Annotated in this window: 384 protein-coding genes, 4 pseudogenes and 1 riboswitch (2 of these 389 only partly in view); of the genes and pseudogenes, 203 read left to right on the plus strand and 185 right to left on the minus strand. The window is 44.2% G+C overall.

The genetic code is table 11. The features are described from left to right. The 3 genes from MHI06_RS14935 to MHI06_RS14945 form a co-directional block, all read left to right on the plus strand. Window positions 1-124, plus strand: the 3' end of a protein-coding gene (locus MHI06_RS14935; RefSeq protein WP_211175524.1) for a family 1 glycosylhydrolase. The gene continues 1,292 nt to the left of window position 1, outside the view; only the last 124 of its 1,416 coding nucleotides appear in the window; its start codon lies off the left edge, out of view; the stop codon is at window positions 122-124. Window positions 125-211: 87 nt separating this feature from the next. Next, window positions 212-2,416 (plus strand): glycoside hydrolase family 3 N-terminal domain-containing protein, encoded by a 2,205-nt coding sequence (locus tag MHI06_RS14940; RefSeq protein WP_340402020.1) that lies wholly within the window; start codon window positions 212-214, stop codon window positions 2,414-2,416. A gap of 73 nt (window positions 2,417-2,489) precedes the next feature. Next, the gene (locus MHI06_RS14945) at window positions 2,490-4,901 is read left to right on the plus strand and encodes a helix-turn-helix domain-containing protein (RefSeq protein ID WP_340402021.1); all 2,412 of its coding nucleotides are present in this window, start codon (window positions 2,490-2,492) and stop codon (window positions 4,899-4,901) included. 137 nt (window positions 4,902-5,038) lie between these two features. Here MHI06_RS14945 and MHI06_RS14950 read toward each other — a convergent pair whose 3' ends face one another. Both MHI06_RS14950 and MHI06_RS14955 read right to left on the minus strand, forming a co-directional pair. After that, on the minus strand, window positions 5,039-5,683 hold the full coding sequence (locus MHI06_RS14950) for a TetR/AcrR family transcriptional regulator (RefSeq protein WP_169479401.1): 645 nt from the start codon (window positions 5,681-5,683) through the stop codon (window positions 5,039-5,041). Then, window positions 5,676-6,878, minus strand: coding sequence for an MFS transporter (locus tag MHI06_RS14955; RefSeq protein WP_169479400.1), 1,203 nt, complete (start codon window positions 6,876-6,878; stop codon window positions 5,676-5,678). The genes MHI06_RS14950 and MHI06_RS14955 overlap by 8 nt, the downstream gene beginning before the upstream one ends. A 228-nt stretch (window positions 6,879-7,106) precedes the next feature. Between MHI06_RS14955 and MHI06_RS14960 the strand changes: the two genes are divergently transcribed. The 9 genes from MHI06_RS14960 to MHI06_RS15000 all read left to right on the plus strand — a co-directional run bounded on the left by MHI06_RS14960 (window position 7,107) and on the right by MHI06_RS15000 (window position 16,927). Then, window positions 7,107-9,110, plus strand: a complete 2,004-nt coding sequence (locus tag MHI06_RS14960) for a glycoside hydrolase family 2 TIM barrel-domain containing protein (protein WP_340402022.1) — start codon at window positions 7,107-7,109, stop codon at window positions 9,108-9,110. Continuing rightward, entirely contained in the window at window positions 9,107-9,529 is a 423-nt protein-coding gene (locus MHI06_RS14965; RefSeq protein ID WP_340402023.1) for a DUF3237 family protein, read from the plus strand. Before MHI06_RS14960 ends, MHI06_RS14965 begins: the two co-directional genes overlap by 4 nt. A 630-nt stretch (window positions 9,530-10,159) precedes the next feature. Further along, window positions 10,160-11,452, plus strand: coding sequence for a group II intron reverse transcriptase/maturase (ltrA, locus tag MHI06_RS14970; RefSeq protein WP_340399554.1), 1,293 nt, complete (start codon window positions 10,160-10,162; stop codon window positions 11,450-11,452). Window positions 11,453-11,697: 245 nt separating this feature from the next. Further along, window positions 11,698-13,278, plus strand: coding sequence for a histidine-type phosphatase (locus MHI06_RS14975; RefSeq protein WP_340398228.1), 1,581 nt, complete (start codon window positions 11,698-11,700; stop codon window positions 13,276-13,278). Window positions 13,279-13,430: 152 nt separating this feature from the next. After that, window positions 13,431-13,922: a sigma-70 family RNA polymerase sigma factor gene (locus MHI06_RS14980; RefSeq protein ID WP_340398229.1), complete on the plus strand. Its 492-nt coding sequence runs from the start codon at window positions 13,431-13,433 to the stop codon at window positions 13,920-13,922. Further along, entirely contained in the window at window positions 13,922-14,893 is a 972-nt protein-coding gene (locus tag MHI06_RS14985; protein ID WP_340398230.1) for a hypothetical protein, read from the plus strand. Before MHI06_RS14980 ends, MHI06_RS14985 begins: the two co-directional genes overlap by 1 nt. Window positions 14,894-15,146: 253 nt before the next feature. Further along, the gene (gene dmpI, locus MHI06_RS14990; protein ID WP_169479394.1) at window positions 15,147-15,386 is read left to right on the plus strand and encodes a 4-oxalocrotonate tautomerase DmpI; all 240 of its coding nucleotides are present in this window, start codon (window positions 15,147-15,149) and stop codon (window positions 15,384-15,386) included. Then, the gene (locus MHI06_RS14995; RefSeq protein ID WP_340398231.1) at window positions 15,386-15,931 is read left to right on the plus strand and encodes an NAD(P)H-dependent oxidoreductase; all 546 of its coding nucleotides are present in this window, start codon (window positions 15,386-15,388) and stop codon (window positions 15,929-15,931) included. The genes dmpI and MHI06_RS14995 overlap by 1 nt, the downstream gene beginning before the upstream one ends. A 30-nt stretch (window positions 15,932-15,961) precedes the next feature. Then, window positions 15,962-16,927 (plus strand): aldo/keto reductase, encoded by a 966-nt coding sequence (locus tag MHI06_RS15000; protein WP_340398232.1) that lies wholly within the window; start codon window positions 15,962-15,964, stop codon window positions 16,925-16,927. A 97-nt stretch (window positions 16,928-17,024) separates the two neighbouring features. On the opposite strand, the gene MHI06_RS15005 is transcribed toward MHI06_RS15000, so the two are convergent. Next, the gene (locus tag MHI06_RS15005; protein WP_340398233.1) at window positions 17,025-17,570 is read right to left on the minus strand and encodes a TetR/AcrR family transcriptional regulator; all 546 of its coding nucleotides are present in this window, start codon (window positions 17,568-17,570) and stop codon (window positions 17,025-17,027) included. Window positions 17,571-18,385: 815 nt separating this feature from the next. Between MHI06_RS15005 and MHI06_RS15010 the strand changes: the two are divergent. From MHI06_RS15010 to MHI06_RS15030, 5 genes and pseudogenes are all read left to right on the plus strand, one after another. After that, window positions 18,386-19,051 (plus strand): annotated as a pseudogene (locus tag MHI06_RS15010) (carboxymuconolactone decarboxylase family protein); the annotation flags it as partial. A 134-nt stretch (window positions 19,052-19,185) separates the two neighbouring features. Further along, window positions 19,186-20,067, plus strand: coding sequence for a LysR family transcriptional regulator (locus MHI06_RS15015; protein ID WP_340398234.1), 882 nt, complete (start codon window positions 19,186-19,188; stop codon window positions 20,065-20,067). A 172-nt stretch (window positions 20,068-20,239) separates the two neighbouring features. Then, complete coding sequence (locus MHI06_RS15020; RefSeq protein ID WP_340398235.1) at window positions 20,240-22,129, plus strand: beta-glucoside-specific PTS transporter subunit IIABC; 1,890 nt, start codon at window positions 20,240-20,242, stop codon at window positions 22,127-22,129. Window positions 22,130-22,157: 28 nt separating this feature from the next. Continuing rightward, window positions 22,158-23,582 carry a 6-phospho-beta-glucosidase gene (locus tag MHI06_RS15025; protein ID WP_340398236.1) on the plus strand — a complete coding sequence of 475 codons (1,425 nt, stop codon included), beginning with the start codon at window positions 22,158-22,160 and terminating at the stop codon, window positions 23,580-23,582. A 34-nt stretch (window positions 23,583-23,616) separates the two neighbouring features. Further along, window positions 23,617-24,906, plus strand: coding sequence for an MFS transporter (locus MHI06_RS15030; RefSeq protein WP_340398237.1), 1,290 nt, complete (start codon window positions 23,617-23,619; stop codon window positions 24,904-24,906). A gap of 161 nt (window positions 24,907-25,067) precedes the next feature. Here the strand turns inward: MHI06_RS15030 and MHI06_RS15035 are convergent, their stop codons facing one another. After that, on the minus strand, window positions 25,068-25,943 hold the full coding sequence (locus MHI06_RS15035; RefSeq protein ID WP_340398238.1) for a LysR family transcriptional regulator: 876 nt from the start codon (window positions 25,941-25,943) through the stop codon (window positions 25,068-25,070). Window positions 25,944-26,052: 109 nt separating this feature from the next. Here MHI06_RS15035 and MHI06_RS15040 point away from each other — a divergent pair, with 109 nt between their 5' ends. From MHI06_RS15040 to MHI06_RS15090, 11 genes are all read left to right on the plus strand, one after another. After that, complete coding sequence (locus MHI06_RS15040) at window positions 26,053-27,447, plus strand: MFS transporter (RefSeq protein ID WP_340398239.1); 1,395 nt, start codon at window positions 26,053-26,055, stop codon at window positions 27,445-27,447. Window positions 27,448-27,866: 419 nt separating this feature from the next. Beyond that, on the plus strand, window positions 27,867-29,231 hold the full coding sequence (locus MHI06_RS15045; RefSeq protein WP_169479384.1) for a cytochrome ubiquinol oxidase subunit I: 1,365 nt from the start codon (window positions 27,867-27,869) through the stop codon (window positions 29,229-29,231). Beyond that, a complete protein-coding gene (locus MHI06_RS15050; protein WP_339170232.1) occupies window positions 29,231-30,244 on the plus strand; it encodes a cytochrome d ubiquinol oxidase subunit II in 1,014 nt (337 codons plus the stop codon). The genes MHI06_RS15045 and MHI06_RS15050 overlap by 1 nt, the downstream gene beginning before the upstream one ends. Before the next feature lie 14 nt (window positions 30,245-30,258). Beyond that, window positions 30,259-32,082 carry a thiol reductant ABC exporter subunit CydD gene (cydD, locus tag MHI06_RS15055; RefSeq protein WP_340398240.1) on the plus strand — a complete coding sequence of 608 codons (1,824 nt, stop codon included), beginning with the start codon at window positions 30,259-30,261 and terminating at the stop codon, window positions 32,080-32,082. Beyond that, window positions 32,079-33,806: a thiol reductant ABC exporter subunit CydC gene (gene cydC, locus MHI06_RS15060; RefSeq protein WP_340398241.1), complete on the plus strand. Its 1,728-nt coding sequence runs from the start codon at window positions 32,079-32,081 to the stop codon at window positions 33,804-33,806. The genes cydD and cydC overlap by 4 nt, the downstream gene beginning before the upstream one ends. A gap of 219 nt (window positions 33,807-34,025) precedes the next feature. Beyond that, the gene (locus MHI06_RS15065; RefSeq protein WP_340398242.1) at window positions 34,026-34,721 is read left to right on the plus strand and encodes a response regulator transcription factor; all 696 of its coding nucleotides are present in this window, start codon (window positions 34,026-34,028) and stop codon (window positions 34,719-34,721) included. After that, complete coding sequence (locus MHI06_RS15070; RefSeq protein WP_340398243.1) at window positions 34,718-35,971, plus strand: HAMP domain-containing sensor histidine kinase; 1,254 nt, start codon at window positions 34,718-34,720, stop codon at window positions 35,969-35,971. The genes MHI06_RS15065 and MHI06_RS15070 overlap by 4 nt, the downstream gene beginning before the upstream one ends. A gap of 105 nt (window positions 35,972-36,076) precedes the next feature. Beyond that, window positions 36,077-36,766 carry an ABC transporter ATP-binding protein gene (locus MHI06_RS15075; RefSeq protein ID WP_340398244.1) on the plus strand — a complete coding sequence of 230 codons (690 nt, stop codon included), beginning with the start codon at window positions 36,077-36,079 and terminating at the stop codon, window positions 36,764-36,766. Next, a complete protein-coding gene (locus MHI06_RS15080; RefSeq protein ID WP_340398245.1) occupies window positions 36,759-39,419 on the plus strand; it encodes an FtsX-like permease family protein in 2,661 nt (886 codons plus the stop codon). Before MHI06_RS15075 ends, MHI06_RS15080 begins: the two co-directional genes overlap by 8 nt. 384 nt (window positions 39,420-39,803) lie before the next feature. After that, entirely contained in the window at window positions 39,804-40,712 is a 909-nt protein-coding gene (locus MHI06_RS15085; RefSeq protein WP_340398246.1) for an MFS transporter, read from the plus strand. Between the two features lie 68 nt (window positions 40,713-40,780). After that, window positions 40,781-41,185: a DUF1064 domain-containing protein gene (locus tag MHI06_RS15090; protein WP_340402121.1), complete on the plus strand. Its 405-nt coding sequence runs from the start codon at window positions 40,781-40,783 to the stop codon at window positions 41,183-41,185. Window positions 41,186-41,285: 100 nt separating this feature from the next. Here the strand turns inward: MHI06_RS15090 and MHI06_RS15095 are convergent, their stop codons facing one another. Next, on the minus strand, window positions 41,286-41,561 hold the full coding sequence (locus tag MHI06_RS15095) for a hypothetical protein (RefSeq protein WP_340398247.1): 276 nt from the start codon (window positions 41,559-41,561) through the stop codon (window positions 41,286-41,288). 187 nt (window positions 41,562-41,748) lie between these two features. Between MHI06_RS15095 and MHI06_RS15100 the strand changes: the two genes are divergently transcribed. Both MHI06_RS15100 and MHI06_RS15105 read left to right on the plus strand, forming a co-directional pair. Then, window positions 41,749-43,365 (plus strand): helix-turn-helix domain-containing protein, encoded by a 1,617-nt coding sequence (locus MHI06_RS15100; RefSeq protein WP_340398248.1) that lies wholly within the window; start codon window positions 41,749-41,751, stop codon window positions 43,363-43,365. Between the two features lie 28 nt (window positions 43,366-43,393). Continuing rightward, window positions 43,394-45,139: a sensor histidine kinase gene (locus tag MHI06_RS15105; RefSeq protein WP_340398249.1), complete on the plus strand. Its 1,746-nt coding sequence runs from the start codon at window positions 43,394-43,396 to the stop codon at window positions 45,137-45,139. 39 nt (window positions 45,140-45,178) lie between these two features. On the opposite strand, the gene MHI06_RS15110 is transcribed toward MHI06_RS15105, so the two are convergent. From MHI06_RS15110 to MHI06_RS15125, 4 genes are all read right to left on the minus strand, one after another. Continuing rightward, on the minus strand, window positions 45,179-46,069 hold the full coding sequence (locus MHI06_RS15110) for a carbohydrate ABC transporter permease (protein WP_340398250.1): 891 nt from the start codon (window positions 46,067-46,069) through the stop codon (window positions 45,179-45,181). Window positions 46,070-46,087: 18 nt separating this feature from the next. Continuing rightward, window positions 46,088-46,978 (minus strand): ABC transporter permease subunit, encoded by an 891-nt coding sequence (locus tag MHI06_RS15115; protein ID WP_169479375.1) that lies wholly within the window; start codon window positions 46,976-46,978, stop codon window positions 46,088-46,090. Between the two features lie 89 nt (window positions 46,979-47,067). Next, complete coding sequence (locus MHI06_RS15120) at window positions 47,068-48,669, minus strand: hypothetical protein (protein WP_340398251.1); 1,602 nt, start codon at window positions 48,667-48,669, stop codon at window positions 47,068-47,070. Between the two features lie 186 nt (window positions 48,670-48,855). Then, on the minus strand, window positions 48,856-49,866 hold the full coding sequence (locus MHI06_RS15125; RefSeq protein ID WP_169479373.1) for an alpha/beta fold hydrolase: 1,011 nt from the start codon (window positions 49,864-49,866) through the stop codon (window positions 48,856-48,858). 125 nt (window positions 49,867-49,991) lie between these two features. Here MHI06_RS15125 and MHI06_RS15130 point away from each other — a divergent pair, with 125 nt between their 5' ends. Then, complete coding sequence (locus MHI06_RS15130) at window positions 49,992-50,876, plus strand: LysR family transcriptional regulator (protein ID WP_340398252.1); 885 nt, start codon at window positions 49,992-49,994, stop codon at window positions 50,874-50,876. A 64-nt stretch (window positions 50,877-50,940) separates the two neighbouring features. Continuing rightward, entirely contained in the window at window positions 50,941-51,405 is a 465-nt protein-coding gene (locus tag MHI06_RS15135; protein ID WP_169479371.1) for an NUDIX domain-containing protein, read from the plus strand. A gap of 179 nt (window positions 51,406-51,584) precedes the next feature. Here the strand turns inward: MHI06_RS15135 and MHI06_RS15140 are convergent, their stop codons facing one another. Continuing rightward, complete coding sequence (locus MHI06_RS15140) at window positions 51,585-51,932, minus strand: helix-turn-helix domain-containing protein (protein WP_340398253.1); 348 nt, start codon at window positions 51,930-51,932, stop codon at window positions 51,585-51,587. A gap of 133 nt (window positions 51,933-52,065) precedes the next feature. On the opposite strand from MHI06_RS15140, the gene MHI06_RS15145 reads away from it, so the two are divergent. Together MHI06_RS15145 and MHI06_RS15150 are read left to right on the plus strand one after the other, a co-directional pair. Beyond that, window positions 52,066-52,980 carry a DsbA family protein gene (locus MHI06_RS15145; RefSeq protein ID WP_340398254.1) on the plus strand — a complete coding sequence of 305 codons (915 nt, stop codon included), beginning with the start codon at window positions 52,066-52,068 and terminating at the stop codon, window positions 52,978-52,980. Window positions 52,981-53,091: 111 nt separating this feature from the next. Further along, window positions 53,092-53,667, plus strand: a complete 576-nt coding sequence (locus MHI06_RS15150) for a hypothetical protein (protein WP_340398255.1) — start codon at window positions 53,092-53,094, stop codon at window positions 53,665-53,667. Between the two features lie 270 nt (window positions 53,668-53,937). Here MHI06_RS15150 and MHI06_RS15155 read toward each other — a convergent pair whose 3' ends face one another. Continuing rightward, window positions 53,938-55,449 carry an alpha-N-arabinofuranosidase gene (locus tag MHI06_RS15155; RefSeq protein WP_340402122.1) on the minus strand — a complete coding sequence of 504 codons (1,512 nt, stop codon included), beginning with the start codon at window positions 55,447-55,449 and terminating at the stop codon, window positions 53,938-53,940. A gap of 207 nt (window positions 55,450-55,656) precedes the next feature. On the opposite strand from MHI06_RS15155, the gene MHI06_RS15160 reads away from it, so the two are divergent. Together MHI06_RS15160 and MHI06_RS15165 are read left to right on the plus strand one after the other, a co-directional pair. Beyond that, window positions 55,657-56,583: an ArsR family transcriptional regulator gene (locus tag MHI06_RS15160; protein ID WP_340398256.1), complete on the plus strand. Its 927-nt coding sequence runs from the start codon at window positions 55,657-55,659 to the stop codon at window positions 56,581-56,583. A gap of 175 nt (window positions 56,584-56,758) precedes the next feature. Then, a complete protein-coding gene (locus tag MHI06_RS15165) occupies window positions 56,759-57,205 on the plus strand; it encodes a hypothetical protein (protein ID WP_340398257.1) in 447 nt (148 codons plus the stop codon). A 185-nt stretch (window positions 57,206-57,390) separates the two neighbouring features. On the opposite strand, the gene MHI06_RS15170 is transcribed toward MHI06_RS15165, so the two are convergent. Beyond that, on the minus strand, window positions 57,391-58,221 hold the full coding sequence (locus MHI06_RS15170) for an AraC family transcriptional regulator (protein ID WP_340398258.1): 831 nt from the start codon (window positions 58,219-58,221) through the stop codon (window positions 57,391-57,393). 197 nt (window positions 58,222-58,418) lie between these two features. On the opposite strand from MHI06_RS15170, the gene MHI06_RS15175 reads away from it, so the two are divergent. Next, complete coding sequence (locus MHI06_RS15175; RefSeq protein WP_340398259.1) at window positions 58,419-59,825, plus strand: glycoside hydrolase family 4; 1,407 nt, start codon at window positions 58,419-58,421, stop codon at window positions 59,823-59,825. A gap of 374 nt (window positions 59,826-60,199) precedes the next feature. Continuing rightward, window positions 60,200-63,790 (plus strand): S-layer homology domain-containing protein, encoded by a 3,591-nt coding sequence (locus MHI06_RS15180; protein WP_340398260.1) that lies wholly within the window; start codon window positions 60,200-60,202, stop codon window positions 63,788-63,790. A gap of 243 nt (window positions 63,791-64,033) precedes the next feature. Here MHI06_RS15180 and MHI06_RS15185 read toward each other — a convergent pair whose 3' ends face one another. Beyond that, on the minus strand, window positions 64,034-64,921 hold the full coding sequence (locus MHI06_RS15185) for a LysR family transcriptional regulator (RefSeq protein WP_340398261.1): 888 nt from the start codon (window positions 64,919-64,921) through the stop codon (window positions 64,034-64,036). Window positions 64,922-65,074: 153 nt separating this feature from the next. On the opposite strand from MHI06_RS15185, the gene MHI06_RS15190 reads away from it, so the two are divergent. The 3 genes from MHI06_RS15190 to MHI06_RS15200 all read left to right on the plus strand — a co-directional run bounded on the left by MHI06_RS15190 (window position 65,075) and on the right by MHI06_RS15200 (window position 67,710). Continuing rightward, complete coding sequence (locus tag MHI06_RS15190; RefSeq protein WP_340402123.1) at window positions 65,075-65,821, plus strand: acetoacetate decarboxylase; 747 nt, start codon at window positions 65,075-65,077, stop codon at window positions 65,819-65,821. A 13-nt stretch (window positions 65,822-65,834) separates the two neighbouring features. Next, a complete protein-coding gene (locus MHI06_RS15195) occupies window positions 65,835-66,866 on the plus strand; it encodes a ketopantoate reductase family protein (protein WP_340398262.1) in 1,032 nt (343 codons plus the stop codon). Between the two features lie 226 nt (window positions 66,867-67,092). Further along, window positions 67,093-67,710 (plus strand): hypothetical protein, encoded by a 618-nt coding sequence (locus tag MHI06_RS15200; protein ID WP_340398263.1) that lies wholly within the window; start codon window positions 67,093-67,095, stop codon window positions 67,708-67,710. A gap of 42 nt (window positions 67,711-67,752) precedes the next feature. Here MHI06_RS15200 and MHI06_RS15205 read toward each other — a convergent pair whose 3' ends face one another. Further along, the gene (locus MHI06_RS15205) at window positions 67,753-69,471 is read right to left on the minus strand and encodes an AraC family transcriptional regulator (RefSeq protein ID WP_340398264.1); all 1,719 of its coding nucleotides are present in this window, start codon (window positions 69,469-69,471) and stop codon (window positions 67,753-67,755) included. A gap of 174 nt (window positions 69,472-69,645) precedes the next feature. Further along, entirely contained in the window at window positions 69,646-70,599 is a 954-nt protein-coding gene (locus MHI06_RS15210; RefSeq protein ID WP_340398265.1) for an ABC transporter substrate-binding protein, read from the minus strand. 498 nt (window positions 70,600-71,097) lie between these two features. Here MHI06_RS15210 and codB point away from each other — a divergent pair, with 498 nt between their 5' ends. Both codB and MHI06_RS15220 read left to right on the plus strand, forming a co-directional pair. Next, window positions 71,098-72,375 (plus strand): cytosine permease, encoded by a 1,278-nt coding sequence (gene codB, locus MHI06_RS15215; protein ID WP_169479357.1) that lies wholly within the window; start codon window positions 71,098-71,100, stop codon window positions 72,373-72,375. Further along, window positions 72,344-73,612: a cytosine deaminase gene (locus MHI06_RS15220; protein ID WP_340398266.1), complete on the plus strand. Its 1,269-nt coding sequence runs from the start codon at window positions 72,344-72,346 to the stop codon at window positions 73,610-73,612. The genes codB and MHI06_RS15220 overlap by 32 nt, the downstream gene beginning before the upstream one ends. Before the next feature lie 223 nt (window positions 73,613-73,835). Here MHI06_RS15220 and MHI06_RS15225 read toward each other — a convergent pair whose 3' ends face one another. From MHI06_RS15225 to MHI06_RS15250, 6 genes are all read right to left on the minus strand, one after another. Continuing rightward, window positions 73,836-74,615, minus strand: a complete 780-nt coding sequence (locus MHI06_RS15225) for a Cof-type HAD-IIB family hydrolase (RefSeq protein ID WP_340398267.1) — start codon at window positions 74,613-74,615, stop codon at window positions 73,836-73,838. 4 nt (window positions 74,616-74,619) lie between these two features. Then, window positions 74,620-75,669: an ABC transporter ATP-binding protein gene (locus MHI06_RS15230; RefSeq protein WP_340398268.1), complete on the minus strand. Its 1,050-nt coding sequence runs from the start codon at window positions 75,667-75,669 to the stop codon at window positions 74,620-74,622. Then, window positions 75,666-77,420, minus strand: coding sequence for an iron ABC transporter permease (locus tag MHI06_RS15235; protein ID WP_340398269.1), 1,755 nt, complete (start codon window positions 77,418-77,420; stop codon window positions 75,666-75,668). The genes MHI06_RS15230 and MHI06_RS15235 overlap by 4 nt, the downstream gene beginning before the upstream one ends. A gap of 17 nt (window positions 77,421-77,437) precedes the next feature. After that, window positions 77,438-78,478 (minus strand): ABC transporter substrate-binding protein, encoded by a 1,041-nt coding sequence (locus MHI06_RS15240; protein WP_340398270.1) that lies wholly within the window; start codon window positions 78,476-78,478, stop codon window positions 77,438-77,440. Window positions 78,479-78,558: 80 nt separating this feature from the next. Next, window positions 78,559-79,425, minus strand: a complete 867-nt coding sequence (locus tag MHI06_RS15245; RefSeq protein ID WP_340398271.1) for an HAD family hydrolase — start codon at window positions 79,423-79,425, stop codon at window positions 78,559-78,561. Between the two features lie 27 nt (window positions 79,426-79,452). After that, window positions 79,453-80,187: an MBL fold metallo-hydrolase gene (locus MHI06_RS15250; RefSeq protein WP_340398272.1), complete on the minus strand. Its 735-nt coding sequence runs from the start codon at window positions 80,185-80,187 to the stop codon at window positions 79,453-79,455. Window positions 80,188-80,402: 215 nt separating this feature from the next. On the opposite strand from MHI06_RS15250, the gene MHI06_RS15255 reads away from it, so the two are divergent. Then, on the plus strand, window positions 80,403-81,344 hold the full coding sequence (locus MHI06_RS15255; RefSeq protein WP_340398273.1) for a sugar-binding transcriptional regulator: 942 nt from the start codon (window positions 80,403-80,405) through the stop codon (window positions 81,342-81,344). Between the two features lie 88 nt (window positions 81,345-81,432). On the opposite strand, the gene MHI06_RS15260 is transcribed toward MHI06_RS15255, so the two are convergent. After that, a complete protein-coding gene (locus tag MHI06_RS15260; protein ID WP_169479350.1) occupies window positions 81,433-82,557 on the minus strand; it encodes a GerAB/ArcD/ProY family transporter in 1,125 nt (374 codons plus the stop codon). A 125-nt stretch (window positions 82,558-82,682) separates the two neighbouring features. Here MHI06_RS15260 and MHI06_RS15265 point away from each other — a divergent pair, with 125 nt between their 5' ends. Then, window positions 82,683-83,645: a WYL domain-containing protein gene (locus MHI06_RS15265; RefSeq protein WP_340398274.1), complete on the plus strand. Its 963-nt coding sequence runs from the start codon at window positions 82,683-82,685 to the stop codon at window positions 83,643-83,645. A gap of 47 nt (window positions 83,646-83,692) precedes the next feature. Here MHI06_RS15265 and MHI06_RS15270 read toward each other — a convergent pair whose 3' ends face one another. Further along, the gene (locus MHI06_RS15270; protein ID WP_340398275.1) at window positions 83,693-84,190 is read right to left on the minus strand and encodes a MarR family transcriptional regulator; all 498 of its coding nucleotides are present in this window, start codon (window positions 84,188-84,190) and stop codon (window positions 83,693-83,695) included. A gap of 146 nt (window positions 84,191-84,336) precedes the next feature. Continuing rightward, window positions 84,337-85,395: an alkene reductase gene (locus MHI06_RS15275; RefSeq protein ID WP_340398276.1), complete on the minus strand. Its 1,059-nt coding sequence runs from the start codon at window positions 85,393-85,395 to the stop codon at window positions 84,337-84,339. 202 nt (window positions 85,396-85,597) lie between these two features. On the opposite strand from MHI06_RS15275, the gene MHI06_RS15280 reads away from it, so the two are divergent. From MHI06_RS15280 to MHI06_RS15310, 7 genes are all read left to right on the plus strand, one after another. After that, window positions 85,598-85,954 (plus strand): DoxX family protein, encoded by a 357-nt coding sequence (locus MHI06_RS15280; protein WP_169479346.1) that lies wholly within the window; start codon window positions 85,598-85,600, stop codon window positions 85,952-85,954. A 29-nt stretch (window positions 85,955-85,983) separates the two neighbouring features. Further along, a complete protein-coding gene (locus tag MHI06_RS15285; protein WP_340398277.1) occupies window positions 85,984-86,751 on the plus strand; it encodes a pirin family protein in 768 nt (255 codons plus the stop codon). 44 nt (window positions 86,752-86,795) lie between these two features. Further along, window positions 86,796-87,248: a MarR family transcriptional regulator gene (locus tag MHI06_RS15290; RefSeq protein WP_076328947.1), complete on the plus strand. Its 453-nt coding sequence runs from the start codon at window positions 86,796-86,798 to the stop codon at window positions 87,246-87,248. Between the two features lie 64 nt (window positions 87,249-87,312). Beyond that, window positions 87,313-88,368, plus strand: coding sequence for an LLM class flavin-dependent oxidoreductase (locus MHI06_RS15295; protein WP_340398278.1), 1,056 nt, complete (start codon window positions 87,313-87,315; stop codon window positions 88,366-88,368). A 207-nt stretch (window positions 88,369-88,575) separates the two neighbouring features. Beyond that, window positions 88,576-90,492 (plus strand): beta-glucoside-specific PTS transporter subunit IIABC, encoded by a 1,917-nt coding sequence (locus tag MHI06_RS15300; protein WP_340398279.1) that lies wholly within the window; start codon window positions 88,576-88,578, stop codon window positions 90,490-90,492. A 59-nt stretch (window positions 90,493-90,551) separates the two neighbouring features. Then, on the plus strand, window positions 90,552-91,994 hold the full coding sequence (locus tag MHI06_RS15305) for a glycoside hydrolase family 1 protein (protein ID WP_340398280.1): 1,443 nt from the start codon (window positions 90,552-90,554) through the stop codon (window positions 91,992-91,994). A gap of 17 nt (window positions 91,995-92,011) precedes the next feature. Then, window positions 92,012-92,863 (plus strand): PRD domain-containing protein, encoded by an 852-nt coding sequence (locus tag MHI06_RS15310; RefSeq protein WP_340398281.1) that lies wholly within the window; start codon window positions 92,012-92,014, stop codon window positions 92,861-92,863. A 119-nt stretch (window positions 92,864-92,982) separates the two neighbouring features. On the opposite strand, the gene MHI06_RS15315 is transcribed toward MHI06_RS15310, so the two are convergent. Further along, window positions 92,983-93,834: an AraC family transcriptional regulator gene (locus MHI06_RS15315; RefSeq protein ID WP_340398282.1), complete on the minus strand. Its 852-nt coding sequence runs from the start codon at window positions 93,832-93,834 to the stop codon at window positions 92,983-92,985. A 129-nt stretch (window positions 93,835-93,963) separates the two neighbouring features. On the opposite strand from MHI06_RS15315, the gene MHI06_RS15320 reads away from it, so the two are divergent. Then, entirely contained in the window at window positions 93,964-95,904 is a 1,941-nt protein-coding gene (locus MHI06_RS15320) for a beta-L-arabinofuranosidase domain-containing protein (RefSeq protein ID WP_340398283.1), read from the plus strand. A 715-nt stretch (window positions 95,905-96,619) separates the two neighbouring features. On the opposite strand, the gene MHI06_RS15325 is transcribed toward MHI06_RS15320, so the two are convergent. Then, window positions 96,620-98,044: an MDR family MFS transporter gene (locus tag MHI06_RS15325; protein WP_340398284.1), complete on the minus strand. Its 1,425-nt coding sequence runs from the start codon at window positions 98,042-98,044 to the stop codon at window positions 96,620-96,622. Window positions 98,045-98,221: 177 nt separating this feature from the next. On the opposite strand from MHI06_RS15325, the gene MHI06_RS15330 reads away from it, so the two are divergent. The 4 genes from MHI06_RS15330 to MHI06_RS15345 all read left to right on the plus strand — a co-directional run bounded on the left by MHI06_RS15330 (window position 98,222) and on the right by MHI06_RS15345 (window position 103,021). Beyond that, window positions 98,222-98,812 (plus strand): TetR/AcrR family transcriptional regulator, encoded by a 591-nt coding sequence (locus MHI06_RS15330; protein WP_340398285.1) that lies wholly within the window; start codon window positions 98,222-98,224, stop codon window positions 98,810-98,812. A 207-nt stretch (window positions 98,813-99,019) separates the two neighbouring features. Further along, on the plus strand, window positions 99,020-100,714 hold the full coding sequence (locus MHI06_RS15335) for a spore germination protein (protein ID WP_340402124.1): 1,695 nt from the start codon (window positions 99,020-99,022) through the stop codon (window positions 100,712-100,714). 31 nt (window positions 100,715-100,745) lie between these two features. Further along, the gene (locus MHI06_RS15340; RefSeq protein ID WP_340398286.1) at window positions 100,746-101,843 is read left to right on the plus strand and encodes a GerAB/ArcD/ProY family transporter; all 1,098 of its coding nucleotides are present in this window, start codon (window positions 100,746-100,748) and stop codon (window positions 101,841-101,843) included. Continuing rightward, the gene (locus tag MHI06_RS15345; RefSeq protein WP_340398287.1) at window positions 101,840-103,021 is read left to right on the plus strand and encodes a Ger(x)C family spore germination protein; all 1,182 of its coding nucleotides are present in this window, start codon (window positions 101,840-101,842) and stop codon (window positions 103,019-103,021) included. Before MHI06_RS15340 ends, MHI06_RS15345 begins: the two co-directional genes overlap by 4 nt. Window positions 103,022-103,059: 38 nt before the next feature. Here MHI06_RS15345 and MHI06_RS15350 read toward each other — a convergent pair whose 3' ends face one another. Continuing rightward, a complete protein-coding gene (locus MHI06_RS15350) occupies window positions 103,060-103,689 on the minus strand; it encodes a GNAT family N-acetyltransferase (RefSeq protein WP_340398288.1) in 630 nt (209 codons plus the stop codon). Window positions 103,690-103,871: 182 nt separating this feature from the next. Here MHI06_RS15350 and MHI06_RS15355 point away from each other — a divergent pair, with 182 nt between their 5' ends. The 3 genes from MHI06_RS15355 (at window position 103,872) to MHI06_RS15365 (ending at window position 107,471) form a co-directional block, all read left to right on the plus strand. After that, entirely contained in the window at window positions 103,872-105,179 is a 1,308-nt protein-coding gene (locus MHI06_RS15355) for an AraC family transcriptional regulator (protein ID WP_340398289.1), read from the plus strand. 143 nt (window positions 105,180-105,322) lie between these two features. Beyond that, window positions 105,323-106,063, plus strand: coding sequence for a type I methionyl aminopeptidase (gene map / locus MHI06_RS15360; RefSeq protein ID WP_169479660.1), 741 nt, complete (start codon window positions 105,323-105,325; stop codon window positions 106,061-106,063). Between the two features lie 163 nt (window positions 106,064-106,226). Continuing rightward, window positions 106,227-107,471 carry a DUF418 domain-containing protein gene (locus MHI06_RS15365; protein WP_340398290.1) on the plus strand — a complete coding sequence of 415 codons (1,245 nt, stop codon included), beginning with the start codon at window positions 106,227-106,229 and terminating at the stop codon, window positions 107,469-107,471. Here MHI06_RS15365 and MHI06_RS15370 read toward each other — a convergent pair. Then, complete coding sequence (locus MHI06_RS15370; RefSeq protein WP_340398291.1) at window positions 107,468-107,704, minus strand: hypothetical protein; 237 nt, start codon at window positions 107,702-107,704, stop codon at window positions 107,468-107,470. The two genes, MHI06_RS15365 and MHI06_RS15370, sit on opposite strands and share 4 nt — an antisense overlap. Window positions 107,705-107,781: 77 nt before the next feature. Here MHI06_RS15370 and MHI06_RS15375 point away from each other — a divergent pair, with 77 nt between their 5' ends. The 11 genes from MHI06_RS15375 to MHI06_RS15425 all read left to right on the plus strand — a co-directional run bounded on the left by MHI06_RS15375 (window position 107,782) and on the right by MHI06_RS15425 (window position 119,173). Beyond that, complete coding sequence (locus tag MHI06_RS15375) at window positions 107,782-108,249, plus strand: DinB family protein (protein ID WP_340398292.1); 468 nt, start codon at window positions 107,782-107,784, stop codon at window positions 108,247-108,249. Between the two features lie 106 nt (window positions 108,250-108,355). Beyond that, entirely contained in the window at window positions 108,356-109,549 is a 1,194-nt protein-coding gene (locus MHI06_RS15380) for a crosslink repair DNA glycosylase YcaQ family protein (RefSeq protein ID WP_340398293.1), read from the plus strand. Window positions 109,550-110,273: 724 nt separating this feature from the next. After that, window positions 110,274-110,537: a hypothetical protein gene (locus tag MHI06_RS15385; RefSeq protein WP_340398294.1), complete on the plus strand. Its 264-nt coding sequence runs from the start codon at window positions 110,274-110,276 to the stop codon at window positions 110,535-110,537. Window positions 110,538-110,965: 428 nt separating this feature from the next. Next, a complete protein-coding gene (locus MHI06_RS15390; RefSeq protein ID WP_340398295.1) occupies window positions 110,966-112,273 on the plus strand; it encodes an NtaA/DmoA family FMN-dependent monooxygenase in 1,308 nt (435 codons plus the stop codon). 56 nt (window positions 112,274-112,329) lie between these two features. Then, window positions 112,330-113,274: an ABC transporter substrate-binding protein gene (locus MHI06_RS15395; RefSeq protein ID WP_340398296.1), complete on the plus strand. Its 945-nt coding sequence runs from the start codon at window positions 112,330-112,332 to the stop codon at window positions 113,272-113,274. Window positions 113,275-113,484: 210 nt separating this feature from the next. Continuing rightward, on the plus strand, window positions 113,485-114,105 hold the full coding sequence (locus MHI06_RS15400; RefSeq protein ID WP_340398297.1) for a TetR/AcrR family transcriptional regulator: 621 nt from the start codon (window positions 113,485-113,487) through the stop codon (window positions 114,103-114,105). A 189-nt stretch (window positions 114,106-114,294) separates the two neighbouring features. Then, on the plus strand, window positions 114,295-115,062 hold the full coding sequence (locus tag MHI06_RS15405; protein WP_340398298.1) for an ABC transporter ATP-binding protein: 768 nt from the start codon (window positions 114,295-114,297) through the stop codon (window positions 115,060-115,062). 48 nt (window positions 115,063-115,110) lie between these two features. Then, window positions 115,111-116,142, plus strand: coding sequence for an aliphatic sulfonate ABC transporter substrate-binding protein (locus MHI06_RS15410; RefSeq protein WP_340398299.1), 1,032 nt, complete (start codon window positions 115,111-115,113; stop codon window positions 116,140-116,142). A gap of 15 nt (window positions 116,143-116,157) precedes the next feature. Then, entirely contained in the window at window positions 116,158-116,952 is a 795-nt protein-coding gene (locus MHI06_RS15415) for an ABC transporter permease (RefSeq protein WP_340398300.1), read from the plus strand. A 6-nt stretch (window positions 116,953-116,958) separates the two neighbouring features. Continuing rightward, the gene (locus MHI06_RS15420) at window positions 116,959-117,792 is read left to right on the plus strand and encodes an ABC transporter permease (RefSeq protein WP_340398301.1); all 834 of its coding nucleotides are present in this window, start codon (window positions 116,959-116,961) and stop codon (window positions 117,790-117,792) included. Window positions 117,793-117,826: 34 nt separating this feature from the next. Beyond that, a complete protein-coding gene (locus MHI06_RS15425; protein WP_340398302.1) occupies window positions 117,827-119,173 on the plus strand; it encodes an LLM class flavin-dependent oxidoreductase in 1,347 nt (448 codons plus the stop codon). Between the two features lie 119 nt (window positions 119,174-119,292). Here MHI06_RS15425 and MHI06_RS15430 read toward each other — a convergent pair whose 3' ends face one another. Together MHI06_RS15430 and MHI06_RS15435 are read right to left on the minus strand one after the other, a co-directional pair. Then, window positions 119,293-120,642 carry a response regulator gene (locus MHI06_RS15430; protein WP_340398303.1) on the minus strand — a complete coding sequence of 450 codons (1,350 nt, stop codon included), beginning with the start codon at window positions 120,640-120,642 and terminating at the stop codon, window positions 119,293-119,295. Next, window positions 120,642-122,351, minus strand: coding sequence for a histidine kinase (locus MHI06_RS15435; protein WP_340398304.1), 1,710 nt, complete (start codon window positions 122,349-122,351; stop codon window positions 120,642-120,644). Before MHI06_RS15435 ends, MHI06_RS15430 begins: the two co-directional genes overlap by 1 nt. A 317-nt stretch (window positions 122,352-122,668) precedes the next feature. On the opposite strand from MHI06_RS15435, the gene MHI06_RS15440 reads away from it, so the two are divergent. The 5 genes from MHI06_RS15440 (at window position 122,669) to MHI06_RS15460 (ending at window position 129,059) form a co-directional block, all read left to right on the plus strand. Beyond that, window positions 122,669-123,553: an ABC transporter permease subunit gene (locus tag MHI06_RS15440; RefSeq protein WP_026081071.1), complete on the plus strand. Its 885-nt coding sequence runs from the start codon at window positions 122,669-122,671 to the stop codon at window positions 123,551-123,553. Between the two features lie 18 nt (window positions 123,554-123,571). After that, the gene (locus tag MHI06_RS15445; protein WP_169479316.1) at window positions 123,572-124,441 is read left to right on the plus strand and encodes a carbohydrate ABC transporter permease; all 870 of its coding nucleotides are present in this window, start codon (window positions 123,572-123,574) and stop codon (window positions 124,439-124,441) included. Between the two features lie 158 nt (window positions 124,442-124,599). Beyond that, complete coding sequence (locus tag MHI06_RS15450) at window positions 124,600-126,285, plus strand: hypothetical protein (protein ID WP_340398305.1); 1,686 nt, start codon at window positions 124,600-124,602, stop codon at window positions 126,283-126,285. A gap of 71 nt (window positions 126,286-126,356) precedes the next feature. Continuing rightward, entirely contained in the window at window positions 126,357-128,072 is a 1,716-nt protein-coding gene (locus MHI06_RS15455; RefSeq protein ID WP_340398306.1) for a discoidin domain-containing protein, read from the plus strand. A gap of 45 nt (window positions 128,073-128,117) precedes the next feature. Next, window positions 128,118-129,059 (plus strand): family 43 glycosylhydrolase, encoded by a 942-nt coding sequence (locus MHI06_RS15460; protein ID WP_340398307.1) that lies wholly within the window; start codon window positions 128,118-128,120, stop codon window positions 129,057-129,059. 78 nt (window positions 129,060-129,137) lie between these two features. Here the strand turns inward: MHI06_RS15460 and MHI06_RS15465 are convergent, their stop codons facing one another. From MHI06_RS15465 to MHI06_RS15475, 3 genes are all read right to left on the minus strand, one after another. After that, window positions 129,138-129,665: a DinB family protein gene (locus MHI06_RS15465; protein ID WP_340398308.1), complete on the minus strand. Its 528-nt coding sequence runs from the start codon at window positions 129,663-129,665 to the stop codon at window positions 129,138-129,140. Between the two features lie 144 nt (window positions 129,666-129,809). Next, entirely contained in the window at window positions 129,810-131,831 is a 2,022-nt protein-coding gene (locus MHI06_RS15470; protein ID WP_340398309.1) for an ATP-dependent DNA helicase, read from the minus strand. A 60-nt stretch (window positions 131,832-131,891) separates the two neighbouring features. Further along, window positions 131,892-133,382: a PLP-dependent aminotransferase family protein gene (locus MHI06_RS15475; RefSeq protein ID WP_340398310.1), complete on the minus strand. Its 1,491-nt coding sequence runs from the start codon at window positions 133,380-133,382 to the stop codon at window positions 131,892-131,894. A gap of 147 nt (window positions 133,383-133,529) precedes the next feature. Here MHI06_RS15475 and pdxS point away from each other — a divergent pair, with 147 nt between their 5' ends. The 4 genes from pdxS (at window position 133,530) to MHI06_RS15495 (ending at window position 137,488) form a co-directional block, all read left to right on the plus strand. Continuing rightward, on the plus strand, window positions 133,530-134,414 hold the full coding sequence (pdxS, locus tag MHI06_RS15480; RefSeq protein ID WP_200869424.1) for a pyridoxal 5'-phosphate synthase lyase subunit PdxS: 885 nt from the start codon (window positions 133,530-133,532) through the stop codon (window positions 134,412-134,414). Between the two features lie 263 nt (window positions 134,415-134,677). Further along, window positions 134,678-135,748 carry an ABC transporter substrate-binding protein gene (locus MHI06_RS15485; protein WP_340398311.1) on the plus strand — a complete coding sequence of 357 codons (1,071 nt, stop codon included), beginning with the start codon at window positions 134,678-134,680 and terminating at the stop codon, window positions 135,746-135,748. After that, window positions 135,748-136,377 (plus strand): TetR/AcrR family transcriptional regulator, encoded by a 630-nt coding sequence (locus MHI06_RS15490; protein WP_340398312.1) that lies wholly within the window; start codon window positions 135,748-135,750, stop codon window positions 136,375-136,377. Before MHI06_RS15485 ends, MHI06_RS15490 begins: the two co-directional genes overlap by 1 nt. Next, the gene (locus MHI06_RS15495) at window positions 136,364-137,488 is read left to right on the plus strand and encodes a choline esterase (RefSeq protein ID WP_340398313.1); all 1,125 of its coding nucleotides are present in this window, start codon (window positions 136,364-136,366) and stop codon (window positions 137,486-137,488) included. The genes MHI06_RS15490 and MHI06_RS15495 overlap by 14 nt, the downstream gene beginning before the upstream one ends. Before the next feature lie 145 nt (window positions 137,489-137,633). Here MHI06_RS15495 and MHI06_RS15500 read toward each other — a convergent pair whose 3' ends face one another. Both MHI06_RS15500 and MHI06_RS15505 read right to left on the minus strand, forming a co-directional pair. Beyond that, window positions 137,634-137,972 carry a cupin domain-containing protein gene (locus MHI06_RS15500; RefSeq protein WP_340402125.1) on the minus strand — a complete coding sequence of 113 codons (339 nt, stop codon included), beginning with the start codon at window positions 137,970-137,972 and terminating at the stop codon, window positions 137,634-137,636. A gap of 80 nt (window positions 137,973-138,052) precedes the next feature. Further along, window positions 138,053-138,880 carry an AraC family transcriptional regulator gene (locus MHI06_RS15505; protein WP_340398314.1) on the minus strand — a complete coding sequence of 276 codons (828 nt, stop codon included), beginning with the start codon at window positions 138,878-138,880 and terminating at the stop codon, window positions 138,053-138,055. 340 nt (window positions 138,881-139,220) lie between these two features. On the opposite strand from MHI06_RS15505, the gene MHI06_RS15510 reads away from it, so the two are divergent. Beyond that, window positions 139,221-139,925, plus strand: a complete 705-nt coding sequence (locus MHI06_RS15510) for an ankyrin repeat domain-containing protein (protein WP_340398315.1) — start codon at window positions 139,221-139,223, stop codon at window positions 139,923-139,925. 190 nt (window positions 139,926-140,115) lie between these two features. Here MHI06_RS15510 and MHI06_RS15515 read toward each other — a convergent pair whose 3' ends face one another. Further along, on the minus strand, window positions 140,116-140,967 hold the full coding sequence (locus tag MHI06_RS15515; RefSeq protein ID WP_340398316.1) for an aldo/keto reductase: 852 nt from the start codon (window positions 140,965-140,967) through the stop codon (window positions 140,116-140,118). Between the two features lie 396 nt (window positions 140,968-141,363). Here MHI06_RS15515 and MHI06_RS15520 point away from each other — a divergent pair, with 396 nt between their 5' ends. Further along, window positions 141,364-142,662, plus strand: a complete 1,299-nt coding sequence (locus MHI06_RS15520) for an NCS2 family permease (RefSeq protein WP_340398317.1) — start codon at window positions 141,364-141,366, stop codon at window positions 142,660-142,662. Window positions 142,663-142,819: 157 nt separating this feature from the next. Further along, the gene (locus MHI06_RS15525) at window positions 142,820-143,815 is read left to right on the plus strand and encodes an alpha/beta hydrolase (RefSeq protein ID WP_340398318.1); all 996 of its coding nucleotides are present in this window, start codon (window positions 142,820-142,822) and stop codon (window positions 143,813-143,815) included. Between the two features lie 58 nt (window positions 143,816-143,873). On the opposite strand, the gene MHI06_RS15530 is transcribed toward MHI06_RS15525, so the two are convergent. From MHI06_RS15530 to MHI06_RS15545, 4 genes are all read right to left on the minus strand, one after another. After that, a complete protein-coding gene (locus MHI06_RS15530; protein ID WP_340398319.1) occupies window positions 143,874-144,806 on the minus strand; it encodes a metal ABC transporter substrate-binding protein in 933 nt (310 codons plus the stop codon). Continuing rightward, window positions 144,803-145,636 (minus strand): metal ABC transporter permease, encoded by an 834-nt coding sequence (locus MHI06_RS15535; RefSeq protein WP_340402126.1) that lies wholly within the window; start codon window positions 145,634-145,636, stop codon window positions 144,803-144,805. Before MHI06_RS15535 ends, MHI06_RS15530 begins: the two co-directional genes overlap by 4 nt. A 1-nt stretch (window position 145,637) precedes the next feature. Continuing rightward, complete coding sequence (locus MHI06_RS15540; protein ID WP_340398320.1) at window positions 145,638-146,384, minus strand: metal ABC transporter ATP-binding protein; 747 nt, start codon at window positions 146,382-146,384, stop codon at window positions 145,638-145,640. Between the two features lie 301 nt (window positions 146,385-146,685). Continuing rightward, window positions 146,686-148,038 carry an MATE family efflux transporter gene (locus tag MHI06_RS15545; RefSeq protein ID WP_340398321.1) on the minus strand — a complete coding sequence of 451 codons (1,353 nt, stop codon included), beginning with the start codon at window positions 148,036-148,038 and terminating at the stop codon, window positions 146,686-146,688. A gap of 136 nt (window positions 148,039-148,174) precedes the next feature. Here MHI06_RS15545 and MHI06_RS15550 point away from each other — a divergent pair, with 136 nt between their 5' ends. Next, entirely contained in the window at window positions 148,175-148,855 is a 681-nt protein-coding gene (locus tag MHI06_RS15550; protein WP_340398322.1) for a TetR/AcrR family transcriptional regulator C-terminal domain-containing protein, read from the plus strand. Between the two features lie 83 nt (window positions 148,856-148,938). On the opposite strand, the gene csaA is transcribed toward MHI06_RS15550, so the two are convergent. Further along, window positions 148,939-149,271 (minus strand): chaperone CsaA, encoded by a 333-nt coding sequence (gene csaA / locus MHI06_RS15555; RefSeq protein ID WP_169479296.1) that lies wholly within the window; start codon window positions 149,269-149,271, stop codon window positions 148,939-148,941. A gap of 21 nt (window positions 149,272-149,292) precedes the next feature. Beyond that, on the minus strand, window positions 149,293-150,225 hold the full coding sequence (locus tag MHI06_RS15560) for a DMT family transporter (RefSeq protein ID WP_340398323.1): 933 nt from the start codon (window positions 150,223-150,225) through the stop codon (window positions 149,293-149,295). Window positions 150,226-150,379: 154 nt separating this feature from the next. Between MHI06_RS15560 and MHI06_RS15565 the strand changes: the two genes are divergently transcribed. Beyond that, window positions 150,380-151,267, plus strand: coding sequence for an AraC family transcriptional regulator (locus MHI06_RS15565; RefSeq protein WP_340398324.1), 888 nt, complete (start codon window positions 150,380-150,382; stop codon window positions 151,265-151,267). Window positions 151,268-151,270: 3 nt separating this feature from the next. Here MHI06_RS15565 and MHI06_RS15570 read toward each other — a convergent pair whose 3' ends face one another. Further along, on the minus strand, window positions 151,271-152,161 hold the full coding sequence (locus MHI06_RS15570) for a LysR family transcriptional regulator (RefSeq protein WP_340398325.1): 891 nt from the start codon (window positions 152,159-152,161) through the stop codon (window positions 151,271-151,273). 156 nt (window positions 152,162-152,317) lie between these two features. Between MHI06_RS15570 and MHI06_RS15575 the strand changes: the two genes are divergently transcribed. From MHI06_RS15575 to MHI06_RS15585, 3 genes are all read left to right on the plus strand, one after another. Beyond that, the gene (locus MHI06_RS15575) at window positions 152,318-153,157 is read left to right on the plus strand and encodes an SDR family NAD(P)-dependent oxidoreductase (RefSeq protein ID WP_340398326.1); all 840 of its coding nucleotides are present in this window, start codon (window positions 152,318-152,320) and stop codon (window positions 153,155-153,157) included. Next, entirely contained in the window at window positions 153,147-154,325 is a 1,179-nt protein-coding gene (locus MHI06_RS15580; RefSeq protein WP_340398327.1) for an MFS transporter, read from the plus strand. The genes MHI06_RS15575 and MHI06_RS15580 overlap by 11 nt, the downstream gene beginning before the upstream one ends. Before the next feature lie 97 nt (window positions 154,326-154,422). Beyond that, window positions 154,423-155,448 carry a hypothetical protein gene (locus tag MHI06_RS15585; RefSeq protein WP_340398328.1) on the plus strand — a complete coding sequence of 342 codons (1,026 nt, stop codon included), beginning with the start codon at window positions 154,423-154,425 and terminating at the stop codon, window positions 155,446-155,448. A 154-nt stretch (window positions 155,449-155,602) separates the two neighbouring features. Here the strand turns inward: MHI06_RS15585 and MHI06_RS15590 are convergent, their stop codons facing one another. Continuing rightward, window positions 155,603-156,268: a nitroreductase gene (locus tag MHI06_RS15590; RefSeq protein WP_169479289.1), complete on the minus strand. Its 666-nt coding sequence runs from the start codon at window positions 156,266-156,268 to the stop codon at window positions 155,603-155,605. 180 nt (window positions 156,269-156,448) lie between these two features. Here MHI06_RS15590 and MHI06_RS15595 point away from each other — a divergent pair, with 180 nt between their 5' ends. From MHI06_RS15595 to MHI06_RS15615, 5 genes and pseudogenes are all read left to right on the plus strand, one after another. Then, complete coding sequence (locus tag MHI06_RS15595; RefSeq protein WP_169479288.1) at window positions 156,449-156,835, plus strand: helix-turn-helix domain-containing protein; 387 nt, start codon at window positions 156,449-156,451, stop codon at window positions 156,833-156,835. Window positions 156,836-157,077: 242 nt separating this feature from the next. Beyond that, entirely contained in the window at window positions 157,078-158,097 is a 1,020-nt protein-coding gene (locus MHI06_RS15600) for a Gfo/Idh/MocA family oxidoreductase (RefSeq protein ID WP_169479287.1), read from the plus strand. A 193-nt stretch (window positions 158,098-158,290) separates the two neighbouring features. Beyond that, entirely contained in the window at window positions 158,291-159,127 is an 837-nt protein-coding gene (locus MHI06_RS15605) for a PRD domain-containing protein (RefSeq protein WP_340398329.1), read from the plus strand. 114 nt (window positions 159,128-159,241) lie between these two features. Next, window positions 159,242-161,167 carry a beta-glucoside-specific PTS transporter subunit IIABC gene (locus MHI06_RS15610; RefSeq protein WP_340398330.1) on the plus strand — a complete coding sequence of 642 codons (1,926 nt, stop codon included), beginning with the start codon at window positions 159,242-159,244 and terminating at the stop codon, window positions 161,165-161,167. Further along, window positions 161,167-162,552 (plus strand): annotated as a pseudogene (locus tag MHI06_RS15615) (glycoside hydrolase family 1 protein). Before MHI06_RS15610 ends, MHI06_RS15615 begins: the two are co-directional and overlap by 1 nt. 85 nt (window positions 162,553-162,637) lie before the next feature. Here the strand turns inward: MHI06_RS15615 and MHI06_RS15620 are convergent. Beyond that, window positions 162,638-163,201: a TetR-like C-terminal domain-containing protein gene (locus MHI06_RS15620; RefSeq protein WP_340398331.1), complete on the minus strand. Its 564-nt coding sequence runs from the start codon at window positions 163,199-163,201 to the stop codon at window positions 162,638-162,640. Between the two features lie 168 nt (window positions 163,202-163,369). Between MHI06_RS15620 and MHI06_RS15625 the strand changes: the two genes are divergently transcribed. Then, window positions 163,370-164,353, plus strand: a complete 984-nt coding sequence (locus MHI06_RS15625; protein WP_340398332.1) for an alpha/beta hydrolase — start codon at window positions 163,370-163,372, stop codon at window positions 164,351-164,353. 64 nt (window positions 164,354-164,417) lie between these two features. On the opposite strand, the gene MHI06_RS15630 is transcribed toward MHI06_RS15625, so the two are convergent. Further along, on the minus strand, window positions 164,418-165,077 hold the full coding sequence (locus tag MHI06_RS15630; RefSeq protein WP_340398333.1) for a metalloregulator ArsR/SmtB family transcription factor: 660 nt from the start codon (window positions 165,075-165,077) through the stop codon (window positions 164,418-164,420). Window positions 165,078-165,243: 166 nt separating this feature from the next. Between MHI06_RS15630 and MHI06_RS15635 the strand changes: the two genes are divergently transcribed. The 5 genes from MHI06_RS15635 to MHI06_RS15655 all read left to right on the plus strand — a co-directional run bounded on the left by MHI06_RS15635 (window position 165,244) and on the right by MHI06_RS15655 (window position 170,474). Further along, complete coding sequence (locus tag MHI06_RS15635) at window positions 165,244-166,602, plus strand: MFS transporter (protein WP_340398334.1); 1,359 nt, start codon at window positions 165,244-165,246, stop codon at window positions 166,600-166,602. A 349-nt stretch (window positions 166,603-166,951) separates the two neighbouring features. Next, window positions 166,952-167,311 (plus strand): iron-sulfur cluster assembly accessory protein, encoded by a 360-nt coding sequence (locus MHI06_RS15640; protein WP_340398335.1) that lies wholly within the window; start codon window positions 166,952-166,954, stop codon window positions 167,309-167,311. Window positions 167,312-167,334: 23 nt separating this feature from the next. Next, window positions 167,335-167,622 carry a hypothetical protein gene (locus MHI06_RS15645; RefSeq protein ID WP_340398336.1) on the plus strand — a complete coding sequence of 96 codons (288 nt, stop codon included), beginning with the start codon at window positions 167,335-167,337 and terminating at the stop codon, window positions 167,620-167,622. A 196-nt stretch (window positions 167,623-167,818) separates the two neighbouring features. Then, window positions 167,819-169,183 (plus strand): MFS transporter, encoded by a 1,365-nt coding sequence (locus MHI06_RS15650; RefSeq protein ID WP_340402127.1) that lies wholly within the window; start codon window positions 167,819-167,821, stop codon window positions 169,181-169,183. A gap of 70 nt (window positions 169,184-169,253) precedes the next feature. After that, window positions 169,254-170,474 (plus strand): macrolide family glycosyltransferase, encoded by a 1,221-nt coding sequence (locus tag MHI06_RS15655; protein WP_340398337.1) that lies wholly within the window; start codon window positions 169,254-169,256, stop codon window positions 170,472-170,474. A gap of 145 nt (window positions 170,475-170,619) precedes the next feature. Here MHI06_RS15655 and MHI06_RS15660 read toward each other — a convergent pair whose 3' ends face one another. Further along, window positions 170,620-171,801, minus strand: coding sequence for an MFS transporter (locus tag MHI06_RS15660; RefSeq protein WP_169479275.1), 1,182 nt, complete (start codon window positions 171,799-171,801; stop codon window positions 170,620-170,622). A gap of 126 nt (window positions 171,802-171,927) precedes the next feature. Between MHI06_RS15660 and MHI06_RS15665 the strand changes: the two genes are divergently transcribed. The 3 genes from MHI06_RS15665 to MHI06_RS15675 all read left to right on the plus strand — a co-directional run bounded on the left by MHI06_RS15665 (window position 171,928) and on the right by MHI06_RS15675 (window position 174,591). Continuing rightward, window positions 171,928-172,521 carry a TetR/AcrR family transcriptional regulator gene (locus tag MHI06_RS15665; protein ID WP_340398338.1) on the plus strand — a complete coding sequence of 198 codons (594 nt, stop codon included), beginning with the start codon at window positions 171,928-171,930 and terminating at the stop codon, window positions 172,519-172,521. Between the two features lie 41 nt (window positions 172,522-172,562). After that, the gene (locus MHI06_RS15670; protein ID WP_340398339.1) at window positions 172,563-173,195 is read left to right on the plus strand and encodes a nitroreductase family protein; all 633 of its coding nucleotides are present in this window, start codon (window positions 172,563-172,565) and stop codon (window positions 173,193-173,195) included. Between the two features lie 166 nt (window positions 173,196-173,361). Further along, window positions 173,362-174,591: a multidrug effflux MFS transporter gene (locus MHI06_RS15675; RefSeq protein ID WP_076333944.1), complete on the plus strand. Its 1,230-nt coding sequence runs from the start codon at window positions 173,362-173,364 to the stop codon at window positions 174,589-174,591. An 84-nt stretch (window positions 174,592-174,675) separates the two neighbouring features. On the opposite strand, the gene MHI06_RS15680 is transcribed toward MHI06_RS15675, so the two are convergent. Then, window positions 174,676-175,638: an HTH domain-containing protein gene (locus MHI06_RS15680; protein WP_340398340.1), complete on the minus strand. Its 963-nt coding sequence runs from the start codon at window positions 175,636-175,638 to the stop codon at window positions 174,676-174,678. A 105-nt stretch (window positions 175,639-175,743) separates the two neighbouring features. Between MHI06_RS15680 and MHI06_RS15685 the strand changes: the two genes are divergently transcribed. Next, window positions 175,744-176,223, plus strand: a complete 480-nt coding sequence (locus MHI06_RS15685) for a GyrI-like domain-containing protein (RefSeq protein ID WP_340398341.1) — start codon at window positions 175,744-175,746, stop codon at window positions 176,221-176,223. 165 nt (window positions 176,224-176,388) lie between these two features. Here the strand turns inward: MHI06_RS15685 and ascB are convergent, their stop codons facing one another. The 3 genes from ascB to MHI06_RS15700 form a co-directional block, all read right to left on the minus strand. Next, on the minus strand, window positions 176,389-177,789 hold the full coding sequence (gene ascB, locus MHI06_RS15690) for a 6-phospho-beta-glucosidase (RefSeq protein WP_169479269.1): 1,401 nt from the start codon (window positions 177,787-177,789) through the stop codon (window positions 176,389-176,391). A gap of 69 nt (window positions 177,790-177,858) precedes the next feature. Then, window positions 177,859-179,739, minus strand: coding sequence for a beta-glucoside-specific PTS transporter subunit IIABC (locus tag MHI06_RS15695; protein WP_169479268.1), 1,881 nt, complete (start codon window positions 179,737-179,739; stop codon window positions 177,859-177,861). A 27-nt stretch (window positions 179,740-179,766) separates the two neighbouring features. Beyond that, window positions 179,767-180,114 carry an EthD domain-containing protein gene (locus MHI06_RS15700; protein ID WP_169479267.1) on the minus strand — a complete coding sequence of 116 codons (348 nt, stop codon included), beginning with the start codon at window positions 180,112-180,114 and terminating at the stop codon, window positions 179,767-179,769. Window positions 180,115-180,256: 142 nt separating this feature from the next. On the opposite strand from MHI06_RS15700, the gene MHI06_RS15705 reads away from it, so the two are divergent. After that, a complete protein-coding gene (locus MHI06_RS15705) occupies window positions 180,257-181,096 on the plus strand; it encodes a MerR family transcriptional regulator (RefSeq protein WP_169479266.1) in 840 nt (279 codons plus the stop codon). Between the two features lie 54 nt (window positions 181,097-181,150). Here the strand turns inward: MHI06_RS15705 and MHI06_RS15710 are convergent, their stop codons facing one another. After that, complete coding sequence (locus MHI06_RS15710; protein ID WP_169479265.1) at window positions 181,151-182,026, minus strand: arginase family protein; 876 nt, start codon at window positions 182,024-182,026, stop codon at window positions 181,151-181,153. Between the two features lie 381 nt (window positions 182,027-182,407). On the opposite strand from MHI06_RS15710, the gene MHI06_RS15715 reads away from it, so the two are divergent. Next, window positions 182,408-184,633: a stalk domain-containing protein gene (locus tag MHI06_RS15715; protein ID WP_340398342.1), complete on the plus strand. Its 2,226-nt coding sequence runs from the start codon at window positions 182,408-182,410 to the stop codon at window positions 184,631-184,633. A 110-nt stretch (window positions 184,634-184,743) separates the two neighbouring features. Here MHI06_RS15715 and MHI06_RS15720 read toward each other — a convergent pair whose 3' ends face one another. Then, a complete protein-coding gene (locus tag MHI06_RS15720; protein WP_340398343.1) occupies window positions 184,744-185,292 on the minus strand; it encodes a TetR/AcrR family transcriptional regulator in 549 nt (182 codons plus the stop codon). A gap of 266 nt (window positions 185,293-185,558) precedes the next feature. Between MHI06_RS15720 and MHI06_RS15725 the strand changes: the two genes are divergently transcribed. Continuing rightward, the gene (locus tag MHI06_RS15725; protein ID WP_169479262.1) at window positions 185,559-186,728 is read left to right on the plus strand and encodes an MFS transporter; all 1,170 of its coding nucleotides are present in this window, start codon (window positions 185,559-185,561) and stop codon (window positions 186,726-186,728) included. A 92-nt stretch (window positions 186,729-186,820) separates the two neighbouring features. Here the strand turns inward: MHI06_RS15725 and MHI06_RS15730 are convergent, their stop codons facing one another. Next, window positions 186,821-187,594, minus strand: coding sequence for a LysR family transcriptional regulator (locus tag MHI06_RS15730; RefSeq protein ID WP_340398344.1), 774 nt, complete (start codon window positions 187,592-187,594; stop codon window positions 186,821-186,823). Between the two features lie 904 nt (window positions 187,595-188,498). Between MHI06_RS15730 and MHI06_RS15735 the strand changes: the two genes are divergently transcribed. Continuing rightward, entirely contained in the window at window positions 188,499-189,317 is an 819-nt protein-coding gene (locus MHI06_RS15735; protein WP_340402128.1) for a helix-turn-helix domain-containing protein, read from the plus strand. A 24-nt stretch (window positions 189,318-189,341) separates the two neighbouring features. Then, on the plus strand, window positions 189,342-190,496 hold the full coding sequence (locus MHI06_RS15740; RefSeq protein ID WP_340398345.1) for an MFS transporter: 1,155 nt from the start codon (window positions 189,342-189,344) through the stop codon (window positions 190,494-190,496). A gap of 58 nt (window positions 190,497-190,554) precedes the next feature. Here MHI06_RS15740 and MHI06_RS15745 read toward each other — a convergent pair whose 3' ends face one another. Further along, window positions 190,555-191,916, minus strand: a complete 1,362-nt coding sequence (locus MHI06_RS15745; protein ID WP_340402129.1) for an alkaline phosphatase — start codon at window positions 191,914-191,916, stop codon at window positions 190,555-190,557. Window positions 191,917-192,178: 262 nt separating this feature from the next. Between MHI06_RS15745 and MHI06_RS15750 the strand changes: the two genes are divergently transcribed. After that, window positions 192,179-193,993, plus strand: coding sequence for a family 43 glycosylhydrolase (locus MHI06_RS15750; protein ID WP_340398346.1), 1,815 nt, complete (start codon window positions 192,179-192,181; stop codon window positions 193,991-193,993). Between the two features lie 370 nt (window positions 193,994-194,363). Here MHI06_RS15750 and MHI06_RS15755 read toward each other — a convergent pair whose 3' ends face one another. Then, window positions 194,364-195,122, minus strand: a complete 759-nt coding sequence (locus MHI06_RS15755; RefSeq protein WP_340398348.1) for an MBL fold metallo-hydrolase — start codon at window positions 195,120-195,122, stop codon at window positions 194,364-194,366. A gap of 334 nt (window positions 195,123-195,456) precedes the next feature. Here MHI06_RS15755 and MHI06_RS15760 point away from each other — a divergent pair, with 334 nt between their 5' ends. Then, on the plus strand, window positions 195,457-196,470 hold the full coding sequence (locus MHI06_RS15760) for an LLM class flavin-dependent oxidoreductase (protein ID WP_340398349.1): 1,014 nt from the start codon (window positions 195,457-195,459) through the stop codon (window positions 196,468-196,470). A gap of 232 nt (window positions 196,471-196,702) precedes the next feature. On the opposite strand, the gene MHI06_RS15765 is transcribed toward MHI06_RS15760, so the two are convergent. Beyond that, a complete protein-coding gene (locus MHI06_RS15765; protein ID WP_340398350.1) occupies window positions 196,703-198,025 on the minus strand; it encodes an IS4 family transposase in 1,323 nt (440 codons plus the stop codon). Between the two features lie 222 nt (window positions 198,026-198,247). Next, window positions 198,248-198,667, minus strand: a complete 420-nt coding sequence (locus MHI06_RS15770; RefSeq protein WP_340398351.1) for an Lrp/AsnC family transcriptional regulator — start codon at window positions 198,665-198,667, stop codon at window positions 198,248-198,250. A 149-nt stretch (window positions 198,668-198,816) separates the two neighbouring features. Between MHI06_RS15770 and MHI06_RS15775 the strand changes: the two genes are divergently transcribed. Beyond that, on the plus strand, window positions 198,817-200,010 hold the full coding sequence (locus tag MHI06_RS15775) for an MFS transporter (RefSeq protein WP_340398352.1): 1,194 nt from the start codon (window positions 198,817-198,819) through the stop codon (window positions 200,008-200,010). Window positions 200,011-200,077: 67 nt separating this feature from the next. Here the strand turns inward: MHI06_RS15775 and MHI06_RS15780 are convergent, their stop codons facing one another. After that, entirely contained in the window at window positions 200,078-201,043 is a 966-nt protein-coding gene (locus MHI06_RS15780; RefSeq protein WP_340398353.1) for a LacI family DNA-binding transcriptional regulator, read from the minus strand. Window positions 201,044-201,183: 140 nt separating this feature from the next. On the opposite strand from MHI06_RS15780, the gene MHI06_RS15785 reads away from it, so the two are divergent. Continuing rightward, window positions 201,184-202,506 (plus strand): 6-phospho-beta-glucosidase, encoded by a 1,323-nt coding sequence (locus tag MHI06_RS15785; protein WP_340398354.1) that lies wholly within the window; start codon window positions 201,184-201,186, stop codon window positions 202,504-202,506. 162 nt (window positions 202,507-202,668) lie between these two features. Here the strand turns inward: MHI06_RS15785 and MHI06_RS15790 are convergent, their stop codons facing one another. Continuing rightward, window positions 202,669-203,343, minus strand: coding sequence for a GntR family transcriptional regulator (locus MHI06_RS15790; protein ID WP_340398355.1), 675 nt, complete (start codon window positions 203,341-203,343; stop codon window positions 202,669-202,671). Window positions 203,344-203,611: 268 nt separating this feature from the next. Between MHI06_RS15790 and MHI06_RS15795 the strand changes: the two genes are divergently transcribed. The 12 genes from MHI06_RS15795 to MHI06_RS15850 all read left to right on the plus strand — a co-directional run bounded on the left by MHI06_RS15795 (window position 203,612) and on the right by MHI06_RS15850 (window position 219,208). Next, entirely contained in the window at window positions 203,612-204,103 is a 492-nt protein-coding gene (locus MHI06_RS15795) for an OsmC family protein (protein ID WP_340398356.1), read from the plus strand. A gap of 40 nt (window positions 204,104-204,143) precedes the next feature. Further along, window positions 204,144-204,485, plus strand: coding sequence for a thioredoxin family protein (locus tag MHI06_RS15800; RefSeq protein ID WP_340398357.1), 342 nt, complete (start codon window positions 204,144-204,146; stop codon window positions 204,483-204,485). A 541-nt stretch (window positions 204,486-205,026) separates the two neighbouring features. Continuing rightward, a complete protein-coding gene (locus tag MHI06_RS15805) occupies window positions 205,027-205,869 on the plus strand; it encodes a PRD domain-containing protein (protein ID WP_340398358.1) in 843 nt (280 codons plus the stop codon). 108 nt (window positions 205,870-205,977) lie between these two features. Then, the gene (locus MHI06_RS15810) at window positions 205,978-207,909 is read left to right on the plus strand and encodes a beta-glucoside-specific PTS transporter subunit IIABC (protein ID WP_340398359.1); all 1,932 of its coding nucleotides are present in this window, start codon (window positions 205,978-205,980) and stop codon (window positions 207,907-207,909) included. Between the two features lie 42 nt (window positions 207,910-207,951). Then, a complete protein-coding gene (locus MHI06_RS15815) occupies window positions 207,952-209,382 on the plus strand; it encodes a 6-phospho-beta-glucosidase (RefSeq protein ID WP_340398360.1) in 1,431 nt (476 codons plus the stop codon). A 277-nt stretch (window positions 209,383-209,659) separates the two neighbouring features. Beyond that, window positions 209,660-209,974, plus strand: a complete 315-nt coding sequence (locus MHI06_RS15820; protein ID WP_340398361.1) for a metalloregulator ArsR/SmtB family transcription factor — start codon at window positions 209,660-209,662, stop codon at window positions 209,972-209,974. Continuing rightward, window positions 209,971-212,442, plus strand: a complete 2,472-nt coding sequence (locus tag MHI06_RS15825; protein WP_340398362.1) for an FAD-dependent oxidoreductase — start codon at window positions 209,971-209,973, stop codon at window positions 212,440-212,442. Before MHI06_RS15820 ends, MHI06_RS15825 begins: the two co-directional genes overlap by 4 nt. A gap of 332 nt (window positions 212,443-212,774) precedes the next feature. Further along, window positions 212,775-213,506, plus strand: a complete 732-nt coding sequence (locus MHI06_RS15830) for a response regulator transcription factor (RefSeq protein ID WP_340398363.1) — start codon at window positions 212,775-212,777, stop codon at window positions 213,504-213,506. A gap of 41 nt (window positions 213,507-213,547) precedes the next feature. Continuing rightward, a complete protein-coding gene (locus MHI06_RS15835) occupies window positions 213,548-214,387 on the plus strand; it encodes a histidine kinase (RefSeq protein ID WP_340398364.1) in 840 nt (279 codons plus the stop codon). Next, the gene (locus MHI06_RS15840) at window positions 214,384-215,052 is read left to right on the plus strand and encodes a response regulator transcription factor (protein ID WP_340398365.1); all 669 of its coding nucleotides are present in this window, start codon (window positions 214,384-214,386) and stop codon (window positions 215,050-215,052) included. Before MHI06_RS15835 ends, MHI06_RS15840 begins: the two co-directional genes overlap by 4 nt. Window positions 215,053-215,096: 44 nt before the next feature. Beyond that, entirely contained in the window at window positions 215,097-217,646 is a 2,550-nt protein-coding gene (locus MHI06_RS15845) for a heavy metal translocating P-type ATPase (protein WP_340398366.1), read from the plus strand. A 365-nt stretch (window positions 217,647-218,011) separates the two neighbouring features. After that, entirely contained in the window at window positions 218,012-219,208 is a 1,197-nt protein-coding gene (locus MHI06_RS15850) for an MFS transporter (RefSeq protein WP_340398367.1), read from the plus strand. 121 nt (window positions 219,209-219,329) lie between these two features. On the opposite strand, the gene MHI06_RS15855 is transcribed toward MHI06_RS15850, so the two are convergent. Further along, window positions 219,330-220,214 carry an NmrA family NAD(P)-binding protein gene (locus MHI06_RS15855; protein WP_340398368.1) on the minus strand — a complete coding sequence of 295 codons (885 nt, stop codon included), beginning with the start codon at window positions 220,212-220,214 and terminating at the stop codon, window positions 219,330-219,332. A 144-nt stretch (window positions 220,215-220,358) separates the two neighbouring features. Here MHI06_RS15855 and MHI06_RS15860 point away from each other — a divergent pair, with 144 nt between their 5' ends. From MHI06_RS15860 to MHI06_RS15880, 5 genes are all read left to right on the plus strand, one after another. Then, window positions 220,359-220,682, plus strand: coding sequence for a helix-turn-helix domain-containing protein (locus tag MHI06_RS15860; protein ID WP_340398369.1), 324 nt, complete (start codon window positions 220,359-220,361; stop codon window positions 220,680-220,682). Between the two features lie 360 nt (window positions 220,683-221,042). Further along, window positions 221,043-222,029 carry an ABC transporter substrate-binding protein gene (locus MHI06_RS15865; RefSeq protein ID WP_340398370.1) on the plus strand — a complete coding sequence of 329 codons (987 nt, stop codon included), beginning with the start codon at window positions 221,043-221,045 and terminating at the stop codon, window positions 222,027-222,029. Between the two features lie 72 nt (window positions 222,030-222,101). Continuing rightward, window positions 222,102-223,109 carry an iron ABC transporter permease gene (locus MHI06_RS15870; RefSeq protein ID WP_340398371.1) on the plus strand — a complete coding sequence of 336 codons (1,008 nt, stop codon included), beginning with the start codon at window positions 222,102-222,104 and terminating at the stop codon, window positions 223,107-223,109. Continuing rightward, window positions 223,106-223,891, plus strand: a complete 786-nt coding sequence (locus tag MHI06_RS15875) for an ABC transporter ATP-binding protein (RefSeq protein ID WP_222215697.1) — start codon at window positions 223,106-223,108, stop codon at window positions 223,889-223,891. The genes MHI06_RS15870 and MHI06_RS15875 overlap by 4 nt, the downstream gene beginning before the upstream one ends. A 230-nt stretch (window positions 223,892-224,121) precedes the next feature. Further along, window positions 224,122-225,060, plus strand: coding sequence for an ABC transporter substrate-binding protein (locus tag MHI06_RS15880; protein ID WP_340398372.1), 939 nt, complete (start codon window positions 224,122-224,124; stop codon window positions 225,058-225,060). A gap of 175 nt (window positions 225,061-225,235) precedes the next feature. Here the strand turns inward: MHI06_RS15880 and MHI06_RS15885 are convergent, their stop codons facing one another. From MHI06_RS15885 to MHI06_RS15895, 3 genes are read right to left on the minus strand one after another with little or no spacing between them, the layout of a single operon-like run. Then, complete coding sequence (locus tag MHI06_RS15885; RefSeq protein WP_340398373.1) at window positions 225,236-226,066, minus strand: zinc ABC transporter substrate-binding protein; 831 nt, start codon at window positions 226,064-226,066, stop codon at window positions 225,236-225,238. A gap of 25 nt (window positions 226,067-226,091) precedes the next feature. Then, window positions 226,092-226,895 carry a metal ABC transporter permease gene (locus tag MHI06_RS15890; RefSeq protein WP_340398374.1) on the minus strand — a complete coding sequence of 268 codons (804 nt, stop codon included), beginning with the start codon at window positions 226,893-226,895 and terminating at the stop codon, window positions 226,092-226,094. Beyond that, window positions 226,892-227,584 (minus strand): metal ABC transporter ATP-binding protein, encoded by a 693-nt coding sequence (locus MHI06_RS15895; protein WP_340398375.1) that lies wholly within the window; start codon window positions 227,582-227,584, stop codon window positions 226,892-226,894. The genes MHI06_RS15890 and MHI06_RS15895 overlap by 4 nt, the downstream gene beginning before the upstream one ends. Window positions 227,585-227,808: 224 nt before the next feature. Here MHI06_RS15895 and MHI06_RS15900 point away from each other — a divergent pair, with 224 nt between their 5' ends. The 5 genes from MHI06_RS15900 (at window position 227,809) to MHI06_RS15920 (ending at window position 234,078) form a co-directional block, all read left to right on the plus strand. Continuing rightward, entirely contained in the window at window positions 227,809-228,909 is a 1,101-nt protein-coding gene (locus MHI06_RS15900) for a GerAB/ArcD/ProY family transporter (RefSeq protein WP_340398376.1), read from the plus strand. Window positions 228,910-229,343: 434 nt separating this feature from the next. Beyond that, complete coding sequence (locus MHI06_RS15905; protein WP_340398377.1) at window positions 229,344-230,567, plus strand: sensor histidine kinase; 1,224 nt, start codon at window positions 229,344-229,346, stop codon at window positions 230,565-230,567. Further along, window positions 230,564-231,211 (plus strand): response regulator transcription factor, encoded by a 648-nt coding sequence (locus tag MHI06_RS15910; RefSeq protein WP_340398378.1) that lies wholly within the window; start codon window positions 230,564-230,566, stop codon window positions 231,209-231,211. Before MHI06_RS15905 ends, MHI06_RS15910 begins: the two co-directional genes overlap by 4 nt. A 114-nt stretch (window positions 231,212-231,325) precedes the next feature. Further along, entirely contained in the window at window positions 231,326-232,588 is a 1,263-nt protein-coding gene (locus MHI06_RS15915; protein ID WP_340398379.1) for a choline esterase, read from the plus strand. A 293-nt stretch (window positions 232,589-232,881) separates the two neighbouring features. Beyond that, window positions 232,882-234,078: a sugar efflux transporter gene (locus MHI06_RS15920; RefSeq protein ID WP_340398380.1), complete on the plus strand. Its 1,197-nt coding sequence runs from the start codon at window positions 232,882-232,884 to the stop codon at window positions 234,076-234,078. Between the two features lie 201 nt (window positions 234,079-234,279). On the opposite strand, the gene MHI06_RS15925 is transcribed toward MHI06_RS15920, so the two are convergent. Beyond that, entirely contained in the window at window positions 234,280-235,299 is a 1,020-nt protein-coding gene (locus MHI06_RS15925) for an alpha/beta fold hydrolase (RefSeq protein ID WP_340398381.1), read from the minus strand. A 144-nt stretch (window positions 235,300-235,443) separates the two neighbouring features. Between MHI06_RS15925 and MHI06_RS15930 the strand changes: the two genes are divergently transcribed. After that, window positions 235,444-236,346 (plus strand): LysR family transcriptional regulator, encoded by a 903-nt coding sequence (locus tag MHI06_RS15930; RefSeq protein ID WP_169479252.1) that lies wholly within the window; start codon window positions 235,444-235,446, stop codon window positions 236,344-236,346. Between the two features lie 68 nt (window positions 236,347-236,414). Here MHI06_RS15930 and MHI06_RS15935 read toward each other — a convergent pair whose 3' ends face one another. Then, window positions 236,415-237,029 carry a TetR/AcrR family transcriptional regulator gene (locus MHI06_RS15935; RefSeq protein ID WP_340398382.1) on the minus strand — a complete coding sequence of 205 codons (615 nt, stop codon included), beginning with the start codon at window positions 237,027-237,029 and terminating at the stop codon, window positions 236,415-236,417. A 178-nt stretch (window positions 237,030-237,207) separates the two neighbouring features. On the opposite strand from MHI06_RS15935, the gene MHI06_RS15940 reads away from it, so the two are divergent. Next, window positions 237,208-237,945, plus strand: a complete 738-nt coding sequence (locus MHI06_RS15940) for an SDR family NAD(P)-dependent oxidoreductase (protein ID WP_340398383.1) — start codon at window positions 237,208-237,210, stop codon at window positions 237,943-237,945. A gap of 128 nt (window positions 237,946-238,073) precedes the next feature. On the opposite strand, the gene MHI06_RS15945 is transcribed toward MHI06_RS15940, so the two are convergent. Next, a complete protein-coding gene (locus MHI06_RS15945) occupies window positions 238,074-238,946 on the minus strand; it encodes an AraC family transcriptional regulator (RefSeq protein WP_169479249.1) in 873 nt (290 codons plus the stop codon). A 206-nt stretch (window positions 238,947-239,152) separates the two neighbouring features. Here MHI06_RS15945 and MHI06_RS15950 point away from each other — a divergent pair, with 206 nt between their 5' ends. From MHI06_RS15950 to MHI06_RS15965, 4 genes are all read left to right on the plus strand, one after another. After that, window positions 239,153-245,536, plus strand: a complete 6,384-nt coding sequence (locus tag MHI06_RS15950; protein WP_340398384.1) for a GDSL-type esterase/lipase family protein — start codon at window positions 239,153-239,155, stop codon at window positions 245,534-245,536. Window positions 245,537-245,748: 212 nt separating this feature from the next. After that, window positions 245,749-246,297 (plus strand): cupin domain-containing protein, encoded by a 549-nt coding sequence (locus tag MHI06_RS15955; RefSeq protein WP_340398385.1) that lies wholly within the window; start codon window positions 245,749-245,751, stop codon window positions 246,295-246,297. Between the two features lie 785 nt (window positions 246,298-247,082). Further along, entirely contained in the window at window positions 247,083-251,474 is a 4,392-nt protein-coding gene (locus MHI06_RS15960; RefSeq protein ID WP_340398386.1) for an AAA family ATPase, read from the plus strand. A gap of 434 nt (window positions 251,475-251,908) precedes the next feature. Then, the gene (locus MHI06_RS15965) at window positions 251,909-254,608 is read left to right on the plus strand and encodes an S-layer homology domain-containing protein (protein WP_340398387.1); all 2,700 of its coding nucleotides are present in this window, start codon (window positions 251,909-251,911) and stop codon (window positions 254,606-254,608) included. A 116-nt stretch (window positions 254,609-254,724) separates the two neighbouring features. Here MHI06_RS15965 and MHI06_RS15970 read toward each other — a convergent pair whose 3' ends face one another. Further along, on the minus strand, window positions 254,725-255,564 hold the full coding sequence (locus MHI06_RS15970; RefSeq protein ID WP_340398388.1) for an alpha/beta hydrolase: 840 nt from the start codon (window positions 255,562-255,564) through the stop codon (window positions 254,725-254,727). A 144-nt stretch (window positions 255,565-255,708) separates the two neighbouring features. Between MHI06_RS15970 and MHI06_RS15975 the strand changes: the two genes are divergently transcribed. From MHI06_RS15975 to MHI06_RS15995, 5 genes are all read left to right on the plus strand, one after another. Beyond that, entirely contained in the window at window positions 255,709-256,572 is an 864-nt protein-coding gene (locus tag MHI06_RS15975; RefSeq protein ID WP_340398389.1) for a LysR family transcriptional regulator, read from the plus strand. A gap of 125 nt (window positions 256,573-256,697) precedes the next feature. Then, entirely contained in the window at window positions 256,698-258,437 is a 1,740-nt protein-coding gene (locus tag MHI06_RS15980) for an ATP-binding cassette domain-containing protein (protein ID WP_340398390.1), read from the plus strand. 358 nt (window positions 258,438-258,795) lie between these two features. Further along, window positions 258,796-259,053: a muconolactone Delta-isomerase family protein gene (locus tag MHI06_RS15985; RefSeq protein ID WP_340398391.1), complete on the plus strand. Its 258-nt coding sequence runs from the start codon at window positions 258,796-258,798 to the stop codon at window positions 259,051-259,053. A gap of 75 nt (window positions 259,054-259,128) precedes the next feature. After that, window positions 259,129-259,707: a TetR/AcrR family transcriptional regulator gene (locus MHI06_RS15990; RefSeq protein ID WP_340398392.1), complete on the plus strand. Its 579-nt coding sequence runs from the start codon at window positions 259,129-259,131 to the stop codon at window positions 259,705-259,707. Window positions 259,708-260,070: 363 nt separating this feature from the next. Next, window positions 260,071-260,466, plus strand: coding sequence for a hypothetical protein (locus MHI06_RS15995; RefSeq protein WP_169479239.1), 396 nt, complete (start codon window positions 260,071-260,073; stop codon window positions 260,464-260,466). A 436-nt stretch (window positions 260,467-260,902) separates the two neighbouring features. Here the strand turns inward: MHI06_RS15995 and MHI06_RS16000 are convergent, their stop codons facing one another. The 3 genes from MHI06_RS16000 to MHI06_RS16010 all read right to left on the minus strand — a co-directional run bounded on the left by MHI06_RS16000 (window position 260,903) and on the right by MHI06_RS16010 (window position 263,106). Continuing rightward, window positions 260,903-261,727 carry a MerR family transcriptional regulator gene (locus MHI06_RS16000; RefSeq protein ID WP_340398393.1) on the minus strand — a complete coding sequence of 275 codons (825 nt, stop codon included), beginning with the start codon at window positions 261,725-261,727 and terminating at the stop codon, window positions 260,903-260,905. A gap of 29 nt (window positions 261,728-261,756) precedes the next feature. Continuing rightward, window positions 261,757-262,278, minus strand: a complete 522-nt coding sequence (locus tag MHI06_RS16005) for a GNAT family N-acetyltransferase (protein WP_169479238.1) — start codon at window positions 262,276-262,278, stop codon at window positions 261,757-261,759. A gap of 282 nt (window positions 262,279-262,560) precedes the next feature. Further along, window positions 262,561-263,106, minus strand: a complete 546-nt coding sequence (locus tag MHI06_RS16010) for a TetR/AcrR family transcriptional regulator (protein ID WP_340398394.1) — start codon at window positions 263,104-263,106, stop codon at window positions 262,561-262,563. A gap of 148 nt (window positions 263,107-263,254) precedes the next feature. Here MHI06_RS16010 and MHI06_RS16015 point away from each other — a divergent pair, with 148 nt between their 5' ends. Beyond that, window positions 263,255-264,178 (plus strand): 2-dehydropantoate 2-reductase N-terminal domain-containing protein, encoded by a 924-nt coding sequence (locus MHI06_RS16015; RefSeq protein WP_340398395.1) that lies wholly within the window; start codon window positions 263,255-263,257, stop codon window positions 264,176-264,178. 585 nt (window positions 264,179-264,763) lie between these two features. Here the strand turns inward: MHI06_RS16015 and MHI06_RS16020 are convergent. Then, window positions 264,764-265,015: a hypothetical protein gene (locus MHI06_RS16020; RefSeq protein WP_340398396.1), complete on the minus strand. Its 252-nt coding sequence runs from the start codon at window positions 265,013-265,015 to the stop codon at window positions 264,764-264,766. 108 nt (window positions 265,016-265,123) lie between these two features. Between MHI06_RS16020 and MHI06_RS16025 the strand changes: the two genes are divergently transcribed. Next, window positions 265,124-265,270 carry a hypothetical protein gene (locus MHI06_RS16025; protein ID WP_175380615.1) on the plus strand — a complete coding sequence of 49 codons (147 nt, stop codon included), beginning with the start codon at window positions 265,124-265,126 and terminating at the stop codon, window positions 265,268-265,270. A gap of 132 nt (window positions 265,271-265,402) precedes the next feature. Here MHI06_RS16025 and MHI06_RS16030 read toward each other — a convergent pair whose 3' ends face one another. Then, complete coding sequence (locus MHI06_RS16030; protein WP_340398397.1) at window positions 265,403-266,155, minus strand: SDR family oxidoreductase; 753 nt, start codon at window positions 266,153-266,155, stop codon at window positions 265,403-265,405. A gap of 540 nt (window positions 266,156-266,695) precedes the next feature. Further along, window positions 266,696-267,244, minus strand: a complete 549-nt coding sequence (locus tag MHI06_RS16035; protein WP_340398398.1) for a TetR/AcrR family transcriptional regulator — start codon at window positions 267,242-267,244, stop codon at window positions 266,696-266,698. A 185-nt stretch (window positions 267,245-267,429) separates the two neighbouring features. On the opposite strand from MHI06_RS16035, the gene MHI06_RS16040 reads away from it, so the two are divergent. From MHI06_RS16040 to MHI06_RS16085, 10 genes are all read left to right on the plus strand, one after another. Then, a complete protein-coding gene (locus MHI06_RS16040) occupies window positions 267,430-268,431 on the plus strand; it encodes an NADP-dependent oxidoreductase (protein ID WP_340398399.1) in 1,002 nt (333 codons plus the stop codon). Window positions 268,432-268,443: 12 nt separating this feature from the next. Then, a complete protein-coding gene (locus MHI06_RS16045) occupies window positions 268,444-269,457 on the plus strand; it encodes an NADP-dependent oxidoreductase (protein ID WP_340398400.1) in 1,014 nt (337 codons plus the stop codon). Window positions 269,458-269,460: 3 nt separating this feature from the next. After that, complete coding sequence (locus tag MHI06_RS16050) at window positions 269,461-270,303, plus strand: alpha/beta hydrolase (RefSeq protein WP_340398401.1); 843 nt, start codon at window positions 269,461-269,463, stop codon at window positions 270,301-270,303. Between the two features lie 337 nt (window positions 270,304-270,640). Next, window positions 270,641-271,342, plus strand: a complete 702-nt coding sequence (locus tag MHI06_RS16055) for an SDR family oxidoreductase (RefSeq protein ID WP_169479232.1) — start codon at window positions 270,641-270,643, stop codon at window positions 271,340-271,342. Window positions 271,343-271,764: 422 nt separating this feature from the next. Beyond that, window positions 271,765-272,928, plus strand: a complete 1,164-nt coding sequence (locus tag MHI06_RS16060) for an NAD(P)/FAD-dependent oxidoreductase (RefSeq protein ID WP_340398402.1) — start codon at window positions 271,765-271,767, stop codon at window positions 272,926-272,928. Window positions 272,929-272,998: 70 nt separating this feature from the next. Continuing rightward, window positions 272,999-273,856 carry a DegV family protein gene (locus MHI06_RS16065; protein WP_340398403.1) on the plus strand — a complete coding sequence of 286 codons (858 nt, stop codon included), beginning with the start codon at window positions 272,999-273,001 and terminating at the stop codon, window positions 273,854-273,856. A gap of 27 nt (window positions 273,857-273,883) precedes the next feature. Then, on the plus strand, window positions 273,884-274,495 hold the full coding sequence (locus MHI06_RS16070) for a GNAT family N-acetyltransferase (RefSeq protein ID WP_340398404.1): 612 nt from the start codon (window positions 273,884-273,886) through the stop codon (window positions 274,493-274,495). A gap of 141 nt (window positions 274,496-274,636) precedes the next feature. Further along, window positions 274,637-275,041: a GNAT family N-acetyltransferase gene (locus MHI06_RS16075; protein WP_340398405.1), complete on the plus strand. Its 405-nt coding sequence runs from the start codon at window positions 274,637-274,639 to the stop codon at window positions 275,039-275,041. Window positions 275,042-275,392: 351 nt separating this feature from the next. After that, complete coding sequence (locus MHI06_RS16080) at window positions 275,393-276,328, plus strand: NADP-dependent oxidoreductase (protein ID WP_340398406.1); 936 nt, start codon at window positions 275,393-275,395, stop codon at window positions 276,326-276,328. 244 nt (window positions 276,329-276,572) lie between these two features. After that, the gene (locus MHI06_RS16085; RefSeq protein WP_340398407.1) at window positions 276,573-277,697 is read left to right on the plus strand and encodes a stalk domain-containing protein; all 1,125 of its coding nucleotides are present in this window, start codon (window positions 276,573-276,575) and stop codon (window positions 277,695-277,697) included. 788 nt (window positions 277,698-278,485) lie between these two features. Here MHI06_RS16085 and MHI06_RS16090 read toward each other — a convergent pair. Both MHI06_RS16090 and MHI06_RS16095 read right to left on the minus strand, forming a co-directional pair. Beyond that, the gene (locus MHI06_RS16090) at window positions 278,486-278,836 is read right to left on the minus strand and encodes a hypothetical protein (protein ID WP_340398408.1); all 351 of its coding nucleotides are present in this window, start codon (window positions 278,834-278,836) and stop codon (window positions 278,486-278,488) included. A gap of 575 nt (window positions 278,837-279,411) precedes the next feature. Next, entirely contained in the window at window positions 279,412-280,320 is a 909-nt protein-coding gene (locus MHI06_RS16095) for a DMT family transporter (RefSeq protein ID WP_340398409.1), read from the minus strand. A gap of 667 nt (window positions 280,321-280,987) precedes the next feature. Between MHI06_RS16095 and MHI06_RS16100 the strand changes: the two genes are divergently transcribed. The 3 genes from MHI06_RS16100 to MHI06_RS16110 all read left to right on the plus strand — a co-directional run bounded on the left by MHI06_RS16100 (window position 280,988) and on the right by MHI06_RS16110 (window position 284,799). After that, window positions 280,988-282,928, plus strand: coding sequence for a beta-glucoside-specific PTS transporter subunit IIABC (locus MHI06_RS16100; protein WP_340398410.1), 1,941 nt, complete (start codon window positions 280,988-280,990; stop codon window positions 282,926-282,928). A 14-nt stretch (window positions 282,929-282,942) separates the two neighbouring features. Continuing rightward, window positions 282,943-284,391 (plus strand): 6-phospho-beta-glucosidase, encoded by a 1,449-nt coding sequence (locus tag MHI06_RS16105; RefSeq protein ID WP_340398411.1) that lies wholly within the window; start codon window positions 282,943-282,945, stop codon window positions 284,389-284,391. A 231-nt stretch (window positions 284,392-284,622) separates the two neighbouring features. After that, window positions 284,623-284,799 (plus strand): DUF3888 domain-containing protein, encoded by a 177-nt coding sequence (locus tag MHI06_RS16110; protein WP_340402130.1) that lies wholly within the window; start codon window positions 284,623-284,625, stop codon window positions 284,797-284,799. Here MHI06_RS16110 and MHI06_RS16115 read toward each other — a convergent pair. Next, complete coding sequence (locus tag MHI06_RS16115) at window positions 284,796-285,344, minus strand: TetR/AcrR family transcriptional regulator (RefSeq protein ID WP_169479223.1); 549 nt, start codon at window positions 285,342-285,344, stop codon at window positions 284,796-284,798. The genes MHI06_RS16110 and MHI06_RS16115 overlap by 4 nt on opposite strands. Before the next feature lie 163 nt (window positions 285,345-285,507). On the opposite strand from MHI06_RS16115, the gene MHI06_RS16120 reads away from it, so the two are divergent. From MHI06_RS16120 to MHI06_RS16170, 11 genes and pseudogenes are all read left to right on the plus strand, one after another. Next, complete coding sequence (locus tag MHI06_RS16120; protein ID WP_340398412.1) at window positions 285,508-286,425, plus strand: alpha/beta hydrolase; 918 nt, start codon at window positions 285,508-285,510, stop codon at window positions 286,423-286,425. 850 nt (window positions 286,426-287,275) lie between these two features. Then, window positions 287,276-289,252: a sigma-70 family RNA polymerase sigma factor gene (locus tag MHI06_RS16125; RefSeq protein WP_340398413.1), complete on the plus strand. Its 1,977-nt coding sequence runs from the start codon at window positions 287,276-287,278 to the stop codon at window positions 289,250-289,252. Between the two features lie 73 nt (window positions 289,253-289,325). After that, a pseudogene (locus tag MHI06_RS16130) lies at window positions 289,326-289,436 on the plus strand (tyrosine recombinase XerS); the annotation flags it as partial. A gap of 502 nt (window positions 289,437-289,938) precedes the next feature. Continuing rightward, window positions 289,939-290,604 (plus strand): GntR family transcriptional regulator, encoded by a 666-nt coding sequence (locus tag MHI06_RS16135; RefSeq protein ID WP_100527506.1) that lies wholly within the window; start codon window positions 289,939-289,941, stop codon window positions 290,602-290,604. Window positions 290,605-290,619: 15 nt separating this feature from the next. Next, window positions 290,620-292,311 carry a dihydroxy-acid dehydratase gene (ilvD, locus tag MHI06_RS16140; RefSeq protein ID WP_017688240.1) on the plus strand — a complete coding sequence of 564 codons (1,692 nt, stop codon included), beginning with the start codon at window positions 290,620-290,622 and terminating at the stop codon, window positions 292,309-292,311. 852 nt (window positions 292,312-293,163) lie between these two features. Beyond that, window positions 293,164-293,469: a hypothetical protein gene (locus tag MHI06_RS16145; protein WP_340398414.1), complete on the plus strand. Its 306-nt coding sequence runs from the start codon at window positions 293,164-293,166 to the stop codon at window positions 293,467-293,469. 368 nt (window positions 293,470-293,837) lie between these two features. Continuing rightward, complete coding sequence (locus MHI06_RS16150) at window positions 293,838-295,112, plus strand: GIY-YIG nuclease family protein (RefSeq protein WP_340398415.1); 1,275 nt, start codon at window positions 293,838-293,840, stop codon at window positions 295,110-295,112. A gap of 359 nt (window positions 295,113-295,471) precedes the next feature. Then, window positions 295,472-296,524, plus strand: coding sequence for a phospholipase D family protein (locus MHI06_RS16155; RefSeq protein WP_340398416.1), 1,053 nt, complete (start codon window positions 295,472-295,474; stop codon window positions 296,522-296,524). A gap of 673 nt (window positions 296,525-297,197) precedes the next feature. After that, complete coding sequence (locus tag MHI06_RS16160; RefSeq protein WP_340398417.1) at window positions 297,198-298,004, plus strand: Shedu anti-phage system protein SduA domain-containing protein; 807 nt, start codon at window positions 297,198-297,200, stop codon at window positions 298,002-298,004. Window positions 298,005-298,775: 771 nt separating this feature from the next. Continuing rightward, window positions 298,776-299,330 (plus strand): hypothetical protein, encoded by a 555-nt coding sequence (locus tag MHI06_RS16165; RefSeq protein ID WP_340398418.1) that lies wholly within the window; start codon window positions 298,776-298,778, stop codon window positions 299,328-299,330. Between the two features lie 8 nt (window positions 299,331-299,338). After that, window positions 299,339-299,773: a hypothetical protein gene (locus MHI06_RS16170; protein ID WP_340398419.1), complete on the plus strand. Its 435-nt coding sequence runs from the start codon at window positions 299,339-299,341 to the stop codon at window positions 299,771-299,773. A 119-nt stretch (window positions 299,774-299,892) separates the two neighbouring features. Here the strand turns inward: MHI06_RS16170 and MHI06_RS16175 are convergent, their stop codons facing one another. Next, the gene (locus MHI06_RS16175) at window positions 299,893-300,291 is read right to left on the minus strand and encodes an RDD family protein (protein ID WP_340398420.1); all 399 of its coding nucleotides are present in this window, start codon (window positions 300,289-300,291) and stop codon (window positions 299,893-299,895) included. An 839-nt stretch (window positions 300,292-301,130) separates the two neighbouring features. Here MHI06_RS16175 and MHI06_RS16180 point away from each other — a divergent pair. After that, on the plus strand, window positions 301,131-301,271 hold the full coding sequence (locus tag MHI06_RS16180) for a hypothetical protein (protein ID WP_340398421.1): 141 nt from the start codon (window positions 301,131-301,133) through the stop codon (window positions 301,269-301,271). Window positions 301,272-301,324: 53 nt separating this feature from the next. Here MHI06_RS16180 and MHI06_RS16185 read toward each other — a convergent pair whose 3' ends face one another. From MHI06_RS16185 to MHI06_RS16255, 15 genes are all read right to left on the minus strand, one after another. Then, window positions 301,325-301,789, minus strand: a complete 465-nt coding sequence (locus tag MHI06_RS16185) for a hypothetical protein (RefSeq protein WP_340398422.1) — start codon at window positions 301,787-301,789, stop codon at window positions 301,325-301,327. Between the two features lie 140 nt (window positions 301,790-301,929). Next, window positions 301,930-302,892, minus strand: a complete 963-nt coding sequence (locus MHI06_RS16190) for an ABC transporter substrate-binding protein (protein WP_340398423.1) — start codon at window positions 302,890-302,892, stop codon at window positions 301,930-301,932. A 44-nt stretch (window positions 302,893-302,936) separates the two neighbouring features. Next, window positions 302,937-304,685, minus strand: coding sequence for an ABC transporter ATP-binding protein (locus tag MHI06_RS16195; RefSeq protein WP_340398424.1), 1,749 nt, complete (start codon window positions 304,683-304,685; stop codon window positions 302,937-302,939). Beyond that, on the minus strand, window positions 304,682-306,481 hold the full coding sequence (locus tag MHI06_RS16200) for an ABC transporter ATP-binding protein (RefSeq protein ID WP_340398425.1): 1,800 nt from the start codon (window positions 306,479-306,481) through the stop codon (window positions 304,682-304,684). Before MHI06_RS16200 ends, MHI06_RS16195 begins: the two co-directional genes overlap by 4 nt. A gap of 150 nt (window positions 306,482-306,631) precedes the next feature. Then, window positions 306,632-307,633, minus strand: coding sequence for an AraC family transcriptional regulator (locus MHI06_RS16205; RefSeq protein WP_211175514.1), 1,002 nt, complete (start codon window positions 307,631-307,633; stop codon window positions 306,632-306,634). Between the two features lie 106 nt (window positions 307,634-307,739). Further along, complete coding sequence (locus MHI06_RS16210; protein ID WP_340398426.1) at window positions 307,740-310,247, minus strand: WG repeat-containing protein; 2,508 nt, start codon at window positions 310,245-310,247, stop codon at window positions 307,740-307,742. Between the two features lie 289 nt (window positions 310,248-310,536). Further along, window positions 310,537-311,952 carry a hypothetical protein gene (locus tag MHI06_RS16215; protein ID WP_340398427.1) on the minus strand — a complete coding sequence of 472 codons (1,416 nt, stop codon included), beginning with the start codon at window positions 311,950-311,952 and terminating at the stop codon, window positions 310,537-310,539. Window positions 311,953-311,965: 13 nt separating this feature from the next. Further along, window positions 311,966-312,505: a sigma-70 family RNA polymerase sigma factor gene (locus MHI06_RS16220; RefSeq protein ID WP_340398428.1), complete on the minus strand. Its 540-nt coding sequence runs from the start codon at window positions 312,503-312,505 to the stop codon at window positions 311,966-311,968. 222 nt (window positions 312,506-312,727) lie between these two features. After that, window positions 312,728-313,006 carry a hypothetical protein gene (locus tag MHI06_RS16225; protein ID WP_340398429.1) on the minus strand — a complete coding sequence of 93 codons (279 nt, stop codon included), beginning with the start codon at window positions 313,004-313,006 and terminating at the stop codon, window positions 312,728-312,730. Next, a complete protein-coding gene (locus tag MHI06_RS16230; RefSeq protein ID WP_340398430.1) occupies window positions 312,993-314,825 on the minus strand; it encodes a hypothetical protein in 1,833 nt (610 codons plus the stop codon). The genes MHI06_RS16225 and MHI06_RS16230 overlap by 14 nt, the downstream gene beginning before the upstream one ends. Window positions 314,826-314,829: 4 nt before the next feature. Further along, window positions 314,830-318,387, minus strand: a complete 3,558-nt coding sequence (locus tag MHI06_RS16235) for a DUF4132 domain-containing protein (protein WP_340398431.1) — start codon at window positions 318,385-318,387, stop codon at window positions 314,830-314,832. 19 nt (window positions 318,388-318,406) lie between these two features. Beyond that, entirely contained in the window at window positions 318,407-319,630 is a 1,224-nt protein-coding gene (locus MHI06_RS16240; RefSeq protein ID WP_340398432.1) for a VWA domain-containing protein, read from the minus strand. Further along, window positions 319,615-322,083: a DUF5682 family protein gene (locus MHI06_RS16245; RefSeq protein WP_340398433.1), complete on the minus strand. Its 2,469-nt coding sequence runs from the start codon at window positions 322,081-322,083 to the stop codon at window positions 319,615-319,617. Before MHI06_RS16245 ends, MHI06_RS16240 begins: the two co-directional genes overlap by 16 nt. Next, window positions 322,071-323,171 carry an AAA family ATPase gene (locus MHI06_RS16250; RefSeq protein ID WP_340398434.1) on the minus strand — a complete coding sequence of 367 codons (1,101 nt, stop codon included), beginning with the start codon at window positions 323,169-323,171 and terminating at the stop codon, window positions 322,071-322,073. The genes MHI06_RS16245 and MHI06_RS16250 overlap by 13 nt, the downstream gene beginning before the upstream one ends. A 423-nt stretch (window positions 323,172-323,594) precedes the next feature. Next, a complete protein-coding gene (locus MHI06_RS16255; protein WP_340398435.1) occupies window positions 323,595-324,572 on the minus strand; it encodes an aldo/keto reductase in 978 nt (325 codons plus the stop codon). Between the two features lie 188 nt (window positions 324,573-324,760). On the opposite strand from MHI06_RS16255, the gene MHI06_RS16260 reads away from it, so the two are divergent. From MHI06_RS16260 to MHI06_RS16275, 4 genes are all read left to right on the plus strand, one after another. Beyond that, a complete protein-coding gene (locus MHI06_RS16260; protein ID WP_340398436.1) occupies window positions 324,761-325,960 on the plus strand; it encodes a cytochrome P450 in 1,200 nt (399 codons plus the stop codon). A gap of 46 nt (window positions 325,961-326,006) precedes the next feature. Further along, window positions 326,007-326,348 carry a ribosomal protein L7/L12 gene (locus MHI06_RS16265; RefSeq protein WP_340398437.1) on the plus strand — a complete coding sequence of 114 codons (342 nt, stop codon included), beginning with the start codon at window positions 326,007-326,009 and terminating at the stop codon, window positions 326,346-326,348. A gap of 170 nt (window positions 326,349-326,518) precedes the next feature. After that, complete coding sequence (locus tag MHI06_RS16270; RefSeq protein ID WP_340402131.1) at window positions 326,519-326,803, plus strand: metalloregulator ArsR/SmtB family transcription factor; 285 nt, start codon at window positions 326,519-326,521, stop codon at window positions 326,801-326,803. Between the two features lie 233 nt (window positions 326,804-327,036). Then, a complete protein-coding gene (locus MHI06_RS16275) occupies window positions 327,037-328,221 on the plus strand; it encodes an MFS transporter (protein ID WP_340398438.1) in 1,185 nt (394 codons plus the stop codon). A 107-nt stretch (window positions 328,222-328,328) separates the two neighbouring features. On the opposite strand, the gene MHI06_RS16280 is transcribed toward MHI06_RS16275, so the two are convergent. From MHI06_RS16280 to MHI06_RS16320, 9 genes are all read right to left on the minus strand, one after another. After that, window positions 328,329-329,084: an SDR family NAD(P)-dependent oxidoreductase gene (locus MHI06_RS16280; RefSeq protein ID WP_062834752.1), complete on the minus strand. Its 756-nt coding sequence runs from the start codon at window positions 329,082-329,084 to the stop codon at window positions 328,329-328,331. A gap of 325 nt (window positions 329,085-329,409) precedes the next feature. Beyond that, on the minus strand, window positions 329,410-331,137 hold the full coding sequence (gene poxB, locus MHI06_RS16285) for a ubiquinone-dependent pyruvate dehydrogenase (RefSeq protein ID WP_340398439.1): 1,728 nt from the start codon (window positions 331,135-331,137) through the stop codon (window positions 329,410-329,412). 256 nt (window positions 331,138-331,393) lie between these two features. Next, window positions 331,394-332,155: an SDR family oxidoreductase gene (locus tag MHI06_RS16290; RefSeq protein ID WP_340398440.1), complete on the minus strand. Its 762-nt coding sequence runs from the start codon at window positions 332,153-332,155 to the stop codon at window positions 331,394-331,396. Window positions 332,156-332,319: 164 nt separating this feature from the next. Further along, window positions 332,320-332,625 (minus strand): Dabb family protein, encoded by a 306-nt coding sequence (locus tag MHI06_RS16295; protein WP_169479203.1) that lies wholly within the window; start codon window positions 332,623-332,625, stop codon window positions 332,320-332,322. A 149-nt stretch (window positions 332,626-332,774) separates the two neighbouring features. Beyond that, window positions 332,775-333,026 (minus strand): type B 50S ribosomal protein L31, encoded by a 252-nt coding sequence (locus tag MHI06_RS16300; RefSeq protein ID WP_062834756.1) that lies wholly within the window; start codon window positions 333,024-333,026, stop codon window positions 332,775-332,777. A 144-nt stretch (window positions 333,027-333,170) separates the two neighbouring features. After that, the gene (locus tag MHI06_RS16305) at window positions 333,171-333,431 is read right to left on the minus strand and encodes an HPr family phosphocarrier protein (protein ID WP_340398441.1); all 261 of its coding nucleotides are present in this window, start codon (window positions 333,429-333,431) and stop codon (window positions 333,171-333,173) included. 166 nt (window positions 333,432-333,597) lie between these two features. Beyond that, the gene (locus MHI06_RS16310) at window positions 333,598-334,665 is read right to left on the minus strand and encodes an NAD(P)-dependent alcohol dehydrogenase (RefSeq protein WP_340398442.1); all 1,068 of its coding nucleotides are present in this window, start codon (window positions 334,663-334,665) and stop codon (window positions 333,598-333,600) included. Window positions 334,666-334,775: 110 nt separating this feature from the next. After that, a complete protein-coding gene (locus tag MHI06_RS16315; protein WP_340398443.1) occupies window positions 334,776-336,917 on the minus strand; it encodes an alpha-glucuronidase family glycosyl hydrolase in 2,142 nt (713 codons plus the stop codon). After that, window positions 336,914-339,145, minus strand: a complete 2,232-nt coding sequence (locus MHI06_RS16320; RefSeq protein WP_340398444.1) for a glycoside hydrolase family 52 protein — start codon at window positions 339,143-339,145, stop codon at window positions 336,914-336,916. Before MHI06_RS16320 ends, MHI06_RS16315 begins: the two co-directional genes overlap by 4 nt. 175 nt (window positions 339,146-339,320) lie before the next feature. Here MHI06_RS16320 and MHI06_RS16325 point away from each other — a divergent pair, with 175 nt between their 5' ends. After that, window positions 339,321-340,232, plus strand: a complete 912-nt coding sequence (locus MHI06_RS16325) for an AraC family transcriptional regulator (RefSeq protein WP_340398445.1) — start codon at window positions 339,321-339,323, stop codon at window positions 340,230-340,232. Window positions 340,233-340,312: 80 nt separating this feature from the next. On the opposite strand, the gene MHI06_RS16330 is transcribed toward MHI06_RS16325, so the two are convergent. Together MHI06_RS16330 and MHI06_RS16335 are read right to left on the minus strand one after the other, a co-directional pair. Continuing rightward, window positions 340,313-341,716: an aldehyde dehydrogenase gene (locus tag MHI06_RS16330; RefSeq protein ID WP_340398446.1), complete on the minus strand. Its 1,404-nt coding sequence runs from the start codon at window positions 341,714-341,716 to the stop codon at window positions 340,313-340,315. A gap of 90 nt (window positions 341,717-341,806) precedes the next feature. Further along, window positions 341,807-342,109, minus strand: a complete 303-nt coding sequence (locus tag MHI06_RS16335; protein ID WP_076331658.1) for a metalloregulator ArsR/SmtB family transcription factor — start codon at window positions 342,107-342,109, stop codon at window positions 341,807-341,809. A 268-nt stretch (window positions 342,110-342,377) separates the two neighbouring features. Between MHI06_RS16335 and MHI06_RS16340 the strand changes: the two genes are divergently transcribed. From MHI06_RS16340 to MHI06_RS16360, 5 genes are all read left to right on the plus strand, one after another. Next, the gene (locus MHI06_RS16340) at window positions 342,378-343,043 is read left to right on the plus strand and encodes a GntR family transcriptional regulator (RefSeq protein WP_169479644.1); all 666 of its coding nucleotides are present in this window, start codon (window positions 342,378-342,380) and stop codon (window positions 343,041-343,043) included. 40 nt (window positions 343,044-343,083) lie between these two features. After that, entirely contained in the window at window positions 343,084-344,151 is a 1,068-nt protein-coding gene (uxuA, locus tag MHI06_RS16345; RefSeq protein WP_340398447.1) for a mannonate dehydratase, read from the plus strand. Continuing rightward, a complete protein-coding gene (locus tag MHI06_RS16350) occupies window positions 344,148-345,011 on the plus strand; it encodes an SDR family oxidoreductase (RefSeq protein ID WP_340398448.1) in 864 nt (287 codons plus the stop codon). The genes uxuA and MHI06_RS16350 overlap by 4 nt, the downstream gene beginning before the upstream one ends. Window positions 345,012-345,218: 207 nt before the next feature. Then, window positions 345,219-345,947: a DUF421 domain-containing protein gene (locus MHI06_RS16355; protein ID WP_340398449.1), complete on the plus strand. Its 729-nt coding sequence runs from the start codon at window positions 345,219-345,221 to the stop codon at window positions 345,945-345,947. A gap of 26 nt (window positions 345,948-345,973) precedes the next feature. Further along, window positions 345,974-346,345: a DUF4363 family protein gene (locus MHI06_RS16360; protein ID WP_169479195.1), complete on the plus strand. Its 372-nt coding sequence runs from the start codon at window positions 345,974-345,976 to the stop codon at window positions 346,343-346,345. A 115-nt stretch (window positions 346,346-346,460) separates the two neighbouring features. On the opposite strand, the gene MHI06_RS16365 is transcribed toward MHI06_RS16360, so the two are convergent. From MHI06_RS16365 to rpmG, 6 genes are all read right to left on the minus strand, one after another. After that, the gene (locus MHI06_RS16365) at window positions 346,461-347,162 is read right to left on the minus strand and encodes a M50 family metallopeptidase (RefSeq protein WP_062834767.1); all 702 of its coding nucleotides are present in this window, start codon (window positions 347,160-347,162) and stop codon (window positions 346,461-346,463) included. A 55-nt stretch (window positions 347,163-347,217) separates the two neighbouring features. Further along, window positions 347,218-347,700 (minus strand): hypothetical protein, encoded by a 483-nt coding sequence (locus tag MHI06_RS16370; RefSeq protein WP_340398450.1) that lies wholly within the window; start codon window positions 347,698-347,700, stop codon window positions 347,218-347,220. A 165-nt stretch (window positions 347,701-347,865) separates the two neighbouring features. Further along, entirely contained in the window at window positions 347,866-348,984 is a 1,119-nt protein-coding gene (locus MHI06_RS16375) for a zinc ABC transporter substrate-binding protein (RefSeq protein ID WP_340398451.1), read from the minus strand. Then, window positions 348,971-349,864, minus strand: a complete 894-nt coding sequence (locus MHI06_RS16380) for a metal ABC transporter permease (RefSeq protein WP_340398452.1) — start codon at window positions 349,862-349,864, stop codon at window positions 348,971-348,973. The genes MHI06_RS16375 and MHI06_RS16380 overlap by 14 nt, the downstream gene beginning before the upstream one ends. Beyond that, window positions 349,810-350,517, minus strand: coding sequence for a metal ABC transporter ATP-binding protein (locus tag MHI06_RS16385; protein WP_340398453.1), 708 nt, complete (start codon window positions 350,515-350,517; stop codon window positions 349,810-349,812). Before MHI06_RS16385 ends, MHI06_RS16380 begins: the two co-directional genes overlap by 55 nt. A gap of 49 nt (window positions 350,518-350,566) precedes the next feature. Further along, on the minus strand, window positions 350,567-350,716 hold the full coding sequence (gene rpmG, locus MHI06_RS16390; protein WP_036613813.1) for a 50S ribosomal protein L33: 150 nt from the start codon (window positions 350,714-350,716) through the stop codon (window positions 350,567-350,569). Window positions 350,717-350,885: 169 nt separating this feature from the next. Between rpmG and MHI06_RS16395 the strand changes: the two genes are divergently transcribed. After that, the gene (locus MHI06_RS16395) at window positions 350,886-351,740 is read left to right on the plus strand and encodes a stalk domain-containing protein (RefSeq protein WP_340398454.1); all 855 of its coding nucleotides are present in this window, start codon (window positions 350,886-350,888) and stop codon (window positions 351,738-351,740) included. Window positions 351,741-351,809: 69 nt separating this feature from the next. Here MHI06_RS16395 and MHI06_RS16400 read toward each other — a convergent pair whose 3' ends face one another. Continuing rightward, on the minus strand, window positions 351,810-353,009 hold the full coding sequence (locus MHI06_RS16400; protein WP_340398455.1) for a GTP-binding protein: 1,200 nt from the start codon (window positions 353,007-353,009) through the stop codon (window positions 351,810-351,812). A 223-nt stretch (window positions 353,010-353,232) separates the two neighbouring features. Here MHI06_RS16400 and MHI06_RS16405 point away from each other — a divergent pair, with 223 nt between their 5' ends. Together MHI06_RS16405 and MHI06_RS16410 are read left to right on the plus strand one after the other, a co-directional pair. Next, entirely contained in the window at window positions 353,233-354,273 is a 1,041-nt protein-coding gene (locus MHI06_RS16405) for a permease (protein ID WP_340398456.1), read from the plus strand. A gap of 82 nt (window positions 354,274-354,355) precedes the next feature. Further along, the gene (locus MHI06_RS16410) at window positions 354,356-355,339 is read left to right on the plus strand and encodes a TIGR03943 family protein (RefSeq protein ID WP_340398457.1); all 984 of its coding nucleotides are present in this window, start codon (window positions 354,356-354,358) and stop codon (window positions 355,337-355,339) included. A gap of 117 nt (window positions 355,340-355,456) precedes the next feature. On the opposite strand, the gene MHI06_RS16415 is transcribed toward MHI06_RS16410, so the two are convergent. The 6 genes from MHI06_RS16415 to MHI06_RS16440 form a co-directional block, all read right to left on the minus strand. Continuing rightward, window positions 355,457-356,758: a pyrimidine-nucleoside phosphorylase gene (locus tag MHI06_RS16415; RefSeq protein WP_169479185.1), complete on the minus strand. Its 1,302-nt coding sequence runs from the start codon at window positions 356,756-356,758 to the stop codon at window positions 355,457-355,459. 413 nt (window positions 356,759-357,171) lie between these two features. Further along, complete coding sequence (gene deoD / locus MHI06_RS16420; protein WP_056691414.1) at window positions 357,172-357,879, minus strand: purine-nucleoside phosphorylase; 708 nt, start codon at window positions 357,877-357,879, stop codon at window positions 357,172-357,174. A 98-nt stretch (window positions 357,880-357,977) separates the two neighbouring features. Further along, window positions 357,978-359,156 (minus strand): phosphopentomutase, encoded by a 1,179-nt coding sequence (gene deoB / locus MHI06_RS16425; RefSeq protein WP_340398458.1) that lies wholly within the window; start codon window positions 359,154-359,156, stop codon window positions 357,978-357,980. Window positions 359,157-359,185: 29 nt separating this feature from the next. After that, window positions 359,186-360,376 carry a NupC/NupG family nucleoside CNT transporter gene (locus tag MHI06_RS16430; RefSeq protein ID WP_340398459.1) on the minus strand — a complete coding sequence of 397 codons (1,191 nt, stop codon included), beginning with the start codon at window positions 360,374-360,376 and terminating at the stop codon, window positions 359,186-359,188. Between the two features lie 228 nt (window positions 360,377-360,604). Beyond that, window positions 360,605-361,255, minus strand: coding sequence for a deoxyribose-phosphate aldolase (gene deoC / locus MHI06_RS16435; RefSeq protein WP_340402132.1), 651 nt, complete (start codon window positions 361,253-361,255; stop codon window positions 360,605-360,607). 214 nt (window positions 361,256-361,469) lie between these two features. Next, complete coding sequence (locus MHI06_RS16440; protein ID WP_340402133.1) at window positions 361,470-362,408, minus strand: sugar-binding transcriptional regulator; 939 nt, start codon at window positions 362,406-362,408, stop codon at window positions 361,470-361,472. A gap of 236 nt (window positions 362,409-362,644) precedes the next feature. Here MHI06_RS16440 and MHI06_RS16445 point away from each other — a divergent pair, with 236 nt between their 5' ends. Beyond that, a complete protein-coding gene (locus MHI06_RS16445; RefSeq protein ID WP_340398460.1) occupies window positions 362,645-363,271 on the plus strand; it encodes an FMN-dependent NADH-azoreductase in 627 nt (208 codons plus the stop codon). A gap of 113 nt (window positions 363,272-363,384) precedes the next feature. Here MHI06_RS16445 and MHI06_RS16450 read toward each other — a convergent pair whose 3' ends face one another. The 13 genes from MHI06_RS16450 to MHI06_RS16510 form a co-directional block, all read right to left on the minus strand. After that, the gene (locus MHI06_RS16450) at window positions 363,385-363,735 is read right to left on the minus strand and encodes a hypothetical protein (protein ID WP_169479181.1); all 351 of its coding nucleotides are present in this window, start codon (window positions 363,733-363,735) and stop codon (window positions 363,385-363,387) included. Between the two features lie 85 nt (window positions 363,736-363,820). After that, the gene (locus MHI06_RS16455) at window positions 363,821-365,071 is read right to left on the minus strand and encodes an MFS transporter (protein WP_340398461.1); all 1,251 of its coding nucleotides are present in this window, start codon (window positions 365,069-365,071) and stop codon (window positions 363,821-363,823) included. Window positions 365,072-365,090: 19 nt separating this feature from the next. Further along, window positions 365,091-366,308, minus strand: a complete 1,218-nt coding sequence (locus MHI06_RS16460) for a Xaa-Pro peptidase family protein (RefSeq protein WP_340398462.1) — start codon at window positions 366,306-366,308, stop codon at window positions 365,091-365,093. Beyond that, complete coding sequence (locus MHI06_RS16465) at window positions 366,301-367,146, minus strand: ABC transporter permease (protein WP_338587094.1); 846 nt, start codon at window positions 367,144-367,146, stop codon at window positions 366,301-366,303. The genes MHI06_RS16460 and MHI06_RS16465 overlap by 8 nt, the downstream gene beginning before the upstream one ends. After that, on the minus strand, window positions 367,139-368,056 hold the full coding sequence (locus MHI06_RS16470; protein WP_340398463.1) for an ABC transporter permease: 918 nt from the start codon (window positions 368,054-368,056) through the stop codon (window positions 367,139-367,141). Before MHI06_RS16470 ends, MHI06_RS16465 begins: the two co-directional genes overlap by 8 nt. Further along, entirely contained in the window at window positions 368,053-369,183 is a 1,131-nt protein-coding gene (locus MHI06_RS16475) for an ABC transporter ATP-binding protein (protein ID WP_340398464.1), read from the minus strand. Before MHI06_RS16475 ends, MHI06_RS16470 begins: the two co-directional genes overlap by 4 nt. Window positions 369,184-369,255: 72 nt before the next feature. Continuing rightward, the gene (locus tag MHI06_RS16480) at window positions 369,256-370,392 is read right to left on the minus strand and encodes an extracellular solute-binding protein (protein WP_340398465.1); all 1,137 of its coding nucleotides are present in this window, start codon (window positions 370,390-370,392) and stop codon (window positions 369,256-369,258) included. A 69-nt stretch (window positions 370,393-370,461) separates the two neighbouring features. Continuing rightward, window positions 370,462-372,435 carry a hydantoinase B/oxoprolinase family protein gene (locus MHI06_RS16485; RefSeq protein ID WP_340398466.1) on the minus strand — a complete coding sequence of 658 codons (1,974 nt, stop codon included), beginning with the start codon at window positions 372,433-372,435 and terminating at the stop codon, window positions 370,462-370,464. Beyond that, entirely contained in the window at window positions 372,432-374,480 is a 2,049-nt protein-coding gene (locus MHI06_RS16490) for a hydantoinase/oxoprolinase family protein (protein WP_340398467.1), read from the minus strand. The genes MHI06_RS16485 and MHI06_RS16490 overlap by 4 nt, the downstream gene beginning before the upstream one ends. Before the next feature lie 41 nt (window positions 374,481-374,521). Then, on the minus strand, window positions 374,522-375,250 hold the full coding sequence (locus MHI06_RS16495) for an FCD domain-containing protein (RefSeq protein WP_340398468.1): 729 nt from the start codon (window positions 375,248-375,250) through the stop codon (window positions 374,522-374,524). Between the two features lie 294 nt (window positions 375,251-375,544). Then, complete coding sequence (locus tag MHI06_RS16500; protein ID WP_340398469.1) at window positions 375,545-376,207, minus strand: class II aldolase/adducin family protein; 663 nt, start codon at window positions 376,205-376,207, stop codon at window positions 375,545-375,547. A 69-nt stretch (window positions 376,208-376,276) separates the two neighbouring features. Further along, window positions 376,277-377,767, minus strand: coding sequence for a rhamnulokinase family protein (locus MHI06_RS16505; RefSeq protein ID WP_340398470.1), 1,491 nt, complete (start codon window positions 377,765-377,767; stop codon window positions 376,277-376,279). A 124-nt stretch (window positions 377,768-377,891) separates the two neighbouring features. After that, window positions 377,892-379,682 carry an L-fucose isomerase gene (locus MHI06_RS16510; RefSeq protein WP_340398471.1) on the minus strand — a complete coding sequence of 597 codons (1,791 nt, stop codon included), beginning with the start codon at window positions 379,680-379,682 and terminating at the stop codon, window positions 377,892-377,894. 412 nt (window positions 379,683-380,094) lie between these two features. Here MHI06_RS16510 and MHI06_RS16515 point away from each other — a divergent pair, with 412 nt between their 5' ends. After that, complete coding sequence (locus MHI06_RS16515; RefSeq protein ID WP_340398472.1) at window positions 380,095-381,111, plus strand: LacI family DNA-binding transcriptional regulator; 1,017 nt, start codon at window positions 380,095-380,097, stop codon at window positions 381,109-381,111. A 220-nt stretch (window positions 381,112-381,331) separates the two neighbouring features. On the opposite strand, the gene MHI06_RS16520 is transcribed toward MHI06_RS16515, so the two are convergent. The 3 genes from MHI06_RS16520 to MHI06_RS16530 form a co-directional block, all read right to left on the minus strand. Beyond that, the gene (locus MHI06_RS16520; protein ID WP_340398473.1) at window positions 381,332-382,225 is read right to left on the minus strand and encodes an NAD-dependent epimerase/dehydratase family protein; all 894 of its coding nucleotides are present in this window, start codon (window positions 382,223-382,225) and stop codon (window positions 381,332-381,334) included. Between the two features lie 12 nt (window positions 382,226-382,237). Further along, entirely contained in the window at window positions 382,238-382,660 is a 423-nt protein-coding gene (locus tag MHI06_RS16525) for a hypothetical protein (RefSeq protein WP_340398474.1), read from the minus strand. Window positions 382,661-382,765: 105 nt separating this feature from the next. Continuing rightward, entirely contained in the window at window positions 382,766-383,746 is a 981-nt protein-coding gene (locus MHI06_RS16530) for a Gfo/Idh/MocA family oxidoreductase (RefSeq protein ID WP_340398475.1), read from the minus strand. Window positions 383,747-383,936: 190 nt separating this feature from the next. Between MHI06_RS16530 and MHI06_RS16535 the strand changes: the two genes are divergently transcribed. Both MHI06_RS16535 and MHI06_RS16540 read left to right on the plus strand, forming a co-directional pair. Then, the gene (locus MHI06_RS16535) at window positions 383,937-384,521 is read left to right on the plus strand and encodes a bifunctional transcriptional activator/DNA repair enzyme AdaA (RefSeq protein ID WP_340398476.1); all 585 of its coding nucleotides are present in this window, start codon (window positions 383,937-383,939) and stop codon (window positions 384,519-384,521) included. Beyond that, a complete protein-coding gene (locus tag MHI06_RS16540; protein WP_340398477.1) occupies window positions 384,518-385,336 on the plus strand; it encodes a radical SAM protein in 819 nt (272 codons plus the stop codon). The genes MHI06_RS16535 and MHI06_RS16540 overlap by 4 nt, the downstream gene beginning before the upstream one ends. 168 nt (window positions 385,337-385,504) lie before the next feature. On the opposite strand, the gene MHI06_RS16545 is transcribed toward MHI06_RS16540, so the two are convergent. From MHI06_RS16545 to MHI06_RS16570, 6 genes are all read right to left on the minus strand, one after another. Continuing rightward, the gene (locus MHI06_RS16545; RefSeq protein ID WP_340013231.1) at window positions 385,505-386,611 is read right to left on the minus strand and encodes a Gfo/Idh/MocA family oxidoreductase; all 1,107 of its coding nucleotides are present in this window, start codon (window positions 386,609-386,611) and stop codon (window positions 385,505-385,507) included. A gap of 96 nt (window positions 386,612-386,707) precedes the next feature. Next, window positions 386,708-387,433, minus strand: a complete 726-nt coding sequence (locus MHI06_RS16550; RefSeq protein WP_340398478.1) for a ThuA domain-containing protein — start codon at window positions 387,431-387,433, stop codon at window positions 386,708-386,710. 69 nt (window positions 387,434-387,502) lie between these two features. After that, entirely contained in the window at window positions 387,503-388,675 is a 1,173-nt protein-coding gene (locus tag MHI06_RS16555; protein WP_340398479.1) for a Gfo/Idh/MocA family oxidoreductase, read from the minus strand. A 56-nt stretch (window positions 388,676-388,731) separates the two neighbouring features. Continuing rightward, window positions 388,732-389,778 (minus strand): LacI family DNA-binding transcriptional regulator, encoded by a 1,047-nt coding sequence (locus MHI06_RS16560; protein ID WP_340398480.1) that lies wholly within the window; start codon window positions 389,776-389,778, stop codon window positions 388,732-388,734. Window positions 389,779-389,974: 196 nt separating this feature from the next. Next, on the minus strand, window positions 389,975-391,036 hold the full coding sequence (gene glpX, locus MHI06_RS16565; RefSeq protein WP_340398481.1) for a class II fructose-bisphosphatase: 1,062 nt from the start codon (window positions 391,034-391,036) through the stop codon (window positions 389,975-389,977). A 691-nt stretch (window positions 391,037-391,727) separates the two neighbouring features. Continuing rightward, window positions 391,728-392,246, minus strand: coding sequence for a GNAT family N-acetyltransferase (locus MHI06_RS16570; RefSeq protein WP_340398482.1), 519 nt, complete (start codon window positions 392,244-392,246; stop codon window positions 391,728-391,730). A gap of 122 nt (window positions 392,247-392,368) precedes the next feature. Here MHI06_RS16570 and MHI06_RS16575 point away from each other — a divergent pair, with 122 nt between their 5' ends. Further along, a complete protein-coding gene (locus tag MHI06_RS16575; RefSeq protein ID WP_340398483.1) occupies window positions 392,369-393,013 on the plus strand; it encodes a YitT family protein in 645 nt (214 codons plus the stop codon). A gap of 81 nt (window positions 393,014-393,094) precedes the next feature. Here MHI06_RS16575 and MHI06_RS16580 read toward each other — a convergent pair whose 3' ends face one another. The 19 genes from MHI06_RS16580 to MHI06_RS16670 form a co-directional block, all read right to left on the minus strand. Next, on the minus strand, window positions 393,095-395,674 hold the full coding sequence (locus MHI06_RS16580; RefSeq protein ID WP_340398484.1) for a X2-like carbohydrate binding domain-containing protein: 2,580 nt from the start codon (window positions 395,672-395,674) through the stop codon (window positions 393,095-393,097). Between the two features lie 363 nt (window positions 395,675-396,037). Beyond that, the gene (locus tag MHI06_RS16585) at window positions 396,038-396,556 is read right to left on the minus strand and encodes a (2Fe-2S)-binding protein (RefSeq protein ID WP_169480955.1); all 519 of its coding nucleotides are present in this window, start codon (window positions 396,554-396,556) and stop codon (window positions 396,038-396,040) included. After that, entirely contained in the window at window positions 396,553-399,015 is a 2,463-nt protein-coding gene (locus MHI06_RS16590; protein ID WP_340398485.1) for a molybdopterin cofactor-binding domain-containing protein, read from the minus strand. Before MHI06_RS16590 ends, MHI06_RS16585 begins: the two co-directional genes overlap by 4 nt. A 33-nt stretch (window positions 399,016-399,048) precedes the next feature. After that, window positions 399,049-399,963 carry an FAD binding domain-containing protein gene (locus MHI06_RS16595; protein ID WP_340398486.1) on the minus strand — a complete coding sequence of 305 codons (915 nt, stop codon included), beginning with the start codon at window positions 399,961-399,963 and terminating at the stop codon, window positions 399,049-399,051. Window positions 399,964-400,253: 290 nt separating this feature from the next. Further along, on the minus strand, window positions 400,254-400,901 hold the full coding sequence (locus tag MHI06_RS16600; RefSeq protein ID WP_340398487.1) for a nucleotidyltransferase family protein: 648 nt from the start codon (window positions 400,899-400,901) through the stop codon (window positions 400,254-400,256). Continuing rightward, window positions 400,867-402,147, minus strand: coding sequence for an XdhC family protein (locus MHI06_RS16605; protein ID WP_340398488.1), 1,281 nt, complete (start codon window positions 402,145-402,147; stop codon window positions 400,867-400,869). The genes MHI06_RS16600 and MHI06_RS16605 overlap by 35 nt, the downstream gene beginning before the upstream one ends. A 42-nt stretch (window positions 402,148-402,189) precedes the next feature. Continuing rightward, window positions 402,190-403,512 carry a 5'-deoxyadenosine deaminase gene (locus tag MHI06_RS16610; RefSeq protein ID WP_169480960.1) on the minus strand — a complete coding sequence of 441 codons (1,323 nt, stop codon included), beginning with the start codon at window positions 403,510-403,512 and terminating at the stop codon, window positions 402,190-402,192. Window positions 403,513-403,607: 95 nt separating this feature from the next. After that, entirely contained in the window at window positions 403,608-405,203 is a 1,596-nt protein-coding gene (ggt, locus tag MHI06_RS16615; protein ID WP_340398489.1) for a gamma-glutamyltransferase, read from the minus strand. After that, window positions 405,197-406,438: an alanine--glyoxylate aminotransferase family protein gene (locus tag MHI06_RS16620; RefSeq protein ID WP_340398490.1), complete on the minus strand. Its 1,242-nt coding sequence runs from the start codon at window positions 406,436-406,438 to the stop codon at window positions 405,197-405,199. Before MHI06_RS16620 ends, ggt begins: the two co-directional genes overlap by 7 nt. A 6-nt stretch (window positions 406,439-406,444) precedes the next feature. Beyond that, entirely contained in the window at window positions 406,445-407,752 is a 1,308-nt protein-coding gene (locus MHI06_RS16625; RefSeq protein WP_340398491.1) for a Zn-dependent hydrolase, read from the minus strand. Continuing rightward, window positions 407,749-409,152, minus strand: coding sequence for an allantoinase AllB (gene allB, locus MHI06_RS16630; RefSeq protein ID WP_340398492.1), 1,404 nt, complete (start codon window positions 409,150-409,152; stop codon window positions 407,749-407,751). The genes MHI06_RS16625 and allB overlap by 4 nt, the downstream gene beginning before the upstream one ends. Window positions 409,153-409,195: 43 nt before the next feature. Further along, window positions 409,196-409,573, minus strand: a complete 378-nt coding sequence (uraH, locus tag MHI06_RS16635; RefSeq protein ID WP_340398493.1) for a hydroxyisourate hydrolase — start codon at window positions 409,571-409,573, stop codon at window positions 409,196-409,198. Beyond that, window positions 409,573-411,078: a factor-independent urate hydroxylase gene (gene pucL / locus MHI06_RS16640; protein ID WP_340398494.1), complete on the minus strand. Its 1,506-nt coding sequence runs from the start codon at window positions 411,076-411,078 to the stop codon at window positions 409,573-409,575. Before pucL ends, uraH begins: the two co-directional genes overlap by 1 nt. Window positions 411,079-411,317: 239 nt before the next feature. Further along, on the minus strand, window positions 411,318-412,940 hold the full coding sequence (locus MHI06_RS16645; protein ID WP_340398495.1) for a PucR family transcriptional regulator ligand-binding domain-containing protein: 1,623 nt from the start codon (window positions 412,938-412,940) through the stop codon (window positions 411,318-411,320). 220 nt (window positions 412,941-413,160) lie between these two features. Continuing rightward, complete coding sequence (locus tag MHI06_RS16650) at window positions 413,161-415,905, minus strand: CHASE3 domain-containing protein (RefSeq protein WP_340398496.1); 2,745 nt, start codon at window positions 415,903-415,905, stop codon at window positions 413,161-413,163. A 178-nt stretch (window positions 415,906-416,083) separates the two neighbouring features. Further along, a complete protein-coding gene (gene fumC / locus MHI06_RS16655) occupies window positions 416,084-417,472 on the minus strand; it encodes a class II fumarate hydratase (protein WP_076250332.1) in 1,389 nt (462 codons plus the stop codon). 133 nt (window positions 417,473-417,605) lie between these two features. After that, window positions 417,606-418,616: an aldose 1-epimerase gene (locus tag MHI06_RS16660; protein ID WP_340398497.1), complete on the minus strand. Its 1,011-nt coding sequence runs from the start codon at window positions 418,614-418,616 to the stop codon at window positions 417,606-417,608. A gap of 179 nt (window positions 418,617-418,795) precedes the next feature. After that, complete coding sequence (locus MHI06_RS16665; protein WP_340398498.1) at window positions 418,796-419,605, minus strand: MBL fold metallo-hydrolase; 810 nt, start codon at window positions 419,603-419,605, stop codon at window positions 418,796-418,798. Between the two features lie 180 nt (window positions 419,606-419,785). Then, window positions 419,786-420,058, minus strand: coding sequence for a hypothetical protein (locus MHI06_RS16670; RefSeq protein ID WP_319951885.1), 273 nt, complete (start codon window positions 420,056-420,058; stop codon window positions 419,786-419,788). Between the two features lie 234 nt (window positions 420,059-420,292). Between MHI06_RS16670 and MHI06_RS16675 the strand changes: the two genes are divergently transcribed. The 4 genes from MHI06_RS16675 to MHI06_RS16690 all read left to right on the plus strand — a co-directional run bounded on the left by MHI06_RS16675 (window position 420,293) and on the right by MHI06_RS16690 (window position 424,615). Then, window positions 420,293-421,525, plus strand: coding sequence for an aminopeptidase (locus MHI06_RS16675; protein WP_169480971.1), 1,233 nt, complete (start codon window positions 420,293-420,295; stop codon window positions 421,523-421,525). Window positions 421,526-421,613: 88 nt separating this feature from the next. Further along, complete coding sequence (locus tag MHI06_RS16680; protein WP_340398499.1) at window positions 421,614-422,846, plus strand: aminopeptidase; 1,233 nt, start codon at window positions 421,614-421,616, stop codon at window positions 422,844-422,846. 247 nt (window positions 422,847-423,093) lie between these two features. Next, window positions 423,094-423,684, plus strand: a complete 591-nt coding sequence (locus MHI06_RS16685) for a sigma-70 family RNA polymerase sigma factor (protein ID WP_340398500.1) — start codon at window positions 423,094-423,096, stop codon at window positions 423,682-423,684. Then, the gene (locus tag MHI06_RS16690; RefSeq protein ID WP_340398501.1) at window positions 423,662-424,615 is read left to right on the plus strand and encodes a hypothetical protein; all 954 of its coding nucleotides are present in this window, start codon (window positions 423,662-423,664) and stop codon (window positions 424,613-424,615) included. Before MHI06_RS16685 ends, MHI06_RS16690 begins: the two co-directional genes overlap by 23 nt. Before the next feature lie 2 nt (window positions 424,616-424,617). Here MHI06_RS16690 and MHI06_RS16695 read toward each other — a convergent pair whose 3' ends face one another. After that, window positions 424,618-425,130, minus strand: coding sequence for a hypothetical protein (locus MHI06_RS16695; RefSeq protein ID WP_340398502.1), 513 nt, complete (start codon window positions 425,128-425,130; stop codon window positions 424,618-424,620). Between the two features lie 300 nt (window positions 425,131-425,430). On the opposite strand from MHI06_RS16695, the gene MHI06_RS16700 reads away from it, so the two are divergent. After that, window positions 425,431-425,721, plus strand: coding sequence for a hypothetical protein (locus MHI06_RS16700; protein WP_340398503.1), 291 nt, complete (start codon window positions 425,431-425,433; stop codon window positions 425,719-425,721). Between the two features lie 69 nt (window positions 425,722-425,790). Here MHI06_RS16700 and MHI06_RS16705 read toward each other — a convergent pair whose 3' ends face one another. The 17 genes and pseudogenes from MHI06_RS16705 to MHI06_RS16785 form a co-directional block, all read right to left on the minus strand. After that, window positions 425,791-427,107, minus strand: coding sequence for a hemolysin family protein (locus MHI06_RS16705; RefSeq protein WP_340398504.1), 1,317 nt, complete (start codon window positions 427,105-427,107; stop codon window positions 425,791-425,793). A gap of 404 nt (window positions 427,108-427,511) precedes the next feature. Further along, the gene (locus MHI06_RS16710) at window positions 427,512-429,092 is read right to left on the minus strand and encodes a sigma-70 family RNA polymerase sigma factor (protein ID WP_340398505.1); all 1,581 of its coding nucleotides are present in this window, start codon (window positions 429,090-429,092) and stop codon (window positions 427,512-427,514) included. A 228-nt stretch (window positions 429,093-429,320) separates the two neighbouring features. After that, window positions 429,321-429,719: a spore coat protein GerQ gene (gerQ, locus tag MHI06_RS16715; RefSeq protein WP_248278168.1), complete on the minus strand. Its 399-nt coding sequence runs from the start codon at window positions 429,717-429,719 to the stop codon at window positions 429,321-429,323. A 136-nt stretch (window positions 429,720-429,855) separates the two neighbouring features. Continuing rightward, entirely contained in the window at window positions 429,856-430,278 is a 423-nt protein-coding gene (locus MHI06_RS16720; protein ID WP_076217086.1) for a cell wall hydrolase, read from the minus strand. 160 nt (window positions 430,279-430,438) lie between these two features. Beyond that, the gene (locus tag MHI06_RS16725; protein ID WP_340398506.1) at window positions 430,439-432,124 is read right to left on the minus strand and encodes a hypothetical protein; all 1,686 of its coding nucleotides are present in this window, start codon (window positions 432,122-432,124) and stop codon (window positions 430,439-430,441) included. 204 nt (window positions 432,125-432,328) lie between these two features. Continuing rightward, window positions 432,329-433,078: a glucose 1-dehydrogenase gene (locus tag MHI06_RS16730; protein ID WP_169480980.1), complete on the minus strand. Its 750-nt coding sequence runs from the start codon at window positions 433,076-433,078 to the stop codon at window positions 432,329-432,331. A 147-nt stretch (window positions 433,079-433,225) separates the two neighbouring features. Then, the gene (locus MHI06_RS16735) at window positions 433,226-433,618 is read right to left on the minus strand and encodes a DUF2500 domain-containing protein (RefSeq protein WP_169480981.1); all 393 of its coding nucleotides are present in this window, start codon (window positions 433,616-433,618) and stop codon (window positions 433,226-433,228) included. A gap of 110 nt (window positions 433,619-433,728) precedes the next feature. Further along, window positions 433,729-434,322, minus strand: coding sequence for a C39 family peptidase (locus MHI06_RS16740; protein WP_340398507.1), 594 nt, complete (start codon window positions 434,320-434,322; stop codon window positions 433,729-433,731). A 41-nt stretch (window positions 434,323-434,363) separates the two neighbouring features. Next, on the minus strand, window positions 434,364-434,858 hold the full coding sequence (locus MHI06_RS16745) for an AAA family ATPase (RefSeq protein ID WP_340398508.1): 495 nt from the start codon (window positions 434,856-434,858) through the stop codon (window positions 434,364-434,366). A gap of 136 nt (window positions 434,859-434,994) precedes the next feature. Then, window positions 434,995-435,417 (minus strand): NUDIX hydrolase, encoded by a 423-nt coding sequence (locus tag MHI06_RS16750; protein WP_169480983.1) that lies wholly within the window; start codon window positions 435,415-435,417, stop codon window positions 434,995-434,997. Between the two features lie 68 nt (window positions 435,418-435,485). Next, window positions 435,486-435,986, minus strand: a complete 501-nt coding sequence (locus MHI06_RS16755) for a hypothetical protein (protein WP_340398509.1) — start codon at window positions 435,984-435,986, stop codon at window positions 435,486-435,488. A gap of 82 nt (window positions 435,987-436,068) precedes the next feature. Continuing rightward, on the minus strand, window positions 436,069-436,494 hold the full coding sequence (locus MHI06_RS16760; protein WP_340398510.1) for an NUDIX hydrolase: 426 nt from the start codon (window positions 436,492-436,494) through the stop codon (window positions 436,069-436,071). A 4-nt stretch (window positions 436,495-436,498) separates the two neighbouring features. Next, entirely contained in the window at window positions 436,499-437,134 is a 636-nt protein-coding gene (locus MHI06_RS16765) for an SMI1/KNR4 family protein (RefSeq protein ID WP_340398511.1), read from the minus strand. Window positions 437,135-437,508: 374 nt separating this feature from the next. Continuing rightward, window positions 437,509-439,302, minus strand: a complete 1,794-nt coding sequence (locus tag MHI06_RS16770; RefSeq protein WP_340398512.1) for a serine hydrolase domain-containing protein — start codon at window positions 439,300-439,302, stop codon at window positions 437,509-437,511. A 23-nt stretch (window positions 439,303-439,325) separates the two neighbouring features. Then, window positions 439,326-440,129, minus strand: a pseudogene (locus MHI06_RS16775) (class I SAM-dependent methyltransferase). 178 nt (window positions 440,130-440,307) lie between these two features. Continuing rightward, window positions 440,308-440,517: a hypothetical protein gene (locus MHI06_RS16780; protein WP_278294679.1), complete on the minus strand. Its 210-nt coding sequence runs from the start codon at window positions 440,515-440,517 to the stop codon at window positions 440,308-440,310. A 147-nt stretch (window positions 440,518-440,664) separates the two neighbouring features. Then, window positions 440,665-441,942, minus strand: a complete 1,278-nt coding sequence (locus tag MHI06_RS16785; RefSeq protein ID WP_340398513.1) for a YCF48-related protein — start codon at window positions 441,940-441,942, stop codon at window positions 440,665-440,667. Window positions 441,943-442,276: 334 nt separating this feature from the next. On the opposite strand from MHI06_RS16785, the gene MHI06_RS16790 reads away from it, so the two are divergent. Then, window positions 442,277-443,206, plus strand: coding sequence for an L-lactate dehydrogenase (locus MHI06_RS16790; protein ID WP_169480991.1), 930 nt, complete (start codon window positions 442,277-442,279; stop codon window positions 443,204-443,206). A gap of 93 nt (window positions 443,207-443,299) precedes the next feature. Here MHI06_RS16790 and MHI06_RS16795 read toward each other — a convergent pair whose 3' ends face one another. Beyond that, window positions 443,300-444,280: a GntR family transcriptional regulator gene (locus MHI06_RS16795; RefSeq protein ID WP_340398514.1), complete on the minus strand. Its 981-nt coding sequence runs from the start codon at window positions 444,278-444,280 to the stop codon at window positions 443,300-443,302. 192 nt (window positions 444,281-444,472) lie between these two features. On the opposite strand from MHI06_RS16795, the gene MHI06_RS16800 reads away from it, so the two are divergent. Continuing rightward, window positions 444,473-444,961 (plus strand): HPP family protein, encoded by a 489-nt coding sequence (locus MHI06_RS16800; RefSeq protein ID WP_340402134.1) that lies wholly within the window; start codon window positions 444,473-444,475, stop codon window positions 444,959-444,961. Between the two features lie 78 nt (window positions 444,962-445,039). On the opposite strand, the gene MHI06_RS16805 is transcribed toward MHI06_RS16800, so the two are convergent. The 5 genes from MHI06_RS16805 to MHI06_RS16825 all read right to left on the minus strand — a co-directional run bounded on the left by MHI06_RS16805 (window position 445,040) and on the right by MHI06_RS16825 (window position 451,360). Beyond that, window positions 445,040-446,002 (minus strand): tyrosine-type recombinase/integrase, encoded by a 963-nt coding sequence (locus tag MHI06_RS16805; RefSeq protein ID WP_340398515.1) that lies wholly within the window; start codon window positions 446,000-446,002, stop codon window positions 445,040-445,042. Between the two features lie 53 nt (window positions 446,003-446,055). Next, complete coding sequence (locus MHI06_RS16810; protein WP_340398516.1) at window positions 446,056-447,135, minus strand: hypothetical protein; 1,080 nt, start codon at window positions 447,133-447,135, stop codon at window positions 446,056-446,058. A 262-nt stretch (window positions 447,136-447,397) separates the two neighbouring features. Continuing rightward, window positions 447,398-448,834 carry an amino acid permease gene (locus MHI06_RS16815; RefSeq protein WP_340398517.1) on the minus strand — a complete coding sequence of 479 codons (1,437 nt, stop codon included), beginning with the start codon at window positions 448,832-448,834 and terminating at the stop codon, window positions 447,398-447,400. Window positions 448,835-449,320: 486 nt separating this feature from the next. Then, window positions 449,321-450,697 carry an amidohydrolase family protein gene (locus MHI06_RS16820; protein WP_340398518.1) on the minus strand — a complete coding sequence of 459 codons (1,377 nt, stop codon included), beginning with the start codon at window positions 450,695-450,697 and terminating at the stop codon, window positions 449,321-449,323. A gap of 111 nt (window positions 450,698-450,808) precedes the next feature. Next, window positions 450,809-451,360: a CGNR zinc finger domain-containing protein gene (locus MHI06_RS16825; RefSeq protein WP_340398519.1), complete on the minus strand. Its 552-nt coding sequence runs from the start codon at window positions 451,358-451,360 to the stop codon at window positions 450,809-450,811. A 138-nt stretch (window positions 451,361-451,498) separates the two neighbouring features. Between MHI06_RS16825 and MHI06_RS16830 the strand changes: the two genes are divergently transcribed. The 6 genes from MHI06_RS16830 (at window position 451,499) to MHI06_RS16855 (ending at window position 457,458) form a co-directional block, all read left to right on the plus strand. Further along, the gene (locus tag MHI06_RS16830) at window positions 451,499-451,999 is read left to right on the plus strand and encodes a DinB family protein (RefSeq protein ID WP_340398520.1); all 501 of its coding nucleotides are present in this window, start codon (window positions 451,499-451,501) and stop codon (window positions 451,997-451,999) included. An 84-nt stretch (window positions 452,000-452,083) separates the two neighbouring features. Further along, window positions 452,084-452,237, plus strand: a riboswitch (FMN riboswitch). 144 nt (window positions 452,238-452,381) lie between these two features. Beyond that, on the plus strand, window positions 452,382-453,362 hold the full coding sequence (locus tag MHI06_RS16835) for a DMT family transporter (RefSeq protein ID WP_340398521.1): 981 nt from the start codon (window positions 452,382-452,384) through the stop codon (window positions 453,360-453,362). A 254-nt stretch (window positions 453,363-453,616) separates the two neighbouring features. After that, complete coding sequence (locus MHI06_RS16840) at window positions 453,617-455,113, plus strand: amidase (protein ID WP_169480999.1); 1,497 nt, start codon at window positions 453,617-453,619, stop codon at window positions 455,111-455,113. 130 nt (window positions 455,114-455,243) lie between these two features. Further along, complete coding sequence (locus MHI06_RS16845; RefSeq protein WP_340398522.1) at window positions 455,244-455,861, plus strand: urea carboxylase-associated family protein; 618 nt, start codon at window positions 455,244-455,246, stop codon at window positions 455,859-455,861. Between the two features lie 126 nt (window positions 455,862-455,987). Continuing rightward, window positions 455,988-456,614 carry a LysE family transporter gene (locus MHI06_RS16850; protein ID WP_340398523.1) on the plus strand — a complete coding sequence of 209 codons (627 nt, stop codon included), beginning with the start codon at window positions 455,988-455,990 and terminating at the stop codon, window positions 456,612-456,614. 82 nt (window positions 456,615-456,696) lie between these two features. Then, window positions 456,697-457,458: a YqcI/YcgG family protein gene (locus MHI06_RS16855; protein WP_340398524.1), complete on the plus strand. Its 762-nt coding sequence runs from the start codon at window positions 456,697-456,699 to the stop codon at window positions 457,456-457,458. Between the two features lie 58 nt (window positions 457,459-457,516). Here MHI06_RS16855 and MHI06_RS16860 read toward each other — a convergent pair whose 3' ends face one another. The 3 genes from MHI06_RS16860 to MHI06_RS16870 all read right to left on the minus strand — a co-directional run. Further along, window positions 457,517-458,863, minus strand: a complete 1,347-nt coding sequence (locus MHI06_RS16860) for an amino acid permease (protein ID WP_340398525.1) — start codon at window positions 458,861-458,863, stop codon at window positions 457,517-457,519. 636 nt (window positions 458,864-459,499) lie between these two features. After that, complete coding sequence (locus MHI06_RS16865; protein WP_169481002.1) at window positions 459,500-460,393, minus strand: aldo/keto reductase; 894 nt, start codon at window positions 460,391-460,393, stop codon at window positions 459,500-459,502. A 288-nt stretch (window positions 460,394-460,681) separates the two neighbouring features. Further along, window positions 460,682-461,373, minus strand: partial view of a glucose 1-dehydrogenase gene (locus MHI06_RS16870; protein WP_340398526.1) — the 3' portion only. The gene runs 82 nt beyond the window's last position; only the last 692 of its 774 coding nucleotides appear in the window; the start codon falls outside the window, past its right edge; its stop codon occupies window positions 460,682-460,684.

A 461,373-nucleotide genomic window follows, 5' to 3' on the forward strand; every position in this document is an offset into this window, starting at 1 on the left:
TAAGCGATATGGCTTGGTCTATGTCGATCTGGATGATAAAGGGCAAGGAACGGGTGACCGCTTCAAAAAGAAATCTTTTGATTGGTACAAAGAGGTTGTTAGGTCAAACGGCGAAAATCTATAAGGTGATTTCTGTAATTTAATCTCGTCTGGTCGTCTCGTAAAAGGGACGACCTTTTAAATATAATCATTGATACGAAGGAGAATGTTTATGATCGATTTGGCTCAACAACAACGTAATCACATACAGGACTTAATCAGCCAAATGACGCTTGAAGAAAAGGTAGGGCAAATGAATCAGGCATCCGTTTCCATTGTAGGCGGGTTCGATGTCTCGTTCGAAGAACTCATTGAAATGCTCACAGATGGTCGGTTGAGTCAGGGTGAATTCAGTAAAATAATGGAAACGGCTGAGCAGGATTATCATGAGGATGAGATTCGGGCAGGAAAGATCGGATCCATCATGCTTCAAAATGCAGAGAAAGCAAATGAGTTGCAAAAAATTGCATTGGAAGAAAGCCGTCTTGGCATACCTCTCATTATTGGTCTGGATGTAATCCATGGATTTCGCACCGTATTCCCAATCGCGTTGGCAGAGGCATGTTCCTTCGACAATGATCTGTTCTTAAGAACGGCCCGAATGGCTGCGAGAGAATCAAGAATGGAGGGTATTAACTGGCATTTTGCTCCTATGATTGATGTATCGAGAGATGCAAGATGGGGAAGAGTATCCGAAGGTCCAGGTGAAGATCCTTACCTCGTATCTGAGTTTGCCAGAGCAAAGGTCAAGGGCCTTCAAGGTGATACGTCCAATCCAGCAAATTACGTAGCTGCTTGCCTGAAGCACTTTGTCGCTTATGGAGCGGCAGAATCAGGTCGAGATTACAATACAACGAGCATGTCTAATTCTCTGTTACACAATGTCTACTTGCCACCGTTCAAAGCGGCTGTAGAAGAAGGAGCAACTACGGTCATGGCTGCGTTCAATGATCTTAACGGTGTTCCTTGTACGGTAAATGGAAAGCTTCTCAACGAAGTATTAAAAGAAAGATACGGGTTTGACGGTTTTGTCGTCAGTGATGCGAACGGAATCAGGGAATGTGTTACCCATGGATCAGCTGAAGATGAGAAAGCAGCAGGGTTACAGGCGGCACGTGCCGGTATCGATATGGATATGGGAACTAGCATTTTCAGCAACCACTTGCCCCAACTTGTAAAGTCTGGTGAACTGGAGGAAGACATTCTAAATCAAGCAGTAGAACGAATTCTATCCGTCAAGATGTGGCTTGGCTTGTTTGATAGTCCTTACGTCAATATTGAGGATCGTATGGTTACAATTCCTCATGAACATCGGGAACTAGCGCAGGAAGCGGCTGCCAAATCAATCGTACTTCTAAAAAATAATGAACATCTCTTGCCTCTTAACAAGGATCAAAAGATTAGTATCATTGGTGAATTGGCTGACAAAGCATCCGAAGTTGTAGGTGCTTGGTCCATCAGTTGGAAAGAGGAAGATTGCGTATCTGTGTTGAACGGTTTACAGCAACAGAGCGATAAGGTTAGATATTTTGAAACGGGCGGACTTACCGAAGAAATCAATGAAGATGAGCTGCAAAAAGCGATTGATTACGGTGATATCGTCATCGCGGTGGTAGGAGAACAAGTTTCGATGTCGGGAGAAGCGGCATCTCGGGCGAATATTGGACTCCCCGGTCAGCAGCAGGAATTATTAAGGATGATCAAAGCCGCTGGCAAACCGGTTGTAGCTATTTTGATGAACGGTCGGCCTCTTGCATTGGAATGGGAAGCTGAGAACCTTGACGCATTGTTAGAAACATGGCATCTTGGTATTGAGATGGGGAGCGCCATCGCAGACGTGGTCTTCGGTATCACAAACCCAAGCGGGAAACTTTCAGTATCGATTCCTAGGGTTACGGGCCAATGCCCCGTGTATTACAATCATCCTAGTACTGGTAGACCAGCAGGTAAAAGCAAATTCACTTCAAGGTATCTCGATGTGGATAACGACGCTCTGTACCCATTTGGTTTCGGGCTATCGTATACTGAATTTGCATATAGTAATCTTGAAGTTATCGAAGAAAGCCATGAACTGCTCATTTCTGTTGAAGTAGCCAATATAGGCAGTCGAAACGGTGAGGAAGTTGTTCAACTATACACTCGCGACAAGGTCGCTTCTATTGTTCGCCCTGTGAAGGAGCTAAAAAGCTATCAACGTATCTCTCTTGAAGCTGGTTCCTCTCACAACGTCCAGTTCCACTTGCCAAAAGATCAGCTTGGCTTCTACGATAATGATGGAAAGTACCAACTTGAGAATGGTGCATTTACAATCTTTGTTGGTGGAAGTAGCAGGGAATGCCTAAGTCAAGACGTGCACATTCAATTTTCACTACATTGATCTAAAAATAAGAATTGAAATCAGCCATGAACGCGAAATGTTTTTGCGTTTGTGGCTTTTTTGGAGGATCGTTATGAAACTTGTAAACCCGTGGGAGAATATCGCGATTCAACAAATCAGACCTGGAAGCAGCATCCATAATTTTGATGGGAAAGTTCATATCCTCTATGTGTTGAAGGGCTCTATTGAAGTTGAAAGTGAAGAGGAATCGATCAAGGTCGAGTCGCCAGGGTTTTATATTTTACCGAGATCCGAATCCTTTCATTTGACGTCACCCCAGACTCTTTCCTATGATATCGCTCTCTATTATAACTATGATAAGAATCAAGGGGACAATGGGTACCAGTTCGAGTTTCGTGGCGATTCGAGAAAAGGCGGGAATGGTAGTGACGAGGAGATGAATCATCTTGCCAATAAGCTGCTCTCCGGATTTTATTTGGAGAAAAGCAGCATATCTGACGTCGAGGTATTTAACCTGTACTTCTCAATGTTGAGCTTGCTGGAGAGAAAGTATTATAAGGAAGTTCCCATACGAAGCAATAAAAGTATGCGTAGCCGAATCGAAGAAATTAAATTCTACCTGGGTAACAACTTCGAGAAAGATATCAAGTTGAAGGATATCGCCAAGAAGTTCTTCGTATCAGAACAGTATCTGTCGCGGACATTCTCTGAAATTGTCGGACAATCGCTAAGCGATTATCTGCTGGAGCATCGAATGCGCAATGTGGAACGACAACTGGTCGAGACAAACGATCCGGTAACCTCTATTGGATACGAGGCGGGGTTTACGAATATCAATTCCTTCAACCGACTCTTCAAAAAGAGACATGGTATTAGTCCGAGCACATTCCGTAAAACGAAGACCTCTATTCAGGTTCATCAGAGTATTGAAACACAGGAATGCGATCAAAAAGAATTAGAAGCCGTTCTGCAGCATGTGAATCAGGAGAAGAAGCGTAAAATTCGAATAGAAGCACAGAATAGCGAAAAGATAAGGCTCTCGTCCGCAATCTTGAATGTAGGACAAGCTTCGAAACTGCTGGTGACTGAGTTGAACGATCAACTTGCGGCATTTGAAAAGCACAACATATTTGAGTTCTCAAGAGTAAGTGGACTTCTGAACAGAAGCATGTTTCGTGTGGATGGAAATACTCCTGATTATGCTCTAGTTGTAAAAGCAATTGGAAAGCTTGTGGCCAGAGGTTGGAAGCCGTTTATTGTGCTTAATCCTCCCGAAGCCGCCGAAGTCGTTACGAGTGTTGGTCATAACCATAGAACATACTCCTGGGAAAACTGGCTAAAGGAAATTCAAGAATTGTTCCGACTGCTACTCAATCATTACGGAAAATCAGTGATGGCCCAATGGAAAATCGAAGTGGTCCGTTCCAGCCCCTGGTATTATGAGACGGGTGTTAATCATGGTTCTAATCGATTCAAAGGAAAACTTCGCAATTATGACTTATCTTTGGATGAAGACTTTGTTAAATACTACGATGAAGTTCGGAAAGTACTAAAAAAGGTGGAACCCGGTTTACAGGTAGGCATCGGAGGCATTGTGTTAGAGGTTAAGGAAATGCATCGAGATGGCTTTGTGGCTCAGCTCGTGCAGGAGGGTATGGAACCAGACTTCTGTGGAATTTCTGCACTACCTTATTCCAAAAAGAACAGCACCAGTAACGGTAAATCTGCAATCGTCAAGTCAACCAAAGAAAATTATATATTGATGATGACTCAAAGCCTGTTTACGTACCTGGAAGATTATCTGAACGTTCCGGACCTCTATCTCACCGAATTTAACATTACGTCATCGAGTCGGGATCAGTTGAACGATATGGCATTCAAAGGATTATATATACTTCACCATCATCTGGGTCTCAGTGACTTCTACAAAGGCATTGGTTATTGGTTGATGTCAGATTTAGCTTATTCTAATGAAACTGCGGCGGAAACCATCGAGTTTAGTGGTGGTCCTGGACTCCTAACCGTGAGTGGTATTCCCAAAATCGGCTTTTATGCCTACGAATTCCTGAACAAACTTGGCAAAACATTGCTTTATCGGGATTCATCCTTATTCATCACCAAAAACGAAGATGAGAATATTACAATTTTGGCTTATTTGTACGCTCCGGTGGACCCGTCATATTTCAGTTCGTTCGAAAAATACGATATGAACAGTAACAAACTCATCTTCCATAACCCTGTATCCAAAAATATGATATTACAACTCTCCAATCTGCCTGCTGACTGCCGTAACTACAGAGCTATCGTTAAAAAAATGAGCTTTAACGATGGAAATGCATTAGATGAGGCTTTGAAGATGACCAGTCTAAATTCATTCGACATGGAAACTATTGATTACTTGAAAGTCCGGAGTATTCCGGTAACTTACATGAGACATATCCATACCCGTGGGGGAACACTGGAAATGGATATTAAGATTGAGCCTCAACAGATACTCTGTATTACATTGGAGCGAATGTATTGAGACTATATTTTCTAATTGAAAAACGAATATAAAAAATATCTGCGATCAAATCCTTCAACTGCATCCCGAAGGCAGAGAAGATGCAAAAGACTGATCCATCTGCTGGAATCAGTCTTTTGTACTTTCTGAATATGTCCTCACTCCGGTATTTCCTCGCTACAGACAAAATGGAGCAGCATCTTCACAAACTGCTCCGTCATCCGCGTATCCATTGTATTAGTCTTTGACGGATCGATCTTAACAATCCGTTGAAGCATGCCCATTAGCGTTGTGAAGATAAACTGAGCAAGTTCCAGTGGAGGCGACGGATTCTTGATACTGCCGTCCGCAATGCCTGTAGATAAAGCATCCATCAGGAAATGCTTTTCTTTCCCGTTCTGGTTGAACTTATCATACTGTTCTCTCAATTCAGGACTAAAATCATACATCTCATAGTTAATATCAAATAATTGAATAAATCGGATGTAGTCTGGATGATCCTGGGCAAACACAACCCATGCATTCAACATGACTGTGAGTTGTTCTCGCCCATTCATATCCTTCGTTGATGTATGGCTAACCTCATCCGTTAAATGTTCAATTAAGTGCATCTGAATGGCAAGAAGAAGCTCATCCATAGACTGAAAATGTTTATAAAAGGTCACTCTGCTAAGTTCAGCTTTAGTGCACACATCCTTAATCTTCACCTGGAGCAATCCATATTTCAAAAAGAGCTCCTTACCTGCTGCAATCAAATCATCACGATGTTTATTTCTCAATTGTTGATGCCAGTTTTCATTCACTTGTATACAATTGTCCTTTCTTCGAACGAAATGCGTTCAAGGTCAGTCCGAGAGAAGCGAGCAGCATAATTGCACCAAAAATATACGGGAAGTTTATGTTTTTGTCAAACAATAGCCCTGCGATCAGCGGACCAATCACCGTTCCGAGACTGGAGAATGTGGTGTTCAGACCCGATGCATAGCCTTGCCGATCTCCTGCATTCTTGGATATTAACGTGCTGACCGAAGGTCGCAAAAACGAATTAAAGGCAAAGAATAACGCAGAAGCGAACAACAGAAACACAAGGTTGACCTTAATTAACATTAACAATAAAGCTATGGGTGTGACTATTAAGGAGAGGCGGATCAGCTTAACTTCTCCGATTCTCTGAACGAACCAATCCAAAAGCCAGATTTGTACAATGATACCGATAATCGCGCCCAAGGTAATAATGATGGAGATCGTCGCAGCGTTGAATCCGTATTTTTGCTCTGCAAAAAGAGCGAATACCGTCTCATAACTCATGAGGCCAAAGGTCATGACGAGAAGCACAATCAAGTATTTGAAATAGGGTACTTTAAAAGAACTCCAGATTTTCTTGCCCAAGTGATCACCTTTTTGATGACGGATGGAGACGGTTCTTTTCTCCGGGGGGAGTGTCTCAGGCAATAGCAACGTCATTAGTGCCGCAATCAGTCCCAGACCCGCTGCGAAGAAATAGGGCATGCGAATACCCATCTCGGCAATGAGACCACCCAGACCAGGTCCGAGTACCATCCCCAAATTCATAGCTGCACCAAAATAGCCCATGCCTTTTGCACGAGTCTCTGGCGTTGTAATATCAGCCACATAAGCGAGGTTCGCAGGAACCATTAAACCGAGACTGATCCCACCGATAAATCTTGCGGCATACAGGAATGGCAGTGATGTTGACAGTGCAAATATGATATCTGAAATGACCGATAGAAACATACCTGCGATGATCAACTTTTTGCGTCCAAATCGATCAGACAGTTGCCCCCCGAGAGGTGAAAAGAAGAATTGAGCGGCACCGAAGGCTGCCACTAAAAATCCTGCTACTGTGCCTCCCGCATGAAAAAGCTTCAAATACTCCGGCAATATGGGGATGAGCATCCCCTGCCCCAATAAAGCGATAAACAGATTTAACATCAGAATGAACAGTGGAAAGCGAACTGATTTTGGTAATGTACTCATGTACTTCATAATCTCCTTCATTTACACGTCGTTAACCTTTACAGTATGTAAACCATTTTAAATGGTTCGATGGAGATCTGTAAATCATTTTTTTTTTTTAATGAGACAGTGAATTAAATGTTAATATGGTCACCAGATTGTCCATGACATTCCGCGGATGTTGAATGGCCTTATAGAGGGCTCTTCTATATCATATTAAAAAACAGCATTAGAAAGAGAGGAATCAGAGTGAGTGCTAGAACATTAGTTTCATTGGAAGAATCATGGTTGTTTCAGGCAGATACCGAGAATCAGGGCATGGAACTACAATGGTATGAACAAGGTCCTCCCTTGGGCGAAATCGTTAAGATTCCCCACACGTGGAACGTGCAAAATGGGTTAGAGGAGTTTCGTGGAACGGGATGGTATAGTCATAATGTGTACGCTCCGCCGGCATGGGAAGGGAAGTTACTACGGTTACAGTTTGATGCCGTTTATCGAGATGCGGTGGTATGGGTAAACGGCAACCGTGTAGGAGAACATACTCAATCGGGTTACACTCCATTTGTGATAGAGATTTCCGACACAGTCATCTTCGATGCAACCAACCGAATTGTGGTATCAGTAAATAATGAAAATAGCCAGACGGCTCTTCCCATGGGCAATAGCTTTGATTGGGCAGACGACGGCGGAATTATTCGAGGCGTATCGCTGCTGGTTAGCGGTCGTACGGCAATTGACTATTCTAAACTTCAAGCTGTCCCTTACTTCACGGACGATATGGACGGAACTCACGCTCCATACGGCATGTTATCTGGTGAGATTTGTTTGTGGGAGCAGGCACGAGAGTCTGAGTGTAAATCTATAAAACTGAAAGTGATCATTTCGTATAAAGAAGACATGTTAACTTCGAATGAATGGGAAATGTCCGGCGACGAGGGTGTTCTAAGATTTCAAGACATCAAGGTGGAACACCTTAAGTTGTGGCATTTTGATCACCCCCATCTATACGCAGTAACCATTGCTTTATACTCGGATGGTGTCCTTACAGATGAGGTATGCACGGCAGTAGGATTTAGAGAGATTCGCACAGAAGGTAATACATTGTTACTTAACCGTGAGCCGGTACGTCTTATGGGGGGTGAATGGATGCCTGGATCGAATCCTATGAGCGGTATGGCAGAATCGGTAGCACAGTTGGAAGAGATGCTTCATCATATGAAACACGCGAACTGTGTTATTACCCGCTTTCATTGGCAGCAGGATAGCAAGCTGCTGGAGTGGTGTGATCGTAACGGGTTACTGGTACAGGAAGAGATTCCACATTGGCAGACCCCATTAGATCCTGACGATGAATGGTTGAACATTTCAATGCAGCATGCCCAAGAAATGATCCATCGTCACTACAATCATCCTTGCATCTATGCATGGGGTATTGGCAACGAGGTAAACGGACAATCCACGGTTACAGTTCGGTATTTTGAGAAACTCAAATCTCTGGTGCAAGGACTTGATTACACGAGATTCATTAACTATGTGTCTAACACGGTGCATGAGAATCCCGCCCAGGATGCCACGAGTGTAGGTGACATTGTGATGTGGAACGATTATATCGGGACATGGCACGGTGAATTGGACAGGCCGGAAGTTATTCGAAATATGACTATGAATTTGCCAAATAAACCTCTCGTGGTAGCTGAATATGGACTATGTGAGCCCGCTTTTGAGGGTGGGGATGAGCGACGTACACAAATCTTGGTGGAAAACACAAGGGAATACCGGAAACATCCTGCCATTGCAGCACTCATATACTTCAGTCTAAACGATTATCGAACGCAAATGGGGGAAGAGGGCGAGGGTAGGCTGCGCCAACGGGTGCATGGTTCCATGAGTTTAGATGGCACGCCAAAGCCTTCTTACGAAGCTTTGCGCCGATTAGCTTCACCAATTAACCTCAACGTGGAGCTGGTTAAGGAGAAGGCCCAAGTTGTAGTAACCGTGGAGAACCGGAATGACATTCCATGTTATCGGATATCTGGTTACACGATTAAGCTGGTTAACCCGCACGGTTATTGTATTACGGAACACATCCCGGATTTATCGCCTGGGGAGCAGCACATGTTTTACTTTAACGATATTTCTGAGAATCGATGGAACGAACTTGTTTTAGATATTATCAGACCCACCGGATTTTCGGTGAGTAGCGATTCGCTGATGACATACAAGGATAAGACTGGAGGTGGGAACGCGTGAATTTAGAAGAGTTGTTCACGGTACATGTGAACATCGGGGAAACATTCGAATTACAGAATAGCGAAGATGATTCGGTTGTTATGATTACTTTTACAGGTAGCGTAACCGGAAAGTACTTTGAGGGAATCGTGCTGGGTGGAGGCGTGGATACGCAGATCATCGGGAAGAATGGGGACCCGCATACGCTATCGGCAAGATACATGATCCAAGGAACGGACTACACAGGTCATTCCTGCAAAATCTATATCGAAAATAACGGAAGTATTGATAAAAATCTCAAAACGGCATTATTTCGCACTTCCCCCAAAATGATTACGGACAGCACAGCCTTATCCTTTTTGAACAGTGAGACGCTTGTTGGAGAAGGTCATCCAACGGAGTCCGGAGTAGATATAAAAATATATAGGGCGCTATTATAACGAAGAACATATGATAACTATTCTGTTCATGTGTCGTGGAGCAAGATAGCCTGCTATACAGAGTCAGAGTCGCTAATGAGCGGCTCTTTTTGTCGTTAGCGTGCCCAGAGGCACGCATTATCTAGTTGGTGAAAGTCCAATCAAAGGAGGGGCCAAGCCACCTTTGTAGCTAGGATGCTTGCACATGGCGAGATCTGTGTGTAAAAGCGCATCGACAAAAGTACCGGTCAGAGACCGGGCGAGCGACAATCCAGGCCGCAACATCAAGTGAATCCTGCCGCGTCGTCAAAAGGGCCCTGCGAAGGGGAAAAGAGGGAGCCGAGTCTTGTGACAATGGACGAAGGCCAAGGAAGCTGTGCAGAACTTGGGACAACAGTGAAGAACCCTCCGGCGTAAAGGGAACGGCATGGCTTGAAAGATGATGCAGTGAACTGGGGAGACCCTCCCCCACACGGATTTTTTTTTTTAGGAATTCCGTAAAGAGATGCTCTATAAGTCCAAAAGACGAAGTGAAACGTCTGTGGGAAGGGAGTCCGAGGGGCTCATAGTACCGAAGAACCCAAGGACAACATAACCTTGGGGAGGGAAGGAGCCCTGCTTTGTTTATGCTTTTGGAGGAGGTACGAGTGAGTGAATGCCAACCGGCTAACAACACCAAAGGAAAAAGTTCAAAAACTCCAAGAAAAGCTAGGCCATGTGGCCAAGGAGAACAGCAAGCGTAAATTCCATGCCTTGTACGACAAAGTCTACCGGTGGGATGTCTTGTGCGAAGCCTGGAGACGAGTGAAAGCGAACAAGGGAGCGGCAGGTGTAGATGCCATGACGCTTGCGGATGTGGAGGAACAAGGAGAAATGAACTTCCTCGAGGACTGTGAACGAGCATTGAAAGAAGGCACCTACCATCCGCAGCCTGTACGGCGGCACTATATTCCCAAGAAAGATGGGAAGCAAAGACCGCTGGGCATACCCACCGTGCGCGACCGTGTCATACAGATGGCAACGAAACTGGTGATTGAACCTATCTTTGAAGCGGATTTTGAGGACGTATCCTTCGGATTTCGCCCGAAACGAAGTGCAAAAGGAGCGCTGGAACGAATTCGGAAAGCCTGCAACCGCAAAGGGAATTGGGTAATCGACGTCGATATCCAAGGTTACTTCGATAACATTAATCAAGAGAAGCTTATGAAATTGGTGCAGATGCGCATCAACGACAGGCGGATACTGAAATTAATACGGAAGTGGCTTCAGGCGGGAGTGATGGAAGAAGGAAACGAAAGGCGCTCCGATTTAGGAACACCGCAAGGTGGTGTGATATCACCGCTTCTGGCGAATATCTATCTGAACTATTTTGACCGACTATGGGAGAAACATGGAAGAGGTCTGGGAGAACTGACAAGGTATGCAGACGACTTTGTAGTAATCTGTAAAACCAAAAAGGATGCCGAGCATGCGTATGAACTCATAGGCAAAATTATGGAACGTCTGGAGCTAACCCTGCACCCGATCAAAACTCGCATTGTAGGTCTATGGACAGGAGACGAGGGATTCGACTTCCTAGGAATGCACCACCGAAAAACGAAAGCAGAAACGTCGCAAGGGAAGGTATATCACACCACGCAACAGTGGCTAACGAAAAAGGCGGAGGAACGTATTCAAGGGGTAGTCAAAGAAAGACTGGCTCCACCGAGTATGCGGTCGAAATCGTTCGCGGAGCATGTGAAATGGCTCAATCCGAAGATTCAAGGATGGAGAAATTATTACTACACGAGCTACAGCCAAAAGAGATTAGCTAAGTTGGACTGGTATATTCTGCAACGATTAACACGGTGGTACGCGAAGAAGAGACAACGTAGGAGTTGGATGAGTTCACGATCGGAAGTCAAGTATATTGCCAATATGTATGGATTAAAAACGCTATTGTAATCTCTGCATGCCCATGAATGACGAACATCGGAAAGCCGTATGAGGGAAAACCTCACGTACGGTTTGATGAGGAGGGGCTGGTTTGAATCCAGCCCTTTACTCTAGTGCGATTTTACGTCAATATTTATATGTATTCTTTTACATTAAATTAACAAAGGATGGGTACGGCGCGGACATTCCTCACCTATAGTATGATGAGCGAAAATAAACCAATACGAGCATATCAAGGGAGTAGACACATTAATATGATCATCAAAAAAATCGGAATTTCAGTCGTATCACTCACCATGTTGACATCCGTAAGTATGTTTGACGCCTATGGTGCAGGTTCAAAGCGCACAATCGAAGTGTCTGAACAATCGGCTAACGTGATTGTGAACGGACAAAGGGTGGAAGGTGAATCGTTTCTCTACAAAGGAGTCACTTATGTACCGGCAAGAGCGATTGGGGAAGCCTTGGGAGAAGAGGTAGACTGGGATAACAATACCCAATCGGTGTTTGTTGGACAAAAAATGAACGATGAGCAGGGATACCGTGGTACCAAAACGCCCTATCCTTTTAAAGAAACAAGTTATACAGAAGTTCCTGATGGATATGAGCCCGTATTTATTAACTTCGTAGGTAGACATGGTTCCAGACATCTATCCAGTTCCAAGTACGACAAAACGCTTTTTGAACTGCTCGATATCGCTGCAAAGGACGGGCAGATCACTAATCTGGGCAAAGAGCTGATGAAGGAAATTGGCAAACTGATGGTAGTTGAAAAAGATCATTATGGCTTATTATCCACCACGGGTGGAGAAGAACTGAAAGGAATAGGGGCCAGAGTTGGACAGAATTTCAAAGAACTTTTTACATCGGATAAAAAAGTGATTGCGCAGGCCACCTTCAAAGATCGAACGCCTCAGAGCAGAGATCAGTTTATAGATGGGTTAAAAGAAAGTTTGGGAGATAACAAGGTAGATATTCTGGCCTCAGCCTTCGAAGAAGAAAAAGATCCTTATCTGCGTCCCTACGATCTGGCAACGAAGTATAACGAATATGCTGAAGATGGTGAATGGGTTAAGTTATACGAGGAGTATGTCACACAGAGCACAGGAACGCGTTATGCGAAAGAAATGCTTTTGCAATTTTTCTCTGAAGACTTCTACCAACGGTTGAACGCTGGAGAGTTTGAACTGAAGGATGAGAAGGGAAAAGTGAAGCTCAGTAACCCAACCGAAGCTGCTTCCAATCTATATGAGCTGTACATCATCTCTTCGAATATTAAAGGAGAAGGTGACTTTGAATTCGGGCGATATTTCACGGCTAATCAGTTGAAATGGTACGAGAGCATTGACAATATCAATGATTTCTATGAAAAAGGTCCATCCTTAACGTCAACGGATCTACCGCAGAATATCATTGCACCTTTGGTCAAAGAGTTGATCGTGTCTACCGACCAGTCCATTCAGCAGAAGGACACGGCTGGTATATTTCGTTTTGCTCACGCAGAAACCATTATCCCACTATCTTCATTCCTGGATATCTCCGGAGCTAATGTGAGTATCGACAAACCGCAGGACGTGACCCAAAACTGGAATGGCTCGGTTATCTCACCAATGGGGGCAAACATCCAATGGATTCTGTATTCCAATGGTAAGGATGTTCTCGTAAAAATGCTTAGAAATGAAGAAGAGATCGCTTTCCCGATCGAAACAAAGACCTACCCATACTATAAATGGGATGATGTAAAAGCATATTACCAAAACAAACTGCAGAAGGTGGGCGTAAGCTTGGACAGCAGTTTGGAAGACAATATCGAGCTTTTACAGAAGAAATTCTAGTTGGTTGGATGAAGAAAGCAACTCCTCTCCATGGAGCTGCTTTCTTTTTTTGCATTTTGAATGAAAATGGACCAATAAAAAAATCCTAAAACAAAATGTGACCAAATGCCGTCCGTAAGAGTGTTAGAGGTATAAAGGAGGGCATAACAACCATGCAGCGATCAGTGCCCCAGCTGGGCGATCATGTGATGAAAGTCTATGAGACATACGCGGATACGTTGTTCCGGATTGCCATGGTGCACCTCGGCAGACGGGAAGACGCGGAGGAAGCCACTCAGGATACCTTCATCAAACTAATAGAAAAAGCCCCTACGTTCAACGATGCGGAGCATCAAAAAGCATGGTTGATTCGGGTCATCACCAATCATTGCAAATCCTTATTAGGCAGAGGCTGGCGTAAACGGGAAATCAAGCTGGAGGGAGTCGATCCCCTTACAACAGACAACCCTGAAGATCACGCGCTGATCGAACTCGTGCTGTCACTGCCCGTCAAGTATAGATCGGTGGTTCATCTGTATTATTACGAAGATTATCCGATCCGAGAAATTAGCGAGATCCTGGAGATTAGCGAGTCAGCAGTGAAAATGAGATTGAAACGTGGCAGACAGCTGTTAAAACTGGAGCTTGAAGGAGAGGAACTGTAATGAACGAAGAACAATTCAAACAAAACTACAAGAAAGCGGTGGATCATATGAAAACAGACGAGCAAATGAAAAAACGGGTAGAGCAATCTTTGAACACGCGACATCAGGGGCCAAAACGTCAACGTAAACCATTATATATTGCAGCAAGCGTCGTTATCGCTGCCAGTATCGGCTTGGCTGCGCCAAGTGTATGGCAACAATTCAATGGACCAGCCGCATCAACTCCTCAGGTGGCAGAGGTGACGCCAGGCGCGTCGTTCGATCCGATTGTGATTCCTAAGATGGAGTTGCCGGATTCAAACGGCAAAGGTGCCATGGCGAGCATGTTGCCAGTGGTTGTCTATGAGGGGAACGTCTATTTACAGTCCGAAACTCTACTTGAAGGCACAAGTGCGCTCAACCTGCGCGGCGAAAAACTCGGTACCACTACTGGCGGCATCGATGAGTGGAGCGGCCAGGATAAATACACGGAGCTTGCTTCCAACATTGGCGAAGCGGACATCTATGCGGTCAATGGCTATGACAAGGACTTCCGCATCATGTCTTACACCGAGATCGATGGTCAGGTGTATGCTCAACTATTCGACAAAAATAACGGGATCACCATCAGTAGCGGAGCCGACTTGATCGGAAAGCTTCATCTCGAAGGCAACATCACTTCTGCGCAATGGGAGACGTTCGACAGCTGGAACAACGGATTGCAGCAGCTTCAGCCGTTAGCAGCGGACGAATCACTGGAGAGCTTCGTCTCTGCATTATCTGCTGCCAAACCGATTGCAACGAGTCCGGAATTGGAAGAGAACCTCTACAGCAAGGAAGATCGCAAGATCATCTATCTTACGCTGGAAGATAAAATGCAGGTTCCACTGGTTCTGTTCGGTGAAGGTCTGGTGCGTTACGGTAATGTTCCGGCATTCCTGGAAGTTGAGAAAGGCGCGTTTCAAACGTTCTGGAACAGCCTGGGCGAGTAAGGCGAAGACAGCGATACGGGTTCACAAGAAGAGCGAACAGAGCACGCAAGTGCTTTGTTCGCTTTTTTTATACATAAAATTAGAATATCATATTAATCCATATACATTATAATAGGCAATTGTGATTATTGTGTTGAGTAATCCACACATCTCGAAGATTTGCTCATTGTAACTGTCCTGTTTCTGTTTAAAATAATGAAAGTAAGTTGATCAGTGATCTATATGAAAATCCAAATAAAAGGAGACAACACCAATGCCCGTAATTACAGTTGAAGCAGCAAAATTGTCTAAAGAACAAAAAAGAAAGTTAGTACAAGAACTTACCGAATCAGCTTCAAATATTATGAACATACCTCAGCAAGCTTTTTTTGTATTTGTGAAGGAGAATGATACAGAGAACATAGGCGTTGCTGGACAGCTTATTGCAGACAGACAGCAAAGCGATTCGCTTAAAAGCGAGGAAAACAACACACAACAAGGAGACCGACTATAATGAAAACACTCATTCTTGTATTTCACCCAAATTTGGCAACTTCTCGTGTGAACAAGCGATTGACCGAAGAAATGGAAAAGCAGTCCAACGTTACCGTTCATCGTCTATATGAGGCTTATCCTGATGAGAAAATTGATGTAGCGGCCGAGCAACAATTGATGGAAGGACATGACCGCATTGTTTTGCAATTCCCTTTCTACTGGTACAGTAGCCCATCATTATTGAAAAAATGGCAGGATACCGTCCTGACTTATGGTTGGGCTTATGGTAGCCAAGGAAATAACCTACATGGAAAAGAGCTTCTTATTGCCGTTTCTGCTGGTGCCCCAAAAGAAAACTATATGTCAGACGGGCATTTTAAATATTCGATTACAGAGCTGTTACGTCCATTCGAGGCAACCAGTAATATGATTGGAACTCGCTATCTGACACCATACATATTGACTGGCGTGATGCAACACCTGTCAGATGAGCAACTTGAGAAAAGTGCCGAGGATTACGTGTCGTATGCGTTGAACCCAAAAGTTGAGCAGATATCCAGCTAATAAAAACTCATATTAAGAAGGTGATAGTAAATGAAGAGTGTTCAATTATCAAAAAACACCAATGTACCACCGATTGCTTTGGGCACTTGGTCTTGGGGAACCGGCGAAGCTGGAGGAAATACCGTGTTCGGGAATCAACTGACAGAAGCGGACCTCCAACCAGTCTTTGACGCAGCTATGAATGCCGGACTCTGGTTATGGGATACAGCAGCAGTATATGGAATGGGTTCCTCGGAGTCCATATTGGGGAGCTTTGCCAAACAACATGATGCTGTGTTGATTTCTACGAAATTCACACCACAAATTGCGGGCGATCACGATAACGCAATGGAGGAACTTTTAGAACAAAGTTTAGAAAGACTTCATGTGGATCATGCAGACATCTACTGGATACATAATCCCGCAGATGTAAAAAGGTGGACCCCTCAACTAATTCCTTTAATGAAAAGTGGAAAGGTTCGTCATGTAGGAGTATCCAATCATAATTTGGATGAAATCAAACTGGCAGCCAGTATATTGGCGGAGGAAGGCTTGCGAATTTCAGCTGTGCAAAACCATTACAGCTTGCTTTATCGCTCGTCCGAGAAAGCAGGAATTATTGATTACTGTACAGAGAATGATATTGTATTTTTCTCCTACATGGTACTGGAACAAGGAGCATTAACAGACAAATACAGTGCACAAAATCCTTTACCTAGTGGTACAAGGAGAGGGGAAGCCTTTGGTCCTGATCGCCTTGCTAAGCTCGAAAGTTTGATTCACGTCATGAGAGAAATAGGTAGCAAGTACAGTGCCTCTGTTGCCCATATTGCAATAGCTTGGGCCATTGGAAAGGGTACCGTTCCGATTATCGGGGTAACGAAAACGAGCCACGTCGAGGATGCTGTAAAAGCCATTGAAATCACTCTGACTACGGACGACATCACTAAACTGCAGATCGCAGCAGAAGAAACGGATGTCGAGGTTCCAGGCGAGTGGGAAAAAGCAATGCACTAACGGAACTCTTATAAACAAATAAAAAATCCTCATTTCCTAGCAGAAATGAGGATTTTTTATTTGGTTGCTTCTGTTTGAATCCTGCAAGGTAAGGGAATTAGAAGTTTCTATCTAACAATACCCCAGTCTGTTCTGCCATAACCCGAGGAGGTATGGACATTCCATTTTTGAACCACCATTCCACACTTCCAACAACTGCTGCTGCAAGAAATTGAAGAATAACTTCGTCATCCATACCTTTATTCTTTCCTTCGGTAGTATCAACCTCAATCTTATATTCCTGGACAACCAGATCAATGAATCGGCTGTGAAAATAAGTGGCACTTTTCGTGTTTAACATGGTTGAGAAAAATAAGTGGTTTTCGGCAAAATATTCAAACCAAACATAGTTCCCTTCTTGAAAACTCATATCGGATGCAGCGTGGCATAGATCACGGAGATTGCCAATATGCTCTTCGATAATTTTATCGAGTAGGTCATATTTATCCATATAGTGTAGGTAAATCGTGCCTCGATTAACGTTGGCCCTATCTGAAATATCACGGATAGTAATTTCTTCGAAAATTTTTTCAGCCATCAACTCAAGTACTGCTTTCTTAATAGCGTCTTGAGATTTGATCACTCTTCGATCCAGTTTAACCATTCAAAAACCTCCGCCTTAGACCCTAACATTGTAGTATTATTATTCGAAAATCCTTCATCGTGAGAGAAAACTGTTTCAATGCTCGGTTTTTAGCATTATAAACACGATTTGGTTAAACAATCAATATGCATATCATTCACTGTAAATGACTTTCTTTAGCGTCAGCGGGAATCGAGAATCCTTTATTTCATTGATTATAATAGTCTATTTTATTCAAAACAGACCTCATTCAACAGTATTCATTTGATAGGATTAGGCAATAAAATGATATGAATAGGCTATAATTTCTTTACTCTTTCATTATAAGATGGGATCACCTTGTGATAATGACAACACACAAATTGATCTACATTCAAAGTTGCTCTGGGGGATAGGAGGGTTGAATGTTTGTTCCGGGCTTGATTTAGAGTTTCGTTGGTGATGGAGTCGTTAATATACCAATTGCCTTGGAAATAGCATCTTTTGTTTCATCCAGAGCTTCCAATGCGTTAGGGTCAAACGATGGGCCAAATGGATTTGAAGGAGTCCACGCGGTTAACCGAAATAACTCGGGATTGGCCATAGCATAATAGCCTTTATTGAATAGATATTGTGAATAAAATAATGGGCAAGTATTAATAATGTGTTGATTAATGCACATATTAAGAAGAATTGATCATTGAACCTCGATTGTTTAGGTTTATAATTTATTTCTGGAATTGAAATAAACAGGAGGTTTGATGAATATGAATCGAATTGACAAGAGCTAAGAAACGTTTAAAAAACTATTCGGCGATGGGGTTCCAGCGGCATATGCTACACATCCTGAATTTCAGGACATATTGAGTCGCTTCTTATTTGGTGAAATTTTCAATCAAGGTGCCCTTGATGATAAACAACGCGAGCTTATAACCCTGGTCGTACTTACTACGAATCAAACGTTGCCTCAGCTCAAGGCACATGTTCGTGCCGCGCTAAATGTTGGATTGACACCCGTGGAGATCCAAGAAGCAATCTACCAATGTGCACCATACTTAGGATTCCCGAAAACCTTAAATGCCATATCGGAAATGAATGAAGTATTCGAAGAACAACATGTTGCACTGCCTCTTGAGAGTCAACAACGGGTTGAAGAAGATAACCGATTTGACAAAGGACTTGGTATCCAAAAAGAGATTTTTGGCGATATTATTGAGAAAAACAGGAAGAATGCTCCATTAAATCAGAAGCATATACAGGACTATCTTTCAGCATTTTGTTTTGGTGACTTCTATACCCGTGGAGGTCTTGATCTGAAAACACGAGAGCTGCTTACTTTTTGTATACTAAGTGCACTCGGAGGTGCTGATAGTCAAGTCAAAGCACATGTTCAGGGCAACATCAATGTCGGCAATGATAAAGAAACCATGATCACCGCTCTTACTCACTGCCTTCCCTATATGGGATTCCCTCGAACTCTTAATGCTTTAGGCTGCGTTAATGAAATCATTCCAGAGAAATAATCTCCTTCATAGCGCTAATGATTACAGGCAGTTGATTATCCCAATCAACTGTCTTTTTCTGGTTAACAGGCAAATAAAGCTAAGAAATTGATGCTTCAAGCGACACTTAAATGGAATGTAAACCAGGAGGAGTTATGGAACTCAGAGTACTTCGATATTTTTTGACAGTAGCTCGTGTAGAAAATATCACACATGCTGCAACAATCTTACATGTGACACAACCTACGTTAAGCAGGCAGTTGGCTGATCTGGAAAAAAATTTAGAAACTCAACTGTTTATACGTGGGAAAAGTAAAATAACACTGACAGAAGCAGGCATGCTTTTACGTCAAAGAGCAGAAGAAATTCTCACGCTTGCGGATAAAACAGAGAAAGAGTTTAAAGATCAGAACAATCTGGTTGGAGGAACCATATCGATCGGGAGTGTTGAATCATTAACGTCCAATGTTATTTTACAATTATTAAAAGACTTCAATATGGAGTATCCGCAGGTTAAGTATCACATCTATAGTGGAACGGGGGATGACATAAAGGAGCGAATCGATAAAGGACTGCTCGATGTGGGCATTTTGTTAGAGCCCATTCATATTGAGAAATACGATTTCATCAGACTGCCCCAGAAGGAGCGCTGGGGAGTCCTTATGAAGACCTCATCACCTCTTGCACAGAAAGAATATGTAGCTTCAACCGATTTAGCTGGAGTGCCTCTGCTCATATCCAGCCGATCTGTCGTACAGAATGAGATTGCAAGCTGGTTTGCCGATGAGTATGCACATCTAAACTTCGTTGCGACCTATAATTTAATATCTAATGTACTTAACCTCGTAGAGGAGGGGTTAGGGACGGCAATCTGTATTGAGGGTGCGCTTGCAATGAAGCAGTCTGACACATTATGCTTTAGACCTTTTCATCCGAAACTTCAGTTTCCAACAGTGATTGTCTGGAAAAAACATAAGGTATTCAGTCAAACGGAGGTACGTTTTTTGGAACATATCAGGCATGCCTTTCAGGCATAATAAAGTATAAATTATAGGTATTGGCTATAGCTGTTTATCAGATGATATTTTAAAGGTGTAGTGAATGCAGCCTTTATGTATTACAGATAAATAGCTTTTTTGTTGCATGGGAAGTTATTTAAAGCGCTTTCGATTTCATTTAGGCGGCAACAACAAGAGGGGGCATTATGGGATGAGCAAGAAATACGAGAAGTTGGCTCAAGATATTGTAGAGAAAGTGGGCGGTAGTGAGAATGTATCCACTCTGACTCACTGTATGACTAGGCTTAGATTTGCACTGAATGATACTAGTAAAGCAGATCAAAAAGCGCTTAAGTCGTTTGATGGCGTTATTGATGCGGTTGAGAGCGGCGGACAATTTCAAGTCGTTATCGGCACACATGTTGAAGACGTTTACAAAGAAGTGATCAAACAACTTAAACCTAACGCGAGTTCATCGGGTGAACCAACTCAAGCTAGAAAAGTTAGTATTTTGGGGAAGCTAATCGATTTCGTCTCCGGAACATTTAGTCCGATTGTTCCTGCTATTGCTGGTGCTGGGATGATCAAGGCATTACTCGCTCTGCTTATTTTGTTCAACTGGATTTCAAAAGATTCCCAAACTTACTATGTCGTAAGTCTTATGTCGGATGCTATCTTCTACTTTTTACCATTCTTGTTGGCATTTTCGGCTGCGAACAAATTAAAGTGTAGTCCCGTGTTAGCGCTCGTTTTAGCTGGTATTTTGCTCCACCCAAACTTGACGCAATTGCGTGTAGATGGAACTGACGTAAGTGTTTTTGGAATCCCACTAACACTTGTATCTTATAGTTCATCTGTAGTTCCAATTCTCTTAATAGTTTGGTCACAATCATATATTGAATCGTTGTTTAAAAGGATCATTCCGAATGCAGTGAAAGTTATTTTTGTTCCCATGTTCACTATTTTAGTCACAGGAATTCTAGCTTTAACGGTATTGGGACCACTGGGGTCGTTTTTCGGAACGTACTTAGCCTTGGGCTTTGATTTCTTGGGTGCACATGGTAGCTGGCTGGTTATTTTCCTGGTTGCAACCTTCTGGCCAATACTGGTTATGTTTGGACTGCACCATAATATTGTCCCTCTATCCATTGCTCAAATCACGACATCAGGCTATGAGAATATCCTCGGTCCTGGAGCAATGATCAATTGTATAGGTCAAGGTGTCGCGGCATTAGTTGTAGGGATGAGAACCAAGGATAAAGCATTAAAACAAATTTCTGCTTCCAGTGGGATCACAGCGTTGATGGGAATTACGGAACCAGCGCTCTACGGCGTAAACTTACCGAAGAGATACCCACTTGTCGCGGGTATGATTGGAGCTGCCAGTGGGGGACTCTTTGCAGGGCTTATGGATGTTTCTCGTTACGCAACAGGCGCTTCAGGAATTCCGGCGATTCCGCTGTACATTGGTGAGAATATCTGGAATCTATATAATATTTTGATCGCCCTTGTTATAACAACTGTTGTAACTGCTGTGCTTACCTATTTACTCAGTTTGAAATATGAAAAAGACGCACCTTCACAAAATACTGTTTCAAGTACGAATGAGGTGAGTAGTGTTGCGGATGAAGTCATTACAATTAAAGATTCCGTTATTGCAACTCCACTTAAAGGTCAGCTCATTCAACTTCAGGATGTACAGGATGTAGCGTTTGCCTCAGAGGCAATGGGTAAAGGAATTGCTATTGAACCCAGCGAGGGGAAAGTCATTGCTCCATTTGATGGCATGATTGTGTCCCTATTTCCTAAGAAACACGCTATTGGACTGTTATCCGATGAAGGAGTCGAAATTCTTATTCATGTCGGCTTAAATACAGTAAAGCTGAACGGAAAATATTTTGAGGCTTTCGTGGAAGAAGGTCAGAGAATCACGAAGGGACAGACTTTGCTGACATTTGATCTGGACAAAATCAGAGAAGAAGGATATGTCACTCAAACGCCTGTTATTGTAACCAATACGTACAGTTACTCGGATGTGATTGCAGAGACTAGTCAAAAAAATATTGATTTTAACAACACATTGTTGGTTGTCAAAGCTTAACAAAACTACAAGTTAGGAGTGTGTTTTAATGACTTTAAGAAAAGACTTTTTGTGGGGTGGGGCAGTTGCTGCTAATCAATGTGAAGGTGGATATGCCGAAGGCAACAAGGGACTATCCACAGTTGATGTGATCCCGGCAGGGAAAGATCGTGTTCCTGTCATGCGAGGGCAATTAAAAATGTTGGAGTGTGATCAAGAGCATTTTTATCCAAGTCATGAGGCTATTGATTTTTATCATCGATATAAAGAAGACATTGCTTTATTTGCAGAGATGGGCTTTACGTGTTTCCGTTTATCTTTGGCATGGACACGGATCTACCCTAATGGAGATGACGAGCTCCCCAACGAAGAGGGCTTGCAATTCTATGAGAATGTATTTGATGAATGTTTGAAGTATGGCATTGAGCCTCTAGTCACCATCACCCACTTTGACGTCCCAATTCATTTGGTGAAAACCATTGGATCGTGGAGAAGCCGAAAAATGGTGGATTATTATGAGAGACTGTGTGAAACGATCTTCAACCGTTATAAAGATAAAGTGAAGTATTGGCTTACCTTTAATGAAATCAATATGCTGTTGCATCTACCTTTTGGAAGCTCTGGTCTAGTGTTTGAAGAAGGTGAGAATGAAGATGCTGTGAAGTATCAGGCAGCTCATCATCAATTGATCGCAAGTGCAAAAGCAACTGAAATTGCGCATAGAATTAACCCGGAAATTAAGATTGGCTGTATGTTAGCAGGTGCCAACACTTACCCGTATACATGTGCACCAGATGATGTCTGGAAAGCCATGACAAGAGATCGGGAGCATTACTTCTTCGTCGATGTACAATCCCGAGGAGAATATCCAAATTATGCCAATAAAATGTTAGAACGAATGAATATTCACTTAGCCATGGAAGACGGGGACGAAGAATGCTTGAAAAATAATACGGTTGATTTCGTTTCATTCAGTTACTATGGTTCACGATTGACCAGTGCAGACCCGGCAGTAAACACACAAACGGCAGCTAACCTGTTTCCAACACTGCGCAATCCACATTTAAAAACAAGTGAATGGGGATGGCAAATCGATCCTGAAGGTCTAAGAATTACAATGAACTCCTTGTATGACCGATATCAAAAGCCACTATTCATCGTTGAGAATGGATTAGGAGCGATAGATACTCCTGATGAGACGGGATATATTGCGGATGACTATAGAATCGATTATTTGCGTCAACACATCCAAGCCTTCATAAAAGGAGTGGAAGAAGATGGCGTTGACTTGTTGGGTTACACATCTTGGGGCTGCATTGATTTAGTAAGCTCAAGCTCTGGAGAGATGAGTAAACGATACGGTTTCATACATGTCGACAAAGATGACGCTGGAAAGGGTACGTTAAAACGCAGCAAGAAAAAATCCTTTGAATGGTTCAAAAAAGTTATCCAAAGTAACGGTAAAGAACTCTAATCGACTGAGCAGTAACGTATGAAGTCATCGACTTATGCGTTACTGCTTTATCCATTTATCGCAGCATCAAGCGCTAAATAATGGCCATATGGAGCAAAAACAAACTGTAAAGGAGTTGGTTTTTATAATATCCATGGAGAAGCTTAAAACATATTCGTTGTTGTCTGTTGCGTTATTAATTTCTTCAGGTCCAGTGATCGCCGCTAACATTCCTGCAATAGCCAATGATTTCCCAGAGATATCGGTAACACATGTAGGATTATTAACGACCATCCCTTCATTATTTGTTATTCTTGGTGTGTTAATCGCTAATCGACTTGAACTTCTGATTGGGAAGAAAGCAACTATACTAACTGGATTAGGACTTGTTCTCATTGCGGGAGTATTCCCTGCATTGTATCATGACCTTTTTTCGTTGCTGTTCATTTCTCGCTGTTTGTTTGGGTTAGGTGTAGGGTTGTTTAACCGGCTCATCATTCAGATGATCAGTGATATGTATCATCAGAATCCAGGTAAACAAGCAACCGTAATTGGCTTAGAAAGTGCCTTTGAGGGATTAGGAGGCATTTGTCTGACACTACTCGTTGGTCAACTATTGAAAATGGGCTGGCACACATCATTTTATGTCTACGCCCTGGCACTTCCTATTTTCATCGCGTTCCTGATTTTCGTTCCTTCTGATAAAAAAGAGCTCAATAGAAGAGAAGAGGTTACAACGAATTCAAGCCACACACATAATAAAAAAGCCCTTCAAGTCATGATTGGCTATGGTCTCTTATTATTTGTGATTGTAGCTGTTTTCATCAATTATAATTTACAGATTACTCCTTTGATTTTGGAAAAAAATATCGGAACTGCGACAAACGGAAGCAACATGATTGCATTTATAGGTTTGGGAGCTTTTGTTGCCGGCTTTTCTTTTGGGAAAGTATACAAAACACTCGGTAACTATATCGTTCCATTATCGATTCTGTTACTTGGAAGCTCGATGTTCGTTACGACGATCTCGCAAAGTATTATTCTTACTACCGTGTGCTCAATGATCATCGGGTTTTCATTCCGGTGTATAATGCCCTATTTATTGCATACTTTTGCTCAACAAATCGCCAAAATGGCAAAGCTGGGTACGACCATTGTTCTGATCGCGTATAACTTGGGAGCCACACTTTCACCGTATGAAGGAAGGTTAATTACGCAATTATTACAACTAGAAACAGTACAATCATTAGTTTCGAGTAATGCAATAATCCTATTATGGATTTCAGTAGCTAGTTTTGGAGTAGTAACCCTTCATCGCAAAAAGAAAAATATTCAACAAACATAGAAAACAGGGAACTTCTTGATATGAAGTTCCCTTGTTTTAGAGTGTGTTGTAAGAACCGTTTAAATAGAATTCTTGTAATACACCAAGTGATCGGTCCACTCATTATTTTCGTGCATAAACCCTTAACCACTCCAGTGTACATTTACTCATATCCATTTTCCTCAAGACATGGCACTGAAGTAGTCCATAACCACGCTGCGAAACTCTAAAGCGGCTTTGGAAATATACCTGTTTTTGTGCGAAAGTAAAGCGATTTCCCGAACGAGTTGGTGTTCCTCTACCTGAAGATATTTAATGCGCTCATGTGGGTTTCTTGCTGTGCTTGGTATAAAAGCGAGACCGATCTTCGCCTCCACAAGGGCGGTTAATCTTGCAGGCTCATCACCTTCGTATACATACTTCGGTACAAAACCAACGGATTGACATACGGAATCTACCATATCACGAACACCATACCCTTGCTTCACCCCAACAAACCACTCGTCCTTAAGCTCAGTTAATTGAATGCTACTTCGGTCTGCATATCGATGACCCATAGGAACAGCGACTACGATCGGATCGTCAAACAGTATTTGACATTCGATATCGTCACCTTCAATCGGAGGGGAAGCGAGACAAAAGTCCACCTCGCCCCGATGTAGAAGTCGGGACATGTTTTCTAACGAAACCATTTGCACATGGAACTGAATATCCGGCTTGTTTTTCCGGAATTCCCGCAGTATGCCTGGCAATGTGCTCGCCGTAGTCACCGCCAATTGCAGTGTGCCCTGATCCGGGTTGGAGAGGTCAGCAATTTCCCGCTGTCCCTGTTCCAATTCGAATAGGGCCTTTTCAGTTCGGTGAAGAAATGTTCTTCCAAAGTCGTTTAATCGCAGCTTTCTCCCGATTCGATCAAATAAAGGGACCCCCAGGTCGTCCTCTAATCGTTGTATCGTTTTGCTCAGGGAGGATTGCGTGACATGCAGCTTTCCCGCGGCTTCCGTAACATGCTCGCATCGGGCCACCGTCAGGAAATATTTTAGTTGAAGAAGCTCCATTCGCACCATTCCTTCATTCCTTCTAGTTCATCAAATCATAACATATAATGCGTTGGAATAAATGAACACGTTCAAGTAAGATAACAGCAGAAGAGAGAGAGGTGCACCAATGAACGTTCGAAAAAAAGGATTGATGTTAGCTGTTGGACTCGGAATCATGTTGAATCCGTTAAATTCCTCCATGATTTCTGTGGCTATTTCAAGATTGCAACTCGTGTATCAACTTGATTTTACAGCCGTTTCGTGGATTATTTTATCATTTTACATTGCCAGTGCCGTTGCTCAACCGGTCATGGGCAAGTGTAGTGATTTGTTTGGTCGCAGGAAGATCTTCCTCATGGGTCTTGTTATTGTTTTCGTATCGTCCATGTTAGCTCCATGGTCTCCCAGCTTTTCGTGGCTCATCGTATTCCGGATCATTCAATCGATTGGCACAAGCATGATGGTGGCCGTCGGAATGGCGATTGTCAGAATAAACGTGACTGACAAGCAAGCCTCCGCCTTGTCCACTTTGGCAATATTCCTCTCCGGAGCAGCTGCGATCGGGCCCTTTATTGGTGGAGTATTGATTCATTGGTGGGACTGGCACAGCATATTCATCGTTAATATTCCGTTTGTCTTGGCAAGCTTTATGTTCGCTTGGAAAACAATTCCGAAGGACGAGCAATCTCCGTCTATCTCTGGTCATATGTCCATTCGGCAATGGCTCGCGTTAATTGATGCACCAGGTATTTTGTTGTTTACGGTAGCTTTGGTAGCTCTGCTTATCGGCTTACTCTCAGTCAACTCCACTGGAAATATTTCAACGTGGCATCTGCTGACAGGGGGGATGGGATTAATCGCACTCGCCATGTTCATCCGACATGAATTAAAAGCAGACACGCCTTTTATCCCTCTGCGAACGTTTGCTAGACATCCCGAAATGACGTGGGTCAATGTGCAATACATGCTGGTGAACATCCTGTTTTACGCTCTTTTTTTTGGAGTTCCTACGTACTTGAAGCAGGTACGTCATCTCAACGAAGTCTATACAGGAATTAGCATGCTAGCCTTGGGGTTATGTTCAGTCATCATTGCTCCAATCGCAGGACGCTGGATTGACAGATCGGGATCACGGCCAGCACTTATCGTATCCGCTTCTTTAATGACATTAGGCTCTATATTAATCGCCGTCATGAATGAAACTTCCCCAATCGTCATTGTCATTGTTGCTTTAGCTTTATTTGGGATAAGTAACGGCTTAAATGCGGTTGGCATGCAAGCAGCTCTGTTCAAAAGCACACCCAAAGAAATGATCGGTGTTGCATCGGGTATTTTTAATACGTCACGCTACCTGGGGACCATCTTATCGTCGTTATTAATTGGGATCGTCATGGGAGATACATTCAATGTGACAGGATTTCAGATGCTTGGAGTCATCCTTACGGTGCTTGCTGCATCACTGATCATCATGAGCGTACGTCGCGAGGCAGATGCGGTGAATCCGGAGCAAATAAGCAAGTAAATAGCGAATTTCCTGTGCAATAGCACGTGTACACCCAATGAATCAATAGCTCCATTGGGTGTTTTTTTTGTTTTTCACCAAGTTGTCAGAAAGAGTTGATCCTTTCTTGAACGTTTAGGGTAGAAGACGTGACTTTGATTGAATTAGGTAAAAATAAAGATATAATAATTTTGATTATTAGGTCTTGTAGAGCATTTTCTATGCATTTGATATCAGGAATCAACAGGAGTAAACGCAAAGAACATGTGGCAAGATATCGTTGTTGTTTACTTTGTGAAATTTTTCTCTTAATTCGTTCACATGAACGATTAGGAAAGTCCAAAGCTGATATTGAATGCAGCCAATGAGTAGCAGACCTAGTCCTTAGCAAGAATTGATCACAAAAATGAAACAGAGTTTGAAAGGAGGCAACACAAAGAATGGCTATTGATACGGTGTTATGGAGCAGACTGGTGACGGGTTTAACGCTCGGGTTCCACGTGATTTTTGCAACGCTTGGTGTCGGCGTACCATTGATGATCGCTATTGCAGAGTTCATCGGCATTCGGAAGAAGGATCACCATTACATACTTATGGCGAAGAGGTGGTCCAGAGGGTTTGTCATTTCTGTGGCGGTGGGTGTCGTGACAGGTACAGCGATCTCGCTGCAGTTGGCCCTGGTATGGCCGAATTTTATGAAACTGGCCGGGAATGTCATTGCATTGCCACTATTTATGGAAGTATTCGCATTCTTTTTTGAAGCAATATTCCTGGGCATTTATCTATACACGTGGGATCGGTTCAAAAATCCGTATATCCACTGGTTGCTAACCATTCCGATTGTCGCCGGGGCAGGCATGTCTGCTGTTTTTATCACAACAGTGAACGGATTCATGAACCAGCCTGAAGGTTTTGTCATGGAAGCAGGTCAATTCATGGCAGTGAACCCCGTGCAAGCGATGCTGAATACGGCGACGTTCTCCAAGGTGTTCCATGTATTAAGCTCAGCCTATCTGACAGGAGCTGCACTGTTAGCAGGAATTGCAGCCTTTGCGATGCTGAGAAAAGGGGTGTCGGCCTACCACAAGAAAGGCTTGAATCTCATGATGGCCGTAGTTTTGGTATTCAGTTTATTAAATTCTTTAGCTGGAGATGTATCTGCCAAGTTTTTGGCTGAGCATCAGCCGGAGAAACTCGCAGCTGCGGAGTGGCATTTCGAGACAGAAAGCGGCGCGGATTTGATTTTATTGGGATGGCTGAACGCTGAACATGAAATTATAGGTGCACTTCATTTGCCGAAAGTACTCAGCTTCCTAGCCTTTGGAGACTTTAATGCCGAAGTAACCGGGTTGAACGAATTTCCACCAGACGAGCATCCACCACTACTTGTGCATTACTTGTTCGACTTAATGGCTGGAATTGGTTTCGCTCTGCTTGCTATATCAAGTCTGTACTTCCTGTTGGTGTTCTGGAAGAAACGTAATCAGTTTAACAAGTGGATGCTTCGTATGGTTGCACTCAGTGCACCGCTTGCTTTTCTGGCCGTTGAGATGGGATGGTTCTATGCAGAAGTGGGGCGGCAGCCATGGATCATCCGAGGTTATATGCGAGTAGAAGAGGCCGCTACTTCTTCGCCGAGTGTGAGAATTTTATTTTTCGTCTTCTTGCTTCTGTACATCCTGCTAGGCGTTATGTGTGTCGTCGTACTGAGACGGTTGTTCAATAATAATCCTGCTGACCTTGAGATGGAGAAATGGTTGAAAGAGAAGCATGATCAATCAGCCAAGAAAGGGGGGCAGGCATAATGAGTTATGAATTGATTGGTATATCGGTACTTTGGCTGTTCTTGTACGGCTATCTTATTGTAGCTTCCATTGATTTTGGAGCAGGTTTCTTCGCCTTTTATGCACGCCTGACGAAGCAGGATCACCTGATTAATCGTCTGATCTCCCGTTATCTATCACCGGTCTGGGAGATCACCAATGTATTCTTTGTCTTTTTCTATATTGGTATCGTCGGGTTTTTCCCGGATACCGCTTACTATTATGGCTCCGCGCTGCTTGTTCCGGGAAGTATTGCCGTGATTCTACTTGCCATTCGTGGGTCGTTCTATGCTTTCGAAAATTATGGTTCCAAAAAAAGTATCGTATATCTGTTTTTATACGGAGCAACAGGTTTGCTTATTCCAGCGTCGTTGTCAGTGGCACTGACATTGTCTGAAGGTGGCTTTATTTTGAAGCAGGGGGATACGGTCTCCCTGGATTACTGGGCGCTGTTTACGAATCCGTTATCGTGGAGCATCGTTGGTCTAGCCATCGTGTCCGTATTGTTCATTAGCGGATCATTTCTCACATTTTACGCTTCTCGGGCAGAGGATCATTCGGCATTGAAGCTGATGCGGAACTATGCTTTGTTCTGGAGCACACCGACCATTATTCTCGCGCTGACTGCATTTATATATTTGGGTCAACACAATGAGCGTCATTTTCAAAATATGATGGATTTATGGTGGCTGCTGGCGCTTTCCGTTGCATTTTTCATGATCGCCATGTGGCTTTTATATAACGGACGCCGTTATGGTTTAGCTTTTATATGTATCATGCTGCAATTTTTCACAGCCTTTTTCGCTTACGGCATTGGGCAATATCCTTACATTCTTGATCCATACATCACCATTCAGAGCAGCGCCACATCGCCAGCGATGGGTTTCGCCCTAGTGGTCGTGTTTATCGGTGGTCTATGCCTGTTAATTCCTTCTCTGATTCTGGTCTTCAAACTGTTCCTGTTTGATGCGGATTATGTGAAAGGGAAAAAATAAAGGAGGAGCGTTCAATGAAGAGGAGAGCCAAATCCAATCTGATCTCGCAGCAAATGTCTTTACAACGAAAAAACAGGCTTCTCCTTGCGATCATTTCGCTGGCGCTTGGTGTAGCTATTGTAAGTCAGGCCACATTGGTGGCTGAAGCAGTCCAGCGAATCTTTGTAGAGAAAGCTTCCTTCTCATCGGTGATGCTGTTGCTCGGCCTATTGCTGGCTGTTATGGCTGTACGTACTCTGTTGACGTATGGCAACGGGAAAGTGGGCTTGCATATGGCAGCCCGTGCCAAGACGAATATGCGAGCAGCTGTTTTGCAAAAGCTGACTCAAGCTTCCATGCCTTCAACCCTTCGTGGACAGACGGGAGGTAAGGTCAGTGTTGCTTTGGATGCTGTGGATGAAGCCGACAGTTATTTCAGTCAGTACATGCCGCGTATGATGGAAGCTGCGATGATCCCGATTCTGATTCTGGTCGTTACGTTTACGCAGCACGCCAACACAGGCTGGATTATGCTGTTTACAGCGCCATTTATCCCGCTGTTTATGATCTTGGTCGGGCTCCAGACGAAGAACAAATCAGAAGAGAAATACGCGCAACTGGCTGAGTTTTCCGGTACATTTCTGGATTCGCTTCAAGGGCTGGTTACGTTGAAAATATTCGGACGGGCTAAACGTCAGCAGCAGGAGATTGAACGCAGCAGTCTGGGGTATCGTGATGCCACCATGGGCATTTTGAAGATTGCATTTACCAATACGTTTATGCTGGAATCGATTGTGATGTTAAGCATTGGTATCGTCGCGCTTGAACTGGCTATCCAATTACTCGTATTCAAATCGATGAGCTTCCACACGGCCTTTCTCGTGTTGTTACTCGTCCCTGAGTTTTACAGTCTGTTGAAGAATACGGGAACGGCTTTTCACAGCGGGCGAACCAGTATGGGGGCCATTCGCAAGGTGGAACAGATGCTCGCGGACACTAGTGTCAAGAGCACACAAACGAAGCCTGAAGAAGGACCGGATCAAAGCGAATTAACCGATGTCGATGCAATTACAAAGACGGAAGAGCTTCGTACAGCTCGTGCCGAGTTGATAACAATGCCACCAACCATTGAACTGAACAATGTCCGATTCCAGTACACACCTGATTCCTTTGGACTTGAGACAGGACAGATCTCGATTGGACCGGGAGAACAGATCGCTATTGTAGGCAAAAGTGGCTCAGGTAAAACCACGCTGCTTCATCTCATTGCCGGTTTACTGAAACCAGATTCGGGAGCGGTTCTGGTTAACGGAAGCCAGCTTTCGCAACAGGATGAGGCTGCTTGGTTTGAACGTGTTAGCTACATTACACAGCATCCGTATATTTTTGCAGGTACATTTGCCGAAAATATCGCGATTGGCGCGGGTCGGAACGTCTCCAGAGCTGAAATTGAGCAGGCAGCAGAGGAAGCAGGACTTGCTGGCGTTGTTGCTCAATTGGAACAGGGCTTAGATACCTTTGTTGGTGAAGGTGGCCGGGGGTTATCTGGTGGGGAAAAGCAAAGACTTGCCTTGGCACGTGCTTTTCTGAAGCGACCAGCCGTCATTTTGTTCGATGAACCCACCGTAGGACTCGATCTGCACACCGAGCGGATACTGCAACAATCCATTACGTCATTAGCCAAAACGGCAACGATGATTACAGTGGCTCACCGTTTATATACGATTCAACATGCGGACAACATTTTATTTATGGACAATGGGGTGTTGGTGGATTCAGGACATCATAACGAACTTCTTGCACGCTTGCCGCAGTATGCCGAGATGGTGGATGTACAACGGAAAGGAGGGTTAGCATGAATGAGCTGACGATTCTGTCAAAAGCGATGATTCAGGAGCGCAAGGATATCTTGCTTTCGATATTGGGCGGATTTATCGCCGGCATAGCAGGGGTAGCTCTCTTTTCCGCGAGTGGTTATATGATATCTCAAACGGTATTTGCGCCACCGCTATACACCTTAATTGTACTCACCTCGATGGTCAAACTATTAGGTTTCCTTCGAGCGGCGAGCCGCTACGGAGAACGCTTGTATTCGCACAGGGCAACATTCTCCATGCTGAGCCGTTTACGGACGTCCTTTTTTGCCAAACTGATCCCGGTAACGCCAGGTATATTGAACAAAAACCGAAGCGGGGATCTGCTTGCGCGGATTGTGGGTGATGTGGAAAGCTTGCAAAATTACTTTTTGCGGGTCGCGTATCCACCCATCATGGTCGTTATGGTGTTTTTGGCTACCATGCTGTTCACGTCGGCCTTTTCGATCTGGATTGCGTGCTTGTTAGTACTAGGTATGCTGATCACGGCATTCGTTGTACCAGGTATTGTCTTGTTAGGTCAGCGAAAAATACACGGACGTGTTCGTCAGCAACGGGCCTTGCTGTCCACGGAAGTAACCGAAGTGTTGTATGGTTTCCGTGATCTGAAAGTATACGGCCAATTGGAACAACGTGAGCAACAGCTTCAGCAGGCTTCCGCTACATTGGCAACAGAACAGAAACAAGCCGCTTCCCACTTGCTGCGCGGACAATCCATGCACGTTTTTGTAACATATCTCGTTACATGGGGTGTGCTGGCACTAAGTGCCTTCTTAATTGTGAACGGAGCTTTTGGCGGTGTATTCCTCGCCATGCTGATCCTTGCCACACAGACCGTGTTCGAAGAAGCTGCGGCAATGGCTATATTACCTTTGTATAAGCAGGATAGTGAACACGCTGCTCAGCGACTGTCGGAAACGGTGCCGACCTCCGATGTGCAACCTGTACAGGCAAGCGGTGAAGTATCAGCCGATCATGCGGTTTCGATCGAGTTATCTCGTATCAACTTCCAATATGAAGGGGAATGGAGACCGGCGCTGAGGGAGCTATCCCTGAAACTTGAAGCAGGCTCCAAAACAGCGATTGTTGGCCCAAGCGGGTCAGGCAAGTCAACGATTCTCGATTTGCTACTCAAGCTGCGTACACCAACGTCTGGCGATATACGTTTAAATGATGTTCCGGTAAAGGAACTGAATGAAGAGAGTATTTGGCAAAGAACGAATGTCGTGTTGCAGCAAAGTCATTTCTTCCGGGGAACCATCCGGGATAACCTGCTGCTCAATGGAGAAGGGCTTTCTGATAAACAACTTTCGGCTGTGCTGGATAAAGTGCAATTGCCGAATAAAGCGTTGACTGATATGGTGTATGAAAAGGGTGAGAACCTGTCGGATGGCGAGAAGCAGCGGCTGGCTCTCGCACGGGCCATGCTACGCAAAGGACGGTTATGGCTTCTGGACGAACCAACTTCTTCGCTGGATTACGTCACAGAGAAACATGTGCTCCAGCATCTTATTGCACAAGCATCCGAAGATACATTTCTTTTGATCTGCCATCGGCTTACGGGACTGGAAGAGATGGATCGGATTGTGGTCATGGACCAAGGCAAGATCGTGGAATCGGGTTCTTTCTGCGAGCTGATGGAGCAAAAAGGTTATTTTTATGAGATGAAGCAAATTGAACGACAAATGATTGGAGACGTCGGGGCGTGAGAATGTAAGATTAGTCCTGATCGTGGTGTCAGTAACACTTCAAAAAAGACTAAAGAACGTATCTGTACGTTCTTTAGTCTTTTTGTTGATCCATTGAGAATAATCGTTAAGTCGGCAAACATTCACGTGTAGAAACTCAAATGATGTATAATGACGCAGGAACTCTATAATCAACATGAAATTAATCGTAATTCAAAATAGCATGAGCTGAGGTGTACAATGAATCGCTTATTACTCGTAGAAGATGATGAAAACTTGGTGTTCGGTATTCAATATACATTGTCCAGTGAAGGATATGAGGTCGTTGTGGCAGGTAGTTTGGAAGAAGCCAGGGAGGCACTACAGGCAGAGTCGATCGATCTGATTTTGCTAGATGTCAATTTGCCTGATGGATCGGGATATCAACTGTGCAGTGAAATCAGGGTAACGTCGCAAGTACCCATAATCTTTTTGACGGCTTTGGATGAGGAAGCAAACGTGGTCGCAGGACTTGATCTTGGAGCAGATGACTATGTAACCAAACCTGTTCGAACCAGAGAACTAATTTCACGCATTAAAGCCGTATTGCGACGCAATAACAAGGGAAAACAAGAAGTAAGCCTATGGATATCCGACAACATTCAGGTGCGTATTTTAGAAGGAACTGTACTCAAAAACAACCGTGAAATTACACTGACGGCTCTTGAATATCGACTACTATTGTTGTTGATCTCTCATCCGAAACAGATATGCAGCAGAAGTTCAATTCTGAGTCATCTCTGGGATTTGTCGGGCGACTTCATTGATGATAATACGCTCTCTGTTCATATCCGCAGGTTAAGAGAGAAAGTCGAAGATATTCCCGCAGCACCACAATATATCGTAACGGTTCGGGGGATCGGATATAAATGGAACGTGGAAGTTATAGGAAAATGAACATGATCGAAGTCCTGCGAAATCCAGAGTGGAAATCCATCGCCATTAAAGTACTTGCTCTGCAAGTTATTTTGTCGTTCGTGACGTTCTTTTACATGCAGCATCAAGTCGGTAGCATTAATACAACCATCGTGAATCAGAATAGCGCCCTAATCGGGCATTTGTTAATGAAGGATCCCCAGTTGGAGAATGAGGTGATTCATTTTATTACTCGAGGTCCCCAGACCGATGAACTTGCTGAGGGGCAACGTATCCTTGCCCAATACGGTTATCAGGCGGGTATGCCTTTAGAAGATCAGCCGGCTCTTTCAGGACGAGCATTACCCTTGAAAGCAGCGGCTCAAGTATTGTTGTTCCTGATCCCACTCATGGTATTGCTTCTGTGGGAGTATCGTAAATTTTTCGTAAAAATCAGAACTATTTCTCATGCAGCAGAGCAGGTTGTGGAACAGCAATTTGATAAAAAACTGCCTGAGACGGAGGATGGAGACTTCGGCTCACTTGGCCGGAGCTTCAATGCGATGGCTGGAAGACTAACCAACAGTCTGGAGCAACTCCAACAGGAAAAAAACTTTCTGCGCAATCTGTTATCCGACATTTCCCACCAGCTCAAGACACCTCTGGCTTCTCTGATTGTGTTCAATGAAAATCTGTTGAATGAACCCGGGATGAAAGAAGAAATGAGAATGACGTTTCTGGAACGAAGTCGGCAACAGCTTGATCGAATGGAATGGCTCATCATCAGCCTGCTGAAGCTGGCACGGGTCGAAGCAGGTGCAGTCGGATTTCGAAAAGAACGGATCGAGCTAAGGGAGATGGTGGAGAGCGCTGTCTATTCACTTCGGACGGTAGCTGACCAGAAACGGCAGACGATCACCATCCTGGGTAGTGAAAATGCGTTCGTGCAAGCAGATGAAGAGTGGCTCAAGGAAGCTGTTATAAATTTGATTAAAAATGCACTGGAACACACCCTAGAAGAGGGGGAGGTTCAGGTCCATTTGGAAGAAAACGCACTGTTTGATACGATCGTTATTCAAGACAACGGCGAAGGCATTCATCCCGATGACATGCCTCACATTTTCAAGCGTTTCTATAAAGGCAAAAATCATAACAAGCCCAACAGTATAGGCATTGGTCTGGCTTTGACCAAATCGATCATTGAGGAACAACATGGGATCATCACGGTGGAGAGCGTGCTCCGAGAAGGGACTACATTCAGAATTTCATTTTTCAAAAAAGACTGGACTTAAGAAGAAGCTTACGAAAATGTAAGCTTCTTCTTCACTTCAACGTAAGCTTCCACACCTATACTAACAATCAAGCAATGTTAATCATACAACTGGAGGTACAACAAGGTGGAAATTTTGAAGACCGATCATTTATGTAAAATATACGGAAGTGCTGAGGCGAGGGTGGAAGCGTTGAAAGATGTTAATCTGTCCGTGAGTCAAGGAGAATTCGTTGCAATCGTAGGGGCCAGTGGTTCTGGAAAAAGTTCATTGCTGCATCTGCTCGGGGGAGTCGATCAACCGACAAGTGGTCAAGTTCTCATTGATGGTATGGACCTGTATTCTCAAAGTGAAAATGAACTCGCTGTGTTCAGAAGACGCAAAATCGGTTTTATTTTTCAATCGTACAATCTGATTCCGGTGTTAACTGCGGAAGAAAATATCAAATTGCCGATGCTGCTTGAGAACAAACATGTGGACGAGGGTTATCTTGAGGAATTATTGAGCGTGTTAGGACTCAGTAATCGAAGGCAGCACCTTCCGTCCCAATTATCAGGTGGGCAACAGCAGCGAACTGCAATTGGACGCGCATTGATCAACAAACCATCCATTATTTTGGCTGACGAACCAACAGGCAATCTGGATAGCAAGAACAGTAAAGAAATCGTGGATCTGCTTACCTACTCCGTCAGAAAGTATAATCAAACCTTGATTATGATCACGCATGATCTGAATGTAGCCCAGAGAGCGGACCGTGTTGTACATATAAAAGATGGCACACTCTTGCAGCAAACAGGGGTGAGAGATCGTGAATAAGTATACTAGTCTTACCCAAAAATATTTGCTAGGGCAGAAAAAAAGATCAATACTAACGATCGTCGGCATTATTTTGTCCGTGACACTACTTACAGCCATCGGAACCATTGGCCTCAGCTTCAGAGACAAGGTGGTTCGGCAAACCGTTCAAGAGTACGGGGATTACCATGTTTCTTTTAACGGATTACCCGGAGAAGCCGTCTCAAAAGTCATCAATAACGCATCCGTAGAAAGTGCTGGGATTATCAACAGAGAAGGATATTCAGTCATCAGCAAAACAAGTGAGAAAGAAAAGCAGGAAAATCCGTTTGCTGCACCGTATCGATACTTGAATCTCAAAGGATATGATGCCGATGCGATGGACAAGCTCCAGGTTCATTTGGATTCGGGCAGACTGCCTAAGAATTCGCATGAAGTTATTCTTTCGACCTGGAGTCTGGATAGTTTTGCGACCAAACCGAAGCTTGGAGATTCTCTTACCCTAAGTATTGGCGAGCGAACTGTCGCATCAACGGGGGAGATCAAACCGATCAATGGCCTGGGTGATTTTGGCTGGGATTTGGATGAAGACTTTCGTCCCGAAAAGGAGAGAGAATTCACCGTTGTGGGATTTATGAAGCCAGGTACTAACGCTTCGTGGTCTTCCAGCTTCATTATGCCCGCCATCACGTATGAAGGTAATGTGAAAATCGATGCGGACAAAAACTATTTTGTCTATGTCAAAATGAAATCGATGAATCAGATTCAGGCGAAGACAGAAGCGATGATATCTGCATTGAAGCTAGAGCAAGTGGATCAAGGCTCTGCCATAGCTTTGGATAAGGATAGTCAATATAAAAATATTCGAGTCGAATATAATAATGAACTGCTTAAGCTGTATGGCAAAAGCACCTATGAAGGTGTAAACCATAGTTTGTTATATGCATTCGCAGCAATCATCATTATTATTATGGGTTGTACGAGTGCTGTGATATATAATACGTTTCATATTTCTGTCTTGGAGCGGACCTCGCAATTCGGAATGCTTAGGTGCATTGGGGCTACCCCAACACAAATACGTAAATTAGTTCTCGAAGAGGCGACAATTCTCAGTCTGATTGCCATTCCTGTTGGATTATTGACGGGAACTGTCTTTATGAAGCTTCTGTTTTACAATATCAGCTTTTTGACGTTGGGATTTCTGAATGATATGCAAATGGTCACCTCTCTGCCAATCCTGATCATAGCTGGTGTACTGGGATTATTGACTGTTTATCTATCAGCTATCGGACCTGCGAGACTGGCAGGGAAGGTATCCCCACTTGAGGCGGTAAATAGCTCGGGAAGCACGAAGGTGGAGATCGTAACATCTGTCCGAAAATCAAAGCTGCTGGGAAAACTGTTGGGTATTGAAGGACAGTTTGCTAGTCGAAACATCAGGAGGAACAAAAAGCGCTTCCGCATCACTTCCTTCTCTATAGTGGTCAGCATGATTCTGTTTATTGTCTTTAGCGGACTCGCTGGTTTGCTGGGGCAGACATCACAATCAGGTATCAATTATTCCTATTCGGTTCTATATGGAGGACCTTCCAAACGGATCGATGATTCCGTATATGCTGACATTATGAAGCTTGATGCAGTAGAACATGCCTATCCGTTTTACAATAATCAAGTGATGGCTACTTTTCCAAAAGAAAAAGTTAATCCCAAGTACTATGAACTTCGTCCGGAAATGTACTCTGTTGAAGAAGGAGAGGGGTATCGCACAGACAACAATTACCTCGAATCTTACGGAGATAACGGACTCGATGCTCTGAAATCCAAACTAACGTCTGGTACGATCGACAAAGAGAAGATGAACCGGGAAAATGGCGTTATCGTCAATCAGAAATTAAGAATGACAACAGAGGAAGGCAGACAGATCATTATCGATCAAACCCAATTCAAGGTTGGGGATCGCATCAAAGTACGTGCCTTGGACTCGGACGGGAAGGGTCAAGGATCCACAACACTGACGATAACTGGAATTGTTGATCAAGGCTTGTTGTCGAGCAACTATAATGAGAGTGCAGTGCTTGAATTCATCACTACGCCTGAAGTCGTAGAGAAGGTTACAGGAAACGACACGTACTCCAGAATCTTTATTCTTGCCAAAACCGATATTTCCAACAAACCGATCACAGACTATCTCAAATCCCTGACCCAAAAAGATGCCGGTTACAGCTACACAGATAAGGTGCAGCAACTCGCCCAAGCCAAAAACGATGCAACAACTGCCAAGATCTTTTTATATGGATTTATTGGTGTCATTGTCCTGATTGCGTTCCTGAATATACTGAACACCGTCAGCACCAATCTCATTCTACGAACCAAAGAATTTGCGGTGCTCAAAGCTATCGGCATGACACAGTGTAATGTAGGGAAAATGATCCTGTTGGAAGGCGTTTTATACGGCCTGTACGCTGCACTATACGGTAGTTTACTCGGAATAGCACTTAGCTATGGGATACATTATCTCTTTAAAGGTGCTTTCGATGTAGCTTGGACGATCCCATGGAGCAGTATGATTCTCGCTTGTGCAGGTGCCATAGCAACAACGCTCGTTGCCACAGCATGGCCGATGTATCGATTAAACCAAACAAGTATCGTGGAGGCGCTGAGGAAGGAAACTTAGAGAACCTGGGTAACTATAATATAAATTATTGCTTGAAAAGTCGCATAGATTGCGGCTTTTTTGTTTTAGAGAATTCAAAAAAAATAAATGGGGTTGACTTTCCCTTTGGTTGAGGGGGGGGGGACTTGACATGCGTGTGGTATGATCAAAAAGTTGAAAGTTCTCCTCAACAGAATTGGAGAGAGAATGAGATAAGTATGCAAGAGGAGGTTTTACATATGCACGTAACACAATGCTCTGCCTGTTATCGCGGTTCTGGTCGACGTTCTTTCTAATAGAGGTTTCAGCATTGCATCGGTTCTACCATGCAGTGAAAATTAGAAAGACACAGAGGAGTGAGGGTTTTGCAAACAGGTACTATTTCAGAAGAGCAGAAGGTTCCAAATGTTAAGGTGTTACATTTATAAAAATGTAGCACCCATAACTAAACCGCGTATTGATATGTACTCTTTGGTTTTGTCGACTATTGGTTTTGGCGGATTGGTTTACGGTATTAGTACTGCTGGAGAGGGAGATCATGGCTGGGGTAACCCTGTAGTCATTGTATCTCTGATTGCAGGTGTTGTCGCATTGATCCTATTTGTGATTCGTCAACTGAATATGAAAGAACCTCTTATGAACTTAAGAACACTTAAAAACCCAATGTTTGCTATCGGTACAGTACTAGTATTCATATGTATGAGTGTGGATCTTGCAGCAATGTTTATTCTCCCTATGTTTCTGATTCGTGTTCTTGAATTAAGTGCTTTGACAGCTGGATTGACTCTTCTTCCGGGTAGTATCATTTCTGCTGTGCTTTCTCCAGTAGTAGGGTCGCTCTTTGACAAATTCGGACCTAAGTTCTTGGTCGTTCCTGGTCTAATTATGACTGCGGCCACCCTATGGTTCTATTCTGATATTACAGTTGCATCGTCAATCGCTTTGATCGTTGTATTGCATACCTGTCTGATGGTTGGGATTATTATGGTGTGGATGCCTGCTCAGACGAATGGTCTGAATCAGCTACCTGCTGAGATGTACCCGGATGGTACGGCAATTATGAACACGCTGCAGCAAATTGCAGGAGCAATTGGTATTGCTATGGCGGTTAGTGTCATGACAAGCGGCGTAGGCGAGTTTATGAACAATGTTGCTGATCCTTCAAACCCGGCTAACGCAACTTTGGCTTTGACGGCTGGTATGCAGAACGCATTATTCTTCACGATGTTTGTTGCCCTTGCCGGCCTTGTTCTTGGTGTATTTGTTAGACGAGTGAAAGTCCAACAATGGTCTGGAGACTCCGATTGGTCATAATGCTTCTCAAGAAGAAAATAAGGTGAGCCTATGCATATGTCTGAAGCCGATCTCATGGAACTCCTTGCATCGAACCCACATGTGAAAATTCGAGAACCAGATCCCCGGTTGCTGAAACCTCGGAACCTTTAGCTGCTCAACGTCCAACCTTTGATAGCCAAGCGGAGGAACGCTTCTATAATAAGCGGGTTGTTCCTTTAATTATTGCGGGTTACCTTCATAAGCTAGAGCTTCATAGAACGTTTGAGATCATGGAAGCTGTAGAACATTGTGGCAAGAAGTACAGAAAACGTGTCTATACTCCTGACTTCTATATGGAACTCAAAGACGGTTCTGTTGAAATCGTCGAGGTTAAAGGACGGATGATCAAAAAAATACAACGAGATTATCCTCTTCGTCGTCAGCTTTTTATTTTAAAGTACTGTCTTCCGAATAACTGGAAGTTTATTGAGGTACATGATGATGAGATATAGTGCAAGTATAAAAAACTGACAATGTTACATTACCAGGAGCCACTGATCTGAATAACCAGATCAGTGGCTCTATATCGTTATACAACAAGACATTTAGCTTTTACATAACAGCAGATGATTCAGCCGATTTATTTTTCTTCGTAAGTGGTTTTTTCCTCAATGTTCGATCATACAGATACGGCTTTCCGTGATATTCCCGTGCATGCTTTTGTTTCTGCTTTTTATGTATATCAACCTTGATCTCCAGATTGGCGACGTTACTCTGGAATTCAGAAGCAATTCGTTTGCACCATTTCAGTCCACTTTCTTCAGATGCACTGAAATGAACGCGTAAGAGATATCCATTCACCGTTAATTCAAACTTGTATAAATTCATGATATGTATCCTTTCCAGGCAAGCATTTTATGCTACACAAAATACGATAATCTGATTATAACAGGAACATACGTTCTGTAAAAGTGGTATTTATGAAATCCTCAATTCAAGAAGGTTCGCTAGACATCTTTGCAACGGTTCGTTTAATGGTAAAATATTTAAAAATGGTTCATGTTGGGGGATGCGCATGTATAAACTAATGATCGTTGATGATGAATTACTCATGCGGGTTGGAATTCGTTCCATGCTGAATTGGGAAGAGTACAACTTCTATGTTGTTGGTGAAGCGGGAAATGGAAAAGAGGCATTAAGCCTTGCGCTTGAAGTGATGCCTGATCTAATTATTACGGATATCAAGATGCCGATTATGGATGGGCTGCAGCTTATACAAGAGGCCTCGTGCGCACTGAAAACCTGTAAGTATGTCATCCTGAGTAACTTTGACGAATTTCATTATGTAAAAGAGGCACTAAAACTTGGCGCTTCAGACTACTTGATTAAAAGCGAGATTACAGAAACTGCCCTTATCGATCTCCTGAACACCGTTGAACAGAAACTACAAAGCGAACATGTTCATCCAACCAACACACCTTCTAAGGCACATGATTATTCCAACAGCCTAAGACATCTAAAGGACACTTTCTTCCAAGATATTGTAAGCGGATTCATAAGTGAGGCGGATATGACTACCAAAGCGGAAGAACTACATTTCCGTATACGATCGGACCAGCTGTTCGTCATCAAGTTCATCGTAAACTATTACGAGGATGCGAAGCGGAAATATATTGAGAAGGGAGAGAAGTTGCTCCGATTTTCGCTGCTTAATATTATGGAAGAGATCATTCCATCGAAATGGGAGAAAGAGATTTTCGTTGAAAGTTCTTCTGAATATTGGGTGATCGTCAATGTACTGCCTGAGAGCCAATCTGTACACGGCGACTTGAATAAGCTATGTAATAAACTGCTGTCTTCAATCAAAGATTTTATGAATTTATCACTCACGGCTGGGGTAAGTAGAATATCTTCCGGTTTCCCTTACATTAGAACGGCCTGCCAAGAGGCAGAAACGACTCTCCAACAGGGTTTCTTCACAGGTAGCAACCAGGTGTTGTATTACGATGATATGGTTCAATCCCCAGATCGACATGAAGTTAAGGCGGCTCTGAGCCCACATCAAGAACGAGGTTTGTTGAAGTTGTGGGTAAGTAAAGATATTCAAAAGGCGGAGGAGTTCCTTGAAGGAATTCGCTCGGATCTGGAGGCGAAACGAGCGGATGAACATAGCATACGCAAGCAATATATCATGGTAATGGAAACAATACACTCCCATCTATCGCGAGCCACGGAAAGAAGTACGCCTTCTTTTACAAAGAAATCTCCATATGAAACCCTTCTGAAGGGTGAGTATTGGGAGGACATCCATCAGGATATGCTTGCTCATATTGCATATTACTTCCAAACCGATTCCGAAAATAATCAGGAAAGTACTTACGCAGACCTCGCCATCGCGTTGATCGACAAGTATTATGCCGAAGATATTTCGCTGCAAAGTATCGCTAGCCAAATCAGTGTTAATCCGTCGTATCTCAGCCGATTGTTCAAGCAGGAAAAAGGAGAGAACTTTATCACGTACTTGACTCGTGTTCGGATTGAACATGCCAAGGCGTATCTATTGAGCAGGGGAATGAGAGTGTACGAAATCGCAGAAAAGGTCGGCTACCATAATTACACGTACTTCAGTAAGATTTTCAAAAAATCGGTAGGCGTCACTCCGGAGGAATATCGAGAATTACAGCAGGCATGAGTGTAATCGGTGAATAGAGGTGCAACTTATGAAGCTTGTCCAGCCCTTCCAAATCAAGCACAAAATTATGGTGATCTGTATGACGGTGATTATCCTTCCGGTATTTGTGATGACAATCAATTCGTATTACTCCTCAGAGCGGTTATTGGCGCAGAATTATACAACCTTGCTAAGCGATCTGGCCAAACAGACGAATATTCGAATTGACGAATTCTTGAAGGAGATTGAGAAAATCACGCTGCTAGCCAGCACTGGCCTTAGCAACAATCTATCTGCGACCCATGAAGGAAGTTTTCCGATCCAGGATTTCCTGCGAGAGGGTAACGAACAAAATGAGATTGCCGCATACAATATTTTGATGAATTATATCATGATGAAGGATCGCGTATTCTCCATTTACCTCTACAATATGAACGGGGGACAGGATCTGTTCGTCAGCCCACACCAGCCCATTGACCCCAACTTCAAAGTGGCGAACGAATTGTGGTTTAAAAAGTTCATGCACGAAAATGATCGAACCATTACGCTGACAACGCGAATCGATGAGCAATTGGAGAATAAGATACTGGCGGTGTCACACGCTCGCAAAATTCATGATGTGGCTAGTGGGGAACTTCTTGGCGTAATCGTTGTCAGCATTGATATCAAATTTATCGAAATCGTCAACCGCAACCTGCAGGAAGGACTGCGCTCCAGATTCATGATCGTCGATGAGAATGACAAGATCGTATATAACGTGAACGATCGATTAATTGGTACACTGTTCCGAGACAACGTTCGTCCGCCTGAATCATTGAATGTCGTTGTGACCAGCCCGCTTAGTCAACAAAAATGGACAACGTATTTATATATGCCCTTGGATGAGCTAACTGCTGATGGAAAAATATTGGGTCGTAATCTGGTGACGCTGGCCATTGTCATTGTTCTTTTTGCTGCGGTCATATCCATCTTTCTATCTCATGTCATTACAACTCCGATTAAGAAGCTGCTCCGGAATATCTCTCTGGTCGAGAAAGGCCAGTTCGAACAAGTCGTACCTATTGGCTCCAGAGATGAGATTGGATATTTATCCATTCGATTCAACAGAATGTCGCATGAATTGAAGCGAATGGTCGAACGGATGCAGCAGGAAGAAATAGAGAAAGCCAAGGCTGAGATGCGTGCGCTCCATGACCAGATCAAGCCTCATTTTCTGTATAACACACTTGGTTCGGTAAAATGGATCGCCTCGATGCAACAGGCTGACAAAATCGTGGAAATGACCGATGCGCTAATCTCGATGCTCCGCTATGCAACAAAATCCGATGGAACCCTCGTAACCATTCGTGAAGAACTCGATAATATAGCGAATTACGTAACGATCCAGAATGTCAGGTACTACGATTGTATTCAGATGAGATATGAAATTGAGGATAAACTGCTGGATTATCGCATGCCCAAAATGATCCTGCAGCCCATTGTAGAGAACGCCATTTTTCATGGACTGGCCGAACTCGAAGAAGACGGAATCATCACTATCCGGATTCAATCACAGCTGGATGAAGTTGTGATCGAAGTCTGCGATAATGGCGTCGGGATGGATCATCATACGATGCAGAACTTGATGGAAGAAAAGTCCGGTGCCAGTTCAGGAACGAGCGGAATTGGATTGCATAATGTGCAGCGGCGGATTCAGCTTCATTTTGGTAAACCTTATGGAATACAGGTGGAAAGTAAAATAGGTGAAGGTACCATTTTCTCCATTCTGCTGCCGGCCATCTCAGAGTTTAGATAGAACAAAAGGGCTTACAGTATGAACTGCAAGCCCTTTTGTTCACCCTTTGACACTTCCTAGCACCAAACCCTTGGTAAAGTATTTCTGTAAGAACGGATACACGAGCAGAATCGGAATGGCACCCAAGAACATTTGAGCAGCGCGTCCCGTTCTGGCGTTCATCATGGATAACAGTTGCGTATAGTCTGATCCAGATTTCAGCATGATTTGCTCAAAGCTCTGCAGGAGAGTCTGGAGGTAGCTTTGTAATGGATAATTAGCTGGATTATTCATATAGATAATGCCATCGAACCAGGAATTCCAGTGGGCGACGATACTGAACAAACCAACTGTTGCGAGAGCGGGCTTGAGGAGCGGGAGTAGAATACGAAGCAATACCTGTACAGGCCCAGCCCCATCGATAATTGCTGATTCTTCAATTTCCTCAGGCAACCCTCTAATGAAATTCATGAGGATAATCATGCTGAATACGGGGAGAGCCCCAGGCAGGATCAGAGACCATATGGAATCGATTAGTCCCATTTTGACGACTACCAGATAGGTTGGAATTAGTCCTCCGCTGAATAACATGGTTACGATGAAAAATCCCATATAAATATTGCGCCCCATTAATTTTTGTTTCGATTTGGAGAGGGGATACGCCGTAAGAACGATCAGAACCAGATTCACCAACGTTCCGAGAACAGTTCGCTGGATGGCGACCCAGAGAGAGGAGAAGAAGGACCCTCCAGTTAATGCAAATTCATAGGCCTTAGTTGTGAACTCCACAGGCCAGAACGTAACACTGCCCGCAGATACAGCTGAACTGCTACTGAATGAAACGGCCAACAGGTTGATAAACGGCAGGATACATAGTAGAGAGATTAGAAGCAATATGGTGTGGTTTACGATAAGAAACACACGCCTACTCATACTTTTATCGTGGATCATAATGTTAGTTCCTCCCTCTTAGAAGATGCGATAGCCAGCTACTCTATAAGCCAGAATGTACGATACGGCAACCAGAACACTGGAAATGATGGATTTGAATAATCCGACAGCGGTACCAATCGAATATTGTGCCTGCTGAATTCCCAGACGGTATACGTAGGTATCAATAATATCACCGGTCTGATAGACGACAGGGGAGTAGAGATTATAGATCTGGTCAAAGCCAGCATTGAGTACGTTTCCAAGTGACAATACTGTCATTAAGACAATGGTTGGCATGAGGAGAGGCAACGTAATGTAGATCGTCTGCTTCCACCGTTTCGCTCCGTCGATCACCGCGGCCTCGTAAAGTCCGGGGTCAATACTAGTTAAGGCTGCTAAGTAAACAACTGTGCCAAAGCCGAAGCCCTTCCATATGTCACTTACAATCATCGTCCAAGGAAAAATAGAGGGTGTGCCAAGAAAGGAGATCGGTGCAATCCCGAATATACTTAGAAATGTATTGATAATGCCGTCAGAGCTAAGGATATCCAGCATGATGCCGGCCATAATGACCCAAGAGAGGAAGTTCGGAATGTAGACAAGTGTTTGGAATGTACGTTTGATTCCACTGTGTAGTACCTCGTTAAGCAGTAATGCGAAAATAACGGGCACGATTATACCACCGATAATCTTGAAGACAGACATGTACAGTGTATTCCAGATCGTTCTTACGAAGTTCGGCTGATTAAAGATGTGGGTAAAATTATCCCATCCTACCCATGGCGAGTTGAAACCGAGGCCCGGATTGTACTTCTGAAATGCAATAATAAGTCCGTAGAAAGGGATGTAACTAAAGATGAAGACCAAGACCAGGCTTGGGATCAACATGAGATGGTAAGCACGCTGCTGATTCCATTTTCTCAGCATTCGTATTCCTCCGTTCTTGGCGCGATGAATTTGTAACCGCTACCAAGAAGAGACGAGAACATACCCATCCCTTCTTGGCAACAGACTTATTATTTTCCGTATGCCTCATTGACTGCCTGGGTTGCGTCATCGCCTCCGGCTGCACGCCAATTCTGGACAATCACATCGAAATAATCGATACTTTCGCTCCCCATAATAATCTTGGTGAAGCCTTCGGTCAGGATATCATCTAAGGTTGTGCCGTAGCTCGACAGGATTTCTGGCGTAACACCCCATAGGGCCGTTTTCGTATAGTTCTCGCTGTCGAGTACTTTCTTGGCAAGACCATAAGCATTTTTGGGAGCACCTTGCTGTAAATAATCACCGATCGCTCCAGGTGTTGCATTCTCCATGAATTCAACACTGTTGTTATATTTTTGCCACATTCCCGAAGTCGTGAGTCCACTCGTATCCTTGGATTCAAGGGCAACTGACACAGCCTCAAATTGCTCGTAATCCGAATTTGGATTAAGTACACGGAACACACCAACAACATGGGCAATATCGTTATCCAGCAAGGCAGATAGCGTTTCTGGAGATTCTTTGCCATTGCCTTCATCCACGATATAAGCATAGTCGTTCAAAATTTTAATCACTTCTTCAGGACGCTTGAATCCCTTTTTCATGACGATATAATTATTGTTGGCGAAGAAAATGGATTGTTTTGCTTCCTTCCCATCGACGGTAGGGATGATATAAGGATAGAAGATGGCGTCCTTACCCAGATTGGATACCGTATCTACACCCGGATTATAACCCCACCATTGGTAATAAGGCTGTATCCCCACTTTGCCGGCTACAATATCCGCGTTCATCGCATTAAAGTCTTTGATTGCAAATTCCGGATCAATGATGCCTCGCTTGTACCATTCTGACCACTCAGCCAGCGCATTCTTCATCTCAGGCTGCACGGAGCCATACACGAGTTGTCCACTGTTATCCTCCATCCACATATCCGGATGCGCATTCCATGCAATAGCGAGCAGGTTGAGGTAATCCAACGATTGGTCTACGGCTATACCATAACCGCCGTGCTTATCCATGAATTTCAATGCCATATTCTTGATGTCTTCCACAGACTTCGGATCCTGGACTCCCAATTCTTCTTTCCAGTCATTCCGGATCCAGATGAAGTCTGGTTGTTCAATTAATCCCCAGTGCATCTGCGGTATGCCGTATAGCTTACCATCCTTTTTTCCAGACTCGTAACTATCCGCATCCGCTTCCATGTAACCTTTGAGACGATCTGAAGCATGTTGGTCAAAGACCTCAGAAAGATCCATGACCATATCTGCTTCGACCAACTGTCTGAGTTGTGATGGATTTACCCTGAATACGTCAGGAAGATCGTTCGATGCGATAGCCAAATTCAGTTTTGTATCGTACTCGTCGCTGACCCAATCTGTTTTGACATCAATATTGAACTTCTCGTTGTAGCGCTTAATCCACACATTGTTTGTGATATCGTCGCCCTTTGGATACTTGGCAGAAGTGTATTCTGACGTTACGGTGTGAATGGTTGTCGTTCCAGCCTCATTGGAATCCGGGTCCGTCGTGGTATCTTTCTCCGTGTTGCTTCCATTGCTACAAGCTGCGAGTAATAAGGTAGACAGGCACAAAGACAAGACTAAAGTTTTCGTTTTCTTGTTCATTTCTTTTCCCCCTTATCAGTCATATTTCAATATCGCTTTCTTGAAAATATTCTAACCGAGAAAGGGGGAAGGAGATATAAAGGTTATTGACGAGAATCCGTATGTTTTTTTACTTTCGAGTTATAGCGGAGAAAAGATCCACGAGTTCTGTGCACTTTTTTTACTTTTCACTCCTTCTTTTTTTACTCATGTCTCCAAAAATCGCTTTAGATGACGATCGATAACGCGTGAATCCGCTTCGTTAGCTCCGATCCCAAAGCAGTGTCCCCATTTGGACTCTATAGGCTGAAAAACAGCATTCGGCATATGTTGAACATCATACGCACTGTCCTCTGGCGTGAAGAACAAGTCACTTGACCCTGGCATAACGAGTGCAGGAGAGGTGATCTTGCTTAGCGCCTGTTCGAAGTTGCAGTTATCTACGGGATTAACGCTAATGTCTCCATGTATTCCTGTACGCAGCATGGTAATCAAGTCGTTAGCATCAAAGGATAAAAACACCTGGTCCCAGTAATCTTCTACATAAGATTTCAAGGTATCGTAACCTTCGGATTGATACAATTTCTCCAAATAGTACGCCTGCGAGAACCCCCATGGAGCATAAGCTCTACCCATCGCTGCGAGACCGGCAACCGGAGGGCGGTCATATCTACCATTTTTAAAATTCGAATCTGCCTGTAATGCCGAGATCATGGATTCGAACACCAGCTGTGTATGTGGTCTGCTCTTTGCTGTTCCGCCAAAGGGGGCAATACGTTCGACCATCTCAGGATAACTCGTTCCCCATTGATAAACCTGCATGGCACCTAAAGACCAGCCAACAACGAGTTTAATTTTGGTTATTCCGAACTTTTGAGTAAGCAGTTGATGTTGAAAACGCACATTGTCATACATCGAGATGAGAGGGAAGTTTTCCTTATCATACGGGGCAGGGGTATTGCTGGGAGAGGACGATAATCCGTTACCCAACATATTAGGCACGATGATAAAGTACCGACTGGGATCCAATGCCTTGTCCGCTCCAATTAACCATTCATTATCTGTGTGAAGTCCAGCAAACCACGTTGGAACGACAATAACATTGTCCTTTGCAGCATTTAAGTTTCCATAGGTCTTGTATGCAATAAAAGCTTGAGGGAGCTGTTGCCCCGATTGAAGTATTGTATCTTCAAGGTTATATGTTTCATAATCGTTCATGGATAGATTCTCCTTTAAAATAAAGTAATAACTTGATTTCACTCTACAATAGGCCTATCATCAATTCAATGAAACGTTATCGAACATATCATTCATTTATTTTGAACAGAGAAGGTGCTTGATTCATGGAAATACGCCAACTAAAAACCTTTTGGACACTTGCTTCAACCTGCAGCTTTCATCAGACGGCTGAATTATTGAGTTATGTTCCATCTACCATAACGATGCAAATCAAATCGCTGGAAGAAGAGCTCGGTGTGAAATTGCTGGATCGATTAGGAAAAAAGGTCGTGTTAACGGATGCTGGCCAACAATTTTTGCCGTATGCCACTAAAATCTTAAACGATGTAGAGGAAGCAAAATGCATATCTAGTCAACAGGGGGAATTGGCAGGAACGGTTGTCATCGGAGCAGATGAAGTGCTATGCGCTTATCTTCTTCCAGCCTTGTTCAAACGCTTCCGAGCGGAGTATCCTGGTGTGCGGTTATTGTTCCGCCCTTTGTCCGGCCAAGAGCTTAAATCCAGTCTGAGAGAAGGACAGGCCGATGTCGTTTTTGTATTGGATGAGCAGGTTGTTTCCAAAGATCTTCATTCAGAATTTTTAAAGGAGGAGAACTTTCAAATGGTCGTTTCTCCCGATCATGTGCTGGCATCACGTTCCTCGTTAATCGTTGATTACTTCCACAAACAGCATTTTTTGTTGACCGAAAAGAACTGTTCTTATCGCACTTATTTTGACCAATCCCTACTAAAAAAAGGTGCGGATGCTCTGACAGAACTGGAGTTCCATAGTGTAGAAGCCATTAAACAATGCGCTGTAGCTGGTCTAGGGGTCGCTTTGTTGCCTGAACTGGCTCTAAAGAAAGAGTTGAGCGAGGGAGATTTGGTTGCTTTGCCGTGGGATTTATCGGAAATAACCTTTACGGCACAGATGCTCTGGCATCGGGAGAAGTGGATATCTCCGTCCATGACTGCTTTCATCCAGGTCGCAAAGAGTGAGTTGATTTGATTGTTCAGAATTTGTTTAGACGTATATGTTAAGATATTCTTCACAGAACATATGGAGGATTAAAATGGAGAGAAAGATTAGAAATTCTGCAAAAGCATTAATTATCAAAGATGGGAGAATGCTTGCGATTAGGCAGGAAGATAATGGCGATGTAATCTATCTCTTGCCTGGCGGGAGCCAAAATGCAGGTGAAACACTGACTGATGCCGTGAAGAGAGAAGTAGCAGCAGAAATCGGAGTAGACGTAGAGCCTTTATCCTTGGAATTCGTAATTGAAGGTGTATATGGCGCAGCTCTTCATCGTGTAGATTTTGTTTTTTTATCCGAATACATAGGTTTAATGGACAATAACAGTTCTATTCTGCCAAGTGACGAAAACCAAGTAGAATATGAATGGCTTGACATTAAAAGCTTGATCCAACAACCTTTATTGCCCTCAAAATTACGAAAGCAGATCATTAGATTAGTTGAGGGAGAAAACACGGTTATGTATTTAGGAATTGAAGAAGACGAGGACCTGAATGGTTAGACATGCCACACGGATGTGCAATTCTATACGTAAACAAGCGGCCGTCTTGTATTTATAGAGGAAAGGCTATTTCAAAGGACATAATGGTCCAGTTAAATAGCCTTTTTGCCGTTGAAAAAAAGTGTGCAGAGCGATTCGAAAATGAACATCTAGGCTAAGGGGTTACATTAGACCAGGTGTTACATTTCTTGTTCCTTCACGCCTACTGTCATATTTTTCTGACCCCACATTACCATGGATTCAATTAAAGGAACCAATTCCTTGCCCGATTCTGTGAGCGAATACTCCACTCTCGGTGGAACCTCGTTATATTGTTCCCGATGCACGATGCCGGAATGAATCAAATCCTTCAAACAGTTCGTTAGCATCGTTCCGGTAATGCCAGGCAGTCTTCTTTTTAATTCATTGTAACGTATACAGTCATTTTCACTGAGGATTGCCAGGATCGGAAGATTCCACTTGCCTCCAATGACCTGAAATGCATAAGTCGCTGGACATAACTGATCGAAATTAAACTCGTATTTCACTTGATACCCTCCAATAGTATACTTTTGATACTAAGTCAGAAAAAGAATCGTACTTGTTCAGAAGATTGTAGACATTATAATCAAACTAAGACGAGAAAATCAATTCATAAGACAAGATAAAGGTGGGATACACGTGAGTAACGAATCTATGATGTGTGATCTGGAAACAGGGGTATGTGGTGTGAACGAGGAAGAGGCGATGCAAGAAATCAATCTGAATCACGTTGAGAAAAGGATAACTCTTTATTACGCAACAGATCCGATTTGCTCTCACTGCTGGGCGCTTGAGCCTGTGCTTCATCGGTTTGTTGAGGAATACGGTCATTATTTTACGCTGCAAATCAAAATGGGTGGGCTACTGGCTAGCTGGAATGGTTTCTCGGATGGCACTAATGGGATTCAGAAACCTTCGGACGTTGCAGAGCATTGGAAGGAAGTAGGTGAGCATTCACGCATGCCCATCGACGGTTCCTTATGGCACGATAATCCAATACTTTCTTCTTATCCGCCATCTCGCGTATTTAAGGTCATTCAGAGTACACACCCTGGGAAAGAGCATGACTTTTTAAGACGTGCGCGTGAAGCCGTGTTTGCATTTAATCGAAATATTGGAGAAGATGATGTGCTGACGGATATCGTCGATCAACTGGGCTTGAATGGAAAACAAGTGGTTGAAGCAGCTGCACAGCAATCTGCACAAGATTTATTAGAGAAAGACTTTGAGAGTGTGGCTAGTTTGGGAGTTAGAGGTTTCCCATCCATTATCATTGCGAATGAAGAGAACCAAGGATTGAAAATTGTCGGAGCGCGTTCTCTTGAAACATATGTGCAAGCACTTCAGCAGGTGCTCGGTGGTAATCTGAAACCCAAACAGATAACCTCGTTGGAACAGAAAATCAATGAGGGACACCTTCTTTTTTCTAAAGAAATGGAGGTCTTGTACAATATCGAAAAGAGTGATGTTGAAACATATGTGAAATCTGAATTGGCGGAGCACACATATCGTACGGGTCATATTTTGAATGAGATGTATATTGAGCATATCTGAGGAGCCATGTCATAATCTTCCTGCTTCGACACACGGATGTGTTATTCGCACAGGCAAGTCGTCCACCCATTGCGTAGACTGAAGTAGATCAAGTCAAGTGAGGTGAATTCCATGGCTAAGACCAATGAAATACACGTCAAGGCAAAACGGCTCAAGGATCGTCCAGTCTGCGTGACTCTTCATAATGGCGAAACGTACATTGGCTACATCTCCGGTGTCAACAACGCAGGCGTAGTGATTACCGGGGGCGGAAAACTTACTCAAGCCGCAATCACAGCACCCTTATATGAAGGTAGTGCTCGCAAAACAAAATCTAAAGCAGAGGCAACGAGAAAAAAAGCATCCTCGAGAATCCGTAAACGGGTGAAGAGTACACGTAAGTCGCAGGTACGATCCCGGTCGGTATCTCGTGCAACGTCTCGGCCAGCTCAGGTATCCTCTTTCATGCCTATGCTAGGCTCATTGTTAGGTGGCTTCGGCGGAGTTGGCGGTGCAGGCTCGATTGGAGGTATGTTAGGCGGTGGTATGCGTTTGTTTGGCATGATCCAGCGATTTACACCTGTGGTTAAAATGGGGTATGGCATGATTAAGCAGATTCAGCCATTTATGGGGGCAGTTCAAGGGCTAATGGCTCCTCAGAGCCAAGCTCAATCCACCCCAGCTGAAGCGGAAGAGAACGAGGACTAATCAAGTGCTCATACAAGTAAGAAAAATGAAAGCTGCTTCCCGTGATCAATGGAGGCAGCTTATTTGCATGCCGTTGCATTCATTAGATCATTTACAGCGATTCGCGTAAACAAGGTGCCTTGTAACAGTGAACACAAATAAGGGGCCTTCCCAGTCATTGCTATGACTCATGGGATGGCCCCTCACTATACTGATCTTGCGAAGTATTGAAACACGCGTGGTACTTTGGGCTACTTTAACGAAAAAGGAAGTTCAGCTAGCCTTCTTCAATTAAGCCTGTTTGGTTTTCAAGCGAATCACGTTCCATGACGCTTTGTTCAGGACAGCTTGTACTTTACCCTGATTAACCGTTGTATGTCCGCCGTTGTGTGGAACCACATTGCGTGGGTTCGCTTTGGTATTGATGGCTTTCAGATCGTCGTTCTCCAATACGATATGCTCAATAAATGTAGTTTCCCCGAAGGAGCGAAGATCCACATTCAGTTCCATCTGTTCTTCCAGATGTCTGTTGACCGCAAAGATCGTGATCATTCCGTTTTCTTCATCATGCACACTGATGGCTTCGAGATAAGGTACATCTGTAAAGTCTTTGGAATCATACTTCGGCGAAGATACAACAGATTGCAGTACAGTACCGCGACCGAAGTTGGATGCATGCATGAACGGGAAATAGGTCGTTTGGAACCAGATCGCTCCGTTATTCTCCGTCATGATCGGTGCAATGACATTGATCAGCTGTGCAAGGCAAGCCATCTTGACACGGTCCGCATGTTTGAGCAGCGTAATCAGGTAACAGCCCACTGCGAGAGCATCTTCATGTGTATATACATCTTCGAATTCTGGTGGTGCAATCTGCCAGCGTTCTTCAGCTCGGCTCGTGCCGATGGAGTTCCAGACGTTCCATTCGTCCAGCGACAGCATCAATTTCTTTTTACTGCGTTTCTTGGCTTGTACATAGTCGCAGATCGATGCCACGCTGTCGATGAATTGGTCCAGATCCAGCGAAGTAGCCAGGAAATTATATGTGTTGTCTTTATTATTGTTGTAGTAAGCATGCAAGGACAGATAATCCACATTTTCATAAGACAGGTCGAGAACCGTCGCTTCCCAATCTGCAAAAGTACTCATACCACGGCTGGAGCTACCACACGCCACCAGTTCAATATTCGGATCGACCCATTTCATCGCTTTCGCCGTTTCATTCGCAATTCGTCCGTACTCATGAGCGGTCATGGCACCAATCTGCCAAGGTCCGTCCATTTCATTACCCAGACACCACGTTTTGAATTTATGAGGATCTTTGTACCCGTGGGAAATCCGTAGATCACTCCAATAGGTACCTGATGGATGGTTGCAATACTCTACCAGGTTTCTTGCCGCATCTATGCCGCGGGTACCGAGATTGACCGCCATCATGACTTCGGTTCCAACCAGTTTGGCCCAATCCGCGAATTCGTTGGTGCCGACCGCATTGGTTTCAATGGTCCACCAGGCAAGCTCAAGTCTGCGTTTGCGTTCCGCTACCGGGCCAACACCATCTTCCCAATTGTAACCGGATACGAAATTCCCGCCCGGATAACGGATAATGGGCACATTCAATGCTTTGATCGCTTCGATGGCATCCTGGCGGAAACCTTGCTCATTCGCTGTGGGATGACCAGGGTCGTAAATACCACCATAGACAGCACGTCCCAAATGTTCAACAAAAGAGCCGTACAGACGTGGATCGACCTCGGCTACCTGAAAATCTTTATCAATAAGCATCTTGGATGTAAGCAAAATGAAAACCTCCATAGAATTAATTTTAGGTGTGTAAGAAACTTTGTTTCACGATGAGTTCGCATAAAAGCAAAATCAACTCATTGATTTGTTATCTAATGTGTATCATAATGCTATTATATTGAGCAAGCTTATTCTACAGGGTTCGCTAAATAGCGAATTCTAAATCAATAATATATTGAATTCTAAAGAGATAGGGAAGTGAAGTTCATGATGCTTGGCACGGATTCCTCATCCTTGACCATATATGAGGCGCTCGCCAGCGAGGCCCGCTTAAATATCGTTCGCTTATTATTGCAAAACAGGGAGATGCATATCAATGCGCTCGCCAAAGAGCTGTATCTGAGCAAAGCTATCGTTAGTACACATGTGAGCAAATTGCAAAAAGCGGGCATCGTAGGCAGCCGCATGAAGCGTGAGAACGGTGGAACGTATAAATACTGCTTTATTCTGCAAGAATTTATGACGATCAATCTCTCTCCTGAACCAGTGGATGCTCCTTACCATGAAGTCTCTATTCCGGTTGGGCAGTATACGGATTATGAAGCTTGGCCTACCTGTGGCATTGCAACAACGACGCAAATGATTGGACAATATGACACACCAGCCTGTTTCATGGACCCGGATCGGGTCAATGCGGGTATTCTTTGGCTGGCACGAGGTTTTCTGGAATATAAGATTCCCAATTATCTGAATACAGAACAGCATCTCCAGGAAATTGAAATTTCCCTCGAACTCAGTTCGGAAGCACCCCAAGTCAATGAAAACTGGCCTTCGGACATCCGCTTTTCCCTTAATGGCAAACACCTGGGAACATGGACAAGCCCCGGGGACTTTGGGGATCGGAAGGGCAAACATACACCGCTATGGTGGAAATTGGACGTCAACCAGTATGGTGTACTGAAGGTGTTGCGCATTAATGGAGAAGGGACGTTTATGGATGGCCAGCGCATCTCGGATGTACGTATCCATGATCTGCAATTGGATTCTTCCACCTACTGGACGTTTGGTTTAAGACCGGAGGAAGGGGTGCCGGGTCGAGGCGGACTTACGTTGTTCGGGAAAGGGTTCGGTAACTACGATCAGGACATTTTGATTCGGTACTATTACGAGGCTGGAGCGTCGAAAAAGGAATAGAATAATCTGGAATTCTAGGATGAGATATAACCATCTGAATAAAAAGGAGTGTTTTCAAATGTCTAACAAGGTGATTGTGCTTTAGGTTCACAAAAGGATTTTTGCGTTACAGAGATTCCTTTTGTGGACATTGTAGTGCGGGAAACCGTCCCGACAATGTTTACTGGAGGAGATCATGATTAACTTTAACGAGGCTGTTAACATTAGCAATACGCATGTACTGGCGCTGGTACCCGAGCTGTTTCATTTGGAGGGCTACAACATTCATATTATCCCGCCTCATGAGGGTGGACGGAATGTCGTGTACACTTGTGAGCAAGAGGGGCGTGAATCGCTAATTCTCCGAGTGTCTTTTTTGCCTGACAGAAAGCGGGAAGATTACATTGCCGAACTGGAGTATGTCCGGTATCTGTTTGAGCACGATGCAAGTGTCTCGAATGTAGTCAGCTCGAAAAAGGGCCATCTGTTAGAAGAGATCACTTATGATGAACATACGTTCTTTATCTGTATGTTTGTGAAGGGGTCCCACTTGCCGAATACTATTATAATAGCGGCAAAATTCTGGGAAAAATGCATCAGCTATCGAAAGGGTACACTCCCGTCCATCGCCGGCATCATTTGATTGACAATTACAGCGGTAAATATATCGATAACCTGTTTCCATGAGATGTATTCCACTGAAGCTCCTTTTGAGTATGAGGAAAGCTGAAGAGACCTGTACGTAAACTAAACCCTGAATAACCAAGGATTCATCAAGTGTGGAGGCAGCCGGATCGACCGGTTGCCTCTTTGTTTGTCTGCGGCATGCTATTCAAATTTGGAAGGGGGCACGTTGTAAAATTTTTTGAAAGCTTTGGAGAATGTAAAGGGATCGGGATAGCCCAGAAATCCGGCAATTTGCTGAATCGTATATTTTTTCTCGTACAGATAGTCTCTCGCCCGATTCATTTTGATTTGATTGATGTACTGCCCCGGTGTGATACCGAGAATTTTCTTGAACAACGAAATAAAATATTTCTCAGAGACGCCAGCAACGTCTGCAAGCTCGTTGACTCGGATGGCACGATGCAGATTCTCATCCACGTAGGCGAACACGTTCTGCAGAACTTCCAGACTTCCTTCGATTTTCCTCGGTTTTCGGTCTTTCAGAAATTCACCGTGATATAAGCCTTGCCCGTGTAATTCCAAAATTTTGGCGATGACGAGAAGCAGAGAGGCTTTCAAGTAAAGTGGACTTCCGGAAGCGCCGCTACTCTGTTTGAACCTTCGATAGGACGAGGTAAACAGCGTTGATTCCTCCCTAATCAGGTTACCAGGTACAATGCCCGGAAGTTGAAACTCGCCGAGAATTCGCTTTTGCTCAGCGATGCTGAAATCAAAGTGCATGTATACGAATCGGCACAACTCTCCGGTCGTGGAAGCAGTGTAAGGTATGTCCGGATAAAAAAACACCACGTCACCTGGGCGCGCCATATGCTCGATTCCATCAATGGTAATCTGGACGGAGCCTGCTGTAATGAACCACAGATCATAATCGGAATGAGACTTGTACTCCGTCCAATTGCTGTCGTGCGTTTGTTCCAGATAAGAGCTCATGCGAAGTGTGATATACTCCGAAAGTTCGTCAATTATACTCATATTTACAGTCTCGGCATGCATCTAATCCAACTCATTCCTCTCTACTTTATGACATCCTGTATCTTTTACTATCATAACAAAGGATTTATATCTTGTTAATTATCGTACCATATGACATGTATTGAAAACTATCACACATTCCGATTCCAGCCCATTCACCTATAATGAACTTATATCGTTACGAGGAGGGGTTATTGATGAATGCTACAAACACACAGCATCCAAAGGTAGTCGTTATTGGGGCGGGCAGCCTGTTTTTCGGTCGTCAGTCCATCTGGCAGATGGTTCACTCCCCATATTTGAATCAGGGCACGCTGGCTTTGGTGGATACGGACGAGGAACGGCTCTCCAAAATGGTAACACTGGCGGAGAGGGTCGCACGGGAGAACAACGTATCCTTAAAGATTGAGGGTTCAGTAGACCGACGACAGGTGCTTCCGGGAGCAGACTTCGTTGTACTCAGCTTTGCGGAGCAATCGGTGAAATATCGGGGCATCGACTGCCAGGTTTCTCTAAAGTATGGGATTCGCATGTGTTCCGGCGATACGATTGGCCCTGGAGGAATCTTTCGCGCGATGCGGGAACTACCGGTTATCATGGAATGCGCCAAAGACATTGAGGAGCTGTGTCCAGATGCGTGGGTGATCAATTATATTAACCCGTCTACCGTTCATGGCATCGCATTACATCGATATGCTCCGAAGCTTAAATCGTTTGCGCTGTGCGATAGTCATCATATGCCGCATAAGAAAGGCTATTATGCCGTACGAGCCGGAATCATTGGAGACAATAGCCAGTTCACTGAAGAGATCAACCAGAAATTCGATTTTCGTATCGCAGGTGTCAATCATTTCACTTGGCTGCTCAAAGCCGAGTATGAAGGGAAAAATGTGATGCCCACGATCGCAGAAGCCATGCGCAAGATGGCAGGTGATGAAAATAACGGCGGTGATCGCGGCGCAAAAGCTCTTTTTAACGATGCGATTACCTATGAACTGTATGATATTTTCGGAATCATTCCCACTTGTACGGCGCATACGAAGGAATACGTTCGGTATTGGCAAGGTCTTGGCAAAACTGCGGACACGATTCCACCATTATCGATCTGGGAGACAGAGGACAGATATGAGCGTCACGACGAAATGTGGCGTCAGGTGGATGACTTTCTAGCGGGGAACATCCCAATTGCTGATTACATGAGTACCTTCGGACCAGATCATGCGACCGACATCATTGAAAATATGGTAGGGAACTTGGGTAAAAAATTCTTCATCAATACGCTCAATCAAGGCGCGGTAACCAATATGAATAACGATTCATTCCTGGAACTACTGTGCGATGTAGATATGGATGGGGTGAAACCACTCCATGTAGGCGAGATGCCGCGTGGGATAAGAGGCATGCAAGAACTTGTACTGGATACGCATGAGCTCACAGTTGAAGCTGTTCTGGAACAGAGCTATGAGAAACTGAGAAGGGCGATGCTCACTGATCCGCTCGTGAATTCCATTAGTGACGCAGACAAGATCATCCATGAATTGTTGGAACTGGAGCGCAAGATGATTCCGGACGTTTGGTACAAGGATAGACTGCAGTATAGCTAAGAGTAGATAATGATCAAAGACCACGTCGGTTCCTTCCATGGGACTTGTCGAGGGACAAGAACATGTTCCCATTAAAGTCGCTATATTAGCGGCTTTTTTATTTTATCGGTACAAGTTCTTGTCCCGACCAGAGTAGACAAGAACATGTACCAATACCGATTAGGCGTATATCTCATCGTTGTTTTGCGTTAATTCCTCATGTTAACGGTCAGGTTAGTTGAAGCTCATTCACGCTGAAGCGCATCACAAGTGAATAAAAATTGTTGCGGCATACTACTTTAGTAGGACTACAATCTCCTTTAGTTGGCTTTAAAATGTCTTGGTAGACTTGAAGAAAATCTATCAAATAGTTTGTGGAAGGATGAGAGAACATAGTGCGGAAATATGCAAAGATTTTATTTATGTTTTTACTAGTTATTGTCCTGCTGATCAGTTCGATTTCAAACGTATTAATTACATACGTATCGGCTGCTGGTAACGATGTGACGAATCAAGTAGGAACAATGCCAAGAGCTACACTTATGGATACACCTGATCTAGAGAAAGATACGGTACCGCTAACCTTCAAGACAGATCAGGCTTTTCAGGCGGATCTTGCTCTCCAGCCAGATAAAGTTACTGTGCAAAAGAATGGAACATTAGTTAACGGAACAGACATTGGGTGGACAATTACAGTAAACAAAGAGAATGTTGCTGTTAATAATACAGTGCTCGTTGATATGATTCCAGATAGCCAGATTCCGGATGAATTATCGACACGAGTGAATGGAGGGCTGCCACAAGGATCTGTAATAGATTATGGAAGCAGCAATATTTTAAGTACATCGGGAAGCTATGATGCTACAACGACAGTGAATAATACAAAAAATATCACTTGGACGATTGTCGTGAATGAAGACGAACTGGCATTCAACAATGCTATTATCAAGGATACACTTCCTCTTGGGCTAACTTACATTGCTGGAACAGCAACTGTAAATGGTACTAGTGTTACTCCCGTAACAAGCGGCTCAGAGCTTACCTTCAACCTGGGTAATATTACAAAAGAGGTTACGATTACGTACGAAACTGAAATTGAGCCTGCTCGTTTCCAAACAAATGGCTCATATACTTTCACAAACGAAGCAGTCCTTACTTGGGATGGCCTTACTGGAACCGGAGTAGTAAAAAATGCTTCAGTAGGAGTTGGAAGTAACTTATTCAACAAGTCAGGTGCGGGTTATAACCGAGCGAACGGTGTCATTTCTTGGTCAATTGATATTAATAGTGAAAATATTAATTGGGCTGCACCAACGATTACGGATAGTATCCCAATCGCTCAACAGTATATTCCAGGGTCTGCTCGAATTGTAGATCATCAAGGTAATGCTTATTCTGGCGGCGCATTTAACTACAATACTGGAACTTCAACACTTGGTTATACTTTTGGTTCTGCTATTAATTCACGATACACCATTACCTTTGATACAAAGCCAGCAAATACAGACAACATTACAGCTAACTTTATTAGCAGCTCTAGTAGTCAATTTTCAAACACAGTAAGCATTACTAGCGGTACAATTACACGTAATAGTACAGGCACGCAGAGCTATACAAGCAATGTGTTGAAAAAGGATGCAGAAGGCTATGATCTAAATGTAGCTGGGCGTACGATTACGTGGAAGTTGACTGTCAATGAAAACGGGGCAACAACTCCAAGTGCACCGAAAGCAGGAACTGATCCTAGTTTGTACGCTGCTATTGCACTCCCAAATGTAAGTATTGTCGATACTATTCCAGCCGGACTTACCTTTATACCCGGTAGCGTCAGGGTACTTGATCGCAACAGTAATCCTGTCACGGGTCTGGTAACGGTAAGCGGAACAGATGTCGTAACCTTCGATTTTAATTCCAGTATTACGGAGCAATACACGATCTACTTCGATACTGCCATTACGGATCTATCCAAATTCATATCACAAAATAGTACGTTGAATAATGGTAATTTTAATGTTAAGAATGAAGCGACATTAATCCATGATAAAACGACAAGATCCACTACTGATTCAGCAACTCAAACCGTCAGCAACCATATTGTAAGTAAAAAAGGTATTCCAACCACTAATGGAAATAAGTATATTGATTGGGTTGTATATTTGAACTCTAATGCAGTAAATCTTAATCAGCTGCTAGATGTTGATAGATTCTGGTTAATTGATAACCTGCAAGCAGGTCTTGAGCTAGATACAACAAGCGTGGAATTAATCGCATATGGTGGAGCAATTAACGTACCTGACAATATGCCAGCAAACGGAAATGATGGCTTAGGTGCAGGTACACCGGTACTACTTGATGGCTCTCATATTGTCTATGATGCTACCACTAGAGAATTTAGATTTAATATTCCCAATGATACGATTGATAAGGCATATAAGCTTTCTTTCCGTACGTATGTAACAGAAACGGTAGCCTCTGGATCTCGCTTTTCCAACATGATTAATCTATTTGGCTCTAAAGATAATGTTGCTGTTCCAATCGATGGTGCTTACCAGTCTAACGATTCACGCCAAGTAACGTTCTTGGAAGCTGGAAGCATGGGATACGGTAATCTTGGTAAATTTATTGTTAAACAGGCAGATTTAGATGATAACAACGTTAAATTATCTGGTGCAACCTTTGCCTTATATGATCAATATGGCAATAAGGTTCAAGAAAAAGTAACCGTAAATGGAGAACTGGAATTCAATCGAATTAAATATGACTTGCCTTACTATGTTAAAGAGGTAGCGGCGCCAACAGGATATCTACTGAGTAGAAATGCAAGTGTGGACGGCACTCCAACAACTGTTACGCCAATAGGAGCTGTTGTAGAGAATGCGATTCCATTAACACTAACAGCTTCACATACTCCTAAGTATTTGGAATTGATTTTTGCTAATGAAGAGATTAGATCAACGGTGTTCATCAGCCCTGTGAGCGCAAACTTTGATAAGAAGGTATCCGCCCAAGCAGAAGTAAGGACAACGATGACGCTGAATGGAAACACATTAACAAGTGTCGCGAACGGTTTAACTTTGCTAACGTTAGGGACGGATTATACGGTTGTGGGCAACACAGTTACAATCCTGAAGGCGTACTTGGCGAATCAGTCGGTCGGCACGACAAACTTGATATTCACATTCAGCGGAGGAGCAACACAGACACTTGCAATCACGGTAAGTGATACGACACCAGCACCAGCACCAGCACCAAGTTCCGGTTCCGGTTCCGGTTCCGGTTCAGGTTCTGCATCAGTACCAAGTTCAACACCAACACCAGAGCCAGCACCGGAGCCAGAGAAAGAAATTGGTTCGACGCCAACGCCAACACCTAAAGCATTCTACATTGATGGAGTTAATATGGATGTAATTAAGGCACTGGTAGCAAAAGCGAATTCTGTACCTGTAGTATCATTTAAGGATGTGCCGGCGATTGCCCCAAGTGCTAAAGCAATCGGGTTTGCAACTAAGCTTGGGATTATCAACGGATATGATGATGGTTCGTTTCGTGCTCGTGCTACGATAACTAGAGCAGAGTTTGCATCTATGCTAGTAAGAGCACTTGGATTAACGTCAGAAGGTTACCCCGAATTTAAAGACACTCAAGGTCACTGGGCGGCCAATGCCATTGCTACATTAAAAACAATAGACATCACTAAGGGTTACTCAGACGGAACGTTCAAACCGGATCAGTCGATCACCAGAGCGGAAATCGCAGCTATGCTGTCAGAAGTAATGAACACAACCTTTGTGAAAAATAATAAGTTTAAAGATGTTATAGGTCACTGGGCAGAGGCAGAGATTGGTACATTATCCGATATGGGGATTGTAAAGGGTACACCGGATGGTGTATTCAGACCGAATGCTAATGCTACGAGATATGAATCGTTACTCATGATCTTACGTATGCTGAATGCCAGTCTTGATCATTCGCTAAACGTAGAATAGAGGAATAGCGAATGAAGATCAGATCGAACAGATGCTGGGTAAACTGGTGAACCTGAAATCTCATACTCTAAAATAAGCTTACGACCGATTCCCAATATTTTTACCTGGGAATCGGTCGTTTAAATGTAGACTTGATAATGTAGTTCATCAGCTGCACACGGTATCTCATTTATTACTTGCTGGTTTAAGGGAAGTTTTAGGTCGTGATCTTTGTTTTTATCTTTTGTCATGTATCAAGAAATCCTACTCCACTTTAAACAATCCAGCATGGTCTTCATAGTACGAAGTAATAAAATCACGAAATTCTCCAACAGCAGGAGATAACCATTTTTGTTTGACCCAGGAGAGGCTAATGGGATATATCGCTGAATCATCAGCAATTTTCACATAACTTAACCCCAGTTTTCTACATACGGAGATCGGAAGCAACGCAACACCCTGATTAAGTTTGATAATTTCAAGCAGGGTATGAGAATCGACCTCAAATGCATGATTGGGCAGGAAACCTGCTTTTTCACAGAGCATGGTGGTAAATCGGCTGTACTCCTTATTATCTGCAAGGGAAATAAAGGGCTCATTTGCAACAACACTTAACGAGATGCTTGTCTCTCCGCCGTATGCATGATTCATGGGCACAACAAGAACAATGTCCTCCTCAACAAGAACAACACTCTCAATCTCCTCATCCTGAATCGGATGCCCCGTAATGCCCAGATGCATGTCGCCTTTCTTCAATCCTGTAATAATTTCACTACGAGTCCCAATGCCTTGATGAAGCTTGGTTTCGGGGGAATCGTTGATATAGTCACTAATAAGTCCAGTGAGGAATCGGGTATTGGTAATCGAGATCCTGATCGTATTGGATATTTGCTGTTCCTCCGCTTTAATCTCAATCTCTGCATTTTCAATTTCTATAAAAATCCGGTTTACGTGCTTCAATAGAATTTCACCTGAGGAATTCAGTTGAATATTTCGGCCTCTCCTATGAAATAAGGGGGTACCCAGTTCATCCTCAAGTCTTTTAATTGTCAAGCTTAGAGAAGGTTGAGCAATATTCAATTGTGCAGCTGCCTTGGAGATATGTTCGGTATAGGCAACGGTCTGAAAATATTTGAGCTGAAGCAGTTCCATTCACACGCACTCCTTATTTATTCTAATAAATATATATAGTACTTATTATGTATTATATTAAATTTAAATATTGATGTAGAATTTTTTTTATGAGATACAGATCAAATTTTAAATAGTAAAAAATTAACTAAATTTAAGAGGTAGGTGTCTTTGATGAAAATCGATGTGAATAACATAGCTAAAAATCTGAATACACCCCTAACTGCTCCGGCATATCCAATGCCACCGTACAAATTCGTGAATCGTGAATATTTGAATATTATTTACCGGACTGATGAAAAAGCGTTACGGGCAGCCGTACCAGAGCCTCTGGCAATTACTGAACCACTGGTTAAATTCGAAGTGATGTGGATGCCAGATGTTTCTGGACTGGGTGCTTATACCGAAGCTGGACAAGTCATTCCTGTGCAATTTAATGGGGAGGAAGGCGATTATGTGCATTCGATGTACGTAGACAATTTCCCCGCGATTGCGAGTGGTCGAGAGCTCACCGCATATCCGAAAAAGCTGGGCGCACCCAAGTTGTATACCGATTCAGATACACTAGTTGGCACACTAGATTATGGAACGCTGCGTGTAGCCACGGCAACGATGGGCTATAAACATGTGGAGATGGATAAAGAGTTAGCCAAACGTGAAATATGCCGACCTAATTTTATGATTAAGATGGCTACCGACTATACCGGAAATTTAAGAATATGTGATCTGATCCATACTCAAATTACGGACATCGAAGTGAAAGAGGCTTGGACAGGCCCTGCCCGGCTTCAATTGTTCGAACATGCGTTGGCACCTCTTGCAGATCTTCCTGTGTTGGAAGTGGTGTCCGCTTCTCATATCCTTACCAACCTAACCTTAAACGCTGCACAACCTGTATATAACTATCTGGAAGAAAAATAAGGGGGAAATTAAAATGAGAATTGCAATTGTAGGAGCAGGATCTTTGGGAACTATTGTAGGTGCATACCTTGCGGATGGCGGACTTGACGTTGAGTTAATTGATGCATATCAAGAACATGTAGATGCTTTAAATCAGACGGGTGCTAGAGTGACAGGTACCACAGAGTTCCAGGCAAAAGTAAAAGCCATTACTCCTGATCAAAAATCAGGACAATATGACCTCGTGTTACTTTTAACGAAACAACTTTACAACGATTCCATTCTTCAGGAATTACTTCCATTCTTGAAAGAAGACAGTATGGTGTGTTCCTTGCAGAACGGGATTCCGGAAGAAAAAGTGGCGTCCATTGTGGGTGAAAAACGTGTCATTGCAGGCTCCGTTGAATTTGGTGCTACGTTTATTGAACCAGGTGTATCAAGTCTGACTACCGAGTACACTCAATTTAAGCAGTATGCCTTTCAGATTGGCGAATTAAATGGTGAAATCACCGAACGAATTCAACACGTAAAATCGGTGTTGGACCTTGTGGGTGGAACACATATTTCCGATAACCTGGTTGGAACCAAATGGTCCAAATTGCTGATCAACAATGCCTTCAGTGGTTTATCGGCTGCATTGAATGGGGAATACGGGGACATTATCGATCACGAAGCCGGCATTGTAAGTGCAGCTCATATTGCGGACGAGACGATTAAAGTTGCTCGTGCCAACGGGGTCACATTGGTTAAAATGAATGGATTCGACATCGCTTCACTCGAACTGAACAGCGAAGAAGATATTCCTGAACGGGTGAAAACATTACGTTTCGTGATGGAGCCCTCCAGACTGCTCAAAGCAAGCATGCTTCAAGATCTGGAGAAGAACCGCAAAACGGAGATTGATTATATTAATGGGGTTGTTTCAAGCAGAGCAGAAGGCACCGGAATTGCGACACCTTATAATGATTTAGTTGTAAAACTGGTTAAATCTGCTGAAGAAACTCAAACCGTTCCTGATTTTGACACGAATATTAAAGCTTTTGAAGAACTATTAAGTGCACAATAATAAATTCAATTATTTCAACTGAAAGTCGCTAATATAGCGGCTTTTTTGTTGTATCAGTACATCTAGTCAGGCTTGATTTTACGGCAGATAGAGTATTCTTCGTGATTTTTGTTTCCTAATATTATACAAAAAGGGGGATTAAATTTGATATAATATAACTTGCTGGTTATTTTACTATTAGAGGGAGATATATATGAGGAACTCTTGGGGAGAATTCGTCTTTTATTTGGCGGTGTTTGTCTTTGTTTTGTTTATGACCTGGAATGACTATTCTCTATTTTTTACAATAGGGGTTGTGCTTATAGCCGCTTTTATCATGTTTATGTTGCGTTTTTATTATCCTTTGTCGTTGGAAAAACGCATAGACCGTGTTGAGATTTTCTTACGTAAACAGCAAAACACACCCGGGATTTACATTAGTTATGTCCTTGCGAACAACCTTGATGATGAGGCAGAACTTGTTATGGAGCAGATTATGCAGAAATATAAATGGAAATCGACGCAGGCCTCGTTCAAAGCCGCTTACGGATTATATCGCAAGGATATGTTTGCCATTCGGCAAGCTGTAAAACAGATGGGACTCTCTGATTTCCGTACATATTACGAAACCATTCTACTCCTGGAAGACTGGAAAATTGATGAGGCACGAGAAAGACTTCAATCCATTAAAAAACAGTGGATGCGATCAACATTGCTCGCGGGTATTGAACTCAAAGCAGAAAACCGCGATACCGCTATTCAGCACGCGCATGAAGCACTTAACTCTTCCAGAGGTATTAATCGTTATGTCTTGTATAAGGAATACGAAAGAGTATTACCAGAAGTTGTTGAACACATATCGTAAAATGGTAAGAATGTTTCAAAAAAATAAACCGTGGAGCACGGTTTATTTTTTTTCATTTACTAGCAGAGGTGTAAGTCCATCCTTAGCAAAAATAGAGGGGAGAACTGTCAATAACCTTTCACGGGTAAGGGGATCATCGTAGTTCCAGCCAGCTTCTACGATATGTACATTGCTGGGTGCCAACATTCCAACCAAACTTTGGAGCGGAGAAGGGGTGTTTACATTCATCTCCTCCTGTGGAACCATTACGAAGTTTCGGTCTCCAGCGTATTGTGTGATTTTATTGTGATCAATTTGTATCCAAGGTCTGCCATCAACGATCAGTTGATTTACGGATTCGGTAGGTCGAAAGCCAAGTGATTCATACACCGTAGCAGCAAATCCCGTCTGTCCCATAACATATATGTTCTTGCCGAGCACCAGATAGACAGTGGCTCGTTCTCCTGCAATATAATCATCTGCCAATTGTCGCCGTATCCTCCTGACACTCTCCTCATAGCGGTCGATCCACTGTTCAGCGGTTCTGCTTCGACCGAAAAGATCCGCAATATAACGAAGACGCTCAAAAGTGCTGGTTGATTCGCGATAGACAATGGTAGGGGCAATGGCATCCAATCGAGGTAACTGCTGCTCACTATAGTTGCCTAAAAGTATAAGATCAGGCTTCAGTAGGGAGACTTGTTCCGGTGCGCCTTGCAGTCCAATGTCCGGGATGTGATGTAGTTTGTTTCGATATATGACTTGTGATTTCATTGTAGCTATACCCGCGCCGACTGGACGGATACCGATAGCAAGCAACTCGCCAAGGGTATTGGTGCCTGTGGCTACGATTCGCATAGCCGCATCAGGGAGAGAAATCTGCCTGCCGAGGGAATCGGTTATCGTTCTTTGCCTGGTCCGCCTTAGTAAATTGGCGTATTCCCGTGGAGGGTGTCCTGTGACCTGATGAAAGCGCCGACTGAAATAATACTCATCCTTAAAACCGACTTGTCGGGATATTTCACGCAAGGTCTCGGTAGAACTGGATAGTAACCTTTTAGCATGCTGGACCCTAAGCTCTGTCAGGTAATCTGTCGGCTTCTTGCCAGTCATCACTTTAAACAATTTGCTATATTGCCATCGAACCATGCCAGCCATTTCGGCCAAGAACTCTACGGTCAGATCTTCGTTGTAGTGCTGCTCCATATAGCTGAGTGTACGTTGTACCGCTTGATCATTCTGCACTGGCGGAGGAGCGCTTTCCAGCTGAGCCATCAGACCAAGAATCAGTTGCAGCCGGGCCTGCGTAACTGCTAATTTTGAATGTTGAGTAGGGGGATCTTTCTTCTCCTGCAACCGATTTTGCTTGTTGGATTGCAAAGGCGACGGAGAAATCCAGTCCTCACCTGCAAAAGCCAATTTTATAGTAGAAAGAGATAGCCGGTAAGGAAAGCCCTGAATAAGAGGAGGGCAAGCCGGAAGTAGAGTCGACTGATCCACTTGAAAAGAAAGAAAGGTAAACCGAGCTATATGCGCTTGCTCTTTTATCGTTTTGACAATGTAGGATTGCTGAGTAGGGAGCAGAATACAACTGCCTTGGCTCAGATCTTGGGAGATGTTGTTCATTAACAGCCGAATTCCATGATCCAGAGCAATAAGCATCGTATAATCATTGGCATCCTTACTCTTCCTTGATGGATTATGATGATTGGTTTCCTGCAGTGGTGTGAGCTGAAGCAGATCATACTGCTGCAGTTGGATGTATAGGGAAGCCATTTGCATTCGGGAGCACTCCGATCTAGTGATAATAATTCTCAACTACTAGTTTACCACATTTTACACGTTAGAGAATGTTTCGTTGCAGCCCCTATTACACGCAGTACAAATTTACAAAATCAAAAAATCCTCCATAGCCCAAAGGGTTTGGAGGATTTTGACGCCATCATCAATGTGTTATTATTGATTCATCCATTTCGGTAATTCATAAAGCAATTGCTCCAGTGCCAGCAGGTTGTCGGTATTCCATTCGGCTGATGCTGTATAGACGTGTCCTTGCTGAACGGCAGGCAGCGTTTTCCACAAAGTGCTTTGTAACAAGCGCTCAGACTCAGCTCGGCTTTCGTCATTATCCAACGTAAGGACAAAGAGGTGATCTCCTGCATAGTCTGGCATTAGTTCTTCCGAAAGTTCGACGAATGTTTGGTCCTTGTCGATAATGTTTTGCTGAATTGCTGGGGGAATTGCAAATCCGTGCTCTTGATACAAGACTACACCCAAGGAACGATTGCCCATCACATAGAGCTGTTTACCTAACTGCAAGAAGATGGTCGCTGTCTCGCCCTCAGCCACATTCAGCTTGTCCCACATCGCTTCCGCTTTTGTATCAAATCTGCTGATCCATTGCTCTGCCTCATCCTGTTTGCCAAAAATGTTACCAAGCTCGCGGACGCGTTCTGTAAATGGTAATGCCGAGTTAAACGGAATGGTAGGCGCAATCTTCGAAAAAGCAGCGTTCCGGTCAGCATCTTGGTTATAACCATTCAAAATCAAGTCAGGCTGCAAGGCCGTTATTGCCTCCAAATCACCAGGATTCCCGACATCCTCCATACCTTCTAATTGGTCTACAATATAGCTTTCGGAAGCATGGATCAGATTGGCTCCTACCACAGGGATATCCATTGCCAGGAGATCTCCAAGTGTTGAACCAAGATAGATCACTCGTTGTGGTTGAGTTGGTATTTCAATCACTTCGTCTGTTTGAGTTGTATAGCTTTTCGTCGTCTGCTCGTTGGTCTTCACAGGTTCTTGTGAAGGGGCGCTTTCCGAACGACTGCATGCTGCAAGGACGGCTAGAAGAAGGAAGCATGCTCCCCATATGAATAGGTGTTTCCTAATTCTACTGTTCATCATTGTTTCCCCCTGAGTTCTCTTTTTCTCATTGATAACCATTATCAATTACAATGTAATTATAGGTGTCATTTCTGAGGCTTACAATGAAAAAAACGCAGTGAATTTATTTGTACAAATGTCAATGCGTGAATCTAATTGTTCGTTGCATTATTTTCAATCCGCAGGTGCGCTGTCATCGGAGTATCCGTAATAAAAAAACAGCTTGCTATATAAGGAATTAATAAACGTTGGATAATAATGACATTGACAACTGCAGGTTTTTCCAAAATAATAGAATGTAATTGAATACTGGTACCTTTAATTCAGTCCAGAGAGGCTGGCAAGGGCAGCGGATTTCATAATCACGCGAGAATCAGAGCATATTCCATATTGGGATGCTCTGTGTCTTCGCGCGGGTTATGATGCAAAAGAGGCTACTTGTCAGTGTATAACTTGACGAGTAGCCTCTTTTTTCTGCTTTTTATGGTATCAGATACACTTTACGTTGGGGGTATTCTGATGAGCAAACAAGATCAAGAGTTTTCATGGCAAGCTGTGCCGAAATCGCAAAGAAACCATTTTTGGAAGACGTTATCCGTCATGCTCGGTTTCACATTTTTCTCAGCAAGCATGCTGGCAGGAGGCACATTGGGCGTCAGCTTGACGTTCATGGAGTTCATTGGCATCGTGCTTGCAGGCAATCTGGTGCTCGGTATCTATACAGGGGCACTGGCACATATCGCTGCCAAAACGGGTCTGTCCACACATCTGCTCGCTAAATATGCATTCGGTGCGAAAGGTTCGTATCTGCCTTCGTTCCTGTTAGGCTTCACACAGGTCGGATGGTTCGGAGTCGGTGTAGCCATGTTCGCCATCCCGGTCGCCAAAGCCATGGATTGGAACGTATACCTGTTAATCATCGTGTTCGGACTTGCCATGACGGCATCAGCCATCTTCGGCATGAAGTCACTCGTCATTCTCGGTTATATCGCCGTTCCTGCGATTGCCATTCTCGGTGGTTACTCCATGTTCGAAGGTGCAGGTTCACTAGGTGGTCTGCAAGGCTTGCTTGATTACACGCCGACTCAGACACTTACCGCGGCGGCCGCATTGACGATCTGTATCGGATCATTCATAAGTGGCGGAACGCTGACACCCGATTTTGCCCGGTTTTCCCGGACATCCAAACAGGCAGTTACCGCAACAGTGATTGCTTTCTTCCTGGGTAACTCACTCATGTTTCTGTTCGGTGCAGTTGGCGCAATGGCCTATAACCTAGCCGATATCTCGGAGGTCATGTTCCTGCAAGGATTGATCATCCCGGCAATCATCGTTCTGGGCTTGAATATCTGGACGACCAACGATAATGCACTGTACGCTTCAGGTCTTGGCTTTGCCAACATCACCAAAATTTCGAAGAAATTCTTCGTCATCGTAAACGGCATCGTAGGTACCGTATTCGCCATGTGGATGTACAACAACTTCGTCAGTTTCCTGAACGTACTGGGCGCGGCGGTACCATCCATCGGGGCTATTATTATCGCAGATTACTTCATTGTGAAACGTAGAAACTATAAGCCATTTGCCGACATGTCATTCAAAAATGTAAACTGGATAGCGATGGTCGCATGGGCCATCGGCGTTGCATTCGCCCAACTGGCTCCTGGCGTAACACCATTGAACGCACTGTTTGGTACAGCAGTGGCCTATATCATCTTGATGCTGATTGTTCCTGCCAAAGAATCCAAAGAAATGGGGAAAATAAATGATTATACAGAACGCAAAATTGCGGGGTAAAGAAGGACTATGGAATATCCTTGTGAAAGACGGGAAGTTCGAACGAATCACACAATCGCTGGAAGTGACCGAAAATGAAGAGATCCTGGATGTCAACGGATCGCTTGTGCTGCCACCGTTTATTGAGCCGCATATTCATCTTGATACAACGCTCACCGCAGGCGAGCCGGAGTGGAACCTAAGCGGGACGCTGTTCGAAGGCATCCAGCGCTGGTCAGAGCGCAAGGCTTTCTTAACACATGAGGATGTCAAAACACGCTCCAAAACAGCACTGAAGTGGCAAATGGCACAGGGCATCCAACATGTACGAACACATGTAGACGTTACCGATCCAAGCTTGATCGCAGTTAAAGCCATGCTTGAAGTAAAAGAAGAAATGGCTCCATATATGGACATTCAGCTTGTTGCTTTTCCACAGGAAGGCATTCACTCTTATCCAAACGGGGCAGAATTGCTGGAAGAGTCACTGAAAATGGGCGTTGACGTGGTCGGAGGTATTCCACACTTCGAATTCACACGTGAATACGGCGTTGATTCAATGAAGGTCGCGTTTGATCTGGCCGAAAAATACGATCGTCTGATCGATATCCATTGCGATGAAATCGATGATGAACAATCCCGTTTTGTTGAAGTCGTTGCTAAGGAAGCTTACGAACGTGGACTCGGTTCACGCACAACGGCAAGTCACACGACAGCGATGGGGTCATACAATGACGCTTATACGTACAAGTTGTTCCGTTTGCTGAAGATGGCAGATTTGAACTTTGTCTCTAATCCGCTGGTCAACATTCACTTGCAAGGACGCTTCGACACGTATCCGAAAAGAAGAGGGCTGACGCGTGTCAAAGAGTTGCAGGAAGCAGGTCTGAATGTATGCTTCGGTCATGATGACATCTTCGATCCGTGGTATCCGCTCGGCACAGGCAACATGCTTCAAGTGCTGCATATGGGGATTCATGCTTCGCAGTTGCTTGGTTATGACCAGATCGTGAATTCGATCGACCTTATTACCAAAAACAGTGCAAGAACGTTACACATTGAGGATGTATACGGTATTGAAGAAGGCAAACCTGCCAACTTCATCGTACTTGAAGCAGAGAATGAATATGAGGCTGTTCGCAAACAATCCGGCGTACTTTATTCCTACAGAGGCGGACGTAAAATCGCGGAATCGAAGCCCCGGGATACATCCATCATTTTTGAGGGCGGTTCAGAGAAGGTTACTTTCAATAAATAAAGTAGCTTTCATGAATTTGGTCTCAAACTAAATCACACAGAAATCATATCCCCATTAAAAGTCGCTATTTTAGCGGCTTTTTTTTGCTTTTTGTGCGGTCTACGCAATGTATCCCATATGGGATACGTAAGGTATTAACCGTCAAATTGAAAAGACCTCCTATATATAGAAGAGGTCTTTGTAGAATTCATGTTTTTACATAGAGGAGGCTGTTGAACCATCTCTACAACAAACCTGCCCATTTCAGACCATGCCAGATCCCGTCCTGCCCTGCACTTGCTGTAACATGAGATGCCAGTTGTTGAAGTGAATGAGGGGCGTTGCCCATGGCAATGCTGCAGCCTGCATAACGGAACATCTCCATATCATTGAAGTTATCGCCAAAAGCATACACCTGTTCAGGGGAGAACCCCAAGCGGTCTGCGAGTCGGGAAACCCCTTCGGCTTTGGAGCCACCGGCGGGCAGAACGTCCATGGACAATGGATGCCAACGTACAAAGTGCAGCTCACGGAACCTATCTCGATATAACGTTTCCTCTTCTGAGGAGCAGAATAACATTGTCTGATAGATGGATCTGTTTGTACAAAAGTTCTTGCTGTACCCAGGATGCGTGACACCAAGCGAAGTTAGACAAAGGTCTACATCTGCATGGTACTCCTGACTGCAACTCATCTGTGAATGGTCCAGATAAACGAGTGGATGTCCCGACAACTCAGCGAATGCAGACAATTGATTCAAAGCATCCGAACGAATGGGGTTACTGTGAATAAGTTCTCCTTGATGCATCACATATTGTCCATTGAAACTAACATAAGACTCCAGCTCCAGTTCAAGCCGAACCTGTTCTAACATAAACGGAGATCGCCCTGAGGCTAAAGCTACGACATGTCCGGCTTCCTTTAACGCAAGAACGGCTTGTTTCGCGGAAGCGGGAATTCGGTTATGGCGGTCGAGCAGCGTACCATCAATGTCAAAGAAAATCAGTTTTGGACTTTGAGTCACAACGTCACACTCCTTCACCGCCGACGGAAGAAAGACTCAGACTCACTTGTTCATTCAGGGCGAAAGGAAGAGGGGAGATGACTTCCCAACGTTTCGTATCACTGCGAATATCATAGTGAAATTCTTTCCCTTGAAACTGGACATTGGCGATCTCGCCCAATATGCCATCTTGACTTGAAGGTTGTAAATGGAACTGATCCGGTCTCACGGGGTATAACCCGTTGGATTTAAAATAATTCGCAACCTGCTTGCCAGGCCAAGCAATATTGGTGCCGCCCTCAGGGACGAACATATCTGCATCCCAGTGACCTATGACCAAATTGGATTTGGACACAAACCTCGCAACAAATTCGGTCTCTGGCCGCAAATAAATATCCTGTGGTGTTCCAGCCTGTTCGATTCGGCCATCCTTCATTACGATAATTCGGTCAGCCATAGCAAGGGCTTCGCCTTGATCATGTGTCACATAAACTACCGCTGATTGAGTATTCCGATGTACTTGTTGAATCTCACGCCGCATATCCATACGAAGCATCGCATCCAAACTGCTGAGGGGTTCATCCATCAGCAGCAATGACGGTTGGGGGGCAATGGCACGTGCAATAGCGACGCGTTGTTTTTGTCCTCCGGATAGCTCATGCGGCATACGTTCAGCTAGATGGGACAGTCCCGACATATTCAGGACTTCCTGAATGCGGTTCTGTTCGTTATTTTTAATATGAGCAGGTGTTGATTTATGCGTTCGGATGGGAAAACGAACATGCTCCGATACATTCATATGCGGCCAAAGTGCGAAGGACTGGAAGACCATGCCGATTCTGCGTTTTTCGGGAGGAAGTAATGTACCTGAGCCTGCCACCACTTTACCGTCCATCAGAACATTACCGCTGCTTGGTTGCTCAAATCCGGCAAGAATGCGCAGCAATGTGGTTTTCCCACAGCCTGACGGTCCAAGAATCGCCACGAATTCTCCATCCTTAATGGTTAAATCAATGGAATGAAGGGCCTGGTAACTTCCGAAGGATTTGCCAACCTGTTGAATCTGAATACTCATGACTTCACTCCCTTACGAGTTGCCCAGCGTTGAGCGATGAGCAAAATTACTCCGCCTGCCGCAATAAGTGCGACAATCAGACTGGACAATGCGGTTGAATAGAGGGTATCTCCTGCCTGTTCAAAACTAAATATGGTAACACCAATGGTCTGTGAACCTGATGAATATAACAATGCCGATACAGTAAGCTCGGTCAGGGCAGTCAGGAAAACCAACATACCTCCGGTCAGAATACCCGGCAGCAATAAAGGCAACAGAACAGTAATCCATTTACGCCAGAAACCAGCTCCGGATATCCGTGCGGCTTCTTCCATGGATGCATCCAACTGCATGAATGAAGTCACACTTGAACGGATCTGAAGAATAAGGAATCGGCAGATGTAGGCAATAAACAAGATGGTCATGGTGCCATAGATGCCAGGGTTCCAACCGGGAACTGGCTCCATCCATACCAGAATCATGGACAGTGCGAACACAATGCCGGGAAGGGTATAGGGAACGGCAGTGGCCAGCTCCGCCATTTTATTGAATTGATTAGGCTTGCGTACCCGGATATAGGCAAATCCTGAGCCGATAATTAGACAAGCCAGCATCGTGACAAGAGAGAGCACAAGGCTGTTCTGGATCGCCTGCCATACACGCTCATTCTCGAAGAGAATATATCTATAATTGTCCAGGGTCATATTGGCACGGGTCAGACCGAGACCATACGCTCTTTTTAAAGACATCGAGATCATTGAAGATAACGGAATAATCGTAATCAGTGCTAAACCTGCCCATATCGTGAAAGCTAGCGGCTTACGCATGCGACCTAAGTCATATCTCGGGGTAAGATCGGGTTGCATCGTATCCGAAGCATGGCTTTTACGCAAAAGAATCCATTGCAACAGACTGCCAACTACCGCAGCAGCACCGAGCAACACAGATAACGATGCGCCACGGGCAAAGGCCGAAGGCCCGAATCCAATAATCTCTTCATATATAAGTGTACTGAGAACAGAAATATTCACAGGCGTGCCAAGGAAGGCAGGTATTCCGAAATTATCCAGCGAAGCCAGGAAAACCAGCAATCCGCCTGCCGTTAGACCGGGAAGGGCAAGTGGCAACGTAATCCGACGGAAAACTTCGATCCTGCTTGCACCGCCGGCTCTGGCCGCCCACTCCAGATCACGCGGGATTTTGCGGAGTACATCGAGTGTGAACATGTACACCAACGGGAAATGATGAATTCCCATCACAAACACAATACCGCCCATACTGTACATGCTCCAAGGAGCCAGATCGGGATGAATCCATTGCAGCACATGTGCAAGCCAGCTCTGTGACCCGGTAAAAGAAGACCAGGACAACGTGAGAACATAAGAGGGAAGAATAAAACAAAGCATGATTCCCATATGCAGAGCCGATTTGTGTCGTATATCCGTATAAGCGACGACCCAGGCCAATGCAGTTCCAATTACGAGTGAGAACACAGTTGAACCGATGACGATATATACGGTATTTCGCAGCGTGGACCAGAAACGTTCCTGCTGAAGTAATTCGTTATAATGTGATAACGTCAAACCTTGTTCACCCTGAAAGCTGAGAAGAACCAGCTTCAGGATAGGGTAAACAAAGAATAAAAGGACAGCTATAGCACCCAACAGGGCAATCAATCGATTCCAACGAAACAGGCCGGGGAGGGAGAAAACGGACTTGCGCCCGTTATCTTGTCCCCTTAGAACGATCATGTTTCTCTTCAATTTCTCCATTCCGACAGCTCCAATCCTTACTCGCCAAACACATTAATGAATTGCTGTTTATCTGTTTCCCGATCCGCTGCCAGTTTGGCCGCATCGCCAGGCAAAATCTTCATTTCTGATACACCTTTCAGTCCTTCAGGTGGAGCAACGCCTTCGCGAATAGGGGAGTAACCGATCTCGGCAGACAACTTCTGCCCCTCTTCAGAGAGAATGAAATCTACAAAGGCTTGAGCAGCCGGCACATTGGCAGCTTCTTTCATAATCCCGATCGGTTCTGTGATGATGGGAACACCTTCTTCAGGGTAGATCAGTTCAACCGGAGAACCTTTCGATTTTTCACGCGCCACGAGGTAATCCACAACGACGCCATATGATTTTTCACCGCTAGCAACAGCCTTCATAACAGCACCGTTTCCTTTAATTACGGCCATGCCGTTCATCTTTGTCTCCTGCAGAAAATCCCATCCAAATCCATCTGTACGGCTAAACACACCAATGTTGTATGCTGCTGCTCCAGAGTATAGGGGACTCGGCATAATACTTGCGTCCTTGCTCTCCGGCAGGGTCAGGACTTGCCACGATGTCGGTTGAGTTGTGACCTTTTGGGTGTTGGTAGCGAGTACCGTTGCCATAACCTTCGTGCCGGCGTACATGCCATCCGGATCAACCAGATCAGTGGGAATTGCACTTCGTTCCGGCGACTTGTATGCTTGAAGAAGATCATCCTTTTTCAGATTTTCAAAGGTAACTGCATCGGCCAGCAGGAGTACATCCGCTTGAGTTTTACCAGCTTGGCGTTCTGCCTGAAGTTTCGCAGTGACTTCTTCGGTCCCGGAACGGAAGATGCTAACTTGAACATCTGGATATTTATCATTAAACGCCTTTACCAGTTTGCCTGCATCTTCTTCAGGCTGGGAAGTATAGAAGGACAGTTTGCCTGACACCGTGCTTGAAGCTCCACCTGAACTACCTTGATCTGACGTGGCTTGTCCTTGTGCAGAACAACCGCTGAATACAATCATGCCTGCCAGAAGGGGCAGTAGTAACGACTTTTTGAATGGAATCACAGATAATCTCTCCTTTGGTGTCTAGCTGATCATGTATTGGGTTATGAAATTGGGAAAGTGAAAGTAATAATTAGAGCAAGTTATAACAAGTACGTATGGATTGCCTGCGCAACACCATCTTCAGCGTTACTGCCGGTAACGACATTAGCGATTTCCTTCACATGCGGCTCTGCATTTCCCATGGCGATTCCTAATCCTGCCCATTGCAACATGTCCAGATCATTATCATAATCCCCGGCTACAGCTACATGCGCACGTTCGATATGATGTTCATGACACAATCGTTCCAGCGCTCCACGTTTACTGACACCGGCTGAATTAACATCAAATCGCAAGCTTCCGGTTCGTGTACATTGGAACACCCCTGATTCATCAAGGATACGAAAAAGTTTCTCGCGTGAGTCTTGGTCTGTACAGATCACGGCTGCTTTGAACAGCATGTCTGGCATCTGACTTACAAAGGTACTGAAATCCTGTCCAACTTCGACGAAACGAATAAAATCAGCCTGTTCTGCATCAAGTTCATCACGTTCTTCGGGTGAATCTAGTTCCGGTCTGTTGACCCTATTGTTCAAGGCCCAGTTTCTATTGATATCATTAATCTCTTGAACGTAGAGGACATTGTATCCATAGAAATGGATGTAGGCTTTTTCTTGCTGGATGACATCCAACATGAATAGCATATCTTCTATTTTCAACGCAACGCCATCAAGCAAATTTCCAGTCAAGGGATCTACCGTCACGGCACCGTTTAATGCTACCAGTGGGAAATTCATGGAGACTTCCCGAGCATGTGACCATACGGAAGCGGGAAAGCGTCCAGATGCAATCGTGACATTCACATTCGCTGACATTAATTGTTGAATGGAGCTGCGTGTCATAGGGGTTATTACTTTGTCTGGATTAAGCATCGTGCCATCCAGATCCAGGGCTAACAATTTGTACATGAACATATTCCTCCCGGATGGATTAACTTACACAACATACATACGAAGTGGTTCGGGTATATCCACAGGTCCTTGGAAAGAGCGACTTGCTTCATCCCGCATGAACTCCAGATCGCCATCTCCGGGAAGATGGACAAGGACTAGTTGCTTGACGTTAGCCTGACCAGCAATCATGCCTGCTTGAAGGGCATTCATATGTCCTTGGCCGGTCGTGTGCACGCTGCCCTCACAGATCGTAGCCTCGCATAGAAAGATGTCTGCATCACGAGCAATTTCGATCAGGGAATCACAGTAGGAGGTGTCACCGGAATACACCAGTACCTTGCCTTTATATGTGATCTTAACGGCGTAACATGTAATGGTATGCTGCACCTGTACGAATTCAATCTCCGCGCCAGCAAGCTGAATCTTGGATGAAGGATCAATTGAGATGACCTCGGTATGTTCACCATATAGACCATTCAGAATTTCCACTGGACTATCCGGCGTATACAGCTTCAGTTTATTCACCATACGACCATTGCGAATCGCACCTGCTACAGCATATTGGAGGACTCCCAGATCAGCGATATGATCATGGTGCAAGTGAGACAAAATAACACCGGATAGATCTTCCACGCATGTCTCGGTGGGGAGTTTACTCATCACGCCGCTGCCACAGTCCAACAAAATCTGCCCTTCATCTGTGGTTACAAGGTATCCCGCAGTTGCTCCGCCAGCGGCGGGATATCCACCCCAGTAACCTAATATCTTCACATTCATCTTTGCACCTCTGTCTGTCTTGATCTACATTCTTTACAAATGTTCCGTACAGTTACAATTGTAAAAAGGGTTTGTTACTCTCGTGTCAACCGAAAGGCAATCTTTTGTAAAAATGCTTTTGGAAAAGTTATCCTGGCTTGACTCCGCCGCGAATCCCATTTTATAGTGGGAAATGTGTTAGAAGGGAAATTTAAACGTCAAAGGCGGACTTATATGTGAATATAGACGAACGCAAAAATATGATCAGAGTCTGTAAGATGTATTATTATGAATCCTGGACTCAGGAGAAGATTGCTGAGAAGCTTGGTGTATCCAGGCCCGTCATATCCAAGATGCTGCAGCGTGCGAGGGAAGAGGGTATTATTGAAATTGTCATTCATGATGATGATTACGAAACGTCCAAATTGGAGAAAAAACTGGAAGACTTATTTAATCTCAAACAGGTATTGGTCGTTCCAACGAAGGATCTGAATAAAGAGTTATTGTCGAGTGCAGTAGGCAAGGCAGCCGCGCAATTTGTTCAAAAACTGATCAAAAACGGCGATCGTGTCGGTGTCTCATGGGGCAATACGCTCTATCATATGGTGCGAGAGTTCCCTTTGGAGAAAAAAGAGAACGTCAAAATCATCCCACTGGTTGGTGGAACAGGGAATTCACGAAATGAGATGCACTCTAATCAGATCGCGTATGAGTTATCCAAAAAAATGGGTGTGACCTGCGATACATTGTATGCTCCCGCAGTCGTTGAGACAGAAGAGCTGAGAGAGCAAATTATTGGCATGTCTAATATTTCGGCTGTTCTGAAAGAGGGGGAGAATATCAATCTCGCTCTGGTGGGGATCGGAAACCCGTATTCCATGTCAACGATGGAACGATCAGGTTATCTGAATGAGCAAGTGTTAACTGAATTAGAAGCATTGAATACGGTTGCGGATATTAATTCCGTATTTATCACTCGTGAAGGCACGATCACAGATCATCCCATTAATCATAAAGTGATTGGCCTTGGACTTGAGCAGTTAAAGAAGACAAAAACAGTGGTGGGCATGGCCTTTGGTCTGCATAAAATCGACTGTATTCTGGCTGCTTTACGTGGGGGATATATTAATATGCTCATTACGGATGAAGCCACAGCTACTCAAATCACGAAAATTTGATGCTAGCGGGTTATCATTTTGATTCGCTCATGGAGCCAGGAGAACGAAAAGGTTCTCCTGAGCCCATCCATGTAGAAGAACACAACATTCAGCCTGCCTTTAGGGCTTCACTAGATGCTTGTTTTCCGCCTTTTTTACGTATTAAACTAATAATCAATAGCAACAACGGCAACAGGCCAAATAAAAAAATGGACATATTGCCGAGAAAATCACCCAAAGCTAACGTTTCCGCCAGGTTTTTAGGCAAGTAAGCAATGACATACAAGACAGGTAACATCGCGAATTGTATGCTGGTAATATGTTTGAGACGAAACAAATCTCGAATACCAATAGACGCAAAATAGTGCTTAAAGGCATAGGTCGCGAAAATTTGCATCAGCCAAAACACGATGAACAACGATTCATAGCGCTCAAAAAGAAATCCCTCAATTTCAAAACTTCGAACCATGTCGAACGTCGGCCACATCCGCGTCTGAATTCCTGGCAAAGATAAATTTCCTACCACGGTGACAATTGTGATCAAATATATGATCGTACAACTAAGTATGCTATATATAGCGGCTTTATTGCTGGCTTTAACGTCCGCCATATAAGCTGTAATAATTAGCAATACTTCATATCCGGAATAGGAGAGACACGAAGGCTTAAGTCCTTTCAACACAGGCATGAATCCATCGCCAAGGAGCGGTCTGAGATTGTTGAGTTCAAACATTTTAGTGCTTAAAAGGAAAACCAGCGCGAGCAAGACCAGAGTAACGGGCATTACAAGTGCAAAGACTCTGGTGATGACCTTAAGGCCGCCACTTAACATGTAAATGCCAATCCACAAACTAACCATGATGGTTACCCAACTAGGTGTGCGCTCAAGAATATACATGCTTGTAATTTCAGCCATGACTCTGACTTCGAATGCACAAAGAACAATGAAATATACGATAATTACAAGTCCCAACAGATAAGAAATCCATTGACCTGTGATTTCAGGAAGAAACTCGAACACCGTTTTACCGGGAAATCTGCGACACAAAGTAACAAGCATGAGGCTAATTACCGTCACGATCAAGCCAGATAGAATGACGGAAATCCATACATCTGGTGTTCCCACTGCTTTGCTAATCGTCCGAGGGAGTGTTAGAATACCAGCTCCAAGGATTGAATTGATAACCACAACAATAACCTCAGAGGTATTGATCTGGGTTGTGGCTTGCTTCATTGGCTTCACTCCAAACCGGAGAATTTGTTTGTAGTATCGCCCAATGCAGTTGTTTTATGTAAATCATGCTGTACTAATATAAAATAAAGATGTGCAATAAATATTTGAAGATGAGGATGTAGGTTATGCCTAAGAACGATAATATGTTAGCGATTCTGTGGATGCTGAATTCAGGCACCAAAGTAACTGCAAAACAAATGTCCGAAAAGTTAGAAATCAATATAAGAACCGTATATCGATATATTGATGCATTATGTACCAGTGGCGTGCCGATCATTTCAGATACTGGCCACAATGGTGGGTATAGCTTGCTGAATCAGCATATCAAAGCACCTCTGTTATTCGATATTGAAGAAAAAAAGGCACTTCTCCAAGCTGCTATGTTTGCAAAAGAAGCTGGATACCCTTTGAGCGAGGCATTGGATAATGCGACATCCAAGTTGAAAATGTATTCGAATGAGGAGCAGGAAAACACACTTCGTCGTCATTTAGCCGGATTTAACGTTATTAATCGCATGGGAGATCCCTCCGTTCAGTCGATCTTGGCGGAATTGGAACAAGCCGTAGCTAACGATTGCTCTGTCGAAATTGATTATCGCACAAGCCGTGAAGAACAACCTAAGAATAGAGTAGTAGATCCTTATGGAATGGTGTACTGGAATAATAAATGGTATACCATTGCATTTTGCCACCTGAGAAATGAATTCCGCAGCTTTCGGGCAGATCGTATTCTACGAATCAAGCCTACACAGCTCGGTTTTAAGCGTTCGGAATCTTTTTCAGCCCGTGAATTTTTTATGCAAAATTTGTTACCCGATGTAGGGGGCAAAGAGGGGTTAATATCTTTAATTATCGAAGGCAGATCAGAGGCATTGGATGACTTGGGGCTGCATTGGTTTATGGGACACTATCTCAGAGAGCGGACTGCCAATCAAGCTATCTTTTTATTTGACGAAGAATCAATTCATACATATGTCCCTTATTTTCTCCTATCCTACGGGAAATCCATTCAAGTCATCGAACCACAACATGTGAAAGACAGACTGGTTGCTGTGGTATCCGAGTTAATGGAATACTATCAACATTAATAACTTCACTGACACTAGATGTCAGTGAAGTGAGGCAGGTGTAAGTCCTATAGGAAACCCTCTAGGTTGGATGAAATTTTTTGAGATATCGAGATTAACAGCTCACGTTCTTGTTCCGAGAGATCTTGTGAAGCAACTTCCTCCATTTTTGTCCAAACGGCAACAGCCTTATCCACGAGTTGTCTTCCATTTTCAGTCAATGTAACTAGCGTAACGCGTCCGTCTTTGGGCGATTTAGAACGAGTAACCAGGCCAGATTCTTCTAAGCGCCGAACGGATTTGGTAATCGTTGAATGATCCAGTCGCATCGTCCGTCCGAGACTCTGCTGTGATTGTCCATCTTGTTCTCCTAATTGCATCAACATAATTTCTTGACCAGTAAATAGACCCACTTCACGCAACAAGTGTGCGGCTAAACCACGATGTGATCTCGCCATGGAAAAAACGGCGAAGTTAATGGGAAATTGCTGGATGACTTGCATTTCCTTTTCTACATTAGATGTTTTAGAGTCTGGTTTGGGTTCTTCTTCAAAGTTGTTCATCATTTTCACCTTTCCGCTTTAACTTTCTATAAGCTATAAGCGTAGTGAATAATTCAATACTTGTAAAGTAACGGAGTAATAAAATGAACAAATGCCCCACAACAGCTTTGCCGTAGTAGGGCACCGAATAAATAAGGTCAGGTTGACTTTTATTTCATCGTTGGATAATCAGTATAGCCGTGGCTATCTCCACCATAAAAAGTTTTAGGGTCGGCTTCATTCAACGTTGCTCCTGATTTCAAACGTTTCACTAAGTCAGGATTAGCCAGTGCCAAGGTTCCTACTGACACGATATCCGCCAAGTTATTATTCAGGTCTCTATCCAGTTCTTCTAAAGGACGTCCTGGTCGATTAACAATAAGTACATTGGACCAAGTCGAACGAATATTTTGAAGATTTTCTTCATCCCCACCATGCAGAATATGAAGATAAGCCAAGTTCAGTTTAGCAAGTTCAGAAATTAGATATTCATATACTTTTGGACCGTCTGTGCCTTCAATAATATCCCCTAAAGGAACCCCAGGAGAGAGTCGAATTGCTGTGCGACTTGCTCCAATTTCCTCAGCTACAGCTTTTGCTACCTCGATAGCAAATCTAGCTCGATTTTCAATCGAACCACCATAAGAGTCGGTACGTACATTCGCATTTTCAGAAATAAACTGATGTACAAGATAACCGTTAGCGCCATGAATCTCTACACCGTCAGCGCCTGCCTCTATCGCAGATGCAGCAGCTTTGCGGAAGTCCTGAATCGTTTCCTGAATTTCTTTCAGACTTAACTCACGCGGAGTAGGAATATCTTGCATACCTTTTGCAGTATACATTTGTGCCTTTGGAGTAATTGCGGAAGGGGCAACGGGTTGACGGTGGTGAGGTGTATTCTCTGGGTGAGACATCCGCCCTGCATGCATGAGCTGAATGAACAAATACCCTCCGGCCTGATGAACGCGATCAGTGATCTGTTTCCAACCTTTAATATGCTCCTCTGTATAAATACCTGGTGAAGATAAATAACCTTGTCCATCCTCAGACGGTTGAGTTCCTTCACTAATGAGTAGCCCCATCGAAGCACGTTGTTCATAATATTCTGCACTATATGTTCCAGGCGTACCGTCATAAAGGGCACGTGATCTAGTCATTGGGGCAAGAGCCAAGCGATGTGGCAAGTTCAAATTCCCTACGGTTACTGGTGTCCAAGTTGTATTCATACGAAAAACTCCTCTCGATTTTGCGGAAATATGTTTCCGGCAACATAAATTTAACAAACAAATATTTGATTGTCAACACTTAGCGAATATTAGGCAAGAAGGTAAGTCGACTTTATCATTGACACCCATATAGCCTAATGTTAGGATATATTTATCCTACAACTAGGACAAATAATAATAGGATAAAGAGGAGATTGAATTTATGAGTGTTCTATCCATTGTTCTGCAAGTGATATTAGGGTTAGGTTTTCTTATGTTTGGCTTTATGAAGTTTGGGTCCAAGCAGATGGTGGAAGGATTCAAGAACTATGGATATCCTGGAGCGTTCCGAGTATTTACAGGGTTGATCGAAGTCATTGCAGCAGGTTTAGTTATTGCAGGTATATGGAGTGAGGGTTTGGCTGCATTGGGTGGTTTACTCATCGTGGTAACGATGATCGGTGCCATCATTACTCACATTAAAATAAAGGATCAATTAAAACAAATGCTCATGCCGATCATTTTATTAATTCTGGGCTTGGTCGTATTGCTAATCAATTACGGATCTTTGTTTGTGTGAATGGTCCGTTAAACTAAGGGGTGAGTATCATGGGAATCCAAATTATTAAACCCAAAGATCAAGCGAGTGGTCAGTTCGATGGCGGCAAAATAATAGAACAAAAACCAATTGGTTTTTCCGGAGAAGGCTCCATCATTACTCGACTAGGACCCCTATTTTACTGGGCTTGGGCTCATTCTCAGGAACCAGCAGAAATCGGACTCCATCCGCATCAAGGCTTCGAAATCATCACTTATGTAATCAATGGTAAGGCATATCATCGGGATACACTGGGTACGGAAAGTGTTGTACAAGAAGGAGGAGCCCAGCTCATGCAAACAGGCTCTGGTGTACAACATGCTGAGGCGTTAAAGGAACCGACTGAAGCCTTTCAAATTTGGTTTGAACCACATCTAAGCCAAGCCGTTAAACGTACACCTATTTATTCGCAATTCGATTCTAATCAGTTTTCGTTAGTAGATATGGATGGTGTGAAAATCAAAACACTTTTAGGAAACGATTCTCCCATGCAAACTGTGACAGATGCTCAAATGTGGGATGTACTTATTCCTAAAGGAACAGTATATATCCATAGCCTTTCCTTGGGTCGTACATTGGCTAGTTTAGCCATTAGAGGAGACGGAACTCTTTTATCAGATACAATTGAAACAACTCATTTCTCACATAAGGATTTTATTATCGTGCAATCAGAGCAAGAGGAGAGAGTAGCCTTACAAGCTGTAGATCAAGACCTTAGAATCTTAGTTATTGAAGTTCCTACTGAAGTTGATTATCCTTTATACAGAAAACCAAGATAACTAATACAGTTTTTTGGGAAGGTATCTAATAGGAGGTCCTGTACATGTTTCAAGGAGATGAACAAAGTCAGATCGATTTACGGCTTTTCCGTGTGTGGGTAAAGGCTAGTAAAACTGTTTTTGATGATGTTGTAAAAGATATAGAACGATACGGCATTAGTAATGAGAACTTTATGGTGCTGGAACTCCTCTACAATAAGGGACCACACACGGTCCAAAGTATAAGTGAGAAATTTTCGATCCCTAGCGGGAGCATCACATATGTAGTGGATAAGCTTGAAAAGAAAGAATTAGTCAAGCGAGAACCAAGTCCAACAGACCGTCGATCTTCAATTGTAGTCATTACGGATCAAGGCCAAAATGTATTTAAAGAGATCTTTCCTCAACACGTTGAGGTGATATCCAAGAATCTGTCTTCGATTACCAATGAAGAAAAAATACAGTTAACCGATCTTCTCAAGAAACTCGGACTAGGTGCCAGTAAGATCAACGAATGAATTGAGATGAAACCAATTTTTGGTTTCTAGCCTCCATGGAACTCATATGGAAGGACAGACAAAGATGGAACAATATCGTATTCACCAAGATAAAGGGATGGAGATTGGTCTCTATTCCATTGGAGATCATTTAAGCAATCCACTAACAGGCCATCGCATCTCTGCACAGCAACGGATTAATGAATTAATCGAAACTGCCCAGCTGGCCGAAGAAGCAGGACTTAATGTATTCGCAGTAGGGGAGAGTCATCAGCCGTTATTTGCAACTCAGGCACATACTGTGATCCTTGGAGCAATTGCTCAAGCAACCAAAACCATTAAAATCGCCAGCTCGGCAACAGTCCTGAGTACATCCGACCCCGTCCGTGTATATGAAGACTTTGCAACGTTGGATCTGATTTCAAATGGACGTGCGGAGATTGTAGCAGGACGTGGCTCACGTCTAGGTGCCTATGAATTATTAGGTTTTGATGTGAGTAACTATGAAGAATTATTTGAAGAGAAATTGGCTTTACTGCTGAAAATTAACGAAGAAGAGCATGTTACATGGCAAGGGGAATTCCGTGCACCTCTACATCATGCCGAAATCATCCCTCAACCACTACATGGGAAAATGCCGATATGGCGTGCAGTAGGAGGACCTCCAGCAAGTGCGATTAAATCAGGTTTAGCAGGTGTACCCATGATGCTAACCACACTTGGTGGACCGTCAAGAGCATTTAAAACTGCTGTGGATGCCTACCGTGAAGCTGCACGAAGCGCAGGCTTTGATCCTGCAGGATTACCCATCTCCACAACGAGTCTCATGTACGTAGCCGAAGATAGCCAAACAGCCTTACGCGAATATTACCCACATATTAATAACGCTACGGTTCAATTAAGAGGCAGTGGTTACCCTGAGCAACAATTCTTGGCTGCTACCGATTATCGAGATGCACTCATGGTGGGCTCTCCTCAACAAATTATTGAAAAAATGTTGTATCAACACGAGATGTATGGTCAACAACGATTCTTAGCCGAGATCGATGCAGGTGGCGTCAGCATGGATCAGATTAAGAAGAATATTGAACTACTAGCAACAATCATTATGCCTGCTGTTAAAAAACATACACAAACATGACGAATAAAGTGATTGCTAACTAATTTATTGTGTGATATTATGATCCAGTAAACGTTTACATGGATAACGAATTGAATATTAGCAGTGTTTGGCTGTTACTGGTAAAGCAGGCATGACCAAAATGATCTTGCATTTTCCTTACGTGAGTAGGAGAAGGCATATCGTTTTGGTCTTTTTTATATCCAAATTCAGAAATGGGGCATAGGCATGGATTATCGCAAGTTGGGACAAGACATAACGGAATTGGTTGGGAAGAAGGATAATATCGCTCGGCTTACGCACTGCGCAACTCGACTTCGGTTCGAACTGCACGATATCTCCAAAGCGGAGACAGAAAAACTCAAAGCACTTCCAGGTGTCATTACTGTTGTGAACAATGGTGGACAATACCAGGTCGTTGTGGGCAATGAGGTGCAGCAGGTCTACCGAGTTATCACTCAGCAGATGGGTTCAGGCACTCGAAGTGCGGACTCCAGATCAGATACCGGAAAAAATAACGGACCTAAACAGAAACAGAGCTGGATTTCCAGATTCATCAGCGTGATCTCAACGACATTTACTCCGGTAATTCCGGCAATCATTGGCGCAGGTATGATCAAAGCGATATTAGCCGTACTTGTGCTGACAGGCCTCGTAACAACGGAAAGCCAAAACTATTATATCCTTAACACCATTGCGGACGCGGCGTTTTATTTCATGCCTATTCTGCTGGCTTATGGAGCTTCGATTAAGTTCGAAACAAGTCCAATTCTGGCGATGACGGTTGCGGGTGTGTTGTTACACCCGGGATGGAGCACCCTGATGGCGGAAGGAAAAGACGTATTTTTCATCGGTGTCCCAGTTCGACTAACCGATTACGCGGGCTCCGTGCTGCCGATTATTATCGTCGTTTGGCTCATGTCCTATATTGAACGTTTCGCGGATCGGGTATCACCTTCCATGATCAAATTTTTCACGAAACCGATGATTGTGCTATTGATTACAGCACCACTTGCATTGGTGGCGATCGGGCCTTTCGGAACATATCTGAATGATCTGGTTGCGATGGGTGCAGAAGCAATTAATGCCAGAGCCAGTTGGCTGATTCCTTTGTTAATGGGAACTTTACAACCATTCCTGATCGTTACAGGTACCGCATGGGCGATGACGCCGATTGCAACTAGCCAACTGACCAAAAATGGATATGAAATGATCAACGGTCCGGGTATGCTTGCGTCTAACATTGCTCAAGGTGGGGCTACGCTTGCTGTAGCATTGAAAACGAAAAACAAAAAACTGAAGCAGCTCGCTGCTTCATCCGGTTTCACTGCTGTGTTGGGTATCACGGAACCATCCTTGTACGGTGTAACGCTGAAACTGAAGAAACCCTTGATTGCCGCAATGATTGGTGGTGGCGTAGCAGGGATATACGCTGGTCTGACCGGATTAGTACGTTATGCCTTCGTTTCTCCCGGGCTTGCCGCGTTACCTGCCTTCATTGGCAGCAATCCGATGAACATCGTTCATGCCATTATCACTTGTCTGATCGCCTTTATCGTGACCTTTGCTCTGACGTGGATTATCGGTTTTGAGGATCCAGTGGATGATGATGAAGAAGGCAATGCCAACGTTAACGATGACAAGGCACTTTCCGGGCAGCCTGTTCAAGACGTACCGAGCCAAAATGAATTACGCCCACTTACAATCGCCAGCCCGATGCAAGGGGAATTAGTGCATCTGGACCGTGTACCAGACGATGTTTTCTCTTTGGGATTACTGGGTAAGGGCGCTGCCATTATTCCTGCAAAAGGAGAACTGTATGCACCGATCGCAGGTGAAGTTACGGCTTTCATGGACTCCAAACATGCAGTCAAATTAAATGGTTCCAATGGAGAAGAGGTACTTATTCATATTGGCGTAGATACCGTCAACCTGAAGGGGAGACATTTTGACTCATCCATTAAAGTAGGGGATCGGGTACAACAGGGTGACTTGTTGATCAGCTTCGATATCGACGCCATCAAGGCAGAAGGCTACGAAGTCATAACCCCGATCATTATCGCCAATTCGGATCGTTTCCCGGACATTAAGCTGGAGAAGCAGCGTTCTGTGGAGGTTGGAGCGACCATTATGCACCTTTCGTAACAACCATAATACGGGCCGTGATATATCTTGATTAAAATTAAAATGAAGGAGGGTTTGAGATGTTATATCAACACATCCAACCATTTCCCAATGAATTTCTGTGGGGAGGCTCTACCTCGGCTTATCAGGTGGAGGGAGCCTGGAACGAAGATGGCAAAGGCCTGTCCATAATTGATATGTGTGATCATCCGGCTGGAACCGCTGATTTTACAGTTGCGAGCGATCACTATCACCGATTCAGAGAAGACGTGAAGCTCTTTGCAGAGCTGGGCCTCAAAGCGTATCGTTTTTCCATTGCATGGACTCGAATCTTGCCCTCAGGCACAGGGGATGTTAATGAGAAAGGACTCCAGTTTTATCACCAATTGATTGACGAATTACTGCTCCATGGCATTGAACCGATTGTGACGATGTATCATTTCGACTTACCTTACGCGCTTGAGAAAACCGGAGGATGGAACAACCGAGAGACGATCAATGCCTTTGTCGAGTATGGGCGTATCTTGTTTGAGCAATACGGGCATAAAGTGAAATATTGGTTAACCATTAATGAGCAAAATACGATGATTCTCCATCCAGGTGCTATTGGTACACCAAAAGGTGGACGTTTGCCATCCAAAAAGGAACTGTATCAGCAAAATCATCACATGTTTGTAGCTCAAGGCAGAACGATGCGACTATTTCATGATATGCTCCCGCAAGGCAAGATCGGTCCTGCATTAAACATGACTTCCATGTACCAGGCAACCTCCAGACCAGCAGATGCAATCGCTGCACATAACTGGGAGACGATTCGTGGATGGGGTTTTCTCGACTTATCGGTGTGGGGACGGTATAATCCATTATTCTGGAGTTATTTGCTGGAACGTGGTATCGAGCCGGTTATTGAGCAGGGAGACATGGAAGACATCCAGTCGGGACGTCCCGATCTGGTAGCTATCAATTATTACTCAACGGCAACCATTGCCGCCAGTACGGGCGATGCGTCGGATGTTACAGCTCGTGCAGGGGATCAGCAAATTATGCTTGGCGAGCAGGGAGTGTACCGGGCCGCGGAGAATCCTTATACGGAAAAAACGAAATATGGCTGGGTTATTGACCCGGTTGGCCTAAGGCTGACATTACGTAAGGTATGTGAACGATATGGTCTCCCAATTTTAATTACGGAAAATGGTATAGGAGCTCCGGATGTACTGGAAGCGGATCACACGATTAACGACACGTACCGGATTGATTTTATTGAGAAACACCTGGAGCAGATCAGACTGGCTCTAACGGATGGTGTGGATGTGATCGGTTATTGCCCTTGGTCCGTTATTGACGTGGTAAGCACCCATCAGGGTTATGGGAAACGCTACGGCATGATCTATGTCAACCGCGGTGAACAGGATCTGAAAGACTTGAAGCGCTTGAAAAAGAAAAGCTTCTCGTGGTATCAGGAGGTCATTAAACAGAATGGCAGATGTATCGGAAATTCGGATCAGGCGGTCACGAAAGAATAAAGGATCGTGATGAATGCATGAAAGTAATCAAAATATTGAATAACAGCTTGCTTCTGACCAAAGATGAACAAGGACAAGAAGTGATTGTCATGGGAAAAGGCTTGGCATTCAAAGGCAAAGTCGGCGAGCGACTGGATGAAGAGCACATCCAGAAACGATTCATTTTGCAAAATAATCCGTCTGCCCAGGCTTACGTACGAACCATCGAAAACATGCCGGAATCACATGTGAATGTCATTAACAAACTGATTTCCAATGCGAAAGAAAAGCTTTCACTTGACGACCAAATCTTCTTTACGCTTATGGATCACCTGTCATTTGCCATTGAACGTTGGAAAAAAGGTGTATCATTACAGAATCGCATGTTGTGGGAGATCCAGAGGTTTCATCCGGTCGAATTCGAACTGGGCCTGGAAGCCGTCCATATGTTGAATCAAGAACTTGGCATTGAGCTTACGGAAGAGGAAGCGGGCAATATCGCCTTTCATTTCGTCAATGCCCAAACGCATGAACAGAATATGGAGCGCACGATGCAATCCGTTAAAATGTTAAAAGATATTTTTAACCTTATTCAATATAGCTTTGATATGCAATTGAACAAAAACTCCATCCATTATGTGAGACTCGTCACACACCTGCAATTTTTTATCCAGCGTTTACAAGAGGGCCGCTTGGGCAATTCGTCGAAAGATTTCATCTTTCAGCACATGGTGAAGGAGCATCCACTTGAATACAAATGCGCGGAGATGATTAAAACCTACGTGCAAAACATGCTGGATATCTCCATAGCGAACGAGGAATTATTATATTTGATGATTCACATTGCTCGAATTGTGCAGGAAGAGCAAGGTGACGAGGGACAATTATAGCGTTGATATGTTTGCGAATATAAAATTACGAAATGATCATGTAGCTACGACCGTTCTCTGGTACTTCACCGGAGAACGGTCGTTTGGTTTTTCAATTTACAACTTCCCTATGAGTCTAACTAGTTCAGATATTTCTTGCGAAACTGGAGGGGAGATATTCCAACACTTCGCTTGAAGCAGGTAGAAAAGTAAGGAGCATATTGAAAGCCTACTTCTGCCGCTATACGATCTATTGACCATTCCGTGGAGACTAGAAGCTGCTTGGCCCGCTCAATCCTGAATTGTAGTAAGTAATGAACAGGTGTAACACCATATTTCATTTTCATACAGCGAACGATGTAGCTAGGGTGGAAGTGTAGTGCCGACGAGAGTGTTTCATTGGTGATCTCTTCTTGGTAGTGTTGCTGGATGAAAACAGCTACTTTCTCGGCAAGCCGTGAAGCAGGCGTTTTGGCCATATCGGAGATGCCATTTTCGAGTATAGCCAGAAAACGGAACAGCAATTGTTGCTTCTCCCAGAAGGAATCACCTACCGGCAGTTCCAAGAGCTGTTGCATTAGATCAAATGCGAGCTGGGGACTTAGTACCGTTGATTTCTTAGGTACTCGTATTGATTTTGGCTTATCGAATGGCGATAACGGAAGTACCGCTTCCGATTCTTCTATTAAGGGACTCTGATGCCAGTTCCCATGCTCAAAATGAACCCAGTAAAACGTTGTTTCCTGTTCACAGGGCTTGAATGAGTAATGCTCACCTTCAGGCAGTAATACCAGTGCATCACCTATGCCAAGTGTCCATTCCGTCCCGTTCTCACCGATGTGTAGTTCCCCATCAACCACGAGCAATACATCAAATAGGCCGAAATTTCTTCGATTAGGATGACGGTCGCCTACACGGAACGTTGAACGGCCAGATTCCCAGTAATATGGAAGAGGTGGGGTTTGTAACGCAACAATTAATTCTTCATTCAATGAATTGTCCTCATTTTTTAGTGTCATTTTGTATAGAAAAAAGCTCATTCCATTACTATTCTCACTTTAAGAAAAAGCATATACTCGACTTTGGAAAGAGTCAAATTTTATACTTTTGAGGTGTGTTTAATGGGACAAAACCAGATCCAAATTCATGACCAATTTTGGAATGCGTATACCAATCTTGTACGAGAAACGGTTATTCCCTATCAATGGGAAGCTCTGAACGATAGGGTAGAGGACGCTGAGCCTAGTCATGCCATTCGAAATTTCCGTATTGCCGCTGGCTTGGAGCAAGGAGAGTTTGGCGGGTGGGTATTTCAGGACAGTGATCTCTACAAGTGGTTGGAGGCCGTTGCTTATTCGCTCCGTCATCATCCAGATCAGAGGTTAGAGAAGATCGCCGATGAATCTATCGAATTGATTGGCCAAGCCCAACATGACGATGGTTATCTGAATACCTACTTCACGATCCAGGAACCTGGAAAGCAATGGACCAATCTTTACGAAGCTCATGAGCTGTATTGTGCAGGCCATTTAATTGAAGCAGCGGTTGCTTATTATCAGGCGACAGGCAAGCGTAAATTGCTAGATATCTCTTGCCGATTCGCTGATCTGATTGATCGTATGTTTGGAACCAATCCGGGACAAATAAGGGCCTACTGTGGTCATCAGGAGATTGAATTGGCTCTGGTTAAGCTATACGGGACTACGGGAGAAGAGCGTTATTTGAACCTTAGCCGATACTTTATAGATGAACGGGGAAAGCAGCCCAACTATTTTATCGAGGAATGGGAACGCGGAAGCCGGACAAACATCTGGTCCCAGGGAGCGCCTAATCTTGAGGTCTATCAATCTCATCTACCTGTTCGTGAGCAAAAGGTAGCTGTTGGGCACTCCGTTCGGGCAGTTTACATGTACACGGCGATGGCTGATCTTGCGCGACTAACAGGTGACGAAGAGCTGAAGGAGGCCTGTGAACGGCTCTGGTCGAACACAACAGGCAAACAAATGTATATTACCGGAGGTATTGGTTCAACACATCTCGGGGAAGCCTTTACGTTCGACTATGATCTTCCGAATGATTCCGTTTACTCGGAGACCTGCGCTTCGATTGGTTTGATTTTCTGGGCACGTCGCATGCTTCAATTGGAAGTTAAGAGCGAATATGCGGATGTGTTGGAGAGAGCGCTGTACAACAATGTGCTGGGCAGCATGTCTATGGATGGGAAACACTTCTTCTATGTCAATCCACTTGAGGTATGGCCAGAAGCAAGTCTCAAAAATCCAGATAAACATCACGTAAAGCCCGTCCGACAGAAATGGTTTGGCTGCTCCTGTTGTCCTCCCAATGTTGCACGGTTGCTAGGTTCGTTAGACGATTATATTTACGACGTGTCTGAGGATGGCAGAACGATCTATACCCATTTGTATATTGGAAGTCAAGCCTCGTTCGAGCTTGCCGACACTACAATAACATTGCATCAACGCTCCGAGCTTCCCTGGAACGGTCGCGTTGAATTCGCGGTTCAGCTTCCCAAAGATAGCGAATTTGCCGAGTTCGAGCTTGCGCTGCGTATACCAGATTGGTTCCAAAACGGACAGCCCACCTTGAAAGTAAATGGTGAACAGCGAGATATTCATGTTGAGAACGGTTACGCTAAAATAAAACGCAGCTGGTCAGATGGTAATACAGTGGAGTGGCTGCTTCCGATCGAGCCGAAGTTAGTTGCCGCACATCCTTTAGTTCGGGCAGATGCAGGCAAGGTAGCCATTCAACGCGGACCGCTTGTTTATTGCGTAGAAGAAGCAGACAACGGGGCACCGCTCACTTCGCTCGCGTTGGCTTCGGAGCCACAATTAACCGCGTATGCTGATCCAGATTTGCTAGGTGGTTGTGTCGTGGTAGAAGGGGACGGTCTCGTGACTGACGACAGCGATTTATGGTCAGATGAGAAGCCTTACCGTTCTTATATTAAGCAAAAAAAGGAAGTACGTTTTAAGGCCATTCCCTATTATCTGTGGGGCAATCGCCTGGCTGGTGAAATGAGCGTGTGGCTGCGTTATTAAAGAGGAAGTAAGGACGCACTTGAGTCTTTCTTTGCTTACTCTTCGTAAAGAGTATATTAGAAAAACGAAGGCGGTTAATCCACCTTCGTTTTTTTCTGTTTTCATGACACTACCTAACGATTAACCGTTGTTGTGCGCTGCCAGAAACTGTTTGATACGCATTGGATTTTGACCTGTGAGTTCTTTGAAATCCTGAGTTACCAGCTCATATTCACCTTTAGCTGAAGCCGCATCAAAAGAAGCGAGAGCTTCCGCTTAACTCTCCAATATGTTTGATGAAACGCTCGAACGAATTAAATTCGCTCGATTTTTACGTTTACGAATGATGCCTTCCAACAGAGGTTGTTCAAAAATGAATGGATCATGTAAAGTTTTCAACAAAAAACAGCTCCCATATAATTAATTATTATAAATGTAATATTCCCTTGGCTTTAACATTTAACAAAATGATACAACACCCCTCCTGACAACAGCATGTCAGTAGCATTTCACTCGATTATCTTAATTAAATCCAGGGTGGAGCAGAAGGGAGGATATTAGCATATTAATCCATACGAAATGAGAAATCTCCTGAGGCAGATACAACTATAAAGCCACATTTATCCATATGTATAACTATCTATTCGGTGACGAAATGAGAACCTCTTCTTAATTAGTAGACACGACTAATAAGAAGAGGGAATTTTGAGCGGTTATCATTTTCGTTCAACTAACTTTAGTTGCTGTTTACTTTTTTTCGTATTCTCAGACTAAGCAATGCTCCTATAGCAGCAATACAGGCAGCCAGCACAAAGGTATCTCCAAATGCTCCAATACTAAACAATTCCACTTGGTTGTTATCTGAATCATATACGCTAGATCGATACGTTAGGAAGCTCGTTAATCCTGCAATAGCAAAAGAAATCACAATGCTGGATGCTGCAGAAGTTAAGGGTGTGACTCTGCTAATGAGTGAAGACGGTGCAGATTGAAGGATAAAAGTATTCAGGGACATCATGCATAATCCCATGCCCATCCCTAATAGTGCTATGGAGAAAACAACGAATGGTAACGAGGAGTCCATATCCAGATTAGATAAGTTAAGCAATGCGATGGCAATAATAGACAGTCCCGAAAAAGCTAAAGGACGAATTCCCAAATAATCATATATTTTTCCACCGATGGGCATGAGGACTCCTGAAGTAATAGCCATCACACTCATAATTAACCCTGTTGTGAGAGGGCCATATCCTTTGAATAATTGTAAATATTGCGGAATAAAAACTAATGAGCCGTTCAGAGCCATGTATTGTATCCAGCTCACCGTAATTCCTTTCCTAAAGTCAGCAGAAGAAAATGCACGCAGTTCCAATAGGGGATGCTTATGTTTTAGCTCGTTGATAATAAAGAGGGTCAGTACTATTCCTCCACCAATCAAAGCAGTTAATCCCATAGTATTCATTCGCAGACCATCACTAATATGGGTAATACCATAGGTGATACTAACAAATGACAAGGGGCCTAATATCATACCTGGAATATCCAAAGCCAGGGTTTCTTTTTTTTCTGTGACGGGTAAAAATTTAATTCCTAACACGAGAGCAAGTATCCCGATTGGAACATTAATAAGGAAAATCCAATGCCACGTTACAAATTCAACCAGCCATCCCGATATAACTGGACCACTAGCGGGAGCCAATAACATAGGAATACCGAGCAAACCCATAACCTGACCTTTTTTTCCCTCCGGAGCGATTCGAAATACCATGGCCATCCCGATGGGCTGCACCATTCCTCCTGCCAAACCCTGAATGACTCTAAACGCAATCAATTGTTCTGCCGTCTGAGCAAACGAGCAAAGTAGTGAGCTGAGAGAAAATAAAACAACGGTGATCAAAAAGGCTTTTGAAGCGCCAAGCCGATCCGAGATCCAGCCAGCGAGCGGGATCGTTGCTGACATAGCTAACATATAACCCGTTATTGTCCATTGTAATGTTGCAAACGTGGTCTCTAAGTCATGCGTTAATTTGGGAATCGCTACATTCATGGCTGTACTGTCCAGCATAACCATCATCATACCTAGAACAATAGCTATCAATGGACGAATCAATGCCCCTAATCTAATTTCTGAATCCAAACTCAACGTATCTTTACTCATCATTTTTCTCCATTCCCACATGGTGTTGATCTTCATAATTGATTATTGATCACGTCGATCATTATAATAAAAGAAGGTAGCAACTCAATGATCATTCATTCACCCTGTGTTCATTAATCAACATAAACCGGGGAGATGATCAGTAAATGACAGAGGAATTTTTGAAAGGGAAATGAATATATGGATATAAACGAGGATAAACGTATTATTCGGACGAAACAGATTCTTAGATCCGTTTTTATAGAACTCGCCACGGAAAAGGGATTAGCGAATGTAACCGTAAAAGAGTTGACGGAGCGAGCAGGGCTAAATCGGGGAACGTTCTATCTACATTACAAGGACATCTATGATTTTTGTGAACAATATACTAACGATATCTTACATGGCTATAAAAAAGTCATCATGAAACTCAGTTTTCTACGCAACACGCAGGGACCCTTTATTGAACCTCCTTATGCTTATATCAAACCCTTTGATTACGTGATTGAGAATAAAGAATTTTTCAAGTTCTTTATGGGACCACATGGCGATCCTGCTTTTGCGGTAAAATTAAGGGAACTGCTGAGAAAGCAGCTGCATCAGTCATTTCAGGCGAGACACGGTCAGTTCGTTGAAATTTCGACAAAACAACAATACGTATTTTCCTATATCTCTTCTGCCTATGTCGGCACTCTGGAATTTTGGATATCGCAAGGAATGGATTTATCATCTAAAAATATTGCTGTTCTTTTCTCTGAAATATCACAATTAGGTTCGTCCAGTTTGGCGTGATCTGCTTCAAGAATCGTGTTTGATGTAACTGAACAAACAAAACGATTTAAGCTGCGACCGTTTCTCGGTATTCTACTGGGGAACGGTCGTTTTATTTATTTCGAGTCAATCGATGATAACTATGTAAAGGTCATGAATGCATGAATTGTAGAATATTGGTCATTCTACTTGAAAACAGTATGTGATGTAAGGAGATCTGATCAGGTGATGTGGAAACAAATACTGGATCATATACCTGACTGGAGTGCCTGGGCGGGCACCGTATGCCTAACGTTAGTACCTTTTCTCATTATGGGCCTGTTTCGCCAGATCAAGCTTATGGATGCGCGGCTGGGCCAACGAAAGCAGAGAATGGAGAGTCCTCCCGCTGAAGAAGAACAGTCGGGTGACCCTAGTCCTGTTCCAACGGTTCCAGATGATAAAGCCTTGTTATACACAGATGAACTTGTGACCAACATGAATCGCTTCAAACAGGTTGCGCTGGATATGGATGATATTAATGAACGAACATTTTATCTAAGTAACCTGGATTGTCATGCTGTCTTGTATTTTGTCGATGGTTTAACCGATAAGATGGCGCTGGATCATAACGTGTTGAAACCAATGTTGGAGTGGGGAAACACGCCACTTGAGAACGGGAAGTTCACTCCCGAACAGCTGGTACATTTACTGGATCAGCAGCTGTTGCTGGTATCTGAAACAGAATTTGTGAAGGAGGTCACTCCGAGTTTGCGCAAGGTCCTGTTTGGCTCCGTAATCCTTTTGCTGGATGGGGTTCAAGGGGCGCTAATTCTGGGAACGCCAAAGGGGAAATCTAGATCGATCGAGGAGCCGGTATCGGAATCAGTTCTTCGGGGGCCAAGGATTGGCTTCACGGAAGTGCTTAGTGACAATACAGCCATGCTACGCAGACATGGGGAAACGAATGAACTTGCAATGGTGTCGTATAAAGTGGGGAGTCGAGTCGAGAAGCAACTCATGATCGTCTATTTTCGGGATATTGCTAATCATGAACTGGTCGACGAAGTCAAACGGCGTGTGCGCGCAATTGATGTAGATGAAGTACTGGAGTCCGGTTATGTGGAGCAGTTAATTGAAGATAATTTCCTTAGCCCATTTGCCCAGATTCAAAATACGGAACGACCAGACAGGGTCATGGGGGCCTTGTTAGAAGGAAGGGTCGCGATCCTGCTCGACGGGTCACCATACGCCCTGTTAATGCCGGTTACCTATGCCATGATGCTGCAATCACCCGAAGATTATTATGAACGCTGGATTCCCAGTTCGTTTATTCGATTCTTACGCTTTGTAGCGACCCTGATTTCGCTATTTGCCCCAGCCATATACATTTCGTTTATCTCGTTTCATCCTGGACTCATTCCTACCAACTTGGTGATTTCAATCATTGGAACGAGGCAGGGTGTACCTTTTTCCACGTTAATTGAAGCGCTTATTATGGAACTTGCGATTGAGATTTTGCGAGAGGCGGGATTGCGATTACCGAAGCCTATTGGCCCAGCCATGGGGATCGTTGGTGGTCTCATCGTTGGACAAGCTGCGGTGGATGCCGGCATTGTAAGCCCCATCCTGGTCATCGTTGTTGCGGTGACGGCGATATCTTCTTTTGCCACACCTATGTACAGTGCCGGTATTGCGATGCGGTTATTACGCTTTCCCATCATGTTCACCGCCGCGATGTTCGGATTATATGGTGTGATCATGGCTTTTCTGTTCTTGGTCATCCATATGTTCAAATTAAAAAGCTTTGGCATTCCCTATGTAGGGATGGCTGCTCCGCCTTCCATTAAGGAATGGAAAGATTACTTGATTCGTGCTCCGCTTCAGTTCATGCGGCAAAGACCCGGGTTGTTACAGACCAAAGACCGGAAACGCAAGAGTTAACACGTAACACTTACAACAAGGAGGAACCATAATGGCATCTGGGCTGAATGATTCAGGCAAGCTTACAACATTACAGGGCGTAAGTCTGATCATTGTTTTTATTGTTGGTGTGGAGCTCTTTACGTTACCCAGAGAAGTCGTACATGCTGTTAAAAGCGCAGATGCCTGGTTGTCCGTCATTCTCGGAGGATGTGTAACGTTGCTTCTGGCGTGGATGATGATACGGTTAGCCCGAAAATTTCCAGGGATGAACTTCTATGAATTCGTGCAACAGATTGTAGGTACATGGATTGGCAAGATGATTGGTGTGGTCGTGATCGTCTATTACATTCATTTGGGAAGTTATGAAATGCGGGCGATGGAGGAAGTTACATCGTTTTTCCTACTTGAAGGTACACCATGGTGGGCCATTCAGGCCCTATTTGTCTGGATATCCTTGTACTTATGCATGGAGGGAACGGATGTGATCGCAAAAGTATGCCAGATCATTGTTCCGATCACGATCGTGATCTATCTCCTCATTTTATTGCTTGGGGTGAAAAACTTTGACGTTAGCACCTTGCGTCCTTTTTTATCCAAAGGCATGTCTCCCGTCTTTCATGGCATGAGTACCACTACCTTGGCATTTAGCGGGAGCGAAATCATGTTATTTATATTAGCCAAAATGGAAAAACCCGAAAAAGCAGTTCGGATTATGGGATGGGGAGTTGGCGTAGCTATCGTGCTCTATACAACCGCTACTATTCTGTGCATCGGTGCATTCACTGCGGAGGGGGTTATGACTCGTGTATGGCCTTTTTTCGATCTCACACGCAGTGTTGAAGTAGATAATTTACCGTTGGAACGGTTCGAATCCTTACTCTTGTCAATCTGGGTACTGGAGATTTTCGCAACATTTAACATCGCTTTTTATTGTGCGGCATTGGGATTATCCCATGTGACAAAGCTTCCTTATGCACGAAGTCTCTGTATTCTACTGCCCATCATGCTGATCGTATCTCGCGTCCCTAAGGATATCAACGAACTATTCCAACTGGGGAGATATATTGGCAAAGCCAACCTTATTCTATTCGCCGGTTTGTCTTTGATTCTACTACTCATTTCGCGCTGGAGGTCAAAGTCGACATGATCTATTCCCGAAATGTTGCGCTGTTTATGTTGGTGGCAGGAGCAAGTATGTTACTGACCGGATGTTGGAGCAGCTCGCCTATTGAAAAGCGGTATCTGGAGGCAGGTGTTGCCTACGATAAGGTACAACCTGAAGAAAGAATTGCTTCTGAGCGCGTGGATTACCCTCAAAAACAGAAAATCCGGCGAACCGTGCAGTATATTTTGCCTGAAGCAGGAGCTAAATCCAACAACTCTCCAGGGAAAAAGTTTTATAACAAAGAGGAGATCGGGGACTCCATTATGGAGATGACAAGGGAGACGTATCTTACGAATCGTTCACCCGCCGGTTTCCATCTAAAGACAATTGTGATCAGCTCCAGGCTATTGCAAGAGATTCCGATGCATGAGTTACTTGATTTTTATCTAGCAGATAATGATATTCGACTTAGTCTCCAGGTATATATAACGACAGGAACAGCTCGTGATGTCTTGAAGGAAAATGCCTCCGGAGAGATTCCTGCTTTCCTGCTCAAAGAGCTGTCTGCCAACCGCAAACGAATCTCCCGCCTCATCAAACCCGTTACACTTGCGAACCTGATCGGACCACTAAAATCGGAATCCAGCTATCTTCTGCCAAATGTCAGTGTGGAACAAAGTGCCTTAAAGATCAAAGGTGCGGGGGTAATGAAAGGCAACACTCAAAAGTACGGTGGCTATTTAAATGAATCCTATGTGGAAGGTTTGCAATGGATAAAAGGTGATATTTCAGGGGGCATATACAAGATCAAAGAACCTGAGTTACAGCAGCAATTCGTATATGAGATCAAATCCGTCAAGAGCAAAATCAAGGCAACCGTGCACGGGGATGATATCTCATTTCACGTTGACATGAAGTCGGAAGGGCGCCTCTCTGAAGTCTTTGCATCCAACGTTAAGAAGATGAATAATCGGACGCTCGAACAGCATTCCGAAATCGTGGAAGGTGAGATTCAAACGCTCGTAGAGAACACCATGACCAAGCTAAAAAAAATGCATGTTGAGGTGGCTGATCTGGGTAAAGCTCTGCGCATTCAGCATCCGGCCGTATGGGAAAAGGTCAAAGGAAATTGGGATGACACATTCACCACAATTCCAGTGACCTTCAGTGTGAAGCTGCATATCGATGATTATGGAGCCTCTACCATGAGTATGGATTAAGTTGGAGGTCTGTTGACACAAGACCTGCTTGACCTCCTTTATTCTGATTTGATGGATGAATGGGTGCTGGCTAAGGATTTTTGCATAAATATCACTTTTTTGAAGCCTGCTTTGGCAGTAAATGGGCCGGATTTCAGTTCTTTTTGGAGCATATAACCGAACCTCTCATATAATTTTTGTGCTGAAGGATTCGTATCCACAACCTCTAGATTAATTGTAGTAATTTGCTTATTGATCGCAACTTGTTCCAACGTACTTAATAGCAATTTACCTATTCCATGACCACGAGCTTCTTCAGATACTGCAATAGGGTCGATGTGCAATACATGTTCGTGATACAAATGGAATTTTAAATAAAACGCATAAAATAAAAACCGCCAAGTCGCTACAAATGGGGAGTACACGTTCCGAAAAGCTGCATAATTGGCAGGTGTGAATGCTTTTTTTCCTATATTGTAACCAAGAAATCCGACCACTTCTTCATTTCTTAGTGCGTAAATACCTTGTTCAAATTGAATAGACTGAGATAATAGTTGTACTGCTTGTTTTTTCGTTTTCGCATAAAACCACAGATGTGTTACTTTCAATGGAAAAGCTTCGTAAAATAACTGAGCAACTTGTTCTTGTTGTTGTGCATTAAGCTGCTGTGTGATTTGAATTTGGTTCATGGATATCTCCCCAATCCTTAATTAAGCGTTAGTTGATGTTCTATCATTCATTTTCCTAAAATGCAGTAACGTGAACAATTCACATTTCTTTGCGTTGTGGGTACATTTCTTAGATTTCTTCGTTTGTTGCTCGAATGTTGCTTGGAATTCGTTGAATTGGAGTGAAAGGAGGAGATCGCAAGATGAGTAGTACGTCTTATTTTACCGACAGTTCTCCCATGAACGTACAGTTTCTAAACGTCAAAGATGAAGCGTTCCGATGGCATAATTCCATTGAAGTGGTGATTGTGTTGGAAGGTTGCATTCATGTTGCTATTGCAGACGAGCAAAGAACTTTAGATGCTGGTGCAATAGAAATTTTCAATATCAATCAAGTTCACCGTCTATGGCAGACCGATGAAAACAATGTCGTCCTCCAAATAAATATCGATGCTGAATTTGCAAAGGATTATTTTCCGGATTTATCATATGTCTGGTTCGCGCATGAATTTAGCCCTGGGGCATATCTAGGGATAGAACGAGTAGAAGGAATTATTGATGCCATATGCACGTTAATAACTCCGATTGTAGCTACGCGTGAAATGCCATTTTTAACGTTAAAGAATACAGTCGAACCATTGTTGGACCTGCTCATTATGAATTTTGATGCGAAAAGAATGTTTGAAGGGAACCCGACCAAGCTGCAACGAATAGGAAGAATATATGATTACTTATTCAATAACAGGGGTTTTATTAACAAGGCATCTTTGAATGAGATCGCCAAACATACTGAGGAATATTTAAATTTGGATTATTTATCATCACAATTCAAGTTACTAATTGGAGATACGCTGCAAAACTTACTTCATTACTTGCGCATTGAACATGCAATCAAACAATTATTGACGACTGATCGGAGCCTGGTAGAAATATCAACAGAGAGTGGCTTTTCTTCGCCTAGATATTTTTATCTACGATTTCATAAGATTTTCCCGGAAGGACCGAAAGTATTTCGTGAACAACATAAAAAGAAACAGGAATTGAAAGAACACTGTAGAGAAATCATCGATCCGGCATTCGTTCTTGCAAGGCATCATGAATTATTTGAAATTCCGGAGACGATAGGCGGCACACTAAATAAATGGATTCACATCGATATATTTGGGCCTCATGAACAAAATTCAACTTCTCCATATCTGATCAAGGTATCTGAATTGGTAAAAGGTGATTCACATGCGTATTCTAAAATGATCCTTCAGGTAAATAACTTAAGCCCCAACAACGTTTTTGGATTGGAAAAAACTTTGGATACTGCAAACCGTGAGGATATTCAAGTTTTGACATGGCTAATCAACCAATTCAGGGAAAACGGTATTTCTCCTGTATTTCTCGTCAGAACGAGTAGTAACGCTATTTCAGAACAGATAACTACGATACAAGGACTACTTCAAAACTATACCCTCACTTATGGCGCAGAACATATGAAAGGGTGGAGGATTGAACTTCAATAATAGAAGGAACAAGAGAACAACCACACTCATGATGTTGATAAAAAAGTTGCGAAGCTTTGCTGCTTTGGATATGATTATCTAATGTGCAATCAAGGATAACACTTATGTAATCAATTGATGATAAAGATAGTGAGGTAGAAAAAATGATCGCAAGAACAGAAGAAGATTTTAATGGTTTGAAGGAAATTGGAAAAATCGTGGCTTCAATTCGAGATGAATTGGTTCAAAAAACCATTCCGGGCATAACGACTAAAGAACTTGATGATCTGGCCGGAGAGCTTTTTGAGAAAGCTGGCGCAGTTTCTGCTCCTAAAAGTGAATATAATTTCCCGGGGTTCACTTGTATTAGTGTTAATGAAGAGGTGGCACATGGTATTCCGGGAGAGCGGGTTATTCAAGAAGGGGACATCGTCAATATTGATGTTTCTGGCTCGAAGAACAGTTATTTTGCTGATACGGGAATCTCGTTTGTCGTAGGCGAAGGCGAAGAAGTGTTAACGAAAATATGCGACGTTGTTAAACAAGCATTTGAAGCAGGTCTTAAGAAAGCAAAACCGGGTTCCAAAAAAAGCGGGATCGGAAAAGCCGTATTCCAAACTGCCAGACAGAATGAATTAACGGTTATCAAAAACCTAACAGGACATGGTGTTGGACGTGCGATACACGAAGCACCTGACCACATCTATAACTATAATGATCCATCGGATGATGAATTGTTAAAAGAAGGCATGGTTATCGCATTCGAGCCATTTGTCTCCACTTCAGAAGAAGAAGTATTCCAAACAGGAGACGGCTGGACCTTTGCTACTAAAAACAGCTATGTAGCTCAAATCGAACATACGATCATCCTTTCTAAAAATGGTCCAATTATTGTTACCCTTTAAAATGTTCCAATTAAAAGTCGCTAATTTAGCGGCTTTTTTTGTTTTATTGGTACGTTATAACAGATCGTATTATAAACCCTTGCATATTAATTTATGTTGAAATTATGGAAGGATTTAACGTATATTAAGGACTGATCTTTACGTTATATACAGAGGTGATTGATTGAGCACATCAACAAAGCGCGTCCAATTAATAGATGGACTGCGCGGATTCAGTCTGGCCGGCATTGTGCTGGCGAATATGCTGGCTTTCCAATACGGAATGTTCGGCCAGAGTAAACCCCGACTGTTCGGGATCGGCGGTGCAGACCAGGCCTTTCTCTCGTTCCTGCTTATTACTGTAGTGGGCAGTTTTATGCCGATTTTTGCATTTATGTTCGGCTTTGGCATGATTAAGCTATCGGAAAGCCTACAATCACGAGATTTACGACCCAAGTGTCATCTGGCTCGACGCTTTCTACTGCTGTTTGGTATCGGATTGCTGCATATCATCTATCTGTGGGAAGGGGATATCCTGGCATTTTATGGTGTACTCGGTTTCTTCTTGCTCATGTTCCTTAATCGGAAGCCCAAAACGCTGCTCATATGGGCGGTACTGCTACTCATGGGAGCGGGCATACTTGGTCTCCCGGCTTCTAATCCGATGAACCCGCTGGCGATTGAGTCCATTCATATGGAGAACTACATCATTCAAAGTCAGGATGTATACGGCAGCGGCAGCTACGCGGAGATCAGGGATTTCAGCAATAACGGCGATCCATTCGGTGGGGATTTGGAGTTATCATACGCCCTGATAGCCCTGATGTTAGCCCCACTCATGACGGTGCCGATGTTCCTGCTCGGCATGCGCGCTGCCAGAATAGGCACGTTTAGCGATCCGCAAGCGATGCGGCGTATATATCTTCGTCGTGCCTCGTTTTTGATTCCAGTTGGTTTGATACTCAAAGCATATGGCGTTTTGGGACCACAATTGGGTGCGGAAGGGTGGCTCGGCGTCGGGATTGGGGTAACGCTCGGGGGAACGTTGCTTGCACTTGGATACATTTATGCATTTGCGCTGTTGCATGCCGGAAGCCGCCGTTCCAGCCTGATAGGTAGGTTCGAGGCGGTGGGCCGTCTCTCGTTAACGAATTACCTGATGCAGAGCGTAATCTGTACGACCATCTTTTATGGATATGGCTTGGGACTATTTGGCCATGCTGGCGTGTTCATCGGAGCAATTATTGCGCTTGCTGTCTACGGCATTCAATTGTGGCTCAGCCCACTATACCTTAAAAAATTTAGCAATGGGCCGGTCGAGTATGTTCTACGGATTTGGACATATCTGTCCTGGAAGGGACAGCCAAGAAAGAAGAAAAGATCGGACAAAAATTTGCATGAAAACGCTCCTGGTGTCCAGAAAGGTTAAAACGCTACTGTAAAACGCACAAAGAAGCCCGTTCTGATAAAGAAAGGGCTTCTTTGTGTCTGTACAATTTGTAGCTCGTCACCTTCATATTCTTTCTCATCGATGTAGTCAAACTTGTTAATTCCCGCTTCCTTAAGAGCAGCTGTGATTTCTTCTTTACTGGAATAGGTGACAAGTTGCGGTTCAGGTACCGAAACAGATGTTTTTTTGTACGCATTTTTTAACGAGAACATATGTTTGTTTTTTCCTTTTCTTTTGAGCAAATATTTTGTATGATAAAAGAGACGTGAATGATAGAGGAGGAGTTTTGATGTATCGACAAGTGGATGATTTTTTAAAGGAATGGGCAGTGGCTGTGAAAGGGACATTGCAAGTATTACAAGCAGTAACAGATGACAAATTAGGACAAAGTATTTTTGAAGGGCATAGTACACTAGGTTGGTTAGGCTGGCATTTAGTAGAAACAACAGGTTATTTTAGTCATTTAGCAGGTTTAACTGTACCAATGATTGGTCAAGATGAACCAGTTCCAGCGACAGCAAGAGAAATTGTAGCAGCTTACGAAAAAGCAGCAGAGGCGGTCAAGGAAGAGGTAGCCAAGCTATCAAATGAGGACTTGCTAACAGAAACAGGCATAGAAAGTCTTGCAACAAAAGGTTCATTATTACGTTTCTTAATTGACCACCAAACACATCACCGCGGCCAAATGATGGTGCTATTACGTCAAGCAGGCTTACCAGTACCGCCCGTGATGGGTCCAACAAAAGAAATGCAATAACGAATAGATGTCTTCCTTGGCAGTGGCTCCTCAAAGTTAGAGTTTTTAATATGCGGCTGATTGGTTGGTTTGTTTCGACTGTACTAAACTAGAGGTAGGTGCAAACATGATCCAATTAACAAACCGCCAGGCACGGCAATTTCTGTTGCTGAAGCATGGACTTTTGGGCGAATATAAATTTAGTGAAAAGCAGGGCGTATTGGACTTTGCTCGGCAGGTCAGCTGCATTCAATACGACCCCATCGATGTTTGCGGAAAAAACGCCGAACTGGTGCTACAGTCGCGAATCAAGGGATTTACTAAGGGAATGCTCGCCGAGTTGCTGTATGAGGATAGAAGCCTTGTCGATTATCCCGACAAGAACCTAGCCATTATCTCTGTCCAGGACTGGCCCTATTTTGAGCGATACAGGCAAGCCGCAAGGCGACATGCCGAACGCTATCCCGAAATGGAAGCGTTGACTGCGCAAGTACGGGCTTATATCCAAAATCACGGTGCACTAAATTCTGATGATTTAAAATTGGATGGGAATTTCTCTTGGCAATCGGCCATCCACTGGAGCGGTGGAAACAATTCATCTCGATCGGTTCTGGAACAGATGTATTCGACGGGTGAGTTGATTATCCATCATAAAAAAGGAACGCGTAAATATTACGATATAGCCAAGAAGTACATACAGCCAAATCTGCTGAATGCATCAGAGCCGCTGGAGGATGAGCTTGAGCATCATAAGTGGCGGGTACTGCGTCGAATCGGCTCTGTTGGTCTCTTATGGAATCGTGCGTCAGATGCATGGCTGAATATATGGGGGTTGAAAGCAGCACAGCGCACCGAGGTTTTTCGCCAGCTATTACACGAAGCTCGCATTGTTGCTGTTGCTGTGGAACAAATGAAGGATATGCTGTACTGCCTCGCGGAGGATTTACCGCTTATTGAAGCCGTTCTGAGAAATCAGGAGCCGAAATTGCGTTGTGAGCTTATTGCCCCTCTAGATAATTTCATATGGGACAGAAAACTTATCAACACATTGTTTGGCTTTGATTACACCTGGGAGATTTACACGCCTGCAATCAAACGAAAATTCGGCTATTATGTGCTGCCTCTATTATATGGAGAAAGCTTCATTGGACGGGCTGAGATCATCGTGGAGCGAAAAACTGGAACGCTCGTTCTTAAAAATATCTGGTACGAGAACGATGTGAAGCAAACAAAGCAATTGCGAACAGCCTTGAACAGTTGTTTCCAAAAGTTTGCGATATTCAACGGGTGTGAGACGATTTCGGCAGAGTCTATGAACTGATAACAACACGATGACGTTTATTAGTGGAGACATCGCATCGATACCGTTCTGAATCGACATCCTCACCAACCATAAATTAAAAGAGGTCATTCCGCTAACGGATAACGTTAGTTTAACAAACAGGCCGCAATTGGTACATTTATCACTCATAAAAAGAACTCTCCAGACTAGGAGGGTTCTTGCATTTTTATTCATATGTTTGCGGGTGGTGTCAGCTACGCTGGTATTACCCCTAAGAGTAGGTTGTTTGTTTTAGCGTGGAAATCTATAAAGATTATTTTTGTGTGCTTATATTACCTTTATTTGTTATACTCACTGAAGAAATAAGAAATACCCCTAATGTTTCCTATTATAATTAGTAATTATTTATAGATTCAACATATCAACTCTAATACATAAGCTAACTATTATAGTGCGGACAGCGTTAAGGTATACGAAATGAAAGATGCAATGTATATCTCCGACTGTTTCCACTCGGACTTGAAAGGATCGTTATTGTGCTGAAAATTATTAATTTTCTTCTTTTCTTGCTGATCATTTGGGTAGTAATCTTTTATCCTTTTCGTTTTGTTTGGTTTGAAGGCTTAAAGCAGATTCCTGCGGATCTTCATGGTATTTATTTACTTTTCTTGTTCTTTGGATATCTAATATGTTCATCTGGTATGGGACTTATTGTTGGCAAGATGTTTTTTAAACGAAAAGAACAGTGATTATGGAGGTTGGAATGGACAGTGACATTTTAATCAATCAATTCTTAAAACTTTTCCCTGAATTCCACGATTGTTATATAGAACATTTGGAATTAAATCAAGAATTTTTAGGACATGTGTTTTTTGGTGATGAAGTGGCTACTTATGTTGAAGGACTGCTTCGTGAAAATGATGACACAGAACAAATTGAGAAGTTTTTCGATTTTTTGAATGGATGGCAACTCAATCGAGCCTTTATATTGTACAAGTACTATCTACTACAATATTGTATGATCTAGGTGGATATACAGATATTTTACAAAAAGCTCAAAGTTATATGAAACCACATACTAAAAGACTTTCGCAAGAAATAGAAGATTTGCACTCAGGGAAATATTTTTCATAGATCAATGTGCAGGAGATCAGGTTGAATTTACAGTAATAAGGGTTTTTGCATATCTAATTCGGTATCATTCAAAGTCGCTATTCAAGCGGCTTTTTTTGTTTTATCCATGTAATTTCCTATCTAAGATGGAGAGGGTGAGAGCTTGTTCAAATGTCGATTTAGATAATTATGCATATCCAATTCGTAACTTGTGTATTCAAATGGAGTTAAATCCTTGCTAAACTTTATTTCTGATAATGAGAATCATTATTAATTATTGGAGTCTAAAGTTTTACCGCAGGTCTTATGGGAGCACATCAATGAAATGAAAGGTTGGTAGAAATGACTTCAAATCGACAATTATGTATTGGCTTATCCTTAAATGCAACATGGAATAAAGGTGACGGCTGGCGGCACCCGGATAGCGGAGTGGAGCAGACAGGAACGATTGACTACTATATTCATTGGGCAAAAATAGCGGAGAAGTTCAAGCTCGATTTTCTTTTCAGAGCGGATTATCTGTACATTAGCCCGCAGATGCTAGGCGATTCCTCCAACTTTGGTAGCCCGGATCCTACGCTGTTCTTTGCAGCGATTGCTCGTGAAACGAACCGGATCGGACTGGTGACGACAATCTCTACTACGTTCAATCCACCGTATGTTGTTGCTAGACAACTTCAGTCTTTACACTGGCTAAGCAATGGACGTGCAGGCTGGAATATTGTCACTTCTATTGAGGGAGCCGATAATTTCGGCAATTCACCTATGCCATCACCGGAAGAGAGATATGCAAAGGCAATGGAGTTTACGGATGTCGTATGCAAGCTATGGGAGAGTTTCCCGAATGAAGCCATTGTCATTGACCGCAAATCAGGCATGTTCTCGGATAAGGATAAAGTGACTGCCATTAATCATTCTGGTGAATTCTTCAATGTAAAAGGGCCGCTAACGTTACCTTCTCATCCATCCGGAAGCATTCCTTTGTTTCAAGCTGGCGCTTCAGATATCGGGCGGAATTTTTCCTCTTCCGTCGCGGATGCTATTTTTGCAGCAATGCCGGATCTTGAATCAGGAGTGGAATTGCGAAATGATTTGCGAAGAAGAGCAGCAGAACACGGGCGCGATCCAAATGCCATCAAAGTTTTGCCGGGTCTGTATTTTTTCCTCGGTGATACGCACGAAGAAGCGCTTGAATTGCATAAGGTTGCGCATTCGCATCTAAGTCTTGAACGCAGACATGCCTCACTCCAATCGGTAATGGGTCTTGATCTAACAGGTTATCCTTTGGATCAACGCGTAACTGCTGAAATGCTTCCCGATCCAAGTCAGGCTGTCCGAAGCCGTACACATGCAGAGTTGCTACGCCGCTTTATTACAAAATATCAGCCTACCGTGAAAGAAATTCTGGATCGGCCGGAGGTTGTTGGATCAGCTCATTGGGTATCTGTGGGGACCGTCGAGACTGTAATGAATGATATTATCGAGCGGGTCGAGGCTGGTGCGATTGATGGATTCATCGCCTTGCCAGGCGGTTCAGAAAAATCGATGACAATATTCTTCGAACAGCTGATTCCAAAGTTGGTTGAACGAGGCATGTTCCGGAACGAATACGAGGGAACTACTTTACGAGATCACCTAGGGATTTCATAGATCATTAATAAAGCAGTGGTACAAAATAATTGATAACTTATCGGATGGGGAGCCATATGAACAGACTAATTGGATGGATTGCAACATTAATGATACTAACAGGAGTAATGGCCGGATGTTCCCAAACTTCCAGCACCGTTACGCCTGAAACCAGCAAGAGCGAGGGGGAGGCATGGCCAAGAACCATTCAGGATGCTAGCGAAAATGGAGTGGTGCTTGAGAAACGACCAGAGCGCATAGCGGTGCTTCATCCTCTATACTTAGATTACTTTTTTGCATTGGATACACCTCCAATTGCATCAACAAGCGCGGCAGAAGCGATGAAGGAGTTTGCTACATTGCAGCCCTACGCTGAATCTGCTGAAATTATTGACTTAGGTAGTGACTCAGCTAATCTGGAAAAGATTATGGATGCGCAGCCTGATGTGATCGTAACCTTTAAGGGCTCAGTGGATACCATATATGATGAGTTGAGCAAGATTGCCCCTGTTATCTTAATTGACTACACCGACACATGGGAAAAAACGACCATGCTTTGTGCTCAAATTGTTGGAAAAGAAGAGCTTGCGGAACAATTGATTCAGGAAACCCAAGAAATGATAGCATCCACGAAAGGGCAGTTAAGTACGCTTGAGAATAAAACCTTTGCCTTGTTGCGCGTTGACGGAAAATCCAATTTTAATGCGCAAGGATCTAAAAACACGATGTACTACAATCAAACTGCAGGCTTTGGATTATTGGCACCAGAGGGATATCCTGAGGGAGGAGAATCGCTTACGTTGGAGGGGCTTTCCAGCATGAATCCCGATTATATTATTATCCAGCATCGTATTGACGTCGCAGAGGCAGCAGTCAAGGATAAGGAATCTTCAAAGGTATGGAAGTCATTGGAAGCGGTAAAAAACAACCATGTTGTTATCTTTGATAATTCACTGAATAGCGCAAGTATCCTGGCTGTCCGTTTGGCTTCAGAATATTTTGTGAAATTGGCTGAACAATAGATACGTACACAAAATCCAAGTACCAATCACAGTCGCTTATAGCGGCTTTTTTATTTTGAGTTAACATTGTATTTTCCTATGCCGAGGTAGTTAGTCTCATTAGGTTGACTTGCCATCCTTGCAAGGAACTCAGGTAACATGTTTCTTAGTTAATCAAGCCTTCAAAACGGCTATGCTATAATGAAATTCAGAAAGGGGGATGCAACGTTAATGTCACCTAGAAACATAGAGAAGGACCAGCAACAACGAGAAAAAAGAATAAACCACATCCTTGATTCTGCGCTGGAGATCATTGCTCTTAAAGGAATTGGTTCAGTAAGCATCAACCACATCGCAGCAGCAGCAGGCATGAGCATTGGGAACATGTATCACTACTTCAAGTCCAAAGATGAGATTATCAGCGAAATTCTGAGAAGAGGCCAGACCAGTTACGGAGAACATGTCTCCCAACTCGCTGAGCAATCAGGCGATGCTCTGAACAAACTTTTACTACTGTCCGAGTCTTGGCTTGCATTGGAAAACAATTGGGCTTACACGATCCTTATCCACACAGCCCGACTTTCGGAAACTTCCTCCGAAGAGATTAGGCGGGAAGTTACGGAACGTTTCACGAATAACCTTGGTCCTGTCGCGAACATAATGGACCAGGGGCAAAAGGAAGGACTCATCGTCAGTGGTGTTCCCTTGGAGCTTGCCTATTATTTTGTAAGTTTAATTCAAGGACTGACGCTACAGAAAATGCCAGGCGCTGAAGTGCCGATCCGTGCGCAGGCGCGTTCGATTGTCTCTTTATTTGCTGTGTCTCTACATAACTCCAAAAGAAATGATTGACAACAGATACAGGCCACTGCTACAATTTCCCCAACAAACCGAGTAATTGCTCGGTTTGTGAACGAGAGTTCGACTGGACAACCAGAGATCGTTCATGGGGAAAAATATACAAGCAGAAGGCCTTTTTTTATAACTATAAAACCAAGTAAATAGATCCGAAAAATTATTTTAAATTGGAGGTAACACCCTATGCTGATTATTGAGCGGTTGAACAAAACGTTCGCTGCTCCTACCGGGCCGGTTATGGCGCTAAGTAATATACGGTTGCAAGTTGAACCGGGACAATTTATTACTTTTATCGGACCAAGCGGATGCGGCAAAAGTACATTGCTCAAGATCGTGGCCGGGTTAGACACGACCTATGAAGGAAAAGTTGAATTAAACGGAAAAGCAATTACGGGACCAAGTGTTGATAAAGGATTTATTTTTCAAGAGCCACGTTTGTTCCCCTGGATGACGGTCGAGAAGAATATTGCAGCCAATCTCTCGCTTGGCAATGCTCAGGTTCGCCATCGAGTCCAAGAGCTGATTGAGCTAGTTCGTCTAAAAGGATTCGAGAAAGCGTATCCGAAGGAGCTGTCCGGAGGGATGGCTCAACGCGTGGCTATTGCAAGAGCGTTGTTGCGTAAACCGGAGATACTGCTGCTCGACGAGCCTTTTGGAGCACTCGATGCCTTCACTCGTACTCACATGCAAGAGGCGTTGCTGGACATCTGGCAGAACAGCCGGACGACCATGTTGTTTGTTACGCATGACTTGGACGAAGCGGTATTTCTTGGAGAGAAAGTCGTCATTATGAACCCTCGCCCGGGTCATATCCGCAATGTAATTAATGTGGATCTCCCCTATCCGCGTAAGCGCAGTGGAGGGTCCTTTCAGGAGCTTCGCTCCCGCGTGCTAGGCGAGTTCGAAAAAGTGGAACATGCTCCCCTGATTGATAAGGGTGCCGGCATTTAAATTGGATACGCATAAACGAATTTACGTTCATAAAGGGGATGCGAATATATGGTTAAAAAATATAATTTGATTGCAGTCTTACTTGTTCTGATACTGGTTGTGGCGGGATGCGGCAATGCAAACAACAATGCTGGCAATGGCGAAGATGCTAAGCCGGTAGATGGTAGCTCGAATCCGAATGCATCCTATGATAATGTCACGGTGAAGATTGGTGTGCAGGGCAAGGGCGGCTTGTTCGGCAAAGCGCAAGAACAGAAGTGGTTTGAGGATGAATTCGGAGAGTTGGGGGTAAAAGTGGAGTGGTTGGAGTTCCAGAGCGGTCCTCCAATGATCGAAGCGATGGCCTCTAATCATTTGGACTTTGCTGGCATGGGCAACATGCCCCCAATCTCTGCACAAGCAGCTGGCATTGATTTCAAAATCATCTCACAGCTACTTAATGGCAAGAACAATGTAGCGATCATTGTACCGAACGACAGCCCGATCAAAAGCATCGCGGATCTCAAGGGCAAAAAGGTAGCTGTCACAAAGGGGAGCAACGCTTATAACTTCCTATATCAAGTACTCCAAAAAGCTGGTTTAGATAACTCCGATATTCAAGAAATTCAATTACAACCTGATGAAACGCAGCCTTCCTTCGAAAGCGGAAAAGTGGATGCCTGGGCCGTCTGGGATCCATACATTACCCTGAATACACTAAGCGGCAAGGGAAAAGTGCTGGCTGATGGGGAAAGTGAAGGCGTACTGTCTCCATCCTTCCAATTGGTTCGTTCGGATTTTGCGAATGACTATCCTGAGCTGGTTACGCTTTATCTAAAGACATTCGAGCAAGCACGTCAGTGGGAAGCAAATAATCAAGAGGAAGCGTTCCAGCGCTATGCCGACGAACGCAACATTCCAATTGACCTGGTGGAGGGCATTCAATCGCGGGCGGCAATGATCAATATTCCGGTGAGTGACGAAACGATTGCCAATCAGCAGAACACAGCTAACTTTCAATTTGAATTAGGTACAATTCGCAAGGAAATCAACGTGGCTGATGTGTTCGACAACCAGTACATTGAAGAAGCTCTTAAATAAAGTAGAGGTGCGGTTATGCAAATATCGGGAAACAAGCTTGTTTTTCGGACTATTCATCTCCTGATCGGGATGTCAGTACCGGCGGCGATATTAATCATTTGGCAGATTGTATCCTCGAATGGGTGGGTAAATCCGGTGTTAGTTCCTCCTCCGAAGGACATCGTGGCTGAATTTGGACGGATGATCTCTTCAGGAGAACTGCTGACGAATTTGCGCATCTCGACGGGGAGAGCAGCACTCGGGTTCTTGTTGGGCGGCGGTCTGGGATTAGCCGCAGGATTATGGGTCGGGTTTTCGTTAAAAGCGGAACGGTTGCTCAATCCGTCACTTCAACTGCTTCGGACACTGCCTCACTTGGCTGTTGCGCCATTGTTTATTCTATGGTTCGGCTTTGGTGAGACTTCAAAGATTGTACTCATTGCTAAGGGTGCATTCTTCCCTTTATATGTGAATGCCTTTTTGGGCGTTCGTTCGGTGGATCGCCAGTTGTTCGATGTAGCAAGCGTATTGCAATTCACGAAACTTCAAACCATTACCAAGCTGATTATTCCTGCCTCACTTCCTTCCCTGTTTTTAGGCGTTCGGCTCTCGATTGCGGTAAGTTGGCTTGGCCTGGTTGTCGCGGAGATGATGGGTTCAAGCTCCGGGATCGGTTATATCATCAATGACGCACGATCCTTCTCACTAACGTCTGTCATCTTCGTCGGCATAATTGTCTTTGCGATTGTTGGCAAAGTGACCGATTCACTGGTTAAGCTGGCAGAGAAGAAGTTGCTGCGTTGGCAGGATTCCATAGAGGGAGATGGATAACAGATTATGAGTACTAACGATGTGACATTAAACTCGAAGGCTAATGAGAAGCAGACGGCAATAAGAAGGGGACGCCAGTGGAGAATGCCAAATTGGCTGTTTGGTTGGGTGTTGCCTGTAATTATATTAGCTTTATGGGAGTCAGGCTCTGCTCTTGGACTGTTGTCTGACTCGGCATTGCCAGCTCCATCCCGCATTGCTCGAACATTCTGGCAACTGTGCGTAAATGGCGATATGACGCAGCATCTCACAGCTAGCACCATTCGGGCGAGTGGTGGATTCTTACTTGGAGCCGTAACAGGGTTGCTGCTCGGTGTATTTACAGGACTAGGTAAATGGGCTGAACAAACGCTTGATCCGACGATCCAGATGCTACGGACGGTTCCGTTGCTTGCGGTTATTCCGTTGTTCATTCTTTGGTTCGGAGTAGGGGAATTATCCAAAGTACTGCTCATTGCACTAGGGTCATTTTTCCCGCTCTATTTCCATACACATTTGGGGGTCCGGAGTGCGGACAGAAAGCTGTATGAGGTTACCCGAATCTTGCAATATTCTAAGTTCCGGCTGTTAACCAGGCTAATTATTCCCTCGGCGTTGCCAAACATTCTACTTGGTATTCGGTTATCTGTGGGTGCCTCTTGGTTGTTGCTTGCCGTGGCAGAGATGATGGGCGCAAGCGCAGGAGTCGGCTATATGATACAAGACGCACGTGTATATGCACAGACGGATGTCGTCTTCGTGGGCATAATTATGTTTGCTTTGGTTGGCAAACTGTCGGATTCGGCAGTCAGACTGGTGGAAAGAAGATTACTGCGATGGAATAACACATATAAAGGCTGAAGATAGATATTAGAATGAAAGCGGAGGAACGGATATGACGAAAAAACGACAGGGCCAGCTTCATCTTGGTGCATTTATATATTTCACTGGGCATCATCATGCCGGATGGCGTCATCCGGAATCAGGGGTAGAGAAGATGTTCGATATCGAATGGTATAAGAGGATTGCCCAGACAGCTGAGAAAGGTAAGTTTGATATGATTTTTTTTGCTGACTTGCTGCACTTGATCTACCCAAGTCGCGCCGCAGCAGGCATGTTGGACCCAGTGTCGCTGCTCTCCGCACTATCCATGGTAACGGATAAAATCGGGTTGACAGCAACGCTCTCGACGACCTATAACGAGCCGTTCAATGCCGCACGCCGTTTAGCTACGCTCGATCACATAAGCGGAGGACGGACCGGATGGAATATCGTCACGTCCCAAGTTGACACGGAAGCTCGGAACTTCGGACGAGATAAGCATCCTGAACATGGAACACGTTACGAGATGGCGCAGGAATTCGTTGACGTCGTTGCAGCATTATGGGACAGCTGGCCACAGGACTCACTCGTAATGAATCGGGAATCAGGCACGTTCGTCGATGAATCCAAGCTGCGTGTCGCTGACTATAAAGGACAATGGTATTCTACACAAGGGCTCTTGAACGTCCCTCGTCCACCGCAAGGTTACCCCGTCCTTATTCAGGCCGGTTCCTCGGATCCAGGTCAGGATTTCGCCGCGAAAGTCGGCGAAGTGATCTTCACGGCACAGACGTCACTCACTGCTGCGCAAGATTTCTATCGCACGGTGAATGAGAAACTTCTGGCAATCGGACGTGAACGTGGCAGCTTGCTCATCATGCCGGGTTTGTCGCCGATCCTCGGTTCAACTGTGGAGGAGGCTCGACGCAAAGAACGGGAGCTGCTCGACCTCATCGATCCGCAGGAAGCGGTAATGATGCTGTCCGGTATGCTTCAAACAGACCTCAGCGGGTATCCTGTAGACGGTCCATTACCAGACATCTCAGATCCGGTCGAAGCAAGCAACGGAATGAAGAGTCGCGTGCAACTCATTATGGACCTTGCACGTGACGAGCAATTATCCATTGCCGAACTCGGGCGGAGGCTTCTCGGTGCCCGTGGTCATATGCAATTCGTAGGAACGCCGGAGCAGCTTACCGACCTCATGGAAGAATGGTTTAATGGATACGGCTGCGATGGCTTTAACATCATGCCACCGGTGCTGCCCGGAGATCTTGATGACTTCGTCGAGCACGTCGTTCCAGAGCTTCAGAGACGTGGGCTCTTCCGTGAGGAGTATGAGGGGACAACGTTGCGAGAGCATTTGGGACTTTCTGAACCAACGGTGTTAGTAAGCCATAAACAGCAAGTTCACCGTTAATTCATTGTGGAGAACCGATCATCGAATTCGCTAGATTAACTGAATGGTAAAACCATTAGATTTAGGCTCCGGCCGTTACCCAGTATTCTAACGGGGAACGGTCGTTTAGTTATACAGCTTTATTTGTGAATCATATTCCTACGATACTGGTAGGGCGTAACCCCGTATTCCACTTTGAACAACTGGATAAAATACTGATTCTTTCTGTAACCAACCATTTGCGCGATATCGTTGACACGGAGTTCAGAATCTTGAAGCAGTTGAGAAGCTTTCTCCAGCCTCTTTTTAGAAATGTAATTTGACACATTTTCACCCGTCTCCTGTTTAAAAAGTTTGGAAAAGTAGACCGGATGGAGATGTGCGACTTTCCCCAACTCATCCAAACTAAGGCCATGTGACAGATGGTCTTCGATATACGTTTGTACTTTGTCGACGATGGTTTGGATAGACATCTGTTTGTTGTTTCTGATTCGACTGACCCGATGCATGAGGGTTGACCATAGTTCATCAGGTTGACCTAACTGGTTGAATATCCAATCCACGGTTTCAGAGTCATCCCGATCCGTGTCCGCCAGATATACATATAACATCGTCTCTAGGAGAAAGATTATTTTTTGCTTTCGGAGACGGAGTTGATCATATTTTTTAATGATATTTCCGGCAGATTCCCAATCACTGCATGATGGAGAATGGTTGAATATGCCAATGAAGTCTTCTGAGTGTACGTCCTCATTAAGGAAGAATCTGTAGAACATCTGCCTGATCACGTTACGTTCGGTCAATGAAAAGGGAGGGGACACGACAGATTGCTCCAGTTCGATAGTCAGTTCCTCAGCAGCTTCTTCCGGAACAAGAGCGACCAGTCGCGTTCCCGCAGTCCATACGAGACGATCCAATTTGTCTCCAACAGCACGTTTTATAACGTCCTCATGTTCTTGTGTGAAACCCTCCAGCTTGAAGCAGCAAAAACGGTGTTCCCCTAAGAATTCAGTATAAGCATCATTTTGCTTTCTTAATGTCTCGTTTTGACCAAGCAGCGAAAGCAGGTACCCCAATCCATCGAAGTTCTCCCATGCGATAGGTTGAGCGGGTCGTGTCTTTGTAATATTCTTGATGGCTTTAGACATGGCTTTCTCCACGTCATCTTTGTCTACAGGTTTGAGCAGATAGTCGAGCGCACCTAGGCGGATTCCTTGTTGCGCATATTCGAACTCGGAGTAGCCGGAAAGAATGATGACTTTGGTTGGCAAGCTATGTTGGTGGATATGTTGAAGCAGATCAATGCCTGAAACCTCAGGCATTCGGATGTCAGTGATCAGAATATCGATATGGTTTTGAGTCAGCATGTCACGGGCTTCAATCGAATTGGTCATCGTCTCAATCTGATGAATACCGAAGGTTTTCCAATCGAGCAAGTGCTTCATATACTCAACGACATAATGCCCGTCATCCACAATTAATAAACGCATTAGCTATCTCCTTTCTCCTCGGGAATGCTGATGAGCAGCAGGACCGACAATCCACCCCAATCATTCGTAGCAAAATGTAGCCCGCTACGTTCGCCGTACGTATTTTTCAGACGCCGATTTACATTCCAGAGCCCTACGCCTTTAATTCCTTCAGGCGGGTTATCGCTCTCAAGCCGAGCCTCCAAGTTGCGGATATCATCGAGCGAAAGACCTTTGCCGTCATCGGATACCTTGATCGTTATTGCAGATTCCGTCTGTTTGACATCGATCGTCACCCGATGGGCTCCTTGTTGTCCTTCAATGCCATGTTGAATCGCATTTTCAACCACTGGCTGGATGATCAGCGGCATGAGGGGAAGAGAGGCCAGTTCTGGCGGCAGATCAATGCTGTACTCCATTTTTTTGCTGAGAGCCATAATAATCAGGAAATGTTCAGCGAACTGGAGTTCACTTTCCAGCGTGACTTCATGCCTGTCCAACTTGGTTAAATAACGATAATATTCAGCTAGATGCTTGCTCATGCGCATAACAGAATCAGGTGAAAACTGAGCCACCGACATGATGAAAAACAAACTGTTGTACAAAAAATGAGGATTAATCTGAGCTTGGAGTTGTTGAAGTTCCGCACCTCGTCTCAGTTCCGTTTCAGTCTTCAAGGATACAAACAGATCCTGGATTTCGGTAACCATATGGTTAAAACTTCTGAACAGGCTGTAAAACTCTTTGCCCGTATTTTCGGTGATCCGCGTGTTGTGATTGCCTTGCTCGACCTGTGAGAACTTTCTCTCCAACAAACGGAGATTACGGTAGTAGTTCCGATAAAACGTAAAGATCACAACCAGACCAAGCGTGAAAACGGCTAAAATGCTGGCAAAGAAAACTTTGCGATTGCGGTCAAGCGGTTGCAGAAAATCGTTCGTCTGTGTATATGTAATCAGGTAGCCGTCGATCGATTCAATATATCGCGAAAGAACGTAGTAGTCGTCCGAATTGGTATGATAATCATATTTTAAAGTTACTTCTGGCTGTGGAGCAAGTATCTCAGTAACCGCTTTCAATAGATCGTTGTCGACTTCTTTCTCACTCCATAACTGCTGAGGATTAAACAGAAAAAAAGCATTTGAGCTGTCGTTGTTCACAGCCTTTTTCAACAGGCTTTTCAAATAATCCGTATTCAGCTTTACACCAACAATGTACTGAGTCGGTTCATTTTGTCCGGATTTTTGGATGTAAGGGTAGAGGGCGAAGTAATACAAACTATTACCTACAATTTGCCACCCCCGCTGATGAACATCCTTGAACGGGAGTCTTGCCTCCAGTGTAGTGTTCGTAGATAGAAACGTTTCTTCAGTCTTCCAGTAAATGCCGATCGATTCAATGGATCGACTGGAGAGGAGCGTTTGCCGCAAGCGATCAACAATATCGTTTTTCTTCATTTGGGAATCGTAATTGCTCAGCTCGATAACATGTCTCTGATAAAATCGGACATCACTGTCGGCTGCATACTGAACCCCGTACATATTAGCCTCGTATATAATCCCGTCTAGAATACCTTTCACATAATCAAGCTGGTTTTTGGAAGCACCGATCAGATTCTCCTCAAGTGTCTTGGAGCTCAATCGGTTCATCACGAAAAACAAACTTAACGTAAGCAGCAGAAAAAAAACAAAGAAATAGATGAATCGCTTCATATACATTTTTCTGATCATATGTGTTTCCTTTCATATCGCCAAACATAGAAGTTCACAATCCTTATCGGATTAACTTTAATATAAGCCAAACTTTCGAAAAGAGGAAGGGTAGTATCAGTCATAAATGAAAGCGGTTTTAAAATAGTTCAGCCTGAGGTGATGATCTTGAAATTTTGGCATTTTGGTGTGAAAGCGCTTTTGTTAAGCTTATCTTCAAGGATCGCTTTCGAAGAGCCATCATAGAGGAGGTATGCAACATTAACGAGATCGTGCCCGCCAGATCCGCAAAAAAAACAAAAACAAAGATTCCCCAGCGAACTTCATTCAAAAAGGAACTGAAGAAAAGCTGGCCTTTGTATGTACTGTGTATTCCCGCTTTTGTATTTGTCTGCATCTTTTCTTACGGCCCGATGGTAGGTTTGCTCATGGCATTTCAGGACTATAAACCATGGCTGGGTATCACAGGTTCACGGTGGATCGGGTTAGATAATTTCGAACGAATTTTCCAGTACAAAGAAGCCACACAAGCAATCGTCAATACGCTGATTATCGCCGTTTCTAAAATTATCGTCGGTATTATCGTTCCGATCGTCATGGCTATTCTGCTGAGCGAGATCCGAAATATGGGCATTAAGAAAAGTGTTCAGACACTGGTGTATCTGCCGCATTTCTTGTCCTGGGTTACGGTCGCGGGGTTGATGATCGACATTCTCGGATTAGACGGAGGAATCAATCACATCTTGACCCAGATTTTCGGGAATGATCCCATTTACTTCTTGGGTGATCCTGATCTGTTTCGATTCACGGTTGTGATCAGCGATGTGTGGAAGAGCTTCGGCTTCGGTATGATTGTCTATCTGGCGACCATTGCTGGGATCAATCCTTCTTATTACGAAGCAGCTGAGATCGACGGTGCCACACGCCGGCAGCAAATCCGATACGTCACCTTGCCTAGCATGTTGCCCATGATTATCGTCATTTCTACACTGAGTCTGGGCAATATTCTGGACGCGGGCTTTGATCAGGTCTTCAATCTGTACAATCCGCTTGTCTACAGTACGGGAGATATCATTGACACCTATGTCTATCGTTCGTCCTTGTTAAACGGGCAATACGGGTTCGGGACCGCAGTAGGACTGTTCAAATCGGGGATCAGTTTGATCTTGATCGTTGTCTCTTACAGGCTGGCCTATAAATATGCCAATTACAAAATATTCTAACAAGGAGGGAGAGGGATCATGTACCATAAGACGACAGGCTATAGAGTATTCTCCTATTTTAATTACGCATTCATGATACTGGCGGGTCTGGCGTGTTTTCTTCCACTGCTTCATCTGTTGGCGCAATCGCTCAGCAGTAAAGCGGCCATAAGCGGTAATATGGTTTCATTTTGGCCGGTCGGGTTCAACGTGGATGCCTATATCAAAACGTTCAACAATTCCAACTTTAATGGTGCCATGCTGACATCTATCATTCGAACCGTTTTGGGTACGACCATCAGCATGTTCATCCTTACCTGTGCAGGTTATGCCCTGTCCAAGGAATTCCGGGGACGCAACGTGCTCATGTGGTTTTTTATCTTTACGATGCTTTTCTCCGGGGGATTGATCCCTTCTTACATTTTGATCACCGCTCTTGGATTAAAGGATACAATATGGGCCCTTGTGCTGCCGGGAGCATTCGGTGCTTATAATCTGATTCTTCTCGTCAACTTCTTCAAAACAATTCCCAAAGCCTTGGAAGAAGCAGCATTCATTGACGGGGCGTCCTTTTTCGTAATCCTCAGCAAAATATATTTACCATTATCTCTGCCTGGTATCGCGACCGTATCCTTGTTCATTATGGTGGGGCACTGGAACTCCTGGTTTGACGGGATTTTGTACATGTCCGATGCGAGTAAATATCCGCTGGCTTCGTTCCTCCAGACCGTTGTTGTACAGAGCAATATGCAAAATATGGCGATGAGCCAGTCTGAAGTGGCAGCCATGTCTGAACAGAGCATCAAGGCAGCGCAAATTTTTGTCAGCACGCTACCGATCATTTTGGTCTATCCTTTTTTACAACGTTATTTCGTAAAGGGAATTGTACTAGGCGCTGTCAAAGAATAATTAGGATGACGAAATTGGATCACTATATGTTCAACTAAACATTTACACGATAACAGCGATCGGAAGGTTGTTCTGTCATCGGAGTGCCAGTGTAAATATGCAATTAGTTGAACTTATATAGAAAACAAATTGAGTATGAGTGAAGGGGGCATGTTTCCATGAAGAAAAGAACTGATTTATGGAAAATGGTAAGTATGGTTATGCTGTCGGCTGTTCTTGTGGCTGGCTGTAGCAAAGGGGAGAGTGCGTCCGAGACCGCACCGGCATCGGTGCTTAAGGACGGAAAATATGATCCACCATTTACGATCACTATCGCCAAACAACAGGATGAAAATGCTGGAAAGTATATCAATGGTGAGACGTTGAATGACAATGTATTGACCCGTTGGGGCGAAGAAAACCTGGGCATCAAAATCCAAACCACCCTGCTGGGAGGTGATGCTTCACAATATAATACCAAGCTACGGTTGGCGTTGACAGGTTCCGAGAAGTTGCCCGACGTTCTGCCCGTCTATGACACCATGCTGGTCAATGATCTGATCGATTCGGGGCAAGTCAAAGAGATAACGGAAGACATCTCAGCCTACATGCCTGACCGGATAAAAGAAATATACAAACAATACCCGACCACCTTCAATCCAGTGGTTAGAGAGGGTAAGGTCTACGGGATGGCGATTGCGCCGAATCTGACGGAAGGCGAAGTCATGTTGATCCGCCAGGACTGGTTGGACAAATTGAATTTGAAAGCGCCAACAACAATTGAAGAGTTTGAGCAAGTCATCGCAGCGTTCACCAATGAGGACCCAGATGGGAACGGTAAGAAAGACACATACGGATTTACATTTTCGGGGAAAGATTCCTACAATACGGGCTGGGTCAGCGATCCGGTCATGATATTTAGCGCATACACGGGCAAGCACCTTCCAAGGCAATGGTATAACGAGAACGGCAAACTTACTTATGGATCAGTGGCTGATGGCAACAAAGAGGCACTGGCCAAGTTACGAGATTGGTATGCGAAAGGGTACTTGAACAAAGAATTGGCCACCCAAGGCGCCTGGGACGCATTGTCCGATTTTACGGAGGGGAAAGCAGGCATTATCATTGGTCGTCCTTGGTTATACGACAGTGTGAAAGACGTAGAGAAAAATGTGGATGGTGCGAAAATTAGTGCTTATCCGACCATTCAAGGCGTGAACGGCGATAAGACCTATCAGTCTGCACAGTTGAACGATGGTGTGTTCATGTTTAACAAGGACTTTCAGAATATGGAAGCCTTCTTCCTCTACTACGATAAAATGTATGATGCGGCGTTCAGCACGGGAGATTTCAAATACGGTTACGCTCAGGGATATGATTACGATATCGTCAACGACGAAGTCACTTTCGATCCAACAAAATTCAATACACCATTAGAGGCTGTGCAAGGCGTTGGCAAAATGGCATTTACCAAGAATACACCGAGCGTGGACGGTCCCGGCCAATCATTCTATGATCTGGCGAACGGTGTCGAGGCCGATACGGGCGTCCTCATTCAAAGCGCTTCTAAGGATCAAACGACTCAGGATGGATATCGGATTTCGTATGAAAACAGGGATGTTTTACTGCCAAATGAGTTTAACGGTCCACCAACGCCGACGATGCAAAATGTGTGGGAACAGTTGACCACCATGGAACAAGAGACTTTTACCAAAATCATATATGGCAATGAGCCACTTGAGGCATTTGATACCTTTGTGAAACAGTGGCACGAAAAAGGTGGAGATACCGTTATCGAAGAAGTTAACGATTGGTACAACCAAGCCAGTGAGACAGATGTAATGACACTGATGAATTTGAAATAAAGTCAAGTATCACCTGGATCAGCCTTCCGCCAACTGGAAGGTTGGTCTTCTAAAAAAGGAGATGATGAGACATGATCAAAGGTAAATCGTGGATGGCTATCGTCATTGCATTGATGTTGTTAACAGCTCATTTAACGTCCTCAGTTCAAACCGTTCACGCTGCTGGTGAAGAGACCCATATTGCTGCAACACTGTTTGTGCTGAAGAATGAATCCGAAGTATCCAATGCCAAAATCCATTGGGCACCTGTCCAGGGAGCGACTGCATACGAGTTGTATAGATCCGAGAACAATGAGCCTTATCATTTATTACAGAACCTAACCGGTACAACGACGGATGATTATGGCCTCAACATAGGTAGTACGTACAAATATCAAGTGAAGGCATATGGCGGAACTTCCTTGTTAACCTCCGCTGTCTCGCCAGAATATACCCCTTACAGCCTCCCAGAGAACCTTACAACTTTTGATAACACAACGCAATCAACGCTTATGCTCCCGAATGAACTTAAAGTGGGAGACACCTACTACAGATTCAATTTCGTGCAAAAGTCATCAGGCGGTTTTGGCGAAATGATTCAACAGACGTCAACGGATGACATCACATACGGTAACGACAAAGTGGTCCTTTCCTACACGGATCATGCCGATTTGGCGAATTCTAAATTTGAAGGGATCAATATCCTATACCACGCGCCCACGAACAAATTCGTTTTTTGGGCTCACTATGAGAACAGTACAGACTACACGCTTGCGAGGGTATCAGTGGCTTCAGCCACGCCTGGAGAAGACTTTACATTTCACAAAAGCTTTCGGCCGGAAGGGAACCAATCCCGGGATATCTCCATTTTCAAAGATGATGATGATTCGGCATATCTGATCTCTACGGCTAATAATAATTCGGACACCATCTTATATAAGTTAACCTCCGATTGGCTGGATGTGGATCATCAAGTTTCTGTTATTTATCAAAGTCAACATAGAGAACTGCCCAAGATGATCAAAAAAGATGGCATTTATTATTTGTTCTCTTCCCAAGCGGCAGGTTGGTATCCGAGTATCCCCCTGTATTCATCAGCAAATAGCATAGACGGAGATTGGTCTGAATTACGGACGATTGGCAACACGTCAACCTTCTCCGCGCAATCGGGTTCCGTCATGCGGGTGAAGCCAGATACGGGCAACAACGTGGTTATGGTTGCGTATCGCTGGATGTTCGGCTGGGCAGGCACGCAAAATGGAACAACGGAGGAACGTTTGCTTCCCGTTTGGTTCTCCGATGGTTACGCATTTTATGATTATTTTGATCAAGTCCTGTACAACACGAGCGATGATGTCGTCGTTCCCGTTCAAAATGGGAAACTGCTATCACAAGGTAAACCTGCAACAGCACAAACGGCCTCTGGAACGAACCCGGCAAGTTATGCTAATGATGGTAACTATCAAACCGAATGGATCGGCACAGGCAGTTCCTGGCCACATTGGTGGAAGGTAGACCTCGGCTCCGTTCAACAGTTGAATAATGTGCAAATCTCCTGGTGGATGCAAAAAGGCTCCGAAGGTTTTTACAAATACAAAATTGAGACCAGCACGGATAATGTAAACTGGACCGTAGCATTGGATCGAACCAATAATACATCTTACGGTTTCACATCAGATACGCTATCGAGCAATGCTGCGAGGTATGTACGAATTAATATGCAAAATGCGACGCTCCACAACAACCCTAACAACTGGTACACCCCAAGGATATGGGAAGTGAAGGTATTTGGATCGGACACAAATTAACGATGTTATCAAACGTGAAATGATAAATAGAAGAGAGGTAACGGTGTGAACAATCAATTAACCAATGGTGGCATCTGGAATGATTTAAGCGGTAATCCAATCCATGCCCATGGTGGACATATGTTGTTTCATGACGATTATTATTATTGGTATGGCGAAGATCGGAGAGAGGATATATATATGAGTTGTTACCGTTCCAAAGATCTGTTCAACTGGGAGTTTCGAAATCATATCCTGACGACGTCTACGCCAGCTGCACCCGTTCGAGTTCGGACAAATCTGGCATTAGTGAACGACAAAGGCGGAAAGGTGAATCTCGAACGGCCTAAAGTGCTTTTCAACACGTCGACAAAGAAGTTCGTCCTATGGGTTCATTATGAGAATGGTAATAATTACAACGATGCCGCATGCGCTATTGCCACATCTGATTCTCCGGATAGCCATTTCACTTACCATGGCAGTTTTAATCCGTATGGGTATATGTCGCGAGACTGCACGCTCTTTCAGGATGATGACGGGACTGCATATTTTATTTCGGCTGCCAGAGACAATGCGGACCTTCACATCTACCGTCTGCAGGAAGATTACCTTAATGTCGAAAGTCTTGTCGGAAAGCTGTGGCAGGGGGAATATCGAGAAGCGCCAACCGTCTTCAAGCGGAACGGGAAGTATTATATGGTGACCTCATTTTGCACGGGTTGGGCTCCCAATCAAGGGAAATACGCGATGGCTAATACGATGGATGGTCCATGGGGGATGCTCAGCGATTTTGGCGATGAAACGACGTATCGAACGCAACCAGCGTTTGTGCTGAAGCGATCAGAGGAGGAGTACCTGTACTTTTCGGATCGCTGGAACGGGTCGGATTACTTTCAGTCCAGCTATGTGGTACTACCCATTGCATTCAATGGGGAAATTCCGATTCTGAATGATTATTCCACGTTATCTTTGAGAGAGGATACACATCTGATTCATTTTGAACGATAATTTGAACGATGAAGCGGCTAATGAGAAAAGACTTTGATCCTACAGAAAATGCAGGTTCAAAGTCTTTCTGTATGAATTTTATAATTTCACATCAAGCGAATAGCGATCTCGAAGCACTGAACAATGGTGGAGCTCATGTCCAACCATAATAACGGCGATTGATCGAGCTGAAGCAGGATTATCACTGACGATCCCTCTACAGAGCCAAGCTTCCGGCGTGAGACGACGAAGCATAAGAATGGTTGAGCGGCGTGTGACGGCATATTCTTCGCTCAAATCGGCCAGAGTATACGCATTGAAAGGGTGGGTCTGCATAAGCACGTCCTGATCGTAGCCGGGATGATTCGCTTGGTCACCTCGGGCGATACGAAGCAATCGGCTGCTCATGATGCGTTCGTTATCCAAGAGGTGGCCGATGACCTCTTTCACGCTCCATTTGCCTTCGGCGTAACGATAATTTGCTTGCTCCTCTGTCAATGAAGAAAGCAAATTTTGTACGATGTTGGCCTGCTGCTCCAACATTTCGATGATGTTCCCTTCAGGAACAAGCTGGATGTACCCTTCATAATAAGCTGCATATTCCTCTGTAGTTGGTCTTTCAACCATAGTAATGCCTCCTTTGGGATTCGTAGATATGGAATATATTGTAGCATATATCCTACAGCATGAAATTAGCCCCTCCGCTTTATGAGCGGAAGGGCCGTTTCATGTAATTTAGGCAGTTTTTCAAGGTTACGTGTTGTACCACTTCTAATCCGTACGTCGTATCCTTTTAGTTTGCACAAATTTCTCCAAAACCGCAAAATCCTCCGTCACTTTTTTGAACGGCAACGTTTCCAGCACCTGTTCCCGATAACTCTTTTTTGCTGCTGCGCTGAGACGGGAGTCAAGTATGCTGAGTATGCCAAGGTCCGTTTCACTACGAATCAAGCGTCCAGTTCCTTGCCGTAACCGCAGAAGCATGTCCGGTACAAACACCTCCATGAACGGATTCTCCGTTACAGATGCCTTATATTCATAAACAGGATCCGATGGAACAGGGAAGGGCAGCCGGAAAATAATGACCTGTGACAGGTCAGACCCCTCGATATTTACGCCTTCCCAGAATACACCGGTACCCAGGAGTACACCTTTGCTTTTCCTGAATTCAGCGATGACACTATCCTGGGAAGATCCTTCTTTTTGAACATGGACTGGCCATGTGTATTCATTAGCCTTTGAAATCAACTTCTTGTGAATGTACTTCATGTCTTCCTTTGCTGAAAATAGGACGATTGTTCTTCCCTGAGTTAAATTACAGAGTTGAACCAATTCCTTATAAGCTGCTTCAAGATAGATTTCGCGCTGGTCATGTTGGTAATAGGGAACTTTGTTCGAAACGTACATCATGGCATGGTTGGTGTAGTCAAAAGGGGAGGGTTGGCGCTCAAGGAAATCTCCCTTATAACCGAGAGAATGTGTCATATAAGAATATTGTTCCTCCAGCGTATCCCCGCCTTGGCACAGCGTTGCTGATGTTAGGATTACAGGTACCTTGCCATTAAATAAAGTGTATTTCAAAAATTGGCTTATATCTTTGGGACAGATGCTGATCGTGGCTATTCCCAGGGGACTGCTCGCCCATAAGAGATAGTTGTCCTCTATTTTAGCCAAGACATGGATCAGGGTAATTAGCCCGTTGATAGCTTCAAAAGCGTCATCGATCTCCCGTTCATGGCGGGAAGTCAAAATGGAAAGGCGCAGACTGAGATCTTTTAAATCGTTCCAGACCTGGTTCAAAGGTGTTCCTTTGATCTCCGACACTTTGATTCGGTCGTTATCCTGTTTGGCATGGTCGAGCAGATCCGCGTTTACCTGTTTAAAGATGCGCTCAGCGCAGTTTTTTATAAATTTGGATTGTGAGAAGAGACTTTTATCCCCGGACTGCTTCGTTAGAAGCTGCACCGTGGTGTCCAGAGTGCGGCAGATTGCCCGATAAGTGAACTCAAGCGTTCTGGCATCACGAACTTTTGCTTCCAGATTATGCGCTTCATCAATGACGATCAGAGCAGGCTGATCCGAGATGATGCTCTTGGTTCCTTCTTTTTTCTTCATCAAATCCCGTATGAGCAGATCCTGGTTCACGATAATAAAATCAATCTCGTGAGCTTTTGCATTCAATTTAGCTCTCATATCGTAAAACAAACATGCAGTCTTATGATGACAACGTTCAAATTTGCAATCATTCACGGAAACGTGGGACCATTCGGCATCACTAATTCCAGCTTTAATATCGGCTCGTTCATCAATTTCATAATCTAATATGCGCTGGGCGAGGGTGGACACGGAGGAGTTCGCATCATCAAGATTGATCAATTCCGCTGCTCTGCTTCGGCAGGCATACTGACCCATGCCTTTTCCCACCACGGAGCGAACCGTTGAAAATCCCAACCGGCTACCAATGATCCTTAAATCTTTATGTATCTGTTCCGAAAGCTGAATGGAGGAGGTAGCTATAATGACTGGTTTCTGAGACATTTGATTCGTGAGCAGACTTGGGATCAGGTATGCAAAAGACTTACCAATTCCAACACCAGCTTCAATCATGGCGTTATGCCCATGGATATAAGCATCGGCGATATCGAGAGACATTTCTTGCTGTCCGAACCGCTCTCTAAGACCAATTCGGGGGAACCGGTCATATATTCGGAAGATGGCATTAACCAAAGATCGTTCGATTTCCTTGTCCGGTTCCCGCTTATTTATTTTATAGAGTTCATTTAACCAATTCATAACGATCGCCTCTCTTCCGAATGATGATCTTCTTGTACTATATTTTGGAGACGATATACCTCACAATGAGGCTGTGACGGCATTTTTCAATCTGGATACGCCTTCCTGTAACTGTTCATCTGACAAATGTGCAAAAGATAAATATATACCATATTTCGTACCAACAGCCGTTGAACTGCTGACTTCTGAGTATACCACACCTTGTGACTTAACCGATGCCCGAAAGGCCTCATACATGGACACATTACCTCGCCACCAGCCAAACACGTGTAGACCCGCTTCATTCTCCACCCAATCAAACCATGTAGAGAGTTGCTTGTTCAAAAGTTTGAGTAACAGATCGAATTTGCGACTGTATAGACGATTCATCCTGCGCAGATGACGTTCATATTGACCGCTTGTCATAAATGCCGCTAATGCCCGTTGTTCGATCAGGTTGACGGGTCTTGGCTCGTATAATGCCTGTGCCTTTCTAAAGGTGTCTGCCAAGGTGGGGGGGAGAACCACAAAACCAAGTCGTACTTCAAAAGGCAAGGTTTTCGTAAAGCTGCCCAGGTAGATTACACGTCCTGCTTTATCAAGTGTTTTCAGAGGTTCAACATGCATTCCGCGATATCGGAATTCACTATCATAGTCATCCTCGACAATCATGGCATCATGACGATGTGCCCAGTCCAGCAAGGTTTGTCTGCGTTCAAGGCTGAGCATTTCACCAGTAGGAAACTGTCGTGACGGCGTGACAAACAACATACGCGCTTCCCAGTCTTGGGGCACAACGCCCTGACCATCGAGATTGGCTTCAATCAACTTTGCACCCGCAGCCAAAATGGCTTTGGAGATCCCGACATAACAAGGGCTTTCCGTCACGACATGATCCCCAGGATCTGCAAGTAATTGAGTGAGTAGAGCTATAGCTTGCATGGAGCCTGCAGTCACTGCAATATGATCCGGATCGACTTGAATTCCCCGCATTCTTCGAAGATAGGCGGCAATGGCTTCTCTCAATCTCGGATCCCCGGTTGAACTAACCATCGCAGAGGTTGTTTCCAGGTGATGCTCACGCTGCCGTATCTCAGCATACAATCTATTATTCCATTCATCGTAAGGAAATTTGGATAAATCAGGTTGGTATTTGCTAAAGTCGATCACTTCGTCGCGATCCATTCTGGAATCATGTGTATGGGCATTGGCTGGTGCATTTCTTTGAATCGACTGCTGTTCAAACTGCTGAATACGATTTCCCCAGGCGGATAAGTGATGCGTACAAGCTTTCTCGGTGGACGCATCATTGCTTAAATCCAACTGATACGCAACAAAGGTTCCTCTTCCATGCTCTGATTGAATGTAACCTTGAGCAGTCAACGTATCATAGACCTGATTCACGGTTCCTCTGGAAATGTGATACGTCGCGGCTAACTCTCTAGTCGAGGGTAACTTCTCGCCATGTATAAGATTACCTTCATGAATAGCATCACGAATGGCATGATAGAGCGCCTTCATTTTGGTATATTTTCGGTTCAAATATGAACTGTAAGCTACATGAAATTGCATAGGACCTCCAGAGTTATCATTGAAGTGGTACAATAAAAACCGAAAATATTGGATCTTTTTATATGACCATTCTCATTCTATACTAAATCATAGATTAGAGCGATGCCTTTATTGAAAACCACCCAAAAGTTACTTAGGAGGACTACAATCATGCAAACAGGTACAGATCGTGTAAAAAGAGGAATGGCTGAGATGCAAAAAGGTGGCGTCATCATGGACGTTATGAATGCAGAGCAAGCTAAAATCGCTGAGGCGGCAGGGGCAACAGCTGTTATGGCTCTTGAACGGGTACCTTCCGATATTCGCGCAGCTGGCGGTGTAGCTCGTATGGCAGATCCAACCATCGTTGAAGAGGTTATGAAGGTTGTTTCTATCCCAGTTATGGCTAAAGCACGTATCGGTCATTACATAGAAGCCAAAGTGCTTGAATCCCTAGGTGTGGACTATCTCGATGAAAGTGAAGTTCTTACGCCTGCAGACGAAGTGTTCCATATTGATAAACATGAGTTTACTGTACCATTTGTATGTGGGGCCAAAGATTTGGGAGAGGCTCTTCGCCGTATTGGTGAGGGTGCATCGATGATTCGTACAAAAGGTGAGCCTGGAACGGGCAACATTGTTGAGGCAGTTCGTCATATGCGTCTAATTAACAGCCAGCTCCGCAAAGTGCAAAACATGTCCAAAGACGAGCTGTACGCTGAAGCCAAAAATCTGGGTGTAGCTTATGAGTTGCTGCGCGAAGTTCATGAAAATGGAAAACTTCCTGTCGTTAACTTTGCAGCAGGCGGTGTAGCTACTCCGGCGGACGCAGCATTAATGATGCACCTGGGAGCAGACGGTGTGTTTGTAGGATCAGGTATCTTCAAATCCGATAGCCCTGAGAAATTCGCTCGTGCAATCGTTGAAGCTACAACACATTACACGGATTACAAACTGATTGCTGAAGTATCCAAAAACTTGGGCGCCCCGATGAAAGGGATCGAAATTTCTAAATTGGCTCCAGAAGAGCGCATGTCCAACCGCGGTTGGTAAGAGGCAATAGAACAGCGGTTTGAGAATAAATGAAATATGAATGATATCGAGCAGAGCCGATCAATGGATACAAATTGATCGGCTTTTTTGTTATTCTTGACGAAAGCAAAAGCAAAGACGAAGAAGAGAATGTCCATTTTTTCACCAATTGAGAATGATTATAATTATCATTTACGAGATTCGACATTTACTGTATACTGACAATAACTATTTTACATAATGCATAAATAGAAAATTAAGCATCAAAAAAGGGAGAGAATTGAATGTCTACACGCTTTAGAAAAGGAATGTTATTTTGTTTTATAGCTGCACTTGTTTTTGTACTTGCAGCCTGCTCCAGTACTAATGGTGGAAGTGATGAAGCAAACAATAGCTCACAGGAAGCAACGAAGAATGTTGCAACAGATGAGGAGAAATCGGATGCAGATGCTTCAGGTGCTGCTCAAACCACGTATCCATTAACCGTTTCAAACTATACAACTGAAAATGGGACATGGGTCGCTAAAGAACAAACCTTTGATAAGGTACCTGAACGAGTTGTTGCCAATACACAAGGTGCGGCTGAATTAATGATCCGTCTTGGTTTGACTGACAAAATTGTTGGAGTGGCAGCGCTGTTCGGTAGTGTACCTGAAGACATCGCTGATGAATTCAAAAAAATTCCTGTGCTGGCTGAAGGCTATGTCGGTAAGGAAGTGACCATAGGTGCTTCGCCTGATCTGGTTGTGGGGCGTGGTGGATTGTTTGAGGATGCCGATTGGGGTGTTGGTACAGTAAGCAGCTTGAATGATATGGGGATTAAAACGTACGTACAAGGCACCAGTGTTCCTGACGCATCGTTAGATAGTCTGTATCAGGACATTACTGAATTAGGTGAGATATTCAACGTACAGGCGAATGCAGCAGCATATATTGAGACGCTTAAAGCACGCGAGACTGCCTTGTCGGCTCGAGCTAGCGCTGAAACGATCAACTATGCATCTTTTTCGGATAATGGTGATGGAACTATTGGAATCTACAACGGAAACGGAGATACGTTTATTGAAAGTGCAATGTCATTAATAAATATGCATAATATGCTGATTAATGAAACAGGCACACTCAGTCTGGAGAAGCTAATCGAGATTAATCCGGATGCTATGATTATTTCTAGGTATGCTGGTGGCATCGATCCAGAAGAAACAATTGAAAAGCTGCTAGCCAACAAGCAGGTACAGAACATTAACGCAGTTAAAAACAAGAAGATCTACATTATTGATTTCAACAACTTCTGGGGATACGGAGATTCCATCTTCACAGGCGTTGAAGGACTCGCTGATGATCTCGGGTTGTAATGAAGCCAAGAGCAAAACATAGTACCATAAAAAGTCGCTATTTTAGCGGCTTTTTTTGTTATCAGGGACCTAATTCCTGTTTCAAACTGTTCCCGGTCCGTTCGCTGATTGATAATGAGTTTCTGAACACTCTATTTTATTGTCACTTAATACGCAATGTGACGCAGAAAAGAGCTGCATATTTTAATAACAGTAATGAAGATTCCCTTTACAGCTATTTCCTAACTGGCTTATTTGGTAACGTTAATGGCATGGTGACCGAGCCACTGAATGAGTTGGAAATCAAACTAACTAAAACATTTTCATATATTCCTGAGGACATTTTACTGAAAGTATATGTGAATGTGTTAAAGGGCGAGTCATTCCCCATGATCAAGGACATTTTACGCCGAATGAGGGTTGATGGATATCTAAGGCCTGATGTTGACGACGATCTGATTTCTTTTATGTTTGAGTCAATGCAGCTTAATTTAATCTTGTTTTTTAGGGAATTCGATATTAAGGACTCTAAGCTGCAACATAAGATCAGCAAGTACTTTGCTGAATTTATGGGTCATGGGCTGCTTGAAGATCATAAATATTCTGAAATGGTTAGCGATCTCAAGGGGGAAAAAAATGAAAACCTATGACGTATTTCCAGAACCAATTGGCGGCTATTCTGTCGGTCGAACCCAGATGGATTTTGAGTACACGGCATCAGATCACTCGAAAAGAGAACTGACCGCTTTTGTGTACTATCCATCTGACAGTAGCGAAGGTAAGACTACATCAACGTACATGTTTCCTGAAGTCTACGAGATGTTTAATGAGCAGCCACTTGTCACTGCGTTGAAGGATGTTTTCTCTATAGATATCAAGACCCAGTGTTACGACGACCTTGCTCTCTCCGGGAAGGAAAAGCGCTATCCAGTGTTATTCTATGTGTGCGGTGGGGGCGGTTCTCCAGAATGGGGTACAGTGCTCTGTACAGACTTGGCAAGCATGGGGTATGTTGTGGTAAGCATCGGCCATCAGAATAGCACGATGTATAAACGTAAAGATGGGCGCCTGTTTAATGTATCCAAGGATTTTTCGGATGTCATTACAGCCTTTGGTGAAGATCCGGAGATGCTGGCGTTGGCTGGTAAGATGGAGATGCGGCCTGACGATGAAACTGCCTTTGAAATGTGCCGTAACGTGCTTGTACTGCCGATACTTTCCAAGTTAACAGAGTATAGTGAATTACAGGCAGAAGATGTAAGGTATGTAGCCGATTATCTTTACAAACTGGACTCTGGAGAGCTGCATTCCATCTTTAAGGGCAGATTGTTGCTTGACATCGGCATGGGTATAGTCGGTCATTCTTATGGAGGGCCTACGACGGCGATTGTTTGCCGGGATGACGACCGGTTCGCCTGCGGGATTGGCTTGGATAGCGGTGCGTTTGGCCTTCTTGACAGCGATCTTAAGAAACCCTTCTTGTTCCTGTTTTGTGAACCTAACTATAATATTGGCGCTAACAATAGCATGGAAACCTATTATTTCTCAGTTGATCGTGTTGCACATTTAGATTACTGTGACATTGTGTTTACCAGTATTAATGAGGAACTCAGAGGCGAACGGGATGCTATGGAGATGCGAAATCTTGTTACAGACTATGCGAAGAACTTTTTTGATCATTACATACTGCAGAAGGCAACAAGTGTGGAAAGCCTGGCATACGATGGTGTGGAATTGATCAAGAAGACCAGCAACAAGTGACATAACCGAGAGACTACTGATTAATATATGTCAATTAATGCATGTCAAAGAGTTAGCCATACAGACGCAGAGCCGATAACCCCTATTACGCGGTTATCGGCTCTCTGATATTACAAATTGACATCCTGGTTCCAATAACTGACGCTTATTCGGCCTTAGTCCCGCCAGTGTTTACTTCGCTTCCAGGCTCCATCAACATGATATGACATTCCTTTTCGGCGGAAGGCTTGATCTCGACTCCCTTTGGAACAATATACATCTCACCTTTAGCAATCTTCACTTGCCCATCACGAAAATCAATAAGCATTTCCCCTTCGAGCACGAAAAACAACTTATCGGTTTCTTCATGAACGTGCCACTCAAAATCTCCAGCAATCTTAACGATCTTAAATTGATAGTCATTCATTTCACCAATGAGTTTCGGAGACCAAAGATCGTTCAATTTCGAAAATTCCTCATTTAATTGAATAGCTTGATAGTGCATCATAATTCCTCCTGTGTATTAAATCCTTTATGTTCAGTATACGGATTTAATTTTTGGTATAACATGGATGCCTGGTGAAATCAGGATGGATTATTGATGAACTTCTGGCGATACTCCGTAGGAGAAATACCATTTTGTTTCTTGAACACTCTACTAAAATAAAAGGGGTCAGCAATGCCAACGGTTTCGGCAATGTGTTGTACAGACGCGTCACTTGCAGACAACATTTGTTGCGCCATGTTTATACGATATTTCAATATATAATCTGCTGGCCCCATGCCGGCATGTCTTCTAAATACATAAGAAATTCGATTGCGATTCACATTATATTGTTCTGCCAGCGATGCTACTGTGAGGCTATGATCGTAGTTTTCATGAATATGAGTAGAGATCCGTTCGAATAAAGCATCTGATTCGTTACTATTTTGCCTATGATCTACACATATTAAGGCCTCATTCAGTACGTCACGGAATAGCATCTCGGTCTGAAACATCGACATACCTCCGCGCTGATTATACACATGCCAGAGACGCGTAATTAGTTCGATCAGACGAGGGGATTGACCCGTTGATAATTCAAAGTGCTGATGGGAAAAGCTTGATTCATCGAGATCCGAACTACATATTCGGTATAAAACAAGGATGTATTCCCAGTCATTTTTATTAAACACAGTTTGGTCTAGTTTCATTTTTGCCCCTCCGTGTACAACTTTTCCTGGTGAAAAGATATAGGGCGTACCATCAAATTGAAATTGTATTTTTCCTGTAAGTGGAAATACAAAACCAGGAAAAGAATCGGTATAGTCAGCGTGGGGCACGCCTGGATTTCTAGCATATCGATATATTCCTTCGACTTGAAAAGGAATGTGTGCAAAATGCGCTGCTAACTGATTCACATCTACTTTCACATTTCGTACCTCATTTCAAAAGTGTTTGCCGGTCATGCTGAGATGAATTGTTGTACAATCTTACTCCAACACTATTGATAATCATTATCACTGTCAACATATAAAATGAAAAATGATGCTTTTGGCTACGCTCAAACCAGCATTAAACGGTTCCATGCCGGATAACTGAACCAACATGCGAATGCGCAAGCACTTTATAAACTATGGGCAATGAGGTCCATCTTGTGTTAACATGTGCACTAACTAATTCAATAACAAGGTACTACGTATACAATAAACCCAGTTGGGGATTGGAGTGTCGCTTCTTCGGTTACTGTGACACTGGAGTAAAGGAGGAAGTATGAATAAGTCGCTGTTGATCATTATCCTAATAAGTAGCATGTTCATCGTCCAAGGCTGCATGCCTGAAGTGAAAAACGACTCAAATGTGGAGGAGCAGACCCTGACTTCACCAGATGAACAGCTGTTCAAGGCAGTAGAGGATGGAGATACGGAAGGCATCAAAAAATGGATTCAAGCGGGCGCCAATACCAATGCTCAAGATCAGAGTGGACGAACAGCTACAATGATTGCAACCTACAATAATGATCTAACATCGGCTAACGTATTGATTGAAGCAGGTGCAGATGTGAATATACAGGACGATATGAAGAATAACCCGTTTCTGTACGCTGGCTCTGAAGGATACGTGGATATTTTAAAGCTGACGATTGAGGCGGGAGCGGACCCAGCGATAACGAATCGATATGGAGGGACAGCACTTATTCCAGCTTCAGAGCATGGATATGTGGATGTAATACGAGAACTCCTGACCCAAACTTCAGTGAATGTGGACCATGTGAATCAATTGGGATGGACAGCACTGCTGGAAGCGATCATTCTTAACGATGGCAATGCTCAGCAGCAGGATACGATACAATTACTCATTGACCACGGAGCAGACGTGAACATAGCGGATCGTGATGGGGTATCACCGCTCAGTCATGCGAAGAATAAAGGCTTTAAGGAAATTGAAGATATTTTGGTACGGGCTGGTGCGAAATAGAACCGTTTAAGGATCAAAGAGATAAAACATAGAATGTTGAGTTTTCGGCGGGGAATGGGGCCGGTCCAGATCATCGTACCACACACAAAAGCCGCTATTATAGCGGCTTTTGTAGTATAAAGAACCAAGTCCACATCCAAGCATTAACAGGATTAGAACTTACATTGTATTCAATTGGATGATTATATATTTAGATATCCAGTTTGCGAGTACTAATCCATTTCACCATTTCAGGATCGTTATGGGAGAAGAACAGGCTCTGTTTGGTATCTAACGCAGTAATCGACTCGATATCTGCTTGGCTTAATTCAAAATCAAAAATATTGAAGTTTTCAATAATTCTTTCTTTACGAACTGATTTTGGAATGACAACGACTTCTCGTTGGGTCAACCAGCGCAAAACCACTTGAGCAACCGATTTATTGTACTTTTCACCTATAGATACCAATACCTCATTTTGGAACAAGTCGTTTTTCCCTTCAGCAAAAGGTGCCCAAGACTCGATCTGAACATTATTTTCTTTCATGAATTGTCCAGTTAAGATCTGCTGATTGAAAGGATGTGTTTCGACCTGGTTTACAGCAGGAGTTACTTCGTTTTGCAGAATCAAATCGATCAGTCGATCTGGCTGGAAGTTACTCACTCCGATTGCACGTACTTTTCCTTCACGATACAACTCCTCCATTGCGCGCCAAGAGCCATGTACGTCTCCAAAAGGCTGATGAATTAAATATAAATCCAAATAGTCCAATTGCAATCGTTCCAAAGATTTTTCAAATGCTTGTTTGGTACGTTCATAACCTGTATCCTGAACCCAAAGTTTTGTCGTGACAAATAATTCTTCTCTGACCACGCCGCTGCGTTTAATCGCTCTGCCCACAGCTTCCTCGTTTAGATAAGAGGCAGCTGTATCAATGAGACGATACCCAGCAGATATGGCATCTATAACACTTTGTTCACATTCGTTTGCATCTGCAATCTGAAACACACCAAAGCCGAGAATCGGCATCTCAACACCATTATTTAAAATTACTTTTTTCATGTATTTTCCCTCCAGTTATAGCATGTCTATATTATGGCATTCCTCATCCAAAAACAGATATCTAATTCGTCTTACATGCTTACCTAATCCTCTTAGCACCATACTTTTATTAATAACCCGTCAAAAAAACGAATGAAAAACATCTTCAATATCTATATAGTTCGTAAATAACTGTGAACAAATCGTTAATTCATTGACATTGCATGTGATTTTAATTAGAATACGAAATGGACTTCAGGTTAAAACAGATATGGGTATCCTTAGTTTTGGTTTAGACTTAGCTGTTAAATCCTAACGACGAATATAGGAGCGACAATATTACAATCCTATATGAAGATTAGGATTTTTTGTTTTTAGCTTTGGAGTATAATTTGAAAGTTGGAGGCTGGCTTTACCATGGACAAATGGTTCAAACTTAAAGAACGAGGCACGAGCATCCCCACAGAAATTATCGCAGGGGTTACAACATTCTTCACAATGGTATACATAGTTATCGTAAACCCAGGAATACTCAGCAGTACGGGCATGGACTTTAACGGAGTATTCATAGCAACGGTACTGGCAAGTATTGTCGGAACTCTGATTATGGGGCTCTGGTCCAATTATCCAATCGTGATCGCACCGGGTATGGGTCTGAATGCATTCTTTGCCTATAGTGTAGTTGCCGGATATGGGGTGTCTTGGCAGGTTGCACTGGGAGCTGTATTTATAGCAGGGATTTTGTTTATTATTTTATCGCTCACTTCATTCCGTTACATGTTGCTTGATGCAATTCCTGCAAGTTTAAAACATGCAATAACCGCAGGGATCGGATTGTTTATTACAACGGTAGGTCTGCAAAATGCCGGCATTATTGCCGATTCAGAATCGAATTTGATTACGATCGGGAACTTGGCAGAGCCCATGACTTATCTGACCATTATCGGATTGATTATCACCGTTGTGCTGATGGCTTACAATGTGAAAGGTTACCTGTTCATCGGCATGGTCGTTACAGCGATACTTGCCTGGATCATGGGACTATTCCAAATGCCGGAATCGATTGTATCCATGCCGCAAGGCCTCGCGTCAACGGCTTTGCAACTGGATCTGGCAGGGGTATTCTCGAATGGCTTGTATACGATCATATTTACGTTCCTGTTGATCACGCTGTTTGATACGACGGGTACAATGCTCGGCGTTGCTGAACAAGCAGGATTGCTGAAGCAAGGTAAATTCCCACGCTCGCGTGGTGCACTGTTGGCAGATGCGGTAGGAACAACCAGTGGCGCATTGCTCGGAACGAGCCCAACCTCGGCTTACATTGAATCCAGCACAGGGGTAGCTGCAGGGGGAAGAACGGGACTGACGGCGGTAACGGTAAGTGTGCTGCTTGCGCTTACGTTATTCTTCACACCGATCGTAAGTGTAATTTCAAGCATTCCGGCGATTACTTCTCCGGCACTGATTATTGTTGGATACTTTATGATTAACGTTATCAGCAAAATCAAATGGGATGATCTTGAAGAAGCATTTCCGGCCTTCCTGATTATCATCCTTACTCCGTTGACGCATAGTATTGCGACAGGTATCGGCGTAGGCTTCATCTTTTATCCAGTGCTCAAGCTGCTTCGTGGTAAAGGTACAGATGTTCATCCGATCTTCTACATTTTTGCGGTATTGTTCTTCATTCAGCTTGTATTCTTAGACCACTAAAATGGTCTAATCAAAAAGAGAACTGCTCTAACAAGCAGCTCTCTTTTTTTGTGCAGTTCATACTCCGTTCATATTCCCGTCACGAAGGGGACATCTTCCATGGTTACACTATACCTATGTCGCAAGAGCGGCTCTACAGATATAAAGACAGGAGAAGATGGATGTGGCAAAAACAGTAGATATAACAACAACGGGGACTAAGGGCCGTAAAAAACGGAACTTATGGTTAAAAATAATTGGAGGTATTATCGGCGCGCTGGTGCTATTCATGGGCATCACGTTTGTCGTTCATACAATCAGTAATGGGATCGAGAAAAAGAAAATTGAATCGTATGGCCAATATGTTAATGTCGATGGAAAAAATATGAATGTGTCCATCCAAGGTAGCGGGGAACAGACCATTGTGCTTCTGCCTGGACAAGGAACTCCGTCGCCAGTACTTGATTTCAAATTGTTAATTGATGAATTAACTTCTGATTACAAAGTTGTCGCAATCGAGCCTTTCGGTTATGGATTAAGTGACGAAACCGATACGGAGAGAACAACGGAGAATATCGTCAGCGAAATTCATGAAGCTGTACAGCAGCTCGGAATTGACCGTTATATTCTGATGGGGCATTCCATCACGGGACTATACGCAGCGACTTATGTGAACACGTATCCGGATGAAGTTTCTGCTTTTGTCGGGATCGATAGCAGTGTTCCGAATCAACCTGGCATGGATGTCAAATTACCTTTGAACTTAATGAAGTTCCTTCAAAAATCAGGTCTGATGAGAGTGCTTCAAAAAGTGAGCGGAGATTCCTATAAATCACTTGCATACGATGAACATACCAAAGAACAGATGAAGTTAATTGCGAATCAAGTCTCAACGAATCCGACACTGATCGATGAGCTTAAACACCTGGGTTCCAATTTCAAAAATGGAGAAAAACTCACTTATCCTCGTAATCTGCCGATGTTGCTCTTCGTACAATCTAATAACGAGCACAATCCACAGTGGATTCCGCTACATGAAGAACTAGTGAAACAATCGGCACAAGGCAAAATGATCCCAATGGAGGGATCGCATTACCTGCATCATACGAAATTCAAAGAAATCGCCGAGGAATTCAAATCTTACATGAAACAAATCCAACCCATTAGTAATTAATTGCAAACGAAAAAAACATAAAAAAACGAGTCACCACAAGGTGACCCGTTTTTTTTGATTACTGCGATAAACCTTCTGTTACTTTGTCGATGTTCCATTTGACCATGGTAATGTATGTGTCTCCGTCTTCGCCCTTTTTAGCCAGGGAGTCTGTGAAGATTTTTGAGTGAATAGGGGCACCTGTCTCCGTAGATACCGTCTCCATCGTCTTCGGATTAACGCTGGTTTCTACAAACAGAGCTGGAATTTGGTTCGTTCTGATAATATCAATAATCCGGTTCATCTGATCAGGTGTACCTTGGCTATCCGTATTGATTTCCCAGATATATGCGGCTTCAAAACCGTAAGCCTTGGAGAAATACTTGAATGCACCTTCACTTGTTACCAGAATCCGTTTCTCAGCGGGAACTTTAGCAATTTGATCTTTGGCATACTGATCGGCTTCCTCTAATTTGGTAACATAGGCAGCTTGGTTGTCCAAATAATATTGCTCATTTTCCGGATCTTTCTCAATGATACGCTTCGTAATGATGTCCACATACTTGATTCCGTTTTGAATGTCTAGCCAAGCGTGTGGATCTTCCTGTGTTTCTTTGCCTGCTTCGCTAAGATACATTGGTGTTACTTCTTCCGAAACTACGAACGCAGCATCCGTTTTGTTAGTAACCTTCAGGAGATCCTGGAACCAGCCTTTTCCCGTTTCAAGGTTAAGTCCGTTATAGAAGACCAGATCGGCCTCTGATATTTTTTTGGTGTCTTGTGGTAAAGGGTCATACATATGTGGATCGGTTCCAATGGGAACCATGCTGTATACTTCGGCTTTGTCACCGGCTACATTCTCCACCATATCCGCAATAACGGAATACGTGGCTACAATCTTTAGTTTTTCATCTGGAGTAGTCGATGCCTCTGTGCTATTAGATGTTGTATCGGAACATGCGGATAAAATAATCATAAGAGTAATAAAAACACCAATCATTTGTTTTTTCATTGTGTTTTCAATCCTTTCTTAAAAAAGTTGTTTTTCGGAGACAGAATAAACGAAATTGCGAAACCACTCACGCCAACAAGCACAATCGTTGCACTCGTCGGAAGGTTGAATTCAAAGCTAAGTATTACGCCAACGACTCCGGATAATGCTCCGTATACCGAAGCAAAGATGATCATATGAAGCAATTTATTAGTCCATAGATAGGAGGTCGCTGCCGGTATAACAAGCATTGCAATGACCAGTACAATCCCCACCTGAGAGAGGGAAGAGACGGTGACGACGGAGAGCAAAAGCATGAGCAAGTAGTGATAAAAGTTGGTGTTCAATCCGTACGCTTTGGATACGACCGGATCAAACGAACTGATCAACAACTCCTTATAGAACAAGGATACGACAGCGATTACGGCAAGCATGATGACAAAGGACTGCGCTAATTCTGACTGTGGAACAGCCAAAATATTACCGAACAGAATATGAGTTAAGTCCAGACCGCTTTTCGCAAACGTGATGAGAACGATGCCTAATGCGAAGAACGAGCTCAAAACAATGCCGATGGACGTATCGCTTTTAATCGTGCTGCGGTTGGTGATAAATTGAATCAGAATTGCTGCAATGAGTCCGAACACTGAAGCGCCGAGCAGTACGTTGATCCCCAAGATGTAGGATATGGCTACCCCCGGCAAGACGGCATGCGACAAGGCATCACCCATCAACGACATTTTCCGAAGTACGATGAAACTGCCGAGTACCCCTGATACAATCCCCAATATAATCGCAGATAGACCTGCGTTCAGTGCATAGACTGGAATATCAAGCCATGTTGACAACATGTTAATCATTCTGAACATCTCCCAACCCTTTAATCTGGATATTGCCTAGAGATGATCCATACGCGGCCTGTATGTTATCCGTTGTAAAGGTGGTAGATACGTCTCCAAAAGCAACCAGTGTTTTGTTCAGAATGATGATCTTGTCAAAGTACTCTTCAACCTCATGCAAATCATGGTGAACAATTAAGATTGTTTTACCTTCTTCCCGAAGTTTCTTCAGCAGATCCACAATGATTCTTTCACTCACGAGGTCAATGCCTACAAAGGGTTCATCCAGGAAGAAGATATCTGCCTGCTGGGCGAGCGCCCTTGCAATGAATACACGTTGCAGTTGTCCCCCAGAAAGGTTGCTGATTTGTTTGTTCGCCAGATCTGCGATATCCACCAGTTCCATACAGTGGTCCACGTAGGCTTTTTCTTTTTTCCCCGGTCTTCTAAAAAGCTTCAGCTTAGGGTACGTTCCAGTCAGGATCGTGTCCCGCACCGTGATGGGGAAAGTCAGATCAACATCACTTTTCTGTGGTACGTATGCAATGTTCTTTTTTTCATGAGCAATCGTGGTGCCGTTAACGGTAACGTTACCCGTACGTTTCTTGATGACGCCCAATAAAGATTTGATAAACGTTGATTTTCCCGCTCCATTAGGTCCGATGATGCCGATCGTGTATCCGAGTGGAATATCGATATCTACATTTTGAAGCGCAGGATTACCAAAGTAATCCACATTCAGTTGACTGATTTGTATCATGGTTTTTCGCCCCTTCAAACGTTGACTCTATTAAAATATATTTCCTTAGTATAAAAAACATTCGCAAGCGCTAGTTTGTTTCCTTAGGGAAACTTTATTTCTTTAACCAATATATTATTGAGTCGGGCTTTTTGTCAACCATAAAAAAAATTGTACAGACAACTGATTGATCACAACGTATGGCTTTAATGGCACAACAAAAACCCTTCTATAATTTCTTGGGAAAGAAGAGAAGGGCTGATGCTGATTATTTTAAAAGTTGAATGGTGTCATCCAATCAAATAAAACGTATTTTTATTTTCTACTGTACCAAATGTTCCAAATCCGGCTGTAACTTGTTCCGCAGAACATAGAGCATGATGGCACCAACAAGAAACGCGACGACATCCGCAATGACGAGTGACCAGATCACTCCATGAAAGCCATTCATTTGATTAGCGATATACAATACAGGAATTAGCGTAACTCCTTGAATTATGGACATAACAAACGCGGCGGTTCCTTGGGCTGTTGCTTGGAAGATCCCCATAAACAAAGAAGTCATTCCTGTAATAAACAAGGATAAGAAGGTCACATGAAGAATGTAGCTACCCATTTCAATTAATTGCGGGTCAGTCGTAAATAAACCAATCAAATGGTCCGAGATCAGATAGACGATAACGCCGAACAGGACGGCTAACCCCAAAATAGATTTGATCGTAAATCCAATGGTTTGCTTCATGCGTAATTTATTCGCTGTGAATGAGAAGGCAATCAACGGCACAACTCCCTCGCACAAGCCCATCAGAATAAACTCAGGAAATTGCAATAAACGTGATGAAATTCCATACCCCGCTATAGCCTGATCCCCATATTCAACAAGAAAAAGGTTAAGAATAAGCGACATCGCACCCAAGAAGACACTCATAACAAAGACGGGAACTCCGATTTTGAACACATTGCTCAGAATGTCTTTAGAAACTTTGAACCATTTTAAGGAGATGGTTAAGAATTGACTCTTATAACTCATATGGTAAGCGTAAAATGCACTCGCAACCAAGTTGGAGATCACGGTAGCAGATGCAACGCCAATCACGCCCCAATGGAAGACAAAGATGAATAGCGCATCGAGAATAATATTCACAACAACACTGAGAATCATACCGGTCATCGAGGTGATTGCTGCCCCCTCTGAGCGTACGATATTCTCCAGCGTGAAGAATAAGATGACGAATGGTGAACCAATAAGCATAATCGTGACATAGTCTTTCGTAAATCCAAAGGATTCAGGCGTTGCCCCCAGCCCATGAACGATTGGCTCGATCAACGGGAGGCCAACGGCAATCACAATAAGTCCGAGAACTAAGCTGCTGTAAAAGGCAAATGAAGATACATGCTTCAGATCATCGACTTTTTTCTCTCCCAGCAAACGAGAAATGAATGTACCGCTGCCTATACCAATTAAATTACCAAGCGCCATGATAACCGCGAATAAAGGTAAAGTTAATGCGAGTGCGGTTAACATTGCCGTATTACCCAGTGTGCCAAGGAAATAGGCATTCAAGATGGAATAGATGACACTCATTGACGTGCCTAGCATCATCGGGACAGCAAAGTGAGCTACAGCTTTGGCGATGGGTGCTTTTTCAAAGTAATGGAGGTTTTCTGCATCCATGTGGATCACTACTTTCTTCGTTAAAATTGATCTAATCTAACACTGTTAGATTGAACCTTACAGTGTTAGATGTTATCATGAACTTATGAACCTGTAAAGCATAAACTTACACTGTTAGATAAAAGGGCGGATACTGATGAAAAAACAACAGCCTCAGATTTCGGAAGATAAAATTTTGGAAACTTCGTGGGAGCTTTTGGCGGAAGAGGGCATCGAGAAATTCAGCATGAGACGCTTGGCAGACAAGCTGGGGATTCAGGCTCCATCTCTATACTGGTACTTCAAGAGCAAGCAGACACTCTACCAACGGCTGGCCAACCAGATATCGAAAATTATTTTGGACGAGTTTCAGTCTGAAGGGGACTGGAAGGAGCAGATGGAGGGGCTTGCGATCACCGTAAGGAGTGTGCTCAGCCGATACCCGTGTTCCACACAACTCATGATGATGACGCTGCCCCACGAGCCGGACATGATACGATTCACCAACCGCATGTTGCTCTGTATGGAATCAACACCACTAGAGCAAGAGCAGAAATTACAGGCCGTTCTCACGCTTGTGAACTATGTATTCTATTTCGTTCTGGACGATTATCAGCATCAGCGTAATATCTCTACTGTTCTTAAGAACCAGGAAGCAATTCCGGATGAAGAGATGATCAGCCTTCTGGACTCTATGAGTGAGCAGGAAGCTGGACTCTTCAGTAGGATGTATAAGAATGGTCTGTTTGAGGTGATGGGAACCGACGGATCGTTTGAGTTCGGCTTGAAGCTGATTCTGTTGGGGATCGAACAAGTGGTTAAGGAACGAGAGAAGTAAAACACCACGATTTTCGCAAAGTAAACTCGATCATTTAAAACAAGAAACCCACCGAGTATAAAACTCCGGTGGGTCTCTTCTTATTATCCGATCACAGTACCATTTGGTAGCTCGAAATCAGGTTTCAACAAAACAACATCTCCCTGTTCGGGCAGCCCGCCAAGCACCAACACTTCTGAATTGAATCCTGCTATACGACGCGGAGGGAAATTAACTACACCTATAATCTGCTTTCCGACAATAGATTCGGATGAATACCTTTTGGTGATTTGTGCACTGGATGTTTTTAATCCAATTTCGGGTCCAAAATCAATTTCAAGTTTAATAGCGGGTATTTTCGCTTTTGCAAAAAATTCGGCTTTGGTGACCGTGCCGACACGCAGATCTAATTTTAAGAAATCATCAAAAGTTGCCATTTAAATTCACTTCTTTCTTAATTATCCTAATTTTCTGAATCGATTAAAGCGCAGGAACTTCGGCAGTTGAACATGGTAAGATTTCAGCCCAAAGTACATCAGCATACCTAACAATGTAATTAATCCGCCTACGAATTGAAAAGCAGAGATGGTTTCTCCCAACAGTAGATAAGCCAGCATAATCGCCAGAACGGGTTCACCGATAATGCCTACAGAAACCATTGTTGCACCAATGGATTTGAGCAGCAGATTGAAAATGTACTGACCAAAAACGGTGGGTATGATCGCAAGTAGCAGGAAGTACATCCAATCGGATGAGTCGTAATTGGTCAAAGAAAAGTTATTCAATAAACTGTAGACCAGCAGGACACTTCCACCAATAATAAAGACAACAACACTGTATATATTCGCGTCAATTTTCCGACTCACTTTCTGTCCCACCAGCATATATGCAGACACCAGTATGGTGCCTACCAGTGACAGACTATCTCCAATCAGAGCCTCTCTCGAAACGCCTATATCACCCCAGGCGATAATCACCGAACCGAACAGGGCGGTAATCAAACATAGAATGGTAGGTATACTCGCTCTTTCCTTAAACATAAAGTATGACCCGATCATCACAAACAAAGGTTGCAGCGCCAGAATGACCATGGAACTAGCCACAGAGGTATACACCAGCGATTCCATCCAAAACAAAAAATATAGACCTAGTAGGAGGCCAGCCAGAAAAACTGTGATCCAATCCTTTGAATCCATATTTAATAAGCGGATCGTTTTCCAGGGGATAAAAGGAAGCATAATAATGGCTGATATATAAAGCCTGTACATACCGGCTATGGCGGTGGGAGTATCCGAAGATTTAATCATGATTGAAGAGACGGATACCGACAAAATGGCGATAAAAAGCAGTACATAAGGATGAAAAAGCAGCGACGTTTTATTTTCTTTCACATATAAGCCTCCAAAGTTCTTATCCGGTCGTCTGTGCACAGGCTATTGTGATAAGTCAAAGATTTGATATAATAATATCATTATTTTTGTGGATTTCGTGCAATTAAATCGCTTTATAATATAGATATATCGTCAAAGAAAGGAACGTCATAGCATGGTGAAGCAACTTTATGAGGATATTTTGTATTCGGATCTTTCGTTTCCCTATATCATGTACACACATACACGTCATACAAGTATCCCCGCAGGCAGAGGGTTCAACGATCTACATTGGCACGAAGATCTACAGATCACATTAGTCACGAAAGGTAAGCTGGTTATTCAAATTAACGGAATTGATCATACATTGGAAACGGGTCAGGCAATCCTGATCAACAAGAGAATTCTTCACATCACAACAGAGCTGACACAGGATGGTCAATATGTTAGTTTCAATTTTCCCGAAAAGCTATTAGCCTTTCATGTAGACAGTGCAATGGAAAAAAATTATGTATTGCCGTATACAAATTCTTCCTTGGTTTCACTTGTGATTAAAAAAGATTCGGAGTGGGAAACACAGATATTAGACATGCTTTGGGGAATGAGGGAGACGTTTAATGCAGAGAAAACATGGGGATGGGAATATGAAATTTCTATTAAAACGGTACAATTATGGTTTGTATTGATATCCAACATTTCAATTCCTTCAGGTGAAACTCCAAGAAGCGAGAAGCGTCAGCAGGAGAGACTACAGTTAATGCTCAGTTTTATCCATCAAAATTACGCTCATCCGGTTACGCTTCGTGAGATTGCTGATGTCGCACATTTGAGCATTTCAGAGTGCACCCGATGTTTTAAGAAAACGGCTCATATGACGCCATACGAGTACTTGATCAAATACCGGATTAAGAAGAGCAAAGATCTCTTATTATCGACGAATGATACAATAACCGAGATCGCCGAGAAAGTAGGCTTTAATCACGTTAATCACTTTATCCAGTCTTTCAAAAAGCACGAAGAAAGAACACCGAAAGAGTTTCGGTGCTCTCCGTACCCTGTATAAATGCTAAACAAATTTAGCCTGAATTTCTTTTAAAAACAAATCCGCAGCAGTCGAAAAGACCTGATGTTTTTTCCAAACGATATTTAAGCCAGATTCAAGTCTTGGCTCTAGCGGTCTGAAACAAAGGTCGCTTTCACTGGACGTATTCACTATTTTATCAAGTGTTAATGCATAACCAATGCCTTCTTCAACCATAATGGCAGCATTATATGCAAGATTGTATGTAGTAACGACGTTTAATTTGTCAAAATCTTCACCAAACCAGTCCGCAAATTCATTTTTCGAAAATGTCTGCTTCATTGACTGTCGTGAACAGATCAGTGGAACATGTAATAAGTCTGTAGATCGAATCGTATCTTTGGAGGCGAGTGGACTTTCTTTTCTCATAACCACTCCCCAAACATCCTTGTCGGAGAAATTGATATAGTTATATTTGGAGACATCCGCTGGCTGGATTAGAATACCGAAGTCAAGGAGTCCCTTGTCAAGCCGCTCAGTTACATCATCTTCGTTACCACTGTATAGGTGATAGCGTATATTGGGATGTTTATTCTGCACCTCTTTTGCCACTCTTGCAATCTGTTTCATGGCTTCCGTTTCTCCACCGCCAATATAAATATCTCCACTTATGGTTTCTTCCATGGATTCAAATTCTGCCTCTAATTTATCGACCATACCTACAATTTCTTCAGCTCTATTTCTTAAAAGCATACCTTCGTCTGTGAGAATAATACTGTAACTACTACGAATAAATAATTTCTTTCCCAACTCTTGTTCAAGGTCTTTCAATTGTCTGGACAAGGTGGGCTGCGTAACATGCAAGAAATCAGCAGCACGTGTAATGCTTCCTTCTCTGGCGACCGTAAGAAAATAACGCAATACTCTAATCTCCATCTTAACTCCTCCTTTATCCTTATATTCTACAATAGACCTATAAGAAATGCCTTTCAAGCATATCTTGTTATAAGATATGAGTATTTGCTATGTGGTGCATAAACGCTAAACTAAAAAGCGAGGCAACTGGAGAAGAAATTGAAGGGAATGAATGATATGGATAAGAAAAAGGTATGGTTTATCACTGGCGCTGGTCGAGGTATGGGCACAACTATTGCGAAGGCTGCTTTAACTGCTGGACACAAGGTTGTGGCTACCGGCCGGAATCCGGATGCGGTGGTTCGTGCGATCGGTGATTCCGAGAATGTAATGGTTGTCCCATTAGATGTTTGCGAGCCTGCAGATGCACTTTCTGCAGTTAAGGCGGCAATTGAACGGTTCGGGGCAATCGATGTACTCGTAAATAATGCGGCGCATTTCTGTGGAGGGTATTTTGAGGAACTGACCCCTGACCAGATTGAACATCAGCTACAGGTGGCGTTGGTTGGTTCCATGCACGTTACCCGGGCCATATTACCTGTGATGCGTAACCAACGTTCAGGTCATGTGATCTCGATCTCTTCAGGCGCTGGCATTTCAGGATTTGAGTTTAATTCGGCCTATAGTGCTGCAAAATTTGCTCTTGAGGGATGGATGGAGGCATTGGCTCCTGAGGTAGCTCCTTTCGGTATTCATACGACTATAGTCAATCCCGGATTTTTCCGAACAGAATTTCTTACGGATACATCGTCAACTTTCGCTAAGCCCTCGATTAAAGACTATGATGACCGGAGAGCTGGTCATATGGAATTTTTCAAGAATCAGAACGGGCAACAACCTGGAGATCCAAAAAAACTTGCTAATGCCCTCCTCAAGATTGCAAACGAGGCCCAACCGCCGCAACGCTTTATTGCAGGAGCCGACGCGATAGACATTGCAGAGCAGAAAATAGCCAACCTTCAGTTAGAGATCGATGCTTACCGGGATCTCTCTAGATCCATGGCATATGACAACTAAACGAAATCACCTGCTTGTCTTCATACTGACCTTTGGTGTATTCAGTATTTTAAATACGGAGATGGGCGTAATCGGAATCTTGCCTTTGATTGCAGACCATTACCAGGTCAGTATCTCAACCGCTGGTTTGATTGTGAGTCTTTTTGCGCTTGCGGTTGCTGTATCTGGTCCCATTTTGCCCTTATTATTTTCGGGCATGAACCGCAAGCATGTCATGTTGTTCGTGCTTGGCATTTTTATTGTGGGCAGCCTGGTTTCCGCCATCACATCAAACTTTACGGTATTGGTCATTGCACGTGTCGTTCCGGCTTTTTTCCATCCTGTCTATTGTTCATTGGCATTTACGGTCGCAGCGGCGTCGGTCCCCAAGAAAGAAGCGCCGAAGGCAGTGGCTAAAGTATTTCTAGGCGTGTCGGCAGGAATGGTACTTGGAGTACCCCTTTCGAGCTTGATTGCTACCACCACATCGTTGTTCTATGCAATGTTATTCTTTGCCGCCGTAACGATCATCGCATTCGTAGCAACACTTCTGTTCGTGCCCTCAATGCCAGTTACGAAAAAACTCTCAATGGGTACTCATCTGTTTGTATTGAGAAGGTCCGTGATGTGGCTATCCATTGCTGGTGTGATTTTCATGAACGGAGCCGTATTTGGGGTCTATAGTTACCTTGCCGAGTTCCTGAAAACCGTGACAAGATATGACTGGAACACCGTCAGTGTGATGTTATTTCTATATGGCTTGGCTAACATGGTTGGGAACATGCTGGCAGGGAAACTTCTCGCTAATCACCCGTTAAGAACAGTCAAGATGTATCCATTTGCACTAATTACTGTTTACATCTTGCTGTTCACCTTCGGACAATTCAGCGTGCCAACAGCCTTCATTATTATCATTTGGGGGATTTTAGGCGGCATAGGGGGCAATATCACTCAATATTGGGTGGTATCTGCAGCACCAGAGGCACCCGAATTGTCGAATGGGATCTTTCTGACCTCTTCCAACCTGGGAACAACATTTGGTGCAAGTATATGTGGACTAATCGTAACTGGAATAAGTACACAATATATCGTAGTTGGAGGAATCGTATTTCTAATATTTAGTATTGTAACGAATTACTTCAGAATCTCCATGACTTGTCGAATAAAGAGTTCAAATGTCGAAGGATAAGCAGGGTTTGAACCCTGGGAGTGTTCTCTATATAATAACCATAATACTTACTTCACTTACCCAAGTTAGGGATAATTTGAAAAGAAGGTGATGGTTAATGAGTGAACCTTGGGCTGCTTCAATGAGTGGTGCTCCCTGGAATGATGACAAAATGAGTAACGCTATCACTCAATTGCGAAACCGCGCTACGGTAAGTTTTGTTGCTGGGCTGGACGAGGTGCATGATCTACGTCAACTGGATGAACATGTGTTTGCCAAACGCCCGGATCTGATTCTATCCATCTCAAACACTGATGTGAAAGGGCGTTATACCGAGGAACTTTTGGAGATTCTCGCTGCACTAAAGCATGTCACCGCTGTACAGCTGGATCTCAAGCAACCACAAGATCTGAATATCTTAAGTACGATGCAGAGGATGGTCTTTCTCACCATTCGCTCACCCAAAATTCAAAATTTGGATTTCATACGTAACTTTAAGTATTTAGATTATCTCGCACTTAGCGGGAAATTCTCTGATCTCTCACCAATTGAGGACTGTATTCGCCTGCGTACCCTTGTTTTGAATTGTGCCATTGATCAGCTTGATTTTGTTGTGGACTTACCGTTAATCGAATATTTGGCTATCGATCAGTGTACTTTGAGCGGTTCGCTTGAGGGACTGGCTGAATCGAATATAAGCATGCTGAGATTATCCTCTGTCCGTAATCTGACCGATATTGATGCAGTGGGGACGCTACATAACCTGGTCTATCTACATCTGTCATTACCTAAGATTGAGCGATTGTGCGACTTTTCAGGTATGAAAAATCTCCGTCAACTAGAATTGGATTTCATGAAATCATTACAGGAGATTGACAATCTGTGGACTGCGGGTCAATTAGAGGTACTGGTCTTGAAAGAGATACAAAAGGGGATCAAGGCGGAAGCTTTTGAGGGTTTGCTAGAAATGCAAAGTTTGCGTCAGGTGGATTTCCGTTTTATCGATCACAGTAAAGGTCGTATAGCTGCTATGCGTAAACGAATGATGGATGCAGGAAAAGAACATCTTCTCTATGAGAATATCGCTGAGGAAGAACGAATACATTCCTCGGGACTCGTGCATCTGTCAAAAATCCTGACGTAAACATGACCTTACTACTTATTCAGTAGGGAAAGTAAGTTAACTTGCTCAAAAGCGGAGGGGCCGTCCTACGAGTCATTATATGACTTATAGGGCGGCCCCTTTGAATTGAAATAGATCTATTCAAACTTAAGAAATGAACACCTTAAGTATCTAATCAGTTTCCTTTGAAATGAATGACTTCCTCAAGTGCTACTCTTGGCATGACTACTTGAGAGTCCTTGTCTTCGAGTACTGGATAGCCAAAGATGATGCCAGCCACAATTTTTTTGTCATCGGGTATACCTAGGATCTCACGCTGGAACTTAGGATAAGAGATAGAAGTATATGCTGGAAGACTGCCGAGACCATGGGCTTCAATGGATAGCATCAGGAACCCGGAGAATATGCCAAGATCGTGCATGGACCATTCCGTTAAGGATGCATCTAAAGTAAGAAAAGCAACGACTGGTGCGTCGAAAAATTGGAAATTGGCTTTCATTCTCTCTGCTTTGGCTTCATGATCCCCACGAGCAATGCCGAGTTGGCTGAAACGAGCTTCACCAGCTTGATTCATACGCTGTTGAAAGAGCTCCGGCCATTCCGTCGGCATAGGGATATCAGATTGGAAGGGTTCTCCGTCCTCGAAGGCCTTTAAATATGCACTCCGCAGTTCTTCAAGTTTCTCCCCAGTAGCGACATACACTTCCCAAGGTTGGGTATTGCCCCAGGACGGCGCGTTAATGGCATCCTTAAAGATGGATTCCAGTGTTTCTCTATTGACCGGTTTATCTGCATGAAATTTACGTTTGGAATGACGGTTTTGAAAAATGGATTGTGACATTTATATTCCCCCATATGCTTATTTAAGTGATTACTAGGGAAGTAGTGTTAGGCGCCTTAACATCTGCTTTACCTCTGTTCAAATCCAAGATTATAATATAGTATGATTCATTACAAGTACGCACAAGTTTGTGCTATAGGTACAAAAAGTATACTTTATCGGAGTAAAGGGGCTACGAAAATGAGCGAAGAACTGGATCATGTTTGTCCGCAATCATATGAATGTAAGATTCTAGTCACCCTTGAGGTCATCGGGGGAAAATGGAAAGGAATCATCCTCTTCCACCTAATGAACGGCCCCTTACGTTTCAATGAACTAAAGAGACGAATTCCGGCTGTTACACAACGGATGCTGACTCTGCAGCTGCGCGAATTGGAGAGTGATGGAATTGTAAGTCGCCATATATACCGTCAAATTCCGCCAAAGGTAGACTATACTCTTACTCCATTCGGAGAATCGCTGAAGCCACTTATTGATGAGATGCGCAACTGGGGCGAAAAGTATGAAAACATATTATTGACTGAACGAAACAAAGAAACACAGGAACACCAGCCATCCCAAGTATAAAGAAGATGCCCAGCACAAACGTTGAGTCTCACCGCTCAGATAACAAAAGCAAAGGTACTTCTCTACAAGTCGCTATTTTAGCGGCTTTTTTTCGTATCATAATGGTTTTCGATTGAACATTTTGTTTGAAAATAGCCCTTCATTTGAATTAATATTGATCAATTATACCTTTTTGCCCATCCTGTCTTCACACGTCCATTTTTTCTCGTATAATAACAAAAAAGATATAAGGGGGAACTCAAATGCTTACAGTTGGATACATTGGCAATGGCAAAAGCACAAATCGATATCATCTTCCTTTCGCGTTGAACCACGATCATGTGAAGGTAAAAACAATATATGCCCGTAACCTGGATAAAACGGAATGGGATCGCGTACCGGATGTACAATACACGAGTGATCTTGATGTCTTGATGAATGACGATGAGATTCAGCTGGTTGTTGTATGTACGCATCCAGAATCACACTTTGATTATGCCAAGACAGCACTGGATCACGGTAAAAATGTACTTGTTGAGAAACCCTTCATGTTGGACAAGAAGCAAGCTGAAGACATTTTCCAGTACGCCAAGGAGAGAAATCTAATTGTCGAATGTTTTCAAAACAGACGTTATGATTCGAACTTCCTGACCACACAAAAGGTAATTGAATCCGGAAAACTTGGAGAGTTACTGGAAGTAGAAATGCATTATGATTACTATCGTCCTGAGATCCCAAACAACACCAACCATTTTTCCAAATACAACAGTTATCTGTACGGACATGCCAGCCACACGCTTGATCAAGCCATATCCTATTATGGTAAGCCGGAACGAGTTCATTACGATGTCCGTCAGTTGCTGGGCGAAGGAAGAATGAATGATTACTTTGACCTCGATCTGTATTATGGAACGTTAAAAGTGTCTATTAAATCGAGTTTCTTCCGTTTAAAACCTCGTCCGTGTGCGATCGTTTATGGTAAAAAAGGGATGTTTGTCAAAGAAACGGAGGATCGTCAGGAAGAGCATCTAAAGTTATTCCACTTGCCTAAGGGTCATCCTGACTTCGGAATCGACCTGCCCCACCATTATGGGACCTTAACGTACATGGATGATGAGGGAGTGTATCATGAGGAGAAAGTTGTCTCGGAAAAAGGAGATTATACCCGTGTGTATGATGCTCTCTATCAAGCCATCGTTCTTGGCAAGGAGAAAGTCGTCAAAGACGAGGAAACGTTAGCTGTTATGGAAATCCTTGAAAAAGGAATTGAAGCTTGCCGCTAAGATAGGCTGGACTTACTCAAGTAGATTAGATACTCCCTTCGGATCTCAATATGTCCGTGGGGGGGACACTTTTAACAAAGAAAAGAAAGCGCTTGCTAGAAAGTTTAACACATGTATGATCGCCAAGAAATGACTGCTCCCACCTAAAACACAACATTTTGCGAGTTTTAAACTTGATGAAGGGAGGCATTGGATGATCATCCAAAAAATCTTTAACAATAACGCCATTGTAGCTAAAGATGCGCTCCGGGAAGAGTTTGTAGTTATGGGTAAAGGCGTTGGATTCAAGAAAAGTGTAGGAGACGCGCTTGATGAAAACCTGATCGAAAAACTATTCATCCTGAAACCCAATGAAACGTCAGAAAAATTCAAAACGTTGCTGGAAGATATCCCAACTGACTATGTTTCATTATGTTACGACATTATAGAATACGCCAGAAATAGACTCAAAACGCCCCTCAGTGATTATATATATGTGACACTTACCGATCACATTAACAACATGATCAAGCTGTATGATGAGGGAATCAAAATTGTAAATCCGTTAACTTGGGAGATTAAGAAGATCTACCCCAAAGAATTCGAGGTAGGTCTGAAGGCACTGGAATTCATTGAAGAATCCCTAGGCAAGCGATTTCCTGAAGACGAAGCAGCCAATATTGCACAGCATCTCATTAATCCCAAAGTGAACAGTGAGTATCCCGAGATTGCAGATTTAGGGCGACAATTAGAGAAGATTAATGATATTTTGTCCATCATCCAATATACCTTTAATGTTGTTCTGGATGAAAAAGAGGTAAGTTACGAACGGTTCATTAGCCATCTAAAATTCTTTTTCCAAAGCTTGAATCAGCGGAGAGAAGCGTTGATCGAAGACGATTTCCTGTTTGGACAGGTCAGAACCAAATATACCAAAGCATATGAGTGCATGTTGAAAATCGAGAAGTATCTCAATACTACTTTGTCAGATGAAGATCAATTATATCTAACGATTCACATTGAAAGAATCACACGAAAATCAATTGAATAAAATTCGGGATTGTTACTGGTCATGCAGGCGAGACTCATTGGACAAGGCGTTTACTGCTTTGTTCCTGTGGTCTTGCCTTTTTGTGTATATCAATTATTGGAAGGATGATCACTCATGAAGTATGAGGAATTGGCAAAAGAAATTATTCATCATGTTGGTGGAAAAGAGAACGTAGAAAGCCTGGCGCATTGTGTAACTCGTCTAAGGTTCAAACTGAAAGATGAGGGTAAGGCTAACACCGATGTCCTGAAAAATATGGACGGCATCATCACCGTAATGCAAAGTGGAGGACAATATCAAGTCGTAATCGGCAACCATGTTCCTCAGGTTTATGCTGATGTTGTGGCTGTAGGTGGACTTCAACTGGACTCCGGACAGTCATCTGGAGAGTCGACGAAAGAAAAAACGAACATTTTCAACACATTTATTGATGTGGTTTCCGGCGTATTCACCCCGGTGCTTGGCATCTTGGGAGCAACTGGTATGATCAAAGGGCTAACTGCTCTCCTGGTAGCTGTCGGATGGCTTAGTACAACATCAGGAACCCATCAAGTGCTGAGCGCGATAGGTGATTGCCTGTTCTACTTCTTCCCGATCTTCCTGGGATATACGTCAGCGAAGAAGTTTAATGCTAACATTTTCATCGGAATGGCGATAGGTACTTGTCTGGTTTATCCAAGCTTCTCAAGCCTGACCTCAACAGGCCAACCGCTGTACACCATATTTGGTGGGTCCGTAATTGAATCGTCTGTGTATCTGTCCTTCCTGGGGATTCCGGTTATTCTAATGAATTATGCATCCAGTGTCATTCCAATTATTATTGCGACGTATGTTGCTTCAAAAGTTGAAAGGGTTTTCAAACGAATTATTCCGAACGTTATAAGTAACTTCTTTGTTCCATTCTCTACATTGCTGGTCGTTGTGCCAGTGGCACTGATCGCAATCGGGCCGGCTGCGACTTGGGCAGGTCAATTGCTCGGGGCAGGAACGATGTTCCTCTATAACTTGAGTCCGGTCATCGCAACAACTTTGCTCAATGGATTCTGGCAGGTGTTTACTATTTTTGGCGTTCAGTGGGGATTAGTACCGATTGCTTTCAACAATCTTGCCATACTGAAGTACGATCCAATGATCATTACAGCTTCCGTGCTTACCGTATTCTCACAAGTCGGTGTGGTACTGGCCATTTTAATTAGAACCAAAAACAAGAAATTGAAATCCTTGTCCATTCCTGCCATTATCTCGGGTATCTTCGGAGTGTCAGAGCCTGCAATTTACGGGATTACGTTACCGCTCAAAAGACCGTTTATTATGGGATGTATTGCAGCGGCTGTGGGCGGTGGCATTACCGGCCTAATGGGAACCAAAGCGTATATGGTTGGTGGTATGGGAATCGTTGCTTTTCCAAGCTTCATTAGCCCAGAAGGAATAGACAGCGGATTCTATGGCATGATTCTTGGCTCTCTTGTGAGCTTCGGTCTGGGATTCCTGCTGACGTTCTTCCGTGGGTTTAAAGATCCTGAGCAAACGAATGGCAATCAAGATAGCGATGGAAAAGGAAGTACTGACAATAAGCCAGCAGTTAAGCATGACATCGTACAAAGTCCGATGAAAGGTAACCTCATTGCTCTAAGCGAAGTGAAGGATGAGGCATTCTCCAGCGGTGCGCTTGGTAAAGGGGTAGCCATTGAGCCCACTGAAGGCAAAGTATACTCACCCATCGACGGTGTGCTTACGAATGTGTTCCCATCCGGTCACGCCATTGGCATAACAAGTGCACACGGCATTGAAATTCTTATTCATGTCGGAAAGGACACGGTAAAGCTGAAGGGGAAACATTTCACACCCAAAGTGAAACAGGGAGAAGCCGTTAAACAAGGAGAACTTCTACTGGAATTCGATATGAATGAGATTAAAGAAGCTGGATTCAGTCTAATCACACCTGTTATTGTGACCAACTCGGGTGATTACCTGGATGTCATTGAAACGGAGAAAACAAGTGTCACGTATCATGATGATTTGCTTAAGGTCGTGAACTAATGAGCGTATTTAAAAACGGATTTATGTGGGGCGGTTCAGTTTCCAGCATGCAAGTGGAGGGAGCTTGGGATGAAGATGGCAAAGGTCTTACCGTGTACGATGCGAGTCAGATGAAAAGCAATGCCGAGACCGCTTCGGATTGGAAAGTAGCCATTGATTTTTATCACCGTTACAAAGAGGACATTGCTCTGTTGGCAGGCATGGGCTTTACAGCTTATCGATTTTCGCTCAGCTGGGCCCGCATTTTGCCGGACGGAGAGGGGATTGTGAACGAAGCGGGGTTGCAATTTTATGATCGTGTCATAGATGAGTTATTAAAATATAACATCGAACCCGTAGTTTGCTTGTACCATTTTGATATGCCGCTAACTCTGGCGGATAAATATGGAGGTTGGCAGTCACGGCAAATATTCGAGGCCTTCAAAGCCTACGCTCAAATCGTGATCGAGCGCTTCGGTACACGCGTGAAATATTATATTCCTTTTAACGAACAGAATGCAGCCGTGTCCATCTAGATGAAGAATCTGGAAGAGGTTATCCCGCAATCACACACGCAACATACGGTTGCAGCGGTGCAACATCATATGTTCATGGCTTCGGCAGCAGTACGAAAAATCGCACGGGAGTATGCACCACACGCCATGGTGGGGGGCATGGTTAATTTTGCACCCTTTTACCCGGCGACCAGTAAACCGGAAGATGTACTAACCGCTCAGAAGGCGAATCGCAGATATAATTACCGGATGTTAGATGTATTTGCGAATGGCGAGTACCCGGCAGATCAACTGCATGAATGGCGCTTGAATGAGGTAACACCGCCCTTTCAGGAGGGCGATCTCTCTTATTTGAAAGAGGGCAAGATGGACTTTCTCGCTCACAGTTACTATCAATCCTTAACGATTCAGAGTGGTATGGAAGTGACTATCGAATCCATTTGGGACTTTTTTCTTGGAGGGAAATCACTGAACAATGCATATTTGAAAACAAGCTGATGGGGCTGGGCTATTGATCCGGTTGGTCTGCGGCTTACGGTCAAAGAGATATATGACAACTACAAGTTACCGGTGTTCACCATAGAGTGTGGAATTGGCGTCAAAGAAGAGCTCGATGAGAATGATACGGTGCTGGACGATTATCGCATAGCCTATTTTCGCGAACATATTGAGCAACTCAGACTGGCGGTTTCCCAGGACGGCGTAGATCTGATGGGATTTCTCACATGGGGACCCATCGATATATTAAGCTCACAAGGTGAAATGAAGAAGCGTTACGGGTTTATTTATGTCGATCGCACCGAAACGGATCTGAGAGATTTGAAGCGTTACAAGAAGAAAAGTTACAATTGGTTCAGAGAGGTTATTTCCAGCAATGGAGAAGACCTGTAATGAATGAATTAACGAAATGATCATGTGGTTACGACCGTTCTCTGGAATACTTCCGGAAAACGGTCGTTTGTTTTGTTTAGATTCACTATTGCATAAATGAATGTTCAACCGAACGACTTACTTTTTCAATAAATCGAGCTATTTCTCGCGGCGTTTCCTTCATTCCATGTTTAATCCAATTTTTGATGACTGCTGCACTGCCGCTTGAAATGAATGAATAGTATGATTCAAGCGTATTCACATCCATGTGAGGCATTTGTTCCCTCCATACTTCAATACTTCGATCATGCAAAATATAGATCACCCGTTCCAAATAATCTCCATTCCCATGATCAGAGAACAGGATGGTACACAGGTCACTGTTATCTGCGATATGTTCGCAGATTTCAACGAATGAACTTTTAACATGTACATCATCCAGTATAGAACGTTCTATAAGCTCCTTAATAACCGCAAAAAATGATTCTTCAATGCTTGAAAGCAAATGAACTGGAGAATGATAGTGCATATAGAACGTATTACGATTAAGATTCGCTTGTCTGCATAAGTCAGTCACGGTAATTTTGTTAATTGGACGCTCTTTCATAAGTGCTAACAGACTTTCTCTTAATACCATTTTGCTATATTGAATTCTGCGGTCTTCTTGCATTCCCCTTAATTACCCTCCTAATGATGCAAAATCATCGAGCTAACAGACATAATCCGTTGTTTCGTTCGTTAACTATCATTTGTTATCGAACTGCCTGTTGTTTATCGAACAGCGTGTACATATACTATAACCAGAGTAACAGATTATTACCTTTTGGAGGAACAATTAATGAAAGTAACCTATGCAATGATAGATAAAGAATTACGTCTGAAAGGTAGGATTTTGAACATCTTAATGAGTTCCTCAAGTGAAGACCGATTTCTAAAAGATATGCTCAAAAGAAAAAAACAAATTGAAAAACGAAAAGGGAAGCATCTGGAAGGGATGCACTGTCGGGAAGAATGGATTGAACGTAAAGACGGATCTAAACAGCGTATGCTTATCTATAGACCTCATCATGTCCAAGAAAACCTTCCGGGTATTCTTTGGTTACATGGAGGAGGCTACGCACAGGGAATACCAGAACTGTTCGAAAACATGTACCAAAAGTTAATGGACACAAGTAATTGTGTTATTATCGCGCCGGATTATCGTTTATCTATTGAAGCACCGTATCCAGCAGCGTTAGAGGATAGCTATGACGCTCTTCTATGGATGAAGCAGCATGCCAAGGAGCTGGGAATTCGGAGTAATCAACTTATGGTAGGTGGGGAAAGTGCAGGAGGAGGGTTAACCGCAGCTCTTACTCTCTATGCGAGAGATCAGGGGGAAGTGAATATCGCATTTCAAATGCCGCTGTACCCCATGATCGATGACAGAATGATCACTGAATCAGCCCAAGATAATAATGCCCCCATATGGAACTCTGACATGAATGAATGGGCTTGGAAGCTTTACCTCGGAGAGAATTACGGAAAAGAGGTATCTCCTTATGCGTCAGCTGCAAGAGCTACCGATTATAGTAACCTTCCACCCACAGTGACTTTCGTCGGTGATGTGGAACCCTTCCGGGATGAAACGATCGAATACGTTAAGCAATTAAAAGAAGCCGGCATTCCCGTTGAATTCACGCTATATAAAGGCTGTTACCATGGATTTGATATCATTAATCCCAAAGCCAAGGTAAGCCAGGAAGCCACTTTATTCTTAATGAAATCTTACAAGTATGCAGTAGAGCATTATTTTACCGAGCAACATGCCACACTTGAATAGAGGGATGTATGTATGGAATGGAAACAAACCAAAAGAGCAATCTCCAATGAGGTTGCTCTTTTGGTCATGGTTTATTTTGCGTAACGATGTATACGCAGTTTCTTCCTCCGGCTAAAATGTATTCTCCTCGTTCAATACGAACATTATCGCCTAAAACCGTTTTGAATAAATGTAATTCATTCTTGCATAACCCGGTACATACCACGGCCGCTTCACAGATGGGGCAATGCTTCTCAATGAGTAGGAGACTGCCATCATCCTGCTCCTTAACCTCGGCCATATAACCCTCATTGGTGCGAATCTCGGCCAATTTCTCCAATTTCTCTCGAACATCCGATGCATCGCCAAGATGCTGAAGATATTGTTCTTGCATATTTTTATTTCGCACATCCAGCAGCTTGTCCAGCCCTTCATGACCAAAAGCTTCTTTCATCGAATTGATGAGGCTGACGGATAAATCCGAATATCCACTTGGGAAAAAACGATTAGCCGCGGGAGTTAATATCCATAGCTTGGTGGGGCGACCCATGGGACGGGCCTCTTCCACAGTGGTAACCAATCCTTCTTCTTTTAGCGCATTCAGATGTTGCCGAATAGCCATTCCAGATAACGAAAACTGAGTGGAGAGTGCCATAACATCCATTCCCCCGCGCTCTTTTAACAGATTAATAATTGCTCTCCGGGTACTGGTCGAGGCATCCTTTTTGGTTTGATTTCCGCTCATCGTGCACCTCCTTGTGAAGCAACTGAATCTACATGACTAACTACATTTTAAACAAAAATGTTGACAAAGTCAAAGTCGAACTGTAGCTTAGACATTATAAACAAAAATGTTTACTAAGTATCCGGATACGATGTATACATACCAATTTTCTTGGAGGTCACATGTCATGTCGTCTAATCATCAAAGTATTTTCAGCCCGCGTTATTTTGCATTATCCATAGGAATCATTTTGTCAGTGATGGCCGTTGGATTCGAAGGTCTATCTGTCACCACCATTGCTCCTTCGATTGCTGGAGACTTGAACGGCCTTAGCCTGTTCGGGTGGATATTCAGTACGTATCTGCTTGCGCAGATTATCGGGACGCTGGTCGTCGGTCGAATCATTGATAAAAGAGGACCTGCAGCACCGTTCACTTTTGCACTTCTGTTGTTTATCGTAGGGCTGATCGCTGCCGCAACCGCAGGCGATATGTATACCATGATAGGATCACGGGCCCTTCAGGGTTTGGGTGCCGGAGCTATGATGACTTGTGTATATACGGCTATATCCTTAAGTTACCCAGATGAGTTACGTGCCAAAATACTTGGAGCATTTGGTACTGCCTATGTTCTTCCGTCCATGCTTGGTCCATATGTAGCCGGTCTTATCGCAGATCAGTGGTCCTGGCGCTTTGTTTTCTGGGGGATCTTACCCGTGCTGGTGGTTTCAGCATTGCTTAGTTTACCTGCCTTTAGGAAATTGAAAGTGCAGAAGACGGGAGTGGATACCGGATCTTCATCCACTTGGATGGCGCTACTCTTAACGTTAGGTACAGGGATTTTCCTGGTTGGTTTAAGTATGCTTCCGAACATTATGGGATTTGTTTTAGTCGCGATTGGCCTAGTATTGATGTTATTTCCGCTCCGTAAATTGCTACCGAAGGGAACACTTACGTTGCGAAGAGGTATGCCAGCAATTCTGGCAACACGTGGGTTGTTCTTCGCTGCCTATACCAGCACACAGAATTTCCTGGTATTGGCTCTAATCGACGTGAAAGGAATTACACCTTCACAGGCCGGATTAATTGTCGCGAGTGCTGCATTAAGTTGGTGTATCATTGCGTATCTACAAGGACGGTGGGATGCGGCAGATCAGGGCCGTGGACGTCATATGAGAATCATTCTGGGGGTATTGCTGCTTGCGATAGGGATTGCTATCGTATTTTGGGTACCTGTTGTGACCGTTACCATCGCAGTTCTTGGTCAGATCATTGCTGGAGTTGGTATTGGATTGGCGCATCCGATTAGCGGTGTTGTCGCATTTTCCCAAACGGGGGAGGAAGGCGTAGGCCAGACCTCGGCCAATCTGCAATTTGCAGATTCGTTTACACCTGGGGTAGTGATCGGTATTGGTGGTTCCATCCTTGTCGTGTGTCAGGCTGGCGGTATGTCACTTCAATCCGGCTTAATTGTAGCCATGGGGTTCCATCTCTTGTTGATCGTCATGAGTATCATTGCCAGCACTCGGATCTCACCACGCAGATGAATATGAAAGTGGGTGTACAGACCATTGCTCACTGAAGATCCGGATAAACTATTTACAGCTTATCGCATCATCGGAACTAAATGGACGATCCATATTTTATGTGCTCTGTCTCAAGGCCCGAAGAGATTCGGTGAAATATTCGATAACATTCCTTCCATTTCCGAAATGATCCTCTCCAGACGTTTAAAGGGTCTTCAACATGATCATTTGGTCAAAAGAACAATACGGACACGCCCTACACAAATTATTTATGAACTTACGCCAAAAGGAGCTGCTCTTGCAGCATTCATACCCTGTCTAATGGACTGGGATACCAAATTTCAAAATGATACCACCGGGAGGAATAAAAATGATCATTGAGGTCAGTGATACAGCATCGGACAAAATCGTTGAGATCTTATCAAGTGCGGATATCCAAAATGCCTTTCTTAGAGTAGGCGTTGATGAAGGGGGATGCAGTGGTTTATCTTATACCCTTATCGTGGATGAACAGCAGGCAGAAGAAGACACTGTGTTAAATAAAAAGCAATTTAAGATATTGGTTCACGCAAACAGTATTCCATATATTGATGGTCTTGAGATTGATTATGAAGAGAGCGGAATGTTAGGCGGATTCACCATGAATAATCCAAATGCCAAAGTTTCGTGTGGATGCGGGGCTAGTTTCAGAATGGCCAATTATCGTGGCGAAGTGAAAAAATGCGATTAAACTGAAGGAAGGAGTGCAGGGCAATGATTTCATTTGTAGTATCTGATCAAGCGATCGATTCATTTAAGAATGAATGGGATTTGGAAGAGGGCCAATATGTAAGGATTTATGCAAAATATGTCGGAGGAGGCTCTGATGCTTTTACAATTGGCATAAATGCGAGTGCTACACCGGTCGATCCCGCATTAGTTCAATCCATTGGAGGATTTCAATTCTTTGTTAAAAAAACAGATGCATGGATACTGGAGGATGAACTTCTCCAAATTGACTGTAATGAACATGGCATATTTTCAAGCAAAATCTCCTATTGAACATGTGAATCATTTTCTAGAGCACGATTCCACTTTTTAAACATTCAACTTTACAAAGTAGAGAGCTTAATGTATATTCATGGAGTTAAAAGGTTTAATTTACCATAATAACCATCAAATTACGGAGGTGTGGGAGACAAACAATAATCAAATTGGGATTTTTGATGCTCAATACAGGGCAACTACAATTGGTATTATGCTGGTTCTGGCAACCGTAGCTTTCGAAGGACTGGCTATCACAACGATTGCCGCGAAAATGGCACAAAGTTTAGAGGGTATTCATTTATACGGTTGGATCTTCAGCGCATTTTTGTTATCTCAGCTTATTGGAACCTTGGTTATGGGTCAGCAGATTGACAAGCGCGGCGTTTTTACATCCATGCTGATATCTTTTAGTGTTTTTGTATTAGGAACTGTGGTCTCCGCTATTTCTTTCGATATGCACATGCTTATTGCGGGAAGAGCCCTTCAAGGTTTTGGAGCGGGGGCCCTGATCACATGCGTTTATACCTGTGTGACATTACATTATCCAGATACACTTCGTACTCAAATCCTGGCCGCATTCTCCCTGGCATTTGTCCTGCCTACCTTAATCGGACCTTATGCAGCAGGCCTTATAGCTTCCTACATCTCGTGGCGATATGTTTTCTGGATCGTTTTACCCTTGATTGGAATAGCGTTGAGTCTCACATTCCGTTCTTTCCGTAATTTGCAGCTTCAGCAAGATCTGTCAGGTCCGCCACGAGCAACCGACTCAAAGATTATGTATGCGATTCTGCTTGCCGTTGGAACTGGACTGTTACTCACAGGACTTGGTATGATAACCGATTGGAAAGGTATAGTACTCACTTTGGCTGGATTAGTCATCATGATCACACCAATGCGTAAATTGCTGCCTGTGGGCACTTTTTCGGTAAAAAAAGGATTGCCTGCTACTCTGGTTTCGAGAGGCCTATATGTTGCTTGTTATTTTACAACGGAGAGTTTTGTGATCTTGGCGCTAACCGAAGTGAAGGGGTTATCAGCTGACCTTGCTGGCCTCATTGTAGCAGCAGGTTCTCTGAGCTGGTCCGCCGCAGCGTGGTTGCAAGCCAAGCTTGATGCACGAGATCAAGGTCATGCCCGAAAGGGCAGGGTCATAACGGGCATTGGGATTATGATCGTTGGAACTGTACTTGTGATCCTGGCTCTTATTTTGACGGACGGCGGGATTATACTCATCCTTCTCTCACAAATGATTACAGGGTTTGGTGTTGGATTGGCCAACCCTACAACGGCAGCCATTGCTTTACAACATGCCTTGCCCAGGAAAGAGGGAGAAATGTCCGCGAATCTACAATTTGTGGATTCCTTCTATATGGGAGTAAGCATTGGCGTTGGTGGCGCTCTGATTGCCTTGTCCGAAACGTTACAGTGGGGCATATCGACAGGTGTCTTGATCGTGTTAACACTGCAATTACTATGGGTCTTGTTAAGTTTCTTAGCATCACTACGAATTACCCAACTCGTTCATCAAGAACATCATCCAATCAGCCAAGTGAAGGATAACATCTCCATGTAACGGATGACGACCGCGTCGTTAAATACATCATGAAGAACGGGGGGACTAATTGCATTGGGAGGTGGATAAGATGGCACGTGTATTAGTAGTCATTACTCCGGCTGAAGGACATGTGAATCCATCGTTAGGATTAGTTACTCAATTGATAGACAATGGTGAGGAAGTCATCTATGTGTGCACGGAGGAGTACCGTTCCCGAATTGAACAAACCGGTGCCCAGATACTTACCTATCCGTTTCCACAAGATGCCTTCTCTCATGATCCGGTGTTGAAACCCCAGGAGTATAAGCATTCTTATCAGTTCACCTATATGATGGTAAGTATTATCCGGAGGATCATCCCCAATGTGCTGCAGGTGGTAGAGGATCAAAAGTTCGATTATATGATCTTTGATTCCCTGATGGGATGGGGAGGGACTATTCTTGCAGAAAAACTGGGAATTCCTGCGGTGTGCTCGATTGCGTCCTTTGCTTTTGTGGAGCCTCTGGGATCTAACTCAGGTCTGAATGAGACGGAGACAAAGGAGCTTTATGAGGCTACGATGAAGATAACAATGGAGTTAGCCGAAGAGTTTCAAGTGAGTATTCCAGCCATGGAAGAGATTCCGGCCCATGCAGGTCAGTTAAAGCTCGTGTACACCAGCCGTTATTTTCAGCCACAGGCAGACAAGCTGGATGATCGTTTTATTTTCACGGGTCCTTCGATCATAACACGTCAAGATGCTCCTGCCTTCTCGTTCGAGCTGCTTCGTGAACAGTACCCACAAACCGTGTACATTGCGATGGGTACGATCTTAAATAAAAACTTGGATTTCTATCAGCTTTGCTTTGAAGCATTAGGAGATCTACCCGTTAATGTTGTTTTATCTTCGGGAAAATACACGGACATGGAGCCGCTGGCGGAACAAATTCCTCCTAACTTTATCGTCAAGCCATACATTGCCCAGTTGGACATGCTGCAGCATACCGATGTTTTTATTACACATGCTGGAATGAACAGCACGAGTGAGGCTTTATATTACAACGTTCCGATGGTAATGATTCCATTAACATCGGATCAGCCTCTTGTCGCCAATCGGGTACAGGAGTTGGGCGCAGGGATTACTTTAAATAAACATAACCTCAGTGAAACTCATTTGAGGGAGGCACTAATAGAAGTACTACACAATTCGCAATATAAACGGCAGGCTTACCTCATCGGTGAATCTTTACGCCAGGCAGGCGGTTACAAGCGAGCTGCCGAAATGATTATGAATCGTATGGGTTCAGGAGTAGAACTTTATGAATTTTGATATAGCAGCCAGCTTCATTTAGGCATTGAAAATAGACGATCCTGTTAATCCAGGGTCGTCTATTTTTTAACGTTGATTAATCTTCTGTGAACTTTCAACCAAGTTATACGAAATATATGATGTCTGTGATCCATGATCAGTGAGTCTAGTTTGTCACCTCTGACTTTTTAATTGGTAGTAAACGATTTGTTGCGAATACGACCATTACAACCAGAAGAGCTGTTATCCCGATTAAAAGTTGGATATTGCCTAAAGGATACAAAAAACTTCCAATTAGTGGAGCAGTAGCCATACCAAGATAACGAACAAAGTTATAGACACCCATTGCCGTAGCACGCTCTTCAACAAACTCTGAGGACAAGAGGGTTGGCATCACTGGTGTTGCAAGTCCCATCACGAATCCAGTAAGCATCAGAGAGAGAAGCAATCCAATTAGAGAGTAATCTGCAGCAAAAATAAAAATCACAAGACTCAAAATGGTCATTATACCGGCCCAGAAGAGTGTTCGTACTGAGCCTATACGGGTTTGTAAACTTCCACTCATTTTACTTCCAACAAGATTGAATATCATGAGGGCGAGGGAGAAAAATCCAATGCTTGCAGCGCCTAAAGCATACTTCGTTTGTAATATTGTAGGTAGAAATACAATGAATGTGTAAAAGACATCATACATGATGAAACCGCTCAAAAGAACTACAACGCCGGTTTTGTTCCCCAGAATTTTCCCAAATGCTTTTAAACCTAGTCTTGTTCCCGCTGGTTTTATGTTGACTGGTTTTGTCTCAGGTAACATAAATATGGCTGCTATCAGGATGAGAAGAGCACTGACTGCTGCAAAACCAAACGTACCCGTGTAACCGAATTGACTACCGATAATACCACCGATGAGCGGACCAATAGCTGGTGAAATTCCAAGAATCATCTGATATGTAGCCATACTTTCGGCACGCTCTTTACCCTCAAAAACATCTCCGATCATTGTAGCAGCTACTAATGGAACAGATGATGCGCCTATTCCTTGAATGACTCGAAAAATGAGTAACATTTCTATTGAACCTGAAAACATGCATCCTATAGTAGCAATTACATAAATAATTATACCCGGGACTAGGATTTTCTTACGTCCATTACGATCAACAATGGGGCCAAGTATGATCTGCATGGTTGCCATGGCCACAGTGAATAAAGTAACCGTTAGATTAACTAAATGTAATGACGTATTTAGATCTTGTTGCAGATCAGGTAGCAAAGGAATATACAGGCTTTGAGCAAGAGATACAATAGCGGCAGAAATCCCCAAGATAAAGAGCAATCGTCGTTTGTTCATAAAACACCTCCAAATTATATTGACTGACTGTCAGTCATATTGTATATTGAGCTTATAACATTGACTGACAGTTAGTCAAGTTGTACATTTAAACTAATATAAAGGAGTGACAAAGGAGATCTGACAATGACACGAGTAAGCAAGAATCCCCAGGAACGAAAAAATGAAATACTGACTGTGGCTATGGAATTATTCAACTCGAAGGGCTACGAAAATACATCTGTCAGTGAAATCGTAAGAAAAGTTGGTGTTTCACAAGGAACTTTCTACAATTATTTTCAATCTAAAGAAGATGTACTTCATGCTGCTTGTGAACGAACATTATCATCTCGTTTGGAAGCCATACATCATTTAGTTGAAAATCGTGATCTCAAAGCGAGAGAAAAACTTATTCGTATTTTTATGGATGCAACCCCTAACGAACAGGATGAAGATGTATTTGAATATCTTCATAAGGAAAGTAACAGTACCTTGCATCAAAAATGGATTGTGATCGAAATTAATGCATTGATTCCTTACATCAAAAAAATCGTTCAGCAGGGGGCAGAAGAGGGAGAATTTCTTGCTCAACAACCCGAGCTTAAAGCGGAGTTTCTTTTGGTAGGTGCTGCATTTTGGCTTGATCGTGGTGTGTTTACCTGGAATGAACAAGATTATCTGGAGAGAAAAAATGCTTTGAACGGGATCATTGATCAGCTACTTGCTGTTAATAAGCAATGAATTGCATCGTTCAACAGACTATAGGAAGAAGGAAGACGAGAATGAATTCAATAACAAAAGATTTTAGTGAGGTTTTGCATGGCCGTCGTACGATAAAGAAATACGATCCGAATTATAAAATTAGTCGGGAAGAAATCACTGAAATGCTCGAAGATGCTGCTTTGGCTCCATCAGCATTCAATTTACAGCCTTGGCGATTTGTCGTTATTGACAGTGACAAAGGTAAGGAAGACCTGCTCGAAATTGCGCCTTTTAACTTTTCACAAATTAATACTTCGTCAGCAGTTATCGCCGTCTTTGGTGACCTGAATTTTGTCGACAGTGCAGAAGACATTTACAAGGAAACCGCTGATCTTGGCTATATAACGCAGGAAATTAAAGATAAGATGCTTGCTATGGTTGTACCCATGTATAATCAATTTTCGATGGATAAGAAAAGAGAGTCTGTGTTGCTGGATGGCGGACTTGTCTCTATGCAGTTTATGCTTACGGCACATGCTCATGGTTATGCGACAAATCCAATGTCAGGCTTTAACAAAGAGAAGATTGCAGCAGTATTGGGATTAGATCCAGAGCGATATGTTCCAATACTGCTCATTTCAATCGGCAAGGCAGCTTCAGATGCGCGCCCGCCTGTTCGTCTTCCGATCAGCCAAATTACAGAGTGGAAATAACAGAATTTTCACTCGAAAAAATGCCTCAACTATAGTACCAATGAAAGTCGCTATTTTAGCGGCTTTTTTTGTTTTAATAGTCTCAAGACTTGACCTACAGTCAACTCTATGTCTTATACTTCGAATAGCCTTGAAAATTATATAAAGAATTGGAGATTTATTTAACATGACGAAGAGTACAAATTGGAGTGTTTTTGGATTGGCAATACTCCTTGGTTTATTTTCTACATTAGGTCCATTTACGATTGATATGTATTTACCGGCTTTTCCGGAGATTGCACAAAATATGAATACAACGGCATCACTTGTACAATTTAGTCTTACTGCCTGTTTATTAGGACTCGGTGTAGGACAACTCGTAATGGGTCCTTTGAGTGACGCGTACGGTAGACGTAGACCATTGTTAATCTGCATGGCAGCCTATATTATTTGTTCCTTGGCATGTGCTTTTGCTCCGAATATCGGACTATTGATTTTGTTTCGTTTCACGCAAGGATTTGCGGCTTCAGCTGGAATTGTCATTTCCCGTGCGATAGCTAGAGATCTGTACAGTGGACATGAACTCACTAAATTTTTCTCTTTGCTTTTGCTTGTAGGGAATTTGGGCCCTTTGGCAGCACCGATTGCAGGAAGTGGGGTTCTTTCATTCACGACATGGATTGGCGTGTTTATCTGCCTTTCATTCTTGGGGATTTTCTTATTAATCATGACAAAGTGGAGCTTAAAAGAAACACACCCCGTAGAAAAACGTATGGTTCCAGACTTCAAACAACAATTGGGTAATTACAGAATGCTTCTGCGTGACCGTAAGTTTGTAGGCTACATGCTGGCACAGGGAATTATGACGGCAGGGGTCTTTGCTTATGTGGCCGGAACACCATTTATTTACCAAAATATATATGGCGTCACACCCACTGTTTTTGCTATTCTGTTTGCTTCGAACGGAATCAGCTTGATCATCGGATCTCAAATCGTGGGGCGATTGGCCAAACGTATCCCTGAGCAGACCCTGCTATTATCTGGGCTATGGCTTGCTATAATTGCAAGTGTTGCTGCTTTGGTGGTAACTCTGGTTCATGGTCCACTTTTCGCTTTGGTCATTCCATTGTTCTTCTTCGTCTGCTCGATCGGGATTACGTCTACAGCGGCATTCCCACTTGCCATGGAGAGTCAAGCTAAGATGGCCGGAAGTGCAGCAGCACTGCTCGGAGTCGTTCCTTTTCTTCTGGGTGCACTGGTTGCTCCTCTGGTCGGTATCGCGGGTGAGGACACTGCCGTCCCGTTAGGACTCACTTTATTAATGACCAGTATCATTGCGATTGTTACTTATTTCCTACTCGTTAAAAACGTCACGCAGCATACACCTAATCATGCCCAATCTAATGCTGACTTTTAAATAGAAGGAACAGCTCGCCAAGCATTGGCGTGAGACATGAATATGGCCCCATTACAAGTCGCTAACATAGCGGCTTTTTTTGGTTTAAGGGCAGAATAAGTTTAATCTCTCTTTTACAGCATTCAGGACTTCTTCCGGGATCTCCTTGACCTTGATATCTTCACCTAGAAACAGCAACCAATTGGTCATTTCGGTTAATTCTTCTGAGTTATGAACATTCATATATGCCTTTAAGAGGGCTGTAGTTTGGTACGGATTCGTATAGGCAATTGTGAGCTTTAAAGGATGGTATTTTTTGAATTCGGCGATCGCCTTTGGACCAAGTTCCAGGACTAGGTTGATAACTTCTTCCTGTGTACTTAGTTGCTCTATAATCTTCTTAGGGCTTAACCTTTTTTTCGTCGGGTATACTTCTACATGAATGAGGTTGTCGACAGATACGATTCGTCTCTTTTCCTCCTCTAAGTCAAAACCTTCAATGATCCAATGGCCTTTTTGATGATGAAGGTGCAAGAGAACAATGGGATACGACTTTGTTTCCTTCTCTTCTTGGACTGTAACTAACAAATAACTCTCTGTAAGAAGAATTTGGATGAGTTTTTCCAAAGTAGGGTGGGGCAGGTCTGACAGGTCAAGCAAGTCTGGATTATGGGGATTGGTCCCTTCAAAAAGCAATATTTGATTCAAATGCACCAGATCATCTTGCTGATTTTCGGAGATAAGGCCCAATAATTTTTCAGCCAAAGATTGACGACTCTTCAGATAAGGAAGTTGTTGATTTCTTGTTGCCATAAAGGCAATAAATAGCGCTTTGATTTCATTATCGGTAAAGCGGACCGTGGGCAGGAGGGAGTTGTTCATGACAAAATAACCGCCATCTCTTCCTACTTCAGCGACAAGTGGCATTCCCATGGCTTCAATTTCTCTGATATCTCGAATAGCCGTTGAACGAGAAATGCTAAATTCTCGCATGATTTCAGAAATGGTAAAGTGGGCACGGTTATTGATATACCGCGTGATGATATTAATGCGTTCAACTTTTTTCATGGGGCCCCCTAAACAGTATCAACTTTTGACATGATTTAAGGTTATTATAAACCCATCAAGTGAAAAGACAAATCAATTGATAAACTAAAGAGGACGGTGTAAACCATGAGTAATTATCATTTCGAAGAAAAAGACAGCTTTATCGTATTAGGTATTGGAACGGATCTTAAGAGCGACTATACAGACTATGCTGGCATCAGCAAGGAGAAGGCGGATTTTTGGTCCACAGTGAAAGAGGATGGAAGCCTGGACAAATTAAAGTCTCTGGCAACAAACGACTACATTTTTGCCGTAAACGAAGCAGTGAATAACAAGATGATGCATTATGCCGGTGTCATGACAGAAGAATCTCTGCCAGAAGCAACGAGAGTGATCCAATTTCCTAAGGGAGAATACTTGGTTGTGAAGGGCGAAGCTGAAACGGCAGATGCGCTCAGTAACATGCTTACTGGCATTGCCTTTGGTCAAGCCCTCCCCGTAGAAAAAGATTATGCCTATGTTGGTGGTCCAAACACAACGGTTGAGATGGGAGAGAGAAACGGCTTAGTATATGGTGAAATGTGGATTCCTGTTGTAAGGAATTGATGAGAAGGAGAACGCGGAAAGTCGGTCGTATTGGCGTTATTAAATAAAGAATGAGTATTTGAACACAAGCAAATGGAACGGGGCTATTGTTTTTTTAGTAGGGAACGCAGTTGTTATCCCAAACTGGGGATAAAGAACTGCGTTCCTTTTTTAACCTTGAACAGGTTATACGATCAAATTAATACCTTTAGATTCGATGACTTGTTTATACCAATGAAAACTTTTCTTTTTAATACGTTTAAAGCTTCCACTTAGATCATCGTGACGGTCAACATAAATAAATCCATATCTCTTTCTAATCTCACCACTGGATTGACTAACCAGGTCAATAGGGCCCCAGCTGGTATAACCCATGACTTCAACCCCGTCCTCCATGGCTTCCCTGACTTGACAAAGATGAGCATTAAGATAGTCAATACGATAATCGTCCTCAATCTCTCCATGTTCATTAATAACGTCATTCGCTCCCAAACCGTTCTCTACGATGAAAAGTGGTTTTTGATAACGGTCATAGTATGTGTTAAGCGTATAACGCAGACCTTCCGGGTCGATCTGCCAGCCCCATTCCGAGCTCGACAGGTATGGATTCTTGACTGTACTTAAAATATTTCCCTTAGCCTGAATATTTAATTCTTCGTTCGCCGTGGCGCAGCCGCTCATATAATAGCTGAAAGAAATGAAATCAACTGTATGGCGGAGCATTTCCTCATCACCTGGTTCCATATGAATCTGGATGTCATTTTCCTTGAAATATCGTTTGATATAACCAGGATAGCATCCTCTAGCTTGAACATCAGCAAAGAATAGCGTTTCACGTTCCTGTTCAAGGGTCTTAAGCACATCGGACGGATGAGGAGTTAACGGATACAGGGCCACTCCTGCGATCATACATCCAATTTTGGATTCCGGGTTGATCTCGTGACCGATTTTAACCGCCATCGCACTCGCTACAAACTGATGGTGAATTGCCTGATACAGAACCTGTGGAGATATCTCTCCCTGATCATGACGAATGCCGACAGAGATGAACGGGGCATGGAGGGCAATGTTGATCTCATTAAATGTAATCCAGTGAGCAACTTTATCTTGATAACGTTCAAATACTACTCTAGCAAAGCGTTCATAGAAGTCTATTGTTTTGCGATTGGTCCATCCACCATATGTGTCAACGAGATGCATAGGCATTTCATAGTGGGAAATGGTAACAAGGGGGACGATATTCAGTTTAATCATTTCATCAAACATTTTGTCATAAAAGGCAAGACCAGCTTCATTCGGTATCTCTTCATCACCGCGGGGGAATATTCTAGTCCAAGCGATGGAAACACGTAAACAACTGAATCCCATCTCTGCAAAAAGAGCCAAATCGGATTGGAAATGATGATAAAAATCCACCGCTTGATGTTTCAAATACTCGCCTTGAGGAGGAGAGATAATCGGCCCCCAAATCCCGTTTGGCAATACGTCTGCAACAGACAGGCCTTTGCCTCCTTCCATGTAAGCACCTTCGACTTGATTGGCGGCTACCGCGCCGCCCCACAAAAAGTTTTTAGGGAATTTTTTCACAAAAATCTTCCTTTCTATGGAGTATCACTTATAAGTGATGCTCTGCTGTTTTAAATGAATAGCGACTGACTAAGGTACAAGCGTAATGACTGGATTCGGATGGCTGGTTTGGATATCCTCTGTTGGCAAAACTGACTTATAGATCTCGGTATTAGTAACAACGACGGGAGTTGTCAGATCAAATCCAGCTTTCTGTATTTCAACTATGTCGAACTCCATCAGCAACTGACCCGTTGAGATCTCATCACCTTCCTTAATGTGAAGAATGAAATGCTCTCCTTTTAATTTGACCGTGTTCAGGCCAACGTGTATAAGCAACTCGGCACCATTATGTGACAACAGTCCAATCGCGTGCTTAGACGGGAATGTGGTGACGATTTTACCATTAAAAGGAGCGAAAACCTTACCTTCAGTCGGTACGATTGCAATGCCTTTACCCATAGCCTCTATTGAGAACGCAGCATCATTCACGTCTTTTAGAGCTTTAATTGTTCCGTTAATTGGGGTACTAATCATTTCTTGGGTTACACTTGAACTGGTGGAGTCCTGAATCTCCTCGGTTGTATTTCTCTTGTGGGACGCATTTGTGGCGGTATTTTCTCCAATTCCAAAAATCAGTACAAGCACCGTTGCCACGATCAAGGACACGAATGCGCCAAAAATAGCGTACCCGATTGGAGTAAAAGCACCGAAGGAAAAAACACTCTGGAGAACAAAGGAGGTCGCATTGACTTTAAATACAGCAAGGAGGACCCCACCGGTGGCACCCGCCAAAATCATTAGCGGAATTAACCTTTTATAACGGAGAACGATACCATATAGAATCGGTTCTGTAACTCCTGCGAGTAATGCAGTCATAGTTGAGGAACCTGCCGCTGCTTTCAGCGAGGAATCCTTAGTTTTCAGGAAAACACCTAATGCGATACCCGTTTGTGCGAATGTCGCTGCCAACCACATGCCGATGATAGGATCTGCTCCAAGCTCGCTCAGGTTCAACAAAATAATGGGTACCAACCCCCAGTGTACGCCCAGAACGACGAGAAACGGAACAAGTCCTCCAATAACTAGACCGGCAACAATACCACTGTTTTCCACCAGAAACGCTATACCACTGGCGATGCCCTGGCTTACGTAAACACCAAATGGACCAAATGCAATAACTGTTAATGGTACAACAATAATAAGTGACAACATGGGAACGAGGAATAACTGAACACTTTTCGGAATAATTCTTTTCAGATGTCTTTCCAATACCGTAAAGATTGAAACTGCAATAAAGACGGGGAACACGGTAGATGCATAGTCAGCAACGATGACTGGTATGCCGAGGAATGTTGTTCGTTCCACACCGGAAGTTAGGATACCTGTAAAATTAGGTTCCATTAATGCAGCACCGATGACCCCGCCTAGGTATGGATTAGAGCCAAGTTTGGTAGCTAACGTAATCCCTAGTAGAATGGGGAGGAAATAAAACACCGCATTACTTGCAGCAGCAAGGATCAGGTACGTGTGTGACTCCGCAGTAATCCAACTAAGTGTGATCAAGATACTCAATAATGCTTTAATCATACCTGAGCCGGCCAAAGCTGGAAGAAGGGGAGAAAAGCTGCCTGAAATGATTTCGAAGATTCGCGAAGTAATGCTTCTCTTTTTCGTATTAGACTGCTTTTCTTGGGGAGAATTCACATTAAGTTGCTCCATAATAGCGCTGTAAACTTCGGGGACCTGATTTCCAATTACAACTTGATATTGCCCACCACTCTCTACAACTGTTAAAACTTCTTTCACTTGCTCCAATGAAGGCTTATCCGCTTTGCTTGTATCGTTTAGAACGAATCTCAAACGTGTCGCACAGTGTACCAGACTTTCAATATTAGACTCACCACCGACCAAGCGAACAATATTCGATGCTACTTTGTCATATTTCTTACTGCTGCTCTCATTTGCCATAAGGTTCCGCTCCTCTGAAATCTATTCTTACGATTGAGTAAACACCGTTCTGATCGTTACAGGCATCGTTATCATCGTCGATACATCCAACATTCTCAAAGTATCGTCATCCAGAATTTTTCCTGTCTCGGAAGTCCAGGCTACTGCCGCTGCTTCGGCGCTTTCAAATGTGTAGGTGGAAATGGCATCATAACCCTGAAGTTTATCCGCATAATCTCCATCACCTGATCCAGCTTCTCTTACAGGATGCTGTCGATATTCAACTAGCCCCGGCAGTTGTCGAGCAATCGGACCATGTACATGCTCATAGTGATGATAAAATTCCTCCAGTGTGAGTTCAGCGTGTCGCTTAAATATGAAAACAATGGAATGCATATGAATCCCCCCCTTTATTGATTGTGAACTACAATTCAGTTGTTCATGATGGTATAATAAAGTCTATTGTTACAATACAGTCAAGAGTAATTTGTCGAATGTAAGCGCTATGTGATATGAAACATTACACGGGAGTGACCCTATGAATACATACTTATCCATTGGAGAAATGGCTAAATTAAACAACGTCACCATTCAGACACTTCGTCATTACGATAAGTTAGATATATTCAAGCCTGAATATGTAAATAAAGATAACAACTATCGTTACTATAGTGTAAGACAAATTTTTTATCTGGATATCATCAAGTATTTGAAGTTTATTGGTACGCCGCTTGACCAAATTAAGCAGGTCATCGAATTGGCACCTGAAGAGATTTATCTGTTTTTGGACAAACAGGGGAGTATTGTGGAGGAAAAGATCATGCAACTCCAGGATTCTCATCGCATTTTGAATCAACGTAAAGGTCAATTAAAAGAACAACTTTTACTGGGGAGACAGACAAAGGGAGTTCCTTACCAGCGGAGGATAGCAGAGCGAAAGGTATTGAAATTGCAATTAACCAACCAGGTCACCCCTCTCGATAACCCGGATATGTTATTCCGTAATCTCGCCAATATCCTGGAAGTCGAAGGGATGATTATTGATAATTTGTATGGCTGCATCTATCCGCTTCAAGATTATAAACAAACTGCAGATATCCAATATAGCGCTTTGTACACTAATGTACACAAAGAGGCCATTTCTTCCATGCACACTGATGTTGCCTTGACATCCATCCCAGAAGGGAGATATCTATGCATTACCTTCAAGTGGTCTATTGAGGCATACTATGGTTACTTCTCCAAACTAAAGGAGGCTTATATGGAAATGGGATTACCGATGCTAAACGATGTGTACGAGGTGTCACTTCCAAATAATTATGCTGTTGCCAAAGACGAGGACTTTATTTCCGAATTGCAAATCCGAATAGATCAATAAGAGCATAAAGAAAGGAGCTGATGAAATCCAGTTCCTTTCTTTATGCTCAATTAACTAGTCGTTCAGCAATGGTAACTTATTCAACATAGAAGAAAGCGCAATTGAATCCCAAGGCAAATGCTCTGTAATTCCAAGTCCAACAACATCAAATTCAGAAGAAACCTCTTGGATCAGACGTGTTACGGATTCTATGGAAGCACCTTTCGGCATTGTGTCCATGTGTTTCTCATATTCTCCAGGCTGAGCAAAGTAAGTAGAGCGAAGTTGGTGAATATCCAGAACGTCCAGGTCAAAATGAATGGCTACTCGGGAAACACCCATTTTCTTCAGTAATGACAGTACCGAATGGCTAGAGGTACCGAATTCCGCAGCAGGGACATTCGGAAAACCGAATTTTTGATAAACAGATCGATCTTTTTCACTCTCATCGTTGATACCCGCAAAAACAATGCGATTGGGATTTACCTTACTCGGAACCAACGCAGCAAAATCCAGATCCCCCTCACCCAGCAATGTTGCCAACACCATCGCATGATAATGCGGAAATACATCCGGTGTTGTAATGTCAGGGTGTGCATCGATCCACAAAATGGCAAAGTCATTCTCGTATTTTTCGGCCAGATATGCAAAAGGAGCAAGTTCGACACTGCAATCTCCACCAAGTACTACAAGACGATCCGGTTGACGCTCATGGATAATTTCAGAGGCATGTTTTGTCTGGGCGAGCAGCTGTTGCTTGGCGATAATGCCATCTTCTTTCACTTGGTCAAGCGATTCCGTAACCATAATGGGAACTTCAACTGTCTCTTGTTGGGTCACTGGAGCGAGCCATGCAAGTAATTGTGCGCCGAAGTGATAAGCAGGATTGTTACCTCCTTGCCACTGCGGCATAATCAGACGTAGCGTTCGTTTATCGTTCTTTTCACTCATTTATATCATTCCTTCCAATCAAGAATATACTAAGCATAAACTCTATACAAAGAAGAGAGTCAAGACTAGTATTTTACCCTCTTGGAGGTAAGTACTCAGGAGTAGCTTCTTGTGAACAGATGGTATTGTGCTACAAAGGGTCATCTGGTGAGAGCGTAACGATTCTTTTCTCTTACGCGTGTTACGTACGTAGGCAACGGTCTCTTTTTTAAGAAAATTGTATAAACATTAATCTATTAATAAGTGAAAACCATTTAATAGCTGCAATACATCCATAATTCACAATCAAATTAGAAACTTTTTCCTAAATCTAGCGTCTAATATTATGACTTTTTGAGGGGATACAAATTACTAGAGAGCAGAAGGAGCCAAAGACAAAGCATGAATATGAAGAAGAAATTGTCCATTTTTACCGCTTTAGCCGTTTTCCAAGCATTTGCAGTCGGTTCCGTGAGTGCGCAGTCAGCGCCGCAAAGTGACGCAGCGTCCGTAAACACAGCCAACGTAGAATCGGTTGAGGTGATAAAGGAAGTGCAACCGATTGCAGAGCGTGAAGTGAAGACGGAGAGCACTAACGCACCTATCGATACTCCGACCTCTGATGAAACGAAACCTGAGTTAGAGAAACCCGCGGATTCTACAACCCAGGAAGGAAGTACGGAGGAGGTTGAAACGCCAGCTACGCCTGCTCAAGTAGAGCAACCATCCGTTGATGGGAAGTCTCCAGTAGGTTCAGGCGGAAATCTCACGCTTTACATGAATAGCAACAAAATGGAACAGGATGGAAAAACGTATCTTGCTGGCCAACCAATGGCTGTAAGAAACGGTGTATCCTATGTTGCAATCCGTGCGCTGGTTGACCGCGTGGGATACGGGGTTAAATACGATAACCAAACCAAGGAAACTATCATTATTAGTGGTGACGATGAACTCCGATTCAAGACCAACAGTAAGGACTATACTGTAAATGGAGAGATCAGAACGATGAAAGGCCCTGCTTATCAGCAAAAGAATACGTTCATGGTGCCTTTAACTTCCATTACTCAAGCTCTGAACATCACCTATAAAGTCAATCAGCCAGCTAAGACGGTTGTGCTGAATCTAAATACGAAACCTGTTGCAAGCTTTACCATTTCCCAAAAAGAAATCTTTGCGGGCGATAAAGTGGACTATGTGACTTCTTCCAGTTCTCCAAATGCGCTGGATATCGTTGACGAGCGCTGGACAGGTCGTCAGGAATCATTTGATCAAGCAGGTACATATACAATTTCATATGAGGTTCAGGATTCCAATGGTCAATGGAGCGATCCCTATTCCATTACGATTGAAGTTTTGACTCCTAATCTTCCTCCTGTAGCCATGTTCGCCACGGATAAAGAAGAATACAAAATGGGCGAAAAAATAACATACACAGACCAAAGCACAGATGATGAAGATAATATTGTTAAAGCCGTTTGGGAGAACAATTCACTTGCTTTCTTTGAACCGGGTCCAAAAACGGTGACACTTACGGTTACTGACAATCACGGCGCTACGAACACATACTCCAAAGTCATCACCATAACGAATGAGACCTTATATTCATTCACCGATTTCAATTTACTCTTCACGCCGGTAGGACAGAAATTTACCTTTAACGGCGGCGAAGTGACTACAATGGAAAAAGTGCCTTATACGTACCTGGATGAGCCAAGTTTGCTGATCCGCAGCAACAGTCCGGAAACCGTGAATACGGAAGGTATCGTATATAAAGAATCATCTTTGGGGCAGACCCGTTTCATGATTCACCATGTAAATAATACAGGCAAAAGAGTAAAAATGTATGTGATTGCAACCAATAACAATCCTAATCCGGCCGTATTCGAACAACAAAATATGGGCTTTGCAGGACCTACACCGTATGCTACCGTGGCTGGGAAATTGTCTATTGATAAATGGTTCAAGTCGATCCAGACCGGAGCTGATCAAAAGAAAGAATACCTTCAACCTGGAGAAAGCAAACTGATCTTGACCGAACTTAATAAAACGCCGATGAAAGAAGGACAAGTGATCTCCCTCTATTCGGACGCTTATAGTGATTATTCCCTGGACTATAACGTTATCCTGGTCGAGGAAAATAAAGATCCGTTTGAGGCTCTACCATTACTACCTGTGCTTGATCGTGACGGAGTGCACAACCGAGGAACGTACCCGAATGCGACTCGCGTCATAACGTACGATCAGCAAGTGGGAACCAAACCAGCGCGTCTGCCACTTGGCGATAATTCAAGCGATCCCAATCTGGTTGGAACAGATCCTATGGCTTACACAGACGCATCCAATGCGGGCAATTTCGGTGTATTGTACAAAATCACGCTGACCAATGTCGCTCCGCGTACGCTAATCTCATTTAACCCTCGTGGAGGGAAGTACTCCGGAGTAGCTCTGGTGAACAATCAGTTGGTAGCGATTGCCGAAGGCAACGTTGCAGTTACCAATTCAAGTGAACAAAGCGTTCTTTACCGCACAGGATCATTTGGAGAGAGTGTAACGATTCTTTTCTCTGCCGCCCCAGGAAGTAACCTGCCGGTCAATCTGCTCTTTACACCACTCCCATCGGAGAAGTAAAGGTATATAAGGTTTTATATCTAAATCAAAGGCAACCGAACAGGAATGATTCGGTTGCCTTTTTTTGCGTTGGAAGAAATCAGACTGTAGTTGGGAATGAATCATTTCGTTTAGGAGAGGTTATTTTCCAACAACATTCCCACTTGTTTCCCCATAACTTGAGGTGAATGGGGCATGTCATTAATGAACCACCATTCTACAATTCCTACATAAGCTGGTGAGATAAATTGAATAAGAAGCTCTTCATCTATTCCTTGTCTTTTTCCCTCGGACATATCCCAACCATTCTTAATATCGTCTGTGACAAAATCGAGGAACCGGCTACGGAAAAAAGGAGCTCCTTTACTAGCTAACATCGCTGAAAAGAATGAATAATGTTGTTCAAAATATAAAAACCATGTTGCATCGCCCTCTAATGAATCCACTTCAGTTTCCAATTCACACAATCTCTTTAATTCCTCAATATGCTCTTCAATAAGCTTATCCAGTAAATCATACTTATCCAAGTAATGCAGATAGATCGTTCTACGATTAACATTTGCTTGATCAGCAATATCCTGAATTGTAATGTCATCAAAACTTTTCTCAGACATGAGTTCTATCACTGCTTTTTTGATAGCTTCTTGAGATTTCAAACTTCTTCTGTCCACTTTAAGCATGTACATCCACCTAACTTTCTTGAAAATAATTCACAATTTAAGTCATGTTGTGTATTAATGCACGAATCCTGATGTTTTGTGGTTGTTGATACATTTTATTTATATATAATAATACACGAACGAGTATTAAACCCTCAATGTGAATTTAAATTAAAATAGGTGATTACGTCAAAAGGAGGAGAGTTTGGTTTCAATCATTTGAATATCATCTTGGGCGGAGTACAGCATGAGAAAGAGAATATTGAACAACGGTGGGGGTAACAATCATGTCTAAACGAAATAATTTATTTATATTTATATTAACTTTGGGTGTCTTCGGAATCTTAAATACTGAAATGGGCGTTATTGGGATATTGCCTCAAATTGCTGAACAGTTCAATGTTAGCGTGTCTCAAGCGGGATTGTTAGTAAGTCTGTTTGCACTTGCAGTTGCAATATCGGGTCCCATTCTGCCTTTAGTGTTTTCGCGTTTTAATCGCAGAGGGGTAATGCTACTTGTACTCGGTGTGTTCGTGATCGGTAACATTTTCTCTATATTTGCAACAAACTTTACATTCGCAATAATTGCTCGTGTTATCCCAGCATTTTTACATCCCGTCTATATCTCGATCGCTCTGACAGCAGCAGCTAGTTCGGTTAGTGAGAAAGAGATTCCTAAAGCAGTGTCAAAAGTTATCATGGGTGTATCTGCTGGTATTGTGCTAGGTGTACCCATCACAACTTTTATTGCCAGTATCGCTTCAATTGATGCTGCTATGACATTTTTTGCTATCGTGAATGCTGTAGCATTCATTGGTGTATTGCTATTTGTTCCATCCATGCCTGTCAGAGAAAGGCTTTCCTACGGATCTCAACTACGTGTATTGAAGAAAGCAATAACTTGGCAATCTATTGTTGCCGTTATATTTGTAAATGCAGCAACGGCTGGAGTGTATAGTTACTTTGCTGAATATCTCGCAACCATTACTCATATCTCTGGTAAAGGCCTCAGTCTAATGTTAGTTATATTTGGTGCAGCTAGTTTGATTGGTAACGTATTAGGAGGAAGATTGCTTTCCAGAAATGCAATTAAGTCCGTAATGATCTATCCATTTGTATTTGGAGTAGTCTACATCTTCCTGTTCTTCATGGGCCAATTCACTGTCCCTATGTTCATTATTGTTGTTATATGGGGAGTACTGTATGCAATCGCAAGCAATATTAGTCAATATTGGATTACGTCAGCAGCTCCGGAAGCCCCTGAATTCGCGAATGGATTATTTCTAACATCTGGTAATCTGGGCGTAACCATTGGAACAACTGTCGGAGGGTTGTTTATATCAGGAATGGGGGTTCGGTACATTGTAGTAGGTGGACTGCTATTTTTGATATTGAGCTTGGTATTTATCCTTCTAAGAATTTATATGTACAACCCTAAAAAACAACTGTCTCATTGAGAATTTAATCTTTTGTTATCCTGAGGACACGTTTAACAACGTGTCCCTGTTTTATTGAAGAATAACCATACTCCAGGTACAGCGCAATCCTTTTATGAGTCATAGATATCCTTTATAAATTGAATAAAGTGAGCGGTAGCTGAGCTAAATATCCTATTCTTTTTCCAAGCGAGTACATGGTTTGTTATTCGTTCAGGTTCAAAGGGAACAAAACATGTGCTATTACTTTCCCGAATTGTATATGATCCGCTTACACATATGGCATACCCCAGTTTCCGTTCTACCAACTGCATCGCATTAGTCAATAAATTATGGGATGCGAAAATAGTAAGACGATCATTCTCCACATCAAGCCAACTTGCAATCTCATTCTGCACAATTGTCCGACGGGGTGGAATTAAGGGTAAAGAAAGTATTTCTTGAATCCCAATGGATGATTTCTGAGCAAGAGGATCATCTCGTCTCATTAGAATACCCCACTTTTCCGGATAGGGTAATCGAACATAGTCATATTTGGCAGTTTCAATGGGTTCCAATAATATGCCAATATCGATATTTCCTCGGTCAAGCTTTTCTCTAATATCATCTCCATCAGCACTATACAGTTCATATTGTACTCTAGGATGCCGGTTGGAGAATTTCTCTACGATTTCTGCCAACGCTCCGGATACAATGGACTCCACACATCCAATAGAAACTACTCCACCAATCAAATCTTCCTGCTCTGCCAGATCTCTTTCTGTCTTGTCTAAAAGGGACACGATCTCTTTTACCCGTTGCTGATACAAGAGACCTTTATCTGTTAGTGTAATCTGCCTTTTTCCTCGTATAAACAACCTAGCACCCAGTTCTTCTTCAAGATCCATAAGCTGCCTGCTTAGTGTTGGTTGCGAACAGCTGCTATAGCTGCAAATTCGGTTGGCAGTACGATTACTTCATTGCAAGCTTTACCTGGAATGGCAATCGGTTTAGGTATGTCCATAGTCATTTCCAGATGTGTAGGAGCTGGAGATTTCACACAGGCTAGATACTATACGAAAAAGATACTTGGTATCATGTTTGTGGCACAGATTGTGAGTTCCTTGGTTAGTTTAGCCTTGTTTCCGAGTATATTGAGCATTTATCATTTTTCAGCAGAAGCAACGCAATGGACTACGGAGATTGTGTGGAGCCATGCGATTGTCATGATATTGATTTGGCCTTTCGGAAATGCACTTCCATCGGTATTTCGCGCTGCTGGAGATGCAAAGTACCCCATGGTAGTGAGTATGATTACTATGTTTTGTTGCAGAATTATGTTCGCTTATGTCTTGGTGTACCTATTTGATATGGGGATGTTTGCAACATGGATAGCTATCTATTGTGATTGGTTGATAAAAGGAGGGCTGTTCATTTGGAGGTATGTTAATGGGAGATGGACTACATTCCAAGCTATTGAGCTAACTGGCAGGAAAGCTGAATAATTAATCGAATTGCTTGAAGGGATGGCTTTAAGTAACGAAATATGATCCCGCTGAAAGTCGCTAATTTAGCGGCTTTTTTTGTTGCATCCGTACAAGATCTTTCCCCGAATCAAGAACCTTATACTTCAAAAAAAATGAACGTTTTATTCAAAAACGGTTCTTTGACTTGCCGATGACATCAACATAGAGTGATGACAAGACAGGCACTCGATTTCAGCTATGAAAAGAAGAGACATTCACACCCTTGACTTTCCCCTGCACGGGAGACTGTATACTCGCATTATGTTAATAGATTGGAGATGATATGTTGTTCAAAATCAGTGCGTTTTCCAGGCTTAGTAGGATTTCCTTAAAAACACTGCGTTATTATGACCAGATCGGTATACTCAAGCCGAGTAAGGTAGATCGTGATACCGGCTATCGTTACTATTCCGCAGATCAGCTTCTTGAGCTTAACCGAATCTTGATCTATAAGGAATTAGGCTTCACATTGCCCCAGATTACACAGTTGATCCAGGAAGAAATTACAGTGGAGAATATTCAAGGCATGTTTAGGCTGAAAAGAAGCGAAATCCAGCGAATCATTGACGCAGAACAAGCCAAACTGATCAGGATTGAGGAGCGTATACAGCTTATAGAAGTAGAGGGGCAAGTCGAAACAGGGCAAGAGATCAGAATCAAAGCAGAAGATGCTCAGCCGTTTCTTTTCCAGAGCGCATGCGGGAGAGAAGAGGACATTCCAAATTTGTTACATCAGTTTGATCCGTTCGTAACAAAGGAAATTCGCCAATTGATTCAAGGTCCTCAGGTTGTTTTATGGAAAGAAATCGACGGAAAAGAGGATGAGTTTGAGTTCGAAATTGGTTATTTCTTAACCTGTGAGCTGCGATCACCCCCAGATCCATTGCAGCTGCGATTTCTTCCTCCTGAGCCCATGATGGCTACAATGGCTTTTCTTTCGAATGCTAATTTTGATTGTGCAGCTTGTGTTCATCTAGCGAGATGGATTGAGAAGAATAACTATCAGATCAAGGAAACCGCGTCTGGCAGGGAGCTATATTTCCCCTTATCTGAAGAACAAGAGGCACAATTTATAGAAATACAAATCCCAATACGAAATAGATAACTGAAGAAAGCGGAGTGGAGTGAATTGAGAAATAAATGGATCATTTATGTCCTGGCATTGGCTGTTTTTCTGATCGGAACAATAGAATACATTATTACGGGAGTCATTGAAATGATCGCCGAAGACTTGAGCGTATCTACTTCTGAAGTTGGTATGCTGGTGACTGTATTCGCTTTGGCAGCGGCGATCGTTGCTCCTATTCTAATTACATTTACCATAAATATGGATCGCAAGAAGTTACTGATAGCCGCCCTCAGCGTGTTTATTGCCAGCAACGGACTTATGCTTGTAGACCTTTCTTATGAAACATTACTATGGGTGCGAATGATTCAAGGGGCAAGCGGAGGAATCGCCACCGTTATAGCTATGGCAGTATCGACGCGACTGGTTGAAGAAGAGAAGAGAGGCAATGCCATTGGTATCATTTTAATGGGGCTTAGCAGTTCGCTAGTACTCGGCGTTCCCATGGGCACATTCTTTAGTGAGATGTTTGGGTGGAGAGTACTATTTGTTTTGATCGGGTTGTTAAGTATTATTCCATTACTTATCATCTACAACAAGGTTCCGGCAATCAAAGAGGAAGAAAAGATGACTCTCAGAATGCAGCTCGCCATTTTGAAAAATCCAACCATTCTGACTGCCTTGCTTATTACTTTATTGTATATCGGCGGCTATTCTACACTGTTCACTTATATTACGCCCTTCTTACAAGCCACGTCCTCACTTTCCATGACGGAAATAAGCGGTATTCTGTTTCTGGCTGGGATTTGCAGTTTTGTTGGATCAAAAGTGGGCGGACAATTGGCAGATGCAAAGGGATCGAAATTTACAATTTGTATAGGTCTTCTGTTACAAGGGGTGACTCTTCTTTTGTTCGCTCTAGCCGGTGTGAATCTATTGGTTTTACTGCTAGTTTTAATGATTTTCATGTTAGCAACGTGGAGTATTTCCCCGGCTCAGCAACTGTATCTGGTCACTTTAGCACCTCGCAATCCGGATATTGCCCTTAGCGTCAATACTTCGTTCATCCAGTTTGGTTTTGCACTGGGATCTGGATTAGGCGGGTTTGTCATCAGTCGTACATCTGTCTTTTACTTGAATTGGCTGGGTTTTGCTGCTGTGAGTATAGCCTTTCTTCTTGCCATTTTATTATTTAAGAGAAGGAGAAGTGAGATTTGAATAAAAAAAGCCCTTCTCTTCTTTCATTCGAAGAGAAGGGCTTTTCCTGAATATTGGATTACTGATGCTTTCTAAGAATATCGAATATGATCTTTGCGTTATCTGTATTGTCGATCAACCCGGAGAATCGATGACTTGCAGGACCGTAGGCATAGACTGGAACATCTTCTCCTGTATGTCCACCTGTTGTCCAGCCCGTAAACGAACGGTTATCAATAATCGCTTCAATAGCATTATCAATCTTCGTTACATCCACACTTTGGGCTGCTTCTTTCACCGATTGAATCTCTTCAGCCTTTAACTCCAGTTTCAGATAACTTTTCAAAGTTTCTTCAACCGAAGCACCTTTCGCAATTTGCGCTGCCATGAAGTCTGGCGTACGCAGTGCAGCTTTGATCGGATCTACGAAGAAGTTGTATTCTCCATCTTTTCCTAGCGTAAGTCCTCCTGTGGAGTGGTCTGCAGTAGCTACGACAAGCGTTTCACCGTCTTTTTTGGCGAAATCAATGGCTGCCTGAAATGCTGCTGCAAAATCTTCCATCTCACTCATCGCGCCAACGATATCATTATCATGTCCTGCCCAGTCGATCTGGCTGCCTTCAACCATAAGGAAGAAACCTTTGTCGTTAGAGCTAAGGCGATCAATAGCTGTATTGGTCATCTCGGCCAATGATGGAGTTGCGTCAGTTCGATCAATCAGCTTGTCCAAGCCTCCATCCGCGAACAGTCCAAGTACTTGTTGATTCTTATCGGCAAGTAGAGCGGAGCGATCCGTCACATAGCTGAAGCCAGCCTTCTGGAACTCCTTGGTCAGGTCACGGCCCTCGCGTACAAAATTGGATTTTCCTCCTCCTAGGAGCACATCAACCTTATGCTTGCCATTAATCAACTCATCATAGTAATCATCCGCAATGGCATCCATGTTTTTCCGGCTAATGTCATGGGCACCGAATGCAGCTGGTGTGGCATGAGTAATCTCCGATGTAGCCACGAGCCCCGTAGATTTCCCGTTTTCTTTTGCCTGTTCCAGTACGGTTTTGACTTCTTTCTGTTCAGGATCTACAGCAATGGCCGCATTATAGGTTTTTACGCCTGCCGACATAGCCGTTGCTGCGGAAGCGGAATCCGTCACATTTTGCTTGTCATCATCCGGATAGGTCATTTGTGCCCCTACCAGATAAGGGTCAAATACAGTTTTGTCCATGCCTTTCGTCGAAGGATCATCCTTCATATAACGGTAGGCGGAAGTATAAGAGGTTCCCATACCATCCCCAATGAGGAAGATGATGTTCTTGACTTGTTTTTTCTCCACACTTACGGCTTGAACCGCACTTGCTTGTCCGGCTGACCAGAGAGTAGAAGCCGATACAGCTAGAGTCAACGCTACCGCTGGTAGTACTCTTTTGGATAATTTCACAATAATTCCTCCTCGTTATATCTCAAACATGAATGCATGAATCTATACTCATTTGTTCAACATTAAGAAGATTATCATTTATTTGTAAATAATAACCAGTATTTTTGTATACTTGAGGTAAAAACAAAATAAGGAGGTTCCTTCATTACTGTACAAAAATATACTCATCCCCGTGTTTTTGAAGTATGATAAAACATAGTAGAACGCTTTCATTCTTGTATTACGACTATCAAAAATCAACTTCATTATCAGGAGGCTCTTACCATTGACTAAAACAACTCCAAATTATGCTGGATATCTTTTTGTACATTTTATTGGTGAACAACCCGACGGAGAGCAAGTTTATTTCTCCTATAGCGAAGACGGCCTTCACTGGAAGGACCTTCATGGTGGATTGCCCGTACTGTTTTCCGACCTTGGAGAAAAGGGCGTACGGGACCCGTTTCTGGTTCGTTCGGTCAAGGAAAATAAATTTTATCTGATCGCTACGGATCTCCGCATTGCAAGCGACAAAGGATGGACTCATGCCGTTCACGCCGGGAGCCGTGATGTGATTGTGTGGGAATCTAGTAATCTTGTGAACTGGTCATCCCCATGGAACGTTACATTGGGTGTTGAAGGTGCGGGATGCGTCTGGGCACCCGAAGCGGTGTATGACGAAGCAGCAGAGGAGTTTCTAGTGTTCTGGGCTTCTGCGACTCAAGAGCCCCAAGAGCATGAACGAAAGCAGAAAATTTATAGCGCGCGTACAAAAGACTTTCGTACGTTTTCCGCATCTGAAAAGTACATAGAGCGGGATAACCATATTATCGACACAACGATTCTCCCTTCTGCCGGCACTTACTATCGGTACTCCAAGGATGAAACGACCAAAAACATTCGGGTCGAAAAGGGGGCTTCACTCGATAAGGATGCATTCGTTCCGCTTCAAGCTCCAGTACTGGAGGCCTTGGCAGGTGTTGAGGGACCTCAAATCTTCAAATTCAATGATCGGGAGGAATGGTGCCTGATTGTTGATCGTTTTGCAGAGGGGAAAGGTTATCTTCCTCTCCTGACTACAGATCTGGGAAGCGGAGAATTCCGGATTGTACCTGAAGGTGAGTTCGATATGGGAACGACGCAAAAGCGGCATGGGAGCGTCCTGCCAATCACTGCCGAGGAATGCAGCCGGTTGCTAGCGGCTTTCGGAGACGGCCATCAGGTGCTTCCCGGACAATATGCCGATCCTGATGTCACATGGTTTGAGGATCGTTACTATATGTATCCGACAACAGATGGCTTCGATGGTTGGTCGGGAACACAGTTCAAAGTATTTTCTTCTCTTGACCTGAAGCATTGGCATGACGAAGGCGTTATACTCGATCTGGGAACAGACGATGTAATCTGGGCAACCGGGAATGCTTGGGCACCTACGATTGCCACCCGAAACGGGAAATTCTACTTTTACTTCTGTGGCAAAATGCTTAACGACGAAAGTGCCATCGGCGTTGCTGTGGCGAATAAACCGACAGGTCCATTTGTCGCCGAAGCGCAGCCTTTAATCACAATGGAGCAGTTGAAACGACTGGGCATCTCCATGGGTCAGGCTATTGATCCTTCCATCTATGTCGAAGATGACGGGAGGACGTACCTGTTATTTGGCAATGGACATGCAGCGATTGTTGAGCTTGAAGATGATATGACAAGTGTAGTAGAGGAAACGATAAGCAATCTGGCAGGCTTGCATGACTTTCGTGAGGCTGTAACCGTTCTAAAGCATGGTGGACTATATCACTTTACGTGGTCCTGTGATGATACGGGCAGCGAAGACTATCATGTGAATTACGGTACGTCAGAGCAGCTATACGGTCCGATTACCTATCGATACCCGATCCTGAGCAAAAATGTCGAGAAGGGAATGCTGGGCACAGGTCATCACTGTATATTTAAAGAACCGGAAACCGGCCAATACCGAATTGCCTATCACCGTTTTGTCACGCCACTGTCCAGATTTTCCTCTGGAAAGGGATATCATCGCGAAATATGTATAGCTCCGCTTCTTTTCGGTAAGGACGGACTGTTGCAGCCGGTAATTCTCTAACGTGAGTCGTTCAGATGAATCTCAACTGACGAAGACCTTCCGCGCGACAATAAAGCGTTCGAGCAGACTTGCCGGAAGCTGAACGTAATGTATCTCGATATGTATTTGATTCATTTCGCTGGTCCACATTACGCAAACTCCTGGAAGGCGATGGAAGACTTATACGACAAGATAGTTTAATCATGGTAGAGAAATAGATGCCATTCGAATATATCTCTTAAAATCCTTGTACGGTATGACCAAATCACATAGAAAAATCACTAACAAACGCCGACTTCGATAGCAGGAGTTTGTTAGTGATTTCATCTGTTTGAAAAATATCTCTGATCCCATGCAGATTACAGGGTTTCACAATTCAATATCATATCTTTTAAATAGTGTAAGATTCTCCATCTTCAGGTACAAAGACGTTATCTGAAATACCTTTTTCATCCACAAATCTTTTCAATTCTCCTCTGGACAGTGTCCAGTGATTTACAGCTTCCATGTGCACAGAAATAATTTTAGCGTTAGGAGCCGCTTTGCTGACTTCATAAATATCATCTTTCCCCATAACAAGTGAGCCCATTTGAAGGAATTGATTGTCCCCGCCATTAACAACAATGACATCCGGTTTGTACGTATTTAGTACTTCATGAATAGCTTCATACCATACTGTATCGCCAGCCACGTACAATGTTTTCTCACTGGAATGCTTGAAAACAACTCCGCAAACTAATCCAGCCATTTTCAAGATTTCTCCTCTTCCGTGTTCGCCTGGAGTCTTAATCAGCCGGATACCATTGAATGCCGTGTCTTCCTGAAGTACCTCAACATTAGTGAAACCATCTTTTTGCACAATATCAGCATCTTCCTGATTTTGAACGAACACTTTAATTTCTTTAGGGATGACTTTCTTGGCTACCTCATCATAGTGATCCAAATGAAGGTGAGTAAGAATAACTGCGTCCAGGTTATTTAACAGGCTTTCAATAGATACGGGAAGATCGACCACTGGATTTTGGTCTTCTCTTATAGAATTAGGAAATGCAGGGTATGCCCCTTTTTCAGCCAAGAATGGATCAACTAAAAATTTGTATCCTGCATATTCAACCACAATGGTTGCATTTCGAATTTGTTGTATTTTCATTTTTTTAAGCTCCCTTTTCTGTATATTCTTTTATAGTCTACACATTCAATTCAGACGAATACATAAATTAATTCAAGTGTTTTTGAAGTTTTAGTTTATTTTTGAAAGTATGTTTGACCGTTAGATATTCTATTACGTTCATTATGCAAATTCTATTTTTACATAAACTTTCAACTTTAAAGCAAAAGCGCCAAATTACTTTATTCTTTCTATGTAACAATGGATTGAGAAAGTATACATTTATTTGGTATGCAATCGAGAGCGATCTACATTCAACATAAAAGATTATCCTCTCTATCAATTTTGCATGAAAATAGTATATTGAGGTGAAATTATGAAAAAATTTGATATATCTGTCTTGTCTGTTGCTCCATTAAGACAAGGCGAAACAATGAAAGAAGGAATTGATACCGCAGTATCTTTAGCTAAGGCTGTCGATGGAATGGGATATAAACGTATTTGGTTTGCAGAACACCATAATCATGATGCATATGCAAGTGCAGCTGTCGTCTCAATTGTACAGCACATACTATCAAACACAGAGGAAATTCGTGTGGGTTCAGGTGGTATTATGTTACCTAATCACTCACCTTTAGTTGTAGCGGAGCAGTTCGGAACTCTTGAAACGTTGTATCCGGATCGCGTAGATTTAGCATTAGGGCGTGCACCTGGCACGGATCAAAAAACTGCTGAAGTGATTCGACGGTCAAACCATAATGGTGTATTTTTCTTCGAACGAGAAGTAAAAGAGATATTGCAATATGTAGGAAATGAGAGCGTTCAAGGGGAGATTCGTGCTTATCCAGGTATCGGAACGAATGTGCCCCTTTTTGTATTAGGCTCCTCTATAGGTTCGGCTAAAATCGCCGCAAATCTTGGCTTACCTTATGTATTTGGTGCACAATTCGCACCTCACGATATGAGTGAAGCGCTAACTATTTATCGTGAAAACTTCAAACCGTCTGCTTATCTGCAGGAACCTTATGTGATGGCTTGTATCTGTGTGATCGCGGCTGATTCAGTAGAGGAGGCTACACTCATTTCTTCGAGTCATTTGCAAGTATGTATCGATATTTATACAAATAATTTAAGTCAGCTTGTTCCGCCGACAGAAAACTTCCTACAATCTTTAACTCAAGCTGAACTGGACGTTATATACCATCGACTAGGGTATACCATTCTGGGTGACGCGTACACTCTTCGGCGTGATTTGATTAAATTTCAGCAGACGTATCAAGTAGATGAACTCATTGTGATATCGAACATTTACGAATCTACAAAGGAAATTCATTCTTATGAGATTTTAAAAAGCGTTGTTGATGAATTATCTGATCAAAAAGTGACCTGAACTAAGTTGATGCCGTCATTTGTGAAATAACAATAATTCCAGAAAGAAAGCCGGTCTCAATGGGCAATGTCATTAAGTTTAGCTCAAAGACAAAACTGAGAATAAAATGAAATCTGAAACGGCATGGGAAAAAGTCCCGTGTCGTTTGTTTTTTTGTGTATGCAAGAAAAAAAGCGTACAACAAACAAACGGATGGATGATCCGCTAAAAAAAGTGTTCATACGAACCGAATTTATGCTACTCTGTAGACGAAGCTAACCGATGATTTATAACGTATTTTGCGCGTATTTTGCTGCCCTGGTCGAATGGGTCGAATCGGCAAAACGTTTTTGCGAATCAGTGCTTCAACATCGGGCGGGGGGTCATCGTCTCTTGAGCGCAGGAAATGTCTACAAACATGAACGGCAACCGTGAAGTTGACTTGGTAGTGGTACTGTTTAGCTTTTTGGGAAATGACGACGTGCGAGGTCAGCATTTCTGCAAAATTGTACATGATCATTCTTGCAAAAATCTCTTGGATGACGGACTCTCGTCTCTTTGCGTGAAAATGGGTCAGACCGACGGTGTATTTTAATGCCCTGAACGAGGTTTCAATTCCCCACCGCATGTTATAAATGGACCTAAGTTCATCGGGTGGGAAATCTGCGTCAGATAGATTCGTAATAACGGTCTCATAAGCGCCATTCGGCAGGACAAACCGAACGACTCGAAAAGATATGGGGTAATACAGATGCTCCTTCAAATCTAAGAAATCAAAGGTAGACTTAGAAGGGACGAACTTGTACATTTCGGGATGAGCTTTGACCTCTTTGGTTTGTTTTTTAGTAAGCACTAGATGAACCTCCTGATCAAATGAACCGCTATCGGGTAAACGCAAGCCCGAGAGAATACCACTGGAGGCCAGATCTTTTACTCGAATGACATAGCTCCACCCTTTGCGTTCAATATGTGCGAAATTGTTGTAACTTTCATAACCTCGATCAGCAATGACAATGGTTTTTCCCTCGATGCAGGAACGGTCAACCATATCCCCTAGCGCTTTTCTTTCATTACTTAATCTTCGCGGTTGAACAATCGCATCCACGTAAAGTCTGTTGCAAAGGTCATAGGTGGCGTTTAAATGCAGCAGATTATAGCCTCTTGCTTCCGGTTGACTTTGAAAATAGGTGTCGGTATCCGCAGGGTCAGTGGCGAAATGCAAATCCGAACCGTCAATGGCGAGTAACCGATACCCTCGGTAGTTCTTGAGATCCGTATGCGATTGCGTAAATTCTTGAAACAAATATGCCATTGCAGACGGCAAGATTTTATTTCTCTGTTGGACAAAAGCAGAAGAAGTGGCCGTGTTTACATCATAGCCCTGTGATTCCAAGAGTTCCTTGTATAAACTGTTTCCGCCCATAGAGATCAGTAGTTGCATAACTGTTTCAAAGGGTAACTTTTTCTTACGGGTAAAATCTTTTTCAGGATTTTTGACATAAAGTGCTGGTGCAACTGACATTTCTCGTATGAGAGAAGTCCGTTTTTCTTTTAGCGAATTCGCATATTCATTCATTGGCGTAACCCCCTCGTTTTTCAAGGGCTTCGCCACACCTTTTCACCTTCTTGTCAAGTCTTTTTTCTTATTTTGACACATAAAATAAGCAGGCTATCTTTTCGATAACCTGCTCATTTTATTGATTTTTGGTCCTGCGCCTTAACTTAATGACATTGGTCTCAATGGGTCCCGCTTTTTTCCTGGAATTATCACATAACTTTGTATTTTTTCACCGAAGCTTTAAATATCCAGTTTATTAATAACAGTTGAAATTTTGTAATTGGCATGTTTATTTAAATCAATTAGAAAATCATTTAGATAGTCATTTGACGGAAACCTGCACTCCAGCATATAACATCCCTCTCCACTAATCCTATAGTTATTTATTATATAGTTCATTTGTGTCTTTATAAATGAGAGATAAAATTGATGGTTTGTTTCCTTTGTAAATATTGTAATAAAAGCGTGTATATAGCAGCTTAATTTAGCTTGATTAACCTTAATGGTATATCCCTCAATAACTCCATTGTCTTCTAATTTCGCTACCCTGGACGCAGTAGCTTGTCCAGTCATATGAATTTTTGTTCCAAGTTCTCTCATCGTAACTCGACTGTTATTGGCTAATTCATCTAATATTCGACGATCAGTATTGTCTAACATATTTATTCCTTTCTTTAATGAATTAATGATCAGATATGTTTGATTTTATTTTATCCTCAATGCAACAAGTATAGTCTGAACAATAAACCACGTGCAAATATGTGAATTTGTATAGAATGATAAAACATTAATAAATAAGGAGAATCATCATGAGCCAGTTAAATACTAGACTGTGGACGAAAGAATTTATTTCTCTTTCAGCTATAAATTTCTTTATGACTTTAATTTTCTTTTTGTTAAACGCGACAATTACCCTTTATGCCATTAAAGAATTTAATGCAACCTCCAGCCAGGCAGGTATTATTGCAGGTGTTTTCATTATCGGATCATTAATGGGTCGGTTATTAACAGGACGACTTGTAAAATCAAAAAAAATCTTGATCACTGGATTGCTTTTTTTTATTTTCACAACATTACTTTACCTCATTCATTACAATATTTATTTTCTCATTTTAAGTCGATTTTTAAATGGACTCACAGTAGGGATCGCACAAACTGTTGTAGGCACAGTTGTTGTAATGACACTTCCTGCATCTCGAAAAGGTGAAGGAATCAGTTATTTTGCAATTAGTACGGCATTAGCTACTGGTTTAGGTCCATTTATTGGTATGTATATGAGTCAGAATTCAAATTTTAATATGATTTACTATTTATGTCTCTTGCTGGGACTTATTAATTTTATGATTGCAATGTTCATGAAAATTCCTGTGGCTAACAACACTGAAGCGAAAAAAGGAAAAGGACTTCAGCTTGCTGACTTCATAGAAGTGAAAGTGTTACCCATAGCAATCATTGCATTTCTGATGAGTTTTTGTTTTTCTGGCATAATTTCGTATTTGAACGTCTACGCTTTGGAATTGAATCTAGTAGAAGCAGCAAGTTTTTTCTTTATGGTGTATACCATTTTTGTCCTCATATCACGACCATTCACTGGACGGATGGTGGACAAAAAAGGAGCAAACATCATCATGTATCCCGCTTTTGTTTTTTTCGGGGCAGGTTTGCTTCTCTTAAGTTCGGTTACTAGCGGCGTCACTTTATTATTGGCAGCAGCATTGATCGCTCTAGGCTTTGGTAATATTTCTTCTATATCACAAGCGGTCTCTATTAGTTTAGCTGAACCTCACCGAGTTGGTGTAGCAACTGCCACTTTCTTTATATTCATAGATTTAGGGAACGGATTTGGACCATCTGTTATTGGTATGATCATTCCATATACAGGATATGATGGTTTGTATACAGTACTTGGATTGATTGTTTTATCAACCCTTGTTTTTTATTATTTCTTATATGGTAGAAAAGAAAGGACCCTTCGAAAACAACCAGCTGCAATAGAACGATAACAGGTAGTTATGCAATAAGAGGATTCAAATGTGGCCGTTTCCCCATAATGGATCAGGGGACGGTCACCTAAGTTGTATGCCTTTCAATCAAAGTGTATTTCAGAGGAATCAATGTCTTGTCAGTTGAATGAAGCATGTTCTGTAAAATTAAAAATGCATTCTCTGCCTGCTGATCAACAGGATAGTGAATCGTTGTCAGATCCATTAAATTTGCCATCTCGGTATTATCAAATCCGATGATCCCAACGTCCCTTGGAACCGAAAATTTAGCCCTCCGTAGTTCAGTAATAAATCCGGCTGCAACCTCATCATTAGCACAAAAAATAGCATCGGGTCTGTTTGTTTGTGCAATCCACCATCTTGCAAGTTCTTCTCCGTCTCGTACATAAATCTTATCCTGAAAATTGGGGAAGTCCACCGTCAATTTATATTTGGCAATAAAGTCAGCGTATGCTCTCATACGCTCTTTTGCGTTAAGTCCGTTAGATATGGGGTATACACTAAGGATCTTTCTATATCCTTTGAGGTATAAGTGTTCAAGTCCAATTCCATATGCTTCGTACTGATCCATAAACACAGAGGGGATATTTCTGTTTTCAAGCCGCTGCCATGTGATGATCGGGCCATATTTGGTATAGGATTCGATAACGTTCCATTCATTGCTTCGGAGCACACATACGATCGCGTCTAGTTGTTTCCGCTTCAGCATTTCGAGTGCCACCAGCTCTTTCTCTACCTGACCATTCGTAATGAACAGAGTAATGTTGAATCCCTGTTTCTCAGCAGACTGAGTAAAGGCCTCTATGAATCTGATAAATAACGGATTAAAATCGACTGCGACAATTCCAATCAAACAGGTAGCACCCTTTTTTAGAGATATTGCATTGCCGTTAGGTACATAATCCAGTTGTTCCATAATTTCAATTACTTTCTTTCTAGTTGATTCGCTTACGTAGGGGTGCCTATTAATAACACGTGAAATGGTTGCCGTAGACACACCTGCCAAACTGGCAATCTCGCTGATATTTGTCATATATTCCACCTCTTTGCGGTATTCTTGCCATCTCAATGAGCTTATAAAATAAATCTTGGTATTCGTGCTTGACATGTAATGCATTACACAAATTACAGTACAACTATGATTCAAATGCTCTTACATCAGGAGGTATAGATATGAAAAAAGGATTAAAGATTGTAACCATCGGCGGTGGTTCCAGCTATACACCGGAACTCATGGAAGGTTTTATCAAACGTCATCATGAACTTCCTGTCAAAGAATTATGGCTTGTGGACATCGAGGCGGGGAAGGAAAAACTCGAGGTCGTTGGCGCCATGGCTAAGCGAATGATAAGAGCCGCAGGAATCGACTGTGAAGTTCATTTATCGCTAGATCGCCGGGAAGCATTAACGGATGCAGACTTTGTAACTACACAACTTAGAGTAGGGCTGATGGATGCCCGTATCAAGGACGAAACTATCCCCAATAAATATGGCATGATTGGACAAGAAACAAATGGGGCAGGAGGCATGCTTAAAGCTTTTCGAACCATTCCGGTAGTTTTAGATATTGTTAATGATATGAAAGAACTCTGTCCGGATGCATGGCTCATTAACTTCACTAACCCTGCAGGCATGGTGACGGAAGCGGTTCTCCGTTATGGAAAGTGGGACAAAGTGATCGGACTATGCAATGTTCCTATTATGTCCACCAAAATTGAATCAGCCGTATTGGAAAAACCGGAGGAGGAACTATTCTTCAAATTTGCGGGCATTAACCATTTGCACTGGCACAAGATTTATGATAAGTCCGGACAAGATCTTACCCTTGAAGCAATCGACAAAATGTACGGACCGGAAGCCAAAGTGGATAAAATGGTTGAGAATATCCCCAATATGCGATTTTTGCACGAACAGATTCTCCAATTGAAAATGCTTCCTTGTCCATACCACCGTTATTACTACATGACCGATGCGATAATCCATGAAGAGCTGGAAGAAGTAAACACAGTAGGTAGCCGTGGCCAAGTCGTCAAACAGTTGGAAGAAAGCCTTTTTGAGCTGTACAGAAATCCGGAGCTAGATTACAAACCGAAAGAGTTGGAAAAAAGAGGTGGTGCGCATTATAGTGATGCTGCATGCGAGATCATCAATTCCATTTATAACGATAAAGGAACTCGAATGGTTGTTAGCACTCGGAACAACGGGGCAATCAGTGATCTGCCAAGCGAGAGTGCGATTGAAATTACAAGCATGATTACTTCTCACGGTGCAGAACCTGTCCATTTCGGCTCATTCCCTCCCGCACAACGAGGATTGTTGCAAGTTATGAAAGCAATGGAAGAACTAACTATAGAAGCCGCTGTGACAGGCGATTATGCTACGGCATTACAGGCATTCACCATGAATCCACTTGTTCAGAGTGGTGACATAGCCAAGGCTTTGCTCGATGAATTGCTTGAAGTGCACCAAGCTTATTTGCCCCAGTTTCATCAATAAAATAAGAAAAATTTAACACGATCTTAAATATTCTCAGCATTAGTCATCTGATCACGCGGAATATCCCTGGATTCAATGGGTTGGATTAACTCATACAGGATTCAGAGATATTCCGTTTATTTCGTACATAGAAAAAGTAAACCTAATCGTATACGTTTGCATTTATTGCAACAGCATGTCGAATAACAGAGTCACATCTTGGGTCGAGCTTACAGATATCATTTTCACTTCTGAAGATCCAGCTTTCTTTTTTACAACTTCAGTCATTTCATTCACGGTCACTACCACATCAGCTTTTTGTATAGCTTGGAAAAGTTGTTCGTCTGGTGATGAGATATCAATCGTTTGGATGTCTGCAGAAGAACGACGCTGGATTTCCTCCAGATAAAACAGGCAGGCCATCGTTTTGCACTCAATGAAAAGGTAACGCTTCTTCTTCTCGTGTTTGGCTCCAAATAATTGTGCATATGCAAATCCTGACAACATAACATTTTCTATATTGAAACCTTGTTCAAATGCGTCTTTTACGGTCTTCTCCACGAATGAAAAATAAGGGTTTTGCTGCTTGAATTCCTTAATCCGCTCTTCATTAGCTATTTGAGTGCCTCGTCCTTTTTGCATGATCAGAAGCCCTTCTTCTTTGAGCTGTGAATATATCCACTGTATCGTGTTTCTATTAACAGAGAGCTGCTCCGCCAATTCATTTGTTGAAGGTAAAGCATCATCCGCTTTCAGAAAGTCTTTACTGATCAGCCATTTAATTTGTTCTTTAATTTGCACATTAATAGGCAGTGGAGATTGGGGATCTGTTTTGAAAGGCAAACGAGCATGTTCCATATAACCATCCAACTTTCTGGGTTAACTAGTATTCTAGATAAGATTAATATTAAAACAAACGTTCACAAAAATCAATGAAGGGGGTAACACCATAGTAATAATGGTTTTATATGAGAACAGAGCATCTTGACAAATAAAAATCATTCGAATAATATTACCCTAGTTAACTAATTAACTATTCAACTAAGTGATGCGTATGAGATTCATTCATGCCTTAAAGCGCATTGTCTAAGGAATACTGACTTGATAATAAAAGGAGCAGATTAACATGGCCGATATGAAATCTAATTTGAACACTGTATGGTATAAAAACACTAAAGGTAGCGGTAGATTGAAGGCAGATTACCTTAAAACGAATATCGCAATTCCTGAGTCTTCGGGAGGAAGTGGGGAAGGAGCCAATCCAAAAGAATTGTTGGTTTCCTCTGCCACGACTTGTTACATCATGACGCTCGTGTATATGTTGGAACAGAAAAAACTGTCATTTTCAGGATTAATGATGAACACAGAGGCTGTAAATTCCAAAGAACAAGGATTCCGAATAGTCCATCTTCCTCAGGTTATTTTGTCTGCGAATTCCACAGAAGAACAGGTTCAATCTGTGGGCAAAATCATGATTAGCGCGGAACAGTCTTGTGAAGTAGGAAACCTGCTCAAAAAAGCCGGTGTTCAGATTGAAGTTGAAGGTACAGTAGAGATTGAATCTGATATAGATGCAGTAAGCCAATACATTGAGGAAAACCAGCTAAACTGGGATTGACGTTCATTCATATTTCAGGTTAGTTGATGAGGATACAGACATGAAAGAAATGATGGAATTAGCTTCGCTGGATATGGTGGAACGGTTTGTTAGTGAACATGAATTAAGTTTTTTATATGTATCTCAAATGAATTGTAGTGTTTGTCATGCACTGCTCCCTAAGATCAGAACACTATTAGAAGAATACCCTTTGATTCAATTGGGGCATATCGACATTCACAAGGTAGAGAACATAGCAGAGAAATATATGATTTTCACAGCTCCGATCATGTTGCTTATCATAGAAGAGAAGGAATATGTCAGAGCAGATCGATTTGTTCGCTTTAACGAATTGAAGCATAAACTTGATCAGATATATGAACTGTACACTCAGTCCATGTAAACCCAATGAATCTGAACTCTTGAGATTGACTCAACTATGGCCTGTGCGCTCCCTCACTTATATTACATCGAAAATGTTGATCTCAATCATGAACGCTGTGGAAAAGTCAAAATCCTGGATGTTAGAGATGCAAGCGAGTATTGGAATGGTCATATTACGGGTACAATAAATATCTCGGTTGGCAGACTGCCCGTATTGTGAAGCAAACATATTGAGCCACATGATGAAGTGTTCATCTTGTCCCGCAGTTGGATTCAGCGAAAAAAAGCAGCCAGAATTCTGGCATCTACGAATCCACGTATGCAATGAAGCGTTTCATTACTGACTGCGCGTCAGATTCTAGGCAAAACATGCAGTTGAACAAATTAAAACGGTTATTGCTTATTCTTTCGGCCGCGGCTATAATGAGGATGCGAGTTAAGGATAGTGATTGTTTAATTACAAGCTAGACCTGCTTGCACATCGTGAATTTGCGCTATATTTAGCGTTTATTTCGAGATGTGCGGGTGGGTCTTTTTATTTGTATTAAGGGGGGAATGAGATGATTATTCTTAAGATCCTTAACAACAATGTGGCGGTTACACATGATAAATTGGGTCAGGAAGTCATTGTCATGGGTAAGGGGATTGCTTACCAGAAGAGAATAGGCGATGCTCTTGACGAGCAAAGCATTGATAAGATTTACTCACTTTCTACCAAGGAGGCATTTATCAAATTTCAGGAACTCCTGACGGAAATCCCTTTAGATTACTTCGATGTGGCGGATAGAATCATAAATTTTGCGAAAATGACATTAGGTAAAAAACTGAATGATAGTGTATATATATCGCTCAGCGACCATATTTTCTCAACCGTAAACCGTTTCAAAGATGGGATTCCCCTCAAAAACGCTTTACTTTGGGATATTAAACGGTTTTACGCGGATGAATTTAAGATTGGTTTGAAGGCGCTTCAATTCATTAAGGAGTCTTTTGATATTCAGTTTCCGGAAGACGAGGCTGGTTTCCTTGCTTTGCACATCGTCAATGCGGAAGATCGCCAAGAAAGTCAGGATATCTACAGAGTGACTAAAATCATTCAAGAAATTAGCGACATTGTCAGGTATTATTTTCAAATTGAATTCGATGAGCAATCCTTAGCATTCTATCGATTTATTACGCATCTGAAATTTTTTGCTCAAAGATTAACCAGTGGAAGTTTGCATGAGAATGAAAGCGATCAGGATCTTCTAGATGTGATAAAAGAGAAACATCAGAATGCGTATCGTTGTGTGGGGAAAATCGAAACCTACATCAAAAACAACTACAATTACAGCCTTACGAGTGAAGAAAAGCTGTATTTGACGGTCCACATTCAACGTGTGGTGTATAAGACAAAATCATAAACGTAACCATGAAAGGAGGTGAGGGTTTAAGAGCAAGCCAGGATGGTGACATTAAGTTGGCCAAACCCTTCACTATGCTGTTTCAGCTAGAATATGGAGGAGAACATAATGGGAAAATATCAACAGTTAGCGGAAGAGATTGTGAATCAAATAGGGGGATCAGATAACATCGGTGACCTCACTCATTGCGTTACAAGGTTAAGATTTCATCTAAAGGACGATTCCATACCCAATGATGAAGTTATGAAAAAGCTGGACGGGGTAGTAACTGTCTTACGTTCAGGTGGGCAATATCAAGTCGTTATTGGAAATCATGTTTCTGAAGTTTATTCGGAGGTTAGCTCACTGGTTAAACTGAATCCAGACAATACGAGTTCTTCAACCGAAAAAGTTGTTAAAAAGAAAAAGCCGCTGGACGCTTTTGTTGATGTAATATCAAACTTGTTTCAACCTATTCTCGGCATTCTATTAGCTGCGGGAATGCTGAAAGGCTTCAATACGTTGTTCAGCACACTGAATCTTTATACAACGGATAGCGGGGCATATATGATCATTAATACCATGGGGGATGCTATGTTCATGTTCCTCCCTGTATTTTTGGGATATACATCTGCTAACAAGTTTAAAGTACAACCCTTTATCGGTATACTCATTGGATTAGCTATGTGTTACCCCGCTATTCAGTTGGATGCCTTGGCAGGATCCAGAGAGCCACTTTACACGCTATTCAGCGGATCTGCCTTCAGTTCCCCGGTTTATCTGGATGTGTTCGGCGTTCCATTGATCAGTATGAACTACACATCCACTGTTCTCCCAATCATCATCGTAGTTTACTTTGCTTCTAAAGTTCAACGTACGCTGGATAAAATTGTTCCGAGTGCGGTTAAATTTTTCATGGTACCGATGGTCACGGTGCTGATTTCCTTATCCTTGGGCTTCTTATTGATCGGACCTGTTGCGAGTTATGCGTCTGAATTGATTGCTCAAGGCATACTGGTGGCACGAGACGCAAGTCCATTATTTGCAGGATTCCTTTTGGGGCTCTCCTGGCAAGTACTTGTCGTGTTCGGACTGCATTGGGGACTCATCCCTTTATATATTAACAACATTACGAGCATGGGTTACGACACCATCATGGCTTCCGTCTTTGCAACATCATTTGCCCAGTTGGCCATTGTGCTTGCAATTATCGTGAAAACCAAGGATAAAAAGCTTAAGACTCTAGGCTTCCCTTCGGCCATTTCTGCATTGTTTGGCATCACTGAACCTGTCGTTTACGGTATTATCCTGCCGCGCAAGAAGCTGTTTATTATGAGCTGTATCGTTTCAGGTGTTGCCGGTGGATTTTATGGACTGTACAACCTTAGAGAGTTTACTTTTGGTGGATTTGGTATATTTGAGTTTTTGACGATGTTCGACCCTAATGAACCAGGCACGTCTAATATTATGATTGCCATCATTGGTGTAGTGTTTGCCATGATTGTCTCATTTGCTTTAACACTCGTCATGTTCAAGGATGATAAGACGGAAGCTGACTCTGCTACATTGTCAGTAGATCCACCTAAATCAGTGTCTAAGATTGGAAGAAAACATACGATGCTCAGTCCGATGAACGGGGAGATCATTCCGATTAAAGACGTTCAGGATGAGGCTTTCTCCCAAGAACTATTAGGTCGAGGGATTGGAATTCGTCCTTCTACAGGCGAACTGTTTGCCCCCTTTGCCGGAAAAGTCGTTACGCTCTTCCCGACTAAACATGCCGTTGGAATAATATCGGATGAAGGAATGGAAGTATTGATTCACATCGGTTTTAACACCGTTCGATTGAAAGGAAAGCATTTTGAAAGTTTCGTGCAAGAAGGGGACATTGTGCATCAAGGCCAGAAACTGGTCGAATTTAACATTGCCGAAATCGAGAAAGAAGGATATTCCTTAGTGACGCCAATGATTGTTACAAACACGGAGAATTATCTGGAAATCGTCGAGACCAAAGAAAATAAAGTGAACGCAGGCGATGTGCTGCTGACAGGCTTGTTATAAGAGAATAACTATATAATTTATAAATAGAAGGAGACGATAAATTTGGGATTTAAAGATGGGTTCTTATGGGGAGGGGCAACCTCGGCTAACCAATCAGAGGGAGCTTATAATGCGGACGGCAGAGGGCTAGCAAACGTTGATTTGAGCCCGACTGGCGACGTGCGCGAAAGTGTTCTTATGGGGAAAACTAAAATGTTTGACTTTGACGAGAATCATTACTATCCCGCCAAAGAAGCAATCGATATGTATCACCATTTTAAAGAAGATATTGCCTTGTTTGCCGAAATGGGTTTCAAAGTATATCGCTTGTCGATTGCTTGGAGCCGTATTTTCCCCAAGGGGGATGAGACAGAGCCTAATGAGGCTGGGCTTCAATTCTACGAAAGCTTGTTCAAAGAGTGCCAAAAGTATAATATTGAACCCCTCGTCACCATTACTCACTTTGATGTTCCAATGCATTTGGTCAAGGAGTATGGTTCATGGCGGAACAGAAAAATGGTTCATTTCTATGAAAGACTGTGTACCGTGATATTCAATCGTTACAAAGGTCTGGTTAAATATTGGATTACTTTCAATGAAATTAACATGGTTCTGGAAGCTCCATTTTTAGCAGCGGGGCTGTTCATTGAAGAACATGAAGATGCAGAAGCTGTAAAGTTCACAGCCAGTCACCATGAACTGGTAGCCAGTGCGTTGGCCACCAAAATTGCCCATGAAGTTGATCCGGAAAATATGGTAGGTTGTATGCTTGCCGCCAATGCACCGTATCCTAGAACATGCCACCCACAGGATATATGGAAAGCGAAGCAGGTTGAGAATCAAAGCTACTTCTTCATTGACGTTCAGGTGAGAGGTGAGTATCCTGCATATACACTCAAAGATCTTGAGCGCAAAAATATAGTTCTCCCATTCGAAAAAGGGGATCAGGAATTACTAAAACAGCACACCGTTGATTTTATTGGATTCTCGTACTATTCTTCCAGTGTGGTTAGCGCAGATCCTACACAAACGGATACGATTGGAGGCAATCTGTTCCCAAGCTTGCCGAATCCCTATTTGAAAGCTAGTGATTGGGGCTGGCAAATTGATCCACTCGGTTTGCGGATCACGATGAACAACATTTATGATCGATATCAAAAACCTTTATTCATCGTGGAAAATGGTCTCGGTGCTGCAGATACAGCTGATGAGAATGGATATGTTGAAGATGACTATCGAATTGCTTATCTAAGCGAGCATATTCAAGCGATGAGAGATGCTGTCGACTACGATGGCGTTGATTTACTTGGATATACGGTCTGGGGACCGATTGATATTGTGAGCGCAAGTACCGGCGAAATGAAAAAAAGATATGGATTCATTTATGTTGACCGGGACGACGACGGTCAAGGAACATTAAAACGCTCCAAGAAAAAATCATTCGAATGGTACAAGAAGGTCATTGAGTCAAATGGTCAGAATCTGGATATCTAATTCATAATAAGATCTATATAACCAAAGGTCACTCCCACTTTGCTTGACAGAGTGGAAGTGACCTTATGTTTTCTACTTTTAGAACAGATTCGCTACTGACTATGCTTGTTTAACTTTATATAAGTAACAACTAAACGGTATAATTCCTCATCCAACGTGTTTTGTACCTTTTCTCAGAATAAAGAGTTGCGTGATAAATTTGAATTTAAGCGAGCATATTTGACATCTAAACCGTTATATCGTAATATTACGTTATATTGATTTAGGAGGAATACTTTTGAACACTCCCGCTTTTGATAGCACTAATATAAAACAGTTCGACGAACCCGCTAATCTGCTGAAAGCTTTATCTCACCCGATTCGTTTATGTATTGTGCGTGGACTGATGCAAAAAAAGAAATGTAATGTTTCATACATGCAAGAATGTCTGGATCTACCCCAATCAACCGTATCTCAGCATTTGCAGAAACTTCGCAGTGCCGGTGTTGTCGCTACAGAGCGGAATGGTCTTGAAGTCAATTATGTGCTTGCAGATCAACGGGTTGAACAGATTATAACTTCTTTGTTTGGAAAGGAAGACTGTGAATCATGAGCAAAAAAATACTGATTGTTGGCGGTGTAGCTGGGGGTGCCTCTGCGGCTGCACGGCTACGCCGTCTGGATGAACATGCCGAAATTATTATCTTTGAGAAGGGACCTTATATATCGTTTGCCAATTGTGGCTTACCCTATTATATTGGGGGATCGATTGATGATCGAGAGCGTTTGTTGGTACAAACACCAAAAGGTATGGCAGATCGCTTTCGTATTGAAGTGCGTACAAGAAGCGAGGTTATGGCTATTGATCCGCAAAAGCGTACGGTTCGAGTACATAGCGAGGAGCGTGGTCACTATGAAGAAAGCTATGACGAGTTAATTTTGTCACCAGGTGCAAAACCAATGGTTCCCGATATACCAGGTAAGGACAATCCACTGATTTACACCGTACGTAACATTCCTGATATTGATAGCATAAAAGAACAAATAAATTCATCTAACAAACAATCATCAATCGTAATAGGCGGTGGGTTTATTGGGGTTGAAATGGCAGAGAACTTAAAAGAAGCCGGATTGGATGTAACGTTAATTGAAGGTAATGGACAGCTACTCACGCCGTTTGATGCTGAACTGGCAGCAGCTTTAGCTCAGGAAATGGAGCAGAATGGTGTAAACCTGCTGTTCTCCCAGCGTGTTCAAGGATTTCATTCCCTTGATCACGGCATCGGAGTAGAGCTTGCTGATGGTCATGTCCTGACGGCTGACCTGGTTATTCTTGCAATAGGGGTAACCCCGGATACATCTTTTCTGAAAAGTAGCGGCGTTTCTCTGGGCACACGTGGACATATTATTGTAAATGAAGCCCTGGAAAGCAGTGTGCCACATATCTATGCTGTTGGCGATGCCATCGAAGTAACTGAAACTATTCATGGTACGAAGACAGCTATTCCACTTGCCGGACCTGCCAACAAACAGGGAAGAATTGTTGCCGATCGAATTGCCGGACTTAGTTCCACCTATAAAGGAACACAAGGTACGTCCATAATCAAAGTGTTTGGAATGACAGGAGCCACTACAGGTAGCAATGAAAAAACATTAAAACGTCTCGGTGTTGATTATAGAACTGTAATCGTGCATCCTGCCTCTCATGCATCGTATTATCCAGGTTCCAGCGCAATTACTCTTAAGTTGCTTTTCACACTGGAAGGTAAGATTCTAGGTGCACAAGCAGTCGGTTATGACGGAGTGGATAAACGGATTGATGATATTGCTGTAGCCATACATTTTGGCGGTCATATCCGAGATTTGACCGAGCTTGAACTGAGTTACGCACCACCTTATTCTTCTGCAAAAGATCCGGTTAATATGGCTGGCTATGCAGCAGAGAATATTACAGCTGGACGTGTTCAAACGTTCAACTATGATCAGCTGTCTGAGCGCCAGCCAGACCAGACTATACTACTGGATGTTCGCAGTGCTCTGGAGCATCGTAATGGGAATATTCCGGGTTCAATAAATATTTCAGTGGATGAGCTTCGTCAGCGGTTAGATGAACTAGACTCATCCAAAGATATCTGGGTATACTGCCAGGTTGGTTTACGTGGATATACGGCTTCGCAAATCCTGCGTCAGCATGGATTTAGCGTAAAAAACTTGAGTGGAGGTTATAAAACATATCGCCAAGCCCAGTTTAAGCCGGCTCTATTTTCTCCTGCAAAACCAGATCATCATGAGCCTGGACCAGGCGTGAAGGAATCAGGGCCAATTCCCACTGCTTCGACTGAGCCACAGCGTATCGATAATGAGTTGAACGTATGCGGTTTAAGTTGTCCGGGTCCGCTGATACAAGTGAAGCAGAAAATGGATCAACTATCGAATGGAGAGACCTTGCGGGTTAAAGCTTCCGATCCAGGATTCTATGAAGATGTTAAAGCATGGGCAACCATGTCCGGGTCCGCACTCTTACACCTGGAACGAATCAAAGGCGGAATTATTGAGGCTGTCATTGCCAAGAATTCAGTAAAACCCATTTCTGATTCGCCTAGCCACCATGATCCCGCTAGCACGATGGTTGTCTTTAGCGGCGATCTGGATAAAGCCATTGCCTCTCTTATTATTGCAAATGGAGCTGCAGCAAGTGGACGTAAAGTAACGATGTTTTTCACATTTTGGGGATTGAATGTTATTCGGAAGCATCAGACGCAGCCTGTATCCAAAACCATGATTGGCCGAATGTTTGACATGATGCTGCCACGTGGCAGCAAAAAACTTGGCATGTCCAAAATGAATATGCTTGGTGTTGGTCCAAAAATTATCCGTGGCCTGATGAAAAATAATAACGTTCCGTCTTTAGAAGAGCTGATAGAGTCCGTCATTGCACAAGGGGCTGAGTTGGTAGCTTGCCAAATGTCCATGGATTTAATGGGCATTCAGCGTGAAGAACTAATTGATCAAGTTACAATTGGTGGGGTCGGTTACTATCTGGGAGAAGCATCCCAAGCTAATCATAACCTGTTTATTTAAGTCAATTCCTACTTTCAAAACACCAAATGATATTGTATTAGAGAAGTTAGAGGGTAAGAGTAGAGACATTCTTTCCTTATTAGCATTATCTGTATTACTTGAAAAAGGCCGAAAAGTGGTTTCTGTCATGCACAGAAAGCCGCTTTTCGGCCTTTTTTGAACATTTGTTGTAAACCGGTTATGAGGTATGTTCATGATTTGTTTACATTTGAACGATATTACATGTTTCGGATAGCTCTACAGAGCCATTCAGTTAATGGACAGGTGCAGTTATGATTTTCATTAAACCTGTGACATCAAGTTCTGTGGTTCATGCAATGGAGGGGAAGCAAGTGACCAATATTCATAAAAAAATTTTATTAATAGACCATGAGACTAGAATTCGAGTGCTGATGAGAAGGTATTTAGAGAAAGAGGGTTTCATTGTAGACGAAGCCTCCAGTGGAGGCCAAGCTATTCAGAAATGTTATTTAAACAATGGAAATTACGATCTGATGTTGCTTGATTTATCGTTGCCCGATATGAATGGGATTGAGATCTGCAAATATATGAAGCACAACTATCATGAGATTTCGATCATCATGTTGTCTGAGTATGCCGAAGAAAAGGATCGAATCGAGGGTTTCAAGGTAGGAGCCGACGATTATGTTTCCAAACCGTTCAGCCCCAGGGAAGTTGTCCTGCGTATCCAAAGCATTGTGGCTCGCACACAAGGAATCAGCTTACATGACTTTAAGAGCACATCAAGCAACGAGGTCCTTATTGACGAGATTCTGATTCAACCTTCCGCTCGGCGTGTTTTGGTACAAGATAATGAAGTACATCTGACGCCAAAGGAATACGATTTATTCTATTTTCTCGCTACACATCAGGAAAGAGCGTTTTCCCGAGAAGAATTGCTTATCCAAGTATGGAAGTCATCTCACAAAGAAATTTATGATCAACGTACTATCGATACTCACATCAAACGATTGCGCGAAAAGCTTTTTGCGCAATATTCAAAAGGAAATGAGTTCATTCAGACTTTATGGGGATACGGCTATAGGTTTCGCAGTCCGGAGTGATCGCCATCTTAAATTGGATTACAGATTGTGAGGAGTAACCTATGTACTATAAACAAATCAAATGGATGATTCTTTTCATTCCAACTTTCACCGTAGCCATCTGGGAATATGTCAGACATCAATTTCTTCTGCCATACATCTCAATGGATCTGGGAAACTGGCTAACCCCCGTTCTAGTGTATGTCGTCAGTATCACACTATTAACCCAACTATTTCGTATCTTAGAGAAAATACAGAAAGAATTGGAAATTGAACGCTCCGAAAAAGCCGCGCTCGAAGCACGAGAACAGCTGGCACGTGAGCTTCACGACGGGATTGCCCAATCCCTTTTCTTGTTGTCAGTCAAAGCTGAAAAATTAGAAAAAGTACGTAATGAGAACCAGCATGAACAGAACATTCTGTCCATACGTAAAACGATTCATGAAGTGAATCGTTATGTAAGACAAGCGATCACCAATCTGCGTCTCGATCGGGATGTAAGTCAATCCTCCACGCCAATATCATCAACACTTGTGGAACAAGTTCATGTCATGGCCAAGGACGTACGTACGCAAATCAATATTCATTGGGAATTAAAAGACCACCAGCTAGATGAAAAAGAAAAGGTTGAACTGCTAGCCTGTATTCGTGAGGCGCTCATCAATATGAACAAGTATGCTTCTGCTACAGCAGCATCCATTACAGCGATAGGAATGAGCCATAGCTGGAAGGTTACTGTTAAGGATAACGGAAAAGGGTTCGATGGCGATCCGTTTGCCAAAAAAGGAAAATTCGGTCTACGTATTATGAAAGAACGCTGCAATGAGATGGGATGGATTATGAACATGTATCGAGAGAACAGAGAGACGATCGTTGAGATTCACAAGGGGGCTCTAACATGACATTAACCACCACAACAAGAGTCTTGGTTGTTGATGATCACGCACATGCAAGGGAAGCTATCCGTGAGATTTTGGAAATGGATGATCACTTTAACGTTATCGGTATCGTCTCTAACGGTCAAGAAGCAATCGACTTCATGGAAAAGTGGCTTCCAGACCTTATTTTAATGGATATTCAAATGCCCGTTTTGGATGGACTGGAGGCAACTCGCAGAATCAAGCTTACGTTTCCTTATGTGAAAATTGTCATGATAACCGTGTCGGACGATATGCTTCATTTGCTGGAGGCTCTAAAACGCGGAGCCCAAGGTTATTTGCTTAAAAATCTGGAGCCCTCGACATGGCTAGAGTACTTACATTCAATTATTAACGAGGAAGCTCCCTTGTCAAGGGACGTGGCTTATCAAATTCTGAAGGAAGTCAACGTGATCGAACACAAGGAGCCCATTGTTAAACTGACAACCAGGGAGCTGGAGATTTTATACGGAGTGGCAGCTGGATGGACGAATAAAGAGATTGCAGGTAAACGTGATATCTCGGAATACACGGTTAAGAATCATCTGAAAAACATATTACAAAAGTTGCAGTTACAAAATCGGGTTCAACTTACACGTTACGCACTGGAACAGGGTCTTGTATCGGAGGCCAAACGACATCCAGAATAAAATTTCATGTGCGGCTAACGTACAGATAAGGAGAGGCAGAATTTATGCACAATATTGATAGCACCTCCACGTCAGGGCAACCAGCAAATGCAAACGATGCTGGACATCGCCAAACGACTCTTCAGATTACAGGCATGACCTGTGCAGCATGCTCAACCAGGATCGAGAAAGCACTAACCCGCTTGAACGGTGTGAGACAGGCGAATGTAAACCTAACTACAGAGGAAGCAACGGTAGCATATGACCCCGCTTCAGTAGATATTCAGTCCCTTCGCAATAAAATAGAGACCTTAGGCTTCGGAACAGCTTCGACTGCCGTTGACCTAAACATCTCAGGCATGACCTGTGCAGCATGCTCAGCACGCATCGAAAAAGGTCTCAGTCGTCTCCCGGGGGTGACGCGTGTGAATGTAAACATGGCGCTGGAGTCAGGGCATGTAGAATTTGTAGCTGGAACACTGAAAGGTTCCGACCTCATTTATAAAATCAGGCAACTGGGTTTTGAAGCACGTATAAAAGCTACAGAGGCAGAAGCTTTATCCATGAGGGAACAGGAGATTCAACGTAAAAAATGGAAGTGGATCTTGTCAGCCGTTCTTTCTTTCCCCTTATTATGGGCCATGGTGTCACATTTCTCGTTCACATCTTGGATATGGGTACCTGATGTATTTATGAATCCACTGTTCCAATGGCTGCTTGCAACGCCCGTACAGTTCTATTTAGGATCTCAATTTTATAAAGGTGCATATAAAGCTTTGAAAAATCGAAGCGCCAATATGGATGTGCTCGTCGCACTTGGGACAAGTTCGGCTTACTTGTATAGTTTATATCTAACATCGCTAACTAGTACCGGTGGTACCTCTGGTCATAACCATGGAGGAAGCCTCCCGGTGACAGAGGTTGTAAATACGGCCACTCAGGGACCCGTTAATTTGTATTTCGAAACCAGCGCCGTGTTGATTACATTGATACTGCTTGGTAAGTGGCTGGAGGCTCTGGCTAAAGGAAGATCTGCGCAATCTATTAAAAGCTTGATGCAACTGGCTCCGAGAAGTGCTCGGGTTCTCCGAAACGGTGAGGAGACAGAACTTCTTCCCGAATATGTACTCGCTAATGATCTGGTCATCGTGAAGCCTGGAGAGAAGATTCCTGTGGATGGAATTGTTGAGGAGGGGGCTTCCTCCGTAGACGAGTCGATGTTAACCGGAGAAAGTCTGCCTGTCGACAAGAAGTTTGGCGATCGTGTAACCGGTGCGACCTTGAACAAAAACGGACGTCTTGTTATTCGCGCAACTCAGGTCGGTGCTGATAGTGCGTTATCCCGGATCATCCATATCGTGGAACAGGCACAAGGATCGAAAGCGCCGATCCAACGCGTAGCTGATTCAATTTCAGGGATTTTCGTACCTGTCGTCGTAGGCATAGCTATTGTAACCTTTATATTGTCATTGATTTTCGTAAACTCAGAAGGATTCAGCGCTGCTCTTGAGAGAGCAATTGCAGTTTTGGTGATTGCCTGTCCATGCGCACTGGGCTTAGCTACACCGACATCCATAATGGCTGGATCGGGACGTGCTGCTGAATATGGAATTTTGTTCAAAGGCGGGGAGCATCTAGAGACTGCACAACACATTCAGACGGTTATTCTCGATAAAACGGGCACTGTCACTCACGGAAAACCAGTTATGACCGATGTAATGTCTGCACCGGCTTGGTCAACCGACGAACTGTTAAAGCGGGTTGGGATTGCTGAGTCTAGCTCTGAACATCCTCTCGCCCAAGCGATTATTGATGGGATCAGAGAGAAAGATATAAAAATCATGTTCATGCCAGAACAGTTTGAAAATATTCCGGGATCTGGCGTACGTGCACGTGGTTACAACCAGGATATTCTCGTTGGAACACGCCGACTGCTAGCCGATGCCAAGGTGCAGGTTCCTCCAGAAGCATTGGCCCATATGTCTGAATTGGAGAGTCAGGGAAAAACAGTAATACTCGTGGCAGTAGACAATGAATGGGCTGGAATGGTTGCTGTTGCGGATACCGTAAAGGAAACATCTGCACAAGCGGTTAGCCGGCTTCAAGCGATGGGAATCGAAGTGGTGTTAATGACTGGTGACAACGTACACACAGCTCGCGCTGTTGCAAGTCAAGTTGGAATCACCACAGTCATTGCAGGCATTCAACCGGAGGGAAAAGCTGCTGAAGTAGAGAGATTACAGCAAATGGGCCAGATTGTAGCCATGGTAGGTGATGGGATCAACGATGCTCCCGCTCTAGCCGTGTCTAATATCGGTATGGCCATCGGAACAGGCACGGACGTCGCCGTAGAGGCTGCGGATGTTACACTGATGCGTGGTGATCTGAACAGTGTTGCAGACGCTATTGAATTAAGTAAAAGAACGATGCGAAATATTAAACAAAATCTTTTTTGGGCCCTCGCATACAACGTAGTAGGTATTCCTATTGCTGCCATTGGTCTGCTGGCTCCTTGGCTGGCTGGGGCAGCGATGGCATTCAGTAGTGTTTCAGTTGTACTTAATTCCTTACGTCTTCAAAAAATGAAACTTTATAATTACGTTATTAAGCGGTAAATTATCCCGTTTTGTAGCTCCAAAGACTGAGTCAGAGATAACGTGAAAACTGCTTTAGTGAACAGATTTGTCGAGTAACAAAAAATATAATCCATTTAAAGTCGCAAATGATGCGACTTTTTTGTTGAATAAGAGAACTAACTTGATGCTTATTACGGCACTTATAATTGGATTTTTCAAAAACACTTTCATCAATCAATCAGAATGCCCGAAACACGTTACTACATCTATGTAAAAAGGGACTAAAAGCTTATAGACTATATCTTATGATGAAATAATAACTAAGAGAAAAATTCTAACTCTTAAAATTTAACGTTATCTAATCATTTGAAGTTTATGAATTTAATCGTAAGAGGAGTATTCAGATGAAAAAGCCACTAAAAGATCAAAAAATGGTAATGGTGATTTTACTAAGTAATATTTTCACAGCCTTTCTCGGGATAGGATTAATTGTTCCAGTCATGCCTTCTTTCAAAGATATGCTGGATTTATCCGGAAGTACAATGGGCTATCTGGTTGCAGTCTACGCCTTATCCCAGTTAATTATTTCGCCTTTTGCTGGTAGATGGGTTGATCGTTTTGGAAGAAAAAAAATGATCGTTATCGGTTTACTGGTATTCAGTTTATCAGAATTGATTTTCGGTCTAGGAACACACGTTTCAATACTTTATTTGTCCAGGGTACTGGGAGGAATAAGTGCTGCGTTTATTATGCCTGCTGTAACAGCATACGTGGCTGATATAACTACTACAGAGGATAGACCTAAGGCGATGGGATACGTCTCCGCTGCGATCAGCACCGGATTTATTATTGGGCCAGGTGTGGGCGGGTTTATTGCCGATTATGGTATTAGGATGCCTTTTTTCTTCGCCGCTGCTATGGCACTCTTAGCCGCTATTTCCTCTTCAATGATATTAAAAGAGCCTCTGTCAGTTGTAGAGATGAAACAATTATCTTCAAATACAAAGGGATCTAGCTTCATTAAGGATTTAAGAAAATCAATTCAACCAATCTACTTCATAGCGTTTATTATGGTCTTTGTCCTTGCTTTCGGATTATCTGCCTACGAAACTGTATTCAGCTTGTTTTCTGATGAGAAATTTGGCTTCACTCCCAAGGATATCGCAAGCATTATCACCATAAGTTCAATTGTAGCTGTAATTATTCAAATTTTATTGTTCGGGAAATTAGTAAATAAATTAGGCGAAAAAATGGTGATTCAGCTTTGCCTAATCATGGGCTCGGTTTTAGCTTTCATATCTACTATTGTCACTAGCTACACATCCGTTTTAATTGTAACTTGTTTTATTTTTTTAGCGTTTGATTTGTTACGACCTGCCCTAACTACCTTCTTATCTAAAACTGCTGGTAAACAGCAAGGTTTTGTAGCAGGAATGAACTCCACTTACACTAGCTTGGGGAATTTTTTTGGCCCTGCATTGGGCGGGATTCTATTTGATATTAATATTCACTACCCTTACCTTTTTGCAGGAATAGTTCTGATCATTGGTTTAGGACTTACAGTATTATGGAAAGGAAAATCAAATCAAGTCTCACTCTGATAAGAAGTGTTATGGAGGGTGGCTGATAAAATAATCTCTCAGAGAATGTACTATAGCACACTCCCTGAGAGATTAAAGTATTATTGCAACGAATTCGAGAGCGATGTTACTGGTTCTATTCTTAAGAACCGAAAATTGTTTTTACATGCGGTTGTTGCAACCAATTCTTCAGCGAAGTCAGTTGGAGATCAGGGACAACCACGCGATCTTTCACGTCATAATAGTTGAGGGAATCAATATTAGCTCCGATCCAACGATAGAAGCCTGCAATACCAGCTGCTTGGTCCGCCCCCATTACTGGAGAGAGAGCTGTTTCAAAATCATCATAGTTCAGGAAATTGAAGGTTATATCTTGTCCCAACGCTTGTGTAAAGCGCTCGCCGAGTTCTGCACCAGTAAGTGCTTCCGGACCTGGAGCTAACAGCACTTGTCCTGCCAGCTCAGGATGGGTTAGCGCATAATAATGATATTGCGCTGCGTCTTCGGAGCTGATCCATGGGATCGGTTTATCTGCTGGTACAGGGTAGAAGAGCATCCCATTATTGATCAGACCCGGAATCAAGAAGTTTTCCATATAAAGTGTGGGTTTTACCAAAATAGTTGGAATACCGCTTTGTTGTACGTACTCGATTAATTCTCGTTTAACATCCAACGTTTTGGTGTCGGTTGGCTGTTCTGGTAAAAATCCATTCGAGTTCACAACGATCAATTTAACGTGCGCTTGTCGCGCAGCTTCAACGGCATTTGTAATTTGTTGCTTCATTAGAGCAGTGTCATACTCGATTGGCATATTCAAGAAGACTTTATCTACACCGTTGTTAACTTCATTCAACGTTTCTGGTACAGACAGATCACCAACAAATGCCTCTATACCTTGCTCTTTTAAAGCAGCTACGTTTTTGTCATGACGTGTAATGGTGCGAACAGCTACCCCTTGGGAAGTTAACAATCTCGCTACGGCTCCACCTTGTACCCCTGACGCTCCATAGACTAATATCGTTTCCATATATACAACAGCTCCTTATAGTTACATTCATTTGTTCAGTAGCGAACTAAATGTTATATTCATAATAACTAACTCACAAACTTTATGTAAGTACGCACATTCGGGATATCAGGTATCTCTTGTGATACTTTTGGAGGTAAACTTATGCAGATCGAACCATTGGAAAATTGCAGTACTTGCCCGGTTGAATTTGCAGTCAACGCAATCGGAGGCAAATGGAAAATTCTGATTTTGTACCATTTATTGAATAAAGATATTATACGGTTTAACGAACTACAAAGATCGCTCTCCACGGTCACGCATCGTACACTTACGCGTCAATTGCGTGAGCTTGAAGAAGGTGGGCTAGTGAACCGCGTTGCTTATGCTGAAATGCCTCCTCGTGTCGAATACTCACTAACAGATAAAGGACATAGTCTCACCCCGATTTTGTTACAATTGCAAAACTGGGGTCTACAGCATATGTAAGCACCTTGAACACAGCAAATACCATTAAAATCGCTGTAATAGCGGCTTTTCCTATTATAAGAAGTCGTTATTATTCATACTCATACTTGATTTAAACTGAAATATAAAAGATGCCCCTCTAATGATCAAATACATCATTGGGGGGCATTTTTTATTCAATTCATGTATAAAGAGAATTTTTTTACTGATATAAGCACCAGGTTCACAAATTGTTTACAATTAAGCCATTTTGTCTCCCTCGAATAGCTCAGCTGAGCCATTCAGCTATTATAAATCTAAGGATAAGCTTATTTAAATGTAGAATCGTATTTTCCAGTTCATGTGCTTCTTAAAAATACTTTGAGAAAGAAGGGGACCAAAATGATGAAGGATCGATTTAAATTTACAGTCTTTATTTTAATCATGCTAGTAATTGTAAGTGGTTGTCAAAATACTTCACAACCACAACAAGAGAGCCAAAGAGAGGAAGGTGCTATTAATCAATCGGCTGAACCTTTTCTGTCTTTTAAAGACTTTGACGGGCAGCTCGTTACACTCCAAGATAAACCTCAAAAAATTGTTGTTTTAAATGATCAAGTGCTTCACTCCTTTTATCAAGTTGGAGGGAAAGCAGTAGGTATAACGAATACATTTAACATTGATCCTCCCAAAGAAGCAGCAGATCTTCCGAGAGTGGGGTTTATGCATCAGGTTAATATTGAGAAAGTTGTAGAGTTAAAGCCTGATTTAGTGATTGGCCAGCGTTTCGATCATGCTAATCTAAGAGAAATTCTTAAAGAAGCTAATATTCCTATAGCGAATCTTAACACCCAATCCATTGAAGACATAAGGCAGAATACGATTTTGATGGGGAAAATTACAGGTAATGAGCAAAAAGCAAAAGAGCTTGTAGCGAAAATGAACTCCGAGATTAATCAAGTGATTGATCGGATCCCAGATGAAAAAGAGATGCCTTCCTATGCCATACTAACGGTTATGGGAGATGCTGCATTTGTTGAGCAGGGTTCTACAATAGCAGTAGATATTGCGGATCAGTTAAAACTCCGTAACGCTACATTATCGTTAGATGGGGAAGTTATGGCCGGATATATTCCTTTTAGTATGGAAGAGATGGTTATGATTGATCCTGATTATTTGTTTATTATTTCTCATACAACGGATGAGGAAGGTGAAAAGATGATAGAAAGCAATTTCAAATCGAATCCAGCTTGGCGCTCGCTTTCAGCTATTTCAAATGACCGAATGTATTTTCTTCCAAAAGTTAAATTTGCAATAGCTCCTGGTGTTGATGTTGTCGATTCCTATAGTTATATGGCAGACTTGATCGCTCCAAGTGAATCAAACTAACAATTGTTATACTCATGAGAATAATGAAGGGAGCTATTTAGAAGTGTATGGCGAACTTTCTAGGTAATCTTTATGAATAAGCATACAGGGTTTAGAAAAAAGATAAGTTTTAAGCTCTTCATCATTGGGCTTTTCCTAATCATAGCTTTACTAAGTATGTTGATTAGTTTAGGCCTTGGAGCAGTTCCTGTGCATGTTCGGACGATTTCAAGTATTTTACTCGGTAATACAGATTCCGACTATTACGCAATCATATGGAATATTAGACTGCCTCGTACACTTGTAGCCGTGTTTGTCGGCATGAATTTAGCTATTTCGGGTGCATTGTTACAAGGGGTTATGCGTAACCCTATGGCTGATCCCCATATTATCGGTGTTTCCTCTGGTGCAGGTTTATTCGGAACAACCCTGCTGCTAATGTTTCCTGCCTACTCATATTTGTTAGTTCCTGTTGCATTTATTGGAGCATTGGCTTCAGCCCTGCTAATATATATGCTAGCTTGGGACAAGGGAGTTTCTCCTATGAGAATAATTCTAGCCGGAGTTGCAGCCTCTGCTTTTTTAAACTCTGGAGTCTCCGCTCTATATACATTTTATAGTGATCGTATACAAGGAGCTATTTCCTTTATGGTTGGAAACCTGTCTGCCAAAAGTTGGGGACATGTAGAGATTATCATTCCTTATAGCATTATTGGGCTAACGTTGGCTCTATTAAGTGCCCAACGAATGAATGTGCTGTTACTGGGCGATGCTGAATCGAAATCACTTGGACTAAACACAGAGGGGTATCGTTTATGGTTTATTGCTATAAGCGCATTGCTTGCTGCCAGTGCAATTAGTATCGTCGGACTTCTCGGTTTTGTTGGATTAATTGTCCCCCATGCTGCCAGGCTTATGGTGGGAAATGATTACCGAATCTTGCTGCCAGCTTCAGCGTTGCTGGGAGTAACAGTCCTATGTTTATCTGACACCATTGGTCGTATTGCCTTTGCACCGATTGAACTACCTGTGGGTATCATTATGGGCGTTATAGGTGCTCCATTTTTCTTATATTTGTTGCGAAAGAAGAGAAGGATATGACACTTGAGGCAAAGAATGTTCGCATTGGATATCATGATAATGAGGTCATTTCGGCTTTAACTCTTCAGTTTGAAGCAGGAAGGATTCACAGTATTCTCGGACCTAATGGTTGTGGTAAAAGTACGCTTCTAAAGGCACTGGGGAAGCAAATTCAGACTACGTATGGAGAGATTTTATTTAAGAATAGCGAAATCAATACATGGAGCAGGAAAGCATTTGCCAGAGAGCTTGCCTTTTTAATGCAAGTACATGAGAGTAATCCCGAGGTTACGGTTAGACAGTTAATTGAATATGGCCGTTTCCCACATAAAAGGAAATTTGAACGATTAAATCAAGAAGATCATGCCATTGTAGATCAAGCCATCTCACTTACGCATTTAGCGGATTTATCAGAAAGAACAGTAGATAGCTTATCTGGAGGGGAGCGTCAGAGGGCATGGATTGCAATGGCACTAGCTCAACAGCCTGCTATCTTGTTATTAGATGAACCAACGTCCTATCTAGACATCCATCACCAACTTGAGATTATTGAATTGATTAAGCGCCTAAATATCGAACAAGGCATCACAATCATCCTAGTCCTACATGATATTAATCAAGCAGCCATGATTTCAGATCAAATCATTGTGCTTCAAGCGGGAGAACTTTATGACTATGGCGCTCCTCGAAATGTTATTACACCAAAAATGTTACGTGATGTTTTTAAAGTTGATGCTGAAGTTAATATTTCTTCTGAAAGTAAATCAATCTCTGTCTACAATTTTCAACTTTTCAAAGAATAAATACCAAAACAACCTCTAAATAAAAATTAGAGGTTGTTTTGTTTTTACCATTGGATTCCGGCGATAGGATCTACGGTGCATATACGTCTGGAACAACGGCAACGATCACAGGATGTTCACGTTTTCCTCAGCAATATAGCTCGAATGAGCCTATGCGCAGGAATATGTTTTATATACGATAAAATAGGATTTACGCCTAATATCGGGGTACAAAAAAGAGGGGGATTACATTGAAAAAATGGATTGTTATCACTTGGATTGCGGCCTTACTTACTATGACTACCGCTTGCGGCACAGACCCGCAGCAAGATCAGGCTTCTTCCAGCCCCTATCTCACTTTTCAAGATCTGAATGGTGCCACAGTCACCTTGGAGAAAAAACCTGAACGCATCGTTATTCTGAACAACGAATTAACTGAATTGTTCTATCAGGTTGGCGGCGAAGCCGTTGGCATAGCAACATCAGCTGGTGTGAATACTCCTGCTGAAGCAACTGGTGTGAAGCAAGTTGGCCTGATTAACAGCATCAATATGGAGGAAGTCCTACAATTAAAACCTGATCTGGTCATCGGTCAACCGCTCTTTCACAAGGATCTGTCCAGCACTTTCGCTGATTCCGGCATCCCATTCGCCATTTTGACGGTGAAGTCTATTGAGGACATTCGCAGTAATGCCAAGTTGTTCGGACAGATCATAGGCAAAGAACAGCAGGCTGAAATTGAGATTACAGACATGGATGCCAAACTGAAGGCACTGACAACCGATTTACCGGCGAACAAGCCGTCTTATGCGATCATTACCCTGATGATGAATACTGCGTCTATGCAAAAATCGTCCAGTATTGCGCTAGATATCGCAAAGATGCTGCAAATGAACAATATTGCAGAAGATCTACCTTCAGGAAAAATGCTAAGTTCAGTACCCTTCAGTATGGAAAAACTGGTTGAACTGAATCCAGACTACCTCTTCATCGTAGTTCATGGCACCGACGAAGATGGGCAGCGCATGATCAAATCCCAGTTGGAGAGCAATCCAGCCTGGAGTTCGTTGCAAGCGGTGAAATCTGACCGCCTCCATGTTTTGCCGCCTTCCATGTTTGTTACAAATCCCGGCTTGAAAGTCTCAGAATCAGTAGAGTATATGAAGCAACTGGTCTACTCACCAAATTAAGCAAAAAATTAAGACATGTCATGGTCGAGCAGACGCACAAATAATACGATGTGATACTTCTCAATCTAGTCCTGTTACGCTAGTTAGAACCCTGCGACATTATTGGAATCATTGGTTTGCCAATCTGACATAAAAAGAGTCCGCCCCTTAAAGAAGGGCGGACTCTGCTTGCTTTTTAATCAGCTAATGTTAATCCAAGCTTTTTGGCATTATCCTGAATAAGCTGGACTAGCGTTTGCTCGGAAGTCTCGGGATAGTTACGAAGCTCGATAACTGGACGGTCAGCTATGCTTGAAATTTCTGCTCCTTGAGGAAAGTGTAAATTATCGATGATCAGAGCAGGCTTCAAAGCTGCAAGTTCTGCTGCTTGTGTCGGCGTAACTTCAGCTGGACCGAATTCACCAATGACCTCGTATCCAAGGGCTTTGGCTACAGGTACCATGTAAGCCTGAGCAACGACCCGTTTGGATTGGGTGTCCAGTTTTGCCGTTTCAGCACGGACTGCTTCGAATGTGCTGTCAATTTCCTTCATAGCCTGCTCGGCAACAGCTGTCGTTCCAGTTTTTTGGGCAATATTCATGATTTGTGTGTGGAGTGCTTCCGGAGTATTTTCAGTGACAACGACAAGCTGCTCTTCCTCTGGTACATCAGCAGCCTCCAATATTTGTTTCATAAACGGTTCATATTCGGAGTAGATAACCGTTGACGCATCATTCACTTTCTCAATATCACTGGGCTTAAAGTCATACTCATTTGGATGTTTCATGTCCACGGGGGCAAGAATGGTGACGTCTTCTACGCCTGCCGTTTTTGCCAGAAGGGCTGTCCAGCTTGTGGATGCGACAATCTTCGGAGTGACGGTCTCAGCTTGCTTTTGTTCCGTGTTCTGAGCATTTTCGGTTACCGTACTGGACGCATTTCCTGTACATCCCGTGAAAAGAATGGTTCCCATGACAAGCACCAACAGGAGGGAGAATTTTTTTAGTATGGTTTTGTTATTTTTCATTAGAAATATACCTCCACAGATATAGTTATTTTCGAGTGAGCAGATAACAAAGACTTAAGATGATGACACCGACCATAGTTATGGATGCACCCGTTGGCAAGTTAAAGATGAGGGAAACGATATACCCTCCAACTGCAGTCATTATGCCAAAAAGCGATGACAAACCGAGTAATTGCTTATACGTTTTGCTTACTCTTGTAGCTGCCATCGCAGGCAGAAGCAATAGGGCATCTATCAACAAAGCTCCCACGAGCTTCATTGCAATGCCAATTGAGATTCCAGTGAGGAACAGAAGCACATTACGAATTCTGATAGCGGGAATACCTAACCACTCCGCATGTTCCGCATGATGCAGCACCAGTTGGATCTCCCTGTAACAGATTACGAACATAGACACGATAATTAAGCTGATTCCACTAAGTAGCCACATGTCCAAAGAAGTTAGCGTCAGAATGCTGCCTGCAAACAGGCCAAATACATCCATTGCAGGAATTCCACCAATGTGAAACAGCATTAAGGCCGCAGCAAGTGATCCTGTCATGAGAAAGGCTCCGATAATTGCGGGTTCGAGCTTAACCTTGGCAGATAACGGACCGAATAACAATGAACCGGCAAAAATAGCTAACATGGCTCCAGGCATAGGCTTCATACCGATCAGCAATCCGAACGCGCCACCTAGAAGAGCCAAATGCATCAGAGCAAAACGAACAACCGTCAACTGGAACTGAATCACGACAATTCCCACGAGGGACAAACAGCTACCCCCGATAATACAGGCGATCAATGCACGCTGGAACAATGGAATATGTATGTAGTCGATTAACGTCATGCAATACTACCAACATCCGTTAACATCCCGTTCTTCATAAAACAAATGCGGTCATGCAACTGTTTCGTTTCTTCCAATTGATGAGTGATCATAAGCGTGAGCAGCTGAGGTGCTCGCTGTCTGTATTCACCGATGATCGTATACAGCAATTCTCTTGAGAACGTATCCAAATGACTGCTTGGTTCGTCCAAAAGCAAGATGTCAGGTTCACGTATTAATGCACGTGCTATAAACATCCGTTGTTGCTGTCCTCCGGATAAATCATTGCAGTCTTGGTTGGACAATTCCGTTAATCCGACATACTCAAGCCATTCAGCCGTTTTTTGCTTATCTGCTATAGAAGGACGATTCCAATAAGCAAATGACTTTCCCCAGTTGCCAAGCATCACATATTCAAAAACGGTGATAGGCAGATTTCCTTTCTGAATGCCCTGAGGCACAAAACCGATTTTTTTCTGCGCCCATTTAAAGTCTTTTTTATGTTCCATCGGTCGTCCGCCAATGCTCATGGAGCCTTCCCTCATGGGGATCAGACCGAGGATGACTTTAAACAGTGTTGTTTTGCCTGCGCCATTGGCACCCGTAATCGCAATCATCTCCCCGCATAAGCCTTGAAAGTCTAGCTTGTGAAGAACGGGGGAAGTGCCATAACCGGCAGTACCATGCTGAATTTCTAGAGCTGGAGGCATGATTCATCATTCACCTTCTTTCCTATCCAGTATGAATATTAGGTGGCAAAGCGAATATGGCTCGTTGTGGCTATATTTGGAAGGATATTGTTACGAAGATATGAATTTGAAGATGAAACGAACCTAAACAAGCGGAACCAATTATATAGAGGAGTTTAAAGGTTACAATTTAACAACCCCGGGCATACTGAAGTATCACAAATTATGGGTTGGGGATGGGGAATATGTCTGTTGGTTCCACAGATAAAATAAGTACAGTGCAGACTGCTATTGTTGTCATAAACTGTATGTTTAACGCAGGCATACTAATACTCCCTCGTACTTTGAGTAAATCAGTCCAGACGCCGGATATCTGGATATCGATGCTTTTATCAGGACTCGTTGTTATCGGGATCGGTATTATAGTTGTAAATTTGAGTATGAGATATCCAAATAAAACAGTATTTGAGTTTACTGCAAGCATCACAGGAATATGGGTATCTAATATTTATGGGTTAATGATAATATTATATTTTCTTGTTCTTAGTTCCTTGGAAATCAGGGTAATGGCAGATGCTACTGATATGTATTTATTACAAGATACACCTTATTGGGCCACAGTCATCGTTTTTCTTTGGTGTGGACTTTATTTAGTGACAGGTGGGCTCTCTGCCTTATTGAGGCTATTAACAATTACACTTCCGTTTACATTAATTATTTTTATAATTGGGATTCTGTTGAGCAGCAAGTTGTTTGAATTTAATAATCTTCTGCCTATGTTTGGTGATGGAATTATCCCTGTATTGAAGGGGATACAGCCTGCTGTGTTATCTTATTCAGGATATGAGATGATGTTAATACTAACTGCTTATATGACCCACCCTAAAGAAAGCACCAAAACGATATTTTGGAGTATTTCGATTGTTACATTACTTTGTTGGTTTACCATGGTGATGGTAGTTGGATGTTTATCATTAAGTGGAATTACAACAAGAACATTTCCTACACTTGATCTTCTAAGAAGTTTCGAAATAGAAGGGTTGTTTTTTGAACGTTTTGAGTTACTTATTTTAATTTTCTGGATCGTTCAGATCTTCGTGACTTTCGCTATTAAGTATTATTTCACTTCAATCGGTATCCAAAACTTATTTCGTTTAAGAAAAGTCCAACCTATACATTACATGTTACTACCCTTTATTTATTTGGTATCTACAGTACCCAAAAGTCTAATCGAAGCATTAGTTCTGGGCGACATATTGGGTAATATATCTGCTGTTTTGTTTGGCGTGATTCCATTAATGCTTCTGCTAATTGATGTGATTAGGAGGGGGATGATACCCAATTAAATTTTGCATTGCGTTATATAAAGCGTCTATTCTCCCAAAATATAACCAACAGAGAGAAAGATGAACGAGTATTTTGGGAACGAGCTGACAACATTCAGATTAGTTGATGAACAACTATGCGAACCAGAGCGTGAGCTTTTCCGAACGTCCGTCCGGCACATTCTGTCGCAGATCATCATACATGAGCACTTCGAATCGAATCAGCTTAGCCTGCCCAAATCGATTACTTCACATTTGCGGGTACTGAAGGGACCGGGCCCATTGAGACAGGAAGGTTAACGTGCAATCATGACGCTTGACTTATTGGACTGGACTTGGAGACACTTAGTACATTAACATAGATTGAGTGAATCAATGATCGGTACAGTAATGTACCGTTTTTTTGTGTCCGGAGAGACTGTTTTATAAATAGTACCTGATAGAGGTGATCAAGCATGAGTGATTATTCGATAAACAAACCGTATACAAGCTCCCGATCTGATATTCAAAATGTTCTGCGTGATTCTCGTTTGCCTGCTTTGATCTGGGGCATTCTGATTTATTTTTCTGCATTGTACTCCCAACTGCCGATGTTGCCCACATGGTTTGAATTTATGATGTTTACAGCTCTCATTCTGGTTCACATTCTGCTGCATTGGTATGCCGGATACGTTGTCGATCGAAGACCCTGGATTTATTTTGTGACACAAGGATGTATTGTCTGGGGGTGTGCGTTATTCATGCCTAATGCTCATTCTCTCATCTTTGTAAGTCTATTGACGGCTTTGGCGGGTCAGAGTATTGGCGTGTACGCTCAACGGATGAAGGTGCTTCTGGTATGTACCTTTTACTGCATCTTGTTTTCTGTCTCTCTGGTTTGGCTGGGGACTACCGAGGATTTGCCATCTACAGTACCATCGCTCTTCTTCATCATGTTTTTCGTAATCGGCTATGCTTCTTTGTTCTATAAACAAGTTCGTGCCAAATTGCGGACCCAGTCGTTTTTACGTGAATTGGAACGAGCGCACAGGAAAGTGGAGGAGCTAACGATTGCCAATGAACGTCAACGAATGGCCCGTGATTTACATGATACCTTGGCACAAGGGCTGGCAGGTCTGATCATGCAGCTTGATGCCGTGGATGCGCATTTAGAAAATGATAATAACCATCGTGCCCACGAGATTGTTCGGCTGTCAAAAGCTCAAGCAAAGCGCACGCTTTCAGAGGCGAGAAGCGCAATTGATGACTTGCGTTCGTTTCCTGCCGAGGTCACAGATATTTCTAAAGCGGTGAAGGAAGAGGCTGAGCATTTCTCACATATAACAGGCATTCGTACTGTCACTCAGTCATCGATACCCCATCCAGAAGTGCCGAAGTTGATCTTCGAACATAGTTTACATATCATCCGAGAATGCTTGGCCAATACAGCAAAATATGCTAATGCTACGAACGTGGAAGTCGTGGTTGCAGCACGCGAAAACGTCATCGAGCTAAGCATTACAGATGACGGAATAGGGTTCGATACCAACCTCATCGAGAAACAATCCGGTAGTTATGGCTTAATTGGCTTATATGAACGAACCCGAATTATGGGCGGGAAGATCGAAATTGAAAGCGGAAAGCAGGGAACCCAAGTTTCTGTTCGCATCCCATTACAACAGGAGGACACCAACGTATGACAATCAAGATTCTTATCGTGGACGACCATTTCGTCGTTCGGGAGGGCCTTAAGCTGATCCTGGAAACCAATCAAAGGTACGAGGTAGTTGCAGAAGCATCTAACGGTATGGAAGCGGTTCGACGGGTGGATACTTACAAACCGGACATCATCCTTCTGGATTTAAACATGCCTGAAATGGGCGGCCTGGATACCATGACAGCGCTCAGAGCTAAAGGAATGGATATACCGATCATTATTTTGACTACATATAACGAGGATGAAATGATGATCCGCGGGCTAGCGTTAGGTGCCAAAGGGTATTTGCTGAAGGACACGGGAAGAGAAATGATATTTCGTTCAATTGATGCAGCGATGCGTGGGGAAACGTTGCTATTACCGGAGATCAGCAAGAAAGTATTTGCTCACAAGACATCAGAAAAGGCAAAAGAGTCGTCCTCATCCAGGATATCTCTTACAGACAAAGAACTGATCGTGCTTCAAGCGATTGCCCGTGGCTCTCGAAGTAAAGAGATCGGCTTCGATATGGGAATATCCGAACGGACTGTAAAGACTCATCTAACCAGTATCTACAATAAATTAGGTGTGGATTCGAGACCGCAGGCTGTCGCCGTCGCGGTGGAACGTGGAATATTGCATTTATAATGGAACATTTATAGATTTGCCCGATCGTACACTTGGGTCTTGCCCTTTTGTACGATTTTTTATTTTTCTCCTGCGTTTATGATAGATGCATGAATACACATTGGAGGAATAATGATGAAAAAAAGACTGACAACGATTCTGGCCATGGTTCTCTCACTGACCATGCTCTCCGCCTGCGGCAGCACTAATAGCGGAACTTCCACACAGGAGGAAATTCCGAAACCTGAAAATAGCGTTGCTCCCGCACAGAATGAGTTTCCGAAACCGATGGGAAGTTATACGGTAGGGCGTACACAGATGGACTTTAAGTACACAGCATCAAACCATTCTGAAAGAGAACTAACGGCATTATTTTTCTATCCGTCCGACAGCAATGAGGGCAAGCCTACGGCAGAGTATGCATTTCCGGAGTTTCATTCACTGAGGGATGAGCTTCTGGTTAGATTAGGGGGCACAGCGGGTGGTGAGCAGCTGTTTGATTCCAATTTCAAGACGTGGTCTTACGACGATCTGGCCTTGTCTGAAAAGGAAAAACAATATCCGGTTTTATTCTTTGTTCATGGCGCAGGCGCTTACCCACAGCAGGGCACTTTGTTCGCTCAAGACCTGGCAAGCGCTGGCTATATTGTGGTATCCATCGGACATGCCGAAAGTGGTGTGTACAAACTTAAAGATGGACGAACGTTTGGTATGTCAGAGAAATTTATGGACGAAGTAACGAAATACGGAATGGAAGCCGCCACCCTAACTCCACCTGAAATTGTGACTGAGAAGCTTGAGGAAGAAGAAGCTATTGAGATTGCTCGCAAATTAACTTCGGCGCCTGAAGCAGTCAAGTTTGCAAAATATGCCGTTTTACAGAGCGAGGATATTCGATATGTTGCAGATAACTTGTACAATATGAATACTGGTGACATTGAATCTATGTTTAAAGGCAGATTCCAGCTTGATATCGGAATGGGTGTGTTCGGACATTCATTTGGAGGAACGACAGCGGCAATTGTTAGCCGTGACGATGACCGATTTGTCGGGGCTGTAAACCTTGACGGTAATATGTTAGGTGCCTTGGATAGCGATTTTAAGAAACCTTTCATGCAACTCAGCACCGTGCTTGCCTATAATACGAATGCATTTCTTCTTGAATCCAACAGCAAGGACACCTACTTTGCCATTATTGATAATGTAGTCCATGGTGACTTCTCCGATTCCTTGTTTACGACTACGGATAAAGCATCCAGAGGAACCCGGGACGCGATGGAACAGCGCAACATTATCACTTCTTATACAAAGGCGTTCTTTGATAAATATATGTTGAAAAAGGATACGGATATTGACAGCCTTACCTTTGACGGCGTAGAGATGATTAAGAAACCTTAAAAACCTTAGTATTGATTGGCCTGAGTTTCGGCAGGAAAGCAATCCAATTCAAGGGGGAGTCACAAAAATAGAAAAAGTTAAATGAATGCTCAAAGAGTCTCTAATATTGTTATTAGAGACTCTTTTTTATATTAAAGGTATTCCAAGAGTTTGATCATATATTGATAGGATTAGGCAAGTATTTAATATAATCGGGATAACGGTGCTGTACTTGTTTTCTGCATAATAGAACGGTGGATAGGAAAAAAAATTGATCAAGAACAGTAATCACCATCGTTGTAAGGAGGATTACCTTGTACAGACGACTAATCAATTTGTTTGCAATCAAAGGTTTTGGTTTATTTGTCATTTGTGTTCTATTGGTAGGCATAGGAATTTCGATTACTTTGCCATACTTGGCTCTCTATTGCACTCAGGAATTGGGGATGAGCGCTGGGGCCTTCGGCGTTTTAACAGCTGTGAGTTCATTAACTGGGGTGATGGCAAACTCAATCATCGGTAAATATTCGGATCGCAAACAGGACCGCAAATTTATTATTATTTTAGCTACCGTTTCATCTGCTTTGGGCTACACTTCATATTTAGTGTTGGATAATTTCTTCATTTTGCTTGTAATCGTCAGTTTTTTTAGTGGTTTAGGGGCTGCCGCCATGCCTCAAATTTATGCTTACGCGCAAGAATCGGCAAGTGAAAGCAACTCGGATGACAAAACATTTGCAATGTCCACGCTGCGTACACTTGTATCTCTTGGATTCCTGATCGGTCCTCTAGTTGGAACCATCATTTTAGGAGTTGTTGGATACAAGGGACTCTTTTTGAGTACCTCAGCCATCTTTCTGATCATCGCATCTCTAGTGCTTGTGTTTTTACCCAGAAAAAAAGCAGTTAAAAAGAAAAGACCTGATCGTGCTGGCTCGCCATCCGTTAGCCGTCGGCAGATCTGGTTTCCGTCTATTGCCTTCATCTTATTATTTGCAGTCAACGCCATAAACGGGATTATCACACCACTGTTAATCGTAAATGAACTCCATGGCACACCTACAGATGTTGGATTGGTGGTTAGTATTTGTGCAGGTTTGGAGATTCCCATTATGTTTGCACTAGGTGCTCTCGGCAGAAAGTTATCGAACCATTCATTGATGATTAGCGCCTGCTTTATTGCAATAATTTATAATGTTGTGTTAGGAGTATCGACTAATTCCTGGCAAATTATTGTAGCCCAGCTATTGCAGGCCGTGTTCGTAGCCATTGTCATGGGCAACGGATTGAGCTATTTCACCGAGTTGCTTCCAAATTCACCAGGGATGTCAACAACGATCTATTACAACGGGTCCATTATTGGACGACTAGTCGGAAATTTGGGCGGTGGAATCATTGCTCAGTTTGCAGGGCTTCGTCTTGTTTATGCGGTATGTTTAATTATTGTCATGGTCTCATTTGTTATTTTGTGGACGATAAGACCGGGAAAAGGTATTGAGATATCTACCTAATAACAAAATATAAGACGGCACGATTATAATTTAATAAAAGTCGAAAATCGGTAACCCGACACAGCATTGGAGTATACGCTCATCGGATGAAGGTGCTTCTCTATTTTATCAATAGAAGTTCTTGTCCTACGACATGGACAAGAACTTCTACCAACACTAAATAGATAAACTACCAGTAGAACATCCAATGTCATTGATGATCTATCCGTTTGTATGAAGCCCCAACAAGTGTTTTAGATTGTCGTCAATACATTGATTATCGGCACGATTAATTCCACGACCAGAAAAATGACCCCAGATTGATTGTATTGGTTTGAAAATAGCATTAGGTATGAGCTTAGCTTCATATTCATTATCATCTGCTGTGCAGAAGAGATCCGTACTCCCCGGCATGATACAGGCAAGAGCTTTAATACTCTTCAGCGCCTGATCAAAATCTCTGTTATAGGAAGGATTGGCACTAATATCTGCGTGCTGGCCTGTCCATAACATAGCGAGTACATTATGCGGGTCCATATTCATAAAGCTACTTTCCCATACACCAGCCACAAAATCTGACAAAGATTCAAACCCCATCTCACGATACAGCTCTTCTCTATAAAATGCATGCGATAGTCCCCAACCTGCATAGACTCGGCCAACAGCGCGCATGTCTTCAGAAGTCAGTTGGTCTAGTTTGCTAGTATCGAAGCCAACCACAGACAGTAGTGGAGCTTTTACACCGTCCATAACCACAGAGGTGTGAGGCCAAGTCTTGGCAATTCCCGCAAACGGTGCAATTCGTTCTACCATATCCGGATAACTCGCTCCCCATTGAAATGCTTGAATTCCCCCCATGGACCAACCCACGACAAGAGCTATTTTTTGAATTCCAAACTTTTCGGTCAACAGTCGATGCTGTAATCTAACGTTGTCGTAGATGGTTACCTGCGGAAAATGAGCATGATTGAACGGGGGAGGTGTGTTCGTGGGAGATGAAGATAAGCCATTGCCCAGTAAATTCGGAATGATAATAAAATATTTCTCCGGATCCAGTGCCATTCCCTTACCGATTAACCACTCATTCTGAACATGCTGGTCACCAAAAGCAGTTGGATAGACAATAACATTGTCTTTCTGTTTATTTAATTTTCCATAAGTCTTGTAAGCAAGAAAAGCATTGGGCAAGGTAACTTCCGATTGCAATGTTACATCACCAAAATTAAAAATTTCATAATCCATCGTATGATCGCTCCCTTCAAATGAAATCACCCATGTTCAGTGTGTGACTTCTTGTGCTTAGTATAGAGCTGTGGTACTTTTAACAAAAGTGAACAGAATTCATACTAGCCATCAATAATATTGAAAGTGAGAAGGGGATCCAACGTGGAATTACGTCAACTAAATACGTTTCGCACAGTTGCTTCAACACTAAATTTCACTCGTGCTGCGGAGGTGCTGAATTACGTTCCCTCTAATGTCACGATGCAAATTAAAGCATTGGAGGATGAGCTTGGTGTTCGTCTCTTTGATCGTTTAGGTAAACATCTCGCGCTCACATCTGCGGGTAAGCGCTTTTTAACTCATGTCCAGGAAGTTCTGGACAAGCTGGACGAAGCTCGCAGTGACGTTCATGACAATGAAAATCTAACCGGTACTTTGACGATAAGTGCCAATGAGGTAGTGTGTGCCTATAGACTTCCAGCTGTCTTTCAACGGTTCCGTTCGCAGCACCCGGGAGTTCGTCTGATCTTCCGTTCTGTTCCAAATCAGGAGCTCAAGCAAAGACTATTTGAGGGAACTGCAGATGTTGTCTATATGCTGGATGAACCCATTCGCTCAACTGGACTTTCCGTGGAGACATTATCAGAAGAGAACTTCCGTTTGTTCGCTGCTCCAGAACATCGACTTGCCAAAGAGGCCGTACTGCAACTGGAAGATTTCCACGGAGAAGTGTTCCTGACAAATGAAAAGGGCTGCCCCTATAGAACTATGTTTGACCGTTCATTTGAGAAAGAGGGCATTGACAGCATTACATATTTAGAGTTTCAAAGTGCTGAAGCAATTAAGCAATGTGCAATTTCGGGTATCGGTATTGCCTTTCTTCCTGATCTTGTCACGAAAGCCGAAGTTGAACGGGGAGAACTGGTTGTCCTGCCATGGCAAGTTCCAGACTTGCATGTATATACACAGATGTTGTGGCATAAAGACAAGTGGCTGTCACCGATTATTTTATCTTTTATAGAAACAACGAGGGAAGTATATGCTATACAGGAGGAGATTAAGTAAAAGAAACCTTATAGAAAAAATGGAGACGATGAATACATGAAGTAGGTTTCAGTACAACAGATTCGAGATCATGAATCATACTTGTTACCCACATAATGAAAAGAGTGGATATGTGTTTTGGTGAGCTCGATCACGTTCTTAATAAATGACTCGCGTGACTCACGATATCCGCTTAATATCCAATTGTTCAGTAATCCAAAAAAACCGTAAGCGGTATAGTACTTGAAATAATCCATGTTAACTGGGGAGTTGTTGATCGTCTCGAAGACAAATTGCTCCTCATAGATTTTGAGTATGGTTTGTGGAAAGCCTGTATGTAGACCGGGTAACGTATCATCGAACTGAATCAGTTCGAAGAAGTCACGATGTTCGTAGATGTAATCCACGATTTGAAAAGATTCGGCATCCAGCTTGTTTGTTAAGACCTTTTGACCATGCCAATAGGGTTTACCTACGGCGCACCTCAATCCTCCGAGTGTCATACTCAGCAATTCTTCGGCGAGAATGTATTTATCCTGGTAGTGTAAATAAAATGTACTGCGATTATAGCCCGCCTGATCAACGATGTCCTTGACAGATACACCATGGAATCCTTTTTTCTTAATGAGCTGAATCAGAGCCGTTTTTAGGTGCTCTTTGGTTCGATTACGGTGTTGAGATGTCACAATAAGTTCATTATTCATTCAAAAAAACTCCTATAAATATAGACATAGTTTTATAAAGTGTCTACGAGGTAGACACTTGGTCATATCTTAATGATTGGATTGTTACAATTTTAAGCATAGAATTAGTTTTGTAAACGTCACATAGCACATATTCAATTGAAGTGCTATTCAAAATATTATACTGGGGGATTTATTCATGGGCAAACTTCAAGATAAAGTTGCAGTCATCACAGGAGGAGCATCCGGGATTGGTGCAGCGACAGCTCGCTTATTCGTTTCCGAAGGAGCTAAAGTGGTCTTGGTGGATCTGAATGAAGAAAAAGGCAAGGCGTTTGAGCAGGAACTGAAAGCGCTTAAAGCAGAAGCTCTCTTCATCAAAGCAAACATAACGAGTGAAGAAGAGGTTGCTGAGATTTTCAAACAAACCATAGCAGCATTCGGTAAAGTGGATATCGTATTCAACAATGCAGGAATCGGACGTGTGCATCCGACGCATGAGCTTGACTACGCCGAATGGCGCAATACAGTCAATGTTGACCTGGACGGCGTATTCTTGGTCGCTCGTGAATCGATCCGCGAAATGCTCAAAATTGGCGGAGGCACCATCGTCAATACAGCTTCCATGTACGGATGGGTTGGCTCGCCTGGTTCTGCAGCCTACAATGCAGCTAAAGGCGGCGTCGTGAATCTGACTCGTTCCCTTGCGCTGGAATATGCTGAGCAAAATATTCGGGTGAACTCCCTTTGCCCAGGCTTTATCGACACACCGATTATCCCGGAAGAGAGCAAACAAGCACTTTCTGCGGCAACTCCAATGAAACGTTTGGGTCAAGCAGATGAAATGGCGAAAGCCGTTCTGTTCCTAGCTAGCGACGATTCTTCATATATGACAGGAAATAGTCTGATCGTAGACGGAGGATACACCGCTCAATAAGAGCAGCAGTTCTCAAAGTACAAGAACATAGTCCCATTGAAAGTCGCTATTATTATAGCGTCTTTTTTTTATTTTATCGGAAAAAGTGTAGCTCCCGAACAAAGACAACTAGCAAACAGCAAGTTTGGCTATTCATAATAAATGGCCTCATATGGAAACTCTAGCTTATTCATGCGATATTCTTTGGGAGACATGGACATATATTGCCGAAAAACTTTGCCGAAATAGCTGGGACTCTCAAAGCCGCATTGTTGGCCAATCTGGGAAATCGGAAGTTCGGTCGTGCGGAGTAGTCGGATTGCAACTTCAATCCGTCTATCTTTGAGATAGGCTAGCGGTGAAGTTTTCTCGGATTTCTGAAATAACCTGCACAAGTAGTGTTTATTGATATCGCAATGGCTGGCTAGCAGATCCAGCGTCAAAGGGGAGGCATAATTCTCTCGGATAAACTTTTTACATTTCTCGATCGTTGTTATGGAAAGGGCACCGATATCCCTTTCCGCATCCCGACTTGTCTGCACCAAGATGAGCAGCCACCGATAGACTTGCATGGACAATCGATACTTGTCCGTAACTTTATCCTGATGGATCAATTGAATAATTTGCCATAACTCTTGAATCAAGGGAGAATCTGCGTTTCGTAGAATGACATGCCCCTCATTATCATGGATCATATCCCAAATTCGATTGGCTTCATCCCCGCGAATATTTATCCAAATAAATTCCCAGGGTTCGTTATTCTCTTGCTTATAGTAGTAGCAATGTTCTCCTGCAATTTTAACAAGTAGTGCATGTCCCTTTGGTAAAGGAATCGTTTGATTGTTAATATCCAGATAACCCTGGCCATTGAGCGTGTATTGAAAAACAACGTGCCCCGGGTCCGGTCTATTGTCACTGGGACAACGATATTCCTCGCTTGAGACGATCTGCCATCCAATAGAGTCTAGTGTCATGATTGATGTATCGTCATTGCGAAAAGCATAAGAGACCGTATGAACCATCTTTCATCCCCTTCCTAAAAAAGTCAATTATATTATATAATACGTCACATTTTTTAGATTGTCTGTCTTTTTTTAGACCTGTAAGATAAATGTAAGCGGTAACATACAAAGGGAGGTGACTGTAGTTTGTGTTATTTGGCAACAAGCAGGGCAGATCGAACTGATGATTCTAAAAAATATTTTTTAGATAAGGAGGACTTAATCCAATGAACCGAAGAAATGGTTCCATCCAGAAATCGATACTTGTATCTTTATTAGCGTTCCTTATGGTTATTTCACTGGTCATCCCCCCGGCGCCAGCGCGTGCAGAGTCATCAAGCAGCCTGCCAGGTCGCCAAGGAGAATATCTTAACCGGGGTCTGGTTGCGGTTCTTGTAGACAACGGTGTTTTTTTAAGCTGGAGGTATTTGAACAATGATCCGGATGATATCGCTTTTAATATATATAAAAACGGAACCAAAGTGAACACGTCGCCCATAAGCGATGTGACGAACTATGTGGACACCACCGGTTTCGACAGTTCACAATATCAGATCTCGACCGTTATTGCAGGCAAAGAGCAAATGCAACCGGAGGTTGCATCGGTCTGGCACAACGATTATCTGCCTATTCCGCTGGATAAACCAGCCGACGGACGGACAAAAGACGGTGGAACCTATACGTATTATGCAGGTGACGCTTCCGTAGCTGACTTGGACGGCGATGGCGAATATGAAATTGTCTTCCTGTGGAGTCCGAGCAATTCCAAGGACAACTCGCAGGCAGGTTATACCGGCAATGTGTATATCGATGCCATCAAACTGGACGGCACCAAGCTGTGGAGGATTGACCTGGGAGTCAACATCCGCGCCGGAGCGCATTATACACAGTTAATGGTGTATGATCTCGATGGCAACGGAAAAGCCGAGGTGGTTGTAAAGACGGCTGACGGCACAAAGGACGGCCAAGGCACGGTCATTGGTGACGGCACGAAGGATTATCGCAACGAAGGCGGATACATACTGACAGGGCCGGAATATCTCACGTTGTTTGATGGTGAGACCGGAGCGGCCGTATCCACCGTGGACTATGATCCGCCAAGAGGCAACGTCAGTGATTGGGGCGACGGCTACGGTAACCGTGTAGACCGGTTCCTTGGCGCAATTGCTTATCTGGATGGCACGAAGCCAAGTGTCGTGATGAGCCGGGGTTATTATACCCGCACAGTACTTGTTGCTTATGATTATGTTGGCGGGGAACTCGTTAAGCGCTGGACGTTCGACACGAACGAAGCAGGATCACAATATCAATCACAGGGCAACCATAATCTAAGTGTGCTGGATGCCGACAATGACGGCAAGGACGAAATCATGTTTGGTGCCTTGGCCATTGACGATGACGGCAGCTTGCTGTACAGCACTGGACTCGGCCACGGTGACGCTATGCACGCCGGCCAGCTCGATCCGAACCGGGAGGGCTATCAGGTCGTAAGTGTGCACGAGCATTCGGATGCGGCATACGGACTGGAGATGCGCGATGCGGCAACAGGTGAAATCCTCTGGGGTGAGAAAACAGGGTTTGACACGGGTCGCGGGATGTCAGCTGACATTGATCCGAACTATCCGGGCTACGAATCATGGGCCACAACCATTACCAACGGGCAAAGTGTTCCTGTAACCAATACCTACTCAGCTGTTGGAGAGGCTATCTACACTGCGGAAGAAGGACCAAAAACCGCAAACTTTGCGATCTGGTGGGATGGAGATCTTCAGCGTGAGCTGTTTGACCATGAGTGGAATAACAGTACCGCCAAAGGAATCCCACTCATTTATAAGTGGGATTACGAAAACAAAAAGCTAGATGAAATCTTCCGAGCAACCGGTACGTTAACGAACAACCATACCAAAGGAAATCCGGCGCTTCAGGCGGATATTCTGGGGGACTGGCGTGAGGAACTCTTGCTGCGGAGCGAAGATAGTTCAGAATATCGTCTTTATACGACGACCATTCCTACAGACTATCGCATTCCTACGCTGATGCAGGACCCTGTGTATCGACTTGGCGTAGCCTGGCAAAATGTAGCCTATAACCAGCCGCCTCATACCGGCTTTTATCTTGGAGCAGAAGCTACCACATTCCCTAAAGCCGATCTGACTCTGACCCGCGAAGCAGAAATGGCTGAGCCGGTTTACCGCTTTGATTTTGGTACAGAGACAGTTTCAGGAAATACCGCTATACAAGACACGTTATACACACAAGAGACGGGATACGGCTTCAAGGATACAAGCGGTGTTACCGTAGGAGAAAATGAGGTTTCGGTCGCGACAGGCACGACATTTGCTGTTGACCTGCCCAATGCCAACTATAAGGTGACGCTACGATTGGGCAATGATGCGCATAACTCGAATGTCGGGGTCAAATCCGAATTCGTTCAGAAGCTCGCCGTAACCAATGTGACAGCAGGAACACCTCTGGAGTATTCCTATGATGTTGCATTAGTGGATGGACAGCTTGATCTTCTTTTCACGGGTACAGCCATAGACATCCAAGACGTCATCATCGAGAAATATCCAGAGAAAGTAGCCGGTACGGCAACGACGATCTATATGGCCGGTGATTCAACTATGCAATCGTACAGTGAAATGCAAGCCCCTCAAGAAGGATGGGGGCAACAGTTCGGACGGTATTTCTCCAATGGGGCAGTCATCGTGAATGATGCGATCGGCGGTCGAAGCAGCAAATCGTTTATGGTAGACGGTCGTTTGGATACGATCCTGCAACGAATTAAGCCGGGGGACTTCTTCTTCATTTCCTTTGGTCATAACGACGCCAGTGCAGGGATACCGGACCGGTATGCATCCCCTGAGGACTATAAGATCTACTTAACTCGTTATGTAAACGGTGCCAAACAGCGCGGCGCTACACCGGTATTGCTCACTCCGGTTGGACGCAGAGATTTCAACACAGTGACTCAGGAATTCAACGTCAGCTTCCCGGCATACGTGCAGGCTGCCAAAGAAGTAGCGGAGGAGCTTGATGTGCCTCTGGTTGATCTCAGCAAATTAAGTATTGCGTACTACGACAAAATTGGTAATACAGCTACAGAGAAAGTATTCCTGTATGCTAATCCGGGTGAATATCCAAAATACCCGAATGGGATCAACGATAATACGCATTTCAGCAGCTATGGTGCTCAGAAAATTGCCGGACTCGTTGCCGGTGCAGTCAAAGACATGGAGCTGAGCATTTCATCACTGGTCATCGACCCGGATATTTCCGAGCCAGAACCAGAGCCGGAAGCCCAGCTATATGAGGAGGACTTTGAAGGCGACGCTGCTGATTACCAATATGCGATGGTCAATGCCACGGGTATTGCAGGAACCATGACGGGAACTGTTGTTGACCAGTCCGGAAATAAGGTACTGTCCGTCGCGGGTTCCGGATCGGGCAATCGGGCCAAGGTATTCCGTCTGTTCGATGCTGTAAACGGCGATCAGGTGAACGTGAACTTTGACTGGCAATCCGGTAATGTGAGTGCCTATCCATCAGAAGGTCATCTCACGGTCCAGGATTCGAACGAAAATGCCCTTTTCACATTGTTTACGAAAACCGGAAGCACCAAAATTCATTATTTTGTCGGTGCATATAACCCGGACTACGGCACAGGGGATACGGCCATACCCGAAGGGGGAACGGCTACAGATATTACCAAGAACCAGTGGGTCAATGTGGATGCAACCGTTAATTTTGCCGAGAAAACATTGGATCTGACATTAACGAATCTAGCCGATCCGACAGTTACCCAAACGATTGCAGATATCTCACTGAGTTCCGGCGCATATGCGGACAACGTCAGATCCATGCGATTCCTGGGAACGAGAAAAGGCGGTGGAGGCACGTTGAACTGGACTACCCAGATCGATAACGTGCGGATTGAAGGCACGCAGCTCTCTTCAGAGAGTGGCGATCAGACGGCCTTAATCGCTCTGTACGATGAGATCAAAGCAATTGATCTGTCGGAATATACAGATGCATCGAAGGCCGTGGTGAACCGGGCTTTGGCAGCTGCGGAAGCTATATTCAATACGGAATCCACCCAAGCTCAAGTTGACCATGCGTTGAACATGTTAACAGTTGCGAAAGATTCATTGACAAGTGAACCAGGCGAAGAGATTAACGAATATAATTTTGACTTTGGTTCTGGCGGCGCAGCCGACGGATACATCAAAGTAGATGCCAAAAGAGCATATATCGAAGGCAACGGGTATGGCTTTGCTGATACTGCGCTGACCAAAGATGAGAACCGGGAAACCGGAGATTTGCTCAAGGAAGATTTCACACGAGTAAACGGTACCTCTTTCCTCGTGGAAATGGAGCCGGCGAATTACCGGGTAACGATGACCATCGGGGATGCGGAGGAATCGACCAGCGCAAATGTCGTTGTAGAGCAGATGACCAAACTGCCGCTTACAAGCATTGCCAAGGGCGAATTCAAAGAAATCACGTATGATATTGCCCTGATCGATGGGGTATTCAACTTAAACTTCACCGGAAATGCGCCGAAGATCAATGCGCTGAAGCTGGAGCGTCTGCCAGACCATAGTGCAAGCGATAAACCGGTTATTTATTTGGCCAGCGATTCCACTGTGGCCAATTACGCGGAAAACTATCGTCCGCAAGCAGGCTGGGGAGAAACATTGGGTGGATATTTTGATGCAAATGAAGTCAGTATTGATAACCGGGCAGTTGGAGGTTTGAGCAGCAAAACCTTCTTGGTCGGTGGATATCTCAACGATATTTTACTCGACATTCATGAAGGCGATTATCTTTTCATGCAATGGTCTCATAACGATTCCACACCTTCACGTCCAGAGCGTTATCTTACGCCCGAACAGTTTAAGGTATATCTGAAAGAATACATTGATGGCGCTCTGCAGAGAGGTGCGATTCCGGTTCTGGTCACGCCAGTGAACCGTCGTGATTTTACCGGAGAGGTGCTGAACAAGAGCTTCCCGGAATACGTACAGGCGATGAAAGAAACAGCTCAGGAAACAGACACACTCATCATTGATCTGAACCAAGCCAGTTGGGAACATTTCCAAGAACTTGGCACAGAAGGAACCAAATCGATATTCATGTGGGTAGGTACAACCGAAGACAATACACACTTGCAAATGAACGGTGCAATCAAGGTGTCTGAACTCGTGGCACGTCTTGTGAAGGAATTGAATATACCGCTGTCTGACTTTGTTACGCTGGAAGGGGAATCTCCGGAGCAGGAAGCCCCGCATACCACGGCAACTGTGGAAGGAGAATCGCAGAACGACTGGTATACTTCTCCAGTCCAAGTAACCTTTGCAGCAGTTGATGAAGATTCCGAAATCGAAGGGACCTATTATCAAATTAATGGTGGGGAAACAGTGAGTGGCACACAGTTGACTCTAACTGAAGAAGGAACGCATACCATCACCTACTGGAGCGTCGATGTTGACGGTAACAAAGAGAGTGAACAGTCTTTGTCCATATCCATTGATCTCGTACCTCCAACCATTGAAATTCAAGGTCAAACCGAGTACACCATTGATCAGCACGTGGAAATTGGCTATACAGCCTCCGATACGGGTTCTGGTGTGGCAGAACCGGAGGGTGTGCTTCTGGACACTCCGGCATATACACTGGAGCCCGGCCTAAACCACGTTACGGCAACCGTCTCCGATTTGGCTGGGTGGGAACAGACGGTAGAATATAGTTTTGCAGTTATTGCTACATTCGACAGCCTGATCAATCTGACCAACGCCTTTGCAGATGAATCGATCGCTCCTAATGCCGGCGCTCTTGCTGATCAGCTTGCGAACACGTTACAACAAGCCAAACAGGCAGCAAACGATCGTGAAGGAGCAAAAGCGCGTCAACTTCTTGCATCCTACGGTGATGACGTTCAAGCAGCTCGAGGAACCGTATTCTCGGATGAGCAGGCAGATGTGCTGCTTAAGTGGGAGGAATGGCTCCATCAGGGAACGCCACTAGCGAACGGAGCGCCTGGCACTCCGGTGTTATCTGATAACAATGGTTACGACACGGGGCTCAAAGACGGCGACTACACGATCACCATGAATCTGTGGTGGGGCAATAACGGCAATCAGTTCAAACTGTATGAGAACGGTGAATTGATTAAGGATATTTCTCTGGTTGATCAATCCCCGTCCGCACAGTCTGTCAAAGTGGATATTACTGGACAGAAAAATGGCACCTATATCTATACCGGGGAATTGATCAATGCACTCGGTACAACCATAAGTGTACCGCTGACAGTTATCGTCACAGATGCTTCCCCAGGGCAAGCCGTTCTGTCGAACGACAACTGGGACGGTGACGGCAACTTCAATGTCACCATGAATCTGTGGTGGGGAACGAATGCAACTGAATATGAACTGTACGAAAATGATGTATTGATCGACACACAATCGCTGCAATCACATACGCCTGGTGCACAGTCTGCCGTTACCGCAATCTCTGGAAGGGCACCTGGAATCTACGAGTATGAAGCTGTACTCCGCAATTCTTCAGGGGAAACCAGATCATACAAATTAAATGTGACGGTACGAGAGTAGACTGAGATGTTTAAGGCATTCCATTAACAATTAGTGATTAGAATTGAAGAACGGTAAGTAATCAAAAGTGCTATTCCTCAAATGATGAGGAGTAGCACTTTTATCGTTCCTTCATGGCAGTGTACTACTTTCGTATGACTACAAGCTCCTATAATTCTCTTTACAATACTTTTATCTGATGTGTAATGAATGAATACAAGGAGCGATCATGAGTGGAACAAACAGTTACGAATAAAGTGACAGGTGAACAAATTACGTTTATAGAAACGGCAAAGGATACGAACGGTGAATATTTATTAATTGAAGTCACACTTCCACCACGTGGCAAAGGTCCACCCCTACATATTCATGACCACTTCGAAGAGCAATTTGAAGTGATCGCCGGTACGCTCACAGTTACCTTGGGTAAAACAAAGCACTTGTTAGAGACTGGAGAACGTTGCATTGCCCCGCTCAAAACGCCACATACATTTACAAACGATCACGATTATCCTGTTGTATTCCGCGTTCGATTAACGCCACCAAGCAAATTCGAGCAATCCGTTCGCATTCATTACGGGCTTATGGACGATGGATTAACCGATGAGAAGGGCAATCCTAAATCTCTCGCCCATACCGCTTTAGTATTAACATTACAAAACACACTGATCATTGGTATTCCACTCTGGCTGCAACGCTGCCTCTTTGGACTAATCATCAAGCGTGCCCGTAAAAAAGGCATTTATGCTGCGCTAGAAAAGTATACGGGACAGGAATTCTGATCAATCGTTTCTGCGGCTGCAAGCATCTCCAATCTAAGTGGACTGACACTCAGCAAAGGTATATTTTCACCTGCATTCAGTATGGATGAGGAAAACTATAGGGCTAGCTTCGGCAATGAAGTAACTGATCATCAAACATCATGACGCTTACATTACAGGCTATGAGGACGGTACATTCCGGCCAAATAAGTCGATCACACGTGCCGAGATGGCAGCCATTGTAGCGAGATTCATTGAACAGTCTGAAGTGAATGAGACAAACTTTACTGATGTGAGAGGGCATTGGGCAGAAGCTGTGATCGCTAAGGTTCAAGCCTACGGTATGCTCTTCTAGGTCGCGAGCCAATTGAGGGAGTACCATGAAGTGGAACGACGTTTCCGAGGTTTTGAGCGTATGAAGATACTAAAGTGGCATCCAACGTCTATGTAGAGGATGTACTTGCAACGCAATAGTGGTTACTAGAGGGCACCTAATCAGGTGCCCTTTATTTTTTATTCTGTATACAATGATGTAATCATATAAAAGAGACAGCTATTACAAAGCTGTAGCTTATCCCCTCTGCACATACGTTTAGAGGAGAGCTGTGGCTTATATTTGTTGTTATTTATGCCCTATTCGCAAAAATTGTTTATGCATCATGCAGGCTAGACTCTACCATGCATCATAGATTAAAATTCATTTAAGTAGTATCTTAATAAATCCATTTCATCAAAACAAAATTTTGATTATTAAATTCTGATATATATCCTTCTCCCGATACGAAATATAACTTAGATAGGTGTGCATGAACATCAAGATTTTAAGAGACTACATCACAGATCCCCCATTAGAGCTTACTATGTTCATTGAACTATCTATTATACTGGCAGAAATGGTGCAGCGTGAACACGAGCAGAATAGGATGATTGGATACCTTAGCCCTGACCATATCAGCGTGCAGTGGCAGGGGAAAACGGCGCATATAACCTGGCATACGGAAAGTCACGCAGCTTATCATTCTCCAGAGCAATTTGGACGTTTCAATCTCGTGCCGAGTGAACGCAGTGATCTTTACGCATTAGGTGTTATCCTCTACGAGTTGTTGACCGGGCAATTGCCTTTTCATGCTGACAATGATGAAGACTGGGGTACCGTGCATACCCGCAAGGTGCCTCAGCCTTTATCTGATTTTCTACCGGAGTTAGACGAAACACTGCAAGCGATACTGATGAAATTTCTTGCCAAATCACAGGTGGAGCGTTATCAGAGTACATATGGGGTGCTTGACGATCTAAAGTTGTATCAGAACATGATGGATAACGATGGAGTGTTTACGCCATTGGAAGTGGGACGTTTAGATAAAATCCGGACGCTTTCCCTATCCGATTCGTGGTACGGACGTCGTGCCGAAGTGGTGCAAATGGAGGCCGGACTGGAACAGGCTTTTCAAGGAATGAATGCCTTTCGTTGGGTGACAGGTAAAGAGGGAACGGGTAAAACGACGCTTGTCCATAGAATCCAACAAAACGTCGTGCGGCATGGAGGCCGGCTGATTACTATGAAAGCGGAACCTTTCCAACAAAACATGCGGTGTGGTGCGATCCTTCAGGGGATGCGGGAATGGGTCTATCAACTGTGGAGTGAACCTGTTGAACTCATTACACGTCTGAAATCCAAACTGCAAGGCGAGTTCGGACCAGAAATGCAGGTAATCGTCTCCTGCTGGCCCGAGGCCAAGCTGTTGTTCGACAACGATGCGAAGGTAGCAAATATCTCCAGGGAAGCGAAGGTCTGGGACCGGTTTGAAGAATTACTGCCCGACTTGATCTGTTGTATGGCTGAATGCAAGCCACCGCTTGTTCTGTTTATGGACAATCTACAGTGGATCGACAAAGGTACACAAGACGTCATTCGAGAACTTGCATTATCACAAAAAGCGCATGGATTATTCCTAATCGGGGCCTATCGTACGGAGGAGATGATCACTTCCGCTGAGGATGAAGCGAATGCTGATCAAGAGGAATTTCTGGTTTGGTTAAGCCAAAGATGCCGTGCGAATCCAGAGGAACAAGTGACTCTGCTTCCGCTGGCTTACGAGGATGTGAGGAAGCTGATCTCTAATGCTCTATATGAGAAATCCGCTCGCATTCAACTTTTGGCACGGTCTGTCTATGATCAGACAGGTGGTAATCCCGGCTCGGTTCGTCTCTTGCTGGAGGGATGGTTAAAGGAGAACAGACTAAATTTTGACGAGGAACGACGTCAGTGGGTATGGGACTCAGAAATAACCCGGCAACGAAGTAGTTCGGAAGAACATCTACGGCTGCTGGAGATGAGCTTCTCCAATCTCAAGGAAGATCGTAAGGAGTTCTTGGCTATGGCGGCCGCAATAGGTCCGGTATTTCAATTAACACTCTTGGCCGAAGTGTATGGCATATCCGTAGATAAGGTATTCTGTAATCTTCAAGAGGCGGAAGCGGAAGGATTTATTTATCGGGAAGATGAAGCAGGGCAAGAAGATGGACGGGATTCATTCTATGTGTTTGCTCATGAGTTTATTCACAGAATGGCATATGCCTTCGATTCAGGACGCAATATCCACCGACACCGAGCAATTGGACGGATGCTACTGGATCGCACGCCGGAGTCACGCGATAATCTGTCAAGAACAGCGATTGATCATCTGAACTTGGCTGCTTCGGTATTATCGGAGCAAGAAACGAAGCAATTGATCGAGCACAATCTTCAAGCGGGACAAGAGGCTTTGGCATCCGCGCGCTATGCGAAAGGGAAGCATTATGCCGAAAACGGGCTTCAGCTGCTTGCAACATACAAAGTGGACGTACCCGTTACACTCGATGTCGGGCTGCAGTTGGTATTAGCATGGACGGAGTATATGGGCGGCAATAGTGCACGGGCGAAAAAACTGCTGTTGGACTTGAACCAAGACAGCGATCGACTGAGCCGATCAGAGCGGCTCAAAATCTGGGCACCTTTAATCCAATTCCATGCACTCGCGGACAATGAGACTGCGGTTCAATTTGGAATGGAGGCGCTAGGATCCTATGGTTGGAAGCTTGAGAAGAAAAGTACACTGTTGTCTATAGGCAAGGAAGTGACCCGAACCGCGATCCTCTTACATCGAAAACGGGAGAAACATCTTCTGCTGTCCGACCCACTCGACGAGGATTATGAAGAATTATGCCATGTAATGGAGCTGTTGTTTCTTCCATTGCTTGCACACGATGCGCGATCGCTTCTGGAATTGTATGCCCGATTTATTCGTTATGGGTTGCATAAAGGGGTGAATGAGTCACTAGCCGCCATGATCGGAGCATACGAACTGATTGTGCAAAGGTCATTTCCGAGCTTCGTTCGAGCGACTCCGATTGCTGAGCAGGTGTTTCTGCAAATTGCCAACACCTCTACATTCAGGAAAAAGCATGTATTTACGTTTCTGAGCGGAATAATCAAGCAAATGGACAGTCCTCTGGAATCTTCTGTTGTCCTGTTCAATGCGATGCGTCAAGCGATGGAATCCGGTGATCATGACTTTGCTAATCCTGCCTTAATTTTCAGTGTTATGTGTAATCATGGGAATGTATATGCCCTGAATGATTTGCTCCAATACTTTGAGGAGAACATGCGACATGTTGCCGACGACAAGATACTGGACATGATGCGGCTGACGAGTAGTTACGCAACAGTGCTGCAAGACGATTCTCTGATCGACAGTTTTGTTGCTATTCCACAAGTGCCGACCGACAGCGAGTTGAAGCAACGGGACGAGGACAATTATAGCTGCGGTTGTCGGCTCGAGGTAGCGTACCTGTCGGGCAGGTATAGAGAAGCGCTGTATTGGTCGCAGCGAGGAAGGGTAAACGAATTACATCTGGATTGGATGCAAATTCGTAAACACCGCGTTTACGAGGCTTTGGCATTAACTGGATCTTATTTCGAGACGAATAGGGAGGACCGTAAGCGGATCCGGAAGGCCATACGCGCGCAATTGCGATTAATGAAGAGTTGGCGAGGATTCTTGGACAGTACGTCCTCTGCATACTTGCTAATCAAAGCAGAGGCTGAACGGATCGCAGGGAATTCGGTGAGCGCCATGCAACAATATACGGCTGCAATCAGGCTGGCGAGAACCGAGAAATACGTGTTGCTGGAAGCCATTGCTTGCGAACGGCTTGCGGTATGTTATCAAGATGATCTGCCCAGCCGATCCGGAGCGGCAATTACGATGATGGATGCATGTGCGGCATACGCCGAATGGGGAATCACCTTCAAAGTAACTCAGATTAGAAGCAGAGATGCTAAATTGCTGGACCCGATATACAAGCGTTATGAAGGTCCTGTATTACAGGATCGAATCCAAATGACTCAAACTGGCACATCGTTACCTCACCAGAACGGCTCCAAGACGGGTGAAGGCTTGAAGAGTGAAGAGGAACTCGAGCTTGTGCAACGACTCATCCATGGGTTAGCACAGCCGAATAAGGTCGACTGGAAGGTAAATCTCTTGGAAACGGCTTTAAGACAAGCCGGAGCAGAGCGTGGTCTGTTGCTGAAGCGTCAAAATAATGAATTCGTTATTGAAGCTAGCCGTTCTGACTGGACTGATCAGGAAAAAGGAGCCGGCCTGTATGCGGAGAGCGTCTTGCGTCATACAACGATGACGGGCAAACCGCTAATTTTGCATGACGCGCTTCAGAGTTTTTGGGTGAAGGATGCTTATATCGCAGCAAGAAAACAGAGGTCGATTCTGTGCATGTCCATTGATGCTCCGGGAGAACAAACTGCCTATCTACTCTACTTGGAAAATCGACAGATGCCGGGTGTGTTCACAAAGAGGGATGTTCAGATGTTGGAGCTTTTTGCGACACGGATCATTTATCTCAAGCTGCTGCATGACGAAGCTGCGAATACAACAATCCCGAGTGCTTTCGAAAGTAACGCCTCGTCTGTGGTTCCTAGTCCCAGTCAACCAGGGCTGACGGAACCGCTGACGGAACGAGAAACGGAAATTATAACAGCAATTGCAAAAGGCTTGTCGAACAGAGAGATTGCCGAACTCTTTGGGATCGCAGAGACGACGGTCAAGACACATACATCTAGAATATACGGCAAATTGGGTGTAAAACGGCGGGGACAAGCTGTCCTACGTGCCAGAGAGCTACAATTGATAGAGTGACAAACAAGGAAGCGAGCCTAAAGGGGCAGCTTCCTTGTTTTTTTGTGGAGTACTACTTTAGTAGGACTTAAATATCCTATGACGAGACTATGATGTTTAGATGGAGTCACATGAAAAGAGGTCATTTTGAACAATAACGAATTGTATGAAAGGAAGTGTACATGGTGAGAAAGAGAGTTGTCTCGATTGCAAGCTTGCTAGTTGTAATCGTGTATATGGTATTCATCGTAATTTTTAATAATCAAAGTGTAGTTTCTGCTAACGCTCCACGAGTCACCACAGAACACCCTACACTAAATCCCTTTGATTTTACAAGCTACATATCAGGGGAATTCACGAAAACTAATCCTAGAGCAACCTTTATTCTTTCAGGAATGACAGTTGAAGAAGCAGGAAATGCAGGTGTACCAAGAGGGGGAAATCATTACATTCAGATGATTGAAAATCATATAGGCGATGGTACCTTAGGCCCTTATTTAATTATTACGTATTCTGAAATTGTTAATATTGAGATAACGGGAGTTGAAGATGGCGGGCTGTATAACACGAATGTAACGCCACAATTCAACACTGGATCAGCAACTCTGAATGGAAGTCCAATTACAAGTGGAACACAGGTTACTGCTGAAGGCTCATACACGTTAACGGTTACAGCAGGCAGTCAAACAAAAACGATTCAATTTTTAATAGTTAAGACCCCCCCGACAGGGACATTCATTGTAAATCAAGGCAACCAATACACGAATAGTTCGTCTGTACGTATTTCAATAAGTCCAGATGCTGGATTAACTGATATCACGCATATCCAATATTCGGTTAATGGAAACCCAATTACACAAATACCTTATGTACCAAGCTTTTTGCTAGCAATAGGAAGTACTGATGGAGATAAGGTCTTAACATTTAAACTAGTTGATCGTGCAGGGAATCAATCAGTAGAGTACAGTTCAACGGTAACATTAGATACCGTGCCACCCACAGGAACAGTTGCCATTAATGGGGGAGCTGCTTACGCAACAGATCGTGAAGTAACCCTCGGGTTTACTTTAGGAGCAGGTGTTACGGATGTTGTAGCCGTTCAGTTCTCGAATGATAATGCTACATGGTCAGCTGAACAGACTTATGAAGCAAATACTGGTTATACTTTACCAGCAGGTGACGGCAGCAAGACGGTTTATGTTCAATTTATTGACCGAGCGGGCAATACGGGCGCAGCACAAGCGAGTATTGTGCTGGATACAACAGCTCCAACAGGAACGCTAACACTTATAACGCCAAGTGTAACGAATGCAACTACTGTATTATTAACGGTAACAAGTAGTAATACAGACTATATGGAGCTAGGCGAGACGGGCCAAGATTATGGCGACCCAGTAGTGTATAGTGCTAGTCCACAATCGTATACATTGCAGGATACAGAGGAAGATGGCGTGAAGACGCTGCAGATTCGCTTGTCTGACTTAGCAGGAAATACAACAGTGCTTACACAAACCGTAACACTGGATCGTGAAGTACCAACAGGAACAGTCGTTGTGAATGAAGGCAAGGCTTACGCAAATGATTCGGATGTAGCAGTTGAAGTGACACCAGAAGCAGGCGTAACAGATATTGTGAATATTCGCTATAGCGTTAACGGATCAGCACCAACAAACATAGCGTATACGAATAACTTTACAATAGATGTAGGAAGTACAGATGGAGCGAAGGCAATTATTTTACAGCTTATTGACGGTGCAGGAAATGAATCAGTAGAGTACAGTTCAACGGTAACATTAGATACCGTACCACCCACAGGAACAGTTGCCATTAATGGAGGAGCCGCTTACGCAACAGATCGTGAAGTAACCCTCGGGTTTACTTTAGGAGCAGGTGTTACGGATGTTGTAGCCGTTCAGTTCTCGAATGATGACGCTACATGGTCAGCTGAACAGATTTATGAAGCAAGCATGAGCTATACATTGCCAGCAGGTGATGGCAGCAAGACGGTTTATGTTCGCATCATTGATCGAGCAGAAAATATAGGCTCGGCCCAAGCAAGTATTGTACTGGACACTACAGCTCCGATCGTTACAGGTGTAACGGATGGGGCGAGCTATAATTCCTCCCGAACCATTACCTTTAATGAAGGTACAGCAACATTGAACGGGCAAAACTTTATAAGTGGCTCACCTGTAGACGTTGAAGGTTCCTATGTACTTGTTGTTACAGATGCCGCAGGTAATTCGATTACCCTTGCATTCACCATTATTAAATATAGTGTAGGCTATGACGGGAATGGAGCTACTGGAGGAGAGGTACCCCTAGATAGTCAAACCTATGAAGCGGGGAGTAGTGTAACCGTCGCTGATAATGTTGGAAGTCTAGTGAAGACTGGATTTACGTTGATTGGTTGGAATACGGAAGCAGATGGAAGTGGGAAAAGCTATGTAGCGAATGATACTTTCCATATAAACGAAGCTGATGTCATGTTGTATGCGAAGTGGAGTATAAACAATTCTTCTAACAATAATGGAGGAGGAAGTAATCCACCACCTCCTCAAAATTCAATACCGGTACCAACACCCAATCCGCAACCTACCCCAGAAGAACCCAAACCTGAACCTGAACCACCTGTCGTTACTTTTGACGACCTTTCAGGACATTGGGCAAAAGGAATGATTGAGGAACTAGCAAGTCAAGGGATAATCGCAGGGTATCCCGACGGTTCTTTTCACCCGAATGAACACATCAAGCGCCATCATATGGCTCTAATATTCACACGTGCTTTCGAGTTTAAACCCATACGTGAGGCAGTTTCGTTTTCTGACGTATCACCAAGCCATCCTTACTATGAAGCCATCATGTCACTGCAACAAGCAGGAATAGTCGATGGAGCCAATGGGAATTTTAATCCAAACCATTCGCTGACTCGTGCAGAGATGGCTAAAATTTTGACGCTGGCTTTTGAGATCAAACCAGGTGGAACAGTTGCTTTCCAAGATGTTCCTACAACTCATTGGAGCTATGATTACATCGCTGCACTGGCAGAACTAGAGATTGTACTCGGGGATAACGGCAAATTTAAGCCGGATGAACCCGTGACGCGTGCACAGTTTGTGGCGATGATGTACCGAGCCTTGAATGTTATACAATAAGCATCTAATTACATTAATCAGCAACGTATTCGGAAGGTGCATATCTTAGTTACGGTAAATAGAAAAACACGAGGGACTGCATTCACGCCTCGTGTTTTTTTCTGTATCTTCCTAACTCATGGATGTTGATTGCAGAAACGGTCAATATAATCGGAACATTGCCCAGGCTCATCTTCCATGACGAAATGACCAGCTTTTGGAATGACATGTAGACACGCATGAGGGATATCCTGGACAAGCCTCTTTGCATACATGAGGGGCTGCCATTCATCTTCCTCACCCCATAGAATTTGAACAGGGACCTTCAGCTTGGGTAAATCTGTTCCATAGGATTCAGTATATTTTGCATTATAGTGAGCTACCTGATGGGAGAAAAAAGAGGATTTCCCCAATGAACCTGTATGGGGTGCCAGATATGCATCCAGTGTATCGCCAGTCATAAGCTCTTTATTATACACTGCCATGGGTAATTGTTTCTTTAGCATGGCATCAAAATCAGCACGAGGCATTCGTTCGACCTGTTCAAGCTGTTCTTCGATAATTTTCTTCCAGGTTGGTGAGGGCCACGAATCATAGCTGGGCATGTTGAGTAACGTAAGCGATTGTACACGCTCAGGTTGTTCCTGAGCCAGTTGGAGGCCAACAATTCCACCCAGATCGTGGGCTGCGACATGTAAACGATCCATTCCAAGTTCATCTAAAAGCTGACTAAACAGCGTATATTGCGCTGCCACAGAAGTATCTGCTTCGAGTGGTCTTTCGGATGCTCCATATCCAAGAAGGTCATGAACGTAGACTTTATACCCTTTTTGAACCAGAGCGGGTATTACTTTTCTCCATTCATAGCTATAAGACGGTGTTCCATGAAGGAGCCATATGGGAGAACCTTCTCCGTATTGCTCATAAGCGATCCGATATCCATTAATCAAGATGGATGACGTTGCTACTGTTTGCATAGTAATTACTCCCTTCCATAAGCGATTGAGATTAAATTAGCTCTCGTTGAGCTACATTGAATATAAACGATTGCTTTCTATTAGTTAAATTGATAGTTTATATGTAAACGATCAGTATTAATGATGTTAAATAGAAGGGAGCCAATGATGGAAATACGTCATTTGGTCACATTTATTGCGATTGTGGAACACGAGGGATTTACCAAAGCTGCTGAGCATCTTGGATATGCGCAATCTACAATTACATTGCATATCAAGGCATTGGAAGAGGAGATTAACTATCCTTTATTTGATCGAATCGGTAAGCGGGTTATTTTAACGGAGACTGGAAAAAAATTATTGCCACATGCCAAAAAAATGCTTGATCTGTATCATATGATTAAGGAAGTGACCGCTGCACAAGGTGAATTAACGGGTAATATCGTGATCAGTATTGGAGAAACGTTGTTGATCTATCGTTTTCCACCTATTATTGAAGAGTTCAAAAGGTTGCATCCTCTTGTCAATATAGAATGGCACCAATTAGATTCCGTGTATTATAAAGAAAATTTGATGCAAGGTAAAAGTGATATTTCCTTCATGCTAGGGACAGAGATTCATGACTCCAATCTGTACAGTGAGAAATTGGCTGAAGAGCCCATGATGTTGTTGTATCCCAATTCGTTTGAGTTACAACGGGACATTGTGCAGAGCAATTTACTTTTTACCGAAAGAGGTTGCGGTTATCGCACATTGTTTGAACAATGCATTGAGGAGTATCAGATTGGAATTACTTCCAATATTGAATTCTGGAGTATTGAAGCTGTGAAACAGTCGATATTGAGTGGTATGGGCATATCTTTGTTACCTCGAATTACGGTAGAGAGGGAGCTGAAGGACGAAAAACTTTCAGGTCAGCAGTACAAGCAGAATTTAGCTACTCAGCTGTTATATCCCAAAAACAAGTGGATCTCTCCCCAAGTAGAAGCTTTTATAGAGATCGTTAGAAAGCACGCCTCCCTCTGGTAAGGAAGTGAGGGCAAGCGTTAAAAATGAATTGAACTTGGTAGGAAACAGTGTTACTCTAAAAGTCTGTGTGTTCGACAATATATTAAATAATAGTCACCAATTTAGTTATAAAGAAAGGTAACACTATGATAAAAGTTGATAACTTGTCCTTCTCATTTCCACAAAAGGAACTATATAACAACATCTCATTTACGTTTGAAGAGGCACAACATTGTGCTTTTATCGGAACAAGCGGCAGTGGGAAAAGTACACTGATCGATATCCTGATGGATCCGGAACGATATTTGTTCGAGGGCAAGTTAGAGATAGACCCCGATTGCAGAATCGGGTATGTGAGTCAGTTCTCTCAAGTAGACAAAACGAAAGAAATGACCGTTTTTGAATATATCGGAGAAGAATTCATCAAGATACAAGATGAAATCACAGCCATTTATGCTGAAATGGAAACCACGTCGGATATGGATTCCCTGATGGAAAAGGTTCAATTGGCTTTGGATGCCTTCGAGGCGATGGATGGGGATAATTACGAAAAAACCATTCATAAACAGTTAAACCTGGCCAACCTCATGAAGCTCAAAGATCTTAGTATATCCGCCATAAGCGGCGGGGAATTCAAACTTATTCAAGTGATGAAGGAAATGCTGAATCGTCCAGACTTAATGATTATGGACGAGCCCGATGTATTTTTAGACTTTGAAAACCTGAACGCGCTCAAAAAATTGATTAATACCCACAAGGGAATGCTGCTGGTCGTTACGCATAACCGGTATTTGTTGAATCATTGTTTCAACAAAATCATACACCTAGAAAACACAGAACTCCAAGAGTTTGACGGGCGATATATCGATTACAACTTCTCGCTGCTTCAGACTAAGATCGAGCTGCAAGAAATCGCGGTTGCTGAAGCTGAAGAAATTGAGAGATATGATCACATCATCGACAATCTTAGAGAGATCGCCACGTATAATTCAGAAGCCTCCAGAGGCAGAGCGTTAAAAGCCAGAGTCAAGTTTCAAGAGAGATTGGAAGCACGTCGAATAAAAGAGCCATTTGTCGATATTAAACAGCCGAATATCCGTTTTGGTATCGATAAAGAAATGGAAGACACCGTTGTGGTTAACGTCAATAATTATAGCGTTTCCTTTGACGAGTTGCTTTTGGAAAATGTGAACTTTGAGATCAAATCGACAGATAAAGTAGCCCTGATCGGTCCAAATGGTACCGGGAAAACGACTTTACTCCGAGAAATCTTTAAAAACAATCAGAATTCCATTGAAATCAATGCTGATGTTAACCTGGCTTATTTATCTCAGGTTCAAGGCGAGATGTTAAAAGATTCGAATACCATACTAAATGAATTCATTGATTCCGGGTTTCAAACGTATGATGAGATTAGATCGTATCTTCCAAACTATGGCTTTGAAGGAGAAATCCTTGATCAAAAGATTGAATCGTTATCTGGCGGAGAAAAAAACATGCTTCAATTGGCTAAAGTTTCTGCCAGTCAAGCCAACGTATTGCTTCTTGATGAACCGACAAGTCATTTGGACATCTATACACAAATTGCTTTGGAGAAAGCCATTGAAGACTACAAAGGTGCGATTATCATGATTTCTCATGATTTCTATTCTGTTGTAAATGGTATGGATTATGTTTTAATTATTGAGGACAAGACGATTAGTAAAATGAGTATAGAAGAATTTAGACAGATGATTTATGCTAGTCATTTTGATGAAGACTATCTAGAAAATGAACAAAAGAAAAAGTCTGTTGAAATGAAAATAGAATTGGCTTTAAAAGATACTAATTTTGAACTTGCAAAGAGTTTGGTTGATGAGTTAGAAGAGCTGATTAAGTTGCTTTAAGTTACAACTCTCTAATATAATAATAGACCAGAAAAAAGTCGCTATCTTAGCGACTTTTTTTGTTCGGAAGGCCAATGGAAGGTAAATAATTGTTGACCGATCGTTCCCAAGTAAGTTATATTTAATCACGAAAAGAAAATAATGCACCCTGTTGAGAATGAACATTCTCAATCATGTGACCTCTAGTTTCCAACACGTAAGAATTAATTTTGTGTTTTTAGAACGATCGTTTTAGAAACGGGTATTTTACAACATGCTATTTAGATGAAAAAATCAGTTTTTGCACATTTCAAATGGATTAATGAAACAACTGCTAAAACATTCGTTTCGGAGAATAACCTAATAGGAGGAGTGTAACATGCGTTTTCTCGTTCATGTCAAAATTCAACCGGATGCACCGCAGGAAGAAATTGCGGAACAATTGCCAGCAGAACAAGCACGGTTCGCAGAATTGGTGGAGCAAGGAGTGATCACTAAGTTTTATCTCTCACACACGAGGGACGAGCACTGGTCCATTTGTATCGCTGACAACCAAGATGCTTTAATTATCGCATTGGAAACTTTACCGTTTTATAAATTTATGATCATAAATTATACCGAACTGGTTGACGAATAACACCTAAAAACAAGACATTAATCATTCTTTACTTATCGTTCCCAATATGTTAAGTTATTTTCGGGAGGGACTTTTATGTCAAGAAGTAAAGAGTTTGAAGTAAATGTAGTTTTGGACAAAGCAATGATTCTTTTTTGGGAACAAGGTTACGAGAAGACATCCATGAGTGATTTGGTTAAGCATATGGGCATCCATCGTAGAAGCTTGTATGACACATTTGGAGATAAACATTCGTTATTTCTACAGGCTATGGATCGTTACATCAACAAAAGTAACGTTATGCTTACTGGTGAGGTTAAACAATCTAAGACTGCAAAAGAAGCTTTGCAGAAGATTTTTAGATTCATGGTCTTAGAAGAAGAAGATTCCGTTTCTGGTTGCCTACTAGTGAATTCGGTCACGGAACTGTCTGCACGAGATTCAGATGTAGATACCAGAACTATTAAATCATTCGAATTAACAGAGCTAATGTTTGAACAGGTTATTCTCTGGGGGCAGCGGGATGGAGAATTTTCTCTCGATTACGATGCAAAGGAAATGGCTGAAAATCTGCATACTTTATCCGTTGGAATTAGAGTAATGGCAAGATCCTCAATGGATAAAGAAAAACTATTTCGTATCGTTGATATATCAATGGGGCAATTAATAGTGTAAATTTTTTAAAATTATTAGAATATTCATTCTCAAAAAAAAGTTTTCCCTTTGCGATTGAGTGTCTAAGGCACCTCTAACTGACCGCTTTGCTAAAGAGGGCTAAATACGATTCTTGTGGCAAGACACTTATCATTCCAGGAGCAATTCATTGATTAGAGCTCGTACAGAGGATGTAGATCGTTAATCAAAAAGAACACTATAAATCAGGTGTGAAAATAGATGATATATCCGAGATCCGGAGAGGGAAGCCCATAGAATTCCTCTCATTCGAATTCGGCAGGAATAAGGGTATAACATTTTAAATATATAGTTTGCTCAATTCAAATGAAACAATAAGTAGTTAGAACAAGAGGAGGCAATCACATGCTTTACTACGAATCTCCCGAGGCTCTGGTCTCATGGAACCAAGAACTTAAAGCGGTTATTATAGAATGGAAGGGGTTCGCTACCCGAGATCAATACCAAGTCCCTTTGAACAAAAGCTTAGAGCTATTAATCGCTAAAAAAGCTACAAAATCAATCGCAAACACATTAAAATTCTCGGCAATTTCACCAGCTGATCAACAATGGTTCTCAGAAGTTTGGTTTCCAAGGGCAGAAGAAGCAGGTTTGAAATACTTAGCTCTCATTACTCCAGAAAAAGCAGTCGCTAGATCGATTTTAAATAGACTGGACTCTGTGCTTGTAGGTAACCATGTCACTGAAACCTTTGATTCTTTGGAAAAAGCAGAGCAATGGTTGGCTTCTCAAACGAAATAAGTATCCAAAATTCAACCAACGGGACTATAATATTAATAAAGTACAAGAGCCACACTTACTGTGGCTCTTTCGTTTTGATGTAGTATAGTGAACAAGAGGTGGAAAACAACTATGAAAAATAGAAACATTACAGGTATTGTAGTGGCCATAATTTATTGTGTTGTTCTTTACGTTTTTTTAACTGATTCCCCATCTGGTGAAGCTCCAAATAATCCACTTTGGGTTTATTTATTGATTCCACTTGGATCTATTGTCATTACGTCTTTTTTTGATTATGTGATCAAGTTCGATTTCTTTAGAAAAAAGAAGTAATGGAACGCTTATAGACTAAGTAGCTCGTTCAAGAATTAATTCAAGGCGTGTTTTTTCATCTTGAATATCTACTGGCTTTGAAAACACATTTTTGTTCTGCACCGCTGCAATCATCAACGATTGTTCATTTACGTTGTTCAACCCTAACTTGAATCTCAGTCAAGTATTGGTCTGACATCATCGTATCACGATTATCAATTTCGTAAACTTCGAAAGGGTCTCCTAAAAGGGAAAGATCATTCTCTTTTGCATACTTCACAACTTCCATTACCTTTTCATAACTTTGTTCATAGCTGCCACGGTAATGGAGTGATAAATAATCTCCCGCAGGAAGAAAATAATCAAAATCTAAGGTATCGGTACACTCAGAATCAAAAATAAAAAAGACAGAATGGAAGACACCTTTAATTCCCTGGCTTACCTCGTGTAAGGATATAGATGCACCGTATAATTGATTGCTCAGATCGGTAATGTACGCGTTATGAATCCGGTGTAGCATTTTAATGGCATAATCCATTTCTTCATCCCTGGTGATCCGTTCATCAAACTTCAAACAAGGACGATTCGGTAACGTTTTAATAGAAAATACACCCGTTTCAATGTTCATCGCTGCAGTAATCACATCGATTCTATTTTTTAAAATATTTTGTCTTGATTCAAGTTTGGCCGTTCGATCACGTATCAATTCCTGCTCTTGATATAATAATTCAAGTGTGGTCTCAATACTCTGTTTATCCAGATATTCTCTAATTTGATCCATTGTAAAATCTAACTCACGCAAATCACGTATAATATTTAATTTATATATGTCATGTAGGCTATATAATCGATATCCATTTTTATCACGACGAGGGATCAATAAACCTAGTTTTTCGTAATAACGTAAGGAGTCTACACCAATTCCATATAGTTGTGATATTTCTTTGATTTTGTAATTATTTTTAATCATCGTATCTCCTCATAGTCAGCTCTTCTTATTTAATTATGGATTACAGCCACGTCGTACACTTCTTTATACAGGACATGTCTTACTTTTTCAAATTCAATGGAAGACAAATGATCCGGAAAGCTCATTATCTTCAGGGGCAAAGGCTTAAACCCTGTACGAAGTGGCGGCTGAACGTAAGGAAATTCACATAACTGAAACCCTAATCGTTTGTAAAATCCTATCCTTCTCTGATTTATCTCATTCATGGGTAACTCAACTTCTAATACAATCGGCAGAGTTGCTTGTTCCATAAAACGCTCCATGAGCTTTTTACCGATGCCTCCGCCGCGGATACTAGAAGAGACTGCCACATTTTCAACATAACTGAATTCATCGAACTTCCAGCCTGCAAGGAATCCAATCACATTTTGCTGTTCATTTTTCTCTGTAAGGAGAGAATAACGTGGATGAGTTAGTAGCAGCTTTTGTTCTTGATAGTCCCGGTATTCGGCTTCGGGGAAGGACTCCTTCATAATATCGAAAACTTGATCAAAAATTTGAATATTGTTCATTCTAACCACTCCCAAACATCTTAATCGAATAACATCACGATAAACCCTAGTATCGTACCAGAGTCAAATGTTAGTCATTAAACTGATGCATGAAATGAGAATGTTTTTTGAAATCAATGTAAATTTAACTGGAAGTAATATCTAAAGCAATTGTCGAAAGAAGAATTGGATAAAATATACATCCAACCTATCGGAGGACGATCGGTGTATAAAGTAAAAGCAAAATAAGGGCCATCCTGCGAAGGATGGCCCTTTAAACTTGCCGTTACAGACAGCGGCCCTTTAAGAATAGGGCGTAATCCCTTTTGAATATAGGTTCTCCACTACCTTGAAAAACTCTTCTGAAGATAAATCCTTTTCACGCTGAAGCCAAAGACGAAATAAAGAAAGGGAAGTTGTCAGGTAAAACTCAATGAAGTATGGCGTTAAGAAATGGTTTTGCGGAACGTTAAATGTTAATTGATCCAAAGTGATTTCTTTTTTTAAGCGTTTTAAAAAACTAGCACTTCCATAATCACCCAAAAGGGCATTAAGAACCAGGAGATGCTCTCTTTTGTCCAGACAATAGAGCGTATCTTGAACCATATGCATCGAAAGCTCTTTATTCGCCAATTCTTTTTTCATGTCATTTAACAGGTCGTTTTCAACAGAGTCTAACAATGCGTAAATGTCCGTAAAGTACTGATAAAAGGTACTGCGGTTATATCCTGACTTATTCGCAATTTCCTGAATCGAAATTTTCTCAATCGGCTTTTGGCTATATAACTCACAAAAAACTTCTACAAACGTTTGTCTTGTTTTCTCCGTTATTTGGGGTTGCTTTTTCATAACTACCTCCTGCATGTGAATAAGAGTATCATCCGACAAATACTAAAAAACTGATGGTTGATCAAGATATAATGGAGATTTATAATCACATCATACAACACGTTGTCTGATAATCAAAAAGAAATGTTAATACGTAGGGGTGGTTTTAATGTCAGCAAAACAAGATAGAATTTTGATTTTTGGTGCAGGTGTCATCGGGAGCATGTACGCCATTAAGCTTATTGAAGCAGGGTTTGACGTTACCCTGTTCGCACATTCTAATCGATTTACATCATTAAGAGAAAATGGCCTACAATATTCAGAAAAAGGTACAGTTAGATCGATACCAGTGAATGTCATTGATACGCTCGAACATGACGATGTATACGATTTTATTTTCGTTACTGTTCGTTATGATCGGTCCGAATCAGCGTTGTTAGCGCTAAAAGATAATCAAAGCAAAAATATAGTTACAATGACTAGTAACTCAATTGGATTCTCTTCGTGGCTGGATATCGTAGGAGATAGACTTTTACCAGCTTTTCCCGGCTTCGGTGGACAAATTAAAGATGGAGTATTACATGCTCGATTTCTGCCAAAAGTTATAGTGGCAACTGTATTTGGAGAAATTAATGGTGCAGTGACAGAACGCATAGAAAACCTCAAAAAAATATTTAAAACAGCAAAACTTCCTTACGTTATTAAAAAGGATATGCAAGCGTATCTAATCACACATTCGGTATCAGACATTGCCATGTTAAGCTTTTTGCATTCTGAAAATAAGATCATTGACCAAAAAACAGCCAGAACCAGAAAAACGGCACGTAAAATAACTGTCACTTTAAAAGCGTATCTAAGGGCAATACAACAAGCTGGCGTTTCAATTGATCCACCCATGCTTAAAATGGTACTAAAATTCCCAAACTTATTTTTGGATCTTTTCTTTATGACATGGCTACGAACTAAGATGGTTCGGGATATGATGTTGCCGGATTATGCGAATAGTGCTAACAATGAGATTGTGCACCTGAGTAATGATTTAATGAAGTTTTTAAGTCAAAATAAGATCAAAACAGAAATACATGTTCAATAATTTTTAGTAGGGAACTTCTTGAAATAGGTAAAAGGATCAGGCTTATTTAGCACGATCCTTTGTTATTTTAATTTTTTTGCTAAACTAACTAATCTAGACTAGACTTTTATTGATTATTCGGATGAAGAAATATCTGGAAATAAAGATGGTGCCATAATAAAATTGAAATTCAGTTTCCCTGTTGGTGAGATTGGTAGAGCATTAAACGCTGATGTAAGTTTCGATAAGACCAACAATGTCATTAGTATTGAGAGTAAGAATGATACTGTAACAAGTAGTACCAATGGGAATTTTTAGAATATGATAGTCAATTTGAAACTGAATTAGGATTAAGAATTAGTTATCATACAGTAGATGGAGAAAAATCACCTCTAAATTAAAAGATTCAAGCGAAAAGAGTTTAATCAAAAAATAACACATTGGTCCATATGATTTCGGGATTTAATCGAAGGTTTTATTTTTTAAAAATCACTTTATTCCATATTGTGATAACAATCGCAACATAATGAGAAGAACGATCAAGGAGATAAGAAAAAAACAGGATAACTCTTCTCAGAAATGGTGGGGGAGTAGTGTAGTTTAGAGTTAATCTTCTGAACTAGTGAGTAGAAATTTTCCGATAATATTCTCGTTGCTATCGTACAAGTTTATATACTTATCGACTTTTGGTTCATTCATACTCTGTATTGCTTCTTCGGGAGTTTGTGGCAAATCTTGATTCATATCTGAAGTCTTGATGTAACCTTCGGTTCCGCCTACACCAAAAGCCTTAACTAGATCTAATTCAGTTTCATCATGATAAATAAATGAACCATAGGTTTCGTAATTGTAAACCATTTCTAGGAAAAAATCCTTTTACAATCATTGTCAGTACGTTATAATACAATCACCAGCTTGATTACCCAACAAAGTGAAATATTGTAATTAAATATTGGAGGTATGGTTATGGTCAAGAAGAAAATTTCCAAAGCCCTCAGCGCAGCTTTAGTCGTTTCTATGCTGGCTACTGGCGTGATCGTCGCTATCCAAGGTAATACAACGTTAGAGGTAGCGAAGTCAGCAGGGGATAAAAAGGTTGAAGTTATTAAATGAAGAAGCGACACTTTAACCTCAGCTCGGTTAAAGTGTCGCGGACAAGAACATATTCCCATTGAAGTCGCTATCTTAGCGACTTTTTTTGTTACAATTCCCAAGTCTGTTCATAAAGAACGGATGACTACCGTATTACCAAGGCAGTTCTGTATCCATATGGAAGAACTTTCCTGTTGGTCCGTCCGCAGGCAACGTGGCAAGCATTACGCTTGTCTTCCCGCCATCTTCAAGATCCATATCAGCGTATTTTCCGCCCAGTGGAGTCTTCACCCAGCCAGGATAAGCCGAATTCACTTTAATTGGTGTATCCTTCAGCTCATGTGCAAGATGGGTCGTAAAGGTATTCATTGCCGCCTTCGAGGCATCGTAAGCAAGAAGCTTGACATCATAAATTTGAGCCTCGGGATTGGAATGGAGTGTATTCGATCCAAGCGCACTGGATACGTTAACAATTCTTCCGGCTGGCGCTTTGCGAATTAACGGCAGCAGTAGTTGAGTTAATTCAACCATACTGAAGAAATTGGCATCGAAGGTTTCACGCATAACGCTCGGCGAAACGGTACTTGTTTCATTCATCGGTGAAAGATCTTCGATCTCGATCTGTATCCCAGCATTATTAATCAACATATCAAGCTTACCGTACCGCTGTTCGAAAAAATTGTAAGCAACTTGAAGGTCTTCGGCTAGATTGACGTCCAATTTGATATTCTCCGCTTGGATTCCCTCCGAACGAAGTGTATCCACAGCAACCTTACCTTTCTCCAAATCGCGCGACCCAATAACGACCGTGGCGCCAAGCTTACCTAATTGACGTGCTGTCTCCAATCCAATACCACGATTTCCTCCAGTTACAAAAGCAACTTTACCATCCATGTTTATAGTCATTTTTAAATTCCCCTTTGAGATTTATTTTATACAGTTCTTTGACTTAGCCTTGATGATTTTAAGATTGATTTTAAGATTAGCATCGCACCTAAAATGAATGCCCCTTTTGATTAAATTCAAGAACAATCATTCTAATTATGTTAAAATTTTAGCCCAGGACTGCTAAAGTTGTAGCTTCTTCTGTGAATGCACTTGCCCTGGAAAAGCTCTTCTATGGAAGTTTTTCGATTACTTCTCGCCATAATCATTCTCACGCTTTTTGCTGCACCACCCCTGTCTTCAAATTCATATTATCATATCGAGAACGATCGGTAAAGTATTTTTTTAATTTAGCTGTACCCCTTATCAATGGAGGTTTACCGATTGCACCGTAAAAACAAACAACCGTCTCTTGTACACTAATGTGTGGAGAGGCGGTTGTTTGTTTTGTATAGAGAATGAAATCGTGATGAATTTGAGAAGCTCCAAAAAGGGTCTAGACATTCTTGGTTTTAGAGAGAGTTCTTTTCGACTTTTTCGAATCCAACTAGAGGTTTGGATTCATAGACCCTGTTTGATTAGACTCCAGATGCGTTCAAACCTGTCCTGATAGTCTGGTAAATTCCAGGATTCTTTGAAGGACGGGAGGCTAAACACGGCAAACGCAGAGAGAATCGCTTCTGCCCGTTCCATGTGGGGATCCTGATAGTCCATGAAGCCGTCAATAATTTGGTAGGAATCCCAGAGAACGTCACGTAATACCAGTGGATTGCTGTCAACATATTGTGTATTCAAGGCGAACATTTTGGCATTCTCGTTATAGGCACGTTTTTTTGCGTTAGCAAATGCCCAAAGCCAATCGTGGAGCAATTCCTGTGGATTAGCCATAGTAGTCATGTCTATTTTGATTTGTTCTGAAATCATCCGGTTGAACCAGCTCTTCGACACAGCTGCCCAGAGCTCTTGCTTATTTTTAAAGTGTTTATAAAGCGCTGCGTGGGTGATACTTAATTCATCCGCAATTTGAGAGAGGGTCACTTCAGTTTTTTCCGTGCGTTCAATTAACGCTTCCGCTGTTTCAATAATGAGCTCTTGTGTGATTTTAGCCACTTTGCTGCCAACCCTTCTTTCTTCATTACATCCCAATAATCGTTTATACACCTGCCTGTATTTTAGCATACAGAACAATGAGTAACAATTGTTGACTTTTGTAACCTCTGGCATTATGCTTGTCACACAAGTTACAAAAACAAATAAATGTTACTTGTTATTCAGCGCATAGGAGGCTATTCATTATGAAAGCAGCACAAATTAACAAATACTCAAAAAAGTTCATAGTAGAAATTAATGATATTCCAGTCCCAGATATAAATGATAACGAAGTCTTGGTCAAGGTGAAAGCGGCGGCGGTTAATCATTTAGAATTACTCATCGGTACTGGAAGTGTGAAGCTGATTCAGGATTATGAGTTCCCTTTGACCCTGGGTAATGAGCTGACAGGTGTTATTGAAAAGATTGGTAAGAACGTCCAGGGATTTAAAGTTGGCGATGCAATTTACTCACGCCTGCCACTACAAAAAATCGGTGCCTTTGCGGAATACGCAGCGATTCATGCGGATGCCATCGGGCACTTGCCCGCTAATCTCGATTTTGTAACTGGTGCTGCTGCGCCACTAACAGGATTGACTGCTTATCAAGGTTTGCATGAAGAATTGGCTGCCAAAGCTGGCGAAAGCGTGTTTATCCCCGGGGGTTCTGGTTCATTTGGCCAAATGGCCATTCCTATCGCAAAAAGCATGGGGCTGCGGGTCATCGTTAGTGGAAATCCGCAAGCACGTGAACGGACAATGGCGACTGGAGCAGACCAATATATTGATTACACGACTGAGAATTATTGGGAACAGCTTAGTAATGTAGATTATGTGATGGATACGTTGGGACCAAGCGAATTTGATCATGAACTTTCCATTATTAAATCAGGAGGTCGCCTTCTTTCTCTGCGGACCGGCCCTAACAAACGTTTCGCCGAACATATGGGATTGCCAGGTTGGAAACAAAAGCTCTTCACCATTGCCGGGGCTAAGTATGATCACAAAGCGAAGAAAAAGAAGATTCAATATCATTTCATTTTTGTTCGCAGTGATGGTGAACAATTAAAGAAAATCACCAAGATTATTGAAGATAACGGGATTGTACCAGCGGTGGACCCCACTGAATTCCACATTGAAGATATTAATGAGGCTCTGAAGCTTGTTGCAACTGGTCATCCTAAAGGAAAAGTCATTATCCGATTTTAAGGAGAGCACCTAATGAAAGCTGCACAAATTGCTGGATATTCCAAAACACTTGAAGTGGAAATCAACTCAATCGATATTCCATCAATCACATCAACTCAGGTTCTGATTAAGACTAAGGTAGCGGGTGTTGATCCACACCTTGTTTTGGCGATTACAGGCAAAGTTAAGTTGTTTGATCACTACGACTTTCCATTGACTCTGGGCAACGAGTTGGCTGGAGTTGTGATCAACGTTGGCGCTAGTGTTATGGATTTTAAGGTGGGTGATCACGTGTACACCATGCCACCGCTAGATAAGATGGGGGCGTTTGCCGAATATGTCGCAGTAGATGCGTCAATTGTGGCTAAGATGCCAGCCAATCTTTCCTTTAAAGAAGCAGCGGCCGTGCCATTGTCTGCTTTGACGATCATCCAAGCTCTAGATATTTTAGGTGCTCAACAAGGCAGTAAGTTATTTGTCTCTGGAGGTACGGGAGGCTTTGGACAGATTGCCATACCTTACGCGAAGTCACAAGGACTGTTTGTGACCGTCAGTGGTAGTGGGTCTGCGCGTGATTTGGCCAATCGACTCGGTGCAGATGAGTTTATCGACTATGAAACGCAGGACTATACTCACATACGGAGAGACTATGATTATGTTATTGATACCCGTGGCGCCAGTGAAATTAGTAAACATCTGAAGCTACTAAAACCCGGTGGTACATTATTGGCGTTAAGCGCTGGTCCCAATGCCCGTTTCGCTAATCGAAGCACAGACTTGTCAACGGGGAAAAAGATTCTTTTCGGTTTACTGGGCTTGCCTTTTGATGGGCTAGCGAAATGGCATAAGAAGAGTTATGACTTTCTGTATGTACAGCCGAATGGTCAGCAATTAACAGCTTTTACACAGTATCTTGAAAAAACAAACATCAAGCCGGTGATTGATTCCGAGTACACGTTTGACCAAGTGAATGCCGCGATTGCTAAAATTGCGACAGGACATAACCGAGGGAAAGTTCTGTTACAAGTAGAAGATGGAGGTCAATGAATTATGGCAATTAACTATTCATATGTAAAAGCACCAAATCTAAGTATTAAGACGGCTGATGGAACAGTTTACGCATACCGTGAACTAGGAGAGAAAAAGGGTATCCCCGTTATATTTTTCACTCATTTATCTGCTAATCTGGACAACTGGGACCCACGTGTAGTGGATGGTATTGCAAAAAAATATTGGGTCATTGCATTTGATAATAAGGGTGTTGGACTTTCTAGTGGGAAAGTCCCAGATACGATTGAACAAATGGCAAGAGATGCGTTGACGTTCATTCATGCATTGGGATTTGAGCAAATCGATATTTTGTCATTTTCGATGGGGGGTATGATTGCACAAGAACTCTTGGCCATCGAACCAAGACTGGTTCGTAACCTTGTTTTGTCAGGAACAGGCCCTCGTGGTGGTGAAGGCATTGAACATGTTACGAAACTTTCTGATCGTGATTTGATACGTGCCATCTTCACGTTGAGAGATATTAAAACCTATTTATTCTTCACGCGAACAGATCATGGCAAACAGAAAGCAAAAGAATTCTTGGTTCGGCTCAAAGAACGTAAAGAGGCGCGAGATAAACAGATTAGTATCAAAGGATATCGTAGACAACTTAAAGCCATCCACGAGTGGGGAATGGCAAAACCCGCTGATTTGTCAAAAATTACGCAACCTACCCTTGTAGTAAACGGTGATGATGACAGAATGGTACCTACACCTAACTCCTATGATTTGGCACAACGTATTCCAAATAGCAAGCTCATTATTTATAAAGATTCCGGTCACGGTGGGATTTTTCAATATCATGATGAATTTGTGAAATCAGTAATAGCATTTTTTAGATAATACTAACACGGGCTATCTCTGAAACTAAAACTAATCTCACGGACACTTATGATGAAGGCTGATGAATAAATTGATCTCCGGTTTCATTGCTTGTGATAATTGAATGGAGTAGCATTACATTTTATTCTTTACCGATCGTTCTAAATATGTTATATTGAGTGTGGAAGGAGGGGACCAGAATGATGCGGTACAGAGAATTTGAAGAAAATAAAGCAGTAATAAAGTTTTCTTCTTGATGAGATTCTTCTTTTTACCAATTATAGAACGATCATTCTTGTTTTGTTAACATATCCCTTCATCTAATAAGAAATCTACACAATAAAAGGAGATAATAAAAATGAAAATTTCTGAACAAGTCGCATTTGTTACCGGAGCAAACCGAGGATTTGGCCGCCATCTTGCCCTGGAACTTCTATCAAGAGGGGCGAAAGTGTATGCAGGTGCAAGAAACCCGGAGACTATTGATATTCCAGGTGTTACACCAGTTAAGTTGGATATTACCAACCCACAAGAAGTTGCAGCTGCTGCTATGATCGCTCAGGATGTTACCGTGCTAATCAACAATGCAGGTTCATCAACAGGAGCGTCTTTACTAGACGGTGATCCTGAAAAAATAGATTTGGAATTTAATACACACTTTTTCGGTACACTGTCCATGGTTCGGGCATTTGCACCGATCATAGAGAACAACGGGGGAGGATCCATTTTGAATATCCTTTCCGGATTATCATGGTTTAGTTCGGGAACTTTAGGCGCGTATACGGCTGCCAAGGCTGCAGAGTGGGCATTAACGAATGACTTACGATTAAATCTATATCCACGCAATGTAAGAGTAGCTGGTCTACATGTTGGCTTTATGGAGACAGACATGACCGCTAACGTAGATATGCCTAAATCCAATCCTGCAGATATCGCGAAAATAGCTATTGACGGCATAGAATCTGACAGCTTTGAAATTATCGCAGATGAAGTTAGTCGTCAAGTACAAGCTGGACTTGCTGGTGGTGTAGCTGCACTATACCCACAACTTTCTAAATAAAAAACGAGTTTAACTACAGAGGAGTTGTTCAACATGATGGCGTGCCACTGTAATGGCACGTCATGTGGTATTTTAGAAGACTCTAGTAGATCTATCTGTACGATAACTGGGCTAATCCGGAGAGCACAACTCAGTAGATGTCACGGGACAATAACATTGTGTCATTGAAGTCGCTAATTTAGCGGCTTTTTTAGTTTATCCGTATAAGTTCTTTTAGCCTAGCGTTGTGTCCCATGAGTTCCTAACTCCTGAAAGAATATAGGTACATTTGATTTCATATTAAATTTGATATAAAATACTATCAAAAGGTACTTTTTATTATCAATTAAAAGTTGGTGATCACTGTACGTTAGTTTGAAGCAGGATTACCCAGACAGAATTGTAGTTTATTACACAAATATTAAATATGAGGAGGAGCGATTATGAAAGAAAAAATCATTATTATAGGCGCTGGAATTAGTGGGCTTTCATTAGCAATTTTTTTGAAAAAGGCGGGAATTGATTGCGCAGTGTACGAGAACTATCCTTACAAGCGAATTGAAGGATCTAGTTTCCGAATTAACAAAAGTGGTGTGCACGTGATGAAAGAATTAGGGATAGAAGAACTCATCAAAATGAGTAGTCATTCTGCTGATCGGATGAGACTCTTAACGACTGACAATACGGAAATTGCCTCAATAAATTTAATGCAGAGTTCGACTTTCAGTAGAAGATCTATTTACATGCAGCGTTCCGATCTTGTTGAAATTTTGATGAGACATGCTAAATCTAGTGGCGTCGAAGTACATTATAATAAAAAACTCACCCGTTTCTCCGAGGACGCTTCGAGTGTGACTGCTTATTTTGAAGACGGTCAACAGGAAATGGGAAGTTTGTTAGTTGGTGCAGATGGTTTACATTCAACAGTAAGAAACCAAATGTTTCCTGATCATCTATTACGTTATGCAAAATCATGGGCGTTATATGGAATCGCATCATTTCAGGATATTGATAGTAAACATGTACAAAACCTCATGAATGGGGATGAATTATTTTATTTTTCGGAGAATGCCAATTTCTTATTTTCTAAAAGCCATCCAACCGACGAATTAAACCTATCTTGGCAAGCATCTGGATATCAAGAGAGGAAAATTCCAAAAGAGGAATTCGAACTTAGGAATCTAGATGAACTTAAATCAGATTTGGTAAAACGTTATGGTGAACATGGAGCGTTGTCAGAGATTATCAAGAAATCGTTTAACATTATTCCTAAACAAATATATTGTGTTGATCCTATTCCTAGCTGGTCTAAAGGGCGGGCTGTAGTAATTGGAGATTCTGCACATACCATAAACCCCAACACGGGATATGGAAGCTCCGTGGCTTTAGAGGACGCCATGTACTTAGCTAAAATGTTACAGAAACACCATTATACTGACGCGTTGTATTATTTAGAAGCTGATCGCAAAGATCGTATAAATGCCATACAGAATAGCTTGGAAATATTTGATGTAAGTAAAGGGTTCGATTTCAGCAATGGTTTTGATATTGGTTTGTTTAGCGGATCTACTATTGATCCAAATTACAAGATTCATTGGGAAAATTAATAGATTAAATAGAAATGGATGACCGTCTGATATTGTTCTATGGAATGGATAGGGTGAAAGGGTGAACATTATGAGAAGAGACCATACTATTAAATTGATAGTTGACAGCACCGCAGACCTATCGAACCAATGGCTACAACAATACGATATTAGTGTTGTGCCACTTTATGTAATCATGGGGTCTCAAACTTATAAGGATAATATTGAGATCACTCCAGCCGAGCTATATCGTCGTTCCGAGGAAGAGGGGATCATCCCTAAAACCGCAGCTCCATCTCCTTCAGACTTTTATCAAACCTTTGAAGCAGAGATTCTCGCAGGTAAACAAATTCTATATATTAGCATGTCATCCAAAGTATCTTCTACCAATCAAAATGCGCATATTGCAGCTAAAGAGTTCCCTGCTGGACGGATTCATATCATTGACTCCATGCATTTATCAGCAAGTTATGCCATGTTAGTGTTTCGTGCTGCACGTGCAATTGAAATGGGGCAGTCTATCGAAGAGGTGCTGGCAGATTTAGAACATGTGAGGGAGAAGGTCAAGATTGAAGTATTGGTAGACAGACTCGATTATCTGCATAAAGGAGGTCGCGTTAATAGTATGCAGCACCTAATTGGTAACGTGCTCAGGGTGCGGCCCATCTTAAATATCATCAATGGAGAGGTACGTTCCGTTCAAAAATATCGCGGCAAAATGGATAAGGCATTGGAAAGTATCATACAAAAGATTTCAACTCAAAAAAATCAGATTTGTCCCAATCTCTTGATTATTGCTCAAACGGTTGCGGAGAAAATGACAGATAAAGTTCGGACTAGCATACTTGAGCATGCTTACTTTAAAGAAGTGATAGTTATTGAGGGTGGCTGTGTAATAGGTTCACATACTGGTCCGAACACCATTGCGATAAGCTACTTGAATGTGTAAGGGATCTGGAAAGGAGTATTGATCAATATGAAGACAGACATCTTAATCTCGCAGGCCGATCCAAATTCTCTTGTTGGAGCCAAACTCAATTTAATGGCAGTTGGAGATATGGCACATTCAATTGTGGGGTCAAGTAAGCAAAGCGTTGCTGATGCGACATTCAGAATGCTATGGAAGTCTAAGAACAATCGATTTAGTCATGAATTTGCCTATGAGGCAAAAATGGGTGACAAATCGCTTGGAATGATTACGTGTCTACCCATTACCGATCTGGAACAATTGGCCTCCTCTACGGCGAAACAACTGTTTTCATACCGAAAACTGGGACTGATCACTTACAATCTGCTGCATCCAAGAGCCTTATTCACAACACTCACACTGAAGGAAGGATTCAAAGGAGAGTACCATATTGCAACCCTTGCAGCTATGCCTGAAAGCAGAGGGATGGGGATAGGCTCCCAACTCATTCAACATGCAGAAGAGCAGGCGATTAAACAGGGGTATACTCTAAGTTCCCTTACAGTCAAAAAAGAGAATCATCTCGCTGCCAAACTATACGCCAAACTGGGCTATGAAATTACATCTGAAATAGTAAAACCTACCGTATCTTTGTATCGCATGGTCAAAAAGCTCATGTAAGAAGTAATCTCATGAATTCTTTAATGTAAATAAATCCAAATCCCACTTGCTTTAGTCCATTTTCTACACCTATTTTTAATAGTATATTGGGGTATATTAAGTGATTATTCACTTTGATGAAAGTGAGAGGAAGGTATAGGGGTGAGTATTTATTACGCTTCAAGCAAAGAGGATATCACAAAGGATGCACTCCAAGAGTTATTTCTTTCGGTAGAATGGGAGTCTGGGAAGTATCCCAACGAGCTTTTACAAGCAATCGCAGGGTCTCATTCAATTGTTACGGCTTGGGAAGAAGGAAAGCTTGTCGGTTTAATAAATGCTTTGTCAGATGGTGTTTTAACGGTATATTTTCATTATATGCTTATTAATCCGAGTTACCAGGGTATAGGTGTAGGTAAGGAAATGATGACTATTATGCTGGATAGATATCAAGGGTGCAAAACAAAAGTATTAATTTCTTATCCTCATGCAGTGGATTTCTATCATAAATTCGGCTTTGATACAGAGGATGGGGCTACACCCATGTTTATTTCAGAGTTGATATGATTAAACTAACGGGAAACTATAGTATAACGAAACGTAGAAGGCAGCCGATCAAAGTAATCGGCTGTCTTTGTTCAATTTAACTTTAATTAGTTTGTCACAGCGGAATGCCTCTATAGGGAGTGGAATTAATGGATCCCGCCACACATAAGCTGCACCACTCGTTTTGTAGACCAGGAGGTTTGAGCCTAGAAGAAACAAACGTAGTGTTTAATAATTAAATTATTTTTCTGCATAATTTTATCCCAGTTGTTAAAAATGAGTAAGGATAATATTTATGAACGCTCACTGACTAGAAATAAATAATCGGGAATAACACATAAAAGGCTATTAGCTTAAAGGAGTGTTACAACAATGAAAGCAGTTGTGATTAATCAATATGGAAGTAAAGAAGAGTTAGTCGAGCAGGAAGTGAATAGACCAAGGGCAGAAGCCAATCAAGTGGTTGTAAAACTAGAGGCAACATCCATTAATCCAATCGATTGGAAATTAAGAGAGGGTTACTTAAAAGAAATGTTTGATTGGGAATTCCCTATTATCTTAGGTTGGGATTTAGCTGGAGTCATAAGTGAAATTGGTTCAAACGTTACGAAGTGGAACGTTGGGGACCGAGTATTCAGTCGTCCTGAAACAACTCGTTTCGGTACGTATGCTGAGTATACAGCAGTTGATGAGCACCTACTGGCAAAACTACCTGATTCAATCTCATATGAGGAAGCTGCAGCTGTACCTTTAGCTGGTTTAACAGCATGGCAGGCACTGTTTACTCATGGCGATTTAAAAGAAGGTGAAACTGTACTTATTCACGCTGGAGCTGGTGGTGTAGGTATTTATGCCATTCAATTAGCAAAGAATGCCGGCGCTCATGTTATTACAACAGCAAGCGAAAAAAATCATGAACTTCTTTATTCGTTAGGTGCAGATCAGGTCATTGATTACAAAAAGGAGAACTTTGAAGAAATTCTAAAAGATATAGATTTAGTCTTTGACACGATGGGTGGAGAAGTAGCTGAGAATAGCTATAAGGTGCTTAAGCCAAATACCGGAAAACTGATTACTATTGTTGGTGAACCCAATCATGATACCGCTAAGTCTCACAATGTATCAGCGAAGGGGATTTGGCTGCAGCCAGATGGTGATCAATTGCAGAGAATGGCAGAACTGATGGAAGAGAAAAAGATAAAGTCGATTGTAGGGGAAACATTCCCATTCAGTAGGCAGGGTATCTATGATGCACATGCTTTGAGTGAAACCCACCATGCTGTAGGTAAAATTGTCATTACATTTTAAGCAAGGAGACTGGAGAGGAATATAGTCCCATTAAAGTCACTAATTCAGTGGCTTTTTTCTTTTATCCGATTGCCGATTAGTTGTATATCTAAGCGTATACCCGAACGATTGTTTTTTTCAGGGCAGCGTACTACTTTCGTATGACTACAATTCCTATTATTTTGTCTACAATGTCTACTTAGAGAATGAGATGATCGCAACCGTGATTAAGGGATAAAAATTAATTAATATGGGGGAAAGTTAAGTGATAAAAAGATTGAAATTATCCATTGTATTTGTGCTTGTAATGACGTTGTTTGTGGTTTCTGCTGCTCAGGCGGCTCCAGGCAGCCAAATAGATGAGATCTCTATTATTGTTAATGATAGTGTAGTCCAGAGTGACGTCAAACCCGTTGTCCATAAAGGAACCACACTTATTCCTTTAAGGGTCCTTGAAGAATCGCTCGGTGTGTCTCTTAACTGGAATAGTTCTACACAAACCATAACGGTTATTAAAGGAGATGCATTGGGTGTTCTAATTATCGGAAACCCAACTGCCAGCGTAAAAATCGGTGATGTAGAGGAAAAGGTCGCGCTCGATCAACCTGCTAAGATCATTCAGAACCGGGTTATGGTACCCGTACGTTTTATTGCGGAATTATTCGGAGCAAAAGTAGTATGGAATTCCACCATTAAAACCATCATCATCAGTACTTTTCCATCAGTTGTCGAAGAATCGCAGAATTCTACAGGCGATGAAGCCAAGGGAGATAAAGGCGATACCGGAGCGACTGGACCAGTTGGAGCACAAGGAGCTTCGGGGCCAGCAGGACCACAAGGCCACGTGGGACCGCAAGGAAATTCAGGGCCAGCGGGAGCACAAGGTCCAGCAGGACCGCAAGGAGATCCAGGCCCAGCGGGGACTTCTTTTACCTCGGAAGGATTTTCTGTTACCGGTACGACATACTCAATCAATAGTAACACGCTATTTTCGAATTGGAACGAGACGTCCCCATATTACGGAAGCCCTACGTTTAATCCTGGAACAGGGATATTTACGGCACCGGACACTGGCAGATATACCATACATGCAACTGTTAATTATAAGATTGACGCGCCAATCAATGTAAGCATAGGAAGAGACATTGATCCGGTTTTTACTGTAAAGAAGAATGGCAATATTGATTTAATAAAAGGTTATATGCCTTTCCTTGACGTTAATATAGCGTTAGTTTTAACTATGAGAACTGTACTAGGTAGTGCGACGGTGACGTTAACCGGTGATGTAGAGCTGCAGGCAGGTGATCAAGTCGGGTTATATTACGAAGCTGATGGTCTCTCCATTGGATTCAGTACGGATATAGTATGGTCGATTCATCGGCTATCCTAATACAAGGTTGTTACATGAGGTGCAGTTGAACCTTAGGTAATAGAAATTCTTCTAACAAGTATAGAGTCGGGCCTTTCTCTGTAGGAGAATGTCTGGCTCTATTTTTTGGTGGCGGGTTTACAATAATAGAGCTGCAGAGCGGCTTTAGGGGAATAACCCCTTACAAAAAAACTGTTCTCTCACGACCTCCAAAAACAATTTTATGTAAAGTAAAGGTATGAAATTTCGACACAAGTTCTTGTCCCAGCCGATCCTTAGCTTTATTTTGTATAGAATTTTCAAATTACTCTATGATTAAAGTCGATAGGGATAAATTATTAATATACTTTGAGAAACAATGGGATTTTTCATTCTCCGTTAATTTGCTGCCGCAGCCCATGTATACCCTCTACAATGGGTTTTATCACTTTATTTCTATGGAGATACCCGTTGTGACAAAGGGGAGTTCCACGATCAATAGTCGTCCTCACATTCACATCACGGTCTTCCTTGACGACAAAGTATTTGTTGAATGACATAAATACCCTACCAGGCTAGAAAAATGATGAAGAAATTAGATCAAATTCCAAATTTGCTTGTTATGTAAAGCAATCAGAGGGAGGGACAAGAACTTGTACCGCGATTTCCGAGATGGGGCATTTAACCGATCGCTCGTCTCCTCGTTAATTCATTAAGCTAACGAGAAACGTTAGCTCTATAACAACAAGAAAGCTTTTGACCATGTGGTCAGCAGCTTTCTTTGTTTTGTTATCCATATCGCGAAACCGTATAGGGGAAATATATTCGTACTATCCTACATTCGCTTTATCTGTTGGTTTAGTAATTTTCCAACCTAAGAAAATCACAATAAATCCAATAGCAATTAACAAATACATCGTTGGAAGGAAGCTTCCTGTGTAGTCATATAATAATCCAATGATAAAAGGACCTACAGCACCAATGAATAACGCAGTGATTAATAGATATACTGGCGAATTCGTAAAAAAGCGCAGAAATGTTGCGATACCAATACAAGCAATGAAGATGGTAATAACTTTCTCGGATTGGTAACGGTTTGCTAAGCGTCCGGCAAATAAGGAGCAAAATCCAATACATAATAACGGGATAGAAGTCAGTAAACTTGCTGAAGTTGAACTCATGCCAACATCAGTGATTGTTGGACAAGATTCAAATTTTTTTCTTCTATTATAGATCTACTCTCATTTGTTCGTTAGTGCAGTTCAACATGTAGTGTTTTGATTTGGTCAGATAACTTAGGTACAGGAACATCAATTTGTACATTGCGATTGATCTCCTTAATGTACAAATTGTAGATAGGCGCTGGGGCACGTTTAATCTGTCAGCCATTAAACTATTTGAGCAGAAGAACTCGCATATACAAAACAAACATGAGGAGTTGCAACCGGGCAAAGTTCCTTAGAAGTATATACAATGCTAGTGCGCGCTCCTCTGGTATCCTATACTTAGCAGCTATCATAACAAATTCTCGATGTTGGGTAGGATCCCCCCCAGAAACAAGATTAAATTATTCTTCCACATATTACCTTGTTGATCGCTAGAAGGGAACCAAACGGTTCATTTTCGTTTACTAGTACAACTGGGCAAGTTCCAAACAGCCTTGTAAATGCTCCAAGTCTTGTTCTGAAATTTTTGGATTATTGCTATATGTGTAACGATAGAATTCACAAATAGCTTTCTCTTTACATCTCTAACTCTAAAGAGATGTATATTCCTTCATAGAAGATTGTGGTCTTAATCCTCTTTGTCTTATGCTACTAAATGAGATACCGCATAAAATAATAATCACTCCAAGCCATTGAGACCAACCTACATATTCTCCTAGTACAAGAGAAGACATTATAACGGCCATGGGTAATTCAGATGCGGTCATAATTGTACCCATTCCTGAACCGATATGGGGCATACCTATGGAGTACAGAAGTGGAGGCAATACAACGCCAAAAACTCCGAGAACTAATCCATATGGACTCAATCCTGCCAGCACATCCAGGTTGAATAAGAAGGTTGGAGGGAAAACCACAAAGACAGTAATAACAGCTCCAGTTGAAAGAAGGGCGCTTTTCAATACGGGCGAAGTATCTCTCGCAACAGAACCACTGAGGAAAATAAATAAAGCGAAAGTTGAAGCAGCCAGTAGTCCCCAAATTGTTCCTTGCCACGATAACGAGAGATTTCCTTGAGAAAAGATGTTAGCCGCTAGTACGGAACCGAAAAGGAGTATACCAATCGAGATTAGTTTGCCCCTGGTAGGTTTTTTCTTCTGAAGGACCCATTCGTATAATGTCCCAATCCAAACAAACTGAAATAGTAAGACAATAGCTAGAGAAGCATTTATGCTCTGTAGTGATTGATAATAAAACATACCTGTCAGTCCAAAGGGGATCCCGGATAATAGAAGTTTTGTAATTTGCTTGAGAGTAAGGCTTCTCTTTTTGACAAAGATCACAAATATCCAACTTAAAACTGCACCAAAGAAATATTGCGCGCCAGTGACTTCTGGTGTTGAAAAGCCAGCGTTATAAGCCAGTTTAACAAATGTGGAAAGTATGCCGTAACAACAACCTCCCAAAAATACAATAAGTGCATAATGCCATAATTTCATAAATATTCCTCCTTTTTTGCATACAAAAAAACCACACAAATGCGCATAGGCATTCGTGTGGCGAAAATAGAGATCACTCTCTAGAAAAATCCACATCCATCGGGTTTTAGTATTTCGTTCATTCCGGTATCAGTATAAAAGCAAAGGTTTGTTCTTGTCAATAACCTGTGAAAGAGATTGGGGATAAAAGTCAAAAGGAACCTACACCTTCAGTAACAGTTGAGTACATAGTAATGTGCTTGTATAGCAAATATTCTAAAATTCATATGGAATATTTGAACTAAATTTTCTTTCATATATGAAATGTAAGTATGGTCATGTGAATACCTTTTTATAAGTCAAGTCCTAGTAAAAAAACACTTGCATTTTTTGAAAAAAGTGTTTTATTATTGTCCGCAAAGAGAGCTTGTACATCAACTGGGTTGTGACTGTTCAATCAGGCAATACCATTTCTGGCCAGAAAAGACGTACTTTTTGCTAACTTTTCACAAAATTTTAAGGCTGTTGACAAATTTGAAATTACTAAAATAGCCTTGCAGAATTGAGCGTCGTTGTGCAAAAAAACAGAACGCTGAACTTCAGCATGGAAATGATGTTTAGAGTCTATCCACTGGACAGCCATACAGTTTTTTTGATGCAAAGTCACAGCCAGAGAGGAAGAGCACTCATGAATTATGATCAGTTGGCCAAGGAGATTTTGTCTCGAGTTGGCGGTGTTGAAAACGTTAACAGCGTTGTTCATTGTATAACACGATTGCGATTTCAATTAAGGGACGAAGGAATGGCCCAAACAGAAGAATTAAAGAAACTGTCTGGGGTCATTACGGTCATGCAAAGTGGCGGTCAATACCAAGTTGTGATAGGGAATGAAGTTCCGGATGTATATAAGGCCATCACTAAACTTGGAAATTGGTCTGTAGAGGGTGAAGAGACTTTAAGTTCCGATGAAAATAAAACAGCCAAAGGAAATATCTTCAATCGTTTTATTGATATGATTTCAGGTGTTTTTCAGCCATTACTTGGTTTGTTGGCTGCGACAGGAATGATTAAAGGGTTCAACGAACTGTTTTTATCTTTTGGATGGATTACGGAAACATCTGGAACATATCAATTGTTAAAAGCAACTGGAGATTGCTTGTTTTACTTCTTCCCCGTATTTTTAGGGTACACTGCAATGAAAAAATTTGGTGGGTCGTCCTTTATAGGAATGGCTATAGGGGCATCACTCGTTTACCCAACGTTATCGAGTTTAAGTGAAGGGGACCCTCAATACATTTTGTTTGGAGGGACAATTTTTGAATCTCCAATTCATATTACGTTTTTGGGTCTGCCAGTAATTTTAATGACGTATTCCTCCTCAGTCATACCCATCATTTTAGCTTCGTTCTCTGCATCTAAATTAGAAAAAGTTCTAAAAAGAGTTACACCACAAGTGGTACGAACATTCTTGGTTCCCTTTTTTACGATGCTTATCATCGTCCCAGCTACTTTTTTGGTAATAGGGCCTATATCTACATGGGCAGGAAATTTAATTGGAGCGGGCGCTACTGAAATTTACGGATTTAGCCCTATTTTAACGGGTATAATAATAGGCTCCATGTGGCAGGTTTTGGTTCTTTTTGGACTTCATTGGGGAATTATCCCCATCGCGTTGCTGAATATTGGAACACTTGGATCAGATCCAATTATGGCGCTTTCTTTTGGGGCTTCATTTGCGCAAATCGGTGCGGTTCTAGCAGTTCTGATCAAAACTAAAAATCGAAAAATAAAAGCGTTGAGTGTACCGGCATTCATTTCTGGGATTTTTGGTGTCACAGAGCCTGCTATATATGGTTTGACCTTACCCTTAAGAAGACCATTCATTATGAGTTGTATTGCCGGAGGGATCGGTGGAGGTCTTTTGGGATATGCTGGGTCAAAATTTTACATTCTTGGAGGCCTCGGTGTGTTCGGCTATCCTAACTTTGTAAATAAGGTAGCCGGTATTGATTTCAGTTTTTATATGTCACTCATTGCAACTGCCGTCGCCTTTATTTTTGGGTTTGTCTTAACCTACTTTATTGGTTTTAAAGATCCAACAGAGACGATATCAACCAATATTGCTGAAAAACAAGAATTCGTTCCTAATACAAGTCAATTAAATGACCAACCCTTTGAAATCGTTAGTCCAATGACAGGTACTGTAGTTAGACTCCAAGATATTAAGGATGAAACTTTCGCAGGAGAGTATATGGGCAAAGGGATAGCCATCTTCCCTACAACTGGACGTGTCGTATCTCCAATAAACGGTATTGTACAAACGATTTACCGTACGAAACATGCTATTGGCCTTATCAGTGATGATGGAGTAGAAATACTCATTCATATTGGACAAGATACCGTTCAGCTAAAAGGTCAGCACTTCAATTCATTCGTGAAAGATGGGGATCGGGTTAAGGTTGGGGATGTCATTGTAGAGTTCGACTTGCTGGCGATCCAGGATGCCGGTTATGAAATGGTAACCCCCATTGTTATTACAAATACGTCCATGTATCACGACATTGTAGGAATTGCAAATGACAGGGTAGATGAAAAAGAACCGTTACTCAAAGTATATGCACAAAAATAGGGAGGTAATTGGATATGTTTAATAAAATCACTACATTTCCGGATGGTTTTCTGTGGGGTGGTGCTACGGCTGCCAATCAAATTGAGGGGGCATACCTAGCTAATGGTAAGGGACTAACGACCATTGATTTGATGCCGAAGGGGCCTAAACGTGATCAGGTTTCGATGGGTAACTTAAATTCGTTTGAACCCGAGGAAGGCGAGATTTATCCTTCCCACGAAGCTATCGATTTTTATCATCGTTATAAAGAGGATATCGCTCTTTTTGCGGAAATGGGCTTCAAATCGTTTCGAATGTCGATTTCATGGGCTCGGATTTTTCCCAATGGTGACGATGTAACCCCGAATGAAGCAGGATTGCAATTCTATGATGACGTGTTTGATGAACTTCTGAAGTATAATATTGAGCCTGTCGTTACTATATGTCATTTCGATTTACCTGTGAACTTGGCGAAAACGTATGGCGGTTGGAAAAACCGAATTATGATTGAGCTATTTGAAAAATACTCCAAAACATTGTTTGAACGCTATAAAACCAAAGTGAAATACTGGATGACATTTAACGAGATTAATATGTTGTTGCATCTGCCTTATACAGGAGCTGGCATTATTTTTGAAGCAGGAGAGAATAAACAACAAGTTCTGTATCAAGCAGCGCATCATGAACTGGTTGCAAGTGCTCTGGCGGTTAAGGCTTGTCATGAAATTATTCCTAACGCCATAATCGGATGTATGTTGGCAGCAGGGAATGTGTATCCGTACAGTAGTAATCCAGAAGATTACTGGGAAGTGATGGAAATGGAACGAGAATCCTACCTCTTGATTGATGTACAATCTAAAGGTGAGTATCCCGGATATGCAAAACGCTTTTTCATCGAGAATGGAATTAAACTTCAGTTTGAGCCTGGAGATTTGGAAATTTTGAAGAAATATACAGTGGATTACATTGGTTTTAGCTATTATTCGAGCCGTTGTACCAGTGCTGATCCTGAAATACTGAAGAATTACACAGATGGGAATGTGTTTGGTTCTGTAATCAACCCTTATTTGGAAACCTCAGAATGGGGATGGACAATTGATCCAAAGGGCATGCGGATTACTTGTAACCAGTTGCATGAGAGGTACAATAAACCATTATTTATCGTAGAGAACGGACTTGGTGCGCAAGATACTCTTCTGGATAATGATACCGTTGAAGATGATTACCGCATTAAGTATTTAGATCTTCACTTTGCAGAGATTGCTGAAGCAATAAAAGACGGAGTTGATATTATAGGGTATACAAGTTGGGGACCGATCGATCTTGTGAGTAACGGTACTGGCGAGATGAAAAAACGGTATGGGTTCATTTATGTTGACAAAAACAACGATGGCTCTGGCACGCTCCGAAGAATCAGAAAGAAAAGTTTTCATTGGTACAAAGACATTATTGCTAATAATGGGGCAGGGTATTTCCTTGATTAATTGATCGGTAGTATTCGCGTGTTAATTTAATGAAGCAGTATGACAAAAATATTTCAAGTATGTGTGCTAAATAAATACTTGAGGGGAAACAAGGCAGGCCACATAAGAGAAATCTCTCTATGTGGTCTTTTAACTCGTCTATATACGGGCTGTCTGGAAAAATGTCGGAGGACAATCCGGAGTTATCAGCCGATAACATAATGTATTGTCGAGGGACAAGAACATTGTGTCATTTCGGATTATGTTGGTCCTCACTTAAGTGTTGGTAAAGACCTGATTAAATTTCAAATAGACAACTCCGGCGATGTTAAAGTCATTGAATTTAAACATATCAAGAATACCGTTTGCTCTCCAGCAAGCGGATATTTTAATTTCACAATCAGGGAGACATATAATAAATCTCATTAGCTAGTAGTTAATTGTCTCATATATAACTGCACCACTTGCGCTGACACAGCCTCGATATCACTGTCTATTTCGTCCAATACGTAGGATTCAAGTACACCCATGGTTGCCATCCCCAAAAACTTCAAAAAAATACGCTTATCGATGATCGGAAGTGTGTCATCATTCAGCTTTTTATCAATCTCTCCCATAGTAAAGGCCAACAGCTTTTTGCGAAAGGATGAAGCACTGTCACTTTGAAATAAAGCAGCAAAGAATGATTTGTGAAGCTCAAAGTAAGAAAACCACATGAGTGAACCTTCAGTTATGCCGATTTCCTTTTTTTGATCACATATTTCTTGCAGTTGTGCGATATGGTCGTCCACCATTTGATCCAACAGATCGTATTTATCTAGATAATGCAGATAAAATGTTTTTCGACCTACATTGGCTTTCTCTGTCAGATGTTTAACTGTGATGTTATCAAACCCTTCCTGAATGATCATTTGCAAAAAATTAGATTGAATCGCTTGTCTGGACTTTACGATTCTGCGGTCTATTTTATCCATAGCGTCGTCCTCCTGTACATTCTACACAATGTATGTGGTGTGTGTATTAACACACATGTGAGGTGATGTGGTTATTGAATCTAATGCTTGATTATTTTAACCTTAATATACACAAGGCGAATAATACGCACAAGTGTCATAAATAGAAAAGGTGGTTTTATAGATGATAGTAATCCAAAAGAACGTTAATTTCCTAGCGCAGGGTCTAGCTTTAGCTGCAATTCTCCGAATACCTGAGCAGGCTGTAGAAAAGAAAGGTAATCCGGCTATTGTCTGTGTTCATCCGGGTAGTAGCTGCAAAGAGCAAACAGCAGGCATCTATGCAGAGAAACTTGCCGAGTTGGGCTATGTGACGATTGTATTTGATGCATCGTATCAGGGAGAAAGTGAAGGCGAGCCTCGTCATGCCGAATACCCGTCCGCTCGTGTGGAAGATATTCGCTCTGCTGTGGATTACCTGACTACTCTGGAATATGTCGATGAGCATCGGATTGGTGTACTGGGGGTATGTGCTGGAGGCGGATATGCTGTACATGCTGCAATGACGGAACGACGCATCCAGGCAGTGGCTGCAGTTTCCGTTGCGAACATAGGTCGCGGATATCGTGAAAACGATCCAATTGGAATGTTGGAGCAGGTTGCTCAGCAACGTACGGCTGAGGCACGCGGGGCAGAACCTCTGACTAACCCATGGATTCCTGGAAGCCACGAAGAAAGAGAAGCAGCAGGAATGAATGAACTTGATATTAAACAAGCAGTGGATTACTACCGCACATCCAGAGGTCAGCATCCAAACTCACCTAACCGTTTGAAATTTACAAGTGTAGATTCCATTATTGCCTTTGACGCGTTTCATCTGGCAGACTCTTTGTTAACCCAACCTTTGCAGATCATTGTCGGTAGTATACGGGGAGCGTTTGGTTCTTACCATGATGGTCATGATTTGTATCAACGTGCAGCCTCGGAACATAAAGATCTGTTTATTGTAGAAGGAGCCAGTCATTATGACTTGTACGATAAGACTGAGCCAGTGAAGGAAGCTGTTGACAGATTGGACGCTTTCTATAAAAAGTATCTTTAATGCGCTTTACGGACACCCCTCAGACAATAGACTATGATTTCTTAGCGCATGAATGTAAGAGACTATACTGATCTCTCTAAGAGAGGCACTCCGTCATCATTCATGGGAATAAATTTGTCTAAGAAAAGAAAATCCAATTCAATACCAAGATAAAATACAAGTTACAGGCGACCTGAGCTCCGAACAATTCGGAATTTGAGCCGCCTGAAACTTGTTTGCTTTAATGTGCATTTATTGACTTAGCGAGAGTATCTTCATAATCAAGCTCAATCTTCATGACGTCTGCGGGGGGGGGAGCGGGTGAGAAACTATTTGACTCCAATGCTAAGACATGGTCTTACGAAGATGTGGCCTTGTCTGAAAAGGAAGATCAATATCCGGTTTTATTCTATTCTCATGGTGCAGGCGCTTACCCGCAGCAAGGCACGTTGTACTGTCAAGAGCTGGCTAGCTCCGGCTATATTGTCGTATCCATTGGCCACGCGGAAAGTGGTATGTATAAAAATTCCCCAGAATATTTTTTTATCTGAGATGTATAATTAGTAGCCAAAGGGATGTTGTAGAATGACATAAAGATAGGGCTTTGTTGTCGAGGGACAAGAACATATTCCCATTGAAGTCGCTATTTTAGCGGCTTTTATATTTTATCGGTACAAGTTCTTGTCCCAAGCTAAGGACAAGAACTTGTACCGATTACCGAAACGGACAAGAACATAGACCGATTGCCGATTAGGTGTATATCTAAATAATCAGCATATGCACTTATTTGGGAACAACTATAAGAATAATGTTACATTAATTAAATCCAAACCCCCGAGTTAGCTGTCTATATAACAGGAGGTGAACGACAATGATCGATGCACAGCAACAAATCAACGCCGCACAAAACGGAGATCACGATGCCTTCGTTTCTCTTATAAAGGATCGAACGGATAAGCTGCACAGAGTGGCTCGCCATTATGTACGGGAGTCCAAAGATGCGGAGGATATCGTTCAGGATGCCCTGGTTAAGGCTTATGAGTCACTGCAAACGCTGCAGCAAGCCGAAGCGTTTGAGAGCTGGCTTACCAGAATTGTGGTGAACCGGGCGCTCAATCATTTGGAGAAATCCAAGCGTGTTCACCTGAGCGAAGACCCGCAGGCGCAAGAGCCATTGGTCGTTAATGATATCGATCAAACCCTGGATCTGGAGCGTGCATTGGCCAGTCTGAATCCGAAGCTGCGTCAGCTCCTATTCTTAAAATATAAGAAGGACCTGACCCAGCAGCAAATCGCCCATCTCCTGGATATGCCATTAGGTACTGTAAAAACACAATTACGGAAGGGGCTGGAACATTTGCGCAACGAAATGGCTCAAGATTTTCTCGAACGAGACCTGGATACATTACGCCTGCAGTTAAGACAACAGGCGGAGCACCAGTTTGCCGTTTCACCGGATTATGATCTGATCGTCAATGATTATCAAGAGAACACCATGAGGGGAACAGGGAAGGGAGAAGCGGGATTCTTATGGGTTAAAACGGGGAGTGATGACGCCGTTTCTGCCACGCTCTCCAGGGACGGCAACTTGCTAGACTATGCCATTTCCTGGGCCTCATTGGATAACGAGACACGGATATCTGAGGAAGAGCTCAAACAGCAGGCAGAGCAATTCCTGGAAGATCATTATCCCGGCGCACTGCGTGATTTTCCGTATTGTGAGATGGAGTGGATGGAAGGGATGTTTGGGTACACACGACAGCAGAAGGCGATGGGGCTGCCGCTTCCTGAGACGGGATGCCTGATTATGGTTCACCCCAGCGGTCGAGTGGTCGCATTTAGGTACTACGGAACCGTTCCAGGGCCAGCACTCCCAACCATGATCACACCAGAAGAGGAACAGATGGCGTGTATGAAGGCGAATTTTTTGCTACATGTGGAATATTGCGTGTTGGACAAAGCCGTGTACACGGATGGTGACGATCAGGTCCATCTTGTTTACGCCCCCCGAAGTAGAGGGCTAATCTATACTGCATCATCACAGGAGGAAGTTCCGACAGCCTATAGGGCAGAAGCTGTCCCCTCTGACCCAAGAACTCTGGACGAGTGGCCAGGTGAGTTCCCGCCCGCACGAAGCCTAGAAGAGTGGATTAGCGTAGACAACGACCAATTTCAGTTAGTACAAGACGAAAATATTGGCTCGAACACCAAGTTGATGGTGTGGAAGCAACAGAATGAAGAGCGTCCAGCCAAGAATGACCGGTCTTGGAAGGCCTATTGGGCTGATCAGATGGAGGGAACGGTCAAGGCGCGAGTAGACAGCCAAACCGGACAACTGATTGACTTTGTTTCGCATGGTAAGCCAGATCAACTAGCTCCATTAACCTGGGATCGAGACGCATGTATAGAAGTAGCTATGGACTATGTCCGAGGACTAGCAGCCGAAATGTTGCCGTATCTCAAGCTTCTAACTGAAGAGACTGACGACGAAGATCGTTTGGAAATCATTCGCTTTGGTGTATATGTTCAAGACGTATCTGTCAGGGATGAATGCTATCAACTAGTTGTTGACCGCTCTAATGGGAGGGTCAAAAGTTTGATGTCCCCCTCCATAAGGCCAGAACAGTTAAAGAAGCTGGAGACCGTGCCTTCATTTGATTACCAGACAGCCATCCTCCGATGGACGGCACAGGCCAAGCTGCGTCTGCAATGGGAACGGATGCACAATGCTAGGGCGGAAGAGGCCCCGTACGAACTAGTGTATCGAATGATTGGTAGCGAGCACGAGCGGACGCCCGAAGTACTTGATGCGCATACGGGGAAGTTATACGAAAATACTTTTTACTGACAAACAAAAACATCTAGCCCGAAACTAAGGGGTGGAAGGCATTCAAAAGCCTGCGGACGTAGAACAGCATTTTAAAAATAGACGTTTAACACAATGTTCTATAGAAAAACTTGTTGAGAAATATGCAACAGCCTTTGGAAAGCCGGCTTTGACGGTTCATTCTTCTTTGAGGCATTCATTTTCCATTATTTAGACAAAGGGCATAAATTCATGAATTTGGAGGATGCGAGAGTCGATCAAACCGGCATATTAATTGTGACCATTGAATTTTAAAAACGCCGAACTCGGAATATGAGTTCGGCGTTTTAGATAGATTATACGACGGAGGGGTGGGAGTTAAAACTACAAACTCATGTCGAGGGACAAGAACTTGTACCGATTACCGTAATGGACAAGAACATCGTCCGATTGCCGATTAGATGTGTACTTAAATAAAAAGTACATAAGCCCTCATTAGTACCAAATAATTTTATATAAGAACATTCACATTAAAATATATTACTTATGTAACATTTCTCAAAGAAAGACTCCTAAATTATAGTCTTTCTTTTTTGTCTCAAACTCTCAATAAAAACAGGTAGTTATCTCGATAAACTTAATGGAGCGAGTAAATGAAATAATAATTGCTTCTCGATCGTGTATGCGATATATTGCATATAAGAATAATTGTAATGAGGATGAAAAAAATGCCAATTCCTAAAGATTTTTCCTTACCAGTCCGTATGTCCGCAAAAGAAAGAGCGTTTTCTCAGATTCAGCGATGGATCATTGATGGAACACTGCAACCAGGTGAAAAGCTTATTGATGCGGAAATGGCTGAATCGCTTGGAGTCAGCCGGACACCGATTCGGGAGGCATTTCAGTTACTCGAAGTTCAAGGCCTCGTGTCCATGCATCCAGGAAAAGAAACAAAAGTAACGAATATTGAGAAAAACGATATTTTTAAGATGTATTCAACGATGGCTGCTCTTCAGGCCTTAGCTGCTGAAATCACCGCCCAAACTATTGTTCCAGAACAGATCGAGAAACTAAGATCCATAAATTTGGAATTCGCAAGTTCTATTAAAAATGGACAAGTTTATCAGGCTATGGAGGTGGATGAGCAATTTCATAATTATATTGTGGAGCTCTCAGATAATCCTTATGTAGCTACATTTAATACATCTCTTCAGATTCACATTAGGCGATTTAAATACGTATTTTTAAAACAACCTATTACGGCTACACTAGCTTCAGTTGAAGAACATGATCAGATTATTAAAGCTTTTGAAGGCAAAAATAGCAACGATGCCCATAATTTAATGAAACAAAATTTTATTCGACCGATGCAGGAACTGAACGAAATACTTTGAAATGAGGGAAGAAACATGGAAAATAAAAAAGATCTTCGCATTCGAAGCAAGGTAATCAGTGAAGGTGCTAACCGGGTACCGAACAGAGCGATGCTGCGTGCAGTTGGATTTCAAGATGAGGATTTTAAAAAGCCAATGATCGGAATAGCAAGTACGTGGAGTGAAGTAACACCGTGTAATATGCACATCAATGATTTAGCGGTGCAAGCTAAGCGGGGCGCACGTAATAACGGCGGTGCTCCACTAATTTTTAATACGATTACCGTTTCTGATGGGATCTCGATGGGGCATGGCGGGATGTTGTTCTCGCTACCAAGTCGGGAAGCTATAGCTGATTCGATTGAAATTGTGACCGGAGCCGAGCGTTTTGACGGCGTTGTTGCAATCGGTGGGTGTGACAAGAATACGCCTGCATGTTTGATGGCTATTGGACGGATGAATATTCCTTCTGTTTATGTATATGGAGGAACCATTCAACCTGGTAATCTCGACGGTAAAAAAGTGGATATCGTTTCAGCTTTTGAAGCCGTTGGGCAATATCAAGATGGAAAAATAACAGACGAACAATTGCATAAGGTCGAATGCAGTGTTTGTCCAGGTCCAGGGGCTTGTGGGGGGATGTATACCGCTAATACGATGGCCGCAGCTGCAGAAGCAATGGGTATGTGTTTGCCTGGTTCTTCTTCGACATCAGCTATCTCAGCGGATAAAGCATTGGAATGCGAAGCAGCCGGTAAGCAGGTCATCTCACTTCTTGAACAGGAAATCTACCCAAGAGACATTATGACGAAGAAAGCATTTGAGAATGCGATCACCGTTGTTATGGCTCTAGGGGGATCAACCAACGCATTTCTCCATCTGCTAGCTATTGCGCACTCCGTAGAAGTGGATTTAACCTTGGATGATTTTGAACGAATTCGCTTGCGTGTTCCTCATTTGGCAGATCTGAAGCCAAGTGGTCAGTATGTCATGCAGGATTTGAATGATATTGGTGGTGTTTCCGGGGTAATGAAGCTATTGCTCGCTGAGGGATTACTTCATGGGGATTGCCTCACCGTAACTGGTAAAACGTTGGCGGAGAATTTAGCGGAAGCTGCTCCACTTCAGAATGATCAAGAGATTATACGTCCACTCAATAATCCGCTTAAACCAAATGGACCACTGGTTGTGCTTCGAGGAAACCTAGCTCCTGAAGGTGCTGTCGCCAAAATGTCAGGCATGAAGATACAACAGTTTTCCGGACCGACAAAGGTGTACGATAGCGAAGATGAAGCGACAGAAGCGATCATGAATGATGAAATTCAAGAAGGGGACGTATTGGTCATACGCTATTGTGGACCGAAGGGTGGACCAGGTATGCCTGAGATGCTTTCCGTTACAGCACTCATTGTAGGGAAAGGTCTCGGTGGGAAAGTTGCTCTCATAACAGATGGTAGGTTCTCGGGTGGCTCGCATGGATTTGTAGTCGGCCATGTATCCCCTGAGGCACAAGTAGGTGGACCGATCTCTTTGCTCCAAAATGGAGATATTATCACCATCGATAGCGACATTCAGGAAATTAAGGTTGAAGTGCCAGAAGAAGAGTTGGCCGCTCGAGCGCAAGCTTGGGTACAACCGCCACTGAAAGTGAAATCCGGTGTACTTGCCAAATATGCTAAATTAGTTTCCTCTGCTTCAAGAGGTGCAGTAACAGATTTGATGGAATAGACAATTAAACATTGATGCTACATATAAAATGGGAGGGGAGAAGCTGCTACAACGAATGAATGAAGCGCGCTAAACAAAAAAACGCCAGCTTTAGAGATCAAGAATGTCGCAAGAAAAAGATGAAGAATTTAGTTTCATCATTTGAAAATGAAGTGCACCCCCTAGAATAGACATTGGAAAAACCCCTGAGTTTAGCCGATGAAATTCTAGGGGGTGTATTTTTGTTTGTACCGTTTCTCGACTTTCATTAATTGGGGTTCGCTACGAATAGCAGGCAGGTTCCGGCTAGTGCAGGAATGTTTGGATGGTCTAAATCTCGAATGAGTAAATATTGATTGCCAATGCAACAAGTTGTCGGGGGACAAGAACATGTTCCCATTGAAGTCGCTATTTTAGCGGCTTTTTTATTTTATCGGTACAAGTTCTTGTCCCAAGCTAAGGACAAGAACTTGTACCGATTGCCGGAATTGACAAGAACATAGTCCGATTGCCGATTAGATGTATATCTAAACAATGCACGCATGGACTTAAGACCTTTTTCATCACCATAATACATGAAAATGTTCACATTGTTATGGACAACTGACAAATTTAGAGGGGAGAAATACGCTTGGCTAAGTATTAAAATCGGACTGAAACTAGCTACTGAGGACAAAAACTTGTACCGATTACCGAAATGGACAAGAACCTAGTCCGATTACCGATTAGATATATATCTAAACATTGATCACATGCACTTAAAGCTTTATTAAGTACCATATGATTGTTCTTACTAGATGGTACACGCTATACTGATAAGACGAGAGGGCTACGGCCTTCTTTGATTTGTTAGACAGGGGAGGGGAGATAAATATGAACATTACGGATGCAGCGATGGTTTTCGAGGAAGGCGACCTGGTTAATATATTGACGCACACAGCACATAACGGTATCATCGATGATCGCAGCTCAGGCCGTATAAAGGCAGTTGAATACAAGGTCGCGCCAGTTCCCAATTATGGAGGTACGCCATCGTTAATTATGTTTACATTGCAGGAGCTGACAGAAGGGACTAGAACTCAGTATTTATGTCAGTTTCCCGAACGTATAAAATATTCAGACGGCGAGTTGACCTTTAAGGACGATCATCACTACTTCACAGTCAAACGACAAAAATAATTGTTTTCCAGATGGCGCCCTAGGGCGTCTTGTTTCTGTCTACGATTTGATAACAAAACGTAAAGTGGGTTTATAGAGTGGTTGGACACTCGAAGCCACCTCAGATACACTAAATGAAATGAGGAGAGTGTTCATGAAAAGACGATTTAGATGCCCCGTTGAGGCGAAAAAGGAGTATGTCGTAGAAGTACGAATGTAGTGTTCGTTTTGTGTTGTCATAATTAGTGAGAATTATATATTTATGCATTAATATACAATAGATCTAAAGGAAATATATTTTGAGAATAATTTAATTATAGGGTATTCAGTACATTAGAAATTGAGTTGTTATTTAGAATGAATTAATACAGATTCAGAGGGGAATAAAAATGAATTTTATTAAACGGATTTTTGGTATAGAAAAAACAAAAAAGCAGAATGATAATACAAAAAAATTCAAAGGTCCGGGTGATTTGTCTTTAGGAGAACAGAATCGTTCACTTTCTAATGATGTATCCTATGAAATATCTATGAAGAATGAGCTGGGATTGTCTTTATACTCATCCCATGTAGGTGTTCCTACTGGGAATACGGCTACAGATTTTTACGTGTATGAATGGTTCATCAAGAGTACAGATGAAGTATTCTATGTGGGTAAGGGGCGCGGTAACCGGTTTAAAGATTTCCACCAGAGAGCATATGAAGCTGAAAGAATTCGTAATATGTATGATACGGAAAATCGATTTATTGGTACGGGATTAACAGAAGAACAAGCATTGGAACTAGAGACACAAGAAATGGTTAGGCTTCTAAACGAAACTAATGATAAATTAACGAATCGTATAATACCGCTGTTTACTAAACGCGGTAATGGATATGAACGTAGTCTTAATACCCCTCTACTGTCATTTGAAAGAGCTCCTCATCAGTATGCAAATGAGATTGAGGAACATTACTTCAACATAACCTCGCGTCCATTCGACAAAGTTGAATATGATAACTTAAAAGCAGTAGTTTTTATTACCCGAAATATGAGGAATGAGCTGAATATCATATATAATGGTAATCCAGACAAATACATAAGTGAAACAAAGAAATTATTATCAACCAGTGGGAATAAAATAATCAAAAGTCAATTTGCAAAGTCGGTCACAGCGTGGATTTATATTGGAGATGAAGGTGTATCCAGTGTTAATTTAGATCAAGAGAAAGCATTAGAAAGGCTCGGGATACATATTCCTGTTTATCATCTTATAGATGTATGGAAGCTTTTAAAAGAAAAATGGGATGTAGTGGAGACAAATTCTGTTGAAGAAATTCCAATATATCCAATCCATAATAGAGTTTTGCTTCAAGATATTAAGCATTTGAATAACTGGGAAAAAGGGTTTGATGAAGGGTTCTCATATTGGGAAGAAGGCGAAATAGAAAGAAAAAAGGGCCGTCTCGAAAAAGCTATTGAACTATTTGATATTGCAAGATATAACGGATACAATGCTCCAGCTTTATATAAATCGTATGCAATGTCCTATCGGAAATTGAAAGACTACGATAATGAGATAGCAATATTAAGTGAGGCCCTCGTACGTTATCCATCGCTAGAATTAAAGGAGCGTCGAGAAAAATCTCTAGAGTTAAGACAAAAAATAAATAAAAATAAATAGTATAGCCCTTGGCTTGTAATATCCAATTTGATTGAGAACTAAGCACAATTTTCTGACTTTATAAATTGTGAATGAACTATTTAATTAAAAGAAATTTTAAGCATTACAATAAGGGCAATTGCCTTGTATAATTATAGGGAGTTAGGAACTGCCCCTATAACGTGAGACAAAAAAACCACCATCAGTGCGCTAACTTTATATGGTGGACTTGATGTCTGGGAAGAGGATTCATCCGAAGTCAAAGGTTTTGTTAGTAACAAGTGATATGAATATGCAGAAGGTTTACAGGGTTTCCATTTATCGAACGACCAGGTTCTTATATGTAGGTTAAAACATTAATGCAGAAAGGAAGAGGATAAGTGAGGATTCTAACTAACATTGATTCCAGACACTTTGATGAGTTAAAACAACTTGTTGCTGGATCAGACGAGTTGCATATTGTCAGTCCTTTCTTAATGGAATCATTTGATATTTTCTTCGATGAAATTATCGCCAACTCGGAGATTAAACGCATTGTGCTGGTAACAAAATTAAAGGATAATGACCCTGACTTATTGAGAAAGGCAAATTCGTTGCATTCGTTCCTTTTCAATTGCCTTACGAAGGCAATTGCTTTTCGAGTTCATGAAGATAGCAAGTTGCATGGAAAGATTTATATCGCACATAAGAATGGAGTCCCAATCAGGGGGATTATCACTTCTGCGAACTTTACAGACAACGGGCTGAACCAGAATCATGAGTGGGGCGTGCTAGTTGAAGATCAAGAAGCTTTGAAGAAGGTGATTGCCGATATCGGAAAAGTAAGTAGCCATGCACTAACGCGTGAGGAGCTTCAGAGGATTATTGAAAATATTGACAGTTATGCTAAAAATGAAGAAGTACATAAAGTGCCAAAATTTGATCTTGAGGTAGGTCATCTATTTAAGAAAAAAACAGTTGAACTTAAACCAGATGTTCGATATTTTATAAAGCCAGTTGGTTCTTCTGACCGTCCGTTCGAAACTACAAGAAAACTGAACAGTGACTTTGAAAAGATGCACTTCTCTCGGAGACCTACTCCTGTGCGTATAGGGGATATATTAATATGTAATGGAGTTGGTACGACGAAACTTCTAGGTTATTTTGAAGTAATTAGTGAACCCTATATTTGGGATAGTACAAGCCAATGGTCTTGGGAGCTGGAAGTAAAGAATTTATGTCCAGAGTACAGCGAATCTTGGAACACATTCAATAATACGATAGCTAGTATCGTAGCGTCCTATGATCATGTTCATCCTGTAACTAATGTCGGAGGAAGTACTCTTGGTGCATTACAGTTTGGGCGGGGCAGAATACAACTGACTGAAGAGTTTGCGAAGCATGTTATCGAATTAATGGAAGGTAGTGTGAAAGCAAAGAAGGAGAACAAATAAGAGCCTGGGCGAACATCGACCTTCCTTTGAAAAAATACACCGTACACCTCGATCATGATGCATGTGCGCATGTCACCGAAATGAAGCACCAAACTGAGCTTGTATGGAAGAAACAGCAAGGTACAGGAAGTTGGAAACCGTTCCGGTCCAAAGAGGAAGCTCTTGATATTTATGATATTAGCTACAAAGAAAAGCTAACACTAACTGAGTGTAGTAACTGCTGCAAATAAAATAATTGAGAGACGGTACAGAGTTCACATGTCGAGTTCTGTACCGCTTTTTCTTGTGCTCGGAGATTATTCTGATTCAGCAGTTATTACAGCTCCAACTCTAACAAATGCTGGATTTGCCGTAAACGGGGTCACATTAAAGGCATTAGTAGAATCTCTTGAAAAAGGGACTTTTGAGTTTTTAGGACTCATTGACTGTGATCTAGTTGTAAGTTTGTTGTCACCGGTAGAGTAATACATTGCACAAGAAAGCTCGAATTTTTGATTAAAGGTGTATGTCGATGAGAGGCTTAAAGATCTGAACACTTTTATCGAAAATCTGGCTTTGTTGTTGGGCTTAATCACGAAACCAAATAACGGCACAATCACATGGATTAATTCAGCAGTTGAGACTAACAGAGAAGATTTATTAAAAATATTATCGGTTAGACGGGGGACTTCGAATGAAAGCAACTGATAGAGATTATTCTGTCTTAACACCTGATGAGGAACTTGAATATGCAAGAATGCTAGAAGAAGAAAAAGTTGAGAAGCGTGGGAAGCTAAACATTAGGGTCAATTTATTTAGAAAATATCCCAAGGCTGCGAGGCATTTTTTGAGTCTCTTCCCTAATAATTATCTTGATATTGTTGATTTGGAGAATGAACGTGGTATAAAGATCTTCTTAAACCATCTTTCAGACCAATTGGACGATTGCACATTATCTGATGAGCGTGATATTGCACGATATATAAAAGAAAACGGTGCGTATTATTTTATTGGCTCAATATTAAATTACTATGATTTTGGACATCACGAGGCATACATTTTCCCAGAGTTTCAATTGAGTTCAACCTTTAAGGTTGATTATTTGTTAATCGGGCGTAATTCAGATGGATACTCATTCATATTTGTTGAAATTGAGCATCCTATTAAACAGATAACTTTGGCGGATGGGGAACTTGGCAATGCCTTTAGGAAAGGAATCAAACAAGTTAAGGATTGGAAAAACTGGATAAATGCTAATTTCTCTACATTCACCACTACAATTAAAGGATATAAGCATGCTGAAAAACAGTTACCGGATGAATTTTATTCGTTTGACCCAACGCGATGCCAATACGTTGTAGTAGCTGGTAGAAGAGATGATTTAAACGATACAACACGCAGAATTAGGCGAGAGCACATAGAAGAGCAGAAGATCAGGCTTTTACATTATGACAATATTATCGACAGCACATTGGAAGTAGTTAAGAAAAAGAACTATTAATAATAGCCTCTAAAGGGAAGTTTAGGACGGACTCGTTTGTTGAGTTGAAACTTGCACTGGCATAATAAACATAATTGAGGTGTTTTATGAAAAACGATGATAGTTATAGGTTAATTCCTTATCTTTTTGAAAATATTCCATATGCTCTACCAACAAACTCCTGAATAAGTGCCAGGATAGAGGGAGAACACTTTCGACGGTTACGTTCGTAACTATCATACATTCAGCCTAACAATTCATCATGGTAAACACTCATTCACCATGACAGAAATTGAGTATTTTCCCGACTTGGATTATCCTTTTACGGAAGACACTTGTAACTAAACATAGGCTTGCAGAAGCAATGACCAGCATTGAAATGTTCGATCGATGGTTTGTCAAACTGGCATTCAAAACATTGCTTCGGCAAAGCGCATATACTATTGACGCTTTTGAAGCTTTGATTGCACAGACAGGATTTACTCGATTTCTGTTGTTTTGATCGAAGAGCTCATTACTCATTACATTTTCTATACATCAATCACGCGAGCAAAAGAAAATTTAAAGATTTAATGGACACCTGAAACGGTGCAAAAGGTTTTAAATAGCTTAGAATTTAAAAATGGGAATAAAGATGTTGCGCTTTTAGGATCAAAATATAGTTTATGAGTATTTTGTTGTTACTACTTAAACATTTATTGACCGCCAGTGGACGAAAAAATAATAAAAGTACCAGAAATCGGTAGACAGCACACTATAAGTACAAACTTAGATATGATAGGGGCTAATAAATTGGGATTAAATACAGAGCATGTAACCACCAGTAAAGAACACATTCACTTGGATGAGTTCGTTCCAAAACCAAGTCAGTTTTTTCAAGAGAAGGTTTATGCTCATGGATTAGATGCCTATCATCAAGGGAAAGAGGATAAACTAGCAGGTGTAATATTTGATAGTCTAGTGGAAGGTACACCAAGCATTCAGATCTGTTGTAGCGGAAACGGTATCTATATAGGAACAATCGGACTGTATGTTGTTGGAGAGATCTTTGTTGTTTCTAACCGTGATATAGCTACTGGAATAGATTCGGCAAATCGACGTTATACTGATATACATACATTCGCATTAGCAAAAATGTTGGTAGATCCTAATGAAGAGATATTTGAGGCAATTGTAGCACCAAGGGTGATTCAGTCCATTTGGATTACAACCGACTGCGATGAAGATAAAAGAGAAACAGCCCAAAGGCTAAGCATGAAGTATCAACTTCCAATTGTAGTTCTTGAACCAAACATAGCAGGTGATGATAGTAAGATTAGACGTTTAAGGGAAGTTACTAAGAGCTAATACAGAGAATGAAAAGGGAACATGATGACAAGTTTACTGATATCGTAGGCCAATTACAGCGTTCTATTAGTGACTTAACCGGGCAACAGACTTTTCTCTACTCTGAAAGCTGTGAACGTTTCTTTCAATATTTTGGCTGGAATTATAGGGAAGATGAAGCCAAGAGTGTGGTTGAAGATATTAATGGGTGGGTCGATAAGCTAAGAATCTTCTCACCAGATACTCGCCAAGTGTTCTGTCTTATAATTCAACGTTCATCAAAGTTAACATGGGGAACAGGGGCTATAATTCACGAAATTACAGAAATAACAGGGAAAATGACGAGTGAAATTGTAAAACACATAATATTACTCAACAAATATGGATTTGTTTATGAACCAGAAAGAGATGAAGATCTACATGTGGATGTAGTTCTAATGTATGGGACTTCATGGTCCCATTGAAGTCGCTATTTTAGCCATACATATGTACAAAATACGAGTTTTGTGAAACAGTACTGATGATTTAAAAGCTGCACAGTGATTTTCACCCCTGGTACAGCCAATTCTTTATAATCTTCGAGTTAATCCCAAACTACTTCTGTTCCTGCTACGAAGTCATGAATCGCACGTCGATCCTCACGCAGACCGACCATAAAAGCACTCACAATAACTCCGATACCCAAAGTTAATACGTACACAACTCCAGCCACAACAACACGCATCAGCATCGTACCAATTTTTGGCGGTTCGTGTGTATCGTATTTACGGATTCGAATTCCACATATACGTTTGCCTATGGTTCGACCATACCAGTAAACTGGTAATAAAATTGAGTATAACGCACTAAGCAGTTTTGCAATCGGCTCATCCGTATCAAAGTTACCCGTAAGAATACCTGCAATAATCACTAACGGAATTGAAATAATAAGACTATCCAACACATTTGCTCCTAATCTAATCCAAAAACCTGCTTTATACAAAATGCTTTCCTCCAAACTACAATTTTAAACCAAACGACTAAATTACTTCATAAGCTCCCTTCATAAAATATCTAACTTTATGTACACAACTCAGATAGTATAACAGAAAATTTTACCTATTTACGATATAACTCCTATTTCTTTTCAATTGCACACTTTGTGAATTTTATAACAAACTATCAAATTATCTTAACTGCTGTCCGTGTTTACTACTCTCTTACATTAATTATCATTTTTTTATTATTTATTGTGGCTTCTAAGTCTCCAACATAAACACAATAATAATTACTAGAGTAAAAGGCTGGGCAAAACCCAGCCCCTCCTCATCAAACCGTACGTGAGGTTTTCCCTCATACGGCTTTCCGATGTTCATCTTTCATGGGCATGCAGCATATTTGCTTTGGCCTCATGACCTAGTTTCCCCTATAAGAGTTGTTGAGTGTTTTCTAGCGTGTCGTTAGCCATTTTGGCATTCACGAACTCGTACCTCTTGGTGAAACGTGAACAAAGTAGGGCTCCTTCCCTCCCGCAGGTTGTGTTGTCCTGCGTTCCCAGGTAGTATGAGCCCCTCGGACTCCCTTCCTGCTGTTCACTCACTTCACCTTCTGGCTTATAGAGTACCACTTTACGGATTCATAAAAAAAAAATCCGTGCAGGGGAGGGTCTCCCCAGTTCACTACATCCTCTTTCAGACCATGCCGCTCCCCTTACGCCGGAGGATTCTTCGCTGTCGCTCCAAGTTCAAAACAGCTTCCCTGGCCTTCGTCCATCTACACGAGACTCGGCTTCCTCTTTTCCCTCTTGCAAGGCCTTTTTGACGACGCGGCAGGATTCACTTGATGTTACGGCCTGGACTGTCGCTCGCCCTGTCTCTGACAGGTACTTTCGTCGATACGCTTTTACGCACAGATTTCTCCATACGCAAGTATCCTAGCTACACGGGGCTTGGCCTCTCCCGCGACCGGATTTTCATCGGCTAGAAGATGCGTGCTTAGCTGGGCACGCTGTAAACAAAAAAGCTACTCAACTTTTGTTAAGTAGCTTTCTGTTCTTTCTGCATTTGCCCTCTTCGCCAGACCTTATTCTCCACAATGGCATAGAATACACCTGCGATGGCAAATATCCATATCGATGTTATTTGATTCAGATCGTATCCATTCACGAAATATGGACTGTACATTTGATCGAAAACCCATAGGCCTCCACATCCAAACCCAACCATATAGATGAAAGTTCTAACCATAGGAAAGCGTACATATTTCCGCAACAGCCATGCGATCGGACTAAGAACAACAACATATAAAGCGAGTAAATAGTGACCGAAGCCCAGGATGAGCGATAAAATATATATTACTCCCCCTGCATTACGTAAGCCGTAATACTCTGTCGTTGTAATGTGGTATCCTTCAATCCTTTCAAGAACGAGATATGCCGTTAAGCTTATCCCTATAAATATAAGTCCTAATAACATGTAACGTTGAACCGCGTTCACCAACATCAGATCACCCCAATGTCTAAACGCAGCCAGAACCGCTCAAGTTACATGTTTTCGAAGAAATTACACAATTGCACATAGGCCGCCATTAGGTTCTGTTAAATGTTAAAGTTAATCCATCGTAAATTGCTATAATTCAACGACTACTTCTGTTCTTCCAGAATCATCGTACCCAGGCGGTCCATAAGCTCCATTCTCCCCATCGCTGTGTACGAATAATTGTAATTATCGACATTAGAGATTTTATAGATCTTTTCATTCTTCACGGCGTTCATGTTATTCCACACCTTGCTATCGACCATCTTGTTCTCACTATTCTCCATCAATAGCAGACGATCCGGATTAACAGTAACTAGAGCCTCCAGCGCGATCTCTTTGCCGCCCCAGCCCTCTGGATCAGGGATACCTTCTGTACGCTTCAGGGCCCATTCACTATATAACATCTCAGCTGCACCTTTATTGGAATAGATGACCAGATTGTTTGGATATGTCTCAATTACGGCAAAGGATTCACCATTTACAGCCGCCTCCAGCTTTTGTTTCCACTCTGCAGATTTCGCATCATACTTGGCCAGATATTCATCTTTCTTGCTTTCTTCTCCAAACGTATCTGCCAGGAATGTCAGGCGCTCTCTCCAATCATAGTAGGAATAAGGCAATGCAATCGTAGGCGCAATTTTGGATAAGGTTTCATACTGATCCGTGTTAAAATCCTTACCCAGGATAATTAGGTCCGGATTAGCACCCGCTATAGCTTCAATGCTGAACGGGAAACCATACCAGCCCAGATTAACGGTATCTGCACTCAGTTGATCCTTAATGGTTGGCGTGAGTTCCTCCGGGTTACCGTAATCTGCGCTCATCGTGGCCACAGGTGTTTTCCCAATGATCAGTAGTTCTTCTGTAGAGCCGGATAGATCAACAATGCGCTCTGGATTCAAAGGGATCGTAATCTCTTCTCCATTCGGGTTGGTAATTAATTTGGTCGTCGCTTGTGTGGTTGCCTCTGAGGAGCTGGCCACTTCAGTGGTGGTCTGGGTCGTTCCACAGGCCGCCAAGGTGAGCATACAGCATAGTGCAATCCATACAGGAATTCGTTTAAACATCGTCGTCATTCTCCTTTTATGTCAGTTCATTAGCCACATTAGGCTTATCCGTTTACTTTTACCTGCCAGCCTTCTGCATCCTGTTGTAATTGCCACAACCGAGCGTAGATGCCTGAGTGATCTAACAATTGCGTATGAGTTCCTTGCTCTACGAGCTGACCTTGGTCCAATACAAGGATCTGATTGGCATTTTGAATGGTCTTTAATCGGTGTGCAATCAAAATAACCGTCTTGTCCGCGACTAGCTCATTAATCGCTTGCTGCACTGCGGCTTCGTTCTCCGGATCAAGTGAGGCGGTGGCTTCGTCAAGCAATACGATCGATGCATTTTTCAACAAGGCACGTGCAATGGAGATCCGTTGCTTCTCCCCACCAGATAACGTCGATCCACCCTCGCCAACCAGCGTATCGTACCCTTGAGGCAGACTGGAGATGAACTCATGACAACAAGCTCTGCGTGCCGCCTCTTCAATCTCGAATTGCGTAGCGTCTTTCTTTCCTACACGGATGTTGTTGCCGATCGTATCCTGGAACAGATACACGTCCTGGAAGACCACTGAGATATCCTGTAACAGCTTCTCCGGGTCCATCTGATCAACGGGTCTGCCACCAATGCGAATAGTTCCTTGCTGTACGTCCCAGAAGCGGGCAATGAGACGTGTGACTGTACTCTTACCACTACCGGATGGGCCAACCAGCGCTGTAATGGTATGCGGCTCAATCGTAAAGGACAAGTCTTTCAAGACCGGCTGCCGCTCATCATATCCAAAGGTCACCTGGTCGAATGAAATCGCCTGATTGGGCTGTACATCTCCCGTTCCTGCCATCGGGGCCTCTTGCTGCACATCCATAATGCGTCTTGCACTATACGCAGAGTACCGCATCTCCCCATAACTCATCAGTACAACCGTCAACGGTTCAAATACCTTCGTACCTACCAGCAAAAATAACAGAAATACCGGTAAGGACAACTCACCGCCTGCAAGCAAATAACTGCCCACCAGAATCATCCACGTCATCCCCGATCGTGCGAGCAACATCGCGCCCATGATCATCGGTCCCATGATGCCTTCCAACCGAATGGAAGCGGATTTCAATTCGTCAAAAGAACGACGCAGCCGTTCAAAACGTTTGCCCCCCATATTGTGGGCCTTAATCTCACGAATACCGCTCAGATACTCCTGCAGCCGACTAGCGGCTTCGTTTTTGGCTCGAACATGGTTCTCACTCAGTCGTGCCTGAATGGAATCCGTAAGCCATAACAGAGCCACACCTAAGGGAACCGCAACAAACATGGCTACGGCCATTCTCCAATCCACCAACAGTAGTCCGCCAAAAGCGAGCACAGGAAGCACAATCGCGCTGATCAGCTGCGACAGATTGTGAGAGATCGTATGCTCAACCTGACCATAATCACTCAGGATCAGATTCGTCAGATCGCCAGGATCACGTTTTCCGAAAAATCCTAACGACAGATGGCGAATATGTTCCGCCAACTTCAACCTTCCTGAGGCCGCAAGGCTGTATGCTGCCCGATAGGTCTTATCATAGAGCGAAGCATAAGCCGCATACTCCACCAGAAGCCAGGCAAACAGGATGCAGCATACAATCCACATTCGGTTGATATCCAGTCCTTTGTCCAGTTCAGCGAAAGACTTATAAATCGTATTGAATATATCCACAAGCAGCGCCGCAGGAACAATCTTTGCAATCCCGTCCAGAATCGCTGCAATTACCGAAGGAAGCAGACTACGCGGGTTACCGCCAGATATATTGTATAAATAATTCTTCATCGTCCTGCACCTCCAAGCTTCCAGGAAGCCGCACTGATATGTGCCTGCCACATGTGCTCATATACTCCGCCTAATGCACGCAATTGATCATGTGTCCCACGCTCGGCAATCATTCCCTTTCGGATCACGAGAATTTGCTCGGCTGCACAAATCGTTGTTAGACGATGAGCAATAATCAATACCGTTTTGCCTTGAACCAATTGGGCCAGACCTTGCTGGATCTTGTGTTCATTCTCTGCATCCGCGTAGGCCGTCGCTTCATCCAGGACCAGAATGGGAGCATTTTTAAGCAATGCTCGTGCAATCGCAATTCGCTGTGCTTCACCGCCAGACAGGTACGTGCCGCCTTCTCCGATTTTGGTGTCATATCCGGCATCCAGTTTCTCAATGAATTCATGACAGCAAGCAGTTTGAGCCGCAGCTATAACGTCCTGTAGTGAAGCCGATGTATTGCCCATCCGAATATTTTCTTCAATCGTATCGTAGAACAGATGTACATCCTGAAATACAAAGGACACGGTATCCATCAGTTTCTCCGTACCCATCTCCTGGATCGGAATTCCACCAATCGTAATCTCACCTTCCTGTACATCCCAGAAACGAAGTAATAGATTAGCAATGGTCGACTTTCCTCCACCCGAAGGTCCGACAAGTGCGGTCATCTCTCCTGCTTTGGCTACAAAATCAATCTGTTCAAGTACGGGTTTATATGCTTCGCTCTCCTTACGTTCATAAGCAAAAGATACCTTCCGAAAGGCAACCTCATATGTATCCGGAACTTTGGGCAACTCAGGTTCTTGTACAACCGGCTCGGCAAACACCGATTCAATCCGTTTCTGTCCTTCCACAATCTCTCGCATCCCACTACCCAGATACATTAACTTCAATAACGGTGCAGATAGACTCGGGGTAATGATCAGAAACAGAATAAACGTGATCGCAAACGACTGATTCCCCGCATTTCCACTCGACAGCAGAATACCCACCGGAACGATGAAGGTAAATAACGAGATCATGATTACAAAAAACAGCCCGTAGGATGTTTTACATAAATCTGTTATTTTCAACGAAATATCCCGATATCGCGTCACCGCTTGTTTAAACGTCAGAAATGAATCAGCTGTAATGCCAAATACTTTGACCGCAGGCATACCTCTCACGTATTCAACACCCGTCGCATTCATTTCTTCAATAGCAAGCTGGAAATCACGATAAGCCTGACGGCCGCCTTCGCTGCGGAAGATACGACTTTGCAGCCAGAACCCGATTCCGATCGGAACCAACAGCGCCAGCGCCATCCGATAATCGAGCCAGAACAAGTAACCCAGTAGCATTAACGGGATAACGATCGCACTCACCAGATCCGGCAACTGATGGGCGATAAATTTCTCGATTTTCTCCACACTGACTTCGATGATCTTCTTCAGCTCACCGGTTGCCGTTCGGGTGTGATACCCCATGGGTACTTTGGCAACATGCTCCGCAAGTCTCACTCTGAGCTGGTACAAAATGTTGAACGCAGCGATGTGTGAGCACATCCCCCCGATATAAAGCGCAATGAGCCCTGCAATCAGGGCTACGAATGCGACAATCCCCCAATAGATCAACAGATCTCTGTCCATGGCAGATGGTTGGCCCGCATGAGTTAGCAGTTCCTCGACGATCTTGTACACCCCGATAAAAGGAACAATCTGCAATAGACTCGACAGGGTCGAGAAGATACTTGCTGTGATCAGCAGACCTTTACGCTCCTTCGTTACTTGCATTAGTCCGGACACTTCAGATGTGTTGTTCATCTCACCACTCCTGATATTAATAATCATTCTCAATATAGCGCAGTGCTATATACGCACATTAATATCTCACAGGGCACCTGGCTACCGCTACCCCAATCCGGAGCAAAAGTACCTCAATACGGATTATAAGTAAATGCTACGAGTAGACTACTAGAACGTTTGATTAAAATACGTGGATGGTGTCATGCCATACTTGCGTTTGAATTGCGCGGAAAAGTGACTTGATTTATTAAAACCAACCGCTGCAGCTGCCGTGGTCACATTCATCTGTCTGGTCTCCAGCAGGTAATACGCTGCCTCTAGCCTTTGCTCAATGACATATGCATGTACAGGAAAACCGAACAATTGCTTGAATCCTTTTTTCAGCTTGAATTCATTCAGACAAACTTGTCTGGATAGCCCTTCAAGAGTTGGCGGATGTGCCAGATTCGCATCGAGAATGTGCTTCGCCTGCTGCAAACTGGTCAGGTCCGTCCGGGACAACCCATCATGATTCGTAGGTAACTGGCGCTCCAGAATACATTCACTGAAATATACCGCGAGCAGCTCAAGTGCTTTTCCGTTTAAATACAGTTGTTTCAGTTCTCCCGAATACGGGCATTGTGTCATCTCGTTAACGATTCGAGTCATCGTGGGTGTCATCTTCGCATTATAGAAACCTCCCCCACTTCCAGCGATGGCTGTCATGAGTTGTTGTATGGGAAGTTGCTGCATCATTCCACTGATCGGTGTCTGATCCAGCTTCAACGTAAATCCCTTGAAGTGCTGCTGTAATCCAAACTCACACGTACTGCTCGTATCTCGACTGCCATATGCAGAACTTTCCTGGGTATGTACATGGAACTCCCCCAGCTTGCCATCAATGTTCCATGATATGCTCTCACCAATGCAGAAACTTAACTTGATACTGTCATCCTGCTCCAGACTGCTCAAGGCGGTTGGCCGATGGAATATCGCGTCACTATACACGAGTTCCATGGAGGGATGAATTCGATTCAACTGCCAGTAACCCTGACCAATCTCTTCAGGAATATGAATGATTCGTTCGGCAGAACTGCTTTGGTAAAATGTATTTAATCTCGCTGCCAGTGCACAGCGCTGATCTTCTTTATTTTGAATGGCGTACCATGTCTCTGACACCTTGGATTGCATCTGACTTCCCCTCTCGTTGTCTGTTGTTTCAGCTTATTATATAAGAAAGAAGCCATATTGGACATATGGCCTCATACTCTGAATCTGATGAATTGTGAGAAGACACTCACTCATGGAAAGCTTTCCAGAACGAACCTTCTGTATTAATGATATCCTTGATCTGGGCGAAAGGAATCGTAAACGTTGGAAATCCTGCCGCATAGGGCGCGATATCATATGGATTGAAGTAGAGATGCAGAGCATCCGCTGTGACAAAAAACGGCTGATCCGCACTAATCCCCGTATAGGTGTCCGGAAACACATACGAGTATTGAGGATCATTTTTGATCTGATCCCCCACAATCTGACTCAACACTTTTACATAGTCACTATTCGGTTTAAATAGATCCTTCAACTCATACAACTGACCATTCGTCAGATTAATGATGGCATAGATCATCGTAGGCATACCATGTGCTGCACCCGCCGGGTAGTTATAACCTGTGAGTTGCAGTTGCAGCAATTGCTGCTGGTAGAACGTGATATCAAAATCCCCTGTATACGTGTAATCCAGCTGCTGATCGGCAGGGATTGGTTTAACCTGAGAGAGTGCCTTCAACTTGGCATTTAGCGCTAGCTGCTCCGCTTGGTTCGTTAATCCCTCCACCTGCGGATAATATACGAGGTAATCCCTGTTCGGTTTGTACTTCTCTTCGCGTACACGGTACGGCGGATGAAGTGGAACGATTGTATTTTGCCGCCAGATAATCTGTCCAGCCCGGTTTACATACGATAAGCGCTGGTCTACATACGCCTTAATCAGATCTGGTGCCACAACCTCCAGCGTACCCGAACCTTCTACATGGGGATACCCAGGTGCAGGTCTTCCACTCAAATCCAGCAGATAGGTCTGTCTGCCATCCGATGCGGAAGCAAGGCCGTTTTTGTAATTGCCTACTTCGCGATATAGGAACTCCGTAAGTCTTCTGCCATTGGTATCTGCGATCGCGTATACAGAGCCAATATAAGGCTGCTCCGGATTAACCGCTTGCCCCAGCGCATAACGATGCTCGCCTAGTTCGCGGATGTCATTATAGGCAGGTTGAATGATAAACGATCCTTGCGTATTAATGACACCATAGTTCGATTTGTAATCCTCTGCTGTATTAACAATCGCTTGCCCGTCGTTAAAAGGAAATGCCGATGAAAATTTGGGCTGAATGCGAATATTACCCCGTTCGTCGATGTACCCATATTTGCCCGAGGCCTCTTTTTGAAAAGCGAGCAGTCCATCTCCTAATGGTCCCACATAAGCAAATGGATACGTCGCGAGCCGATGTCCATTGCGATTAATGAGCGCATATTCATTGTCCTTGATCTGCACAACCGCTTTGCCATCTTGAAAATCGTTCGCTGACACGAACTGTGCCGGAATCACCTCATTGCCTGAGGCATCCAGATAACCATACAGACTCACCGATCCATCTGTCTGACCAGGATTAGAATCGTAAAACAGCGCTCGGCCGTCCTTCATATTCGAGATATACGAGTACGCGCGTTTGGTCAGGACCGTGCCTTGTTCATTAATCATCTTAAATCCTTGAGAATCAATCACCATCGCCCGTTCTTCAGAAAAGGAATTGATGGAATCGTATACAGGTTGAACGACATACTGCCCTTGAAGATTAATCACACCGGCTCGACCGTCCTTGACCACAACAGCCAATCCATTGGGCTGGAACTCATGGGCGTCATCCAGAACCGGCTCTAGCCGAACATGTCCCTGCGCATCCATATACCCCCAACGAGTCCCACTCGTGGTTCGAACGGAGATCGGATATAACCATGTCGCTACCCGGGCATGACTTATAGGGATCATCGCCTGTTTAATTTTCTTTTCCAGCTCCAGCAGCGCCTCTCTGGAAGGATACGCTTCCGGAAAGCTGAGTGCTTTTTGAACGGAAACGAGTGCTGCCGGATACTGGCCTGCGTGGAACTGAGCATCCGCAAGGTAGTACCAGTAGAAGATATAATCAGGGTAATGCTGAGTTAATTTCTCGTAATATTGCACCACTTTGGGATAATAGGCTGCATATACGTCTGGTGCCGGAACCCATTTCCCATTCTGCCATCGGATAATCTCCACACGGTAGGCTTCCCCTGTGTCATGGATCCAGAGTGCAATCTCCACTTTCCCATCTCGGCCATGCGGACCAGGCATATCTATAATCTCTGCATAGCTATAATATAGATCGTCAGGGGCCAGATCTTTGAGCCCTGATTCGGTCCACTCATATATAGCGAGCTTAGACCAGATCGCACCGATCCGCCAACCGATGATGAGATTGTTCCTTGCTGTTGAAGTTACAGGGGCTGCAGTCATTAAAGTCACCCCATACCCCAATCCCTTGATTAGTGCCATCTTGATCCAATGTCCTTGGACAAATTTCAAAATGAGCAGGTACAGCTCACCGTTCAACTGATAGACTGCGGCAATCTCCGGCATGCCATCACCAGTAAGATCAGCCGCGTAGATCGCTGGATGTTGGACAGGTTTATCAATAGTGACGACCGTTGCACCAGCCGGAATATGTTGATTCACAATTTGCGTTAACAGCGGTTCGCTCATGGACATCTCAGTTTCCTCCCTTATGACCGCATTCGCCTAATGGTATGCGTCATAAATCGGGATATGACATGTAATTCATTTTATATAAGTTGAACTGTAGAATATTCACACTTACCACTCCGATGACAGAACAACCTTCCGATCGCTGTTATCCCAGATTTTTTGATTCACTTTTACAAAGGTGAAAATCTGGCGATAAAGGCGAACGCTCCGCTTCTTCAGGTTCTTTCCGTCCTCTACGTTCTCGTGTGAAGGTTTAGTTAAATTCATATAGTTAACTAATTCACTTTTCATATTAGCTATCTTTCAAAGTTACTTTCTCTCCATTGATTAGCAGGTAGCTCACATCATTCACCGGAATGGTCTTAGGGGATATCCACTTAATGAGATCCTGATTTAGCTGGAGGAAACCGGATACGCCAGACAACTTAGTGCCATCCTTCAGGTGAACTTCAATACTCAAATCCTCCATGCGAATCTTGCTCAGTGCCTCACCTGTAAGCGTGACGCCAACTACGGAAAGGGTTACATTTGCCTGTGAGGCTCCATTTGCACCAAGCTGAACGTTTCCTGTTTTACTCAAACCATTTTCACTCAAGTTAAAGGTCGTTTTCCAATTCCCCTTTACAACTTCACTAATACTCGTAAAACTGCCTTGAAGTCTCAGCTTATCTAAATCGTCAACAGCAGACAGATCATACACAAACTCCTCATAATCTCCTCCATACCCGACCCCATCTTTCATATAATGTCCATAGCTAACGGAATATTCAGGTATATCGAGCTTTTGACCTTGCTCATCTGTGAAGTAGAAATATCCATGATTATACTCGCCTATCTCATTATTCGGATTAATCTGAATGTGTAACTTGCCCTCCACAAAACCTATATTGGAAATATGCATCCAATCAATACCGGAAACGGGGACATTCGTTACATCTTGATGCAGTACCGAAATTGGATCGGTTTCCAATTGAATATCCGTTGTACCTCCCAAGCCACTTATACGATCTTGATCCACGATATCATAGTTATTGTTTTGCTTTTCTTGTAACAACTGCTCCCAGTCCACTTGTACGTTGTAACCATCTTGTCGAGATGTACCCGACATCAACGTATTGATCTGAACGGTAATTCGATTTTTGCTGACTTTTCCTTGAATGAGGAATCGGACAATAGCCGTTTTATTCGCATCATCATAATGAATAATCTGAGCGTTGTTTGCATTACCTCCAGTGACCCTGTAATCATACACATCCAACGTATCGTCAATGCGATGCCCAGTCAGATCCGATAATGAAACATAGATTTCCGTTGTATCTCCATCCCTGACAGCACCTATAACCTCCATTCGAATCCCTTGATCTTCACTCACCTGATGAACAGGCTGAAGAATGCCAATCCGATCTGCACCTAGAAAATGAAGAACAGTAGACAGATCAATGATGCCCACCGATGCAGCTGCCCCTGTAACAAGACATAACGATAACGCAGCGGTTACAGGAATATAGATGGCTTTGCGATACCTTTTTCTTTTATTCATGGACTTCTTTGTCTGTGCGGATGGAGCGGATGGGTATAATATAGGTGGATAAAATGATGAATCTGATCTCGAAACGTTTGGTGGTTCATTCATCGCCAATTTATCATAGAACAACTTTTTAATATTAAAGAGGTTCTGCTCAGTGAATTCTTTTTCGGATTTTCGCATTTGATCGCCTCCTTTATTTCCTGTTCATCCACCATGTCCTCAATCGTTGCCTGGAGCGATAAAGCTTGTTATGGACTTGCCTAACGTGTAGGGACAATGCTTCCGATATCTCATGGGGTCTCTGTCCTTCGTAAAACCGACGTTTCATAATCTCCCGTTCCGGTTCTGGAAAAGATTCAATCATTTGATTAAGTTCCGTATATGTCTCTTTACTGATCATCTGAACCAACAAATCATCCGTTTGCACCGAATGAATCTCCTCTTCATATGTAAGCTCTGTTCTTCGATTAAATTTCCGGTAGCGATCAATCGCTTTATGTTTTGTGATTGTTGCAAGGTAATTTTTCAGGCTACTTCGCCCAGACTGGAATGCATCCGGATTCTGCCAAAAAGCAAAAAATGTATCTGCTACGCATTCTTCAATCTCTTCTGCCGATGCATAATATAGGATGGAATGAGCTATCTTCCATAGCAAACCTGCGTAGTGGTTCATCACCCATTCCATGGCCTCAGGATCACGATCCGCTACTGCCTTCCGTATTTGTTCTTCCACGATTACATGCCCCCTCCCTTCCATGCTCATATAATCACGAATGCTCGTGTTGATCCGTGCTTCCTACCTATATTCGTTTGGCAAATGACTTTTACTTACTCCACGATAAAAAAAGATTTGCAGTGGCCTTGTAGCCTTCTGCAAATCTTCTTATCTTCTATATTACATCTTATTATCTACATCATATCGCTTCATGTGCCTTCGCTTCGTTTACAACCAATATCATGCCTCTTCTTGCACACTGAGCTGTACATATTGGGTGAGACGACAATACTGAGATAACAGCAGCTCTTCATCACCTTGTCCAAGAGCCACGCTACGCCCTTCCTGGATGACGTGATTCAGCAATTCATGAAGAAAACTTTTCTGCAACCGTAAGGATTCCACTGCGAGCTGCTCAAGTACCTCAATATCTCGGATCGTAAACTGGGATAACCCGCGCAGCAGCAACTCTTCTGACCAGCCGTTAATTCTCTGCATGAACTGATTATATTCTTCCAAGTCTGCCCATCCTCCCATTACCGATATCCAGTTTCAGACTGAGCACCGTTTTGCCCTTCAGGAAACTGATTGGGCTAATCCGTTTTGGTTCCACACGCACAAAGGCATAGAAGTGTTCAAGCGATTGGGAACCATATCCTGACTCCAGTCTTTGGATCATCGCCTGCCAGTCAGATGAATACGGGAGAGTGAGTGCCAGTCTTCCCCCTTCGGTATTCTCAACCGTCAGGACAAGCTCCTGCGTTTGTTTGACAAAGTTATGGTCCACGATTCGAGCAACTTTGATTACAGCCAATCGTTCTTTGGGAGCAGCAAACAAGTCGAACGACCGCGATTCCTCTTGAAGTACAGTCGTTACATCTTGCATGGTTTTGCCCAGATTCAACGTTTCCACACCCGTTCGTGGCAAAATCGCAAGCTTGGCACCTTCCCCGGAAGAGATCCGGCGTTCTTCATTCACTTTAACTGAATGGAATTGAACTTCTTCACCGACGAACTGGCGAAAGGTCAGATTAGGTAGCCATGGTGTGAATGCACCATAATGCTCTGTATACGAGAACTGCTGATCATCATAATATACAGCACGTACATCGCTATAGGTGTAGATTTCCTCATCATCGAAACAATAGAAATAATAGGTGATTCCACGGAAACCGGATCGTGTCTCCCACGAGTCAGCTCCCAGTCCATACAGATGAAGTGAAGGCACCGTATAGTATTTACTTCGAAAACTGCCAATGAGCTGACTCTGCTGAATGGCAGACACCTTTTCTTCTTCAAGAACCTGGAGTGCAAGATACAGCTTGCTTACCCGATCCAACATGGATTGCATGGAGAAACGTATATGTCTGTTGAAAAACAACTGTAGTTCTCCTTGAATCCCTCGTAAACTGCGTTCTATGTCAGGCAGGTTGCCACTATGAGCTGCAATTGCCAATGTCTCCAGTTGTGCCATATAGGACTGAGGAAGGCGGGCCAGTCCCGTCTTCAACAATCCTGCCAGCATAACCCGACATTCCTGCACTGTCTGAAGAGAGAACTTGGCCTCGTACACCCGTCCACTTAATGCATCCCTATCATCCAGACCTTTAAAGTTCCGGTACCGTAACAAAGCTTCAAGCTTGGCCATTTTCCCGGCTGTCTGCTTCACCTTACATAGTGCTTTTGCAAGATTCGGTTCCTCCGTAAAAGACACCTCGATATTCTGGGTGGTCAGATGAACCGTAAGAAGTGAATCTTCAAAGATCTTAATTTCCTCTGGGTATCTCAGTCGGAATACAACTTCCTCAATCATGGAAGAACTATACGATTTAATTAACACGGGAAGTTCAGACTCCGTCATCCAGCGGAAGCGAGACTCGATCTCACGTGACACCGTATGCGGAATTTCGCTTGGATCATCCACATTTGATACTAAGTTTGATGCTGATTCTGTTACTGATACGTTTTTTGGTACGTCCAACGGATCATTATCCGATATCCCTGAGTCCTTATCCAGCGCATGCTTCTCGTCTGCATTCATTGAATCCTCTGCCGTATATTCCCGTTGATCATACAGAATTGCAATAAGCACATGCTTGCAGATATGATCGGCCGGGCAGGAGCATTCCCAATGATCCAGCGTATTTTCAAGCGTACATTGTGTCCCGTCACTGAGCTGACAACTCACAGATGATGCATTCCATGTGTACGTTACACTTACACCATTGTCCAACTCTTTCAAAGACCTTTTGTACAACCCCTTGTTGGCATACCGAATCAAATAATCCTCCGTACACAGCTTCGAAAAACTTCGGAATTTTTCCTTGAATCCATTCACGTCATCAACGCCCCGTTGCTCTCAGAATGTCGTAGATCGTTTCACTGAACACGCGACCTGGAACGTTGCCTAGAGCAATGGGTTTGTTGTCACCATAGTAATAATATTGCTTGTTATTCGGTTTGAAGAAATGAAGGGATTCCAGGGTAATGTCATCCAATCCCTCGTAATACGTGATGCTCGTACCGCTGAATTGCAATTCTGCAACAAGATCTCCGTACTCTTTATAAAATTCATGATACCAGCCGCCGTCCTGTGCCGGTCCTTTGATCCAACCGTATTTCTCCAGTGCTTTGGGGAAAGCCGTTGGTGAAAAATCAGACTCGGGCAGATGATCGTATTCATTCTTCGTTTTATCCTCATCTTCTGGCTGGTGAATCTCACGATTCAATTGCTCGAATGGCTGCTTGATCTCGTAATCCTCCAACTGCGTTGTCCAACCTTCAAGCGTTGCCTGATCCAGTTCCAACGGGTGTATAAGTCCCACTTGCGCATCCGAAGGCAGATCGACCTCATCTTCATCCACAGAATTGAAGGTGCCGTCCTCCATATAACGGAAGGTGCTGATCAGAGCGCCATCCTCATACGTTCCCCAGATCAGACCAACAGCAAATTTTTGCATGATTACATTTTGTACAAACAATGCTTTCCACTCATCGGCAGACCACAGACGTTGCTTGGACAATGACTCTTCCAGACGCTGCGCCTGAATGTTAACCATGGATTTGAGATCTTTTTTCAGCTGTGTGAAACGTGCCTTGGACTGCGCTGCCAATTCAGGATCATCTTTCTGTGCAGGAGCAGGCAGACTCTTCACGGATTTGCCCGTTTCTTCATTTAAGACAACGACTTGTAAGTCTCCATTGACCTTAACCAGGAAGGAACGCTCTCCGTAACTCAGCTGCATGGTTCCTTTTTCATCAAAACCAAGTGTGGTGACCAGCCGATCCTCCAGTTGTTCCGAGGTAAGTCCCATATTATCGGCTGCAAGTTGCAATGCTTCTTCTGCTGCACCTTTCACCTGACGGTTCTTCACGCCACGTTTGATCTTGTCAATCGCCATAAGAGCGGATGGATCTTTCAGATAAGCGAGCACTTTTACAGCATCTGCTGCAATCGCGCCACGACTGTTTTCTGTCCATTCCTTAATTTGCGGAGCCAGAATATTCACAATCTGAATATCGCCAAAGAGTGCTGATACATACATCACCCATTTCTCTTTTGCAGGAGCACCTTCCTGAATCCAGACCTGGAGCAGTTCACTTGCAAAACGAGCGAGCGATGACTCACTTACGTAATCTCGTAATTCATTCAACCGTTCATTAGGACCGGATGTATGATCCAATGATTGGACCAAAGCATACTGTTTAATCCGGTCATCTAAAGGCTGATTGTCTTCAATACGTATCAGTGAAGGGAGATCTTTCAAGGACAACCAGCTCAGTCTCGACAACTTTTTGGCATCCGCCTGATCAGCGAGTGCAGCATGGGCATACTCTGGACTTAAATCTGCGGTATCCAGCAGAATTTGGATCAAGCTCTTCCAATCGTCGGACTTCTCTTTCTTCAAAAGCTCACCGTACAGTTCCTTGCTGTTTTCCAGACTCCGGATTGCAGTCAGAGCCATTTCTTTGATCGCCACTTTTTTCTCCGAGAGGTATATGAGCGTATACAAGTCCTGATCAGGAATTCGGTTGAATTCCGCTAACGCCACGCCGTTGGCCTTTTTGGAAGAATCCTGCAATCCGGCACGAATCGCTTCGGCCAATATTTTCTTCGATAACTCATCACGCTGTTCAAAGGTAATCTCCAGAATTAAAATGCGTGTATCTGTTGGCAGTTTCTTGTACTGTGTCAGTGCATAGTCCAGATTCTGCTGAATGATTCGGCGGTATTCGTCATGCGGCATCGATTTGTATCTGTAGTCGGTCATGCCATTAAGTGAGATCAGGCTGGTTAGCAATTTCTCACGTTGCACCTCAGGGTCTTGCCCGTAACGTTGAAGCAGCTGCTCTCCACTAAAAGCGTATGAATTGTACATGTCCGAGATAATATCCAGTGTCCAATCAGGATGAGTGGTCAGGATTGCGAACCTGCGCATCGCCTCCGAATCCAAGGGCAGAAAACTAATACTAATGAGGTTGTGAACACGCTTCTTATCTCGATTCAGTTGATTAAACAACCCGCGACTATTTGGGTCCTCCCAATATTCCTCCAGGGTGTTTTCCCCACTTAAGTATCTTGCAATAGCAAGTCCTTGACGTCCCCCGTCCAAAGGATGCCGAAGAGCGTTAAATACCGCTTGCTCCAGTGACCCCTCCGCATTAGGCAATGTCAATCCTTGATCCTCCATGAATTTCTGAATGCAGAGTTTGAGGAATGGCGGTTTGATAATCTCGTATGCTCGAATCGCTTGTTCAGGACGATTTGCGATCGCGGATTGTAACATGTTCCAAGATACCGTGTACGAATTAAGCTCGTCCCGCAACATTTCAACCAACTGATAAGGCTCATCCAGAGGCACAAGTCCAGCAAGCAGATCATTTGGACTCTTGGCTCTAGGGTCCATACTCAGCAAGTAACGGCGAACTTCAAGTGGATAAATCTCATGTAATTGATGTATTGTGTGAAGCAAAATATGTCCAATCTCACTATTCGTATCAAGGAACCGTTGTTTACCTCCACTAATGTTAATCAGGTACAACAAGGCACCACTCACAAGCACCATAGTTTGATGGAATACAGTGTGTGAACATTGCTCTTTTGGAGAGAAAGACGTATTGGGATACAGCTCAGCGATGAGCTGACTACGCTTCTCCTTGAGGAATTCATCCTTTAATTCTTGGGAAGATCCGTTATGCTTCCCTTGAATATTACTGACCACCACAGGTTCAATCAACGTATGTAACTCGTCCCGCAACTTATCTGGATCATTAGCCATTACATGTTGAAACAACACCGGTAACGATTGAGCAGAAGCTTGAACCTCTGCAAGATGAGAAGCCGTGTCACTGAGCTTCGAATATAGTTGCAGCAGCATTAACGCATTGATTACATCTCGATAATCCCCCTGGGTGTCGGCCTTTTTGGAATCAAAAAGCCACTGGGCACGCTTTAATTTACTCTTTAATTCAGAGAGGATCTCCTCTTTACCGGCAAACTGTTTGATCTTCTCCAACCGGGCCAACAACCCACCCATGCGATCAGCGCTTTTGCTCTTCCCGCTCAATCCGTAGGCTTCTGAATCATTTCCCATACAGACAGTAAAAGCATCCGTTCTCCATGAACTTCTTTTGGAATAATTGGATTCCAGATATATCACAATAGCCCCGGCCCGGTAAAAGATATCTCCATCATCTTTTTTGGCGAGCTTCATGAGCAGATCAATTGTTTGATATACATAATGACTCGAATTTCCCATCATATCCGGAAACTTGTCTGTCGTGCCCAATACATAATCAATAATTTCGGAGCTTCGGTCTGTTTTTAATGAATACTCGTTTGAACAGGTCACTGCGAATTTCTCCACCAAAGTTTCTACTGCGCGGTCTGCGGTAAGCATTACACATTCCTCCTTGAATTTAAGTGATGATTTCGCCAATCCAATCTGCCAACTCGTTTGGGGTAATTGCGGCTACATGTGCCCCCATGTTGGTTAATGTCTGTGCTGCATGTTTGTTATAGACAGAATCCCCGTTAAAATCGAGTGCGGTGAGAACCAGTAGCTTGCATCCTGCATCGATGATATCTTTACAGGCTTTGTACATCTGCGCAATCGGGTAACCTTCCTCCAGATCACTGACCAGAATAAAGATGGTTTTGCCAGGATTATCGATTAGCGTCTCGCCATAACGCAACGCTTTGGTAATATGTGTTCCCCCGCCGAGCTGCACATTCATGAGCACGTCTACGGGGTCTTCCAGCCTGTCGCTCAGATCAACAACCTGCGTATCAAATATGAATAATTTCGTGCGCAGCGCATTCAATCGATAAAAGATACTCGCCATTACCGAACTGTAGATGACTGAATCCAGCATACTGCCACTTTCGTCCACACCAATGATGATGTTCCACTTGTTATGAGGCTGTATACTCCCGTCGAAATATAGACGATCAATGACAAACCTGCGCTTGTTTTTATCGTAATTCTTCAAATTCTTGGTGATGGTTCGCTTGAAATTCAGATTGCGCAAGGATCGTACTGAACTGGAGGTATAGCGACTTCGCTTGCCCATGATACTGGCTCGGGTCTGAGACTCCAGCTTGCTGCGCAGCTCTTCAACCACAGTTCGCACGATATCCTTGGCGCTCTTTAACACCTCACCTTTCATCCGTCCTTTGAACTGCATAATATTCTTAAGCAGATTCATGTTGGGTTCAAGGGATTCAAGCAACTTTTTGTCCGTTAACAATTCTGTCAGCCCATAGCGATCAAGCGCCTGTTTCTCCAATATTTCTACTGTTGGTTTGGGAAATAGGTCCCTGACTTTGTGCAACCATTTCGGGACAGTCAGGTTAGACGCACCGCGTCCTCCCTCTTTTCGGTAACCTTGTTCTTCACCGTATTCACGGTTATACAGATAACCCAGAATCTCATCGATTTCCGTATATTGAAATTCATCCGAAGTGTATTGGTCTGTATTACACAACCCTTCTTCGGCGGATTCACCGAGAATCAGACGCCATCGATTCAAGGTTTCAGCAGAATGATGATCTCCTCGGTTGCTTCCATCCGGATTGGAGGTTTTGTCCGTTTCTCCGTTTTCTTCCGTTATCCGATTCGCTTCATTCATATTAGCTTCCATGCGGCAAACTCCTTTCGAAGCGCTTCATCCCATGCTTTGGACTGAATCAGCATCTGTTCATCAACCGCAGGCCTTAACATCTCTTCCGGTTCAACCTGATGCAGACTCGCCACCCGCTCAGCAATCAAGCCCGTCTCCATTGGTGTAAAGTAGGTGAATGCCAACCTCAATTCCGGTACCATACTAATGAAGTCGTCATATGATAGCTGTTCAATCAAATAATTCAACTCGGACAACAACTGATCTTCATATAAAAAAGCGTCACGTGCTACAGAGAATACTCCCTGTAAAAAAAGTGCCGTTTGACGGGTCTGATCCGGTGTACCATGGATATATCCACGTGCACGATCAACAATCTCTTCCCTTGGCCTGTCGCCGAGGCCTGAGGAAATAGCAACACACACACCCTCCAGCTGAGCCGGAAGCTGGTGATCAGACAGAAGCTCATTCAGGTGAATTCGGAATGTCTCATCCTGAAAATGCTCCTCTGATGACTCCGCGAGCATGGCTAGCAACTTCAATCCCTGAATAATGGCTTCATGTTCATCCGGATTGGCTCTGGAGAGCTGTAACAACTTGTCCACGGCGTTCCTGTAAGCCTCGGATACCAACTCAGGGAGTTGTTGCTCGTCAGATAATCCCAGTAGCCTGCGGTGCTGATGAATTCGGTTCAAGACATGCAGACTGTTACATAAGGAAAGGAAATTCCCGTCGGTTCTCAGCGCCGAGCGCACCTGTTCATAAAGCTTCATCGCAGTGTCCTGAAGCCCCATGAGCAGCGCTTGAAGCATTAGTCGGGCAAGTTCACCGCTATGATGATCCGGTATTTCTTGCATCTGTTCTTCCATTTTGCGTGTAGCCGCCCCGGCAAGCGTTCCGCCATAGAGAGAGTTCTCTATCAATCTGGCTTCAATGCGGGATGAGTACATATAAACCCAGGTTTCGCGTACAAGATTCATGTCACGTTCTGCGATCCAGTCCGGCCCGGATTGCCGTTTAGCGAATTCCGGAACCAGATACGTGATACACTGAATCAATTGACTTATCTGACGGTGCTCCGGTTTCGCATACAGATCCAGCACTTTCTTGTGTTGTCCTGTTGTGCGGATCTGCAGTTTGTGCCCTGTACAACGCACCTTGAAGTCCTCCACGATGGGAATACTGAATGAATTGGGAGCCACGCTTCCAATGACGTCTCCTGTCAATAACTGCTGAAGCTCTTGCAACGGTTTATCGGTCGCTAGGGTAAGCTCCCCCTTCACAAAGGAAGAGAGTGCCGCATCCATCAACTCATAGACACCGCCTTCCCTTTTCCCCCGAAGCCCGGCGAGACCCTGAATCATGCTGTACGCCTCAATCGCATCACTGGTTGATACATGCTCGTGTCCGTCTCGTAATTGGCGCATCAGCCGGGATAACAAGTCCAGAGCCGTTAGATTATATGGTGTACTCTTTTTGCGAAGCAGCTGGTTCCAGATCTGATCGTAATAATTCACATAAGGCATGCCGCTCGCATATCCATTGAGCCGATCCGCTTCAGCAAAGGTATAGACCATCGGGTACATTTGTTGGTGAACCGGATCTGGATCAACCGCAATTTGTTGAGAAGTACCTGGTTTACCTCGTCCATCCAAACGTTGGTCTGGATACTGTTTATCCATTTCTGGCTGTTCCAATTCGGATTCATGTTTCTCTGACATCAACAGTCCATACGTATGAAATCCACCGGTAATGACAAGCACACGATCATACTCTTGTACCGCTTGATTAATACGTTGTTTCATATGTGCTTCTCGTGCCAGATCACCTGAAGACTGTAATCGTTCCGTGGAATAGCACATTCGGGATAACGTACAATACGTGAATACATCCTGCACGAACGCCCGAGTGGATTTCTCCAGACCGCCAATCTCAAATACCTTTTCCCACAATTCATCAAAACTGCGACAGTTTGTTTTTTGGCACAACCGATTAATGAAGTCAGACCCTGCAAGCAAGGTCTCGTCCTGGATGGAGATCTCCTTTTGTTCTGTCTGACCGGACTTGGATGCACGAGTGGAGAAGTGACGATAGTCCAGATCAATAAACTTTGCCGGAATGTCCAGACGTTTTGCTTCTTTCAAAGCGACATATTCAGGCGAATACCGAAGCATCGGATAATAGCAGGCTTCTCTCTCCAGTTCACTCTCATAGGTATAGTACAGACTGACAGGCGGTATGGTTGCCTCATCACTCAGCACCGAAATTAATGGATTACCACTCTCTGGTCCTTCGATTAGAATAATATCCGGCTTATACTCCCCGATTAATCGTAACAAGTGATACGAACATGCAGGGCTGTGGTGTCTAATAGGATAATAGACCGCAGGATTACTCAGGTTATACACCTGGGACTCGAACAAGGATTGTAACTGATCAACATCAGGGTCCAGTACTGCTCTTAACCGATCCATTTTCTCTCCTCAAAATAGTCCTTCCACATTCCCTCTTCTCTGGAACGCTCTTTTACGACCTTGGAGAAGTAGGTTTTGAGAATGGACAGATCCTTGTCGTTTTCCTTCGCAATGGTTCCCAGCATGTTCTGCACCAACCGATCCAGCGCAATAGCCTTATCTTCGTAATAATAGGAAGTCATCGCACTCTGGACATAGACAGACACCGCTTCCGCCGTACTCATGGATGCTTGAGGTGTGTCGAGCTTGTAGCCTTCCCGTGTCATGCCAGTGCGCAGTTCCATAAATGTTGTAGCCAGCAATTCAACCACATCCGTATTAATTTCAATATCAATTCCACTATGTAATAACAGGCTTCGTGCCTGGGATTCAATAATTTTGGCTTCCATCTTTACGTTATGAATGGGCTTGATCGTTTCAAAATTGAATCGTCGTTTCAAGGCACCGCTCATTTCATTAACACCTTTATCCCGAATATTGGCTGTAGCAATGACGTTAAATCCAGGTTGGGCAAACAATACACCGCCATCAAGTTCCGGGATGCTCATGACCTTGTCACTGAGAATACTGATCAGACTATCCTGCGCTTCGGCGGGACAACGTGTGATCTCTTCAAAACGGGTAAGAATACCCTTCTTCATTCCGTTATATAACGGCGATGGCACAAGCGCGGCTTCCGAAGGACCTTTATCGAGCAGCATGGCGTAATTCCATGAATACTTGATCATATCTTCCGTCGTGCCTGCCGTACCCTGAATCGTATTCAGACTGGTTCCGGAAATCGCTGCGGTCAGTAATTCGCTAAGCATGGTCTTGGCTGTTCCGGGTTCTCCCACGAGCATTAACCCTCGATTGCCTGCCAGAGTAACCACTGCACGTTCAATTAACACGTCATTGCCATAGAATTTGCGGGTAATCGTGATCTCTTCTCCATTTAATAACGCAGGCTTATCCCTGCCTATAATAAAATCGCGCACATAGGCGGGAGATAACAGCCAGTTCGGGGGACGTTTCCCCTGATCTTCCTCTCTCAGCGCGCGTAATTCAACCTCGTATAATGTCTCGGCGGGTGGTTTAAGCATCTCCATCGTCAAGGTGTCTCCTCTCACACAAACAGATCGTATGTTCTTATTCCTATCATTTTATCACAGCACTCCAGCAACTACCCGGTAAAACGATAAAAATGGTTGAAACGTCCTTCTTATCAGCACTTCTTCTAAGTCCTTGGACATAGTGTATAGCACAAATATGAAGGTGAACTATCCTTACAGCTGTGCCAACACACTGGTTTCGGCCGTGAATCAGTATACTTATTGCAAATGTATTCGCATTGTAGGCCGTATGACCTTATGAATCATTACACGCTCCATATTGTGTTTCAACCACATGAGGCTGAATATCACAAAGAAAACACAGGCCATCAGCAGCCTGTGTCTTCTTATATGTTCAAACTTAACTATCCCCTTTCTAAAAAGGGTGGATCATTACGCCTCACTGTCCAACATCGCTAATTACATTCTGCGACCACACGAAGCTGAGTACAGCTCGTACCACTCATATCGGGTTAGCTCAATCTTAGTCGCGTCACGGCAGGCCAGAATCCGCTCTGGTCGAATTGAACCAATCACGGGCTGAATACCTGCTGGATGCTTCATTAACCAAGCCAGTACAATAGACTCCGGTGTCACCCCACGCTCCTTGGCCATTCGATCAACCAATTGAGCCGTATGGTCAATTTCAGGACGCTGTCCCTCAACTACCCTGCCAGTAAATCGCCCCTGAGCAAGGGGACCCCAGGCTTGCAATTGAATATGCTCTGCCTGACAATATTCCATCGTGCCATAAGGAAACACGTTGTCTCTGGCTTGGGGTCGATTCACCGTCACACCAGCTTCTACGAACCCAATCTTGTCCAGACTCATCTCCAACTGATTCACAATCAGAGGCACTTTACTATGGAGCTGAAGAAGACGAATCTGTTCAGAGCCCATGTTGGACACACCAAAATGGCGCACTTTACCAGAATGATGCAGCTCAGCCAGTGCTTCCCTAATCTCTTGTGGATGGGCGAGCGGATCAGGACGGTGTAGCAGTAAAATATCCAGATAATCGACGCCGAGCCGTTCCAAAATCCCGTCCACACTCGCCAGGATATGTGCACCTGAGGTGTCATAACGCTGAGGTCCTTCATCATCACCTACAAGGCGTATACCACACTTCGACTGTATAATGATCTGTTCACGCAAACCAGGAGTTTCAGATAAAACTCGCCCCAAGACATGCTCTGCCTTACCTCGTGTGTATATATCCGCCAGATCAAAATGATTAATGCCTATTTCGATAGCTGCTTCTACCGCTCGATGACCTTCCACAACAAGATCTGAAGTAATGGGAAGACCATCCCATTCACCCCCGAATCGCATACAGCCAAGAACCATTCGACTTGCGGGAATCTGGTGGTGATGCAAGGGAAGTTGTGCGTATGACATATCAGCATTCACCTCATTTTCATTTTTACAAAGCACAATGACCGATTCTCTCTACATGTCTTCTTCTAACTTCCTCTATTTTCCTGCTCTATCATCCATATGAAGCAAAAACAAGGTTTCAAAAGCTTGTCTATTGAATATATAGAGGGTGCAGGTATTATGCAGGAATATGAGAGGAGATTTTGCATTTGAACCCGAATGAACCCAACGAGTCCTCAAAGCCAGCGTTTTTCACGAAAGAATTCACGCATAACCCTTACCCCGTGTATGAAAAGTTAAGAAAAGAGGAGCCTGTTTTCAGAGTCATGTTTCCTCACGGCGAGTTTGGCTGGATCATTACCCGATACGAGGATGCAGTCCAGATCCTGAAAGATCCTCGCTTCACTAAGGATATCGCCAAACGTTATGGACCTGAAAATCAAAGTATCTTTGTCAATAACATGCTGTTCTCCGATCCACCAGATCATCGCCGTCTGCGCGGACTTGTACAGAAAGCGTTCACCCCTAAGTTGATTGCAGACATGAGAAGCCATATTCAAGAAATCGCGGATGATCTACTGGACAACCTTGCGTCCCAAGAGAAAATGAATCTGATCGACGACTTTGCTTTTCCATTGCCGATCATCGTTATTAGTGAGATCCTCGGCGTGCCGCTGGAAGATCAGGACAAGTTCCGTATGTGGTCCAATTCCATCATTGATGCATCCAGCTCGGAACACGCCGAGATGTTTGAACAGCATGCCAGGGAATTCACCGAATACCTGAATGCCTGGTTCGCCAAAGTACGCAAAGATCCGGGGAACGACCTGATCAGTCAGCTCGTAACAGCAGAAGATTCCGGGCAACAACTGTCTGAAAATGAATTGCTTGGCGTAGTCTCCTTGTTAATCATCGCGGGCCACGAAACGACGGTTAATCTCATCGGCAATGGAATCCTTGCCCTGCTGGAGCATCCGGAGCAACGCGAACTGCTCATTAAGCAGCCCGAGCTTATTCACAAGGCCATTGAAGAGATGCTGCGCTACAATGGACCGGTGGAGTTCAGTACATCTCGATGGGCTCTGGAAGATATCGAATTCCGTGGACAGCATATCGCTCAAGGTGAACTTGTCATCGTTGCGCTTGATTCGGCTAATCGGGACGAACAGCAGTTCAAGGATGCTGATGTCTTTGACATTACCCGCGAGAAGAGTTCACATCTGGCCTTTGGCACAGGTATTCACCTCTGCCTCGGAGCACCGCTTGCACGTCTGGAAGGCGAGATAGCAGTCAGTACGCTTCTGAATCGTTTTCCGAATATGCAACTACAGACTGACGTGAATGAACTTGAATGGAGACCCGGCATGATTGTTCGTGGTGTCAAGGAGATCCCGGTTCAGCTTAAGTAATGGAAATGGCTAAATATGAATCAATGAAAGTGAGGCACATGACATCATGGAAATGAACACCTTGGTATGGATCGTTTTACTGCTTCTGATCCTTGTGTTACTAGTCAGAGTCACCAGCCTGCAACGCCAATTGAATGAATTGAAAAGAGATGTCGAACGTCTGGAGAACGGCTCAACCGCAAGCACACGCTCCGACTTCAATTACACCTTGTCGCCGAAGGAAGCATCCCCTTCCCACACAAGCCAACCAACCGCAACGGATCTGGATCAGGAGCTGCTTGCACTTATACAACAAGGGAAAAAAATTATGGCAATCAAACGACTGCGCGAAGCCAAAGGTCTTTCGTTAAAGGAAGCCAAAGACTATGTTGATTCCCTAGATCGGTAATATACAACTCACATAACTCTCGGGTAAGGTACTCCAGACTTTCGGCTGTTAACACAGACGCAGTAGAAAGTATGGAATCTTCGTCCGAGAGTTTACTTTTCTAACGACATATGCTAGTGTTATTTCTATATTACTAGAAATAAGAAATAAAGACGAAAGGACAGAACATGATGCAAACAAACTCGAATGAACTTGAACAAGTCGTCAAAATTCATAAAGCACTGGGTGAACAAACACGCTACAAAATCATTCAGATTCTATCGGGCGAAAGCAACCTGTGTCCTGCCGATTTGGAGAGCCGCCTTGTTACCGTTGCCCTATCGACTCTGTCTCATCACCTGAAACAGTTGTACGATTGCGGACTGCTCACATCGCAGAAGAAAGGTACGTATATCTACTACAGCCTGAACACGGAGACTGCACAAAAGTTTGTTCCCTATCTTTTAAATAAATAAAAAAATTTGAATTATATTTCTATATAATTAGAAATATAGAAACAACGCACGATATTTATTAGTAAAACTAGGTCACCTAAGTTTACGCTTATACCAATATTAATTATTTCGGTTGTAACATTACTATTCTCGCGCAGATGGTTGCATTCACAGCATTCATATTTTGTTCTCTTGTCTTTATTTCTATATTTCGAAAAATATAATAATTATAATCCGAAAGAGGTTATGTCTCCATGTCTTCTACGCTCAAAATCTATGTGCTTGCCTTGGTCAGCTTCCTTGTAGGAACGTCCGAATATGTCATTGCCGGCATTTTGGATCGTATTGCAGATACCATGAATATTTCTTTGATTGCTGCCGGACAGCTCATTACGATTTTTTCGCTCGTATATGCGCTCGGTACACCTATCATTATTGCACTGACTTCGCGCTGGGACCGTCGCAAGCTATTGCTATACTTCCTCGGTCTATTCGTTGTGGCTAATGTTCTTGCCTACCTGTTGCCGGGTTATGGACTGTTCGTCGCAGCACGTGTCTTGATGGCTTTGGGCGCGGGCGTTGTTGTTGTCACAGCATTAACGGTTGCTTCCCAAATAGCCGCTGAGGGCAAACAAGCTAGCGCAATCGCCACAGTAATCACTGGTTTTACGGCTTCTTTGATTGTTGGCGTTCCGCTCGGAAGGCTTGTGGCTGCATCTTGGGATTGGAAGCTTGTTTTTGCCGGCATAGCCGTTCTTGGCGTTCTCGCCATGTTAGTGATCGCGGCTACCATTCCGCCTTCCAAAGCAGAAGCACCTGTTCCACTGAAGAAACAACTGTCTTTGCTCAAACAGCCACGAATTGTTTGGGCACTGCTGGTGACATTTTTCTGGTTAGGTGGGTATTCCATTGCCTACACGTATATCTCACCTTATCTCGTAACCGTTGCAGGAATGAGCGAAGCACTGCTCAGTTCAGCTTTACTCGCATTTGGCATAGCAAGTCTGATCGGTTCAAAAGTTGGAGGCTTCAGTGCGGATAGATTGGGTGTCAAACGTACGCTGATCACGGGCATGACACTGCATATCGCGAGTCTGGTCCTGCTGAATATAACGGCAAGCTCTCATCTGGCTATCTTCCTTGTTCTGATTTTGTGGTCTTTTGCAGCGTGGTCCTCAGGTCCAACTCAGCAATATAACCTTGTCACCATGGCTCCGGAATCCTCAGGCATTATGCTTAGTCTGAACAGTTCAGTGATGCAACTAGCGATGGCTGCCGGAGCAGGCATTGGGGGAATCGCGGTCAGCAGCATTTCATTGTCATCCATTACCTGGATTGGAGCTATCGGGGTCGCTGTTGCCATCATCATCGTTATAGGCTCGTATCGTTCAGCATCTGTGAAAAGTACACAAACCGAGAAATCGCACAACGCTGTTTGATATGAGTTCGTTGTACAAAAGACAAACAAAAAGAGAGGCACTGTACGTATACAGTGACCTCTCTTTAATCATTTTAACGGCTATTCTTTTACAGATAAGGAGAACTCTTATTGGGCTGTAACTGCTCCATCGATCGGATATACTGCACCATTGATATATGGCGCTTCATCTCCCAGAAGGAAGGAAACGAGGTTCGCGATCTCTTCCGGTCTGCCGAGACGTCCAGATGGAATGCTGTCAACGGTTGCTTTGAACACTTCAGGGTTGTCTTTACCGAACTGAACAACCATCGGTGTCTCAATTGTACCTGGCGCAATCGCATTTACACGAATGTTGTCCTTGCCGTATTCAATTGCAGCTGTGCGGGTCAAGCCCACCACGCCATGTTTGGTTGCAGCGTAAGGTGCAACTGCAGGTACACCAACAATACCGGCTGTGGAAGCCGTGTTGAGAATGGAACCTCCGCCGGTTTTGAGCATTTCCGTAATCACATACTTCAACCCGTAGAATACACTTCTCAGGTTAATATCAATAATCTGGTCAAACTGCTCGATTGTATGTTCGATCAACTTGATCCCAGGACCTGCAATACCTGCATTATTAAAGAACATGTCGATTCGTCCGAACTCTTCGACTGCTTTTTTCACGTAATTCTCAACTTCAGGTGCTTTACTCACATCTGCTTGTACAAAAATGGCTTTACTTCCCAGCTTCTCAATCTGCTTAACCGTTTCAAGACCTGTCTCTTCGACAAGATCCACGACGACAATGGATGCACCCTTCTCAGCCAGCTTCAATGCTGCTGCTTGGCCCAATCCACTTCCTGCTCCAGTAATAATGGCTACTTTTCCTGCGTGACTCATGTTGATCTCCTCCATGTGTGTGTGTCATCTTGTGATTGGATCGATGAATACGATATGAAACGTCGTACATGTGATAATGCATTATGTAGGTCAAAAATGGCATAAAACCTTCCTGACTTTACCTATTTTAATAGAATTTCGACATAAAAACAATTCATATAATATGGATTCATACTATATCATATGTCACACATTCAGTAGTAAGTTGGAGGAACAGACAACTCTAATGACCTCTGCCTGCCCCTCCTTTGGATGATAGACGCTATTTACGTCAATTTTCTTAACAAATTCAAACGGTATATTTTCCGCTTATCGAAACGCTCGCCTATCTTAGCAAATTGGTTTTGGCCAATTCAATAATCTCGTCCCCGCGTCCATTCAGCACGGCTTTCATCATCCATAGGGTGAATCCTTCCGCCTGTTTGATATCAATCTTCGGAGGTAAGGACAATTCCTGACGATTCACCACCACGTCAATCAACACAGGACCATCATGCTGAAGCGCACGCTGCACAGCTCCTTCCAGTTCATCCGGATCCTCAACCCGAATACCTTCCATGCCCATGGCTTGAGCAACCATCGCAAAGTTGGGATTGACAAGCTCTGTTCCCGACTCCAGGAATCCGGCAGCTTTCATCTCCAGCTCAACAAAACCGAGTGCTCCGTTATTAAACACCACAACTTTAATCGGGAGATTATGCTGTTTCAATGTCAACAGATCACCCATCAGCATCGTAATACCGCCATCACCCGACAAAGAGATGACTTGTCTGCCCCGATCAGCGACTTGGGCGCCAATTGCCTGTGGCAGAGCATTCGCCATCGTTCCATGACTGAATGAGCCGAGCAGCCTGCGATTGCGACTCATCTCGATATAACGGGCCGCCCATACTGTCGGAGTACCGACATCACAGGTGAAGATTGCATTTTCAGCTGCAGCATCACTAATAATCTTGGTTAGGTACTGCGGATGAATCGGCTTTTTACCCGGTTTTCCAACGGCCAGCTCGTCGAGATCTTTGCGTACTTTCACATAACGATCGACACTTTTACGCAGATGTTTGTCACTGTGTTCTTCTGTTAGATAAGGAAGCAAAGTTTCAATGGTCGCTTTTACGTCCCCACATACGCCGTAATCCAGCTTCGTGCGCCGACCCAGATGGGAAGATTGAATGTCAACCTGAAGTACAGTGGCATCTTCGGGATAGAATTGACGATATGGGAAATCCGTTCCCAGCATCAGCAGTACATCACAGTCCATCATGGCATGATAACCGGATGAATACCCAATTAGACCCGTAAGGCCCACGGAATAGGGGTTGTCATACTCCAAATATTCCTTGCCTCGTAGCGCAATAACCATCGGGGATTTCAAGCGATCACAGAGCTGCATAAGGGGTTCCCGAGCGCCCGCGCAGCCTGCACCGCACAATAACGTAATTTTTTTGCCTTGATTCAGATACTCCGCCAGTTTCACGAGTTCTGGCTCAGAAGGATGTACCACGGGATTGGTTGCATGATACACATGCTCAGGCACAGGCAGATCCGCTGCTTCAAGTCCTGCTACATCCCCCGGCAATACAACGACAGACACACCTGAACGTGCGACTGCTGTCTGGATGGCCATCGTGAGGGAACGCGGCATCTGTTTTGCTGTCGTAATGACTTCACAATAATGACTACATTCCTGGAACAGATATTCCGGATGTGTCGCCTGAAAATATTCACTGCCAATCTCGTCACTTGGGATATGTGCAGCGATAGCGAGTACAGGAACACGATTGCGATGACAGTCGTACAGACCGTTAATCAGATGCATGTTACCAGGACCACTGCTACCTGCGCAGACAGCGATACTTCCACTGACCTCAGCGTCTGCCCCAGCAGCAAATGCCGCCACTTCTTCATGTCGTACATGAATCCACTCGATCTTGCCCGAACGACGGATGGAGTCAAGTACCGCATTCAAGGAGTCTCCAACAATGCCATATATGCGTTTGATGCCAGCGTTCAATAAGGATTCAACCAGAAGGTCCGCGACTGTTTTTTTCATAAGTAATGGGTCTCCTTTAATTGCTCATTTTGATTATGTTTCCACTCTGGTAATATACCTATTCTTATACCCCAATCTTCTGAAATCCGAACCAAATCATATGTATCTCTGGATATATGAAACGAAAAACCTGCCCCTTAAACCGTTATTTCAGGGTTAGCAAAATGCCAAAAAATCCGCTTGTCGAATGACAAACGGATTACGGTTAAGCTAAATTTATTCATATTTCATGTGGATTCCTGAATCCAAAGAGTAACTAGATGGCAGGCATCACATTGCCACCACTTACTGGGATATAGGCACCCGTAATAAATGAGGACAGGTCCGACGTCAGAAAAGCCACCGCATTGGCGATTTCCTGATCCTCACCCCTGCGCTTCAGCGGCACGGTACGCGTATATGCCTCATCATGTCCGGGCTCATTGGAGCGATCACGTTCACTAATCGTCCATCCAGGTGCAACCTGGTTCACGGTAATTTGATACTCGCCAACCTCCTTGGCAAGCACCCGATATACACCATCCATTCCACGCTTACCAGCGGTGTAGGCTGATTGGTGAGCGAAATTTTGCATCGCACATTCTGTATTGATACCAATAAAGCGACCGGATCTGACGTTTTGCATATGCGGTATGAAAGCTTTGGCAAGATATACACTCTGCATGACACAGGATTCGAACTGGCTCAAATAATCTTCAGGCGACTGCTCCAACACCGTGGTCCATTCATACTGAATGACTGCATTGGCAACAACAATATCCACTCCGCCGAGGACAGACTGGATTTCATCACGCATCCGGAATGCCGTATCTTGCTTCGTAATATCTCCCTGTACAATGACGGCCTGACGACCCAGTGCCTCAATCTCACCCTGAAGCTCCCGAGCCTTGGTATCATTATTTATGTAATGTAGAGCCAGATTGGCGCCACAGGCTGCCAACGTGCGGGCGATCACTCTCCCTAGTTGACCGGTTGCACCTGTAACCAGAGCGGTTTTTCCTGTGAGATCCAATTGCATAACAGCGAAAACCTCCTTGATTTCATTTAAATCGAAAACGATTTCGTGATTGTGCGTTTTTCAGCACGAATTAACTTCATCCAGAGGGATACACAGTATTAGGGATATACAGCATTGTTCAATGCTGTATATATTAATTCAACTTGATTCCCTATATGTGGCGATTATTTATTATTATGTTGAATAAGATCAATTTCCTGGAAGCGACTAACTTCCTTTTCCCAACGCTCTGCTACATATTGACGGTGAACCGGGTGATTGTTGTATGCATCATACGCAGCCTGATCCGCAAAGACCATCGAAAAGCTGTAATCGAACTCATTTTTCTCACTTACCTGTCTGAGAACCTGAAACTGCTCTACCCCAGGAATGACTGCCAGCGCATCGGAACTTTCCTTCAAAAAGGCTTCTGCCTCCGGTGTATCTTTACCTGCGTAAAGTGTAAACGTTACCATATGTGTGATGCTCATCTCTATTTCCTCCTCCAATATGTTCTTACTCTGTTTCCTAGTGTACATCCGAATGTGTTGTAAGCGCAATAATTGGTTGAATTAATTTTTAATGTACACAAAAAAACCTCAGGACGAATCCCGAGGTTTTCTTGTAATGTATGGACAAACTATTTGTTGATGTTGTATTTACGGTTAAATTTATCAACACGGCCACCGATATCCACGTTTCTTTGTTTACCAGTGAAGAACGGGTGGGATGCGGAACTAGTGTCCACACGGATTACTGGGTAAGAGTTACCGTCTTCCCATTCCATAGTTTCGTTAGAGAACTTCGTGGAAGAACTCAGGAATTTGAAATCAGCACTTGCATCGTAAAAAATTACGAGTTGTGTCTTTGGATGGATGTCAACTTTTGGCATAATCTATTTACACTCCTTTAATATGGGTACTTCTTTAGAATCAAACTAAATTTTATTATACTCTTTTTTTGTACAAAGTACCAGCAGGATTTGAGGAATAGCAAAAAAAATTATGATTTCTATGATTTTGCACCGAATCAGGTGTCACGCCGTCCCTTTCTCCAGCACATTCAGCATGTACTCCAGTGCCTCCAGCTCATCCCTGCCTCTTGTCTGTAATCTGACAACACTACCATATCGAATGGGAAGTAACGCCATCCCAAGCAGGCTTTTAACATCTACACGATGCTCAGACTCCATATACGACAAGATAATATCCGAGGTAAAACGTGATGCTTGAGAAGATACCGACATCAGATCATCCCGATGAAAATCAGCGTGTATCATAAATTCATGTACTCTCACAACCTTCAGTTCCTTTCGCTAAGTACTTATTCACCAATATGGTGTGTATCCATTTATATATTAAAATCTTCATGAATTATACCATGTTATGGGAGCTTGACCCATACTTTTTTGCAAAAAAAACAAAAAAAAGAGTCCTGAACCGCAGGACTCTTCCAGGTTGTTCTTACATACCATTCGGATATACCATGACCTTCAGACTGCCGCTTTTATTGTGTAATGCGCGCTCCATCGCTTGCTGTGTCTCTTCGAGTGAATAACGATCTGTAATCAGGGACATCACGTCATGCTGGCCGGAGCTCAGGAACTCAATTCCTGCCGGATACGTATTGGCATAACGGAATATGCCATAGATATCAACTTCATTGTCCGCAATAAATGGAACATTGAGTGCTATCTCGTCCTGTGCAGGCAGGCCCACAATCGCAAGTTTGCCTCCACGTCGAAGTGAATACAGAGCAGATTGTAGCGCCTTCGGATTCCCCGCTGTTTCCCATGCGGTATCCACACCCACACCACCTGTTAACTCGCGAATCACAGCCAGCGCATCTTCATTTCGCACATTAATGGTATGCGTGGCCCCCATGCGGCGAGCTGCTTCCAGCCTAACTTCCTCCAGATCCGTTACAATGATCTTCTCTACACCGAAAGATTTGGCAGCAGCCACGGCCATGAGTCCAACGGGACCCATACCCATAATCGCCAGGGTTGTACCCGGAGCCAGTTTACTGCGGCGTGCAGCGTGAATACCAACAGAGAATGGCTCGTTCATAGCTGCTTCCTCATAAGACAGATGATCCGGGATCGGGAATACCATATCTTCACGTATCACCATGTATTGTACAAATGCCCCATCCACCGGAGGAGTCGCTAGAAATTGTACATCCGGACACAGGTTATAACGACCTTCTTTGCATGCCGTGCAACGTCCGCAAGTCACCCCAGGCTCAATAGCAACCCGATCCCCTGTTTTCAGACGGGATACGTTCGAGCCAACAGCAGCAATGAATCCCGCACACTCATGTCCCAAAATGATCGGTTTCTCCACCACAAATCTGCCAATGCGTCCATGTTCAAAATAATGCACATCCGAGCCACACACCCCGACAGCCATTACCTGGATTAACACCTCATCCGCTGCCGGTTGCGGGACAGGTTGTTCCTCAATAATGATATGTCCTGGCTCTGTCATGATAGCAGCTTTCATGGTCTCGGGCAGTTGATGTTGTCCCATACGGTTCTCCTCCTCATGTATGTCCATGCTGTCTATTCTACATCAAAGAAAACAAGGTATCTTCTTTCTTCCTTCCTAATTACCAAGTTCATCTGCATCCGCAATTCCACTCAATAGATTGTTCGACCTTGTTCATCCGCTATGCCGCTCTTCCGATAGAAGTACGTATTGATCATGTCCCGCCATTCCTTGGCATGTTCGGCCTGGTTGTCCTGTAATGAAGCAACTTTACTGAAAATAACTGGGTCCACTTTTCCCTCCAGCTGTCTCCATGTCTCGGCTAACGCCTCTGCCTGCGCAGCACCTTCAAAGTGTGTATCATAAATATGCTGAATGACTGTCTTACCCGAATGCAGAACATGGGTGTACGGCACATGATGGAAAAATAAGATCAACTCATCCGAACAGGTATCCAAGGACTCATAACGATCAGCATTCTCAGGGTGATACTGCGAGGTATACCCCGTGCCACTCATCACCGTTCGATCTACACCAATGCCATGACAATCGGCAAAGTGATACGTTCCCCATTTGGAATACTCATATCCATCTACATTCGGCCCATAATGATGCTCCGGGTTAACCATCCAACCTACACCGAGAGGTGCCGTATAATTTTCATAGATATCTAGCGAATTCAAAAGCATATCCGTAACCTGCCGCACGACCTCGTCCTCATGTCCAAACGTCAGTCTCACCCACTCATCGGCAATCTCTTCCGCGGACAGCTCTGGATTCCACGCAAGTCTGCCATATCCATACAGATTGGCCTGCGCGAGAGGATGTCCTGTCCAACAGGCATCTGCACCAATATTGGATACTGCGGCGAAGCCACTATAAGGTCGTTTATACAGAGAACCGTCCGCGATTCGCTTGATCTCTGAACCTTCGCCTTTGGCGTATGTGTCGAAGTCCAATACTTCTTTCCACTGAGGAACCAGATAACACAGATGACGCTGCTGCCCGGTATACTCTTGCGTAATCTGAAACTCAATGACCTGATTCGTATTTTCCATGGCACCGAATAGTGGGGATACCGCTTCTCTCACCTGAAAATCCATCGGTCCATTCTTAATTTGCAAAATGACATTGTCGGCAAACCGCCCATCCAGCGGCGTAAAGTGGTCATACGCTGCACGTGCACGGTCTGTGGAACGATCCCGCCAGTCCTGCTTGCAGTTATAGACAAAGCAGCGCCAGATGACCAATCCACCGAATGGACGAAGGGCTTCAGCCAGCATGTTGGCACCATCGGCATGATCACGATTATACGTGAACGGTCCCGGACGATTCTCGGAGTCTGCCTTGATCAGGTAACCGCCAAAATCCGGAATGGCTGCATACACCTTGGCCGTTTGGATGTTCCACCATTCCTGTACCTGCGCATCCAGCGGATCTGCCGTATGCAATCCACCAATCTCGATTGGACTAGCGTAGTTGGCGCTCAGGAACAGTCGAATGCCATAGGATCTGAATTCAGCGGCGACCTTCGCCACATCACCCAAGTAACGTTCTGTCAGGAACAGACTCTCGTGCCGATGTACGTTGACATTGTTGATCGATATGGCATTGATCCCCGTGGAAGCGAGCAATCTTGCGTAATCCCGGATACGTCCCAGGTCCTGCGTGAATTCCCCGTTATCATAGAAAATGGAGTTCCCTGCGTAACCACGCTCAATGCTGCCATCCACGTTATCCCACTGATTAATCATCCGTAGCGCATTGGTTGGCTGCTCGGTAATAAAGCTCCACTTGCCGGCAGCTTCATCCGCTTCGCTGCTGCTATCTTGATGCAGTGTCAGCTCTCGCAGCAGATGGAATGTACCATACAGCACTCCTTGGGGAGTCTCTGATCCAATGACCAGTACACCTTCTGCCTCGTCCCTGCGAATGATATAGCCTTCCCCTTGCACAGCAGAGCGCTCGGTTTCGCTAAACGCTTCGGCCACAGGATGGCTTCCTTCCCAAGTGCCGATCCGTATTGCAGGAGCATGCTCGTTCCGCTCACTAGCCTGAGAAGCAGTCAGTTGACCGACCGTCGGTTTCACCCCATATAACTTCTCCAGTCCCTGTGACAGTTCGGTCAGAGCTGTCGTAATGATCTGATGATTCTCTTCCGCCAAGATCAGCCTGCTCCAGAGTGGAGCTGTCCTCTTGGCAAACCCATTCGTTCCTGACAATGTGGAGTGATACCCCAGCCATGCATCGTATTGTGGACCTGACAGACCAGATTGAACGACGGATTGGCTCATTGTACCGCCTCCTTGCTGGCATAGATCTGAGCAAGGCGATTTCCTTTGCCTTCGAGTAGCCATAGAATGGACGTTACACCACGCGGATAATACTTGCTGCCAACCGCCACACCAGACAGGATCTGGTCACTCCAACACCAGTAGGATTCCTCCGGATGCAACAGCCAGTTGACATGAGCCGCGTCTGCTGCCTTGCCTGTCTCATCCCATTCCACACCCAGCAGCTCTCTGGTGATAAATTGGGACAGATAGATTTTGCTCAGCCACGAGTTATTGCTTGTCGAGGACAGTTTCCAGCCTCCATCTTCGAACAGACAAGTCCCAGGTACAAGAACCGTTTTCAGATGGGTTTGGAGTGCCTTCAGGTAAGGTCCAAAACGACCATTGACATCCAGTGCTGCTTCACAGCCTGTAAAGTACGGGAACACCAAACCTTCAATAGCCGGAATGATTCGAGAATCATTATTTTCTGCAATAACAGCTGGAATGTAGCCGCCATCAGTCAATTGTGCAGCAATACTGGCAGCGCAGCGATCTGCTTGAAGCCCTGCTTGATGGGACAGATCTGCCAACTTCTCAGTTGCGAACAGCTTCTCCAATGCAATATAGACCGCCCAACATTTACCCGCCAGATAGATATTATTGCGAGACTGTCCAAGTGACACATCCAGGCTGTCGTAGGTTGTAATCTCCGCTCCACCTTGTGTGCGGCTACTATCCAGACCCATCAGACCGTTACGCTGTTCTGCGTCGGGATGGTCCCGATTAAGCATGCTCTCAAAGCAATCGCGAATAACAGGTAGCATGTCTTTCACAAACGCTTGATCCTGTGTCTGTTCGATGTATACTGTCGCGCAGCAGAGCCAGTTTACCAGCTCCTCGTGGCTCATTTGTGAGAAGCAGTCATCAATGCCCACTAGCTCATATGCCGAGTGTCCGGGGCGAGAGAACACATTGGCTACACCAATATCATGGGTAAAAGTAATCCCACCCGGGTATAACTTTTCTTCTCCCGGGAAACGAACCTGATCCTTATAACTGTATCGTTTCACAAACCACTCCAGCTCGTTCCGCACCGTCCAGGGATTCAAGGCAAGCTCGAAATACAACTGATCTGCTGTCAGATCAAGTGTGTTCATCATTCGATACTCCCCTTCGTTCACCACCCAGAGTGGCTCGCCATCGGCATCCAACAGTTGAGTACTCGCATAATAGCTGTGGATGGAATGAGCAAGCATGAAGGATTGATCTTCTGTCAGCCCAGCTGTTCCAAGGCGTTGTTCAACCTCCGCACAGGAAGCAGTCAGCTCACTGAAACGTTGTAATGCATACTCTCCCGCTGCCTGGATGTCTGCAAAATACCGCGTATACCAATACGTCGTATCCATTCCAGTCGTCACAATACCCCCACGATAGAAACATACTGCGAATTGGTATGTACGTTTCTCTCCAGCAGGTACCTCCATCAGTAATGCCGCAGTTCCGCCAAGTCCAAAAGCCAGATTCTCCCGATGCTTCTCCTGTAAGAGCTTCTCCAACGTAAACCCGCGCGCGGGCCACAGTCCGTCGTCTGCCGACATAATGGCTGTAAGCCGACCTTGTCCAACACCTGTGATGGAGCCACCTTCCGGTCCTCCAATCAGACGCATCGCAGAGTACGGATCATTACCCTGATAGCCAAAGTAGGCTTTCCGTGGTTGTTGACCTTGCGTATTGTCAATCGTCATCTCTACCAATACGGCGGGTACGAGTGCATCCATTAAGGCTTCACGATCCCCACTCGTTGGATCTGGTACGGGTCGGACAGGCGAGTAGATACGGAACGTCAGATCTCCCGCAGTCCACGTATCCGTACCTGAGGTGAATTCACGGGTAATATCTTCATCACGAAAAGCCGTAATAAGAGATTGTGGAGCCTTTGACGCAGTCGTCGACGGAGCCGTGTCCCCTTTTACCTCCGTATCTACGGATGTCTGTGCCTGATCCCCATTCTCTAACTTCTCTACATCATAGCGGCTGCTCTCATCCTCGGAAGCTTCATAAAAAGGAAGTGCCTGATAATTGTCTCCATCGCGAGATTGTAATCCAATATATACATTCTGGTCTGCCGGCTTGCCGAGTTCCAGACCCAGCCCGCCCTTGGCTCCTTTGTATCCCAGTGTAAAACTGGCAAAAGCACCAATCGGTGCGTGATGTGCATTATAAAAGATGGATTTGGATGTGCTCATGAATCATAACCCCTCTCAGAATGGTATGCATACGTTTTCATTAGCCCCATCCTAACACGTGGTTCTACCTCAGACCATGATCAAATCAATCTGATATTTACCCAAATCAAGCTGATAGACTATAATGAATTAAAGCGGTTACAACGCATTCCATTGGATATAAGGGGGATCTTCCATGTCTTCAACATATTTGCCTCCCGATTTGGGAGAAAGTGTCCATGAAGTTTTTTACCCAGATGTGCAAACAACAGTCAATCTGTTCGCCATTCATTTACGAAGTGTGGGTATGGACTGGGATTATCCGGCACATGAGCACCCTCAATATGAATTGAATTATGTCACGGAAGGCGAGCAACGCATGATGGTGAATGGTACCCTATACATTCAAAAGGCTGGCGAACTGCTCCTGATTCCTCCGGGAAGCATTCATTCCAGCCAGAGCCATAACGGCAAGGGATTCACGTATTTTTGCATGCACTTTGACATTGATGATCCGTTGTTCCTATCATTGCTGGCGCGCATCAAACAAGTACGATTCAGTGCGGATAGTCCGGTGACGCAGCAGATTGAGCCCGTTTTGCGCAAATTGATGTCATCTGCGGATGATGAAACAGCAAGTACGATGGTTCAGCGTATGCAGTTGCAATCTGCAGTATTTGAACTATTCGGACATCTGTGGGAGGCGGTCTCGCAAGAGGCTGTGCAATGGTTTACGGAAGGACACGAGAAGATCGAACTCGCCCATCGGATTCGCAATCGATTGCAAGGCCTGATGAGCCAGCAATTCAAACAGGGACACGAATCGGAAGGACACTATGGTATTGATGATATTGCAGCAGAACTGGGTATCAGCTCTTCACACTGTAATCGTGTCTTCAAGCAGGTATTCGGTCAGTCTCCCCGTGCTGTGTTATCCCAGTTGGTTTTGCATGAAGCGAAGCTTCTTCTGGGCAATCCGAAGCTGTCTGTTCAAAATATTGCAGTCATGCTTGGTTACAAGGATATTGCCCATTTCAGTCGTCAATTCAAGCGTTGGTCCGGCATGTCGCCATCCCGTTACCGACAGGAACAGCCTGCTCTGGAATGAGGTCCAGTAGCAGGCTGTTTGGCTTGATTCAATATTTTGCAAAATTCGATTCGAGATGATCTCTGTATTTATATGAAATTTTATTTCAACAAACGCTTAATCAACTTCAGCTTGTTAGTATATGGTGGATACAGAATCGGCAGATTCAATTTTGTGCTTTTTTTCAGGACACTTTTGAGATGGGAGAAGGTTTCGAAGCTGTACTGCCCATGATATGAGCCAACACCTGAATGACCAACACCGCCAAATGGCAGACGCGGGTTCGCTACATGCGTAATGGTATCGTTAATGCATCCGCCGCCAAATGAAACTTCACGCAGTACTTTGTCCTGAACTTGGGTGTCAGAAGTAAACAGATACAAGGCAAGTGGTTTCGGCCGTTTTACGATCTCTACAATAGCTTCATCGAGGTTACGGTAGCTGATGATCGGTAGAATCGGTCCAAAAATCTCATCTTCCATCGTTGCTGCATCCCAGGATTCCGCATCAATCAAAGTAGGTTCAATGAATCGATCTTCCTCATCCGATGCTCCTCCATATATCACTTTGGCCTGATCCCGTTCAATCAGCGTCGTCAGACGTTTAAAGTGTCCCTTGTTCACGATACGCCCATAGTCCTTGTTGTGTTGAATATCTGAACCAAAGAAAGACACAATTGCTGTTTTCATCTCCGTAACTAACTGTTCCTTCACACGCTCATGCACGAGTAAATAGTCAGGTGCGATACAGGTCTGTCCTGTATTGAGCAGTTTACCCCATATGATGCGCTCTGCAGCTACTTTGATATCGGCCTGTTCATCCACGATGACTGGGCTCTTACCTCCAAGTTCCAACGTAACGGGAACCAGATTTTTGGCAGCTGCCTCCATCACAATCTTGCCAACCGGTACACTGCCTGTAAAAAAGATATAGTCAAACGGCGCATTGATTAGCGCTGTCGTTGTGTCTTTGGCACCGTCAAGTACCTGCACGTACGCCGTTTCGAATACGGTCGCGATCATTTCACGTACAACAGCGGACACCGCAGGTGTATTCTCTGAGGCTTTGAGCACAGCTGTGTTGCCTGCCGCAATAGCGCCTACCAATGGTTCGATCAAGAGTTGAAATGGATAATTGAAAGGTCCGATGATCAGTACTGCCCCATAGGGTTCAGGTATGATCACACTTTTGGAGCCCAGGAGTGCCATTTGCGTTTTGACTTTAACGGGTTTCACCCATTTCTTCACTTTACGAATGGTGTGTGTGATGCTGTCCATCATGAATCCGATTTCGGTCGTGTAGGATTCGAACTCACTTTTTCCCAAATCCTGATAAAGTGCTTCTGTCAGTCTGGACTCATACTTTTGAATCGCCTGCTTCAGTTGGGTCAGACGAGCAATTCGGGCTTCTGCCGATCGTGTGGCCCCAGAACGAAAGAATTGTCGTTGCTGCTCCAAAATCTCTTCAACTTCCTGACGGGTTACTTCCTGTATCATCGTTGTCATATATGCATACTCCTCTACTTATTATTGATTAAACGTTTAAACTTACGAACCTATAAGGTACATGCAAAAGCATGTTGTATCACCATTCATCTACAGACACTCTTCTTCCAAAGCAGCTACCAGTTCCTTCAACAGTTCCACCGATGCATTCAATGAAGCCGAATAATAGCGCTGTGTGCCCTTCTGTTCCACAGATATAAGACCCTTCTCTAACAACAGCTTGAGATGGTGAGATATGGCTGGCCGGGATAGGCTGGATTGTTCAGTAATTTCATTCACCGTCATTCTGCCCTTCTCGGTGAGTGTCAGCAGAATGGCTTGACGATGGTTGTCACTTAATACTTGAAATAACGGGATACAGGTTTGAAAAACGCTAATCGCTTTTTGTCCCATGGTGTTCACCTCTGTACTATTCTTCGTATATTGTTCTCTATTCGATGTCTGTTGGTTTAAACATTCGAACCTAATGATTGAATTGTACTCTCTACTCTCTTGAACTGCAAGTAAATTATCAAATAAATTCAATACAATAGCGATAAAGCGCTTCCGCACTACCATACAAGTATGGTAGTATGTCAATGAAGGAGTTGAAGTTGTGGAATATACGCCAAAGTTATCATCCAAAGCCGGTTTGTCGCCTGCTGCGAACAGTCTGTCTTCCATGAACAAGCAGTCTTCCTCAGCCCGGGATGCGGTGTACGTCACGCTTAAAAAGCTGATTTTGAGTTTGAAGCTGCCTCCGGGAACAGCCATTTCAGAGAAGGACATTTCGCTGGAGTTCCAGGTCAGCCGGACACCCGTTCGAGAAAGTTTTGTGAGACTTGCCCAGGAAGGTTTGCTGGAAGTGTATCCACAGCGTGGCACATACGTCTCCCTGATCCAGCTCGATCTGGTTGAGGAAGCAAGGTTCATGCGTGAACAGCTCGAACGAGCCGTAATTAGACTCGCCTGTGAGAACTTTCCTGACGAACAGATGGTGGCACTTGAACAGAATCTTGCACGTCAACAGGAATGCAGAGTCAATCCGGATGATGAACGAATGTTCCAATTGGATGAGGAATTCCATAGCACTCTTTTTGCAGGCTGTAACAAAAGCAACACCTGGACTGTCATCCAGCAGATGAATGTGCATTTGAATCGCAGTCGCATGCTTCGCCTGTCCTCGGATTACCAGTGGGATCATCTGATCGAACAGCACAGGTCCATGGTCCAGGCTATACAAGAGCATGATGCCCAGACGGCAGAGCGACTAATGCAGGAACACCTGCATTTAACTGTGACCGATTTGGCTGTCCTGCAGGATACATATCCATCCTATTTTCAATGACTGAATTCTTCTTACTACTATTCATGATGAGGTGAACGTGATGAGAATGGTGTTTCGCTGGTTTGGCGAAGGCAATGATACGGTAACACTGGATCACATCCGGCAGATTCCGGGTGTTGAAGGTATTGTGTGGGCGCTGCACGATGTTCCTGCTGGCGAGGAATGGCCGATGGACAAAATACTCGCTGTCAAAGCGGCAGCAGACAAGGCCGGGTTACATCTGGATGTCGTTGAGAGTGTGAACATCCATGAGGATATCAAGTTGGGCCTGCCATCAAGGGATAAATACATTGCAAACTACATTAAAACGATGGAAAAACTGGCTCAGGTGGGTGTAAAGGTCATCTGTTACAACTTTATGCCGATCTTCGACTGGCTACGTACCGATCTGCATAAGGAGATGGAAGATGGCTCCACTGCTCTCTTCTATGAGAATAGCAAGATTGAAAATATTGAACCGCTGGAGCTGGTTCGACGCATTACCGAAAACTCCGCACTCACCATGCCAGGTTGGGAACCAGAACGATTGCAGTATTTAACAGGTCTGTTTGAAGCCTACAAGGATGTGACCGAGGAGCATATGTGGGAGCACGCGCGTTATTTCCTGCAAGAGATTATGCCTACAGCCGAACGGCTGGGAATCCGAATGGCGATCCATCCGGATGACCCGCCATGGCCAATCTTTGGATTACCGAAGATTATTACGAGTCAGGAGAATGTTCGCAAATATCTGAATCTTTATGATAGCCCTTACAATAGCGTGACGTTGTGCAGTGGCTCTTTGGGAGCGAATGCCGACAATGACATTATCGGGATGATTCACGAGTTCAAGGATCGGATTCCATTTGCCCATATTCGTAATGTCAAAATCTATGATAACGGCGATTTTATCGAAACATCACACCGCAGTCAGGATGGAAGTGTCGACATTGCGGGGGTTGTTGAGGCTTATCACGATATCGGTTATGAAGGTTATGCACGGCCCGACCACGGTCGTCATCTCTGGGGAGAACAATGCCGACCTGGTTATGGACTCTATGACCGGGCTCTAGGAATCATGTATCTATGGGGCGTCTGGGATTCCTTGCAAAGGAGGGCAAAAGCATGAGTGAACGTCAATATGAACGCTCATCTCGTCTAGAAGGCAGAACGGCTGTAATCACCGGCGGTGCTGGAGTACTCTGCCGCTCCATGGCTGAGGAACTTGCGCGGCACGGTGCAAGTGTAGCCATCCTGAACCGTACTGTGTCTAAGGGTCAGGAGGTTGTAGCTGCAATTGAAGCTGCCGGTGGCCGAGCGATTGCTATCGCCTGTGATGTAACCCAGGCCGATAGTGTGCAAGCAGCGGCAGATACGGTGCTGGAACAGCTTGGGCCCTGTGATATTCTCATTAATGGCGCTGGTGGCAATAACGCCAGTGCTAATACTACGAATGAAATATTCAGATTGGAAGATCTGGAACAGAGCGACATCACGACGTTTTTCGATGTGAGTGTAGAGGGATTTCGGCAGGTGATGGATCTGAATTTTGTCGGTTCTCTCATTCCCACTCAAATCTTTGCAAGACATATGATTGAGCGTGATGTTCCGGCAACGGTCATCAATATTTCTTCGATGAGTGCCCCGTCGCCCATGACTAAAGTTCCTGCGTACAGTGCTGCCAAGGCAGCGATTAACAACTTTACGCAATGGCTCGCCGTTCATCTGGCTGAATCCGGTATTCGTGTCAACGCCATTGCACCCGGGTTCTTCCTGACCGAGCAGAACCGTAATCTATTACTGCAACCAGACGGCTCTCCGACGGAACGTTCCAGTAAAATTATTGCGCATACTCCCATGCGCCGCTTCGGTAAGCCGGAGGATCTGCTGGGCACATTAATGTGGCTTGCGGATGAAAGACAATCCGGCTTCGTCACTGGCACAGTCATTCCGGTAGATGGCGGATTTATGGCATATTCCGGTGTTTAACGATTAACGTGTAAATGAATCAGTTCAACTAATATAGAGAATTTATAGAGACCGAAGCTTGGGATACTTACCCAGGTTTCGGTTTTTTGCGTTCAAGCATAAGATCATCCAGCGTAGGAAAAGCTTGTTATAATACGTGTTCAAAAGCAAACTTTTTAAACAACCTCTTAATAGAGCAACGGTGAAATAAAGGAAGGTGATACATATATGATGGAAGAAACATGGGTTGTTGCCGTGCGGTCTATTATTGCCTTTCTGACCCTGATCATTTACACAAGGGTGCTGGGCAAGCAGCAGATGGGTAACTTGACGTATTTTGATTACATTAACGGTATCACAATCGGTTCCATTGCGGGTACGTTTGCAACCGATCTCTCGTCCAAGGCGTGGATTCATTTTGTGGCCTTGACCATTTTCACAATCATTACGATCATCTTTCAGTATATTACGCTGAAAAATCGCACCATCTCCAAACTGATGGACTCTGATCCCACATTGATCATCCAGAACGGTAAAATTCTCGAACAGAACCTGAGTAAAATGCGAGTCAAATTTGATGAGTTGACTATGATGCTGCGGCAAAAAGATGTATTTGATATTACGACTTTGGATTATGCGATTCTGGAACCGGACGGCAGCCTTTCAGTTGTTTTGAAACCTGAGAATCAACCGGTAACCGCGAAAGACATGCATATGCACCCGCCCAAGAGCAAGCTGATGACCGAGATTATCATTGATGGCCTGCTGATTAAGCAAAATCTGGAGGAAAGAAACAAAGATACTAACTGGCTCAGTGAACAGCTAAAAAAGCAAAACATTACGATACAGGATATCGCTTTTGCCGCCATATTACCCAATGACAAATTGTATGTGGATCTGTTCAAGGATAAGATCATCGAAAAAATCGACATGGGCGATTATGAAGGGCCTTTCTAAACTCTTTACATGAAGGAGGCGGTTGAATGAAAACGCGTTTCTGGCTGCTATATGTGCTCCCGATCTTCCTCATTCTTGTATTCGTTGCGATTATGGCTAGCGGAGCCTTTCTCAAAAAGCCCTTTGGTACCGATGATCGCTTGCTTGAATCAGTACAAATGTTGGAGAAACAGGTCGAGGGCCAAAACTGGACTGAAGCCAAGACTCAAATCAATTATGCAATGCAGGCTTGGGATAAAATCGTCAACCGCATTCAGTTCAGTGTGGAGCGTGAAGCGATTTATGATATTCTGGGCACCCTCGCTCGGATGAAGGGCGGCGTTGCAGCAGAGGATGATAAGGCGATTATGGAAGAGATTTATTACTTTTATGTATTATGGGATAATCTTGGTGATTAGGTTCAATATCTTTAATATCAGACTTTAATATCAGATGTACGTCCAAAAACAAAAGGCACTTTCCTTTTATGAAGAAAGGAAGTGCCTTCTTTGCTTTTACATAACTTTATATCCGTTACGCTCTTCGTAATCCCCGAGACCGTGACGATCGCGAAGTGCCTTCTTTGCGGAAAAAGAGAGTGAGCGCTCTGTTCGCACACCACAGTGCAAATAGAGCAAACAACGTGCCCCAGAACAGCGCGGGAAGGAATGTCTGTTGAGCGAGATTCGCTGCATCCCCTGCCCGTGAAGGCTGAGTCCAGGACATAAATCCAACGTATACAGCACTAACAACGGACTCTTCGAGTGTAAGAAACGCCAGTAACAGATAATAGAACTTCACGATCTTGGCGCCAAAAATCATAATGACCACATTCAGAACGATGAACCCGGTCAACCATAACATGCCGAACTCCCCTCTTACATATAACAGGAGTGACACCAGAGCTACAGCCGTCATAATCCCAAGTCCCCACATATGCAAGCCTTTGCGGTATAAGTAGAACAATAGCCAGGCGAACAGTGATGCACTGATATATCCCGCCAGAGAAACCAGGATCGATCTGCCTGGCGTCAGCATGGACGAATAGGTCACGCCGCTATGATCAGCGTACAATTCAATCCGCAGCACTTTACCGGACAGTACCAGTGTCATTAGTGCATGACCGAATTCGTGAATCATCGTATCCAGGTTACGGAACAAGGACGAGAATGGAATGAATCGTGTTAGAAAGACGGAGCCTAGCAGAAACAGTATCGTTTTGACCCACTTATTCAATCGTGCCATACCTCCTTTACCTTCAAGTAAACAATCAATTAAACAAGCCTATCCTTTATACTACGCTTTTTTCACTCGATTCGTTTCGGCTTCCAAACTGTAGGGCACAGTGCTCCATCCACCAGCAGAAGCTTCGATTGTGTCCAATGAAAAAAGAAGACAGATCATAGCGGCCCTTTTCGGCCTCTAACGTAACGAGCAGTCGATTCCGCATCCGACGGAGAGCATAGTGCACGAATTGATCTGCAACCTCACTTTGTATCAGGGTAACATAAGCATAAAGGGAATGATCAACAGGTTCATCAAGCGGACTCACCCCTGCACATGAAAATTCCGTCCTCACGCCCGCACTCTGAAGTATGGACAATGCCTTCACGAGTTCGGCATCGACTTCAACACCGTTCCAAATCTCTGTTTTCTTCGCGGAAACCGTATGTTTGTCACGTTCCGTCCAGTGCATCAGCTCCAGCTTGCGTCGTCTCCACAGATGAGCAGGCTGTTCACTTAACAGCACTTCAGGTTCCTCATTTAAACTCATGCAATGTGTCCTCCTGTTCTCCTCGATCCGGTCACCTTATTCAACAAAGAGAGAGCACATCACTGTGCTCTCTGCTTTGCAAAAAGGCAAAGGAATGGCGATCCATTCCTCAGCATGTTGTATTATTGTACCTTTTTCGGTGAGAGGCATCAAATCGATCTTTTATTATTCGTTCAGCGCCAGTTTCAGAGCCTCCAAATTTTGTCTCATCACGCTGATGTAGTCCATTCCCACCGCGATCTCTTCCTCGGTAAGTCCCTCAATCGGGTTCAATACGGCCGTTTTGGCTCCCACTTCACTTGCGATCGTCTCAGACACTTTGGATGAAACCAATGTTTCGAAGAAAATGGTCTTCACCTGATGCTCTTTCGCAAAATCAATGACAGATGCCATCTGTGCTGCCGAAGGTTCTTGCTCAGGAGACAATCCTGCGATGGGCACCTGTTGCAATCCATATTCCTTGGCAAGGTAGCCAAATGCAGCGTGTTGTGTGATGAAATCTTTACGTTTGCTATCCGTCACAGCCGCCTTGAAGTCCTGATCCAGTGACTCCAGTTGAGCAATGTAAGCATCTGCATTCTGCTTGAACTGTTCAGCATGTTCCGGGGCAGCCTGCGCCAAACCTGCTTCAATATTGCGCACCTCCTTTACAGCCAATGCAGGTGACAGCCATACGTGGGGATCGAGTCCACCGTGATCGTGATCATGTCCTGCTTCAGCCTCTGCGTCATGATCATGGTCGTGTTCTTCCGTAGTCGCTTCATCCGCATGATCGTGATCATGTGCTTCCCCAGCGGATTCATCGGCATGGTCATGCGTATCCGTTCCCTCGGAATCTTCATGTCCATGATCATGCTCATCTTCTGTACCTTCAAGCAGGTTAATTCCTTTGCTCGCTTCCACCTGAATGAGTGAAGCATTGCTCAGACTTCCGGTGACCTGATCAATCCAAGATTCCATGCCCGCACCGTTGTATACAAGCACGTCCGCTTTTTCAATGCTGGCAATATCTTGTGGTGTGGGCTCCCAATCATGAGGCTCCATTCCTGCTGGAACGAGTGTATGCACATCGGCCAGATCACCTGCCACATTTTTGGTGAACTCATACATCGGATAGAAGCTGACCTGCACGTTTAATTTAGCTGCTTCACTCTCTACGGGTACCGTATTACCGGCACCCGTAGAACTTGTATTTGCATCAGAAGCGGATTTTTGTCCGCAGCCTGCGACGATAAGTGTGAGACTGAACAACAATCCGAGCGTAGCTTTTTTACTGAATTTCATGTGATGTATTCCTCCTAGAATGGTTGACCAGAATGATGTGCTGTGATTTCGTTTCTTTGCGATGGCGCTTGCGGTTATATCGTGCAATCAGCTTTTGCGCTGATATTCCAGTCAATAGGATGACCAACAGGATGAGCGCAATTGTTCCTCCCGGTGGTGTATTTAGATGGTAAGATGTTGTGAGCCCGCTAAAAATACCAATTAATCCTGTAATTACCGCGACAACAATCGCTGCTGTAAAACTGCGAGACACTCTCAGTGCCAAGGCAGCAGGCAATACAATGAGAGCAGACACCAGCAACACACCGACGATCGGCATGGCTGAAGCTACAGTCATTCCTGTCAGAATGGCAAATGCAAACGATAACCCTTTTACCTGAACGCCTCCAATGGAAGCTGTCTCTTCATCAAAGGTAAAGCTATAGAGCGGTCTCCGGAGTAAGATGAAAAAAAGTAAACCAATGACACATACACCTGCCATCATCCACAACTGAATATCGCTAACCGCGACAATAGATCCGAATAAGTATGAGCTGAAGGTTTTGGACAGATTGGTTTTGAGACTCATCAACACTACAGCAAGAGCCAGTCCCGAAGTCATGATGATCGCCACAGGTACCTCGCTGTAGGTTCGGTAACTTCGCCGCAGTTGTTCAACCAGTAATGCACCGATAATAGCAATGGCGAATCCGCAGATCACCGGGTTAAGATTCATGACCGAACCGAGCGCAACCCCTGCCAGTGAGACATGGGATAACGTGTCCGCCATAAGGACCTGCCGCCTGAGCATCAGATAGACCCCAAGAATTGGAGCGATGACTCCAATTAGTCCACCTGCCCAGAAGGCACGTTGCATGAATTCGTACTCAAACACTGCCATTCCTCACTTTCTTGCCGCTCCAGAGTAATCGTACGATCCAATCGATTCCCCATCTCTTCCAGTCCGTGCGTAACCATAATAATCGTTAACCCATGAACATCAGCATAGTGGCGCATCAGATTGTAAAATCCTTCACGGCTGTGGCGGTCCATCCCCGTTGTTGGCTCATCCAGTACCAGAACCTGCGGTTGCCCAGCCATAGCTCTGGCAATACAGATCCGCTGCTTCTGTCCACCAGACAGCTCACCGACGCGCGTATTCCGATATTCCCACATACCAACTTCCCGCAAACTGCGTTCAACGATGGCATCCTGCTCTGCTGTGAAGCTTCGGAATAGTCCCAGCCTGGTGTAACACCCGGACCGGACCAGCTCATTCACCGTACTGGGAAATCCACTATTGAACGATGCCACCTGCTGGGGCACATAACCGATATTGGACTTGTTCCCACGTTTCAACTGCGGATTCATATGTATGGTGCCGCTCCAGGGCTTCAATAGCCCTAGTAGCAGCTTTAACAGGGTCGTTTTGGCAGAACCATTGGGACCTGTGATGCCTATGAACTCTCCCACATGGATATCCAGCGACAGTTGATCAATGACCGGCTCTTTGCCATATCCAAATACAACATCACGCATGGAGGATAGTATCATGCCTTTCCCTCTTTTCGTAAATATTACGATTAAAAAATAACAAAAAAATTTAGCGTGTTTCCCGATGGATCGTCATTTTCTTCAAACGAGGTGAGTACTTCTTCATCTCAAGTCTCTCTGGATGGTTACGTTTGTTCTTGGTTGTTGTGTAGTTGCGGTCCCCGCACTCGGTGCAGGCTAAGGTTACAATGACTCTCATGGTGGTTTCCTCCTCTTGTTTAATCGTAATTATTACTATTTAATGATATTAGCTGATGCTTTTTCGTTTGTCAACTCCATATCTGCGAAAGTAAAATTTTGTATCCATAATATAATTTCATATGATATACTGCTTTGGTATCATTATACTTTACCTACGGAGGAACTAGATGAAGATCAAAAAATCAACTTTTATTGGGTCATTGGTAGCATGCAGTTTGGCTTTCGGTGCCCTCGGTGTAGCGGCTTCAAACGGAATTCAAGATATTGAAGCAGCACTCGACAGCAACATTAGCTTTAAAGTAAACGGTTTGTCTTGGACACCCAAGAATGAAGCCGGAGACAAACTGAATGCACTGGTATATGACGGTGATGTTTACCTGCCTGTAAGTACCACAGCAGAAGCACTGGGAGCCAACGTATCTCTGAATGTTAGCAACAAAGTTGTAAGTATCACGAATTCAGGTACCAGTAAGTCTAGTAGTTCAAGTAATAATAGTAGTACCGGTACCAAAGATTCTGATGATTCAAGTAAATCAAGTAGTTCAAGTAACCCAAGTACTTCAGGCTCAATCAAGATGACTGGAACTGACGCTCAGATGATAGTCAAATTGCAAAAAGAATCTTTAACACTGATCAAGATGTATGGTAAAGCACTTAAAACAGGAAGCACTAGTGAATTTGATAAATACATAGATGCTAAAGTTATTGAAAATCCCGAGATCGACATTTTTGATCTGGGTAAGCAATCCCAGAAAGATAAATTTAAGACTACAGTCAAAGGTATCATTGCAGCAAATGATAAAAAAACGCTGACTAAATATGCAGATCAGTTGATTAATGTGAAATCAGCTGATTTTAAAGTGATTGCAATGAATGATAAAACCAAAACAAGACACAGTTACAAAGCCATTTATTATCCACAAGGATGGACGGGTTCCTATGGAGTGTACCTTACCTTTGTGTTTAGTCCGCAAAAAAGTGGCAACGGTGATTTTTATCTTGGCGATTTGTCCTTCAGCTAAAGTCCTTAATGCAATATAATCATTGATCTTCAGGGGCACTAGTGCACTTGAAGATCTTTTCTTTTCACTTCAACTCCACGCCGGAAAAGGATCTTTCAATTCGCGCCAGTTCATCAACATCTCCTCCTCCGTAAGAAGGGTCTCATCCAATGTACGTTCAATCTCCGCCCGGTCCATGTCAATGCCGATAAATACTAATTTGGTTACGCGGTCGCCCCACTCATCATCCCAGTCCGGTATGCTTGGCAATGTATCGCCAAAATGAAGTTGCCTTTCCTCCTCACTCATCGCACCTACCCATATTCCTGCTGGCGCAAGCTGCTTTGATGTACCTGCGTGACTGAAAGAGATTGCCATATGGTTCCTTGTTGCCAACCACATCAGACCTTTGGATCGCACGATGCTATCTGGATATTTCGCAATCCAACGCAGCAACCGTTCCGAGTGGAATGGACGTTTTCGATGATAGACAAATGAATGAATTCCATATTCTTCAGTCTCCGGGGTATGTTCCTCTTTCATTAATTCGCGGATCCAACCCGCGGACTGGCTTGCTTTTTCAAAATCAAAACGTCCCGTATTCAATATCTCTCTCGGATCAATCTGCCCATGTGTCGTGCGAATAAGCTTGGCCTCCGGTTGCATCGCGTGTAGTGCCTTTTCAAGCTTCGTCAGTTCTTCCTCCGAGACCAGATCACATTTGTTCAGAATCAGCACATCACAGAATTCCACCTGGTCCGTCAGCAGATGAACGATTCCACGAACATCGTCCTCCCCCGCTTCCTGTCCACGATCCTTCAGTGTTTCTTTGGAATAAAAATCACGCCAGAACTGGGCAGCATCGACAACCGTAACCATCGTGTCGAGACGGGTGAATTTCGTCAAATCAATGCCGAGTTCCTCATCGATATACGTAAACGTCTGCGCAACAGGTACCGGCTCACCAATACCCGTGGATTCTATCAATATGTAGTCAAAAGAACCATCTAACGCCAGCCGCTCGACTTCTTTCAACAGATCCTCCCGCAATGTGCAGCAGATGCAACCATTGGACATCTCTACCAGCTTCTCATCAATGCGCGATAACCCACCACCATCTCGTATTAAACCTGCATCGATGTTAACCTCACTGAGATCATTGACGATGACAGCAACCCGCATCCCCTCGCGGTTATGAAGCACATGATTGAGCAGTGTCGTTTTGCCTGCACCCAAATATCCACTAAGTACGGTTACCGGAACCCGCTGTTGAACCTGTTGATCTGACATTTCTGCTTCCTCCACTCTGTTTAAGTTATGACTTTAATCGTAATAATTACTATTAAGGACGATCAATCCGAACTATACCGCAGTTTTCTTTGGGTTGTCAACTCTAAAATGATGAAGAATCTTGATTAATCGTAAAAATGTTGATTAGAACATAGGAATGATGTATGTTGCCGCACGTACAAGCATATATTTTAGCAAAGTCCTAGTTGTGGAGGTCTGTTTCATGAAAATGGCAGCCAATCTGAAGCTCCTGTCCTTCCTGATCCCTTGTGCATTTCTTGTTCCCGTGTTGATCACAATGGCTCCAGACTTGAAGGAAGCATGGAACAGTGAAGCTTTGCAAAATATGAAAACCGTATTCATAGGTATTTTCCTTGAAGCCGCACCTTTTCTGCTCATGGGTGTGCTGTTGTCCTCGCTCATGCAGTGGTTCGTATCGGAAGAGATGGTCCGCAGACTAACGCCTAAGAATCCGATCGGCGGTGTGCTGGTCGCAGGGCTGCTCGGTATTATTTTTCCCATTTGTGAATGTGGCATGATCCCGGTCGTGAGAAGGTTGATGCACAAAGGCATGCCAGCCTATATCGCAGTTACGTTCATTTTGAGTGGTCCCGTAGTCAATCCCATCGTATTTACCGCGACCTTGCTTGCCTTTCCCTCCCATCCTGAGATTACCATTGCCCGTATGGGACTGGCCTTTGCTGTAGCAGCTTCCATAGGCATGCTCGTGTATGTGTTTGTCCGTCGAAATCCCCTTCGGATGCCAAAGATCGCAGTTACAGAGGTCAAGACACATCCTGGGTTTAAAATGGCGCAACCTCATGCTCATGCACACGCAAATGCTCCTGATCACAATCATGTAAAAAACTGGCGTAGCTTCTTCATTCATGCCGGAGACGAATTCGTCGATATGAGCAAATATCTGGTGATCGGTGCCTTGATTACAGCCTGCATCCAGACATTCATTAGCCGCAGCGATCTGATCTCACTTGGCAATGGTCCTGTTGCCTCCTATGTATTCATGATGGGGTTTGCTTATGTATTGTCTCTCTGTTCCACTTCTGATGCTTTTGTGGCTTCTGCGTTCTCACACACGTTTGCACTGGGGCCGCTGGTATCCTTCCTTGTTCTTGGTCCAATGCTGGATTTCAAAAGTACCCTGATGCTGCTCTCCACCTTCCGTACCCGGTTTGTTATTGGTCTAAGTCTAGCGATTATCACACTCGTCTTCGCTGGCTCGTGGTTGATTAATCTGCTGGTATAAAGGTTGAGCAACATACTTCATGACCTAAATGATTAATCCCATGAACTTTCATCCTGACGATTAATAGAGATGAGGTGATGATATGAACCACACTGTCTATACGATTACAAAAGCCCCTGTTCCAAAATCACACTTCATTCAATGGCATAACCTGATTCGTGCGGTTTGGATCGGCGGGCTGGCAGTATACATTATTCACTTGAATTCAAGTGATTCACTTCATTATTATTTGGCGCCGACCATGCAAAAACTGCTATTATGCTGCCCTGTTCCCTTATTGTTTATTGCTGTTATCATGGCCTGGCATGGACTGTTCGGTAGAAACGAGGTTCATTGCGACTGCGAGCACCCACCGCCTTCCGGGTTCCTCCGTAGTGCGCTGGTATATGGTCTGATTGCTATACCCTTGTTGTTAGGGTTTCTGTTACCTGATCGGGCTCTGGGCAGCTCCATGGCCAGTCAGAAAGGAATGTCTCTCACCTATGCCCCTCCCGAGATTCGTCGAAAAGAGCCTTTACCCGATCCGGCAACGCAATTGAATGTACAAGATCTTACACAACAACCAACGGTTGTTCAGTCTGCATCGGCCACCAAAGTACAATTCATTCCCCCAGACGAGTATAGCCGCGAATTCGCTGAACTGGCGGAGAAGTTGTATGCAGAACAGGTCATCCGAGTCTATCCTGAGATTTTCTCTGAAACACTCGGCACGATCGACATGTTCCAGCGACAATTTGCAGGCAAAGATATCTCATTAACCGGGTTCGTTTATCGGGACAAGAGCATGGACCATGAATCACATTTTGCACTGGGACGATTTCTCGTCATGTGTTGCCCCGCGGATGCGGCTCCCTTCGGCGTGATGATTCACATTCCAGAAGCGGATAGCTTCCCTACAGATAGTTGGGTGCAAATCGATGGCAGCATCGGCTCTGCACAGGTGAACGGTAAGGATACGATTGAGATTCGAGCAACAAAGGTGACACCTGTATCCGAGCCATCCACGCCTTATATTTATACCAATGCGGACTCGGTGATGGCGTATGAGCAAATAAAGAGCGAGTAGTTGCTAGTAGTAGTAACTTGCACCTCAACGTCAAAAAGCCCCAAAGCGATGGATTACATCGCTTTGGGGCTTTCATGTTCAGTCAGACATGAGATTACATCTCGTCTGTTTTGATTATTATTCCGTTACGATATCATGAACCAATACAGGAGCATCGGCATGATCCGCAATCGTAATGTTTTCTTTGATCTTCGCGATGACGTCTGCTACGTCTTCACGATTGGCATGGATCGTTACAAGGGACTCACCAGCTTTGACTGGGTCACCGACTTTTTTGTTCAGCATCAGACCAACAGCGAGATCGATCTCAGACTCTTTCGTTGCACGGCCTGCGCCGAGCAGCATTGCTGCAGTACCGATTTCGTCAGCGACGATTCCGGCAACATAGCCGTCTTTGTCTGCTGGCACTTCAACCAGGTATTGTGCCTGAGGCAAACGATCTGGATGATCCACAACCGAAGCGTCTCCACCTTGGTTTGCCAAGAAATCTTTGAATTTCTCCAGTGCCTTACCGTTCTGGATGACTTCTCTCAATCTCTCCTCAGCATGCTCCAAGGAATCTGCCTTGCCAGCAAGGAATACCATCTGACGTCCAAGTGCCAGACACAGCTCTTCCAGATCTTTCGGGCCTTTACCTTGCAGGGTGAGGATGGCTTCTTTCACTTCAAGCGCGTTACCAATCGCCAGACCCAGTGGTTGGGACATATCGGAGATAACAGCCATCGTTTTACGTCCAACATTGTTACCGATGCTTACCATGGCATGTGCCAGTTCTTTAGCATCTTCCGTTGTTTTCATGAATGCACCAGCACCCGTTTTAACATCCAATACGATTGCATCAGCACCTGCTGCAATTTTCTTGCTCATGATGGAGCTAGCGATCAGTGGAATGGAGTTAACGGTAGCTGTTACGTCACGCAGTGCATAGAGCTTCTTGTCTGCAGGCGTAAGGTTACCACTTTGTCCGATAACTGCAACCTTATGTTCGTTTACGAGACGAATGAACTCTTCTTTCTCAAGCTCTACGTGGAAGCCAGCAACGGATTCCAGCTTGTCTGTTGTACCACCCGTGTGACCAAGTCCACGTCCGGACATTTTGGCAACAGGAACATCCAGCGCAGCAACAAGCGGAGCGAGTACCAGTGTTGTTGTATCGCCCACACCTCCTGTGGAGTGCTTGTCTACTTTGATACCTTCGATGGCGGACAGGTCGATCGTTTCACCCGAATTTACCATGGACATCGTGAGATCAGCACGTTCTTTGTCCGTCATATCTTTAAAGAATACCGCCATCGCCCATGCGCTGACTTGATAGTCCGGGATCTCTCCTTGTGTGTATCCTTGAACAACAAAATCAATCTCAGCTGTTGTCAGTTCTTTTCCGTCGCGTTTCTTGGCAATAATGTCTACCATTCTCATGATGATCTCTCCTTGTGTGTGTATTGATTGTATAGAACACTTTGTTGTTGGTCCGTTGACCGTTCCGGCTCCAGATCATTTCCTCCGATCGCTGTTGTCTCCAAGTTTTTTTGATCCATTTTGCAATGGAAAAACTCGGAGACAAAGGCGAACGCTTTGCTTCTTCAGAATCGATTCCGGTTCCTTCACTCCGTGCTTGAAACAAAAGTTTCGATTAAAATCAATTAATATTGAATATAAAATACAACAACAACATGTAGTCAACTTATACAACACTTTGTGCAGCATTCGTTCCAGCTCCGGATCGTTCCTTAGAGCGCTTTGCTTCTTCAGAATCGATCCGCTTCCTTCACTCCGTGCTTAAAACAAAAGTTTAGATAAAATCAAATGATTATGAATATAAAATGCAACAATTACAGTGTGATTGCTGTGTCGAGGGCAACTACCATCATGTCGTTGAACGTTTTTTGGCGCTCTTCGGCAGATGTTTCTTCGCCTGTCAGCAAGTGGTCACTTACCGTCAGGATGGTCAGTGCGTTAACACCGAACTTGGCAGCGATGGTATACAGTGCTGTTGTTTCCATTTCTACGCCCAGTACGCCGTGTTTCATCAACTTCTCGGTTACGGAACGGTCATCGCGGTAGAAAGAATCCGAGCTGAACACGTTACCCACATGAATTTTCATGCCTTTAGCTGTTGCACGATCATATGCTTCTTTCAGCAGGGAGAACGTAGCGATTGGCGAGAAGTCATATCCACCGAATACGTGTTTGTTCATGCTGGAATCTGTACATGCTGCTTGTGCAAGGATGACGTCACGTACACGTACATGCTCCTGCATACCGCCACAAGTACCTACACGAATCAGGTTTTTCACGCCATATTCGCTGATCAATTCATTAGCATAGATTGCGAAAGACGGAATACCCATTCCTGAACCTTGCACCGAAATCCGGTGTCCTTGATATGTACCCGTAAAACCAAGCATTCCGCGAACCTCGTTGTAACATACAACATCTTCAAGGTACGTATCTGCAATATATTTCGCGCGCAAAGGGTCTCCTGGCAAAAGGATCGTTTCTGCGATATCTCCGGGTTTAGCTCCAATATGTGTACTCATGAATGAATCTCCTCCAGTTATATATTTAGTCTATTATGATGGCAGGAACCGGAGCAGCCTCAACTACTCCGACATCCCCTATCCTGTTTTCGAAAAACCTATTTCAAATCTTTCAGGAAGCTGGTGCCATATTCCGGCATTTTCACTCCAAAGTTCTCGGCTACGGTTGCACCAAGGTCAGCAAATGTGCTGCGCAGATCAAGCTTTTTGCCCTCGCTGAAGCGCGGAGAGTAGGCAAGCAATGGAACATATTCACGTGTATGATCTGTACCACGATAAGTTGGATCATTACCATGGTCAGCTGTGATCAGCAGCAGATCATCATTGGTCATTTTGGCAAAAATCTCTGGCAGCCGTGCATCATAGTCTTCGAGCGCCTGAGCATAACCTTGGGGATCACGACGGTGACCGTACAGGGCATCAAAATCAACCAGGTTCAGGAAGCTAAGTCCATTGAACTCTTCATCCATCGTTTCAGACAACTTGTCCATGCCATCCATATTCGATACAGTACGAACGGACTTCGTTACACCTTCGCCATCGTAGATATCCGCAATTTTACCCAAGGCAATGACATCAAATCCACCATCTTGAAGTTCATTCATGACGGTACGTCCAAACGGCTTAAGCGCATAGTCATGACGATTCGCAGTACGCTTCCAGTCACCCGCTTCACCTACAAATGGACGTGCAATAATGCGGCCGAGCATGTACGGATCTTCAAGTGTAATTTCACGACAGAACTCACAGATCTCATACAGTTCTTTCAATGGAACAACGTCCTCATGTGCTGCAATTTGCAGAACTGAATCCGCGGATGTGTATACGATGAGTGCGCCAGTTTCGACATGCTCTGCACCCAGCTCATCCAGAATTTCCGTACCGCTGGCCGGTTTGTTACCGATGACCTTACGGCCCGTTTTCTCTTCAATGCGCTGAATCAGCTCATCGGGAAAACCGTTCTCGAACACGCGGAAAGGTGTATCAATGTAAAGACCCATCAGCTCCCAGTGACCTGTCATTGTGTCTTTGCCTCTGGATGCTTCCTGCATCTTGGTGTAATACGCTTTAGGTGCATCCGCTACAGGAACACCCTCAATTTCTTTGATGTTGGACAGTCCGAGACTGGCCATGTGAGGCATTTTCAGACCTCCGCGTTCACGTGCAATGTGACCGAAGGTATCCACATCAAAATCATAGAATTCTGCTGCATCCGGCGCTTCGCCGATTCCTACAGAATCCATAACGATTAGATGTACTCTTTTAAATGTTGACATAACCTAAGCACTCCTTCCAATAATCCGGTTTACAAGAACAGTCCGGCGATGATCGCAGACAATACACTGACAAGCGATGCACCGTAAAGCAGTTTCAGACCGAAGCGGGCTACCACATTACCTTGTTTCTCATGAAGTCCCTTCACCGCACCTGCAATGATACCGATGGAGGAGAAATTGGCGAACGATACGAGGAAGACGGATACGATCCCTGTTGTTCTAGCAGACAGTAATGTCTCCTTCGCTAAAGCAAGCATGGCAACGAATTCGTTGGATACCATTTTGGTTGCCATAATACTTCCCGCCTGAATCGCTTCCTTCCAAGGAACACCCATAATAAAGGCTAATGGTGCAAACACATAACCAAGCAGCTCCTGGAACGAAATGCCAAGCACTGCGCTGAAAATTCCGTTAACAAGTGCAATCAAAGCAACAAAACCGATTAACATCGCAGCTACGATGATAGCGACTTTGAATCCATCCAGGATGTATTCACCCAGCATTTCGAAGAAGGACTGTTTCTCCTCTTCCTGTACTTCCAATATATCTTCTTCCTCTGTAACCTCATAAGGATTCACAATGGAAGCAATGATAAAACCGCCAAACAGGTTCAGCACGAGTGCCGTAACCACATATTTCGGATCAATCATGGACATATAGGCACCGACAATCGACATCGATACCGTGGACATCGCCGAGGCACACAAGGTGTACAGCCGATGTTTTGGCAACAACCCAATTTGTTTTTTCACAGAAATGAACACTTCAGATTGCCCCAATACAGCCGAAGCAACCGCGTTATATGATTCCAGTTTGCCCATTCCGTTGATTTTGCTTAATACCAGACCAATATATTTTATAACAAAAGGTAAGATTCGGATATACTGCAATATCCCAATGAGTGCAGAGATAACAACAATCGGCATCAATACGCTGAGGAAGAACGGTGTCCCAACAGTCTCAGCACCTACAGTGGTCAAATCACCAAATACAAACGCAATTCCTTCATTCGCATAATCAAGCAAACTTTTAAATACGGTCGCAAATCCACCTATCAGCCATGTCCCGACCCCTGTATTCAGTAAGGCATACGCCAGGATCACCTGCAAAACAATCATAACGGCCAACGGCCGGTAGCGAATCTTCTTTTTACCGTTGCTTGCGATATAAGCCAGTCCAAAAACAACGAGTAAACCAAGAAGGGCAATTAGAAATTTCATACGATCTCTCCTTTGAAGGTAGTTAAGCCGGATGTGGAATTCAGCTCAAAGGGTTCTTAAGCATTCTCAATCATTAACCTTTCAGAAAACTTATGAAGCGCTTACAATTAATCCTGTTTTTAAAATATAATTGTAGAATTGTATTCCCTGTACCTGAGTCGTTTGCCCAAGTACAGAGAATATATCATTACTTTTTATTTCATAAAGCTTTGTTTAATAAGCTCTTTCTTAGTAAGAAGATGTAGACTGACCGCCCTGCATGATCTTCACGCCAGAACTTGCACCGATTCGAGTCGCACCCGCTTCGATCATTTTCTGCATATCTTCCAGGCTACGTACGCCACCGGAAGCTTTAACGCCCACATCAGGACCTACAGTACGACGCATCAAAGCGATATCTTCTGGCGTTGCTCCACCTGTGGAGAAACCTGTAGAAGTTTTAACAAAATCAGCTCCAGCTCGTACAGCTGCCTGACAAGCACGTACTTTCTCATCATCCGTCAACAGACAAGTTTCAATAATGACTTTCACCAAAGCATTACCCGCAGCCGCTTCAACTACAGCACGAATATCCTGTTCAACGTAATCATCTTTGCCATCTTTCAAAGCACTGATGTTGATGACCATATCGACTTCAGTTGCACCTTTAGCAATTGCATCCTTGGTTTCGAAAGCTTTCGTCTCCGAAGTGGATGCTCCCAGAGGGAAACCAGTAACGGTGCAGATATCTACGCCAGTACCCTGCAACTGCTCAGCAGCATAAGCAACCCAGCCTGGGTTAACGCATACAGAAGCAAACTGGTATTGCTTCGCTTCTTCGGTTAACTTGGCCATTTCACTTTGCGTTGCGTCCGCACGAAGCAACGTATGGTCGATCATTTTAGCTAATTGTGGTGTAGTCAATTGAATCTCTCCCTTATCTGAACTAGTTATTTTCTATACCCTTACACTAACATGAACATATGTAAAAATCAACTTGAACTTTTGTTCACAGTTCCACTTGCGGTTCTTGCTTCGTTATATTTTCTGCCTAACAAAGCAAAACATCCGCCCTTTTTGCGTGGCAGATGTTGTCATCCATATCCATTTGAAATTAGAATCGCAGTAATGCCTGTGCTGTGTGCTGATCCGTAACCAGAATATTCGCATAATGACCTTTCAGCGCGGCGTGAATGGCTTCAATTTTGCGTTGTCCCCCGGCGACAAGGATTGATTTTTCCTTATTTCTCAATTCGGCCAAATCAATTCCGACGGTTCTGCTGTTAATCTCTTCACTGATCAACTGACCTTCCGCATCAAAAAAGCGTGAACAAATGTCGCCTGCACCTGAGTTCATCAGCAATTGTTGCTCTTCTTCATTGAAGTAGCCGAGCCTGAACAATAATGCATCTTCCTTTACAGTACCGACAGTGAACAAAGCGATGTTGGCCTGTCTGCCAAGTTCCACGATTCTGCCGATATGCCGATCCGCTTCCACCATGTTCTTCACTTCGATGTTGTCGAAAATTACGGGCAGTGGCAGATACCTTGGTACCGTGTGGAAGGCTTCAGCAAACAAATGAACAATCTCAGCCGCATACGTATTGACATGGGAGTGGCTTACGCCCCCCTTCAATTGCACGACCTCAACACCTTTAACCTGCTTGGGACGAAGCTGGCGTGCTATGGCATGCATGGTTGTTCCCCAAGTCACCCCGATGATATCCGCATCCTGAACCGTCTCCTGAAGATAGTCTGCTGCTCGTTTGCTGATATGCTTCTGTATTTCCTCATCACTCTTCAGTGGGGCAAAACACACAAGTGCCGTATCCAGATCATATTTCGACTTGAGTTCTCCGGCAATGATGTCGATATCCTCCAGCGGGTCCATAATTTCAATCCGGACGTATCCGCGATCTTTGGCGTACTGAAGTAATCTTGATACGGTTGGACGTGACACGCCCAATCGGGCGGCAATATCCTGCTGGCTGTAATCGGACTGATAATACAATTTCGCTGCTTCAATGCTTAATCGTTGCTTCTCCAGGTCCATTCCCATGTGCGCTCATCTCACTCATCCCTATTATCGTTGGAAAATAAATACTCGTCCTGTATATTATACATGGATTGAGTATCTGGTCACTACATAGCATGCAATTCAGTATCATGATCATTCCACTCATATCCCTTTCTGACGTATAAAACGGGGAAAACGATGCATACTACTGCGGTCGCTTCATCATTCCAAGATGGCTTCACCCCATTAATTGCACAGAGAGGAAGAACAACATGTCTACTTTATTGTATATTACTGCCCATCCTCATGATCATGAAACCTCCTTTAGCATGGCTACAGGTAAAGCATTCATTGACGCGTATCGTGAAAGTCACCCTTCTGATGAGGTTGTTCACCTCGATCTGTATCGCTCGGATATCCCCCATATCGATGCGGATGTCTTCAGTGGATGGGGCAAACTGCAATCGGGCAGTAATCTGACTGCCGAAGAGCAGACCAAAGTAAGCCGTTTGAATGAACTGTCAGATCAATTTGCTGCAGCAGATAAATATGTTTTTGTAACACCGATGTGGAACTTCTCATTCCCCCCTATTCTGAAGGCTTATGTGGATTCCATCTGCGTAGCTGGCAAAACTTTTCGTTATACCGAACAAGGTCCTGTTGGACTGCTGACTGACAAAAAAGCGCTGCATATTCAGGCCCGCGGCGGCATTTATTCCGAAGGCCCAGCGGCTGAGATGGAATCCGGTCATCGTTACCTGAGCATTATTATGTCTTTTCTCGGCGTGCCTAAGCTTGATGGCATTTTTGTAGAGGGGCATAATCAATATAAAGATCGTGCAGATGAGATCAAGCAACAGGCTATAGAGCAAGCACGCACTTTCGCGAAACAGTTCTAAGAGAGGTAGTTCAAAAAGTTGAACAACACTCAAAACGTAAACAAAACCCGCGTGCGACCTAGGGGATAATCCCAGGAAACACGCGGGTTTTCAATGTATAATCAACCTAGAGCTTATTGATGTCCAGCGCTGGCACGGCTCATGGTTTCAAGTTTACGTGTGATCGCATGACGGTCTACTTTCAATCCCCAGATCATTTCAATAATCTGCTCTTTCTCTTCTGGATTGTCGGCATGTTTCAGTTGCATTAACAGATCATGCATCTGTTCATTAATGCCTTCAAATTGACTCCATAAATCCTGTCTTACCTCTGTTGAATCCAGATGATGATTCGCATCGACTTCTTCCTTCAATGCTTGCAGAATAGCATCTTTCCATTCGTCATCACCTAGCTGTTTCGCTATGTTCAGGAGATCCAGATAATCGTCAACAAGAAGTGAGTTCAATTCAGCATGTGTTTTCATCGTTTATTGCATCCCCTTTTCGTCTATTTACCAAGTATTATACTCGGTATTTCAGGAGATGCAAGACCTGTCGGAAAAAGTTGATTTATGTAGCCTGTCCCTTCAACTTATGGACAAGCAAATTACACAAGACAAAACCGATCAAAACATACACACCAATCATGCCCACAATGCCTATCCATCCCAGATGGCTGTAAAGTAATCCGCCCCCAGTTCCACTCACGCTTGAACCAAAGTAGTAGAAAAATAAATACAACGCATTGGCCTGGGATTTGTGCTGATTGGCCACGAGGCCAACCCAGCTGCTTGCGATGGAGTGGCCGCCGAAGAAACCGAAGGCAAACAGGGCGAGTCCGATAATTTTGACCCAAAGCGCTGGATGAAGGGTACAGACTGCACCAGCCAGAATAATGCCCAGCGCGATTCCAAGCACATGTGATCTGCCGTACCGATCTGCCAGCCTGCCCATCCAGGTGCTGCTAACTGTGCCCATCAGATATACCACAAAAAGACTTCCAACAATGGACTGGCTAAGATGGTAGGGTTCACCCGTTAATTCAAAACCAATATAGTTGAAGAGGGTCACAAAGCTCCCCATCAGGAGAAAACCGAGTCCATACAGGCATAGCAGCCTCGGATTGCGACACTGCGACCACAAAAGAGGGATTGGATTTTTGAATCCGGGTGCAGCTTTGACAAAATGACGGGATGGCGGGATGACAAGCCAAAAAATAACGGCAGCACACAGTCCAAGAATACCAATGAAACCTACAGCGGCGCGCCAACTGAACCAATCTGTCACCACACCGCTGATAAAACGACCGGCCATGCCTCCTATCGAATTCCCGCTGATATATAGCCCCATGGCATATCCAAGACTCGCAGGTTCAATTTCTTCTGACAGATATGTCATGGCTATCGCTGGTAACCCCGCAAGTGCCACCCCTTGGAGAATACGAAGCAGAAGAAGCTCCGTATATCCCGGGCTGAACGCACTTAGCAAAGCAATAACAGAAGATATCACCAGTGCCGCTGTCATAATAAAGCGTCGTCCCACCGAATCAGATAAGGACCCGATGAACAGCATCGTCAGTGCCATGGCGATCGTTGTTACCGATAGCGTAAGACTGGCGTGTGCCGGCGTAATGGAGAATGTATCGCTAATCTCAGGCATCAGGGGCTGGAGGCTGTAGAGCAACGCAAAAGTGACAAAACCTCCGGCGAACAGTGCAAGGCTAATGTTACGAAACGTCTTAGTTCCCTGCTGAATCATGGATGTTCCAACTTTCTCGGTAAGAAAGCTTCTTGGATCGACTGTGTCCTGATCGCCAGTCACTGAAGCCTTCCATTTATCGTTATTTGGTGAACAGTTTCCGTTCCATATGAGTTAGAAACTCATAACCATCTGGAGTTACGACAACTGTATCCTCGATTTGGAAGCCACCAGCACCGAGCTCGTAATAAGGTACCTCGACACATAGCACCATACCGGGCTCCAGTATGCGCTGGTCACCCGGGGAGAGAGTCATATCGTCGTACAGTTCCAAGCCAATGGCATGTCCGACATGCTGGCGTCGGTAATGCGGAATTCCCTCACGCTGTACGCGAGACACCGCCGCATGGAATACTTCTGACGCCTTGACGCCAGGGCGCACCGTTTCAAGTGCCGCCTCCCATCCACTTTTGACCGCATCAAAATGCTTTTTCATCCAAGCGGTAGGCTCACCTGCAACAACCGTGCGTCCCGTATCCCCCCAGTATCCTTCCAGCTGCAGGCAGAGGTCGAAACGGACCTGATCTCCAGTCTCAATCGTATGAAAATAATTTTCGATGAGTGGCAGCGCACTACGTGGGCCTGCCCCTACTGCAGTCATTGCCGGAGTTCCACCTGCTCTCATCACAGCCAGACGATAATGATCGGCAAGTTGCTTCTCATGAACACCTGCTGCAATCAGGTCAATCAGCTCCTGCTCAATCCGTTCATTTAATTGGGCAGCCTGGCACAGTTGCTCGATTTCGAAAGGTGTCTTAACCAGGCGGATTTGTCGGAACAGTTTATATGCGGAAACCACCAGCCTTTCAGGAAGCTCCTCCCTGATTCTAGCCAGAATATCGGGAGCGATCCGCATCTCATCGATTCCAATCGGCTGATCTTCGATCTCAAGCTGTTTTAATGCTGCCTTGAGTGCTTCTAGAGGACCTGGATGAATAACCGTCGTTTGCAGGAGAGAATAGAATAGATCAATGTCTTCAGTAGAGGGTTTGCCTTCAATTGAACCTTCTACGAAGAAATCACTGTAGGCAAATATGTCCACCCCCGTGATACCGAACTGGGCAACAACGCCCAACCGATTCGTTGGAATGATGATACACGGCTTAGCAGATCTGTCGGCAGGTAAAATAGCATAAATCTGCATCGTCCAGTTGCTTGCACGCAGCTGGGACCCGATGACATAGTGAATGTTCTCTGGAGTAGTTGCAATAAGGGCGCTTAGCCCCTGAGCTTTCATCACTTCTTCCGCCCGATCCCGATTCAGACCTGAGCTATGAGATAGATGGTGTGAATTATTCATTTTGATCCAGACCTCCTTTGGTTTTCCTGCGACCAAACAAACTCTCAAGTCCTGGTACAGAGCGCAAAACTAGTTTAATCGTCATAAACAGAGCCAGTGCAAAAGCGATCAACACTACAGACACAACAGCAATTGTTGGGTCCTGCCATTTCTCCATGTACAGGAATAGCTGTATTGGCAACGTGTAGCTGTCCTGACGGAGTAGCAGCAGTGCAGCCTCTACCTGATCGAAAGTGAAGACAAAAGCAATTGACCCTGACAAAAGCAGGGATAGTCGGAGTTGTGGCAGCGTAATTGTGAAAAAGATACGCATCGGCCCTGCGCCAAGGTCCGCGGCAGCTTCCCGGTGAGCCGGGTGCAGATTCGCTAATGCACTGCCCACAAGAGTGAGCACGAATGGAAGTACAATGACTGCTTCACCCAAAATAAGTGCAAACAATCCGCCTGCAATATGCATTTTCGAGAATAAAATTAAATATGCGATACCCAGCGTAATTTTGGGCATAACCATCGGAGATACAAAAAATGCCCTTAAGATGCCAGAACCCGGGAAAGGATACTGCACGATCGCTAGCGCAGCAAGCGTACCCGTAATCAAAGCCAGTAGAACCGCCCCTGTCGAAGCAATGAGGCTGTTCTTGAATGCATCGAGAAACTGGGTCTGTTCACTCAGATTGGCATACCATTTCAGGGTTAGACCTTCTGGCGGGAATTTACTGGCTGAACCGGAGCCTACAGATGTCAACATAATCATCAGCAGCGGCAACAGCAGATAAATCGCTACGGCACCCACAAAGATATAGAGCAGCAGCTTGGTGCCCCTGTTCGACTTAACCATACGCCTGACCTCCCTTACGGGAACGACGGAACATCAACATTTCCGCCCCTTTATTCACAAGCAACGAGACGACAATGGAAGACACAAGCAAGAACAGGCTGGCAACCGCAGCCATCGGCCAGTTCGTGTCCAAGGTACGCTGGTATATAAATACCGGAAGTGTCATGACTCTTCCCCCGCCGATCAGCTGAGGAGTGGTGAATGCGGTGAGGCACAGCGTGAACACAATCTGTACCCCGCTTGCAATGCCTCTTGCCGATAAAGGCAGGGTAATGGTCAGGAACGTTCGCCAGCTGCCCGCCCCCAAATCCTGAGCAGCTGCCTTTAAGGAAGCGTCACTTTGAGAGAGTACATTCAGGATCGGAAAGACCATAAATGGCAGGAAGATATGGACAAGCGCGACAACAACACCGGTCTCGTTGTAGATCATGCTGAATCCTTCATCGGTAAGTCCCAGCCGGATAAACAACCAGTTCATGAAGCCCTGTTTGGACAGCAACAGCTGCCATCCGTAAGAACGCACGACCGCGCTGACCAGTAGCGGAAGAAACGTGAGCAGCAGCAATAATTGCTTCATGCCAGGCTTCTTTAGACCCGCTATGCAATACGCCAGTGGATAGGCAAGCAGTAGACTCCATAGCGTAACCTTGAAGGCAATGCGAAACGTTGTGCCAATCAGCTTCCAATAGTAAGGATCAGACAGAAACGCACGATAGGCCCCCCAATCCCAGCCCCGAATAAGCTTTCCATTCTCATAAATATCGAAGCTATATCTGCCAAAGATCAGCAACCCGCCCAGATACACGATGCCCATCAAAGCAAGTGCAGGCAACAGAAGCAGCAACCGGGCTACCCATGTTCGGTTTCCAAAGGAATACAGATTCACGATCCGTTCCGCGATCCGGCTCATATTCCTGCCCCCTGTACACGATCATGCATGGGTTCGGATAACAAGAGCGCGTCCTCCGGGTCAAAGCCAATTTCTATTGGCTCACCTGGACTATAACGTGAGGCTCCCCGCTGATGCAGCACACTGGCCTGAACTAGAAAACCTTCAGCAATCTGCACACTGTATCGAATATTTGCTCCGCCATACACCGCTTCAATCACGTGTCCATCCAGCTGGTTCACGCAATGAGTTGCATCTGCTCCGAGTCGAATATACTCATTGCGGATCGATAAGGAATGTCGTGCTCCCGCTTTCGGTACGGCATTGCCATCACTGACTTTCACCAGCAATGGCTTGCCAAAGCAATCCACCCGAATTCCATTCACATCATGCCCCAACACTTCCGTCTCAAAGAGGTTGGTATCTCCAATAAACTTGGCCACGAAGCTATCGGCCGGCCTCTCATAGATTTCATCAGGGGTTGCGTATTGCAGTAGCTTTCCGGCGCGCATAACGCCAATTCGGTCAGACATATTCATGGCTTCGCTCTGATCATGCGTTACAAAGATAAACGTTCCGCCGAACTCGCGCTGTATGCGTTTCAGTTCACGCTGCATATCGAGACGCAGTTGCATGTCCAATGCCGAGAGAGGTTCGTCAAGCAGCAGCACTTCGGGTCTGTTGATTAGTGCGCGAGCAATGGCGACACGTTGGGCCTGCCCTCCGGACAGCTCGGATACCGCACGCCTGCCATAGTCTCCGAGCTGGACCAGATCAAGCATTTCACCTACCTGCCGTTTGATATCGGCTTTTGGTAACTTCTTCACCTTTAGCCCATAGGCAATGTTGTTGAATACATCCATATGAGGGAACAGCGCAAGCTGCTGAAAAATCATATTGCTATTGCGTCCATAGGCCGGAATGCCGGTAACATCCCGACCTCCCAACATAATGGTACCCTGATCCGGTTGTTCAAGTCCGCCAAGCATGCGCAGCAGTGTTGTTTTGCCACAGCCACTCGGACCAAGCAAGGAAACGAATTCTCCCTTTTTCACTTGGAGTGTTACTTGATCAACGGCGGCTCGCTCACCATATGTCTTCGTGACTTTCCTTGTTTCAATGGATATGGTCTCTTGTCCGCTGCTCATCTCTGATTCCCTCCCATCCATTCCGGGTTCAGAGCAGAACCCGGAATTATTGTCTGCCTGTCAACAATCCTTTTATTGAAGCTTTGTTTTCACGAGACGGTCCCATAGTTCTTTCCAGGAAGAGCTGTTCTGTGCAAGCACATCCCAGTCTGGATTAATGCCGTTACTTTGCGTTTCCACGGAGAAAGAAGGATCATCCTTGTACTTGTCCGGAATTGCAGCTGTCGTACTGGTTACTGGCGTACCCGTTGCTTCTGCATATTGTGACAACGCCTCTGCGCTCAACAATTCGTTGATAATCTCATTTGCAACACGTGCCTGCTCAGGTGTTGAGCCCTTCACGACCTGAAGTGTGTACGGGAAGGAGATCGCACCTTCACTCGGATACGCTACGGCAAGTGGAGAACCGCCATCAATCCATGTCTGTGCAACCTGTGCACTGAATGGGGCAATGAGAGCATCACCTGACTCCAGCAGTGCCTTCAGCTGATCATTGGATGAAACCAATGTGCCAATCTGGTCACTACGATCTGCCCAGAACTGGAAGGCTGGCTCGGGATTTTCATAGGATGCACCAATCTCTTGACCTTTGGTAGCAATAAGTGGGGAGATATAGGAATAGAACATGTAGTCCCAGAGCGCAGTTTTTCCTTTGAACTCTTCGTTATCCCATAAATCGTTCCAGCTGGTAGGTGGCGTTTTCACAAGGTCTTTGTTATACACTAAGGCGAAGCTCGAAACGCCCCAGACCACACCTTTATTGTCTGGCTTGTGGAAGGACTCCGGAATATCCTTGATATTGGTCACGATGCTGGTATCCAGCGGCTCCCACATGTCATCATTTAAGCCTTTAGCCGTTGCATCTGCATTGAAGTAACCGAAGTTGACGACCGGATTGTTGGCATCAGCCTGCTTGCCAGCGACCATCTTCGGGTACATTACCGAATTGGAGGATTCCTCAAAGGTGACTTCAACGTTAGGATGTTCTTTCACATACTCGGCGACCACTTCTTTAGGAACGACGTCTTGATTGGAACCCGCCCAGATAAACATGGTCAGCTTAACTTTGTCTCCGCTTGCTCCTGAAGATCCGGTCTCTCCAGCAGTATTACTTGTGCTACCTGTTCCACCGCAGGCGGAAAGCACCAATGTACCGGCCAGTGTCAGTGAGACAAGGCTGAGAAAGCGTTTTTTGTTTGATTTGAACATGCTAATTCCCCCATCCATGTAGTTGGTTATATCGATAAGACAAGAACTAAATAGTCTCCTTACACTTGATCAATGCAAACCTATTTTCTGGCGTAACCCTTCCATAATGTCGGATATCTCCCCTGGATTTACAGACAGGGAATCCTTGTAATTCTCCTCTACAACTCCCATGGTCTGACGCTTCAGGTAGTCTCTCAATGCAAGCGGAGCACTCAGCAATGCATGATTCAGTGATACCTGCATCTCATCGCTCCATATGGCTTCAAATTGCTCCCGTGCTTTGCCATATGCGAATTCCTCCTGCTGACGTGGTCGCTTGGCGCGCAATTGTTCGGTATCGCTCTCGTTCAGCTCCAGGCCGTCAATCACAACACCGTATAACTCAAGGGCTTTCTCAGTGGATACCAGCCCACTTCTTACATCCTCCAGAACCAGACGTGAATCACGCTCAAATGGATCGCCATATCCGCCTCCACCTTGTGAAAGAAATGTAACCGTTTCTCCAGGCTGAAGTAACAACTCATCAATTCTTCCCAGATGATCCTCACTTGCACGTCCAGCATTGAGAATCGCTTCTCCATGTGAACCTACGCCGCCGCCGAGCCTACCCCAGGGCTGAAATTCCATCCGTTCCATGTTTCTGGCCGTCATCACAGTATCAGGTGTTAGAATTCTGACGCACAGGTCAATTCCGCTTCCACCGCGGAAGGTTCCCGCACCTGCCGAATCGGCACGAAGACCATAATGCTCAATCAACACAGGCATCTCCGATTCCACCGTTTCCGCAGGGATATTCCGAAGATGACCAACGGCAAAATCCATGCCATCAATTCCGTCTTTCATCGGCCTTGCTCCCGAACCTCCGCAGATCGGCTGAATCACGCCCACCTTTTTCTTGCCATCGGATGCATCTGTCATCGCCATCATGACGATGCAGGCTTGTCCAGCTCCTGCCGCGGGAACCTTGCTGGCCTGAGCTTTCCCCAAAGCACCCGTGATGACGTCCATCAGCCGGATAAAGGTCGCAGCACGTGCCCCAACAGCTGCCATCGGCTCCGGGTTGAGTACGGAAGCAGGTGGCGCGTAATTTCGCACCATACGAATCATGCCCGAATTCCATGGAATCGTCGGATCGAGCGTACGGAAATAACGAATGAGTGCGGGCACAAGCATGTAATGCCCCTGTTGGTTGTGGGTAGGAATGTTGAATGAAGCCCTTACCTGAGGATCGGTGCCACTAAAGTCCAGATGAATGTCACTGCCTGCAATCGTCATTCTGCAGCGCAACCGGATAGGATATCCTCCTGGGCCTTTCTCCAGGTAGTCCCAGAAGTCATATGAACCGTCCGGAATATCCTGCACAATGGCACGAGCCTTCAGCTCGGCGTATTCCAGCAAATGTTCGATGCCCTGCTCGATTTTCTCCACGCCATATCGTGCAATGAGTTCCCCAAGCCGCTGCTCTCCCCGATTCAACGCAGCCATAAGCGCTTTGAGATCACCGAGATTTTGCTCCGGAATTCGGCTGTTGTCCATAAACATGCGCAGGATCTGCTCGTTCAGAACACCGGCTTCATACAGCTTGACTGGTGCAATCCGAATGCCTTCCATATGAATATCGTAGGCGCTGGGAGATACGCTCCCCGGTACCTTGCCGCCCACATCGGATGAATGGACAAAGCACATGCCGTAAGCGATGATTCGCCCTTCGTGAAAATAAGGCTTGATGAGATGAATGTCTGGAAGGTGTGTGACCATGCCTTTGGTGGAATAAGGATCATTGCATATGACGAGATCCCCTTCTTTCCAGTCTTCTATACTGTTAATGGTCGCAGCAGCAGGGATGCCCAGGGACAGATTGTAACCCGTCTCCAGCGGCGACCCGAACGTTTCCCCGGATGGAGATAAGAGATATGTTCCAAAATCACCTGTTTCTTTGACAAAAGCGGTGAATCCTGTCCGCAAAACGACATTCGCCATTTCTTCCACGGCAGCCTGAATCCGGTTGTTGAAAATCTCAAGAAAGACTTTGTCGCCGATCATGCTTCCACCTCCCCAATCACGTTCCCGTGCACATCCCGGTATACCTTATATCCAGGCGGGATAAAGATCGTTGTATCATATTCCTCCACAATAATGGGCCCAGGAATGGGGGCATCCACCGATGGAATCTGTCCCCTTTTCAGTACTTTGGCAATCTGCTGTACATGGTCAAAAGTAATGATCCGTTCTTCCGTTTCACTCTCATCGAATGGCAAATTTGCCGAAACTGCCGTGTTATGGGTAGGCAAAACACCAACAATGGTCGCTCGAAGACTTACAAACATAACCTCTGCCTCTGGCTGACTAATGCCAAACACATTTTGGTAAGACGTATGGAATTTAATCCCTGCCTTTTGGGGATATTCAATTTCTTCCAATGTCAGCGTGACCTCTAGATCAAAGGCCTGACCTTCATATCGCATATCCGCACTGTATAGGCAATAAATATGATCCAGTTGGACACCACCACGGGCTTCCTCATCGACCCAGCTACGTCCCTGGTTTTCCAGCTTAGTGAAAAGAGAGCTTAACTCCCCGGGCTCCAGAGTCTGGGTGCTTTTGTGTAACGTATGAACGAAATCATTGCGAAGATTGGAAACCGTGCAACCCATGGCACACAGTGTTCCAGGAGATGGCGGGATCAGCACCCTGCCGATACCTACCTCACGTGCCATCAGAAAAGCATGCATCGGACCAGCTCCACCATATGCAAGCAACGTAAAATCGCGAGGATCAACACCCTTGCGGGCCATCAGAGGGGAAAACTGGGCATACATATTGGCGGTTGCTACATCGAGAATGGCTTGCGCAGTCTGTTCGGCATTCAGCCCAAGCTTCTCTCCCAGATTGGAAAGAGTACGCTCTGCAAGTTCGGGATACAGACGCATTTGTCCGCCAAGGAAACGGTCAGCATGCAGGATACCGAGCTGCAGATAGGCATCGGTGGTTGTCGGCTCTTCTCCCCCGCGCTGATAGCAGGCCGGACCGGGATTGGCTCCCGCGCTGCGCGGTCCAACTTTGAGTACGCCTACGGAATCAAGCCATGCAATTGAACCACCACCAGCTCCAATCGCTGTTACATCAACAGCAGGAATGATGACAGGAAAATCTCCAACTTTGTTCTCGGATGAATAGGCAGGTTCTTTGTCAATTAGGGCGACATCAACGCTTGTCCCGCCCATGTCGAATGTGATGACCTGATGAATGCCAGCTCGTTCAGCGATATGGGTCGCGGCAATTACACCGGAAGCAGGTCCGGAGAGGAGCGTGCGTACCGGCTCATTAGCCGCTCTGGCAGCCGTCATAATTCCACCGTTGGACATGGTCGACAGCAAGTTGGCTTTGAGACCATACGCCTGAATCCCTTCTTGCAGACGCAGGAAGTAAGATCCCATTCGTTCACCTACATAAGCATTCATGGCCGTTGCGAGTGTTCGTTCGAACTCACGCTGTTGTGGCCAGATGGCGCTGCTTCGGCAGATGAACAGTTGCGGATAACGTTCCCTGATCAGATCTTCCGCAAGCTTTTCATGAACAGGATTCACATAAGCATGTAAGAAACTGATTGCCAAAGCGGTAACGCCATCCTCCACCAGCTCATCCACCGCTTGCAACAGCTGTTCCGGATTCAGTGGCTGGAGTATTCCCCCGCTCGCAATGACCCGTTCATCCACTTCCTTCACACGATGTCTCGGTACCAACGCATCGGTCTTGTCACCATACAGATTGGTGGTATCCTCAAGTCGCAACCGGCGGATTTCAAGAATGTCACGGAATCCTTTGGTCACCAGCAGACCTGTGACCGCACCATTACGTTCGATTAACGTGTTTACGCCGAGCGTGGTTCCATGAACAAACAGATCAATCTCACGAATGTTCACGCCACTCGCCTTGAGCTGATCCAGTGCGTTAAAAATTGCCTGTTCCGGAGCTGCTGCAATCGATGGCGTCTTCAGCGCCGCAATCACCCTGCCCTGATGATCCATCACCAGCGCATCGGTGAAAGTACCTCCGATATCTATGCCTAAACGGTAGATTGTGTCCACAAGCTCAACTCCTTTATCACCGGGTCTCATTCTAAAGAATGTTATTGGTTTTGCATGGTGAAATAACGTTTGACATCATCGATCATTTGATTGATATGATTCACCATTGCCGCTTCAGCTCGCTCCGGAGAGCCCGCTACTATAGCATCCAGAATCTGCTGATGATCCACAACTAATTCACTTCCTACTCTCCGACGAATATACGCGGTCTCCAGAAAATCACGACTTGTCTCCCACACCAGTTCAACCGCATGCAGAAGAATTTGGTTTTGCGCGGCATAAGCTAGCAATCTGTGAAACTCCCGGTCCTCCTCGTATGGTATAATATTCTTGGAAAGCAATTCATGCTGGTTCGTAATCGATGCTTGCAACAGTACTATGTATTCTTTCGAGGCACGCTGTGCTGCGAGGGAAGCGATCTCCCGTTCAAGAGCCCTTCTGGCAACAAGAACATCTAACAGAGCCTTTTCCCCAGAATGGTTCAGCATTTGAATTAGCTGTGAATTCACGCTTTTTTGCTGCAAATCTCTTTCCAACGTCTTGATTCGCTCCTGTCCCTGTTCGGTCAAGGTTCTTCCCTTGCGACCCTCCAGGACCGTAAAACCTTCAACATCCATCTCCATAAGCCTTCTTCCGATGGTTGCCTGACTCAGACCATACGTTTTGCCCAAAGTATGAACCAACGTACTGGCCCCGATGGGAGCGCTCGCGTCTCGAAGCTGCTTCAGCAGTTCGTATTCCAACTCCATTTCGTTTAACTCAGGACCCACTACATATCCCCCCTCTTAGTTACATGATTATTATTTAATCGACTTTCTCGTAGTTGTTACTCATTGATGATTAACGATAGTATAACTTCAAAACATCACAATTTCAATAATTCTCATCAAATTAGTGCGAATTATTTTATCCAGCTATATTCTGTGCCTTTCTCATTCAAAATTTAAATAAAAAAAGAGCATTTCACATCCTTTATTCCAGCGTTTATCTGGAGGATGCAATCTGCCCTTAACATAGCAATCTTATAAAATCACTAATACAATCACTTATGAACAAATAAGGTATCAGGACTTGAGTTGTTGAAGTAGCTGCACACGGTAAGCTTCACTTTCAAGAGATTGGATTTCCTTATATTCTTCCGCAGTAAGCACCTTGGGTTCCCCGGCTGCCTTTGCAATCATATATACCTTCGCACTTTCTTCCACCACCTGGGTGCGATAATAGGCTTCGCGGAGGTTTTTACCCGTTGTGACCAATCCGTGATTGACGAGAATGAGTGCCGTATGTTCTTCTACCTTTGCTGAGACTGCATCGGCAAGTAGTTTCGTCGTTGGCAGAACATATGGAACGAACCCGATATCACCCACCAGTGCCGACTGATCAGGGAACAAGTGTGGCAATTCATTGAAAACGAGACTGAGTGCGATCGTATATGCTGGATGCGTATGCACAACGGCTTGGATATCAGAATTCACACGGTAGCTGTACAGATGCATCAATACTTCGGAAGAAGGGCGTGTTGCTCCGGTACAAGTTTCCCCTGTCTCGATATCAATAGCGATCCATTCGTCAGGCTCCAGATCCTCAAGTGCATAACCACTCGGAGACAATAACATCGTTCCTCCAGAGCGAGCGCTCAGATTCCCACCAGGTCCGACCACCAGACCTTGAGCAACGGCTCTCCGGGCATATTTCGTCAACTCTTCCCTTACTTGCTGTTCAGACATGTTTGCTCCACTCCTCATCCTTTTCTTTTTAGCATTTTGCGTTAATGCTCATTGCATTGAATCTGTTCATTACCTTTTGATTTGATTCAGACTTTGGTAGTTTTCATATGCTTCCTGCCACAGATCTGTATCCTCAGGCTCATAGGTCTCAGGGGAAAAGGAAGCAGCCATGACCTCCCGTACCTCGGCCAAGCTACTCACTTCTCCATGCGCAAGGAATTGCAGCATGCAATTCCCGGCTGAAGTCGCCTCTGCCGGGCCTGCCACCACCGGGACACCGGCTGCATTGGCTGTAAACTGGCATAGTAGTCGATTGTGCACACCGCCCCCAACCATATGAATCACACCAGGTCTTGTACCTGTGATCAACTGGAATTCATCCAGTGTCTGCCTGAATTCCAGTGCAAGACTTTCCAGAATGCAGCGCACAATTGCTCCAGTCGTTTCGGGCACAGTCTGTCCGCTGGCACTGCATTGTTGCCGTATTCGTTCAGCCATATTTCCTGGCGCCAAATACACACCATCTCCCGGCGATACGTAACATTGATGCGGCGTTGCCAAGGTAGCCAGCTGGACCAATTCTTCGTGCGAAAAGAGTCGATTCTCTCGCTCCCACTGCCGTTTGCATTCCTGTAGCAGCCACAGGCCTGAACGATTTTTCAGGGTGCGTACTTTGCCATTCACAGTCCCTTCATTGGTGAATCCCAATGCACGACTTCGGTCATCCAATACAGGTGTATCACGCTCCACACCCATCAGAGACCAGGTTCCACAGCTGATAAAAGCGAAATCCGAATCCATCGCAGGAATCGCTGCCAAGGCAGATGCCGTATCATGTGAGCCCACAGAGACTACCTGCATCGGTCCAGTCCGTAACTCGGCGCACAACTCATTCGTTAAACCGCCCAGCACGGTACCGGGTTGAACGAGCCTTGGAAATAATGTTTCCGGTATACCGAGACGCCCGATTAGAGGTTCATTCCAACGCGCCTCGCCTGCATGCAACAGCCCGCTGGTACTGGCAATCGTATACTCACAAGCCTGCTGACCGGATAGATAATAGTGAAATAAATCCGGCATAAATAACATTCGCACATCCGGACGCAAACCTTCGGCATGCTCTCGTACACTGCCTAGCAGTTGAAATACTGTATTGATCTGCTGCGGCAGAACGCCAGACATGGAGTACAGTTCTTCTTCGTTCACCATGTGCAGAACTTCTTCCATCCACTGTGCATTGCGTACTTCCCGATAATGACGTGGGTTCGAGTATAATCTTCCCGCACCATCCACCAGTCCATAGTCCACTCCCCACGTATCCACTGCTATAGAACGGACCGATGGAGAGATGCCTTGCGTCCCTTTCACAATGCCTTGTTTTAATTCATGAAAAAGTCGCAAGAAATCCCAATACAATCCATCCCCCAGCTGCACGGGTTCGTTGTTAAATCGATGCACTTCTTGTAACGAGAGTCTTCTTCCATCAAAAGAACCCCGGACTACGCGTCCACTACCGGCGCCGTAATCAGCAGCAAGCACATGTGTTGCTTGATTGCCCATTCTTTCAAGCCTCCTTAACTCTGCGCGATAAGCCGTATTCGAGTTCTGAACACAGCTTTCAAGAGAACGCCATGTTACCTCATTTCACAAGGAACATGGCGTTTGACAGGAATGGAACTTTATTTCAACGATACAACGGACCAAATACACTGCAAGCACGGTAGTCTGCGCTCTCCGGCTCACTTGTGCCGAATAATCCCCATGCACGCGGACGGAAAATCTCCGATTCTGGGACATTATGCATATTCACCGGAATGCGAAGCATGGAAGCCAGCGTAATCAGATCAGCACCGATGTGTCCATACGAGATGGAGCCATGATTGGCGCCCCATTGATTCATGACTTCGTATACGGAAGTAAACGCTCCCGATCCGGTTAGAACAGGTGCAAACCAGGTGGATGGCCAGGTTGGATCTGTCCGCTGATCCAGCGTATCATGCACATCTTCAGGCAGATCGACCGTGTAACCCTGAGCGATTTGCAGCACTGGTCCCAGTCCTTTGACCAGATTCAGACGTGTCATCGTTACAGGCATGCCGCCTTTGGTCAGGAAATCCGCTGAATAGCCGCCCCCGCGGAAATACTCTACGGATGCAGGTCTCCACGATGTTGCTTTCAGACATTCCTGAACTTCCTCATCTGTAATTTCCCAGAAAGGCTTGAGTACAGGCTTGCCATCTCTGGACTGTTGTCCAGTGCCATCCAAGGCTGCAGAACCGGAGTTGATCAGATGCAGAATGCCGCCCTTCGCAGTTCCTTCCAACTGATGTCCCGTCACACGCTGTACCGAATCCGGACTCCAATACGTACGCACATCAGCGAAGATCTGAGCCGTATGTGTGAGCAACGAACCGAATAACATCGATACACCGTTCAGGCTATCATTCTCCGTTGCAACCAGATAAGGCGCACGTTTGCCGTTCCAGTCAAAGGAAGAATTCAATATCGACTCGAGAAAATCTCCATTAGGAGAATGATCCGTCCACTGCCGTTGTCCCTGGAAGCCGGATACAATCGCATGGTGGCCCATCGATTCCTCTGTAAAACCAAGCTCAGCCAATCTTGGGTTACCTGCCATGAGGTCACGTACAATTTGGGTCATTTTCACAACGGTTTCCCATTCGTATTCTTTGCGTTTGCGATCTGTTTGCAGATGGGCAGCGTTGTTGTCTGGACCTTCGCTACAGTTCTCCTTCACCCAGGCCAGTGCGAGCTTATACTCCTCGGGGTCATAGATTTCTTCTTCAATACGACGAGTGAGTTCACTCATATCCACGTATTCATTACGCATGCCCAGATACTCCTGGAAAAATGAATCGTTCACAATCGAACCTGCAATCCCCATGGATACCGATCCAATAGACAGATAGGCTTGCCCTTTCAAGGTCGCGGCTGCAAGACCCGCACGGCTGAACCGGAGCAATTTCTCACGCACGTCATTGGGAATCGTAGTATCTCCGCCGTCCTGCACATCCTCTCCATAGATCCCAAAGGCCGGGATTCCCTTCTGTGCATGGGCAGAGAGTACCGCTGCCAGATACACTGCACCCGGACGTTCAGTCCCGTTAAAACCCCAGATTGCAGTAGGAATGGACGGCGACATGTCCATCGTTTCCGTACCATAACACCAGCATGGTGTCACGGTGATCGTTACGCCAACGTTCGAACGGCTGAACAGTTCTGCTGCTGCGGCCGCTTCGGCCACTCCGCCAATGCAGGTCTCAGCAACAACACACTCCACCGCGGACCCGTCAGGATAACGTATTTCTGCTGCAAGCAGCTCAGCAACGGATGTCGCCATCCGCATCGTTTGCTCTTCCAGTGACTCCCGAACACCTTTGCGTCTTCCATCAATCGTGGGACGAATACCAATCTTGGGGAAAGCCTGCTTATAACGATAATCCTGATGTGTCATACTAGAGCGTCCTCCTTCAATTCGTTTCATAGAATTTGGGTTGAATTGAGAAACCTTCTGTCTGATCCATGTGCAGTGATTGGAATAAGATAATGACGGAGATATAACCGATACCCGAGTTGCACGCAAGAATTACATACACAGATTATCAACAGCCTCAATTAATATTGAATGCGTTTACATATTTTAAAAAATAGCAATAAACCCTTTCAGCAATCAGCCTTGTATGTAGTTCCTCTATTCAAGAAAATGGAACGTGCATGAGCGAATTTAACGAAATGGTTTATGTAGTAAAGACGTTCAGAACCCATTAGGGTTATCGGTAACCCTAACATAGCACGAGCCTATCTTGCTGTCAATTGGCATTATCCTATAGAATGGTAAGACTATGTTGCGGAAAGGTTAGATTCTAATGATTACCATTTACGATATTGCCAAAAAAGCCAACGTCTCCGCCATGACGGTCTCCAAGGTCATTAATCATACAGGCCGCATAAGTTCCGCGACACGCGAACGTGTGCAACAGGTGATCGACGAACTGGGTTACATCCCGAACTCCAATGCACGCAGCCTTGTGCTTCAACGAACCCAGATGCTCTCCCTGCTCATTACAGATATTACCAACCCTTTTTATACAACACTGGCGCGTGGTGCTGAAGACGCAGCCCATCTTCGTGGATACCGTCTTTTATTCGGTAATAGTGACGAGGATTACAATAAGGAAAAGGATTACGTGGATGCGATTCTGTCTACTCGTGTGGATGGTGTACTCTATGCCCCGGCGGGGGATCGTTCTCTTCCTCATCTGAAACAGCTACAGGAACGTCACATTCCATTTGTCTTTCTGGACCGCACCGTACCTGGCATTACGTCAGATATCATTGCTGGAGATAGCCTGGAAGGCGCGATTGAGCTGATCCGATATCTGGTGCAATTGGGGCACCGGCGCATTGCACTGGTCAATGGTTCTTCGGAGGTTTCTACCGCCAGACTGCGGGAGGAAGGTTATGTAGCGGGTTTGCGTGAGGCCGGAGCTGATATCGATCCCGAGCTTGTACTCCGAACCGGGTACCGGGATTTCAGCGATGACGAGGGGCTGGGTCGACTACTCTCTCAACCAGATCAACCAACAGCCATTTTTGCCGCCAACAACATGCTGGCGATTGGAGTCATTCGACTTTTGCGCAAAAGGGGACTGCGTGTGCCAGAAGACATCTCTGTCGTGTGCTTCGACGATCTGGATCTGGCTTCGGCCTTTGATCCTTTCCTGACCGTAGCTGCACAGCCCGCATATGATTTTGGATTTCAGGGAGTACAGATGCTGATTGACCGGATTGAGGGCATGGCTCCTCCCGAAGCCCAAACCGTCATTCTACCGTCAGAACTGCGCATAAGGGCCTCGGCCGCTGCTCCACGTGAGCAAAATTAGAGTTAAGCGCATGAGTTGACTAAATAATATCGTGTAGATGATTAGTCCCACTTATCTAGATTAGGTTCAATTCAGATTTAAAATAATGTAAAACATGAACAGGGTGCACCGGAGATTACGCTCTGGCTGCACCCTGTTTTACATTCATTCGTTGAAAAGATCAGTTTGTTCGAACCGATTGGCCCATCAGGTTTATTTCAGTTCCATCCGAGTCGATATTCTACCGCTCCGACTGTAAAGCGAGGGCGACCTCACGAACGAGTCCCGGGAACCAGTCCATCAGAGCTTCGAATGTATACCCTGCTTGTTCTGCCTTGGTCGTCTCCATCGTCCATGATTGTTCAATCCCGAATGGTGACATGTCCTCTTTCACGGTTTCCGTAAGGATCTGGGACTGCATGCCCGTGACGGTCTCGATCAGATGCATCATGGCTGACAGCGTAATCGCACCCTTGGAAGCCGCATTCACCGGACCGGTGATGGACGAATGTCCAAGCCAAGCGAGAAATCTTGCCGCTTCGGTGGAATTGATGAATCCAATCTCTGCATCCGGATTCGGCATGCCGATCGGTTTTCCTTTTTGCACATGTTCAATATGAAAATGAAGTCTTCTCGTATAATCATCAATCCCGAGTACAATTGGGATGCGCATCGCCACTACCGGGAAATCCGCTTCCTGGAAAAATACAGCCTCCGCAAGCCGTTTGCCTTCTCCGTACGAAAAATCCTCCGCACTCCCATACTGCAATGGATATGTATACGGGTCAAAATCCGTTTCCGCAAATCCCGATTTGGGATCACCGTACACAGACAATGTAGATGTCAGAACGTATCTTTTGGTTCGCCCTGTAAAAGCTTCACATGCTGCTTTCGCCGCGTCAGGTGAATAGCAGATATTGTCGTACACGACATCCCACATGTCTGTCTGCGCAACTTCTGCCAGAGATTCCGGGTCTTCGCGATCCATCTTGATTCGGTTCACTTCAGGTCCGAAGTCAGCTTCCGTTTTACCACGAGTCGCGACTGTGATCTGAGACTTCCCTTCCCACAGCAAGTGATCCACGAGACGTTTACCAAAAAAACGTGTACCCCCAAGTATAAGTACTTTATTCATCCAAAAAACCTCCTATCTTGTTCGATTATGTTTAACAATTTGAAGCATGGTGTGAGCGTTCCGTTGAAATTCATATGCTGTTGGTTCTTCGGATACGGTGCACCCACGCTCTTCGAGTATTAATTTTAAAGCATCCATATGCTTGTAACGATCGCCAGACATATCCACTGTCGGAAAAATGCGAACCTCTCGTTTGGTCACACGCAGCAGCTCCATGACGGTTGCAACATGAAAATCAACATCCAATCGACCCGCATACGTAAACAGGAAATGGGCGGATAACGTCAGATCGAATTGCTCATTGGCAAAGGTAAGCTCCGGCAGCACAGACGCCACATAACGGTCAGGATACATTCTCATATCTACGATGCAATCTGTGATGGCACGAGTTCGTTCTTCCTTTAACCCCTGGATTGACCAAAATTGATCCCACACATATATTCCTCGAAGGTTCTTCCTATGAAAACGATCTGTTTCAGTTCCAAACCTCCAGAATCATTGATCTGCTCATCTCGTCTCAGCTTCCTTTCCGTTCTTGAATCAATCGTTAGGGAACACAAGCCCAATCTGCTTTCGAATCTGATCCATGACCTGCATCGTAACATAAGAGCGTTCATACGTGTTCATGTCAGATTCCTTTTTGCCTTCCTGAACCAGATTCACGAACTCCTCCACTTCATAATACATCGCTGGATGGGTTTGTTCGACTGTGAGCTTCTCCACCGTACCGTCATTGTATCGTATCTCTGCATGTTCCGGTGAACCAATCTTATCTATGATGATACTGCCCAGTTCCCCCATAATTTCGCTTGGTAGATGAGAGTTGGAGATTTTGGAGTATGTAACGACCGCATCCATCCCATCATAGTCCAGAAGCACACTGCCTTGTCCATCCACGCCAGATTCCAGCATCATCGCTTGGGACTGAACCCGGTTAGGTGCACCGAACAATGTAATCAGCGGATAGAGACAATACACACCGAGATCCATTAATGCACCATTAGCGAGTTCAGGCTTGAACGCGTTCAGGACGATCCCCTCTTTATACTTATCGTACCGCGAAGAATATTGAGAGTATCCTGCTACGTATTTGCGGACAGGACCAATTTTATGCAGGCTCTTCTGCACCATTTTGAACTGGGGAACAAGGGTCGATTTCATCGCTTCCATGAGCAGAACCTCGTGTTCTCGTGCTGTATCGATCATGCTCCGAACTTCGGCGCTATTTGCAGCCAGAGGTTTCTCGCACAATACATGTTTACCGTTTCTCAGAAAAAGCTCAGCCTGCTCCGCATGAACCGTATTTGGTGTTGCGATGTAGACTGCATCGATCACATCACTTGCCGCCAACTCTTCCAGATCAGTGAAACGATGTTCAACCTCATATTTATCTGCAAATGCATTAGCCTTATCCTCAGTTCTTGAATACACAGCGGTCAATTTGAATCCTTCAACCTGTGCTGCGGCTTCCAGAAGCTTTTCCGTAATCCAGTTGGTACCCACTACGCCAAAACGAACCATCCTACCTACCTCTTTCATCTATAAATTTCATTTGAGTTCTAACCTGTATACCATCTTGTATATTGTAGCTCATATTTCGTTCAGATTGAAGGAAGGCGCCATATCCCCAAATATTGATATCTTGCTTTTTAAGTTAAAACTTCGTCAATCCCTTCGAATCAAGGGTATAATTAGAGGTGAGGTGATCACCGTGGAAAGTCGAGATCAAGATTGCATACTGCCCGAATCTATAGATGAAAAATACTGGCATGCCATCATCCATAACGATAGTTCTTATGATGGAACGTTCTTTTACGGCGTGCAGACAACGGGTATTTTCTGTCGACCTTCCTGTAAGTCCAGAGCACCCAAAGTTGAGAATGTCCTAATATTTCAACATGCTGAAGAAGCGTTAGCACGAAAGTTCAGACCCTGCAAACGTTGCAAGCCAACCGGCGAGCGCGTACCTGATCAGGAGTGGATATATGGGATCACCGATTACATCGAACATCATTATGCCGAGCCTCTAACCCTGGATGTTCTTGCCACAGTAAGTCATGGCAGTCCTTATCATCTGCATCGTGTGTTTAAGCGGGTAACAGGCCGCACACCGGTTCAATATATTCAGGAAAAACGAATCACCGAAGCCCGGAAATTGCTTGAAAATACAAGACTTAACGTCACCGATATTGGACGCCATGTCGGTATACCCAATTCAGCTTATTTCATTACTGTATTTCGCAAACATACAGGTCTCACACCTGCACACTACCGCGAAAGGCATGAGAACTTATGAAGACGAATCTTACTTACAAAGTACCCAAAACGTTACTAAACAAGGGAACAGGGTTCCTTCATGGCTATACACATACGCTGAATCCCTACACTGGTTGCGCCTTCGGTTGTTCCTATTGTTATGTCAGACAGATGCCTGTCTCCTTATTTCGCAAAGAGGATTGGGGAAGCTGGGTCGATGTGAAACAGGAGGCTTCTAGAATATTCGCCAAAGAATTGCAACGTGCCCTGACGAAAGGTAAAGTCACCATATTCATGTCATCCAGTACTGACCCGTATCAACCCGCCGAGTACAAAGAGCGTATCACGCGTTCATTGCTTGAAACGATGGTACAGTATCCGCCCGATTTTGTAGTAGTTCAAACCCGCAGTCCACTTGTTACCCGGGATATCGATCTGCTACTGCAGTTAGGTGACCGGGTTCGGGTCAGCATGACGGTGGAGACGGACCTGGACGATATGCGCAAGCATTTCAGTCCTTCCGCTCCCCCGATTGCAGGCCGTTTACGTGCACTGGAACAGTTGCGGGATGCCGGAATACCTACACAGGTTGCAATCGCTCCCGTATTACCCAGCAGTGAACAGTTTGCAGCTATCTTGAGACCTCTGGTTCAGCGTGTATGCATTGACGATTATTTCATGGGCGATGGCAGTGAGGGCAAGCGCACCCGTCGACTCGGTATGGAGTCGCTCTATCAGCAAGTGGGGATGGAGCATTGGTATCATCCAGATGCGTATCAGACTGTGGTTCAGCGGATGAAAGACTATTTTGCCGAGAATGAGATATGGATCAGTCAGGCGGGTTTCGAGCCATAAATGGCTATATAAGTTGAACTAAAGAATATTTACACTGGACACTCCGATGACAGAACAACCTTCCGATCCCTGTTATCCCCATATTTTTTTGATTTAATAAAAAACAGCCCCTTTCCTTGTTCGAAGGAAAAGGGGCTATTCGTTAAGAAATAAACAATAATGGCTATCTTACTTATCCAATGTATACAATGGCAGATCCACAGGCAATGCAGCCGGGCGCTGACACGTGCTTTTCATTTGGTAGAATGTCTGTTCATCTGATGAATCGTGGAATGCCCACATGGCCTCAAGAACGTGGTATGCCAGTTCCCCGCTCGCCCGGTGTGCACGTCCGCTATGGGCTGCATAGGCCATATCAGCCACACCGATGCCACGTGTATTCTCCTGATACCCTGGGAGAAGCGGAACCTCCGTCCATTCCTGTTCACCCAGCAAGCGGTAACGAACTGGACCGCCGAAGGTATTGGGGTCAGGTACCTGCAATGTACCGTGCGTGCCATATATCTCAATCGGTGGCAGTGCACTTCCGCCAAATACATCAAAGCTCGTAATCAGTGTGCCAATGGCTCCCTGTTCAAACTGTAGCAGACCGGTAACGTGAGTTGGAATTTCGACGGGAACCGTCTGGCCTCTCTTTTTCTCACTCGTAATCGTCCGTTCTTCCATGGCTTTACCTGTCATACCCGCAATTGACTTGATCGGTCCCATCAGCTGGACCAATGCGGTGAGATAGTATGGACCCATATCAAACATCGGCCCACCGCCTGACGCGTAATAAAACTCCGGATCTGGGTGCCAGTGTTCATGACCACGGCTCATCATAAATGCGGTCGCCGCCACCGGCTTGCCGATCACTCCCTCCTCCACCAACTGAAGCGAAGTCTGAATGCCTGAACCGAAGAACGTCTCTGGCGCGCAACCCACGAGCAATCCTTTACGCTTCGCTGTTTCGAGCACGGCCTGACCTTCCTCACGGGTAACTGCGAGCGGTTTTTCCACATAGACATGTTTGCCTGATTCGAGCGCCCGCAAGCATACATCCGCATGAACGGAAGGAATCGTCAGGTTGATGATCAGCTCAATCTCGGGATCAGCCAAGATTTCGTCAACGCTGTATACGTTTGGCACGTTATAGGCAGCAGCCTGCTCCTCGGCACGTTTCCGGTCAAGATCCGCAACAGCAACAAGTTCCAGCACCTCGAACCGGTGACAGTTTTCCATATATATTCCGCTGATTTTACCGCAGCCAATAATGCCTACTTTCATTGTTTTCATGCCTGGGGCTCCCTTCGCCGTGGATCAGAAATGGTTTATCCATTGAGGATGAATGGTTGAGACTGACTTTACGTGTGCAACTAAACTACAGTTTCATTAGTTCTGGTTGTCCGCCATACCTGTGTATACTTCATTCACTGCTCCTGCTCGGGTCTTCGCAAGCTCTTTGCCTGCTGCCGTCCATTTGAAGCCACTGCGCATCATTTCAGTCACAGGTTTCATGTCTACAATGTCCGCATGGTGTCCCAGTGAGTTGTAAAATACCCGTCCTGCGCCCCAGCGTTTCGTCCAAACAACCGGCATATCTACGGGTCCATTCGCCGCATGCGGGCCTGTCACCACTGGAAAACGAGTTGTTGCCAGCACTTCCACTGCCGGGTCTACGTGCAGGTAGTACTGTTCGCTTTTCACCTGAAAATCTTCAATATGATCCAACAACGGACTAGAGCCGCGCTTCATGTTCACCATATACTCCACGCCATCGTTACCTGGATGGGCAACCCATTGTCCACCCGTCATAAACTGCCAGTCCACGTTATTTCGGAAGGCATCACACATGCCGCCATGAATACCAGCCAAGCCGACACCGCTCTGAACAGCCGCTGATACGTTATTGACCAGCTCCTGCTCAATCTGCCCCATCGTCCACAATGGCACGATTAGATCCAGACCCAGCAGCTTCTCTGCATCCGCATAAGACTCCAACGTATTCGAGACTTCAACCTCAAACTGTTCTTCATTCAAAATACGCTCAAAAATCGCTGCTACCTGCTCCGGTTCATGTCCATCCCAGCCGCCCCATACAATCAGTGCTTTGCTCATCGTTTAATCACTCGCTTTCGGATATTTTAGTTGTGTTCAACCTCATCCTGACTTCGCTGTCTTGCTTACTCACATCTCTTCAAGCGTCACCCAGCGTCGTTCTGTCACCGAACGTTCTACCGCTTCCAGTACAGCCTGACAGGCGACCCCATCGTGGAAACTTGGTGATGGTTGTCTTCCTTCAGAGATCGCAGTCACCAGCTCCAGCATTTCATGGGTGAACGTGTGCTCGAATCCAATCGTATGTCCGGCAGGCCACCAGGCTTCAGCATATTTGTGTGCAGGATCGGTCGCTAGTACACGGCGGAATCCCTGTACGTCCTCTTCATCCTTTGTAAAATACACTTCCAGTTCGTTCATCCGTTCAAAATCAAATCGTACGCTACCGAGACTGCCGTTAATCTCAAACGAGTTCGTACTGCGATGCCCCGCTGCAAAGCGTGTAGCCTCGAAGCTGCCCAGTGCACCTCCTGCAAATCGTGCCAGGAATAGTGTGGCATCATCAACAGTTACTTCTCCCATCGGTGCATCTGCATTGGAACTGCCCTTGGCACTTAGTCCGGTCATCTCAGATGCAAGGGGTCGTTCTTTGATAAAGGTTTCGCTCATGCCGATGACTTCCTGAAACTCACCAACGAGGAAACGCGCCAGATCAATTAGATGCGCACCCAGATCCCCATGGGAACCGGATCCAGCCACTTCTTTTTGCAAACGCCATACCAGCGGGAACGAAGGGTCCATGATCCAGTCCTGCAAGAAAAAAGCACGGAAATGATAGATCTTACCGAGTCGTCCGCTCTCCACCAGATCCTTCGCTAATTGCACCGCTGGTGAGAAACGGTAGTTGAACCCGACCATATGTGCGACTCCAGCATCCTCTGCTGCCTGAAGCATCTCACGCGAATCTGCGAGCGACAGGGCCAGTGGTTTCTCACAGAACAGATGCTTGCCCTGTCGGGCTGCCTCCAGTGCAATTTCCTTATGGGCATCACTTGGCGCGTTAATATCAATCAGATCGATATCATCCCGCTTCACCAGTTCGCGCCAATCCGTTACACTTTCGGACCAACCGAACTGGCTCGCCGCCTCTTGAACTCCCTGCTCGTTACGTCCACAGATCACAGACATCTCAGGCTGCAGCGGAGCAGACGGGAAAAACATTGGCAGACTGCGATATGCGTTACTGTGGGCCTTCCCCATAAACTTGTATCCAACCATTCCGACACGAAGACGATTTGACATGGTCATTTCCTCCTTTGGAATAATAAAAATCTTTCACTATGTGCACCATTAAACTATTAACGGATAGAAGAAGCACGGATGATTAGTTCGGTAGGCAACAATGCTCTCGCTGATTCGGTTACCGCTACAACAGAGTTATTCGCTTTATGTGTATCACCCACAGACCCATGCATAAGCTTCGATACTGCAAGTTCACCCATCTCGAAAAATGGAACCCTGACGCTGCTCAGCGGCGGAACCGCCATCTCGGCGGCATCGGAGTCGTCATAACCCACAAATGCCGGAAAATCCGCATGCCCTATTCCCCGCTCACGCAAACCATGCATGACCCCAATAGCCATTCGATCATTGGCCGCAAATACAGCGTCGATTTCATGGAGCCGATCTGCTATAATTGCTGCCGCCGCTATGCCGCTTCGTCTGCTGTAATTCCCCTCAAGCAATAGGCTCGGGTCCAGCTCCATACCCGCTTCTTGCAGGCCCAGACGGACACCTTCCATTCGCTCCTGGCTGTTGGAATAGCTATCCGGACCATTGAGAAAAGCGATTTGGCGATACCCCTGATCCGTAAGATGACGTATCGCAAGCCTACTTCCTTCCACATGATCCGCGTCCACTTCCGTGAACGATTGGCCTTCAAAATGCTGATTCATGACACAGAATGGGTGACCCTCCTGGTGAAGCTGCTGCATTGCCGCCAGTTCTTCGTGATCATCTCTGGCACCAAGGATGATGCAGGCATCCACTTTCTGACGCCGGAACAGATCCGTATAATTCATCACTTCACCGGGTGTCCGGAACATAACCAGCAGGTCCATGCCATTGTCTCTGGCTTTGCTTCCAATCCCACTAAGCATTTCCGAGAAAAAATACGCCGAGAACAGATGCGCCTTCGGAACATAAGGTAATACCACACCAAGATTCCCGCTTTTACTTCTGGCAAAACTGCGAGCAAGCGCGCTGGGCACATAGCCTAACTGTTCGGAAGCTTCAAGAACCTTGCGACGTGTCTCTTCTTTAATAGGACCTACCCCATTAAGCACCCGGGATACGGTTGCCTCGGAAACCCCCGCAAGATCAGCCACTTCTCTGCGAGATGCCATGAATTTCACCCCCTTCTAGCTCACCTATAAATGAAGTAATAATTATAAATCAATATTTATGTACGCGCGTACATTTTCTCATGCCATGTAACCGTTGTCAATGCTTTTAACACAAAAAAGGATGAGAAATGGATTGCCCCCATTCCCCATCCGTTCAGCAACTAATACAAACCAATTACAACGTCGTTGTTACCCCTTAATCAACGGAGGATTGACTAAATTCAGCCTGTTCCAACGTTTTCACATGACTCGGAATGCGATCCGAGGGTTCTGGCGTGGATTGCAGCTGTCTTACTTTGTGCAGCACTTCTTTGTTCGGCAGGAAGTGTTGGGAACGAATGAATCGAATTGTTTTGGTTTTGGCACGCATAACAATCGAATCGGTCTCGGCCCGATCATCCGCAAGATACCGTACCCCTCCCAGAATCTCACCTGGCGTCACACCCGTTGCGGCAAAAATAACGTCCTCCGTGCCGATCATATCCTGCATCGTTAACACTTTGTAAGGATTATCAATTCCCATCTGCAAGCAGCGTTGGAATTCGTCCGCGTTGGCAGGCATCAGACGGCCTTGAATTTCGCCTCCGAGGCAGGACAGGGCAGCTGCCGCCAGCACACCTTCCGGTGCTCCGCCAGACCCCACATACAGATCAATGCCCGCCTCCGGGAAGGCCGGTGCCATCGCACCCGCAACATCACCGTCACTGAGGAACTTGATCCGCACGCCAACCTTGCGCAGAGTCTTGATTGTACTTTCGTGTCGCACACGATCCAGAATCATTACAGTGAGGTCCGAGATGTTTTTGTTCAATGCAGCAGCTGCTTTCTCCAGAGTGACTTCAACCGGGTCTTCAATGCTAACCTTGCCTACAAGCGCAGGGCCTACCGCCAGTTTCTCCATATACATGTCCGGTGCGTGGAGCAGGTTACCTTTTCCCGCCACTGCAATAACCGATAGAGCGTTGTTCAGTCCTTTGGCCACGATTTCTGTACCTTCGAGCGGGTCTACAGCCACGTCAACCTCAGGGCCCTCAGCGTTGCCCACTTCCTCGCCGATGTACAACATGGGTGCTTCATCCATTTCCCCTTCACCGATTACCACCGTGCCGCGAATAGACACGGAATCGAACATGGCGCGCATGGCCAAAGTAGCCGCTTCATCTGCACTGTTCTTATCGCCTCGTCCCATCCAGGGTGCTGAAGCTAACGCAGCCAATTCTGTTACTCTGACAATTTCCAACGCCAGTTCGCGTTCCATTTTTCCCACTTCCTTTCCAATTTCCAAAAGCATAACGTGAAAGCGGTACTAAATCCATCGCAAATCCATATGAAATTGATCTATAATCGGCGTAGGAGCGCCTTTCCGGCAATTAATCCCTTATTTATCCAATTCATATTTTGATTGATTTCACTTCTTTTTCGGCTGGGTTTAACATTACAACCTGTCCACTTTTTCACCTTAAATATTAATTTAAATTCCCATTTACAATATAAAAATCCATATTATTTAACATCGTGAATTTAGACACCCATTTCATGCACAATAAGTTCTTTTAACATAAGGGATATACAGCTTTTAAGGTGATTATTAAGAAAGAAACCATCTCCGACTGACTACGAGCGAAAACGATTTTCGCTTGGCACTACAAACGCATAAATAAGCTAATAGATTGTAATGATATGTATTGAGATCAACCTGCCCCTTTCAATGTTATCAAGCTACATTTGGATGTCATTTGTGTATTAATCAGGCCTTTAGCTCTTACAAATGCCATAGATGCAGCTTATGATGGTCATCGAAAATAATAAGTTTACATAATATTTGTTATGTATTAATTTCCCGCAATTTCTTCATTTTATGATTCATCGGTTCTGGCAAAACATAAAAAAGCTCAAAAGAAGTCTGCTCAATAGCATTTTTCTCTCAAGCTTTTCCCTCGATGATCCAGTTACAGTATCGTTTTGGTCATTATAAAATCAATCTGTTTCTCATCTCCCATGTAAAAAGCATGAGCTCCTGTCTGTACAAACCCCATCTTCTCATAAAATGCGATGGCATTTTCATTTTTCTCCCACACGCCTAACCAAATATTCCTTTTGTGATGTTCAATTGCCATCTCTATGGCTTTATGGAGCAGTACTTTACCAAGCCCATGTTTTTGGAACTCTTTCTTAATGTACACCCGCTCGATCTCAAGGGATTCCTCTCCCATCTTCTCAGACTGAGCATCATTGATACTCACCTTCATGTACCCTGCCAATTTATGGTTGACGTAAATAAAAAGAAACTGTGAATCCGCAATGGAAAGTTCGGTCTCTAATTGTTCCCGATTAAATGCCCTTTCCAGATAAGCTTTCATATTAGCGGGTGAATTTTGCGCTTTAAACGTTTCATTAAACGTCTCATAACTAATCTCCTGCAGTTCACATACATGTTCACTGGTACATATCTCTATACGAATCGTCATCTATCATCACATTCCTTTAGCAAGTTAATTATTTGTTGCAAATGCAATAAAAAAGGATTAGATTGAATCTAACTTAATTTTGTTGTATTTGCAACATAATATAGAAGAAGAGGTTGAATGAATTGAAATATGTACTTTTTGTCGCAGGTATCCTCATCTTAACGCTTGGTATTTCCCTTACCATTCAATCTGAACTGGGGACCTCACCGTTTGATGCACTTCTGGTAGGGCTGTCCCATCATGTAGGGCTAAGTGTAGGAAGCTGGGAAGTCATCATTGCTTTCCTATTAATAGGATGCAATGCGCTTTTGAAGCAGCAAAAACCCGAGTTTCTGGGGCTCGTCACCGCATTCATTACAGGTGTGGGGATCGATATATGGCTTTATGTATCTGAATCCTTGATCACGCCCGAAGTTTGGTACAGCCAATTAATGACTTTTGTCATTGGTTTAATGATCATAAGTATCGGCACGGCAATCTATTTACAGACCAATTTCGCCCCGATTCCGATTGACCGCTTAACCTTAATCCTGCATGAAATCACTCGAACTCCATTATTTATATCGAGAACATTGATTTACTTTGTATTTTTGATCCTGGCGTTTCTGCTCGGTGGTCCGATCGGGCTTGGAACATTGCTAACCGTATGTTGTGCAGGTCTGCTCCTTCAGTTCATCATGGGGCATACGAAAAAGATAATAGATCGCATATTAACAGACAAGGATACATCCACACATACTACACGTGAAAAAGAACATTCCGTCTAAAACGGGGTACACCGTCTACACAATAAAAGGCTGGATCTGAGGTTCAACCCCTGATCCAGCCCATGAAAACGTGCTTCTTCCTTATGGCTCAATTCCCCATACCAGCTGACCATTCACATACCCGGTAACCTTATCATGGTTTGCGAACTGATTACCGGTTGCCTTGAACGAGTAATCGTTAGTTTGAGTATAATTCGTCCAATTGTTTTTGGAAAAACGAGCTTGAAGCTCAGCGCTCTGGCCTGCATTCAGCGTTCCCGCAGCACTTGTAAAGCCCACTTCAAGATAATGATCGGCTCCGGCAACTGGAGTCGCCAGTTTAACGAAATTGCTCGTTACATTCGCACTGCCCATACTGGCCCAGTCGGACCAGAAACTCTGAGCTTCTTCCCCGTCGATCGTATAGTAATAACGGAGTTTTACATCACTCAACGAAATGGCCGAAGTACCAGAGTTGACCAATTTGAATTTGGGTGAGATTCCGTTGGTCGATGCACTTGTATTGCCGTTAAAAGCTTGAATCGTCAAATCCCCTGCTGGCACAGTAACCGTGCTATCTACCACGTTCACCGTAAGCACAGCGTTATTTCCTCCATTGAAGTGAAAGGTCAATACATTCTGGCCCAAGGGCAGCGTAGCAAGATAGGATTTGTTCAGAACAACAGCAGAGCTGGACGCTGTATAATTCTGACCTGATACAAGCGTAACATTCCCCTTCGTGATGCTTGTGAGCTGACGTCCATTTAAGGTAAGAGACACGCTAATATCCTGCGCTGGATTCGTCGCTTTATCAAATGTTGCATTCACAGGAGAAATCGAAGCATTCGTACTCGGTGTTGAATCCACAATTTTAACTTTTAACACAGGGTCCTGACCTTGATTAAAATCCAGAACAATCGAATGCTCGCCAACTGGCAGAGTTGCCAGGTAAGCTTTTTTCAGCAGCAATGTGTTTCCGTTCAAGGTATAGTCCGTCGTTGCGGTCAAAGTATTGTTTCCTGCCCGAAGAGCAGTCAGCGTATTTCCGTTCGCATTTACCGTTACGGCTTTGTCACTTTGATTGGGTGTGTATTTGTCAAATTCAACATTTACAGGTGTGATGGATGCACTGGGGTTGGGATTGTTAACCTTTAGATTCGGCAGTTCATCCAACGTAATGACATAATCGCTTTGATAAAGCGTTTTCAAAGTTGCCGGGTAGTTAAAAGCAGAACTCATCAGATGCTCGCCATACCAAGGGCAGAAGTACAGCCATCCTGATTTCTCCTCTGTAAGATTCTTCACGCTTGGAATCGTGTCGTTCTCCGTCATGGCAACCATTTTCGTACCACCTGTCAACTCAACAAGCTTATAGAAAATCGAGGTAATTGCATCCTCATTCGGTACGCCGGACAAACCGTCATAACGGTTGTAGATCGTATTGTATTTATCATACCCAACAAGATCTACCTGATCATCGCCCGGATACCAGGCAGGAGAAGTACTGTATACGTAGCTGTTGTAAGTCCAAATCAGATTATGCAAGCCATATGTTTCGGTCAGTTCGGTATATAGCAGATCCCATAGCTCTTTGTACACTTCTGCGCCTGCCGAAGCCCACCAGAACCATGCACCTTCCCCGTTCAGCCCGCCATTGCCTTCTGCTTCATGATACGGACGGAACAGCACCGGCACATCGTTATCTTGCAAAATCAGCAATTGCTCTGCCAGATCCTCGATGGTCATCATCACGTATTGATACTCTTTCGTACCGGGAATTACCGCATTCGCTGTATCAAAATTCGTTTCTGTTGGCTTGTAGGTAGCTTCTTTCCAATCGACAAAGTCCCCAAGCTCATACGTATTGAAATTACGAGGCACATTGATATGCCAGGAAGCTGTTGCAATGCCTTCACGGTTATTCACCCAATCAATCATGCGATCGGTTGTACCGTCCTCCCAACCATACAACGGATTATAGTTCATCAAGTCAAAACCACGGATAGCCGGATACTTTCCGGTAAGATCATGAATCCACTCGAATTCAAGCTCTGTATCTCCGTCATTTCCTCCTCCATAGATCTCTTGCTGACCTGAGATAATGTTGTTTCCGTATACATCTGTTAAATAATTCATCAAAATTTGAGTTTCCGGTGTAGCTGCTGGATCAGTCAGAACTGGCTGCACATTCAGGGGATCCAGATCAGCATGATCCACTGTGAACGTGTCAAAATAAGCGAAGCCCCAACCCGCCTTTAGCTCGATGGTGTTGGCACCCTGATTCAGCTTATGGAAGCCAAAATCAAAGTCCGACCACGTTGTCGTGTAAGGCAGCATGTATGCCCCCTTGGTAACTCCGTTCACGTTTAAATTTTGAGACCTTCCGTCCGCACTGAGTTCCTGCATATATCGTGTGGAGATCGCGTACATGCCGGTTTCCGGGACAGTAACGGTGAAAGTTAGTGTGCCAGAGTTCTGCATCCAGACAAATCCGGTCCCTGAGAATCCGGGCTTGGGTTGTCCATAGATTGAAGTGACCACTTGAAGATCCGGGGTGAGCTGCGCATTTTCGCTTTCGATGGTGAACAGTGGTGTGTCTGCATGAACGGGCGCTGTCATTAATCCAAGAAGTAGGGCCAAGGCCAGCATCATTGCGGTTGCCTTTTTGAGCAAATTTTTCATCAATTCCATCTTCCTTCCCAAGTGAAATATGATAATGAAATGTCAATGAACCCATTCATGATGGCGCTTTCATAGTAAACATAGCATGTGCATCAATTTTTGTAAATATATGGTGAATACAAATGTTAAAACTTCTTTTATACCAGCCTTTTAAACATCTATCCTCCTTTCTCTCACCAGACTTGATGATTGACGAAAACGGTTCATTATCTAATCAAATTAGCGTATGAAACTTCATTTCACATTAGATGTGTATCTGGCAGAAAATCGGATAAACAACAAAAAAAAGCATTCCTGTTCGAATGCTTTTTCAAGTACGTTTCTTCAATTGCCCTCGTTTATGTCTGCGGCCTGCGTCCCGGCTCAACTTACGGTTTCCTCGGTAGATGTTTCCGTGAGCGCACAACGTTCCCCTGCTTTGCGTACCGCCCGAATAATCCCCCCGTATCCGGTACATCGACATAGATTCCCGCACAGTCCTGTTTCAATCTGATCTTGTGAAGGCTCAGGATGTGCATCCAGCAATGCCTTGGTTGAGATCACCATGCCCGGAGTACAGTAGCCGCACTGGAAACCACCTTCCTCCACAAAAGCCTGTTGAATCGGATGCAGAGTACCTTTCTCTTCGCCGTGCAGACCTTCAATGGTCGTAATATCACTGCCTTCACATTGATAAGCCATAACAAGACAGGAATTCACGGGCTCTCCATCGATTAGAACCATACATGCGCCGCAGCGACCGACTTCGCACGATACTTTGGTACCCGTTAGTTGTAAATGAGTTCGAAGCACATCGACAAGTCGGGTCGTTTGCGCGATCTCCAGATGTTTCTGTTCGCCATTTACAACGGCTGTCCAGTGGTTTTCAAGCGGTTTACTCATGATGGACTCACTCCTTCCTGCAAAGGTACATTTAAAGGTCTGACCAGTTGTTCTCTCTGTACAGGAAGACGGTTGACCCTCACGCCTGTCGCCTGATGAATTGCGGCTGTAATGGCCGGCGCAAGCGCTACGGAACCAATCTCACCAATGCCTCTCGGACCAAATGAATCACCTTCGGGCAAGTCTTCAATAGCCTCAACCTCCAGATTGGTATGAATATCCCGAATCGTTGGGATCAGATACGTATCGAGGTTGGTAGTTACATAGCGGCTGTCCTGCATAACCGCATCCTCGGTCAACGTAAATCCAAGGGCCATGACACTGCCGCCTTCAATCTGTCCAATGTAACCCATGGGGTTGATAACCGGGCCTGCCGCCACAACATGACGTGTATCGAGCAGCTTTGTCTCCCCGGTTAAGGTATTCACTTCCACCTCTGCCGCAACTGCGGCATACGTATACAAATAATGCCCACCTACCACGTTGTCCGGCGTAGTTGGGTAATCAAACTTTGTATCGAAAATCCATTCATCGGCTTCACCCTGCATCGCGAGTTCAGCATAAGAGACCACAAAGTCTGATGGGGCTTCCAATTTCGCCTGGTATTGAGATACGCCTGAATAACTTTCAGCAATTTGAGCACTTTCAGTCCCTCCAGCAACGATCTCAGCCACTTCAGTTCTTTCAGCCTTCTCGCTCTTTCCTGTCTTTTGCACATCTGTTTCTACTTCTGAAGTGTCTGCAGGAAGCTGGCCTTTACGCCATATACCACCAGGTCCTGTTACCAGTTCATCTGCCGGAATGTCCGACATTTCAGACGCGACAGCGAGAGCACGGGAACGAAACGGAGTCTGTAACCGCTGCAGAGCCATCCATGCCATCGTTGTTGAACGCGAAGCGGTACTTGACCCACTGTGTGGCACACGGTCCGTGTCTCCAATGATGATACTGAGATCCGATGTACTGCATTGGAACAGATCACATAACATAATTTCCAGCGTTGCAACGAGTCCCTGACCGAATTCTTCGTAGCTGAACGCCACCTCAATCTTGCCTTCGTTATTCAGGGACAGACGGCCTCCCGCAGGGTCCGGAATGCCGTAACCCAGCCCTGCACCATGCATGGCGATGGCTGCTCCGACTCCGCGTTTAATCCACGGCGGCAGAGCAGGATCTGCCGGGGGACTCTGATGTTTTTGCCAAAGTTCAGAGCGATCCAATGCCTCCCATACTTGAGACAGTCCATCCGTGACCAGAATCCGTTGATTCAGTGGTCCGGGATCATTCTTTTCCCTCATATTGCGTCTACGGAACTCCCAAGGGTCCATGTTCATGATTTCTGCAAGCCGATCCATCTGGCCTTCCATGCCAAAAATCGCCTGGTTCCCGCCAAATCCGCGAAACTCACCCGACACCCCGTTATTTGTATACACAGACACGCCTTCCACATCCACATTCGGAATGGCGTAGGGTCCAAGGCAATGCTCGGTACAGAAGTTCAGCACGGGTGCACCAAGTGTCGCGTACGCTCCGGTATCTGCTGTAATGCGGACACGATGCGCATGTATGATACCTTCTCGACTCATGCCGGTCTGCATTTCAATCTTCATTGGATGTCGTTTCAATCCTGCACGTACGGATTCTTTACGCGAATTATGCATTTTCACAGGACGTCCGCATCTCAAGGCCAGCAATGCACCATAAGGCTGTACGTTGAGTTCATCTTTTCCACCAAATGAACCACCAATGGGTGAAGACACCACCCGGATATCTTCTTCGGGACAACCAATAATGCGTGCAAGTTGCATCCGGTCTTTATATCCATGTTGCGTTGCCGCGTATACATTCAGCCTTCCTTCTTCATCTGGGACAAACAGGCCACCTTCTGTCTCCATGTAAGCATGCATCTGGCGAGGCGTATAATACGTCTCTGTCACGATATGATCACACGTGGCAAAGGCTTGCTCGGCATCTCCACGTTTGATCTCCGTGCGATGCAGCACATTGCCTGGACCATGCTCATGCAGCTCTGGTGCGCCGGGAGCCAACGCAGCATCTGTACTATTCAGCGGCGTGAGTTCCTCATACACTACCCGAATCGCATCCAGTGCAAGCGCCGCACGTTCCGGGGAATCCGCAGCAACCGCTGCAATGGCGTCACCGACATAACGCACAATATCCTCGCAGAACACTGGCTGATCCGGGGTCGCTATGCCAAAACGATTCAGTCCAGGCACATCTTTGGAGGTCAGAACCGCATAGACACCTTCCAACGCCTCAGCTTCCGAAGTATCTATAGACAGCAGGCGAGCATAAGGATATTCGCTTCGCAATACCCTTCCATGAATCATGTCAGGTAGCGTCATATCCGTCAGGTATTGAAGCTGGCCAGTTACTTTGGGTGCCCCATCTGGCCGCAGGTGCCAGCGTTTCCCGCTCTGTTTCCGATTCAGCAGCATGATCCCTCTCCCCCTTTGTGTGATCCCATTTTTCTATTCGTGAAGTGCCTCCCATAGCCCGGCACCAAGCATGTTGCCTGCGGTCTGCTTGCGATAATGTTCTGTTGCAAATGCATCGCTATAAGTCATAAATTCGCTAGCTACAGTGGCTCCGAGAGTCGCGGCTTGCATGACAGAAGCTTCGCTACCAAGAAGCTGTTGTTCTGACTCCAGAAGTCGCATCGCCATGCCTGAGCCCCCGCCAGCCGCAATCGCAATCTTGGTCCAGCGGTTATCCGAGTCAATCTCTCCATACAACGCAACCGTCACCAGCGATGCACTGAACGTCTCCCGTCGACCCAGCTTGCGATAAAAGGAAACTTCTCGTGCAGCAAGTCTGTACTCACCTTCCACATCAAGCATAGAGGACGGTCTCATCGGAATATGAATCGAGATTAATACGTCCCCTGGATTACGGCTGCCATCCCGTCCACCCTGAAGCCAGGAAGACACACTGCAGATCTCGATGCCGCTGTCCGTCAACCAGTGCAGCTCCGCATCATATACAAGTAAAGCAGTCAGTGTATCACCCACTCCGGATACAACATTCCCGCCAATGGTTGCCACATTTCGAATGGAAGGAGCAGCAATTGCATTCACCGCTTCTTGCAGGATCGGCAGTTGATGCAACAACGCGTCTGAAGTACATTCCTTCAATCGGGTCATGGCTCCAATCACCATCTCATCTCCACGAATAGATAAACCGCTCATTTCAGGAATACGACCCAGACTAATCATGTGTTCAGGCGCTGGAATCAAGCCACCTTCCCACTGGGTTCGCAGCAATGTTCCACCTGCCGTAAAACAACATATTCCCTTCAGTCTACTTCTCAACGTTTGCAGTTCTTGCAGATTCTCAGGTTGCCATACCGATGGCATGGCTCCAGAACCGTATGCCGGTATTACCATCGCTGCATCCCCTTTCTCTCTCTTCCTTGGGCAGGAAATTCAACCGTCTGATCCAGATAATTCTTCAAATCATATGAGAGTTCAGCAACAACGTCAATTACCTTCACATCGTTTTGGATAAATGTATAAAACCTGCGTTCCATTTGTGCTTGATGCATCATGATCTAACGAAAGCTAATACAGTCTCTCTTTCACCACACGTTAAAAGAAGACAAACAGGCCAACCAGACTGCCTGGCTGACCTGATCATGTTATTAAATTATACATAGTTAATAATCTTCTCCTGTTATTTAGTCTGTCTTCTCCGATTCATATACATGATTCAGAATACGTTCCAATTCCGGTTCTGTATCCGCATCCCAGAAACTAGTCTCAGACAGTGGTACATGTACACCTGAATAGTTAGCGCTGCGCATAATCTTGCGTGCCCCCTCATCTCCATGCAAGGACAACAGAGGTCCGAACATGTGAGAGCGAAAAGCAACGGGCGGTTTACCTCCCTCACCATCTGTTGCTGCAACATAGTCACTCAGCTTGTGGGTAGCCAATGCCGTGGTCACCAGATTGATATCCTGTACTTGTAATAAAGGCTGATCCCCCAGAAGCATGAGGATGCCCTCCGGTTTATACTCCATGGCGGACAATACGCCAGAATGAAGAGAATTGGCCATGCCGCAGGCATAGTCAGCACAGACTACAATACGAAGTCTTGCTGTGGGATGATAGGCATACGTGGCAGAATCAAACCATTTTACAGGCAGCCATGCCAACGAATCTTCCGGTTTGACCACACAAACCACTTGATCCAACTCCGAATTCAGCGCAGCTTCCAATGACCATGCAGCCAGCGACCTTCCGTCAGGCATGACAACCGAGAGTTTATCCCGACCAAGGCGACGACTCTTACCTGCTGCCAGAACTATGCCCGTCATTCGCATGTGCAACGCTCCCCTTCTGCACCTCGGAACTCAAGGAAGAGACCTTATGTTTACATGCGATCAATTCAGCTGCAATGCTGATGGCGATCTCTTCGGGACCGTCTGCCCCGATACTCAAACCAACGGGAGAATGCACATATTTCATCGGTGGTAAGCCATCCAGCAGACGGACTGTACGTGTTTTGGAACCCATGATCCCAAGATAAGCATACTCACAGTCCACTAATATCTCCAACAGTTCACGTTCGCGGGGAAAATTGTGACTCATTAGAATCAGATAATCTCCGTTGTGCACGTTTAACAAAGGCATAATCTCACATGGGAAACCAAGTACAAGTTCAGCTTCAGGGAATCGTTCCGAGGTACATAAGGACTCTCGCCAATCGGCTACAACTACTCGGAATCCTGCAGATCGGGCGAGTCTGGCAACAGGAATAACATCATTCCCGGCTCCGATGATAATCAGGCGAGGTTTAGGCGTGTATAGCGAAGTATGTTGCTGCGGGAGGTTCCAGGGATTCGTTGAAACCGTGTTATTTGTCGCTATTTCAGCATCAGCCTCAGAGATATGTTGTGAATTAGCGGATAGATGGGAAGAGTGAGATCCGTTTGACGTAGCAGATGCCACTTCAGGAACAAGCATAAGGCGAGGTATATCGGGAGAATGTTGTGTTGATGTTGTATGTTCATGCTTGGTATTTCCACTGCTATGTTGCACATCAACCTGCAATGGCGATCGATTATGATTCGCCACAACATCATGAGAATGGACGAGCGAAGGACGCAAGACTGGATGGTGCCCCTTTTCCATAGGCTCAGTCCGTCTCCAGTCATATTCAACCTTCGTATAATCATCTTGGAATGTTCGGGTTAATGCTGTTGTAGCCCCGGATTGCAAACACTCATGCATCTTCTGCAACGTATGTCGGAGTTCACCACACACAGGTTCAAGCAACACAACAACGAGCCCGCCGCAGCCGATCGTCTCACCCCAGGACAGATCATCCTCAGGACGCATGTCGTATTCCGCGAATTCCATCTGCTTCGTATCCATCACATGGCTCACCCGGGCCTGAAGATCACTCTCCAGGCATCCCGGACTGATACTGCCATACATTATGCCATCCTCAGTCAACAGCATAGAGACCCCCTGCTTACGGTAAGCATGACCCTCTACCTTGATCGCTGTTGCGAGCACGCAGCGCGTTTCACGGGCTGCGATTGCACACAGATCATGCATTTCCATAGTGGTCTCCATCCTTTCTCGAATCGCATAAGCTTCCTTCGCTCAGATGCGCTTCATCAATCTCGCAATGCTTTTATCCGACTCACGCAGCACAATGCCACGATCAATCGTCTGAATCTTGCGATTCTTGAGCACGATACTTCCGTCAATAATAACGGTGTCCACACAGCTACGTGTTGCAGAATAGACCACGCGGGAATAGACATCCGTCTCATAGGAAGGGTACGTGTGGAAATCATCCAGATCCAGCAGCAGCATATCTGCCTTTTTGCCCACTTCGAGACTGCCGATTTCCTTCGACATGCCGAGCACCTCTGCACCACCCATGGTAGCCATACGCAATACCGTCCGGGCATCCATCACCGTTGGACCATGAGGAATCTTCTGCATCAGCGCTGTGAGGCGCATTTCCTGAAACATATCCAGGTTGTTGTTGCATGCGGCACCATCGGCACCAATCCCAACCGCGATCTGACGATTCAGCAGATCAGGAATATCGGCTACCCCGGAGGAAAGCTTCATATTCGATCCAGGACAGTGAGTGACTTTGACACCGCGCTTGCGGATGATCTCTTTCTCTTCCTCACTCAACCATACACAGTGGGCCAGCACCAATCTTGGGGTAGCCAGACCGATATGATCGAGGTATACGATGTTGCGCATTCCGCGTTCATGTTCTACCAGTTCGATCTCTCCGCGATTCTCGGAGGCATGGGTGTGGACTTTGACATGATATTTATTGGACAGGTCTCGCACCTCTACCAGCAATTCTTCAGTACACGATACTACGAAGCGTGGACAGAAAGCATACTGAATGCGACCTCCGCCAAACCCGTTCCATTTTTCCAGCAGATCGACACTCTGTTGCAACGAAGTCGCTGTATTCTCCCGCAGGGGTTCCGGAACCTCGTCGCCATGATCCATCATCACCTTGCCAGAAATGACCCGAATGCCGCTCTGTGCCATCGCCTGAAATGCCGAGTCTGTGTGATGTACCGTCTCCATATCCAGAATGGTCGTGGTTCCACTGGAGATCAATTCGCCGAGTCCAAGCATTGCCGAATAATAGACGGACTCCTCATCATGTGCTGCTTCCAGCGGCCAGATGCGTTGACGGAGCCAATCCATCAGTTCCAGATCATCCGCACGTCCACGGAACAAGGTCTGACACAGATGAATATGCGTCTGGATGAAGCCTGGTAACAGCACTTTGCCGCGAGCATCAATAACCTGATCAGCCTCAACGTCAATGTGAGCTGCAATCTCCTTGATTTTATTATCCTCGATCAACAAATCTCCAATGAATACTTCCTCTTCTGCATTCATCGTCACAAGCTGTGCGCCCTTTAGCAGGATCGTTCCCATGCCAATCTCCCCTATCTGTGTCTGTCTATATCGTTCAACTCATACATACTTACACTTGCACTCCGATGACAGACTAACCTTCCGATCGCTGTCTGTTACCATCCAATAGCCATTCCATCGCCCCTAGGGTCTGCCGCGCCGCTAATCATGCCGTCCTCACGAATGACAATGCCTTGCGACTGTCCCATAATACCGTCCCACGGCGCTCTGGCTTCAACGTTATGTCCCCACTGGGCAAGGGTTGCACATACGTCATCATGATATCGGTTCTCCACACGCATCGTATCGCCTTCTTCACCCCAAGTACGTCCGTACACCCAACGCGGCAGGCTGATCGCTTCCTGGATGTTGAGCCCGTAATCAAGCACTCCGGTAAGCACCGATAATTGCGTCTGCGGCTGACCTTCTCCTCCCTGCGTGCCAACGAGCATATAAGGTTTGCCATCTCGTGTAACGAGGCCCGGCATGAGGGTATGGAATGAGCGTTTGTTCGGTTCCAGTACGTTGGCATCCCTCGGATCTAGAGAGAAAAAGGACCCCCGATTCTGCATAATGACCCCCGTATTCCCCGGAACATACGCTGCACCGAAGTCGAAATACAGGCTTTGAATGAAGGAAACGGCATTGCCTTCGCTATCGACAACCGCTGCATACGCCGTGTCCTGACCTATCGTTTTGGACAAAAAAGGCTGTGCCACAGGTGGAGCAGACTGAATCTCATTCCACAATTGGTCTCCGTAATCCTTGGATAACAAGTGATCCAGCGGAATGTCCCTGAAATCCGGGTCCGTCAGATAACGGTCACGATCCCGAAACGCCTTTTTTACCACTTCAGCCATCAGATGATAGAATTCAGGTGAAGTGCGTGCAACCGAGGACAGATCAGTATGCTCCAACATATTTAACATCATCAGCATCGAGAATCCTTGCGAGTTGGGCGGCATCTGATGAACTTCATAGCCACGATACTCCGTGCTAACGGGTTTCACCCACTCGCCACGATGCCCTGCAAAGTCTGCTGGGGCAAGCATGCCCCCATCTTCACGAATAGCCGAGGTCAGACGATCCGCAAGCTCCCCTTTATAAAAAGCATCTCGCCCTCCCGTCTGAATCAGACGAATGGAGTTAGCGAGTTCAGACTGGATCAGCAGCTCGCCTTCCTGCAAAAGTGTACCCGAAGGGGCAAATACCGCTCGCAGCGGTGTATGACCCAGTATGAAATCTTCATCCCTTTCCATCCACAGGCGGAGATTCCGGGATACAGAGCATCCTTTTTCCGCATACTGCGCGGCAGGTTCAAGCAATTGCTCCCACGGTAACTTTCCGTACCGGGACCAGACTTCCCACCAGGCATCCACCATTCCCGGAACCGTGATGGCACTAAGCACACCGCGCTGAGGGATGGCATTCATGCCCATCGCTTTGAACGTATCGGCATGAATGCCTGCGGCTGAGCGGCCACTTCCGTTATAGGCGGCAATCTCACCGCTCGTTCCATCATGAATCAGGAAGAAGGCGTCCCCGCCAAGTCCGGTCATATGCGGATATACCACACCCAGTGCAGCACTGACCGCAACAGCAGCATCGTAAGCATTCCCGCCTTGCTGAAGGATGGAGCTACCTACTGCACTCGCCAGGTAATGAGGAGTGGTGACCATGACCTCTCTGGAGATTGGCATTTGGTTTAACATAAGGCGCCCTCCTTCCCTGCATACACATCCATCGCTGCCTGCACCGCTTCACCGGCTGGTAACACATGACGATGACGGAGAAGAACAGCTTCCAAAGCTCCGAGCACATGAAGTACATTTTTGCGTTGGCAGCTGAATCCCATCGTACCGATCCGCCAGATTTGACCTTTCAACGGGCCGAATGAACTGGCAATCTCAATGCTGAAATTGTTCAGCAACATGCTGCGCACCGACTCACCATCGATGCCCTCCGGAATTGTGATACAGGTGACCACCGGAAGTTTACTGGACATATCCCCATACAATTGCAGTCCCATCCCCTGAATTCCTGCGACCAACGCACGTTCATTCACCAGATGTCTCTGGAACCTGGCCTCCAACCCTTCTTGCAGCAGAATGCGTAATCCTTCGTGAAGACCGTAGAGCATGGAGGTGGCCTCCGTATGATGGTTCAACCGTGCCGAACTCCAGTAATCCTGCAATTGGCTCAGGTCAAAATAATTGCTGGCAATGGTGCGGCCTTCTGCCCGCGCACTGGTTGCATCTCGCAGTCCGCGTTCAACTGTTTTGCGGCTCATCAGCTTCTGCTCCACACGACTGTTGTACGTGATAGGTGCCATCCCCGAAGGAACGGACAAGCATTTCTGCGTGCCGCCCATCACCGCATCCAGATGCCAGGCATCCGTCTCCACGGGTGTGCCGCCAATGGTTGCCACAGCATCTACAACGAGTAAAATATCGAGCTCGCGACAGGCTTTGCCAATCTCGGCAAGGGGCTGCATCTGTCCGGTGGAAGTTTCACCGTGAACCATCGCAACCAGACTCGGTTTATGGGTATGAATAGCCTTGATCACCTCTTCCGGATCAAATACCGTTCCCCATTCCGTTTCAAAAAAGACAACCTCGGCACCACAGCGTTCCGAGATCTCAACCAGCAGATGTCCGAATCGCCCGTAGATCGGGACGAGAACTTTGTCACCGGGCTGGATCAGACTGACCAACACAGCTTCAATGCCTGAACGGGATGTACCATCTACCGGATAACACCACTCGTTGTCTGTCATATATAACTCACGCAGCATCGCCATCGTCTCGTTCATCAAAGATGTGAATTCCGGGTCAAACTGACCCAGGATCGGAAAGGATAATGCTCTGAGTACACGTGGATCAACCTCAACGGGTCCCGGGGTCATAATGGTCCGCAAGGACGGAGATAACTCTTTATAGTTGGACATCTGCATTCAACTCCCGTAACCGTATTTATAGAGTAGCCGGACCAGAACCTGAAAACCGTGCATCAGGTCTGCTTCAGCTGTATATTCAAGTGGATTATGACTGATACCGTCCTGGCTCGGCACAAAGATCATAGCTGTTGGACAAGCCGGCTGGAAAATCTGCGAATCATGTCCCGCCCCGCTTGGCATCGGCCAATAGGACAATTGCTCCTGCTCACAGGTATCTTGAATGTCCGAGATCATCTGCGCGTTCATGGGAATGGGCGTGACGGATAGATGCTCTTCCCAATCCAATCCGAGCTGCTGCTCGGCTGCGATACGACTAAACGCCTGAAGCATATCCTGCCAGCAGCGATCAATACTTTCCTGCCGAATATGGCGGATATCCAGTGAAAACACCGCCCGGGCTGCAACCACGTTCCCAACACCCGGATCGGCTGTGATTCGCCCAACCGTGGCAACCAGCGGTTCTCCAGCTTCCAATGCGATATTCCTTACCTCAGCAATCATCTCGGCTGCTCCGGCAAGTGCGTCCTTGCGCCAAGACATCGGCGTCGTCCCCGCGTGATTTGCTTCTCCGCTGACGGTAATACTGAACCGCTTCTGACCTACGATATCGGATACGACTCCAATCGAATGTCCAAGACGTTCCAGAACCTGACCTTGCTCAATGTGAAGCTCAATAAAGGCACCGTAATTTTTCGCAGCGGGTCTATATGCACTATCAGGTCCAAAGCCTGCATCGCGGATCGCTTGTGCAAAGGTAACGCCATCTTGATCCTTCAAATGCTCTACATCTTCCAGAGTCGTCATTCCTGTTATACTGCGTGAACCCCAATACGCGAAAGGGAAGCGACTTCCCTCTTCTTCACATAGCGATACCACTTGAAGTGTGCGCTTCGGTGCTCCGAAATGCTTCTGTAAATACTCCAATGCCAGGACTCCCGCTACCACACCGTAAGCACCATCATACTTGCCACCATACACGACAGAATCAATATGTGATCCGGTCACAATCGGTAATTCTTCAGCACCCGTCGCTGATTCCTTACCCTCGCCCTGGAGTGTGCCATACAGATTGCCGGACTGGTCAAATTCGGGAGACAGCCCTTTCTCCTGCATTTTGGCAGCAAGTGCACCTTGTGCTTCACACCAAGCCGAATCATACAACAGTCGTGTAACGCCACCCTGTGCATCCGCACCATATGTCGACAGCCATTCAAGCATGGCTTGCAGCTCCACCTGTTCCACATTCGGCAAAGGAAGAGGTGCGTTATTCGTACCGGATGACCCGTATACTCCTGACTCCGTCATGGCGTCTCCCCCGTTCCCGCCTCGATGGGACTAGAGGAGTGGGCTGCAATGTGCTGCCCAATAGGTTCAGGAGACAATCCGGATTCCGAGTTATACACCCGTTGCCCACGACAGAATACGTCTGCAATGCGGCAGTTAAATGTACGTCCCACATAAGGGCTCTGTTGATGCGTATAGAGCAGATCCTCCGTGTTCAGGGTTGTGCTTTTCTCCCAGTCAATCAGGACGAGATCGGCATCCTTGCCAACTGCAATCTCTCCTTTGCTCTCCAGACCAAGCCTTCTGGCAGGTTGCAGGGAGAGCACTCTTCCGAGTAACGGGAGGTCGATATTGCGCTGAAGATGTCCGTCCTCCAGCATGATCAGCAGTGTGCTTTGCGCTCCGAATATACCGCCCCAGATTTCAAAAAAGTTATCGGATTGTTTCATGGATGGCGGACATGGCGAATGGTCTGAGGCAATAACATCAATTAATCCTGACGTCAGTGCATCCCATAACTGCTCCTGTTCAGATGAGCTGCGAAGCGGTGGAGCGCATTTCGCTACAGCACCCAATCGGACCACATCCTGATCGGTCAGTGTCAGATAATGAGGGCATGTCTCCGAAGTGACGTCCTGCCCACGCCGTTTAGCCGCTGCTATCAAATCCAGTGCTTCCCGGGTACTAATATGCACAAAATGCAGCGCACACCCGGTCTGTTCACCATATTTCAACGCTCGGGCAACCGCGACGACTTCAGCTTCCACAGGACGGGACCGAACATAATCCATCGGTTCAGTCTTTCCCTCCGCAATGCTTTTCGTGCCGAGTTCGGCAACCATGCTTTCGTCCTCTGCATGAAGTGCCAGCACACGGTTTAATTTTGCGATTTCATTCATTCCGTCCAGTAGCGTATGGTCATCGGCTCTGGCAAAGATATCTTCCCCTTCTCCACCCGGCTCGGACATAAATGCCTTGAATCCGGCTGCACCCAATCGTGACAGTGGAGCAAGTTCCTTACGATTGCCGGGAACCAAGCCTCCCCAGAAGGCATAATCAACATACGATTGGTTTACGGCTGCTTTCTTTTTCATCTCCCATGCTTCCGTCCTTGTAGTTGGCGGTACGCCGTTAAGCGGCATATCGACATAGGTTGTGATTCCCCCTGCGGCAAGGGATGCCGATCCAGACCGGAACCCCTCCCAACTGCCGAGTCCGGGTTCATTGAAGTGTACATGAATGTCCACCACGCCCGGCATCACTGTAAGCCCCTCAGCTTCTATGATCCGAGTCGCTTCGCCAGCGGCCAGCCGTGTGGATATGTCTGTTATTTTTTCACCAGTAATGCCAATATCCAGTTGTTCTACCCGATCTCTCAGCACCACCCGGGCTCCCCGGATGATGGTATCAAATGTTGTCATGCGGATGACCCTCCCCCTGAATCAGAACCGGATGTGTGCATATTCAGCTTCCCCGGTATGTACTGTAACCTCCTGGAGCTATCAATAATGGAATATGGTAATGGCTTGAGGCATCAGATACGGCAAAACGAATCGGAACAATTGTCCATAGTGTCTGCCCCAGTTCCTCCAACGAACGCTGTGCGTAATAACTCTCGACATGGAATTGAAGCTCATATATGGCTGACTCCAACTTGCCTCCATCCAGCAGCGGTGCATCCAAACGTCCATCCGCATTGGTCACCGACTCCGCAACTTTTATCTTGCTTTCCTGTTCTCCATCCCTCTTCAGGGTATACAGCTCGATCCGAACACCCGCAGCAGGAACGCCTTTGGATGTATCCAGCACATGAGTTGTAATTCGTCCTTCAGACATCGACATTAGACGTCACCTGCTTTCCCGGAGTCATGGCCGTCTGTTCCCAGATCATTCCTTGTCATCGAGAAACCCTGGAATCCATATGGCGGTCTTGGCTCAGTAAACACTTTGCCTTCCCCCTCTTTCACTTCCTCCAGCACCGTCTCCCAGGTCCGATTGTTGGATTCAAATGAAACCTCACTCAGTTGCTCAAATCGACTTAACACCCTTCGTCCAATCTGGTAGATCAGATGTTGAATGGATGCAGAGCGACACTCATGAAATACCGCCGCAGCCAAATCCCTGACCTGTTCCGCCGCTACATACCGTCCACGCTGATCATCTATACCGTCTCTCGGGTCCTCATAACGCCAATTAATATTCAGAAAAATAAACAGCGGTCGATCCCACGTCTCGGAGAGTGTCGTATATTCATCCTGCATAAAGCCGGCAAATTCACTGCCTTTGACCTTGATCAGTCTGAGATCGGCTACACCACTGAAATGGTTGCTTAGTTCAATCGAGTCTCCTGCTCGTTCCGCTTCTAAGGCAGCCGTTGCCCGATCATTCTGCGAATAACGGAATACGAGTGCACTCGGTCGGTAATTCCCTTCCAATCCAATCGGTATATCTTCAAAAGGAATCTGGTCCGCTGTCATCTGAACCTTGCTCATCTGCGGATACGTCTCCAGGAAACGCCGACTTACCAGCGCAAGAAACCCTTCCACCGTCGCCCCTGTGTAATCCGCTGCATGTCTAAGAATGAAATTCTTCATCGAATCGGTTGCCACCACCAGCGAATTATCCCCTTCTGCAAAAGAAGGCAAGAATTCATCGCCCTGCACAGCGACCTTAATGTTCAATCCAAACAGAATATTGCTGCGTCCCATAAACGGAGATTCCGGAATGGACTGTATACCCGTCAACGGCTTGGCGTAGGAACGGTACATCCACACATCCCCTTTGCCGTAATACATGGTCCGCTGCTGTACTGCGGCTGGCTTGCTCACAAATTCATGTTCATGACCGATCTGTGCGAGCCACTGCTCCAAACGAATGCCTGCAATCTTGAATACTTCCTTCAAAGCAGTCTCGAATTCTTCTTGCCTGCCTCGGCGATGACGTTGCCTCATGGATTCGAGGATGGAACTTGCGGTATGGCCTTTTACAGCCAATATGAATGGAAAGCCAAATTGGCTTGTATATGCTTTGTTTAATTGTAGAAGTTCGTTGTATTGTTCCCGTGACAGTGAATCAAGCCCTGCACCAGCCTGTTCTTGAACAGAGTTGCTGCTCATGCTGATTCGCGCTCCAAGATCCGGGTGATTTCGAAGCAGTTGCAACTTCACCTGGTCATCTGATGCCTGAACCACCTTCTTCATCACATTCATCATCTGTTCAAATGAATCGAAAGGTCGTGAAAGCCCGGAACGCTCAGCCACCCATGGTGATTCCTCAAATAAGCCGCCAAACGTATGCACGAACTGCGTGATAGACCAGTTGTTAACAAGTTTAATTAAGTCGCTCATGTTAGAACCTCCGGTCTGTTGTAGATTATTGTTCTTCATTCTAAGTGTCGTTCAATGTCGCGACAACAATATTTACGCAATTTTGTAATATAACATAACATCAGAGTTGTGATTTGTTTGCTGTGCACGGGAAGATCAGCTTTTGTTGTCCTCAAACATGAATAAACCGCACTCCATCAAGGGAATGCGGTTCTTGGGGGTCTGGCCAGGTAGTATTGTCATGATGCACAATGTGCGATCTAGAGTTGAACATTGTGGGGTCTTGCAGCTACTTTGTCCCGCACAAACTTGCGGAAGGTGAATACCAGCTTTAACTTAAGCAGATCATTTGTCTTTTTAAAGTCCATTTGCAGCAAGCTGCCGACTTTCTCCATACGATAGGTGACCGTATTGCGATGTACAAACAGCTGCTTGGCAGCTTCATTGATCAGTCCGTCATTCTCGATAAAGGACTCCAATGTATTCATCAGCACCTGATTGGGATCACCGTCCCTGGCAAGTAACGGTTCAAGTACTTTATTGCAATAGTTCTCCATGATGTTATCCGGTACGTGTTGGAACACATAGGCAAATTCGAGCATTTCAAATTGCAGCGCACGATCTTTCATGCCGAACCGACGAGCCAATTGTCGAGTATCCAGACACTCCTGATATGCTTCACGGAGTGACTTAGGCTCATGCTTCATTTTGCTGATCCAGAAACGCGGAGCCGGTGCTCCTTTCGCTTCTTGCGCTGCCAGAACATCACCAAACCGACTCAACAGAAAACTTGACAGCTCCTCTCCATAATCTCGCCCTGTTGGACAGGTATAGATGGATAGAATGCCATCCTCGATCTGAAAATGCTGCGAGGCCGTGAATTGCATCAGCGGATTGTATTGCAACTCGCGATGAATCTGTTTAAGCAGCTTTCCCTCGGCAAACACGGTTGGCTCAAGCGTAATCAATACGCACTGATAGGTGCCCTGGAACAGATGTACACCTTTGTTCTCACTCATGGTGGTCAATTCCTGAACGGTCATTTTGTTATCCAAATACTGTGAAAGCAGTGTACGCATCTCATCCTGCACAGTCGGGTTAATATGCTCACGATAAGTCATATCCATATAGAATGCCAGCACATCAGCAGCCTGCTGAAACAGCTCTTCTTCTGCTCGAAGCGATAGGGCTGAATCCGTAAACACAAGCAACGATCCGTACTCTTCATCATTCTGCTTAATCGGTACGCGATGACAGCTCCCTTGATTCCATTTCACTCGGTGCATGACAGATTTCCAAGGCCAACCTTGAGTTACCGCATCTCCCGCAATGCCTTCACTGCCATAGAGCACATGCCCACGAGAACCAATGACTGCAAGCGGATAGTTCAGCACCGTAGCAAGTTCGGCAAACACATTCCGATGCGGCTGCTGTTGCAGCGCAAACTGCATTAATTTCTTCTGCTTCTGTACGACTTCATGCAGCAATCGGTTACTACGTTCATGTTCAGCCTTGAACAAGGCGTTCATCTGGTCGGAGAAGGTGAATTGAAAGGGAAGCTCAAGCAGCGGTAAACGAAGTCGATCGGCTTCCTCGACAATGCCTTGGGGAATGGACTGCCAGAAGCGTCCCAGCTTGATGCCGAGTCCTGCACAGCCGCGTTCATTCAAGCGTCGCATCAAACGTAGCGCATCCGTCTCACTGTCTTTCATAATAAAAGCGGTGGTGAACAGCATTTCTCCGGATTTGATCCAATCCGCGATATCAGGAGCGTCCATGACATTAACGGATTTCATCATCCGTGAAGTCCCTTCTCCACCCGCAACCAGTTTGGCCTCTGACAACGGGTATACCTGTAAAGCCTCTTTGACCGTAAGTTGCATGGACACTACCTCCCATATATATAACACAATATCGTATTATTGTCGTTTCTACAGACTGAATTCTGGATTATACTTCTAATTAAATCTATATTCATCCATTTAATTTTGTTTATTGTTAAGTATTATAACATCAAATTCCGGAATAAAGCTTACACGCAAAAAAAATAAAACCTATAACCTAATTACAGCGCACTCTCCTGTAATCGGCATAGGTTTCATATCAGATTTCCAATGTTTCGTGATTGATCCATAATTTCATACGCGATAATACCTCTTTAATATTCAGCGGTTTGCTGAGGTAGTCTGAAGCACCTGCTGCAATACATTTCTCCCGATCCTCTTTCATGGCCTTGGCTGTCAGCGCAATAATCGGAAGCTGAGTCAGACCAAGCCGTTCACGGATCTGGCGAGTTGTTTCATAACCATCCAGTTCCGGCATCATGATATCCATCATGATAATATCAGGTTTGACTCCTCCACGCTCCAACAATTCCAGACACTCGTATCCGTTCTGCGCTGAAATGACATTCATGCCGTATTGCTCAAGGGCGTTAGCCAGGGCATATACATTACGTATATCATCATCAACAACAAGCACTTGGCGTCCGCTGAGCAACGCTTCTTCCAGAGGTGTTAATAACACGTCCGATGGAGCTGTGGTCAATGAAGGAAGTTTGTTGATCTCAGGTGTGGTGCTAGCCACCTCATTCAGGAACAGCCGAGATGCTTGCATCGTCTCAGGTTCATCTCTTCGCAGCGGCAGGAACAGCGTGAACACACTGCCATGTCCTTCACGGCTTGTTGCCGAGATTGAACCACCCAACAGGGTCGCAAGCGATTGAGATATGGACAAGCCCAGCCCGGTTCCCCCGTATTTACGTGCTGTAGCTCCATCCGCCTGTTTGAAAGCATCGAAGATCTGCATGAGTTTGTTATCCGCAATCCCGATCCCTGTATCACTGACGGAGAAAGCAATCACGTCTGTTTCTTGGCCTTTCGCCTCAGGGTTCGCCAGACTCATTCTGGAGATGGTTAAGGCAACTTCACCCTCACTGGTGAACTTGAATGCGTTCGAGAGCAGATTTCGGAGAATCTGATGCAATCTCATCTCATCGGTCACGATGGTTTCCGGCAAAGGACTTTGGAGCTGAATCCGGAAGTCTATTCTTTTCTGCTCAGCTGTTTGCAGGAAATACTGATTCATAATTTCAGGCAGACTGCCCAGGTAGACATCATCGAAATCCACTTCCATCTGCCCGGCTTCCACCTTGGATAGATCGAGAATATCATTGATCAGATTAAGCAGGTCTTTGCCTGATTTGTGAATGACTGAAGCATAATTCTGCTCTTCACTATTCAAGTGTTGATTTTTATTTTCAGACAATATCTCGGATAAAATCAACATGCTGTTGAGTGGTGTCCGCAGTTCATGGGACATGTTCGCCAAGAATTCGGATTTGTATCCTGAGCTCGTTCGTAACTGATCTGCCACAACCGAAAGTTCATTGGCAGATGTCTCTGCAGCGCTCTTCTGTATTTCCAGGCGATCGTTAAGCATATGAAGCTCTTCGGTCTGCATTTGCAGTTCCTCTGTCTGAGACAGCATCTCTTCGGTCTGAGCCTGAAGTTTCTCCGATTGCGCCTGTAACTCTTCATTCAGAACTTGTGACTCATCGTACAATTGCTGTAATTCCATACGAGTGACGGTGGAGTGTAGTGAAACACCGAAAATCTCAGTAAGTTCTTGCATCAGCTTCATGTCATTCTCTTGCAGCGGATTCATTGAAGCGAGTTCAATTACCGCAATCGTTCTGCCTTCGAACAGTACCGGCACAACGGTAAGTGATGTGGCAGATGCATGACCAAGACCCGACGAGATTCGGATATAGTTTTGAGGCAAGTCATTCATGCGCAAGACTCGCTTCTCGACAGCACTTTGTCCGACAAGTCCCTCACCCGGGGCAAGCGACACTTTACCGAGCGAACGTTCTTTCTCTCCATCCGCAGCATATGCAGCCACGCGCAGTAGTCGATTGTCTTTCAAATAATATAGGACGCTATAAGGCACTTCAAACAGAATGGCAAGTTCGTTCAAGAACAAGCGTGACAATCCCTCTAGATTGGTCGGGTTCTGCAAAAGTGTGGCAATGCCCGTAATCTGATCTTTGATTCGATTCTGTTCCTGCACTTCATCCAGCAACTTGTTCGTTTCATTCCCCAGATCACCCACTTCGTCACGTGTACGCACCTGAATTCGCTGCTTCAGGTTTCCACCTTTAGAGATATCACTGATCGTGTGCATGACATCTCGTAACGTTTTGACAATATTCCCTGAGATTACGATCGCAGCGGTGATTGATAATGCTGCAATAACACCCCAGAGCGTATACATAATTGTCAGCAGTGTGGAACTGCGTGCGGCAAGATCAGTTACCCTTGCTTCCGTCAGAGCAATTTCGGTGCTACGGAAGGTCGCGAGCTGGGATCTCAACAAATCAATTTCCGTTTTACCAGGATCAGATTGGAAGAATGCAATTACCTGTGCTTGATCCCCTTGCTTTTTCAAGTTTACGGACGGTTCCCCAGCGATCTCAATCCAGCGTGTAATATGTGATTTGATATTTTGCAGACTCTGCTGCTGTGAAGGATTGTCACTAATGAGAGCATTCAACTGATCATAGTTGGAACTCCATTGGGAGAGGCCTTGGGAATAAGGCTCCAGGTAACTTTCATTGCCTGTAATCATGAATCCACGCTGTCCTGTTTCCATGTTCAAGACATTTTTTTCAATCGCGTTGGTCAGATTATGTACTTCCAGATCATGATGGCTGATAAAATCATTTTCCTTCTGTAACACATTAATTTGGGCCGTAAGAACTAGCAAAACAGCACCAAATAAAACTACAACCACAAGATAGCCCAATAGAATTTTGGAGCGTATCGTAAATCTTCTCGTTTTTGACAACGCGGAAACCTCCAAATATATACGAATCCCATTCATGTACGTTAAAACAGTTGCATATGTAGTTTATATGTATACGTATAGTCTGACAAGCTTTAAGTTCATCCATTTGTATTAGAAAAACGACCTGCTTATGCAGGTCGTCATCTTCATCGATCTATATTACTCATTCAGGCTGATTTTAGGCCTTTGGAGCGATCATTTTGGCTGGATCAACATATTGATCAAATTGCTCTTCCGTAAGCAGGCCCGTTTGTAACGTCGCCTGTTTCAAAGACAAGCCTTCTTTATGCGCAAGCTTTGCAATTTTGGCTGCATTCTCATAACCAATATGCGGATTGAGGGCGGTAACCAGCATAAGCGAATTGTTCAGATTATGTTCAATCTGATCCAGGTTAGGCTCAATACCTACGGCACACTTGTCGTTAAACGCAATAATGGAGTCCGCCAGCAGCTGCACGGATTGCAGGAAGTTATAGATGATAACTGGTTTGAATACATTCAGTTCAAAATTACCCTGACTCGCCGCGAATCCAATCGCTGCATCATTCCCCATGACCTGCGTAACCACCATGGTAATAGCCTCGCTCTGAGTTGGGTTGACTTTACCTGGCATAATGGAGCTGCCTGGCTCATTCTCCGGAATACGGATTTCTCCCAATCCACTGCGGGGGCCACTGGCTAACCAGCGAACATCATTGGCGATTTTCATCAAATCAGCTGCAAGCGCTTTAACCGCACCGTGCGCATACACAACTTCATCATGACTCGTAAGTGCATGGAATTTGTTTGGTGCAGATACAAAATCTTTACCTGTATGCTTGCCAATCTCCTTGGCAGTGAAGTCCCCGAAGTCCGGATGAGCATTGATTCCGGTTCCCACAGCTGTACCGCCGATGGCAAGTTCCTTCAGGTACTGCACACTTTCACGAATCATCCGCTCGCTCTTGCCCAACATGGCTTCCCATCCACTAATCTCCTGACCGAGCGTAATCGGTGTTGCATCCTGGAGGTGGGTACGTCCAATTTTGATAATATCCTTGAATGCATCCGACTTGTCTGCAAAAGTGGCTTTCAATACCGCGATTGCTGGCAAAAGTTGATCCTCAACAGCCAGAACACCTGCGACATGCAGAGCCGTTGGGAATGTGTCGTTAGAGCTCTGGGACATGTTCACGTCATCATTTGGATGCAGACGCTCTTCCTTGCCCTTCTGCTCCAGCAGTTGGTTACCCAGATTAGCAATGACTTCGTTCACATTCATATTGGATTGCGTTCCGCTTCCGGTCTGCCACACAACCAGTGGGAAATGGTCATCAATTCGACCTGCAATAATCTCGTCTGCTGCATAAGCGATGGCATCGGACTTGGCCGCAGATAATTTACCCAATTTATGGTTACTGGCCGCAGCACTTTTTTTCAAAATGGCAAGGGCACGTATAACTTCCATCGGCATATGTTCACTGCCAATCGGAAAGTTCTCCTTGCTGCGCTGCGTCTGAGCTCCCCACAGCCTGTCGGCTGGTACTTTCATTTCGCCTAACGTATCTCTCTCAATGCGGTATTCCACTTGCTTGTCCTCCTCCAAAAAGATGGTTTGGGTCTCTACAAAGCTTGTGTATCTCGTCATATTATACATGATTTACGAGCAGGTTTTCACCTTTTCGACAAAATTGTAAGCGTAGCGCAAAATGAACGTGAATTTATTTTTGTGACGCAATGGGATACAGTCGGCTAGTCTGTTCGAACAGTTCACCTGGCTCCAGACCGATCAATCCGATTTCTTCCGCCGGGATGCCTTCAACATTCGGGGCATTAACCAGGTTCATCTGTGGTTCAGGACAGAAGAATTCGCCGCCCATGTTATTGTTCCAGATCATCCAATGCTTGTACGATGTACCCACATCATATACCAGTTTGTCTCCAGTACGATGATCTGTAAGTTCCATATAGTTACGGCCATTCTGAGGTACTGCCGTGTAATGATTATCCATGGCTGCAAAGAACGGACTAACCCCGTCTTTCTTCAATTGTTCTTCCTCAGGTGTAAGCGGTTGAAATTGTCCGGTTGGCAGCGAACGTTCATTCAATTCACGGCGTTGTCCAATCGTAATTTTGGCCGTGTAATCCGAGGATTGACTGTCCGGTGCGAACGGTACAGCGATCGCCGTGTGGAATGCAAACAGGTTAGGCATGTATTCGTTCCCGTTATTGCGAACGATCAATTGCTGCTGAAGTCCTTGGCTACTCAAAGAGTAACGAAGCATTACCGTGAACGTAAACGGCAGGTACTGATGGAATGTATGTCCTTCTTTCACGTCCTGGCTAAGCAGCACATAACTCTCCAACTGGTCAGAACCATATCCCTCAACCTTCCACTCGGCATCATGCAAGAATCCATGCAGATGGTTACCTGTAGCCGGTTCATTCACAGGCAATTGATAGACTTTACCATTCCAGGGGAAACGACCATCCTCATAACGGTTCGGCGGAGAAAGAATCGGAATTCCATAGACCGCAGGTGCAGCCATAAACTCATCCATCTGATCCTGATTCGGCTCTCTCAAGTAACGGAATCCCTTTTCTGTATCACGGAAAGCAACGAGGTTGGCACCCACGCTTGGAATAACTGCCGCTTCAAATTGATTAAAACGAAGCCAGACGGCCGGAATCCCTCCAAATTGTTCTTCGAATGCTGCATTTTGCTGTGTCATCGTTATATGTACCTCCTGCATACTAAGGTTATATTATACGGCTCGACTATATCATGCCCGGGCCCAAAATACCAATCTATGATAGAGAACAAATTCATGATTGAGCCTCAAAAAAGACATGAAAAAGACAGCTGCAAACGGCTGCGGCTGTCTCTGACACCATTCATATCATAATTCAATTAATCTACATATTTGCCATGATCCGGCACCGTGCTCTCTTCAAAATCCAGATCAAGCTGCTTGAGGGATTCACTCAGCATATCTCCGCTCAAGGCATGCCCATGTCCAGTAATAGCAAGTTTCGGCTCCAGATGCCTTATATGCTGAACGGATTGATGAGCAGCCTGCCAATCGGTTGTGAAATAGGATGGTGGACCATGCAACTGTTTGTCCTGAAGCAACACACTCCACAGCGATTCCTGCTTCACCGTGATGATCGCGTCTCCCGCAATCAACAAACGATCTGCTTCCCGAAACAGTGACACATGTCCAGGCGTATGACCTGGCGTGTGCACCCATTCCCATCCCGAAACGCTTGGAACAGAATGATCTTTGGGCAGACTGAATATCCGATCATCCAGATTGATTGCCTCATTAGGATAAGCGAATGACAATCTGGACATTAGTCCTCCACCTACAGAAGGGTCCGCTGGCGGGTAATCTTTCAATCCCGTCAAATATGGAATTTCAAGCGGGTGAGCATACACTGGGACACCCCAAAATTGTTCCAGCTCAATAACGGTTCCTACATGGTCAAAATGACCATGTGTCAATATGATCGCAGATGGCGGACCTTGAAAACGTTCGCTTGCAACCTGAACAATATGATCCGTGAACCTCGCCATTCCAGTGTCCACGAGGACCCAGTTCCTGCTTCCTGGCTCTCCGATGAACACGACATTAACGAATAGTGTACGCAAACTGAGAATATCGGGCGCGACTTCTTCAAGCCCCGTCAACCCTTCTGTAATCAGATTGTCAGATGCCATTCACGGTTACCTCCCATTAGGCGGATTGTCTCTCTGGTTCCATTCATCTCGTAGACTTCCCTTTTCTGGATCATCTATTCAACATTTCCAATAAAATAGACGGTATACACCCTGTTTCGGGCATACACCGTCTAGTATAGTCATCAACACGACACAATAGAACAAGAACATCTCGGCCAGTTAAGCCGGAAATGCCTCCAAAGCAGCATCGAGCAATTGATTGTACAGATCGTCATCATTCTCAAGCAGCTCGTCCATACGCAGCAACTCATCTTCATCTCCGGATTGCTCTGTGAAATGCAAGCTATAGTCCCAGTCTTTTCCGTTCTTGCTCATGAAGGTAATCTCATACACTGACTTTTCGCCTTCTGTGCGGTAAACGGTATTTCCCACGTACCCTTTTTCACCTTCACGGCGCATTTCAGTACGGATAATTTCAATATTCACAATCATTCTCTCCTTTAATCTTTCATCTACAGTAGGTCTCCAACATTTCTGGTAAACCTAGTTTGGTAATTATTATTGGTTAATTGTACAATATATAACGTAGCAACGTATACCTTATTCAATGAAGGAATCATTCTGAGTCCTTACATCGTTGTAATGAGGACTATAATACGTGTTTGAACAACATCTATAATAGCCAACAAGCTACGATATTATTATCACATTGGAGGAAAAAATAGCATGAATACTTTTGAAACGAATCTGCAGCAATATGCTGAACTGGCTGTTCAAGTCGGTGTCAATGTCCATCCTGGACAAACGCTCGTGGTTAACGCTCCAATCTCGGCAGCACATTTTGTACGACTAATCGTCAAAGCAGCTTATGGTAAAGGTGCCAAGTTGGTCAAAGTAAACTGGAGCGATGAATCCGTTACCCGTCTTCATTACGATCTTGCCCCTGACGAGGCCTTCTCCATTGAACCGAAATGGTTTGCAGCTGAAATGACTGAACTTGTTGAAGAAGGTGCCGCTATCCTTCACGTCATCGCTGAGAATCCGGATCTGCTGAACGGTGTAGCTCAGGAACGGATTATTACTAGCCAAAAAGTGCGCGGCAAAGCGCTCGAAAAATATCGTTCTTATCAGATGGCTGACAAATTCAGCTGGTCTATTGTAGCCGTTCCTTCTCCTGAATGGGCAGCTAAAGTGTTCCCGGATCTGCCGGAAGCACAACAAGTGGATCGCCTGTGGGATGTCATTTTCAAAACAGTACGGATCGGTGAACAGGATGCTGTTGCCGAATGGAAAACCCATTTGCAAAATCTCGATTCCCGCGCTGATCTGTTGAACAACAAAAAATACAAAAAGCTTCACTATACAGCTCCAGGCACGGACCTGACGATCGAACTTCCAGAAGGCCATATCTGGGTATCCGGTGGGAGTGTGAATGAGCAAGGACATGTCTTTATTGCCAATATGCCTACGGAAGAAGTATTCACGGCTCCGTTGAAAACTGGCGTTAACGGTACCGTGCGCAGCACGAAACCACTGAGCTACGGCGGCAACCTGATTGACGGATTCTCCCTTACATTTGAGAACGGTCGAATTGTAGATTATACCGCTGAGCAGGGACTGGATGCACTCAAAAACCTGATCGAGATGGATGAAGGTGCACACTATCTGGGTGAAGTAGCCCTCGTTCCACATCAGTCACCAATTTCCGATACGAATATTTTGTTCTACAATACCCTGTTTGATGAAAATGCCTCCAACCATTTGGCGATCGGTAATGCTTATGCCTTCTGTCTGGAAGGTGGTAAAACGATGTCGAAAGAAGAGTTGATTGAACGTGGCATGAACTCCAGTCTCACTCATGTAGACTTCATGATTGGATCTGGAGAAATGAACATCCACGGTGTAACTTCCGAAGGCACGGAAGAGCCGATCTTCCTGCAAGGAAACTGGGCATTTTAATTCCGTTTGATGTGATTAGGAGAGAGGAGATTACTCCTCTCTTTTCCTGCGTCAACAGATAAATATACAATCATTGGAGGGAACACATATGTTAAGTTTTGAACAAAAACTGGATCGTTACGCTGAACTTGCTGTGAGAGTAGGCGCTAACGTACAACCAGGGCAAGTATTTGTCATCAGTGCAATGATTGATACCGCTGAATTCGTACGCCTGCTGGTGCGCAAAGGGTACGAAGCTGGAGCCAAGCAGGTTATTGTAAAATACGGAGATGAAACCGTCAATCGATTGCGGTTTGAGATGGCCCCTGAGGAATCCTTCCAAGAGCCACCGAAATGGCATGCGGCGGAGCTTGAAGAACTGGCGGCCAATAATGCAGCCTTCCTGACGGTATTGTCATCCAGCCCAGACCTGATGAAAGGCATTGACCCGGAGCGAATCTCTACCCATCAGCGTACATTTGGTCAGGCGATGGCCAAGTACCGTCAGTATCAACAAGCAGATAAAATGAGCTGGACGGGTGTGGCTTGTCCTTCACCCGATTGGGCAGCCAAAGTATTCCCGGATCTGCCGGTAGCTGAGCAGGTCAGCCAGCTATGGGAAGCCATTTTCGCTGCGGTAAGAGCTGATCTGGAGGACCCTGTAGCGGCTTGGGAACAGCATATTGAACGATTGGAGACCAAGGCCGTTGCATTGAACAACAAGAAGTATCAAGCACTGCACTTCCTCTCTCCGGGAACGGATCTGACGGTTGAGCTTCCAGAAGGACATATCTGGGCGCAGGCAGGTAGCGTGAATGAGCAAGGTACCCCTTTTGTCGCCAATATCCCGACAGAGGAAGTATACACAGCTCCAGCCAAACTTGGTGTCAGCGGTACAGTATCCAGCACCAAACCGCTCAGTTATGGTGGAAGCATCATTGATCGTTTCTCACTCACCTTCGAGAATGGACGCATTATTGATTTTCATGCGGAGGAAGGTCAGGATACGCTCGAAAGACTCATCTCCATGGATGAAGGTTCGCATTATCTTGGCGAAGTGGCTCTGGTTCCCTTCCATTCCCCGATTTCTGAGAGCGGTATCTTGTATTACACCACGTTGTATGATGAGAATGCGTCCTGTCACCTTGCGATCGGCAGTTCCTATGCATCTAATATCCAAGGTGGCAAGACGATGTCTTCCGAAGAACTTGCCGCTCGCGGTATGAACACCAGTATCACTCATGTGGACTTCATGATGGGCTCTCCCGAGACGGACATCTACGGTATCACGGCAAACGGCGAACGTGAAGCCATCTTCCTTAAGGGAGACTGGGCATTCTAACGGTTACGGAAGAGCTCTCCACCGTAATGTATTTTCACTAAACAGTAGCAAAGGCTGTCTTGCAACCATGTGTTCATGGTTGGCAAGACAGCCTTTTATTAATTTTCAGCAAACTGTCCCGAAGGCTACATTCGCTCTCCTCATCTGGTTTTTCTCGGACCAACCTCCCATTGTATCGTTTCCATATTATGTTGTAAAATGTAATGATACCAATGTTTGTGGATTGTTCACCAGAAAGGAGAACATCATGGCCAATCGGCTTCAATTACTACTCGCCTCAGATTTCCATAATTTAGGCTCTGCACTTCAAGAAGAAGTGTATTATGAATATTATAATATGGTTCATGGTCTTATCGTTTATATCATCAAGGAGCGTGCTGCAGCAGAAGATATTATTCAGGAAGCTTTTATCAAAATCATCAAAAACAAACCCATTTTCGAAGACGAGGTCAAACTAAAAGCCTGGCTCAAGGTCGTCACGCGGAACACAGCTATTAATTATCTGAGAAAAAATAAAAATAACCGTAACCAAGTGGATACGGATAGTGTTTTTATAGATATGGAGACGATGAATCAGACCGCAGCTTCCGTGGAAAGCATGGTAGAAACGCAGATGATGCAAGAGTCCATTGAAAATTATCTCGAACAGCTCAAACCGGAATATCGTGTACTGGTGGAGTTACGGTGGAAAGAAGGTCTCTCCTATCGGGAGATGGCCGAACTGCTGGATACCTCCGAAGACATTGTGAAGCAACGCTTGTTCAGAGCCCGTGGCAGTATCAAGAAGAAATTACATAAGGAATGGGGTGGAAGCATTGAGCAAAGGCAAGTCCGATAAGCATGTGGAGCAATTCGACTCAGATCTGGAAGACGAGTATTTCGATGCTGCGTTTGATCTGGCTTTTGATGAAGCTTTTCATCAGGCCGTCTCTGCCCCTTCCTCCTCCGATACCGAATCCATGCAGCAATCCTGGCAGAAGGTACATAGGGAAATTAACAGAATCGGTTTACGTAAAAAAAGAATACGTACCCTGCGGCTTTCCGTTGTCGTAGCTGCTTCCGTGACCATCGGGGCCGTTATTTTCAGCCTGCCGTCTGGTACGCAAGCGGTATCCCCATTCGTGCAATCCATCAAGGATTGGGGCAATGGCATGAAATCCATTATCATCGAGGATCGTACGACCCATCTTGGGGCTGATCCGTCAACAGCCAAAACGCCTCCACCACCGGAAACCAGCTTAGACGACATTCTTAAAGTACAAGAAGAAGAAGCTCTTAATACACCTTCGTATGAGTTATCGAGCCACCTGCTTCGTCCAGTACTTGTTACAGAAGAGATTGCACGCGATGGGTTCATGGGTGACTTTCTGTTATCCAATGCCATTCCCGAGAGATTCAACAAAGTCAAATTCGAACTCGTGCTTGATACTGAAAACCCTGTGAATCCAGACGATTATTATGAGTCCACACAAATGAGAGTTCAATATACCAGTGAAGGCAAGAGCATAGAGGATGAGATTATCCAGTTTGATTATGTCCATATCATGCCTGGGGAGAAAATTGAAGGGGCCATGCTTCGTGATATGAGCACCGTAAAGCTGGCGGATGGCTCGGAAGCACTGATGTATATCGGCCCACCCTATAACTCCTTTCAGTGGATGATGGGTTCCAACAATATGAGTCTGTTTGGCACCCTTTCTGAAGAAGAAATGACTGCTATTGCCAACGATTTTCAAGAGCAGAAGTTTCCCGGCAGTACCCGCCGATAAGATCAAAATAACACGGTGCCAGAAACATGTTTGCTGGTATCCGTAGTACTTCCATCATGCGCTGTATGAATACTGGTAACGCGATAATAATATCCTGGCATAACGGTCCAATCCGATGTGGCATTCAGTAAGTTTGTTTTCGTTGCATTGTTGGAATTGTTTTTGAAAGTTACCCATGCTGTTCCTGTCCAGCGCTCAAGTCGGTAATCTACCGAAAGTGTCTTCACTTCCACATATGTCGCGGTCTTCGTATTGACGATGGCAGAAAGTCCTCCCCCAGGGATGAGTGCACCGACCGCCTGATAGATATGTCCTCGTTCCTGAGTGGTAGCAAGCGAAGTGATGGATGGTTCGGGTGGCGGTGGAGCTGTAAGTGCACCAGAGGACACGTTGATTATCGGGCTTGCAACGGCTGGTTCGGACGTAGGTATAGCCAGGATTGTTGGCACTATTAACAAGGCAACAAGGGTTATTTTTAGTATAGATGCTGCACTCTTTGTTTTCGTTTTCCGCATATTGATCCATCCTCCGCTTCCATATTTGATTTTGTGTAAGGGTATAAACGGACGGATCGGGTGACAGGTTTCAAAAAAAATTAGACGCTCCGATGTTTCTGTCGGTAGCGTCTTTTGTCCTTTTTATACATTTCCAGTATTGTGAAACCTAAATTATTCCAGCCCGTATGTATTGGGTAATGCATGGTTGGAACCATATTAACCAACAAGATTTGCAAATGAGGTGTATCACTTGAGTAAACTTCAATCTAAATCCAGAAAGCATCGTAACAACTCCAATCCGAATGAACTACATATGGCATGGTGAATGATCACCTAACTCAGTATAAGCAAAATCCGGTGTTATCCACCACTAAGGTCGGGGACTACAATTCTTACGAGGTTACTTTCGTCGATACGCCTATGTACGCCATCATCACCATTAAGACACCGACAACAAACCAATCCACTCGAAAAAAGCTGAATATCCAGCATGATCTGGCTCCGGGAGAGAATGTTTACGTCACTTATAAGCGAATTTATATCAAAAATAGCTTTGTCACGGAGAATCGTTACGCCGATGTTGTCATTCATGTACCCAAAGAATCATGAGTATGCAAAGAAGCTGTACAATGACCATTGCGTCACCATACAGCTTCATTCGTTACAATTTTGATCTGGCTACGCGCCTTCTTCTTCAACTAACAGTTCCAGCTTAATCACATTTACACGGGAAATCCGCTTGTGCTCTGTCTCTTGAATGACAAATACATACCCTCCATACTCAACCGATTGACCAACCTCAGGTGGTATGGCATCTACTCTCGAGTATAGCCAACCCCCGATGGTATCGTAATCGGCACGATCCATCTCTAGTCCGAATCTTTCACTGACTTCTTCAATCAGCATCAATCCATCAATAGAGTATTCCATCTCATCCACTTGTTCAATGGCAGGACGTTCATGGTCGAATTCATCCTGAATCTCGCCTACGATCTCTTCCATGATATCTTCAAGCGTGACAAGCCCGGAGGTTCCCCCATATTCATCGATTAAAATCGCAATCTGTGTCTTGCTACGCTGCATACGCTTGAGCAGATCACTGATCAGTGTGGTATCTGGTACAGCCAGGATCGGCCGGATTACGGAGATGGTATCCGTAAGTTGGGATCGCATTAGGTCCTTAATGTGAATAAAGCCGATAATATGGTCCTTGTCTCCGTTATACACCGGATACCTTGTTCGCATACTATCACTGGCAATCTCCAGATTCTCTAGCATGGATTCATTGGCATTCAGACAGATCATTTCCGTCCGCGGAATCATAATTTCACGGGCGGTTGTATCCGTAAAATCAAATATATTATCAACAAGTGCTAATTCAGTGTTATCAATTAAACCGCTCTTATTGCTTTCTTTCATCAGAATGCGTATTTCATCTTCGCTATGTGCGGAGTCGATCTCCGAAGCTGGTGCCATCCGGAATAGTCTCAACAAGCCGTTAGCCATACCGTTCAGTGCCCATATGAATGGATACATTAACTTGTAGAAGAACGTTAGCAAAGCCGCAGACCACAACGTGATCGTCTCAGACTTTCGAATCGCCATCGTTTTGGGAGCAAGTTCCCCCAGTACAATATGCAGGATCGTAATGATCACAAATGCAATGGCAATAGAGATTCCATGAACATAGACCGGTCCCAGTCCAAACGCGGTAAATATAGGCTCTAACAGATGTGCGATTGCGGGTTCTCCCAACCATCCAAGTCCCAGTGAAGCCAGTGTTATGCCTAATTGGCAAGCTGACAGATATGCATCCAGATTACGCACGATATTGGAAGCATAGATGGCATTTTTGTTGCCTGTTTCCACCAAAGCCTCAATCCGGCTTCCACGAACTTTCACCATCGCAAATTCCGCCGACACAAAGAAACCATTCATTAATACAAGTAAACCAATGATTACTAAATTTAAAATACTCGGTAAGGGGTCACTCAAATTTTCATCCTATTTGCCGTCATTCTTCGGCAAATAGGTCCACCTCCTTCGAAAATGTAGGATATTAGCCATTCTGCCGTTCATATGCAATTTCAACTTCCCAATGCTTCCACCTCCACCTTGTTCTGTCGAATAACAAAGATATGCTTCTTTTATTATATAATTCTACACTACACAGTCAATCCGTGTCCTATGACAACGAAATGGCACAAACGCCTTATTTCTTTAACAAAAGTAGCGATTACGCTGTTTTTTTAACATTTCGTAAACAATGAACTAATCAAACCAAAGAGAGTATCCAAGTTCATGCTTCGGCATGGCTGGTACTCTCTTTATTTATTACTTTTATATAGCATAGGAGCATCGGTCCATTACTCGCTTCTCTATATCTTCTGCTCTACTTCCTATGTCGACTCAATCTCCACTATGGTCTCAGAAGCCGGGTTCCAGCGCCACTTGGCTTGTTTCCCACTTTCGTTATGCAATCCACCGGTCCAGAATTCATCCTGCTTCAACATAGCCCAATCGACCTCCCCACTCAGTACCTGAATCCCGAGTTCCGTCAGCGACAGGACTCCATCACGGAATTCTTCATCATGCTGCATGAAATTAGGGAAAGTTGTTGCACCGGTCAACTGAAGAAGGGCATGAGGTCCTTCTGTCATCCGTCTCAGATGTGCCCAGTATTCAAGATCACCCATCCCGAGAATATGCAGCTTGTCCCCTACCTCGCGAAACAAAGGATACGGACGATCTATACCTGCTGTAATGGTCTCCAGTGTCATCTGCTCAATGACTCCCAGGCCGTTTGATACAGATGGCATACGGGACAAGTGGGCCTTGAACGCAGCGTTTGCAAAGGGGAGCACCGAGGTGTCTGCCAACATGTAATCCAGATGATGACGGATATCAGGCGACGTATAGGCTTCCCAGAACTGTGCACCTGCTTCTAGCTCGTCCGTGTCAATCACGTGCCAACTGCCAGACAGACGTTCGATCTGCGTAGAGGTAAGCTGTCCCAGTCCTCTAAAGTGCTCAATCTCTGGATACGAGTCAATACAGAGAAGATTCAGTTTCGTATTCTGGAGTACTTGTCCTTTGAAATAATGCAATAGGTAAGATAACATCGTCTGATCATAGAGGTCGTATTCGAACCACAGGACAATCTCCTTATATTGTTGAAACGAATGCAACTTGCGCTCAAGCTCCTCGATCTGCAAGTATTCCGTCTGCGGAATGCCCAACTGCTGCTCTAACACGGATGCCCGATTCTTCCGTTCCTTTACATCTCCCATATCTTTGGCTACTGGTCCGAACGTGTACAATTCTCTCCATACGAGGATATCTCCCTCGATTCCACTCTCTCTTAGACGATTCGCAGCGTGATCTCCATTCATAATGTGTAACAATCCTTTTCCTCCTTCATACAAGTCACTGAACACAGAGACCAGATCCCTCACTGGCATAGAACGCTTGAGTTTGGATCGGGCATCAAACAGCCTTTTCTTTAATGCAGGTACCTTGACCCCGAGAAAATCCGATATTTCCTGCAGCGAGTATCCCTCCAAATAAAACAGTTCAACAGCAATCCGCATCGATGACGGCAATTTTGAAATCGAATCACGCAGCGTACGATGCATTTCGTTTTGCACCGCTTGTTCTTCTGGATTATGCGCCTGATCCTCTTCCTGGAATACATGCTCCAGCTCCTGAACGGGAATTGTGGTATGCTGCTTACGCCTTAGCCAGCGATAACACTGCCTCTCCACGATCACCTTGAACCATCCAGGAAAAGCCTTCGAGTCCTCCAGCTTGGACAGATTACCAAAGGCTTCAGTAAATGCCTCCTGCACAACATCTTCTGCCCAAAATGGTTCTCCTAAACGATTGTAGGCAACAGCAAGAGCCATCCCGCGATATTGAGACATCAGTTGTACGTAAGCTTCGGGTTCGCCCTTCATCGCTCCTTCAATCCATGACTTCAATGCTATGGACTCCCTTCATATAGGCATGTTTCTTGTTCTGTTCATATATAAGTGCCATGTTTTTATCAAAAGGTTACGTCTGACTCAATCATATAGTAATCATTTTGCACACAAATTCTTATGTAAAAAGCCGCCCCGTCTGTGGAATACCTCCACATTCAGGACAGCATGTAATTCATTATGTGTTATCCATATCAAATATCAATCAAAATGATGAGGCGCCAATGATCATCTGCTTGGAGCTTGTGGGTAGTTGCCTACCACGCCCGGATATTGATACAACAACGGCTCATCAAATGTAGCATAGTCGAAGTTGACCATCAACAGCATGATCCGTCTTCCTGTCTTCGGATCGCTGATGATAATATGGTCACGGCCCGCTGCTTCAATAATACCTTGGAATATGCGAGCGTTCCATTCTTTGTTGCCTTCGTATGTCATGTAGAACGTACCGAATTTCCCGAGGTTCAGACGTAAAATATTCTCAATGTACGACTGCTCAAACTGTGGCGCCGTTGTAGTGATTACTGCACCCGTTGGTGTCATTGGGCTTCCACTGGATACGAGTGGGGGTACACTTGTGGAGCTTGGGGATACCATTCCTGGTGTTACTGACATGGCAGGCATTCCGTTACCAATTTTGTAAGACGTACCTTGAACCTGAGAATTGGCTTGTTGACCTAATACGGAATTCGCTTGCTGACCCAACGTTTGAGTCGTTGGTTGATAAGGCTGATTAATCATGGTGATTCCTCCCCAAATTTTAATATACTTCCGGACAGTCTTCGCCTGAAGGACTGAAGAAACAATGCGCTTTAAAACGTCCTGTATTTTGCTGGTCATACCACGTTGCCGGACACTCGGCCACAGGTCGGAAGAACCACAATGAATTGCTGGCTGGCCAGAAACGCTCTCCATTGATCACCCGTTGTGCCAGACGAATCTCGGACTGTCTTGCCCGCTGGTAGAAGTAACCCTTCTGTGTGGACTCATAGCCTCCTGGATTCTGGAATACCATACGATTGATGTCGCGAATATCCTTAAAGTCCAGACAATCTACCAGTACCCGGTTCACACTTACATTGCCCACAAGCAACATACCCTGTTCGCCGTCACCTTCAGCCTCCGCCCTCATCAGCCTAGCCAATAGCTTGACGTCCTCTGAGTTGGCTTTAATAACAGCCATATTCTGTTTCCTCCCTTGTTTCAGCTGTTCATCTCCGTACATCGTATTGTGCAGGAGCCCATTCGGTGACACGATTCCATCTTTTTTCCATAAAAAAAAGCCCGGAACCTCACCCAAGGTGAAGTCCCAAAGCAACTTATTTCTTATATTACTCGCCTGTTCAGGGCTTGGCTTCAATCCAATAATCATAGGCATGTACAATATTGCCCTGGTACGCCTGATATTCGGCCAGCAGATCGGGAAGCTTAGCAAGCTGAAGTTCCATCTCCGCTGCCCCCTTCTCATAAAATGAAATATGAGGACCTTCGTGGTTCTCCTTCATTTCTACCGAAATCATCAACCTTTTCCCTAAACGATCGGCGATCTCCATCTCCTGACTCACAACAGCAGCGATCCCATTGGAACCTTCGGCGTTGTTACGGAAAGCCATCAGTGACACATGATCGAGTGTACCAATCATAAATTCCGTCACAGACATGTCTTTACCCGGCAGCGGGAAGGTATCCAGCCATATGGCAAGATCTGCACTTGTTTCGAGATCACTGTCCTTCTTCGTTTCTTCCTGGAAAAATGTAATGTTCGCAGCCCATTCGGTCAACAGGGTATTCCGATTGTTCTCCCAGTCCGGCAAGGTATAAGGCTCAATATCCAGATGGATGCCTTGAAATTGTTCATCCGGCTCAGATTCAGCATTATAATTTTTCACATAATCAATCAAGCGCTGAATCCTTGGACGATTTTCCTTCTTGCCCCAGATCGGGTGTCCACCCATCGCATGAATTTCAATACCTTGAGCTCTGGCTCGTTTCACAAAACTGCGGTAACTGGAATAGGGTTGATCCAGATCCAAGCGGACATACAACCAGTTAATATTTTGCTCTCTCGCAAACGCTAAGATGTGCTCCCCTCCGTCGTTCGTCACCTGAGAGGCCTCCCAGATATACGTTCCCCGAATCTCTGGCTGGTTGGATGGAATCTCCGGTGATGGCAGTTCCGACGGCTCCAGTTGTCCCCAGTATACAATGTCATGTACAGCAGAACCGGCGTAGGAAGTATGCTCGCTGAATGCGGAAGCAACTTCTTCAATAACACTTTCCAGCTGCGCTGCCCCTTTACCGGCAAATGTCGTGAACTCCTCGCCAGGCATGGGCTTGGTATTCAACCCAACCGTGACGCTCGCATTGCTGGCATCAGCCCAGTTCAGTTCCTGTTCAATTAAACGTATGATGCCATTGTTTCCTTGCGCATTATCACGGTAAGCTAGTAAAGTGACATGATCCACTTGTTCAATAAACCAACGTGACAATGGTTCGTTATCTGCATCCTCAGAAGTTCTATTCCCTGTGACGGTGTACGAATCCAGCCAAAATGGCAGGTCAACATTCACAGCAACAGCGCCACCCTGTCTCACTTGCTCAAATAACAGATTCATATTGGCCACCCAGGATTGAACCAATGGCTTGGCATCTTCTTTCCAGGCTGGTAACACGTAGGGCTTGATATCCAGATGTATGGCATCAAATCGCTCATTGGGCTCAGCTGCCTGATTGTAGTCACTTACCCACGAGGCTAACCTAAGCATGGGGCCTTCACGCCCACTGACCGCCCAGGATGGATCGCCTCCCAGCGCTTCAACCGCAATACCTGCACGGCTTGCTTTGGCTATAAACGTCTGGTATACCTCCTTGGACAGCGTCATGTCTACATTCACGTACAGCCTGTTTATCTTATGTTTAGCTGCATTGGCCAGCAGCTCATCTCCGTTGCTAACAGACTGCGCCTGCCATACCCAGGCCGCCCGTATATCCGCGCCGTCTGCTTCAGCAGGTGACTCATTCCCTATCATTATCATCCCTCCGATCAGCAGTAACAGCCAAAATACCTTCCGGGATTGTTTCCCGAACATATACTCCCTCCATTCCTCTACTGTTGTAAAATCACATTTATTATAGCAACCGAGTTATTAAAAACAAATAAGCCCAAGTGCTTAACTTGGGCTTATTACTCTTATATTGGGACAGCGCAGGGCTCGCCCGGCTCGATCCCGGTTCTAGTCCTCATATATCATTTTTCGGGTCATGCCTCCATCAATAACGAGGTTGGTCCCTGTGACAAAGGTATTGCTTGGGTCAGATAAATATAGACAAGCACGGGAGATATCCGAAGGAATACCCACACGACCGGAGGGATGCTGTTCATGATCCTCCTTTTTCAGTTTCTCCACGTCTCCTGTCTCAATCCATCCCGGACTGATACAATTGACCCGAATTTGGTCTTTGCCCAGTGAGACCGCCAGCGCATGCGTCAGAGCTACAATCGCACCTTTGGATGCGGCATAGGCTTCGGTATCAGGCTCAGACATCAGTGCACGGGTAGAAGCCATATTGATAATGGCACCGCCGTGTTCATTGCTTTTCATATGTTTGGCTGCTTCCCGACTCGCCAAAAAGCAACTTCTCACATTGGTATTGAGTACATCGTCCCATTCTTCCAGCGTTAGCTCATAGGGTGATTTCCATTTTGCAAGTCCTGCGTTGTTCACCAGAACATCAATTTGTTTGAATTCCTCCACGGTAGTTCGAAAAAGATTCGTAATATCCTGCTCGCTCCGAACATCACATTGAACAAAGATGGCTTCTCCGCCTTCATTGCGAATGGAAGCTGCGGCAGCCGCACCCTCCGCTTCCTTATGGTCAGCAAGTACGACTTTAGCCCCGGCGACCGCATAAGCCTCGGCCACACTGCGTCCTATTCCCTGAGCGGCACCGGTTACAACAACGACCTGATCTGTAAATGACATATTCATTTCCTCCTCTATGGTAATGATCCTGCGATCAAAATTTCATTAAGCCTCTCCTTATATAAAAACACGTTAGGCCCATTAAGAAACGCTTGTCCAGCAAATAATCAAAAAAAGCTCACGCCATCCTGGCGCAAGCTGCTCGGTTTAACCGCGTAGGCGTTCGGAATATAAGCGATTATATCGCTCGAAGCCTATGTAACGCGTTCCTTTGAACGAGAGCCGTCCTTCATCCCCCTCAGCGCACAAACCATACTCTTCGCCATTGACTTTGAATTCGAGCCGATCTCCACTCTCTACTTCAAAGGTGACGTAATATAAGGTTCGTGCTGTACTGCCTGGTTCGGATTGCGACTGACTCGTCTTCATCCGTCTGCTGGTGATTCTTGAAGGTACGGTCAACAGTGGCTCTGAGTTGTTACGCCCCCACTTCCATACTTCTTTTCCCATCGACAGAAGGACTATACCTATAAGCAGAACAAATACAACCGGAAAGACGGTTCCAAACAAATCAAACATCCAGGATGATTCAATGCCCATGTCTCTCCCTCCGTTCATACAACTTAGGACAGCCGGAGTCTTGACCCGTCTCCTGTAATGTATATGCGGACGTACACAGAACTTGTTAACCCGATTAAATATTTGAGCAATTAAATCTGCACTGGATGTACGACGATATATGAGTTTTGACAAAAAGGTAACCAAGATCTCCATAACGCGTTCAGTTCACTAATGCTGATTTTTCGATTGTAATATTCTTTATCACAATTCATCTTGTGATCTAACGATTCAGCCAAGTAAAAATGCGTTTCATCATAGCCAACGACGGGAACAAAATGCAAATAACGTTGTTTGGGATGTACTCTAATAAATATAATAACGGGTACCCCTTGGCTAATCTGCTTCTTCAACGTATTCACATTCCCACGTAAGTACATTGCCTGATATCCAAGCTTTCTGAAAAAAACAACGACCGCTTTGGGATATACCGTCCCATCCAGTAATTTGCGAGGATAGGTTTCATAGAGCTTTGTCCCGTTGGACTCCACCCCGAAATGTCTCAAGACGAACGCACTGGAAAATGCAGCGCATTCATAGTTTTTCTGAATATCCAATCGATTGGGAGATTGAATATAATAAGTGCTTGGCACCTTGACGGTGTACATCCGATCTATCTTGGGAAAACTGAAATAAAGGGAGATCACCCAGAGGATAATCAACCAAAGTAATACATTGAGAAACAATACGTGACCTCCTTCACTTCATCCTGATGTCTTTTAGGTGTTCATTCCTCGCACCAGTTTTTTAGAACCCATTCTTTAATCTGTTCAGCTACTCCCTCTGCTGTAAGTTCTGTCGTATCAATTGTCGGCATTTCCGGAGCAAATGCAGTTTTCGAATTTTGGATTAACCAGTTGGCAAAATTCTTGTGATCTTCGATCGAGTTCTCATCCCATCCCCGTGACTTCAACCTCGCTTCACGTGTGACATCATTACAATGTAAGTTCATATATAGAATCCGATCAAATCGATCTTTGTAATCGGACGATGCAATGTTTTCCGGTACCATCGTTCCACATAAAACAGTCCCTCGTCCACTTAGCGATATGCTATACGCAATCCTCAACCAATTTTCTTTGGCAATCTGCCAATCCACGTTATCGATGATATCCATATCAAAGACATCAAAATCCGGAAGTAAATTGCGAACAAGCGCAGAGACCGTCGTTTTTCCCGTTCCACTTGCGCCTGTCACTATAAATAAAGGTAATTTGTTCATGTGAGTCCTCCAATAAATAAGTCAGTTTCTAACGTTTTCTCGCTTTAATCACAGTTGACAATCAGCTAAGATTAACTCACCCTGACAAAAGTCTGGAGATACCGCATACCAAGATTCATCAACTATCTCCAGAACATCACTTGTTACCTTCGTTGAAATATGTAATCTCATTTCCAGTAAGTAAGCTTTTAAAGCCGTTCTTGTAATAAGGCATAAGCTCATCTGCCTGTGCTATATCCAACCATGCTATCTCAGAAATTTCGTCCGGTCTTGATATCTCTTCTCTCCCTCCGACGATTTCGGCTCTGAATGTGATAAAAATGGCATGTTCCTTGATTTCTTCAAATTTACACTCATTGATTGCTACAATGCCATGAACTGTAACATCAAGTCCTGTTTCTTCATGGGCTTCCCGAATTGCTGCTTGTTCCCATGATTCATCGGGTTCAACAGCTCCGCCAGGCAGCGACCAGCTTGAACGTCCTACATTTCTTACCGCAAGTACTTTAGATTTGGATGAATTCGTTAGTAATGAGTAAACTACATCGACTCGTTTCATTGTTTGAACTTCCTTCCTGGAATTGACCTTCAAATCTTTTTCGTTCATCATGACTACTTAGAACCTGCCTAACTTATCAATTTTTTGTTATTTTCTATTGATTGTTCTTCTATATATTTTTTAATAATCATTTCTCCTTCAGTTGAATTCAAAAATTCTCTTATCTCATTCCCTTTTGATTTTTCCAGCGAAGTAGATTCTTCTCTTTCAGTTTTAAATCCAAGTAACATTATTGCTATTCCTAGGCTAATTAAAGTGAAAAAATCACTATAAGTATTCACCTCTTTAACAGAGATAGCGACCTTTATATTAGGCAAAACGATGATAGCCATCACTGCACATCCAAGAAACAATGGGCGAAAATTAAATAAAATCTTGCTTAGTTTCAAACCGTTACTTGCCATTATTCTTTTAATCACAAATTCCATTAAGTCATATAGGATAAGAAAAAATGCTGCTATGGATATGTATAACAACCACTTACCAGTCACATTAATATAAGGAGTTAGTCTTAAGATTGATAAAATAATGAAGCTAACTCCAGCCACCTTAGTGAAGGTTGCGTTCAATGTAATTCCCCCTATTGTAGTTTTGGTCAATTAACAAATACTTATAAAACATTTAGATGAGGATACGCTTCTAGTGAAGCTTTTAAATATTGTTTTTATCACTAAACTCAATACAAAAAGGTTGCAGCTCAGGCTTTAAACAGTACTCTATCCTTTCTCTGAAGTTTTTCCATTCGACTTTTAAAATTGCTTCTTCGATTGGAAAGAAACCAGAATCTAAACTCTCTGATGATGTGGTTAATTCTCCTCCTATTGGTTTTGCTAAAAATAACGTGTTGCATATTGAATTTTCGATATTTTGAAATATTCCACAGAATTTGATGATTTCAATGTCGATTCCGGACTCTTCTTTCGTTTCTCTGATCGCAGCTTGACTTAAAGATTCCCCCTCTTCTACTTGACCACCTGGCATTTCCCATCCTCTTCCTGGTCCTCTAATAAGTAATAATTCGTTTTTTTCGTTTATGACGATTGCAGCGGCAGATACGATATGTTTTGGAGGGCTCATTATTTTACTCCTTCTTTGACAAAGCAAGTGTATAGTTCTTGCCATCATAGTTATTCACATTTTCAATGTGTCCTTGTAAATGCCTATAATAACGTTCAGAACTTTCATTATTCCAATTCCAGAAGTGCGCACCATTACATATAATCAATCTTTCAAACCATCTCTCAAAATTCATATCTACCTTAATTGCGCTATCAACGAATAACATTTCAGTCCAATACAAATAGCTAGAAAATCGATCAATACATTCATTCGTATTTAAAAAAAGCATATCTCCATTATCCGAACCTATTGGAATCCAACCCTGCGGTATCATGCTAACATAATCATAATCAATGTATACCTGCCGAATCATGTTTAAGCTATACAACTGGATCCCACCTCCATAAAAGGGATGCTCGAATAAATCTGCTCCATTATGACTTAGTAAAAAAGCTTTATAGTCCCAAGGAATAACTAAATTAAACTCTTCAAATAAAGAATCGATCTCCTGATTTGATGAACCCGGATAAAACGTAAATTTTGCAGGCTCACTGTAACCAGTTGAACCTTGTATTAATAATGAATTATTACTATCTAATCTTTTCTTCAACCCCTCTAGAGTTAACTCAACTATATTGAAAACTTCCGAAGATTCCATAAAATTCATCCTTTCTACTATTTCCCGCCCTTTTAGATAAAGCCCTCTATAAACTATTCCTTATGCCAATAGAACGTATAGTGTGAATACTGTTGAAAACCTAATGAAGTATAGAAAGTACTATCAGAAATAACATATGCTTTTCAGCACCTAAAGAGTTGCCGATAACATTTCCTTTTGCTTACTCATCGTATAGTCATCAACAGGTACAGGTCCTTAATATGACGACGGTTATCTGAGGAAATTTCAATCAAGAAATCACATACTTGTTCATAATAAGACTCATCGAAATTTCTAAAGTCAATTTTCATTTTTATCCTCCACAAATTACAATTGATTGTTACGTCAAAAGAATAATAACGTTGCTTACGGCTCTAAAAGTACAAATCCCATCCCACAATAAAAGCAGCAAATAGGAAAGCAGATATGCCAGACATGATGTATACCGCCTTTTGCTTTTTACTGTAACTTCTCTTCATCAGTTTATAGAACATCAAGACAAGGTACGCCACAGCTAGAATCACATAAACCAGGTTTAAGGTGAGATGTATCCGTAATGAAGAATAGGGGGCAAAGCCTAAGGCACGCATGAACAATAATATCGTATTCAAAATTAATGCCAGACTGGCAATATTAATGGCAATATGATACTTATCAAATCCTGTACCTGGTCTTTCCCAGTTTTTTAATTTGTATTTGGATAACCGAATAAAATAACCAATTGTAGCTCTCATACTGAGTAGCATGGCTACTGCAAGAGCAATAAAAGATGCTTTGATCCCGTTTATCGTTAAGTTGGATACGGGCAAAAAGTCATTATAAGACATAGAGACCTTCTCAACAGTGCCATTACGCTCAACAACATTTGCAAAATTACTAAGGTCAAATGTGGTATAATTCTGCAGACTTAACATCGAATATGCTTTCGTAAAGCCGGAAACGACCCGTCGCGCAGGCAGATAATATCCTCCACTCTCAGATTCAATAGAATTCGTGCTGAAACTACTTCCAAACACCTTCTGGACAAGACCAACGCTATAAGCCATTTCATTTGACTGGTTTGTCATGACCACTAACCCGAAATTAGACTCCCGATCAAAAACAAATCTACTTGAAAATCCCGCCGTACTTCCAGCGTGTTCTAGTGCAGGCACCCAGTACTCTACCTCAAAGAAGCCATGCGCAATTCGAGGAGTAGAAGTCCCATCGTAATATAGACTAGTTGACAGCATCTCGTCTAACGTGGCATTGTTCTCGAACAATAAATTGCTACCATCCACAGGCATCAAGGCTGCGAGAAATTTAGCTGCATCCTCTGCGGTGCCAATGGCGCCCCCTGCAGGGTATAAGCTTATGTATGCTCTGTTCTTAGGAATGAGTTTCAGATTCGTAGTGTAGCCTTGAATCTCATTTCTCCTTTTCAAGACGTTTAGATTATCATACTGTGACGGGTGAATCGAAGTGTCTCTCATATTCAATGGTTTAAATATATGTTCATTGACATATTTGTAAAAGGGTTGTCCGCTTTGCACCTCAACGATATAAGCAGCCATAGCCGTACCATAATTTGAATAAGCAACGACACTCTCAGGTTTATCGATCTGCCTTGGTTCAAATTTTTGTAAAGCTTCTTCTAAATCCAAGATGTCTTTCTCGGATGAATACCATAAATCGATCAATATATCCTCCCATCCTGAATTATGATGCATAAGGTTCAATAGGGTAATGGGAGCATCGTATTCAAGCTTCTTTAGAAAACCTTCCGGCAAATATTCCTGAATATCGGTATGCAAATCAAGCTTTCCCTGCTCGACAAGTTGCATCATACTCGTCCAGACTAATAGTTTAGAGGTTGAACCCCATTCAAATACAGTAGAGATGTCTGCCTTTCTCTGTTGCTCAAGATCTGCGTATCCATAGGCCTTATTCACAACAGTCTCACCGTTCTTGATAGCTACAACCGAAACGGCGGCGGTGTTCTTCTGATTAGTGGCTACATATGAATCAATCGTTTCCTCTAGCGAAGACAACGCAATCCTGGAGGGCGTTGTCTCCACATTCTCTACCTCAGCGTACACAGGTACAGCACACGTCACAATAATTAATGCGAGTACCAGAACACCAACGATTATTTTATTAAGACCGTGATATCTTCGATCAATCTGCATTAGCCACTCTCCTTATCTTTCTCCTATAGTTTTCGTGCCTTTATCACAAAGGTTACAGGGAGCATCTTTGCTTTATTGGCAAAATCATCATTTTGCAGTTGCATCAATTCATCATCAGATTCCTCAATTAGCTGCTCAATGACAAATCCCGCTTTTGCCAACGCATTCACATAGGTTGATAGTTTACGGTCCGATAATGCTAGCGTACTTTCGCCAAGAGTTACCGAGTACCAAGATTCATCAAAGTAACATTTTTCAAAAACAAGTCTATCCTCTTCTGCAGCAACACATTTGTGTATAGGGTGAGACTAACTAAAGATAAATACGCCATCCTTCTTAAGATAGGAAGCAATCTGGAGAAAAGTCCCTTCAAGATCCGTTGTCCAGCCGATCGCATAAATCGAATAAACGATGTCAAAATAATCCTTGGGTATGCCACATTCTTCTTCCATAGGTGAACAGATTAAGGTCGCTGAAAGACCACACGACGTCAAAAGCTGTTGTGTCTTTTCAATTTGATTTTCCGATAAATCCGTTCCCCATAGTACACTCGCCTGACGTTCTCCCAAATACCGTAAGGATTGGCCGCTCCCACAGCCTATTTCCAATACTTTCTTTTCCGAGATATCTCCAAAAAGATGGTGTTTTTCTTCGGAGACAAATGCTCCATAGAGCGGAAGTGCTGTCACTCCTAAAACATCATTTCCTTCGGTATTCCAAAACAAGCCATTGGTTTCATGAATACTTCCTTTATCCATGTCGACCGAGATGGCATGAACCTGTCTACCGCCGATCATGTTGGTTCTAACTGTAGTACTCTTCTCCATGTCATCATCCTCCAAACAAAAATTCAATAGAATTAATTCCACATTTTGAGTAAATTACCTTAATTATTTCTATAATAACCCATGCTGCAATATTTGCGTAGTACATTTAAAAGCGCATACATTTCTCTCCAAATCAAAAAGAACCCTCCCTCAGGAGCGTTCTCCGTGAATGATTAGCCTAAGCGTACATCAAGTCCATAAACCCGCGAGTTACATCTCCACCTTCGGCTGGTTCGGGCTGATCTGCCTGTGCGTGTTCTGCCATGCAAGCCTTCACTGCTTCCTCTGTTGTACAACGATTGGCATCGTCACATGTGTAGCATAATTGAAGCATATATCTGGTTAAGTCATCCGCCTGCGTGAATTGAGTTTGACCGTTGGTTCTCATCTTCATCACTCCTTCTCTTGTTGAGTTAAATATATCACCTTCCAGTGGATTTATTTGTGATTTATTTCACAAACTAATTAAAAAAGAAAAGAAACCCTTAGGCCCCTCTCCTTTCTCCTATCTATTCACATCGATAACACTCTACGTTTATAGTACTTTCCAATGTACACCGCCATCTACCGTTTGCAATAACAATGATCTTTTGGCATCTGTATTTTCAACCAATATCCAACCAAGCTTGGAGGTAACCATCTGAATCTTCACAATCTCCGGATAGTCTTCGAGAATTTTTTCCAGTACACTGCTTGCAGGAAGAGAGCTCCATGTTTTGCCTGCATCCTTGGTGTGGTAGGTTATACCCTTTTGCATCGCCCAACCTTCCGATGCATTCAGGAATACAGGTGAAAGACTGCGATTCGCACCCGTTTGTTTGTTTAAAGTGAAATTGGACAGCATCCAGCTCTTTCCGCCATCGGTTGTGAAGAATCCATTGAATGTCGTACTCTCCCCTTGAGAACAGGACATGGACATCCAGGCCAACTGCGCTTCACGTCCAAAAAATTGTGGTGAACTGACACTGAAATTACCACACCCGTTGAATTTGTTTCGATCAAAGAAAGATGGTCCTGTATCCCAGTTCTCTCCGCCGTCTGAGGTCACATACAACTTCGGTGTACCGAACTCAATCGCGGTCAGGAAACCATGCTTTGGATCTGAGAAGGTCATACCTGTTGTGTATCCACGTCTGGAAATCTCTTCTGTTTCCTGTTTGCCATCTTCGTCACTGGATGACATCCGATTCCAAGTGATTCCACCGTCCTCGGTGAAGTACAGTTTCTTGTCCTGTTTACCAATAGCGGTATCCACCGTGGTGAGAATCCAGCCTTTTTCAGGAGATACAAAGGAGATCGCGGTCACTTTATCCGTCTTGGACAGAGATGACAGACTCCAACTTACCCCTCCATTGTTGGTCCGAAGCACCATGGTGTCTGTTCCACCCATGCCTTCGCGAACAATCCAACCATGCGTACGATCTACAAAATAAATGCTTTGTCCATATTTAGGGTTAGCCGGAAATTGTACATTTTCCGAAGGCGAAATATTGGTCCAGGTCTTTCCCTGGTCCTGTGTATAGTACAGTCGCAGCGCATTCCGCGTTACACCCCATGCCAATCCTCCGTTGTCATTGAGCAACTGAAAATCGGTCAACCGGGTCTGTATTTGGTACTTGGCCATATCCGCAGATTCTGTACTGTTGACAGGGGGAACGACGGTTAATGTCTGCCCTGTATTCCCGGCATCCTCCTGTTGTTGCGGAGGCTCTGCTTCCGGAGGTTGATCTGAGTCGGTGCATGCAGCCAGTAAAGCTGCTATACCTATAGACAGCAATGCTGTCTGCGCGATTTTGATCCATTGCGAACGCAAGTGGGTTCCACCTCTCTCATCCAATTTACAGGCGCGCATGCCTGTCTTATGGCGTTTTATTTACGATTCATCAGAATCCACTGCTCCTATTCTACCACAAACCTTGTGTAAAAGGCTCATTGCCCTCTCATGGCCGGCCCGCTCCCTTTTTCCAGCTGATACTCTGGCTATATGTCGCACATTTATTACCATTAATTTATTCCTAAACTGTTTTTCGACGGAATAATTGGTAAAAAGACATGAAATGTGAACTATTTTATAGACAACACTCGCTTTATATTCAGTAATCCCTTAATATGGATGGGAGTATAACCCAAAAGGAGAGGATATGAACATGACAAACAGTGCAGTATTGAAACCAAGTCGTGTCGTGATTGTAGGCATGGGTGCGGTGGGAACAACAACGGGATACACGCTAATGTTGAGACAGCGTTCGTCCGAGTTGGTATTTGTGGATGTGAATCATGATAAGGCAACCGGCGAAATGCTGGATATGAACCACGGTCTTCCGTTTACCGGTGGTGTGAAAGTATGGGCTGGCGATTACTCCGACTGCAAAGATGCAGATATCATTATTATAACAGCGGGCGCTTCCCAGAAACCTGGCGAAACCCGGATTGATCTGCTGAAGAAAAATGCAAGCATTTTCAAAGATATTATTGAACGTATTACTGAAGTGAATTCTCATGGTATTTTGCTGATTGCAACCAACCCTGTAGATATTTTGTCCTATACTTCATGGAAACAAAGCGGATGGCCTGCTTCCCGTGTCATCGGTTCAGGTACATTGCTCGATAGCGCACGTTTCCGTTACCTGATTGGTAAAAATAAAGGGATCGACCCGCGTAGTATTCACGCCCACATTATTGGTGAGCATGGCGATTCCGAAGTACCTGTATGGAGCCTGGCTAACGTTGCAGGAACAGACCTGGAACTAGATGAAGAAACACAACAGGATATCTTCGATCGTACCAAAAATGCAGCGTATGAGATTATTAATGCCAAAGGCGCGACTTCCTATGCAATCGCTCTTGCTCTGGACCGCATTGTAGCTGCAATTCTCGGCAACGAAGGCTCCGTTCTGAACGTATCCACGTACCTTGAAGACTACAATGGCGTATCGGATGTTTATCTGGGCGTTCCTTGTGTCGTAGATCGCAACGGCGTGCGCGAAATTCTGCCTCTTCCGTTGAATGAAACCGAGAAAGTGGCTTTCCAGGCTTCTGCTAACAAATTAAAAGAACAGATCGCTGGATTGGAATAATCGGATTATTACTTTAACAAGAGCCACCCGCATCTCTTATTTCAGAGAAGCAGGTGGCTCTTATGGATATGCATTCGGAAATGTTTCATTTATTTATTTCATATCAGAATGGATAGAGATATCATTCAACAAATTGGCACTGCTTGGTTCCAGTCTCATCGGATAGGGAACTACTTTATCAGGGGCTAGCTTAAACAATGCTGGAAAGACAGCGCCAGAAGCGTAAACTCGGTCTGTTTTCTGCAATAACCGCAGGCTTTCTTCCTGATCAAGCTCTTCCTCCCACCCTAAAGTCTCCACATTCAAGTGGTGAATTCCCGCCTCCTGAACTCGACTAGCCATCCACTCTCCTCCTATTTTACCTAAACATATAAAGGAAACGCGTGTGTTCTTCTCCAGACTGGATATTTCTAATAACAATGATGGTTCAATATCAGCGCCAATCACTAGAATTTTGATGTTGAGTGCTGCAAAGTATTTTTTGACTTCTGTAGCATGATTAAGTGTAGTTACTACGATTTTTATGTGTTGGAGCTTATCATGTATTGAATCTTCATGGAAAGGCAAGTCCTCCAGAAATAAGGTCTCCACATTCAAGCCAGTCGCCTTTTCGATAACTTGACGGTAAAAGAAATGATCGTGGCCCTTACATTCTACAAACAGGATGTCTGATTGACCGTCAGGAAATGAGCTCTGTTGCAACGCATACGCCAATCCCGTCATAAAAAATGGTTTGAGTTCAATGTTGTTCAACTCCACTTGCTTCACGGTTTCTTTTATCAGATCCATTAGTAATAAGCTTTGTTCATGGTATAACTGCCCTTTGGCAGTAACCTGTGTTCCCCGTCCCTTGTTCATCGTGACGAACCCCTCATCGCGCAGCTGATTATATACCAGATTAATCGTGTTGCGGTTCACTCCCAGTTCCTCAGCTAATTGGTTTGCCGCTGGCAACATATCTCCGGATTGTATTATTCCCATTGCAATGAGACATTTCAATTGCTCTCTAATCTGCGTATTTACATTAAAAGTCCAATCAGGATCTATCCTCAATGTTAATTGTTTGGTATCCAATGATATAAACCTCTTTTCATAGCTATATGGTTATATTATAACTAAAATCAGCTAATGCTCCAATGGAATCACCCTACATATCGAATTATATTGACATAATACCACTTTGATTATATAACTAAATAACTATGTAAATATGAATTAGGAGGCAATGACGTGCGATCAATTGAGGTAACCGATTTTCTAGCTAAAATGAAGGGAACGGGTAGGAGCACACTAAAAGTCGATCCTTTTAGTGCACTTATTGGGGGGATCGGAGGTTTTGTGACCATCAGTATTTTATCTTTACTCACCCTTTGGACTTCAAATCTATGGATTATTGCGCCTTTTGGTGCAAGCTGTGTGCTTGCTTTTGGATTTTGGGATGCTCCGTTATCCCAACCACGAAACATCATTGGAGGGCACTTAATTTCTGCTCTGACTGGTTTGGCAATGCTCCATCTATTCGGTGATAGTATGTGGGTTATGGCCGCTGCCGTAGGTCTGGCAATTGCATTTATGATGTTGACCAAAACATCACATCCACCCGCTGGCGCTGATCCGATAGCCGTCATACTGGCTGGAAGCGGTTGGTCGTTTCTGTTCACGCCAGTACTTACAGGCTCGATAACGATTGTAGCCATGGCACTACTGATCAACAACCTGGACAAAAAGCGCAGATACCCATCGTTCTGGATATAAAGCATATGGAAGCTAGGTATGATTACTATTGGTTTACATAATATTAATTATGTATTTATATTAAAAGAACCGCAGCTCCTATGAGTTGCGGCTCTCTTCATGATTGTAATGAAGTGGTTGTGCATTGAACATCGGCAGCTTCACTTCAAGTAAGGCCATGGCCTCTTCTTTCTCCCGGCTGGTGACATGCGTATAGACGGTTGTTGTTTGAATGGATGCGTGACCGAGCAGCTCCTGGACCGTACGCAAGTCAGCTCCACGCCGTAACATCATCGTCGCGAAGGAGTGACGCAGCTTATGACTGGAGTAGTTTTGACGTTGATTAGCCGGTGATTCCTGCTGGAAGCGTTCAAAGGTTTCGGTGGATATGAGCTGAATGCTGCGAATCGAAAGTCTCTTCCCTTTTTGCGAGACAAATAGTGCTTCCTCTTTCGGTCGCCAAGGATCGAGACGCTCAGCCATAGCTTGAGATAACACGTCCGCCACGGTCTCTGGTACAGGAAGCGAGCGCCATTTCCGACCTTTACCGAATACATCCAATGTACGCCGCTCCGCGTTATAGTCTTTGCAATCCAAAGCATGCACTTCTCCAACCCGTAATCCCATATATCCCATCAGCAGAAAAACAGCCAGATTGCGTGTGCGATACTTGCCATCTACCGACTCCAGAAAACGTGTCAGCCCACTTTCATCAAGGAAAACGGGTGCACGGTTTTTTTCGGTTTTGGATTTCTTGATCCCAAACGCCGGATTATTCGTTAACAATTCGAGTTCAATGAGGGACTTGTAAAAACAGTTCACCGCCGCATGTTTGCGATTTCTCGTGGTATCACTTACCCCACGCTCCCGAGCGCGGGACAGAAACGACAGCACATGCAGCTTTTTGACCTGCTCCAGTGACTTTCCTTGAATGGAGACCAGGAATTCTACCACGTCACCTGTGTATGATTTTACCGTATGGCCTGTATATCCGGCGTCCTTCATCCATATGTGAAAAGCTTCTAGCTCGTCCGCATATTGCTCCTGGATCTCCTCAGTCATCAACTAGCCCTCACCTCGATTCTATTTATTATAGTCTAAGCTGAACAGAACCCCTACGCTTCGTCCACAATAACAACGTCAATCAGCGGAATGATCGTTTCGGGTGTGCCCTGACTACGAGTAAGTACAAACGATGGCAATGGATTCTCGTGTAGCCCATTCACGGATTCACAGATCTGTGTATATAAATCCATATGCAACGTCTCGCCTTCACCCGCCACATCAATGACAGGCCAATCGTTCTGAACACAGGCAGGCCAGTAAGCCAGTTCATTCGCCGGCACGATACTCAGTTGCTGAATGGACGGATCAATATGGTAGATTCCTTGCCGTTCAGGTTCATCGCCCAGCTTGTCCACGGCAAGCATTCGAGCAGATGGCTCGTCTGGTACAGAATAGAGTGAATAACACCACGGAGTGACGCCCCAGACAATTGCCATCAGACCCTCTTCCAGCATCGTATCTGACAGTTCTCCTTCCGCAAATTGTTCAATCAGATTATGGTTACCCGGTCCGATTAGTTCCTCCACACGCTTAGCGAGTCGAGGCAAGTCAGCGAGAATAAATCCTCCTCTGCCATAGGAGTCAAATACATGATGGTTCCTAGTCCAAACTGGTTGAGATGGCACAGCCAACGACGCTGCTTCTGCCGGGAAAAGCGATATATATACGGTAATAACCTGCGCATACTTAACCATTGCAAGTTGTTCAGGTTCAAGCGTGCCTTCAGCGATACGAGGTGTTTTCATATGCAGGGAGATTCGAAGTTCGTATTCCCCTTCTGCAAATGCTGACCAACCCAGATTAACAGGTTGTTCAACCCCCTCAATAGAAGCAATGGAGATCGTGCTATCCGGGTTGAGTTTAACAGCATATTGTACGTATGCTAGCTCCTGACCATAGATGATATTGGCATCTTGACGATCGACGGGTGATTCCAACGGTTGTGCAATGACAGATACTTTACGTCCATCCTTCAGAAGGCGCTGCGGATCAATATCCAACTGTAAGGCTTGTGTGTCCCCCGATTGTGAGATATGCAGCTTTGCCTCGGCAAGTACGGCTGAGTCAGCCAGCGCAAATCCAAAAGCTGCATTTTGATGATCTGAATTTGTATGTAATGGTGTGTTCATGATACATCCCCTCTCTTATGTCTGATGGCATGTCACATCCCCAAATATATTTCATATTTGGCTTAGCCGCAACCCCGGCTCCTTGATTTAGTTCAACACGCCCCTTATTACTTACCCATATATGAAGAAAATTCCAACCTCCCCCTGCTGTTATCATCCTTTATCTTGCTATATAAAAAAATCCTCATCCCGCTTCGCCTAAGCGATACGTAATGAGGAAAAATGAAGAGGTTCTCGGTTAAAGATGATGTTCTCGACTAATCTATTTATCCTTCGCTCTGAAAGCACTGGAGATCCGGCGTGCCGGGTTCAGATGACTGTAATGACGTCCATACGCAAAGTAGATAATCAGTCCGATGATCAACCAAGCAAAGAACGTAATCCATGTCAGCGCTGCAAGGCGTGTCATCAAGTATACACAACCCAAGGCACTCAGAATCGGAATCAGTGGCACGAGTGGAACGCGGAAACCACGTTTGAGATCTGGGTTATTTTTACGCAACACGATAATGCCCAGACTTACGACTGCAAATGCAAACAACGTTCCGATGTTCGTGAGCTCCGCCAGATGTCCCAGTGAGATGAACCCGGAGAACAGAGCAACGATGATGCCCGCAACCCATGTCCCTACCGCTGGTGTCTGACTTTTGCCACTAACCTTGGAGAAGACCGGAGACAGTAGTCCGTCACGAGACATGGAATAGAGCAAACGTGTCTGACCATACATCATGACCAGCAATACGGTCGTAATGCCGGTAATCGCTCCAAGAGATACAATCCATGACAATCCCTTCAATTGAACAAATTCAAATGCAAACGCAACGGGATCACTTACATTCAACATGTTATACGGCACGATCCCTGTCAGGATTAACGATACAACAATGTAGAGAACGGTACAGATCGCCAGTGATGCAATAATTCCAATCGGTAAATCTCGCTGTGGCCGCTTAACTTCTTCTGCCGCAGTGGAGACCGCATCAAATCCGATATAGGCAAAAAATACCGTAGCTGCTCCCGCAGTCACACCTGAGATACCAAAAGGTAAGAATGGCTGCCAGTTCGTTGGCTCTACATAGAAGACACCTACACCAATGAAGATCAGTACCACAATGATTTTAATCGCAACCATGATGCCATTCGCACGAGCCGCCTCCTTCACCCCTCGGGTAAGCAGGAAAGTAATAATTAACGTAATGACCGCAGCTGTGATATCAAAATAAGTACCCTTTTCCGGGCTAAACGCACTCGTCAGCGCATGTGGTAACTCCAATCCAAATCCGGACAATAACGTTTGGAAATATCCAGACCACCCACTCGCTACCGCAGCACTCGCGAATCCATATTCCAATATTAGATCCCATCCCAGAACCCAGGCAATAACTTCACCAAAAGCCGTATAGCTATACGTGTACGCACTACCCGATGCCGGTATACTTGATGCAAATTCCGAGTAACACAATGCCGCGAAGGCACATATGATACCTGCCAGCAAAAATGATAATACAAGTCCGGGTCCGGCATACGTTGCGGCAGCTACACCGGTCAGTACGAAAATGCCTGTACCAATAATGGCACCTACCCCGAGTGTGGTTAAGTCCAACGGACCGAGTGCCCGTTTCAATGCACTGTTGTTATCGCCCCCGGAGGCAATTGGTTTTTTACGAAATAATGAAGATCGTTGTTCGTTCTCGCGCATAGTCATGTTCCTCTCGTCATGAATCTTGATTGTGCTATGAATGTAGCAGAGATTGGATGGCTTCCCATCTGTTCTATGAAAAAGTCATTTGTTCTATCTTATCGATCACCTATAAAAACCTATCGAATTCTACACGTTATCGCGTTGCTTGGTTAAATTTATTTTTGGAGATCACTTATTTTGTTCTTTTTCCGCGAAAATTATCATGATCTGTTGCACGTGAATGAATATGAAAATGGATTTAAAACAAAACTGCGTATAATTTATATTATGCGCAGTTTTTATGAGCCTTAATTTCCAAGAATAAGCTCTTCAACCCTTTGTTATATGAATTTAAGAAAATGAGAGCTCTTTTCGTCTTTTTCTGCTGTCCCTTCCTACCTTATCCTGTCTAATTCGACGATATGCAAGCACGTTAAAGAGCCACATAGCGTTATGCGGCCCTTCATTTCGTAATATTAGGTAGAGGTTATATGAAAATACGAATCACGAAAAAGCAATTCTCTCCGCGTCCGACATCCGGTATTGGGATAACAGATAATCTTTGCTCTGCATCGCCGTATGACGGATTGCGTCCAGATCAACATGAAGCAGCTTGCCCTCTCGCTTCACGAGTCTGCCTGCCACAAACACGGTATCGACATTGGATGGATTGGCAAACTGAACGACAGCACCGATCGGATCATGGACGGGAAACATATTCAGATCGGTGGTACGAATCATGATCAGATCCGCTTCCTTTCCTGGGGTCAGCGTTCCTACCTTCTGCTCCAAACCCAATGCTTGGGCACCAGCTGAAGTTGCAAATCTCAGTACTTGGCTGGACTGCAAGTTCAACTCACCTGGCATCTCAACCTGCTGCAGAAGTTGTTCATTCGCTCTGGATCGTTCAGCTTGAAGTGCAAACTTCATCTGCGAGAACATATCCCCGCCTGTTGACGTCACCACATCTACACCGAGTGTAGGGGTTCCTCCATGTTCGAGAAAATAGCCGGTTGCCGGATATCCATGACCCATCATCATTTCAACCTCAGGTGTGACCGACAGAGAAGCACCACTATCCGCCAGCATTTTGTATTCATCCATGCCCATGGTGTTACCGTGAACAATATTCACTCGTGGACTTAACAGCCCCGCTTCATACAAATGACTAACAGAGCGATCTACAGACCCCCAACTGCCAAATCCGGCATGCATGGAACAGATCGCATCTAGTTCTTGAGCTAGCTCAATCTCCTTCACCGTTGTATCCCAATGACTGAACTCCGGACCACGAATAGCAAGTCCATAAGTGAGCAATTGATCCCTTGATGAAAAATATCGTTCTTTGACTCTTCTCACATCATTCGAATACGTGAGCAGACTATCCCGATTCCAGTAGTTCGTCTCACCAGGTACTCCATGAGCAAATACAGCCCGAATCCCGGCATCCTGAAGTCCACGAATCAGTTCATCCGTGTGCTCGGAAGAATACGGCATGCTCCAATCCAATACTGTCGTCACTCCTGCGTTAAGCGCTTCCAAGGAACCGAGCAGGTTGGCAATATAACTATCTTGTGGACGGAGCTTGCTTCCCATCGCACCATAATAGAGATTTTGCAAATAGACTGGCAAGGACCAGTTGGTTCCCGCTGTTTTGACCAGTGATTCCCACACATGCCGATGTGTGTCCACCAGCCCAGGCATAATAATCATGGATGAAGCATCAATGACCTCCGCATCCGGAATATCCAGATCGGGCTGAACCGCCGTGATCAACGAATCTTGAATCAGAACGTCCGCCCTCTTATACTGTCCAACTCGAGCATCCATCGACAACACACAGCCATTTTTCAACAGATAACTTGTCCGCACAAGACACATCTCCCATCTGATTTGTTTTGAAAGACGATCACATCCTGCTTACGAATCCGCACTGCTTCTGACTATTGTTTCGCTAGTATATATACATTATATAGTTTATGTTAATATTTTTCAATTTTGGGTTTTGCGTTTCGCTCGAAATCTTCTGACCTTCATCAGGTTTCCACACATCTTATCATCACAGTACTTCTGTGTTCTGCTTCGGGTATCATCATAGAACATCCAGCGACAATCCGAATTATCACAGATGCGAATCCTGCCCGCTTCTCCCTCCACCAAAGTCACAGCAAAATCAGCAGCTACTTCAGCCATAACCTGATGCCAATGAGCTTCTACGGCTTCCAGCTGGAGCTTCAGTCCCTGATCAATTGTAGTCAATCTTCTTCTCACATGCCCTGCTTCCATAAAGTCATTCAACCAATTACGTTCCTGTTCTGTTAAGGATGCTCCGGAAGATACACGAGATCCGAGAGCCAACAATTCATTTCTGAAGTTTCTCATCGACAACTCATCTTCTGGGGATGCGGGGACAGAAGCATGAAGTTGCCATCGATCCAAGAAATCTTGCTGCCAGCTTGCCTTTCCGAGCCTGTCCTCCGATCGATCTCCCCCACGCCAATCATGATAATCACTGTTTACAAAATCAGTCCATAACCTGTTCATATATACCTCCGCCCTATGTAACCACCTTAATTCAACAAAAAAGGTTACACTCAATCCTTGATGTGTTATATTAATTGTAACCTTATTACGATGGTTTAGCTAGTTACATCAAAACAGCACTCAAGGAGGAATACTTGAATGACGAAGACAACAGCACTAGATGTGATACTTATTCAAAAGGATGACACCTGGGATCAATGCAATTGGATTGTACCTTTGTCAAAGTCCTTGGAAGGACTTACAGCGGAGCAAGCAGCTTGGATTCCACCCGCAGGGGGATTAAGCATCTGGCAGTTGGTTAACCATATGTATTATTACAACCATCGCTTATTATGTCGCATCCAAGGTAAAGAGCCTGCACTTCCAGCCGTAGACTCCAATGAGTATACGTTTGGGAATCCCGGAGATTCAACGGATGCAGACGGATGGAATACATTACTGAAGGGTACAACTCGATTAGCCCAACAGTTGAGAGATCAAATGGCGACACTACAGGAGTCAGATCTTGAAGCCGTTTATATGGATACCGAAGAGAAATGGGCACACGAACTAGCTCGCTGGGTACTCCATGATGCGTATCACGCAGGACAGATCGTGCTTCTTCGCAGACAGCAAGGAAGCTGGAATATCATTTATTAAAAATAATGCTTGAACTGCTAGCGCTTACAGGAATAAGATGAACTTATTAATGTTACAGCTTGTTCAACACACTATATAATTGAATAGGATCTTCGGGGTAGGGTGCAATTCCCGACCGGCGGTGATGTTCTTCGGAACCAGCCCGCGACTCGCTATTTGTTCTTCACGAAGGACATGTAGCGACTGACTTGGTGTGAATCCAAGGCCGACGGTACAGTCCGGATGAGAGAAGATCAACACATTGACATGCCGTTCACGGGAAGGCCTCTTTCCTGACGCATGTCCTTGGATGAGCCCCCGTTTATTTGGTAAATACCGAAACGGGGGCTTTTGTCGATTTTGCCAACTGAAGATTCCGTGTTCTGACGAAGGAGTCCTGAATATGGAAAAGACATCATCTGCATCAACCGTTTACCGCAAAGAACGAAGTAATACCGGATTCTGGCTTGTTGTTCTCGGCGCCGCCCTCTGGGGTGTGGATCCACTCTTCCGCATTATTTTGCTTAATACGATGACATCCACGCAGATTGTACTGGTGGAACATATCATCGTCAGTCTAATAGCGATTCCCGTGCTGTGGAAATTCCGGGCTGATCTGAAAAACCTGCGCCCTCGCCACTGGATTGCCGTGATCTTTATCTCATGGGGAGGATCAGCGCTCGCAACGGTATTGTTCACCATGGCACTTACACATAACGATCCGAACACTGTACTTTTATTACAAAAAATGCAACCGCTCTTCGCTATCGTACTGGCTAAGCTGTTATTGAAAGAAACGTTACCACGTCGCTTCGGCGGACTGTTCTTCATTGCACTTGCAGGAACGTACCTGCTTACATTTGGCTTTACACTGCCACTAGGTAACTGGGACAACTGGATTCATGCTGGCAGCTTGTTATCCCTTGGGGCTGCTGCTTTATGGGGAGGTTCAACCGTTATGGGCCGACTGATGCTGGGACAGGCGCGTTATGAAACGGTCACCTCCCTTCGCTTCGTCGTTGCTCTCCCGCTCCTGATCTTTATGACGTGGAACGAAGGTGCAGCATGGACGTTTCCGTCCGGAACGGGTGAACAGACTGCTGTTATCCTCAACATTCTTGGTCAGGCATTGTTACCAGGTTTGCTCAGTCTTCTGTTATATTATAAAGGTCTGTCGTCGACCAAAGCTTCTGTTGCAACTCTCGCGGAACTTAGCTTCCCGATGGCGGGTGTGTTGGTGAACTGGATTGCTTTCCGTACGCTGATTACATGGGAGCAACTGCTTGGTTTTATCTTGATCTGGGTGGTCCTCTTCGCCATCTCCAGACAGCAGGAACGATCATCAACTGCGTCCGATGCAGCACCTAAGCTTCGAACTGAATAAGCGGATATATCCGAGGATCACATATAAACAAATAATCAAATATAAAATAAAACCATTGCACATCGCATTTGATGAGCAGTGGTTTTTTATTTCCACTACTAATATCTCCAATCTTCTGCTCTTTTCCCTCCCCTCATACTGAATATCCAATTCATCGCACTACGTCCCTTCTATGTTTTGTCTTTTATCTAATCCGGTGGTACGATGACATATGGAATAACAGATGAACTATATTCAGAGAGGAACGATCACTAATGTCTTCATTCTCATATACCTCATACGATGCCGTAGGTTTGGCTGAACTGATCCGATCCCGGGAAGTATCCCCGGTTGACTTGCTGGAAGCGGCGTTTGCACGCCTTGAAGAAGTCAATCCGCAGCTTAATGCGGTCATTCGTACATATGAAACCCGTTCACGGGAGGAAGCCGGCTTGGTTCGCCCTGGAGAACAACCATTTGCCGGTGTGCCCCTGCTTCTGAAAGATATTTCGCAATCCTTGGAAGGTGAATTTCTAACTTCAGGTTCACGTTTGTTCAGCGAGCATCGCGCATTACGCAATTCCAATTTTGTCACTCGACTGCGTGATGCAGGCTTTATCATCATAGGACATACCAATACGCCTGAATTTGGTTTGAAAAATATTACCGAGCCCCGTCTTCATGGGCCAACTCGCAATCCATGGAATATCAATCACTCCCCAGGGGGTTCAAGCGGCGGTGCTGCCGCCGCTGTAGCTTCGGGTATTGTCCCTCTTGCCGGAGCCAGTGACGGAGGCGGTTCAATCCGTATTCCCGCTTCATTTAGCGGATTGTTTGGATTGAAACCAACCCGCGGACGCACACCTGTAGGACCGGGAGTTGGTCGTCAATGGCAAGGCGCATCGATTGATTTTGCACTATCCCGCTCGGTTCGGGACAGTGCAGCCCTGCTCGATACTTTGCAAGTCATTCAGCCTGAAGCTGCATTTCATGCTCCACTCTTTCCAGGCAGTTACTTGGCAGATATGAGCTATCCACATCAACGCAAACTGAAAATTGCGTATACAACGGATTCGCCTGTCGGCACACCTGTCAGCGCAGAAGCCAAAGAATCGGTATATAAGCTCGTTCGCTGGTTGGAAGACCAAGGTCATCATGTTGAAGAAAAACTGAGTCCGGTGAACGGAGTCCGGTTGATGGAGAACTACTATATGATGAACAGCGGTGAGATGGCCGCGATGATCTCTTCCATGGAACGATCCATGGGCCGGGCGCTGACTTCCGATGATATGGAGATTGAATCCTGGGTTCTGGCTGAAGCTGGAAAAAAGGTGTCCGCTGCGGAATTTGTTCATAGTCTGGCTGAATGGGATGTAGCTGCCGCTCAGATGTCCACTTTGTTTGAGCGCTATGACTTCTACGTCACACCCGTTAATGCTTTTTCTGCACCTAAGATTGGAGAGTTGACACCTCATGACGAACAGATTCGTAATCTCATGCGGATTAGTGAATTGGACAAGACCCAGCAGCAGCAACTCATCTATGAGATGTTTGAGCCAAGTCTTACGTATACTCCGTTCACCCAGCTCGCGAATTTAACAGGTCAGCCTGCGATAAGTTTACCTCTGCATATGACACCTGAAGGTTTGCCAATGGGCGTTCAAGTGATGGCAACCAAGGGACGTGAGGATTGGTTATTACATCTAGCTGCACAGCTGGAACAATCAGATCTCTGGATCGGGATGAAAGGTAATCCAATGTTTCCAGCTTAGAACGTTCAGCGTGTATCTACCTTTATCATTGAACGTTACCCACCTGAGTATGATGTGTTGCCAAAATAGTGCATGAAAGCCTCGTTTGCTCCGCATACTGAAAGCAAAAAATAGCGGAGGAATGTGACGAATGAATACCAAACAGCCTCATAAACAGTCTTTTCGTATCCCTCCCAAAACGGGATATGCCCTAAAAGTAAGCAAGGGTTCTTTATTACGTATAACAGATCTGGAGGGGCAGCAAGTCATTGATTTTGTGGCATACGATGCGCAAGATGCTAACCATCGCTTGGACCCGGGCGTGACAATGGATGTATTGCGCACTTACAGGATCAAGCCGGGACAGTTTGTGTATTCCAATCAATATCAACCCTTACTTAAGATTGTCCGTGACACCGTTGGGGTACATGATTTCTTCAACTCTGCTTGTCGCCCAGAGATGTATGAGGTGTTATACGACAAAAAGGATCACGCCAGTTGTTATCACAATCTGAATACGGCACTGGAACCCTTCGGCATCTTACCACCGGATCAACACTATCCGTTTAATCTGTTTATGAAATCTGTTGTAGACAGTCAAGGCAAAATTGATGTTGTAGCACCCGACTCACGTGCAGGTGATTATATCGAAATGGAGGCATTAATGGACCTCACGATTGGGCTCTCCGCTTGTCCTTGTGAGGAAAGTTCGTGCAACGGCTACCACTGTACTCCAGTTCAATTAGATGTCGAGACTTCAACAGAATAACAACGCCATAGACGATATGATATAATAGCTTGTTCTAATTCACTCCTTGCTGGAATACGATGACTTGTACCCATTCTCTGTGACGACGGTACAATTCATCGAACCCGTTAAGGAGTGAACGTGTTTATGTCTGTACTGTTCAGTTATATTATTCTGGGAATATCATTGTCCGCTCCCATTGGTCCGATTAACGCCGCTCAACTTGACCGTGGAGCCCGACATGGATTCATGCACGCCTGGATTCTAGGACTCGGTGCCATGTTTGCAGACTTGGTGTATATGCTGCTGATTTATTTTGGAGTTGCCCATTTTCTGGACACGCCGTTTATGCGCTCTTTTCTCTGGTCATTTGGAAGTTTTATTCTCATTTACACGGGAGTGGAAACGCTCTCGAAGCTGAAACAGGGGATTCAAGGTACATCTACTGCGGACGCGACTGTTCGAAAATCGTTTATATCCGGCTTTTTGATGGCTCTGTCCAATCCACTTAATATTTTGTTTTGGCTTGGGATCTATGGCTCCATTCTCGCGACGACTGTGAAACATACGGATACGGCTCATTTACTACTCTACAGTTCAGGCATATTTATTGGCATCCTGGTGTGGGATGTCATTATGGCTGGCATGGCCAGTCGATTCCACAAACACAGCAGTGAGAATGTATTGCAATGGATCTCCATCATATCGGGAATCTGTCTGATCGGTTTTGGATTGTATTTCGGGTACGAAGCTGTGTGTTCCATATTTTTCTGACAACAAAATCAGGCTGGACAGTCACCCAACTTCAACCACATTAATACTGTAACGGTATCATGTGGAATGGAGTTGGGAATCAATGGCGGAGCTGTATAGTGCCGACGAAATAAACACCTTGTTTGAGCGTCTTCCATCTTGGCAGCAGGACGCTTATTCGCAATTTGGTAAAATGATCGCCGACGAAGATAATACGTATCCATGTGTACCTGGACGAATGGGATTTCTGTCAGGACATTTGAGGTACGGCTTTACGTGTGATCCCCGATCTGAACAAGCTGCCGAAGATATGGCGGAGCTGCTTAGACAGTATGGTCCTGTATCCAGAGACACAGGTCATTACGCTTCCATGGTGGTCATCTGTGAGACGCCAAATGATCTAAAAGATCATACAACGGTAGAGCAATATCAGACGTTATTCTGGCAAATGCTTAATCGGGTAAGTTCACACGATACCGAGCCGTGGCCGGAACATATTTCAACCGATCCTCATGATTCATCATGGGAGTTTTGCTTTGGCGGAGAGCCTTACTTTTGTTTTTGCGCTACTCCCGCACATGAACTCAGAGCTAGCCGGCATTTTCCTTATCTCATGTTTGCTTTTCAACCACGGTGGGTATTCGAATCCATCAATGACAACACCCCTCTTGGCCGCAAAATGAAAACATTGATCCGCAAACGTCTCGCTGCATATGATGCTGTTCCTGCTCACCCTTCGCTGATGTGGTATGGACAGCAGGATAATCTGGAATGGAAACAATATTTCCTGCCTGATGATGAGCAGACACCTTCCAAATGTCCATTTATGCGGATGAAGCAAGCCTTTGGTAAATTGACGAAATAATCTTAAAACACTTATTACGTATTCATTAATATGTTGGACAATTTTCGCCAAACACTACTTATGGTTTGGATGGTGCAGACTGCGGAGTTTTGGAGCCACGTACTTTGTGAACAATATACGTAATGATCCCAAGCAACACCACAAGTCCCACACTTGCCAGCAGACCCGTTCTGCTGGCTTTTTCCATCGCTGTTCCCGCAACAGCAGCCACAATTAATACCATGGCAATCCATACTTTGATGCGATTCCACTTCACAGGCTTCATTTTTTTGATGTACGTGATGCAGATGAGCAGCCATGTATACATCAATACCAGACTACCTGCTGTCGTCACATATTCAAACAGACTTTTGGGCATCCATAATGCCATCAATGTGGACAGGATTAATCCGGCCGCTGTGCAACACAATGCCTGAAGTGGCATATCCTTTTTCCCCCATGTCTTTGTGAAAAGCTTCGGCGCATCTCCATCTTCTGCAAGTTTCACTAACATGGACGTAATGGCATATAGCGAAGCCACCATCGTCGAAAATCCGGCAATAATCAGAACTCCATTGAGAATGTGGACCACTACGGTGAATCCGATGGTTGACATGGCTTTTACAAGCGGGCTTTCATCTGGAGTCAATTGGCTGGATGGCACAAGCAACAGAATCAAAGCAATTGCAATGACATAAAGTGTACTCACCGATAATAGCATTACTCGACCTGATTTCACTGCATCTTTCGGTTCTTTCAATTTGGCTGCCATCAAGCCCATAACCTCGATCCCGGCAAAAGCAAAGAATGCATAGATGAATCCGGTCCACACCCCTTTACCTCCATGCGGAAACCATTCATTCTTTAATTGTTCTGGCGTCACTTGTACAGGTAACCAACCCAGACAAGCCGCTCCTGCTATAGCTATAAATGCAACCGTTGCAGCAAGTTTGATTACGGCAAGAATATTCTCCGTTTTGGTTAATCCCTTCGCTCCCAGTGCAGCAATGAACAGACCGATAGCAGCATAGATCGCAACAAATGCCCATAGGGGAAACTTGGGGAACCAGAATTGGGAGAAGAGCCCAAGTGCTGTCAAAGAACTGCCCATGATGAGCATTTCCGAAGCCCAGTACATCCACCCACTTCCAAAACCAGCCCATGGTCCGAATGCTTCTCCAGCATAGGTTCGAAAAGCGCCTTCTTTTGGATCATCTGCCGTCATCTGCGCCAGCGCGCCAAATACAAAGTAAGTACCCGCCGCAGCGAGCACCAATAATACGAGTACGGATATGCCGGCCCAATGAATCGCGAGACTGGTTCCCAGGAAAAATCCTGTTCCAAGCGTGCACCCCGCGCCAAACAAAGATAGGCTGACCCAACTTAGCTTATCGTCGTCCTTTTTACCGTGTAGCTGACTTTTCATGAAGCTCCTCCTTCTGCCTTATCCCCTTACGATTTACAGGTCATGGAGGTTTTATGTCTGCATTGCCAAAAGAATTGTTTATGATTTACATAATAAATATTATGTTATTTTATTTTGACGATGAATTTAAGCTGTACTTTCTTAAGCGTCATTTCTAAAAAATTATTTTCACTCCCATGTGAAATCTGTAAAAAAGTTTGTTGACTTCTATCACTTAGAATGATTCTCCTTTTTAACATGAGGGAGCGGTATCGAATCTCAATGTGATGTGGGAACTAAGGTGAGAAAATGATCTTTCTATTGTGAAATTTTCATATGTTGAAATAGTATAATATAGTAGTTATTTCTTTCATTTCGAACGCTGGGCACCTCTATTTTTGCGTATCATTCTACCAGCTTCTTATTTTCGTGAAATTTCCGGTTGTCCAAAATAGAATGGCTCAATTTTGGGATTTTTCCTCTTTTCTCCGGTCTCATCGGTTTTTCGGGGACTGATGTATAGATATTCTTCTCTAGAAATTTTTCGCAGTCTCTGGTGCAATCATTATTATGAATTTTTCATATGATGAAAATATAATATATTAGCTAAAAAAGAAGCCGCCTTGATGGCGACTTCACTCATATTTTAACAATTTTTTAAGTCCGGCCAGTCCAGTCAGCGCCGGCGATTTCGTTCCATCGTGCTCTAATTTCATCATATAGGTTCTGCGGAAGTGCCCCTTTAGCCACAAGATCGGCATTTTGCTGCCAGCGATTGGGCTTGGCTGTTCCTACAATAGCCGTGTCTACGCCTTCGGTACTTAGCGTAAAACGTAGTGCTGTTTCCACCGCTGCCTGGGCATCTTCACCCAGAAAACCATAGTTAAGTTCGCTTAAGCGTTTCCAGTATATAAATGGATAAGCCTCTTCTGAAAGTGTTTCATACGTCCAGGCCGCATTGGCAATAGGTCTTTTGGCGATGACACCCATGTTTCTTTTTCTCGCCTCAGGCAAAGTAAGTTCAATTGCCTCCTGATCTGCGATATTTAATGAGGTCTCCAGGCTGTCAAATACTCCGGTCTGAATCGCATATAGCGCATCCGTTGTATCCCCACTATATCCGATGAACCTGGTTTTCCCTGCTTCCTTGGCACGCTGTAGCACTTCGATAACTGCCCCTTGCCGAAGCACTTCTTCAGAACAGCTATGCAAATGGATGACATCCACATAGTCCGTTTTCAACCGCTTAAGACTACGGTCAATCGTTTGCTCCAGTACTTTGGCATCCCAATCGGGACCTTCGATCCCGGCAGCATGTCCACATTTGGTGAACAAATAGTAATCATCACGCCGATGTGACAGCACTTCACCGATTAATTGCTCGCTATCACCATAACATTCAGCCGTATCAATCACGTTTAAGCCTGCATCCAGCGCACTGTTCAGTAATGTCGCTACATCCGTTTTGGATACATTTTTGCCTATTTCCGCTCCGCCAAATCCAAGTGTACTTACGTTCATTCCAGTATTTCCGTACTTGCGCGTTTCCATGGTTATCTTCCTCCAAGTTCAGTGAATTGGGTACAGATAAATAGAAATACAGATTAGGGCGTGTCTGAACCTCCGCAGAAGTAAATTTTGCCGATTTTTCGTTCCAAACAAGGAAGTTTTCCGCAGTTGTGCCGGGGCACGTCAAGGAAAAAGTAACGCAGCAGGGGGCGAAAAGACGGTAAAAGATGCACTTCAGCGAGTTTTAGACACGTTTTATCTTCCAATATGTTATTACCCATACATTCGTTATGCCACCCACTTTTCCAGACTGCTACCAACTCAACTCATCTAGAATCCGTAGATGGACATCCCACCGTCAACCAATAACGTCTGACCCGTTATGTATCCGGCTGCATCCGATGCCAGGAACACGACAGGTCCTACCACTTCCTCCAGTTCTCCCACTCGCTGAAGCGGTGTGCGACTTACGATTTCCTGCAAATACTGGGGATCATCCAGCAGCTTTTCGGTCAAAGGTGTTCGGAAATACCATGGGCCTACTGAATTGACACGGATTCCATAATTGCCCCATTCCAGTGCGAGAACTTTGGTCATATGAATTAATGCAGCTTTGGTCGCACCATATACAACCCCTGTTCGAAGAGCCGTGTGCCCACCTACCGAAGAGATGTTGATGATCTTCCCAGTCCCACGTTCTTTCATATGCTGACCCGCCAGTTGTGAAGCGATGAATGCCGACTTCAGATTCGTTTGCATGATGGTCTCCCACTGCTCGTCCGTGACTTCAAGTGCGGGTGTCCGGATGTTCATACCTGCATTATTCACCAAAATGTCCAGACTGCCCATCTCCGAAATCGCCTCTCGAAACGTCTCTTCCAGTTGCTCTCTTGATGTCACATCCGCAGTTAGTGCGAGTGCTTTACGCCCTGTCTGTTCGTAGATGTAGGCAGCTGTCTCCTCAATCTCTCTCATCGTTCGGGATACAAGTACAACGTCACTGCCTGACTGGGCAAGTCCAA

It is taken from the genome of Paenibacillus sp. FSL H8-0079 (assembly GCF_037991315.1).
Classification (GTDB): Bacteria; Bacillota; Bacilli; order Paenibacillales; family Paenibacillaceae; genus Paenibacillus.

Excerpts from the sequence above, each read along its gene's own strand:
- MHI06_RS14940 (WP_340402020.1), top strand. The coding sequence starts at position 212 with ATGATCGATTTGGCTCAACAACAACGTAATCACATACAGGACTTAATC.
- MHI06_RS14945 (WP_340402021.1), top strand. The coding sequence starts at position 2,490 with ATGAAACTTGTAAACCCGTGGGAGAATATCGCGATTCAACAAATCAGA.
- MHI06_RS14955 (WP_169479400.1), bottom strand. The coding sequence starts at position 6,878 with ATGAGTACATTACCAAAATCAGTTCGCTTTCCACTGTTCATTCTGATG.
- MHI06_RS14975 (WP_340398228.1), top strand. The coding sequence starts at position 11,698 with ATGATCATCAAAAAAATCGGAATTTCAGTCGTATCACTCACCATGTTG.
- MHI06_RS14980 (WP_340398229.1), top strand. The coding sequence starts at position 13,431 with ATGCAGCGATCAGTGCCCCAGCTGGGCGATCATGTGATGAAAGTCTAT.
- MHI06_RS14985 (WP_340398230.1), top strand. The coding sequence starts at position 13,922 with ATGAACGAAGAACAATTCAAACAAAACTACAAGAAAGCGGTGGATCAT.
- dmpI (WP_169479394.1), top strand. The coding sequence starts at position 15,147 with ATGCCCGTAATTACAGTTGAAGCAGCAAAATTGTCTAAAGAACAAAAA.
- MHI06_RS14995 (WP_340398231.1), top strand. The coding sequence starts at position 15,386 with ATGAAAACACTCATTCTTGTATTTCACCCAAATTTGGCAACTTCTCGT.
- MHI06_RS15000 (WP_340398232.1), top strand. The coding sequence starts at position 15,962 with ATGAAGAGTGTTCAATTATCAAAAAACACCAATGTACCACCGATTGCT.
- MHI06_RS15005 (WP_340398233.1), bottom strand. The coding sequence starts at position 17,570 with ATGGTTAAACTGGATCGAAGAGTGATCAAATCTCAAGACGCTATTAAG.
- MHI06_RS15015 (WP_340398234.1), top strand. The coding sequence starts at position 19,186 with ATGGAACTCAGAGTACTTCGATATTTTTTGACAGTAGCTCGTGTAGAA.
- MHI06_RS15020 (WP_340398235.1), top strand. The coding sequence starts at position 20,240 with ATGAGCAAGAAATACGAGAAGTTGGCTCAAGATATTGTAGAGAAAGTG.
- MHI06_RS15025 (WP_340398236.1), top strand. The coding sequence starts at position 22,158 with ATGACTTTAAGAAAAGACTTTTTGTGGGGTGGGGCAGTTGCTGCTAAT.
- MHI06_RS15030 (WP_340398237.1), top strand. The coding sequence starts at position 23,617 with ATGCGTTACTGCTTTATCCATTTATCGCAGCATCAAGCGCTAAATAAT.
- MHI06_RS15035 (WP_340398238.1), bottom strand. The coding sequence starts at position 25,943 with ATGGAGCTTCTTCAACTAAAATATTTCCTGACGGTGGCCCGATGCGAG.
- MHI06_RS15040 (WP_340398239.1), top strand. The coding sequence starts at position 26,053 with ATGAACGTTCGAAAAAAAGGATTGATGTTAGCTGTTGGACTCGGAATC.
- MHI06_RS15045 (WP_169479384.1), top strand. The coding sequence starts at position 27,867 with ATGGCTATTGATACGGTGTTATGGAGCAGACTGGTGACGGGTTTAACG.
- MHI06_RS15050 (WP_339170232.1), top strand. The coding sequence starts at position 29,231 with ATGAGTTATGAATTGATTGGTATATCGGTACTTTGGCTGTTCTTGTAC.
- cydD (WP_340398240.1), top strand. The coding sequence starts at position 30,259 with ATGAAGAGGAGAGCCAAATCCAATCTGATCTCGCAGCAAATGTCTTTA.
- cydC (WP_340398241.1), top strand. The coding sequence starts at position 32,079 with ATGAATGAGCTGACGATTCTGTCAAAAGCGATGATTCAGGAGCGCAAG.
- MHI06_RS15065 (WP_340398242.1), top strand. The coding sequence starts at position 34,026 with ATGAATCGCTTATTACTCGTAGAAGATGATGAAAACTTGGTGTTCGGT.
- MHI06_RS15070 (WP_340398243.1), top strand. The coding sequence starts at position 34,718 with ATGAACATGATCGAAGTCCTGCGAAATCCAGAGTGGAAATCCATCGCC.
- MHI06_RS15085 (WP_340398246.1), top strand. The coding sequence starts at position 39,804 with ATGTTAAGGTGTTACATTTATAAAAATGTAGCACCCATAACTAAACCG.
- MHI06_RS15095 (WP_340398247.1), bottom strand. The coding sequence starts at position 41,561 with ATGAATTTATACAAGTTTGAATTAACGGTGAATGGATATCTCTTACGC.
- MHI06_RS15100 (WP_340398248.1), top strand. The coding sequence starts at position 41,749 with ATGTATAAACTAATGATCGTTGATGATGAATTACTCATGCGGGTTGGA.
- MHI06_RS15105 (WP_340398249.1), top strand. The coding sequence starts at position 43,394 with ATGAAGCTTGTCCAGCCCTTCCAAATCAAGCACAAAATTATGGTGATC.
- MHI06_RS15110 (WP_340398250.1), bottom strand. The coding sequence starts at position 46,069 with ATGATCCACGATAAAAGTATGAGTAGGCGTGTGTTTCTTATCGTAAAC.
- MHI06_RS15115 (WP_169479375.1), bottom strand. The coding sequence starts at position 46,978 with ATGCTGAGAAAATGGAATCAGCAGCGTGCTTACCATCTCATGTTGATC.
- MHI06_RS15120 (WP_340398251.1), bottom strand. The coding sequence starts at position 48,669 with ATGAACAAGAAAACGAAAACTTTAGTCTTGTCTTTGTGCCTGTCTACC.
- MHI06_RS15125 (WP_169479373.1), bottom strand. The coding sequence starts at position 49,866 with ATGAACGATTATGAAACATATAACCTTGAAGATACAATACTTCAATCG.
- MHI06_RS15130 (WP_340398252.1), top strand. The coding sequence starts at position 49,992 with ATGGAAATACGCCAACTAAAAACCTTTTGGACACTTGCTTCAACCTGC.
- MHI06_RS15135 (WP_169479371.1), top strand. The coding sequence starts at position 50,941 with ATGGAGAGAAAGATTAGAAATTCTGCAAAAGCATTAATTATCAAAGAT.
- MHI06_RS15150 (WP_340398255.1), top strand. The coding sequence starts at position 53,092 with ATGGCTAAGACCAATGAAATACACGTCAAGGCAAAACGGCTCAAGGAT.
- MHI06_RS15160 (WP_340398256.1), top strand. The coding sequence starts at position 55,657 with ATGATGCTTGGCACGGATTCCTCATCCTTGACCATATATGAGGCGCTC.
- MHI06_RS15165 (WP_340398257.1), top strand. The coding sequence starts at position 56,759 with ATGATTAACTTTAACGAGGCTGTTAACATTAGCAATACGCATGTACTG.
- MHI06_RS15170 (WP_340398258.1), bottom strand. The coding sequence starts at position 58,221 with ATGAGTATAATTGACGAACTTTCGGAGTATATCACACTTCGCATGAGC.
- MHI06_RS15175 (WP_340398259.1), top strand. The coding sequence starts at position 58,419 with ATGAATGCTACAAACACACAGCATCCAAAGGTAGTCGTTATTGGGGCG.
- MHI06_RS15185 (WP_340398261.1), bottom strand. The coding sequence starts at position 64,921 with ATGGAACTGCTTCAGCTCAAATATTTTCAGACCGTTGCCTATACCGAA.
- MHI06_RS15190 (WP_340402123.1), top strand. The coding sequence starts at position 65,075 with ATGAAAATCGATGTGAATAACATAGCTAAAAATCTGAATACACCCCTA.
- MHI06_RS15195 (WP_340398262.1), top strand. The coding sequence starts at position 65,835 with ATGAGAATTGCAATTGTAGGAGCAGGATCTTTGGGAACTATTGTAGGT.
- MHI06_RS15205 (WP_340398264.1), bottom strand. The coding sequence starts at position 69,471 with ATGCAAATGGCTTCCCTATACATCCAACTGCAGCAGTATGATCTGCTT.
- MHI06_RS15210 (WP_340398265.1), bottom strand. The coding sequence starts at position 70,599 with ATGATGAACAGTAGAATTAGGAAACACCTATTCATATGGGGAGCATGC.
- codB (WP_169479357.1), top strand. The coding sequence starts at position 71,098 with ATGAGCAAACAAGATCAAGAGTTTTCATGGCAAGCTGTGCCGAAATCG.
- MHI06_RS15220 (WP_340398266.1), top strand. The coding sequence starts at position 72,344 with ATGATTATACAGAACGCAAAATTGCGGGGTAAAGAAGGACTATGGAAT.
- MHI06_RS15230 (WP_340398268.1), bottom strand. The coding sequence starts at position 75,669 with ATGAGTATTCAGATTCAACAGGTTGGCAAATCCTTCGGAAGTTACCAG.
- MHI06_RS15235 (WP_340398269.1), bottom strand. The coding sequence starts at position 77,420 with ATGGAGAAATTGAAGAGAAACATGATCGTTCTAAGGGGACAAGATAAC.
- MHI06_RS15245 (WP_340398271.1), bottom strand. The coding sequence starts at position 79,425 with ATGTACAAATTGTTAGCCCTGGATCTGGATGGCACGATGCTTAATCCA.
- MHI06_RS15250 (WP_340398272.1), bottom strand. The coding sequence starts at position 80,187 with ATGAATGTGAAGATATTAGGTTACTGGGGTGGATATCCCGCCGCTGGC.
- MHI06_RS15260 (WP_169479350.1), bottom strand. The coding sequence starts at position 82,557 with ATGAAGCAAGCCACAACCCAGATCAATACCTCTGAGGTTATTGTTGTG.
- MHI06_RS15265 (WP_340398274.1), top strand. The coding sequence starts at position 82,683 with ATGCCTAAGAACGATAATATGTTAGCGATTCTGTGGATGCTGAATTCA.
- MHI06_RS15270 (WP_340398275.1), bottom strand. The coding sequence starts at position 84,190 with ATGATGAACAACTTTGAAGAAGAACCCAAACCAGACTCTAAAACATCT.
- MHI06_RS15275 (WP_340398276.1), bottom strand. The coding sequence starts at position 85,395 with ATGAATACAACTTGGACACCAGTAACCGTAGGGAATTTGAACTTGCCA.
- MHI06_RS15280 (WP_169479346.1), top strand. The coding sequence starts at position 85,598 with ATGAGTGTTCTATCCATTGTTCTGCAAGTGATATTAGGGTTAGGTTTT.
- MHI06_RS15285 (WP_340398277.1), top strand. The coding sequence starts at position 85,984 with ATGGGAATCCAAATTATTAAACCCAAAGATCAAGCGAGTGGTCAGTTC.
- MHI06_RS15290 (WP_076328947.1), top strand. The coding sequence starts at position 86,796 with ATGTTTCAAGGAGATGAACAAAGTCAGATCGATTTACGGCTTTTCCGT.
- MHI06_RS15295 (WP_340398278.1), top strand. The coding sequence starts at position 87,313 with ATGGAACAATATCGTATTCACCAAGATAAAGGGATGGAGATTGGTCTC.
- MHI06_RS15300 (WP_340398279.1), top strand. The coding sequence starts at position 88,576 with ATGGATTATCGCAAGTTGGGACAAGACATAACGGAATTGGTTGGGAAG.
- MHI06_RS15305 (WP_340398280.1), top strand. The coding sequence starts at position 90,552 with ATGTTATATCAACACATCCAACCATTTCCCAATGAATTTCTGTGGGGA.
- MHI06_RS15310 (WP_340398281.1), top strand. The coding sequence starts at position 92,012 with ATGAAAGTAATCAAAATATTGAATAACAGCTTGCTTCTGACCAAAGAT.
- MHI06_RS15320 (WP_340398283.1), top strand. The coding sequence starts at position 93,964 with ATGGGACAAAACCAGATCCAAATTCATGACCAATTTTGGAATGCGTAT.
- MHI06_RS15325 (WP_340398284.1), bottom strand. The coding sequence starts at position 98,044 with ATGATGAGTAAAGATACGTTGAGTTTGGATTCAGAAATTAGATTAGGG.
- MHI06_RS15330 (WP_340398285.1), top strand. The coding sequence starts at position 98,222 with ATGGATATAAACGAGGATAAACGTATTATTCGGACGAAACAGATTCTT.
- MHI06_RS15335 (WP_340402124.1), top strand. The coding sequence starts at position 99,020 with ATGTGGAAACAAATACTGGATCATATACCTGACTGGAGTGCCTGGGCG.
- MHI06_RS15340 (WP_340398286.1), top strand. The coding sequence starts at position 100,746 with ATGGCATCTGGGCTGAATGATTCAGGCAAGCTTACAACATTACAGGGC.
- MHI06_RS15345 (WP_340398287.1), top strand. The coding sequence starts at position 101,840 with ATGATCTATTCCCGAAATGTTGCGCTGTTTATGTTGGTGGCAGGAGCA.
- MHI06_RS15350 (WP_340398288.1), bottom strand. The coding sequence starts at position 103,689 with ATGAACCAAATTCAAATCACACAGCAGCTTAATGCACAACAACAAGAA.
- MHI06_RS15355 (WP_340398289.1), top strand. The coding sequence starts at position 103,872 with ATGAGTAGTACGTCTTATTTTACCGACAGTTCTCCCATGAACGTACAG.
- map (WP_169479660.1), top strand. The coding sequence starts at position 105,323 with ATGATCGCAAGAACAGAAGAAGATTTTAATGGTTTGAAGGAAATTGGA.
- MHI06_RS15370 (WP_340398291.1), bottom strand. The coding sequence starts at position 107,704 with ATGTTCTCGTTAAAAAATGCGTACAAAAAAACATCTGTTTCGGTACCT.
- MHI06_RS15375 (WP_340398292.1), top strand. The coding sequence starts at position 107,782 with ATGTATCGACAAGTGGATGATTTTTTAAAGGAATGGGCAGTGGCTGTG.
- MHI06_RS15380 (WP_340398293.1), top strand. The coding sequence starts at position 108,356 with ATGATCCAATTAACAAACCGCCAGGCACGGCAATTTCTGTTGCTGAAG.
- MHI06_RS15385 (WP_340398294.1), top strand. The coding sequence starts at position 110,274 with ATGGACAGTGACATTTTAATCAATCAATTCTTAAAACTTTTCCCTGAA.
- MHI06_RS15390 (WP_340398295.1), top strand. The coding sequence starts at position 110,966 with ATGACTTCAAATCGACAATTATGTATTGGCTTATCCTTAAATGCAACA.
- MHI06_RS15395 (WP_340398296.1), top strand. The coding sequence starts at position 112,330 with ATGAACAGACTAATTGGATGGATTGCAACATTAATGATACTAACAGGA.
- MHI06_RS15400 (WP_340398297.1), top strand. The coding sequence starts at position 113,485 with ATGTCACCTAGAAACATAGAGAAGGACCAGCAACAACGAGAAAAAAGA.
- MHI06_RS15405 (WP_340398298.1), top strand. The coding sequence starts at position 114,295 with ATGCTGATTATTGAGCGGTTGAACAAAACGTTCGCTGCTCCTACCGGG.
- MHI06_RS15410 (WP_340398299.1), top strand. The coding sequence starts at position 115,111 with ATGGTTAAAAAATATAATTTGATTGCAGTCTTACTTGTTCTGATACTG.
- MHI06_RS15415 (WP_340398300.1), top strand. The coding sequence starts at position 116,158 with ATGCAAATATCGGGAAACAAGCTTGTTTTTCGGACTATTCATCTCCTG.
- MHI06_RS15420 (WP_340398301.1), top strand. The coding sequence starts at position 116,959 with ATGAGTACTAACGATGTGACATTAAACTCGAAGGCTAATGAGAAGCAG.
- MHI06_RS15425 (WP_340398302.1), top strand. The coding sequence starts at position 117,827 with ATGACGAAAAAACGACAGGGCCAGCTTCATCTTGGTGCATTTATATAT.
- MHI06_RS15430 (WP_340398303.1), bottom strand. The coding sequence starts at position 120,642 with ATGCGTTTATTAATTGTGGATGACGGGCATTATGTCGTTGAGTATATG.
- MHI06_RS15435 (WP_340398304.1), bottom strand. The coding sequence starts at position 122,351 with ATGATCAGAAAAATGTATATGAAGCGATTCATCTATTTCTTTGTTTTT.
- MHI06_RS15445 (WP_169479316.1), top strand. The coding sequence starts at position 123,572 with ATGTACCATAAGACGACAGGCTATAGAGTATTCTCCTATTTTAATTAC.
- MHI06_RS15450 (WP_340398305.1), top strand. The coding sequence starts at position 124,600 with ATGAAGAAAAGAACTGATTTATGGAAAATGGTAAGTATGGTTATGCTG.
- MHI06_RS15455 (WP_340398306.1), top strand. The coding sequence starts at position 126,357 with ATGATCAAAGGTAAATCGTGGATGGCTATCGTCATTGCATTGATGTTG.
- MHI06_RS15465 (WP_340398308.1), bottom strand. The coding sequence starts at position 129,665 with ATGGTTGAAAGACCAACTACAGAGGAATATGCAGCTTATTATGAAGGG.
- MHI06_RS15470 (WP_340398309.1), bottom strand. The coding sequence starts at position 131,831 with ATGAATTGGTTAAATGAACTCTATAAAATAAATAAGCGGGAACCGGAC.
- MHI06_RS15475 (WP_340398310.1), bottom strand. The coding sequence starts at position 133,382 with ATGCAATTTCATGTAGCTTACAGTTCATATTTGAACCGAAAATATACC.
- MHI06_RS15485 (WP_340398311.1), top strand. The coding sequence starts at position 134,678 with ATGTCTACACGCTTTAGAAAAGGAATGTTATTTTGTTTTATAGCTGCA.
- MHI06_RS15490 (WP_340398312.1), top strand. The coding sequence starts at position 135,748 with ATGAAGCCAAGAGCAAAACATAGTACCATAAAAAGTCGCTATTTTAGC.
- MHI06_RS15495 (WP_340398313.1), top strand. The coding sequence starts at position 136,364 with ATGAAAACCTATGACGTATTTCCAGAACCAATTGGCGGCTATTCTGTC.
- MHI06_RS15500 (WP_340402125.1), bottom strand. The coding sequence starts at position 137,972 with ATGCACTATCAAGCTATTCAATTAAATGAGGAATTTTCGAAATTGAAC.
- MHI06_RS15510 (WP_340398315.1), top strand. The coding sequence starts at position 139,221 with ATGAATAAGTCGCTGTTGATCATTATCCTAATAAGTAGCATGTTCATC.
- MHI06_RS15515 (WP_340398316.1), bottom strand. The coding sequence starts at position 140,967 with ATGAAAAAAGTAATTTTAAATAATGGTGTTGAGATGCCGATTCTCGGC.
- MHI06_RS15520 (WP_340398317.1), top strand. The coding sequence starts at position 141,364 with ATGGACAAATGGTTCAAACTTAAAGAACGAGGCACGAGCATCCCCACA.
- MHI06_RS15525 (WP_340398318.1), top strand. The coding sequence starts at position 142,820 with ATGGATGTGGCAAAAACAGTAGATATAACAACAACGGGGACTAAGGGC.
- MHI06_RS15530 (WP_340398319.1), bottom strand. The coding sequence starts at position 144,806 with ATGAAAAAACAAATGATTGGTGTTTTTATTACTCTTATGATTATTTTA.
- MHI06_RS15535 (WP_340402126.1), bottom strand. The coding sequence starts at position 145,636 with ATGTTGTCAACATGGCTTGATATTCCAGTCTATGCACTGAACGCAGGT.
- MHI06_RS15540 (WP_340398320.1), bottom strand. The coding sequence starts at position 146,384 with ATGATACAAATCAGTCAACTGAATGTGGATTACTTTGGTAATCCTGCG.
- MHI06_RS15545 (WP_340398321.1), bottom strand. The coding sequence starts at position 148,038 with ATGGATGCAGAAAACCTCCATTACTTTGAAAAAGCACCCATCGCCAAA.
- MHI06_RS15550 (WP_340398322.1), top strand. The coding sequence starts at position 148,175 with ATGAAAAAACAACAGCCTCAGATTTCGGAAGATAAAATTTTGGAAACT.
- csaA (WP_169479296.1), bottom strand. The coding sequence starts at position 149,271 with ATGGCAACTTTTGATGATTTCTTAAAATTAGATCTGCGTGTCGGCACG.
- MHI06_RS15565 (WP_340398324.1), top strand. The coding sequence starts at position 150,380 with ATGGTGAAGCAACTTTATGAGGATATTTTGTATTCGGATCTTTCGTTT.
- MHI06_RS15570 (WP_340398325.1), bottom strand. The coding sequence starts at position 152,161 with ATGGAGATTAGAGTATTGCGTTATTTTCTTACGGTCGCCAGAGAAGGA.
- MHI06_RS15575 (WP_340398326.1), top strand. The coding sequence starts at position 152,318 with ATGGATAAGAAAAAGGTATGGTTTATCACTGGCGCTGGTCGAGGTATG.
- MHI06_RS15580 (WP_340398327.1), top strand. The coding sequence starts at position 153,147 with ATGACAACTAAACGAAATCACCTGCTTGTCTTCATACTGACCTTTGGT.
- MHI06_RS15585 (WP_340398328.1), top strand. The coding sequence starts at position 154,423 with ATGAGTGAACCTTGGGCTGCTTCAATGAGTGGTGCTCCCTGGAATGAT.
- MHI06_RS15590 (WP_169479289.1), bottom strand. The coding sequence starts at position 156,268 with ATGTCACAATCCATTTTTCAAAACCGTCATTCCAAACGTAAATTTCAT.
- MHI06_RS15595 (WP_169479288.1), top strand. The coding sequence starts at position 156,449 with ATGAGCGAAGAACTGGATCATGTTTGTCCGCAATCATATGAATGTAAG.
- MHI06_RS15600 (WP_169479287.1), top strand. The coding sequence starts at position 157,078 with ATGCTTACAGTTGGATACATTGGCAATGGCAAAAGCACAAATCGATAT.
- MHI06_RS15605 (WP_340398329.1), top strand. The coding sequence starts at position 158,291 with ATGATCATCCAAAAAATCTTTAACAATAACGCCATTGTAGCTAAAGAT.
- MHI06_RS15610 (WP_340398330.1), top strand. The coding sequence starts at position 159,242 with ATGAAGTATGAGGAATTGGCAAAAGAAATTATTCATCATGTTGGTGGA.
- MHI06_RS15620 (WP_340398331.1), bottom strand. The coding sequence starts at position 163,201 with ATGCAAGAAGACCGCAGAATTCAATATAGCAAAATGGTATTAAGAGAA.
- MHI06_RS15625 (WP_340398332.1), top strand. The coding sequence starts at position 163,370 with ATGAAAGTAACCTATGCAATGATAGATAAAGAATTACGTCTGAAAGGT.
- MHI06_RS15630 (WP_340398333.1), bottom strand. The coding sequence starts at position 165,077 with ATGAGCGGAAATCAAACCAAAAAGGATGCCTCGACCAGTACCCGGAGA.
- MHI06_RS15635 (WP_340398334.1), top strand. The coding sequence starts at position 165,244 with ATGTCGTCTAATCATCAAAGTATTTTCAGCCCGCGTTATTTTGCATTA.
- MHI06_RS15640 (WP_340398335.1), top strand. The coding sequence starts at position 166,952 with ATGATCATTGAGGTCAGTGATACAGCATCGGACAAAATCGTTGAGATC.
- MHI06_RS15645 (WP_340398336.1), top strand. The coding sequence starts at position 167,335 with ATGATTTCATTTGTAGTATCTGATCAAGCGATCGATTCATTTAAGAAT.
- MHI06_RS15650 (WP_340402127.1), top strand. The coding sequence starts at position 167,819 with ATGCTGGTTCTGGCAACCGTAGCTTTCGAAGGACTGGCTATCACAACG.
- MHI06_RS15655 (WP_340398337.1), top strand. The coding sequence starts at position 169,254 with ATGGCACGTGTATTAGTAGTCATTACTCCGGCTGAAGGACATGTGAAT.
- MHI06_RS15660 (WP_169479275.1), bottom strand. The coding sequence starts at position 171,801 with ATGAACAAACGACGATTGCTCTTTATCTTGGGGATTTCTGCCGCTATT.
- MHI06_RS15665 (WP_340398338.1), top strand. The coding sequence starts at position 171,928 with ATGACACGAGTAAGCAAGAATCCCCAGGAACGAAAAAATGAAATACTG.
- MHI06_RS15670 (WP_340398339.1), top strand. The coding sequence starts at position 172,563 with ATGAATTCAATAACAAAAGATTTTAGTGAGGTTTTGCATGGCCGTCGT.
- MHI06_RS15675 (WP_076333944.1), top strand. The coding sequence starts at position 173,362 with ATGACGAAGAGTACAAATTGGAGTGTTTTTGGATTGGCAATACTCCTT.
- MHI06_RS15680 (WP_340398340.1), bottom strand. The coding sequence starts at position 175,638 with ATGAAAAAAGTTGAACGCATTAATATCATCACGCGGTATATCAATAAC.
- MHI06_RS15685 (WP_340398341.1), top strand. The coding sequence starts at position 175,744 with ATGAGTAATTATCATTTCGAAGAAAAAGACAGCTTTATCGTATTAGGT.
- MHI06_RS15695 (WP_169479268.1), bottom strand. The coding sequence starts at position 179,739 with ATGGCAAATGAGAGCAGCAGTAAGAAATATGACAAAGTAGCATCGAAT.
- MHI06_RS15700 (WP_169479267.1), bottom strand. The coding sequence starts at position 180,114 with ATGCATTCCATTGTTTTCATATTTAAGCGACACGCTGAACTCACACTG.
- MHI06_RS15705 (WP_169479266.1), top strand. The coding sequence starts at position 180,257 with ATGAATACATACTTATCCATTGGAGAAATGGCTAAATTAAACAACGTC.
- MHI06_RS15710 (WP_169479265.1), bottom strand. The coding sequence starts at position 182,026 with ATGAGTGAAAAGAACGATAAACGAACGCTACGTCTGATTATGCCGCAG.
- MHI06_RS15715 (WP_340398342.1), top strand. The coding sequence starts at position 182,408 with ATGAATATGAAGAAGAAATTGTCCATTTTTACCGCTTTAGCCGTTTTC.
- MHI06_RS15720 (WP_340398343.1), bottom strand. The coding sequence starts at position 185,292 with ATGCTTAAAGTGGACAGAAGAAGTTTGAAATCTCAAGAAGCTATCAAA.
- MHI06_RS15725 (WP_169479262.1), top strand. The coding sequence starts at position 185,559 with ATGTCTAAACGAAATAATTTATTTATATTTATATTAACTTTGGGTGTC.
- MHI06_RS15730 (WP_340398344.1), bottom strand. The coding sequence starts at position 187,594 with ATGGATCTTGAAGAAGAACTGGGTGCTAGGTTGTTTATACGAGGAAAA.
- MHI06_RS15755 (WP_340398348.1), bottom strand. The coding sequence starts at position 195,122 with ATGAAAATACAACAAATTCGAAATGCAACCATTGTGGTTGAATATGCA.
- MHI06_RS15760 (WP_340398349.1), top strand. The coding sequence starts at position 195,457 with ATGAAAAAATTTGATATATCTGTCTTGTCTGTTGCTCCATTAAGACAA.
- MHI06_RS15765 (WP_340398350.1), bottom strand. The coding sequence starts at position 198,025 with ATGAATGAATATGCGAATTCGCTAAAAGAAAAACGGACTTCTCTCATA.
- MHI06_RS15770 (WP_340398351.1), bottom strand. The coding sequence starts at position 198,667 with ATGTTAGACAATACTGATCGTCGAATATTAGATGAATTAGCCAATAAC.
- MHI06_RS15775 (WP_340398352.1), top strand. The coding sequence starts at position 198,817 with ATGAGCCAGTTAAATACTAGACTGTGGACGAAAGAATTTATTTCTCTT.
- MHI06_RS15780 (WP_340398353.1), bottom strand. The coding sequence starts at position 201,043 with ATGACAAATATCAGCGAGATTGCCAGTTTGGCAGGTGTGTCTACGGCA.
- MHI06_RS15785 (WP_340398354.1), top strand. The coding sequence starts at position 201,184 with ATGAAAAAAGGATTAAAGATTGTAACCATCGGCGGTGGTTCCAGCTAT.
- MHI06_RS15790 (WP_340398355.1), bottom strand. The coding sequence starts at position 203,343 with ATGGAACATGCTCGTTTGCCTTTCAAAACAGATCCCCAATCTCCACTG.
- MHI06_RS15795 (WP_340398356.1), top strand. The coding sequence starts at position 203,612 with ATGGCCGATATGAAATCTAATTTGAACACTGTATGGTATAAAAACACT.
- MHI06_RS15800 (WP_340398357.1), top strand. The coding sequence starts at position 204,144 with ATGAAAGAAATGATGGAATTAGCTTCGCTGGATATGGTGGAACGGTTT.
- MHI06_RS15805 (WP_340398358.1), top strand. The coding sequence starts at position 205,027 with ATGATTATTCTTAAGATCCTTAACAACAATGTGGCGGTTACACATGAT.
- MHI06_RS15810 (WP_340398359.1), top strand. The coding sequence starts at position 205,978 with ATGGGAAAATATCAACAGTTAGCGGAAGAGATTGTGAATCAAATAGGG.
- MHI06_RS15825 (WP_340398362.1), top strand. The coding sequence starts at position 209,971 with ATGAGCAAAAAAATACTGATTGTTGGCGGTGTAGCTGGGGGTGCCTCT.
- MHI06_RS15835 (WP_340398364.1), top strand. The coding sequence starts at position 213,548 with ATGTACTATAAACAAATCAAATGGATGATTCTTTTCATTCCAACTTTC.
- MHI06_RS15840 (WP_340398365.1), top strand. The coding sequence starts at position 214,384 with ATGACATTAACCACCACAACAAGAGTCTTGGTTGTTGATGATCACGCA.
- MHI06_RS15845 (WP_340398366.1), top strand. The coding sequence starts at position 215,097 with ATGCACAATATTGATAGCACCTCCACGTCAGGGCAACCAGCAAATGCA.
- MHI06_RS15850 (WP_340398367.1), top strand. The coding sequence starts at position 218,012 with ATGAAAAAGCCACTAAAAGATCAAAAAATGGTAATGGTGATTTTACTA.
- MHI06_RS15855 (WP_340398368.1), bottom strand. The coding sequence starts at position 220,214 with ATGGAAACGATATTAGTCTATGGAGCGTCAGGGGTACAAGGTGGAGCC.
- MHI06_RS15860 (WP_340398369.1), top strand. The coding sequence starts at position 220,359 with ATGCAGATCGAACCATTGGAAAATTGCAGTACTTGCCCGGTTGAATTT.
- MHI06_RS15865 (WP_340398370.1), top strand. The coding sequence starts at position 221,043 with ATGATGAAGGATCGATTTAAATTTACAGTCTTTATTTTAATCATGCTA.
- MHI06_RS15870 (WP_340398371.1), top strand. The coding sequence starts at position 222,102 with ATGAATAAGCATACAGGGTTTAGAAAAAAGATAAGTTTTAAGCTCTTC.
- MHI06_RS15875 (WP_222215697.1), top strand. The coding sequence starts at position 223,106 with ATGACACTTGAGGCAAAGAATGTTCGCATTGGATATCATGATAATGAG.
- MHI06_RS15885 (WP_340398373.1), bottom strand. The coding sequence starts at position 226,066 with ATGAAAAATAACAAAACCATACTAAAAAAATTCTCCCTCCTGTTGGTG.
- MHI06_RS15890 (WP_340398374.1), bottom strand. The coding sequence starts at position 226,895 with ATGACGTTAATCGACTACATACATATTCCATTGTTCCAGCGTGCATTG.
- MHI06_RS15895 (WP_340398375.1), bottom strand. The coding sequence starts at position 227,584 with ATGCCTCCAGCTCTAGAAATTCAGCATGGTACTGCCGGTTATGGCACT.
- MHI06_RS15900 (WP_340398376.1), top strand. The coding sequence starts at position 227,809 with ATGTCTGTTGGTTCCACAGATAAAATAAGTACAGTGCAGACTGCTATT.
- MHI06_RS15905 (WP_340398377.1), top strand. The coding sequence starts at position 229,344 with ATGAGTGATTATTCGATAAACAAACCGTATACAAGCTCCCGATCTGAT.
- MHI06_RS15910 (WP_340398378.1), top strand. The coding sequence starts at position 230,564 with ATGACAATCAAGATTCTTATCGTGGACGACCATTTCGTCGTTCGGGAG.
- MHI06_RS15915 (WP_340398379.1), top strand. The coding sequence starts at position 231,326 with ATGAAAAAAAGACTGACAACGATTCTGGCCATGGTTCTCTCACTGACC.
- MHI06_RS15925 (WP_340398381.1), bottom strand. The coding sequence starts at position 235,299 with ATGGATTATGAAATTTTTAATTTTGGTGATGTAACATTGCAATCGGAA.
- MHI06_RS15935 (WP_340398382.1), bottom strand. The coding sequence starts at position 237,029 with ATGAATAATGAACTTATTGTGACATCTCAACACCGTAATCGAACCAAA.
- MHI06_RS15940 (WP_340398383.1), top strand. The coding sequence starts at position 237,208 with ATGGGCAAACTTCAAGATAAAGTTGCAGTCATCACAGGAGGAGCATCC.
- MHI06_RS15945 (WP_169479249.1), bottom strand. The coding sequence starts at position 238,946 with ATGGTTCATACGGTCTCTTATGCTTTTCGCAATGACGATACATCAATC.
- MHI06_RS15950 (WP_340398384.1), top strand. The coding sequence starts at position 239,153 with ATGAACCGAAGAAATGGTTCCATCCAGAAATCGATACTTGTATCTTTA.
- MHI06_RS15960 (WP_340398386.1), top strand. The coding sequence starts at position 247,083 with ATGAACATCAAGATTTTAAGAGACTACATCACAGATCCCCCATTAGAG.
- MHI06_RS15965 (WP_340398387.1), top strand. The coding sequence starts at position 251,909 with ATGATTGAAAATCATATAGGCGATGGTACCTTAGGCCCTTATTTAATT.
- MHI06_RS15970 (WP_340398388.1), bottom strand. The coding sequence starts at position 255,564 with ATGCAAACAGTAGCAACGTCATCCATCTTGATTAATGGATATCGGATC.
- MHI06_RS15975 (WP_340398389.1), top strand. The coding sequence starts at position 255,709 with ATGATGGAAATACGTCATTTGGTCACATTTATTGCGATTGTGGAACAC.
- MHI06_RS15980 (WP_340398390.1), top strand. The coding sequence starts at position 256,698 with ATGATAAAAGTTGATAACTTGTCCTTCTCATTTCCACAAAAGGAACTA.
- MHI06_RS15985 (WP_340398391.1), top strand. The coding sequence starts at position 258,796 with ATGCGTTTTCTCGTTCATGTCAAAATTCAACCGGATGCACCGCAGGAA.
- MHI06_RS15990 (WP_340398392.1), top strand. The coding sequence starts at position 259,129 with ATGTCAAGAAGTAAAGAGTTTGAAGTAAATGTAGTTTTGGACAAAGCA.
- MHI06_RS15995 (WP_169479239.1), top strand. The coding sequence starts at position 260,071 with ATGCTTTACTACGAATCTCCCGAGGCTCTGGTCTCATGGAACCAAGAA.
- MHI06_RS16000 (WP_340398393.1), bottom strand. The coding sequence starts at position 261,727 with ATGATTAAAAATAATTACAAAATCAAAGAAATATCACAACTATATGGA.
- MHI06_RS16005 (WP_169479238.1), bottom strand. The coding sequence starts at position 262,278 with ATGAACAATATTCAAATTTTTGATCAAGTTTTCGATATTATGAAGGAG.
- MHI06_RS16010 (WP_340398394.1), bottom strand. The coding sequence starts at position 263,106 with ATGAAAAAGCAACCCCAAATAACGGAGAAAACAAGACAAACGTTTGTA.
- MHI06_RS16015 (WP_340398395.1), top strand. The coding sequence starts at position 263,255 with ATGTCAGCAAAACAAGATAGAATTTTGATTTTTGGTGCAGGTGTCATC.
- MHI06_RS16020 (WP_340398396.1), bottom strand. The coding sequence starts at position 265,015 with ATGGTTTACAATTACGAAACCTATGGTTCATTTATTTATCATGATGAA.
- MHI06_RS16025 (WP_175380615.1), top strand. The coding sequence starts at position 265,124 with ATGGTCAAGAAGAAAATTTCCAAAGCCCTCAGCGCAGCTTTAGTCGTT.
- MHI06_RS16030 (WP_340398397.1), bottom strand. The coding sequence starts at position 266,155 with ATGACTATAAACATGGATGGTAAAGTTGCTTTTGTAACTGGAGGAAAT.
- MHI06_RS16040 (WP_340398399.1), top strand. The coding sequence starts at position 267,430 with ATGAAAGCAGCACAAATTAACAAATACTCAAAAAAGTTCATAGTAGAA.
- MHI06_RS16045 (WP_340398400.1), top strand. The coding sequence starts at position 268,444 with ATGAAAGCTGCACAAATTGCTGGATATTCCAAAACACTTGAAGTGGAA.
- MHI06_RS16050 (WP_340398401.1), top strand. The coding sequence starts at position 269,461 with ATGGCAATTAACTATTCATATGTAAAAGCACCAAATCTAAGTATTAAG.
- MHI06_RS16055 (WP_169479232.1), top strand. The coding sequence starts at position 270,641 with ATGAAAATTTCTGAACAAGTCGCATTTGTTACCGGAGCAAACCGAGGA.
- MHI06_RS16060 (WP_340398402.1), top strand. The coding sequence starts at position 271,765 with ATGAAAGAAAAAATCATTATTATAGGCGCTGGAATTAGTGGGCTTTCA.
- MHI06_RS16065 (WP_340398403.1), top strand. The coding sequence starts at position 272,999 with ATGAGAAGAGACCATACTATTAAATTGATAGTTGACAGCACCGCAGAC.
- MHI06_RS16070 (WP_340398404.1), top strand. The coding sequence starts at position 273,884 with ATGAAGACAGACATCTTAATCTCGCAGGCCGATCCAAATTCTCTTGTT.
- MHI06_RS16080 (WP_340398406.1), top strand. The coding sequence starts at position 275,393 with ATGAAAGCAGTTGTGATTAATCAATATGGAAGTAAAGAAGAGTTAGTC.
- MHI06_RS16090 (WP_340398408.1), bottom strand. The coding sequence starts at position 278,836 with ATGAGTTCAACTTCAGCAAGTTTACTGACTTCTATCCCGTTATTATGT.
- MHI06_RS16095 (WP_340398409.1), bottom strand. The coding sequence starts at position 280,320 with ATGAAATTATGGCATTATGCACTTATTGTATTTTTGGGAGGTTGTTGT.
- MHI06_RS16100 (WP_340398410.1), top strand. The coding sequence starts at position 280,988 with ATGAATTATGATCAGTTGGCCAAGGAGATTTTGTCTCGAGTTGGCGGT.
- MHI06_RS16105 (WP_340398411.1), top strand. The coding sequence starts at position 282,943 with ATGTTTAATAAAATCACTACATTTCCGGATGGTTTTCTGTGGGGTGGT.
- MHI06_RS16115 (WP_169479223.1), bottom strand. The coding sequence starts at position 285,344 with ATGGATAAAATAGACCGCAGAATCGTAAAGTCCAGACAAGCGATTCAA.
- MHI06_RS16120 (WP_340398412.1), top strand. The coding sequence starts at position 285,508 with ATGATAGTAATCCAAAAGAACGTTAATTTCCTAGCGCAGGGTCTAGCT.
- MHI06_RS16125 (WP_340398413.1), top strand. The coding sequence starts at position 287,276 with ATGATCGATGCACAGCAACAAATCAACGCCGCACAAAACGGAGATCAC.
- MHI06_RS16135 (WP_100527506.1), top strand. The coding sequence starts at position 289,939 with ATGCCAATTCCTAAAGATTTTTCCTTACCAGTCCGTATGTCCGCAAAA.
- ilvD (WP_017688240.1), top strand. The coding sequence starts at position 290,620 with ATGGAAAATAAAAAAGATCTTCGCATTCGAAGCAAGGTAATCAGTGAA.
- MHI06_RS16145 (WP_340398414.1), top strand. The coding sequence starts at position 293,164 with ATGAACATTACGGATGCAGCGATGGTTTTCGAGGAAGGCGACCTGGTT.
- MHI06_RS16150 (WP_340398415.1), top strand. The coding sequence starts at position 293,838 with ATGAATTTTATTAAACGGATTTTTGGTATAGAAAAAACAAAAAAGCAG.
- MHI06_RS16160 (WP_340398417.1), top strand. The coding sequence starts at position 297,198 with ATGAAAGCAACTGATAGAGATTATTCTGTCTTAACACCTGATGAGGAA.
- MHI06_RS16170 (WP_340398419.1), top strand. The coding sequence starts at position 299,339 with ATGAAAAGGGAACATGATGACAAGTTTACTGATATCGTAGGCCAATTA.
- MHI06_RS16180 (WP_340398421.1), top strand. The coding sequence starts at position 301,131 with ATGTTACGGCCTGGACTGTCGCTCGCCCTGTCTCTGACAGGTACTTTC.
- MHI06_RS16185 (WP_340398422.1), bottom strand. The coding sequence starts at position 301,789 with ATGTTGGTGAACGCGGTTCAACGTTACATGTTATTAGGACTTATATTT.
- MHI06_RS16190 (WP_340398423.1), bottom strand. The coding sequence starts at position 302,892 with ATGTTTAAACGAATTCCTGTATGGATTGCACTATGCTGTATGCTCACC.
- MHI06_RS16195 (WP_340398424.1), bottom strand. The coding sequence starts at position 304,685 with ATGAAGAATTATTTATACAATATATCTGGCGGTAACCCGCGTAGTCTG.
- MHI06_RS16200 (WP_340398425.1), bottom strand. The coding sequence starts at position 306,481 with ATGAACAACACATCTGAAGTGTCCGGACTAATGCAAGTAACGAAGGAG.
- MHI06_RS16205 (WP_211175514.1), bottom strand. The coding sequence starts at position 307,633 with ATGCAATCCAAGGTGTCAGAGACATGGTACGCCATTCAAAATAAAGAA.
- MHI06_RS16210 (WP_340398426.1), bottom strand. The coding sequence starts at position 310,247 with ATGTCCATGAGCGAACCGCTGTTAACGCAAATTGTGAATCAACATATT.
- MHI06_RS16215 (WP_340398427.1), bottom strand. The coding sequence starts at position 311,952 with ATGCGAAAATCCGAAAAAGAATTCACTGAGCAGAACCTCTTTAATATT.
- MHI06_RS16235 (WP_340398431.1), bottom strand. The coding sequence starts at position 318,387 with ATGCTTACCGCAGACCGCGCAGTAGAAACTTTGGTGGAGAAATTCGCA.
- MHI06_RS16240 (WP_340398432.1), bottom strand. The coding sequence starts at position 319,630 with ATGGAAGCTAATATGAATGAAGCGAATCGGATAACGGAAGAAAACGGA.
- MHI06_RS16245 (WP_340398433.1), bottom strand. The coding sequence starts at position 322,083 with ATGGATCGGTTAAGAGCAGTACTGGACCCTGATGTTGATCAGTTACAA.
- MHI06_RS16250 (WP_340398434.1), bottom strand. The coding sequence starts at position 323,171 with ATGGAGATGCTTAAACCACCCGCCGAGACATTATACGAGGTTGAATTA.
- MHI06_RS16255 (WP_340398435.1), bottom strand. The coding sequence starts at position 324,572 with ATGTCATACGCACAACTTCCCTTGCATCACCACCAGATTCCCGCAAGT.
- MHI06_RS16265 (WP_340398437.1), top strand. The coding sequence starts at position 326,007 with ATGGAAATGAACACCTTGGTATGGATCGTTTTACTGCTTCTGATCCTT.
- MHI06_RS16270 (WP_340402131.1), top strand. The coding sequence starts at position 326,519 with ATGCAAACAAACTCGAATGAACTTGAACAAGTCGTCAAAATTCATAAA.
- MHI06_RS16275 (WP_340398438.1), top strand. The coding sequence starts at position 327,037 with ATGTCTTCTACGCTCAAAATCTATGTGCTTGCCTTGGTCAGCTTCCTT.
- MHI06_RS16280 (WP_062834752.1), bottom strand. The coding sequence starts at position 329,084 with ATGAGTCACGCAGGAAAAGTAGCCATTATTACTGGAGCAGGAAGTGGA.
- poxB (WP_340398439.1), bottom strand. The coding sequence starts at position 331,137 with ATGAAAAAAACAGTCGCGGACCTTCTGGTTGAATCCTTATTGAACGCT.
- MHI06_RS16290 (WP_340398440.1), bottom strand. The coding sequence starts at position 332,155 with ATGCAATTGGATCTCACAGGAAAAACCGCTCTGGTTACAGGTGCAACC.
- MHI06_RS16295 (WP_169479203.1), bottom strand. The coding sequence starts at position 332,625 with ATGAGCATCACACATATGGTAACGTTTACACTTTACGCAGGTAAAGAT.
- MHI06_RS16300 (WP_062834756.1), bottom strand. The coding sequence starts at position 333,026 with ATGCCAAAAGTTGACATCCATCCAAAGACACAACTCGTAATTTTTTAC.
- MHI06_RS16310 (WP_340398442.1), bottom strand. The coding sequence starts at position 334,665 with ATGGGACAACATCAACTGCCCGAGACCATGAAAGCTGCTATCATGACA.
- MHI06_RS16315 (WP_340398443.1), bottom strand. The coding sequence starts at position 336,917 with ATGAGCCAATCCGTCGTTCAATCTGGTCTGTCAGGTCCACAATACGAT.
- MHI06_RS16320 (WP_340398444.1), bottom strand. The coding sequence starts at position 339,145 with ATGAGCACATCCAAATCCATCTTTTATAATGCACATCACGCACCGATT.
- MHI06_RS16325 (WP_340398445.1), top strand. The coding sequence starts at position 339,321 with ATGTCTTCAACATATTTGCCTCCCGATTTGGGAGAAAGTGTCCATGAA.
- MHI06_RS16330 (WP_340398446.1), bottom strand. The coding sequence starts at position 341,716 with ATGACAACGATGATACAGGAAGTAACCCGTCAGGAAGTTGAAGAGATT.
- MHI06_RS16335 (WP_076331658.1), bottom strand. The coding sequence starts at position 342,109 with ATGGGACAAAAAGCGATTAGCGTTTTTCAAACCTGTATCCCGTTATTT.
- MHI06_RS16340 (WP_169479644.1), top strand. The coding sequence starts at position 342,378 with ATGAACAAGCAGTCTTCCTCAGCCCGGGATGCGGTGTACGTCACGCTT.
- uxuA (WP_340398447.1), top strand. The coding sequence starts at position 343,084 with ATGAGAATGGTGTTTCGCTGGTTTGGCGAAGGCAATGATACGGTAACA.
- MHI06_RS16350 (WP_340398448.1), top strand. The coding sequence starts at position 344,148 with ATGAGTGAACGTCAATATGAACGCTCATCTCGTCTAGAAGGCAGAACG.
- MHI06_RS16355 (WP_340398449.1), top strand. The coding sequence starts at position 345,219 with ATGATGGAAGAAACATGGGTTGTTGCCGTGCGGTCTATTATTGCCTTT.
- MHI06_RS16360 (WP_169479195.1), top strand. The coding sequence starts at position 345,974 with ATGAAAACGCGTTTCTGGCTGCTATATGTGCTCCCGATCTTCCTCATT.
- MHI06_RS16370 (WP_340398450.1), bottom strand. The coding sequence starts at position 347,700 with ATGAGTTTAAATGAGGAACCTGAAGTGCTGTTAAGTGAACAGCCTGCT.
- MHI06_RS16375 (WP_340398451.1), bottom strand. The coding sequence starts at position 348,984 with ATGAAATTCAGTAAAAAAGCTACGCTCGGATTGTTGTTCAGTCTCACA.
- MHI06_RS16380 (WP_340398452.1), bottom strand. The coding sequence starts at position 349,864 with ATGGCAGTGTTTGAGTACGAATTCATGCAACGTGCCTTCTGGGCAGGT.
- MHI06_RS16385 (WP_340398453.1), bottom strand. The coding sequence starts at position 350,517 with ATGATACTATCCTCCATGCGTGATGTTGTATTTGGATATGGCAAAGAG.
- rpmG (WP_036613813.1), bottom strand. The coding sequence starts at position 350,716 with ATGAGAGTCATTGTAACCTTAGCCTGCACCGAGTGCGGGGACCGCAAC.
- MHI06_RS16395 (WP_340398454.1), top strand. The coding sequence starts at position 350,886 with ATGAAGATCAAAAAATCAACTTTTATTGGGTCATTGGTAGCATGCAGT.
- MHI06_RS16400 (WP_340398455.1), bottom strand. The coding sequence starts at position 353,009 with ATGTCAGATCAACAGGTTCAACAGCGGGTTCCGGTAACCGTACTTAGT.
- MHI06_RS16405 (WP_340398456.1), top strand. The coding sequence starts at position 353,233 with ATGAAAATGGCAGCCAATCTGAAGCTCCTGTCCTTCCTGATCCCTTGT.
- MHI06_RS16410 (WP_340398457.1), top strand. The coding sequence starts at position 354,356 with ATGAACCACACTGTCTATACGATTACAAAAGCCCCTGTTCCAAAATCA.
- MHI06_RS16415 (WP_169479185.1), bottom strand. The coding sequence starts at position 356,758 with ATGAGAATGGTAGACATTATTGCCAAGAAACGCGACGGAAAAGAACTG.
- deoD (WP_056691414.1), bottom strand. The coding sequence starts at position 357,879 with ATGAGTACACATATTGGAGCTAAACCCGGAGATATCGCAGAAACGATC.
- deoB (WP_340398458.1), bottom strand. The coding sequence starts at position 359,156 with ATGTCAACATTTAAAAGAGTACATCTAATCGTTATGGATTCTGTAGGA.
- MHI06_RS16430 (WP_340398459.1), bottom strand. The coding sequence starts at position 360,376 with ATGAAATTTCTAATTGCCCTTCTTGGTTTACTCGTTGTTTTTGGACTG.
- deoC (WP_340402132.1), bottom strand. The coding sequence starts at position 361,255 with ATGATCGACCATACGTTGCTTCGTGCGGACGCAACGCAAAGTGAAATG.
- MHI06_RS16440 (WP_340402133.1), bottom strand. The coding sequence starts at position 362,408 with ATGGACCTGGAGAAGCAACGATTAAGCATTGAAGCAGCGAAATTGTAT.
- MHI06_RS16445 (WP_340398460.1), top strand. The coding sequence starts at position 362,645 with ATGTCTACTTTATTGTATATTACTGCCCATCCTCATGATCATGAAACC.
- MHI06_RS16450 (WP_169479181.1), bottom strand. The coding sequence starts at position 363,735 with ATGAAAACACATGCTGAATTGAACTCACTTCTTGTTGACGATTATCTG.
- MHI06_RS16460 (WP_340398462.1), bottom strand. The coding sequence starts at position 366,308 with ATGAATAATTCACACCATCTATCTCATAGCTCAGGTCTGAATCGGGAT.
- MHI06_RS16465 (WP_338587094.1), bottom strand. The coding sequence starts at position 367,146 with ATGGTTAAGTCGAACAGGGGCACCAAGCTGCTGCTCTATATCTTTGTG.
- MHI06_RS16470 (WP_340398463.1), bottom strand. The coding sequence starts at position 368,056 with ATGAGCCGGATCGCGGAACGGATCGTGAATCTGTATTCCTTTGGAAAC.
- MHI06_RS16475 (WP_340398464.1), bottom strand. The coding sequence starts at position 369,183 with ATGAGCAGCGGACAAGAGACCATATCCATTGAAACAAGGAAAGTCACG.
- MHI06_RS16480 (WP_340398465.1), bottom strand. The coding sequence starts at position 370,392 with ATGTTCAAATCAAACAAAAAACGCTTTCTCAGCCTTGTCTCACTGACA.
- MHI06_RS16485 (WP_340398466.1), bottom strand. The coding sequence starts at position 372,435 with ATGATCGGCGACAAAGTCTTTCTTGAGATTTTCAACAACCGGATTCAG.
- MHI06_RS16500 (WP_340398469.1), bottom strand. The coding sequence starts at position 376,207 with ATGTCTGAACAGCAAGTAAGGGAAGAGTTGACGAAATATGCCCGGAGA.
- MHI06_RS16505 (WP_340398470.1), bottom strand. The coding sequence starts at position 377,767 with ATGGGCAATCAAGCAACACATGTGCTTGCTGCTGATTACGGCGCCGGT.
- MHI06_RS16510 (WP_340398471.1), bottom strand. The coding sequence starts at position 379,682 with ATGACACATCAGGATTATCGTTATAAGCAGGCTTTCCCCAAGATTGGT.
- MHI06_RS16515 (WP_340398472.1), top strand. The coding sequence starts at position 380,095 with ATGATTACCATTTACGATATTGCCAAAAAAGCCAACGTCTCCGCCATG.
- MHI06_RS16520 (WP_340398473.1), bottom strand. The coding sequence starts at position 382,225 with ATGAATAAAGTACTTATACTTGGGGGTACACGTTTTTTTGGTAAACGT.
- MHI06_RS16530 (WP_340398475.1), bottom strand. The coding sequence starts at position 383,746 with ATGGTTCGTTTTGGCGTAGTGGGTACCAACTGGATTACGGAAAAGCTT.
- MHI06_RS16540 (WP_340398477.1), top strand. The coding sequence starts at position 384,518 with ATGAAGACGAATCTTACTTACAAAGTACCCAAAACGTTACTAAACAAG.
- MHI06_RS16545 (WP_340013231.1), bottom strand. The coding sequence starts at position 386,611 with ATGAAAACAATGAAAGTAGGCATTATTGGCTGCGGTAAAATCAGCGGA.
- MHI06_RS16550 (WP_340398478.1), bottom strand. The coding sequence starts at position 387,433 with ATGAGCAAAGCACTGATTGTATGGGGCGGCTGGGATGGACATGAACCG.
- MHI06_RS16555 (WP_340398479.1), bottom strand. The coding sequence starts at position 388,675 with ATGTCAAATCGTCTTCGTGTCGGAATGGTTGGATACAAGTTTATGGGG.
- MHI06_RS16560 (WP_340398480.1), bottom strand. The coding sequence starts at position 389,778 with ATGGCATCTCGCAGAGAAGTGGCTGATCTTGCGGGGGTTTCCGAGGCA.
- glpX (WP_340398481.1), bottom strand. The coding sequence starts at position 391,036 with ATGGAACGCGAACTGGCGTTGGAAATTGTCAGAGTAACAGAATTGGCT.
- MHI06_RS16570 (WP_340398482.1), bottom strand. The coding sequence starts at position 392,246 with ATGACGATTCGTATAGAGATATGTACCAGTGAACATGTATGTGAACTG.
- MHI06_RS16580 (WP_340398484.1), bottom strand. The coding sequence starts at position 395,674 with ATGAAAAATTTGCTCAAAAAGGCAACCGCAATGATGCTGGCCTTGGCC.
- MHI06_RS16585 (WP_169480955.1), bottom strand. The coding sequence starts at position 396,556 with ATGAGTAAACCGCTTGAAAACCACTGGACAGCCGTTGTAAATGGCGAA.
- MHI06_RS16590 (WP_340398485.1), bottom strand. The coding sequence starts at position 399,015 with ATGCTGCTGAATCGGAAACAGAGCGGGAAACGCTGGCACCTGCGGCCA.
- MHI06_RS16595 (WP_340398486.1), bottom strand. The coding sequence starts at position 399,963 with ATGGTAATACCGGCATACGGTTCTGGAGCCATGCCATCGGTATGGCAA.
- MHI06_RS16600 (WP_340398487.1), bottom strand. The coding sequence starts at position 400,901 with ATGCGAATGACGGGCATAGTTCTGGCAGCAGGTAAGAGTCGTCGCCTT.
- MHI06_RS16605 (WP_340398488.1), bottom strand. The coding sequence starts at position 402,147 with ATGGAAATGCATGATCTGTGTGCAATCGCAGCCCGTGAAACGCGCTGC.
- MHI06_RS16610 (WP_169480960.1), bottom strand. The coding sequence starts at position 403,512 with ATGGGAACGATCCTGCTAAAGGGCGCACAGCTTGTGACGATGAATGCA.
- ggt (WP_340398489.1), bottom strand. The coding sequence starts at position 405,203 with ATGTTAAACCAAATGCCAATCTCCAGAGAGGTCATGGTCACCACTCCT.
- MHI06_RS16620 (WP_340398490.1), bottom strand. The coding sequence starts at position 406,438 with ATGTCCAACTATAAAGAGTTATCTCCGTCCTTGCGGACCATTATGACC.
- MHI06_RS16625 (WP_340398491.1), bottom strand. The coding sequence starts at position 407,752 with ATGACGGAGTCAGGAGTATACGGGTCATCCGGTACGAATAACGCACCT.
- allB (WP_340398492.1), bottom strand. The coding sequence starts at position 409,152 with ATGACAACATTTGATACCATCATCCGGGGAGCCCGGGTGGTGCTGAGA.
- uraH (WP_340398493.1), bottom strand. The coding sequence starts at position 409,573 with ATGTCGATGTCTGAAGGACGAATTACAACTCATGTGCTGGATACATCC.
- pucL (WP_340398494.1), bottom strand. The coding sequence starts at position 411,078 with ATGAGCGACTTAATTAAACTTGTTAACAACTGGTCTATCACGCAGTTC.
- MHI06_RS16645 (WP_340398495.1), bottom strand. The coding sequence starts at position 412,940 with ATGCAACTTACGGTCAAAGAGGCTTTACAGGTATACCCGTTGTCAGAG.
- MHI06_RS16660 (WP_340398497.1), bottom strand. The coding sequence starts at position 418,616 with ATGACACAGCAAAATGCAGCATTCGAAGAACAATTTGGAGGGATTCCG.
- MHI06_RS16665 (WP_340398498.1), bottom strand. The coding sequence starts at position 419,605 with ATGGCATCTGACAATCTGATTACAGAAGGGTTGACGGGGCTTGAAGAA.
- MHI06_RS16670 (WP_319951885.1), bottom strand. The coding sequence starts at position 420,058 with ATGATTGTGAATATTGAAATTATCCGTACTGAAATGCGCCGTGAAGGT.
- MHI06_RS16675 (WP_169480971.1), top strand. The coding sequence starts at position 420,293 with ATGAATACTTTTGAAACGAATCTGCAGCAATATGCTGAACTGGCTGTT.
- MHI06_RS16680 (WP_340398499.1), top strand. The coding sequence starts at position 421,614 with ATGTTAAGTTTTGAACAAAAACTGGATCGTTACGCTGAACTTGCTGTG.
- MHI06_RS16685 (WP_340398500.1), top strand. The coding sequence starts at position 423,094 with ATGGCCAATCGGCTTCAATTACTACTCGCCTCAGATTTCCATAATTTA.
- MHI06_RS16695 (WP_340398502.1), bottom strand. The coding sequence starts at position 425,130 with ATGCGGAAAACGAAAACAAAGAGTGCAGCATCTATACTAAAAATAACC.
- MHI06_RS16700 (WP_340398503.1), top strand. The coding sequence starts at position 425,431 with ATGGTGAATGATCACCTAACTCAGTATAAGCAAAATCCGGTGTTATCC.
- gerQ (WP_248278168.1), bottom strand. The coding sequence starts at position 429,719 with ATGCCTGCCATGTCAGTAACACCAGGAATGGTATCCCCAAGCTCCACA.
- MHI06_RS16720 (WP_076217086.1), bottom strand. The coding sequence starts at position 430,278 with ATGGCTGTTATTAAAGCCAACTCAGAGGACGTCAAGCTATTGGCTAGG.
- MHI06_RS16725 (WP_340398506.1), bottom strand. The coding sequence starts at position 432,124 with ATGATAGGGAATGAGTCACCTGCTGAAGCAGACGGCGCGGATATACGG.
- MHI06_RS16730 (WP_169480980.1), bottom strand. The coding sequence starts at position 433,078 with ATGTCATTTACAGATCAGGTCGTTGTTGTAACCGGTGCCGCTCAGGGA.
- MHI06_RS16735 (WP_169480981.1), bottom strand. The coding sequence starts at position 433,618 with ATGGGCATTGAATCATCCTGGATGTTTGATTTGTTTGGAACCGTCTTT.
- MHI06_RS16745 (WP_340398508.1), bottom strand. The coding sequence starts at position 434,858 with ATGAACAAATTACCTTTATTTATAGTGACAGGCGCAAGTGGAACGGGA.
- MHI06_RS16750 (WP_169480983.1), bottom strand. The coding sequence starts at position 435,417 with ATGAAACGAGTCGATGTAGTTTACTCATTACTAACGAATTCATCCAAA.
- MHI06_RS16760 (WP_340398510.1), bottom strand. The coding sequence starts at position 436,494 with ATGAGCCCTCCAAAACATATCGTATCTGCCGCTGCAATCGTCATAAAC.
- MHI06_RS16765 (WP_340398511.1), bottom strand. The coding sequence starts at position 437,134 with ATGGAATCTTCGGAAGTTTTCAATATAGTTGAGTTAACTCTAGAGGGG.
- MHI06_RS16770 (WP_340398512.1), bottom strand. The coding sequence starts at position 439,302 with ATGCAGATTGATCGAAGATATCACGGTCTTAATAAAATAATCGTTGGT.
- MHI06_RS16780 (WP_278294679.1), bottom strand. The coding sequence starts at position 440,517 with ATGAGAACCAACGGTCAAACTCAATTCACGCAGGCGGATGACTTAACC.
- MHI06_RS16790 (WP_169480991.1), top strand. The coding sequence starts at position 442,277 with ATGACAAACAGTGCAGTATTGAAACCAAGTCGTGTCGTGATTGTAGGC.
- MHI06_RS16800 (WP_340402134.1), top strand. The coding sequence starts at position 444,473 with ATGAAGGGAACGGGTAGGAGCACACTAAAAGTCGATCCTTTTAGTGCA.
- MHI06_RS16805 (WP_340398515.1), bottom strand. The coding sequence starts at position 446,002 with ATGACTGAGGAGATCCAGGAGCAATATGCGGACGAGCTAGAAGCTTTT.
- MHI06_RS16810 (WP_340398516.1), bottom strand. The coding sequence starts at position 447,135 with ATGAACACACCATTACATACAAATTCAGATCATCAAAATGCAGCTTTT.
- MHI06_RS16815 (WP_340398517.1), bottom strand. The coding sequence starts at position 448,834 with ATGCGCGAGAACGAACAACGATCTTCATTATTTCGTAAAAAACCAATT.
- MHI06_RS16820 (WP_340398518.1), bottom strand. The coding sequence starts at position 450,697 with ATGTGTCTTGTGCGGACAAGTTATCTGTTGAAAAATGGCTGTGTGTTG.
- MHI06_RS16825 (WP_340398519.1), bottom strand. The coding sequence starts at position 451,360 with ATGAACAGGTTATGGACTGATTTTGTAAACAGTGATTATCATGATTGG.
- MHI06_RS16830 (WP_340398520.1), top strand. The coding sequence starts at position 451,499 with ATGACGAAGACAACAGCACTAGATGTGATACTTATTCAAAAGGATGAC.
- MHI06_RS16835 (WP_340398521.1), top strand. The coding sequence starts at position 452,382 with ATGGAAAAGACATCATCTGCATCAACCGTTTACCGCAAAGAACGAAGT.
- MHI06_RS16840 (WP_169480999.1), top strand. The coding sequence starts at position 453,617 with ATGTCTTCATTCTCATATACCTCATACGATGCCGTAGGTTTGGCTGAA.
- MHI06_RS16845 (WP_340398522.1), top strand. The coding sequence starts at position 455,244 with ATGAATACCAAACAGCCTCATAAACAGTCTTTTCGTATCCCTCCCAAA.
- MHI06_RS16850 (WP_340398523.1), top strand. The coding sequence starts at position 455,988 with ATGTCTGTACTGTTCAGTTATATTATTCTGGGAATATCATTGTCCGCT.
- MHI06_RS16855 (WP_340398524.1), top strand. The coding sequence starts at position 456,697 with ATGGCGGAGCTGTATAGTGCCGACGAAATAAACACCTTGTTTGAGCGT.
- MHI06_RS16860 (WP_340398525.1), bottom strand. The coding sequence starts at position 458,863 with ATGAAAAGTCAGCTACACGGTAAAAAGGACGACGATAAGCTAAGTTGG.
- MHI06_RS16865 (WP_169481002.1), bottom strand. The coding sequence starts at position 460,393 with ATGGAAACGCGCAAGTACGGAAATACTGGAATGAACGTAAGTACACTT.